At 39.3% G+C, this 461,373-nt stretch carries 453 protein-coding genes, 2 tRNA genes, 11 pseudogenes, 2 riboswitches and 1 other annotated feature (2 of these 469 cut by a window edge); of the genes and pseudogenes, 241 read left to right on the plus strand and 225 right to left on the minus strand.

The window, feature by feature from the left end; all coding sequences use genetic code 11:
• The 16 genes from IGI52_RS22105 to IGI52_RS22180 all read right to left on the minus strand — a co-directional run.
• A protein-coding gene (locus IGI52_RS22105) for a sugar transferase (protein ID WP_016178090.1) crosses the window boundary here: on the minus strand, positions 1 to 148 show its start. It extends 881 nt beyond the left edge of the window; the window shows 148 of its 1,029 coding nt (coding positions 1-148); it begins with the start codon at positions 146 to 148; the stop codon falls past the left edge of the window.
• Entirely contained in the window at positions 141 to 1,130 is a 990-nt protein-coding gene (locus IGI52_RS22110) for a helix-turn-helix domain-containing protein (RefSeq protein ID WP_270307767.1), read from the minus strand. The genes IGI52_RS22105 and IGI52_RS22110 overlap by 8 nt, the downstream gene beginning before the upstream one ends.
• 70 nt (positions 1,131 to 1,200) lie before the next feature.
• The gene (locus tag IGI52_RS22115) at positions 1,201 to 1,386 is read right to left on the minus strand and encodes a hypothetical protein (protein ID WP_016178088.1); all 186 of its coding nucleotides are present in this window, start codon (positions 1,384 to 1,386) and stop codon (positions 1,201 to 1,203) included.
• 66 nt (positions 1,387 to 1,452) lie between these two features.
• Entirely contained in the window at positions 1,453 to 1,899 is a 447-nt protein-coding gene (locus IGI52_RS22120; RefSeq protein ID WP_016178087.1) for a hypothetical protein, read from the minus strand.
• A 22-nt stretch (positions 1,900 to 1,921) separates the two neighbouring features.
• Positions 1,922 to 2,302 (minus strand): DUF3110 domain-containing protein, encoded by a 381-nt coding sequence (locus tag IGI52_RS22125; RefSeq protein WP_016178085.1) that lies wholly within the window; start codon positions 2,300 to 2,302, stop codon positions 1,922 to 1,924.
• Between the two features lie 13 nt (positions 2,303 to 2,315).
• The gene (locus IGI52_RS22130) at positions 2,316 to 3,167 is read right to left on the minus strand and encodes a hypothetical protein (protein WP_016178084.1); all 852 of its coding nucleotides are present in this window, start codon (positions 3,165 to 3,167) and stop codon (positions 2,316 to 2,318) included.
• Positions 3,157 to 4,602: a glycosyltransferase gene (locus tag IGI52_RS22135; protein ID WP_438782446.1), complete on the minus strand. Its 1,446-nt coding sequence runs from the start codon at positions 4,600 to 4,602 to the stop codon at positions 3,157 to 3,159. Before IGI52_RS22135 ends, IGI52_RS22130 begins: the two co-directional genes overlap by 11 nt.
• Before the next feature lie 31 nt (positions 4,603 to 4,633).
• The gene (gene asp3 / locus IGI52_RS22140; protein WP_227131708.1) at positions 4,634 to 5,542 is read right to left on the minus strand and encodes an accessory Sec system protein Asp3; all 909 of its coding nucleotides are present in this window, start codon (positions 5,540 to 5,542) and stop codon (positions 4,634 to 4,636) included.
• Positions 5,543 to 5,558: 16 nt separating this feature from the next.
• Entirely contained in the window at positions 5,559 to 7,145 is a 1,587-nt protein-coding gene (gene asp2 / locus IGI52_RS22145) for an accessory Sec system protein Asp2 (RefSeq protein WP_016178081.1), read from the minus strand.
• On the minus strand, positions 7,138 to 8,736 hold the full coding sequence (gene asp1, locus IGI52_RS22150; protein WP_016178080.1) for an accessory Sec system protein Asp1: 1,599 nt from the start codon (positions 8,734 to 8,736) through the stop codon (positions 7,138 to 7,140). The genes asp2 and asp1 overlap by 8 nt, the downstream gene beginning before the upstream one ends.
• A 24-nt stretch (positions 8,737 to 8,760) precedes the next feature.
• A complete protein-coding gene (locus tag IGI52_RS22155; RefSeq protein ID WP_070558151.1) occupies positions 8,761 to 9,975 on the minus strand; it encodes an accessory Sec system protein translocase subunit SecY2 in 1,215 nt (404 codons plus the stop codon).
• 40 nt (positions 9,976 to 10,015) lie between these two features.
• Entirely contained in the window at positions 10,016 to 12,391 is a 2,376-nt protein-coding gene (gene secA2, locus IGI52_RS22160; RefSeq protein WP_438782693.1) for an accessory Sec system translocase SecA2, read from the minus strand.
• Positions 12,392 to 12,452: 61 nt separating this feature from the next.
• Positions 12,453 to 13,103, minus strand: a complete 651-nt coding sequence (locus tag IGI52_RS22165; RefSeq protein ID WP_016178077.1) for a winged helix-turn-helix domain-containing protein — start codon at positions 13,101 to 13,103, stop codon at positions 12,453 to 12,455.
• Positions 13,104 to 13,608: 505 nt separating this feature from the next.
• Positions 13,609 to 14,712 carry a site-specific integrase gene (locus IGI52_RS22170; protein ID WP_144325620.1) on the minus strand — a complete coding sequence of 368 codons (1,104 nt, stop codon included), beginning with the start codon at positions 14,710 to 14,712 and terminating at the stop codon, positions 13,609 to 13,611.
• Between the two features lie 582 nt (positions 14,713 to 15,294).
• Positions 15,295 to 15,726, minus strand: coding sequence for an Hsp20/alpha crystallin family protein (locus IGI52_RS22175; RefSeq protein ID WP_016178075.1), 432 nt, complete (start codon positions 15,724 to 15,726; stop codon positions 15,295 to 15,297).
• Between the two features lie 245 nt (positions 15,727 to 15,971).
• Complete coding sequence (locus tag IGI52_RS22180) at positions 15,972 to 16,586, minus strand: GNAT family N-acetyltransferase (RefSeq protein ID WP_144204680.1); 615 nt, start codon at positions 16,584 to 16,586, stop codon at positions 15,972 to 15,974.
• Between the two features lie 146 nt (positions 16,587 to 16,732).
• Here IGI52_RS22180 and IGI52_RS22185 point away from each other — a divergent pair, with 146 nt between their 5' ends.
• On the plus strand, positions 16,733 to 17,269 hold the full coding sequence (locus tag IGI52_RS22185) for a TetR/AcrR family transcriptional regulator (RefSeq protein ID WP_144204679.1): 537 nt from the start codon (positions 16,733 to 16,735) through the stop codon (positions 17,267 to 17,269).
• Between the two features lie 64 nt (positions 17,270 to 17,333).
• Here the strand turns inward: IGI52_RS22185 and IGI52_RS22190 are convergent, their stop codons facing one another.
• From IGI52_RS22190 to IGI52_RS22205, 4 genes are all read right to left on the minus strand, one after another.
• Positions 17,334 to 18,872 (minus strand): helix-turn-helix domain-containing protein, encoded by a 1,539-nt coding sequence (locus IGI52_RS22190; protein ID WP_144204678.1) that lies wholly within the window; start codon positions 18,870 to 18,872, stop codon positions 17,334 to 17,336.
• Positions 18,873 to 19,392: 520 nt separating this feature from the next.
• A complete protein-coding gene (locus tag IGI52_RS22195) occupies positions 19,393 to 19,689 on the minus strand; it encodes a PspC domain-containing protein (RefSeq protein ID WP_016178071.1) in 297 nt (98 codons plus the stop codon).
• Between the two features lie 15 nt (positions 19,690 to 19,704).
• Positions 19,705 to 21,507 carry a daptomycin-sensing surface protein LiaX gene (gene liaX / locus IGI52_RS22200; RefSeq protein WP_144204677.1) on the minus strand — a complete coding sequence of 601 codons (1,803 nt, stop codon included), beginning with the start codon at positions 21,505 to 21,507 and terminating at the stop codon, positions 19,705 to 19,707.
• 385 nt (positions 21,508 to 21,892) lie between these two features.
• Positions 21,893 to 22,174, minus strand: coding sequence for a PspC domain-containing protein (locus IGI52_RS22205; protein ID WP_048720213.1), 282 nt, complete (start codon positions 22,172 to 22,174; stop codon positions 21,893 to 21,895).
• Positions 22,175 to 22,466: 292 nt separating this feature from the next.
• Between IGI52_RS22205 and IGI52_RS22210 the strand changes: the two genes are divergently transcribed.
• The 3 genes from IGI52_RS22210 (at position 22,467) to IGI52_RS22220 (ending at position 24,303) form a co-directional block, all read left to right on the plus strand.
• Positions 22,467 to 22,886, plus strand: coding sequence for a GNAT family N-acetyltransferase (locus IGI52_RS22210; protein ID WP_144204676.1), 420 nt, complete (start codon positions 22,467 to 22,469; stop codon positions 22,884 to 22,886).
• Positions 22,887 to 23,006: 120 nt separating this feature from the next.
• A riboswitch (FMN riboswitch) is annotated at positions 23,007 to 23,121 on the plus strand.
• A gap of 127 nt (positions 23,122 to 23,248) precedes the next feature.
• The gene (locus tag IGI52_RS22215) at positions 23,249 to 23,848 is read left to right on the plus strand and encodes an ECF transporter S component (RefSeq protein ID WP_144204675.1); all 600 of its coding nucleotides are present in this window, start codon (positions 23,249 to 23,251) and stop codon (positions 23,846 to 23,848) included.
• Positions 23,848 to 24,303, plus strand: coding sequence for a pyridoxamine 5'-phosphate oxidase family protein (locus tag IGI52_RS22220; RefSeq protein ID WP_144204674.1), 456 nt, complete (start codon positions 23,848 to 23,850; stop codon positions 24,301 to 24,303). Before IGI52_RS22215 ends, IGI52_RS22220 begins: the two co-directional genes overlap by 1 nt.
• Before the next feature lie 46 nt (positions 24,304 to 24,349).
• On the opposite strand, the gene IGI52_RS22225 is transcribed toward IGI52_RS22220, so the two are convergent.
• The 10 genes from IGI52_RS22225 to rpiB all read right to left on the minus strand — a co-directional run bounded on the left by IGI52_RS22225 (position 24,350) and on the right by rpiB (position 30,988).
• A complete protein-coding gene (locus IGI52_RS22225) occupies positions 24,350 to 25,273 on the minus strand; it encodes a transketolase family protein (protein ID WP_144204673.1) in 924 nt (307 codons plus the stop codon).
• Between the two features lies 1 nt (position 25,274).
• Positions 25,275 to 26,087 carry a transketolase gene (locus IGI52_RS22230; RefSeq protein ID WP_144204672.1) on the minus strand — a complete coding sequence of 271 codons (813 nt, stop codon included), beginning with the start codon at positions 26,085 to 26,087 and terminating at the stop codon, positions 25,275 to 25,277.
• Between the two features lie 13 nt (positions 26,088 to 26,100).
• On the minus strand, positions 26,101 to 26,751 hold the full coding sequence (gene dhaL, locus IGI52_RS22235) for a dihydroxyacetone kinase subunit DhaL (RefSeq protein ID WP_016178063.1): 651 nt from the start codon (positions 26,749 to 26,751) through the stop codon (positions 26,101 to 26,103).
• A gap of 71 nt (positions 26,752 to 26,822) precedes the next feature.
• Positions 26,823 to 27,815 carry a dihydroxyacetone kinase subunit DhaK gene (locus IGI52_RS22240; protein WP_048719705.1) on the minus strand — a complete coding sequence of 331 codons (993 nt, stop codon included), beginning with the start codon at positions 27,813 to 27,815 and terminating at the stop codon, positions 26,823 to 26,825.
• Positions 27,816 to 27,866: 51 nt separating this feature from the next.
• Positions 27,867 to 28,205 carry a Lin0368 family putative glycerol transporter subunit gene (locus IGI52_RS22245; protein ID WP_016178061.1) on the minus strand — a complete coding sequence of 113 codons (339 nt, stop codon included), beginning with the start codon at positions 28,203 to 28,205 and terminating at the stop codon, positions 27,867 to 27,869.
• A 25-nt stretch (positions 28,206 to 28,230) separates the two neighbouring features.
• On the minus strand, positions 28,231 to 28,653 hold the full coding sequence (locus IGI52_RS22250; protein ID WP_016178060.1) for a Lin0368 family putative glycerol transporter subunit: 423 nt from the start codon (positions 28,651 to 28,653) through the stop codon (positions 28,231 to 28,233).
• A 36-nt stretch (positions 28,654 to 28,689) separates the two neighbouring features.
• Positions 28,690 to 29,073, minus strand: coding sequence for a dihydroxyacetone kinase phosphoryl donor subunit DhaM (dhaM, locus tag IGI52_RS22255; RefSeq protein WP_016178059.1), 384 nt, complete (start codon positions 29,071 to 29,073; stop codon positions 28,690 to 28,692).
• A gap of 2 nt (positions 29,074 to 29,075) precedes the next feature.
• A complete protein-coding gene (locus IGI52_RS22260; protein ID WP_144204671.1) occupies positions 29,076 to 29,849 on the minus strand; it encodes a triose-phosphate isomerase family protein in 774 nt (257 codons plus the stop codon).
• Positions 29,850 to 29,882: 33 nt separating this feature from the next.
• On the minus strand, positions 29,883 to 30,527 hold the full coding sequence (gene fsa, locus IGI52_RS22265) for a fructose-6-phosphate aldolase (RefSeq protein ID WP_144204670.1): 645 nt from the start codon (positions 30,525 to 30,527) through the stop codon (positions 29,883 to 29,885).
• An 11-nt stretch (positions 30,528 to 30,538) separates the two neighbouring features.
• Positions 30,539 to 30,988 (minus strand): ribose 5-phosphate isomerase B, encoded by a 450-nt coding sequence (gene rpiB / locus IGI52_RS22270; protein ID WP_070504700.1) that lies wholly within the window; start codon positions 30,986 to 30,988, stop codon positions 30,539 to 30,541.
• A 213-nt stretch (positions 30,989 to 31,201) separates the two neighbouring features.
• On the opposite strand from rpiB, the gene IGI52_RS22275 reads away from it, so the two are divergent.
• The 3 genes and pseudogenes from IGI52_RS22275 (at position 31,202) to IGI52_RS22285 (ending at position 33,164) form a co-directional block, all read left to right on the plus strand.
• A complete protein-coding gene (locus IGI52_RS22275) occupies positions 31,202 to 31,969 on the plus strand; it encodes a DeoR/GlpR family DNA-binding transcription regulator (protein WP_070504697.1) in 768 nt (255 codons plus the stop codon).
• Between the two features lie 104 nt (positions 31,970 to 32,073).
• Positions 32,074 to 32,168: pseudogene (locus tag IGI52_RS22280) on the plus strand.
• A 162-nt stretch (positions 32,169 to 32,330) separates the two neighbouring features.
• Positions 32,331 to 33,164 carry a Cof-type HAD-IIB family hydrolase gene (locus IGI52_RS22285; protein WP_144204669.1) on the plus strand — a complete coding sequence of 278 codons (834 nt, stop codon included), beginning with the start codon at positions 32,331 to 32,333 and terminating at the stop codon, positions 33,162 to 33,164.
• Between the two features lie 50 nt (positions 33,165 to 33,214).
• Here the strand turns inward: IGI52_RS22285 and IGI52_RS22290 are convergent, their stop codons facing one another.
• From IGI52_RS22290 to IGI52_RS22345, 12 genes are all read right to left on the minus strand, one after another.
• A complete protein-coding gene (locus IGI52_RS22290; RefSeq protein WP_438782447.1) occupies positions 33,215 to 33,925 on the minus strand; it encodes a B3/B4 domain-containing protein in 711 nt (236 codons plus the stop codon).
• 11 nt (positions 33,926 to 33,936) lie between these two features.
• Positions 33,937 to 34,413: a MarR family winged helix-turn-helix transcriptional regulator gene (locus IGI52_RS22295; protein WP_070504689.1), complete on the minus strand. Its 477-nt coding sequence runs from the start codon at positions 34,411 to 34,413 to the stop codon at positions 33,937 to 33,939.
• An 89-nt stretch (positions 34,414 to 34,502) separates the two neighbouring features.
• Positions 34,503 to 35,945, minus strand: a complete 1,443-nt coding sequence (locus tag IGI52_RS22300; RefSeq protein WP_227131710.1) for a helix-turn-helix domain-containing protein — start codon at positions 35,943 to 35,945, stop codon at positions 34,503 to 34,505.
• On the minus strand, positions 35,926 to 36,519 hold the full coding sequence (locus IGI52_RS22305) for a hypothetical protein (RefSeq protein ID WP_016178041.1): 594 nt from the start codon (positions 36,517 to 36,519) through the stop codon (positions 35,926 to 35,928). The genes IGI52_RS22300 and IGI52_RS22305 overlap by 20 nt, the downstream gene beginning before the upstream one ends.
• A 21-nt stretch (positions 36,520 to 36,540) precedes the next feature.
• Positions 36,541 to 37,302, minus strand: coding sequence for a class A sortase (locus IGI52_RS22310; RefSeq protein WP_102866644.1), 762 nt, complete (start codon positions 37,300 to 37,302; stop codon positions 36,541 to 36,543).
• The gene (locus IGI52_RS22315; RefSeq protein ID WP_070504680.1) at positions 37,280 to 38,365 is read right to left on the minus strand and encodes a DUF916 and DUF3324 domain-containing protein; all 1,086 of its coding nucleotides are present in this window, start codon (positions 38,363 to 38,365) and stop codon (positions 37,280 to 37,282) included. Before IGI52_RS22315 ends, IGI52_RS22310 begins: the two co-directional genes overlap by 23 nt.
• A gap of 69 nt (positions 38,366 to 38,434) precedes the next feature.
• The gene (locus IGI52_RS22320) at positions 38,435 to 39,172 is read right to left on the minus strand and encodes a WxL domain-containing protein (RefSeq protein WP_144204667.1); all 738 of its coding nucleotides are present in this window, start codon (positions 39,170 to 39,172) and stop codon (positions 38,435 to 38,437) included.
• A 25-nt stretch (positions 39,173 to 39,197) separates the two neighbouring features.
• A complete protein-coding gene (locus IGI52_RS22325; RefSeq protein WP_144204666.1) occupies positions 39,198 to 39,977 on the minus strand; it encodes a WxL domain-containing protein in 780 nt (259 codons plus the stop codon).
• Positions 39,978 to 40,013: 36 nt separating this feature from the next.
• Positions 40,014 to 40,739, minus strand: coding sequence for a WxL domain-containing protein (locus IGI52_RS22330; protein WP_144204665.1), 726 nt, complete (start codon positions 40,737 to 40,739; stop codon positions 40,014 to 40,016).
• Positions 40,714 to 41,106 (minus strand): LPXTG cell wall anchor domain-containing protein, encoded by a 393-nt coding sequence (locus IGI52_RS22335; protein ID WP_070504671.1) that lies wholly within the window; start codon positions 41,104 to 41,106, stop codon positions 40,714 to 40,716. Before IGI52_RS22335 ends, IGI52_RS22330 begins: the two co-directional genes overlap by 26 nt.
• Positions 41,107 to 41,114: 8 nt before the next feature.
• Entirely contained in the window at positions 41,115 to 43,778 is a 2,664-nt protein-coding gene (locus IGI52_RS22340) for a pectate lyase-like adhesive domain-containing protein (protein WP_144204664.1), read from the minus strand.
• A gap of 699 nt (positions 43,779 to 44,477) precedes the next feature.
• Positions 44,478 to 45,137 carry a cyclic nucleotide-binding domain-containing protein gene (locus IGI52_RS22345; RefSeq protein WP_144204663.1) on the minus strand — a complete coding sequence of 220 codons (660 nt, stop codon included), beginning with the start codon at positions 45,135 to 45,137 and terminating at the stop codon, positions 44,478 to 44,480.
• A 78-nt stretch (positions 45,138 to 45,215) separates the two neighbouring features.
• On the opposite strand from IGI52_RS22345, the gene IGI52_RS22350 reads away from it, so the two are divergent.
• Positions 45,216 to 45,815: a YczE/YyaS/YitT family protein gene (locus IGI52_RS22350; protein ID WP_144204662.1), complete on the plus strand. Its 600-nt coding sequence runs from the start codon at positions 45,216 to 45,218 to the stop codon at positions 45,813 to 45,815.
• Between the two features lie 47 nt (positions 45,816 to 45,862).
• On the opposite strand, the gene IGI52_RS22355 is transcribed toward IGI52_RS22350, so the two are convergent.
• From IGI52_RS22355 to IGI52_RS22390, 8 genes are all read right to left on the minus strand, one after another.
• Entirely contained in the window at positions 45,863 to 47,011 is a 1,149-nt protein-coding gene (locus IGI52_RS22355) for a cation:proton antiporter (RefSeq protein ID WP_144204661.1), read from the minus strand.
• A 183-nt stretch (positions 47,012 to 47,194) separates the two neighbouring features.
• Positions 47,195 to 48,268, minus strand: a complete 1,074-nt coding sequence (locus tag IGI52_RS22360) for a hypothetical protein (RefSeq protein WP_144325622.1) — start codon at positions 48,266 to 48,268, stop codon at positions 47,195 to 47,197.
• A gap of 284 nt (positions 48,269 to 48,552) precedes the next feature.
• Positions 48,553 to 49,200 carry a beta-phosphoglucomutase gene (gene pgmB / locus IGI52_RS22365; RefSeq protein ID WP_144204659.1) on the minus strand — a complete coding sequence of 216 codons (648 nt, stop codon included), beginning with the start codon at positions 49,198 to 49,200 and terminating at the stop codon, positions 48,553 to 48,555.
• Positions 49,201 to 51,339, minus strand: a complete 2,139-nt coding sequence (locus IGI52_RS22370; RefSeq protein WP_144204658.1) for a glycoside hydrolase family 65 protein — start codon at positions 51,337 to 51,339, stop codon at positions 49,201 to 49,203. It lies immediately after the preceding gene.
• 53 nt (positions 51,340 to 51,392) lie between these two features.
• Complete coding sequence (locus IGI52_RS22375; RefSeq protein ID WP_438782448.1) at positions 51,393 to 52,811, minus strand: PTS transporter subunit EIIC; 1,419 nt, start codon at positions 52,809 to 52,811, stop codon at positions 51,393 to 51,395.
• Positions 52,812 to 52,826: 15 nt separating this feature from the next.
• Complete coding sequence (locus IGI52_RS22380; RefSeq protein ID WP_144204656.1) at positions 52,827 to 54,260, minus strand: family 1 glycosylhydrolase; 1,434 nt, start codon at positions 54,258 to 54,260, stop codon at positions 52,827 to 52,829.
• Positions 54,261 to 54,415: 155 nt separating this feature from the next.
• Complete coding sequence (locus IGI52_RS22385; protein WP_144204655.1) at positions 54,416 to 55,270, minus strand: helix-turn-helix transcriptional regulator; 855 nt, start codon at positions 55,268 to 55,270, stop codon at positions 54,416 to 54,418.
• Between the two features lie 153 nt (positions 55,271 to 55,423).
• On the minus strand, positions 55,424 to 55,789 hold the full coding sequence (locus IGI52_RS22390; RefSeq protein WP_070504646.1) for a potassium channel family protein: 366 nt from the start codon (positions 55,787 to 55,789) through the stop codon (positions 55,424 to 55,426).
• A 149-nt stretch (positions 55,790 to 55,938) separates the two neighbouring features.
• Between IGI52_RS22390 and IGI52_RS22395 the strand changes: the two genes are divergently transcribed.
• Positions 55,939 to 56,286, plus strand: a complete 348-nt coding sequence (locus tag IGI52_RS22395; RefSeq protein WP_070504644.1) for a DUF488 domain-containing protein — start codon at positions 55,939 to 55,941, stop codon at positions 56,284 to 56,286.
• A 304-nt stretch (positions 56,287 to 56,590) separates the two neighbouring features.
• Here the strand turns inward: IGI52_RS22395 and IGI52_RS22400 are convergent, their stop codons facing one another.
• From IGI52_RS22400 to IGI52_RS22410, 3 genes are all read right to left on the minus strand, one after another.
• Positions 56,591 to 57,736, minus strand: a complete 1,146-nt coding sequence (locus IGI52_RS22400) for a cation:proton antiporter (protein WP_016178023.1) — start codon at positions 57,734 to 57,736, stop codon at positions 56,591 to 56,593.
• A 140-nt stretch (positions 57,737 to 57,876) separates the two neighbouring features.
• Positions 57,877 to 58,440 (minus strand): methyltransferase family protein, encoded by a 564-nt coding sequence (locus IGI52_RS22405; RefSeq protein ID WP_016178022.1) that lies wholly within the window; start codon positions 58,438 to 58,440, stop codon positions 57,877 to 57,879.
• A gap of 135 nt (positions 58,441 to 58,575) precedes the next feature.
• On the minus strand, positions 58,576 to 59,037 hold the full coding sequence (locus tag IGI52_RS22410) for a hypothetical protein (RefSeq protein ID WP_438782449.1): 462 nt from the start codon (positions 59,035 to 59,037) through the stop codon (positions 58,576 to 58,578).
• 406 nt (positions 59,038 to 59,443) lie between these two features.
• Between IGI52_RS22410 and IGI52_RS22415 the strand changes: the two genes are divergently transcribed.
• The gene (locus IGI52_RS22415) at positions 59,444 to 60,718 is read left to right on the plus strand and encodes an ISL3-like element IS1476 family transposase (protein ID WP_016252543.1); all 1,275 of its coding nucleotides are present in this window, start codon (positions 59,444 to 59,446) and stop codon (positions 60,716 to 60,718) included.
• Between the two features lie 188 nt (positions 60,719 to 60,906).
• Here the strand turns inward: IGI52_RS22415 and IGI52_RS22420 are convergent, their stop codons facing one another.
• The 9 genes and pseudogenes from IGI52_RS22420 to srlA form a co-directional block, all read right to left on the minus strand.
• Positions 60,907 to 61,734, minus strand: coding sequence for a sugar-binding transcriptional regulator (locus IGI52_RS22420; protein WP_373367945.1), 828 nt, complete (start codon positions 61,732 to 61,734; stop codon positions 60,907 to 60,909).
• A gap of 30 nt (positions 61,735 to 61,764) precedes the next feature.
• Positions 61,765 to 61,857, minus strand: a pseudogene (locus IGI52_RS22425) (hypothetical protein); the annotation flags it as partial.
• 37 nt (positions 61,858 to 61,894) lie between these two features.
• The gene (locus IGI52_RS22430) at positions 61,895 to 62,251 is read right to left on the minus strand and encodes a PTS glucitol/sorbitol transporter subunit IIA (protein ID WP_016178019.1); all 357 of its coding nucleotides are present in this window, start codon (positions 62,249 to 62,251) and stop codon (positions 61,895 to 61,897) included.
• Between the two features lie 33 nt (positions 62,252 to 62,284).
• Positions 62,285 to 63,532 carry an NAD(P)H-dependent oxidoreductase gene (locus IGI52_RS22435; RefSeq protein WP_438782450.1) on the minus strand — a complete coding sequence of 416 codons (1,248 nt, stop codon included), beginning with the start codon at positions 63,530 to 63,532 and terminating at the stop codon, positions 62,285 to 62,287.
• Positions 63,529 to 63,927: a transcriptional regulator GutM gene (locus IGI52_RS22440; protein ID WP_016178017.1), complete on the minus strand. Its 399-nt coding sequence runs from the start codon at positions 63,925 to 63,927 to the stop codon at positions 63,529 to 63,531. Before IGI52_RS22440 ends, IGI52_RS22435 begins: the two co-directional genes overlap by 4 nt.
• Positions 63,928 to 63,944: 17 nt before the next feature.
• A complete protein-coding gene (locus IGI52_RS22445) occupies positions 63,945 to 64,940 on the minus strand; it encodes a 2-hydroxyacid dehydrogenase (protein ID WP_154059834.1) in 996 nt (331 codons plus the stop codon).
• A gap of 18 nt (positions 64,941 to 64,958) precedes the next feature.
• Positions 64,959 to 66,014, minus strand: a complete 1,056-nt coding sequence (locus tag IGI52_RS22450; RefSeq protein WP_438782451.1) for a zinc-dependent alcohol dehydrogenase — start codon at positions 66,012 to 66,014, stop codon at positions 64,959 to 64,961.
• Positions 66,015 to 66,035: 21 nt separating this feature from the next.
• Positions 66,036 to 67,052, minus strand: coding sequence for a PTS glucitol/sorbitol transporter subunit IIB (gene srlE / locus IGI52_RS22455; protein WP_016178014.1), 1,017 nt, complete (start codon positions 67,050 to 67,052; stop codon positions 66,036 to 66,038).
• A gap of 21 nt (positions 67,053 to 67,073) precedes the next feature.
• Positions 67,074 to 67,607, minus strand: coding sequence for a PTS glucitol/sorbitol transporter subunit IIC (srlA, locus tag IGI52_RS22460; protein ID WP_016178013.1), 534 nt, complete (start codon positions 67,605 to 67,607; stop codon positions 67,074 to 67,076).
• A 201-nt stretch (positions 67,608 to 67,808) separates the two neighbouring features.
• On the opposite strand from srlA, the gene IGI52_RS22465 reads away from it, so the two are divergent.
• On the plus strand, positions 67,809 to 68,756 hold the full coding sequence (locus IGI52_RS22465; protein WP_154059830.1) for a sugar-binding transcriptional regulator: 948 nt from the start codon (positions 67,809 to 67,811) through the stop codon (positions 68,754 to 68,756).
• A 403-nt stretch (positions 68,757 to 69,159) separates the two neighbouring features.
• Here IGI52_RS22465 and IGI52_RS22470 read toward each other — a convergent pair whose 3' ends face one another.
• The gene (locus IGI52_RS22470) at positions 69,160 to 70,023 is read right to left on the minus strand and encodes a hypothetical protein (RefSeq protein ID WP_016178011.1); all 864 of its coding nucleotides are present in this window, start codon (positions 70,021 to 70,023) and stop codon (positions 69,160 to 69,162) included.
• 753 nt (positions 70,024 to 70,776) lie between these two features.
• Here IGI52_RS22470 and IGI52_RS22475 point away from each other — a divergent pair.
• Positions 70,777 to 71,961, plus strand: a pseudogene (locus IGI52_RS22475) (IS256 family transposase).
• 298 nt (positions 71,962 to 72,259) lie between these two features.
• On the opposite strand, the gene IGI52_RS22480 reads toward IGI52_RS22475, so the two are convergent.
• A complete protein-coding gene (locus IGI52_RS22480) occupies positions 72,260 to 73,117 on the minus strand; it encodes a LysM peptidoglycan-binding domain-containing protein (protein WP_438782452.1) in 858 nt (285 codons plus the stop codon).
• A 10-nt stretch (positions 73,118 to 73,127) separates the two neighbouring features.
• Positions 73,128 to 73,709 (minus strand): hypothetical protein, encoded by a 582-nt coding sequence (locus IGI52_RS22485; RefSeq protein ID WP_154059537.1) that lies wholly within the window; start codon positions 73,707 to 73,709, stop codon positions 73,128 to 73,130.
• A gap of 182 nt (positions 73,710 to 73,891) precedes the next feature.
• On the opposite strand from IGI52_RS22485, the gene IGI52_RS22490 reads away from it, so the two are divergent.
• On the plus strand, positions 73,892 to 74,230 hold the full coding sequence (locus IGI52_RS22490) for a helix-turn-helix domain-containing protein (protein ID WP_258233429.1): 339 nt from the start codon (positions 73,892 to 73,894) through the stop codon (positions 74,228 to 74,230).
• A 35-nt stretch (positions 74,231 to 74,265) separates the two neighbouring features.
• On the opposite strand, the gene IGI52_RS22495 is transcribed toward IGI52_RS22490, so the two are convergent.
• Genes IGI52_RS22495 through IGI52_RS22505 form a run of 3 tightly spaced genes read right to left on the minus strand, consistent with a single transcriptional unit; the run spans position 74,266 to position 78,156 of the window.
• Positions 74,266 to 75,903, minus strand: a complete 1,638-nt coding sequence (locus IGI52_RS22495; protein ID WP_438782453.1) for an aryl-sulfate sulfotransferase — start codon at positions 75,901 to 75,903, stop codon at positions 74,266 to 74,268.
• 25 nt (positions 75,904 to 75,928) lie between these two features.
• Positions 75,929 to 76,588, minus strand: a complete 660-nt coding sequence (locus tag IGI52_RS22500; protein ID WP_016178005.1) for an ABC transporter ATP-binding protein — start codon at positions 76,586 to 76,588, stop codon at positions 75,929 to 75,931.
• 53 nt (positions 76,589 to 76,641) lie between these two features.
• Positions 76,642 to 78,156 carry an ABC transporter permease gene (locus IGI52_RS22505; protein ID WP_438782454.1) on the minus strand — a complete coding sequence of 505 codons (1,515 nt, stop codon included), beginning with the start codon at positions 78,154 to 78,156 and terminating at the stop codon, positions 76,642 to 76,644.
• Positions 78,157 to 78,298: 142 nt separating this feature from the next.
• Between IGI52_RS22505 and IGI52_RS22510 the strand changes: the two genes are divergently transcribed.
• Complete coding sequence (locus IGI52_RS22510; RefSeq protein ID WP_154059540.1) at positions 78,299 to 78,973, plus strand: response regulator transcription factor; 675 nt, start codon at positions 78,299 to 78,301, stop codon at positions 78,971 to 78,973.
• 4 nt (positions 78,974 to 78,977) lie between these two features.
• Complete coding sequence (locus IGI52_RS22515) at positions 78,978 to 80,294, plus strand: sensor histidine kinase (protein WP_438782455.1); 1,317 nt, start codon at positions 78,978 to 78,980, stop codon at positions 80,292 to 80,294.
• Between the two features lie 58 nt (positions 80,295 to 80,352).
• Here the strand turns inward: IGI52_RS22515 and IGI52_RS22520 are convergent, their stop codons facing one another.
• The 8 genes from IGI52_RS22520 to IGI52_RS22555 all read right to left on the minus strand — a co-directional run bounded on the left by IGI52_RS22520 (position 80,353) and on the right by IGI52_RS22555 (position 87,055).
• Entirely contained in the window at positions 80,353 to 80,817 is a 465-nt protein-coding gene (locus tag IGI52_RS22520; protein ID WP_016178001.1) for a PTS sugar transporter subunit IIA, read from the minus strand.
• 2 nt (positions 80,818 to 80,819) lie between these two features.
• A complete protein-coding gene (locus tag IGI52_RS22525; protein WP_016178000.1) occupies positions 80,820 to 81,605 on the minus strand; it encodes a ChbG/HpnK family deacetylase in 786 nt (261 codons plus the stop codon).
• Positions 81,574 to 82,995, minus strand: coding sequence for a PTS transporter subunit EIIC (locus IGI52_RS22530; protein WP_438782456.1), 1,422 nt, complete (start codon positions 82,993 to 82,995; stop codon positions 81,574 to 81,576). The genes IGI52_RS22525 and IGI52_RS22530 overlap by 32 nt, the downstream gene beginning before the upstream one ends.
• A complete protein-coding gene (locus IGI52_RS22535) occupies positions 82,988 to 83,833 on the minus strand; it encodes a PRD domain-containing protein (RefSeq protein ID WP_154059542.1) in 846 nt (281 codons plus the stop codon). The genes IGI52_RS22530 and IGI52_RS22535 overlap by 8 nt, the downstream gene beginning before the upstream one ends.
• 206 nt (positions 83,834 to 84,039) lie before the next feature.
• Positions 84,040 to 84,891, minus strand: a complete 852-nt coding sequence (locus tag IGI52_RS22540) for an aminoglycoside 6-adenylyltransferase (protein ID WP_154059543.1) — start codon at positions 84,889 to 84,891, stop codon at positions 84,040 to 84,042.
• Positions 84,892 to 84,923: 32 nt separating this feature from the next.
• Positions 84,924 to 85,697, minus strand: coding sequence for an HAD family hydrolase (locus IGI52_RS22545; RefSeq protein ID WP_176673109.1), 774 nt, complete (start codon positions 85,695 to 85,697; stop codon positions 84,924 to 84,926).
• A gap of 136 nt (positions 85,698 to 85,833) precedes the next feature.
• Entirely contained in the window at positions 85,834 to 86,148 is a 315-nt protein-coding gene (locus IGI52_RS22550; protein ID WP_049221973.1) for a pyrimidine/purine nucleoside phosphorylase, read from the minus strand.
• A gap of 22 nt (positions 86,149 to 86,170) precedes the next feature.
• Entirely contained in the window at positions 86,171 to 87,055 is an 885-nt protein-coding gene (locus tag IGI52_RS22555) for a sulfite exporter TauE/SafE family protein (protein WP_049221971.1), read from the minus strand.
• 833 nt (positions 87,056 to 87,888) lie between these two features.
• Here IGI52_RS22555 and thyA point away from each other — a divergent pair.
• Entirely contained in the window at positions 87,889 to 88,764 is an 876-nt protein-coding gene (thyA, locus tag IGI52_RS22560; RefSeq protein WP_049221969.1) for a thymidylate synthase, read from the plus strand.
• A 123-nt stretch (positions 88,765 to 88,887) separates the two neighbouring features.
• Here the strand turns inward: thyA and IGI52_RS22565 are convergent, their stop codons facing one another.
• Positions 88,888 to 90,162 carry an ISL3-like element IS1476 family transposase gene (locus tag IGI52_RS22565; RefSeq protein WP_016252589.1) on the minus strand — a complete coding sequence of 425 codons (1,275 nt, stop codon included), beginning with the start codon at positions 90,160 to 90,162 and terminating at the stop codon, positions 88,888 to 88,890.
• Between the two features lie 274 nt (positions 90,163 to 90,436).
• On the opposite strand from IGI52_RS22565, the gene IGI52_RS22570 reads away from it, so the two are divergent.
• Positions 90,437 to 90,742 (plus strand): YrhK family protein, encoded by a 306-nt coding sequence (locus IGI52_RS22570; RefSeq protein WP_049221966.1) that lies wholly within the window; start codon positions 90,437 to 90,439, stop codon positions 90,740 to 90,742.
• Between the two features lie 184 nt (positions 90,743 to 90,926).
• On the opposite strand, the gene IGI52_RS22575 is transcribed toward IGI52_RS22570, so the two are convergent.
• From IGI52_RS22575 to IGI52_RS22640, 14 genes are all read right to left on the minus strand, one after another.
• Positions 90,927 to 92,360, minus strand: a complete 1,434-nt coding sequence (locus IGI52_RS22575) for a MucBP domain-containing protein (protein WP_438782457.1) — start codon at positions 92,358 to 92,360, stop codon at positions 90,927 to 90,929.
• Positions 92,361 to 92,373: 13 nt separating this feature from the next.
• Positions 92,374 to 92,550 carry a hypothetical protein gene (locus IGI52_RS22580; protein WP_227656426.1) on the minus strand — a complete coding sequence of 59 codons (177 nt, stop codon included), beginning with the start codon at positions 92,548 to 92,550 and terminating at the stop codon, positions 92,374 to 92,376.
• A gap of 1,517 nt (positions 92,551 to 94,067) precedes the next feature.
• Positions 94,068 to 94,709, minus strand: coding sequence for a dihydroxyacetone kinase family protein (locus tag IGI52_RS22585; protein ID WP_102873245.1), 642 nt, complete (start codon positions 94,707 to 94,709; stop codon positions 94,068 to 94,070).
• Positions 94,710 to 94,724: 15 nt separating this feature from the next.
• Positions 94,725 to 95,735 carry a dihydroxyacetone kinase subunit DhaK gene (locus IGI52_RS22590; RefSeq protein WP_207486567.1) on the minus strand — a complete coding sequence of 337 codons (1,011 nt, stop codon included), beginning with the start codon at positions 95,733 to 95,735 and terminating at the stop codon, positions 94,725 to 94,727.
• Positions 95,736 to 95,824: 89 nt separating this feature from the next.
• On the minus strand, positions 95,825 to 96,385 hold the full coding sequence (hxlB, locus tag IGI52_RS22595; RefSeq protein ID WP_438782458.1) for a 6-phospho-3-hexuloisomerase: 561 nt from the start codon (positions 96,383 to 96,385) through the stop codon (positions 95,825 to 95,827).
• A gap of 1 nt (position 96,386) precedes the next feature.
• Entirely contained in the window at positions 96,387 to 97,034 is a 648-nt protein-coding gene (gene hxlA / locus IGI52_RS22600; protein WP_048718622.1) for a 3-hexulose-6-phosphate synthase, read from the minus strand.
• A 25-nt stretch (positions 97,035 to 97,059) separates the two neighbouring features.
• On the minus strand, positions 97,060 to 98,055 hold the full coding sequence (locus IGI52_RS22605) for a dihydroxyacetone kinase subunit DhaK (RefSeq protein ID WP_438782459.1): 996 nt from the start codon (positions 98,053 to 98,055) through the stop codon (positions 97,060 to 97,062).
• 36 nt (positions 98,056 to 98,091) lie between these two features.
• Positions 98,092 to 98,733 carry a dihydroxyacetone kinase subunit DhaL gene (dhaL, locus tag IGI52_RS22610; protein ID WP_438782460.1) on the minus strand — a complete coding sequence of 214 codons (642 nt, stop codon included), beginning with the start codon at positions 98,731 to 98,733 and terminating at the stop codon, positions 98,092 to 98,094.
• Positions 98,730 to 99,896, minus strand: coding sequence for a mannitol-1-phosphate 5-dehydrogenase (locus IGI52_RS22615; protein WP_438782461.1), 1,167 nt, complete (start codon positions 99,894 to 99,896; stop codon positions 98,730 to 98,732). The genes dhaL (IGI52_RS22610) and IGI52_RS22615 overlap by 4 nt, the downstream gene beginning before the upstream one ends.
• A 19-nt stretch (positions 99,897 to 99,915) precedes the next feature.
• Positions 99,916 to 100,731, minus strand: coding sequence for a PTS system mannose/fructose/sorbose family transporter subunit IID (locus IGI52_RS22620; protein WP_438782462.1), 816 nt, complete (start codon positions 100,729 to 100,731; stop codon positions 99,916 to 99,918).
• A 4-nt stretch (positions 100,732 to 100,735) separates the two neighbouring features.
• Entirely contained in the window at positions 100,736 to 101,476 is a 741-nt protein-coding gene (locus IGI52_RS22625) for a PTS mannose/fructose/sorbose/N-acetylgalactosamine transporter subunit IIC (RefSeq protein ID WP_048718615.1), read from the minus strand.
• Between the two features lie 4 nt (positions 101,477 to 101,480).
• Positions 101,481 to 101,972, minus strand: coding sequence for a PTS system mannose/fructose/N-acetylgalactosamine-transporter subunit IIB (locus IGI52_RS22630; protein WP_048718614.1), 492 nt, complete (start codon positions 101,970 to 101,972; stop codon positions 101,481 to 101,483).
• Positions 101,969 to 102,379, minus strand: coding sequence for a PTS sugar transporter subunit IIA (locus tag IGI52_RS22635; protein WP_438782463.1), 411 nt, complete (start codon positions 102,377 to 102,379; stop codon positions 101,969 to 101,971). The genes IGI52_RS22630 and IGI52_RS22635 overlap by 4 nt, the downstream gene beginning before the upstream one ends.
• A gap of 13 nt (positions 102,380 to 102,392) precedes the next feature.
• Positions 102,393 to 103,196, minus strand: a complete 804-nt coding sequence (locus tag IGI52_RS22640) for an SDR family oxidoreductase (protein ID WP_070505171.1) — start codon at positions 103,194 to 103,196, stop codon at positions 102,393 to 102,395.
• Positions 103,197 to 103,360: 164 nt separating this feature from the next.
• Here IGI52_RS22640 and IGI52_RS22645 point away from each other — a divergent pair, with 164 nt between their 5' ends.
• Positions 103,361 to 104,128: a GntR family transcriptional regulator gene (locus IGI52_RS22645; protein ID WP_438782464.1), complete on the plus strand. Its 768-nt coding sequence runs from the start codon at positions 103,361 to 103,363 to the stop codon at positions 104,126 to 104,128.
• Between the two features lie 158 nt (positions 104,129 to 104,286).
• Here the strand turns inward: IGI52_RS22645 and IGI52_RS22650 are convergent, their stop codons facing one another.
• The 7 genes from IGI52_RS22650 to IGI52_RS22680 all read right to left on the minus strand — a co-directional run bounded on the left by IGI52_RS22650 (position 104,287) and on the right by IGI52_RS22680 (position 115,245).
• On the minus strand, positions 104,287 to 105,270 hold the full coding sequence (locus tag IGI52_RS22650; protein WP_438782465.1) for an ADP-ribosylglycohydrolase family protein: 984 nt from the start codon (positions 105,268 to 105,270) through the stop codon (positions 104,287 to 104,289).
• Positions 105,271 to 107,196, minus strand: coding sequence for a beta-glucoside-specific PTS transporter subunit IIABC (locus IGI52_RS22655; protein WP_438782466.1), 1,926 nt, complete (start codon positions 107,194 to 107,196; stop codon positions 105,271 to 105,273).
• A gap of 101 nt (positions 107,197 to 107,297) precedes the next feature.
• The gene (licT, locus tag IGI52_RS22660; RefSeq protein WP_102873233.1) at positions 107,298 to 108,128 is read right to left on the minus strand and encodes a BglG family transcription antiterminator LicT; all 831 of its coding nucleotides are present in this window, start codon (positions 108,126 to 108,128) and stop codon (positions 107,298 to 107,300) included.
• 162 nt (positions 108,129 to 108,290) lie between these two features.
• Positions 108,291 to 109,247: a restriction endonuclease gene (locus IGI52_RS22665; protein WP_438782467.1), complete on the minus strand. Its 957-nt coding sequence runs from the start codon at positions 109,245 to 109,247 to the stop codon at positions 108,291 to 108,293.
• Between the two features lie 13 nt (positions 109,248 to 109,260).
• On the minus strand, positions 109,261 to 112,413 hold the full coding sequence (locus tag IGI52_RS22670) for a type I restriction endonuclease subunit R (protein WP_438782694.1): 3,153 nt from the start codon (positions 112,411 to 112,413) through the stop codon (positions 109,261 to 109,263).
• A gap of 11 nt (positions 112,414 to 112,424) precedes the next feature.
• The gene (locus IGI52_RS22675) at positions 112,425 to 113,660 is read right to left on the minus strand and encodes a restriction endonuclease subunit S (RefSeq protein WP_438782468.1); all 1,236 of its coding nucleotides are present in this window, start codon (positions 113,658 to 113,660) and stop codon (positions 112,425 to 112,427) included.
• On the minus strand, positions 113,650 to 115,245 hold the full coding sequence (locus IGI52_RS22680; RefSeq protein ID WP_438782469.1) for a type I restriction-modification system subunit M: 1,596 nt from the start codon (positions 115,243 to 115,245) through the stop codon (positions 113,650 to 113,652). The genes IGI52_RS22675 and IGI52_RS22680 overlap by 11 nt, the downstream gene beginning before the upstream one ends.
• Before the next feature lie 187 nt (positions 115,246 to 115,432).
• Between IGI52_RS22680 and IGI52_RS22685 the strand changes: the two genes are divergently transcribed.
• From IGI52_RS22685 to tnpC (IGI52_RS22695), 3 genes are all read left to right on the plus strand, one after another.
• On the plus strand, positions 115,433 to 115,618 hold the full coding sequence (locus IGI52_RS22685) for a hypothetical protein (protein WP_070557862.1): 186 nt from the start codon (positions 115,433 to 115,435) through the stop codon (positions 115,616 to 115,618).
• Between the two features lies 1 nt (position 115,619).
• Complete coding sequence (gene tnpB, locus IGI52_RS22690) at positions 115,620 to 115,973, plus strand: IS66 family insertion sequence element accessory protein TnpB (protein ID WP_070557861.1); 354 nt, start codon at positions 115,620 to 115,622, stop codon at positions 115,971 to 115,973.
• 149 nt (positions 115,974 to 116,122) lie between these two features.
• Positions 116,123 to 117,685 (plus strand): IS66 family transposase, encoded by a 1,563-nt coding sequence (gene tnpC, locus IGI52_RS22695; protein ID WP_070557863.1) that lies wholly within the window; start codon positions 116,123 to 116,125, stop codon positions 117,683 to 117,685.
• A gap of 313 nt (positions 117,686 to 117,998) precedes the next feature.
• Here tnpC (IGI52_RS22695) and IGI52_RS22700 read toward each other — a convergent pair whose 3' ends face one another.
• From IGI52_RS22700 to IGI52_RS22725, 6 genes and pseudogenes are all read right to left on the minus strand, one after another.
• Positions 117,999 to 118,748 carry an HAD family hydrolase gene (locus IGI52_RS22700; RefSeq protein ID WP_438782470.1) on the minus strand — a complete coding sequence of 250 codons (750 nt, stop codon included), beginning with the start codon at positions 118,746 to 118,748 and terminating at the stop codon, positions 117,999 to 118,001.
• Positions 118,681 to 119,322, minus strand: coding sequence for a metallophosphoesterase family protein (locus IGI52_RS22705; RefSeq protein ID WP_438782471.1), 642 nt, complete (start codon positions 119,320 to 119,322; stop codon positions 118,681 to 118,683). The genes IGI52_RS22700 and IGI52_RS22705 overlap by 68 nt, the downstream gene beginning before the upstream one ends.
• Positions 119,323 to 119,325: 3 nt before the next feature.
• Positions 119,326 to 119,859, minus strand: a complete 534-nt coding sequence (locus IGI52_RS22710) for a metallophosphoesterase family protein (RefSeq protein WP_438782695.1) — start codon at positions 119,857 to 119,859, stop codon at positions 119,326 to 119,328.
• Positions 119,860 to 119,958: 99 nt separating this feature from the next.
• A pseudogene (locus tag IGI52_RS22715) lies at positions 119,959 to 120,458 on the minus strand (hypothetical protein); the annotation flags it as partial.
• A gap of 217 nt (positions 120,459 to 120,675) precedes the next feature.
• On the minus strand, positions 120,676 to 122,925 hold the full coding sequence (locus tag IGI52_RS22720) for a DGQHR domain-containing protein (protein WP_438782472.1): 2,250 nt from the start codon (positions 122,923 to 122,925) through the stop codon (positions 120,676 to 120,678).
• Positions 122,926 to 122,927: 2 nt separating this feature from the next.
• Positions 122,928 to 123,761 carry a DNA adenine methylase gene (locus IGI52_RS22725; protein ID WP_438782473.1) on the minus strand — a complete coding sequence of 278 codons (834 nt, stop codon included), beginning with the start codon at positions 123,759 to 123,761 and terminating at the stop codon, positions 122,928 to 122,930.
• A 441-nt stretch (positions 123,762 to 124,202) separates the two neighbouring features.
• Here IGI52_RS22725 and IGI52_RS22730 point away from each other — a divergent pair, with 441 nt between their 5' ends.
• Positions 124,203 to 125,021, plus strand: a complete 819-nt coding sequence (locus IGI52_RS22730; RefSeq protein ID WP_438782474.1) for a helix-turn-helix domain-containing protein — start codon at positions 124,203 to 124,205, stop codon at positions 125,019 to 125,021.
• 102 nt (positions 125,022 to 125,123) lie between these two features.
• On the opposite strand, the gene IGI52_RS22735 is transcribed toward IGI52_RS22730, so the two are convergent.
• The 3 genes from IGI52_RS22735 to IGI52_RS22745 all read right to left on the minus strand — a co-directional run bounded on the left by IGI52_RS22735 (position 125,124) and on the right by IGI52_RS22745 (position 128,002).
• Positions 125,124 to 125,648, minus strand: a complete 525-nt coding sequence (locus IGI52_RS22735; protein WP_438782475.1) for a class I SAM-dependent methyltransferase — start codon at positions 125,646 to 125,648, stop codon at positions 125,124 to 125,126.
• A gap of 433 nt (positions 125,649 to 126,081) precedes the next feature.
• Positions 126,082 to 127,488 (minus strand): IS5 family transposase, encoded by a 1,407-nt coding sequence (locus IGI52_RS22740; RefSeq protein ID WP_070503603.1) that lies wholly within the window; start codon positions 127,486 to 127,488, stop codon positions 126,082 to 126,084.
• A 109-nt stretch (positions 127,489 to 127,597) separates the two neighbouring features.
• Positions 127,598 to 128,002 carry a hypothetical protein gene (locus IGI52_RS22745; protein WP_438782476.1) on the minus strand — a complete coding sequence of 135 codons (405 nt, stop codon included), beginning with the start codon at positions 128,000 to 128,002 and terminating at the stop codon, positions 127,598 to 127,600.
• A gap of 392 nt (positions 128,003 to 128,394) precedes the next feature.
• Between IGI52_RS22745 and IGI52_RS22750 the strand changes: the two genes are divergently transcribed.
• Positions 128,395 to 129,645, plus strand: coding sequence for an IS110 family transposase (locus IGI52_RS22750; protein WP_002346915.1), 1,251 nt, complete (start codon positions 128,395 to 128,397; stop codon positions 129,643 to 129,645).
• A 523-nt stretch (positions 129,646 to 130,168) separates the two neighbouring features.
• Here the strand turns inward: IGI52_RS22750 and IGI52_RS22755 are convergent.
• The 12 genes and pseudogenes from IGI52_RS22755 to IGI52_RS22810 form a co-directional block, all read right to left on the minus strand.
• Complete coding sequence (locus IGI52_RS22755; RefSeq protein WP_438782477.1) at positions 130,169 to 131,656, minus strand: M81 family metallopeptidase; 1,488 nt, start codon at positions 131,654 to 131,656, stop codon at positions 130,169 to 130,171.
• A complete protein-coding gene (locus IGI52_RS22760; protein WP_438782478.1) occupies positions 131,653 to 131,961 on the minus strand; it encodes a hypothetical protein in 309 nt (102 codons plus the stop codon). Before IGI52_RS22760 ends, IGI52_RS22755 begins: the two co-directional genes overlap by 4 nt.
• A 19-nt stretch (positions 131,962 to 131,980) precedes the next feature.
• Positions 131,981 to 132,472, minus strand: a complete 492-nt coding sequence (locus IGI52_RS22765) for a PTS transporter subunit EIIC (RefSeq protein ID WP_438782696.1) — start codon at positions 132,470 to 132,472, stop codon at positions 131,981 to 131,983.
• A gap of 5 nt (positions 132,473 to 132,477) precedes the next feature.
• Complete coding sequence (locus IGI52_RS22770; RefSeq protein WP_438782479.1) at positions 132,478 to 133,326, minus strand: PTS transporter subunit EIIC; 849 nt, start codon at positions 133,324 to 133,326, stop codon at positions 132,478 to 132,480.
• On the minus strand, positions 133,319 to 133,651 hold the full coding sequence (locus IGI52_RS22775; protein ID WP_154059571.1) for a PTS lactose/cellobiose transporter subunit IIA: 333 nt from the start codon (positions 133,649 to 133,651) through the stop codon (positions 133,319 to 133,321). Before IGI52_RS22775 ends, IGI52_RS22770 begins: the two co-directional genes overlap by 8 nt.
• Entirely contained in the window at positions 133,596 to 134,531 is a 936-nt protein-coding gene (rarD, locus tag IGI52_RS22780) for an EamA family transporter RarD (RefSeq protein ID WP_340140100.1), read from the minus strand. The genes IGI52_RS22775 and rarD overlap by 56 nt, the downstream gene beginning before the upstream one ends.
• A 117-nt stretch (positions 134,532 to 134,648) precedes the next feature.
• Positions 134,649 to 134,804 (minus strand): CAT RNA binding domain-containing protein, encoded by a 156-nt coding sequence (locus IGI52_RS22785; RefSeq protein WP_083291850.1) that lies wholly within the window; start codon positions 134,802 to 134,804, stop codon positions 134,649 to 134,651.
• Positions 134,805 to 135,323: 519 nt separating this feature from the next.
• Complete coding sequence (locus tag IGI52_RS22790) at positions 135,324 to 135,914, minus strand: hypothetical protein (protein ID WP_438782480.1); 591 nt, start codon at positions 135,912 to 135,914, stop codon at positions 135,324 to 135,326.
• A gap of 300 nt (positions 135,915 to 136,214) precedes the next feature.
• Positions 136,215 to 136,331 (minus strand): annotated as a pseudogene (locus tag IGI52_RS22795) (single-stranded DNA-binding protein); the annotation flags it as partial.
• A 29-nt stretch (positions 136,332 to 136,360) separates the two neighbouring features.
• Positions 136,361 to 137,224 carry a nucleotidyl transferase AbiEii/AbiGii toxin family protein gene (locus tag IGI52_RS22800; RefSeq protein ID WP_070504967.1) on the minus strand — a complete coding sequence of 288 codons (864 nt, stop codon included), beginning with the start codon at positions 137,222 to 137,224 and terminating at the stop codon, positions 136,361 to 136,363.
• Positions 137,225 to 137,240: 16 nt separating this feature from the next.
• Positions 137,241 to 137,834, minus strand: a complete 594-nt coding sequence (locus IGI52_RS22805) for a type IV toxin-antitoxin system AbiEi family antitoxin domain-containing protein (protein WP_070504966.1) — start codon at positions 137,832 to 137,834, stop codon at positions 137,241 to 137,243.
• A 518-nt stretch (positions 137,835 to 138,352) separates the two neighbouring features.
• Complete coding sequence (locus IGI52_RS22810; RefSeq protein WP_016177964.1) at positions 138,353 to 139,045, minus strand: MurR/RpiR family transcriptional regulator; 693 nt, start codon at positions 139,043 to 139,045, stop codon at positions 138,353 to 138,355.
• A gap of 39 nt (positions 139,046 to 139,084) precedes the next feature.
• On the opposite strand from IGI52_RS22810, the gene IGI52_RS22815 reads away from it, so the two are divergent.
• Both IGI52_RS22815 and IGI52_RS22820 read left to right on the plus strand, forming a co-directional pair.
• Positions 139,085 to 139,702, plus strand: coding sequence for a hypothetical protein (locus tag IGI52_RS22815; protein ID WP_016177963.1), 618 nt, complete (start codon positions 139,085 to 139,087; stop codon positions 139,700 to 139,702).
• An 11-nt stretch (positions 139,703 to 139,713) separates the two neighbouring features.
• Complete coding sequence (locus IGI52_RS22820) at positions 139,714 to 141,009, plus strand: PTS sugar transporter subunit IIC (RefSeq protein ID WP_016177962.1); 1,296 nt, start codon at positions 139,714 to 139,716, stop codon at positions 141,007 to 141,009.
• A 100-nt stretch (positions 141,010 to 141,109) separates the two neighbouring features.
• Here the strand turns inward: IGI52_RS22820 and queG are convergent, their stop codons facing one another.
• Positions 141,110 to 142,252, minus strand: a complete 1,143-nt coding sequence (gene queG, locus IGI52_RS22825) for a tRNA epoxyqueuosine(34) reductase QueG (protein ID WP_016177961.1) — start codon at positions 142,250 to 142,252, stop codon at positions 141,110 to 141,112.
• Between the two features lie 894 nt (positions 142,253 to 143,146).
• Between queG and IGI52_RS22830 the strand changes: the two genes are divergently transcribed.
• The 5 genes from IGI52_RS22830 to IGI52_RS22850 all read left to right on the plus strand — a co-directional run bounded on the left by IGI52_RS22830 (position 143,147) and on the right by IGI52_RS22850 (position 145,276).
• The gene (locus IGI52_RS22830; RefSeq protein WP_016177960.1) at positions 143,147 to 143,350 is read left to right on the plus strand and encodes a hypothetical protein; all 204 of its coding nucleotides are present in this window, start codon (positions 143,147 to 143,149) and stop codon (positions 143,348 to 143,350) included.
• Between the two features lie 16 nt (positions 143,351 to 143,366).
• Entirely contained in the window at positions 143,367 to 143,600 is a 234-nt protein-coding gene (locus IGI52_RS22835; RefSeq protein WP_185937961.1) for a DUF2922 domain-containing protein, read from the plus strand.
• 169 nt (positions 143,601 to 143,769) lie between these two features.
• A complete protein-coding gene (locus IGI52_RS22840; protein ID WP_219976464.1) occupies positions 143,770 to 144,153 on the plus strand; it encodes a hypothetical protein in 384 nt (127 codons plus the stop codon).
• 44 nt (positions 144,154 to 144,197) lie between these two features.
• On the plus strand, positions 144,198 to 144,755 hold the full coding sequence (locus tag IGI52_RS22845; protein WP_438782481.1) for a DUF2922 family protein: 558 nt from the start codon (positions 144,198 to 144,200) through the stop codon (positions 144,753 to 144,755).
• Between the two features lie 89 nt (positions 144,756 to 144,844).
• Positions 144,845 to 145,276 carry a phage holin family protein gene (locus tag IGI52_RS22850; protein ID WP_438782482.1) on the plus strand — a complete coding sequence of 144 codons (432 nt, stop codon included), beginning with the start codon at positions 144,845 to 144,847 and terminating at the stop codon, positions 145,274 to 145,276.
• A gap of 156 nt (positions 145,277 to 145,432) precedes the next feature.
• Here the strand turns inward: IGI52_RS22850 and IGI52_RS22855 are convergent, their stop codons facing one another.
• From IGI52_RS22855 to IGI52_RS22885, 7 genes are all read right to left on the minus strand, one after another.
• The gene (locus IGI52_RS22855) at positions 145,433 to 146,425 is read right to left on the minus strand and encodes a phosphotriesterase family protein (protein ID WP_016177955.1); all 993 of its coding nucleotides are present in this window, start codon (positions 146,423 to 146,425) and stop codon (positions 145,433 to 145,435) included.
• Between the two features lie 97 nt (positions 146,426 to 146,522).
• The gene (locus tag IGI52_RS22860; protein ID WP_016252563.1) at positions 146,523 to 147,800 is read right to left on the minus strand and encodes a PTS transporter subunit IIC; all 1,278 of its coding nucleotides are present in this window, start codon (positions 147,798 to 147,800) and stop codon (positions 146,523 to 146,525) included.
• A gap of 1 nt (position 147,801) precedes the next feature.
• Positions 147,802 to 148,101: a PTS sugar transporter subunit IIB gene (locus IGI52_RS22865; RefSeq protein WP_016177953.1), complete on the minus strand. Its 300-nt coding sequence runs from the start codon at positions 148,099 to 148,101 to the stop codon at positions 147,802 to 147,804.
• A complete protein-coding gene (locus IGI52_RS22870; RefSeq protein WP_185937975.1) occupies positions 148,088 to 148,558 on the minus strand; it encodes a PTS sugar transporter subunit IIA in 471 nt (156 codons plus the stop codon). Before IGI52_RS22870 ends, IGI52_RS22865 begins: the two co-directional genes overlap by 14 nt.
• A complete protein-coding gene (locus tag IGI52_RS22875; RefSeq protein ID WP_438782483.1) occupies positions 148,551 to 150,560 on the minus strand; it encodes a BglG family transcription antiterminator in 2,010 nt (669 codons plus the stop codon). The genes IGI52_RS22870 and IGI52_RS22875 overlap by 8 nt, the downstream gene beginning before the upstream one ends.
• Positions 150,561 to 150,762: 202 nt before the next feature.
• On the minus strand, positions 150,763 to 150,897 hold the full coding sequence (locus tag IGI52_RS22880) for a hypothetical protein (protein ID WP_002302374.1): 135 nt from the start codon (positions 150,895 to 150,897) through the stop codon (positions 150,763 to 150,765).
• 43 nt (positions 150,898 to 150,940) lie between these two features.
• Complete coding sequence (locus tag IGI52_RS22885; RefSeq protein WP_438782484.1) at positions 150,941 to 152,245, minus strand: IS91 family transposase; 1,305 nt, start codon at positions 152,243 to 152,245, stop codon at positions 150,941 to 150,943.
• A 285-nt stretch (positions 152,246 to 152,530) separates the two neighbouring features.
• On the opposite strand from IGI52_RS22885, the gene IGI52_RS22890 reads away from it, so the two are divergent.
• Together IGI52_RS22890 and IGI52_RS22895 are read left to right on the plus strand one after the other, a co-directional pair.
• On the plus strand, positions 152,531 to 152,677 hold the full coding sequence (locus IGI52_RS22890) for a hypothetical protein (RefSeq protein ID WP_016178966.1): 147 nt from the start codon (positions 152,531 to 152,533) through the stop codon (positions 152,675 to 152,677).
• Positions 152,678 to 152,695: 18 nt separating this feature from the next.
• A pseudogene (locus tag IGI52_RS22895) lies at positions 152,696 to 152,842 on the plus strand (DUF6577 family protein); the annotation flags it as partial.
• Positions 152,843 to 153,450: 608 nt separating this feature from the next.
• Here the strand turns inward: IGI52_RS22895 and IGI52_RS22900 are convergent.
• Together IGI52_RS22900 and IGI52_RS22905 are read right to left on the minus strand one after the other, a co-directional pair.
• On the minus strand, positions 153,451 to 153,735 hold the full coding sequence (locus tag IGI52_RS22900) for a Txe/YoeB family addiction module toxin (RefSeq protein WP_016178965.1): 285 nt from the start codon (positions 153,733 to 153,735) through the stop codon (positions 153,451 to 153,453).
• Positions 153,736 to 153,984, minus strand: a complete 249-nt coding sequence (locus tag IGI52_RS22905) for a type II toxin-antitoxin system Phd/YefM family antitoxin (RefSeq protein WP_016178964.1) — start codon at positions 153,982 to 153,984, stop codon at positions 153,736 to 153,738.
• Positions 153,985 to 154,504: 520 nt separating this feature from the next.
• Here IGI52_RS22905 and IGI52_RS22910 point away from each other — a divergent pair.
• The 6 genes from IGI52_RS22910 to IGI52_RS22935 all read left to right on the plus strand — a co-directional run bounded on the left by IGI52_RS22910 (position 154,505) and on the right by IGI52_RS22935 (position 157,880).
• Positions 154,505 to 154,708, plus strand: a complete 204-nt coding sequence (locus tag IGI52_RS22910) for a hypothetical protein (RefSeq protein ID WP_016178963.1) — start codon at positions 154,505 to 154,507, stop codon at positions 154,706 to 154,708.
• A gap of 16 nt (positions 154,709 to 154,724) precedes the next feature.
• Positions 154,725 to 154,958 carry a DUF2922 domain-containing protein gene (locus tag IGI52_RS22915; protein WP_016178962.1) on the plus strand — a complete coding sequence of 78 codons (234 nt, stop codon included), beginning with the start codon at positions 154,725 to 154,727 and terminating at the stop codon, positions 154,956 to 154,958.
• A gap of 324 nt (positions 154,959 to 155,282) precedes the next feature.
• Entirely contained in the window at positions 155,283 to 155,666 is a 384-nt protein-coding gene (locus IGI52_RS22920; protein WP_016178961.1) for a hypothetical protein, read from the plus strand.
• A 45-nt stretch (positions 155,667 to 155,711) separates the two neighbouring features.
• On the plus strand, positions 155,712 to 156,269 hold the full coding sequence (locus IGI52_RS22925) for a DUF2922 family protein (RefSeq protein ID WP_016178960.1): 558 nt from the start codon (positions 155,712 to 155,714) through the stop codon (positions 156,267 to 156,269).
• Positions 156,270 to 156,363: 94 nt separating this feature from the next.
• Complete coding sequence (locus IGI52_RS22930) at positions 156,364 to 156,792, plus strand: phage holin family protein (protein ID WP_016178959.1); 429 nt, start codon at positions 156,364 to 156,366, stop codon at positions 156,790 to 156,792.
• A gap of 251 nt (positions 156,793 to 157,043) precedes the next feature.
• A complete protein-coding gene (locus IGI52_RS22935) occupies positions 157,044 to 157,880 on the plus strand; it encodes a MurR/RpiR family transcriptional regulator (protein ID WP_016178958.1) in 837 nt (278 codons plus the stop codon).
• A gap of 50 nt (positions 157,881 to 157,930) precedes the next feature.
• Here the strand turns inward: IGI52_RS22935 and IGI52_RS22940 are convergent, their stop codons facing one another.
• A complete protein-coding gene (locus tag IGI52_RS22940; RefSeq protein WP_154059475.1) occupies positions 157,931 to 159,298 on the minus strand; it encodes a PTS transporter subunit EIIC in 1,368 nt (455 codons plus the stop codon).
• Between the two features lie 218 nt (positions 159,299 to 159,516).
• Between IGI52_RS22940 and IGI52_RS22945 the strand changes: the two genes are divergently transcribed.
• Positions 159,517 to 160,977 (plus strand): glycoside hydrolase family 1 protein, encoded by a 1,461-nt coding sequence (locus IGI52_RS22945; protein WP_016178956.1) that lies wholly within the window; start codon positions 159,517 to 159,519, stop codon positions 160,975 to 160,977.
• Between the two features lie 228 nt (positions 160,978 to 161,205).
• On the opposite strand, the gene IGI52_RS22950 is transcribed toward IGI52_RS22945, so the two are convergent.
• From IGI52_RS22950 to IGI52_RS22990, 9 genes and pseudogenes are all read right to left on the minus strand, one after another.
• Positions 161,206 to 162,636 (minus strand): ATP-binding protein, encoded by a 1,431-nt coding sequence (locus IGI52_RS22950; RefSeq protein ID WP_016178955.1) that lies wholly within the window; start codon positions 162,634 to 162,636, stop codon positions 161,206 to 161,208.
• Positions 162,637 to 162,963: 327 nt separating this feature from the next.
• Entirely contained in the window at positions 162,964 to 163,431 is a 468-nt protein-coding gene (gene ribH / locus IGI52_RS22955) for a 6,7-dimethyl-8-ribityllumazine synthase (protein WP_016178954.1), read from the minus strand.
• A gap of 18 nt (positions 163,432 to 163,449) precedes the next feature.
• Positions 163,450 to 164,637 carry a bifunctional 3,4-dihydroxy-2-butanone-4-phosphate synthase/GTP cyclohydrolase II gene (locus IGI52_RS22960; RefSeq protein ID WP_016178953.1) on the minus strand — a complete coding sequence of 396 codons (1,188 nt, stop codon included), beginning with the start codon at positions 164,635 to 164,637 and terminating at the stop codon, positions 163,450 to 163,452.
• Complete coding sequence (locus IGI52_RS22965; protein WP_154059476.1) at positions 164,630 to 165,232, minus strand: riboflavin synthase; 603 nt, start codon at positions 165,230 to 165,232, stop codon at positions 164,630 to 164,632. Before IGI52_RS22965 ends, IGI52_RS22960 begins: the two co-directional genes overlap by 8 nt.
• Positions 165,233 to 165,235: 3 nt before the next feature.
• A pseudogene (gene ribD / locus IGI52_RS22970) lies at positions 165,236 to 166,291 on the minus strand (bifunctional diaminohydroxyphosphoribosylaminopyrimidine deaminase/5-amino-6-(5-phosphoribosylamino)uracil reductase RibD).
• A gap of 231 nt (positions 166,292 to 166,522) precedes the next feature.
• Positions 166,523 to 166,658: riboswitch (FMN riboswitch) on the minus strand.
• Positions 166,659 to 166,768: 110 nt separating this feature from the next.
• Positions 166,769 to 166,921: pseudogene (locus tag IGI52_RS22975) on the minus strand (family 1 glycosylhydrolase); the annotation flags it as partial.
• Between the two features lie 414 nt (positions 166,922 to 167,335).
• Complete coding sequence (locus IGI52_RS22980; RefSeq protein WP_070505031.1) at positions 167,336 to 168,199, minus strand: PRD domain-containing protein; 864 nt, start codon at positions 168,197 to 168,199, stop codon at positions 167,336 to 167,338.
• A 23-nt stretch (positions 168,200 to 168,222) separates the two neighbouring features.
• Positions 168,223 to 169,625: pseudogene (locus IGI52_RS22985) on the minus strand (glycoside hydrolase family 1 protein).
• Positions 169,626 to 169,702: 77 nt separating this feature from the next.
• Positions 169,703 to 171,610, minus strand: a complete 1,908-nt coding sequence (locus IGI52_RS22990; protein WP_016178947.1) for a beta-glucoside-specific PTS transporter subunit IIABC — start codon at positions 171,608 to 171,610, stop codon at positions 169,703 to 169,705.
• Between the two features lie 305 nt (positions 171,611 to 171,915).
• Here IGI52_RS22990 and IGI52_RS22995 point away from each other — a divergent pair, with 305 nt between their 5' ends.
• On the plus strand, positions 171,916 to 172,482 hold the full coding sequence (locus tag IGI52_RS22995; protein ID WP_438782485.1) for an MFS transporter: 567 nt from the start codon (positions 171,916 to 171,918) through the stop codon (positions 172,480 to 172,482).
• A gap of 94 nt (positions 172,483 to 172,576) precedes the next feature.
• Positions 172,577 to 173,095: an MFS transporter gene (locus IGI52_RS23000; protein WP_438782486.1), complete on the plus strand. Its 519-nt coding sequence runs from the start codon at positions 172,577 to 172,579 to the stop codon at positions 173,093 to 173,095.
• 325 nt (positions 173,096 to 173,420) lie between these two features.
• Here the strand turns inward: IGI52_RS23000 and IGI52_RS23005 are convergent, their stop codons facing one another.
• From IGI52_RS23005 to IGI52_RS23040, 8 genes are all read right to left on the minus strand, one after another.
• On the minus strand, positions 173,421 to 174,698 hold the full coding sequence (locus IGI52_RS23005) for a class II D-tagatose-bisphosphate aldolase non-catalytic subunit (RefSeq protein WP_016178945.1): 1,278 nt from the start codon (positions 174,696 to 174,698) through the stop codon (positions 173,421 to 173,423).
• Between the two features lie 274 nt (positions 174,699 to 174,972).
• Positions 174,973 to 176,067, minus strand: coding sequence for a PTS fructose transporter subunit IIC (locus IGI52_RS23010; protein ID WP_438782487.1), 1,095 nt, complete (start codon positions 176,065 to 176,067; stop codon positions 174,973 to 174,975).
• Positions 176,068 to 176,085: 18 nt separating this feature from the next.
• Complete coding sequence (locus IGI52_RS23015) at positions 176,086 to 176,400, minus strand: PTS fructose transporter subunit IIB (protein WP_016178943.1); 315 nt, start codon at positions 176,398 to 176,400, stop codon at positions 176,086 to 176,088.
• Positions 176,401 to 176,436: 36 nt separating this feature from the next.
• A complete protein-coding gene (locus IGI52_RS23020) occupies positions 176,437 to 176,946 on the minus strand; it encodes a PTS sugar transporter subunit IIA (RefSeq protein WP_438782488.1) in 510 nt (169 codons plus the stop codon).
• On the minus strand, positions 176,912 to 178,828 hold the full coding sequence (locus tag IGI52_RS23025; protein WP_438782489.1) for a BglG family transcription antiterminator: 1,917 nt from the start codon (positions 178,826 to 178,828) through the stop codon (positions 176,912 to 176,914). The genes IGI52_RS23020 and IGI52_RS23025 overlap by 35 nt, the downstream gene beginning before the upstream one ends.
• A 300-nt stretch (positions 178,829 to 179,128) precedes the next feature.
• A complete protein-coding gene (locus IGI52_RS23030; protein WP_438782490.1) occupies positions 179,129 to 179,524 on the minus strand; it encodes a VOC family protein in 396 nt (131 codons plus the stop codon).
• A gap of 77 nt (positions 179,525 to 179,601) precedes the next feature.
• Positions 179,602 to 180,210, minus strand: coding sequence for a hypothetical protein (locus tag IGI52_RS23035; protein ID WP_438782491.1), 609 nt, complete (start codon positions 180,208 to 180,210; stop codon positions 179,602 to 179,604).
• A gap of 76 nt (positions 180,211 to 180,286) precedes the next feature.
• The gene (locus IGI52_RS23040) at positions 180,287 to 180,550 is read right to left on the minus strand and encodes a cytoplasmic protein (RefSeq protein ID WP_438782492.1); all 264 of its coding nucleotides are present in this window, start codon (positions 180,548 to 180,550) and stop codon (positions 180,287 to 180,289) included.
• Between the two features lie 166 nt (positions 180,551 to 180,716).
• On the opposite strand from IGI52_RS23040, the gene IGI52_RS23045 reads away from it, so the two are divergent.
• Positions 180,717 to 180,959, plus strand: coding sequence for an addiction module antitoxin (locus IGI52_RS23045; RefSeq protein ID WP_438782493.1), 243 nt, complete (start codon positions 180,717 to 180,719; stop codon positions 180,957 to 180,959).
• Complete coding sequence (locus IGI52_RS23050) at positions 180,956 to 181,366, plus strand: type II toxin-antitoxin system death-on-curing family toxin (RefSeq protein ID WP_438782494.1); 411 nt, start codon at positions 180,956 to 180,958, stop codon at positions 181,364 to 181,366. Before IGI52_RS23045 ends, IGI52_RS23050 begins: the two co-directional genes overlap by 4 nt.
• Before the next feature lie 93 nt (positions 181,367 to 181,459).
• On the opposite strand, the gene IGI52_RS23055 is transcribed toward IGI52_RS23050, so the two are convergent.
• Positions 181,460 to 182,299 carry a Cof-type HAD-IIB family hydrolase gene (locus IGI52_RS23055; protein ID WP_438782495.1) on the minus strand — a complete coding sequence of 280 codons (840 nt, stop codon included), beginning with the start codon at positions 182,297 to 182,299 and terminating at the stop codon, positions 181,460 to 181,462.
• A 560-nt stretch (positions 182,300 to 182,859) separates the two neighbouring features.
• On the opposite strand from IGI52_RS23055, the gene IGI52_RS23060 reads away from it, so the two are divergent.
• From IGI52_RS23060 to IGI52_RS23090, 7 genes are all read left to right on the plus strand, one after another.
• On the plus strand, positions 182,860 to 183,063 hold the full coding sequence (locus IGI52_RS23060) for a hypothetical protein (RefSeq protein ID WP_139896899.1): 204 nt from the start codon (positions 182,860 to 182,862) through the stop codon (positions 183,061 to 183,063).
• 17 nt (positions 183,064 to 183,080) lie between these two features.
• The gene (locus IGI52_RS23065) at positions 183,081 to 183,293 is read left to right on the plus strand and encodes a DUF2922 family protein (protein WP_016178933.1); all 213 of its coding nucleotides are present in this window, start codon (positions 183,081 to 183,083) and stop codon (positions 183,291 to 183,293) included.
• Positions 183,294 to 183,364: 71 nt separating this feature from the next.
• Positions 183,365 to 183,754, plus strand: coding sequence for a hypothetical protein (locus tag IGI52_RS23070; protein WP_102866280.1), 390 nt, complete (start codon positions 183,365 to 183,367; stop codon positions 183,752 to 183,754).
• A gap of 37 nt (positions 183,755 to 183,791) precedes the next feature.
• On the plus strand, positions 183,792 to 184,307 hold the full coding sequence (locus IGI52_RS23075; RefSeq protein ID WP_438782496.1) for a hypothetical protein: 516 nt from the start codon (positions 183,792 to 183,794) through the stop codon (positions 184,305 to 184,307).
• A gap of 106 nt (positions 184,308 to 184,413) precedes the next feature.
• Positions 184,414 to 185,211: a peptidoglycan amidohydrolase family protein gene (locus tag IGI52_RS23080; protein WP_438782497.1), complete on the plus strand. Its 798-nt coding sequence runs from the start codon at positions 184,414 to 184,416 to the stop codon at positions 185,209 to 185,211.
• Positions 185,212 to 185,518: 307 nt separating this feature from the next.
• Positions 185,519 to 186,184: a hypothetical protein gene (locus IGI52_RS23085; protein WP_438782498.1), complete on the plus strand. Its 666-nt coding sequence runs from the start codon at positions 185,519 to 185,521 to the stop codon at positions 186,182 to 186,184.
• Positions 186,185 to 186,695: 511 nt separating this feature from the next.
• Positions 186,696 to 187,103 (plus strand): hypothetical protein, encoded by a 408-nt coding sequence (locus IGI52_RS23090; RefSeq protein ID WP_438782499.1) that lies wholly within the window; start codon positions 186,696 to 186,698, stop codon positions 187,101 to 187,103.
• Positions 187,104 to 187,154: 51 nt separating this feature from the next.
• On the opposite strand, the gene IGI52_RS23095 is transcribed toward IGI52_RS23090, so the two are convergent.
• The 3 genes from IGI52_RS23095 to IGI52_RS23105 all read right to left on the minus strand — a co-directional run bounded on the left by IGI52_RS23095 (position 187,155) and on the right by IGI52_RS23105 (position 188,577).
• Positions 187,155 to 187,322 (minus strand): hypothetical protein, encoded by a 168-nt coding sequence (locus tag IGI52_RS23095; RefSeq protein ID WP_181235975.1) that lies wholly within the window; start codon positions 187,320 to 187,322, stop codon positions 187,155 to 187,157.
• A gap of 49 nt (positions 187,323 to 187,371) precedes the next feature.
• A complete protein-coding gene (locus IGI52_RS23100) occupies positions 187,372 to 187,815 on the minus strand; it encodes a GNAT family N-acetyltransferase (RefSeq protein ID WP_438782500.1) in 444 nt (147 codons plus the stop codon).
• Between the two features lie 75 nt (positions 187,816 to 187,890).
• On the minus strand, positions 187,891 to 188,577 hold the full coding sequence (locus IGI52_RS23105; protein WP_311855465.1) for a MarR family winged helix-turn-helix transcriptional regulator: 687 nt from the start codon (positions 188,575 to 188,577) through the stop codon (positions 187,891 to 187,893).
• Between the two features lie 381 nt (positions 188,578 to 188,958).
• Here IGI52_RS23105 and IGI52_RS23110 point away from each other — a divergent pair, with 381 nt between their 5' ends.
• The gene (locus tag IGI52_RS23110; RefSeq protein ID WP_438782501.1) at positions 188,959 to 189,831 is read left to right on the plus strand and encodes a cation diffusion facilitator family transporter; all 873 of its coding nucleotides are present in this window, start codon (positions 188,959 to 188,961) and stop codon (positions 189,829 to 189,831) included.
• A 159-nt stretch (positions 189,832 to 189,990) separates the two neighbouring features.
• On the opposite strand, the gene IGI52_RS23115 is transcribed toward IGI52_RS23110, so the two are convergent.
• The 14 genes from IGI52_RS23115 to IGI52_RS23180 all read right to left on the minus strand — a co-directional run bounded on the left by IGI52_RS23115 (position 189,991) and on the right by IGI52_RS23180 (position 202,248).
• Entirely contained in the window at positions 189,991 to 191,328 is a 1,338-nt protein-coding gene (locus IGI52_RS23115) for an MATE family efflux transporter (protein ID WP_438782502.1), read from the minus strand.
• Between the two features lie 13 nt (positions 191,329 to 191,341).
• A complete protein-coding gene (locus IGI52_RS23120) occupies positions 191,342 to 191,623 on the minus strand; it encodes a metal-sensing transcriptional repressor (RefSeq protein ID WP_049219731.1) in 282 nt (93 codons plus the stop codon).
• A 208-nt stretch (positions 191,624 to 191,831) separates the two neighbouring features.
• Complete coding sequence (locus IGI52_RS23125) at positions 191,832 to 193,052, minus strand: GNAT family N-acetyltransferase (RefSeq protein ID WP_438782503.1); 1,221 nt, start codon at positions 193,050 to 193,052, stop codon at positions 191,832 to 191,834.
• 37 nt (positions 193,053 to 193,089) lie between these two features.
• Positions 193,090 to 193,827 (minus strand): GntR family transcriptional regulator, encoded by a 738-nt coding sequence (locus IGI52_RS23130; protein ID WP_438782504.1) that lies wholly within the window; start codon positions 193,825 to 193,827, stop codon positions 193,090 to 193,092.
• Between the two features lie 65 nt (positions 193,828 to 193,892).
• Positions 193,893 to 194,603, minus strand: coding sequence for a GntR family transcriptional regulator (locus IGI52_RS23135; protein WP_048718432.1), 711 nt, complete (start codon positions 194,601 to 194,603; stop codon positions 193,893 to 193,895).
• A 442-nt stretch (positions 194,604 to 195,045) separates the two neighbouring features.
• The gene (locus tag IGI52_RS23140; protein ID WP_438782505.1) at positions 195,046 to 196,377 is read right to left on the minus strand and encodes an MATE family efflux transporter; all 1,332 of its coding nucleotides are present in this window, start codon (positions 196,375 to 196,377) and stop codon (positions 195,046 to 195,048) included.
• Positions 196,378 to 196,467: 90 nt separating this feature from the next.
• Positions 196,468 to 197,115, minus strand: a complete 648-nt coding sequence (gene deoC, locus IGI52_RS23145) for a deoxyribose-phosphate aldolase (protein ID WP_048718435.1) — start codon at positions 197,113 to 197,115, stop codon at positions 196,468 to 196,470.
• Between the two features lie 20 nt (positions 197,116 to 197,135).
• Positions 197,136 to 197,969, minus strand: a complete 834-nt coding sequence (locus tag IGI52_RS23150) for a PTS system mannose/fructose/sorbose family transporter subunit IID (protein WP_102873131.1) — start codon at positions 197,967 to 197,969, stop codon at positions 197,136 to 197,138.
• Positions 197,953 to 198,741 carry a PTS mannose/fructose/sorbose/N-acetylgalactosamine transporter subunit IIC gene (locus IGI52_RS23155; protein ID WP_048718438.1) on the minus strand — a complete coding sequence of 263 codons (789 nt, stop codon included), beginning with the start codon at positions 198,739 to 198,741 and terminating at the stop codon, positions 197,953 to 197,955. Before IGI52_RS23155 ends, IGI52_RS23150 begins: the two co-directional genes overlap by 17 nt.
• A gap of 78 nt (positions 198,742 to 198,819) precedes the next feature.
• Positions 198,820 to 199,290 carry a PTS sugar transporter subunit IIB gene (locus IGI52_RS23160; protein WP_048718439.1) on the minus strand — a complete coding sequence of 157 codons (471 nt, stop codon included), beginning with the start codon at positions 199,288 to 199,290 and terminating at the stop codon, positions 198,820 to 198,822.
• Positions 199,291 to 199,303: 13 nt separating this feature from the next.
• Positions 199,304 to 199,717, minus strand: coding sequence for a PTS sugar transporter subunit IIA (locus IGI52_RS23165; RefSeq protein WP_438782506.1), 414 nt, complete (start codon positions 199,715 to 199,717; stop codon positions 199,304 to 199,306).
• Positions 199,714 to 200,550, minus strand: a complete 837-nt coding sequence (locus IGI52_RS23170; protein WP_048718443.1) for a sugar phosphate isomerase/epimerase family protein — start codon at positions 200,548 to 200,550, stop codon at positions 199,714 to 199,716. Before IGI52_RS23170 ends, IGI52_RS23165 begins: the two co-directional genes overlap by 4 nt.
• Before the next feature lie 5 nt (positions 200,551 to 200,555).
• The gene (locus IGI52_RS23175) at positions 200,556 to 201,206 is read right to left on the minus strand and encodes an HAD family hydrolase (RefSeq protein ID WP_438782507.1); all 651 of its coding nucleotides are present in this window, start codon (positions 201,204 to 201,206) and stop codon (positions 200,556 to 200,558) included.
• Between the two features lie 4 nt (positions 201,207 to 201,210).
• On the minus strand, positions 201,211 to 202,248 hold the full coding sequence (locus tag IGI52_RS23180) for an SIS domain-containing protein (RefSeq protein ID WP_102873130.1): 1,038 nt from the start codon (positions 202,246 to 202,248) through the stop codon (positions 201,211 to 201,213).
• Between the two features lie 537 nt (positions 202,249 to 202,785).
• Here IGI52_RS23180 and IGI52_RS23185 point away from each other — a divergent pair.
• Positions 202,786 to 203,961: an AI-2E family transporter gene (locus IGI52_RS23185; RefSeq protein WP_016178923.1), complete on the plus strand. Its 1,176-nt coding sequence runs from the start codon at positions 202,786 to 202,788 to the stop codon at positions 203,959 to 203,961.
• Positions 203,962 to 204,011: 50 nt separating this feature from the next.
• On the opposite strand, the gene trhA is transcribed toward IGI52_RS23185, so the two are convergent.
• The 5 genes from trhA to IGI52_RS23210 form a co-directional block, all read right to left on the minus strand.
• Positions 204,012 to 204,647 carry a PAQR family membrane homeostasis protein TrhA gene (gene trhA / locus IGI52_RS23190; RefSeq protein ID WP_016178922.1) on the minus strand — a complete coding sequence of 212 codons (636 nt, stop codon included), beginning with the start codon at positions 204,645 to 204,647 and terminating at the stop codon, positions 204,012 to 204,014.
• Between the two features lie 87 nt (positions 204,648 to 204,734).
• A complete protein-coding gene (locus IGI52_RS23195) occupies positions 204,735 to 205,022 on the minus strand; it encodes a hypothetical protein (protein WP_438782508.1) in 288 nt (95 codons plus the stop codon).
• A gap of 81 nt (positions 205,023 to 205,103) precedes the next feature.
• Complete coding sequence (locus tag IGI52_RS23200; protein ID WP_438782509.1) at positions 205,104 to 205,766, minus strand: methionine ABC transporter permease; 663 nt, start codon at positions 205,764 to 205,766, stop codon at positions 205,104 to 205,106.
• A complete protein-coding gene (locus IGI52_RS23205; RefSeq protein WP_438782510.1) occupies positions 205,766 to 206,779 on the minus strand; it encodes a methionine ABC transporter ATP-binding protein in 1,014 nt (337 codons plus the stop codon). Before IGI52_RS23205 ends, IGI52_RS23200 begins: the two co-directional genes overlap by 1 nt.
• 36 nt (positions 206,780 to 206,815) lie before the next feature.
• The gene (locus tag IGI52_RS23210; protein WP_438782511.1) at positions 206,816 to 207,640 is read right to left on the minus strand and encodes a MetQ/NlpA family ABC transporter substrate-binding protein; all 825 of its coding nucleotides are present in this window, start codon (positions 207,638 to 207,640) and stop codon (positions 206,816 to 206,818) included.
• Between the two features lie 72 nt (positions 207,641 to 207,712).
• Positions 207,713 to 207,945: a binding site (T-box leader), on the minus strand.
• A gap of 227 nt (positions 207,946 to 208,172) precedes the next feature.
• On the opposite strand from IGI52_RS23210, the gene IGI52_RS23215 reads away from it, so the two are divergent.
• The 5 genes from IGI52_RS23215 to IGI52_RS23235 all read left to right on the plus strand — a co-directional run bounded on the left by IGI52_RS23215 (position 208,173) and on the right by IGI52_RS23235 (position 215,051).
• Positions 208,173 to 209,240 (plus strand): iron-containing alcohol dehydrogenase family protein, encoded by a 1,068-nt coding sequence (locus tag IGI52_RS23215; RefSeq protein ID WP_438782512.1) that lies wholly within the window; start codon positions 208,173 to 208,175, stop codon positions 209,238 to 209,240.
• A gap of 1,095 nt (positions 209,241 to 210,335) precedes the next feature.
• Positions 210,336 to 211,184 (plus strand): ParA family protein, encoded by an 849-nt coding sequence (locus tag IGI52_RS23220; protein ID WP_016178916.1) that lies wholly within the window; start codon positions 210,336 to 210,338, stop codon positions 211,182 to 211,184.
• Between the two features lie 12 nt (positions 211,185 to 211,196).
• The gene (locus IGI52_RS23225; RefSeq protein ID WP_016178915.1) at positions 211,197 to 211,736 is read left to right on the plus strand and encodes a hypothetical protein; all 540 of its coding nucleotides are present in this window, start codon (positions 211,197 to 211,199) and stop codon (positions 211,734 to 211,736) included.
• A gap of 651 nt (positions 211,737 to 212,387) precedes the next feature.
• Complete coding sequence (locus IGI52_RS23230) at positions 212,388 to 213,473, plus strand: replication initiator protein A (RefSeq protein WP_438782513.1); 1,086 nt, start codon at positions 212,388 to 212,390, stop codon at positions 213,471 to 213,473.
• A gap of 57 nt (positions 213,474 to 213,530) precedes the next feature.
• On the plus strand, positions 213,531 to 215,051 hold the full coding sequence (locus tag IGI52_RS23235) for a chloride channel protein (protein WP_438782514.1): 1,521 nt from the start codon (positions 213,531 to 213,533) through the stop codon (positions 215,049 to 215,051).
• Between the two features lie 57 nt (positions 215,052 to 215,108).
• Here the strand turns inward: IGI52_RS23235 and IGI52_RS23240 are convergent, their stop codons facing one another.
• The gene (locus IGI52_RS23240) at positions 215,109 to 217,013 is read right to left on the minus strand and encodes an alkyl/aryl-sulfatase (RefSeq protein WP_438782515.1); all 1,905 of its coding nucleotides are present in this window, start codon (positions 217,011 to 217,013) and stop codon (positions 215,109 to 215,111) included.
• Between the two features lie 226 nt (positions 217,014 to 217,239).
• Here IGI52_RS23240 and IGI52_RS23245 point away from each other — a divergent pair, with 226 nt between their 5' ends.
• From IGI52_RS23245 to IGI52_RS23415, 35 genes are all read left to right on the plus strand, one after another.
• Positions 217,240 to 218,310: a M24 family metallopeptidase gene (locus IGI52_RS23245; protein ID WP_048721259.1), complete on the plus strand. Its 1,071-nt coding sequence runs from the start codon at positions 217,240 to 217,242 to the stop codon at positions 218,308 to 218,310.
• A 134-nt stretch (positions 218,311 to 218,444) separates the two neighbouring features.
• A complete protein-coding gene (locus tag IGI52_RS23250; protein WP_016178910.1) occupies positions 218,445 to 219,197 on the plus strand; it encodes a threonine/serine ThrE exporter family protein in 753 nt (250 codons plus the stop codon).
• Between the two features lie 33 nt (positions 219,198 to 219,230).
• Positions 219,231 to 219,695, plus strand: a complete 465-nt coding sequence (locus IGI52_RS23255; RefSeq protein ID WP_016178909.1) for a threonine/serine exporter family protein — start codon at positions 219,231 to 219,233, stop codon at positions 219,693 to 219,695.
• Positions 219,696 to 220,207: 512 nt separating this feature from the next.
• Positions 220,208 to 221,284: a M24 family metallopeptidase gene (locus IGI52_RS23260; RefSeq protein ID WP_016178908.1), complete on the plus strand. Its 1,077-nt coding sequence runs from the start codon at positions 220,208 to 220,210 to the stop codon at positions 221,282 to 221,284.
• 15 nt (positions 221,285 to 221,299) lie between these two features.
• A complete protein-coding gene (gene pepI / locus IGI52_RS23265; protein WP_438782516.1) occupies positions 221,300 to 222,181 on the plus strand; it encodes a proline iminopeptidase in 882 nt (293 codons plus the stop codon).
• Positions 222,182 to 222,206: 25 nt separating this feature from the next.
• Positions 222,207 to 223,562 (plus strand): peptide MFS transporter, encoded by a 1,356-nt coding sequence (locus IGI52_RS23270; RefSeq protein ID WP_438782697.1) that lies wholly within the window; start codon positions 222,207 to 222,209, stop codon positions 223,560 to 223,562.
• 539 nt (positions 223,563 to 224,101) lie between these two features.
• Positions 224,102 to 225,391 (plus strand): proline reductase-associated electron transfer protein PrdC, encoded by a 1,290-nt coding sequence (prdC, locus tag IGI52_RS23275; protein WP_171030557.1) that lies wholly within the window; start codon positions 224,102 to 224,104, stop codon positions 225,389 to 225,391.
• A 27-nt stretch (positions 225,392 to 225,418) separates the two neighbouring features.
• Positions 225,419 to 227,314 carry a D-proline reductase (dithiol) proprotein PrdA gene (prdA, locus tag IGI52_RS23280; RefSeq protein WP_438782517.1) on the plus strand — a complete coding sequence of 632 codons (1,896 nt, stop codon included), beginning with the start codon at positions 225,419 to 225,421 and terminating at the stop codon, positions 227,312 to 227,314.
• Positions 227,315 to 227,323: 9 nt separating this feature from the next.
• Positions 227,324 to 227,629 (plus strand): CBO2463/CBO2479 domain-containing protein, encoded by a 306-nt coding sequence (locus tag IGI52_RS23285; protein WP_016178903.1) that lies wholly within the window; start codon positions 227,324 to 227,326, stop codon positions 227,627 to 227,629.
• 3 nt (positions 227,630 to 227,632) lie between these two features.
• Complete coding sequence (gene prdB / locus IGI52_RS23290) at positions 227,633 to 228,358, plus strand: D-proline reductase (dithiol) protein PrdB (protein ID WP_081638471.1); 726 nt, start codon at positions 227,633 to 227,635, stop codon at positions 228,356 to 228,358.
• 229 nt (positions 228,359 to 228,587) lie between these two features.
• The gene (gene prdD / locus IGI52_RS23295; RefSeq protein WP_016178901.1) at positions 228,588 to 229,325 is read left to right on the plus strand and encodes a proline reductase cluster protein PrdD; all 738 of its coding nucleotides are present in this window, start codon (positions 228,588 to 228,590) and stop codon (positions 229,323 to 229,325) included.
• Positions 229,326 to 229,352: 27 nt separating this feature from the next.
• Positions 229,353 to 229,832 carry a glycine/sarcosine/betaine reductase component B subunit gene (locus IGI52_RS23300; RefSeq protein ID WP_049219992.1) on the plus strand — a complete coding sequence of 160 codons (480 nt, stop codon included), beginning with the start codon at positions 229,353 to 229,355 and terminating at the stop codon, positions 229,830 to 229,832.
• A gap of 72 nt (positions 229,833 to 229,904) precedes the next feature.
• Entirely contained in the window at positions 229,905 to 230,921 is a 1,017-nt protein-coding gene (locus tag IGI52_RS23305) for a proline racemase family protein (protein ID WP_016178899.1), read from the plus strand.
• Positions 230,922 to 230,939: 18 nt separating this feature from the next.
• Complete coding sequence (locus tag IGI52_RS23310) at positions 230,940 to 231,821, plus strand: TSUP family transporter (RefSeq protein WP_438782518.1); 882 nt, start codon at positions 230,940 to 230,942, stop codon at positions 231,819 to 231,821.
• A 178-nt stretch (positions 231,822 to 231,999) separates the two neighbouring features.
• Entirely contained in the window at positions 232,000 to 233,490 is a 1,491-nt protein-coding gene (locus IGI52_RS23315; protein WP_154059644.1) for a PucR family transcriptional regulator, read from the plus strand.
• 133 nt (positions 233,491 to 233,623) lie between these two features.
• Complete coding sequence (locus IGI52_RS23320) at positions 233,624 to 234,916, plus strand: cytosine permease (RefSeq protein ID WP_016178896.1); 1,293 nt, start codon at positions 233,624 to 233,626, stop codon at positions 234,914 to 234,916.
• A 3-nt stretch (positions 234,917 to 234,919) separates the two neighbouring features.
• Positions 234,920 to 236,017: a DUF917 domain-containing protein gene (locus IGI52_RS23325; protein ID WP_438782519.1), complete on the plus strand. Its 1,098-nt coding sequence runs from the start codon at positions 234,920 to 234,922 to the stop codon at positions 236,015 to 236,017.
• Positions 236,005 to 237,573, plus strand: a complete 1,569-nt coding sequence (locus IGI52_RS23330; protein ID WP_438782520.1) for a hydantoinase/oxoprolinase N-terminal domain-containing protein — start codon at positions 236,005 to 236,007, stop codon at positions 237,571 to 237,573. Before IGI52_RS23325 ends, IGI52_RS23330 begins: the two co-directional genes overlap by 13 nt.
• Positions 237,574 to 237,783: 210 nt before the next feature.
• Positions 237,784 to 238,806, plus strand: a complete 1,023-nt coding sequence (selD, locus tag IGI52_RS23335; protein ID WP_049219977.1) for a selenide, water dikinase SelD — start codon at positions 237,784 to 237,786, stop codon at positions 238,804 to 238,806.
• Positions 238,807 to 238,848: 42 nt separating this feature from the next.
• A complete protein-coding gene (yedF, locus tag IGI52_RS23340) occupies positions 238,849 to 239,439 on the plus strand; it encodes a sulfurtransferase-like selenium metabolism protein YedF (RefSeq protein WP_048721347.1) in 591 nt (196 codons plus the stop codon).
• An 82-nt stretch (positions 239,440 to 239,521) separates the two neighbouring features.
• Entirely contained in the window at positions 239,522 to 239,788 is a 267-nt protein-coding gene (locus IGI52_RS23345; RefSeq protein WP_016178891.1) for a DUF3343 domain-containing protein, read from the plus strand.
• A gap of 4 nt (positions 239,789 to 239,792) precedes the next feature.
• Positions 239,793 to 241,682, plus strand: coding sequence for a selenocysteine-specific translation elongation factor (gene selB, locus IGI52_RS23350; protein ID WP_154059648.1), 1,890 nt, complete (start codon positions 239,793 to 239,795; stop codon positions 241,680 to 241,682).
• Complete coding sequence (locus IGI52_RS23355) at positions 241,683 to 242,807, plus strand: aminotransferase class V-fold PLP-dependent enzyme (protein WP_438782521.1); 1,125 nt, start codon at positions 241,683 to 241,685, stop codon at positions 242,805 to 242,807. It begins immediately after the preceding gene.
• A 15-nt stretch (positions 242,808 to 242,822) separates the two neighbouring features.
• A complete protein-coding gene (gene selA, locus IGI52_RS23360) occupies positions 242,823 to 244,199 on the plus strand; it encodes an L-seryl-tRNA(Sec) selenium transferase (RefSeq protein WP_438782522.1) in 1,377 nt (458 codons plus the stop codon).
• 18 nt (positions 244,200 to 244,217) lie between these two features.
• Complete coding sequence (locus IGI52_RS23365) at positions 244,218 to 244,718, plus strand: CD3072 family TudS-related putative desulfidase (RefSeq protein WP_438782698.1); 501 nt, start codon at positions 244,218 to 244,220, stop codon at positions 244,716 to 244,718.
• Entirely contained in the window at positions 244,711 to 245,256 is a 546-nt protein-coding gene (locus IGI52_RS23370) for a CD3073 family putative ECF transporter S component (protein ID WP_016178886.1), read from the plus strand. Before IGI52_RS23365 ends, IGI52_RS23370 begins: the two co-directional genes overlap by 8 nt.
• Before the next feature lie 483 nt (positions 245,257 to 245,739).
• Positions 245,740 to 246,099, plus strand: a complete 360-nt coding sequence (locus IGI52_RS23375; protein WP_242326788.1) for a YxeA family protein — start codon at positions 245,740 to 245,742, stop codon at positions 246,097 to 246,099.
• 80 nt (positions 246,100 to 246,179) lie between these two features.
• Positions 246,180 to 246,932 carry an ABC transporter ATP-binding protein gene (locus IGI52_RS23380; protein ID WP_016178884.1) on the plus strand — a complete coding sequence of 251 codons (753 nt, stop codon included), beginning with the start codon at positions 246,180 to 246,182 and terminating at the stop codon, positions 246,930 to 246,932.
• An 11-nt stretch (positions 246,933 to 246,943) separates the two neighbouring features.
• Positions 246,944 to 248,746, plus strand: a complete 1,803-nt coding sequence (locus tag IGI52_RS23385; protein ID WP_438782523.1) for an FtsX-like permease family protein — start codon at positions 246,944 to 246,946, stop codon at positions 248,744 to 248,746.
• Between the two features lie 264 nt (positions 248,747 to 249,010).
• Positions 249,011 to 251,077, plus strand: a complete 2,067-nt coding sequence (locus IGI52_RS23390; protein ID WP_438782524.1) for an LTA synthase family protein — start codon at positions 249,011 to 249,013, stop codon at positions 251,075 to 251,077.
• A 463-nt stretch (positions 251,078 to 251,540) separates the two neighbouring features.
• Entirely contained in the window at positions 251,541 to 251,894 is a 354-nt protein-coding gene (locus IGI52_RS23395; protein ID WP_016178881.1) for a DUF1622 domain-containing protein, read from the plus strand.
• Between the two features lie 152 nt (positions 251,895 to 252,046).
• Positions 252,047 to 252,143, plus strand: a tRNA-Sec gene (locus IGI52_RS23400).
• A gap of 123 nt (positions 252,144 to 252,266) precedes the next feature.
• The gene (locus tag IGI52_RS23405) at positions 252,267 to 252,548 is read left to right on the plus strand and encodes a DUF1905 domain-containing protein (RefSeq protein WP_016178880.1); all 282 of its coding nucleotides are present in this window, start codon (positions 252,267 to 252,269) and stop codon (positions 252,546 to 252,548) included.
• 437 nt (positions 252,549 to 252,985) lie between these two features.
• Positions 252,986 to 253,186 (plus strand): cold-shock protein, encoded by a 201-nt coding sequence (locus IGI52_RS23410; protein WP_016178879.1) that lies wholly within the window; start codon positions 252,986 to 252,988, stop codon positions 253,184 to 253,186.
• Between the two features lie 75 nt (positions 253,187 to 253,261).
• The gene (locus IGI52_RS23415) at positions 253,262 to 253,495 is read left to right on the plus strand and encodes a hypothetical protein (RefSeq protein WP_048721315.1); all 234 of its coding nucleotides are present in this window, start codon (positions 253,262 to 253,264) and stop codon (positions 253,493 to 253,495) included.
• Positions 253,496 to 253,595: 100 nt separating this feature from the next.
• Here IGI52_RS23415 and IGI52_RS23420 read toward each other — a convergent pair whose 3' ends face one another.
• Positions 253,596 to 254,063, minus strand: coding sequence for an ImmA/IrrE family metallo-endopeptidase (locus IGI52_RS23420; protein WP_049219684.1), 468 nt, complete (start codon positions 254,061 to 254,063; stop codon positions 253,596 to 253,598).
• Between the two features lie 4 nt (positions 254,064 to 254,067).
• Positions 254,068 to 254,394, minus strand: a complete 327-nt coding sequence (locus IGI52_RS23425) for a helix-turn-helix domain-containing protein (protein ID WP_438782525.1) — start codon at positions 254,392 to 254,394, stop codon at positions 254,068 to 254,070.
• A gap of 207 nt (positions 254,395 to 254,601) precedes the next feature.
• Here IGI52_RS23425 and IGI52_RS23430 point away from each other — a divergent pair, with 207 nt between their 5' ends.
• The 3 genes from IGI52_RS23430 (at position 254,602) to IGI52_RS23440 (ending at position 255,745) form a co-directional block, all read left to right on the plus strand.
• Entirely contained in the window at positions 254,602 to 254,991 is a 390-nt protein-coding gene (locus tag IGI52_RS23430) for a hypothetical protein (RefSeq protein ID WP_016178875.1), read from the plus strand.
• A gap of 270 nt (positions 254,992 to 255,261) precedes the next feature.
• The gene (locus tag IGI52_RS23435) at positions 255,262 to 255,477 is read left to right on the plus strand and encodes a BhlA/UviB family holin-like peptide (protein WP_016178874.1); all 216 of its coding nucleotides are present in this window, start codon (positions 255,262 to 255,264) and stop codon (positions 255,475 to 255,477) included.
• A complete protein-coding gene (locus IGI52_RS23440) occupies positions 255,470 to 255,745 on the plus strand; it encodes a holin (protein WP_102866311.1) in 276 nt (91 codons plus the stop codon). The genes IGI52_RS23435 and IGI52_RS23440 overlap by 8 nt, the downstream gene beginning before the upstream one ends.
• A 27-nt stretch (positions 255,746 to 255,772) precedes the next feature.
• On the opposite strand, the gene IGI52_RS23445 is transcribed toward IGI52_RS23440, so the two are convergent.
• Both IGI52_RS23445 and IGI52_RS23450 read right to left on the minus strand, forming a co-directional pair.
• Positions 255,773 to 256,501, minus strand: a complete 729-nt coding sequence (locus tag IGI52_RS23445; protein ID WP_438782526.1) for a class I SAM-dependent methyltransferase — start codon at positions 256,499 to 256,501, stop codon at positions 255,773 to 255,775.
• Positions 256,502 to 256,587: 86 nt separating this feature from the next.
• Entirely contained in the window at positions 256,588 to 256,803 is a 216-nt protein-coding gene (locus IGI52_RS23450) for a hypothetical protein (protein ID WP_016178871.1), read from the minus strand.
• A gap of 616 nt (positions 256,804 to 257,419) precedes the next feature.
• On the opposite strand from IGI52_RS23450, the gene IGI52_RS23455 reads away from it, so the two are divergent.
• Complete coding sequence (locus IGI52_RS23455; RefSeq protein WP_016178870.1) at positions 257,420 to 257,851, plus strand: universal stress protein; 432 nt, start codon at positions 257,420 to 257,422, stop codon at positions 257,849 to 257,851.
• A gap of 66 nt (positions 257,852 to 257,917) precedes the next feature.
• On the plus strand, positions 257,918 to 258,346 hold the full coding sequence (locus IGI52_RS23460) for a universal stress protein (RefSeq protein WP_016178869.1): 429 nt from the start codon (positions 257,918 to 257,920) through the stop codon (positions 258,344 to 258,346).
• A gap of 21 nt (positions 258,347 to 258,367) precedes the next feature.
• Here IGI52_RS23460 and IGI52_RS23465 read toward each other — a convergent pair whose 3' ends face one another.
• A complete protein-coding gene (locus IGI52_RS23465) occupies positions 258,368 to 258,928 on the minus strand; it encodes a GNAT family N-acetyltransferase (RefSeq protein ID WP_438782527.1) in 561 nt (186 codons plus the stop codon).
• 198 nt (positions 258,929 to 259,126) lie between these two features.
• Here IGI52_RS23465 and IGI52_RS23470 point away from each other — a divergent pair, with 198 nt between their 5' ends.
• Together IGI52_RS23470 and IGI52_RS23475 are read left to right on the plus strand one after the other, a co-directional pair.
• Complete coding sequence (locus IGI52_RS23470) at positions 259,127 to 259,849, plus strand: C39 family peptidase (RefSeq protein ID WP_347005616.1); 723 nt, start codon at positions 259,127 to 259,129, stop codon at positions 259,847 to 259,849.
• A gap of 227 nt (positions 259,850 to 260,076) precedes the next feature.
• Positions 260,077 to 260,439, plus strand: coding sequence for a universal stress protein (locus IGI52_RS23475; RefSeq protein ID WP_438782528.1), 363 nt, complete (start codon positions 260,077 to 260,079; stop codon positions 260,437 to 260,439).
• A gap of 60 nt (positions 260,440 to 260,499) precedes the next feature.
• On the opposite strand, the gene IGI52_RS23480 is transcribed toward IGI52_RS23475, so the two are convergent.
• The gene (locus tag IGI52_RS23480; RefSeq protein ID WP_438782529.1) at positions 260,500 to 261,183 is read right to left on the minus strand and encodes a hypothetical protein; all 684 of its coding nucleotides are present in this window, start codon (positions 261,181 to 261,183) and stop codon (positions 260,500 to 260,502) included.
• Between the two features lie 125 nt (positions 261,184 to 261,308).
• Here IGI52_RS23480 and IGI52_RS23485 point away from each other — a divergent pair, with 125 nt between their 5' ends.
• On the plus strand, positions 261,309 to 261,569 hold the full coding sequence (locus IGI52_RS23485; RefSeq protein WP_154059663.1) for a hypothetical protein: 261 nt from the start codon (positions 261,309 to 261,311) through the stop codon (positions 261,567 to 261,569).
• A 627-nt stretch (positions 261,570 to 262,196) separates the two neighbouring features.
• On the plus strand, positions 262,197 to 262,622 hold the full coding sequence (locus tag IGI52_RS23490) for a universal stress protein (RefSeq protein ID WP_049220300.1): 426 nt from the start codon (positions 262,197 to 262,199) through the stop codon (positions 262,620 to 262,622).
• Positions 262,623 to 262,652: 30 nt separating this feature from the next.
• On the opposite strand, the gene IGI52_RS23495 is transcribed toward IGI52_RS23490, so the two are convergent.
• The 5 genes from IGI52_RS23495 to IGI52_RS23515 all read right to left on the minus strand — a co-directional run bounded on the left by IGI52_RS23495 (position 262,653) and on the right by IGI52_RS23515 (position 265,697).
• Positions 262,653 to 262,913 carry a hypothetical protein gene (locus IGI52_RS23495; protein WP_438782530.1) on the minus strand — a complete coding sequence of 87 codons (261 nt, stop codon included), beginning with the start codon at positions 262,911 to 262,913 and terminating at the stop codon, positions 262,653 to 262,655.
• The gene (locus IGI52_RS23500; protein ID WP_016178861.1) at positions 262,900 to 263,154 is read right to left on the minus strand and encodes a DUF5960 family protein; all 255 of its coding nucleotides are present in this window, start codon (positions 263,152 to 263,154) and stop codon (positions 262,900 to 262,902) included. Before IGI52_RS23500 ends, IGI52_RS23495 begins: the two co-directional genes overlap by 14 nt.
• Positions 263,155 to 263,342: 188 nt before the next feature.
• Positions 263,343 to 265,055 carry an adhesin gene (locus tag IGI52_RS23505; protein WP_438782531.1) on the minus strand — a complete coding sequence of 571 codons (1,713 nt, stop codon included), beginning with the start codon at positions 265,053 to 265,055 and terminating at the stop codon, positions 263,343 to 263,345.
• 125 nt (positions 265,056 to 265,180) lie between these two features.
• Positions 265,181 to 265,263, minus strand: a tRNA-OTHER gene (locus IGI52_RS23510).
• A gap of 62 nt (positions 265,264 to 265,325) precedes the next feature.
• On the minus strand, positions 265,326 to 265,697 hold the full coding sequence (locus tag IGI52_RS23515; protein ID WP_016178859.1) for a hypothetical protein: 372 nt from the start codon (positions 265,695 to 265,697) through the stop codon (positions 265,326 to 265,328).
• 206 nt (positions 265,698 to 265,903) lie between these two features.
• Between IGI52_RS23515 and IGI52_RS23520 the strand changes: the two genes are divergently transcribed.
• Entirely contained in the window at positions 265,904 to 266,341 is a 438-nt protein-coding gene (locus tag IGI52_RS23520; RefSeq protein ID WP_048719820.1) for a universal stress protein, read from the plus strand.
• Positions 266,342 to 266,360: 19 nt separating this feature from the next.
• Here the strand turns inward: IGI52_RS23520 and IGI52_RS23525 are convergent, their stop codons facing one another.
• Complete coding sequence (locus tag IGI52_RS23525; protein ID WP_016178857.1) at positions 266,361 to 266,684, minus strand: DUF960 family protein; 324 nt, start codon at positions 266,682 to 266,684, stop codon at positions 266,361 to 266,363.
• A 191-nt stretch (positions 266,685 to 266,875) separates the two neighbouring features.
• On the opposite strand from IGI52_RS23525, the gene IGI52_RS23530 reads away from it, so the two are divergent.
• Entirely contained in the window at positions 266,876 to 267,763 is an 888-nt protein-coding gene (locus tag IGI52_RS23530) for a diacylglycerol/lipid kinase family protein (RefSeq protein ID WP_016178856.1), read from the plus strand.
• 20 nt (positions 267,764 to 267,783) lie between these two features.
• A complete protein-coding gene (locus IGI52_RS23535) occupies positions 267,784 to 268,191 on the plus strand; it encodes a pyridoxamine 5'-phosphate oxidase family protein (protein WP_016178855.1) in 408 nt (135 codons plus the stop codon).
• 44 nt (positions 268,192 to 268,235) lie between these two features.
• Here IGI52_RS23535 and IGI52_RS23540 read toward each other — a convergent pair whose 3' ends face one another.
• Positions 268,236 to 269,495 carry an MFS transporter gene (locus IGI52_RS23540; protein WP_049220290.1) on the minus strand — a complete coding sequence of 420 codons (1,260 nt, stop codon included), beginning with the start codon at positions 269,493 to 269,495 and terminating at the stop codon, positions 268,236 to 268,238.
• Positions 269,496 to 269,911: 416 nt separating this feature from the next.
• Between IGI52_RS23540 and IGI52_RS23545 the strand changes: the two genes are divergently transcribed.
• The 6 genes from IGI52_RS23545 (at position 269,912) to IGI52_RS23570 (ending at position 274,728) form a co-directional block, all read left to right on the plus strand.
• Complete coding sequence (locus IGI52_RS23545) at positions 269,912 to 270,484, plus strand: glycerol-3-phosphate responsive antiterminator (RefSeq protein ID WP_227656379.1); 573 nt, start codon at positions 269,912 to 269,914, stop codon at positions 270,482 to 270,484.
• Positions 270,485 to 270,590: 106 nt separating this feature from the next.
• The gene (locus IGI52_RS23550) at positions 270,591 to 271,367 is read left to right on the plus strand and encodes an SDR family oxidoreductase (protein ID WP_154059666.1); all 777 of its coding nucleotides are present in this window, start codon (positions 270,591 to 270,593) and stop codon (positions 271,365 to 271,367) included.
• Positions 271,368 to 271,444: 77 nt separating this feature from the next.
• Positions 271,445 to 272,566 (plus strand): ABC transporter ATP-binding protein, encoded by a 1,122-nt coding sequence (locus IGI52_RS23555; RefSeq protein ID WP_154059667.1) that lies wholly within the window; start codon positions 271,445 to 271,447, stop codon positions 272,564 to 272,566.
• An 11-nt stretch (positions 272,567 to 272,577) separates the two neighbouring features.
• The gene (locus tag IGI52_RS23560; RefSeq protein ID WP_154059668.1) at positions 272,578 to 273,198 is read left to right on the plus strand and encodes an ABC transporter permease; all 621 of its coding nucleotides are present in this window, start codon (positions 272,578 to 272,580) and stop codon (positions 273,196 to 273,198) included.
• A 4-nt stretch (positions 273,199 to 273,202) separates the two neighbouring features.
• A complete protein-coding gene (locus IGI52_RS23565) occupies positions 273,203 to 274,111 on the plus strand; it encodes an osmoprotectant ABC transporter substrate-binding protein (protein WP_016178849.1) in 909 nt (302 codons plus the stop codon).
• Positions 274,111 to 274,728 (plus strand): ABC transporter permease, encoded by a 618-nt coding sequence (locus IGI52_RS23570; RefSeq protein ID WP_016178848.1) that lies wholly within the window; start codon positions 274,111 to 274,113, stop codon positions 274,726 to 274,728. Before IGI52_RS23565 ends, IGI52_RS23570 begins: the two co-directional genes overlap by 1 nt.
• A 19-nt stretch (positions 274,729 to 274,747) precedes the next feature.
• Here IGI52_RS23570 and IGI52_RS23575 read toward each other — a convergent pair whose 3' ends face one another.
• On the minus strand, positions 274,748 to 275,464 hold the full coding sequence (locus tag IGI52_RS23575) for a MurR/RpiR family transcriptional regulator (protein ID WP_438782532.1): 717 nt from the start codon (positions 275,462 to 275,464) through the stop codon (positions 274,748 to 274,750).
• Positions 275,465 to 275,677: 213 nt separating this feature from the next.
• Here IGI52_RS23575 and IGI52_RS23580 point away from each other — a divergent pair, with 213 nt between their 5' ends.
• The 6 genes from IGI52_RS23580 to ade all read left to right on the plus strand — a co-directional run bounded on the left by IGI52_RS23580 (position 275,678) and on the right by ade (position 283,381).
• On the plus strand, positions 275,678 to 277,165 hold the full coding sequence (locus tag IGI52_RS23580) for an FAD-binding oxidoreductase (RefSeq protein WP_048719492.1): 1,488 nt from the start codon (positions 275,678 to 275,680) through the stop codon (positions 277,163 to 277,165).
• A 214-nt stretch (positions 277,166 to 277,379) separates the two neighbouring features.
• Entirely contained in the window at positions 277,380 to 278,168 is a 789-nt protein-coding gene (locus tag IGI52_RS23585; RefSeq protein ID WP_438782533.1) for an electron transfer flavoprotein subunit beta/FixA family protein, read from the plus strand.
• Complete coding sequence (locus IGI52_RS23590) at positions 278,168 to 279,094, plus strand: electron transfer flavoprotein subunit alpha/FixB family protein (RefSeq protein ID WP_438782534.1); 927 nt, start codon at positions 278,168 to 278,170, stop codon at positions 279,092 to 279,094. The genes IGI52_RS23585 and IGI52_RS23590 overlap by 1 nt, the downstream gene beginning before the upstream one ends.
• A 42-nt stretch (positions 279,095 to 279,136) precedes the next feature.
• Entirely contained in the window at positions 279,137 to 279,913 is a 777-nt protein-coding gene (locus IGI52_RS23595; protein WP_102866329.1) for an SDR family oxidoreductase, read from the plus strand.
• A gap of 40 nt (positions 279,914 to 279,953) precedes the next feature.
• Positions 279,954 to 281,399, plus strand: a complete 1,446-nt coding sequence (locus IGI52_RS23600) for an FGGY-family carbohydrate kinase (protein ID WP_438782535.1) — start codon at positions 279,954 to 279,956, stop codon at positions 281,397 to 281,399.
• A 242-nt stretch (positions 281,400 to 281,641) separates the two neighbouring features.
• Positions 281,642 to 283,381, plus strand: a complete 1,740-nt coding sequence (gene ade, locus IGI52_RS23605) for an adenine deaminase (protein ID WP_438782536.1) — start codon at positions 281,642 to 281,644, stop codon at positions 283,379 to 283,381.
• A gap of 43 nt (positions 283,382 to 283,424) precedes the next feature.
• On the opposite strand, the gene IGI52_RS23610 is transcribed toward ade, so the two are convergent.
• Positions 283,425 to 283,682: a hypothetical protein gene (locus IGI52_RS23610; RefSeq protein WP_048719499.1), complete on the minus strand. Its 258-nt coding sequence runs from the start codon at positions 283,680 to 283,682 to the stop codon at positions 283,425 to 283,427.
• Between the two features lie 185 nt (positions 283,683 to 283,867).
• Entirely contained in the window at positions 283,868 to 285,637 is a 1,770-nt protein-coding gene (locus IGI52_RS23615) for a Na/Pi cotransporter family protein (protein ID WP_048718307.1), read from the minus strand.
• Between the two features lie 267 nt (positions 285,638 to 285,904).
• Here IGI52_RS23615 and IGI52_RS23620 point away from each other — a divergent pair, with 267 nt between their 5' ends.
• From IGI52_RS23620 to IGI52_RS23630, 3 genes are all read left to right on the plus strand, one after another.
• Positions 285,905 to 287,305, plus strand: coding sequence for a glutamate decarboxylase (locus IGI52_RS23620; RefSeq protein WP_438782537.1), 1,401 nt, complete (start codon positions 285,905 to 285,907; stop codon positions 287,303 to 287,305).
• 23 nt (positions 287,306 to 287,328) lie between these two features.
• A complete protein-coding gene (locus IGI52_RS23625; protein WP_016178837.1) occupies positions 287,329 to 287,646 on the plus strand; it encodes a DsrE family protein in 318 nt (105 codons plus the stop codon).
• Between the two features lie 176 nt (positions 287,647 to 287,822).
• Positions 287,823 to 288,401 carry a dienelactone hydrolase family protein gene (locus IGI52_RS23630; protein WP_438782538.1) on the plus strand — a complete coding sequence of 193 codons (579 nt, stop codon included), beginning with the start codon at positions 287,823 to 287,825 and terminating at the stop codon, positions 288,399 to 288,401.
• A 38-nt stretch (positions 288,402 to 288,439) separates the two neighbouring features.
• Here the strand turns inward: IGI52_RS23630 and IGI52_RS23635 are convergent, their stop codons facing one another.
• On the minus strand, positions 288,440 to 288,619 hold the full coding sequence (locus IGI52_RS23635) for a hypothetical protein (RefSeq protein ID WP_438782539.1): 180 nt from the start codon (positions 288,617 to 288,619) through the stop codon (positions 288,440 to 288,442).
• Between the two features lie 74 nt (positions 288,620 to 288,693).
• On the opposite strand from IGI52_RS23635, the gene IGI52_RS23640 reads away from it, so the two are divergent.
• The 4 genes from IGI52_RS23640 to IGI52_RS23655 all read left to right on the plus strand — a co-directional run bounded on the left by IGI52_RS23640 (position 288,694) and on the right by IGI52_RS23655 (position 290,397).
• The gene (locus IGI52_RS23640) at positions 288,694 to 288,873 is read left to right on the plus strand and encodes a hypothetical protein (protein WP_016178827.1); all 180 of its coding nucleotides are present in this window, start codon (positions 288,694 to 288,696) and stop codon (positions 288,871 to 288,873) included.
• A 75-nt stretch (positions 288,874 to 288,948) separates the two neighbouring features.
• The gene (locus IGI52_RS23645) at positions 288,949 to 289,137 is read left to right on the plus strand and encodes a CsbD family protein (RefSeq protein ID WP_016178826.1); all 189 of its coding nucleotides are present in this window, start codon (positions 288,949 to 288,951) and stop codon (positions 289,135 to 289,137) included.
• Positions 289,138 to 289,314: 177 nt separating this feature from the next.
• The gene (locus tag IGI52_RS23650) at positions 289,315 to 289,782 is read left to right on the plus strand and encodes a cysteine hydrolase family protein (protein ID WP_438782540.1); all 468 of its coding nucleotides are present in this window, start codon (positions 289,315 to 289,317) and stop codon (positions 289,780 to 289,782) included.
• Positions 289,783 to 289,797: 15 nt separating this feature from the next.
• Complete coding sequence (locus tag IGI52_RS23655) at positions 289,798 to 290,397, plus strand: short chain dehydrogenase (protein ID WP_438782541.1); 600 nt, start codon at positions 289,798 to 289,800, stop codon at positions 290,395 to 290,397.
• A 240-nt stretch (positions 290,398 to 290,637) separates the two neighbouring features.
• Here IGI52_RS23655 and IGI52_RS23660 read toward each other — a convergent pair whose 3' ends face one another.
• Positions 290,638 to 292,731 (minus strand): LTA synthase family protein, encoded by a 2,094-nt coding sequence (locus IGI52_RS23660; RefSeq protein WP_438782542.1) that lies wholly within the window; start codon positions 292,729 to 292,731, stop codon positions 290,638 to 290,640.
• A gap of 193 nt (positions 292,732 to 292,924) precedes the next feature.
• On the minus strand, positions 292,925 to 293,668 hold the full coding sequence (locus IGI52_RS23665; protein ID WP_438782543.1) for an epoxyqueuosine reductase QueH: 744 nt from the start codon (positions 293,666 to 293,668) through the stop codon (positions 292,925 to 292,927).
• A 262-nt stretch (positions 293,669 to 293,930) separates the two neighbouring features.
• Here IGI52_RS23665 and IGI52_RS23670 point away from each other — a divergent pair, with 262 nt between their 5' ends.
• The 7 genes from IGI52_RS23670 to IGI52_RS23700 all read left to right on the plus strand — a co-directional run bounded on the left by IGI52_RS23670 (position 293,931) and on the right by IGI52_RS23700 (position 300,103).
• The gene (locus IGI52_RS23670; RefSeq protein WP_048718589.1) at positions 293,931 to 294,662 is read left to right on the plus strand and encodes a GntR family transcriptional regulator, LSA1692 subfamily; all 732 of its coding nucleotides are present in this window, start codon (positions 293,931 to 293,933) and stop codon (positions 294,660 to 294,662) included.
• Positions 294,663 to 294,687: 25 nt separating this feature from the next.
• Positions 294,688 to 295,989, plus strand: a complete 1,302-nt coding sequence (locus IGI52_RS23675; RefSeq protein WP_438782544.1) for a Sapep family Mn(2+)-dependent dipeptidase — start codon at positions 294,688 to 294,690, stop codon at positions 295,987 to 295,989.
• A gap of 180 nt (positions 295,990 to 296,169) precedes the next feature.
• A complete protein-coding gene (locus IGI52_RS23680) occupies positions 296,170 to 297,123 on the plus strand; it encodes a N(4)-(beta-N-acetylglucosaminyl)-L-asparaginase (RefSeq protein WP_438782545.1) in 954 nt (317 codons plus the stop codon).
• Between the two features lie 20 nt (positions 297,124 to 297,143).
• On the plus strand, positions 297,144 to 297,473 hold the full coding sequence (locus IGI52_RS23685) for a PTS sugar transporter subunit IIB (protein WP_438782546.1): 330 nt from the start codon (positions 297,144 to 297,146) through the stop codon (positions 297,471 to 297,473).
• Positions 297,474 to 297,499: 26 nt separating this feature from the next.
• Positions 297,500 to 298,855, plus strand: a complete 1,356-nt coding sequence (celB, locus tag IGI52_RS23690) for a PTS cellobiose transporter subunit IIC (RefSeq protein WP_102866346.1) — start codon at positions 297,500 to 297,502, stop codon at positions 298,853 to 298,855.
• A 20-nt stretch (positions 298,856 to 298,875) separates the two neighbouring features.
• On the plus strand, positions 298,876 to 299,202 hold the full coding sequence (locus IGI52_RS23695) for a PTS lactose/cellobiose transporter subunit IIA (RefSeq protein ID WP_438782547.1): 327 nt from the start codon (positions 298,876 to 298,878) through the stop codon (positions 299,200 to 299,202).
• A gap of 106 nt (positions 299,203 to 299,308) precedes the next feature.
• Positions 299,309 to 300,103, plus strand: a complete 795-nt coding sequence (locus IGI52_RS23700) for an N-formylglutamate amidohydrolase (protein ID WP_438782548.1) — start codon at positions 299,309 to 299,311, stop codon at positions 300,101 to 300,103.
• Between the two features lie 58 nt (positions 300,104 to 300,161).
• On the opposite strand, the gene IGI52_RS23705 is transcribed toward IGI52_RS23700, so the two are convergent.
• Positions 300,162 to 300,704, minus strand: coding sequence for a helix-turn-helix domain-containing protein (locus IGI52_RS23705; RefSeq protein ID WP_016178814.1), 543 nt, complete (start codon positions 300,702 to 300,704; stop codon positions 300,162 to 300,164).
• A gap of 174 nt (positions 300,705 to 300,878) precedes the next feature.
• On the opposite strand from IGI52_RS23705, the gene IGI52_RS23710 reads away from it, so the two are divergent.
• The 13 genes from IGI52_RS23710 (at position 300,879) to IGI52_RS23770 (ending at position 315,849) form a co-directional block, all read left to right on the plus strand.
• Positions 300,879 to 301,658 (plus strand): glycyl-radical enzyme activating protein, encoded by a 780-nt coding sequence (locus IGI52_RS23710; RefSeq protein WP_016178813.1) that lies wholly within the window; start codon positions 300,879 to 300,881, stop codon positions 301,656 to 301,658.
• A 41-nt stretch (positions 301,659 to 301,699) separates the two neighbouring features.
• Complete coding sequence (hypD, locus tag IGI52_RS23715) at positions 301,700 to 304,102, plus strand: trans-4-hydroxy-L-proline dehydratase (protein ID WP_438782549.1); 2,403 nt, start codon at positions 301,700 to 301,702, stop codon at positions 304,100 to 304,102.
• 614 nt (positions 304,103 to 304,716) lie between these two features.
• Complete coding sequence (trxB, locus tag IGI52_RS23720) at positions 304,717 to 305,646, plus strand: thioredoxin-disulfide reductase (RefSeq protein WP_438782550.1); 930 nt, start codon at positions 304,717 to 304,719, stop codon at positions 305,644 to 305,646.
• A gap of 178 nt (positions 305,647 to 305,824) precedes the next feature.
• Complete coding sequence (gene trxA / locus IGI52_RS23725) at positions 305,825 to 306,142, plus strand: thioredoxin TrxA (RefSeq protein WP_048718598.1); 318 nt, start codon at positions 305,825 to 305,827, stop codon at positions 306,140 to 306,142.
• Positions 306,143 to 306,185: 43 nt separating this feature from the next.
• Entirely contained in the window at positions 306,186 to 306,650 is a 465-nt protein-coding gene (grdA, locus tag IGI52_RS23730) for a glycine/sarcosine/betaine reductase complex selenoprotein A (protein ID WP_115341642.1), read from the plus strand.
• Between the two features lie 83 nt (positions 306,651 to 306,733).
• A complete protein-coding gene (gene grdC / locus IGI52_RS23735; protein ID WP_311892706.1) occupies positions 306,734 to 308,269 on the plus strand; it encodes a glycine/sarcosine/betaine reductase complex component C subunit beta in 1,536 nt (511 codons plus the stop codon).
• Positions 308,270 to 308,273: 4 nt separating this feature from the next.
• Positions 308,274 to 309,431, plus strand: a complete 1,158-nt coding sequence (gene grdD / locus IGI52_RS23740) for a glycine/sarcosine/betaine reductase complex component C subunit alpha (RefSeq protein WP_438782551.1) — start codon at positions 308,274 to 308,276, stop codon at positions 309,429 to 309,431.
• A 95-nt stretch (positions 309,432 to 309,526) separates the two neighbouring features.
• On the plus strand, positions 309,527 to 310,852 hold the full coding sequence (locus tag IGI52_RS23745; RefSeq protein WP_311892704.1) for a glycine/sarcosine/betaine reductase component B subunit: 1,326 nt from the start codon (positions 309,527 to 309,529) through the stop codon (positions 310,850 to 310,852).
• A 92-nt stretch (positions 310,853 to 310,944) separates the two neighbouring features.
• Positions 310,945 to 312,264, plus strand: coding sequence for a betaine reductase selenoprotein B (grdH, locus tag IGI52_RS23750; RefSeq protein WP_127979915.1), 1,320 nt, complete (start codon positions 310,945 to 310,947; stop codon positions 312,262 to 312,264).
• Positions 312,265 to 312,331: 67 nt separating this feature from the next.
• Complete coding sequence (locus IGI52_RS23755) at positions 312,332 to 313,819, plus strand: glycine betaine uptake BCCT transporter (RefSeq protein ID WP_102866357.1); 1,488 nt, start codon at positions 312,332 to 312,334, stop codon at positions 313,817 to 313,819.
• 165 nt (positions 313,820 to 313,984) lie between these two features.
• Positions 313,985 to 314,683, plus strand: a complete 699-nt coding sequence (locus IGI52_RS23760; protein WP_016178802.1) for a GntR family transcriptional regulator — start codon at positions 313,985 to 313,987, stop codon at positions 314,681 to 314,683.
• A 39-nt stretch (positions 314,684 to 314,722) separates the two neighbouring features.
• On the plus strand, positions 314,723 to 315,280 hold the full coding sequence (locus tag IGI52_RS23765) for a DUF3841 domain-containing protein (RefSeq protein WP_438782552.1): 558 nt from the start codon (positions 314,723 to 314,725) through the stop codon (positions 315,278 to 315,280).
• Complete coding sequence (locus IGI52_RS23770; protein ID WP_049219960.1) at positions 315,238 to 315,849, plus strand: DUF3841 domain-containing protein; 612 nt, start codon at positions 315,238 to 315,240, stop codon at positions 315,847 to 315,849. The genes IGI52_RS23765 and IGI52_RS23770 overlap by 43 nt, the downstream gene beginning before the upstream one ends.
• A gap of 32 nt (positions 315,850 to 315,881) precedes the next feature.
• Here the strand turns inward: IGI52_RS23770 and abc-f are convergent, their stop codons facing one another.
• Entirely contained in the window at positions 315,882 to 317,375 is a 1,494-nt protein-coding gene (gene abc-f, locus IGI52_RS23775) for a ribosomal protection-like ABC-F family protein (RefSeq protein WP_438782553.1), read from the minus strand.
• Positions 317,376 to 318,020: 645 nt separating this feature from the next.
• Between abc-f and IGI52_RS23780 the strand changes: the two genes are divergently transcribed.
• The 9 genes from IGI52_RS23780 to IGI52_RS23820 all read left to right on the plus strand — a co-directional run bounded on the left by IGI52_RS23780 (position 318,021) and on the right by IGI52_RS23820 (position 329,942).
• The gene (locus tag IGI52_RS23780) at positions 318,021 to 319,769 is read left to right on the plus strand and encodes a glycoside hydrolase family 13 protein (RefSeq protein ID WP_438782554.1); all 1,749 of its coding nucleotides are present in this window, start codon (positions 318,021 to 318,023) and stop codon (positions 319,767 to 319,769) included.
• A 109-nt stretch (positions 319,770 to 319,878) separates the two neighbouring features.
• The gene (locus tag IGI52_RS23785) at positions 319,879 to 320,250 is read left to right on the plus strand and encodes a DUF1304 family protein (protein WP_048722179.1); all 372 of its coding nucleotides are present in this window, start codon (positions 319,879 to 319,881) and stop codon (positions 320,248 to 320,250) included.
• A gap of 121 nt (positions 320,251 to 320,371) precedes the next feature.
• Positions 320,372 to 320,884, plus strand: coding sequence for a DUF1456 family protein (locus IGI52_RS23790; RefSeq protein ID WP_048722182.1), 513 nt, complete (start codon positions 320,372 to 320,374; stop codon positions 320,882 to 320,884).
• Between the two features lie 159 nt (positions 320,885 to 321,043).
• Positions 321,044 to 323,653, plus strand: coding sequence for a pyruvate, phosphate dikinase (gene ppdK, locus IGI52_RS23795; protein WP_438782555.1), 2,610 nt, complete (start codon positions 321,044 to 321,046; stop codon positions 323,651 to 323,653).
• A 632-nt stretch (positions 323,654 to 324,285) separates the two neighbouring features.
• Positions 324,286 to 325,704 (plus strand): dipeptidase PepV, encoded by a 1,419-nt coding sequence (pepV, locus tag IGI52_RS23800; protein ID WP_016178794.1) that lies wholly within the window; start codon positions 324,286 to 324,288, stop codon positions 325,702 to 325,704.
• 85 nt (positions 325,705 to 325,789) lie between these two features.
• Positions 325,790 to 327,709 carry an OPT/YSL family transporter gene (locus IGI52_RS23805; RefSeq protein ID WP_048718185.1) on the plus strand — a complete coding sequence of 640 codons (1,920 nt, stop codon included), beginning with the start codon at positions 325,790 to 325,792 and terminating at the stop codon, positions 327,707 to 327,709.
• On the plus strand, positions 327,702 to 328,067 hold the full coding sequence (locus tag IGI52_RS23810; RefSeq protein WP_049219628.1) for a PqqD family protein: 366 nt from the start codon (positions 327,702 to 327,704) through the stop codon (positions 328,065 to 328,067). Before IGI52_RS23805 ends, IGI52_RS23810 begins: the two co-directional genes overlap by 8 nt.
• 290 nt (positions 328,068 to 328,357) lie before the next feature.
• Positions 328,358 to 329,041, plus strand: coding sequence for a DUF6088 family protein (locus tag IGI52_RS23815; RefSeq protein WP_438782556.1), 684 nt, complete (start codon positions 328,358 to 328,360; stop codon positions 329,039 to 329,041).
• Positions 329,022 to 329,942 (plus strand): nucleotidyl transferase AbiEii/AbiGii toxin family protein, encoded by a 921-nt coding sequence (locus tag IGI52_RS23820; protein WP_438782557.1) that lies wholly within the window; start codon positions 329,022 to 329,024, stop codon positions 329,940 to 329,942. Before IGI52_RS23815 ends, IGI52_RS23820 begins: the two co-directional genes overlap by 20 nt.
• A gap of 115 nt (positions 329,943 to 330,057) precedes the next feature.
• Here IGI52_RS23820 and IGI52_RS23825 read toward each other — a convergent pair whose 3' ends face one another.
• The gene (locus tag IGI52_RS23825; RefSeq protein WP_016178789.1) at positions 330,058 to 330,336 is read right to left on the minus strand and encodes a zinc ribbon domain-containing protein; all 279 of its coding nucleotides are present in this window, start codon (positions 330,334 to 330,336) and stop codon (positions 330,058 to 330,060) included.
• 255 nt (positions 330,337 to 330,591) lie between these two features.
• Here IGI52_RS23825 and IGI52_RS23830 point away from each other — a divergent pair, with 255 nt between their 5' ends.
• From IGI52_RS23830 to IGI52_RS23845, 4 genes are all read left to right on the plus strand, one after another.
• Entirely contained in the window at positions 330,592 to 332,982 is a 2,391-nt protein-coding gene (locus IGI52_RS23830; protein WP_438782558.1) for a Xaa-Pro dipeptidyl-peptidase, read from the plus strand.
• 143 nt (positions 332,983 to 333,125) lie between these two features.
• Entirely contained in the window at positions 333,126 to 334,061 is a 936-nt protein-coding gene (locus IGI52_RS23835) for a TMEM175 family protein (protein WP_438782559.1), read from the plus strand.
• Positions 334,062 to 334,172: 111 nt separating this feature from the next.
• Entirely contained in the window at positions 334,173 to 334,709 is a 537-nt protein-coding gene (locus IGI52_RS23840) for a hypothetical protein (RefSeq protein ID WP_438782560.1), read from the plus strand.
• A 295-nt stretch (positions 334,710 to 335,004) separates the two neighbouring features.
• Positions 335,005 to 337,020, plus strand: coding sequence for a MucBP domain-containing protein (locus tag IGI52_RS23845; protein ID WP_438782561.1), 2,016 nt, complete (start codon positions 335,005 to 335,007; stop codon positions 337,018 to 337,020).
• A 225-nt stretch (positions 337,021 to 337,245) separates the two neighbouring features.
• Here IGI52_RS23845 and IGI52_RS23850 read toward each other — a convergent pair whose 3' ends face one another.
• On the minus strand, positions 337,246 to 338,187 hold the full coding sequence (locus IGI52_RS23850) for a magnesium transporter CorA family protein (protein WP_438782562.1): 942 nt from the start codon (positions 338,185 to 338,187) through the stop codon (positions 337,246 to 337,248).
• Between the two features lie 230 nt (positions 338,188 to 338,417).
• Here IGI52_RS23850 and IGI52_RS23855 point away from each other — a divergent pair, with 230 nt between their 5' ends.
• From IGI52_RS23855 to IGI52_RS23880, 6 genes are read left to right on the plus strand one after another with little or no spacing between them, the layout of a single operon-like run.
• Entirely contained in the window at positions 338,418 to 339,308 is an 891-nt protein-coding gene (locus IGI52_RS23855) for an SDR family oxidoreductase (RefSeq protein ID WP_016178784.1), read from the plus strand.
• 13 nt (positions 339,309 to 339,321) lie between these two features.
• Entirely contained in the window at positions 339,322 to 339,453 is a 132-nt protein-coding gene (locus IGI52_RS23860) for a hypothetical protein (protein WP_256145916.1), read from the plus strand.
• 42 nt (positions 339,454 to 339,495) lie between these two features.
• The gene (gene amaP / locus IGI52_RS23865) at positions 339,496 to 340,068 is read left to right on the plus strand and encodes an alkaline shock response membrane anchor protein AmaP (RefSeq protein ID WP_438782563.1); all 573 of its coding nucleotides are present in this window, start codon (positions 339,496 to 339,498) and stop codon (positions 340,066 to 340,068) included.
• Positions 340,069 to 340,125: 57 nt separating this feature from the next.
• Positions 340,126 to 340,326: a DUF2273 domain-containing protein gene (locus tag IGI52_RS23870; protein WP_127979902.1), complete on the plus strand. Its 201-nt coding sequence runs from the start codon at positions 340,126 to 340,128 to the stop codon at positions 340,324 to 340,326.
• Between the two features lie 44 nt (positions 340,327 to 340,370).
• Positions 340,371 to 340,946 (plus strand): Asp23/Gls24 family envelope stress response protein, encoded by a 576-nt coding sequence (locus tag IGI52_RS23875; protein WP_396002361.1) that lies wholly within the window; start codon positions 340,371 to 340,373, stop codon positions 340,944 to 340,946.
• An 18-nt stretch (positions 340,947 to 340,964) separates the two neighbouring features.
• Positions 340,965 to 341,210: a GlsB/YeaQ/YmgE family stress response membrane protein gene (locus tag IGI52_RS23880; RefSeq protein WP_016178779.1), complete on the plus strand. Its 246-nt coding sequence runs from the start codon at positions 340,965 to 340,967 to the stop codon at positions 341,208 to 341,210.
• A gap of 336 nt (positions 341,211 to 341,546) precedes the next feature.
• Here the strand turns inward: IGI52_RS23880 and IGI52_RS23885 are convergent, their stop codons facing one another.
• Positions 341,547 to 342,863 (minus strand): ISL3 family transposase, encoded by a 1,317-nt coding sequence (locus tag IGI52_RS23885; RefSeq protein WP_438780469.1) that lies wholly within the window; start codon positions 342,861 to 342,863, stop codon positions 341,547 to 341,549.
• A gap of 314 nt (positions 342,864 to 343,177) precedes the next feature.
• Positions 343,178 to 343,507, minus strand: coding sequence for a hypothetical protein (locus tag IGI52_RS23890; RefSeq protein WP_049222245.1), 330 nt, complete (start codon positions 343,505 to 343,507; stop codon positions 343,178 to 343,180).
• Between the two features lie 236 nt (positions 343,508 to 343,743).
• Here IGI52_RS23890 and IGI52_RS23895 point away from each other — a divergent pair, with 236 nt between their 5' ends.
• From IGI52_RS23895 to IGI52_RS23905, 3 genes are all read left to right on the plus strand, one after another.
• Positions 343,744 to 344,238, plus strand: a complete 495-nt coding sequence (locus IGI52_RS23895; RefSeq protein WP_016178777.1) for an Lrp/AsnC family transcriptional regulator — start codon at positions 343,744 to 343,746, stop codon at positions 344,236 to 344,238.
• Positions 344,235 to 345,398 (plus strand): aminotransferase class I/II-fold pyridoxal phosphate-dependent enzyme, encoded by a 1,164-nt coding sequence (locus tag IGI52_RS23900; RefSeq protein WP_438782564.1) that lies wholly within the window; start codon positions 344,235 to 344,237, stop codon positions 345,396 to 345,398. The genes IGI52_RS23895 and IGI52_RS23900 overlap by 4 nt, the downstream gene beginning before the upstream one ends.
• Positions 345,399 to 345,579: 181 nt before the next feature.
• Positions 345,580 to 346,698 (plus strand): AI-2E family transporter, encoded by a 1,119-nt coding sequence (locus IGI52_RS23905; RefSeq protein ID WP_016178775.1) that lies wholly within the window; start codon positions 345,580 to 345,582, stop codon positions 346,696 to 346,698.
• 79 nt (positions 346,699 to 346,777) lie between these two features.
• Here IGI52_RS23905 and IGI52_RS23910 read toward each other — a convergent pair whose 3' ends face one another.
• Positions 346,778 to 348,178, minus strand: a complete 1,401-nt coding sequence (locus IGI52_RS23910; RefSeq protein WP_438782565.1) for an amino acid permease — start codon at positions 348,176 to 348,178, stop codon at positions 346,778 to 346,780.
• A gap of 281 nt (positions 348,179 to 348,459) precedes the next feature.
• Here IGI52_RS23910 and IGI52_RS23915 point away from each other — a divergent pair, with 281 nt between their 5' ends.
• Positions 348,460 to 349,431 (plus strand): hypothetical protein, encoded by a 972-nt coding sequence (locus IGI52_RS23915; RefSeq protein WP_438782566.1) that lies wholly within the window; start codon positions 348,460 to 348,462, stop codon positions 349,429 to 349,431.
• 19 nt (positions 349,432 to 349,450) lie between these two features.
• Here IGI52_RS23915 and IGI52_RS23920 read toward each other — a convergent pair whose 3' ends face one another.
• Positions 349,451 to 350,416, minus strand: a complete 966-nt coding sequence (locus IGI52_RS23920) for a response regulator transcription factor (protein ID WP_438782567.1) — start codon at positions 350,414 to 350,416, stop codon at positions 349,451 to 349,453.
• A gap of 271 nt (positions 350,417 to 350,687) precedes the next feature.
• Here IGI52_RS23920 and ptcA point away from each other — a divergent pair, with 271 nt between their 5' ends.
• The 6 genes from ptcA to IGI52_RS23950 all read left to right on the plus strand — a co-directional run bounded on the left by ptcA (position 350,688) and on the right by IGI52_RS23950 (position 356,869).
• Positions 350,688 to 351,707: a putrescine carbamoyltransferase gene (gene ptcA / locus IGI52_RS23925; RefSeq protein WP_016178771.1), complete on the plus strand. Its 1,020-nt coding sequence runs from the start codon at positions 350,688 to 350,690 to the stop codon at positions 351,705 to 351,707.
• A gap of 122 nt (positions 351,708 to 351,829) precedes the next feature.
• Positions 351,830 to 353,251: an APC family permease gene (locus IGI52_RS23930; protein WP_016178770.1), complete on the plus strand. Its 1,422-nt coding sequence runs from the start codon at positions 351,830 to 351,832 to the stop codon at positions 353,249 to 353,251.
• The gene (gene aguA / locus IGI52_RS23935; RefSeq protein WP_438782568.1) at positions 353,205 to 354,302 is read left to right on the plus strand and encodes an agmatine deiminase; all 1,098 of its coding nucleotides are present in this window, start codon (positions 353,205 to 353,207) and stop codon (positions 354,300 to 354,302) included. Before IGI52_RS23930 ends, aguA begins: the two co-directional genes overlap by 47 nt.
• A gap of 9 nt (positions 354,303 to 354,311) precedes the next feature.
• On the plus strand, positions 354,312 to 355,241 hold the full coding sequence (arcC, locus tag IGI52_RS23940) for a carbamate kinase (RefSeq protein WP_048722649.1): 930 nt from the start codon (positions 354,312 to 354,314) through the stop codon (positions 355,239 to 355,241).
• Positions 355,242 to 355,386: 145 nt separating this feature from the next.
• Complete coding sequence (locus tag IGI52_RS23945) at positions 355,387 to 356,691, plus strand: IS91 family transposase (protein WP_438781589.1); 1,305 nt, start codon at positions 355,387 to 355,389, stop codon at positions 356,689 to 356,691.
• Positions 356,692 to 356,734: 43 nt separating this feature from the next.
• Positions 356,735 to 356,869: a hypothetical protein gene (locus tag IGI52_RS23950; RefSeq protein WP_002302374.1), complete on the plus strand. Its 135-nt coding sequence runs from the start codon at positions 356,735 to 356,737 to the stop codon at positions 356,867 to 356,869.
• Between the two features lie 149 nt (positions 356,870 to 357,018).
• Here IGI52_RS23950 and IGI52_RS23955 read toward each other — a convergent pair whose 3' ends face one another.
• Both IGI52_RS23955 and IGI52_RS23960 read right to left on the minus strand, forming a co-directional pair.
• The gene (locus IGI52_RS23955) at positions 357,019 to 357,453 is read right to left on the minus strand and encodes a hypothetical protein (RefSeq protein ID WP_438782569.1); all 435 of its coding nucleotides are present in this window, start codon (positions 357,451 to 357,453) and stop codon (positions 357,019 to 357,021) included.
• A gap of 49 nt (positions 357,454 to 357,502) precedes the next feature.
• Complete coding sequence (locus IGI52_RS23960) at positions 357,503 to 360,079, minus strand: transglycosylase domain-containing protein (protein ID WP_438782570.1); 2,577 nt, start codon at positions 360,077 to 360,079, stop codon at positions 357,503 to 357,505.
• 325 nt (positions 360,080 to 360,404) lie between these two features.
• On the opposite strand from IGI52_RS23960, the gene IGI52_RS23965 reads away from it, so the two are divergent.
• Together IGI52_RS23965 and IGI52_RS23970 are read left to right on the plus strand one after the other, a co-directional pair.
• A complete protein-coding gene (locus IGI52_RS23965) occupies positions 360,405 to 361,358 on the plus strand; it encodes a hypothetical protein (protein WP_438782571.1) in 954 nt (317 codons plus the stop codon).
• Positions 361,359 to 361,967: 609 nt separating this feature from the next.
• Entirely contained in the window at positions 361,968 to 363,842 is a 1,875-nt protein-coding gene (locus IGI52_RS23970; RefSeq protein ID WP_438782572.1) for a hypothetical protein, read from the plus strand.
• A gap of 146 nt (positions 363,843 to 363,988) precedes the next feature.
• Here the strand turns inward: IGI52_RS23970 and IGI52_RS23975 are convergent, their stop codons facing one another.
• Positions 363,989 to 364,525 (minus strand): YbaK/EbsC family protein, encoded by a 537-nt coding sequence (locus IGI52_RS23975; protein ID WP_438782573.1) that lies wholly within the window; start codon positions 364,523 to 364,525, stop codon positions 363,989 to 363,991.
• Between the two features lie 70 nt (positions 364,526 to 364,595).
• Positions 364,596 to 366,047 carry a helix-turn-helix domain-containing protein gene (locus IGI52_RS23980; protein ID WP_438782574.1) on the minus strand — a complete coding sequence of 484 codons (1,452 nt, stop codon included), beginning with the start codon at positions 366,045 to 366,047 and terminating at the stop codon, positions 364,596 to 364,598.
• A gap of 384 nt (positions 366,048 to 366,431) precedes the next feature.
• Here IGI52_RS23980 and IGI52_RS23985 point away from each other — a divergent pair, with 384 nt between their 5' ends.
• Complete coding sequence (locus tag IGI52_RS23985; RefSeq protein ID WP_048719243.1) at positions 366,432 to 366,686, plus strand: TfoX/Sxy family DNA transformation protein; 255 nt, start codon at positions 366,432 to 366,434, stop codon at positions 366,684 to 366,686.
• A gap of 69 nt (positions 366,687 to 366,755) precedes the next feature.
• Positions 366,756 to 366,926: a hypothetical protein gene (locus IGI52_RS23990; RefSeq protein WP_164872487.1), complete on the plus strand. Its 171-nt coding sequence runs from the start codon at positions 366,756 to 366,758 to the stop codon at positions 366,924 to 366,926.
• Positions 366,927 to 366,986: 60 nt separating this feature from the next.
• Here the strand turns inward: IGI52_RS23990 and IGI52_RS23995 are convergent, their stop codons facing one another.
• Positions 366,987 to 367,355 carry a YccF domain-containing protein gene (locus IGI52_RS23995; RefSeq protein ID WP_438782575.1) on the minus strand — a complete coding sequence of 123 codons (369 nt, stop codon included), beginning with the start codon at positions 367,353 to 367,355 and terminating at the stop codon, positions 366,987 to 366,989.
• A gap of 141 nt (positions 367,356 to 367,496) precedes the next feature.
• Between IGI52_RS23995 and IGI52_RS24000 the strand changes: the two genes are divergently transcribed.
• Both IGI52_RS24000 and IGI52_RS24005 read left to right on the plus strand, forming a co-directional pair.
• Entirely contained in the window at positions 367,497 to 368,426 is a 930-nt protein-coding gene (locus IGI52_RS24000; protein WP_438782576.1) for an alpha/beta fold hydrolase, read from the plus strand.
• A 36-nt stretch (positions 368,427 to 368,462) separates the two neighbouring features.
• On the plus strand, positions 368,463 to 369,107 hold the full coding sequence (locus IGI52_RS24005) for a carbonic anhydrase family protein (protein ID WP_438782577.1): 645 nt from the start codon (positions 368,463 to 368,465) through the stop codon (positions 369,105 to 369,107).
• Between the two features lie 43 nt (positions 369,108 to 369,150).
• Here the strand turns inward: IGI52_RS24005 and IGI52_RS24010 are convergent, their stop codons facing one another.
• Positions 369,151 to 369,963 carry a Cof-type HAD-IIB family hydrolase gene (locus tag IGI52_RS24010; protein ID WP_016178757.1) on the minus strand — a complete coding sequence of 271 codons (813 nt, stop codon included), beginning with the start codon at positions 369,961 to 369,963 and terminating at the stop codon, positions 369,151 to 369,153.
• A gap of 295 nt (positions 369,964 to 370,258) precedes the next feature.
• Between IGI52_RS24010 and IGI52_RS24015 the strand changes: the two genes are divergently transcribed.
• The 3 genes from IGI52_RS24015 to IGI52_RS24025 are packed head-to-tail and all read left to right on the plus strand — an operon-like array spanning position 370,259 to position 372,211.
• Positions 370,259 to 371,113, plus strand: coding sequence for a glycosyltransferase family 8 protein (locus IGI52_RS24015; RefSeq protein ID WP_438782578.1), 855 nt, complete (start codon positions 370,259 to 370,261; stop codon positions 371,111 to 371,113).
• Positions 371,110 to 371,991, plus strand: a complete 882-nt coding sequence (locus IGI52_RS24020; RefSeq protein WP_438782579.1) for a glycosyltransferase family 8 protein — start codon at positions 371,110 to 371,112, stop codon at positions 371,989 to 371,991. Before IGI52_RS24015 ends, IGI52_RS24020 begins: the two co-directional genes overlap by 4 nt.
• 43 nt (positions 371,992 to 372,034) lie before the next feature.
• The gene (locus IGI52_RS24025) at positions 372,035 to 372,211 is read left to right on the plus strand and encodes a hypothetical protein (protein ID WP_016178754.1); all 177 of its coding nucleotides are present in this window, start codon (positions 372,035 to 372,037) and stop codon (positions 372,209 to 372,211) included.
• A gap of 244 nt (positions 372,212 to 372,455) precedes the next feature.
• Here the strand turns inward: IGI52_RS24025 and IGI52_RS24030 are convergent, their stop codons facing one another.
• The 4 genes from IGI52_RS24030 to IGI52_RS24045 form a co-directional block, all read right to left on the minus strand.
• Positions 372,456 to 373,184: a winged helix-turn-helix domain-containing protein gene (locus IGI52_RS24030; protein ID WP_438782699.1), complete on the minus strand. Its 729-nt coding sequence runs from the start codon at positions 373,182 to 373,184 to the stop codon at positions 372,456 to 372,458.
• Positions 373,185 to 373,234: 50 nt separating this feature from the next.
• Positions 373,235 to 373,636, minus strand: coding sequence for a GNAT family N-acetyltransferase (locus IGI52_RS24035; protein WP_438782580.1), 402 nt, complete (start codon positions 373,634 to 373,636; stop codon positions 373,235 to 373,237).
• An 82-nt stretch (positions 373,637 to 373,718) separates the two neighbouring features.
• Positions 373,719 to 375,125 (minus strand): C4-dicarboxylate transporter DcuC, encoded by a 1,407-nt coding sequence (gene dcuC / locus IGI52_RS24040; RefSeq protein ID WP_289866635.1) that lies wholly within the window; start codon positions 375,123 to 375,125, stop codon positions 373,719 to 373,721.
• An 18-nt stretch (positions 375,126 to 375,143) separates the two neighbouring features.
• On the minus strand, positions 375,144 to 376,067 hold the full coding sequence (locus tag IGI52_RS24045) for a nucleoside hydrolase (protein WP_016178751.1): 924 nt from the start codon (positions 376,065 to 376,067) through the stop codon (positions 375,144 to 375,146).
• 306 nt (positions 376,068 to 376,373) lie between these two features.
• Between IGI52_RS24045 and IGI52_RS24050 the strand changes: the two are divergent.
• Positions 376,374 to 377,242 (plus strand): annotated as a pseudogene (locus IGI52_RS24050) (DUF6544 family protein).
• A 66-nt stretch (positions 377,243 to 377,308) separates the two neighbouring features.
• On the opposite strand, the gene IGI52_RS24055 reads toward IGI52_RS24050, so the two are convergent.
• Positions 377,309 to 378,238: a helix-turn-helix transcriptional regulator gene (locus tag IGI52_RS24055; RefSeq protein ID WP_438782581.1), complete on the minus strand. Its 930-nt coding sequence runs from the start codon at positions 378,236 to 378,238 to the stop codon at positions 377,309 to 377,311.
• A gap of 113 nt (positions 378,239 to 378,351) precedes the next feature.
• Between IGI52_RS24055 and IGI52_RS24060 the strand changes: the two genes are divergently transcribed.
• Entirely contained in the window at positions 378,352 to 378,984 is a 633-nt protein-coding gene (locus IGI52_RS24060) for a type 1 glutamine amidotransferase family protein (RefSeq protein ID WP_271817943.1), read from the plus strand.
• 51 nt (positions 378,985 to 379,035) lie between these two features.
• Here the strand turns inward: IGI52_RS24060 and IGI52_RS24065 are convergent, their stop codons facing one another.
• Positions 379,036 to 379,446, minus strand: coding sequence for a YjdF family protein (locus IGI52_RS24065; RefSeq protein ID WP_137439187.1), 411 nt, complete (start codon positions 379,444 to 379,446; stop codon positions 379,036 to 379,038).
• A gap of 544 nt (positions 379,447 to 379,990) precedes the next feature.
• Between IGI52_RS24065 and IGI52_RS24070 the strand changes: the two genes are divergently transcribed.
• Genes IGI52_RS24070 through IGI52_RS24080 form a run of 3 tightly spaced genes read left to right on the plus strand, consistent with a single transcriptional unit; the run spans position 379,991 to position 382,071 of the window.
• Complete coding sequence (locus IGI52_RS24070; protein ID WP_438782582.1) at positions 379,991 to 381,418, plus strand: glycoside hydrolase family 1 protein; 1,428 nt, start codon at positions 379,991 to 379,993, stop codon at positions 381,416 to 381,418.
• A 14-nt stretch (positions 381,419 to 381,432) separates the two neighbouring features.
• Positions 381,433 to 381,747: a PTS sugar transporter subunit IIB gene (locus tag IGI52_RS24075; protein ID WP_185937683.1), complete on the plus strand. Its 315-nt coding sequence runs from the start codon at positions 381,433 to 381,435 to the stop codon at positions 381,745 to 381,747.
• A gap of 12 nt (positions 381,748 to 381,759) precedes the next feature.
• Entirely contained in the window at positions 381,760 to 382,071 is a 312-nt protein-coding gene (locus IGI52_RS24080; protein WP_438782583.1) for a PTS lactose/cellobiose transporter subunit IIA, read from the plus strand.
• A gap of 55 nt (positions 382,072 to 382,126) precedes the next feature.
• Here IGI52_RS24080 and IGI52_RS24085 read toward each other — a convergent pair.
• Positions 382,127 to 382,554, minus strand: a pseudogene (locus tag IGI52_RS24085) (IS30 family transposase); the annotation flags it as partial.
• Between the two features lie 267 nt (positions 382,555 to 382,821).
• Here IGI52_RS24085 and IGI52_RS24090 point away from each other — a divergent pair.
• The 4 genes from IGI52_RS24090 to IGI52_RS24105 all read left to right on the plus strand — a co-directional run bounded on the left by IGI52_RS24090 (position 382,822) and on the right by IGI52_RS24105 (position 386,970).
• Positions 382,822 to 383,532, plus strand: coding sequence for a GntR family transcriptional regulator (locus IGI52_RS24090; RefSeq protein ID WP_016178743.1), 711 nt, complete (start codon positions 382,822 to 382,824; stop codon positions 383,530 to 383,532).
• A gap of 254 nt (positions 383,533 to 383,786) precedes the next feature.
• Complete coding sequence (gene celB / locus IGI52_RS24095) at positions 383,787 to 385,052, plus strand: PTS cellobiose transporter subunit IIC (protein WP_102866396.1); 1,266 nt, start codon at positions 383,787 to 383,789, stop codon at positions 385,050 to 385,052.
• A gap of 60 nt (positions 385,053 to 385,112) precedes the next feature.
• Entirely contained in the window at positions 385,113 to 385,976 is an 864-nt protein-coding gene (locus tag IGI52_RS24100) for an ROK family protein (RefSeq protein WP_438782584.1), read from the plus strand.
• A gap of 232 nt (positions 385,977 to 386,208) precedes the next feature.
• Positions 386,209 to 386,970 (plus strand): tyrosine-protein phosphatase, encoded by a 762-nt coding sequence (locus tag IGI52_RS24105; protein ID WP_102866401.1) that lies wholly within the window; start codon positions 386,209 to 386,211, stop codon positions 386,968 to 386,970.
• Positions 386,971 to 386,989: 19 nt separating this feature from the next.
• Here the strand turns inward: IGI52_RS24105 and IGI52_RS24110 are convergent, their stop codons facing one another.
• Positions 386,990 to 388,528: a helix-turn-helix domain-containing protein gene (locus tag IGI52_RS24110; protein ID WP_016178739.1), complete on the minus strand. Its 1,539-nt coding sequence runs from the start codon at positions 388,526 to 388,528 to the stop codon at positions 386,990 to 386,992.
• A gap of 278 nt (positions 388,529 to 388,806) precedes the next feature.
• On the opposite strand from IGI52_RS24110, the gene IGI52_RS24115 reads away from it, so the two are divergent.
• From IGI52_RS24115 to IGI52_RS24190, 16 genes are all read left to right on the plus strand, one after another.
• Positions 388,807 to 390,054 carry an O-antigen ligase family protein gene (locus IGI52_RS24115; RefSeq protein WP_137439178.1) on the plus strand — a complete coding sequence of 416 codons (1,248 nt, stop codon included), beginning with the start codon at positions 388,807 to 388,809 and terminating at the stop codon, positions 390,052 to 390,054.
• On the plus strand, positions 390,051 to 391,088 hold the full coding sequence (locus IGI52_RS24120; RefSeq protein WP_438782585.1) for a glycosyltransferase: 1,038 nt from the start codon (positions 390,051 to 390,053) through the stop codon (positions 391,086 to 391,088). Before IGI52_RS24115 ends, IGI52_RS24120 begins: the two co-directional genes overlap by 4 nt.
• A 15-nt stretch (positions 391,089 to 391,103) precedes the next feature.
• Positions 391,104 to 391,787 (plus strand): YveK family protein, encoded by a 684-nt coding sequence (locus tag IGI52_RS24125; RefSeq protein WP_438782586.1) that lies wholly within the window; start codon positions 391,104 to 391,106, stop codon positions 391,785 to 391,787.
• 23 nt (positions 391,788 to 391,810) lie between these two features.
• Positions 391,811 to 393,022 (plus strand): polysaccharide pyruvyl transferase family protein, encoded by a 1,212-nt coding sequence (locus IGI52_RS24130; protein ID WP_438782587.1) that lies wholly within the window; start codon positions 391,811 to 391,813, stop codon positions 393,020 to 393,022.
• Positions 393,019 to 394,437 carry an oligosaccharide flippase family protein gene (locus IGI52_RS24135; protein ID WP_438782588.1) on the plus strand — a complete coding sequence of 473 codons (1,419 nt, stop codon included), beginning with the start codon at positions 393,019 to 393,021 and terminating at the stop codon, positions 394,435 to 394,437. Before IGI52_RS24130 ends, IGI52_RS24135 begins: the two co-directional genes overlap by 4 nt.
• Positions 394,430 to 395,155: a WecB/TagA/CpsF family glycosyltransferase gene (locus IGI52_RS24140; RefSeq protein WP_016178733.1), complete on the plus strand. Its 726-nt coding sequence runs from the start codon at positions 394,430 to 394,432 to the stop codon at positions 395,153 to 395,155. Before IGI52_RS24135 ends, IGI52_RS24140 begins: the two co-directional genes overlap by 8 nt.
• Positions 395,152 to 396,375 carry a glycosyltransferase family 4 protein gene (locus tag IGI52_RS24145; protein ID WP_438782589.1) on the plus strand — a complete coding sequence of 408 codons (1,224 nt, stop codon included), beginning with the start codon at positions 395,152 to 395,154 and terminating at the stop codon, positions 396,373 to 396,375. The genes IGI52_RS24140 and IGI52_RS24145 overlap by 4 nt, the downstream gene beginning before the upstream one ends.
• Before the next feature lie 21 nt (positions 396,376 to 396,396).
• Positions 396,397 to 397,167 carry a helix-turn-helix domain-containing protein gene (locus IGI52_RS24150; RefSeq protein ID WP_016178731.1) on the plus strand — a complete coding sequence of 257 codons (771 nt, stop codon included), beginning with the start codon at positions 396,397 to 396,399 and terminating at the stop codon, positions 397,165 to 397,167.
• Between the two features lie 237 nt (positions 397,168 to 397,404).
• Positions 397,405 to 398,091: a sugar transferase gene (locus IGI52_RS24155; protein ID WP_016178730.1), complete on the plus strand. Its 687-nt coding sequence runs from the start codon at positions 397,405 to 397,407 to the stop codon at positions 398,089 to 398,091.
• A 35-nt stretch (positions 398,092 to 398,126) separates the two neighbouring features.
• The gene (locus IGI52_RS24160; RefSeq protein WP_311857213.1) at positions 398,127 to 398,900 is read left to right on the plus strand and encodes a YveK family protein; all 774 of its coding nucleotides are present in this window, start codon (positions 398,127 to 398,129) and stop codon (positions 398,898 to 398,900) included.
• Positions 398,901 to 398,918: 18 nt separating this feature from the next.
• Positions 398,919 to 399,602, plus strand: a complete 684-nt coding sequence (locus IGI52_RS24165) for a CpsD/CapB family tyrosine-protein kinase (protein ID WP_016178728.1) — start codon at positions 398,919 to 398,921, stop codon at positions 399,600 to 399,602.
• A 63-nt stretch (positions 399,603 to 399,665) separates the two neighbouring features.
• Positions 399,666 to 402,545, plus strand: a complete 2,880-nt coding sequence (locus IGI52_RS24170; protein ID WP_438782590.1) for an immunoglobulin-like domain-containing protein — start codon at positions 399,666 to 399,668, stop codon at positions 402,543 to 402,545.
• Positions 402,546 to 402,561: 16 nt separating this feature from the next.
• The gene (locus IGI52_RS24175; protein ID WP_137439161.1) at positions 402,562 to 403,062 is read left to right on the plus strand and encodes a DUF4352 domain-containing protein; all 501 of its coding nucleotides are present in this window, start codon (positions 402,562 to 402,564) and stop codon (positions 403,060 to 403,062) included.
• Positions 403,063 to 403,234: 172 nt separating this feature from the next.
• Positions 403,235 to 404,377 (plus strand): non-hydrolyzing UDP-N-acetylglucosamine 2-epimerase, encoded by a 1,143-nt coding sequence (gene wecB, locus IGI52_RS24180; protein ID WP_438782591.1) that lies wholly within the window; start codon positions 403,235 to 403,237, stop codon positions 404,375 to 404,377.
• A 4-nt stretch (positions 404,378 to 404,381) separates the two neighbouring features.
• Complete coding sequence (locus IGI52_RS24185; protein WP_438782592.1) at positions 404,382 to 405,335, plus strand: LCP family glycopolymer transferase; 954 nt, start codon at positions 404,382 to 404,384, stop codon at positions 405,333 to 405,335.
• A gap of 601 nt (positions 405,336 to 405,936) precedes the next feature.
• Positions 405,937 to 406,662, plus strand: a complete 726-nt coding sequence (locus IGI52_RS24190; RefSeq protein ID WP_016178717.1) for a DUF1361 domain-containing protein — start codon at positions 405,937 to 405,939, stop codon at positions 406,660 to 406,662.
• Positions 406,663 to 406,881: 219 nt separating this feature from the next.
• On the opposite strand, the gene IGI52_RS24195 is transcribed toward IGI52_RS24190, so the two are convergent.
• From IGI52_RS24195 to IGI52_RS24205, 3 genes are all read right to left on the minus strand, one after another.
• Positions 406,882 to 407,565 carry a hypothetical protein gene (locus IGI52_RS24195; RefSeq protein WP_438782593.1) on the minus strand — a complete coding sequence of 228 codons (684 nt, stop codon included), beginning with the start codon at positions 407,563 to 407,565 and terminating at the stop codon, positions 406,882 to 406,884.
• A 58-nt stretch (positions 407,566 to 407,623) separates the two neighbouring features.
• Complete coding sequence (locus tag IGI52_RS24200; protein WP_154059589.1) at positions 407,624 to 408,007, minus strand: hypothetical protein; 384 nt, start codon at positions 408,005 to 408,007, stop codon at positions 407,624 to 407,626.
• A 476-nt stretch (positions 408,008 to 408,483) separates the two neighbouring features.
• Positions 408,484 to 409,398, minus strand: coding sequence for an AraC family transcriptional regulator (locus IGI52_RS24205; protein WP_016178714.1), 915 nt, complete (start codon positions 409,396 to 409,398; stop codon positions 408,484 to 408,486).
• A gap of 137 nt (positions 409,399 to 409,535) precedes the next feature.
• Here IGI52_RS24205 and IGI52_RS24210 point away from each other — a divergent pair, with 137 nt between their 5' ends.
• From IGI52_RS24210 to IGI52_RS24245, 8 genes are all read left to right on the plus strand, one after another.
• Entirely contained in the window at positions 409,536 to 412,814 is a 3,279-nt protein-coding gene (locus tag IGI52_RS24210) for a DUF5107 domain-containing protein (protein ID WP_438782594.1), read from the plus strand.
• A gap of 33 nt (positions 412,815 to 412,847) precedes the next feature.
• Positions 412,848 to 414,242 (plus strand): MFS transporter, encoded by a 1,395-nt coding sequence (locus IGI52_RS24215; protein ID WP_438782595.1) that lies wholly within the window; start codon positions 412,848 to 412,850, stop codon positions 414,240 to 414,242.
• A 231-nt stretch (positions 414,243 to 414,473) separates the two neighbouring features.
• Positions 414,474 to 415,310 carry a PRD domain-containing protein gene (locus tag IGI52_RS24220; RefSeq protein ID WP_438782596.1) on the plus strand — a complete coding sequence of 279 codons (837 nt, stop codon included), beginning with the start codon at positions 414,474 to 414,476 and terminating at the stop codon, positions 415,308 to 415,310.
• 16 nt (positions 415,311 to 415,326) lie between these two features.
• A complete protein-coding gene (gene lacG, locus IGI52_RS24225) occupies positions 415,327 to 416,727 on the plus strand; it encodes a 6-phospho-beta-galactosidase (RefSeq protein WP_438782597.1) in 1,401 nt (466 codons plus the stop codon).
• Between the two features lie 84 nt (positions 416,728 to 416,811).
• Entirely contained in the window at positions 416,812 to 417,132 is a 321-nt protein-coding gene (locus IGI52_RS24230; RefSeq protein ID WP_102866428.1) for a PTS lactose/cellobiose transporter subunit IIA, read from the plus strand.
• A gap of 15 nt (positions 417,133 to 417,147) precedes the next feature.
• Complete coding sequence (locus tag IGI52_RS24235; RefSeq protein WP_438782598.1) at positions 417,148 to 418,830, plus strand: PTS lactose transporter subunit IIBC; 1,683 nt, start codon at positions 417,148 to 417,150, stop codon at positions 418,828 to 418,830.
• A 507-nt stretch (positions 418,831 to 419,337) separates the two neighbouring features.
• On the plus strand, positions 419,338 to 419,580 hold the full coding sequence (locus IGI52_RS24240; RefSeq protein WP_438782599.1) for a hypothetical protein: 243 nt from the start codon (positions 419,338 to 419,340) through the stop codon (positions 419,578 to 419,580).
• A 376-nt stretch (positions 419,581 to 419,956) separates the two neighbouring features.
• Positions 419,957 to 420,397 carry a hypothetical protein gene (locus IGI52_RS24245; protein ID WP_438782600.1) on the plus strand — a complete coding sequence of 147 codons (441 nt, stop codon included), beginning with the start codon at positions 419,957 to 419,959 and terminating at the stop codon, positions 420,395 to 420,397.
• 184 nt (positions 420,398 to 420,581) lie between these two features.
• Here the strand turns inward: IGI52_RS24245 and IGI52_RS24250 are convergent, their stop codons facing one another.
• Positions 420,582 to 420,956 carry a YxeA family protein gene (locus IGI52_RS24250; protein ID WP_438782601.1) on the minus strand — a complete coding sequence of 125 codons (375 nt, stop codon included), beginning with the start codon at positions 420,954 to 420,956 and terminating at the stop codon, positions 420,582 to 420,584.
• Between the two features lie 629 nt (positions 420,957 to 421,585).
• Between IGI52_RS24250 and IGI52_RS24255 the strand changes: the two genes are divergently transcribed.
• The 12 genes from IGI52_RS24255 (at position 421,586) to IGI52_RS24310 (ending at position 435,873) form a co-directional block, all read left to right on the plus strand.
• Positions 421,586 to 422,632: a zinc-binding dehydrogenase gene (locus IGI52_RS24255; RefSeq protein WP_438782602.1), complete on the plus strand. Its 1,047-nt coding sequence runs from the start codon at positions 421,586 to 421,588 to the stop codon at positions 422,630 to 422,632.
• Positions 422,633 to 422,928: 296 nt separating this feature from the next.
• Positions 422,929 to 425,706 (plus strand): sigma 54-interacting transcriptional regulator, encoded by a 2,778-nt coding sequence (locus tag IGI52_RS24260; RefSeq protein ID WP_438782603.1) that lies wholly within the window; start codon positions 422,929 to 422,931, stop codon positions 425,704 to 425,706.
• A gap of 197 nt (positions 425,707 to 425,903) precedes the next feature.
• The gene (locus tag IGI52_RS24265) at positions 425,904 to 426,350 is read left to right on the plus strand and encodes a PTS sugar transporter subunit IIA (protein WP_137439117.1); all 447 of its coding nucleotides are present in this window, start codon (positions 425,904 to 425,906) and stop codon (positions 426,348 to 426,350) included.
• Positions 426,351 to 426,368: 18 nt separating this feature from the next.
• Entirely contained in the window at positions 426,369 to 426,839 is a 471-nt protein-coding gene (locus IGI52_RS24270) for a PTS system mannose/fructose/N-acetylgalactosamine-transporter subunit IIB (RefSeq protein ID WP_438782604.1), read from the plus strand.
• A gap of 91 nt (positions 426,840 to 426,930) precedes the next feature.
• The gene (locus IGI52_RS24275; RefSeq protein WP_311855919.1) at positions 426,931 to 427,719 is read left to right on the plus strand and encodes a PTS mannose/fructose/sorbose/N-acetylgalactosamine transporter subunit IIC; all 789 of its coding nucleotides are present in this window, start codon (positions 426,931 to 426,933) and stop codon (positions 427,717 to 427,719) included.
• Positions 427,716 to 428,525, plus strand: coding sequence for a PTS system mannose/fructose/sorbose family transporter subunit IID (locus tag IGI52_RS24280; RefSeq protein ID WP_181235914.1), 810 nt, complete (start codon positions 427,716 to 427,718; stop codon positions 428,523 to 428,525). Before IGI52_RS24275 ends, IGI52_RS24280 begins: the two co-directional genes overlap by 4 nt.
• Positions 428,526 to 428,593: 68 nt before the next feature.
• Positions 428,594 to 430,906, plus strand: coding sequence for a glycoside hydrolase family 95 protein (locus IGI52_RS24285; RefSeq protein WP_438782605.1), 2,313 nt, complete (start codon positions 428,594 to 428,596; stop codon positions 430,904 to 430,906).
• Positions 430,907 to 430,923: 17 nt separating this feature from the next.
• A complete protein-coding gene (xylB, locus tag IGI52_RS24290) occupies positions 430,924 to 432,432 on the plus strand; it encodes a xylulokinase (RefSeq protein ID WP_438782606.1) in 1,509 nt (502 codons plus the stop codon).
• 22 nt (positions 432,433 to 432,454) lie between these two features.
• A complete protein-coding gene (locus IGI52_RS24295; RefSeq protein ID WP_438782607.1) occupies positions 432,455 to 433,459 on the plus strand; it encodes an aldo/keto reductase in 1,005 nt (334 codons plus the stop codon).
• 18 nt (positions 433,460 to 433,477) lie between these two features.
• Complete coding sequence (locus IGI52_RS24300; RefSeq protein WP_181235910.1) at positions 433,478 to 433,915, plus strand: RbsD/FucU family protein; 438 nt, start codon at positions 433,478 to 433,480, stop codon at positions 433,913 to 433,915.
• Between the two features lie 10 nt (positions 433,916 to 433,925).
• A complete protein-coding gene (locus tag IGI52_RS24305; protein ID WP_438782608.1) occupies positions 433,926 to 434,804 on the plus strand; it encodes an aldose 1-epimerase family protein in 879 nt (292 codons plus the stop codon).
• 19 nt (positions 434,805 to 434,823) lie between these two features.
• Positions 434,824 to 435,873, plus strand: a complete 1,050-nt coding sequence (locus tag IGI52_RS24310; protein ID WP_438782609.1) for a galactitol-1-phosphate 5-dehydrogenase — start codon at positions 434,824 to 434,826, stop codon at positions 435,871 to 435,873.
• A gap of 363 nt (positions 435,874 to 436,236) precedes the next feature.
• On the opposite strand, the gene IGI52_RS24315 is transcribed toward IGI52_RS24310, so the two are convergent.
• Entirely contained in the window at positions 436,237 to 436,794 is a 558-nt protein-coding gene (locus IGI52_RS24315; RefSeq protein WP_207487918.1) for a TetR/AcrR family transcriptional regulator C-terminal domain-containing protein, read from the minus strand.
• A 232-nt stretch (positions 436,795 to 437,026) separates the two neighbouring features.
• Between IGI52_RS24315 and IGI52_RS24320 the strand changes: the two genes are divergently transcribed.
• The 5 genes from IGI52_RS24320 (at position 437,027) to IGI52_RS24340 (ending at position 442,356) form a co-directional block, all read left to right on the plus strand.
• Positions 437,027 to 437,932, plus strand: a complete 906-nt coding sequence (locus IGI52_RS24320) for a phosphate acyltransferase (protein ID WP_207487920.1) — start codon at positions 437,027 to 437,029, stop codon at positions 437,930 to 437,932.
• Positions 437,933 to 437,934: 2 nt separating this feature from the next.
• Positions 437,935 to 439,011 carry a butyrate kinase gene (buk, locus tag IGI52_RS24325; protein ID WP_438782610.1) on the plus strand — a complete coding sequence of 359 codons (1,077 nt, stop codon included), beginning with the start codon at positions 437,935 to 437,937 and terminating at the stop codon, positions 439,009 to 439,011.
• A gap of 33 nt (positions 439,012 to 439,044) precedes the next feature.
• Positions 439,045 to 440,391, plus strand: a complete 1,347-nt coding sequence (locus IGI52_RS24330; protein WP_438782611.1) for an aldehyde dehydrogenase family protein — start codon at positions 439,045 to 439,047, stop codon at positions 440,389 to 440,391.
• A gap of 18 nt (positions 440,392 to 440,409) precedes the next feature.
• Positions 440,410 to 440,889, plus strand: a complete 480-nt coding sequence (locus IGI52_RS24335; protein WP_438782612.1) for a hypothetical protein — start codon at positions 440,410 to 440,412, stop codon at positions 440,887 to 440,889.
• A gap of 627 nt (positions 440,890 to 441,516) precedes the next feature.
• Positions 441,517 to 442,356: an SDR family oxidoreductase gene (locus tag IGI52_RS24340; protein WP_438782613.1), complete on the plus strand. Its 840-nt coding sequence runs from the start codon at positions 441,517 to 441,519 to the stop codon at positions 442,354 to 442,356.
• Between the two features lie 264 nt (positions 442,357 to 442,620).
• On the opposite strand, the gene IGI52_RS24345 is transcribed toward IGI52_RS24340, so the two are convergent.
• The 5 genes from IGI52_RS24345 to IGI52_RS24365 form a co-directional block, all read right to left on the minus strand.
• Positions 442,621 to 443,961 carry an ISL3 family transposase gene (locus IGI52_RS24345; RefSeq protein WP_438780108.1) on the minus strand — a complete coding sequence of 447 codons (1,341 nt, stop codon included), beginning with the start codon at positions 443,959 to 443,961 and terminating at the stop codon, positions 442,621 to 442,623.
• Positions 443,930 to 444,376, minus strand: a complete 447-nt coding sequence (locus tag IGI52_RS24350; protein ID WP_438780107.1) for a transposase family protein — start codon at positions 444,374 to 444,376, stop codon at positions 443,930 to 443,932. Before IGI52_RS24350 ends, IGI52_RS24345 begins: the two co-directional genes overlap by 32 nt.
• Before the next feature lie 169 nt (positions 444,377 to 444,545).
• A complete protein-coding gene (tnpC, locus tag IGI52_RS24355) occupies positions 444,546 to 446,105 on the minus strand; it encodes an IS66 family transposase (protein WP_438780295.1) in 1,560 nt (519 codons plus the stop codon).
• 99 nt (positions 446,106 to 446,204) lie between these two features.
• Positions 446,205 to 446,561: an IS66 family insertion sequence element accessory protein TnpB gene (gene tnpB, locus IGI52_RS24360; protein WP_216411126.1), complete on the minus strand. Its 357-nt coding sequence runs from the start codon at positions 446,559 to 446,561 to the stop codon at positions 446,205 to 446,207.
• Entirely contained in the window at positions 446,533 to 446,739 is a 207-nt protein-coding gene (locus tag IGI52_RS24365) for a hypothetical protein (RefSeq protein ID WP_270791438.1), read from the minus strand. The genes tnpB (IGI52_RS24360) and IGI52_RS24365 overlap by 29 nt, the downstream gene beginning before the upstream one ends.
• Before the next feature lie 90 nt (positions 446,740 to 446,829).
• Here IGI52_RS24365 and IGI52_RS24370 point away from each other — a divergent pair, with 90 nt between their 5' ends.
• From IGI52_RS24370 to IGI52_RS24395, 6 genes are all read left to right on the plus strand, one after another.
• The gene (locus IGI52_RS24370) at positions 446,830 to 447,741 is read left to right on the plus strand and encodes an Rpn family recombination-promoting nuclease/putative transposase (protein WP_438782614.1); all 912 of its coding nucleotides are present in this window, start codon (positions 446,830 to 446,832) and stop codon (positions 447,739 to 447,741) included.
• Between the two features lie 303 nt (positions 447,742 to 448,044).
• A complete protein-coding gene (locus tag IGI52_RS24375; RefSeq protein WP_207486761.1) occupies positions 448,045 to 449,058 on the plus strand; it encodes a serine hydrolase domain-containing protein in 1,014 nt (337 codons plus the stop codon).
• Between the two features lie 147 nt (positions 449,059 to 449,205).
• Entirely contained in the window at positions 449,206 to 450,420 is a 1,215-nt protein-coding gene (locus tag IGI52_RS24380; RefSeq protein WP_438782615.1) for an MFS transporter, read from the plus strand.
• A gap of 350 nt (positions 450,421 to 450,770) precedes the next feature.
• On the plus strand, positions 450,771 to 452,066 hold the full coding sequence (locus IGI52_RS24385; RefSeq protein WP_438782616.1) for an MFS transporter: 1,296 nt from the start codon (positions 450,771 to 450,773) through the stop codon (positions 452,064 to 452,066).
• A 324-nt stretch (positions 452,067 to 452,390) separates the two neighbouring features.
• Positions 452,391 to 453,257 (plus strand): aldo/keto reductase, encoded by an 867-nt coding sequence (locus IGI52_RS24390; protein ID WP_438782617.1) that lies wholly within the window; start codon positions 452,391 to 452,393, stop codon positions 453,255 to 453,257.
• 34 nt (positions 453,258 to 453,291) lie between these two features.
• On the plus strand, positions 453,292 to 453,777 hold the full coding sequence (locus IGI52_RS24395) for a flavodoxin (protein WP_438782618.1): 486 nt from the start codon (positions 453,292 to 453,294) through the stop codon (positions 453,775 to 453,777).
• Between the two features lie 213 nt (positions 453,778 to 453,990).
• On the opposite strand, the gene IGI52_RS24400 is transcribed toward IGI52_RS24395, so the two are convergent.
• A complete protein-coding gene (locus tag IGI52_RS24400; RefSeq protein ID WP_438782700.1) occupies positions 453,991 to 454,860 on the minus strand; it encodes an aldo/keto reductase in 870 nt (289 codons plus the stop codon).
• 19 nt (positions 454,861 to 454,879) lie between these two features.
• Complete coding sequence (locus IGI52_RS24405) at positions 454,880 to 455,746, minus strand: aldo/keto reductase (RefSeq protein WP_070504166.1); 867 nt, start codon at positions 455,744 to 455,746, stop codon at positions 454,880 to 454,882.
• A gap of 108 nt (positions 455,747 to 455,854) precedes the next feature.
• Here IGI52_RS24405 and IGI52_RS24410 point away from each other — a divergent pair, with 108 nt between their 5' ends.
• The 4 genes from IGI52_RS24410 (at position 455,855) to IGI52_RS24425 (ending at position 461,202) form a co-directional block, all read left to right on the plus strand.
• Positions 455,855 to 456,721: a LysR family transcriptional regulator gene (locus tag IGI52_RS24410; protein ID WP_207486751.1), complete on the plus strand. Its 867-nt coding sequence runs from the start codon at positions 455,855 to 455,857 to the stop codon at positions 456,719 to 456,721.
• Positions 456,722 to 457,050: 329 nt separating this feature from the next.
• Positions 457,051 to 457,932, plus strand: a complete 882-nt coding sequence (locus IGI52_RS24415) for a LysR family transcriptional regulator (RefSeq protein ID WP_438782619.1) — start codon at positions 457,051 to 457,053, stop codon at positions 457,930 to 457,932.
• Positions 457,933 to 458,017: 85 nt separating this feature from the next.
• Positions 458,018 to 459,964 (plus strand): FAD-dependent oxidoreductase, encoded by a 1,947-nt coding sequence (locus IGI52_RS24420; protein WP_438782620.1) that lies wholly within the window; start codon positions 458,018 to 458,020, stop codon positions 459,962 to 459,964.
• 11 nt (positions 459,965 to 459,975) lie between these two features.
• A complete protein-coding gene (locus tag IGI52_RS24425; RefSeq protein ID WP_438782621.1) occupies positions 459,976 to 461,202 on the plus strand; it encodes an L-lactate MFS transporter in 1,227 nt (408 codons plus the stop codon).
• 83 nt (positions 461,203 to 461,285) lie between these two features.
• Here IGI52_RS24425 and IGI52_RS24430 read toward each other — a convergent pair whose 3' ends face one another.
• Positions 461,286 to 461,373, minus strand: partial view of a helix-turn-helix domain-containing protein gene (locus IGI52_RS24430; RefSeq protein WP_369905759.1) — the final stretch only. 92 nt of this gene lie beyond the right edge of the window; 88 of the gene's 180 nt are visible here — the last part of the coding sequence; the start codon falls outside the window, past its right edge; it ends in the stop codon at positions 461,286 to 461,288.

A 461,373-nucleotide genomic window follows, 5' to 3' on the forward strand; every position in this document is an offset into this window, starting at 1 on the left:
ACTGACTACTTTCCTGCTCGTCGATGTAGCGGTAAATGTATAACTTTTGAAACCCTATCCCCTCGGCAATTTCAGCGACATCACCTCTAGCTTTAGAAACAGAATCTACAGAATTTCCTTCAACGATATAGGTTATCCACTTATTCAAAGACACACTTCTCCTTGATTGACAAATTTTTGAAGAAATCACGTTCATTTTTCGGAAGATAAAGCGAAGAATAGCTCATGTTACTCTTGACTCGATTGATTACTGTATCTTCACTAGAAATGTCTTTGGTAACATACAAATAGGCCAAAAATTGGAATATTTCTTTCGTTTGTTGATTTTCTCCTTTTTGCTGCTTCAAAATGACCGTCGCCTTATTAAGTAATTTAATGGCCTGTTCATAATTATTCATATCAACGAAGCACAACGATAGATCAATCACACAACCGATCAAAATATCCTTCCACTCATTTGACTGATTACTGGAAAATTTCTTCAGCAAACTGTTTTCTAAAATAATGCTTTCTTTCTCCATTACAGAATTGGATAAGGAGTAATTTAGGCTAATTCGTAGGGTTGCTAAGTACAATAAGATGTCAAACATTGTAAAGTAATCAATCGATGTAAAATATTTCTCAATACGTTGCAACTCTGCTAAAGAAGGTTTTCCGTTCCTGCCGTTTACCACCAAATTGGCATAAGTTAAAATCAATTTATAGGCACCATTGTCGTCACTGGAATTTTTGAATTTCTCTAAGGATTTTCGCAGATTTAGAAACTGCTTGTACTCTTTTTCTAAATTGGACATTGAGGTATAAATGACTAGTCCGAGCATCTGGATTTGCTCATCTGTTGAAGATACGAACAAGTTCAATAATTCGCGATCGGACATATTCAATACTTTTTTCAATCCCATGACTAATTCAAGAGGCAGATCAGTTTGATAACGTAACCATCGATAGTATCTAGATTTTGAAAGATTAATTTTTCTTTCTAAGGTTCTGATTGAAATGCCTTTTCTTTTTCTAATTTCTTCAATTGATTCGCGATCAATATTTACAGCTATAACAGAACTCTGTGGTTCAGTTAGCGTTGGATTCATCGTATTAATCAATCTACAAACACTTAATAGACTGCTCTTCATCACTCCACACTCTCCCGCCATTATGCTCATCCTCATCTTTGAGAATGAGAAATAGAGCTAATAGATATTGTCACTTCCCAATAGATTCAAGTAAAGAATAGACTAGTGATCCTAGAATAACTCCTGACATTATCACTGAAATAATGATGGTCAAAAGCTTTGAATGCTTCTCTTTATCCTCTACATTATCTATAACTTTATTACTTTCCTGCTCAAATTTTTCCTCTATTTCTCTTGATAATTGATCTTTTTTCATTGGATTCTCTCCTTCATTTGAGCTCCCAAGTATTTTTCTACCATTAAGTACTATCAACCTAGAAAACTAGTCTTCATCAAAGGAACTTACGAACTCTTTCAATTGAGCTATTTCTAGGTCTTGATCAGCAGTCTTTTCCATAATTTTGGAAAGCATCTGATCGCTCTCACCAAAAAAGCATTGTTTCAAAACATATTTTTCAGTAACAAATGAAACAGCAAGAGTTAAATAGAGCTCCTTTAATGAAGAATATTCTTTCTTGTACGCTTGATAGGCTTGATCAAATGTCGCTTTCATTCTCCTAATTTCATTAATTGACACTTCAGAATCATCTTGCAGCTCTAACATTTCTTGATGCAAGAATTGCAAATGAGCTATTTTTTCATGCTGTCCATCTACTAGCTTCTTAGCCGTTTCTTTTTCTGCAGTAAAATTTAATAAAGAAGAGGGATTGTCATCTAACAATTGTTGAATTTTTTGCAAAAGCTGATCTGCTGGTATAATCGTTTCCATTTATAGCACTCCTTTTCCTCTTTTATGCTTCGTTCATAATGCTTGAAATTATTTTTTCATTTTCAGTAATGAGGGATCGTTTGGCTATAAATCGCTCAGTATCGTAGGAAACCTGTAACGTTAACAATATTTCTTTTAATAAGGAATACTCTTGTTTATATTTATCAAAAATAGTATTAAAATCCGTTTTCAATTGTCTGATTTGCTCAACAGCGTATTCTTTATTCTCTGCCAATTGCTTCATCTGTTCATTTATTGCCTGCATGACAGTCACATGCTTTCTCTGCTGCTCCAGTAACTGAGCGGCCATTTCTTTTTGTTCTTCAAAATTCAATACTGAATCAGGATTTTCATTTGATAATGTCTGAATTTCGTTGAAGATTTTTTCTGCTGGAATTGTCATCGTCGTAGACTCCTTAATCAATGATAGTTACTTTATCTAAGCAAACATTTTTACCTACTAATTTTTTATAATGTTCACGTAACATCTTTACTTCATTGATATATGAAATTTTGTTTTCCAATATACTCAATAAATTCCCCTTGATTCCTCCAGTATTTGTAAAAGGAGATTCAGTTAAGTAAAGAACATTTCTTGATTTTGTTTTTGCTAAAGCAAACAGCTCTAATCCCATGTAAGAGATGGATACACTGTCTTTTTCAGTTACTATATTCGCCACTTGATCTGTTAGAAATTGTGTCAGGCTGTTGTATTTAGCGCTAACTCTGCCAGTATCTTGGTCTCTTACAACAACTAAGTTGATTTGACCCTCATAAAAAAAATATTGAACAATTGGACGTTGTTTACTATTGTAAAAATCTATTTCATGGACCTGATTCTTAAAGAAAAAAATATTGCTATATAATTGTCCATCATCCGTGTATTCTTCAATAAAATCAGTCGTACCATCAACATTTAAGTATTTCACTTCTTTTACATGCCTTCTAGTTTCTGGATACGTGATTACTTGTCCAATCTCTTCACCATCATTGATCACCGAAATTGTCCGATCTTCATTCATGAAAATCTCTGCGGCAGCCGCTGTTGGAATGCTATTAAAAAACAGAAAATTACCTGGCTGATATTCACGTTTGGTTAACACCTCTAATAAATTTAATCCCTCTACTTCTTCTGAATGTTTTAACTTATTGAAATTCGGACTCGGGGAAAGAGAGAGAACTTTTCCGTTATTTTCAATCAAACGCTCTTTTTGGCTTTTCCAAACGATATCTGTTGGCTTTATGACACTTACTAACTCATAGTCCATTGATAAGCTCCTTCCATTTATTTGCAATAATAGAATCTTGATATTCTTTTACAGAGTCTCTCGTTTGATCTATTATTTTTTGCTGTTCTGATTCAAGAAGCTGAATAATTCCTTCTGTTAGCTGTTCCTTGCTATATTCTTCATTTGTTCGTGAAAAGTCTTTTAAAAAACCATTCACTCCATTTTTTATCAACTCGACCGCTCCAAATCTTGCCTTAAAGGTAACAATTGGCAGCCCTGCATCTAAAGCTTCGATATAAGTTAAACCAAAGCCTTCTGAATAAGAACCGGAAATAAAGGCATCGTATTTTGGATAGATTTGATTCATTTGATTTGAGTGTCCCTTCAAAGCAATATAAGATTCAGCATCCATCTCTTGGATCAATTTTCTTAGTTTTCCGTCTTCTCCACCTTGTCCATAAATATCCAAAGAAATATCTGGAAAAATTTTTTTCACCTCACAAATGGCTTGAATCACAATATCAATATGCTTTTCAGAAGCTAAACGAGAAACTGTAATAAATTTTTGAATAGGTACGTGACGAATTGGCTCTTGTTTCTTGTGAATATCCTGATCTCGAATACCTCCTACAGGAATCGCCCATATCTTTTCAGTTTCTTCTGGGAAATCTATCAAGAGATCTTGCTTCTGAAGCTCTGTGGCCACCACTACACGATCCGCCATTTCCATGTGTGTCAGTAAGTATTCGTAGTAGTTATTCCATAGCGGTGCAGTCGACACATCTCGATCAGAAAGATGATCTGCGTGAATAATCTCGATAATATTGGTATCTGCTGGTTTGTGATTGAAAAGCGCAGATTCAGACTCCTGTCCTCGATCAATGACAAAATTCTTGACACCTTCAAATTGTGATGCTAAATATTCGAAGAAATAACGTTGCAGCAGGACCTCTGTCCGAAAAAATAAATGCTCTCCTTCAAAATCAAAGAGATGGATATTACTTAGCAATCTGCCTCTGTTTTTATGTTCGATGTATTCAAACATGACTTTTCTTTCCATCGTTTTATAATCAAAGAGTTCAATTTTATAGGTAGAAACGAGAAGCAAATTTTCTTTCTTTTTACTTGGTGATTTTTCTAAATGCTCCACAATCAACATGCCTGAAGAAATAATCGTTTCTTTTATCCGATGAGTATTGGTGAAATCCAACAGTATCTCTTCTTTGTGTTCATAGCTTTTTTTAGCGCCAGTCTTTAAATAGTCTTTCCCGAAAACAAACAGCTCCCACATGTTGATTACTTTATTATCTGGAATATCCCAGGCATCCATCGCTTCATGTAAATTTTTTACAAGCTCCACAAAGACGTACTTATATGGAAGTTGGACTTTTTCAAAGCATCTCGCTCGATAAAATTGTGCATGTTCGACACCAGAATTTCCTATTCCCATTGCTTTATTAATAAAAAAATTCATCTCTTCTTCCCTCCTGATATTCATCAACGAACTACTGTCTTGACTTCTTAAGAGTCAAATTCTCCTGTCTCGCAACAGTGTGCTGTAAAATACTTAGTGCGTACTTGTTGACTTGTGCTTGTTCCTTTAACTTTGTCCATCCAGCAGTTGTGCTTGTTCGAACGTTTGTCAATCTACTGGATGGCAGTATGGCTTCTAATGCCAAAGGGAGCAATTGAATATTATCTTCCAGTGTATTAAAGCGTGGACCTCTTTCTATCGAGAGTGAATTCAATTCATGATTCTCCTTGAGGTCGTCACACATATCGACAATCCCATCCAACCATGTTTTTTCAGATTGATCTCCTATCAAAAAATAATAGTTCATATAATCTTTTAAGACCAAACTCGTCATATATTTCGATTTTCTCTGTAAGACAATTTTTGTTTTGATTCCTTTGTACGGATGTCGAACCTTCAGAAAGATCACTTCGGTATTTTTATCTGTTTGAAGCTCATATCGTTCTTCCAAAGAATCACTAACAATAGTTAAACAATTAAAAATAATGAATTCATGCTTCTTATTTACTAGCTGCACATTGTAGCTTATTGCTTCATTTGGAAAGATAAAATGCCCTTCCAACTCTTTAAAATAAATTTTTTCGATCACCTCTTCATTGACATTAAAAAACTCAATGACTAATTGCACCGCGTTTGTCGTATCAAATTTCGCGTGCACCTTTATGTGATAGCCTTTCCCATTCATCAAAATCGGCAGCATTGGAGATTTGCGAGCAGAATGAAATGCTGTCCTTGAATACCACGTTTTGATAGGGGTTCCCGTGGGCATAAATGGAGAAGAAAAGCGAACAGAATCATCCTCTAAAAGACGGATATTCGCTCCATAATTGTAGTTATCGTTAAAGTCAATTCCCCACTTTATCATGTAAAAATTTTCCAATCTTTCACCCCTCTAGTTATTCAAAGTCATCCATGACTCTTTGAAAACTATTGAATAAGATATTTCGATATTGCTTTAGAAACCATTTATTGATTCCGGTACTGTTGTCATTGTGTCGACCTGTAAGTCCTTTATAGAGTACTCTTGCAGTAGAACGATTCTCTTTTAAAACATTAAATAATTGTGGGAAGGCTTCTTTGTCATAATCATCCTGCTTCATATAGGCCACAGCAAAAGTCGTATTACTAAAGTCGCCAGAGGCAAACTTATCCCAGAACTTCTTGTTCAATCTTTCGGCAGCTTCGACTGTGGTTTCGCCAGTGTTGTAATAAAGCATATCCAAGGAAGTTGGAAACCCATTTGGCCGTAACACACGCTCGTTTAAAGCAATCGTTCCGATGTTGGCTAATGGCTTTCCGATGATTACACTGTGAGGCTCCAAATCACTTGCATAATAAAGCGCTCCAAAGGTCCCCATAGACAATCCCGACAAAATCAAATCAGAATTTTCGAATCCTAAAAGCTCTAATTTAGCTAAGATAATATCAACAATCTGTTGTTCAAAGCGTTGACTTCCTAGATAAAAATTTCCGCCTTCTAATCTGGGATCTGCTATCAGCATAAAAGGCCCCCCGCCCATGCTGCTCATCATTCTGCGACCTTCAAAACCTTCAGCTGGTCGATACCCCGAAAAATAAATCGCCAATGGTGGCTTCAAATCGCCTGCATTAAAATAGTAGAAAACTTCTCCAGAAAGCTGCTCCTCATCCACTATTTTATTCCCACCAGGAATCATGGAGCTTCTATCAGCTAGTGCTTTTCTAATATGGACTTGGCTAACTTGAATCTTCCCTTTTTTTCCACGTGCATAGAGCGAAACATGGATATAGGCATTCACTGGCTGTTCAAATATTATTTCTTCTTTTCTCTGAAGTTTTTCCAACGGGACCTCAATTATCTGAACAACCTCCGAAGTATTTTCCTCTACTAAAAAGATCTTAAATAGCAATTCAACATCTCCAGAAAGAACAGCCAGCTCTGAATAGAACGCCATTTTTTCGTCTGCCTTAATAAGATTAGTCATTTTCCATGAGAGTACTTGTTTGAACTCCTGCGGAAAATTTCCTTCGAGCTCAATATAAGAATTTCCGCATTTTTGAACATTTCCATCAAATGTTGGATCAACTTTGATATGATCATTTGACAGTTTATAACCAGATTGTCTGACAGAGTATTGGTTATTAATAAATGAAAAGACCTGATCTATTTTCATCATATCAATAGGAAGTGCTTCTTTGAGCTTTAATAGCCGGGCTACTTCAGGCGAAACACTCGCTTGACTCTCGTAAAGAATTTGATACGCTGGTAATTGCACTAATAACTCGCTATCCTGGGTTAAAATTTTCGCATCTGACTCCAAAATAAAAATTGCTCTAGAAAATTTTTTGTTGAATTCTCCATCGATAAATAACTCAATCTCTTTCTCATCCAGCTGGAAATTGTAATCATTTGGCAGCCAATTATAATGAAAACTGGAGGATAACTGTTTTAAATCAGCGATTTTATTCTCCCCAAAATGAAGAAGGTTAATTTTTTTAGCCATTCAACACATCCCTCCATTTCTCTAGTATGATCTGCGGGCTAAAGTCCTCAATCACAGATATATTTTTTACCAAGGCATTGTTCCAATTACTCAAATTTTGTAGAAAGAAGGTCAAGGCAGGTTCTAATTCAGAAATTCTTCTAACTACTGCTCCATTCTTTTTATCCTCTATAAAATCAGTCTTCACCTTCGTTATTTGAGGAATTCCTGCACTGATTGCTAATGATTGCATTTGTAAATTGTATTTTTCATTAATATCCACGTAAAGCCGAGCTTTATGAAAATCGTTTTTTATTGAGAGAAGCGTTGGCTGTACACGGAATTCTATGCGGTTATATACATTGATTGCTTTGACCAAATTTTTCCATGAATCCGTTTTTCGAATGTCTTCAATTGCCAGTTCATCGGCTTTATACAAGCGCTTGATTCTTTTTGCTTCAATAAAATGAGCGACTTTTTTGAAATCGTCAGACTCACTATCCACATCAAAATAGGAATCAATGATTTCCTTTTGATGCTCTTGTAATTTACTTTGATCCAAGAGGGAACTCACCTCAACAATCAGGCTATATTTCGTTTGATCAATCAAATTTTTTATGAAAACCTGATTTGCTTCAAGTAGAAAATCAGTCAGTTGCTCCACTCGCCAATAGATGATGAGCTGCGCAATCGAATTACTCATTCCTAAAGCTAGTTCCGTATTAAACATCGGAATCGTAGTAATTTCTATATTGGCTAGTTCCGGATTGGCTTTTTTTACCTTTAATAATTCTTGAGATTTCGCTTTCGTATCAGTCACGACATACGCTGCTTTTTTCATACTTTTTATGAACAGCTTTCTATCATAGGCCTGAAGCGCATCGTCATCGGAAACAATCCGGACCAGCTCCTCCTCGTCTTGAATAAATTGCGTTACTTTTAGAATGTCATTATCTGTTGTTGCAATGATTTTTTTATTGTCATCAGGGATTTGCTGCAACTCGATTTTTAAGACCTCTGCAATCACCTCATCCATGGTGTAAAATATTTTTTTCTTTAAGCTCTCGTTTCCTGCTTCCTCAATGATTATTTCAGGATTTCCATCCAAGATTTCTGTGAGTGTCTTTTCACCGTATTCATTAAAGTACTCTCGTCTTGTCACTACATTTTGTTTCGTCATATGCTCAATTAGCGATAAAAAACCTCGATCATCGTAATACTCAAAGTAGTTATGATCCTCTTTAAAATATTTCACACCTTCAATACAGCCATATTTATTGAACTTTACCTCTCCATATTTACGATTCTTTCGAAAAAGCACAATGCCAAAGGGAGTATAAATGGTTTCAATATCACTAGGAAATGACAGATCTTCAAAACTTAGGGGATGACCATCCGATACAGAGATATTCTGAATCACATCATAAGCGCGCCAATAGGAAGTAAATAGTAAAGAATGTTCTTGGGCCTTATATCTTAAAAAGGGCAAATGATTTAATAGGAAAAGCTTATATTGTTCGTCGCTTTCCGTGAAAAGCTTCGTAATGTTCAAGACTCGTTCATTTTCTAAATTATTATCTGTTTGTTTCCAATTTGGGATTAAGTAAATCATTGATTTATCCACTCCTGCTTCTCACTAAAAAATATGGTAATTACGTTTTGAAAAAATAAATTTTATTTCTTGCGTGAGTGTATCGAGAATAATGATCAGCATAAAAACACTCCCAAAATAAAATGCTAAATTAGCTATGATCTCCACCTTTAATCCGATAAACAACGGAATAAGAGAAACTAACACTAGATATGAGTTCCCTACCATAGCGATGGTAGACAGCTTCTTCTTGATATACTTTTCAGTTTCAGCTCCAGGTACAATCTCATAAATATAATCACCAGACTCTTTTAGATGCTTAGCAATATCATGCGGCCGAACATTGATATAACTGAAGCCCATTCCCAAAGCATAAAGAATAACTCCATAGGTGATGATTCCTTCTACCGTATTAAAGGAAAATAATTTTGAAAGAATGCTGGAAAAAAGCGTATTGCTCCAACGCTCATTTAGTAGTAACAATTGCGGGATCGAAAACACCGTCACTGCGAACATAAAAGGCATTGCTCCAGCCGTTAACAGGCGAATCGGAATATACGAGTTATTAAATTTACTATCTATTCCCGTTCTCTGGATATTTATCCGATATTCGGAGTTGTATAAAAAGATTGTTATCACAATGTAAACGAAGGTGATAACAAATAGCCCTAGAAAATAGCTGCTGTTTAAGCGTAAAGTGCCGCTTTGTCCAGATATTAACATCGCAGGTAAATTGGAAAGTAGACCTGGTAAAATAAATAAACTCTGGGAACCGATTCCCTTTTCACTGTTAATATCGGATATCCAAGAAACAAACATCGCACCAGTGGTAAGTATCATGATCACCACGCAAAAAATGGCAAATTTACTTATTCCGGGAAATTGTTTGAAATCAACTAGGGGTTCAAATTTAAGCATTAATGCAATTCCTTGAGCGATGGCAAAAATAAGCGTTAGCACTCTTTGAATATATCCTCTTTGTTTATTTGAAAGATTGTTGATCCTATCCGTGTCAATCATACTAATCGTGGTCCAAATAATTAAAGCTGTCATATATGGACCCATTCCCAAAGAAAGCAGGGTTGGTTTTGATAAATTTCCTCCAGTAGTGGTTGAAAGAAAACGAAGGATCAAATTTTGGGTTTCTTCTTTTGGTATTGCTAAAAAGCCAGGAACCTCGATCTTTTTTCCAAACTCCACAACTGCAAGCAGTAAAATACTCCAACCAATCCGTTTGACTATCTCTTTATTGTTTTTCATTGATAACCGTCCTTTTTTAAAATACTAAATGATGGCTAAATTATGGAAAATCTACGTCAATGGAGCCATCGGAATTGTAAACCAAGTCCGACAATAATAGATTTCTCAATATGTTCAACCATATCTCATCCTTCATTTCAAAAAAGGATCGCCTTGCTTCAATTTGAAATTCATAAATTGGTCTGTGTTGCCCCCAGCTACGTCCATTCACAACAGACTTTAGTTGCTGTAAATTATCAGATTGTTCAATCCACATCGTATCAATAGCCTTCAAGGTAACAATTCGTTTAAAATAAAGCTGCTGAAAACTATCGGGAATTTTGAAATGAACCTGTTCGATTTGAGTTAAAATCATCCTATTTAAATACTCGCGTACATGCTTCTTACCGTAATCGTTTAGCTCTCGATCAATGGTCGAAGCGTCAAAATTATAAGCGATATTGTTATAGATAAAATCAATCAATTTATTTCTATCTAGATTCGTTTTTTCCGAGGTAAAAGAATCAATAACATTTTCTGTTGAACGCTGGATGATTCCTTCTAAAAATGCAATAGAACCTTCCATCACCTTATTCCTTGCAGTGTAAATCATCTCCCGTTGAACACTGATGATTTCATCATATTCAAGAATATTCTTGCGACTTTCTACTTCTTGATTCTTTCTATTTGCTTGAGATTTATTAATGATTTTGTCGTATTTCTTTTCCTTTAAAGGCTTTGTTTCAGCTGTTTCCTTTTGCTCGTTTTCTTCGACCAACTTCTTTCGCGCCTTGGCAACCCACTTAGGCGCACTTTCAACGACTATTTTGTCTTCCATCGAAACAAAAAAAACTGTATCACCCGGATCTCCCTGCCTTCCAGCACGACCTCTAAGCTGAAAATCAATCCGATCACTGGTCATTCGTTCTGTTCCCAAAACTAACAACCCGCCACTTTCTTTTGCTTCAGGATCAAGCTTAATATCCGTTCCTCTTCCAGCCATTGATGTGGCTACTGTAACAGCGCCTTTTCTACCTGCTTCAGAAACAATCAAGGATTCCTTCGCAACTGTTGTAGCATTTAGAAGATTGTGTGGGATTTTTTGCTGCAATAATAGTAAGGAATACAAGTTAGACATAGCGACAGAACCCGTTTCTACTAAGACCGGTCGCCCTTTTTTAAGTGCTTCCTTTACAGCTTTTAATGAGGACAATACTTTAGCCTTATTTGTTACATAGACTTCATCTGGATGATCTACTCTTTTGATAGGCTTATTTGTAGGTATTTGAATCACGTTCACATTGTAAGTTTCTCTAAATTCTTCAGCATCAGTTTTTGCTGTTCCGGTCATTCCTGACAGAATTTTGAACTTCTTAAAGAGATTTTGATAAGTAATTGATCCCATTGATCTCGTTTCGTTGGTAATTTCTACCCCCTCTTTGGCTTCTATCGCTTGGTGCAATCCCGCTTGTAATTTCGTTCCGATTAATTTTCTTCCGTTTGCTTCATCTAAAAGCAGAATTTCACCCTCTTCCACTACATAATCTCTGTTTTCTTCTAATAATTGATTGGCTCTTAAAGCCAAAACTAAATGTCTGTATAAGTCGCGCCATTCCTCTGTAAGAATTCCGTGAATTCCAAAATATTTTTCTGCTTTTTTAATTCCCTCTTCTTTGAACCAAACATTTCTCTTGTCTTCACTTTTTAAATAGTCTTCTCCTTCGCTAAGACTTTTAACAAACCAGTCAGATGTTTCGAATAGATTAGATTGTACTTTGGGTGCTCCTGAAATGATTAACGGTGTCTGCGCCATATCTAACAGGATGGCGTCTATCTCATCAATCAATACATAGTTGAACGTATTGACATATTGCTCTTCTAAAGTCGTTGCTAGATTATCAAATAGGTAGTCGAAGCCCAAAGCGCTGTGTGTAGTATAGATAATATCTGAACCATAGACTGCTTCCTTATCTACCTCTTCTTCACTAGCATCTTTTGGAACTCCTACAGAAATAGTTAGTCCTAGCCACCGATAAACTTTTCCGACTTCTTCAGCATCTCGCCAAGCCAAATAAGAATTCGAGGTAATCAAAAAGTTTCCCTTGCCCATTAGACCTCTTAAATACATCGGCATCGTTGCAGTGAGTGTTTTTCCTTCACCAGTCTTCATTTCCGCAACATTTCCATAGAACAAAGCGATCCCACCGAGAATCTGAACATAGTATGGCTCTAACCCTAATACCCGCCGGTCAGCTTCTGCAACAATCGCATAGGCCTGAGGCAAAAGCTTTTCGGCTTTTTCCCCATTTGCTAATCTTTCTTTCAATAGGATTGTCTGGTTTTGCAAATCGGAATCTGACATTGCTTTATACGTTGGTATTAGTTTGATAATCTTATTGGCTATCCTTTTGTATTTCTTTATATTTTTATCTTTCATAGTCATCCAGCTGATTCCTTTAATTTTTTATAAGTACGTGCTCGACTGTGATGCAAAAAAATTAATCAGTAATAATTCGATATCCTTTTCCCCAGATAGTCTGTAAATCACAATTCACAAATCCCGAATCCTCAAGTTTAACTTTTATCCTTCGCACAATCGTAGAAGTCTGAGCTAAGTTTGAATTAGTTACTTGGGCCCATATCTTATTACAGATATCTTCTCTTGAAATAACTTTTCCTTTAGCGTTGTATAAAATTTCAAAAACTTGTCTTTCCTGATTACTCAAAAACAACATAGAATCTATATCCTTAATATTAAAAGACAATAAATTCGGCTTGCTGCTTTCTTGATATTGAGCATGATTTTTCCTTAACTTTTCTCCTATCTCTTCTAAGGAATCGTCCATAAATAAAAAATTGAATTTATCATTTTCGTATTCATGATGATTTTTTGAAAATGTCGTCGCTTTTCTAAAAAGAATCGAATCTTTGATGTCTTCATTTTTAGCTACCTGTGATACCTCGTCATCAGAAATCGTTTCGCTAAAAATAATGTTGGGAAAATAGTTAATTACCGGATAGTTTTTAGTATCTTCAATTAACCCCTCAAGCAAGTGACTACTGCAAAACACCTCATAACCGAGCAGATTTAATTTTTTTATCAATTCTTCTTCAGCAAAAACACATTTCGTCAATATTAATACATTCATTTTTCTCTTCCCTTTTCTCTTTTTTTATCAGATAGCTCTACAGCCATACAGACAAGCATTAACCATAAAAGTCTTGAATCAGAAGCCTTCACTCGCTATTTCCTGAAAATTTGTTATCATAAGCATAGTGGTGCCTTTAATAAATCATTGATTACTAAAAGTTTTTGGTATCTGCGATTAGTAATCAAAATCAACACCCATACTTTTTAAACACAAAAACTGACGTTTAGCTAAAATAACGATTTTTCAGATGAGTCAAAATTGTTCCTAGTCTTATAAAAAACTAGAAAAAGCACCCAATCCCTTTATTATTAGAAGGATTTGAACGCTTTTTGACGATTTAAGACGGCGTATAGTTTTTTCAGATGAAATAACGCCTTTATTTTTTGTTTAGAAACACTGATTTTAACTGATTATTATAATCATTATAAACTGCGAATAAATTGAAAGCGCTTTCTCAGAAAAAGAAAAAAGAACTTCCCAAGATCGTTTTTGAAAGCGTTTTCTAAGCGATGGACTTCTCCATTTCCTCGATTACTTGATATCTTTGTTCTAGTAAAGCATTCACATAAGTATCTAATGTCATTTGAGTTGATGCGTGTCCTAAAAGAGCACTGACCGAAGAAATATCCCCTTTTGATTCTAAACAGCGGGTTGCAAATGTATGGCGTAGCTGATGGAAATGTATATGTGCTAAATCAGCTTTCACGCGAATCTTATGAAAATAATAAGTGAGTAATCTCGGCTCACAAGGCTTTCCACAATAAGAAAAAACAAATTGACTCGTTGACTTTCTCTTGTGCTTTAATAATAGTTTCTTCAATGTACGACTAATTGGGATTACTCTAACAGACGCTTCTGTTTTTGAACTAGCAAAATTCAATTGTGTTTTCCGTTCTCCATGTGAAATCCCTATTCGTTGATATGTGTGACTTACATGTATTAAACTCGATTCAAAATCAATATCAGACCACCTTAAAGCAGAGATTTCTCCAATTCTCATGCCAGAATGGAGAGATAACAGTATCGGAAGACCTCTGCCTTTCTTTTCGTTCAACGCTACATTCATAAGTCTCTTTTGTTCTCTGCGAGTGAGCGCTTCAATTTTTTTCTTTTTAACTTTTGGTAACTGAATACTGGAAAAGGGATTAGATAAAATTTTCCCGCATTTTTTTGCATGATTCAAACATTTATTCAAAATTCGAAAAATCACATGTACAGTTGAACTAGCAAGCTTTTTCCCAAGTTCTTTAAGTATTTCTTTTCCTTGTTCTGCAGATAGTTCATTTAAAGGAATGCTCTTTATTGTTGGTAACACGTATTTATAAATTTTATAATAATAACTGGAAAAGGTAGACGGCTTGACCTCCTGCTGGACATAGCTCAACCAGTAACTCGCCCACTCCTCAAATGTTTCACTCGCAACCCCATGAGTTTGCTGGACAGTCATATAATGTATCCTAAGCGGAAACATTTTTTGCCGAACTTCCGTATAGGTTTTTCCATACACATATCCATATCTAATTTTTCCATTGTTTTTTCTTCCCTTTGAATAACGTCCCTCCCAACGTCCATCCTTTCTTAAATATATATTTTCTCCTTTTCTCATTGACAGTTCCCCTCCAATTCTGACGGCTTAAATGACGGCACATTTTTCAACTAATAATGAGTTAAATCCCAAAATTGAGAACTCAAAGCTTTTATTTTTTGTAATGAATCTTCAAAGAGAAACAAAAATAATTGTTTTTATGAATATTATTGATTATTTCTAATCGCTATTTTATAATAGCATTACAAAACGATTTTAAATCAAAAGATAAATAAATTAATTTGTTTTTTAAAGAAATATTTCTTTTCTAGTTTTTTATAAGACCAAGTAAACTATTTTAAAAAATTATAAATTTATTTTATAGTTAAACTAACTATATAAAAAGATCTATTGATTGCTCAAGTACCGTCAATCAATAGATCTTTTTTATAATTATCAATCTTATTTTCGAGGAAAAACTTTAATTTTAATTTTTGTCAGTCTTTATTTTTTGTTATAGTTTTAAAATCTTTTTGTTAGCCGTTTTAAAAAAGTGAGAATTTGATGGAAGTGGTCAACCTTAAGAAGTTTCTACTTATTTCTCTTGCCTAATCGTAAGAAAGGAGCTGTGACAAGAATCTTGTCACAGCTCCTTTACTCGTTCTATTCAATTGGGATAGCGGTCTTGCGTTCCAATTTTTCCGCTGATTTTGGCAAAGTAACCTTCAAAATTCCGTCCTTGTACTCAGCCTTGATATCTTCTTCTCTCACATTTCTAATTGCAAATTGTCGGCGAACACTGCTGAAGCTTCGTTCACTTCTTACCAAATTGCCCTTGTCATCTTCCTTTTGCGTATCTGTTTGGTGTTTTCCTTCAATCGTCAATATGCCATTTTCGTAATTGATTTGGATGTTTTCCTTTGGAATTCCAGGTAATTCCGCCTCTAGCAAATACTCGTTGTCTGTTTCGTGGATATCTGTCTTAACCATATTGCCCTTGAAGCCTTCAAAAAAATTCCGTCCAAAGTCCTCAAAAAAATTGAAAGGTGTCATGTCAAATAAATCAGAGCGACGAGGAATCATGTTGTTAGCCATTTTGACCATTCCTTTCTTTTTTTATCTTCCTTCACTTATAATTTTACTCATGATAAATAATTTTTCAAGCAAAAAGCAGCAGAAAACAGCTTTTCGAACGATCAATATAACGTTATTTAAAAAGTAATTTTTTAAATCATCTAAAGACATACCTCCAGTTTAATAATGTATTTTTCCCGATATGTCAAAATAGTCTCATAAAATTAGTTATTTAAAATTCAAGCGATTCTTGAAAAAGTATTTTTCTACAGTTGCTTGTACATCAAAAAACAGGACAGTGTGATTTCTTTTTTGTTCACTGTCATATTGACTTCCTTTTGACTGAAAATCTCGAATCCACGATGAAGATAGAACTGATAAGTAGAGCCTGAATCTGTATATAAGTAAATTGTCTTGCCTCTCTTCAATGAGACCAGCTTTTCAAGCAGCAGTGTTCCAATTCGTTTTCCTTTTAGTTCAGGATCAACAGCAAAAAATGTCAGCTCTCCTTCATAGTTTTTCTTTGAAAATGCCTGAAGCATCTCTTTATTCGCTTGATCGTAAGCATCAGAATTGTCCTTATGACCAGATAGATTAATTAAGCCCGATCCAAGTTTTAAAAACAGCTTATGCTTTATTGATTCAATGACAGGTTCTTCATTCTTAAATCGTGCGAACAAAAATCCTACTAAACGTTCACCTAAATAAGCACCTAAAGCAACTGTTGATTTCGAGAGCTCAAGATACAGCACGTATTTGCTGTAAAGAAATAGCTCGAGGGAATTATTGACGTACCAATCAAGGTGCATGCCCTGTTCCGCGAATTTTCTTGCCTGCTCCAAGTCATTAATACTTATTTGTTTGATTTCGATAGTATCCATTTTATCCCTCCTATTCTTGAACAACTGTTGAATAATGTTCATATGTCTAATATAATGAATGCAAAACAAGAATACTATAGGCAATCTCTACAAAACTGTTCATTTTTGAACAGTTTGAAGACAGTTGTCTAGGAAAAAGGTAAAAAATGGATCGAAGAACGCGCAAAACAAAAAGGGCGATTGCATCGGCTTATCTCTCACTGTTGCAGAACAAGCCAATCAATAAAATTTCAATTTCTGAAATCACCGAGCTGGCAGATATCGGCAGAGGCACCTTTTACACTCATTATTCTGACATTTATGATCTGCATAACCAGCTCCTTGATGACAAGCTGGAGGCACTTATCCTTCTTTTCGACACAACCTATCCAAACGACCAAATCACAGATTTTAAAACCTTTTGTCAGAACTTAGTTTCTTTTGTCTCAGAGAACCAAACGATCTTTCAGTTACTCGTTAAAGAAACTAGAGGTAGAAATGATTTGAGAAAAATCAAAGAAGTATTGATCGCAAAGGTGATTGCCGCCGAAAGCCTCGATCCAAATGATCTCCAAAGTTATATCGAGGTCTCCTTTGCTGTGTCGGGCATAATCAGCATTTTGTCAGATTGGTTAGAATCAACGATTGATACTGATCTAGAAACCTTGAGTAAAATATTAACAAGGATCATGGCTGAATATTAGCTTCTAAAAATTCTTCCTATGCAAAAAATCAGGCATCCCTTTTCAAAGAGATACCTGATTTTTACTATTCGTTGATACTATTTCCAGATAGTAGAACATCCCGTTTTCTTTCGGATAAATCATTGACAAGATTTTGAATCGCCACAATCGCTTGCGGTGTTACGTAAGGATCCATTGAAACAAAAGGAAAATCCTTAGGAATACCTTCTTTCGGCCCTGTTGTAATCAGCCCATCATAAGATAGAACCTTCTTAACCATCTCCTCATGACTGTCCCACAATTCGTCTAAATGGTGTATCTCAAAATTTCCATAAACGATCTGAGTAATCACCCTTGAGATAAACTTCTCTTCCGTAGGGGTAAGATCGGAAACTAATAATAAATGATGAGGTTCATCCTGTGAAGCCAACAGCTCCAGACTTTTTTCTTCTTCTGTCAGTAAGAGATAGACATACGTTGTAATAAAATCTCGCGTCTGATAGATTGCGTACTTATGGACAAAAGCTTCCACGATATCTGTCACCTTCTCCACTGCATGCTGGTGCATAATGGCGACCATGTCTAGAAAAATAGTTCGATTTTTTCGCAAAATGGAGAGAAAGTCACCCTTTTCGTCAAAAAGATATGTGGCATTCAGTAAAACGGTCGTTAACTCGATTTTTCGTTCCTCATCAAGTGCTCCGCCTAACAACCTTGTAAAATCTTCCGTCAATTCCGTGTGCTTCTTGAAAAGCTTTCTATAACGGGGATTATCCTTTAGCGCTGCCTTTCTATGCTCTTGACTGAAAATAAGTGAATCCGAGAAGGACAACCATAAGCAATCCCGTAACAGCTCATCTGATACCGTCAGTTGAAAAACTTCTTTAATCATCGAACTGAGTGCTTCTACTGTTTTTCCTTCTGGCAATAATAACGGCTTCGTTCGGAGTTCTTCTTGAGGATAAGCATGTTTGTTTTTTATTCGCCACAAGCTGATAAACAGATTGTAAGCCACACGTTTTTGAAAAATATGCTGGTTTTGCATCCCATTTATTTTAATAAACTCTAGAACAAAATTTTTAATCACTTTTAGATGGTTCTCGCTCAAATCTGGCAATACTGTCTTTAATGTATACTGTTTTTCAGTAAAGTACCGATAATAAAAGTGCCGGACCACACTTTCTTTCCCCACTATACGTAACGGACGATAGCACAGTTGAATACCTACACGTTTTAAATCAATCTCTATCTTTTTTAAGTACCGTTGGGTATTAGAAGAACTCAAATATAATTTTTTCGATAACCCTTCGATGTTGTCACTGGTCTCATATAATAAATGTTCAACAATCTTGAATTCGAGTGAATTGGTCAACGCCTCAGCATACAGTTTTCCAATGCTGATCCCTTCCTTGAGCATTACCTGATGCAATCCCTTTGACTTTTCAACAATAAAATCATCCTGCAAGTCATTGATAAGACTAATATCATTCAATAAAATCGGCAATGAACAATCTAACTCGTTAAGAATCGCATCGCTCGACACCCCTTGTCGGTTATAATACAACAGTTCAATCAATTCTAATCGTCGTCTGTTGCTTGTTCCTAAAACCTGACGAAAATCCATCCTATCTCCTCCAACTTCGTTAACAATGATACTTTTGTACGGTATCATACTTCTACCAATCCTAAAGCGTGAATTCAAAAGTTTTAAATTAAATAACGTTTTTTGATTCTACTTTTTTATTGTTTTTATTTTACCCTTTTTCTACGTATGGATATAGTGTTTTTTTTCGCCATTTTTATTGAAATAAGCTCGAAGAATTTTTCTTCCGCGTCTCCTTAAGAAAGGCTTTGCGGAGTCGCTCAACTTTTAGGACCCAATTAGGCACTAATCAACATCTGTTTTCTTCGATCATTGTGTTTCTTGGTAATTTCGAAATATTTTTACTTATTGTCGGTGCTTAAAGGAATTTAGCAATCATTGTCTGCGTAAACTAGCTCGTTCGTGAAGCCGGATATGGATATACCTGCTATAAAGCAAATTATTCATGAGAAATTTTTATGCTTTCCCTATATAAAAAGACATTTCTCAAAAAATCAAGAAATGTCTTTTTGATTGAATTAAGTAATTCTCAAATCGGCAACTAAAAGTCACTCCAATTGTCTTCTTCGACTGCTTCTGCACGTTTGCGTTGCTTTTTCGACTGTTTTGGACGTTCATAATGGTATTGTTGGTAATTATTTCCTCTGCTACTGTCAGCTCTTGGAATGATTAATGCCAGTAGTATATAAAGAAATACTGGTGCGCCTACCAAGATGACACTGATAAAAACAAAGATGACCCGTGCGATAGTAGGATCGATCCCAAAATATTCGGCGATCCCACCAATGGTTCCAGTGAGCATTCGATTTGATTGTGATTTTGTCATTCTTTTTCTCATTTTAATTTGTCCCTTCTATCTCTCATAGTCCTTCAGGAAGATGTTACCAGCCTTCGAAGAAACCTCGATTTCAGCTGATTCTCCTGCTGCTCGTTGAAAATGCAATATTTTCTGGGTGTTGCCATTTCGTTCTTGTATGGTTTCACAATTGGCAAAGCGATAATTAATCGTACCGACTCCTGTTTTGGCTACCCCTTCGATCCCTACCGTTTGCGGCAATGATACTTTGACATTTCCATTGACGGATTGGGCTTCAATTTTTTTCAAATTCTCATTGCCTGCGGATAATTTGATGTCTCCGTTGATTAATGAATATTCTGATCGCACAACATCTGCTTTTGAAATGATTGTACCGGTAACTGTCTCAATCAATGCATTCGTAATCTGTCCTTCGCGAATTTCAACGTCATTGTTGGTACCTTCAAATTCCAGCATCGAGGCATCAAGTTCTTTAATCAACACTGTTCCATTCGTTGCTTTAATCGAAGCATTCTTAGCTACAAGTTCCTCAATCATCAAATCACCTGTCAGTAAACGGACAGAAAGATGATTGTATTGACGTCTTGGTAAGTAGAAGGTCAATTTGGCGTCCACTCGTTTATTCGGTACATGGAAGAGTATTTGATAGTTATTAATGTCGATATGGCTGCGTTCTAAAAAGGCGTCGATTGGATCTGGCTCCTCCATTTTACCTAGAAGAGCGACTGTTGCCTCAACTTTTATATCATTGATTGTCTCATCTTCCCAAGTCTTCAAAATTACTTTCCCTTTCGCCAATTTAATATCGATGGTTTTGGCATCTATATCTTCAAAGGTGAATTGATGACTAAAATGTGTTTTTGCCGTTCCGTAAAATTTTTGATTCATCTTTTTCCAGTCGAAATCATTAGTTACCTTGTCTGAAACTCTCTCGGTTGTTCTCGTTACCATCCGTGCAATACGGCTGACCAAGTCTGTTGGTTCCTCATGAGGACGATCCATTGGACGGTACTTTTGCTCTTCAAAATCATCTGGGACTTCAAAAAATCCATCTGATACATAAGGACCTTCTGGCGAAACAAACATATCCTCGTCAATCGCTCGACGCTCATGCTTCAATAGTTCGATTTCTTCTTCCCGTTCCTTCAGCTCGATCTTCATTTGATTATAGATTACTTCATTTTCAGCTGAAATGATTCCCAGCTCAGCTTCAAGATTCAGTTCTCTAAATTCTTCTTTTTTCTCTCGCAAAGCTTCTATTTTCGTTTGCAACGCTTCATCAAATTCATCAATTTTTGATCGTACTGGATCTTCCTCTTTAGGTTCTGGTTTCTTGTTTTCCCACTCATCAATCATGCTGGAAACACTGTCAGAGGATTGCGGCTTTTCTGATAGTGCTTCTTCTGGTGTTTCTGGTTCTAGCTCTAATTCTGTTTCGGCCTCTGCTGGCTCTTCGAATGCTGGCTGCTCCAGAAGGTCATCATCCACTAAACCCGATTCGGATATTTTTTCAATTGTTACATCGTTATCAAATTCCAAGTCCTTTTCAAATTCTGTCTTTTCTTCATCTTCAACAGGTCCTAAAAAGTCTTTTGATTCGATTTCCCCTTCAAACTCAGCTACATGTTGGGATGTTTCCTCTTGTTCTAATTTATTTACAGGTTCTTCCACTGTTTCAGTTGCTGATGGTTCTTCAACTATTGGTTCTTCTTCAGTCTCTGGTGCTGATTCTGATTTTGTTTCTTCATTTAATCCAAGACTCTCTAATAAATCCAAGCCTTCCTCTGGCGATAATATCCCCTTTTTAATGGATTCTAAAATTTTTTGCCGTTCATTCATGATAATCTCTCCTCGACGAAAAGTTCTATGAATCTATTATGCACAACCCTCGTCGTCACGTCATGGGTCGAAAGGACTATATTCATAGAATAAATTTATTCTTGTTGTTGATTCAATTCTAAAAGTAAAAACTGTGAAAAGTCGGACTGACAGCTAATTCGTTTCAATTGAAAAAACTTTTTCAAAAACCGAAAAAGCTTATTTTATTCTCATCACGCATATGATCAAACTATATTACTCAATCAATAATTCCAGTGAGATGTCTGTTCTTCACTTGAACCAAACAAACTGCAAAAAGTTTGACTCGCAAAAAGAGTGAACTGTTTTTTTTAGTTCACTCTTCGGATTATATTTTAAGCTTAAGATTTAAGCGTTGTTTTTCTAATTAGAAATCGCTCCATGTATCGTCGGCAACTGCTTCTGCTTGTTTTGCCTGATTGCCTGTTGATGATTCATAGGGTTGTTGGTAGGCTCTGCTCTCACTTTCTGCTTTAGGAACAAGCAACACAAGCAATAGATAAAGTAAGATTGGTGCACCTTCCAAGAAAAAGCTTAGGAAGACAAAGATGACACGTGCAGTTGTAGGATCAATTCCAAAATAGTCCGCAATTCCGGCTAACGTCCCTGTTAATACTCGATTGTTTTGTGATTTCGTCAATTTTTTCATTTTAATTTTCTCCTTTTTCCAAAAAGTATTTTTTTGGAACCCGATTTGAATGTATTTTGTTTTTCCCACTCGCGATGTGTTTTTATCTTATGTCAATATTATGCTCAATCTTCTTTGATTCGTCATGGGTCGAAAGGTGTATTTTTCATCTAGTTATTTGGTCGGAGTTTTTCTAATTCTTCTATTTATCAGTAATTAGATACCAAAATCATTCAATCTTTCGACTAAAATATGCTAAAGTAAGTTTGAAAAAAATTTTCAAGTCAGATACTTTAATGAAAGGAGAATTTGCTTGATTCATATTCGTGAAATGGCCCTTCAAGATAAACCAAGACTTAGACAATTATATCTAGAAAGTCGGCGTACAACCTTTTATTGGGATGATCCCGAGTTGATGCATTTAGAGGATTTTGATCGTGATACGGAGGCTGAACTTGTCTTCGTTGCAGAAGTCGAAGAAACAGTCATTGGCTTTATTTCTTTATATGTTCCAGATAACTTCATTCATTGCCTATTTGTTGATGCTCGCTACAAAGGACAAGGAGCTGGTCATCTGCTTTTGGAAAAAGCGAAGCACCACTTAGAGTTACCAATGAAATTAAAATGCTTATCACGAAACACTCCGGCACTAGCTTTTTATGAAAAGGAAGGCTGGAAAAAAGTTCGAGAAATAAATGTCCCCGATGCTTACTGGAACATGATACATCAATGATTTAGATCTGTTCTTTTATGACACTTTTCATAAACTTTTTTTAATGCAGGCTTCAGCTAGTTACTTTGAATTTCAAAAAACGCTTGCATTCTCGCTAGAACCATGTGAAAATAAATACAATAAGTTCTTCAGGGCAGGGTTTAATTCCCGACCGGCGGTGATAGTCCGCGAGCCTTTTGGCTGACTCAGTGCAATTCTGAGACCGACAGTACAGTCTGGATGGAAGAAGAAAAGTGTGTGTTTGTTGATCTTCAGATAACAAACGCTATTTGATGAATCAAACCACCTTTTTCTACTGTGACTGTGCCTTGCAAATGTTGTTGTAAGGTTCTTTTTTATGTTTAAAGAAAGGTGTGTTAGAAATGAAATTTACTGCAAGAAAATTAGTCTTGATCGCAATTTTTGGAGCTCTTTCCTACGTCTTGATGCTATTCAAGTTCCCGTTGCCGTTTATGCCGCCGTTTATGGACTTTGATTTGGCTGGGATTCCAGAGCTGTTAGGAGCATTTTTATTAGGTCCTGTTTCGGGGATCTTTATCGTATTGATCAAACTTTTAATCAAGTTAGCGACAGTCGGAACTGCTTCGATGTTTACTGGTGAAATTCAGAACTTTATTTTAAGCCTGAGTTTTATTTTACCTGCGAGCCTATTTTACCAACGATCAACTAACAAAGGCTCGGCACTAAAAGGAATGTTAGCTGGCACAGCGTTAGTTACTTTTGTGGCGTGTCTATCAAATGTCTATTTCATCATCCCCTTTTATACCAAATTATACGGAATGTCGATGGAGGCGATCATCGCCATGACACAAGCAGTCAATCCAATGGTAGACAGTGTTTGGAAATTAGTTGTCATTGGAATCATTCCCTTTAATTTAATTAAATACGGAGTCACCACTGCGATTGTCTATTTTTCGCTTGATCGATTGCGCGCCATCTTTCTTAGACGGGAGTATTTATAATGGACTTTCAGACAGCGGTTGAACACTTTTATCAGAAACTAGGACAAAAAAAGATTATGGCATTAGCCACTAGTTTGAACGACCATGTGATGGTGCGCAATGTCAGCGTGATCATTCACGAAGGCAAAATCCTATTTAAAACAGACAAGAATTTCCGAAAGACAAAGCAGCTAATCGAGAATCCGCGAGTGGCGATTTGCTATTGGGGAGTTCAAATTGAAGGAATTGCTGTAAATCACGGCTTAGTCGTTGATCAGCCAGACCACTCCTTCCAAGAGTTGTATCAAAAATATTGGGAAAAAAGCTATAACGCCTATCCTCATAAGGATAGTGAAATTTTGATTGAAATAGTGCCTAAGTTAGTTGAGATTTGGGATCAGGATGAAGAGGACAAGGGATTTCAGTTGTTTATTGATTATGAGCAGGAGAAAGCTGAAACTAGCACCTACGATTAATAAAAAGCAGATCAAACGAAATTTTTTCGCTTGATCTGCTTTTTTCTTAGGAACTTAATTGTATTACTTTATTAATTATATTTTTCGCTGTTAACCCGTAATGTTCTTTCAGCAATTCTGGATTTCCTGATTGGCCGAATTGGTCTTGAACACCGATTTTTATCACTTTTGTTGGTTGATTCTCAGATAGGAATTCTGAAACCGCACTACCTAATCCGCCGATAACACTATGTTCTTCAGCAGTAATAATCCATGGTGTTTCTTTAGCCGCCTGTAGGACTAATTCTTCATCTAATGGTTTGATAGTAGAAAAGTTCAATACACGAATCTTAGTACCTTGTTCGGCTAATTGCTTTGCTGCTTCGAGGGATTCTTGAACCATCAAGCCTGTCGCAATGATTGTTCCATCATTGCCCTCTACTAACGTTTCACCTTTTCCGATTACAAAAGGTCGCTTTTCTTCGTGAACTCGTTCTACAGCTAAACGTCCTAAACGCAGATAGACCGGTCCTTCATGCGCCAAAATCGTTTCGATCGCACCTTCTGTTTCCAGATCGTCCACTGGATTGATAATCGTCATCCCTGGAATCGCCCGCATTAAAGCAATATCTTCGATCGCCTGGTGGGACCCACCGTCTTCGCCGACGGTAACCCCAGCGTGAGTAGCGGCAATTGTCACATTTAGCTTTTGATAGGTAACGGCATTGCGGATCTGTTCATAAGCCCGTCCTGCTGCAAAAATCGCAAAGCTGCTGGCAAAAGGACGCTTGCCGCCTAAAGCGAAGCCTGCCGCAGTACCGATCATATCTGCTTCGGCAATTCCCATATTGAAGAATTTCTCCGGTGCCGTCTTGGCAAAAATATCGGTTTTAGTTGCTGCGGATAGATCGGCATCCAATACGACCAAGTCAGGGTGATCTTTAAGTTTTGCTAGTGTTTCGCCATAGGCTTGTCTTGTGGCTTTTTTCATCTTACAACGCCTCCTTCAGCTCAGCGAGCGCTTTTTCAGCTTCCTCTGACGAAGGTGCTTTGCCATGCCAGCCGACTTGATCTTCCATAAAGCTTACCCCTTTGCCTTTGGTCGTTTGACAGACGATGACAGTCGGTGCCTTTTCTTGAGCTTTCGCTTCCTTGATCGCTGCTGTTAATGAATCAAAATCATGTCCGTCGGCAGTCAAAACGTTCCAGTTAAAGGCTGCAAATTTCTGTCCGATATCCTTTACACCCATTACTTCATCATTTGTTCCATCGATCTGCAAACCATTGTTATCAATAAAAGCCATAACATTGTTCAGCTTGTAATGAGCTGTGGTCATGGCTGCTTCCCAGACCTGCCCTTCCTGCAGCTCACCATCACCGATCAAAATATAAACCTTTTTTTGAATCCCGTCTAAACGCTGAGCCAGCGCCAACCCATTCGCGATGGATAAGCCTTGTCCTAACGATCCGCTTGAAGAATCAACGCCTTTCGTCTTGATCCGATCAGGATGTCCTTGTAAATGACAGCCGAATTTTCGCAAATCAAGCAATTCTTCTTTCGGAAAGAAGCCTTTGTCTGCCAAAACGGTATATAGAGCCGGTGCCGCGTGACCTTTCGAAAGAATAAAGTGGTCGCGATCCTTTTGATCATAATTTTCCACCGAGATATCCATTTCTTGATAGTAAAGCGTCGTTAAAATATCGATCGCCGAAAGTGATCCGCCTGGATGTCCCGATCCTGCTGAAGCCAGAGAGCGGATAATCCACTCCCGCAGCTCCAATGCTTTTTGTTCTAAGTTTGTCATAATAATCTTCCGTTCACTCTATTTTTTTCATTTCCTCTAGAAAGATATTCATCAGCATCCACGATGATTCCGAACCAGGATCTTTATGTCCCACGGCACGTTCACCTAAACGCATTGCCCGACCCTTTTTTGCAACCAAAGGAATGGTTGATTCTGCTCCTTGCTTCATGATCGCGACTGTTTCTTCCATTACCGCAATGGCATCCTCATCGTTCTTGTGTGCTTCTAAGTATTCGATCCCTGGAAGCAACGCATCAATCATAGTTTTATCCTGTAATTCTGCTTTTCCTCGCAGTTGCACGGCTTCGACACCATTTTTCAGCATCCCGGCAAACTCTGGGAAAGTGACTGTCTCTTTACCTGTATCCTCTTTGCCCATTTTGATAAAGAAGCTGCCATATAAGGGACCTGATGCGCCGCCGACTTTACTTAACAGCAGCATGCCGGATTTTTTTAGCAGCGTACTGATATCTGGCGCTTTTTCTAAATTATCCTGCAAGTTGGCATTCACCGCTCGAAAACCAATGCTTAAATTGATTCCATGATCGCCATCACCAATGTCTGAATCTAATTTTGTCCAATAATCACGATTTACTTCCGCAAGCTCTGCCATTTTCGCTAAACTGTCGGCAAAAAACTGCTTATCTAACACCATTTCACTCATAAAGCACACCTCATTCTTTCTAATTTCGTGTTCCTGTGGTAACTCCTAATACCAGAAATGAAACCCTTTTCTTATAATTTATAATAAGGTGTATCACATGGTGCATCAAGCAATTCTTTGATCTCATCGTCCAGCTTCACCAATGTGACGGACATTCCGACCATATCCATCGAAGTCGCAAAATTTCCCACATCTGTGCGATGGATATTAATCCCTTTTTCATTTAGGATTTGATCCACTCGTCGGTAGCAGACATATTGGTCCATTACTGGTAAAGCTCCTAATCCGTTAACTAATACATACACCTCATCGCCAGCCGCAATTTTAGAATCTTCCAAAATGATCTTCATCATCTCATCAATAATCACATCGGCTTTTTCAACTTTACGACGTTCAATTCCCGGTTCTCCATGAATCCCCATACCGATCTCCATATCGCCTTCGTCCATTTGGAAAATCACTTCGCCGGTAACAGGTAAAGTTGAAGAAGATAGCGCCACACCCAATGAATAGGTATTGTCATTGGCTTTTTCAGTCACTGCTTTGACTTTATCTAGGTCATAACCCTTCGCCGCAGCACTTCCAGCTACTTTGAAGACTGGCAAGTCGCCAGCCACGCCACGCCGATCTTTTTTATCTTTAGCTGAATAGACATCATCGGTAGTCGTGACCGTTTCTACCCGAATACCATCTTCTTCTAACGCCATTTCCGCACCCATATCAAAATTCATCACATCGCCTGCGTAATTTCCATATAAATAGAGACAACCTTTTCCACTATCAACCGCTTTCACTGCTTCGTAACAAGCATCCGGTGCCGGTGAAGTATTCACGTTTCCAACAACCGCCGCATCCGCAAAATCTTTTCCAACATAGCCTAAGAACATCGGCTCATGTCCTGATCCACCGCCGACAATTACGCGAACGCGCGGTTCTTCACTCATTAATTTACTGACAACGACACGATTTTCCAAGTCCAAGTCCACATATTGCTTGTTCGCTGCTGCATAACCCTCCAGCATTTCTTCTACTACTTCATAGCCATCATTGATTAAACGTTTCATCTTCCCATTCTCCTAACAATATAGTTTTTAGTTGTTATGCTGCATTTTTTTTTATAAGAACAATGACAATAGCAGGCCGCCTAGTAATCCTCCTGATACGGCTGCGACAATCTTAGGAAGTGATTTTTTCACGTTCCCGCCGACCAATGCAGAAGCTACCCAGACACCGATACCAGCTGCCAGCCCTTGATCGACCCACGCACCTGTTTGTGCGATCATCGGTGTTGAAATACCGTGATTGATACACCAAACAGTTCCAACAATAAAGAGTGCGGCCATCCAGCCTCCGATTGGCCCCCAGTGATCTACCATTTTCCCCCATGCCATGCGAATTACAAATGGGAATAAAAATCCGCCGCATACTGTTGCAAGTCCTAAGCCCAAAGACATTATTTTTCCTCCGTTTCTTAATGGATTATTCTTCGCCAACTAAACGATCTAACTCTTTTTCTGTCATTCCTGGTTCAGGTGCCTTTTCATCGCGTTGTTCTTCTTTTGCCACACTTTTTTCAAAAGCTGCAGCTACGATCCCACCAATAACCGCACCCACGATGACTAATGCGATTGTTGGTAATGCATCAGTTAATACAGATGAACCCTGCATGAACGTATCTCGAGCAATTCCGCAAATACCAATTGCAAGCCCCATATCAACAAATGCTGCATCATCTTCGTTGCCTGTCAAATTCAAGTAATGATTCATAAACCACATGGGTCCAATAATAATTCCAGCTGCCAAGTAACCGCCAAAGATGCCAAAACTGCCTAACTCATTCCAAACAGACATTACAATAGTGCCAGCGATCGTGTAACCTACCATACTTCTCAGAAACTTCATTTCTTTCGCTCCTCACTTTTTTTATTCAACAAAGCTTTACAGCTGTGCTAACTCTTGGATTATGGTTTCCTTCTCCTGACAAACGGTTGCCTGAACAGCTGCCGCAAATGCCCCCTCAACTAACGGACAATCCATGATTTCCGTTTTCATCGCCAGCTCTTCATCATCAATCAAGTCAATCGCTGTTTCCGAGCTTAGAATAGCGCTTCCAATATCGCAGAAAATTAATATATGATGGCAGTCCGCATTCTCTTCTATTGCCTCCATGATCATGATCGAGTTGGTGCCTAGCCGCCCATCACCTGTACCGCCTGCAGAAATAATTCGCACTGCGTCGTTGGTACCAGTCATTTCTTCGATCATTTCTTTGGTTCCATCAGTAATTTTCTGACTATGGGATACTAAAATAATGCCAAACATGTTTACCCCTCCTTTACTTTTTTTACTGTTTCAACAATTGACGCGTACTGTTTCGGATTATGCCCAAAACGACCAACGAATACACCATCAACATTTTCATCGGAAACGATTAGCTTTGTGTTTTCCTGCGAAACTGATCCACCGTATATGATGCGAATGTTTTCTGCCGTTTGGATATCGTACAATTCTTTGATGCATTCACGAATCAATCCATGAACCTGTTGTACATGAACCGCGCTGGCTGCACAGGTTTTCCCCACTGCCCAAGCCGGTTCGTAAGCTAAAATAATTTTCTCTGCCTTCTTGCCCTCGATTTGGAATAAATCCAGAAATAGTTGTTTCTTCATTAGCGCTTTAATCTCTTGATAATTCTCTGTTTTCGTAACTTCACCGATACACAAGACCGGTGTCACTTCGTAATCTAGTGCCAAGCGGACTTTTTGATTGATCATATCGTCCGTTTCGTTGAAAAGCGTGCGTCGTTCGATGTGTCCAATCTCGGCATAGCCACCCTTCATTTCCTTTAGAGATTCAATCGAGAATTCTCCTGTGTAGGCGCCGTTTGGCACAGGTGCGATGTTTTGCGAACCCAAACCGATTTCTGAATCCTTCAAAATCATAGCTACCGGATAAAGCACACCCATTCCCGGACACATGAATTGTTCAACCTTTTTCTCGTCACCCACTTCTTCAACAATAGCGTGGGCAAAATTTCGAGCATCGTCAATTTGGTTTTGATATAGCTTTAAACTGATACCAACAATTGGTTTACGCATGCTATTTCCTCCTTTCAGAAATTTTTTCTACAATTATTTTTTAAAGGCTTCCCAATCCTTCAGGAAGGCTTGAATTCCTGCATCGGTCAGTGGATGTGACCAAAGTTTAGGGAACAAAGTACCTGGAATCGTTGCGATATCTGAACCTAACTCAGCAACATCTTCCACATGTTTTAAGCTGCGAATACTCGCGGCGATGATTCCTGTTTGATAACCATATTGGGTTAACACTTTTTTCAAATTGCTGATTAACGCCAAGCTGTCGGTAGCGATATCATCCAAGCGCCCTACAAATGGACTAACAAACGTTGCACCTGCTTTAGCGGCCATTAAACCTTGTGCGACTGTAAAAACTAAGGTGACATTGGTCTTGATTCCTTCTTTAGATAAGATATTCACTGCTCGCAGGCCATCTTCTGTCATAGGAATTTTTACGACGATATTGTCCGCCCACGTTGCAATATCTCTAGCTTCCTTCACCATGTTCTCGGTATCAAGAGCGATCACCTCTGCACTTACAGGCCCATCGACCAAACCGCAGATTTCTGTGATCACTTCTTTAAAATCTCGACCTTCCTTTGAAATGATCGTGGGATTCGTTGTTACACCATCCACCAATCCTAATTGATTGATTCGTTTTATTTCCTCTACATTCGCTGTGTCTAAAAAGAATTTCATCATTTTTCCTCCTATTTTGAATACTCGGCTTCTTTTTCCATGATTTGATCAATCTTTCTGCCAGAGTTGCCGCCTTCAAATGTGACTGACAGATACTCATCAACAATTTTCTTAGCAACCTCTAACCCAATAACCTTTGAGCCCATGGTAATGATTTGTGCGTTATTACTTAATTGTGCTCGTTCTGCTGAATAGGTATCGTGAACTTGTGCGGCTCTTACTCCAGGAATTTTATTGGCTGCCATCGCCATGCCAATCCCCGTTCCACAGCAGAGAATCCCGCGATCAATTTCCTGATTTACTACCCCGTTTGCAACGTTAAAGGCAATATCCGGATAGTCAACCTCGTTTGGAGAAAAGCACCCATAGTCCTTTATTTCGAATCCCTTTGCTTCTATATATGCGAATAATTCACGTTTCATCTCAAACGCATTATGATCTGATCCAATTCCAATTTTCATTTTTCTCTCTCCTTTTTCTCTTTGTACCCTCATAGTAAGCGTTAACTTTCGTTTTGTCAATCATTATTTTCGTTTATTTTCGTTTTATTCGTTATAAGCGAAAGATAAACGCGTTTTTTCGATTAAAACGAAAACTAAATCATTGAATATTGTTGTTTTTTCTATTTTTTTGCTTTATACTATACTCAATTAGATATTTTGGAGGAACTGCTTATGTATACAAACCAACGAAGAGAAAAAATTCTTGCTTTGCTACAGGAACGGGGTTCTGTCTCCGTGAATGATTTGACCGAACTATTATCTGTTTCAAAGGCAACCATCCGATCAGACCTTAATTATCTTAGCGATAACAACATGTTGATCCGAACACATGGTGGTGCCACTCGTTCGAAAGAAGACGAAACCTTGAAAATCGATAAAAATTATGACATTCGAAAACAAAAGAATATTGAAAAGAAAGCCGAGATCGCCAAAAAGGCGTTTCCGCTGATTGAAAATGGTGAATGTATTGTTTTAGACGCCAGCTCTACTTGCTATGAGTTAGCGAAACTCATCAGTCAATCTGATTTACGTATCACCGTGTTAACGAATGGATTGCGTACTGCCTCTCTTTTAAAAGAAAATCTAAATTTGACAGTTGTATTAATCGGTGGCGTCGTTAAGGGGAGTTCGAATGCGGTGGAAGGCGTTTTAGGAATTGAAATTCTAAAAAAAGTCAACATCGATACCTTGTTTACCTCCGCCTACGCCATTTCTGCTACAGAGGGTCTTTCAGATTTCAATCTATATGAAGTAGAACTAAAAAAACGAATGGTAGAGTTAGCTTCACAAACGATCGCTTTGATTGATAGCACGAAATTCGAGAAAAAATCAATCGCTACATTTGCTAACCTTCCTCAATTAACTGCGTTGATCACAGATGATGGAATTCTAAGCGAAGTAAAAGAGCATTATAGTTCAGTTGTGACATTTTTAGATTAAGAAAAGAGCGAGGAACATTCTAAAATTAATGAATGATTCTCGCTCTTTTTGTTTTCTATCATCCGTTTAAGCTTTCTATAAGCTAACCGTCGTACACTCTTCTTGTGGATGAACTTGGTGTTTAGACTCAGAAGTGGGACTTAAAACGACGGTTTGTTTCATTTAATACGAGGTGCAGGTTCGATTCCTGTCATCCACGTTAAAAAAACTAAATGACGTATTGATACTAAATCCTGCTCTTCTACCAAGCAAGAGCAGGATTTTTTCGTTGATTTTCCACCGTCATTTACAAATGAAACCATTTACACCTTATCTGGTCGATAGTAGACTTAAGGTAACAAGTTGATTAGGACGTGATGGAATGATTATCAAAGCAATCGTACTAGATATTGATGGTACGTTATTGAACACAGGAAAAATAATCTCGGAAAAAACCAAACAAGCCTTGATCGCGGCGCAAGAAAAAGGCATCAAAGTTATTTTGGCTTCTGGTCGCCCAACGACAGGCATGCTAGAGCTGGCGGAGCAGTTGGAAATGACCAAATATGAGGGCTTCCTCGTTTCATACAACGGAGCGCGCGTCACAGACTGTCTGACAAAAAAGGTACTTTTCAATCAGGCCATGAGTATCGAAACGGGCCAAGCAATTCTAGAACACTTGAAAAAATTTGATGTCATACCGATGATTGACAAAGAAGATTATCTTTATGTAAATGACGTTTACAGCGGCATGCTGGATTTACCTGATGGCGCATTCAATATTATTGAATATGAAGCACGCGGCGGTAATTTCAAACTCAGTGAGATTGATGATCTGGCAGCCTTTGCGACCTTCCCGATCAACAAGATTTTGATCGCAGCACAACCAGAATATTTGCAGAAGATTGCACCAGCACTCCATGCTCCTTTTGACGAAATCGTTACAGCCGCCTTCTCTGCACCGTTTTATTTTGAGTTCACTGACAAAGGAATTGATAAGGCGAAGGCATTGAATACGGTATTTCCTGAAATGGGCATCCATTCAGAGAACATCATCGCATTTGGTGACGGGCACAACGACCGCTCCATTATCGAATACGCGGGGATCGGTGTTGCGATGGGCAATGCGGTAGATGCACTAAAAGAAATCGCTGATGATGTGACACTTTCTTGCGATGAGGATGGGATTGCAGCGGGATTGGAGAAATATTTATAAACAAAAGCAAGGTTTGGGAATTCAATCTCCCAAAACCTTGCTTTTAATCGTTATGCCTTCACTTTTCTATGCTCGGAATCTACAACAAAATCGATTCCTTCAACACCAAAATAATCCGCGATCCGTCTTTTCAATTCCTGCATCGCTTGATTGGCACGTGTTGCTTGTTCGCTAGTGACCGATTCCATAAAGAAAATGACATCTTGAATTTCTTCTGTCAGCATTGTCCGTTGGGCTTCTCGCCAATTCAAGCAGCGGCAAATTGCACCTTCTTCGTCATAATAGATGATCTCTCCTGGTAAAGCGGGGGCATCAGCTTCAGCGCCTAAAGGTAAAAACGCTTCTCCGCCAGCTGCTTGACCCAAATGAATATCGCCTACAATTTTTCGCAGGTCTTCCTCGCCGCAGGGCACAGCGAACTCCAATGAGATACTATTGTAAATATCGACTAGTGGATTGATGGGTCGAAACTCACGATCCTGACTGACTCTTTTCAGTAACGCTTCAATTGACGAACGAGCGCCCTTTTTTGTTTTGAATTGGCTGAAGGCGCCACGCCATTGAGCCACAACGAGGTTTTGACTAAAGGTCTCCTCTGTTAGAAATTGTTTAGCGGCTTCTTTTCCTTCTGCTAATAATTTGGTCAAGTAGGGATCATTTTCCTTCGAGTGATTGTCTCCAATTCCTTTTACGAGTAATACATTGATTTGCGCTTCAGGGAAAATCTCCCAAAAAGATGTATCTGTGATAAAGTTTGTCATTTGTTTGCTCCTCATTCATTTATTTGTTCCAGATAGGGTCTTTTATTGCCTTTTTTGACGGAGGTCCACTCTTTGTCAATCGTTGCTGCCACAATTTTTAATGCTTTGGAAAATGCTTCAATTTCCTTTTTTGACAGGTTTTGCAAAGCGATTTGATTGGAATATTGATTTTCTAGTTGAATGATCGGAACTAGCTTTGCGCCATCTTCTGTTACAAATAACCGTCGAATTTTTTTATTTACGTCATCTGCTTCTTTTCTAATAAAACCTTTTTCCTCAAGCTTCTTAATCGCTCGCGCAGCCGTCGTGCGATCCACCTTGATCATTTCGGCTAATCTATCTGGAATGATGCCGGGATTTTCGAAAATTCGTATCAAATATAAATACTGGCCTTTGGAAAGTTGGTACTCCTTAAACTCGATGTTCGCGATGGAATCTAAGGCTCTGGCGATCTTTCCTATATCTCTAAGAAATTCTATCCTTTTCAACCTCCTATCCTATAAACATATCATAAGTCGTTTTCGTTGCAAATACAACAAAAAATCAATCAAAAAAAACGCAGAAAGAAATACTCTTTCTACGTCATATTCGATTTTTCTGTTCTTTTTTGAATGATTTTCTGCCCTAAATTCGCCCAATCTAGCGGGCGCGGAGGAGAAAGCCAAACGACACAATCTATATGATACGCGTTTCCTAAATCTCTGGAATCAGTCAATAGAATATCTGCAGCTTCAACATCTGTAATAATCTTTGCGCCAACTAGATGAAAGAAATTGAGATTCTCCGTAATAAACTGATTATACAGACTGCCGAAGGAAAAATCGACGTATACGTTGATGGGTTCAACCAAAACATCTTTTGGAAATGAATCTAAAATTAGAAAAAGATATTGAAAAAGAACCTGCTTCTTCTTTTTATACAATTCAGAATCTTTTTCTTGCAGCTGCTTCACATATACCCTGCAAAATTCTAATATTGTTGGATAATTTTGCTGAAAGTAAGCAATGTTGATTTCTGGCTGCAGCGTCTCACTGGCTTGGCTGACCTCCTTCAATTGAAAATGCAAAATATGACTCCTCATCAGAAAACATTCATACTTTTCTGGACTCTCAATTAACTTAGGGAAATATTGAATAAGGCTTGTCAGCAAATTTTTGCTCCACGTCATAATTTGCTTATTCGCATTCAATCGTAGATTTTTACTCAATTCCTCTGAGCGAGAATAATAATAATTCAAAAAGGCAATCACTTCTGCTTCGCGAGATTCGATTGGAACCCGTTCAAAAAATGACTCTTCCATAGCTTGTTTGATAGCTTCTCTGGATAAAACATCAGCGGTTCGTCTCTCAACAAACTTTCGCTGCTTGATTCGTAAATTCGTTATGTGAAGGTAGTGCTGCAAGCTGATTCTTTGATGAATAGTCATCTTACCATCTTCCAGTGTCATTTGTTTTTCTTGAATATGACCGTCCTTCGATTGATCGAAAATTTGGCAGCGACCTTTGTATACACGTGAAAAAAGTTCGGTTAAGAATAAACGGATATTCTTTTCATTTTCACCGCTTACTCGGAATTTTTTATCGATGGTCATCTCGTACTTAGCAAGATACTTGTTCAATAGCTTATAATTATTGTATGCAATCGGATAACTGATCATTGATTTTTCGGAAAACTCATTCAATGACTTGAAGTTTCCTAAAACAGCCCTCAATAAAATATTAAAGCCAATTGATTCTTCCACATATTTTTCTAAAAGTGTCTCAGAACTGGCCGTTCCGGTAATTTCTAATTGAACAAAGGGTTCCTCTAAAAAAACATGAATTTCCTGAGCCAAACCATATTTTTCAAGATCCTGGATCAACTGCTCTATCGTACTTTTAAGCACATAGTTGGAAATCTCTAAATGATCCATGATCTCTTTTTTAGACAACGCAAAATAAGAACTTCGCTCTAATTGCCGTAAAAGCTGATACTTCCGCCACTCTTCCTTTGCTAATAAACTATCCAGCAAAATAATCACTCATCCTTGCTGCCAATTTTCCGTTCGCTTCGCCGTATAAGACGACACCTGATAGTAAGTAGGCACTTTGTGCGATATCCGCAAAGTTATTAAGTGATCCAGCCTTGCCTCCGCCGCTATCAGGAGGCAAAGCTGTACTTTTCGTGGAAGAAAAGAAATCATCGTCTAACATCAGGACTTGATTTTTATGATGATTTTTCATTTTTGGCAGATAAGGATCTGGTATTGAGAAATCTTCTGTTTTCTCCTCCTGCTTCAGCTCGTCTGTCGGCAATAAGGCTACTGACTGACTCTCGACTTGAACGGTGCTGCTTTGAACTTCATTATTTTGCGTGTTTTCCACATTTGTATTATCTTTTTGATCCTGCGATGGCGTCGACTCAGCAGATTCCATCGTTATTTCGCCATCTATCAGGTATTCACTCGGCTCAGGGTCAGCATTGGGTATTGGAGTGATCGTATTGTGCGGATTCAGCGGATCATAAATAACAGTATTGGCTAATGCATGCTCTGAATATAGAAAAATCGATGCTCCAAAGACTACCACCAATGATTTTGCCATCATTTTTTTCATCTTATCACTCCTTCCATGAGACTACCTGCTGATTTTAATGATCATTCTTGTTCCAATCACCAAACTAACTAGAAAAAGAATCCATACAATTATACAGTAGCTTTGATTTTGTCGATTGTTTTTATGCTGTATCCGGTTTTTATGTTCAATCAGCTTTTGTTTAATCACTTTTGTTGGTTGCTGAACCAGCTCAGCTTTTACCACAAAACGCTGCTCAGTATGAGTCGGCTTATCACAGGTAATTAATGTTAGCTCGGCTTTACCATTATCTTCTAAAACCTGAAGTTCGGTTTGATGAATCATTTTCGTCTGACTGACTTTGTATTGATAAAACTGGTTCTGATATTCCAAATAAACCGTATCGCCGACAGTCATTTCCAACAATTTGCCAAACAATAACTCATTTCGTCCTAAGTGATGGCCAATCACAACGATATTTTGGTTTTCCGCTTTTCTCTCTGGAAATAATGTCCCTGCACCGACCAAAAGCTGGTCATTCGTCACTCCTGAAAAAAGCGGCAGACCGATCTCGACTTTTGGGATAACGAGCTGTCCAGCTGATTGAAATGTTTGGTTTTCTTTAAAGGCTAAAACAGCTGATAAATCTGGCGGCTGAACAGCCTCTAATGGGATTTCTTCAGCAGGCGTGACTGTTTTTTTCTGGCTGATCATGACATTTTGCGTTCGATAGATGATCAGCGTTTGCTTAATAAATGGCAGAAATAATAATGTTACTGCCGTACAGTAGATCAAAATGAGGCTAAACCGGATCTTTTTTGTCATTTTTCTTCTTGCGCCATACTAAGAATATGACGATCAGTAATAGCAGAATCACTCCAATTAGAATATACAACCATGTATAATCTTTCTTGATCGTGACATCTGAATCATTTAATTTTTTAGCCACATCTGCTTTAATCTCGAAATCCTTTTCCAACGTCCAATGGTAGCGATAGTTTTCTTCTTTCTGGCTGCCTTCTTTTTGAAACGAATAGCTGCCATTTTGATCCTGTTGACCGTACGCCTCAATTTTCATGGTATATTTTCCAGCCTTTAAGCGGTCCCCTTTTAGCGGTACTGATAAATTAAAATTGGAATTCGGCGCCATTTGCATATCGGATTGTTCATCCGTATAAAGTGCTTCGGAGCTGCCTTTTTTTGTGATAATCGTCTTAGTCGCTAATTGATTCAAGTAGGTCCCATTAGGATTTTGCAGATTCCCTTGAATGACATTACGAGCATTTCGTTGATTAGGAATCACGCGCTGCAGCTTCAAGTCTGGTGAACCATTCTCAGTTGTTTGGCGCATTAATAAAGCTACAACATAAGAATATTCATTCTTGATTGCCAAGCCTTTATCATTTTTATCTGAAGAAATGTTTGTTTGATCCGTTGTTTTTTCCTTAAACGTGATCCCGCCGGCAATAACACCAGCAAATTTTTCATTTGGCATATGTATTTTTACTTTATATTCAGCCGCTGATTGCGGTTTTAGTGTGATCTCTTCGGGCGCTTCTACATAGTCTTTTATATTGTATTTTAATGTTTCATCAGGCTTGATCTCATTCTTACTGTACTCAACGACACCATTGCCATTTGTTGTTGCACTATTTATCTGTGCTTCGATCACGACTTCTTTATCTGTATCATTCCGCAGGTCTACAGTCAGGGTATCCTCTTGGTTAGGAGCCAATAATAAATCAAAATACGTCTTTTGCTTGTCGATTTGATTTTCTGACGCTTTAGGAGTCACCGCAAAATTGAACTCCGATGCGATTCCCGGTGTCGTCAGCATCAAACTACTTAAAATGGCAACTGCCAGCATCACAAATTTTCTAAATTTCATCGTACCGTTATCCTTTCAGTGAAAGAAAGGGATGCTGGAAAACACCCCTTCTTCATTCTTCTTTTTTAATTAGTTTCCTGGTGTGTCACTAAGAACCCAAGTAAATGTTGTTGAATATTTCTTCGCATATTTCGTTGTTGAGCCAGGTACGCTCAATTCAATACTTTCAGCTGCGGTTGCGGCATCTGTACCCCAATCAAGTAAATATGTTCCAGCACCTTGACCATCTTTCGCCGACATAACATTTTTCAAATCTCCAGATGGATCAGCGACGATCGTTGCCTGTCCTGTTGGTTTTTCTGAATCGGAGGCAGTTACGACATTCCCATTTTTGAAAGTGATTTCTGCCCCTGTCAACTCGTCGGCATCTGCTGTCGTAAATTGACTGTTTTGCTTCATCTGCAATGTCCAGCCTTTTTCAGTTCCACGATTATCAGTTACTTGTACAAAGTTAGGCCCCGTTTGTTCTACATTGTCCTTATCAAGATATTTTTGCGCTTTTGCTTTATAGATCTCATCTTTAGAAGTAATTTTTTGTGAACCAAAATCTAGACTTGACGCATAATCAATCGACAATGGGCCAGCCGTACCTGGTTTTGGCCCGCTTGGATCAGTTGGATCAACCGGCTTAACCGGATTAGTCGGGTCCACCGGATCAACCGGATCAGTAGTTCCGTTATTTGGGGTGAAAGTAATCACACCGTTTGTATCGTATTCCCCGCCATCAGCCGCAAAACTCACAGCTGGCGCTAAGGTGATTCCTGCTAAGATAGCAGTAGCTAAAAATAAAGAACCAAATTTTTTCATTTGTAGTCATCCTCCTAAGTTAATGTTAGTTGCCTGGTACGTCTGATAAGCTCCATGTTAATGAGGTGCTGTATTTCACTGCATCTTTGGGTGTACTGCCGGGTACTGCTAACGTGACAGCCTTGGTTACTTCAGCATCTACTTCATTTCCGTCTTTATCTTTTTCTTTGACCGTTTCGACTGTTCCCCAATGGTTAGAATAAGTTCCAGCACCTTGATTCACTTTCGCTGACATCACTAAACTTTCTGTCCCAGCTGGATCAAGCTCGATCGTTGCCGCTGCTGTTGGAAACACAGCTGTTGAGTTGCTGTTTACGGTCGGACTAACAAGTTTTACTTGAGAGCCTGTCAATGTATCGTTCAATGTACCGGTTGCTTTGAATTGGCCATTTTGTTTTACTTTCAAGGTCCATCCGGCATTGTTTCCGCGATTATCAGAAACCTGAACATAGTTCGGTGTTGCCGCATGCCCATCTTTGTATTGTTGAGCTCTTGCATAGTAGACTTCATCTTTATTGGTAATTTTATTTACCCCAAAGTCTAATGATGAAGCATAATCAATCGACAACGGACCATCTGTTCCTGGCTTTGGACCTGTTGGATCAGTCGGATCAACTGGATCAACTGGGTTCGTTGGGTCTGGATCAGTTGGGTCAACTGGTTTTGTCGGGTCAGTATTTGGAATAAATTCCACTACACCATTTGAATCGTAATCAACTGTGTCCGCCTGTGTAATCAGTCCGCCAGCAGTTGATAAAGATAACGCCGCTAAAGTTGCGACTGTCATTAATTTTACGTTTTTCATCGTCATGTTCTCCTCGTATAAAGTTTTTAGGTTTCCTTAAGGTACATCTTTTAAACTCCATGTTAGGGAAGTTTGATATTTTTTTGCATATTTTACCGAGCTGCCGGGAACGTTTAACTGAACTGAACGTCCGCCACTGGTTTCATCTGAGCCAAACCGATACAGCCAAGTGCCAATTCCTTGTTCATTGTTCGCAGTTATAACATTGACTTCCGAATCCAATGGCATTTCGATCGTTTCCTTGGCACTTGGTGCATAAGAATCTGGAAGAGTCGAGATCATTTCACCATTTTTAAGCCATAGTTCAGCACCTGCAAGCTTTTGCGCTTCAGCGGTTTGGAATTGACCATTTTGTTTCACGCTCAATTGCCAACCTGAGCCAGTTCCGCGAACATCCGTTACTTGAACATAGTTGGGGCCCTTTTTCTTCGTTCCGTCAAAATCAGTGTATTCCTGCGGCAGCGCATAATATGTTTCATCTTTAGTCGAAATTGCCTGACTTCCAAATTGAAAGCTAGAGGCAAAATCAAAGGAAAGACTGCCGCCAGTACCTTCCATCGGACCAGCTGGATTAGTGGGATCAACAGGTACCACTGGTTTTAACGGGTCCGGCAGCAAAGGATCAAGCGGCTTAACCGTTGTCTCTCCACCGCTTTGGTACTTCATATGTGTATCTGTAGTATCAGCCAGTACAGCTTTTTGTCCAACAGAGGTTGTAAAGAGCAGGAGAAGAAAACTAAATAATTGAATTTTTTTCACCATTCTCCTCCTCCTTCAGTTTAAAAAAGACGAGTGACAATAAGAAAAAACCACTCAATGTAGCGAATAGATTTGAGGTATCTCCCGTCGCCGGAATGATGGTGCCTTCTCCTTTATAGGACGGCAATCTGCTTATTAATTGATTTGTCGTCTCACCTGCTGTTCCGCGTGTTTCTCCATTCACGGAGGCTTGGTTGTCTTCTTCATTTTCCAACGGCTGTTCTTTTTCTGGTTCATCTTTTGGGTATTCATATTTTCCGTAAAACGCTGTAACCCCGTTACTATCATAGTTAGCATCTGCCGCAAAGACAGGCACAGTAGTAAAGAGCGCCAGCATGATCAATAAACTATTTATAACTAATCGTCTCATCTACTCACCTAATTTCCTGGGACATCTTCTAGTTTCCATGACAATTTTCCTGAATAGTCTCCGACACGTTGTTTTTCGACCGGAACCGTCAGCTTGAACCCGTTGCTACCTTGCCAATCAGCCGATATATTCTTTGAGCCATCAGAGGCAAAGGTTCCCGACTCCACGATTTGTGTCGCTGTTGTAATTTGCTTTTCCCCTAATTGAGAGGTGTAATAAAGCGTATCTCCAAGCGATATCGTGCCGTTTGTCAGTTCTTCTGATTGACTTAACGTTAAGCGCCAAGGCTTTTTCGCTCCGCCGCGAGTATCTGAAACAACCAGATCACCATTGACTGTTGGACGATACTCTTGTGTCTTGTTCGACACTTGATTGTTTCCAAACTCTAGTCCTTCCGGCACTGAGGCCAAAGATAGATACCCTACCACGGTGGCTTTTGTCGCTGCCTTGAATGTCGCATCACGATAATTCAAATCAGTTTTTGGATTGATATTGCCGATCGCGTTATTTGTGCTTGGACGTTCTGCTTCACTAAGTTCAGTAATAGGTCCACTTTGGTCTTGTAAAAAGAATTGAAGAACATCGTCCTTCACAAGATTCAAACTAGAGATATCAATTTCCCATTTTCCATCCGCGTCGACCAGCTGTCCTGGAATCCCCGATGGCTGATCATTAACGGTTAATGTTATAATGCTATTAGGCTCCCCAGTTCCCGTTAGCTTAGTAGTCGTACTTTGGATGGCGTCCGAATGATCTACTTTAGCGGGTTCTGGTGGTGTTGCATCAATAACGGTCGTTTCAATCGGATCAGGTGTGAGCCATGGTCCCCGTTCAGCGATACCTGAAATTTTTTCACCAGCTTTTTGAAATTGAATCGGGTCATTTGTATCTGAGTAAGAAGCATAGCCATTTACATCTGTAAATAGATTGTCTCGAACATTCCCATAAGTATCAGTCAAAGTGAGCTTCGCCTGATTCTCTGAGGCATAGACCGGAATGTATTTGATTTCTCCAGCGACTAAACCATTATTATCAGGTACTTCCCCAATAATCACACGACCCTTAATTGTTTTATCCGCATCTGTAACCGGCGTCCATTCAATCTTTGGATTCTGATTCATTCCTGAAATTCGACGGTAGTTTGCCTGTTTGAATTGATTCAGTGAAGCCACCGATGTCGTTACAACTTCTCCGCTTCCGCTTCCAACTACCTCAAGGCTTGGAACTTTAGCATAGGTTTCATTAGATGGTCCAAGAACTGGAACACCGACCTTCCATAAATCGATATCTGAATCAAGAATAGAGAATTTATTATTTGCAGTATTCCCATAAGCAACATTTACCGCCGTTCGACTATCATGTAAATTTCGCAAATCATATTGAGCAGGGCTGTTTAATGTTAAGGAATTCCCTGTTCGATTGACACTCGCGATTCCTGTGGCATCCGCCGCTAAATTGATCAAAGGCTGACTACTTGTCCCAATGACATAAAGATAGCTCCCAGGTTCTGCATTCAGATAGGTATTATTGTTACTAAAGGCCACTACTGAACCAGATGCTTGTTTACTCGTCAAATTCACGACAGCACCTTTTTTGATTGTCATTCCGGCACCAGCATCATCAAAACGTACCGCATTTCCTGGCATATCCACGTTGTACACACTGTTTTCGCCAACCGTTAGAGCAAGATAATGATGATAAACAGCAGGATATGTACGCCCCGCAGTTTGCGTTTGTCCAACGTCGACACGACAATTCTTCCCGATTGTAAACTCTCTGGAAGCTCCGGTTGATCCAGCATTCGCTGCATCGTTGTACCAAAAGACAGAGAAATTATAGTAGTTTACATTCCCTTTATATTGGGTTCCATCCTCCATAATAAGACTGCCTAAATAGAAATTTTCCGCTCGTGTATTAATATCCATATCGCCATATACTCTCACCTCTGAATGAGAGGCTCTGGCTAATCGCTGCACCCCCGACTCAGCGGTGATATTCCCAAATCGATATTTCCACTTGACACCGTTCGCAGTAATCAATCGAGTTCCGACGATATCTTCTGAATAGGCTCCAGCATAGGTTTGATTTAACACAATATCATGCATGTGGAAGGACCCAATAGCATTTTGTGGTGAAGCTAAATAGATCGACGAATCTTTAAAATTCACTCGATGACCCTGCCCGTCAATCTCTAAATCATTTTTTCTGGCATAGGCAGAAAGCCTTGTATCTGATGCACTAGGATTATCGAAGCTTGCGGCAAGGATAATTTTGGTGATGGTTTCGTCTCGAATAGCATTTACAAAATCAGCCCATGTACTTACTTCCGCCTCATTGGCTGCCAAAAGGCGCAAATCAGCCTTTTCGACCTCTTCACTATCCTCTTTTGTTTCTGAACTTTCCGTCGTTTTTTCTTCTGTTTCAGAATCTTTTGTTGCTTCTTTCGCTTCTTCTGAAGACGCTGTTGACTCTGTCGTTTCATCCACCTTGCTTGTATCGGTTTCAGCAGGATTTGCAATTTCGTTGAGCTTCATGCTATCCTCTATACTTTGGTTCGGTTTCTCAGATGAACTGGTAGAATTCGTTATTTCTTCAGCACCTGCAGAAAAGACATTCAGATTTGGGAGTAAAATAATTAGTAACAAGAAAAAAATTATTCTCCGCTGGTTCATTTCTTTCTCACCTCCTTCACAATCAAAATCCTATCACATTTAATAGCCAGTTTTTATAATTATTTTTAAATAAATTGAGAATTAACTTATAACCAATTCAATTTCAATTTATTTTTAGCAAAACCAAAGCGAATTACGTATATTTTTTATTAAATAAATAATCTATGTTACATTACAAATAGATTACGAATTTAGCTCTATCCTCTTTGAAGTTGATTTGTTACATTAAATACAAATTCCTCTAAACGTTGTTTTGTCGCTTTTCGTAATTCAGATAGCTATTCACACAGACAGGTCTGAGCATTCTTTTAGTGCTATTTGGTTCTTTGTAAACTAAAAGTATCAGCGATAAAGAGGACATCCTTTTGAAGTATTCTTGTTCACCTCACTTTTTTTCAATCTGTCTGAGCTACAAATCAATCAGCTTTTAACACGATTGAAATGAAATCCCTTCACCTTCCAAGCCTCAATCAATTTTCAAGCGTTGAACCTATAAATCTTGTTTTGTTCGCGGGGTAGAACAAGAGGAAAAAAGACAGATTAAATAACAATCTATTTTAGAATAATTTCAATCTGGTTATTAAAATTATTCACCTATACCAAAAAAAATTTATCCAAAACAAAAAACTCCTAAATTTTTTTAAAATTCAGGAGTTTTTTTTCTTTTATTGAAATATAAGGTTTTGTTTGCTTGGTTTTTTAAGCTTCATTCCCTGCTTTGATCAATATGCGCAGCTTTGCTGGATGGATCAAATAACCCATCTTATTCCTTTCAATGTACCCATTTTCACGCAAAAATTTAAATGTATAGGTCAGATGACGATAGCTGACGCCTAGATAATCAGCAATCTGCGTATTGTTTTCAGTGTATTGATCATTTACCGCAACTTCCAACAATAATGAAGCTAGGCGATATTTCAGCTCAAAGGTTTGAGCATGAGAAAAATGTTCCATTCGCAGTAATAATTTCTTTCCTATGTATTGAGCGATAAATGTAGGGAATTCTACTCGCTTCATTAAAGTAGTCTCAACTACATTTAATGGAATAGCCAAACAGCGAACTGCTCCGATGGCGATTACATCCTTAGGTGCTTCTTCAGCTTTTACTAAGGTCAGCTCACCAATCAGATCCCCTACTTCCAGAAACTGCAAAATAATACTTTTCCCATTTGGTTCTTGCTGAATAATCCGTGCTTTTCCTTCCAAAATAATAAATAAATATCGCAGCTCCAGCATTTGATCAACAATTTTTTCATTTCGATCAAAGTCCATCAAAAAGCTTTGGCTTAAAATCGATGGCGATAAAAAAGGAAAATCTAGCTGACAAGTTGCCTCAGTATACTTTTCTTTTTTTCTCATTAGGCTATATCTCCTAGTTACAACTTTTTATTTCCGTCATACTCATCCTATCAATTAGTTATTGGAGGAACAACTATCATGAATCAAAAAAAATTAACTCTCTCGTTTCTGTATTATCTGATCAGCGCTTTTGGCATCAGCTTGACCTTAAAAGCCAGCATCGGCATCAGCAGCTTCAACTCGCTAAATGCCACACTTGCCGAATTTAGCCAAATAAAGATCGGTACAATCACTGCAGGATTGAATTTTTTATTTTTGATTGCTTGTCTACTGCTAGACCCACAGCTAAGAGTAAAAAATTATCTGATAATGAGTATTGCCTTGCTGTTTTTCGGCTCAACCATCAATCTGTTTACTTATTTTCTTTTTCCGCTTTTTACGTTACATTCGTATCTATTAAAATGCCTGCTATTTATTCTAGGAACAATTATCGCGGGGATCGGGACAGGAAAGGTTTTGAAATACCAATTACTCAAATTTCCAATCGAGACGTTTTGTCTCTTTCTTTCCGAACGAACTCAGCGCAGTTTTAAATCTTATCGCTATAGTATTGATCTATTTTGTATCCTGATTGCATTAGTTTTAACCTATTTTTTCCATCTGACTTTGATGGTACGAGAAGGAACACTTATTAGTTTTCTTTTATTGTCACCAGTGATCGCTTATGCAAAAAATTAATGAAGAAAAACATCCTATCGCTTTATAATTCGATAGGATGCCAATTTTCATGAATAGAGTTTTTTTGTAAAGTATTTTAGTAAAAAAGGCGAGGATAATGTCGTAAATAGGATTACTAGAATAATCGCTGAGTAATATTTTCCTACAACCAAATGGGCCTGAAACCCTAATTGAACAATAATTAAGGCCATCTCACCTCGAGAGACCATTCCCGAGCCCACCATCAAGCTGCTCTGATTATCAAATCCAGAAAATCTTCCCCCTAAATATCCGCCGAGCAGTTTTGAAAAAATAGCAATAGTAGTAAAAACAAGGACAAAAAGCAATTGCTTCGATAAATTTTCAAAGGTAACTTCTAAGCCGATACTGATGAAAAAGACCGGTATGAACACCGCATAGCCGATCGCTTCAATATTGTAGCGGACATCCTTCCAAACATTGGTCTGACCGATGGCAATTCCTGTTGAAAAAGCACCAATCACTGAACTTAATCCAATGAAATCAGCCAAGTAGGACATACTTAAACATAAGGTCAAAGACACGATGATTACTGAAGACTGGGCAAAGATTTTTTTACTCAAGTTCATTAAGTACGGAGCGCCCCACCGAATCAAGAAAAAGACCGCTATGAAAAACAAAACCTGTGCCAGCAGCATAAAACCAAGCGGCTTTTCATTGCCATTCTCCACGCCTAAAAGCGGCATGCATAAGCTGACGATCAATACTACCAAAATATCGTCAACCACAGCAGCACCGAGAATCGTTGAGCCTTCTTTTGTGTTGACTACCTTCAGCTCCTTCAAGACCTCCACCGAAATACTGACAGAAGTTGCGGCTAAAACCAGTCCGAAGAAAAAGGACTGATTCATTGGAACACCAAAAAGACTTCCACTCCCTGTCCCTAATAACAGCGGAAACAGAATTCCCAGTAAAGCCACAAAAACTCCAGGGCGGAAATATTTTCGCAGCAGAGGCAAATTACTTTCAATACCTGCTAGAAACATTAGTAAAATGACCCCGATCTCAGAAAAATCCGTCACCAGAATATCTGGATGAACGATTTTTAATCCCCCGTTTCCCAGTACAATCCCTACGAGTAATTGTCCAATCACCGCTGGTATACCTATTCTTCTTGAGAAGTGACTTGCTACGGTAACGCTCACTAAAATCAGACACAAAACCCCAATAAATTCCATCTCTTCGCCTCCACAATTGCCTACTGAAAAGCTAGTATTAATGCAATTGTATTCGTTTACAACTAGGAAGTCCATCGGAAAAATGAGAACTGCTGAGAAAGCAGACTGACTTTATGATTGCCGCATCAAGATTATTTTTTTGAAGCTCCGTTTACGGTACTATCCAGTTATAAAAAATTTTTCTCAAGTGCGCTTATGATTATCCTGAAACTTCTTTAAGAGTATTCTTTTCTCTTTACTTGGTCTTTTTGTTTTTTTATTAACCACGGATTTTTCCGGTAAAATTTCTTCCACAATGGCGGTATCTGCTAAAGCCAAGTCTGAAATCTTCTCATCTGCTCCATCGGTTTCGCTGGATACGTTATCTGACTGATGTTGATTCGTTTCCTTGTCAAATGAACTGATCCTATCATCTAAATCTGATTCAGCGCCAAATGACTGATTAAATGTCGACAGTTTCCCATTTGAAAAGAACGATTCTTCCTCTAGCATTACTGCTTTTGCTTCTTTAAATATCTGCTTTATTAATACAATCAGCGACTCTTTACTAAGAGTATTTAGATCATACCCCTCCAAAAAGTCCGCATCATCAGCAAGTGAATCATCATGTTGGAGTGAGATTGCCGCCTGTGTCTGTTCTTTTGTTCCCCGTGAACTGGAGACAATAGTGGTACCTGCACAATCATAATCAATGTATTCGGCAAAGCGACGCACGCCATCCTTTTGAAAGATTGTTAGATTAGTCAAAATCTCAAGTATCCGTTCCGTCTCTTCAACAGTATTCCTCGGGTCAGCATCTCTTAATCTCCAAGTATGCTTCTTCCCGCTGGCATCCTTATAAATCGTCACAAGAGTATAACTACCAAATTCTTTCGTAATGGCCGCACTCCCCGTATTCTTCAAATAACTAGCTTGAATCCGTGTATTTTTTGTCGCCTTTTTGTATTTTTTCTCACTGATAAATAACCGCTTTATGATCTGCTGCCACTCTGAATCGTTGAAATAAGATTGGAAGTAGGGCAAAAATTTTTTCAGTGTATTGCTGGGTCTAGCATGGCTATAAATCTCACGAATCACATCCTGAAACAACAATGAAAAATCTCCCAGAACAAGTGAGTGACGCACCATGAGGGCAATCGCGTATTCAACGACAGAATCTGCATCCTGTGTCTTTTCGAAATATTGAACCACTTTTTTCTCAACAGTTTCACGTTTAGTACAAAACAATTGCCTTTGCTGAAGCTTCTTTATTTCCATGCTAGACCTCTCCTTTTTACCATTGTTGTTTTCTCGTATGCGTTAATGATACCGCATTAAATAACCCACTACCAATTTTAAAATCTTCACAAAATTTAAAATTTTGAATTCGCAAAATAGGATTTTTCGCGTAATAAATAGAACGTAACCCAAGCAAAATTGCTTCACCGCGATTTTTTTAAATAAATCAGAAGAGATGTGATAAGATCAAAATAAGAAAATAAACAAATCACTCCTTTTTCCAGAAAAAAAGACTACCAAAATTTCTGGTAGTCTCTAACTATCTACAAGCAAAGCAATTCCTCGATAGTCAATTCCGAAAAATCATTCACTACTCGATCAGCACCTTTTAACTGCTCCGCCGCCCCGATACCGACGGCATACATCCCGCAACCTTTGATTCCATCGATTCCTGCCTGTGCGTCTTCAAAGCCGACCACTTCTTCAGGCTTTAAATTTATTAATTCAGCAGCTTTGATAAAAATTTCTGGATCGGGTTTGCCTTTTGTCAACGTTGTTGGATCAACGATACCGGAAAAATAGTCGCTGATCTGCAATTTGTGCAAAATATATGGGGCATTTTTTGATGCTGAGGCAATCGCGCAAGGGATTCCGAATTTGCGGGCATCCTCTAAGAATTCTCTGACTCCTGGCAATACGTCTTCAGGCGCTAACGTCTCCAACAATGCCACGTAGTGCTGATTCTTTTTTTCTGCCATTCTATTTAATTCTGAGTCGGAGTAAACATCCAGTTTATCGTCCTGGGCTAAAATCCGCGCCAGCGAATCCTGACGACTGATGCCCTTCAGCTGTTCGTTGAAGGCCTCATCGATCGTAATCCCGATCTCAGCGGCTAGCTGTTTCCAAGCAATATAATGGTATTTTGCCGTATCTGTGATCACACCATCTAAATCAAATACAAAACCTTTCATTTATTGATGCTCCTCTGCGACTTTTTCGATCCAATGCTCCTGATGACTGACGTAAACACGATACTTTTGATTTTTAAAGTAGGTATAAAAATCAATTTCGTCGATCTCTGCCGGCAAATGGGGATCAATTGTCAGCCTATCTTCCACTACCTGAAGATTACAAAAGCCATAAATGATCGACATGAAGGTTCCGCCCATTGATGCGGTATGGATACCGTCCTTCGTATTTTTGTGGCTATTATCCAGATCAGTTCGGGCATTTTTGATAAAATATTCATAGCCTTTTTCTACTTGCCCCAAACGACTATATACCGTTGAGAACGTCGAGTAAGATAGAGAAGAATCATGAGTCGTTACCTCATCGTAGTAAGCGACACTCTTAGCGATTGTCTCCTTGTCAAAGGAATCTGGAAACAGCATCAACGCCAGTACGGCATCCGCTTGTTTAGAAATCTGATAACGATAAATCGTCAATGGATGATAATTGAGCAATAACGGATAGTTTGTTTCTTCTTTAGAGTAAGGCCAAAAGCTTTTATTCAAGAAATCCCGATCCTGAGCAATTACTCCTTTTGCTTCATCAAAAGGCAAGGCCATCGCCGTTGAAAATTGCGCGAAATCCTGTAACTCAGACTCTTCAAGCTGGAGCTTCTTGGTCAACTCTGACCAGCTTTCGGGATGATGCTCTCTCAATAATTTCGCGAAACGATTGAGCCATTGGAATTGATAAGCAACCAATTGATTGGTGTAATAGTTGTCATTAACCAGTACCGTGTATTCGTCTGGACCGGTAATTTTATCAATGTGAAATTTGCCGTTTTTCATGTAGCCAATTTCGCTGAACACACGAGCCGTTTCCAATAGAACTTCAAATCCACAGTCAACAATAAAAGCTAAATCGTCCGTATAACGATAATATTGAATAAATGCGTAAGCAATATCTGCGTTGATATGGTGCTGAGCGGACCCGCCTTCGAAAAATGGGGAAGACTCGGTTCCTGAGATCGTTCGCCATGGATAGAACGCCCCTGTTTGATAGCCGAAAAGCTGACGATTCTCCCGTGCTTTGTCCAAAGTAGTATAGCGATAAGTCAGCAATTGCTTTGCCAGCAGCGGATTTAAATGCAAGAAGACAGGAAAGACAAACATCTCCGCGTCCCAAAAGTAATGCCCTTCATAACCGCTGCCGCTCAAACCTTTAGCCGCAATGCTAGTGGTATGATTCGTCCCAAGTGATTGAAGCAGAGCAAAGGTACTGTAATTGACACTCTCTTCAAGGTTATCTGTGCTTTTGATGTTTACTTTCGCACTTTGCCAAAAATCATTCAGAAATTCTATTTGTTTCTGAACTAGTTTGGCAAAGCTGCACTCAATTTTCTCGTGCTTCTGCTGCTGAAACGCATAGCTTAGATTTTTTTGATAACTGTTGCCCTCCAGTTTTGTGCGAATCACGATTCGGTCCTCTTCAATCGTTTGTTCAACCGTTTGATTATTAATCGACCAAACTAACTCCGCTTCCAATTGGGAATACTCGGTGCCGAATACACAGCTCTTTTTGGCTAAATCAATCTCCTTAATCACAATCTTTTGTAGGTCATGGCTCATGCGCGGATCGTTTTTATCAATCGTGCGCACTGGATAGAAATTTAAATGGGTGGTAAGTTCAATTTCCTCCTGATGATTCAAACGCTCGAAATCAATCTTCAGTGAAAAAAGATTTTTATAATGGAAAGAGGCTAAACGCGAGATCGTGATTTTTGTTTGATGACCTTGCGGCGAAGTCCAAACTAAATTTCTAACTGTAATACCTTTTTCCATATCCAAATAACGCTCACTGTCACTGATCGTTCCTTCCATAATGGAAAACTGTTCACCACCGATGGTAATCAAGGTTGTTTGCCCGTCGATCACGCTGATCATGGTTTCTCCAGTTGGGGTGAAGCCATACATTTTCTCTGGATAGTGCAGCTCTTTGGTTTCGTAAAAGCCATTGATATAGGTCTCACGGTTGGTAGAAAAATGATCGTAGTAGTCCTCCTCCAGATTTCCCCGCAAACCAATATAACCATTGCCGTTAAACAGCAAACTCTCCGCCTTTTCCAAGGTTTCGGTTTCGTAATCATTTAAATAAATTTTCATAAGTGATCCTCCAAAAAGCAGGATAGAAGATTCTTCTACCCTACTCAGCTTTTTTATGAATTTACTGCCAAGCCTTCCGCAGATTTTTCAGTCGGTGTAGCTTCAATTTTTTCGTCCTTTTGCAGAACGAAGGTCAATACAAAGGATAAAACCACCGACATCAACATCATGGATAATCCTGCGATGACATTGGCTGTGCCCTTATCACCTGAGAAACCTAGAATTGCCATCAAACTATTTTGTGGTACGTACAATGTCACATGCATCAATCCGGCAAAACAGCCTGAAATACCCGCACTAATACAAGCCGCCACTAATGGCTTTTTATATTTCATCGTGATCCCATACAGGGCCGGTTCGGTGATTCCCATAATAGCCGATATTCCCGCCGCTGCAGCGATTGATTTGACATTCTTTTGTTTTGATTTAAAGGCAACTGATAAAGTGGCTCCGCCTTGTGCCAAGTTGGCACAGATTTGCGCAACTAGAATCAAGGATTCAGTGCCCGTTGTGGCAAAAGAGGCCACAAAAATCGGTGTCAAGGCATGGTGCATTCCGGTCATGACGATAAACGGCATCGCTGCTGCTAATAGCGCTACCATGATAAAGCCTAATTGACCTTGCATTAAGTTGATCACCCAAGCCAAGCCTTGTCCAGCATAATTACCTAATGGGCCAATCACGATCAAAGCTAAAGGCGCAGTGATTAATAAAGTCAGCGTTGGATTCAACAGAATCTTCAAGGATTGCGGAGTGATTTTATCCACGCCACGTTCGATATAAGACATCGCCCAGATGGTCAAAAGCGCCGGAATCACCGAAGCAGCATAGATCACTCCTTGAATCGGCATTCCCAGAAAAGAGATTGGATCGCCTGAAGCTACCCACTGACTAAAATTAGGATGCAGGAAAACACCCACAACAATAATAGCGATTGATGTATTGACTTTAAATTTATTCGCCGCAAAGACGGCTAACAGAATTGGCATGAAATAAAAAGCTCCATCTCCAATAAAATCTAATACGCGATAAGTGCTTGATTCATTTGACATCCAATGGAAGGTCGTCGACAACGAGAGAATTACTTTGATCATCCCGGCAGCGGTCAAAGCAGGGATCATCGGAGTCATACAGCCAGTAATCGTATCGACAACTCTATTGAAAATACTCGTTTCTTTGGTTGATGCCGTGGAAGATAACTCTTTTACTTCAGAATCACCATTGGATACTCCCTGACGAACCACTTCTTCAAAAACATCGCCTACATGACTGCCAATAATTACCTGTAACTGCGTTGGTGTGGGATTTACACCCACGACGCCATCAATCTGCTTTAGCTCTTCCAGATTTGCCGCAGCTTGATTTTTTAAATCAAAACGTAAGCGGGTCGCGCAATGGACTGCTGAATTGATGTTGTCAGCTCCCCCAAGTCCTTGAATGATTTCCTTTACTAATGGTTGATACTTTTTCATTTTTTATACCCCTTTCTATTCAAATACAACGGCTCCATTTGATAAAATAATTTTTTGATAAAAAGCAAAGCTGTCTTTCTTGTAACGCTGATGTGTTCCCTTATTTTGATCATCCTGGTCCACATAAATGACCCCATAGCGCTTGCTGATTTTTCCTTCGCTGACACTAGGCAGATCAATGATGCCCCACATCAGATAGCCCATCAGCTCAATGCCATCCTCTTCTACTGCTAACAGCATATTTTTAATATGCCCTCGCAAATAATGGATACGATAATCATCCTGCACCTTTCCATCCGCGAACTCATCCTGAGTTCCGATCCCGTTCTCCACAATGAACAGCGGTTTGTGATATCGATCCTGCAGCTGATTTAAGGTGATTCGTAAACCTAACGGATCATCCTGCCACACACTCTTGCCTTTTGGTAAATAAGGATTTCGCAGCGTTGTGTAGCCATTTGTAGCGACACGATCAATTCCGCTCTCCTCAGCCGCGGTGCAGGCACTGGAATAATAGCTGAAGGAAACAAAATCAACGGTATTCTTTTTAAGTATTTCGTCGTCCTCTTGATCGATCCTCAGCTTCAAATTCTTTTCAACAATATAATGAGCAAAGAATTTCGGATATTCTCCAAAGACTTGCACATCGGAGAAAAGCAAATTCTCTCTCTCCTGCTGAAGTGCCGCGAACACATCTTTGGGATCACAAGTATACGCATAGGTTTTCCCAGCGGCTAACATCGCACCGAACTGGTTTGCTGGATCAATTTCTTTTCCAGCTTGAATGATCAACGCATTTGCTAATAATTGATGATGTCCTGCTTGGTATTGCATCGATAAATTGTCTTTGCCCTCTTCAAATAGGATGCCTCCGCCGATAAATGGAATATGCAGAACCATATTCATTTCATTAAAGGGAATCCAATACTTGATTCGCTCTTTGAAACGTGTCATTACTGTTTTGCCGTAATGAAGAAAGAAATCAATAACCTTGCGATCCTCCCAACCGTTGTATTTTTTGACTAATTGGATAGGTATCTCAAAGTGAGACAATGTGACAATCGGTTCCATCTGCTGCTTCTCAAGCTCGGTCAAAAGATCCTCATAAAATTTTAGCCCTGCTTCATTGGGCTGCTCCTCTTCCCCTGTCGGAAAGATTCGCGACCAAGAAATGGAAAAACGAAAACTGTTCACACCAAGCTCTTTTAATAAACCAATATCCTCTCGATAATGATGATAAAAATCATTGCCGTTTCTCCCAGGATAAATTTCATCTCCGGTAGATGCTAAGATCGAATCTGCTTGATTCTTATATACTGCTTTCAGTCGACGATCATCTAGCGGTAAATAATCAAAGTTTGAAGGTTGCCGACCATCTGCTAAATAATTCCCCTCACTTTGGGCAGCGGAGATCGCTCCGCCCCATAAAAATTGCGTTTCTTTTTTCATTTATCTTTTCTCCCTCTCGGTCAGTATCCGTTTTTATCTGTGTTGATACTTTTATTATAGCGAGGAAAAAATTTTTTTATTCCCCCATTTTTGTTGTATTATTCTCAAATATTGTCGAAAGGCAATTACCGTATCAGTAATTGCCTTTCAAGTAGTTATTCAATTTTCATCGTATTCCGATATTCTAATGGGGCCATCGCCATCGAACCTTTAAAAAGACGATAAAAGGTTTTATTACTTTCAAAGCCTGTTTGTGCAATGATTTCTGATACTGGTAAATCACTATTGATCAGCAGCCACTTAGCTTTATCAATCCGATAATCGTTTAAAAAGGTTAAAAATGTTTTACCCGTATTTTTCTTAAAAAACTTCGTAAAATAAAACGAGCTATAGCCGGCAACTTCAGCGATATCCTGTAAAGTCAACGCTTCTTGATAGTGTTCCTCGACAAAATTAAAAATCTCGTCCAGCTTTTCCAACACATCCTGAGTCGCCAGCTTATTGATTTTCTTTAGTTGCTTTACTTGCTTGGGAATGTCTCGTAGCAGTCGTTGAATCAGTTCAAACAATCCAGCCTTTAGCGCAAATTGATAACCAATTTGCTGCGTCTTCATTTCATAATTCATTGCTTCCAGCAAAGTTCTGATCGCTGTCTCATCTGATTCTCCCCACTGCGGACTAACCGGCAACAGCTCTGAAAACAGCTTCTGCAAATCTAAATTTTCTTTATTTCCTGCCGTAAAGTAATTCAAATCAAATTGATAAACCAGTCGTTCACTTCCAGGCGAAGCCAAAACATAATGAATCAGCCCGCCTCCAATAAAGGCGATCTCACCTTCACTCAGTTTATATGGAACATCGTCAATCCCCAATGAGATCGTCCCTTTTATCACATAAATCAGCTCAACCTCGCGATGCCAGTGAGGCGTGGTCAAAATATCGCCGTCATTCACCAATATTCGAAAAGGAAACTCTTTATCTAATTCAGGCATTTCTAAATAAATTGCCATCGCATTCACCTCATGGTTATTTTGGCGGAAAAAAACAGAAAGTAAATACTTGTTTCTTCCCCTCTCGATGACTAAACAACGAAACCTAGTAAAAGCAGGCAACGCATGACTTATCCGTTGCCTGCTTTCATCTTATTTGGCTGTTAAAAACCGTTACTCCTTATTTACCGGTGCGCTTTTCTCATGATGCTTTTTCTGTTTATGATACTCAGCCAAAGCCCGACTGAAATTCGCGATCACGCCCGTGATGATTCCGACACCAATCAGCACATAAATAATCGTAAACAGTTTTCCTAAAGCTGTCTGGGGCGCTAAATCCCCATACCCGACTGTCGCTAAAGTCATGACGGAAAAATACAATGCGTCGAGATAGGTCATCCCCTCGACATTATGATAAAAAACCGTCCCAATCAGCAAAATAAACAACAGCGCCAACATGATCGCCTTTTGTTCTTCCTGTCGAAACAAAATTTTTAAGATGTGCCACAAGCTTCTAAATAATAATAAAAATGCAACCATGAGAACCGCCTTTCAGATCTGTTATATATTCAGCTACCCTATTTTATCAGATATTCGCAGCAGCATAAAATCTCTCTTCCACAAAAGTTACTTTACTCACTCTTTATCACTGTCTTTGTTAAAATAAAAGAGCAAAGGAAGTGTTCAACATGTTAAAACTGAAAAGAGCTTATCTACCAGCAGAAGATACTGATGGCTACCGCGTGTTAGTAGATCGCCTATGGCCGCGAGGAAAATCCAAAGAAACGGAAAAAATTGATTTGTGGCTGAAGGAAATCGCGCCCAGTCCTGAGTTACGTAAATGGTTCAATCACGATTCCGAAAAATATCCAGAGTTCCGTGAGAAGTATCACCAAGAATTACAAAGCGGTCCACAAAAAGAAGCTCTGAAGCAATTACAGGTAATTATCAAGCAACATAAAACAATCACCCTAGTCTACAGCGCAAAAAATGAAACGGAGAACAACGCTCAAGTCCTATACGATCTTCTTCAATAAAAGACAGTGAGCCTGATGAGCATCCTTCTGACTTATTGACTTATAATATTGGAAAATATAGCGATAGGTATGTCTAACTGAATCCTATGCGCGGCGAGAATAAAACTTGTTTGGGTTAGAAGAAATCGAGATCGTGGCCCTAACTGTTACCTAAATCTTGAGGCATAAGATTCAAAAGGACAATCTTTCCATTCTCATAAGCATAATCTGCTTCGCCTGTCAGTAAAAATTACTGGCAGTTTTTTATTGCTAATAACTACAAAACTACCTAACCAGCATACGCCAATTAGGTAGTCGTTTTTAATCAATATATTTTACGTGTAAAGCTTTTTAATAAGAAAGGTGAAGCCAAAGTCGTAAACAGAATAATCAAAATAAACGCTGAATAATAATGATCTGTGACCAATCCGCTTTGATAGCCTAGCTGTACAATGATCAAGGCCATCTCTCCTCGCGAGACCATTCCTGAACCTACCATCAAGCTGCTGTTATTGCCAAATCCAGCCAATTTTCCGCCAATGAAGCCGCCAGCAAGCTTTGAAGCAATCGCGATTATCGTCAGAAGTAATATGAACAACAATTGTCTACTGATTCCCGCAAAGGAAACCTCTAATCCTATACTTACAAAGAAAACTGGGATAAATACCGCATAACCGATTGCCTCCACGTTAACTTGGACATCCTTCCAATCCTTTGTCTGACCAATTGCAACGCCAGTAAAAAATGCGCCGATCACCGAGCTTAAACCGATAAAATCGGCTAAATAGGACATACTCAAACACAGAATCAGTGAAACAATGATCACTGAAGATTCCGCTAAAAGCTTTTTACTCAGCCGCATCAGATACGGCGCGCCCCAGCGAATCAAAAAGAATACACCGGCAAAAAATAGCACCTGTTCTACCAGCATGACTCCCAATGACCGATCATTTCCACCCTGTGCCCCTAAAAAGGACATACTCAAGCTGACAATCAAGACGACTAAAATATCATCCACCACAGAAGCGCCAAGAATCGTCGACCCTTCTTTAGTATTGATCACATTTAGTTCCTTCAAAACCTCAACCGAAATACTGACAGACGTTGCCGCTAAGATCAGCCCTAAGAAAAAGGACTCATTTAGTTGAATCTGAAAAACAATCCCGCCAAGCGTTCCTAACAAAACCGGAAAAAGAATTCCTAAAACGGCCACATACATCCCCGGACGAAAATATTTCTTAAGCAAGGACAAATCACTTTCGATCCCAGCCAAAAACATCAATAGAATTACGCCTATCTCAGAAAAATCCTCTACTAAAATATCCGGATGAACCAAATTGAAGCCAGCCGTTCCTAACAAAATTCCCACCAACAGCTGGCCGATCACCGCAGGTATGCCGAACCTTCTAAAAAAGTGACTCGCAACTGTTGTACTGATTAAAATCAAACATAAAACACCGATAAATGCCATTTCCTTCATCCCCTCACATTTCACAATAACAAATCATTTTGACTTTAATCGTGAAATTGTCTCAACCTCTTTAGTCTACCGAAAATGAAATCGATTGGAAAATAATTGGATTCAATGGAAATGCATTGTAAATTTTTGCATTACAAATATCTTCTCACCGCTTTTTGATAGTCCCGATAGCGCTCACCGAAAACAGTGGTCAAATAGTTTTCCTCTCCGCGAATCTGCAAATCAAACAGGAACAACGCCAACACCGCCATTACAATCATAAGGAGATTCGGAAATATCAGCGCAAAACCCAGATACAACAAATCAAAGGCCACAAAAGCCGGATTTCGACTAAATCGATAAATTCCAGTAGTCACTAATTCTGTTCGTTGTTGTTCATTAAAGCCCGCTCGCCAATTCAATCCCATCGCTTTGACCGCAATAAAGAATAAAATTACTCCTAAAAAAGTTAGAACTAATCCAGCATATCGCCAGCCTGTTTGATTAACAGCGAATAGGAATGGCGCAAGAAACTGAATAAGCGCACCAAATCCAGTCATGATTCGTAAAACAATTTCAAAATACTTTTCACGCGAACTCTGTTTGTCACCCAGTAAGTTAACCTTGATTCCCTGTTTTCTTAGCACCCATGCCTTCCCAAGGTAAATCAAATAGAAGGCTGTTAAACCCAGCAATGCACTAACACGTATTAGCATGTGAATTCCTCCTTTTACATATGAATTTAAATTCATATGTTTATTATTTCATATGTGCACTTCTCCGTCAACAACAAATAAACACCCAATGAACAAGTAATGGCCCATTGAGTGTTTATTTGCAAATTATCCTTTTTACAATTTAATATCCTCGATATTGTCTGTAATAATCCAATCATCCATGTTTTTTTCGCAATTATAATAGAAGGGTTCAATCTTCTCTAGATAGCTAACCTCATAGAGTCCGATGCATTTTTTCCCATGCCATCGCGCTTTTTGCTTTTTAGACAAATTTAGCTCCTGTCCAAACTCTTCGATAAATTCGGTCGATTCTTCCGGTGTCATTTTGTATTTCTCAATCACTTTGGTTAACACACCACGATGAGTAATTTCCATTTTCCCGCCCTTTTCAACAAAGTATAAGATATCGTTCTCTTTCGCGCGTCCCCCCAGCGGACTCTTCTTGCCAGCAGCCCCGCGAATAATCATGGTTTTTTCACCATTGATCAATTTTTCCAATTCCTTGCCTTCGTTATCTAAATAAACCAAATGCTCCGCTTGTCCCTCTCTTTTTTGGTACCAATCTCTATTTTCCATTCCTTCAGCCTCCATATTCTAAAAAACTTGTTACTAATTACTCTATAGTAGTACAGAATAAATTTCTACTCATTTTCTGTGTCAAAATTGGTAAATTTTCAACTCGTGAATATAGAAAACATGATTAATAGGAATTAAATTAAATAAAACTATTGTTTAATAAGACATTTTCAAAAAAGAATTTAATCGTAAAATACTCAAGAAAACACGTTAGTTCATGATCATTTGATATACCCATTAAAGATCAAGGTTTGTTGTTCTTTTTAGGTTCTATAATATTTTGTGTTGGTGGAAAATCGAAGGCGATTTTCTACTAACACTTTTTTCTTCGTTTCAACTCAAAAAGAGACTCACTTTTGGTAAAATTTAGTCGACCAAAACGTCACCCTACCAAAGGAGTCTCTCAATGGATAATCATACTAGAAAATTACTCGGATTAACAGATAAACATTTATTTTTTGATGAAGAATGGCTGATTGAAAAAGAATATAAAGGCGTTCAAGCGCAGTTTATTAAAGGAAAATTGGATGACTCTCCTTCCTGTTGTGAACACTGTCGATCGGTTCGTATTATCCGCAACGGTTCCTATACGACACGCACTCAGATGTTGAAAGTCAAAGAAAAGTTAACTATTTTAGAATTAAAACGTACCCGTTTTCTCTGCCATGATTGTGGACGGACCTTTTCTGCGAAAACGGACTTAGTTGATGAACATCATCAACTAACAAAGGAACTGAAGCAGGCGATTCTCATGGAACTGTACGAAAATCAATCACGTAAACTAATCGCTAAGAAGTACTTCGTCTCGGATGGGACGGTGACACGGATCTTGCGTGAAGCAACGAAGCATTACCAGCCACGTATGAACTTCCTTCCGACGGTGTTGTGTATGGATGAGTTCAAATCAATGAAGTCTGTTTCTGGTTCCATGAGTTTTATTTGTGTTGATGGGACAACCAATCAGCTATTTACGATCCTTGAAGATCGCAGACTTTACAAACTAACTCAATACTTCCTGCGCTTTCCTAGAAAGGCCCGTTTAAAGGTCAAGTACCTAGTGATGGACATGAATGCCAGCTATTGTCAGTTGCTTAAAACGGTCTTTCCAAATGCGGAGATCGTAACTGACCGCTTTCATATTGTCCAACACATCAATCGCAGCTTCAATCAATTACGTGTCCAGATCATGAATCGTTTTCGAACCTCACACTCTGAAAATCAGAAGAAGTACCGTCGGCTCAAGCGATATTGGAAACTCTTACTCAAAGATTCCACGACATTGGAGCCACTCAAACGGCATTATCATCGACTGTTTAAACGACCAATTAGTCAAACAGAAATCGTCGATGAACTGTTAAGCTACAACGAAGAATTGCGAACAGCGTATCATTTTTGTCAATTATTACGCTATTATTTCGTTAAACGAGATACGGAAGGCTTTCAAGAAACCCTTAAAACAATTTCATCTACGTTACCTCAGTCGTTTAAAAAGAAATTCACGATCTTCCATCGCTACCAATCGGGCATTTCAAATGCCTTTAAAGTGTCCCACTCAAACGGTGTCACGGAGGGGCTGAATAACAAGATCAAGCTGATTAAACGAATTGCGTTTGGTTATCGCAACTTTTATAACTTTCGGGCACGGATCTATTTACAACAAGGTCTGATCTTTGAAAACTAAAAAAATATGCGGCGCACAGAACGCGCCGCATATCGGACTAAGTTTTATTCAAATTTGTCTTCACCAACACGATTTGACGAAGAGCCTCTTTTTAAATAGAAAAACAAATACCTCACAAACTTTCGAAATTGATCGTTTACAAGGTATTTATATCTATTTTATCATGCTCTTCTCAAATCATTAAATTTCTATTCCACAGCTGCATCCAACAACGCCTGAGCAATTTTATCTGTCGTTACAAGAATATTAATCAGATTTGTCTCAATGGCGATTTTTGCAATATTCGTTCTTCTGATGTCATCCACAATCGTCATTACTTGAGGCATTTTTCTGATATTTTCTAACGTAACTCCCACGATACTTTTGTTGATCTCGTTATCAACTTTCTGGCCATTAGCATCAAAAAAATTGGAATTGATATCCCCCACAACCTTATCTTTTTTCAACTGTTGAATATCTTTTCCAGTCAGATAGCCAATCTCTTCCATTGTACTTCCCGCATAAGGATTTCCTAAACCTACAATCGCAAAATCAACGTTGGAACCATCATCAAGAACTGATTTTATCGTTTGATTGTTTCTTAAAGCGACCGCCAATTGCTCATCTGGTAGCATCGCAGGCGTATACAGGTATTTTGATTGCCCTCGAATTTTTCTGGCAAGATCATGACACAGCTGATTGGAATGAATATTAACATGTGAATCGCCCATTCCACCAATCAATGGCACGACAGAGACTGCCATGTTGGAGCTATGAATAATAGAATCAACGATACGGCGGATTCCTTTCCCCCACGAGATTCCGATACGATCAATTGACTTCAAACGACTGTTCAAATAATGAGCACCATAGTTGGCAGCTACTTTTTCAACCTCTTCATTCGTGAGATCCTTAGAATCAATGACCATGGCGGTTTTCAATCCATAGACTGCTTCCAAAGAGCGTTCCAGTTTGGAGGTATACTCATTTTTACTGTTGATCGTAATTTCTACAATCCCCTGTTCCCTTGCATCCAGTAAAAGCTTAGAAACAAGAGAACGGGAAACGCCAATTATCTTAGCGATTTGAGCTTGTGTCAGTCCATCCTCGTAGTATAAGCAAGCAATTTTTATAATATTTTTTTCTTCAAAAGTATTCATAATTCCCTTCCTTTACTATGGATTAACTGATTTTGAACTATTCAAATGAGATTTCATCTCCGACAGTTAATACTGGAAATACCTTTGGTTCGACTAAAATTGCACCAGGCAGAATTTCATTATTTTCGCCATCTCTAAAATAGATAGAAATATGTCCTAGTGACTCAAAATTTGGATTCGCCTCTTCACCCACATCAAGAATACGATATTCCTGTTCTCCAATAGTCAACCGTCCGTTCTTCTGGATTACGTCTTTCGGTTCTTCCGAACTTTCATGAATGACACAGATGTCTCTCAGTTCTGCCATTGCTTGCGGACCGAATAAGACTAATAGAAATTCTTCTGCGAAATCCTCAACGATCGGACCGATTTCTATGATTTTTGTTTTGTACATAATCAGACTCCTAACTCGTCTTAAAATAGATTTCTATGCAAAAGTTTCATCTTGTAATTTACGCAATTTGTAAACAGTCGTTAATTCGTCTAACTCAATATCATCGATCGTCAAAAAGGCGCCATCTTTAATGTCACGTTTGGCAACTGAAGTCCCGCCGACTAAACCAATTGGCACGTTACCGTTTTTCTTCATGTCAGCATGTGTTTCTAACACACCGCGAACACAATACCCGCCGATGCCATCGATTTTTTCACCTGCTTTAATATCACGTTTTGCCACTGCAACAGTTTCGGAAATTGGTGCACCTAAAGGAACGATGGCTGTATCATGTTCTAAGACTGCTCGCGCGATAGTTAATGGTGTTTCCAAGCTGCACAGGTGATACGGACGGAATAAGATATGATGATCACGCTCGCCTTTTTTCAATAAATAGTTTAGCTCGTGCTGAACGCCTTCATTTTGTCCTTTCACGATACAGAAGATTCCTGGAGCAATCCCATCAACATATTCGACAACGCCAAAGCTATTTAAAACGCCGCCGTTTTCTTTCAAGTTTAATTTTTCGACTGTTCCGTCTAAGTCCGCTGAGATTCCATGCATCCCCACAACATCTGGAACGTAGCCAATCGCATTAGACAAGAGGTTCATTTCAGCCATTGTTTTAGTCCCATCCTGGAATGCGGCCAGCATGTGGCTGTTCATCCCTTTGGAGTCTGCTTCTGCCTGGGCAGTATCTGGATTCGCGCTTACTTTTAAGGCATTGTTTTTTCCTTTGCCGGCTACAAGGACTTCCATCCCCATACTTTTGGCAAATTCATACATTTGAACGGTTGCTGCAGGCTCGTCACCATCTGAACCAGTGTAAACAAGATCAGCGGCATCGTAGAGTTTCTTCATTAAAGGTCCCACGGTAATATCGATCTCTACATTTAAGAGCACTAAATGTTTCTTGGCAATCAGCGTTTCCAATGAGATTTTCGCTCCTGCTTCTGGAACACCTGTCGCATCGACAATCACTTCAACATTTGGTGAGTGAACGATTTCTTTAAAGTCTGTACTTGTCAAAATATTTACTTTTTCAGCCGCACTGGCATTGTAGGCATCTGCCGCTCTTTTTGCCGCATCTAAATTAATATCGCTGATTCCTGCGACAATCATACCTGGAATCGTTGAAATTTGTGAAACCATGCCGTAGCCCATTTGCCCTGCACCAATTACCCCAACCTTGATTGGCGCGCCATTTTGTTCTCTCTCTAACAATTTTCCATATAATGTCATGTTCTTTCCTCCGATGTTTTCTTTGTTTTTATTTCATTTTTAATGAAATCGATTGATTGTTTTAACGCTTCTTCATGCTTCACCTTTAAAACAGCTTCCGGAATCGTATCAATGCGATGCTTCTCAATAGCTGAATAGCGCTTGAACTTCGCAAAGATCGTCAATCCAGTCATTACTTGGCATTCTTCAATCACGCCGTTTGGATTCGCCACCATCAATACAATGCTTCTTGCTTTAAACCTGCTTTGAGACATTCCAATTCCTAAGAAGCCTTGACTGTTCTCTTTTACGAGATTATCGACTGTCTTTTTATAGTAGTTCGAATGTCTCAGTGATGTGAATACATTGAGCGCCAGCAACAGGACCACCAGCAATGCTAAGCGAAGTTCAGCCATACGTATTCTCCTATCTCTTATAGATACTCATTCAGGATGCGATTCGCCAAAATTTTTGGTGAATTCGCAAAGTTTCCAATGGTCGATCCCGCGATATGCGGCGTGATCGTTACATTTTCTAAGGTCAAATACGGATGATCCGCTGGTAAGGGTTCCTGTTCGAAAACATCGACTGCCGCTCCCGTGATTTCTTTTGTCTGTAACGCTTCGATCAAATCTGTTTCATTGATCAATCCTGAACGGGCGCTATTAATCACGACTGCCGAAGACTTCATTTTTTTGAAATGCTCTTTATTCAACATATTTTTTGTTTCAGGCGTTAAACGATAATGCATCGAAATGATATCAGCTTGAACAACCAACTCATCCAAGGAAACCTGCGTATCTTCGCTTTCTCCAGTGAAATAATCATCAAAGAAAATGATCTTGCCGCCAAATGGTCGTACCAAGTTCGCTACCTTTTGCCCGATCGCGCCGTAACCGACTAATCCAACAACGGATTCCTTCAATTCAGGAGCCAATACACCATTCGGATAATGCTTTTCCCACTCGCCGTTGCGTAATTTCCGATCGGCGCGAGCGATATTGCGAATTTCAGAAAGCATTAAGCCTACCGCATATTCAGAAACACTCGTTTCGCTTCGTCCAGGTGTATTAAAAACCGTAATCCCTTTTTCTTCCGCGTACTGGCGATTGACGTTCTCAATTCCGGCCCGCAGCACACCGACAAATTTCAAACTAGTCGCTTTGTCGATCACTTTTTTACCGATCGGGGCAAACTGAGTAATGATGTATTCGTACTCTTCGATTCCTTCTATTAAATAAGCTGGCAGATCAACTGCTTCACTGCCCTGTTTTTCCAGTGTGATGTTGTCCTTTTGGAGAGCTTCTAAATCTGCGTGCTTCCATTCCTTCACTTCAACCTCGATACCTTGTTCCTTCAATAAAACCAACCCGTCATCCATCATTTTTTGATCAATGAATAAATCTGCAATTGCCAAACATTTAGCCATCTAACCTTCTCCTATTCTTTAATTTAAAATTACTGAAACGCGATAGTTTCCTGGTGCGCTTGCTGTTTCAAACGCTTTTTGGATTTCATCTAATGGAATTTGTGTTTCTACTAGCTTCGAAACATCTACCCTGCCGGTGTTCAGCATTTCAGCAGCGTCAGAAAAATCCTCTAAAGTAGAACCATAAGTGCCGATCAGCTCCAAACGCATATAGTGAACCTTGTTTGGATCAACATCCATTTCAGGGGCAGGATAACCTGCGGCATACATGGATATTTTCCCATCCTTCGGTTTGACCATTTGCAGGGCTTGATTGTTCGCCGGTGTAACTCCTACTGCGACGATCACAATGTCAGCTCCTTTGCCATTCGTCAGTTCTTTTACCTTTTGGACTGGATCAACTTCTTTTGGATTGATTACTTCAAAGCCCATTGATTTTGCAATCTCGACCTTCTTCTCCATCAGTTCAGAAACGATGACCCTTGCGCCAAAAGCGCGCGCTGTTTCAGCATTTAATAATCCCATTGTGCCTCCGCCGATAACAACAACTGTATCCGTTCCAGATTTCACACGAAGTTTTTTCATATTTTGAATAACAGACGATAACGGCTCAACAAACGCCGCTTCAGACGGCGACAAATCTGGATTCATCTTGACAAAGCTTTTTGCTTTTCTGACGAAATAATTGGCAAAGCCAAAGATTCCATAGCACTCATCTGAGTAGTTGTGACCAAATTGTTTGATATTCTCACACCCGGTCACTTCTCCATGCTTGCATTCATCACAATACCCGCAATAATCGTAAACAACACTCACGCGATCACCAACATCATAGGTGTCGCCTACCGCAGAACCTTTAGCCACGATCGTTCCCGAACATTCGTGACCGCCTGCCATGGGATAGCCTTGGTGCTCACGCAAGCCCAGCCATTGTTGATAATCTGTTGTACAGATATTGCACGCATCCTGCTTCACTAAGATTTCATCTGCCAAAAGCTCTGGCATTGGCATTTCTTTTACTTCTGCAACGCCCTTTTCTACTAAACATCCAAATTTGATTTTGTCTGGAATCAATTTACTCACCTCTAATTTTTTTTAAAGTCCAAATGACATGAAATAGGCCACAACGACCGCCAATGGACCTGTAATCACACGTGAAAATAAAATTGCTGGAACACCGGTAGAAATCGTATCAGGATCAGCTTCTCCCAAAGTCATTCCAACAGGCGCGAAATCACAACCAACCTGCGAGTTGATTGCAAATAACGCAGGTAACGCATAGTGGGGCGGGATCGTTCCATTGGCAATTTCCGTCCCGATCAAAAGTCCGATTACCGCAGCAATGACAGCCCCCGGCGCCAACAATGGTGATAGAAATGGCAAACTAGTAATCAAACCCAAAATTACTAAACCAATCAAGCTTCCCGCGAGCGGTGACAAGACCTTCGCAATCAAATCACCGATGCCAGTATAATTAATGATTCCGATTAACGTAGCAACAAACGCCATAAACGGCAGAATGTTCGTCATCACTGTATCAATCGTTTCTCGACCTGCTTGATACATAATATTAATGAAGTTGCCGGCTGCTCGACCGATTTTGTCAATGAACCCAATGAAGCCCTTCTTCTCATTTCCGTTGCCGTTGGATTCGGTTGTTGCTTGTTCCTTCGGCATTTCTTCCACAGTCGAAGCCATCGGTTCTGTTTTGATTTCTTCAACAACAGCGTCTTCAGTACCGTCACCATTGACTAACTCAAGATCATTGATAGTCGTTCCTGAGACAAAAATATCTTCAGTCATAAATTTCGCTAGCGGTCCAGAAGGCGCTTGCAATTTAACATTGACTGTCGGAATCCTCATTCGCGGATAGGTACCGCAACGGGCTGTTCCGCCACAATCAATCACTGCCGCAAGCGTTTCTTCCTTTTCAACTGGATTTTTAAAAGCATCAACGGCTGTTGTTCCCGTTAATTCAGCAATTTTCTCAGCCACCGGATGAATTCCTCCACCTGTAACGCTGATCACATATCGTTTCTTATGGTCAGGAGTAAGAGTTAATGGGCCGCCCCATCCGCCCTTTCCTTTATGAACAATCACTTTTTTACTCATTTTTTCCCCTCCGCGTTCGGTCTAAGCATTGACTGCTTTTTTCTTATCTCGACTTGATAAAATGGCAACAATTCGTTCGGTGATCACACCGCGAATAAGAATGACTACAAAGCCCGCCAGAAGATATCTCAGCCCTAGTTCACTTTGACTACCAACTTTCGCGAAACCTTGAGCAACTCCTAAATAGACAAAAAGTTCAGCAGCATTCGCATGAGGAAATAATCCGACAATCGGATGAAGCATAGAGACAGTTGAATCATAGTAAGCAGCCTTATGCTCCTCCTTCAAAAATCGACCGAATGTGTAGCACATCGGATTTGTCAGGAAAAAACAAGCTAAGAATGGAATTAATGTATATCTTAGAACAAAAAACTTCGTGCACATCTGCATAAATCCGAAAACTCTTTCCTCGCCGATAATCTTGATCAAAGCGTTTATAAAAAGAATCAACGTAATCAGCAGTGGAATGATTCCTGTCAGAAAACCAACAAACGTTTCAGCACCTGCTTGAAACATCCCAATAAAACCGTCTGATAACTTAACTAAAAAATCCATAACCTTCCTCCTGTTGTAGAATTTGATACGCGCGCGCGATTTCATATCATTTGACACGAATTGTGTCATCCGGTATGATCGAGTTCATAATAGCAGGTGACACAAAAGATGTCAATTGGGATTTTAATCTTTTTTTTTAATCGATTTTGGTATAAAATCAAAGAAAGGATTAAACGGTGTTATTGAAAAGGAGGTTTTTTAATGAATAAATCTGAAGAACGAAATTTAATCAAAGTAGCTACCCTCTATTACAAAGAAGGCTTAACACAAGTACAAATATCAAAGAAACTAGGCGTTTCTAGATCGCTCATTTCCAAATGGCTAGTCGCCGCAAGAAACCAAGGATTTATCGAATTTTTCTTTAATAGTGAAGAAGTCTACTCTGTTGAACTCGAAAATAAACTAGAAGAAAAGTTTGGTTTAAAATCCGCAACTGTTATTGATACGAATAATTTATCTGCTTCAGAAATAGAAAAAGTTTTAGGACAAACAGCCGCTCTGGCAATTAAGGGGAAGATCGAAAACGTTCAATCAATCGGGCTCTCTTGGGGGAAATCAATCAAATCCTTAGTCACTCAGTTTCCTTTTGAATCCTATTCTGATAAGGTTTTTATTCCGCTCATCGGAGGGATGGGGATAAACAATTTTGATATTCATTCCAATCAGCTGTGTTATGAATTCGCACGTAAGACAAGAAGCTCATCAAAATATTTATACACCCCTGCCCTAGTAAGCAATTCCACCATTCGTTCTGAGTTTGAAAACAATGAATATATTCGTGAAATTTTAGACGAGGCCAAGCAAGTTGATATGGCAATTGTCAGTATCTCCTCGCCTTACCACATCAACACTATGGAAGAAATTGGCTATATTACCAAAACGGATATTAAGGAGTTGGAGGATTTGCACGTTGTTGGTGACATGAATTCCCGATTTTTTGATAAAAACGGTGTGGAGGTCGACCATGACACCAACACAAATGTCATTGGTATTAGTATTGAAGATCTTAAGAAAATTCCGCAGGTTGTGGCATTGGCGTATCATGAGGATAAATGGTCCGGTGTTTATTATTCTTGTATCAATCATCTGATTACTGATCTGATCACTACAGATGTCATCGCCAAACAAATCCTAAAAGCAGAACTATAACTTATTCCATTCGTGTCATGAGGTGCTTCTATAGATGCACCTCTTTTATAGCCAGTTAAACGCACCAAATTTTACAAAATATTTGTTTGGATTAGTCCGAGAAAAAGATGATCGAACCCATATCAAAAAGCCCCGAAAAATTTCCGCAGCTTTTGGAATACTCCTTTAGGAGATATATTCAATTTTCATTTTACAAGTAAAAGGCTCTGTATGGTCCCTCCAAGGTTGGTTGAAAACTCGGTAAGATAGATGTTAACAAGAATGTTCGAATCTTCGCAGCTTATTATAATCAGACTGGTTTTAACTTCATTACTATACACTAAATTAACCAAAAATCCTTCTGTTTTCTGAGATAAAACCATTTTATATACGTCAAGAATCAATAGCATCTAAATCTTTTCAATTATTCTTTTTTCTTTTCAGGTAAAACTATCCCCAGTTTGTCAGCAATTTTTCTAATCCTATTCCTAGTTTTCTCATAAGTGTAATCTAAATTGATCACTCTGTAATAGGTTCTACGTGAAATAGCCAACTTACTAATTGCCTGAGCTACAGGAATTTGCTTTCTATTTTTATAAATAAGTAACAAGCGTTCTATTTGTTTATCCGTTAATTGACTTCCGCCTCGTTTACCACGTAATTCCTCTCGCTTTTTTTCCTTCATTTCTGAAGTTAACTCTTTCTTCTCCCGCCTTTTCTGGTAAATAAATGGTCTTATTTCTTTTAGCTCTTTAATAGTGTTCTTCAGATCAATTACCTCCTTATTTAACTTATTAATTTTTCTATTGTGAACAAGAGCAGAGTTATTAATTTTTTGATCAATAGCATGCTCTTTTTCCTCAAGATATCTTTTCTTTTTATTAAGTTGATCATCTAGATCCAAATCTCTACGGTAATATTCTAATTCTTCTTTACTTATTTTCTCCAACTCTTTTATTCTCTTCTTCGCCTTTTCGTACTCCAGCCTCAGATTTTGCTTTTCTTTTTCTGACTCTAAATATACACTTTTCAAATTTTTTATTTCTTCATTTGCTTTCCGATTGTGTTCTTTTAGTTTTCCAAAATTCTCTTTATTATTTTTAGCTGTTATCCTTAAACGATTAACAATTTCTTTTTGCCGTTTTGCCTCTTCCTCCCATGAGAGCATTACCATGTAAAGTGCGTCATAATTAGTACCATTTTCTTCTATGTCTGCTTCAATTTTTTTGGATAATTGGACTAATAGACTATAGGCACTTTTCTTTTTCGATTTATCCTCATTGTTCATTTCCATCCCTCATTCACTGTAACTTTTATATTAATATAAAAGTTACACCAAAAATAGAATTAAGTCAATGATTCCTACAGAGTCATCTACATTTTCTATTCCTTGTTCTTCTTGTATTTTTTTCTTTTCAACAAAAACAAAATTTTCATTTCTTTATGAATTTAAAAATAGGTTTTTTTCTCTTCAACAAGGATGATTATCCTTGAAAAAGCTTCGTTAATTAATCACTATACGTTATTTTAATTAATATTTATGTCTATGAACACTTTAGGTAATTTGTAAAAAAATATTTTAAAATGAACTATGACATATCTGAAAACTCCGCAAAGATGCGATATGTTCAGGTTAATTGGAGCGCTCGTATCTGTGTGGCCTACCAGAAGACCGATACGATTTTCAGAAAATTGTCTACACTCGCTTTTATTCTTAAGAGACAGTGGTTTATTAATAGCAATCTTTCTAATTCTTTAAGCGAAAGCAACAATATCAGCATCGACTCTACATAAATAAAAGCTGATCAACCTAATGCATGTGAAAAATATGGCAAACTGAGCAATGTGAAACAGCATATTGGTAATACCTGTGACGGAAAACAACGAAAATTCATGCATTGATAGATGGTTTAGGAAATCCACTTGTCTTCTTTTTATATGAAAGACAAACGAAAAATGCCATTTCAGCAATCCCTTTGTTAGAACAAATTGAAGTTGCAGAAAGAAAAGAAATCCTGATGCCGAAAAGTTAGCTAAATCCATTCTGAATGCCTATCAACCTGAATCTGTCGATGACATGCAAGATGCTTTGAAAGAGGTGTTTGGGTCCCTTATTTGAAAAAATGCTTCAAGGAGAATTGAATAACCATTTAGGTTATGATGTCCATTCTAAAGAGCCTAAGGAACACGATAACCGTCGAAATGGCTATGGAAATAAAACGCTTAAAACCAGTTTTAGTGAAGTAGCTATTGATGTTCCCTTTGAATCAGAGTTAATTCATAAGCGAAAACGAGATGTCTCCGATATCGAAGGGAAGGTTCTTTCCATGTATGCACGAGGAATGAGTAAACGAGATATTGCCGCAACCGTCGAAGATATTTATGGCTTTGATATTTCCCATGTAATAATTTCAGATATCACTGACGCTATTCTACCTGAATTGGAAGAATGGCAAGCCCGCCGCCCCCTAGCCAAGTGCTATGCCTTTCTATTCGTTGATTGTATGTATGTTACTTTACAAGAAAATTATGAAACCAAAGAATGTGCTGTATTCACCATTCTTGGCTATGATCTCAAAGGAAATAAGGAAATTTTAAGTTTATGGTTAAATCAAACAGAATCTAAAAATCGCTGGATGCAAGTGTTCGATGAATTGAAAGCAGGTGATGTCGAAGAGGTCCTTTTCATTTCTATGAATGGGGTTTCTAGTCTTGAAGAAGGCGCAAAAGCGATCTTTCCATCGGTAATTGTTCAGCGTTGTATTGTTCATCTTGTTCGAAATGCATTGCGTTATATTCCAAGTAGGGACTATAAGGAAGTCTGCCGAGATATGAAAAAGTTCTACGGTGCTTCGTCTCTAAACGCTGCACATGCTACTTTTGACAGTTTTCAAAATCGGTGGTCTCATTATTCTGGTGCTGTAGATGTCTGGAAACGGAATTTTGCACATATTGAACAATTATTTGATTATGGTAGTGCCATTCGAAAAATTATGTCCACTACCAATGCGGTTGAAAGTGTTCACTCTAGCTTCAGAAAAGTCACAAAAAAGGAGCATTCTCTAATGAGAATGCACTCCTAAAACTACTTTATTTACGCACGAAAGAATTACACGCGAAGTGGTCAGGTGGTCAAATCCAAAACTGGGCTATGGTGCTTAATCAGTTAATGATCAACGAGACCTTCTCCTCTAGAATTGAAAAGTATGCGATTTACCTTCCATAACAACGGTAGGTTTATTCAACTATGTGTCCAATTAAAATTTATCTGATTTTAAAAATAGCCAAGAGAATTTGGGTTGTTAAAAACTCTTAACTATTTAACTTCCACAGTTTAGTTGACAACCCCGCAATGAATTTAAAGAAATTAGCCACCTGGCTATGGAAAGGCAAGTAGCCTTTATTTTTTTGTCTTGAATTTCGAAAGAAATCAGATAAAAAGACGTCCCAAACTCAAATTACGAGTTCGAGACGTCTTTTGTTTACAGTCTGCACTTATACCTTATAAGTGTTTTCACTTCAATCTAGGATTCCCAGGACATTACCCCATAACTTCCAGCAATTCCTTCCATTAACAAACTATCCGCATACCCATCAATAAAGCTTGTTGCCTCACCCTCTGTTGAGAATAATCGACTTCCTTTTTCGATATTCTTTGATTGATCATCACCTTCATAAGCGTAGAACCAGACTGTGAATTGAACTTGTGGCTCTGGAGTCGGTGTCGGTGTAGGATCAGGGTCTGGTGTTGGAGTTGGCGTAGGATTAGTCACCACTCCACCATTATTTGTTCCACCAGATGAACTTCCATTGCCTGTTGTTCCGTCATTTTTATTTTCACCATTACCAGAAGGTGTCGAAGCCGGATCAGAGGATGCGACATTCGTTTGGTTCTGTGTATTTGACATATTTGGAGCTGGCGAGGCCTGACCTGCAGACTCACCAATCGGTTGATTCGGAACTATTTTATCCGACTCCGTAATTTGTTGTTGATCAGTCACTACACCATTTTGATCTTGAACAGTTACGACATTGCCTTCAAACACCAACTTATTCCCTGCATAAATCAAGTTGTAATCTCCAATGCCATTCAATGAAGCTAATTTTTCCATTGTGACATTCGTTGCTAAAGAAATACCGCTTAACGTGTCTCCCCAAACAATAGTATATTCTTTTTTTCCTTCAACATCTTTTTTGATTTGCTCAATCGATCGCGCTTCCCATTTACCATCCATTTCAGAAGCTTGTATGTCTTGTCCCTTTAATATGAGTACACCTGCCATTGTAAAAGCACTTAAAGCTAAACCCTTTCCAAGGTTTTTACCCAAATTTTTTCTTTTTTCAATAACTGTTTGCTGCTTTATATCTCTTCTCTTTTTCATAATACTCTCCTTAATAAGTCCTTTTTTCTTTTGAAGTCACAACTTGTATTTTTTTCTTATGAAAATCATTACGATTATTTTTCAATCTTTCGGATAATTTTTCACTTCTCTTCTTATAATGATTACACCCCATTTTAAAGTGTTCGAGTTGATGTTGTAATCGTTGGATTTCGAGGCTCATGCGTACAATTACCTTTTCAAGATCCTGACTATTATTCATACGCAATCGTTTTTCAACACCATCTAGACTTTCACATTTTTCTTCACACCCTTCACAGATTGTAAAAAGTTCCTTATCAATAAATATTTGCGAAACGGAATAGTTGCCACACCATTCACAAGTCATTTCACTAGCTAGTTCTGCCTCATATAGGATATTTTGGATCTGAGAAGACTGTTCACTTGGCTCTAAATCAGTAACAAGCGAAAGAATCCCTTGCTTTCTTTCTACTCGTTCAATCGCTATGCCAAGTTCACTGAGTTCCTTTTCAGCTTTTACCAATATTCGATACCAACCGTGTCCTATTCGATGTCCAAATTTAATTAGGGCCAGACAATTCAAGTTTTTGTAGTTAATTGAATGTTCTTCCATCAGTTGACCTCCTGTTATCATTTTTTAAAGAGATAGTATTTATATATTGCTATCAATCGCTCTGAATAAATAATACCACGATAAAGTGTTCTTAACAACTCTTTTATTAAAAATAAGTGTTCTACAGCGTAGTTAAAGTGGCTTGTAAACCACATTATTCTATTAGTAAAGGGATGGTGTATATGGAAGAATATGAATTAAGAAAATTAATCTCAGAAAGAGTAAAATACTTTCGTCTAAAAAAGAAGATGAGTCAAGAAAAACTATCAGAACAAGCTGAGCTTGAGATTAAGTACATTAACAAACTTGAAAATCAAAAATATAATTTAAAAATAGATACTATAGAACAAATTATTAAGGCACTAGATATTTCTTACGAGGAATTCTTTAATTTCAACTTCACTTCAAGTAGTGACGAGTTGAATGAGCTCTTACAAGCAATTTCTAGCTTCAAGAAGGATGAACAGCTCATAATAATCGAGTCAATATTAAGTCTTTTGAAATCAAATTATGAGGAATAAACAAAAAGCTGCGAAAAATTTCCGCAGCTTTTTGTTTATTCCTCATTCATCTGATACGTCCAATCCTCACTATACAGCGAGAATCGTTCGGCGCGATACGCCCAAGCGCTAGTCGGAAAATCAGTAAGGTCAACGTTCAGCACGGTTTCGCCTTCTTCCGTGACTTCCATAATCGAACTGGTCTGGCCCTCATCACGGTAGCCAAAGTTAACGAGGCGATTACCTGTGTTGCTTAAGTAGCGTGCACTGCCGATAATCTTGGTATAGTAATCCTCTCCTAGATCTTCACCAAAGGTCCAAACTTCTTCGATCGTCATTTTGGCCTCATTAATCCGAACCTGGCGGGCTTCTGAGTATTGTTCAGAGGTTTCTTCATCCCCGCGGGTAACCGAGATGTTATTGTCATAATATAAAATATCGGTCGTCTCATCGTTCTCGTCTTGATCCGACAGGACGATCGCCGCGTGCTGTCCGCCGCTGGCTTTGACATCCCCTTTTAAGAAATATTTCTGATAGCTGTCAGGCCAGCCGCTACTGTCGCCCATGATCCATTTGATCTCGTTCGTGGAATAATCAATCTTCATAATCGTATCTTGATGCCTCCCCGAAATAATAATACTGTCATCTGCCTCATCGTATTCTACTGAGTTTTGGTGGAACCAATCGACCTTTCCGTCCTCACGACTCGTCGAATCGTAGTCTTCGTAAAAGGCTTCCGGTAAGATATCCTTCAGATCAATCGTTTTCTCGATCTCCCCTGTTTCGCGATTCAGCTCGATCATCGTGTCCTCAATATAGTTACTGCCATCATTGACTGTCAGTAAGAAGTTTCCGCTTGGCAGCTCAATACCATCATGATGGATCACGGTCATTTCTCCTTCGCTTTTACCTGTATCGTTTGCGGCGCTAGAGCTTGAGAAATCGTAACGGTGATAGATTTTCCCTAAGTAGTCCGTCTCTAGCAGCACATTGTAGGTATCCGCGTCATTGGATTCTTTGGTCAAATAAAGCAGATTCCCGTTATCTAATTCTTTAAAAATATGACTGTTATAGCGGGTCGAATACCAGCGAACATCGCCGTTGGCATCAAAGGCATAGGCGCGTTTCGTACTTGGCACAACAAAGGTGAGTTCGCTGTCGCCTAGTTCCATTTTTGTTGTATCCGCTTCTTTGACCTCGATGTTGGCAATGGATTTCGCTAACGTTCCTGTTTTTATCGTTACCTTTTTCTCCATGCTGTTGCCGGATTCGTCCGTCAATGTAACCGTCACTTCGTTTTCTGTATCTGAGTACAGACCTAAAATCGGAACACTGTGATCCGTTGTATAGTCGTCAAAGCTGTTCTTGATGGTCGTCGCTTCATCCTTGCCGGCCACTGAAATATCAACAGTCATTGCGTCTTCTGTTTGGAAAAGCAGCAGCGCCGAAAGTGGGCTGGCATCGTAAGGATCAAGCTGGACATAGATATTGTCTTCTGTGTACTCGCCGCTTTTTAGTAGAGTCTGATATTTTTTCTCTTTTTCCGTTTGATCCTCCTGCCACTCATCATTCAGGGAGACGGACAGCTGTTCTTCCGTGTCCACCTCATTCGGGACTGAGCCGCTGACACCACAGCCGGTTAAGCAGACCGTCATACCAATAAAATAACTGATTCTCTTTAGTGTTGCCCTCATTCACTTCCTCCTTTTCAAGCATTGATTAAGAAACCTGACGAAACATTTGATTTTTCAATTCGTACACGACATCGCAGCCTTTAGCAACTTCCTGTTCATGGGTGACTAAAATAATACATTTTTGCTGCTCATGAGCGATTTCTTGGAATAGCTTGACGATTTCACCTGAGGTCGCTTCATCTAAGTTTCCCGTTGGTTCATCGGCAACAATCAAATCATGTTCGCAGCACAATGCCCGCGTAATTGCGACCCGCTGCTGCTGGCCACCAGATAGCATCGTTACTTTTTTCTCTGCCAGTTCTTTAGTAATGCCGACTTTTTCAAGATTTGCTAAAGCATAGGCTTTCTTATCCGCTTGCTGGCTTTGAGCAATTTCCATCGCCGTCACTACATTATCCACTGCCGACATGTAAGGCAGAAGATTGTAGGCTTGAAAGACGATCGATACATCCTTGCGTCGATATTCCCGCAGCCCGATTTTTTTCAAAGAAGTATCTTCATAAAGAATTTCTCCGCTTTTTGGGGTATCCAAGCCTGCGATCAGGGATAAAAAAGTTGTTTTCCCTGATCCGCTAGTGCCTAAAATGGCGTACATCTTGCCCTTTTCAAAGGTTAAATTCACCTTTTCGAATAATGGGCCGTTGTTCTCATACCAATAGCTTAAATCCTTGGTAGCTAATGTCATAAAATTTCCTCCTTTAATTTGTTACCTTCGTTTTTCATAACTGACCTCTATGTTTAAGAGATCAAGATTTTCTTCGGATTCAATCGCAATATCCCTGCGGATGATAAGACGATTGAAAATAGGCTGATTCCCAGTCCGATACCTGCAAGACTAAGAATTTCCATTGGCTTCACAGAGATATTCAATTCCTGAATTTCCTCGGTTTGGGTAAATGGATTACCGCCCATTTGACCGCCACCTCGTGGACCGCCATTTCCGCCGCCAGGCATTTGTCCTTGACCGCCAGGGCCGCCGTTATTTCCTGCCGCATTGGCTTCTTGTCCTTCCGCATTTTGCGATGTTGTTTGTTGGCTGAATAACTGATTTCCAACGGCATTTCCAACGACATTTCCGCTGGCTGCCGCAATCCCCAAAGCAAAGATCATGCAGATAAAAATTTCAACGAAAAATTGTGAGATGACTTTCATTCGTGATTCGCCTAATGAAAGCAAAACACCGATCTCATATTTCCGTTCGCGAATCGACAGCATAATGATCAGCGTTAAAATAATGACACCCGCTGCTGCGACTAAAATCACGATATTTTTCGCGAAGCTTGAGACATTGTTTAATGGTTGCAGCATTTGCTGATACATTTGATCATTTGTTTCTAAACTAAAGGTATCGGTATCGATCAATTTATTCGCCTGTTTGACGAAGCTATCCATATCTTTAGGATCTTCTAGGTTATAGACGGCTGAATCGATCGTTTTTCCTTCTGAACCGGTCAGTGTATTGACCATGGTATAAGAAGAAAAGATCGTGTTCGATGGGTTCATAAAGTTAAACTGAGCGCTCATGCTATCCCCAGAATCGCTGGTTTTGTAGATTCCCTTGATAGTTACTTCGACATCCTTGTCATCTGTGTCTTTAATTTTGAATGTATCACCGACACTTAGGTCGTTGGCCTCGGCCAAGCTTTGTTCAATCAAGACATTATTGGTACCTTCATCCGCTGAAGTGATCGCTTCTCCTTCAACAAGGCTGGCAGTTCCAGCCGAAAATTCGCTATAAGAGCTGCTTTCAGAAACACCTTTGATTTGGAAATCACCTTGGCTCATGCCGCCAGGAGCACCGCCTCCGCCAAAGCCGGCCATCTGTTCGTCAGATGACTCCTCCGTATTTTCTGTACTATCGTTGCTAGCATCACTGTCGCTGGAAATCGGTTCGATCCCTGAGCTTTTATCCGCTGAGGTGCTGGCTTCAAAGGAATAGGATTTTACATTCGATAATTTCGCAATTTTTTTCGCATCGCTCAGATTTACCGGCGTTCGTTCGAAGCTGCCGGGATCAGGTCGGCTATTTTCATCTTCTGAATCGGATTGCTTAAACATCGTCTCTCGGTTCGTCGATAAAGTGACGGTCGCCCCGACACTTTTTTTCGCGTTCGTTGTTGCGAGATCTGCGCCGCTGCGGATCGTCAATCCCGCCAAGACGAAAATCAATATTGCCGAAAAGACGGCGATCATAATAATACTGCGCCCTTTTTTGGCCCAAAGGCTTTGAATCGCCCGTTTCATATAGTTCATAGTGGTTCCCCCTTCATTTGTCTGTCTGTAGAATAAGCAAGCTGGCTTAACCGAAGCTTAAGCCGTATGTAAAAAGTTTTAAGGTTGATTTAGGAAAGCATGGTACACTGAGGAAGTAATAAATGAAGAGGGAGAAAAATCGATGATTAATCTATTAATAGTAGAAGATGATGCGACACTTTCAGAGAATATAAAAGAAATTTTAGCCGATTTAGGTGACATTACCCAAGTTTACGATGGCGAAGAAGGTTTGTTCGAGGCTGAAAGCGGGATGTATGATTTGATTTTGCTAGATTTGATGCTGCCAGAGAAGAACGGTTATGAGGTGTTAGCAGAAATGCGGGAAAAAAACATCCAGACACCTGTATTGATCTTAACTGCCAAGGACAGCTTAGAGGACAAGGTGACTGGCTTTCAAAAAGGGGCAGATGATTATTTAACCAAGCCCTTTTACCGAGAGGAGCTGATCATGCGAGTCAAAGCATTACTAAAACGCTCGCTGGGATTATTTGCTGAAAATCAGTTAGCCTATAAAAATATCACCTGCAATCTCTCAACTAAAGAAGTGACCGTCAATGATGAGGTATTGCCGATTCAAGGAAAAGAATTCGATCTTTTAGTCTACTTTATCCAAAATAAGGGTGTGATTTTGACCAAAGAGCAGATTTTTGATCGTATCTGGGGCTTTGATTCCGACACTACGCTAACTGTCGTAGAAGTCTACATGAGCCACTTGCGCAAACATTTGAAACCGTCAGGTACCGACCATCTGTTCAAAACTCTGCGGAATGTCGGCTACATCTTACAAAAGGAATGATTCAATGAATACAGAAATTTCGAGAAAACAACGGTTAAAATTTTTCTTCATTAATGTTGCGGCATTTGCGGGAATCTTTCTATTATTAGGCTTTATTACTCTACAGCTTCTGCAAAGCTCAGCCTATCGTCAAACCGATCTTTCTCTGACTCAAATGGCGGAAAATAGCCACCTGATCCAGATGGAGATCAACCGTTATCAGCAGGGCAATCCCTTTTTGGCGCAAATGCCTGACGATCAGCGCATGGATAAAGGTCCTGATGGCAACAATCGCTTCAATACCCAGATCATCCTTTGGTCTAAGGACGGCGAAATTCTGAATAAGGATGTATTAGGTGGACGCTTTACCGAGCTAGAGAATTTAACCTTAGATAAGAAAAATTTGGATTCCGTTCAATCATTAAGCTTAAAAAATACTGGAGAAGCTAGTCAAAAGCTCTCCTTCCATTCCTATACAATTAAAGCAGAGAATGCGGAAAATATCGCCTATATCCAATTTTTATCAAATACCAATCAAATCACGGACTCCATGAAGACCTTCGAGACCACCTTGATTATTTGTATGATCATCTTCTGGCTAATCTCGATTGGTATCAGTTTTTATATTTCAAAAATGAACATGCAGCCGATCATGCACTCGTGGCGCAAACAGCAGGAATTTGTCGAAAATGCCTCTCACGAGCTGCGCACCCCGCTGGCGATCATTCAAAACAGCCTGCAGCAGCTCTTTACCAAACCCGACCACACGATCCTAGAAGAATCCGAGCCAATTGCTCAAGCCTTGAATGAAACACGCCGCATGAACAGTTTGACAGAAGATCTGTTGACTTTAGCCCGCAGCGATTCCAATCAGTTGCTGCTGCAAAAAGAGGCCGTCGATCCTAAAGACTTCATTCAGCAATTAGCCCAGCCTTTTCAAGAGATCGCCGAAATGAACGATAAACAATTCGTTTTGGAAAACTACGCTGATCAGCCTATGCTGATCGATGAAAAACGCATCCATCAAGTACTGGTGATCCTGCTGGACAATGCGCTGAAATATACGGAAGCTGGCGAAAAAATCATTCTGCAATCAGAAATCTCCAATGACAATTGGCTGATTGAAGTCAAAAACAACGGACCATCCATCAGTGATGAAGACAAGAAGCATATCTTCGAACGCTTCTATCGCGAAGACCGCTCCCGCTCCAAAGAAACCGGTGGCTACGGCTTAGGCCTTGCCATCGCTAAGCAAATCATTAATCAACACAAAGGCAAGCTGACCGTACGCGATTGGGAGCCGCGAGGAGCCGTCTTTCAGATCAAACTGCCGATGAAATAGTACACAAAATCAACGGAGCTGTGACAAAAATCCTGTCACAGCTCCGTTTTCTATCTATTTACTTCCACGTACCAATTTCTTCTCCATCGACTACCTCGATACCCGTTTGAAAATCAAACTGATAGTCCTTTGGATTCGTAACGATCAGCATAACTACATCATCCAATCCCGCAGAAGAGATCACTTTTCGATCAAAGCGCAGCAGCAGTTCGCCAGCCTTCACCTTTTGACCTTCGGATACGAGTAATTCAAAGCCCTCATTTGCGAGACTAACTGTATCAAGTCCTACATGGATCAATAATTCAATCCCCTCTTGCGTTTCCAGCCCAATAGCGTGCTGCATCTGCAGATTCGCCGCTTTTATTACTCCATCAACAGGCGAAACGATCCGTCCAGCAGCTGGGTAAATAGCTAGGCCCTCACCCATCATTCCCGTTGAAAAAACCTCATCCTTTACCTCAGTTAAAGGGACAACCTTACCAGTTACAAAAGCATCTAGCTTTTTCTTCTTCTTAAAAAACATTACTACACTTCCTTATACGAAATCAGTTCAATCTTTAATTGCTCCAAACGAGCCTTAACTGCTGGATCAGTGAGAAACGCCACTTCGGCAGTTCGTGGAATCAATAACGAAGAATTCTTTAGAATATAATCATCTAAATAGCCAGGATGGAAAATCATCATATCCACACCGTCGTCATGTAAATTGGCAAGCAGCTTCTCCAATGTACGATAAGGATCATAATCAGCCTGCATCGATTCCATATACAGATAGACCCTCGTTCCATTCATATCGATAAAGGCATCCTCCGTCAAAGAATTCGGCCCCTGACCTTGAGGCAATCCAGAATACTTTAATCCATGCTCCGCCGCAAATTGCTCCATCGCTTTAAAATAATTGGCACTGGTTACCGCATGGCCCTCAAAATAATCCGGTTTTCTGCCAAACAGCTCTAAAAATCGTTGATATTGCGCTTCAATCTCCAGTCTGACCTCTGAAAGAACAACGAAATCTTCCTTTGCCTCTCGATAGATTTTTGACGATTTGAAGTTTCCATCAGCATCTACTAAAGAAGGAATCTTCTCAGGATCAGTCAAAGGTTTTCCAACACAGATATTGGTGTGTTGGCTAAAGGCGATCGGCTCTTTTTTTAACAATTCTACACCATGAAGCGCAGCAGGCATGTTTACCATGACTCCTACACTCTGGATTAAGCCTTCCTTTACTGCTTTTTCAATCCCATAATTGACCGCTTCTGAATAGCCGAGGTCGTCAGCTCTAAACAATACTTTCTTCGAGTACTTCGTCATTTTCTTTTACGTCCTCCTTGATACTTAAAACATAAGTCGCTGCCGCAGATACGACAAAGCCGATCCCGCAGGCAACAAAACCATTGATCATATTGGCATTAGTCCCACCAACAAATGAAATCAAGCAGGCAAAATTCGCCACTGGAATCAAGGTGTAGGCAGTCACTCCCGTCAACCCAGCATAAAGACCGCCGGCAAGTCCACCTGCCATCAGTCCAATGAATGGTTTTCTGTAACGCACACCTAAACCGTAAACACCCGGCTCAGTCACACCGCCGACTAAGCAAGCAGCTAGAAAACTAAAGGCCAACGCCTTTTCATTTTTATTGCGTAAGCGCAAGAAGGAGCCTAGACACATTCCCGCCACACACATGCTGGAAATGATCGCCGCAGGTGTTACCAATGAATCCTGTCCGTTTTGGGCAAAGAGTGTAATCATCGTTGAGATCATCAGCAAATGCATCCCTGTCATTACCAAAAATTGCCACAATGCCGCAATCACTGCTACAGCCAAGAATCCGCCAATCGCATCTAGTGATAACAAGAATTTACTAATATGTTCCCCCGCAACAAATCCTGCAGGTCCTAAGACAATCAACGTGATTGGCAGCATGACCACCATCGTCAACGTTGGCGTAAAGATTGTTCCTAAAGTAGACGGGATTACCTTCTTAAAGAATTTTTCTACATACGACATGATCCAAATCGAAAGAATCATTGGAAGCACCGTGCTGGCATAATTCTGAGTAGCGACTGGAATTCCGAGAATATCAAAAGCTGCTCCATCTGCCGCGATTTGCGTAAACGTCGGATGAAGCAGAATGCCTCCTAAAAACATCCCTAAAACTGGCGTAACGCCAAATTTTTTCGCAGCAGTATACCCCAAGAAAACCGGGAAGAAATAAAATCCCGCGTCACCAACAAACGTCAATAACGTAGCCAAAGAACTGCCCTCATGAATCCAGTTCAGCATGGACGGTCCGAAAACGGCCATGACCATTTTGAACATTGAGGCCGCAATCAGCACAGGAATTAACGGTGTTAGACTTCCTGCCAAATAATCCAAAACCTTATTTCCTAACCCCTTTAAAGTAAAAGGCTCTTTTTCTTCCTTCGCTTCTACTTCTTCCTGCTCCTGCGCTTTACCAGTCAGCTCCAGCAAATTATTGTAGACCTTATTGACAGTTTGACCAATGATGATCTGATATTGTCCGCCAGATTGGACAACACCTAAGACACCACTCGTTGACTTTAAGCTCTCTTCATTCACTTTGCTTTGATCCTTCAGGTTAAAACGCAGACGTGTCATGCAATGGGTCATGTTTGAAATGTTTTCTTCGCCGCCAACATTTTCTAAAATAGTTTGTGCTAGTTCATTATATTTAGTCATCGTTTTTTCTCCTTACATTTTTTTCGTATAATCGGTTCATATGAATCATTAAATAGACTAGTTCATCTTCATTTGATTCAATGCCATAAAATTGTGCAATCAATGTACCAACCTTTTGTGCCAGCTGATAGATTTCCGGGTGCTGCTCCTTGATCGAATCCAGCATCTCCATTCCAGGTCCAATCAGCTCTTCGCCGCTGCGCATCCGCTTCAGGTAATAAAACATGTGCATGCAAAAACGATTATAGTTAAACTCATCACGATCGATCACAATGTGCAGATCCTGCTCAATTAAATTGGTCGTCTGCTGAATAATTTCTTCTATCAATACTTCTTCCTGAGAAATTTTGTACTCCGATTGACTATTGACAAAGTGCATGGTGATACTCGTCAATTCCCCTTTTGGCAAGACGATATGTGTCTGCTCCTGAATCATTTTGACAGCCTTTTCCGCCAAACGACTCTCCTTTGGGTACATCTGCGCAATCTCGTAGGAATAATTCATACGAACATTTTTATAGGTTGTCAGACGTTGAATAGAAAACTGGATGTGATCCGCCAAACTAAATACCAACGTCGGATTCAGCTGCCCATTCAATTCCTCTTGTGCCATGCTGACAATCTCCGCACTCAAATTCAAAATCTCCTCCGGTATTTCCTTCAATAATCCTTCAAAATATTCGCTTAGCTTGTAAAATGTCATAGTAATCTTGTTCAAATCCGTTAACTCATAAGGCGTTTTGGGAAATCCTAATCCTTTGCCAAAAGCAATCAAATGGTTGCCATTGCCATCAATCGCTTCAGCGACATTATTATTAATTTTCTTAATAATCTTCATTAACTCTTCCGCCTTTCCAATAAAAAAACTCTTTGAGCGCGCACTACACCCTCCTTTTTCAAAGAGAATGGTAATGCCTCAAAGAGTAACAATCCATTTTTATTTAATTTTCACTATAAATCATAGTTGATTAATAAAACGTTGTCAATATATGACTCAATTTTATTTATTCAAAATCTTTACGTGTTCTAAAAAAAGAGACAAGGTTATAGTTCCTCATGCGCCGCAAGCCACTGCTTTACTTCAGCTACTAGCTCCTCAGGATAAGGATAGTGATAATGCTCCGCCAACTTACGTGATAGCCCTTCATACAACGCAATCGTTTCCTGCAACGCACGCCAGCTGTCTGCCGCATCAAAATGACCAAATACACCGTTCAACTGCTGAAAGATATCTTCATCTACCCATTCGTAGATAAAGCGACCAGCATGCCATGTATCATAATTTTCGCCATGGACCATTTTCTCGTACCATTCGATCGTCTGCAGCAGCACCTGTTTAAATTCAGCATCCCGCAGCTTAACAGTCCATAATTCATTCCGTAAAATCTGTTTGCCTAAATACAAGGCAAGAAACCAAAAAGTGTTCACTGTATAATCGAAGGCCTCTGCCGTGATTGGCGAAGCTTTTGGCCATTCAAATTTTTCAGGAATCAGCCGCTGAGCCTCTCCCGTCTTATCCAGCAGCACTCGTGCTCCACGACGAAACCAGTCAAGCGGCTCATTCTTAGCTAACTCGGTTTGATAGTTCGCGTACGAGGTAATCACAAAATCCACTTGAAAGCCGCGTTCAAATAAGGACAGCCACTCCAAACCAGCACCGCTTTCAAATGGGATTGCTGTGTTCAACTTACCAAGATTTTCGATCCAATCCTTCGAATTAAGATACCGCTTCGGATCATCCACATACATTTGGATATCCATATCGGAATACTCATCGGCCCCATGATCAATCCGTGCTCTTGAACCAGCCACATAAGCTACATGAACATCCGACTGCTCTTGCGCCCATTTGACAAAACGCTGTTCGACTTTCTTATAGAACGCTGCACTTTCCATTCCACACCCTCTTTTCTATCGATCATTTTTCGTTAAATCCAGCCAAACTTCCGACAAGCGTTATAGATTCCATCGTCAACATTGCGATCGGTCACATAATCCGCCTGCGCTTTCAGTTCATCCACCGCATTGCCCATCGCGATACTCGTCCAACGCTTGTCAAACATTACCAGATCATTCACATCATCGCCAAAGACCACCACATCCTGCGCTGGTCTGTCAAAATAATCCAAGACATCGAGAATGCCCTGCTTTTTGTTATCATGCTGACACATCGTGTATTCGGGCACGAAACGCAGCTTCGAAAAATTTATCGGTTCAGGAATTAAGTGATCCTGCTCCATCGGTAGCGCCAAATAGAACTTAAAAATATCCGCCGCTTCATCCACATTAAATGCTGGATCAATAAAATAGTCTGTCGGCTCCTGTCTTGGCCCCACCTGTTCTCTAAAGAGATCATTTTTCGCATAGACCTTCTCCGAGTCATCTGTCGCAATCAATACACCGATGCCTTGTTCCTCTGCCTGATGGATCACTGCCAACGCTTCTTTTTTATCTAACGGTGTATTCTTCACCAATTTATTTTTAATCACCACACCCATGCCGCCTGAGCACACCATGTTTTCCAGTCCCAGCTCCTCCAATAAGCCCCGGCACTTATAGTGCGCGCGTCCAGTGGCGATCGAAACAAAATGCCCATTCTCCTCTAAAAGTTCCAGCGCCCGTTTCGCACTAGGCACCACTTGTCCTGTACTACGATCCGTCAATGTCCCATCAATATCAAAGAAAAACAACTTCTTTTCCATTCCTTCACCCGCTCCTTCAGCTTCATCACATTCATTGTAGCATATCCGAAAAAGCAAAGATCAGCTGTTCGATGTTCACGATCAAAAAAAGGCATCAGAAAACTTTTACAGCCTTCCAATACCTTTTATAATTTATTTAATCCTCAGAAACATAGAAACACGTATAATCCGCATATTTCTCGACTTTTACTTGAAAGGCACTATTTGCAGGAACGATAAATTCTTCATTTTCACTAACTGTTTTCCATGATTCCTCATTAGGCAATAAAACAGTCATCGATCCTTGCGTAACCTTCATGATTTCTTTTTTCTGGGTATTGAACGTATAGTCTCCTGCTAACATAAAGCCCAACGTAACATTTTCGCCGTCCTCCAAATGAATCGTACGACTGGTGACCTTCCCATCAAAATAAATATTTGCTTTAGATTCTACATTAACCTTCTCGAACATACATACTCTCCTTTTTTAAAATCTATACATTTCGCGCAACTTTTGTCTTGTAGCTTTTTTGCAGATACGTAAGGCCGGTAAAGATAATGACCACAATCACGATCCACGTAAGAGCAGTAATATCTAGCCCTGTCACAAATTTCGCAGCGATAATGACTCCAATAATTCCTCCAATAGTAATCCCCAAGCTAAGCTTTCTAGCATATTCATTTGTTTTAATGAAATTAATACTAGCAACCGGCATCAATGCGGCACAAGAAGCCGACATGATAGGAAAGGCTACTAGCGGACTCAGCCCTAACATGTAAACCATAGCCATACAAGGCGCATATAGCCCAACACCCATAGTCATCAACGCTCCTAAGGCAAAGTTTCCGACAATCCCAATAATCAACTTAACTCCTGTTAATCCAGTAGCTACATTTCCCTCTCCAAGAATATTGATCATCCCTGTTTGCTTTAACGTCATCAAAATCGCGGTTACAATCAACGCCAATCCCATAACAAATTGTACTCTTTGCTCAGGAAGTCCTGTGACATATCTCGAACCAATCCAAGAGCCAACGGTAGCTGAAGCAACCAATAAAAACAAGGTTAATGGCTCAACCTTTACCACCGTAATGAAAATAAGCGCTTCCAACAAGCATGATAATGCATGGCTGACGTTTAAGGTTCCAGGTAATTTTCGATCGTCATCTAGCTGCCTAGTAACCTTCACCAAAAGTGTCGTTGGAGCAAAAGCACCGATACCTAACGTATCAAAAAAATCAGTAATAAACCCAATACCTATGGAAATAGGCATGCTTTCATCACCCAAATCTTTCCGATGCTTGAAGATGTCTCTGCCGAAGACACTTACATGTAAACCAATGAACCCGATCAATACAACCAATAATACTGTTTTCATACTTTAACTCCTTCTAGAAAATTATTAAAAAAGAGCAGTCATCCCATACGTTTAGTCTGCTTTACGCATTCTATAGGTATGTACGTTTATTTCATACTGCACAATTTTTTACCTCTTTACTAACTCCCTAACCCTCTTGAATACCGCAGCATCTCAACAAATAATTTCATTTAAATGAAATTGAATGAAATAGAACATATAGATTTATTTACAGCTGCTCATTTATTATTGTCCGAAAAAAACACTATCATTATTAGTGATTTCCTGATATACGTAATGTGATTTTTTTAACTTTAACAGATACAAGAAAGAAATCAGCTACTAAAAAGCGCCTAAATAAATCTAAAATAGACTCGTGACAAACAGAGAAAACTGTTGTAAATATGTGATAATTTCACTATAAGCTAGTTTCATCTACTCAAAACATTTGTTAGCACACAGCGTTTCATTATTGTTATATATTTCACATTTACAAAAAAATAAAAAGAAACTATCTCTACTCGATTGAGTCCTTCCAGTTATCCTTGCTGCGACTTTTCATTTGCAATTATAGTCATAAAAAAATAATTTATCAAGACTTTTTTCACTAATATGAATTATTTTACTGTTTTATCCGCGATATTTTCATTTTTATGATCATGCTCTTTTTCGAGTAACCTTGCAGATAGACCAATTTATAAAGTTATCTTTTAAATGAAAAAGTCGCACACTCGTCATTTGAAACAACTATTCTACTTTCTTTTAGGATAAAACAAATACTGAAAAAAATTTAATCCACGAAATCCCGCAAATATGTTAAACTCAGACAAAAGCAAAAAAAGAGGAGAATTCTTGTGACTGAATATACTGGCTTCGACAAAATTTATCGCGACATCGTCATGGATATTATTGAAAACGGCACGGATCAAGATCCTGCCTTGGTTCGGGCAAAATACGCCGATGGCAGCCCTGCTCCTACTCGTTTTATTCAAGGCGTCAACTTTAAGATCACCCCAGCAGACGGTATTCCGATCTTGAAATCAAAACGCGTCTTCCAAAAAACGCCCTTGATCGAATTGGAATGGATCTGGCAAGAATTATCCAACGACGTTACTTGGCTGCAAGACCACAACTGTAAAGTCTGGAATGAGTGGGTTGACGACAACAATACCATCGGCAAAGCATACGGCTATCAATTAGCCAAAAAATGCCGCAAGCTGCCAGACCATGAAGAAAAGCTTAATCAGGTCGAATACGTGCTCCATCAATTAGAAAACAATCCTGGCTCACGACGTATTATGACTAGCCTGTGGGATGTCGATGACCTAGACGAAATGACTCTAGAACCATGTGTCTGGGCAACCAATTGGAAGGTCAATAATGGTGTTCTTGATCTGCATGTTAAACAGCGCTCCGCTGACATGGCATTAGGCCAACCCTTCAACACCTACCAATACGCGGTCCTGCATCGCCTAATCGCCGACCAGCTCGGCTTTGAGCTTGGTACGATGCACTGGTGTATCGATGACGCTCACGTTTACGATCGTCATATCGATGCTTTAAAAGAACAGCTGTCTCAACCAACCCCAGACAGCGAACCAACGCTTGTCTTACCAGATAAATTCGATGAGAATGGCCACAAACGTTCATTCTTTGAACGCCGCTTATCTGATGTGAAGCTGGAAGGTTATGAGCATAACGGTGTGATTAAATACGAGATAGCGGAATAACTAATAGAAAATAGAGTCGCAAAAGATCAAAAATCATTGGCTCTTCGTCAAATCGTGTTGGTGAAGACAAATTTGAATAAAACTTAGTCCGATATGCGGCGCGTTCTGTGCGCCGCATATTTTTTAGTTTTCAAAGATCAGACCTTGTTGTAAATAGATCCGTGCCCGAAAGTTATAAAAGTTGCGATAACCAAACGCAATTCGTTTAATCAGCTTGATCTTGTTATTCAGCCCCTCCGTGACACCGTTTGAGTGGGACACTTTAAAGGCATTTGAAATGCCCGATTGGTAGCGATGGAAGATCGTGAATTTCTTTTTAAACGACTGAGGTAACGTAGATGAAATTGTTTTAAGGGTTTCTTGAAAGCCTTCCGTATCTCGTTTAACGAAATAATAGCGTAATAATTGACAAAAATGATACGCTGTTCGCAATTCTTCGTTGTAGCTTAACAGTTCATCGACGATTTCTGTTTGACTAATTGGTCGTTTAAACAGTCGATGATAATGCCGTTTGAGTGGCTCCAATGTCGTGGAATCTTTGAGTAAGAGTTTCCAATATCGCTTGAGCCGACGGTACTTCTTCTGATTTTCAGAGTGTGAGGTTCGAAAACGATTCATGATCTGGACACGTAATTGATTGAAGCTGCGATTGATGTGTTGGACAATATGAAAGCGGTCAGTTACGATCTCCGCATTTGGAAAGACCGTTTTAAGCAGCTGACAATAGCTGGCATTCATGTCCATCACTAGGTACTTGACCTTTAAACGGGCTTTTCTAGGAAAGCGCAGGAAGTATTGAGTTAGTTTGTAAAGTCTGCGATCTTCAAGGATCGTAAATAGCTGATTGGTTGTCCCATCAACACAAATAAAACTCATGGAACCAGAAACAGACTTCATTGATTTGAACTCATCCATACACAACACCGTTGGAAGGAAGTTCATACGTGGCTGGTAATGCTTCGTTGCTTCACGCAAGATCCGTGTCACCGTCCCATCCGAGACGAAGTACTTCTTAGCGATTAGTTTACGTGATTGATTTTCGTACAGTTCCATGAGAATCGCCTGCTTCAGTTCCTTTGTTAGTTGATGATGTTCATCAACTAAGTCCGTTTTCGCAGAAAAGGTCCGTCCACAATCATGGCAGAGAAAACGGGTACGTTTTAATTCTAAAATAGTTAACTTTTCTTTGACTTTCAACATCTGAGTGCGTGTCGTATAGGAACCGTTGCGGATAATACGAATCGATCCACAGTGTTCACAATGGGAAGGTGAGTCATCCAATCTCCCTTTAATAAACTGCGCTTGAACGCCTTTATATTCTTTTTCAATTAGCCATTCTTCATCAAAAAATAAATGTTTATCTGTTAATCCGAGTAATTTTCTAGTATGATTATCCATTGAGAGACTCCTTTGGTAGGGTGACGTTTTGGTCGACTAAATTTTACCAAAAGTGAGTCTCTTTTTGAGTTGAAACGAAGAAAAAAGTGTTAGTAGAAAATCGCCTTCGATTTTCCACCAACACAAAATATTATAGAACCAAATCATTTGCGACTCTATTTTTATATCTATTCCATCCATTATTTAGCTATCTTACAAGCAACATCTTTCAGATTTTTACCAACTGATAGTACAATGAACCTTTATACAAAAACAGAAAGGTTTGATTACCCTCATGCCCAAAATTGAACGTAAAGCCCATGAAGTAGAAAATGCCATCGAAGAAGATATTGAGATACAGGGAAAAAGATTTCGTGTGTATTTTCAAAACAGATATACGATTCTCTCTCTGGCAGTCGACTTATTAACCGGCTTCTTTTACATCCTCGGCAGTGTCGCAGCCCTAACCTCGATCCCTGATCGAATCGGCATGTACTTTTACCTCGCAGGTTCGATCTTCCTGACCATCCGTCCGATTTTACGAATTATCAAGAATATTTTTATCTACGATGATCTGAAAGCAGAAAAAAAGAAAACGTAACATCACCCTATTTTGCAGAAACGGAAAATTGTATTTCTAAGTAAAAGCTAAAGAACAGTTTCTATGATGAACAGATCGCAAAAATGACGGCATCCCCTTATTTAATTGCTAAAAAGCGGAAGAAAGTCTGTTGCAAAATAAAAAAATGGCTACAGCGAAATTACTAAGCCGCTGTAGCCTATTTCTAGTTTGGATAGTACATATTATAGACAATCGTTTGATTTTCCTCGGTATAGGTCAAAGGTGCCTCTTCGTTGAATGAAATTCTAAAACCTTGCATTTCTGCTACTTGCTCCACTCCCTCAGAATCAAGGTAGACAAGACCTAATGGAAGATATCCAGAAACTTCCAGATTTAATCCACTTGGACCTACCACTTTGGTCCCTACTTCTCCTTCAAGTTCAAGCTTTCCATTATCCGGTATACGGTAATTCGTGTCATATAAGACGAATCCTACCGCCTTCACGCTGGTCCATTTAGGTACCCCTTCTTCGTCTATATAGACATAGAAGTCTCCACCAATGTTTGAAGTTACTTTGCTGAAATCAATGATTACACGCCCTAACTGTTTTTCTTTTTCATACACATAAGTGACTTCTTGTGGCTGATCAGTAAATGTGCCGGTTGCATTTTCTGGAACTTCTTTTAAAATGTAGCCGGTAAACGTCTTTGCTTCTGATGTATATTGCTCACCAACATTTCCGGTTAACTTCTCATCTGGAACGATTGCGACGCCCTCTTCATCAACATAATGAACAATAACATCCGCTCCTTTGACGGGTTCCTTCGTATACACGTAAGTGACTTCTTGTTGTTGCTCAGTAAATGTGCCGGTTGCGTTTCCTCGAATTTCTTTTAAGCTATAGCCAGTAATCGTCTTTGCTTCTGATGTATATTTTTCACCAATATTTCCTGTTAACGTCTCATCTGGAACGATTGTATTGCCATTTTCATCCACAAAATGTACCAATACTGTACCTTCTTTTTTCTCAGGAACCACTGGTGAATCGTGATTGTTGGACGAGTGGATATAGCCGAGATAATCATACTCTGAAACGGAAGTATCGGGTTTAAATGTACTGCCCTTGGCTAGTGTTTCTGTTTTCGCTGCGGGTAATTCAGGTGTTGCTGCTGCCGCAATGCTTGTAAACCCAGTTCCTCCAATAAGCGCTAATACTAGTAGCGCTTTTTTTGCTTGACGGCGTTTCCAAACCAATAGGAGAATACCCGTAGCTAGAAAGATTATTCCACAATAGACAATGGTTTTATTTTGCTTCTGCTCCCCTGTTTTCGGCAGTGTTTTGTAGGTACTTTGCAGAACCTGATGTGTATTTGTTTGCTGCAAAGTTGCTCCAGTAGTTTTATTCGCTTGATTTACCGGCTGTGCAGTTTTTTTCTGATAAATTAAGCGGAAGTTCTCCTCGTCTTGTGTAATTGTCGCTTCTGGCTGTTTAGTAACCAGATTTTTTTGTTCTGTCGGCGACAAGGTATCATATAAAGCGTACTCTGTCGTAACCGTTGCCGTTGATGCTTCCGCAAAACTTTCTGCTACTCCAAATTGAAACACCCCAACAATCATTGAAAGTACGGCCAAACAGCGAATATAATGCTTTCTCATTCCATTTTCTCCTTCACTTATGTTTTTTAATTCCAGAAGCTGCTTCCGCAGTCTGATAGTGATCTTTTACTTGTTTCTTTTCTTGCTTCCTATTTTTCCTGCGAAAAGCAAGCCAGCGAGTATAATAAAGTACCCACAACCCTAACGCTACTACGACAATAGCCAACCCAATGATTTCTAAAAATTTCAAAGTGACCACTCCTATCTGTAGCATGCACTGACTGGTAGTTGAAACGATTGTCATTTCCCTTTCACCTTAGATAGAGCCTGTTTCATACGAACTCGAGATTCTTGCAATAGTACAAATTATTCAATCTGGCGGCTCCGATAATTTGTTTACACACAAATAAAGAAATGGTAGACAAATAAAGAGCCTATTCATTCCAATAAGTAATCCTTTTGTTTTCTAAAGAAAGACTAAGGTTTTAGTGAATCAATTGTGTGAAAAAAAATAAATTCGCTTACCTTAAGAACGCAGTCTTTCATGAGATTCTCAAATTACACCAAATTTAATTTAAAATTACATCATTTTTTTGTTAGAAATAAATACTTATTAAAAAATGTACTTATCTAGCAACAAGCACTACTATTTATAAGTTATTAATTAATTATTTTCAGGAGTCATTTCATTCTTCATGCTATACTTAACTCATCGAAAAAAAGGAAAACGCCTACTACTTACTGGAGGATTGATGAATGAAAACCAAGAAGCAATAAGAGCTGATTGATTCTTTTTTACGCACACTAGACGCTGAAGACAAATCAGTATACCGTGATATTATCGTTTACCTATCCGAACTCGGTTATAACCCCAAAAAGGAACGCTCGCATATCTCATTCAAGCATAGCCGGCACAATAAACAGATCGCCAAAATAGGCATCCGAAACAAAAAAGAGCTCTCTCACTTTTTTGCGCTGCGATTTTCCGCCTGCAACGACTACTCACAAAAATTTGCCGAAATTGTTCGTACCAACATTGAAAAATATCCCAGCAAAACCCCTGGCTGCATCGTCAACTCCTGCGACTATTGCGCCGGTGAACCCGACACACATATCTACAGCTATACCTACCCAGACGGAGAGAAAAAAGCCCATTGCGGAGCCAGCGCACTGGAATTTCCGAATATTTGCGCCGACGATTCCAACGAGATCAAACAGCTTATTAAAGAAGAACATGAGTATTTGTTGAAGCATGAGGCAAAGCGATAAATGAAATAAGCAAGAGCCGCAAACGATTTATTTCGCTTGCAGCTCTTGTTTCTGATGGTTAAAAATTTGAAGTTTCGTGCAAATTTTGACGAAAAACTCTAAAATATGAAGTTTGCTTCAAATTTAACCACGTTCTATCATTTTCTTTTGATTGGCTATCAAAAAAGCTATTTTGGGAATATTAAAAGCAAATCACAGACTTCTTACCTAGTCCTTCATATTCCTCAATTATTAATGCTGAGTAACTCAGATAGCTTTTCAGCACTCAAACTTTCTTTTAATAAGAAGTAGATAACCTTCGCCTTCTAGAACAATTCATTTATGAGGTTTTAGATATAAAACATTTACTATATACATTTGCGCCTTTTCAAGTAAAAGAATTTTTTAAATCAAAAATTTTTAGTAGCAAAACTGATCAATATAAAAAAGCGTAAGAGTTCTGCAAGGAAATCATACGCTAATTTTCAAGATAAATTTCTTAAATTGAATGAAATTTGGCTACTTCTCCTTAGAAAATTTCTCTACACTCTTATCCAAAGCGCTCATCATCAATATAGCAACAGCTGCTCCGGGATCTTTCAATTGCCTTGATGCTTCTCCGCGAGCTGCTGCCCTTCCATGAACGGCAAGCATTGTTGCAGTATTATCGTACCCTTCAATTGCTCCAATCAAGCCGGCTTTAATAGCTTGTTGAGTATTAGTATCCTTTTCAAATGCTTCCTCCATATTATCAATGGCTGGTAAAAGACCATCAATAAAAGTTTTCTCTCCAGGTTTTGCTTTCCCCCGATTCATCACTCCCTCCACATAAGCTCGAAGCAAATCAACGCTTTCTCTATCATCCATGGCATCCTTGCCTTTAAATGCTTTTCCGGCCTGCATAAAGCCGGAGGCCATCAGGGTGCCCATCGTAGAAGGTACAGCAGAAGACATCGCTTTTCCAGCAATGAAAAGTAATTTTCCTAAATCTTTTTCTTTTGATGATCTAATAGCTTCATAAGCTGCTTTAAAGCCCTCGCTCATCGTTAACCCAAGGTCTCCATCGCCTACTTTACTGTCAAGTTCGATCAGATACTCTTTCTTTTCCGTCATGATAATTGTTAATTCGTTCAGGTAATCAATAATAAATACTCGATCCATTTCGTTCACCCACTTTCAGACTTGTTTAAAGAATGGTGTGTTTACCGGCATATCGATATAATTTTTTAATTCATCATCCAATTTCAGTAATGAAATAGAAAAACCAGCCATTTCTAAAGATGTTGCATATTCGCCCACATAATATTTATAAACAACTACACCGGACTCTTTTAGTTTTTCGCTTATTCTGCGAACGACAATGTATTGTTCGTCTAACGGAGTCGCACCTAGTCCATTGACTAAAACCGCTACCACGTCCCCTTGAACATAAGGGATATCTGTTAAGATTTTATCCAACAGTTCATCAACAATTTTATCGGCGGGTTCCAACGGACCACGACGAAATCCTGTTTCTCCGTGAATTCCCATACCAATTTCCATTTCATTTTCTCCAATCGTAAAGCCGGCTTTTCCGACACGCGGAACAATACATGGAGTGAGAGCAACTCCCATTGTGCGAACATTAGCTGCTGCCTTCTCAGCCACGCGTTTCACTTCATTAAGACTTAACATCGCCTCCGCCGCTGCTCCAGCACATTTGTAAACAAAGAAAATTCCCGCGACACCTCGACGTTTATTTTTTTCGTCTGGAGAAGCCGATTTTTCTGTTGCGACATCATCTCCAGCCACCACACTCTTCACTTCGATCGCATCCTCAAAGTCCGCCATTTCTGCTGCCATGTCGAAGTTGAAAATATCCCCATTATAGTTACCATAAATGTATAAAACGCCTGATCCCGAATCGATTTCTTTAGTAACGTTATACATTTGCTCTGGACTAGGGGATTGGAAAACATCTCCAATCGTGCAGCCATCCAACATTCCTTCGCCAACATAACCTAAAAATAAGGGCAGATGTCCCGAACCTCCTCCCGTTGCAAGGCCGACCTTTCCTGCTTTTTTGACTTTGGACACGTAACAATGCAGATCATCACCAGTATATGTGACCATATCCGCATGCGCAGCATAGATTCCTTCCAGCATTTCTGTAACATAGTTCTCAGGAGCATTAATGATTTTTTTCATAGTCTTTTGCTGTCTCCTTCCTAAGATATTTATTGATAAAGCGAAAAACAGTGACCGAGCTTTTTAAACCGATCACTGTATTAAGATATTTATTCCATATTTGCGTGACGGTAATCCATATCTGCCTGTTCCTGTTTCGTTGCTTTTTTCAAATCAACGATCATGCTGTCATAGACCAACCATGATAATTGTTCAAAAGAAGAACCATTTGGTTGAACAGATGGCGCTTTTTCTACTGCTTCTTCGCGAGAGGAAATTCCTGGAATTCGAATATAGGCATCAGCCATCGAACCGATCGTATTTTCAGGGTGGATCGTAACCGTCGCCAACAACGCACCTTCACTTTTTGCCTTTTTCGCCATTGTGAACAAACTTTCCGTTTTCCCAGATCCAGAACCGATGATTAACAGATCACCTTTCCTAATAGAAGGCGTCGTTGGTTCCCCCACAAAATTTGAATCAAAGCCTAAATGCATCAGGCGGTTCGAAAAAGCCCGAGCAGCAAAGCCGGAACGGCCAGCACCAACAATAAACACCCGCTTCGCCTGTAGGATCAGCTCTTCGATTTTCGCTAATTGATTATTGTCGACTTGTTTTGCATCCTGAGCCAGCTCTTCAATGATCGCCAGCAAGTTTTTACATTCAACCATTTTATTTTCCTGCCTTCATATGTTCATTGATCGCTTCTTTAATTAAGCGTGCTTCCTCGACTGGATTTTCTGCTCGTGTGATTCCCGTTCCGACAATAATAATATCTGGATCTAATTCCACATATTTCTGGATTGTTTTACTATTGATTCCACCTGCGACGGCGATTTTTGCCTTTTTTGCGTGTTTGGTCATCACCTTCAGATCATCTAAAGGTGTACGTCCTAATACCTGCACATCTGCGCCGGTATGAACAGCCAAAACATGAGCTCCAATCTCTTCTAATTCCTCAATTCGTTTCGGCATATCCTCTACGCAGATCATGTCTACAACGGTTTGCTTCTTGAAATCATCTGCTGCCTTAATACAGCCTTTGATTGTTACTAAATCACTAACACCTAATGCCGTAACATATTCTGCTCCTGCTTCAAATCCCAACTGAGACTCATAATAACCGCCATCCATGATTTTTTCGTCCGATAAAATTTCTTTTTCAGGAAACTTTTCTTTGAAGCGGCGTACTGCCTCCATACCCGAATCAATGACAAAAGGAGTTCCAATCTCAATAATGTCTACATAATCAGCTACCTGCTCCGCAAAATCTAATGCATCCTCTAACTTGTGTTCGTCCAATGCTAACTGTAATTTCATTTCTTACGCTCCTCAACTGTATTCTTTAGTAATTTTTCATTCCCACAGGATTCCCTGTCACATCCAGCAAATCCTTAATTTCTTCATCTAAGTCAACCAACGTCAATGAAGCCCCAGACATATCCAACGATGTTACAAAGTTTCCAACATAGACCTTATGAATGTTATGGCCTTCTTCCTTCAATATTTCCAAGACTTTTCCTATCAGGATATACTGCTCCATCAACATCGTACTGCCTAATCCAGACAACATGACGGAAAACTCCCGCTCATCTTCAAAGGCGAAATCTTCTAATAGTGTCCCCACCATTTCTTCTGCGATGGCATCTGCATTTTTCAGTTCTTCTTTACGAATTCCTGTTTCTCCATGATGACCAATCCCAAACTCCATCATTCCTGCTTCAATTTCAAAATTAGGTTTACCGACAGCAGGAATCACACACGGCTCCAGACCGACACAGATACTGCGGGTACGATCAACAACCTTTTGAGCAACAGCGATTACTTCATCTAAACTAGCACCAGCTGCTGCTTTTGCACCACCGACCTTCCACATGAAGTAACCACCGGCGATACCATGACGTTTTTCCTTCGTTTCTTTTGGCGAAGATGCGACATCATCTGTGGCAACTACGTACTTGACTTCAATATCATCATCTTCTGCCATTTGAATTGCCATTTTTACATTCATGTTGTCTCCAGCATAATTACCGAATAAACAGGCGACACCTGCCTCCGTATCTGCTTCAAGCATTGCATCATAGAAAGCTTGAGCTGGTGGAGAAGCAAATACCTCGCCAATCGCTACCGCATCCAGCAGCCCCTCCCCCGTGTAGCCTAGAAAAGCTGGCTCATGACCACTGCCTCCGCCTGTAATCACCCCGACTTTTCCATTCCGCTTTTCCTTTTTCATAACAACATGATCATTGGCCTTGGCTAGTTCAACCTCAGGATTAGCCAAAACAAACCCCTTCAACATGTCCTCAACAACATAATCCGGATCGTTCACAAAACGCTGCACAAAATCTCCTCCTTTTCTTCTCCTTTTTCTTTTCCTTTATAGTAGCTCTTTGATTCCATCTGCTAATGCTTCTAATATCAAATAGCATGAGGTCGCTCCAGCGTCCTGATGACCAATAGAGCGGTTCCCGATCCGACTTGCTCGACCAACTTTGGTGGACATCTGCTTCGTTGATTCCAGTCTAACCTCTGCATCCTTAAGCATTTCCTCCAAGCAATCCGCAAAGCTATTTTCTACCAATTGTGATTTATATGTCTCTACTGCTGGTATCAGCACATCCATCAAGGTTTTATCCCCGATCTTCGCCTCTGTTAGCATAGCGATATTTTGATAGGCCTTCTCTAGCATCACACCGAAGACCTCTTTTGTGATTTCTGTTTCTTTTCTCGAGGCCACACTTAATCCGCGAAAAAAACTTCCATATAAAGGCCCCATCGATCCGCCGATTTTATTGACTAACACTCCGCTAATGATTTTGAACCCTTCACTCATGTTGAATTGAGCCTGACCCTCGATTTCCTTTTCTGCCATGGTGAAGCCCTTATTCATATTGATGCCGTGATCTCCATCACCGCCAACACTATCGACTTCGCTCAGATACTCCCGATTCGATTTGATTGTCTCGATGACCTTTTCGACTACAGACACTCCAGCTTCATTCGTAAACGATTCTTTCATCGAAGTTCTCCTTTTTGCTTTTGTAGCTGTTTATATTTTTGTACGACTTTTTGATGCATTGATCCTTCTGGCATCAGTTCAGTGTAGCGAGTAATCGCAGCAGAAATTCCATTTTTCTCAACGTAGACTAACAACTCTCTCGACTGCTGATCGTCAGGATTGTCAAAAAGGAATACCGCCGCAATACCTTCCAGCAGGCGATCATTTGTCAATTGATTTTTTTCACATTGATTGACAGGTCCGACTAGTCGTTCATTCGGCTCCAGCTTGCGAATCGGCGAGCGGCAGACACGAGCAACCGTGTCGACTACGCCTGGTGTTTGAAAGCGTCGAATCGCAAAATCAATATAGCTTTCCAAATCCTCTTTCGCGAAGCCGTATTTTTTTATTAATAAGCTGGCAGATTCACCCATTACTTCTCGAGTAGCCTCTACTAGTTGTTCATCAGCAAAGATATCTGACATTACCTTATAACCTTTGATCGCCCCAACATATCCAGACCAAGCATGGCCGCAATTGATGATATAAAGCTTACGCTCAATGTATTTCACCAAGTTATCCGTATATTCTGCACCCTTAATCGGTAAGCTCGTAGGATCGACCAATTTATTGCGTTCAATTGCTAACTCAAAGTCCACACCAATGTTGATCACCTTTTCTCCATTTCGCTCATCCTCCAGTACCATTCGATCCACAGCGGTATTCGGAAAGGTCGCGACCTGCTCTAGCTGTTCCTCGGTCAACTGTCCCAACTTCAGGATCTCTTTTTTCAAGATTTCACTGTTGAACATAGCATTCTCACAAGCCAAAACATTGATTCTTTTCTTTGATAGTAAGAAGCGTTGATATAAGCCTTCAGAAATCGTCGGTGCTACTTTTGACAGGTTGTCTGCCCATACAGCGGTCGTAAGAATATCTGCCGAGACGATCTCTTGAATCACTTGTTCTGTCTCTTTAATCGGGGATAAAGCTTTTACTCGGTCGATCGTTTTTTCTTGATAATGCTCTTCGATTACATATAGATGATACGAATGAGTCTGATTAATCTGATGATTCAGCTGTTCGTTGACATCTACCAACGTAATCTCATAGCCAGAATCATGAAGCAAATCAGCGATGAATCCTCTGCCAATGCTACCTGCACCAAAATGTATTGCCTTCATTGTCGCTTACCTCTCTTTATTAAAGTATGCCAGTGATTGCTCCAATTAATGAAATCGCCAAAATAATCAGCATGATCGCAACCATATTTTGATTTTTCTTATTCAACCACCAATAGATGCCTAATACAGCAAGAAGCGGAAGTAGCCCAGGGACAATACTATCAATGATATTTTGCACAACGAAGGGTTCGTTGCCTTTTCCGAACGTAAATTTCAACGGCGAGCTTAACGCAACATAGTTTGAGGAAAGTGCGCCCATCATAAAGAGTCCTAGAGTACTAGCAGCATTAATTAATTCCTTAATTCGTCCTGAACTCAAAATTTCACGAATCGATGCACGTCCCATCTTATAACCGTAAACAGACAGTTTTGTACCGATTGCGATTTGAATAATTGGAAGCAGAAGAAGAACAAACGCGCCAATGGCATTCCCGCTGGCTGACAAGCTGGCTCCTAATGCAAAAATAATCGGTTTTAATGTCGCCCAATCGATCGAATCGCCTACCCCAGCTAACGGACCCATCAATCCAGTCTTCAAACCAGTAATCGCATCATCTTCGATCGGCTCGCCATTCGCCTTTTGTTCCTCCAGTGCAATAACGATTCCATTGATGGGTGATCCAAATACAGCCTCTGTATTATAAAAAACTAAATGACGCTGTAAAGCCGCCTTCATATCCTCCTTATCTGGATAGATTTTTTTGAAGATTGGAATCAATGAATAGCAAAAGCTAAGAGCTTGAAGTCGTTCATAGGAAATTCCAACTTCACAAAACATGTAATAGCGAAGCCAAGCATTTCTAACATCTTTTTCAGAGATTAATTTTTCTTCCATTTTTTTACCCCTCCACACTTGCTTTTTGATACATATTAATTAGTAAAATTGCGCATAAACCGAAGATCGCCGCACCCAACACGGGAATACCGCTGAATTGAATTAAGAAATAGCCAATGAAGAACCATGGCAGCAGTTCTTTTTTTCCTATAACGAACATTGTTAACGCAAATCCTAATGCTGGTAATAATCCGCCAGCTACAGAGAAGCCATGTGTTAACCATTCAGGAACGCTTTCCATAAAGCTGTTCACAGCATCCGCACCATAGTAATTAGCTAAAAATGGAATCGGAAAACGAAGAATCAAGTTCAAAATCGTCGGATAAACATTATTACACAGCATAATTTGTCTAGTGTTTCCTTCTTCGGCATAACGGTCAGCCATGTGAACGAACGTTACATTCAATGTCTTTCTCAGCTGATCAATAAAGACACCCATCACACCCACAGGTACAGCGATCGCAATCGCCAGCTCCGTCGATAAGCCAGAATGAAGAGCGATTGGAATAGCAATTAAGCCAGCCAAGCAATCATCCGCTGGTAAATTCGATCCAGCTGCCACCAGTCCAATATAGAGAATTTGGACCGCAGCACCGATGATGATTGCCTGCCTCAAATCGCCCATAATGATCCCAATAAAAAGTGCAGAAAACAAAGGCTGCCGTATTGCGTGTGTGATACCATACCCAACGTCAGTTTTCATGATCCAATAATAAATACCTGTAAAAATACTAACCCCTAACATACTCTCAACCCACTTTCTTACTTGCTTTTTCTAAGCTTAATTTTGGTTCCTCCGGTGTAACCTGGAACGTTACCTCAGCACCTTGTTCTTGGACAAAAGTTAAATTGGCAATGTCTGTCTTATCAACAGAGATTCCTTTAACAACGGATGTTCTGCCATTACCGCTGCCTAGTCCGCCAACCTGTACCTGCTTAAATGCCACTCCCTTCTCAACTACCTCACGGACATCCTCTATATTTTTAAACAATACAAGAATTTTTCCGGAATCAAATTTCCCATCCTTCACTCCTTGAACGAACTGATCCTTTGAGATCACATCCACCTGCATCCCTGGTGGAGCTGCTATCACATAGATGTCCGCCATAAATTCATCGGCCGCTAATTCATCATTGACAACGACTATCGATTTCACATCGGTCAGCTTGCTCCATTTCGTAATAACCTGACCGTGAATCAATCGAAAATCAATCCGTACTAATCGAATTCCCTCCATCATCTCTCTGCCTTCCTTTCTTTCATGATTTTTTTTACATCCTTGATTCCTTCCCTCGCACTCTTCATAAGCTTCTCTTCTAATCCGTCATAACTTCCCTGCATTCTTGCCATCTCCGCCTCAATCAGCATTGGCAGATTCACACCGGATAAGACAATCACGTTGTCTTCTAAAGAAAACCGTGCTGCAACATTACAAGGAGTTCCTCCAAACAAATCAGCAAGAAGAATATACTGATCGAAATCAGACTGTAAAAGCGTTTCCAATTCTGACTTTAATTCCATTGGTTCTTTTTCAGCCTCTAACGAAATCGAAAAGACATCCTTCAACTCGCCTAAAATAAGTTCTCCCGAAGCAATCAGTTCCTTCCCAAAGCTGCCGTGTGTCATTAATACAATCGCTGTTCTCATCTTCATTTCCCTTCTATCCTCGTGATTTTCCTCCAGTGACATTAATGATCGTACCTGTAATGTACGATGAATGATCCGATTGTAGGTAGCTGACAAGATCAGCCACTTCTTGAAGCCTTCCGATTCTACCTAAAGGAATGATCTTTGTGTAATCGCCTTTGATCTCGCCTGATTGAATCCCACGCGTATAAGCCAGCTTTTCCATGTGCTTTTGATTCCCCATAGGAGTCGGTTCATTGATGCCTGGCGCTACTCCGATCACTCGAATATTAAATTGCCCCAGTTCCTTGGCCCAAGAAAGTGTGAAAGAATTCACCGCTCCTTTAGTAGCAGAATACCCGCTTTGACCCTTAGAGCCCTCCATTCCAGCCTCAGAAGAAATATTGACAATCACACCGCTTTTTTGTCTTACCATTTCACGCGCCGCTGCTTGAGAAATTAAAAAGAGCCCTTTTTGATTAACCTGATACATGATATCTAATTCCTCTTCGCTCATTTCACGTCTAGAATCCTGATGATAATAATCCACCAAAAGATTCGGACGATTGGCCCCGGCATTATTGACCAGCCCATCGATACGTCCAAATTTTTCTACTGCCATCTCAATACATTTCTCCGCATCAGTCTTTTTCGTAATATCACAGGGCACAAATAGAACGCTATCATTTAAGGTCTGTTCCTCATTCTCCACAAGATCAGCGATGACTACTTTTGCTCCGTTATCTAATAAATTACGAACAATATTCTCACCGATCCCCATACTACCTCCAGTAACTACAATTACCTTTTGCGACAAATCAAGCCAGTTTCCACTCATAATTTTCCTCCTCACTACTTGTAGAGACATCATTACGTCACTACATCGTTATACTGTGTATTATAGAGAAAAAGATTCATTTGTCAACGCTTTCTTTTAGATTACTTTAAATAATTTTGCCTTTAACAGTAAATTTTGATATTATCTTAAGTTGTAATGATGTCATGATTAATGTAGTAATACGAAGAAAGGATAACGATATGGAAGCAATAGATAAAAGTAGTCCTCTTCCCTTATATTTTCAGGTAAAAGAGGACATTGAAAAGAAAATTAAAGAGGAAGTCTATATAGAAGGAGAGGCACTGCCTTCAGAAATCGCTCTAATAGATCAATATAACGTGAGTCGTACTACTATTCGGCAAGCTGTAGAGCAGCTAGTGAATGATGGACTCCTTGAAAGAAGGCGTGGTAAAGGAACATTTGTAAAAAAAAGAGAGGTATTTTCTTGGGATGTTTCAGAATTACGTAGCTTCAATGATGTCGCTCAAAAGAAACAATTTTCTACAAGTACGGAGGTATTATCGATTGAAATCGTAGAGAGTGACGAGATTGTTCGCCGCATTTTTAAAGATAAATATACTCATTTTTATCATTTAGAACGATTACGTTTTGTCGAAAACCAACCCTCAGAAATAGTTACTACCTATGTTCCTACTTCTGTCGCATCAAATTTAGATAAGTTTGACTTTTCAAAGATTTCTTTATTTGATATTTTGCGTGAAACTTATCATATTGATATTTCTTATGCTGAAAAAAAATTTACAGCAATCAATTGTTCCAGTGAAGATGCTAAGGTTTTGAACATAAGAAAAAATGACGCGCTACAGCTAGTAGAAACCGTCACCTTCGACAGTTCGGATAATCCGATCGAATATTCTATCGCTCGTGATAAGGGATTAATTTCTACATTTAAGGTTACGTTTAAAAAGTAGGACGCTTTAATCTTAGAAGATGTGTTTATTGAGTAGGTTATTTAAAATACACAAAAAGAGCGACCGAAGTTCTCCTCGTGGAATTTCGGTCGCTATCTTATTTAGGAATTCAACATGCAACTCCAACTGGATTGAACAGAACAAATACGAAATTATCCCTACTTCACAAACGGAGCAACTTCCTCAGTCAATTCCTCAAAATCCAACTGATTAACTTCTTCGATCTGCAGGATCATTTCCTTTGGCAGCTGGGGATTCATCCCACCGCAGATCGCAGCACTGATAGCGCCGATCGTGTCGGTATCCCAGCCCAGAGAGGCGCTTAGTTGGGCGGCTTTTAATGGATCGCCTTTGGCTAATTCGACGATGACAAAGGCGCTTGGGATGGTTTCGATGGTTTCCATGCCGGTCCCGATTTCTTCGTATAGTCGTTTTAGGATGACGGCTTCGTCGGCTTCCTGACGCAGGATCTTGCGTGCCTGATTCATGCGGAAGGTCAGGGAAGCCGCTGGAAAATCGTGTCCGTATTCTTTGGCGGCATTAATCGCGTCAAAAGCCACGGACCAGATTTTTTCGATTGAATGTCCCCCGCGAACTGTGTAGCTGATCGCGGCTGCCACCGCACTTGCGCCGGCGATGGCGATTTTGGTGTTATGGGTTGGTAGGCAGATTTCCGCAACATTTTTTACTAGTGTCGGCAAGTCACGGTAATCGCTAATCAATCCAATCGGAGCAATTTTCATAGATGCCCCGTTGGTTGTTCCTGTGACACCCGTCTCTTCGATCGGCACGCCTTGAGCGATTTTATCCAAAGCTTTCAACGTTGATGGACCAGAAACAAAGGCGGAAACACCTGAATTGTCGTTCCATTCCCGCAGCTCCGCAACATAGTCCGCCACCCGAATCTGCCCGTAGTTTTTCTTGATCATGGATAGGATCATCAGCACGTTTAGCGTATCATCGGTGATCGCTCCTGCCGCTAATTTTCGTCCAAAGACATCGTTTTCGTTGGATGCGATTAATTCGGTTACGCCATCAGGAAAATTCTGACGGATTTTTTCCTGTGACCAGCATTCTGTCGGCATCCCCATCGCATCACCTAATGCACCGGCGGCGAGTACGCCCCAAATCTTTTCTCTCACTTAATTTACCTCCGCTAAGTTGATTGCTTCTGCTTGATTGTTGAAAGGAATAACGGTCATGACCTTGTCGTTGAGCTTCACATGCCCTTCCTGCTGACTAAGCACATCTAGAAATTGATCAGAATTCGTAACCGTCACAAAGGACTCAATCGAATAACCCGCTTCAGCAACCTTTTCCAAATCTACTTCTAGAATTTTCTCACATTGAACAACAGATTGTCCTTTTTCTACCAATGGTTTAAAACCTCGGCCTTCTAATTCCACCGTATCAATCCCGATATGGATCAATACTTCAATTCCTGTGTCGCTAACTATTCCAATGGCGTGCCCGCTTGGAAAAACAGTTTCTACCGTACCAGTGACTGGTGAAACCACCTCGCCCTTTTCTGGAACAATCACAAAGCCGCTGCCTAATGCTTTTGACGCAAAGCTTGGATCAGCCGCCTGTTCGATCGGCTTAATTTCTCCTGTTAATGGTGAAACCAACACTTCAGATTTTACGAGACTTTTTTCTTCTGGATCGACGATATCTTCTTCTTTTTTAAAGGTCATATAGGTTAACACGAACGGCACCGCCGCGGTCGCGATTGAGGCAATAACTGCGATGATGACGCCATTCATACTGCCGCTTTTTGGATCGATAAACGCCGCAAAGCCTAGAATCCCAAAGGACATCGCGTACATTTTTGTCGAGGTCAGCGCTAAGATTAATGACCCCACCGCACCGCCAAGCATTGAGAAGGCAAAGCGTTTCTTGACAGGTAAACTAAAGCCGTAGATCGCCGGTTCAATGATACAGAACAAGCCCGATACCATCACTGGAATCGCCAAGGCCTTTTGATCCTTCGAGCGCGTCCGTAAAAAGACCGCCAATACAACGGCAGTTTGCGCAAAGTTGGCAGTAAAGGACATTGGGAAAATGTAATCCACGCCCGATTGCGCCAAGTTTGTAATCCCGATCGCTGAAATCGGCCAATGCAACCCAAAAATAACCAATGGTTGATAGAGCAACGCTACGACTAACGAAGTCACAACAGGTGAAATGCCATATAACCCTGATACGCCTGCACTGATCAATGAGCTAAGAACATTCGTCACCGGACCAACCACCAAAATTGCTAAAGGAACCGTGATCAGGATTGTTAAGAACGAATTCACGTTGTGAGCAATCACTGCTGGCACGACCTTTTTCAGCCATTTTTCTACCTTTGAACCAACATAGACGATAAAGATGATGGGAATGACGGTGTATTGATAGCCATTCGCCGGAAACAGAATCGGAATCCCAAAGAAGGTGTTAAAGACCGGTGTCTGGAACAGCGTCCCCTTGAACAACGTATACAGCGCATCGCCGCTCGTCAGACCTGTCATCAACTCCGGAATCAGCAGCGTAGCTCCAAGCATCATCCCCACAAACGGGTTCATCTTGAAGGCCTTCGCACTCGTGTAGCCTAGTGTGACAGGTAAAAAGTAAAAGACCGCCTGCCCCATCGCGTGCAAAATAATATACGCGCCATCGTTAACTGACAAAACATTCGTCGCCGTCAATAAAGCCAAAATCCCCTGCAGCAAACCAGAAGCCGTTAAAATTCCTAAAACTGGCGTGATCACTTTGGTAATCGTGTCAACTAACGTACTGACTAACCCCTTTTTCTCTTCTTCAGCCGCAACTGTTTTTCCATTCAGCTGTTCTTGAACCACTTGAAAAATATCCGCCACATTTGTCCCGACAACTACTTGAAACCGTCCGCTGGCAAATTGCGCACTCATGACATCCGGCGATTTCACCACTTCCTCACGCTGGACCAACGAATCATCCTTCAAGGTAAAACGCAGTCGCGTCATACAATGCGTGACGCTTAACACATTTTCCTTTCCCCCGACCTTTTCCAAAATAAATGACACCAAGCTTTGATACTTATCCATGTTGCTTCCCCCTTTTTTGGCATATAAAAAAGGCAACACTCAAACAAGAGACTCTTCATCCCTTGCTTGGGTGTTGCCTGCATAATCAGTTACAATCCCGTTTATTTAATTAGCCGCTGGACATGGAGAATCAAGTACATCTCCTCCTCCGGATAAATCCGACAAGCCAGCTTCTCTTGTAAATATTGCTTAATGATCCCGACACTTTCCGTCGCCTTCGGATAAAACTGAACCACCTGTTCATACATCTCCGGCACCGCTTCCTGTCTCGGTTCATTTATTATGACACGTTGAATAAAGAATTTCAAGTGGGTAACGAAACGAACATAATTCAGCGATTCCGTATCCAGCTCAATCCCTAAACCATCCTCAACGATCAAGACCACCTTCTGCAGCATCTCCGTCGTCAATAACGTCTGAGCCGTATCATTGTTCAAACCGCCATTAATAAAGTGAAGCGCGATAAACCCCGCCTCATCCTCATTCAGCTCGATCCCCTCATAATAACTGATCTGCTCCAGCGCCTTCATGCCCGCCGCAAATTCCTTCGGATAAAACTTCTTGATCTCCAATAACAAGGCATTTTGAATCGTTTCACCATTCCGAAACCGATTCACCGCATAATTAATGTGATCCGCCAACCCAATATAGGTATTCCCATCAAACGTCCGCTCCAGCTCCGCTTCCGCAGCCTTGACGATCACCGTCACCATCTCCAGCCGATTGATCGGGACTTCTTCGATCAATTGCACAAACCGATCCGCCACATTCGGAGAATCCACCACGAACGTCTTTTCGATCTTATCCTTCTCAACCGTCTCGCCAACCCGTTTCCGAAAGGCGATCCCTCTGCCGATCAAGATCCGCTCCAGACCCTTCGTATCAATCACCAAGACCACATTGTTGTTAAAAATCTTCTTAATTCTCAGCAAGCTCTCTCCCCATCCTCCGCCTCAGCAAACTTTCATAAGCTATGATACGGGTTCTTTGGGGAAAGTCAAGGAGAGATAAGATGAAATAGGGTATCAAAACCATTGAAAAAAGCTGTTAAAATGAACGATACTCGTCATTCTAACAGCTTTTAGTAGGATAAATTAAATCATATCCTCTTCAAAATAATCACTATCGATTCGAAATTGTTTGTAGACCTTCGCTACTTCAATACCGACACCATATTGCATCATAAGATCAGTTAGCTTAATTCCGTCAATCAAGACAATTCCTTGGCTTTTAGCAAACTCTTGCGCACCTTTAGCAAAACTAGAAGTGGTAATAAACACTCCACGATCAGCATTTACACCTGCTAATGCACCGTAAAAAGATTGTATCGCTGGACGTCCTACTGTATTTCCATCCTTATATCGTTTTGCCTGAATGTAAACAGTGCTCGTTCCCAATGGATCTTGATTAATAATCCCGTCGATTCCACCATCGTTACTCTGAGTGGTCACTTTGGCGTCTCCATTTTTACCGCTATATCCCATTGCTACAAGTAGATCAACAACTAACTTCTCAAAAAATGAAGGCTCAACCTGACGAACTTTGTTCAAAAGTTCAATGGCTACCTCATTATTTTGATTATTTATGATACTCTCCACCTGAATCTCTTTTTCGTCTGCTTCTGGAATAGAAATCTTGTTTCCAATCCGCTCATTTCGAATGTCCAACTCTTTTTTATATTCTTTAAAAGCAGGCAATTCTTCTAACATTTTCTTAGTAAGTTTATCTCCATGCTTATCTAACATAGCAAGTCCAGATTCAGTAATCCTATAAACACCACGTCTTGGTCTTTGAACTAAGCCAGAAATGTACAGACTACTTAATGCCCATCCAAATCGATCAATCAAAATACTGTCTTTATGTGGAGTATCTGGATAATTTTCTTCTAATAAATCTTCAGGAATTTGAAGAAACTTTACTACACGTTTGATAATTGACTTTTTATGGAATTCACCGCCATCTTTTATGGCTTCCAAGACATAAGGTAGCAAGGAATCATTTGTAGGAATACCATTCGCTGATTTCTTCAACTTTTGCCAATCTCTATTCATAGACTACAACTCCCTATCTCAACTCATCTTCCAATGGTATCAATTCTTCATCAAGAACTCCCCGCCATGCACGTTTCATCTCTTGTGGATATTTGAATGGCTTAGCATCTGGATGTAGCAATTTATACCCTTCAAAGTTCTTACTTTCAATAATACCTTTTTTATTTGGAATCTGATCTTCACCGATGATATATTGTACTCTTGATGATTGAAGTTCATCGCCTGAGACAAACCATTCTTCAGCAAATTGACCAACAATTTGATCTATCGCTTGAGTAAAGTAATGACGTTTTACCACAAAAATATCTTCATTTGGCTCAATTTGATCTTCATCAAATGCATTCAAAATCTGCCGATACACGTCTTTGACACACTCTGTCTTGTTTAATTTTTTCAAAGCTTTTTCAATTTCTTCACGAACGTCTGGGCTATTCGCAGCATAGGTTCCCAAAAGTTGGTCAATGTATGAAGAGTCAATATCGTATAATTTGATCGAATTGTCACTGTAAAATTCGATTGTTGAAAAATCAGGCGAATCAACTCCGACAGGTGGTTCCTCCATCAATGATCCTTTAACAGTCTGATAGACACCTACTTGTTCTTCCAAAATAGAAACTTGATTCTTCAGAGCGTCCGAACTTACGATATCCTCATTGTACTCATCATAAGTAACCAACGCTTCGTAAGAGTTATTCATTTCCTGAAAGGCTTTGACATAATCCACACGTGTCTCTAATGGTGTATCTTCACTAATTCCAGGCACAATCGTGAATTCTTGTAGCTTTCGATAGGCTTTTTTGAAACGTTTTTTTGATTCGTTATACGTTGGATAGATTAGAGAAGATTCTTCATTAGATTTAGAATAAAGTATGGTTGCATCTTCGACATTCTTTTCCATCGTGTTGGGTTTTCTAAAGGTCACAATCAACCCTTTCGTCTTTTCTGGATAGGTTCGATTGGTACGAGAAAATGCTTGAATCAAGCCAGCATATTCCAAATTCCGATCAACGAATAACGTCTGAATTGTCGGTGCATCAAATCCGGTTAACAACCGATCTACCACAATGACTAAATCAATGTGCCTGCCGAACTGTTTAAACTCTGCCTTTTTTCTAGCTAAACGATTATTAATATCGCCATTATACCGTTCAATCTCCGCTAAATTCCAAGCAGTACCGTAATAAGCATTATACTCACTGATAATTCCTTGCATTTCAGCTTGTTGTTCTTTGGCATTATCCGTATTTTCATCTAAGGAATACGTGATGGCTATTCGTGGAAATTCTGGATCATCCATTGTCCGACCTTCGCGAATCGGTTGGTTCGGAAACTCTCGTTTCATCCAATCCGAGTCTTTTGTCATTTCCTTAATTGCTCGATAATATTTTTTCGCCATCTGAATGGAACTTGTTGTTAGAATGGCTGATTTTGTTGGACGACCATTTCGAAAATCAAATTTCGTATACGCATTATTTGGACGGAAAATTTTATGAATAACTTTTTGAATGTGCTCATCATTTTCATAAATCACTGGTTCAATGTAACTTTCTTTTTTTATTGGATTCATATTATCAACGATTAGATTGATTTGTTCAGGAGAATAATCCATGTACTTTTCAACTTTACTTAATTCGTTGTGAACCTTATTATCCAGTGAAGTCGTTTCGATCGTATTTTCATGTTCTACCTGAAACCCTAATACAGAACCATCTTCTAGAGCATTTTTGATGGTGTAAGTGTGTAGTACCTCGCCATATTGATCAGTCGTTGTCCGTGCTAATTGTCCTTTTGCTTGCTTTTTATTCACTTCAAAAATCGGTGTACCGGTAAAACCAAACCAAGTCGATTGTGGGAAGAAACCCTTGATTTCTTCCATATTTTCAGCACTTAATGCGCGATGACATTCATCAACAACAAAAACAATATGTTGTCCCATCAATTTTTTATAACGATTTGTTCCGTTCTTTTCTTCTTGTTTCTTAGCATATTTCAACGCAGCATCTAATTTTTGACGCGTCGTCACAATCACGACATTCGCATTGGCATCGGCTAAGAGCGTATCGCCTAGTTCTTTCGCACTACCTGTTCCAACAATCAAGCTATTCGATTTGGCATTTCCAGAAGAGATACCTGTATTATATTCAGAAGCAAATTTGGTAAATTCGCTAGTAGTCTGACTATCTAAATCTTTTCTATCAACTAGCATAATTGTACGATCGATCCCAGTTTTTCGAGCCAATAGTTTTGTTGAAACAAAACTCGTCAGTGTTTTTCCTGAACCTGTCGCATGCCAAACATACCCCGATTGATGTTTATTCGCCGCGGTAAACAATGCCTCAATTGCATGTATCTGATAGGGATGAAGTACCATCAATACTTTGTTATCTTGATCCTCACTGACAATCGTGTAATCTGCAATTAACCGATGCGCTTTGGGAATATTCAGTACTTGTTTACAAAACTCATATAAGTTCTCAACTTTTTTATTATCTGTTGTCCGCCAACTGAATAGGAATTTCTTATGCATATCTTTCGGCATCGCGTTAGCAAAATAACGGGTCGTTTGTTCATTCGAAATCACAAATAATTGCAGTGTCGAAAAAATGTTATTTCGGAACATCCCTTCTTCCGCATACTTCTTGATTTGATTGAAGGCTTGATATACACCATCTTTGGCTGTCGTTTGTTTCAATTCAATCTGAACAATCGGTAACCCATTAATTAACAATGTTACATCGAAACGACGATCTCGCGCATCTGCACTACTGCCTTGCTTCGCAATTTGATTCACTACTTCATATGTAGAGAGTCCGCCACCAATATCTTGATTGGAGTAAATTATTGGTGAAATTGAACCTAAACTAGCTTGTTCACGCTCAATCGTAATCCGAGCAATGCCATTCTCACCCTTTAACCATTTCGCCGCATCAAAAGGCGTCTGAGTCCGCAATAAAATTTCCGTCTTAATCGTTTCAAACTCTTTATCCGTAAGCGGATGTTCGCCAATTTCAGATAAATTATTCTGAACAACTTTCTGACGTAAATTTCGCCAAAGATCATCTTCGGATTTCAACTCAGAACGATACGTCCACTGATTATGACCTTCACCTAGGACATCAATTAAATGACGTTCCACTTCTACTTCTTCTCGATGAGGAATTTTCATCATGACACCTCCTAGACAAATAGTTTCTGTAAGAATGCTTTTTTGGTTAGTTGAAGAAGTTCAAGTTCACGTTGGTGGAGAATGATCGTGTCATCCAGTTGTTTGAAGAAATTACCGATTATTTTTTGTTCACTACAACTAGGAAATTTATACATTAGTTTTTTAAAATCAACTGTTGTAAAACTTGCTTGGTTTACTGCGGGTTTTGTTATTGTCTTTATATCCAACTTGTAACGATAAGTTTGTGTAAGTGCTAACCAAAAATATGCATCATAGTTTTCTTTAGTTCGTGCTCTAAGAATGTTTGTTGTATAGATGGTATTTCTTTTTGGCTCCGTTTCAACAATCGTCGTTGTTCCCATTTTTGCTTCGCTATTAATAAAGTTAATTAAAATGTCTTTTTTGTAAATAAAATAATTCTCGGTATTTGCTCCTTGAGGATCATCAGCATACCAAAACTTGACGTCTTTTTCCATGTTAAGCTGACCTTCATTAATATTATTTGCTCTAACAACAGGTAAACCAATGTCTTCATTTGAGAGCATTCTTGAAAGACCACTTTTCAAATCTTCAAGGGTCTCACCTAACGTATGATATTCCCAATTGTCAGTAAAACTTGGAAAACGTACTTCTGGTACCTTCTCTCCTTCTTTTGGAAACATTTTTTGCAAAAAACCTTTTTTCGTTTGTTTTAGCGTAGTGAGTTCTTGCTGATGAAGAGCGATGGATTCATCAATTTCTTCTAATAGTACGCCTATTTTTTTCTGTTCTTCAAAACTTGGTAAAGGAATGGGCATTTCATAGAAAGTTTCTGGATGAATCCGTTTTGCTTTTCTCGAACCATTAGCTAAATTTCCTTGATATTTATAAAATTTTTCAAGTGATACAAACTCTAAAAAAAATTTGGAGTCCATTCCATTACTAATATCAAATGCTGGAGAGTCCAATGTGGATTCAAAACCATCTAATTCTTTTGGAACAATACCAAATGCCTGATTAAGAAAATCTAATTTTCCATACATGAACTGACCTGATTTCCGAACATAATACTGAGTAGCTGTACTTCCCTGATACGCTTCTTCTTTAGGAATAATCCCCTTCCTCCAAAGCTTCACAGTTAATTTTTTTGCTATGCTGCCATTAGAGCCTTTGATCCTACTTTCTTTAAGAAACTCTCCAACCTTACGCTGTTTCCATTCTTCTTCAAATCCCCAAAATCTTACCTCCGGCTGCTTTTCATTTCTCATATTCGAACACCTCTAATGCACTTTTTAACCATTCCTCGTTTTCTGGACCGGTCTTTAAAGTAGAAATTGTTTCAAACAAACTCTTTTCTAACTCTTGTTTTTCTTCACGAATCTTCTTGATCTCTTTTCCAACACTAACCATGTCAACAGGCTTTTCATCTTCAAAAGTATCAACATAGCGTGGGATGTTTAAGTTGTAGTCATTTTCTTTGATTTCATCAAAACTTGCTAAATGAGCAAATTTTTCAATATCTTTTCGTTCAATAAAAGCTGAAACGATTTTCTCAATATTTTCTTTAGAGAGTTTATTTTGATTCTTCCCCTTAATAAAATCACTGCTAGCATCAATAAATAGGACATCGCGCGTCGTTCGGTTTTTCTTCAAGATAATTACAGTGGTTGGAATTGAAGTCCCAAAAAATAGATTAGCTGGCATGCCGATGACTGCGTAAATACTACCATCTTCCAATAATTTCTGACGAATCGTACCTTCTGCTGCACCACGGAACAATACCCCATGAGGCAAGACGATCGCCATTGTTCCAGTTTCTTTTAAGTGATAGTAACCATGTAATAAGAAAGCAAAATCGGCTTTTGATTTTGGTGCTAATTTTCCATAGCGATTAAACCGAGAATCATCTAAAAATGAAGTATCTGCTGACCATTTTGCTGAATACGGTGGATTCATTACAACTGAATCAAAAGTATACGGTTCATCTGTCGGCCAATCTTTGTTCAATGTATCCCCATTACGTAAGCTCATATCTTCCGAATCAACGCCATGTAAGATCAAGTTCATCTTCGCTAAATTAAACGTTGTTGTATTCAATTCTTGTCCATGAAATTTTACATTTTCTGGATAAGTTAAATATTTACGTACATTTAGCATTAGTGACCCAGAACCCATCGTTGGGTCAAACACGCTAAATAGCTTTTTGTCTTTTTGATCGATAGTAACAATTTGCGCCATCATATCTGATACCATGCTAGGCGTATAGAATTCCCCTGCCTTTTTTCCAGCTTCTGAGGCGAACTGACTGATTAGAAATTCATAGGCATCCCCGATAACGTCTCCGTCGTGTCCTATCACATCCACATCGTTTAATTTCTTCAAAACATCAGTAATCGTTACATTACGTTGTTGGTCATCTGAACCTAGTTTTTTCGACTGCAAATCCACATCGTCAAATAAGCCATTGAACTGGTCATATTTTGAAGACAAATCCACAAAGGATTTGTTTAGATCATTTAATTGAAAAATATTTTGTTTTGCTTGATCTGCTAATACATTGAATAAATACATTGGATCAATATCGTAACCCAAGGTGTCAACGATTGTTGCAATCAAATCTTCTTTGGAATCTTCATCAGACAATAGCTCTTTATACAGAGTTGTCTGCTTTTCTGGTGTATCATATTTCTCTAATGATTCGTCGGCTAATAGCACAACTTGTTGTAATAATTTATCAGAAAGGTATTTGTAGAAAATCAATCCTAGTAGATAGTTTTTATATTCTGATGCATCCATTTTGCTGCGAAGATTATCCGCCGCACTAAATAAACGTTGATTTAATTCTGCGCCCATTTATATACTCCCTTTTTAAATAAAATTCAATTATTTGCGTACTTTATTATTCTACCATTTTGGGTTAACAAACTCATTGGTAAAATGAAAACTAATGGATCATGGTAAATGCCTAATAAATCGGTACCTATAAAATATTTCCACCTTCATCTATACTTGAGCTATCAAGTGAAACGGAGGTGTTTTTTTGAAAAACATAAATGATATCGTTCCTATTCAACTTCACGATCAATCGAGAACGGCTCGTGATCAGAGAAAAAACAGTACCGCAAAAATTGCCCTGCGTATCCGTCAGAAGGATGGTTCTGAAGTTTTGATCTATAATGGCGTAAACAGCTATATCCTCTCGGCGATCCTTAAGGAGTTGGGATAAGATGTTTCTCGATTTTACCAAAGTAGAAAAAATCTTTCTCGTAACTGGTAAGACAGATCTTCGCAAAGGAATTGACGGACTTGCTAGGATTATCCAACAAGACTATGAGCTGGATGTTTACGAAGATGCCATCTTTCTTTTTTGCGGCAATCGCTGTGATCGATTTAAATTGCTCTACTGGCATAACGATGGCTTTTTTCTGGGATACAAACGAATTGAAAACGGTCGACTGCAATGGCCGAGAAAAAAGGAAGAAGTTCGCCAACTGTCTGTGCAACAGATTCACTGGCTACTTGAGGGATTAAGTATTCACCAACCCAAAGCAATCAAGGCTGGGACAAAAGGATTCTTTTAAACAGAGTGAAATCGTTGATTTTATGCGGTTTTCTCTGTTTTTTGATGCGTCTAAATGGTATAATAATAACAGTAGTAACAATGAAAATGGTGGTGAATTTCTTGTCCTTACAAACAAATTCTTCTTCTAACAATAACGTCGAAGTAGATGTGAATATCCTACTTCAACTCCTTGAATCTCAGACAGAAACAATCAAAGAACTCCAGCATGCGAATCAAGCATTGAACCAAGAGGTTCATCTTCTCAATGAGAAATTGAGCTATTTTACGGATCGTTTTTTTGGTCGTTCCAAAGAAACACTGGATTCACAAGTGACTGGTCAGTTAAACCTATTTTCTGATGAGGTTGAAGATAGTAAGGCCGTTCCCCAAACAGAAGAAGGACAAGAAACAATGGTAAAAGGACACAAAAGAAAAATCGGTCAAAAAGCGGCGAAGATCGCCTATCTTCCCTTAAAAGAAAGACACCATGAATTGTCAACTGAGCAACGAATCTGTGACCAATGCGGCACTCAAATGACCGACATTGGCACAACCAAGATTCGCGAAGAGGTGCTTTTCCATCAAGCCATGTTAGATCGGCTCGTTCATTACCAACATACGTATTGTTGCAAAGAATGCGAAAAGGCAGATGTTTCTTCCTATAAAAAAGCTCCTGTTCCAAGACCTGTCGTTTCCAATAGTTTAGGGTCAAACAGCGTGATTGCCGAAACCATCCGATTGAAGTTTGGTCAAAAAGTACCTGCCAATCGGCAGGAAAGTTATTGGCAAGAAACATTGGGTCTGGATATTTCCCGAGATAACATCACCAACTGGCATATCAAAGTTTGTCATAACGCCTTAGACAGTTTAGCCCAACGATTAAAAAGTCATTTAACCCAAGAGGAAATCCTTCACGCCGATGAAACCACGTATCGGGTCATTGAGAAGGGCAAGAAAGACACGCATTACTGGCTATTCAGCACAGGAAAGCATAGTACACATCCAATCGTATATTACCATCACGCAGTATCGCGAGCTGGCGAAGTGCCAAAGCAATTTCTAGCAGATTTCAACGGGTATCTGCATTGTGATGGTTACGCAGGCTATAACGCGGTGGAAAATGTCACACTCGTTTATTGTTTGGCTCATGCACGTCGGAAGTTTTTTGAAGCTCTTCCAAAGAACAATAAAAACGAGGAAACGCCTGCTTGGATCGCTGTCAAAATGATCGATATCTGGTTCCAATTGGAACGAGAGTGGGTCGACTTATCCGTTGAAGATCGGCAGAAAAAACGCCGGGATTATTTAACCCCTCTATTCATCAATTTCTATGAATGGCTGGGCTCCTTTACAGCAGTTCCAAAATCCAAACTAGATACAGCGGTCAAGTATGCGCTAAAGTTGCGTGGAGGATTTGAGCGGATTTTTGAGGATGGACGCTTGGAACTTAGTAATAACTTAGCAGAGCGCCAGATAAAAGAGCTGGTAATCGGTCGCAAGAATTCTATGCATTCGTGCAGTTTGGAAGGTGCTCGAACTTCGGGAATCATTCTAAGCGTGTATCGAACAGCTGAAGTAAATGGGCTGAATCCAGTGAGCTATTTGGAATTTCTATTTGATCGCATTCCTAATCTAGCGCATGTTTCTAATGAAGCGTTGGATGAGCTTTTGCCTTGGCAGCCTCTCGCACAAGCAACGTGCGCCAAACAGTACGCAAAAACAACCAAATAACTTAAGTCCATTATAGGGCTTAGGTTATTTGGTGTGTAGGTACTTGGTGATTGGGCATTTACGGATCATGGTTAATAAGTTGATAAAGTACATTACAAAAAGACGAACCGATTTTTCAGTCGTTTCGCCTCCAATGATAAGAAACTAATTAATCAAATTTCTTTTGACTATTTATACATTCTACAATCGATGTTACTTCACTCCAATTGGAAATTGTAAAATCTGGTTTAATATTTTGTTTGTTCATTTGATTTTTCAGTTTTTTTTCTTTTTCAAAATCTTCTTCAGTCCAATGTGATATTTTAACTAATTTTTAATAATTTACCGAATTATCTTTACTTAACTTAACTAGTACCGAATGGATTCCTAAAGAATTTGCCATGAAAATATCCTTTGTTAAACTATCACCTATATACAATATTTCTTTCGGATTTAGTCGTTCAATTTTGCAAATATTTTTAAGTACGTTAATATCTGGTTTAGAAAATTTTTGTGGAATTACCTTTTCATTTATTGAATAACTAATTTGTGCTCCTGAATCCGCTACGTAAATTCTACTAAAATATTGGTCCAAATCTAGTTTTCTTAACCTATAATAACCGTTTTCCAAAGCTGATTCCGTAAAAGCAATCAATTTAATATCCATTGAAATTAACCTCTCCAATGTTGACTTAACATTAGGAAAGGCCACTAAATTGTGCTTTCTATAACTGTTAAAGGCATAGTATGAAGAATTCAATTTTTTATCTAACACTTCGTTAGAAATATCCCCGAATTTCTTCTTAATTGAAGGAAGTTGACGAGTAACATAAGGTATCTCGGTTCCTCCCAATCTTTGATGTACTTCCTTGTATTCTGCAATTAGAGTATCAGTATCTATACTTGTAATTTTAGATAGTTCTTCAACCATTCTAAAAAATGCTGGAACAAAAAAACCAACCCAATCATAAAGTGTACCATCTAAATCAGTAATTACCGCTTTTTCATATCCACACCTACAGTTCAATTTTATAAATATTTTTAGGGGCCTTCTTCCTTTGAACATTTTCAGAACTAACTTCATAAATTTTTATCTCAATATTTTCTTTATTTACCTCTAATAAGCCATATACATTAGGTTCTGAACCTCTTTCAACTTGAGCAACACCAACACTTCCAATCCCTATTACAGAAAATTCAACCTTTTCATTTTCATTTTTTTGTCTAATTTGTTTTGAATAGAAATCTTTATGTGTGTGACCATGAAGTACAGCCTTAACATCGAATTCTATTACCAATTTTTCAATCATTTTTTCAGAATCTAATACTAAAGAATGCATTCTATCAAAGTCAGGTTTTTCAACCGCGACTGGCATGATATGTTGATGAATAACAATTATTCTATTTGGCTTACCGAATTTTTTTTCAAAATTTATTAGTTCTTTAGAAATTTGTCTAATTTGATCGTCGCCAATATATCCCATACCTTGAAATCTGCCTCTATATTGCTGCAAAGCTAAACTATTAATCCCGATTATTTCTAGCGGTACGAAATCTTTAGTAATAAATCGCCTTATAGAATATAAATGCTCATTAGGAATTTCTTCAAAATATCTTTCACAAAACTCTAAATATTCTTTTTTTCCATTGTCTGTCAATTCTTAAATTTTAGGATTTTTTTCATCGTCTTTTACTTCTTCTAACAGATCTCCTTGTAAAAATAATTGGTTAATCTCATTTTCAATTTGATCGTATTCTTTCTCACTAGGATTAATACTATTATCTGAAAAATTTTTTCCGAAAAAGCTCCTATATTTCATACTAATTCCTTTAATTAATCTTTGGGTTTCAAAATTTTGCCTTTCTTCAAATTTTAAGTCATGATTTCCTGGAATGATTAAAGATTGTTCTTTTTCTAATCCAAACTCTGCATTAAGTTTATTTAGAAATTTGAATGCCTGATCAAACTCCTCTTTATCCACAGTGTAGGCCAAATCCCCTGACACTATGATTGCCCCAATATCAATTTTCTTTTGAATTAACCTTAAGGACTTTAGCAGTACAGTTTGAAGATCATTCCTATCTGCTGGTTTTTGTGAAAATGCATGTTTTTTATGACCATTTCCTGAAGAAAAATGAATATCTGACAACCATATTAAAAATTTTGATTTAATTAACTGTGGTTCCTGATCCACTAAATTTTTAGTATTGCCTTTGAACTGATTAAAAACTAACTTCTCATTATTATCATTCTTTTTTTTTGGTCGAGCAAACCAAATAGTTCGATCTTGGTATTGTAATTCATCTAAACCAGCAATGACTTTATCATCCAATTTTGATAATTGATCTTTCAGTTTTTCATTCGCCAAAGTTGATTTAGTCAAATAATAAGAATATCTACATAATTCTGTTTCGGGGTTGTTAACTTCAATAATCTTTTCATTAAACTTATACCAAGCAAAAAAATGCGTGTCATTGTAGTACTTGGGAGTTAGTTCTTTGTCAGGGCTTTCAATTCTTTCTCCATTTGTACTAAAAATAATTTCCTCACATTTAGTTTTGAATAATTTTTTGTTACCAGTATCAAACAGATATACAACTATTGAATCGCTTTCCTTTTTCAATTTATTAAAATACAAAAACTGTTCTAAAGGAATCTTTTCATCTTTTTTGCCCACCATCCCCACCAAACATTTTTTGAATCTTGGATTATTTTATTGTGCTCAAAAATAGTACTTCCATTATCACCTATTAAATCCCTAAATCTTAAAATCATAATACTTTTCTTTTCCATTCATTGTACCTCCCTATTTTTTAATTGTTAATCAATAACGTTTTGTCCCATTTTCGTCTTATATAAAGTACTTTTATCTTTTACGAAATATTTCATATAAAATATTTTGCATTTTTTAGCCAGCATCCTCACAAAGAAATAAAAGAAGTATGTAGCGTAAACTAACACAACACACTTCATCGTTTTTAATCCGTCTGATCTTTACTTTTGTTCACTATCAACCTTTTACCAACCAATTATATATTTTTTCAACAAATTTATAATCTTCCTCTTTGACACTGGTATAAACATGAGAATTTTCATTTCGAATAGTAGATAACTTTGCCATCCATTTAGTCTTCTCAGTTTTTTTACCATTTCTTCCTTTCTCCTCAGGTAATGTGTATTTTTCAGAGAAAAGATCCTGCCAATTTCCAAGAGCTATCTCTCTAAAGTGGATGAAATGAAGGCATGTCCAAGGATCTGTTGCTTGGTCTTTAGGTTTACCGAAATCTTTATCCGAGGCAAGTTGGTTGGCTTTATCGTAGACTGATTTTGGTAGTCCCAAATTGAACCAGTCTTCTCCATATTTAGACTCTAACCTCGCTTTGAAATCATCTCTCATGAACAACTCTATCCTCATTATGTAGGAATAGGTGATCTCATTAAATCTAGTATCATTGTCTTTCCAGTATTCATCTAAGCCTTTTGGAGAAAAATCAGGATATACTTTTTTTATTTCTCGTTGTAGGGTTCTCCAATATAATTGTTTTCCTCCACTACCATATGTCTTTTTTATTTTAGTTCTTTCTTGTTCATCAACATTTTTGTAGAACTTTATAATGACATCTAAATAAGGTTTTACCGTTTCAACAATTTCTTCATTATTCATATTTTTGAAATTGTATTCTTTTTCAGTAACTAAAAAGTTTACAATATCATTTGTGATCTTTATTAAGCTATATATGCCAGGATTAGTAATCAAAAAAGCTTTTGATCTATCTACCTCATTCCATTCAGTTTTTAAATTGCATTCAAAATATAGAAAAATACTTTTTAGGAACTTTAGAAGTATAACGGCCGTTTCATCGTTACTACCAGTATCTAGCGTTCCTTCTTTTATCAATTCGTTGTTTTTCTTCGCATATTGATCTAGAAAATCACTTTTATCTAGTGCTTGTTGGATTGTATCTAAAGTTATATTACATTTTTCAGTTGTAGCATTTTCTCCAACAATTATTCTCTGATATAACGGAGAATCTAAATCCTCTGCTAAATTCTGCGCTATTCTGGACCTTAAAGCAGTTTTTCTTTCAAATAAATATTCCGAAGCCCATAAAATATCGGAACTTAAAGTAGCTCTTAAATTTTTAGGAACAGCTTTCTGGTTCTCATTTATGTCCATAAAAAGTTTTATCTGCTCACTTTTTCCTAAATTCACAAAAGCAACAACTGGGATAGAATTTTTCTTAGCAAAGTCAGAGTTTGCATAGCCATATAATCTGTGTTGACCATCAATAATATATGCTGATCTATACAATTTAGGAAGATGAAGTATTCCAATTTTAGACACAGCACCAGAAACCTGCTTTTCTGAGTAATCGAAATTTATACTCTTATTTTCAATATTAATGATTAATGAGTTTGGAAAAAAGCCTCCATCTTCTACAAATTTCTGTATAGAATTCAATCTATTTCTCTTTACTATTCTTTGATACGTTGGCATCATTTGCCTATTCGCATTGTTTCGATGTAAAACATAACCCATTTTTAAGAGTTTTTCAGGTTCAATTGAAAATGAATAATATTTGTGATTACCCATTTTCCCTTCAATAGCTGGTATTTTATTGTCCATTTCAGGTATTTTTTGTCCTGAGAATAAGTACCCTAAAAGTTGAAATCTTGAAGCGCTTCCTAAATGTTTTGCTAACTCTTCATAGTATTTTATGCCCTCCTCATTAAAGTGAACAAGTTTTTTCTCCATGTAGGCAATATCTTGATCATTTAAAATAAGATTCTTAGTTATTAAGATAAAGGCACATTTTCTTTTCTTTCCATCTGCTAACCCTTGTACATAATTAATGAAATGTTTTTTATTGTCACAAATTTGCTTTATATCTTCCAACAAACTTGTTCTAGTCTGAGCGTGTTCTGAAAAACGGCAGAAAACAAACATTACAGTTTCATCATCAATAGCCAATACATCCACATTAGTATTTGCAATCTTGAAGGGGGCTTCATTCATTCTATCAAATCCTAGATCATGAAATAGTCTCCAAATCCTATTAATAAATATTTCTTTTTCAGGCTTCATTTTTTTTAACTTTGTAACTGTCTTAAATTTTCTTGCAATTTCCCAGCCATTTTCAGTGTATTCTTCAACATTATCGTGTTTTACACTATGAAAATCATACTCTTGATTCATTAGTCTTTTCTTTGAAGATAACTCTTTGTCAGAAACAATAATAATTTCCTCGCTACTTTCCAATTCTATCCCTCCCTGATATTTGTGAATACAAACTCTTTTACCTGTCCTCGACTAGCGTTTTTCCCTCCAATTGAACTTGCTCGAGAAAAATTATATCTGTAATCTCCTTCTTTATCGAAGATCTCAATAATAGTCTCGTGAGCAGCATTTGTCAGTATATAATATGCTCCAGAAGCCTTTATTTGATCTATAAATCTACTTAATCGATATTGATCTTCTATGGAAAAAAGCTTCTGATTGTACTTAATAAATCCATTCTCGTTATGAGAAACAGTATACGGCGGGTCCAACACAACTAAATCCCCTTCACTAATTTTCCTTACATTATCGGAAAAATCACCAAAGTGAATATTAGCTTTTTTAAGCCGTTTACTTACTGCATAAAAATTTTCCTCGTCAATGTTATAGTGGGTTTTAAAACCAAACGGTACATTATAATCTCCATTATTATTTACCCTGTAAATACCATTGAAAGATGTTTTATTTAAGTAAATAAATTTTGCAGCTTTAAAAAAAGGATCTTCTATTTTTTTACTTCTCATTTCATAGTAAAATTCTTCGTTGTTGTCGTATGATCTTAATTCTTCAACTAATCTATTAGGTTCTTTCTGTACAATTTTGTAAGCATTCATTAGCTCTTCATTTAGATCCGAAATATATATTTTCTCACGCGGATTCATTGAAAAAAAGATTGAACCTCCTCCTAAGAAAGGCTCGTAATAATTGTTATACTTTAAATTCTTAGTGATTTTATCTAAATATTTTATCAGCCAATTTTTCCCTCCAGCCCACCTTAAAAAAGGCTTCGCTACAATTTCTTCTTTTAAATTTTCCATTCTTTCACCCTAGTTTTTTCAATTTTAAAAAAATTCAATAGTATTTAACATGTCTTATTATACTATTATTCGTTAAAAAGAAAATGATTTATAAGAATTTTTATTACTATTATCTACTTTTAGATAGCACTTGTGCCTAAAAAAGTTATTTTATACAATGGTATTAAAGTATTCTTAGTCATCTAAGAAGGAGGAACTTATCTCTCTGTATAGGTATTTCTATGGGGTTAAGCAAAATATAAGATGCCAATGATATCCCTGCTAAAGTATCTTTTATACTCGTAATCTATATTTTATCGAATTAAAATAGTAAGTATTAAGTATCCTAAGCTTGAACAGTCTGTGTCTGACACACCGTCTATCCTTTCCAGTCAATGTAAACTGAATTTTACAGTTCTTTTTTGAATCTAGTCATATATACTCAAAGTCAGGAGGGATAATATGTATAAAAATCATCTTAAGGAAATAATACAAACACAAAAAATTAGCCAAAGTTGGCTAGCAGAACAGGTGGGAATTACTCGTCAAGGATTAAGGGATATTATGAATGATCCATTTAGAAATGTATCAATCAACGTTGTGACAAGATTAATGGAAGTATTAGATGTTTCTTTTTCTGAATTAGGAGAGGTTTATAAGTTTAGTGAATATCTTAATGAACAAATAATTGATAGATGTTTCGATGAAAAAACCCTAGAAATACTGTCATCATTAGTAAAAGAATCAACTGGGTTAAGGTTACATTTCGGACCTTATAGCGATAATCAAAAGTTGAATTTTCATGCTGATAGACGTTCAAAAAAGGATTTCTCAGGCAATGTGAGGATTAATGTTACCCTAGAAGGTTTAACTTTCGAAATTGTTGACTTTGACTTCTACAATTTACAGCAATCAATAGATATAAATGATTTCTTGTCAATCTTTTCTAAACTAATTGACGCGTTTGAGGTTTATGCTCAAAAAATCGGATTTAACTTGATTGTTTTTCATGTCGAATCATATTTTAACCGAATTGTAAAAACACAATATCCATATGCGAATCTTGATTCTTCTTTACTTAGAAGAAGACTAGAAAATTCCAAATACATATCAAGTGAAAATGAATTGGTAAAGCTAGTTTTATTGATGGAAAGAGGATTTACTACGAAAAATAGAACATCTGAGAATCATACTTTAATGTACTCCAAACTAATCAACAACTCAGTCCTATCTCCTGAAAAAATTGAATTAAGCTATAAAGAGCCTAAAATCTATTCTTAACACTATCCACAAAAGTTGTTCATTTGCATTACGATAGCTTTTGTGGTTTATTCTTTCACGCAAAAAAAGAGAGCTCAATTCTATTAGCCCTCTCATACAGAATTATTCAGCTAACTTCTTCCCAACCCCATAAACCACCCAGTCCCGCTCCCGTTCCACCTGCACCAAACGCAATCCAACATCACCCAAATACTCCCCAAACACATCCGGCTCCTTCAGCTCAGGCAGAAAGTGTTTCACTTTAGAATACTCACAGCCAATGAGCAGAATCCCGTCATCAGTCAGCATTCTTCTTATCTCTAAAAGACTCCCTCGCAAATTGCTCCAATGAAAATGATTTTGAAAGGCGCAAATTAGATCAAAGCTATTTGATGGGTAGTTTGTGTTCTCGATGTTTGCTTTTTCGAACGTGATTGTATTACCCGAGTGTAATCTCTTTGCTTGTTCGATAGCTTTTTCTGAAATATCTATCCCGATGATTGTCTCGGCCTTGAATCTTTGACTGAGGTAGTACGTTGTTGCGCCATTGCCCACACCTATATCTAAAATGCGGTGAAATTGTTTTGCTGGTAAGAATGACAGGCACCATTTTACCATGGGCAAGTAAACTTTATTCCATAATTTCATCATGACACTCCCTACCCAACCGGTTGGTGCTTTCGATTGGTTTAAAAGGTATTTGTAAATGAAAGCTAGTCCCACTACTATTAATAATAGGATAAAGAAACGATTCATGTCTTGTCCTTTCTGACGCAATCTAAAGTAATGATGTTTCTTAGATTCATAGTCTGGAATGGTATCCTTACAAATCCAATACCACTCTATCTACGATCTTTTAATTTCACATTTCTCTCATTACTTACATTGTACTTCACTTCGACATCCACTAAATAATAAACGACATGCTGTAAGTCCTCTTCTGTTACGTCTGCCTCAGTGGCACTTGTTGTTTGTTTATACCTAAGCTTGACAACGTTCCCTTTTTTGAAGCTTTCTGGTTCCTCTGTTTCAAATAATGCTTGATCTAAATAGTGCCTACTGAATAATTGACAAATTTTGGTTAAATGATGATTGATTGATTATTCAGTTCTAAGAGAGATATCTTCGATATCCATCTGAAAAATTGGCGTAAAAAATCTGCCGTCAATTTTGACAGATTCATTGCGATAACACTCAACACGATGCTTGATAAAGTCGTATCTTGACGTTTTGTGGTAATTAAAGCCGCGCCAAAACAGCGTTTCAATTGGCTGAAGCCACGCTCTACCTCAATTCGGTCTGTGTTGTCCTGATATTCGGTTAATTTATCTCGATTTTCATTCTTTCTTGGTCGACCTAATGCTGGTCCAGAAAGTCGGATATTTCGTGCTTTACAGTATTGAATGTTTTGCCGATTACGATAAATTTTATCAGCTAATACGCGTTCTGGATAATATCCATGCCGGTCGTAATATCGCCGGATTGCTGAAACGAGTACTTCTGATTCATTGTATGCATCAAAACTAGTTCGTTCGATGCGGGCGATTCCTCCATCGATGCTCATATCATATTTCGCTCCAAATTCAGTTGCAGCTTTGACTTTTCCGCGCACAATTGGACGAACCCATGGCTGGTGAAAGCTGACGATTCGATCAGAGACGCAATGGGTACGATGATCGTACATGTACTTTTGTTGGTCATAGATTTTTTGGATTATTTCCCACCATGTTTGATGCTTTTCAGATAGAGTAGTGCCCTTGGTCAGGAACTTTCGAATAATTTTCGCATCACGGTTCAAGAATCCTAAAAGTTTCCGAAGCTGGGCACGCAACCATTTCCTTGCTTTCTTCTTGCGTCGAACGACGTTCAAATAAACTTTACGTGCTACTTTACGATAGATCCGAGGCCTCTTCCAATTGTTCTCAGCACAAAGAGTGTCAATGATTGTTTCGGCATGTGTTCGTGCATCATTTAAAAGTTCAGTATCCGTAGGATACTTGATATTCTGGGGCGAACAGGTTGCGTCAAGAATCAAGGTACCAGATGATGAGTCATCGTTATCATTTGAGCTGTCATGGTTCGATTTTTCATTGTAAGCGACAATCTTCTCGTTGATCTCAATCAAAGTTGTCTTGTCTAATCGCTTACGAAAATTGACCATTGATGTGGCATCGAAAGGTCGTTCATCTTGGTAACCAGGTAACCCGATAAAAAATTGAAGATATGGATTTTCTTGAATTTGTAACACCGTTTCTTCATCACTGTAGCTGTACTCTTTTTGGATGAGTAAAGCGCCCAATGCCATGCGCAGCGGTTTTGCGACATTCCCTTTTTTATTTCGAAAGTTTTTCGCGTACTCTTTCTCCAACTCTATCCAAGGAATCCGTTCTGCTTTTTTGATCCAGCGATTTTCAGGATTCATTTTTAAACCGATAGGTTGATTAAAATCTTCAAAAGCGAGTTGGGTGTGAATTTGCGGTTTATACATTCAAAAACCTCCAAAAAGGGTAAGAGTGCACGGTTTTCAGCATATTACTGAAAAAAGGCCTGCATTAATTTTATCAGATATCAGCGGGTGTTGCTGGTAAGTTAAGGTTTTAGAAATGATCGGCAGACATTAAATAGCTGTCAACCAGCACCACATAAGACTTCTCTCCTATGGTCCGAACACTCGTAACAAAGAAATAGTCGGTCCGTGTTTGAACAGGGTTTCTACCTAGAAGCAAATCCAATGACTGTACTTTTCTTGGATTTGAGATAGCCACTCTTTCCTCATCCTCATTGAACAAGTCCATAGGTGTTACTTGATCTAATTCATCATAGGTAAAATTAATAATCTCATCTTTTTCGTATTTCAATTTCGTTTTTGTATCCCACTGTAAAAGGGTGCCACTAGAAATATCTTGAAAAATCACACTATGACCATAATAGGCCTTAGATGCGCCCATCGGAACTCTGTTATCAATACTGATTACTTTTGCTATTGCATATTTTCTCATCATATCACCTACTCGTAATATATATTTTGAAGAAACTTTCATTCCTTCAATCGCCCTTAGGGGCTATTCCTAATATGTTTAAATAAAATAACGATTACTACTTGGATACTGTAGGATATTCCTGAATAATAAGTCTTGGAAAGGACTTACGGGAAGACGCTATCACCTTCTGCAGTTTTACTGCGACAGAAAGTCTGTGACCCGAACCGTTGGTATAACCTCCAACACACTAGCTGAGTCCATTGACCTCTACCAATCCTAGTAGAGATTGGGTGGCTTAGAGGTTTAATGAATGAAACTCTATTATGCGAGGCTGTCGTTAGACAACGTGATTCTGGGATATCCCACAGTACCCAAGCAATTTCCGAATAATCAATGAAAGGAGGTCCTTCCACATGAAACTATTTGTCGGTTTAGACGTTAGTTCTGAAAAATTAGATGCTTGCTTTATGACAGACGATTCAACTTGCTCTGTTTTAAAAGAAGCATCTTATGGAAATAGTCAACTTGGCGCAAGCCAGATCAAAGAATACATTCTCGAATTTTCTCAAAAATTTGAGATAGAGAGCTTAGTGATTGGAATGGAGGCCACATCTTTATATAGCTTTCATCCAGCTATGTTTTTTAAAGAAGATCTTGAGTTAAATCAATTGAACCTTATGGTTTCAGTTGAACAACCAAATAAAATTAAAAAGTATCGTGATATTTTTGAAGAAAACAAAAACGATCAAATTGATGCTTTTTATATCGCTGACTATTTTCGCATCCAAAGGCAAGTCAACTCCATCATTAAAGAGGAAGAATACCTTGCCCTCCAACACTTAACTAGAACGCGTTATCAGCTAATTAAACAGCTGGTTCGTACAAAGCAACACTTTATCGAAAACATTTATTATAAATGCAACACGCTTTCTAAAGAACTAAAAGCAGAAGGTGGATCCGTTTTAAGTGCCACATTAGTAACTCTAATGACGGAAGATTACACAATGGACCAACTTGCCGAACTGTCATTAGAAGAGTTTGCGAACCTAATTCAAAAACTAGGGAAGTATCGTTTTAAAAATCCCGAAGGAATTGCAAAGGCAATTTCTAAAGCCATACGTAGTTCCTACCGGTTAGGAAAAGTCCATCAGGACTCTGTAGATATTGTTTTGGGTGTTCTAGCCAAAGAAATTCGTAGTCTTGAAAAGTTAATTAAAGACTTAGACAAAGCCATTGACGATTTAGTCGTTGTGCTACCTGAATATCAATGTTTAACCAGTATTCCAGGAATCGGTCCTGTTTATGCTGCGGGTATACTCGCTGAAATTGGCCCTATCAATCGCTTTTCAGATGAAAGCAAATTGGCTAAATATGCCGGTTTATATTGGCGACAGAACCAATCAGGTAACTCTGAGTATGAAAATACTCCTATGGCCAAACGAGGCAATCGTTATCTCCGTTATTATCTAGTTGAAGCCACCAACTCCGTAAGGAGATACGAGCCTGAGTACCATGCGTATTATAAGAAAAAATACGCTGAAACACCCAAGCATAAACACAAACGAGCCATCGTACTAACCGCAAGAAAATTTACGCGTCTGGTGGATACGCTACTACGTAACCATCAACTCTATATGCCACCAAGGAGCGTGATAGATAAATAACAGTATGTTATTGACGCTAATCCTTGGAAGTACCCGAAAAAATTTTTAATTTTGGTCGGGTTTAGTTCAGTGCGCTTCAAAAATTAACTACCTTTAAAAATCTTTTGAAAAATTATCTTGACTTATTACCACTAGACTATCCAGTATCTATTATACTAATTTTTTCTCGTTAGCTAAGCGGACAAGTCCGAAAAGAACACTCTTTGCGTTCGCTTTCATAAATCTATTATAAAAGAATGAAGACAACAAAAATAGTCACCTCATGAATCTCTTTTTCATAAAATCTCTCCTGCTATCTATTTGAGATTAATATTCTACAAGTATATATTTAAATAATCTTGTAGCTAAGACCCCTTGAATCGCGGAAAACGAAATGTTATTCAACCCAAATAACAATTGAAGAATTTTGAGACGATATTCGCTCATAAACCATAGCCATCACAAAAAACCTCCCGCAATTCAACAATCAATTGTCAAATCACGGAAGGAAGTTTCCATACTTTTAAATTTTAGTGATTACTCGTTACTTAAAGCCTCCATCTATCTTCGTCGTATAGTCGTATTCTAGTTCATCATAAGGAAACATCGGGTGCTGGATTTGTTTAAAATCCAGCTTTTCTGTTGCTTGTTGTGTTGGGCCGTCGGTTAAGGCCATCACGCAGTAGGCTCCGTAGGCGTCGAAGTCTGGTGAGATATAGCCTTGTTTTACTATGATCACTTCGTAGTCTTCTATGGGGACATTTGCCCACATAAATTGTGCTAGTTCTGTGAAGCTCACTGATTCGCGCTGCACTAGCACCGTGAGGGGATAGTGCTTTAATTTTACACCGATCACGCATCCTGTGATGGGGTCTTCTTGGTAATCTTGACTGACTACTCCTTTTGAGACGATCATTCCTTCTAGTAATATCGCTTTGGATCGTTCGTCGAGGTCTTTTCCTAATTTAAACTGCACCGCGTCCCCTAACGCGTATTGATTTAGCTGAGTGGTTGCTTTTTCGTCAATAATACCTGCGATCAAGGTGGACTTCTGCCAATTGGGATGTGTCTTCAATAAGTGTCGCAGGATCACTGTACTGTAGCCATCGCTGCCGGCACCGCAGTTATCTCCTGAATCGGTGATGAAGATTGGTTGCTCCGTCATATTCTCTACCTCGGCTAACACCTGTGCTAATTCTCCGTAATTGCCGTGATAGTGGAACTCATACCGTCGGCGCAGGATAAAGTCGTATAGTTCATCGGCTTTTTCTTGGGCGTAGCTTCGATAGCGTTGATCGGCTGGTACTACTGTTATGGCACAGCCTAAGCGATCACTGTCATTACGGACATAGCCTACATGAAAGGAAGCGCAGAGGATTCGTTCGTCTTGTTCTAATTCATCGAGCTTTTGATTGATAGAACGGACTGGTTCGTCTGAAGACACCGAACGTTCGCCGCCTACGATGATCGGCAGCTTGCGACAGACTGGTTGGATTACTCGTGTGCGTTCTTGTAGGATTTCACAGAAAAGGGTCGCTGTTTTGTCGAATGTTTCTTGGATATCTGTATGTGGCGAGTGGCGGTAGCAAGTCACCAGATTGGTCATCTTCGCGAATTCTTTCGTCACATTGCCGTGCGGGTCCATCACCACGGCGATTGGCAGATATGCACCTACTAATTTACGGATCTCTCGTAAAATCACAAACTCTGCTGATCCTTCCGGCAGATTCATCACCTTGCTGGCACCATGCAGATAGAGATAAATGCCGTCGATCTCACATATCTGCTGTTTCACCGCAGCTAGAAAATGCTCTAGGATATAGTCGAACGCCTCTCGCTCGATTAAGCCGCCAGGATGACCATTTGCATAGAAACCTGGGATTAGCTGGATACCTTGATTATCAAAGATAGGCTGAATGCCCATCTTTGATATCATGTCGTTGCCTTCTGCAAAGAGAAAATTTTCTTTGTTCATGGTTTTTGGCGTATGCTCGTTGCTCTCTGAATTGAAGAATCCTACTAATACCTTCATTTGCGTTTCTCCATCACTGTCATCATATTTTGATAAACGCCTTCTGCATTCATCAAGCCGAAATCGGTGGAGTTGATCACCATGATGGGGATCTCAGCGGGTACTTCTTTGCGGACATTTGGTACTGCGTAGCGGACTTGAGGCGCCAGCATCACCAGCTGTTTTTCGTGTGATTTAGGGCCGACCTTTTCCAGACCTACTGCTTCGATGTGGATGGATTGTCCGGCTTTTTCTGCTACTTCACTGATTTTCTTGCATAAGATCGCGGTACTCATCCCCGCTTGACAAACTAATAATACGTTCATGTTCATTCTTCCTCTCTTTCTAGTAAACTTCGATTGCGTCTTCTGGGTTTTGTTCTGAAGGCAGCTGTTCTTCTGCCAGCTTCTCTTTTTCAAACAATTTATAAAATGGATAGTACACCAGCATATTGGCGGCGATACATACCACCGTCAGAATCACTGCCCGATAATCAAGGCTGGACAACCATTGCCCCACGCCCACCGGCACTGTGGAGCTGACATTGATCAGCGTACGATTGACCAAGCCTACCGCCATCGCTCCGTAACACAAGAAAATATTCACCACTTGGGTCAGTAGAAACGGGATCAAGAAAATCGGGTTCAAAACGATCGGCAATCCAAACAACACCGGCTCGTTGATCCCAAAGATTCCGGGAATGATCGCCAGCTTGCCCACCGTACGAATCTGAATGGATTTGCTTCGCAGCATCAACAACACCAATCCTAATGTCGCACCGCCACCACCGATAGCTACAAAATTGAAATAGAACGAACTCGTAACGATCCGAGGCAGCTCCGTTAATGGTGTTCCGCTGCATAAGCGGCCGCGTTTTCTAAGGTATTGGCATCAAAGGACGGCATCACCACCGACAAGATGGCACTGCTGTGGATGCCAAACCACCAGCCAAGTTGCGAGACCACCGAAGCAAGGGAGACCCCGAAGACCGTATCCACTGCCAGATTCAACGGCTGTCCGATCATCATTAATAGTTTTGGTACTGATGTCGCGAAGACCTCCGCAAAGATCATGCGGATCAATACCATCGTCAAAAATACCACCGCTAATGGCACCAACGCTCCGATAGATTCCTTCAACGATGCCGGCACCGTATCTGGAAAAGCGATATACCCCACGCGTTTTCGCACCAGCAGATGGTACAGCTCCACCGCCGCAAAGGTCGTGATGATTGCTGAAAAAAGGCCTGTTCCGCCAAAGTAAGCTGTGTCCCAATTCCACTCCACGTATTGGCTATTCACCACTAAAAAGGAGACCAGTGCCACCAGCATGGTTAAAAAGACATTCATCTGACGTTTTTGCGCCAAGTTATAGGCGATCGCTAATGACAGGTAGACACCCTGACTGCCTAGTGTCACCCCAAACAAGAAATTCAGGTGCGAGCCATAGACCTCCGCCGCCTGCGCCCAGCCCTTCATCACGGGATAAAAGACATCCGTTTTAGATAGCAAATGATAATCCACGATTGGCTGCGACAAGATCAACGCAAAAGAGCCAATCAAAATCAACGGCAGGATCGTCATGAAGGATGTGGCGATCACTTGCAAATAAAGATTGCCCGCCAGCTTCGCCGCTAAAGGTGCAAAGAGCTTTTCCAAGACATTGGAGAACTTCTGTAGTTGTTTACTCATAGCTTTCCACCTCCTCACGTTCCATCTGATCAATCAGCAGCTGACACATCCGACTCCACGAGATCGCATTGGCAAGATGATCCTGCGCATGGGTCATGACCAGAGAATACGGCACCTCTTCCTCATTGACTTCTGCTTGGATCAGCTTTGTTTGGATATTGTGCACTTCCGCCATGCGCTCTTGTCCACGCTTCATCGCCACCACCGCAACGGCTAGATTGATTCCTTCAAGATAGGCGTTCATCCCTTGATAAAAATCATCCATCGCGTCACCGGCGATGCTGATGATCTGAAACGCCGTCAGTTGTACTTCTTCTTTTGTCATGTTTTTCGTCCTCCTTGTTAGTAGAATGCTGCATAAGACCAATCACAAATACGATACTTCCCGCCACGACCCAGCTATAGGTCAACAAATCGCTGAGATGCCACGGCTCCCGAAATAAAAACACCGAGACCGCTAACATCAAGGCAGGATTCAAATACTGCAGAATCGCCAATACCGTCTGGGGCAGACGTTTACTGGCGGCCATAAATAAAATCAAGGGCAACGCTGTCGCAGCGCCGCTGGTCATCAATAATAGATTGCCTTCCCACATTGGCAACACCAACGGCATCTTGGTGACCCACACGATCACCAGCGCTACCGGCAATAAGATCACCGTCTCCACCCACATCCGAAACATCGGATCTAGTGCCCCCTGCTTTTCCAACACGCCATAATAAGCCACACAAAGTGCCATCAACAGTGGCACGAGGGATAACGACGCACCTGCCACCAGCTTGGTGAAGATACTTCCCATCAATAGCACCACCGCAAACCGCTGCCAGACATTCAGCTGTTCCTTGAAAAAAAAGCGCCCAAAGAACACCGTAAAAAGCGGCGAGCAAAAATAAGCAAAGCTTGCACTAGTCGTCTGACCACTGGCGACACAATAGATAAACGCGCCCCAGTTGCCGCCGATCGAAAGCGCCGCTAGACACAGATTCCGCCGCACCTTAGCATCTCGCCACACCACCAATAATTGCTGGACCAGCCTCTCTTTTTTGAAAGAACAAAGACACGTCAATGTCATCACTATAAATGACCAAATGATGCGGTATGCCAACAACTCCAGCGAGTCGATGCCTTCTAGCAGCTTCCAAAAAATCGGCAGAAAGCCCCAGATCGTGTAGGTAATCACTCCATAAATAAGACCTTTTTTGATAGAACCAACTCCTTTTCATCAACCAATCGGAGAAAGCAAAAAAGCAGGCCCGACACATCTCACACTCTTTGTGAAATGGATCAAGCCTGCCTAACAGTCACCCTCCAAATGGTTGAACTATTCAATTTTTCGGTATTTCTTTTCAAGATTCGTTGCAACGACCGTGTCTCCCTTCTTCTTGCCAAACCCGATGCCCTTTTTCACCAAGACCCACTCTCCTTTCCCTTCACGAGCCACCACGACATTATGCGTCAACACCTGAAGAACCACCATATTCCCACCCTTTCTGATAAGTAATGATTTCAAATAAAACGTCAGCGATTTCACTAAGAGGCTGGCTCACTTCTATTGCGAGCCAAAGCAACACAAAAAAAGGTATCGGGCGTGGTCTGCCCAATACCTTTGACATAGCGAAATAAACATATACCACACCTCGAAATTTCCCCACAAAAAAGACTAGAAAAAAAGCTTAAATTTGGTACAATAATGAGGTCGGTGTGATACACTGACTATGGCAACTTGATTGGTCAGTTGGCGCTGACTTTTCAAGGCTCTATGTTCTGGCTCCGACCAGAATGTAGAGTGCCTTTTTTATTTGATTAATTAAATATCTGAGTCCATTTTATTGAAAGCGGATTAGCCTGTCAAGCGAACAAAAGATTTTTTTTGAGATTATGGTCAGAAAAATGATGCTGATCGCTTTACTCCATACACTATTAAAAGTTAATACCCCCAACAATTTTTTTCTACCCCAATTTATCCGTTTTGGGGTAGATTTTTTTAATTTCGAACTCACTCATCCCGCTCTTCAAACTCCAACAGATAATGATCAATCTGACCGTTTTCTATGATCTTCATTTCGATCATATCCCATTCCTTATGGTTCAGGAGTTTTTGAACGAGCTCGTTTTCGATCTCCGCCTTGGTTATCGTGCCTACATCATAATAATCTATCTCAAATAGGTCATCGATTTTATTTCCTTCTTCATCTTCTTCATAGCTTGAGAAAATGACGTAATTGACCACAATCTCATTGTCCCTTCGTGCATGTCTCACTAATTCATCTAAGAGCACGATCTCACAGCCAAAATACCTCAATACCTCTTCTATTTCTTCGTCACCCCAATTGTAGTGGGGTTCATTTTTTTCAAGAATTTGTTGAATTTCTTCTTTATGTTCTTCAGTTAGTGATTCGTAAGTAATCTTACTATCGGTCGCTCCATCTGCATCGCTTTTTTGTTCAACTCTATATAAAACGTTTCCATTTCGGTCTAGTATATTGAACTTTAATGCCCTTTGACCGTTCAACAGCGTGATCCAAATTGCGCGTTCAGATCGATACCCGCCATAAGTTAATTGTGTTTTTTGATATTCTACTGTCACCTTTTCATCCTCCTTAACAACAGTTTTCCCGTCATTATTATACAATGAGGCAATCGATAAGGACTAGCTGATTTCACGATATAAAAACCCCAATTACGATTTATTTTTAAACAAAATGACTTCGTTTCTAAGAATTGAACTAAAAAATATGCGGTGCACAGAACACGCCGCATATCGGACTAAGTTTTATTCGAACTCCTCTTCACCAACACGATCTTATACGAAAGCTTCCTTGAATAATAGTGATCATTTTCGCCATATTACACAGTTGATAAAATCAGCGTCTCGATTTCCTGACTAATTGGTAAAATTTTTGTTTGCTGCTAACGTAACGGTTGCTATAGAATTCCCGTCAGGTATAATACGTAAATCTAGATCTTTCATTAAACGGGCAACTAGCACGACATTATTTATCATGATTACCGCTCTATTTTATTAAAATGATGTTATCTTTTTCGTTGGTCTGAGATTTTTTCTTGTTCGATACATTCGTTTAGAATCTGTTTGATTGAGTCCACTGTTTCATCATAGGAAATATCTTTAGCGAACGGATTTTCTTTTTTATATTTATCCCATCGATCTTTTAATTCTATACTATTAGCAATAGATTCCATGGATCTATCGTAGTATGATTCTAATTTCTCTAAGTTTCCTCTTTTCGAAAAAGTATTTCTCACACTTTTGTATAATGATTTTTGATCAATCTCTTCTAACTTAGGAATCGTATATAAATCATAAAAATCTTTAGCTCGTGAATTATCCACTCCAAAACTTAGTGTTGCGCTCAATTTTTCTGCGATTATTTGTTCGATTGGATATGCTGGGATTTCTATTATTTTGTCTTCAAACATCAACTTATGTTTATGCTTTGTTACTTCAGGTAAAATGGAGTCTCCTGTTGTTAAATCCATTTTAAAGGGAACACGTGTATTTTCTAAATAGCCAAATAATTTCACTTGGAAGCCAGGATAATAATCTGCCTCTCTTGTTTCTGAAATACTCTTAATCTCAAATTTTATTCCTTCCTTTGTCGACTGTTTAACTAAATCATTAAACACTTTTAAAATATTTTCTTCAGTAGCTTTGAATCTTCGAATAGTCGTATCAATATCAATTGTGGATCTTGTACTGATTCCATACTTCGAACCTAATAAGAAACCACCTTTTAGAATAAAATCGTCTTGATAAGAGGACTCTGCGATTTTCTCTAAAAATTTATCCATCATGTAGTGACGCTGCACAAGTTGTGGATTCAATCCTGTTTCTCTCGCAACATTTCTGGTTTTAGCTGAAAACTGAGTTGGTGTCATAATCATTATCCTTTCATCAATATAGAGCTTCCATATAATTAGCTAATCTCGGATCTACATTCAATTTCTCCCTGTATTCTCTCAATTTCATTGGATCGCGATCCTTTTCACGCATATAGTCTTTTAAGGCATCTAGCTTGGTTTCAAACGTGGCATTATATCGAGGGTTCCACATATCACAAATTGTTCTTTCTTTATTGTATACTCGAATCGGATTCCCTTGATATGAGTTAATTTCAATTACTCCTAAATCAAAAACTTTGTCCTTAACTTTATGGATACGTACAAATTCTTCCTCTAAATATTTTCTCTGAATATGATAATTTGAAGGGACTGACAAATGAATTTTTTTAGGAATATTTGTAGAAAGAGAATACAAATCTAAGGCTGTTTCATGTGAGAATACCCCCTTTGAAAACCTACACTGAATCATATACAGTTCATCTACTCCATGTCCGTCAAGTACATAATACCCTCTAGTAATTCGTACAAGTTTTCCCGTCTCTACTAAACGCTGGACTGTTGCCCCTGCAATTCCTTCAGTTCTTGCCTCTCTCATTGAAAGATTTCCGTCTCTCTTTTCTAATAGCTGAAATAGTTTATCTTTCAAAGATATCCCCCCTTATACGTTACATTTAAACCCTCTAAATTATATCATGAGGGTTTAAATGTAACAATAGGTCTTATCTATCTAATCTTGTTAATTGTTGTTGACGCTTTAATTAATGAAGCTTCTGTTTGATTCTTTGCTTCATTAATCGTTGATGTTTCTGCTTGTAAATCAACTTCTAATAAATGTACAATAAATTTTTTTTATTCATCAAGAAAGCTTCATGTGTTCCTTGTTTACTACCAAGTCTTTTCAGATAGGACTCCCATTTATAGGAAAATTGAAAACATAATAAAAAAGACCGAACACTTTGATTCGTGTTCGATTCTCTCCCTCAACTAAGCCTCTCCAAAACATTCGCCATCTTGGACGTTATTTATTATGGCAGCCATTCTTCACTTAACTCCGTAAACCCGTTTGTAAATTTCTAAACATGTTTACATCCAACGGAAAACACTTACATTTAGCTATCCGATATTTATACTGATAAGTGAAGAAACAGTGGCCACATCGTTCTTCTAATCAAAGATAGATCTTAACGCTTCACTTAGTAATAGTTCGAATTGATTCAGCGTCGTTCCGAAGAAAAGGTTTGGCTGGTATGCGGACAAGACGCGCGGGGCATACGTCTCCGTGCTGATAGTCAAAGTTGCCAACTGCCCTATTTTTGAATTTTTCTCGCCAACAAAGGCGATCAGATCAATATGATGATTTTTAGCCATTTGAGCGAGATCCGCTAACCGAAAGGTATCGCCTGAGTTAGAGACAATAAAAATCAGTACATCCTTTTCAACGTTTTCCCGCAGGAATTCAAGATGGCTATTCGCCGTTGCTCGGAAACCATAGAGATTCAGTGTTTCAGAAAAATGATTCGCGATATTTTGTGAAAAACCTGAACCTAGAATCATGATTCGTTTCTCTTTATACTCAGTTAGCAGGCGAACAAACGTGTCTCTTTCTTCATCTGAGAAATTCTTCGTCGGGTTCGTTGCCAATGGTTTACTTCCATACGCGAAGACCAGCTCACTATAACCGGAATAGCCGATTTTTTTCGCCATATTTACGATGGTCGCCGTTGAAACATAAGAGGCTCTAGCGACATCGCGAATACCTAAATCTCTTAGTGAATCACGATTTTTATCCATAAAACGTAAAACGGCTGCTTCTGAATCATTCAACTGATACTTATCAATCAGCGTTTCAGTATCCATAAGGTCCACCTCAAATTCTTTAGTTAGGAGTATTATAACATGACAGAAAATAATTTTATTCAAGATCCATGGGCAAAAATGACGACACGAAATGGCCTTCAAGGTGATGAAGTCATCTCAGCATTACAGAAATCCATCCGCAGAGGAAAAGAAAAAGCGGCCTGTGAATTTGCCTATGAAATGTATATTACCTCACCTCAATTTGAAGAGAAGCTGTGGAGACGTTTATTAGCCATCAGCGTTGAGGACGTAGGGATGGGAAATCCGTATGCAGCAATTATGATCAATAACTTAAACCAGATGCGTAAAGAATTTCAATATAATGAATCTGACCGAGCAATGTTTTTCTTTCACGCTATTCGGTATTTGTGCGATTCAGAAAAGGATCGTTCCTCTGATTTGCTCAAAAATATCGTGATAAAAAGCTTCGCCATGGGTTATGTACCTGAAATACCAGACATCGCATTGGACAAACACACCACGCGCGGACAAGAAATGGGGCGCGGGTCAGAACATTTCCTACATGAAGCAAGCAAAGTCATTCCTCAAGCAGAGGTCGAAAATGACTATAAAGAACAATATGAAGAGATCATTAAAAAGTATGACCCGCAGCATGTCGTACCAAGTACCTTTGTTTTTAATCCTTGGCAAGTATAGGAGGACGAATCATGGAAAATTCTACTGTCATAACGAAGCTTAATGATTTGCTTAGCCCTTTTGCGGCAAAAATCGGAAATCAGCGGCACCTTAAAGCCATCTCGAGCGGGATGATGTTTGGTCTCCCCTTTATCGTGATTGGATCATTTTTTCTGATTTTTGCGAATCCACCGATTAACATAGATCAATACAATCCAGCGACAGCCAATTTTTTTATGAAATTCATGGCTGGTTGGAAGGATTTTGCGGTAGCTAATTATGATTTAATCACCGCTCCTTACAATTTGACTATGGGGATCATCGGACTGATCAGCGTTTTCGGGATCGCCTTCTCCCTTGCCAGTGAATACAAGATTAATCCAGCCATGAATGGGATGGTGGCCTCCGTCATTTTTCTGATGGTATGTACTCCGGTTAAAGAAGGCAACATCAACCTGAACTACCTAGGTACAAACGGGCTGTTCGTGGCGATCATCATTGGTCTACTCGTGGTGGAAGTGAACAGAATCTTTGAAGTCAAAAATATCAAATTGAAATTGCCGGATACTGTACCACCCATGGTTGCTACCTTCATTAACACGCTCGTTCCGCTATTAACGAATATTATCCTCTTTTATGGGATTAATCTGATTTTCTTAGTCACAACAAAAAAGATTTTCCCCGAAACGGTGATGAACATTTTAACACCGGCAACGAATATAGCAGGAAGTCTTGGCGGTTTCTTACTGATCGTGACTCTGGGAAATGTATTATGGTTGTTCGGTATTAATGGCTCATCGATTATTTTCCCAATTGTTTTTACTCTGGGGATGGCGCAAACAGGACTGAATGCTGAACAAATGTCTAACGGAGAAACAATGACTCATCTAATGAATCTGCAAATGTTTCGTATTTCAGTTTTAGGTGGTGCAGGCGGAACCCTCGGTTTAATTCTTTTGATGATGCGAAGTAAAGTCTCAGAATACCGAACAATCGGGAAGCTGTCGCTGATACCCGGCATTTGTTCAATCAATGAGCCGGTCATTTTTGGTCTTCCAATCGTTTTTAATCCGATTCTAGCGATCCCATTTTTAATCACACCGATTATTTCTCTGCTGCTGACCTATTTCGCTCAAAGTGTCGGTTTGATCGGAGTTGGATTTATCGTTGATCCTTCCTTCACCCCGTTCTTTGCACAGGCGTATCTTTCAAGTATGGATTGGCGAAATATCGTCTTCTGTTTGGTGTTGATCTTGATTAGTGCTATGATCTATTATCCATTCTTCAAGGTTATGGAGAATAACAAAACCAAGTTGGTGGATGAATAGCTGTAGGATAAATTTTTTTGCAGAAAAGTTGTCTACTCCCTCTAAACAAAAACTCAATAAAAGATCGAACACCAATAACTCGTGTTCGATCTTTTTTGACTTAACTTAGCCTCTCCAAAACATTCGCTATCTCAGTCAAAACCTCTGAGTCAGTCTCAGTTTCTTTCAATTCCTGCAACAAACCAATCGTTTCCTCTGGCGCTTTCTTCGTCAGCTGCCCCAACGCCCAGACAGCGGTGCCTCGAATAACTGGTCGCTGATCCTGTAGACAGGCTTGGATCTCTGGCAGCGCTTCTTTGCCACCAAGGTTGGCTAAGGCGATCAGCGCATTGCGTTGTAGCGGTTTTTTCCCGCGCCAAGAGCCGGCTAGGTGTCCGAATTGTTCTTTGAACTCGCGATTTGAGATGGATAGTAACGGTGCAAGTTTTGGATGGACTTCATCGACTTTTGGCTCCATCTCTTCGTGAAAATGAAAATCTTTGCCGCGATTGTATGGACAGACGAGCTGACAAATATCACAGCCGTATATCACGTTACGCATTTTCTTTCGATATTGCTCCGGCATCATGCCCTTGGTTTGAGTCTGATAAGAGAGGCACTTTTTAGCATTCATCCGACCGTCTCCCAATAAGGCACCAGTTGGACAGCCGGTAATGCAACGGGTGCAATCGCCGCAACCGTTTGGAACTGGTTGGTCTGGTTCAAATTGGATATTCGTGATAATTTCACCAAGATAGACGAAAGAGCCGTATTCTTCCGTGATCAGCAAGCCGTTACGTCCGATAAAACCCAGACCCGCGCGTTGTGCAACTGCCACATCCACCAGCTCACCTGTATCCACCTGCGGAGCAAAACGCCATTGAGCCTGAACCTGTTCCGTTTCAGCCTGTTCTTTGATAAAGTCGATCAATCTCGTCAGCCGTTCTTCCAAAATGAAGTGATAATCCGTTCCCCACGAAGCACGGGCAAATTGTCCGCGTTTTTCATCACGAGGGACCTTGTCGTGGATTTTAGTCGGATACGCCAAAGCAATCGCGATGATACTTTTGGGATCTTCAAAGGTTTCTTCTGGATACAACCGTTCTTTGATATTTTGATGTTCAAAGCCAGAGGTATGACCAAGCGCGCGCTGCTCCAGCAAGGATTCCTCCATATAATCAAAAGGATCAGCTGTTGTAAAGCCGATTTTATCGATACCAAGCTGCTTACTTTCAGCGATGATCCGTTCTTTTAAGGTTTGCATTGTTCCACTCCTGGTTTCTAGTTCGTATGAAGGAATTCATTTTTCAAAAAAAGAAAAAATGAATCCGTCTCTCACCACGCATGTCATTCTACTAGACCTGCTAAAGCAGGAAGTAGAACTGAGATCCTGATACGAATTTACAGGCCTTACTATATCACATGTTTCTTACTAGCAAAAGAAATCCTCCCTGTTTCTTTTCCATTTCCTCAGCAAACGAAGTCAACGCTTCTTAAAGATCATCCTCTATTTAACCGTACCCTGTGTATTAGGAATATTGATTCTGAGTGAGGAGCAGCATTCCTTTTATGACAGCAGTACGTCAGATACGTTGCCTTATGTTACTTACGATGTGAATGGAGTACTTAAGTAAGTTATTTGTTGAAACATAAAGAGAGTGACGCTCAGTCATAAACGATTAAACCCACTGTGGAACTCATTTGTGAGATTCATAGTGGGTTATTTGTATGCTTACCGTTAGATAACTTGTCCATAAAAAGTCGAAAACTCCCTTATTTTTGTCCCTTCTTACAGAACCTCTTACTTGCTAATTATTAAGGAAATATTAAGAAAAACGAGCAATCAATAGGTTTTTTTAACTTTTTTCGTAAGGTTTTTCAGGTATAAAAGCTGACATATCAGTATTCCTACTCCATTCATAAAACCCAAAATGTGTCAAAGTGGGCAAAATTGCATAAGGCTATGAAAATTGCAGGCTTCTTTCATTTTTCACAAAGTAAAAGCCCGTTCTTATAGGATTTGTGTAAAAAAGAGATTGAAAACTCCTGCAATTTTGACCCTCAAATGTAATTTTACCGGTTTTGACCGAGTTTGCATTTCACCTTTATCGTTAAGTCACCGGCCGGAACAAAAAATACTATAACGGAGGAATGAAAAATGATTCAAAAAATCGGCAACAAATTACAAGTACAAATCGATGCAGGTGAAGACAAATTAAGAAAGGTGAATTTCCAAAACGTCATCGATGAACCAACCGAAGAAGCGGTGCTAGAGCTTGGCGCCATCCTGACAGAACTTTCACCAGATGGTAGCAACCTAGACGGCGTGATCCTAACTAGCCAATCACGGTATACCAAATAAGAAAGGAGAAAATTAGATGTTTAAACTTGTCGCAACCTTTACAACCAGCTTAGGAAAAAAACAAACCTGGAGCCTGAATAACCCTGATCCAAATAAGACAGCAGGCGAAGTCAAAAGCCTCTTGCAACGTCTAACCGGCATCAAGCTTTTCCATAAAGACGGCGCGGATCTCTTCAACACAGTCGAAAGCGCGAAATACGTGGAAACAACTGAAACGATCCTATTTGATAACACACAGGAACAACCGTAGTATCGTCACTTAACTAAAAAACAAAGTAACTTGAGAAGTTGCGGTAGACGTACCGCTCTTCTCTATTACTTTAGCAATTTTAAAGGAATGATATACGGCATTCGAATCGAACTAATTTTTTCTCTTGGAAAAAATTATTACTTTAAAACAAATAAGGAGGATAAGATCCATGAATGAACCACTTTTAACGCACCAACAGATTTTTACACTAAAACCCGAAACACTTGAGACACGAATCATGACCTATTACCAAGAAACTCAGAACAGCAGCTTAACAATTAAATATATTATGGCTTTACGCATCCGTTTTAGACTTGGTGCGCAGGAGTTTGCGAACATTCTCAGCGATCTTGTCCGCTATTTGTTTATGAACACCAAAGCAACACGTACCATGAAGCGCTTCTTTTATTATTTTCAGGATTACTTTGCGGCGCCTGAATGGAAACGGCTGACGATGAGGGTCTTCCCTTTGAGAAATTTTGGCAAGAAAGTCTTGTCTGTCGCTCGTTCACTGGTTTCATTTGTACGTCCTGAAGAAAATACGGAGCCTTGAAAAAATCAAAGCCTACGTAGAAAGAATGAAAGGAGAAATGAAAAATGATTACTGAGTCTACAAAATTAGTCACCACCTTTTTAAACAGTGACCGGAAGAAACACAACTGGACCTATCAGGACGTGGATACGAGCTTGTCGGCAGAAGAAATCAAAGAAGCTTGCGAACTATTAACGACCTTAGACCTTTTTGAACAAGATGGCGTAAAACTATTTGATTCTGTTGTCACGGCAAAGTTTGTCTCTACCAAGGTAACCACGCTGTTTGACCTGAAAAACGAGATTGATGTGGATCAAACTGAACCGTTTTATGAAGCGACCTGTGAAAAGGTTGGCTGTTTTGAAGTACCAGAAAAACAGGAGAAATCCGAACACGTGCCGCTCCAGATTCCTGTGGCGATTGTGCCATTTAGTAAAACACAATTATCGTTAGAAACGAATGAACCCGTCGCACATCCAGCAACTGTAGCCGCACCTGTCAAACGATCGACTAAACAGCCAACAAGAAAAGATGCAAACAACAAAAAAGGCCTGCTCCAACGAATGTTCAGGCGAAAACAGCGGAATAAAGACGACCCAGCGAATCATGAATCTAGTAGTTAGATTTCTCCATTCTATCTAGCGTAGGACAAATGACACCTACTGTTACGATCGTAGGTGTTGATTAAATCAAATGAAAGAAGGTAATTAAATTGACTCTTCTAGCAATTTTAACAGGAGGAACGTTCGTCCACTATTTATTCGGCGGCAGTTTCCCAATCATGGGTGTCTTCTTGACAATGGTTGGCTTAGACCTTTTTACTGGCTATGCCAAAGCACTAAAAAGCCACACGTGGGTTTCCTCTATCAATCTATACGGACTATTTACCAAGTTCATCACGTTCTCAATAATTATCTGTGCCGCTGCTTTAGACAAACTGGCACCTGTTGTAGGTATTGATTTACCTATCAATGTCGCCTTAATTTGGACCGCTCTTCTGATTCTGTATGAGATCGGTTCGATCTTAGAAAATGCCCATGCCTTTGGACTAAAAATCGCATGGCTGCAGAAATGGCTGCGAGTTTTTGAACAGGATGTCGGGGAATTTCCTGATAAGGATGATCAAGAGAATAATGTACAATAAAAAACGCCCTCCTGCAGCGGCTGTCGCAGGAGGATCGTTGTATGGTAACGCTATTTAGTTCGCCTTCTATTTTCTTCTCTCGAATAAAATCCTCATAACTTGAGTAAGAACTTATAGTCAGCTGTTCATCTTTTAAATCAAATATATTTCTGATTTCTAGTCTTTAAAACTAAAGCATCTTTTGGGATTTTCTACAAAAAATTTTTCAATTAATTTTTCCCCATCCAGATGTTGTTGTTCTGCCTCGTCAATAAATCTTGGCACCCATTCTTTCTTGATATAAGCCAAGCCTAAGCCATAATCATAATGTTTATAATAGGACTTTCTAGCAGTATCGCCAGAAATCAATAGCTGATCTTCATAACCGGCCTTGACCAAATCTAAAATGGCTTTGATCCTAGCAGATTCTGGTGCATATTTTATTTTTGCAATGCCATCAAAGGATAAAAACGCACCCGTCTTAGCAATTTGTTGATGCAAATAAGGGTCCAGATTCCGATCCATATGTCCGATTGAAAGATAATGTAAATTAATGCCTTCTTCGCGCAATATTTCTATTTGAGCCAATGCCATTGTTCCAGCTTCTGTATGTGAATGGATGGGGGCTTTGGTCTCATGATGCGCACGGGCTACTGCACGAATAGTTTTCTCTTCTAGAGGTGTAATACGATTGTATCCAGTACCAAATTTCACTTGGCCTCCCCGATAGCTAGTACCCTCCAACCCTTCTTCAATTTCCTTGACCACATGTTCCGTTAATTGATTAACGGTACTTTGAGCAATCCAATCCGCAAAAGTAGAATAATTACCAACGACTTTTTTTAATCTTTCGCTAATTGCTGCTTCCCATAAAAAGCTTTTATTAAAACCGGCTGTTCCAACAATTTTTATATCCGTTTCCTTCGAGATTTGAACCACATCTTCCACACAGCGACCATAATCGATAGCGGTAGCATCAACGATCGTTTTTCCACCTAAATCGGCAAAATCCTGAACATCCTTTTGAGAACTATGTTTATTATCCAGCAGCAAATCATCGGCTTTTCTTTCTTTCCAATAAGGAGGAATACAAACGATATGTTCATGAGAATACGTAAAGCCCAGCTCATTTGCATCAATGTCTCCTAGAAAGGTTCGAACAATACTCATTTCAATCTTCCTTTCCTCAATATTCTACTATTCAAAAACGAAACCTAGCTGGAGAATAACAGCTAGGCTTAAACACAGACTGGCTATTAAGCGTATACTAAATACCAAATAGTAATTTAAAGAAATAAATAATTGGTGAAATAAGAACAATGTCGGCACTCCCAAAGACCAAACCAGATGGTAATAGCGGTTCCTGTAATCCTGCGATCACTGCCACACCCATGTGAGTAATCAGACTAACAACAACTCCTGCCAGTAACGCGCCTTTCCAGCCTCCTTTTCGATCTCCAAAAACGCCAGCTAAAGAACCCTCAAAAAAGATAAATAGTGCACTAGGCAATGGAATTACAGGTGCAGCAATCGAAACCATGATCACGACAGAAATAATTGCACCTACTGCATGACCTAAGAAACCGATAATAGCTGCGACTGGTGCATAAGGATAAAAGACTGGACAATCCAATGCCGGAATCGCTCCTGGCAATAGCTTCTCTGAAATACCTTGAAAGGCGGGAATAATCGATCCTAAGAACGTCCGAACACCGAACAACGTAATCATAATACTTCCTGAAAACTTAATTCCTTGCATGATAAGGAACATCAACCAGTTCATATCACCACTCAGTGTTGTCACTTCTGATTCTCCAACAACTAGACCAATCCCAATAAAAATCAAAGGCATCACAGTAGACAATAAAATCGAAAAATCACTAAAGCTAGCTAAAAATCCTGGTAACTCAATATCATCGCTCTTTTTGGATTTATTAAACAGATTCCCTAATAACGAACCTACAACAACACTGACATTAAACATATGCCCTAACGTATATTCGTCTTCCGCAATCTCTTTTGTAAAGGGTCTGGAAATCGCAGGAAATACCGTTAAGATCAAACCTGTACAAATACTACCGGCTAGAATTAGACCGCTTCCTTTTAAGCCAAAGTTCCAAGCTAGAATGGCTACCCAAAAACCAGATAAGAATAGCATGATATGTCCTGTTAAAAATACATTCTTCGTGTTCTTAAAGGGTAAAACTCGCACCAGTAAAAGATGGATAAGAAAACCTAAGACAAAGGCGATTGGTATTTCTTTTGCGAAGCTGGTCATTACAACGCCAAATGGTGCTTGATTATCTGGCATCACACCAGTAAAATTCCCTTTTTCTTGAAGCAGAGCCATTAATGGCAGCAATACGCCAAGAAACAAATCCACCCCTGCTAAAAGAACAACTGTCCCTGTAATGGTTTTTATCGTTCCAGTAAAAACCTCCGCAGCATCTTTCTTTTGTAAAAGCAACCCGATCAGAGCAACAAGTCCTAGAAAAATTGGTGCTTGCGTAATGACATCATTTATCAAAAAAGATAAAATCCCCATGCTATTCACCCGCTTCCATAAATTCATTCAAGATCGGCAGAACTGAATTCCGAAACTCTGCGTTATCAGCAAAGTTTTTCACGGTCACCATCTTGCTCCCTGCGACTTCTCCTAAAGCTTTACTGATTGCTTCTGTGGTAACAATAAGATCAACCTTTTGCCCACGTACACTACCAGCATCTGTTGCTTCAACATTTGCTTTTAAGCCTACTTCTTTTAGAAGCTTGTCCACTTTCATTTTAGCCATTAAACTCGTTCCCAAACCTGCCCCGCAAACACATAAAATATTAACCTTCCTCATACTCTTCTTCCTCCTCACCATATTCATTGATTATCTCAATTACCTCTGCCCCATTTTCAGAAGCTAAAATCTTTTCCTTAACCCCCTTCGAAAAAGCAATCATAATTTTTTTTAAAAATTCTAAATGGTCTGAGTGATTAACAGAAGCCAAAGCAATCACAATTGAAACTGGATCATTGTCCTTATTTCCAAAAGCAACTGGCTGCTTCAACGTAATTAGACTGGCCCCGCTTTTGTAAACACTACTTCCTGATTGCGCATGAGCCAAAGCAACATTTTCGAAAACGACAATGTACGGTCCATATAAGTGAACCATTGCGATCATGTCATCGATATATTTCCAAGAAATATAGTGAGCCTTTTCAAGGAGTTTACCAGCTTCTCGTATGCTGCTCTCCCATGAGTCAACCTCAATATTCAATTGCACAGTTTCTTCATCTTCCAATAAATTACTCATCTACATCCACTTCCTTTAGCACTTTATTTAACGAATCGTAATCACTGATTTGCAGCAAAGCATCATACAGCTTTTCATTTTCAAGAATGCAGAATAATTCTTCGAAAGCTCTTAAATGCTCTTTTTTTTCATCTGCTGCTAACAAAATAAAAATCGAAATTTCTTCATTCGCCAATAAAATAGGCTGCTCCAATTTCAATAAACTAATGCTTGTAGCGTAAATATGCTGATCATCTTTTATATGGGGTAAAGCAATACCATCCTTGATAATGAGATGCTCATGGAACCCTTCTTTTTTAAGAGCTGTAATATAGTTTGGTGAAATACTACCTTCAATCAGCATGCCGCTCGCAAGAATATCTAAAATAGTATCGAAGCTATCAACAGTCTTTTTAAAATGAACCTGATGAGCGGAGAGAAAATCACTCAAATGTTTTAGCTTTAGAGAATGATTGTTTTGTCGATACAAAACTTTTTCAAATTCTGCCATTAGAAACTCGATCGATTGAACTTTTGCATACCGGTTAACTACATCCTTCAGTTCTTTCAGCTGCTCCTCTTTATAACCAAAGTGTTCGGGAAAAGCCTTCCCAACAGCGACGGTTAGCTGATCAAAATCAATTTTTTCCAAGTTAGAATCAATAATAAATACAGGAACATCTCCTTGAAGCGGGACCGTTGAAAAGATAATTTCTATTGGTATATCCAGTTTATGGATTTCTGAAACGGAAAGACCATCGAGAAAACTAATTTGCGGAAAATGTTTTTTCAATTCCAGCCTCAATAATTGAGAAACAGACATTCCATAGGAACAAACAACCACCCCCAATAGTTTTTCGCCTTTCGACTCCATGTAGCGCACATTTCCAGCAATCAGAGCGGTCAAATAGGCAACTTCATCTTCAGAAATCTCAAATGGACTGAGCTCTTTGATTTTCTTTAAATTTTTTAAAACAATAGTGTGAAGTCCATAATAATTTTCTATGATGTATTGCTTTAGAGGATTTTCTGCTTGAAAGCCAAACAATAAACGGTAATACATAGAAAATATATGTTGATACAAAAACGCTTTAAGCTGCTCAGCTTCATCAAAATAGATCCCGCTAAACTCCATAAGCTGAATGAAGTTCACTACCAGCCGATCGATTTTAAAATCCTTATTTTCTTTATCAACTTTAATCAGTGTTGATGATAACAAGAATAATGAAATGAATGAGCTGTTTTCTTTTCTAGAAAATTTCTCGCCCAATTCTTCTAATAGGAAATCATTCATTTGCCTCAGATTCTCATCTGACAAATTCTGTTCTGGCGTGATGTAGATGGTATCTGAACGAGACAAAATAATTAGTAAAAGCAACAACTCAGAATTTTTTTGAGCAGATAATCTTACCGACAGCTCATTCTCCAACAATTTGATTTTTTCTTGAAAATAAAGAACTTCTGACTCCTCAGTCAGCGTTCCAATCAACTCTCGAACATCGGAAAAATAGTGATTTAATGCGGTGGAGATTGTTTCTAACAGCAACTTCTGTAAGTCCTTTATCTCACCTGTAAAATAAAATCCAAGATTGGTATTTTGTGAAAGAGTCACGTGATGAATTGTCGCCATTTCTCTAGTTTCTTTTAGATCTCTGGTAATGGTATTACGGCTTACTTTCAAAATGGCGGCTAAGTAATCAATTCCAATAAACTCTTGCTCTTTTCTCCCAAACAACATTAATAGTTGGATCAAGACTCTTTCCTTTTTTGAAAAATAGTCTCTTCTCTTTGAAAAATTTAACAATTTAGTTAGTTCACTTTTATTTTCATCAGCAAAAAGAATTCTTCCTTCTCCAATTTCGATCGAAGCTATGTTATGTTCGAACAAAAATTCATTCGCCTTTTTAATGGTATAACTCAGCTGACTGGAAGTTAGCTCTAGTTTTTTCTCCAATTGCTTCACTGAGATTTCTGGGGTCGTTAACAATAATAGTAATAATTCCCGAACTCTTTGTTTTATCATGAGGCCACTTCCTTCCATTATTTTCTGGAAATCATCTTAAAAATAACGATTCATCTTCACTTTAATCGGCAAAGATTTTTTTAATAAAAATACTGGTAATAAATCATTTGTATTGAATCTATTAATTAATTTATTTTGTTAAATGTTAAGAAAACCTCAGGAGAAAACCGCTCCTGAGGACTTTTTGTTTAGATAAATCATTTTATTGTCGATCACTGATTCTAAATTCGTATCCAAGTACGTTCTTATAGTATTCTGGATACATCTCTCCACCACATTTTTCGCAATCAAATTGCGGAGCGTTCTCAGGATCAAATGCAACATCTCCTGCATCCAAAAATTGAACTACTTCCTTTGGAATTTTTTCCTTTATCCCACATTCAAGACAAATGTAATGAACCACTCCATTGGAATCGAAGTTTTTTAAAAGCTGCTTCTTTTTCTTTTTCATACTTACGTTTCGATGCTTCTTCCCCAATTTTTTTATTCTCCTCTCGCATGAATCGTTCCGATTCTTTATTCTTCGCATATTTCACTACAAGTCGTCCATTTTTAGACACACTAACTCCACTAAATTCATAATATTCGCCACATCTAGTACATTCCAATGGATTTACTCCGAATTCTTCGGCTATTCGTTCACACCATGATTTTGGTTTAAGTGCTTTCTTCACATTCACAAGCATTCGTTGAATCTCTTTCTGGTAATTACTTAATACTTTTTTCATGATTGTCTTGATCCGCCGACTATAAATGCCGTATCTACGAATTGTTTTGAACTGGTTCTCTGGAATATGACGAATCAGTGCACCAATAAATTCCTCTGCCGACATCGTCTTTATCTTATCCGTGTTAGTTCGTTTATCATGATACTGAAACATCACTATTTTCCCATCGTACAAAAGGATACGATTTAAAGCAATGGGACCACGTTTCATATAACGACTGATATATTCTAATATCTTTTTGAGAGAAGTTCGGCTCCTTTTGGGTGCATGCACGTAAAAACCCTCTGCATTTTTCGTGTACGCCGCTTGTAAAAGCGGCTGGACTCGTGCCTTATCCCATTGGGATAAGGTTCTTCGAATGAGCTTTAGGACCGCATTCTGCCAATATTTCCTCAACATTGCGAACGGAAAATAGTCATAGTCCTTCCATTTTCCATCCCTCGTCAGTCCACCCATGGTGACGACTAAATGAACATGCGGATTGTATTCTAGCTGAGAACCGAAGGCGTGGAGTGTTGCCACAACCCCAGCTTGTATATGGTGCTTTCTAAAAAAATCTAATAGTATCCGTGCAGCTTCATCCATTAATCCTTTTAAAAGCTCCTTACGATACTTCTCCTTCAGAAAAATCTCACGTAAACCTTCATCGATCGTGAAGATGACGTGTCGATGCGTCACTGTAAACAGATCATTCGCCGCAACCTCTGCCCACCGTTGACTTTCCCCAGTTGCACAAGTTGGACAAAATTTCCCTTTACAACGAAAAGCCACTTTCTTTACATCATGGCATCCTTCACAGACAAATAGACGATAACCTTTTTTAAGGTCACCACAATCGCGAAACTTCTTCACTTCTCTTTTCACAACGGATCGAATCCTTCTCGTGTACCTTTGATTGAATTTCTCCCAGTTTTGATATTCATCAAAGAAAATGGCGTGTAAAATATTGGGTTTCATATCTCCAGTTTAATAGGAAAAAGACCAGATGAAAAGCGGTCAAAAGATTGATGTATCAATCCTTTGACCTCTTAAAATGTTATACTTCCTTTAATGTCAAAAAAGAGCCGTCGCTTTTTGCGTAACTTAATTACGTGATGAAGATTATTATGTTGTAGCAGCTTTTGTGAATGGCGTCATTCAAAAAAAATTAAAGCATTGCTTCTATTATTGTGAGTAGATAGACACCAAATAATTAGGTCTAAATTTGATTATGACCCAATTATTTGGTTAGGAGAATTTACTATGGAAGATGCATTACACGAGAAAGACTTACTATCTTTTTTTAAAGAAAACCCGATTGTAGCTACTCATTTGATTCAGACAAATAATCTCATTGTTGAAATCGACGCCGATGTATTAGATGCGGCATTCTATTTTTTGAAAGAGTAGCATCCCAACACTTTTTTATCTCCAGAACAGAAAATGTATAACTATTACATTTCTCCACAAGAAGAAAATACGATCGTAAATCAATTACACGTAGACGCTCCTTTGAATAAAGTTAACGACAATTTCTATACACCTAAACTTGAAAAATTATTGATTGAAAGTTAGGGCGGCTAACTTAGTTGTTGAGCCTCATGATCAAAATAAAAAAGTACACAGAAAGATCTCTGTATACTCTAAAATCGTATTTTTGATGCAATTTTCACTGATACTACTTGTCATAATCAATTGCCGCCCCTGATACAAATGATTTACTTAATAGGATAGGATCACTGATATTAGGCTCTTCTTTATATAAAGATAAGCAAGCTAAATCAAAGTAAAAATTGTAAAAGGTTTCAATGTATTTAGAGTAACGAGATGTTTCATTGCCGTTGCCCATATTTAATGCGTAGCAGTATGAAATTTTTTTGATCTCAGCTGCTAAAATAGAATGTCTGCCATTGCTTCAGTCTGGAATTAGAATATTTTTGATCTTTAAACCGATCGAGCAAAGTCTACTACTGGAAATACTGACTCGACACACGGGACTAAACGCCCTTTTTGTTAGGAGAAACATCTCTACATCGGAACAATCGACCTTTCAATCGGAACAAGGACTATCTCTAAAATTACGTGCATATGAGCTGATTGATCTATTGCATCGCCTACTCTTTCATCCTTTTTGCCACAAAAAACCGCTTGGGGCTTTCCCTAACGGTTTTTTTCGTGTTTCTCTATTTTGGCATATTATTTTCGTAGTGTGACCAAGCAGAATATACCTTAACTACTTTATTCTTCTTATCAATCGTATAAACAACTCTATGCTTTCCATTGATTCTCATAGAATACATTAGCTTGTTTTTTGGACGTAATTGCTCAAAATTTCTAATTTGAGTATAAGGGTTCTTTTTTAGCGTTTCGATGATTTCTTCATAGTCAGATAGCAGATTTATTTTTTCTAACAGCGGTAAATGCTTTTTTTTAACTTCTTTATGGACTAATACCTTCCAATCGCTCAATTATGCTTCCTCAAAATCATCCTCAGATTCGCTTTCCATAAGGCTAAATACATTATCAAGCGTACCTGTTCTATACAAATATAATTCTTCTTGAATCGCACTCCATTCACGTTTAGACATCATGATTACTCCATCATTTACCCCCTCTTTATTCGTTAAGGTAACTTCAATCTCGCTGTTATCAGTTGCTACGCCCTTCAAAGTTTCAAATAAATTCTTTCTTAAATTCGTTGGTGTGATTACTTCCATGACAAGCCCCTCTTTCTACATGTACGTTATCACGTACATTATAACGTACATCCTTAGTTTTATCAATCTTCTAACTCCTTATAACCGTCAAAATAAGCCTCCATTTGAATTTTTGGAGCCGTCATCTTTTTAAATCACGACACTATTTCTAGACCTTCCTCATTTCAACTTTCTCCTTTACTCATTAAGAAAACCTTAAGTCAAATAAAAATGTTTAGTTTTTTTAGAAGATGTTTCCATTCTACAAACACTATCAAATCAACATTACTTCTCCACGCATAAAACCCAAAATGTGTCAAAGTAGGCAAAATTACATGAGGCTATGAAAATTACTGGCTTCTTTCATTTTTCACAAAGTAAAATCCTGTTCTTATAGGATTTGTGTAAAAAAGAGATTGAAAACTCCTGCAATTTTGACCCCCAAATGTAATTTTGCCGGTTTTGACCGAGTTTGTATTTCCCCTTTATCGTTAAGTCACCGACCGGAACAAAAAAAATACTATAACGGAGGAATGAAAAAATGATTCAAAAAATCGGCAACAAATTACAAGTACAAATCGACGCAGGTGAAGACAAATTAAGAAAGGTGAACTTCCAAAACGTCATCGACGAACCAACCGAAGAAGCGGTGCTAGAGCTTGGCGCCATCCTGACAGAACTTTCACCAGAAGGCAGCAACCTAGACGGTGTGCTCCTAACTAGCCAATCTCGGTATACCAAATAAGGAAGGAGAAAATTAGATGTTTAAACTTGTCGCAACCTTTACAACCAGCTTAGGAAAAAAACAAACCTGGAGCCTGAATAACCCTGATCCAAATAAGACGCCTACTGAGGTCAAAAGCCTCTTACAACGTCTAATCGGCATCAAGCTTTTCCATAAAGACGGCGCGGACCTTTTCAACACAGTCGAAAGCGCAAAATATGTGGAAACAACTGAAACGATCCTATTTGATAACACACAGGAACAACAGTAGGATATTGCTTTACTAAATTTGAGAAGTCGCGGTAGACGTACCGCTCTTCTCTATTAATAAGGATGTCAGTTCTTACTTTAGCAATTTTAAAAGAATGATATACGGCATTTGAATCGAACGATTTTTTTCTCTTGGAAAAAATTATTACTTTAAAACAAATAAGGATGTCAGTTCAACTTTTCGCAGGTCTCTTAGTTAGAAAAATAATTAGCATTAATAGCTAGTTTATCGTTCCAGCACTTTAGTTGAATGATATACGGCATTCGAATCGAACTTTCTTTTTACAAAAAACTACTTCAAAACAAATAAGGAGGATGAAGATCCATGAATGAACCACTTTTAACGCACCAACAGATTTTCACACTAAAACCCGAAACACTTGAGGCACGAATCATGACCTTTTATCAAGAAACACAGAACAGCAGCTTAACAATTAAATATATTATGGCTTTACGCATCCGTTTTAGACTTGGTGCGCAGGAGTTTGCGAACATTCTCAGCGATCTTGTCCGCTATTTGTTTATGAACACCAAAGCAACACGTACCATGAAGCGCTTCTTTTATTATTTTCAGGATTACTTTGCGGCGCCTGAATGGAAACGGCTGACGATGAGGGTCTTCCCTTTGAGAAATTTTGGCAAGAAAGTCTTGTCTGTCGCTCGTTCACTGGTTTCATTTGTACGTCCTGAAGAAATGACTGAGCCTTGATAAGAACTACCCTACGCAGAAAATAAATGAGAGGAAAGAAGAAAAATGATCACTGAGTCTACAAAATTGGTCACAACTTTTTTTAACAGTGACCGCAAGAAACACAACTGGACCTATCAGGACGTGGATACGAGCTTGTCGGCAGAAGAAATCAAAGAAGCTTGCGAACTATTAACGACCTTAGACCTTTTTGAACAAGATGGCGTAAAACTATTTGATTCTGTTGTCACGGCAAAGTTTGTCTCTACCAAGGTAACCACGCTGTTTGACCTGAAAAACGAGATTGATGTGGATCAAACTGAACCGTTTTATGAAGCGACCTGTGAAAAGGTTGGCTGTTTTGAAGTACCAGAAAAACAGGAGAAATCCGAACACGTGCCGCTCCAGATTCCTGTGGCGATTGTGCCATTTAGTAAAACACAATTATCGTTAGAAACGAATGAACCCGTCGCACATCCAGCAACTGTAGCCGCACCTGTCAAACGATCGACTAAACAGCCAACAAGAAAAGATGCAAACAACAAAAAAGGCCTGCTTCAACGAATGTTCAGGCGAAAACAGCGGAATAAAGACGACCCAGCGAATCATGAATCAAGCACTTAATCGCTAATCTCCATTCTATCTAGCGTAGGACAAATGACACCTGCGAGCTAAATCGCAGATGTTGATTAAATCTATTTGAAAGAAGGGAATTGAAATGACTGTTTTATCAATTTTATCTGGAGGAACACTCGTTAACTATCTATTCGGCGGAAGTGTCCCAATCATGGGTGTCTTTTTGACGATGGTTGGCTTAGACCTTTTTACTGGCTACGCCAAAGCACTAAAAAGCCATACGTGGGTCTCCTCTATCAATCTTTACGGACTGTTTACCAAGTTCATCACGTTCTCAACAATTATCTGTGCCGCTGCTTTAGACATACTAGCACCTGTCGTTGGCATCGATTTGCCTATTAATGTCGCCTTGATTTGGACCGCTCTTCTGATTCTGTACGAGATTGGTTCGATCTTAGAAAATGCCCATGCCTTTGGACTAAAGATCGCGTGGCTGCAGAAATGGCTGCGAGTGTTTGAACGGGATGTCGGGGATTTGCCTGATAAGGATGATCAAGAGAACAATGTATAATAAAAAAGAGAATCCAATTGCAAGTGCTGAAGTGGACTTGTAATTGGGTTGTCTTTGCGTGGGGAAATATAGTATGGCTTGAATGATAAATAATGTGCAAAATCCGTCAGTTGTTGGTCTGATATAATTTCCCCTTCTTGTAACATGACAACACTCTTTCCACCTGCTCGTTTTTCCTCCCATTTATTTCTTAGAAAAACAAAAATAAATGATAAAATGATAGCAGAATACTTTTTGGAAAGGGAAATAAAATGTCAGTTGAAAGATATGGAACGTTTTTACTATTACTGAGGCTGTACAATGAATCGCCGACAAACTCAACGGAGAAAATACTATCAAAATATTTTCTGAAGCGATTTGATGATATAAAAAGCATCAATATTTACGATGTTTCTGCGGATTGTCACGTCTCAAGAGCCACTGTTCGGCGTTTTTTCTCAAAACTGGATCATGAGAGTTTTTTGGATTTCAAAAATGAGTTTACGATCCCATACGATATCAGTATGTTTGAAAAGGAACTAGATAGAAAAGACTACGTAAAAGAACACATTCAGCAAATAAATGAGATTCAGAAATTCTTTTTGAATAATAACTCTAAGATTCTTGAGAAAATTAGAACATTGGCGAAAGTCATGCATAATGCTAAAAATATTTACTGGCTTACCTCTACTTCAACAACACGAATGGTAGAGGATATGCAAATGCAATTTTTGAGATTTAACTCTTTTTGGGATATCATCATCAATTACAAGAAGGATAGCGACATACAAATAGAAGAAAATGATGTAGTCATCGTCCTATCCTCCAGCAGTGTCATGGCGCATTCGATTGTTACAGATCTGGAAGAAATGACGTGTCCGATCTATCTTGTTACTTTGAATAATCAATATACTCACTCAGTCTTTACCGACATTATCCGATTAACAGACAGCACTCTTTACAATTTTACGGATCAAATTTCAAATGAAACGGTCAAGGAAGAGGTCGTAAACAGAAGATACGCGACAAATTTGTTCTTTGACTTTTTATACTATGAATACGCAACTATTGATAAGGAAGTAAAACATATGCAAAAAGAAGCTGAATGATCATTTTCATCCAGCTTCTTCTTTGTATTTTGAAATTAACTAGTCATCGCTTATACCTTACTCATTTTTCTTCTTTTTAAGAAAATCGTCGCCAGAAAACCGGCAGCTCCTGATACGACAATGACTAAAATGCCTGCGTACATATTCGATAGACCCGTATATGGAGCCTTCGAGATAACCATTGTTGCTAATCCGGGTAAGCCTGAAACAATTGAGTTTTGTGCCAAATTCGTTATACCTGCCACTACCCCTCCAATAGCTCCTCCGATCATCGAGCCGTATAATGCCTGTTTATCATTGATTAGCACTCCGAATAAGGATGGTTCTGAAATACCCATAAGTCCAGTCACTCCGGCTGACAGCTTTGTCCCTTTTTTCGTCGCATCTTTTTCAAGATAAGCGACAGCCAAAGTGGCCGTAGCAATCGCGATATTGGTACCAAGCATCGCAGGAATAAGGAATGTATCATACCCTTGAGCAGCGAGAGAAGTAACCATGATCGGAACCAGCGCTTTGTTTGTTCCAGTAAGTACCGTAAAGCCAAATAGTGCACCAACTAATCCCAGAGCCAGCCAACCAATTTTATCATGAATGAATACAAATCCAGCAGTCATCCAATTTCCTAAAATGACTCCTAAAGGTCCTACTAACAGCAACGTAGCAAGTGTTCCGACTGTAATGACAATTAATGGAATCAAGACCTCTTTAAAATAGCTTGGAATTCTTTTATAAATAAGTTTATGCGTTTGAGCCATTATAATCACGCCCAATAACACCGGAAGCGCGGTATAAGAATACGTGGTTGCGACAATGGGCAGACCAAAAAGACTCAGACCTTCTACTCCGTTAATTCCTTCATTTAGTAATACCGCCCCTAAAAATATGCCGTAAACAGGATTGATATTCAGTTGCTTCGCACTTCCATAACCGACATAGAGCGGAAGGAAAAAGAAACCCGTAGATGCGATTGCATTGATCAATTCGTAGGTAGGTGACTCTGCTGATAAACTAGTCGCAAGAATGATAATATTAAGAATTGCAGATATTAGTCCCACAGCAACCACGATTGGCATCGTAGGTAAAAATGCGGCGGCTAAAAAGCTCAGCGCTCTAGAAAATGGTCCTTCTTTACTTTTGGTAGAATCTTCTTCTTTACTTTTAGTTGTAGAAATTTTTGACTCATATAATTGATTAAACGTATCGTAGACTCCTTGGACATTCGGGCCAAAAATAATTTGCAGCGTATCACCCTGTTTGACGACACCTAAGACCCCTTCAATTTGTTCAACCTTTTCTGTGTCGATCTGGTCGATATTTCTGACATTCACTCTGAGTCTGGTTGCGCAGTGTGTGATGTTACGAATGTTTTCGATCTTAATAACATCCAGTAACGCCTGAGAAACTGATTGGTAATTCATATTTTTCCTCCTTCATACTATTTGTCGAAAGTTACACAAACGATTTCTATAAAGAACAATTTCTTTATACTAACAGCATACTTTCTTTTCATTTCTGTCGGGGGACAAAATATGCACCCTGCTTTATACAGGGGACAACATTTGCACCCTAGCCCAATTTCCATTGATTATAACATTCCCTTGTCTTAAGATTAAAATAACGATAAGGAGGTAAAAATATGGCAAAAGATACTTTTTTTCCTGAACATTTTTTATGGGGTGGGGCTATCGCCGCAAATCAATCAGAAGGTTCTTGGAACAAGGATGGGCGCGGGTCATCGGTAGCAGATACTGCTCCATACTATGAAAATCAAGATTACGCTAAATATGCTGCTTTCGATGAATTATCAATTGAGGAAATAGAAAAAAGATTAGCCGATAAAAAGGATATTTATCCTAAGAGATGGGGCATTCATTTCTATGAGAGGTACGAAGAGGATATTGCTTTATTTGCTGAAATGGGGTTTAAAGCGCTAAGGATGTCTATTTCTTGGTCAAGAATATTCCCTAAAGGTGATGAAAAAGAGCCGAACAAAGCCGGTTTGGATTTTTATCATCGCGTATTCCGAACGTTAAAACAGTATGATATTGAACCAATCGTTACTCTTTCCCACTATGAAACACCTGCATATCTTGCTACGAAGTATGGAGGTTGGATCAATCGAAAAATGCTGACGTTTTTCTCTCATTATTGTGAGACAGTCATATCTGAGTTCAAAGATTCGGTCAAGTATTGGATGGCCTTTAATGAAATAAATGTGATTGATCATAGTTTTTATGTAGGCGGCGCTGTTCCAACGGACTATATAAAGGACGAAAAAACGGATAAATACCAAGTGATTCACCACCTTTTTATGGCCAGTGCAATGGCTAAAAAAATACTAAAAGATATTTCTCCAAATGCACAAATGGGTGGCATGTTAGCGCGCCGAGAAGGATACGCAGCGTCCTGTGATCCACTTGACGTCCTGGAATCAATCAAGGACGATCAGAAAAATCTTTTTTATTCTGATGTCTTAGTGAGAGGTTATTATCCAAGCTACATAAAAGCCTTCTTTAAAGAAAATGATATTAATCTTATTATGGAAGATACAGATGAGACGCTGCTGAAGGAAAACACTATCGACTACCTTTCCTTCAGCTATTACATGACTGTTCTTTCTAAACATAAAATTGATAAAGATACTGAACTCACAACAGGCAACTTGGTGAATGGTGTTAAGAACCCTTATCTTGAAAGCAACGAATGGGGATGGCAGATCGATCCAGTCGGACTTCGGATCACGCTGGAAAAGCTTTATGATAGATACCAACTTCCACTATTCGTCGCAGAAAACGGTATCGGACTTCAAGAGCACTCTGATGGGACTACCGAGATTGAGGATACTCAAAGAATTGATTACTTACGCAGTCATATTAATGAAATGGGAAAGGCTATTAAAAACGGTGTGGATTTAATCGGATATACCGTTTGGGGACCGATTGATATTATTAGTATGTCTACCTCAGAGATTTCCAAACGCTATGGCTTCATTTATGTAGATGCTGACAATTTCGGAAATGGAACGTTCAACCGATATAAGAAAAAGAGCTTCAATTGGTATAAACAAGTGATTGCATCAAATGGCGAAGAAATTTAATTTGTAAAGCTTTCAAGTTGAATCTTATTTGAAAAATGGGAGAAAAAGAGTTAAAGTGTTAGTTTATATCAAACAATTGGTGAACATCGGAACTCACCTTATAAGCTCCAGAAACGACGGACACTCGTCAATTTCTGGAGCTTTTGGAGTCTCCTATACTAGGCAACAACCTATTCTAAGAAACAACGATGACTTATAAAAATCACCAACCTCTTGTATTCATCCCATTCAATGAAGCGTAACGATCTTCTCATCAAACAAATCATCAATCGTCACTAATACGAGGTTTTCGTGGATTTTTTCTAGTTCACGCGCTTGCTCTGGATACGGCGCTTTTGAGAAAAAATAGAAGTAATACTCATCGTATCCCGGTAAATAGGAGGCATGGCTCATTAATTTTTGAATTTCTTTCACCGTCTTCAATTGATTGCGCCATTTGCATTCACCAATCAAAATTTTTTGCTCTTTCTTATTCTCCATTACAATATCAAATTCACGTTCATCAGAATCCCCTTTTTGCTTCTTCCCTCGCCATGAACCTGTACGTTTAGGAAAGAAGGGCAATTCTTCTAATTCATCTAAGAAATATAAATAGCTCATGGAGATTTCTTCAAAAGCAGGGGCACCAATGAACTCATTCAATGTTTCTTTTATCTCTCTTTGATACAGCCTTTTTCCTCTTCCACGCTCGATCTCTTCTTGATTCGTGAAGACATAGCGAAACCAAAAACGATAGACATTATCCTTTAAAGTATAATGAGAATTTTTGCTCTTCAACGGATCAACATCGAAGGGCAAATTCCGTTGAATAATCCGCATATTGACTAGTGTTTTAAGGTACTTACTCAATGTACTTTTTTCAATATATGTTGCTTGCCGAATTTGTTCAAGCGTGTTCGCCCCACTGGCAATAGCTTGCAGAACCGAATTATATAATTTAGGCTCTGGCAGCTCCTGATGCAATACCATGATTGGATCTGAATACAGACCACCATAAATATCGAAATAAAGCTCCTCCATGTTCTCATCAAAGGATAGGGTCTTATCTACTTGAGAAAGATAGTACGGAATCCCTCCCATGCAGGAATAAAATTTCACTTTGTCTTCATTTGAGTAGCTGTCAAGGAATTTTGCAGCATCAATATAATCTAGTTCTCCTACATGAATAGGCGTAGTCTTTCGACCAAAAAGTGGACTATTTTCTGCTAATACCTCATCCTCCATAAAGCTCACCTGCGAACCACAAAGAATCATAAAAATATTACTATCAAGATCAAGTTTGTGGTCAATAAAATGCTGAAGAATTGAATTTAAAGACTTATTCGCCTTTGCTGCATAAGGATATTCATCAATAATCAAAACAATTTTGCTACCGCGTGTTTTTTCATACAGATAATTAAACGCATCTTCCCAATTATCAATATTAGGTAAAAAATGTTCCCCCACAAGTTCCTGAACGGCTTGTAAAAATCCATTGATATTTAAACGATCATTCACTTCTTTCGCCGAGAAAAAGATCGTTTTCTTTCCCTTTGCAAATTCTGAGATAAGACGTGTCTTCCCGACCCGCCTTCTCCCATAGACAACGGCCATTTCAAAGCTGGATTTTTTGTATAATTTTTCGAGAATAGCTAGTTCTTTCTTCCTGCCTACAAACATTTCCCTATTCCTCCAATCTCATTCCGTAGAAATCTACGTCAACTGAGTTTGATCTATCTCGTTTCCTTAAGATCAGTATAACATGTTTTTTACAGTTTATTCTGATTAGAATTATTCTGTTTATGATTATTCTGAATGGAATTATATTTCGCGATTCATCCAGCTAGTCCGAAGTAATGCTAGCTGTGGAATAGGTACTAATTAATTTAAATCAATAAAAAGGACTGTTTTTTAGCAACATTATATTTCTTACATTTTAAAGAATTTACGCTCCCCTATTACTATTGTTCCACAAGGACGATTTTCGTTCAAAATGACTATGTGCTGTTAACTAAAGAGTTTTTGATTCAACGTCACCATCTCAATCAAGCCCTGCGCTGCTTCCGCTCCTTTATTCCCGGCTTTGGTCCCAGCTCTTTCGATAGCCTGCTCAATCGTTTCTGTGGTCAATACGCCAAACATCACAGGAATCTCTGACTCTAGACCGATATGGGCCACCCCTTTTGCGACTTCATTACTAACCAGTTCATAATGGGTGGTGGCTCCGCGAATCACTGCGCCTAAGGTGATCAACCCGCTGTATTTTCCACTTGCTACTAATTTTTTTGTGATAAAGGGAATCTCAAAGGCTCCTGGTACCCAATAGACATCAATATCTTCTTCCTTTACACCATGCCGCAGCAAATTATCCATCGCTCCGCTTAATAGTTTAGAGGTAATAAATTCGTTAAAGCGTGCAACAACGATTCCTACCTTGATTCCTTGACCGTCAAATGTTCCTTCAAATTGTGGCATTCTTTTTCTCTCCTTTTCTTAAATCGATAATAAATGATGAAATTTTTGTTTTTTCGTTTTTAAGTACGCACTATTTTCCTTTAAAGGGGCTGTTTCTAATGGAACCCGTTGGTGAACGTGGATGCCTCGTTCTTCTAGTTCTTTCACCTTCTCCGGATTATTGGTTAACAAGCGAATCTCCTTGATACCATAAGAAGCTAATATTTCTGCAGCAAATTGATACTCCCGTTCATCGGGTTCAAAACCGAGCTCAACATTGGCTTCATAGGTATCTAGACCTTGTTCCTGAAGCTGGTAGGCGCGCAGCTTATTCTTCAAGCCAATGCCTCTTCCTTCCTGTCGCAAATAGAGAATCGCGCCGATTCCTTCTGCTTCAATCATGCGCATCGCTTCATGGAGCTGCTCACCACAATCACAGCGATGAGATCCAAAGACATCTCCGGTTAGACATTCCGAATGAAGCCGCACCAACAATGGCTGTTCTGAGTTTGAAATATCACCCTTTGAAAGAAGCAAATGCTCTCGCTGTTGTCCATCCTCAAACAATGTTAATTCAAAGGACCCGTATTCAGTTGGAAGCTGAACCGTCGTCCTGCCTTGTACCGTCGCAGTCAGATAGTTCGCTAATTCCTCCACTGTGATCATTGGCAGCTGCCATTCTTCTGCTAGTTTTTCCAGCTGTGGACGGCGGGCCATAGAGCCATCGTCATTTAAAATCTCACAAATATAGGCCGCTTCACTTTGATTCGTCATTTTCGCCAAGTCTAACGCGGCTTCAGTATGTCCTCTTCGCACAAGTACGCCTCCAGCTTTCCCAATCAGAGGGAAAATATGCCCCGGTTTGTTAAAATCTGTTCCTTTTGCCTGGGGATCGGCTAGTGCTTTGATTGTTTGTGCTCGTTCACCAGCCGAAATCCCAGTTGTCGTTGACTGATGATCGACACTTACAGTAAAGGCTGTCCCGAAGCTGTCTGTATTTCTTTTGACCATCTCAGAAAGCTGCAATCGTTGAGCTACTTTTTCGGAGATTGGTGCACAGATCAATCCTCGAGCATGTTTTGTCATGAAGTTGACCGTTTCAGTAGTCGCTAGATTTGCAATTCCTACTAAATCTCCTTCTGCTTCACGATCATCATCATCTGCTACAATCACAAGTTGACCCTTTTTTAACTGTTCAATGGCGGCTTCGATTTTTTCTCTATCCATACGATGTGTCCTTTCTTTGGGCTTTGACATATTTTCCTAACAAATCCGTTTCAATATTGACCAATTCTCCTCGCTGTAAACGCCCCAAATTGGTTTGATCCTTCGAGTGGGGAATCAGGCTCACAGAAAACAGGCGATTCGTGGCTTCTGTTACGGTCAGGCTTACACCATTAATTGCTATCGAGCCTTGAGAAATAATTTCACCAGTCAATTCTCTTGGGTAGTCAAACGTTAAAATCAAGGCATTTTCTAACACTCGCTTTTCGACTAAGCGGGTCGTTGTGTCGATGTGTCCAGCGACAAAATGACCTTCAATTCGACCATTGAAGGCTAACGCTCGTTCCAAATTTACTTCGTCAGATACTTTTGCCTTTGAAAACGACGTTCGCTGATACGTTTCTGGCATAATTTCAACCGTAAATTCCTGCTCTGATTTTTTGACGGCGGTCAAGCACACACCATTGATCGCCATACTATCGCCAATCTGATAATCTGCTAGTAGTTTTTTAGACGCTCGGCAGGTTAACAGAATGGTCCTTCCACGAGGAATGATTCGCGTCAGCTTGCCCTTTTCCTTAATAAGTCCTGTAAACATCTGCTACACTCTCCTTCCGACGATTCGAATGTCTGATCCCAATTGTTCAATTGATACACCGCTTAGTGCTGTTACCTGCTCCACTAAGCGTGCGCCGGTAAAACTAGCTGTGCCATTCCCGCCAATAATTTTCGGCGCAAGATAGGTAACCAGCTCATCCCAATAGCCGCTTGCTAAAAAGGCATCATGGATGATAGCTCCGCCTTCAACATAAAGGGATTGAATGTTTCTTTTGGTTAATTCTGTCACGACAAAAGACAGGGAAAGAACCTGATTTCGAATGACTTCGACATGCTCAGGCAGAGGAATCTCATCATCCCTTTCGGTGAAAATGAGCACCGGACTGCTGTCAGCTTGAAAAAGTACGAGTTCTTTATGTGCCAATACTTCCCCTTTTCGATCCAAGACCACTCGGTAAGGAGGAAATTTATCTTCGTCAGTCGTCCCTAAGGTTGGATTGTCAATCAAAGCGGTTTGACTTCCAATCAAAATCGCTTGATAATGCCCCCGTTCTTTGCGGACTCGTTTCAATGCTTCTTCTCCTGTTAAGGGTGTTCTTTGACCAGCTAACGCAATTTTCCCATCTAAGGTCATGGCCTGCTTCAATGTGATAAACGGCCGTTGCTGCTCATGATAAAAATTGTAATGGCGATTTAACCTTCGAACTTCTTCCTCTAAAACCCCTGTAATCACCTCAAGCCCTTGCTCTTCTAAATACTGTTTTCACTTTCCTGCCACGAGGGGATTCGGATCAAGTTGTCCGATGACTACCCGTTTGATCCCACTTTCCAGAATCGCTTGGGTACATGGCGGCTGCTTGCCATAGTGATGACACGGTTCCAGCGTGACATAGAGTGTTGAATTTAATAGTTTTTCGGGAGTTTCACATGATGTCAGCGCATTTTTTTCAGCATGAGGCTGGCCATAAGCTAAGTGCGCGCCTTTGGCAATAACCTGATCATCTTTGACAATCACTGCGCCAACTAAAGGATTCGTAAAGGTTTTGCCTTTGCCCTTTAACGCTTCCTTGATCGCAAGCCGCATAAATGTTTCATGCATACAAATTCCTCCTTTCCAAACAGCTATTTCGCTTTATCGTATTATTTTTTTCAAAAAACGGGAAAAATAATTCTATTCTCGTTACGCATAGCATTTTTCTAACCTGCTGAAGCAGGAAGAAAAACTGCCAAAAAAAGGCCTCGTGTAAGCACATACACGAGGCCGTAACAGATAAACTCAAAGAAACCATAATGAAAAAAGGATAGACCTTCCCCATCATACTTCTGATAAGTTTTTCTTCTCCCATCCAGACTTTAACTGTCGGTTCCAGACTCACACTGGATCAACCGCAAAAATGCGGGTCACGGACTTCAAGGCACGCCTTGTCACCGTCGGTCGGGAATTACACCCTGCCCCGAAGAATACTATTCAATTCACAAAAAATACTACTATTCTTTTTTTGAGTCGTCAACAGAATAATTTTAAAATAACAAAAAATATCAATCATAATCTCTAGAAAAACAGATCATTAAACCGTTATTTTAAATTTTCTCCATTACTTGCTATCACCTGCTTATACCAGTCAAATGATTTCTTCTTGCTGCGTTTTAACGACCACTTTCCTTGGTCATCACTATCCACATAAATAAACCCATAGCGTTTACTCATTTCACCAGTTCCCGCAAAAATTGACCTTTGCTTCCAAGTCAACTATTCTAAGTTCCTTAGAAGATACCATGGATTATCTTAAGAAGACAGATTGGAATGAGATTTATGATCTAATTGACCATTGTGAGAACATGTATATCATTATCCATTAGTGCATAATATTTATTCCATTCAGAATAATTCTATTCAAGATTATTCTGAATGGAATTATCTTTAGTATTTCATTTGATTGTCGTTTCCTAAATGCCCCAGCTAAAACTTTGCAATATGAACTGACTTTGTTGGGGAAGATCATTTACTTGACGGAAATGTTTCACTATAAAAATACAGAAAATCGTGGTTCAACTACCACTTTCGATAGTTGAACCACGATTAATTTGTTTCTCTGATCTAGAATTGATCAACGATTTTTCCCAAACAATCCATTTAGTTATTTCAAATACTTTTTTCCCTTTCTCGTTCCTGTTCCTCCACAATTCGATGAAGATGGACGAGTAAATAGATTTTCTCTTGTTTTGTGATATCCAAGCCGTATTCCTTAGAGATAAAAATTTCAAAGGCTCTGATAATAGCAACTTCATTGGTCATTTTTACGGCTAACGTTTGGTACAGTTCTTCCTTATCCTCATCAGGAAAGAGATTTCCCTCATAGACTCGTTCACTGAAATAATTTAGATGAGTCAAAAAGCGAGAATAAGTAAAGGTATCACGGTTTATTTTTCCGCCTACGATTCTTTGAACGATTTTTTCAAAATTATTCATCAGCTTGGTAATACTCTGATCTCTCTGATGGGAGGAGGATTCCAGCTTGGCGTTAACAAAATGAAGTCCAATGGCTGTAGCTTCACTATCTGGTAGTTGAATTTGAAGCTCTTTGTTTATTAAATCCACTGCATACCTGCCGATACGATATTCATTTTTGTGGTAGAGCATCACATCAGGATAATTGAAGTTTTCACCTACGTTTCCCTCCTTGAGACGCTTTACGACGAATGAGATATGATCGGATAAAGACAAATAGAGGTAGTCTTTTACCTCTATTTGATAGCTGGTAGCGGCATGATCGATAATCTTTTTCACCAAGTTTATATAGGTATCATCCAGGGTGCTGGCTAATTGGACAAAGTTGGTTAGCATTTTGTTATCTGTTAAAATAAACACCTTTTCGATTTCATCGTCTTGGATTTCATGACCGATCGCTTTGTTATACCCAATGCCCTTTCCCATTAAAATGCATTCAGTCCCTGCTTCGTCTAAGGCTAAAACGAGAGAATTATTCATCACTTTTAGCACCTGCATTGGCTCACCGCCTTATCTTTTCTCTAATCTGTCAGCCCGTGATTTTGAATCACGTTTTGATACCAATAAAAACTATCCTTAGGAATTCGTCTTAAATCCTTTAAATCGTGATCCGCTCTATTTACATAAATAAATCCATAACGCTTTTTAAAGCCTTGATGGGAACTTAATATGTCCATCACTGACCACGGACAATAACCGAATAATTCAACTCCGTCTTGAATCGCATCATAACAAGCCGCGATGTGATCGCGAAGATAATCAATTCGATATTGGTCATGAATTTTTCCATCCTCAGTCAACACATCCGCTGTCCTAATCCATTTTCAGTAATAATCAACGGTAATCGGAATTGACGATAATACTCATTCAGGACCAGCCGTAACCCCATTGGATCAATTTGTGCACCGTATTCTGTAGCGATTAAATGTTGGTTTTTCTCCACTCGGAAATATCCATACAGATCAAAGTCAACATCTTTTTCCCGGGTTCCGAATGGGTGCGTTTCATCAGCTGGCAAATAGCTAGCTACGAGTGTCCGATAGTAATTCAGCGCAATAAAATCTGGTTTTGCCGCTTTAAGAATCGTTTTATCTTCCGGTAGTGTAACTGGTGCAATGCCCGCCTTTTCTAAATAAGTTTGATAATAGCCAGGATATTGTCCGAAGCAATACATTTCCAACGCATAATTTGTTTTAAAATTATCATTCATTTTCGCTGCCCAAATATCCATCGGCTTGTTGGAAGCCGGATAGGTCATCGTTGATGAAACTGCTGGTCCGATGCTGCTGCCTGGAATCATTTCATGGCAATCATTCGTCGCATGGGCATGAGCCACAAACATGTGATAATCCATTTGCGCCCGAACACGTTCTCGGTCCTCTGGCTTCACATCGTACATATTCATTCGTTCGTCCACGCGAATCATCAAGTTTTGTTCATTATTCACTTGCCAGTGCTTCACTCGATCACCAAACGCTTGGTAGCATACTTGGGCATATCGTCTAAAAGCATCCACACAAGCTCGTGCTTCCCATCCATTATACTTTACAGCAAGCGCATAAGGTAAATCAAAATGATATAAGGTCACAAAAGGAATAATCTCATTTTCAATCAAGCAATCGATGACCTTATTATAGAAGGCTATTCCTCGTTCATTCACTTCACCGTCTCCATCTGGAATAATACGCGCCCATGAAAGTGAGAAGCGATACGTTTTTAATCCTAATTCTTTCATCAGCTTGATATCTTCTTCATAATGGTGATAAAAATCACTCGCTACTTTTGTGTCCGCCTGCTGAGCAGAACGGGTAAATGAATTGTGGTCAGCAACAGATTCCCCTTTGCCGTCCTCGTCCCAAGCTCCTTCTATTTGAAAGGCTGAGGAAGAAGCTCCCCACCAAAAGTTTTCATCGAATTTTTTCATATAATTTTAGCTCCTTCATACTTTTTCGAATACATGATGTTTATCAGAATACAACTCATCTGCACTTCTTGGGTTGTTTAAATTGCTGAATTCGTCAGCAAAAATAATAAGTTGCTGTTTGTTTCAATATGATTATCTTTGGTTGAACCAATCGCTACATAATTATTCGAATTCGTAATAATTACTGATGTCGTTAAGTCATATCCCGCAGCTTCAATCCCTTGCATATCGAAGGAAACGATTCGCTGTCCTTTAGTCAAATGCTCTCCAACATTCGCATGCTTTTCAAAGAATTTCCCATCCAAATTCACTGTATCAATTCCAATATGAATCAACATCTCAACACCATTATCTAATGTTAAGCCGATGGCGTGCATGGTTGGATAAAGTACACTGACCGTTGCATCCATTGGCGCTACGATCTCACCTTTGCTTGGATACACGGCGATTCCTTTGCCCATTGCTCCAGAAGCAAAGACTTCATCTGGAACGTCCGCTAAGGAAATTGTCCGACCTTCTACCGGTGAATCTACGACTAAATCACTGTCCTCAAATACCAAATCATCGTTAATCGCTTCCTTCACCGCATCCGTCAATGTTTCCTGAACCTTCTTTGCATTTTCCTCTGGAAGATCTTTAAACCCTAAAACAACCGTCATAATACAAGCACCGCCAAACGCAATTAAACATCCTAACAGGTAGCAAACAAAGGCTTTCGTTCCTGCCTCTGCGTATACTGGGATCGTCAACACTCCTTGGTTAGCAAACGCATTTCCATAAGAGCCTCCCCAGCCCATCAATGCTCCGCCCAGCGCACCGCTGATCACGGCATAAATCATTGGTTTTTTCAGACGTAAATTGGCGCCATAAATTGCCGGTTCAGTGATTCCGAACAACGCAGTTACCGTTGCTGAAGCTGCGACTGTTTTTAAGTTTTTATTTTTCGTTTTCAAAAATACCCCTAAAGCTGCTCCAGCTTGAGAAAAATTAGCTGCTCCAGCAAAAGCTAGTAAATTTTGACGCCCGGTTTTGGCTACATCGTTGATCCCGATCGGAATAATCGCCCGATGCGCACCAAAGATAACCAACACACACCAGATTCCACCAATGAAGGCGCCTAATAAGATTGGGCTCAACCCCATGATATAGTAGTACGCCCAGTTCACTACATTACCAAAATAAATACCAATTGGACCAAAAATCATTAAGGTTGCCGGCACCATCACCAATAACGACAACGTTGGAACCATGATGACTTTTAATACTTCCGGCATGATTTTTTTGACGAAGCCCTCTACGTATGCCAAAACAAAAACAGCAATAATAATCGGCACAACGGACGATACATAATTTGCTTGTGTAATTCCGATACCGAATAAAGTCACTGGATTCTCACCGGTCATTAAATCAACAATTGCCGGATAACAAAGCGTCGCTCCTAAAATCATGGCAATGTAATCGTTGGTTTTGAAAACTTTCGCAGCTGAACGTGCTAAAATAATCGGCATAAAATAAAAGAGTGCATCAGAAGCTGCGTTTAAAATGATGTACGTATTGTATGTTTTAATATCGACACCATACATATTCAGCCCAATCAATGCTGCGACGGCTAAGATCCCTTTTAACATACCTGAGGCTGCGATTGCTGGAACCGTTGGTGTAAAGATTGCGGCTACTGTATTTAATATTTTCGTCCCAATTCCAATCTTTTCGCCATTATCATTGTTCGTTTCCTCTAACTCACCCACCATCGGCATCAGTTCATCATAGATCTTTTCAACTTTATTCCCTAAGACGATTTGAAACTGCCCGCTTGCTTCAACGACTTGGATGACCCCTTCTAAATTTGAAATGACTTCTTTATTTGCTTTGCTTTTGTCCTTTAGCACAAAGCGCAAACGAGTAAAACAATGGGTCAAGCTGGAAATATTTTCTTTCCCGCCGACCTCTTCTAAAATTCGTTGTGCCACATCGTGGTTATCCATTTTTTAATCCTCCAAAAATTTATTTTTTGTGATCTTCGATTTCCCTTGGCCAAAGGTCCGCGTTTTTTAACAAAAAAAAGATCAAATATACATAAATAACACCATGAGCCATGGATATCATTTACGTACACTTGATCTCGCCTGCATTACCAGTAACGCGTCAAACGAACGCGGTTATTAAATTTACATCCACACTATAGCATGTGATTTTTTCAAATGCAAGCGAATTCAAAATAAAAATTTTATTTGCATTTTTTTCTCATTTTACGTTATGCTTGTCCTTGAATTTTTAAATCACGAAGGGTGTGTTCATCATAAAAAAACAAGAACAAAAAATATTATTAATAATAGTCGCGTTATTTTGGTTTGCCCAATATGTTTATATCCCTTACCAGACTCCTTACTTAGCAGCAATCAATGTATCTACGAGTTTCATCGGCGTGATTGTTGGCTCTTACGGCATTTCTCAGTTGGCATTGCGCCTGCCTGTGGGTATCTTGGCTGATTTGCGGCCGAACCACCGTTTATTTATTTCATTGGGCACTTTGTGTGCGGGAGTTGCTTCCTTATTTCGCATCTTTTTTCAAAGCGGCACTGGTTTTTTATTAGGTAATGTTTTCTCAGGCTTTGCCAGTGCTACTTGGATTTCTTTCATGGTTTACTACCTTAGTCTCCATGATAACCAAATGCAAACCGCAGCAACTGGAAAAATTATCATGACGAATAATATTGGCATGCTGATTGGTTTTATTACGAGCAGCCTATTATATAATCATATTGGCATGACGAATATTTGTTTATTGAGTGTCTTAGGAGGTTTCTCTGGTTTTGTTATTTCATTAAAACTAAAAAAAAACAGACACAAACATTGAGATAGCCGTTAATGTAAAAGAGCTACTAGCTGTTGGCAAGCAGCCAAAATTAATTCTATTCTCTTTTTTAGCTCTCATTCAACAAGGAATCCAAATGTCTACAACTATGTCCTTTACAAATCAATTACTCAAAGAACAAGGTGCGACTGATTTTCAAGTTGGACTCTCCTCAATCACTTACATGTTATCAGCAGTTATCTTTTCTCGAATTGGTTCAGATATCTCTCTAAATTCTCAGCGCAGAAAATGGCTAACGTTCACATCGTTTGGACTGCTGGCACTTTACTGTTTTACTGTTCCATTGGTAAATGCCCTGCCAGTTTTTTATCTTTTACAACTCATTCCCGGTGTCGGTACTGGAATCCTATTCTCATTACTCACTTCTGAAGCCATGGAAGGCATAGAACTCAATAAAAAATCAAGCGCTATGGGCTTCTTTCAGGCAATCTACGCGATTGGTATGACGCTTTTTCCTGTTATAGTCGGTGCCATCAATAATGCATTGAACTTGAAAATCGCCTACTGGGTATTAGCAGGCACTTCGCTTGTTGGTGGGGTAGTTGTTCTTGTTTATTACACTGTTCAAAAGAAGAAAGAAAATTTCAAAAGTTAGCTCCATGCTAAATTAAGGATAACAAAACTTTCTTTAGAGGAAGCTTGCTCTCCTATTTGTTTTTGAATATATGTGTGACATAAGAGGATTGAATAGTGAAATTTATAATTTGCATTTTTCCGACGTAAAATTTTAGAAGAATTCTCGTACGCCTGTTATTCTTCTAAGCTTGCTAAAGCAATTAGAACTGCCGATACTCTTCACTAAAAAAGGAACGAAACACTCTTAAATAGTGCTCGTTCCGATTAATTGTAATTTTTAACTGTAATTCCATGAACCCTTGCTTCAAAGGGGTTAATTATTACTTACACTCCTAATCGTCTATCTATTTGACGCTATTCTTAATGCGTGTTGTTACACCATTTAGGTTATAACACTCTGCATAGTCACGAATCGGACGTTTGATATGATCGACTACATAACGTTGGCCATCGATATTATGCGCCTTCAAGTTCTTGTACATTTTTTCGATTTCGGCTTTTACTTCATCGTCATTGAAGGTATAGTGACCGGCAATGTCTAGGATTTCCGCTTGAAGTTCGGCGTCATTTTGTTCCATGATTTGATCGACGGTTAATTCTTTTTGCTCACCGACCATCCATTTTCTCCAGCGTTCGCTCTTGATCGCGTGTTCTAATAAAACATCCCGTGTGTTTGAAGCGTCCTTGACTAAACCATATTCCACTAATTTTGCTTCGACTGCCGCCAGATTCAAGTACGCCCGAGTTTCTTCCGTACCGTATTGCGGTGCCACATTTGTTGCAGTGATTGCTGAAGGAATATGTTCTAGCAGTGTCACATCATCTAAGTAATCGCCGTTGTGTTCCTTCAATCCAACGCCGTATTTCTTTGCCATTTGGGCTAAATCATAGGCGTTTTTAAAGTTGAAGGTTCCGACTTGTTCAGTTTTACGGGTCAACGTTCCTGTCTGTCCAACAATGAAGGTCGGCATTGGCAATCCGCGTTTTTCTAACTCTTCCTTCAATTTAAGAATAAATGTTTCGTAGGTTTCTGTTGAAGTTAAGCCGCCATTGGTTTCTTCGGTTCCAACTTCATAGCCGATCTCTGGTAAATTCCGCGCTTTACGTTCTTGTTCACAAAATTCAATCAAATCCACTGTCCGTTCCAATACAGTATCTAATGGAATGACTTTCCCAACTTCGAACGGATCTTTGGTTGGATCGATCATCAATAAATCAAAGCCGGCTTCAATATCGGCAACGTATGATTTTTTCCCTAATTCCATCGCTTTTTCAGTTGGCAGATGGTCGTTGCGTTCTTTATCACGCTGCCAAGGCCCGCCGTGATCTCGACATAAGTAGTATAGATTGTCATAGTTGATTTCTGCCGCGACTTCTTCCACCGCTTTAGCAAAGGTAAATTGATTCCAACCATTTACATAGCCGCCGCCCAATTCATCTGCATCCACTTGATTCCGGCTGGCAATAAACATTACAGGATAATCATCATCTTTTGATAGCTCCAGTGTCGCTTGGACACAGTTTTTTGACATCGGTCCAATTCCTAGTAAAGTAGCACTTTTCCCTGTTGCCTGTAAATCAAGTAACCCTTCTACGACTGTTTTAATCGGTAGCTTTTCCATTCCTTGACATCTCCATTTCGTGTAATTAAATTTGAGTCCATGTTTCTTATCACACTTAAAGTATAAGGTGGAAATGCAGGCGTGAATATTACATTTGTTTGCAACAAGTCAATGCATCAGCGCCGTTACTTGTTGCAGAATCGGTTGGAACTTGTTGCAATTGATTAGAGCTCTCTATTCTGTTTATCTGTTATTTTTATAATGATATTTACACTAAAAAAGCAAGAGGATGTAAAACTCCATCTTGCTTTATCGCTTCATTATAAACACCTTTTTACTTCGCTACTTCCGCCTGTTCAGTTGCATCAGGCTTTTTTTTCTGACTTTTTTCATCAACTAAACTTGGTTTCGTGAAATGCAGAATCCCTGCTGAGATTACTGCACCAACGATGATGGAAAGTGCATACCATAATTTACCGTTCACGACCGGCAGGATAATAAATCCGCCATGAGGAACTAACGCTTCTACACCAGTCGCCATACCCATGGCGCCACCGACTGCACTCCCGATAATGATTGCTGGTAGGACCCGTTTGATGTCTTTTGCCGCAAATGGAATCGCGCCTTCTGTGATACCGATCAGGGACATGAAGAATGCCGAAATTCCCAAGTCTTTATCTTCGGCGGTATATTTTTTCCGATCAACAAATGTCGAGATTGCCATTGCCAATGGCGGGATCGCACAAGCGATACGATGCGCGCCATTTGGCCCGTAGACGCCTTCGGCCATCAAGGCTAATGTAAATGCGGTCGCTGTTTTATTGATCGGTCCACCCATATCGACTGCCGTCATGGCACCTAAAATCAAGCCTAAAATAAGAGCACTACCACCTTGCATTTGGCCAAGAACTTCAACTAACCAATCCATCGCTACACCGATCGGCACAGAGATAACGTAAATATAGAACATACCCAGTACAAAGGTCGTCACTACCGGTACAATCAAGATCGGCATGATCGTTTTGATTGTTGATGGCACCTTCCAGGTTTTACACCAGCGAACAAAGTAACCAGCGGCCACACCCATTATCATCGCACCAAGGAAGCCTGTCTTGACTTGACCTGCACCGATCGGATTATTCGCAACAAAACCTAAGATCATTCCCGGAACTAACCCTGGTTTACCTGCTAATGAATTCGCGATATAACCTGAAAGCAAAGGAATCATCATCGCAAAACCTGCCGCACCCAAATCATTCAGGTTTTGCATGAAGGGACTGGTGATTTCCATCCCAGCATCAGTCGCCTTACCGGTAGCTAAAGCGACGGCTAAGAAGATACCTCCAACAACAACTGATGGCAACATGAAAGAAACCCCAGTATTAAAGGCTTTTTGTAAGTCTTTAACGAACTTTTTCTCTTTTTTCATTTTTTTAAGTCTCCCTTTTTATAATTTTTCTGCTTCATCAATGTACTTGGCAGGATATTTGATCATATCCCCTGGCTCCACTGACAACGATTTACCAGAATCGATCTTTTCTTCAAAACGTTCGCCATCTTCTACATCGATGGCCACCGCCAAGATCAATACGTCCGCTTGATCAATGTCTTCTTGTTCTAATTCATTTTCAATCCCCATACTGCCTTGTGTTTCTACTTGGACCTCATGTCCGCGTTTTTTGCATTCTTTTTCAATCGCCTCTTGTGCCATATAGGTATGCGCAATCCCTGTCGGACATGCTGTAACTGCGACTATTTTCATTTTGTATTCCTCCTTAACGTATCTGTGTAACATTTTTTAAATTTCAATAGAACTTAAATGTTCATATATTTTATGCTTGTCTGTTTCCTTCAATAATTTATTTCTAAAGTCATCATCCAGTAATTTCTTACTTAATTGCGAAATAAATTTTAGATGCATCTTGCTTTCGCTGTTTTGCGGGACACCGATCAAAAAGACCAAACGAACCATTTCTTCATTTTCTTTCGTCCATTGAAAGGGTTGCTTCACTCGTAAAAAAGCAATGAAAGGCTTCAACACCGCTTCTGTTTTTCCATGAGGAATCGCGATATCATAACCGATCGCGGTGGGTACTTCATCCTCCCGTTTCATCACTGCTTGAAACAAGGTATCTGCATCTTCTACGTATCCGACAAACTCTGCCGTATCAACGATGTGTTGGATTGCTTCTTCTTGATTGTCTAAATCACTATCTAAAAAAATTAAATCAGTTGTAATAACACCTTTACTGTTTTCCTGCACTTTCTCCATCTTACTCACTCCCAAGTTTTCTAAACAACACATCATTTGTCGTTGCCTCACGTAATTGTTTTAATTGTTCATTGCTATCGATGATGTTATAAATATCGGCTAAAATATTCCGCGTTTGGAAGGTATCCTGCTTCGCGATACAAATCAAAAACACCAGATCAACATAATATTTATTCCATTTGAATTTCTTTTTGTTTTTAACTAGAACGATGATTGTTTGATTGACACAGGTTGAATTGCCATGAGGGACGGCTGTCCCTGTTGGAAGATCCGTGCTGCCCATCTCTTCACGCTCCTGGACTGTTTGAATAAATTGCTGAGTCACAAACCCATTTTCAATCAGGACCTCGCCGACTTGTTCGATCAGCTCTTCCTTAGAAGAAAAATTAGTGTTTACAAAGACAAAATCCTTGTCGACAAATTTCATCAGATGATGGGCTCGTACAAGCTTCAACACGTTATTTTCAGCCTTTGGTAAAAGATCAGATTGTTTGATTCGTTCGATATCTTCCTTGGTCAAAAACGGCGAGACCAAGATGACTTGCTTTTTCGGAAGATCCACTTTGATCGTTGAAATAATCAAGTCATACTCATTAAGAGGCATCTGTTCTAATTCTGCGACCGAAGCCACCTCAAAAGTATCCAATGAGGGCAAAACATTTTTTATTCGATTGATTAACAGCTCCGAAGTCGCAATCCCCATTTGACAAACGATCAAAATTTTCCGATTCATCCGTGCCCGTTCAATCGCGGCTTGAAAATACATCGTTAAAAACGCAATTTCATCTTCATTAAAGCTGATACCTAATTCCTGCTCATACTCACTTAAGACCACCCAAATGACATTGAAGGTCAAAGAGAATTCATTCTTGATTTGTGAAGTAAACGGATTTTCTGTTTTATTGTTTGAGCGTAACCGATAGATCATTGGCGGAATGTGGTTTTTCAATTGCTCTTCCAGCTTCTGGTCACTGGCAAAATTGATATTTAACGCCGCGGATACTCTTGAAAGTAGCCGCTCGACGATCACTTCATCGACCTCTTCTTCCGGTAACGGTTCAAAACGATTTGAAATGAGCTGTAGTGATAAGTAATGGACATCTTCATTGGTATAAGTAAGCTCCAATCGCAAAGCCGCCTTATGCAGCATTCGAACCGCACTTTCTTCAAAGAAAATCGTTGTTTCACTGGCATCTGTTCTTTTCAACTCTTCAATATGATGCCCCTTAGCGATTCTGAAAACCAAGATAATAAAAATATTCAAGATATTCTGAACGTAATAATCAGAGATAGCGTTCACATTTTCTCGGATATACGTATACAAAATATTTGAGCAAACATTGATCAAGCTCTCACCATAATACGTATCAAGTAATTTGATCTTTTCAGCGAAATCTTCGTCATACAGTTCAGAATTATTTAGTAAATAACGATTGAACTGTAATAAGGCTTTCTGGATATCTTCTTCGCTTCCTATTAATGACGTTCCATGAATATCGCTGCATAACTTAATCCTAGAGCCAACATTCAGAATTTTCATGATAAATTCAAAATCCTTGATAATAGAAGTTTTACTAACCATAAAGCTATCTGATAAATGATTGAAGCTGACTACCTTTTCTTTAAATAGCAGAATATTCATGATTTCGACTCTTCGATTGAAGGTATTATAGATATCACTGGCTTCTTTTTTTTCCTCGATCGCTTCGACTTCTTTGAAACGCTTTATCGCGATACCCACGCCACGCTTTTTTTCAAGATATTCTCCCGAGCTCTGGAGATAATCTTCAATGATCCTTAATTCGCTGTGAGTGGTTCGTTTTGAAACCCCCAGCTTGCTTGCAAAATACTCCACTGTTTGAAAGTCGCTTTGCTGGGCCAACAACTCCAACAATTCTTTTTGTCTTTTTGTAAGCATGATGTAAAACACTTCCTTACTATCTAGAATAAAGGCCTTAATCTTTTTGATAGCGTTATCATGATCATGGCTTCATTATAGATGGGCTTTTTGAGATTGACTATTACATTTCCCTGCAACAAGTCGCTACAACATCTCGTTTACTTGTTGCAGAAAATAAGACTAAAATTTTGCAATTAATCTGCGAATGAACTCTTACTCTATAAAAAGATAATGATGTACTTTTCGTGTAAAAACAAAAAAACTCCCACAACTCCAATCATTACGACGTGAGTGGGAAGCTTCTTCTATAAAACATACTTAAACAACAATAATATTCCACACGATGCCATACTTATCCATAACGGATGCATGGAACGGACTATAAAAGGTTTCGGTTGGCGGAAGAAAGACCTCACCGCTCTCTTTCAGTTCATCAAACATCTCGGTCGCTTCCTTCAGCTCATGGGGATTGATCGTCAAGTGCAGATTATTGCCGGAAACAACTGGCTTAGCTACTTCATCCGTAAAAGTAAACGGCGTGCCAAAAAGCTCCAGCTCACCATGAAGGACGTAATTACTGACATCCTCCTCCACACCATCTGGGACGTAATCATTGTATCTAAGAATATTCTTCTTTTCCCCAGAAAAAACCCTTTCATAAAACTGCATCGCCTCTTCACATTGCTTGTCGAATAGGATATAGGGTGTCACCATGGCAAATACCTCCTCTATACTTCATTTTTATTATTATATCATGTAGGAACTTGCGGATGTTTTTCTAAAAATAAGCTCTATCCACCAATCCAAACCGTATCGTCTTCAACATAATAAAATGTATCATCTGAATTTTCTTCGATAGTGTAGGCAGAGTCTATGATTTGAGTGATTTCCTTTAAAGTCATCAGCTCAGCCTTTAAGTCCTCGAGCATTTCTTGTTTTGACCAAGGTACAAGGAAAATCCCTTGATTCCAGATCAACTGGTCAACTGGCTCGACTTTCATTTCTGATGGTAAAGTCGCGACCTCCTTCACTTCCGAAAACAGGTTATCGTAATTATGTAACGAATCACGATAACTGGCGACTACCTGTGATCGCATAAAATCTTTATTGAAAATCCAGATTTTCAAATAGTAAGGTTCACCAATTTCCTGTAAAGCAGTTTCCCAAGAATGATAAACATCGAGCAATGCCTGAATTAATAGGCGCTTGTACCAATTTGGTAGAGTGAACTCTTTGAGAGAAAAAAACGGGTGAATCCAAAGTTTTGAATAGTTCATGTTTCTTTCTTCTAACCACTCTAAATCAAGGTCTTTGTTGTTCGTTACCCAATACTCAACATCCCTTAGCCGACGCTTCCAGCCACGGATCTTTTGCTTTTTAAAATCAAATTTTACTGTCATTATTCCTCCTATTTTCACGCTCTACTGACAAATCAATACTGTTTGTTGCTTTGATCATTCAATTTGCAATAGGTAGCTAATCCATCGTCCAAAACCAAACAGCTTGCATTTCTTCTAAAAATTCTACCGATAACGAGTAGTCTTCACTTCGCGGAATGACCGAATCAATGCCACAATTAGGACACAATGCGGTCAAATCGGGATCACCATCAATCCATTCGTTGATACGTTCATATTGAAAAAGCAAGCAGCAATAGAAACAACCACATAAACCAGATTTTTTTAACAGTTTTTTATTGTAAATTGAGTACTTGTGAGCAGCTTGATAGCGTTCTTCCATCTTTCCTCCTAAATTTAACGGTTAGTTTAATGCTATCTTACTATGGATGAACAGGCGTTGTGAATCCCATTATCTAGCTCTCTCTTAAAGACTATCAATTAAATTGGTGTATTTTTTCCGTCATGATATACTGGATATACGAGATATACGAAAGGTGGTACTTATGATGGCGATTCAAGAAAGAAAACTTCGAAAAATAGGAAATTCAGTTGTCGTTACTCTCTCAAAAGAATTTTTGGAGAGTATCGGAGCAAGTGAATCAGATATTGTTTACGTTGATGAAGAGAAGCTTAAGGAGGCTTTTGCAAAAAAAGAAGTAAAGAACGAGCATCAAAAAAAATTGGAAATGATGATTGCGAAGTCCGTTCAGAAGCACGATGAACTCTATAAAGAACTGGTAGATAGATGACGATTAACTATTTAAGGGCAGAAGATATTTCAAAAATCAACGCATTTCAAATTGTTAATTATTCACCGGATGAGCAGTTGGGAATCAAAGACATAAATGCTTTAGAGATGGCCGTAAATAAACCTGCTCAACACGTATTCGGTCGTGAACTTTATGTAACTATCGAGGAAAAAGCAGCCATCCTAATGATCAATCTGATTAAAAAACATCCTTTTCATAATGCAAATAAACGTACAGCGATGATGGCAGTGGATATTTTTCTGCAGCTTAACGGCTATTCCATTCAGTTTGATTTACAAGACGGAATCGATCTCGTTGTGTCAATCGCTACCGATGAATCAAGTGATTTTGAAGTCTTAAAAGATTATGCTTCACAAAAAATTGGTGCTCGAATGACCCAATCTTAAAATAGGCTATTTAATTTCAACAACCTTCACCAAAAAAGACCGATCCTCTGCCTAGAGAATCGGTCTTTTGATATTATTTATTGTAAGCGGCAATCAAACAAGTCCCATTTTCTCCAACATATAAGCAATCCCATCCTCATCTGAGCTATACGTGATTTCATCAGCCACTGCTTTTAGACGCTCACTGGCATTTGACATGGCGATACCGGTTGCGACTGCTTCAAACATTGGAATATCATTCTCACCATCGCCAAAAGCTAAGCAATCTTCTTTCTCCTGTCTGATATGCGCCAGCAATTTTTCGATTGCGGTCTTTTTATTGATATTTTTTATTCCGATCTCACCGCTGTCTGCTCCAAAGGCAGGAACAGTGCTTCGCAGCATGTGGAAATCACCATTGTATTTTTTGTGGATGGTTTCATAAGGTATTGCATGGTTTACAAAGGAAAGCTTGTTAACATCTTCATAGTCGATGCGCGATGGATCTTCAATCAAAAGATCTAAAAACCATTTGATCTCGTTTATTTTTGCTTGCCCTTCTACTGAATTTTCCGCTAATCCATTCAACGTCAGCTTGACTAAACAACTACGCAAATTCGCACTCGCGAACAAGCCCTGATTGGAATCAAGATAGTATTCCACACCGTGCTCTTCTAAGAAGCCGATAAGTTTTTTTAATTCCGCTGAATCAAACACCTGATGAAGAATCACCTCACCTTCGACCTCGCAGTAGCCTCCACCTGCTCCGATAATTCCGCTGATAGGTAAATCCAGGACCTCCGCTGGTATTTCTGCTTTTGAACGCCCCGTACATAAAAAGAAGTGATGCCCATTTTGATGTGCCTGCTTAATTGCGTTCTCAGCACTAGCTGGCACGACGCCACTATCATTGCACAGTGTTCCATCGATATCTAAAAAAACGATCTTCCTCATTTCATATCTCCATTCTAAAAAACCTGTTTATAAGGCTCTAATTAAGCCTCATTTTTATAATCCCATACACCGCAACCTGTTCACTTATTCACAGGTTACCTGATAGTTACTCATTATAATTGGAAAAAATTTTTAATTCCAGCGTTTATCAAACTTTATTAGCCATCCTAAATCTATCGACGGAATAAATTCATCTTATCTGTTCAGCTGATTTTTGTTTGTAAATTATTAAGAAAATATTAAGCAGAACAAAAAAAGGAAATTTTTTTCGAAAGATTTTCCGTGCAGAAAAGCGAGCAATACAACATTCTTCTCCAATGCCTAAAACATAAAATGTGTCAAAGTGGGAAAAATTGCATTTGCCCCTGAAAATTGCACGTTTTTCGGAGTATTTTTTTAACGCAATCCCCTTCTTATGCGATTTCTTCTAGAAAAGGGAGCAAAAAACGTGCAATTTTGACCCCAAATGTAATTTTGCCGGTTTTGACCAAGTTTGTGTTTGGCCTTTATCGTTAAGTCACCGGCCGGAACACAAAATATCGAAATATGGAGGAAGTAAAATGATCCAAAAACTCGGCAATAAATTGCAGGTACAGATTGATTCAGGGGAAGACAAGACAAAAAAAGTCAGTTTTCCAAATGTCATCGATGAACCAACCGAAGAGGCGGTTCTGGAATTAGGCGCGATCCTGACAGAACTTTCACCAGCAGGCAGCGCTCTAGACGGTGTCATTTTAACTAGTCAATCACGATATACCAAATAATAAGGAGGAAAATATACATGTTTAAACTTGTCACAGTATTTAGAACAAGCTTAGGTAAACGTCAAACCTGGAGCCTCAATAATCCAGATCCAAATAAATCAGCGGTTGAGGTCAAAGACTTGTTGCAGCGTCTAACGAAGGTAAAGCTATTTCATAAAGATGGCGCTGATTTATTCGACACGGTTGAAAGCGCGAAATATGTCAAAATTACCGAGATCACTATTTTTTAGAGAGACTATTTGGAGAAGGTGCGATGCTCTCGCTCTTCTCCATTAAATAGAGAAAGCAGGAGGAGAAAAAAATGAATCAGCAGCTTTTGTCACATCAAAAACTATTTTCGTTAAAACCGGAAACATTAGAAAAACGCATCATAGAGCAGTATCAAGAAACACAGAATAGCAGCCTGACTATCAAATATATTTTAGCTTTACGCGTGAGATTCAAACTAGGTGCGCAGGAGTTTGCCCACATTCTAAAGGATCTCGTCCGCTATCTGTTTATGAATACCAAGGCCACTCGCACCATGAAGCGATTTTTCTATTACTTTGAGGATTATTTTATGGAATCCGAGTGGAAACAATTAAACTTGAGAGTATTTCCATTACGTAACTTTGGTCAAAAGACCGTGTCCATCGTCCGTTCACTAATCTCAATTGTCCGACCTGAAGAAACAGAAACAACCGAAACCTGATAAGAATAACCTACGCAGAAAAAATGAGAGAAAGGAAATGAAAAAAATGACCCGAGATTTAGTCGCAACATTTGGGAAAAGCAACGGCGGCACCCATGACTGGACCTACAAAGGCCTAGACCGAAATCTGTCAGCACCAGAAATCAAAGAAGCTTGCGAACTATTAACAACACTAGATATTTTTGAACAAGACGGCGTAAAACTATTTGATTCTGTTGTCACAGCAAAAGTCCGCATTTATGAAGAGGAATTGCTTTTTGATCCGGAACACGATCCTGAAATGACGCAAGCTAATGAACCAGTCAGCTTTTTTAACGCAACAAACAAACAGGAACCAGCCACCTTTCCAACGGTGGTTCTTACAGATAAAGTCTCTTTAGAAGAACAGCATGAAAATCAATCAATGGAGCATCACTTAGCCTCCGTTCAATCGGCGGAGTACCCTGCACCATATCCAACCGAAACAACGAAAGATCCTATTGAAAAAGAAGGTCTGTTCGAGCGGATGTTCAGGCGAAGGAATCGAAATAAGGAAGACCCTAACGATAACTAAATATCGGCACTCTCTACTCAATCATGCGTAGGAAAATTACAGCTAAAAACGTTAAAAATGTCAAGCTGTCTACGAATAAAAATATTAGAATAAAAGAGGTGATCCAATGCCAAATACGGAAGCAGCCTTACAGTATGGCTTAGCTTTGCGCGGAAAAATCTGTTATTCCATGTCGAATCGGCTTGGAGTAGGTGCCATGGATTGCTCCAGCTTTGTTTTCCGTTCGCTGATCGCAGCTGGCCTTTTACCTAAACATACCGCCATCGGCAATACAGAAACGCTCTTTGGATTGAACGGGACTTTACTGAAGGAAATCACCCGGCAAGAAGTCCGACGAGGGGATTTATGGGTCGCAGGTCACGAAGGTGCCTCGCTAGGATCAGCTGGACATTGCGGCTGGTTCTTAGGAGCTATCAATGGAGATGCCCTGCATTGTACCTACTCCAAAGGCTGTCAAAACATCGCTGTTACTAAAGCAATCGGCTGGATGGGCGATTATTCAGGCCTACCTGTTCGCTATTTCCGCGTAAAGCAGGCGAGTATTGTTGGTCCAAGTGAAAATAGTAGCCAACAACGAATCCTAGCGATTGATGGCTCTTGGGGTCCCGCCACCACTCGACGTTTACAGGAAGTGCTGAATTGCGCTATCAAAGATGGAAATATCAGCGGTCAAATCAAAAACCCTGCAAATCAGTTTATTCCATCCGTTCAGTATGGTTCAGGCGGCTCGAACATGATTCGCGCGCTCCAAGCTTATTTACGTGTGCCCGTAGACGGAAACTTTGGTCCTGTCACCTGTCTAGCATTGCAAAAAAGAATGGGCACAAAACGAGATGGCCTGATCAGTCCCATATCCGATTGTGTGAAGGTGCTGCAAGATAGATTGAATAAAGGACGGGTGTAGATGATCTAAACTGGGAAGAAAGATTCTCCCCTGCGATTTTTGATTGCAGGGGTTATTTGCTTACCTTTTACTGATGAGATTGTTTCTCTCGTAAATAACATACGTAAAATGCTCATTATTCATTGCTATTATGCAGATTAATGACTATGTATTTTCTGATCTATTTACTATAAAATAATAGTTATCCAAATTTGTGATGGTTTTCATTTATTATCGTTCAAAGAATGAATCGCTCTTTTATCCTATATAGGTCATTCATAAAAAAACATCGCATTTTAGGAAAAAATTATTCAAAAGGACGGAGAACATGTTAAAAAAATTAAGTTCTATCGCTACTATTGCCGTTATTTGCGTACTATTTCTGGCAGGCTGCAATAACAAAAAAGACAACAATAAGGAAGTTAAAGTCTCTGAATCATCAGTCACTAAAAAGAGCAGTATCAGTGCGTCCTCTTCCAAATCATCAGCAAGTTCGGTCAGCAATTCAAGTGAATCCTCACAAAGCTCTAGCAGCACAGAGGCCTCTTCTAGTAGTACCGACTCATCAGAAAGTGCAGCCGTTAATCAAGCAGCACCCTATGCAGTGGATGTCGCTCAATTCAGTAACCCTGCTACCTTTAATTTACGGGGAGTAAACGTTCCTCCTTCAATCACTTTGCAAAACAATGGCGGAACGACTGTAACCTTTGCTAGTCGTCAATCGAATTCTGGAGATCAATTTGCGGCCCAAGTTGATACGATTCCAACAAAGGAAATCCGTGTTTTCTCTCAGGACGGAAGCGGCATTCGCACAGTCAAAGTAAACACTCAAATCACCCTAACCCAGCATCTTTCAGGTACCGGCGGACAAGATCAAAACAATGTGATGTATCTGATCAATAATAAAAATGGCGGATTATCCCTTATTACCCCTAACTATGCCGGCAATGTAGAGCCTGATCAGATGGATGTCATGCTAGAGGCAGTGCAGTAGATTTTAGAAGGTAAGAAGTCTTCAGCATTTAGACTGTAGATAATAGATACACCCCCCCATTCGCATATGCAGAAGCAAACCAATTGACGTTTTCACGCTCTAACAACTATTCTTTACAAAAAGAAAGTGGGCCGAAAATGAAGTACGTGATCTTTGGTTTAGAAATCATCGCCATAAGTCTCTGGCTGTTATTTGGACAAAACTCCTTGCTCTCGGCCATTTTTGGGATAATTGTGATCATTCTTATTTCCCAGCTACTGCACAAAGCGTTTCATGCCCGATAATCAAAGACAGCGAATTCTTTTTCCTTGAAAAAGTCTTCGCTGTTTTGATTTTGAAATTTTAAAAAGTGATGACTTCCAATCTCGAACGATACAAATGGCCGCTCACTGGTTGTTTTCAAACCCTTTTTCACAGATAATAATAATAGGAAATGTCTGTTATCCGTTCATCTTATTTAAACAAGATGAATGGAATGGTTGATCAGCGTACTTGTGAAAGGAGTGGTCCTATGTTTCATGTCATATTGATCCTATTTCCCCTCATTCTTTGTGGTATTATTCTTCCGATTCTTTTATTTGGGTTATCTTCGATTCTAATCAGTATTTTTGGCGGAACGGCCTCGGCGCTTCTGATCAAAAATAAAAAGGCCCGGTCATTGCTATTTATCAGCTTCACAATTCTGTCTCTTTTGGGGGTCTTATGTTTATTTCCTTTTGTCGCGATTTATACACCTTTACCCTTTAGCTACTATCCGTTCTTTTGTAATGTGTTGATTGCTTTGATGGGGATCTTTTCCATTCTAGGAATTACCAGCTCCCGTTCAATCCAGAACAACCTGGTTAAACGGGTGGTCATCGTGCTTTTTAGCATCGTAGTTGGCGTTGTTGGCATCGTTTTTTTGCTACAAATTCTCTAACGTAAAAAAGTTTTGAGAAGGACACATGTGTGTTCTCTCAAAACTTTTTTATTAATTCAAATCGTACAACTCGTGATACTTTTGATAATTCACCATTCCAAGTGTCGTGGTGAAGAGGCGTGATTTAGCTTCTAATTCGACACGAATTTTTTCAAATTCCTTGCCTGTATGTTTCTTTGGTTCGTTTTCTTTTCTTCTCGGATCAAATAACTCCTTCATAACAGATTTCCTCCTTTTTCATAACACTGAGAGGCAGACAATTGTTCGACTAATTTTCAGAAAAGACGGGAACTTCTACTGTTGGCAATGTCTTTGTCATCCATAAAAATTCAATTTCATGCTTTTTAAATGAAAACAACATTCGCTGGTAATCACGTTTCATATAAAACAATTGGGCTGTTTTACGTCCTGTTAGAATGATGCGCAAATGCCCGTGTTCTTGAGAAAATTCTTCTAAGCTGTTCATCAGTTGATCACCAATGTGCTGGCCCTGATATTCTGGTGCTACTGCCACTTGACGGACACGTGCAATCCCAAAAGGATATAATTGAATCGCCGCAGTTCCAACAACCTCATCGTTTTCGATTGCGACAAAAACGTGTAAATTCTTTTCATTGTCCCAGTCAATTTTTCCACCTAAGACTTGTTTACGCAATTTTACTGCGCTAGTGTGTTCCTTGCTAAATAATTCAGCCATTTCGATTTTCATCATCAATGACCTCCTTTTTCATATTAAAGAATTAATTTTTCCGAGGAAAAATTAGTTTGATCTTCAATCCGTATATGTTTACCAATTTTCCCAATCTTTATCTTTGGGCTGATCATGCGGAGCTTCTTTCGGACCTCTAGGATGCTCTGGACCGAATGGACCTGAGCCAAAGCCGGCTCTGCCGAATTGATTACGCATTTGTTCTCTCCACGCCCGCTTCATTTGACGGCGTTCAGCTTGTGACATTCGACCAAACTCTTTCATATGAGGCTCGAATTGGAGCTTCATCGCTTTTAATGCTTCAATCGCTTCAAATGGATCATTTGGAAATTCAGGTCGACCACCGAAATCTTCGCTCCAGCCATCAATCACCTTACTCAGTAATTGATCCAAAGTATGTAGTTCCTCATCCGTCAAGCCGGCGAAGAATTCTTCCGAGCGTTCTTGTGGTTTGTTTAGATTGGCCTTCTCGCGGCCGATCTCCGTGATATAGATCCGTTTAATCCGCTTATCCTGTTCATCTTCGCGACGTTTTATTTCTCCCCGGCTTTCCAACTTGTTCAAAATTTCGGTGACCGAACTTGGACGCATATCCAAAATTTCTGCTAGCACCCCAGAGGTTACACCATCCTCTTCTGCTAAAATATCTAAAACCAATTGCTGAGTGGGTGCACTCTTCTGACAATTACCTACAACCATCAACTGACGACTGGCACTTCCTACATAGGATAGACGTTTCAATAATTCTTTTGTATACTCGCTCATCGTCACTTATCCTCCCTTTGCTTCGGTACCTATATTTTAGGTACCTAACTTTTTATTTGAACTTAGTATACTTCGGCACCTAATCATTGTCAATGAATAAAACCGAAAAATTTTTATTTTTTTTGATGATTTTTCTATCAATAATGCTAAAAACCTCTTACCTCAAGGATTAGCCGTCAATTTTTTGGGCATAAATACTTCGAAATCATTCAAAAGTAGTCCTGAGCAATAAAATTAGCTAAGCTTAGAAGAGTTTCTCATGGCGCCAATCGTAAAATAGTTTAGCTGCCCCAAAATGATTACAGTTTAAAAAATCACTTGTTTTCGCGACGAACTAAAGTGTATAGTGATAAAACATTTTATTTTTTTGGGGTGTAAATTATGGTAAATAACCGTTACGAACAATTGAAAAAAGCGGAGTTGGGCGCGCTGATTAGTATCGCTGCCTATATCCTAGTTTCCGCTATGAAACTAGTAGTGGGGAATCTAGCTAATTCTGAAGCCTTACGAGCCGACGGTCTGAATAATTTCACCGATATTCTCGCTTCCGTTGCTGTTCTGATCGGCTTACGGATCGCGCAAAAACCAGCGGATGCGGACCATCGCTATGGACACTGGAAAGCAGAGAATGTCGCTAGTTTAGTGACTTCCTTTATTATGCTGCTGGTAGGAATGCAGGTGCTTTACAGTTCGATTCTTTCCGTAATCAATAAAAAAACCGAAGCACCAGATAGCACTGCGGCAATAGTCGGAATTATTTCGGCTATTGTTATGTATGGTGTCTATTTCTTCAATAAACGACTTTCCGAAGAAGTCAAAAGTCCTGGATTAATGGCCGCCGCCAAGGATAATCGCAGCGATGCATGGACCAGTATCGGGACAGCCATCGCTGTGTTTGCGGCTTCCTTCAACTTAGGCTGGCTCGACAGTACGGCCGCGATTGTTGTGGCATTACTGATCTTGAAAACGGCTGTGGATATTTTCAAAGAAAGCGTCTTTTCACTTTCTGACGGCTTTGACCAAACACAACTGAATCAATACAATGAAGCGATTAGCCAGATCAAACAGGTGCAAGCAGTTAAAAGTATCAAGGGTCGCAGTTACGGCGCTAATGTCTATCTCGACGTCACCATTACCATGAAGCCTGATCTAACAGTCAAAGAAAGTCATGACATCACCGATCAAATTGAGAAATTGTTGCAAAATAAGTTTCAGATTTTCGAGACCGATATCCATGTTGAACCGAGTGATTAAACAAAAGACGCTTCGTTCCACCCTTACAAACCCCAGAGGAAACGAAGCGCTTTTATCAGGAAAAATTTAAACCAGCCGTATATTTTTAGCACTGCCGCAAACTAAGCTTGTCAATCTCAGTTTGCATGTAGTCTCCGTTAAAAAGAACCTTCCAAGTCACTACTCAGAAGGTTCCTTGATGGCTATTACTTCGCCACTAAGATTATGGTTAAATTTATAGACTAGGAATAAAGAACGCAGGTACAGGTCAATCGCGATCGACAGCCAAATACCAGCGATCCCAAGCCCTAAGTACTTAGAAAGTATGATCACACCCACAACCCGAATTCCCCACATGCCAAATGCTGTGCTGTATAAAGGCGACTTGGTATCTCCCATTCCCTGTAAAGCGCCCGTCGTAATCAAGCTGATCGCCAATCCCGGTTGTGCGAAGGCATCGATCCGCAAGGCAATCACAATCTGTCGCAACGCTTCTTGATCTGAAGTAAACAACGAGGCAAAAAATGGCGCACCGAAAAATAGAATAACCCCCAGCAGTGACATAAAGATCACACCATATTTAGCCGCCGAATAGCCATATTTTTTCCCCTGCAAGTAATCCCGTGCACCAACAGCGTTTCCAACCAAAGTCGTCGCTGCTGTCGCCAGACCATATGCGGGCATATACGTAAAGCTCTCAATATTTCCGGCAATCGAGTGGGCCGCAAAGGTCTTAGCACTAATGCTGACAATCAAACCAAAATAAAGCACCTGTCCCAGTCGCATCACTAACCGTTCCAAAGTTGCTGGAATCGATAAATTGATCAGCGGACGATAATTCCCCGCAGTAAACAAGGTTGACCAATCCAATGGACTTTTAGAAAGCTGTACCCTTCGATAAAGCAGCCAACACCCCAGCAGCCGGGATAAAACCGTACCAATCGCTGTCCCTAAAACACCCAGAGCGGGAATAGGTCCTATACCGAAAATCAAAATATAATCAATCACGATATTCCCAATATTAACCACGACACTGACCTGCATAGGTGATTTCGTGTCTCCGGTTGCCCGTAAAATACTGCCAAAAATCGTCATTAGACCCATGAATATCGCGCCACCGCCTACAACAGTGAAAAACCGCAGCGACTCCTGCAAAACAGCTGCCGATGCTCCCATCACACGCAATAACGAGCTACCAAAAAATATCGAGAGCATACCAAGCAGCACACTGATTGCAACGGTTAAAAGAACAGATTGATTGGTAACTATTTGCGCCTCGTCACTTTTCTTTGCCCCAACTTTTTGAGCAATCAAGGCTGAAGCCCCGACACCTAGCGCGATGAAAAGGGCCAAATAGACATTCAAGACCGTGTTAGCAATGCCGACTGCACTCACCGCCACTAAGCCGATCTTTGAAATCATCAGCGCATCAATGAATCCCACTGTTGTTTGCAAAATATTTTCGATCGTCGCTGGAATCGCCAATGCTAAAATTTTATTTTCTTTGAGTGAAGGCATCTGATCACCTCACTTACAGCATCTTGCTGTATTGATGAATCGCCCGCCTTAAACTTTCCAATTCCTGTTCGGTCTTCCCGCTTTCCACAGCATCCATAAAGGTATGATCTGCATGTGCTTCTAGTAATATTTGAGAAATCTTTTGTATCGCTGCTTTAGCAGAATTCAATTGAATGATCACTTCGTCAAAAGGCTTTTCATCAACAATCATTTTCTTGATCCCGCCAATTTGTCCTTCGATCCGATTGATTCGTTTTACAAGGTTATCCACCTGATGATCCGGTCTATGTGACATGTTTGTTCCTCCTTTTTTCCTTTGATTAAATTGTCGATATATTAAATATTTACTCTATGCCATATACCCCCATACCCCATATGATTATTGTAAAACTTTCAAGTAATAAAGTCAAAAGCCGCAGTTAACAAATGGATGGCATAAAAATACTGCTGAGGCCATCTTGTATGCTTCAGCAGTTCGCTAAGATTACTATTAAACAATCTTTTTAGATATAATCCGAAATACATGGCGCTTCGTGGTACAAAACATCGTTTAGTTGATTGATCGCCTCAATACTTCCGTTGATCCTTTCCAGCCGATACAACTGAATAGCTGTCTTATATCCTAACAATAATGTACTTAGCGAATTTATCGTCATCGCAATCTGATAATCCGCCGATTCTTTAGTAAGTTGACACTTACCATCCCGAAAGGACACATTGAAGGTCTGATTGTTCCAATCCAACAGCTTATCACGAATATCAAAGGCAATGGTGACTTTCTTCTTATTTGTTTTGCAGGAATATTGTTTAAGGAAAACTGGAATATCGATGATTCGTCCCATAACATATGGACGAATCACCTCCTTGATAGCGCTATCATCTAAATCAAAAGCCATTGGCTCATTGGAATATGTACTGCCACGAACTTCATCTATCATGGAATCATGGGCATGGATATACTCCCACAAACCAGCTTTTGCTTCACGATTAAGAAAAATCATCTCTTTAATGTACATGATGTCCTCTTTCAACAGATAGACCAAATAACCTAAGGGCTGATTTCCTTTACTATAATAGATCGCTACCTGAGTACTGTCCTCAGTCCAACGCCAATACTCATCCCATGCTAGCGAGTTACGGTATAAACACCCATGAGTCTGCTTAGCAAATTGTGCGTGTAGCTTCATAAAATCTTCGTTCTCCCAATCCACTCGCTGTACCTTACCCTCCGCCGTCCGATTTGCCGGTATCTGCCGATCCATAATTTGGTAAGAAATCTTACTGGAGATTATCTCCCAACCAAATTTGCGGTAAAGAGGGATTGAATAGGGATAGAGCAAGGCCAAGGATTGTCCTTTCTCCTTCATTCGCAGCAGGCTTTTCTTCATTAAGCGAGACATGATGCCTTCACCTGTATATTCTGGATAAGTCGAAACACTGGTAATAAAGCCAATTTCATATGTCTGATTTAAGATATTCATCTTCAATGGATAAACAGCGAACTGAGAAACCAGCTTATCTTCATCATAACAGCCTAAAATATTCGCTCGCTCAATAATCGGAAACTTGGATTGTTTAATTTCCTCAGATTCCCAGCCGTATTCCATCAACTCCTGTTCGGTAACCTGAAAGGCATAACGCAGTAACTGATTGTACTGGTCGACATCTTTCGTTGTTAAATCCCGGATACTATATGGAAATTCTTTTTTATTTGTTGGTGCCACATTTGTCACACTCCATTAATTTTTAGCTTCTTCATTCCTATCCTTTTTTAGTCGGTCGCTTTTCATTGTAAAAACTAAATACAGTTTTCTCACAGCTCACAAAGGTCTCCGTATACTCAACGGTATTGCCATAACGATCCTTACTAATTAATTCAAAATAGTAGACCGGCGTACCTACTGCGATTTGTAGCTGCTTAGCAACACGTTCTTCCGCACCAATGATAATCAACTTTTGATTAAACTCCACAGGGAGATGGTCCTTGCTCTTCATATAATCGTAAACAGAAGTATGTTCAAAATTATGTTTATCGATATCTTTGAAAAATTTAAAGGGTACATAGCAATACTCCACGGCAAAAGGCTCTGAGTTAGCGTAGCGAACCCTTTGTAATAAATAAACGTCCTCATATTTGGCGAGATCCAGTTTACTTCCCAAAAAGTTAAAAGCTTTCAGCAAGCCCTTGACTAAAACCTTGTCTCTACGGGTGTCTGCTTTTTCACGAAGCATCGCACCTAAGCCCAGCGCATCGTTGCCCCAGATGATTTTTTGCGTATTCTCTTTATGAACAAAGGTTCCGCGTCCCTGAACTCGATACAAATAGCCTTCTTCAACTAAGGCATCAATCGCTTTTTTGGCCGTCATTCGATTGACCTCGTAAATTTCCGCTAATTTACGCTCACTGGGAATCGCTGCTCCCTCGAGATATTCCTTGTTTTCGATCTTTTTTTGAATCGCTGCTTTGATTTGCTGATACAGTGGCATGCGATAATCCATCTTCGTTAGATCCTCCTATTCTTTCATACAATTTCCATTCTGTTAGTGTGGAATACACAGACTTACTAACAGTTAATATTTGTATATTCAAAACGATCCATTTTCATGTAGGAGATCGAATATTCTACGGATTCACCTTCACGATTTGACACCAGACCATCTTCTCGAATCAAGCTGGTTCCTTCCTCGATGTCAAGCAAATCAGCGACCTGACTGTTGGCCTTTTCAGTGGTGATTGTTTGTGTGGAATGATCTAAATCCACCAAGTATTCCTGCTCTAAGATTTCATAAAGAGCTTTCTTTTCTAAATCTTTTTCCAACAGTGTTGGGGCTTGCTCCACTGGAATATAAGAAATTTCCAACGACACATGTTCATTTTTCACAGTTCTCAAACGACAAATGAAAAAAAGTTTGGTTCCTAGAGGTAACTTAATCCTTGGAGATAATTCTTTTCCGACTTCAATGGTTTCGCACTTAACCAAGGTTAGCTTCATTTCAGTGCCTTCTGTCTGGATACTTTTCGAAGTAGAGTCTAGGAAATAAACATTTTTCTTGATTCGTTTAGGTGATACAAAATAGCCGCTACGATTTTTGGCGTAAATCCAGCCTTCATTGAGTAAAATTTTTAGACCCTTACGTACAGTTGCTCGTTGGACATCTAAAAGTGCTGCAAGTTCTCGCTCACCAGGAAGCTTCTCTCCTTCTAAAATCGGCTGATGATCAATCATATATTTGATTTCATTGCTAATAATGACATCTAAAGTAAGTAAGCGCATTTTCCTTCCCCCAGTTTTTCCTTATTTTTGCATAAAGCACTCGAAAAAATATTCTGTCCTAAACCAATCGAAATGAGCAGGACTGCTTGTATCTTAATCGATGAAAGTGTCTTTATGTTAAAATATCTACTTACTCATTCTTGTTATTTCGCTCAATTAGATTGTGTCTTGGCGAAAATTTCTACCTCGACTTTAGTGTCTATCAATTAGAGATTCTATGGATGAAACGATTGAACTTCATTTCCATTATTTAAAAAACAGCTTTTTTATGTGCACTATTTTCTAATTCTAGATAAGCTTAAAATCAATGTAAGCATCTACTTTTAGATAGATTTTGAGCGTTTACTTATGAACTCACTCAAATATATCATAATTCTCAAACAAGTGGTATCAAGGTTTTGAAGGGGTTGCTAATAAACGAGAGACAAAAATAAGAGGTTGACTATGTTAAGCTTTTGACCCAATGTTCTTTCTTATAATAATAGGTAGAAAGAACAATCTTCAGCAAATAGATTCCTTCGGTCAATATAAAAATCCACAGCAAATCCAATTGCAGAATTCGAGCACTTACCGTACTAATCAATAATGGACCAAAGCAGGTAAACAAACCATCCACCACCAGGACGCCTTTCGTATCACCACCAGCTCTTAGAATATAATAAACTGTTTCCGCGTATCCTTGAGACCAACTAATGGCCGACTTGATAATCAATAAACGAATTGTCATACTTGCTAAATCCCCGGTGAGTGAGAAGGCAGCTGGAACAAACGGGGTAATTACTAGTACGATGAGGCTACCGAACATACAGATGGCTGTTCCAAGCTTGATCATTCTCTTTGACTCCCTTTTCGCCTGTTCCAGCAGATTGCCACCAAGTGCTTGCCCGACAATCACTCCAGTGGCGGTTGCCGGTCCAGCAAAGAGAGCGTATACCAGTGAGGAAATGTTATCAACAATTGTCAAAGAAGGAATGTAATATTCACTAACGTAACAATAATTCATAAAAACAACACTTAAAGATAAAGACCAAATAAGCTCATTGCCGATTAGCGGCAACGCCTTTTTGATGATCTCCTTCATTTTGGCCACCTCCAGCCAAGGATATCTGGTCATCAGCTTAAGATCACTTTGTTTTCGATTCAGCAGTAACAGTAGGATTAACATCTCAACAATTCGAGAGATCAAGGTGGCAACTGCTGCTCCAGACACTCCCCATTTTGGGAACCCCCAAGTACCATAGATAAGTAGATAATTGAGGAAAACATTTAAGAAAAAAGATATTCCGCCAGCAATCATCGGTGTGTTGGTATCTCCTTTTACTCGAAATGCTACGCCGCACATCATCGCTATGGCAAAGGGAATGTGAGAATAACAAATAATACGAATATACATCACGCCATAATCAATAATATCTTGATTTTGAACAAAAACGTTCATGGTGATTTCCGGCCAAATCAATAGGAAAATCATAAATATAGCAGAAGTGGCCAGGCAGAGATTTAAGCCAAAACGAAAAATACGATTGTATTCTTTTTTATTTCTAGCGCCATAGTATTGAGCGATAAACAAGCCGATTCCATTCGTCAGTCCGTAAATTAGTAAAGTGAAGATAAAGAAAAATTTATTAGCGACACTGACTCCACTAATCGCCAGTGCTCCTAAGCTGGCAATCATCATCGTATCGCAAATCTGCAGCAGATTGGATAAAAGCTGCTGAATCACCGCAGGAACTGAGATAGTCAGAAATTTTTTAATAAAGGCTTTATCACCCACAGGACCATTCCCTTCTCTTTTTATCTTGAAAAACAAAAGGTGGAAGACAAGTATGAACTTGCACTTCCACCTTTCCTGTTGCCTATTTCACTATTTAGGCTCTCCTTCAGCGATAGCAATTCCCGCACTAGCACCAAGAGCATCTGCTCCAGCGTCAATGAAGGCTTTTGCCTCTTCATAGTTGTGAATGCCTCCTGCTGCTTTGATGCAAATGTCAGCAGTCAGCATTTGCCGCATCAGCTTCACATCCTCCAGTTTGGCTCCGCCAAAGCTGCGACCCGTGGAAGTTTTCAAAAAGGCCGGCTTTGCACGATTGGCAATCTGACATATTTCTTTTTTTGCTGCCAGATCCCCATCCAGCTTGCACATCTCTACGATGGCTTTATCACGAATGTCATTTTCCCGACAAAAATCCGCGATAGTTTTCATCTCCAACTCGATTGCTGAAAAATCACGACGTTCAATCGCTTGTTGATTTAATGTATAGTCAATTTCGGCAAAACCTTTCTCTGAATAACGGGAAAATTCTGCCATTTTCTCTTCCAAAGATAGTTTCCCTTCTGGAAAATCAACCGCCCCAGCCACAATAACATCTGTACCTTCAAGAAAAGTGACGGCCTCCTCACAATGATCCAAATCCGCAAAAATACAGCGGAATTTGTACTTTTTTGCTTTTTCAAGATATTCTTCAAAGGTATCCTCAGGATCGTCAATATAATCGATGTATTGGTTGATCATTTTTTCACCCCACTGTCAAACTATGCTTTCATTACACCTAAAGCGGCCATGATAATTCCAAACACCATAGTACCAATGACCAAAGTCGTTGCTGAGAATTTCTTGCCTAACATCCAATAGTAAAACCAGGTAAACCCCAGTGCGGTAATTCCCGGCAGGATTCCGTTCAAGATTTCTTGCAAGCTGGTCGCCGTTTCACCAGAACCGATTTTTAAAGAGAACTCTGCCCAGAACATGTCACAAGTCATAGAGCCAATAACCATAATCCCCAAGATGCCGGCCGCATACATCAGCTTGTCCATCGTGCCATCTGCTTGAGCTTTCGCCAAATAATTGAAACCTAGATTATACCCTAAACGTGCTCCGTAAACCCTTACAAAAAAGGCTGGAATATTATAAATCAAAAAATATAGAATTGGCCCTAAAATATTTCCCTGAGTAGCTAGTGAGATTCCCACACCAAGAGCAATGACTCGTATACACCCTAGAAAAACCGAATCACCAATCCCAGATAAAGGACCCATCAAAGCCGCTTTGACATTAGTTACTGATTCCCCATCAACCCCTTCGACACCCGCATTGATTTGTTCTTCCATCGATAAAACAATCCCACCAACAAAAGGTGCCAGCTGAGGTGTAATGTTGAAGAAGCCAACGTGTCGCTCTAGCGCTGACTTATAGCCCTCTGGATTATTTTTGTAAATTCGTTTCAAGAGTGGTTCAATCATCAGACAAAAAGCTAGGTGCATTTGCCGCGGATAATTCCAAGAAAATTCCATTCCTAGCGCACCGGAATTAAAACACATTCTCGACAAATCTTTTTTGGTGATGGTTTCTTTAGAATTCTTCATCATCGATTACCTCCGTTTGTACGCCAGCATCAACAGCTGTTTTATTTGCTTCCTCCTTATGAAGGAATGAGAATTTCTCAACAACGATAATAAGTCCTAACAGTGCAACTCCTAAAACAGGTAATTCAAGATAAGCCGTCAATAAGAATCCTAGGAAATAAAATGGCAAGATCTTTTTATTTAAAATCATGCGCATCAGCATAGCGAACCCTAACGTCGGCAGCATACCCGCAGCAATGGCCATTCCATTGGTAATAACCTCTGGGATACTTCCCAGAATTCCCTCGACAGCATCTGCACCTAACCAGTAAGCAAAGAATACTAAGAAAAATTTTTCAAAAACAGTGAAGGAGCCCATCAACCAGTGGGTAAAGCGAATCTTTCTAGCATCGCCAGCAGTTGCTCCATCATCGGCAATTTTCAAGAAAACCGGAGTAACAGCAGCAATAATATTACTAATCGTTAATGCAATTAGAGCAATGGGCATCGCTAAAGTCACCGCGGACTCATACCCTCTGCCGCTTTTAATTGCGAAGGCAGTAGCTAAGATTCCGCCGATCAAAACATCTGGTGGAATATAAGCCCCGACTGATATTGCTCCCATAAATAATAATTCCAGACTTGCGCCAATCGTTACACCGGTTTGCAAGTCGCCCAAAACCAACCCAACCAATGGACCGATCGTAATCGGGCGGAAAGTATAAAGCGTTCCCATCTGGTAATCAAATACTCCCCAAACCGCTACAAGCCCCAACAAAAACGCTTGTAAGACCATAATCATTCTCCTTATTCATTTTAATGTACTAATTTTTTACAAAAATTAGATCGATTTTCATGCCGTATAATAGTGAGCCTAAAGCACGTCCTTCACATATATTTTCTTATCGTCAACTAAGGGACGGATTTCAATCTCAATCCCACGATCAATCAACTCCCTCAAAATAGCTTCTTCCTCTTTTGTCACAAAAACCTGACGACTGATTTGTTTAGTTTCTCCGGTTTCTTTGGTATTTCCCAAGTTGATGCTTTGCACTTCAGAGCAGCCCTCAATTAATTGCTTGGCCTCTTTGATAGTCTGAACAACAATAATCATTTTATATTTATCGGTGATTCCACTACTAATAGCTTCAATAGAATCCTGCATATTTTTCATCACCAGCTTGACGCCTGTCGGTTTCCCTAGACGCAAAGTCGTTTTCCAAACGTCACTGGTAGCTACCATATCGCTGGCTACCAGAATACAGTCAGCTCCTACCCCATTTGTCCAGGAAAAGGCGACCTGACCGTGCAACAGGCGATGATCCACTCGAACTAGTTTGATCATAAGAATTCCTCCATTAGAAATCTTCTTCCTCTTCTTTGTTAGCGAAAAGGTCATTACAAAACATTGGTGCAGTTTCTTGTTTATTAACGATTGTACGAATCATCGTTGCTGTGTCTTCCTCCAAGGATAGAAACAGCTGCATGAGTAACGGCAGGTTGGTTCCAGTAATCAGATAAAAATTTTTCCGATTCATATACTTCATCCACTCATTATTGACACTACCGCCAAAAACATCGGTACACACGATCAACTCCTCTTCTTGAGGAATTTGAGCTAACAGTTGATTGACTGGTCCTTCGATATCGTTACAATCTACAAAAGCATTTAAGAGATGGACATTTTCCTGCTCGCCAACAATGATTTTTAAGCTTTCGTAAATCCCCTTAGCAAAGGTACCGTGAGTTGCGATCACAAAATTTCTTTTCATTTTTTTACCATTCTCCTATACATCGCCATCGACTGAGCATCAGCCTTCTGCGGATTTCTAAAATACTGACTATTCACAGTTTCAATAGAATAAAATCCTGAATACTTATTTTGCACAAACACCGCCAGATCCTCCGACATGTTTCGCTGCCCATCCCCCCATGCCAAATGGGTAGTTGTTCCCTTGACATCAACAAAATGACTATGGACAATATCGCTCGAGAACACATCAAAATAGTCTTGAATGGTTTCTCCAGCTGCTGCCATCGCACCAGTATCCAAACAAACCTTTAAGCTCGGTCGATTAACGTCACTTAAAAGATATTTTAAATCCATTGTGGTATTGGCTAACAGAGATTCCTCTTTCTGCAATGCTTCAATGGCCAACAGCATCTTTTTTGTTTCTGCGTACTCACTTAACTGTTGCAACATCTTTACACTTCGCTGATAGGCAATTTTTAAGGGTTCATTATAAAAAGCCCAACCACTAGTCACAACAACTTGCTTAGCCTTCACTGCGGCGGCCACATCAATTGCATTCTTGAAATAAGCCAGTACCCGTTCCTGCATTGCCGAATCCTTAGCTGCCATGTTGTGGGGCTTAGGATTCGTTTGCTCGGGACAGATGCCAATGATCTTCAACTCGTACTGATCTTCAAGACGTAAGAGCCTATCGGGACTTTCATATTGCTGATAATCCAAAAAGAAATGCTGGGGTCCTGTCCAAAGCTCTACTTGCGAATATCCATTGGTCTTGGCACTCTTGAAAAAATCCTCCAATTCATAAAAACGATGGCAACAATTCATCGCGCACAAGGGAGTCTTCTCACTCATTCGCATCACTCCTTTAGCTTTTGAATCAATAGATAAGCCTCCAGCAGATCATTCACCAGATAATCACATTCGGACTGGTCCGGATAGAAACGTTCATCCTTCAAGGCAATGACAGTCGCTCCGGCTTTTTTGCCGGCTTCAATGCCATAGTGAGAATCTTCAACCACGATTGTCTCCTCTGGTGTTACTTTCAAACGCTCCATCGTTGAAAGATAAATCTCTGGATTTGGTTTACTAGCGGCAAAATCCATTCCTGTAACAAGCAGATTAAAGTATCCTTTTAGCTGACATTCCTCTACCATATCGGTAATAGCGTTCATCGGAGAAGAGGACGCAATCGCTAATTGAAAATCCTCTTGACACAGATGATTCAGCACATACTTCACATAAGGATTGGCAATATCTGAATAAAAAAAAGCATCCTTAGGTTCGTTCACTTCGTAAAGCGTTTTCATTTCATTTGGTGTAATTTCTTCCTTCCACCACGAGGCCATCATTTCCCAACCATGAGCGTTGCTACTGCCCGCGAGTTTTCTGACTTCTTTATCCTCTAGCTGTATACCGAATTGTTGAAAAAATAAAATCGTATGATACATATAGATGGGTTCTGAATCAATCAGAACACCATCCATATCAAAAATTACAGCCTTTTTCATTGGCTTAATAGTCAAACTGGCGATAGTAACGACGGTATTCCAAATTATGTTTGGTGTAAACTTCGTAATGTGCAGCCAAACGTTCAGTTAATAAGGAAGTAACAATCCAAGGAACAATTAATTCTCTAAACTCCGCATCCAACCCCTCAAATGCAAATTCCTGTGTATCCAGAACATAGTATTCAGCATTGATCATCTTACAGAAGTTTTCAACCCGTGTATCTTGTTTTCTGAACTCGTCCTCACCCTTAACAATAAATACTGGAACACCTGGTTCAACCAATTCCAAGGTACCGTGGAAGAACTGAGAGCTAGTAACCGGACGTGTTCTCACCCACTGCATTTCTTCAAGAATACACATTGCGAATAATAGGGTTTCCCCCCACAAAGAACCAGATCCAGTAAAGACCGTGTATTGTGCATTGTGAATAGCTTTGGCAATTTTATCTGCACGTGGTTCGAAGCTCTTGCGAATATCTACAAGATTTTTAAAGGCACCCTTTAATTGATTTGCAAATTTTTCATAATTGTCAAACTCCCCGCGTTGATTAAGCAAACGGTAAATAAAGAATGCTTGAAGCATATAAGAGTATTCACATTGACCCGTCGTCACATTGGCTTCTATAACATGCTGAGCAATTTTTCCTAAAGGACCATCTTTTTTCGTAAAAGCAACTACGCGAATCCCTTCTTCCACCAACCATTTAGTTGCTTCAATAATTTCTACTGTGTTCCCACTGGCGCTGGCAGTAATTACCAAAGAGTCCTTTTTGATCTCTTTTGGCCGCAACGTGTTGACATTCGCTGCATCGAAGCCGTAGATATCAACTGTAGATTTTTTCTTCACTAGATATTCAAATTGAGCGAATTCAAATTCGGTACCACCGATACCTAATAAAATAATATTGCTGTACCCTGCTTTCGCTACTTCATCCGCAAGGGCCTCTACTTCCCCTCTTAGTGCGTAAATCATTTCCCCTTCAGCCAAATACTTTTCCTGATCAAATTTAATTAGTTCAACCTTCTCTGTAATCTCAGCCATTTTTGCAAGTCTCCTTTTCCAATTCCAAAACTTCAACCAAAAAAATTGTAAAAGTGATTTACGTCTCAACCATAGTGTGCACCCTATGGTTCTTAAAATAATCCACTTTTCGATTTTATAGTACCAAAAGAATCTGGTATAAGCAAGCGCTTTCTTTAAATAACTTTTTCAAATTACAAAAAGATTAATTTATCATTGCTATTGATGTATATAAAAAATGATATGCCATTTATAGGATTTGTATTTAGTCCAATCAATTGTATTTGTGTACCAAAATAAAATTGGTGCTTGATGATAAGTTATTTATACTTGGAAGCAGTTAGTGCATTTACAAATTGAATCTGCTTGACATCCTTATTTTAGAATCCTCCGAAACTTAATGACTAGAAAGTATACAGGCGTAAGCACTTTCGGTATACTATTTTATGCGGATGTTCGTTCAGTAATTTATTATGGCCCAACCTGCTGATATTTTTATTAGCTATCCCATTGAGACCTTGACGACGTTCGAATTAAACATAGAAGGAGACTCATCCTATGGAAAAAGAGAAACCCTCAAAAATCATTCAATTTTTTGGCGGGAAAACATCGTATTACATTATTGGACTGATTATTTTGAGTTCCTTGGCCATCTATTTATTAAATACTGTGTCATTCATTTTTAAACCACTGGTGGTCATTATTACAACGGTGCTGCCGCCGATGATCTTTGCTTTGCTGCTGTATTATTTACTGAATCCAGTAGTCAATTTTCTGAGTAAAAAAGGTGTACCACGCACCCTCGGCATCGTTCTCACCTATGTGGTAATTTTCGGAATGCTTTTCTTTGGAGGTGCGCGGCTTATACCGGTAATCCAAAATCAAGCGCAAGAGTTGATTAAGCAGTTCCCTTCTTATGTCGATGATTTCCAAAAATCGATTCGGAATATTTTGGATGCCACACCATTTGCGACTTCTTCTGATCAGGCTTTGGATTCGTTGGACAAGCTGGCAAAAGAAGCCCTTACCTATCTAGGAAATAACTGGCAAGACGGTGCGAAAGGTTTGGGAACAATCTTTTCAGCAGTTTCCAGTACCGCTATTACCTTGTTTACCGGACCGATTATCGCCTTCTTTTTACTGCAAAGTCCGCATAAATTGTACAATGCAGTAATTGAACTGATTCCGCCGCGTTTCAGAAAAGATTCGAGCGCCTTGATCCGAATAGCCAATCAACAATTAGGCGCCTTCTTAAAAGGACAAGTGATCGCTTCCTTGCTGCTAGGCTTGATTTATTGGATCGTCTTCCTGCTGTTAGGGCTGGAATTTGCGACAGTCATTGCACTGGCTGCAGGGATTTTGAGTATCATCCCATATATCGGATCATTTTTGGCCTTCTTACCAGGAATGTTCATTGCCTTTCAGGATTCGAATCTGATGGTGGTAAAATTCGTGATCGCTTGGTTTGTTGTTCAGCTGCTTCACGGGGATTTGGTTGTACCGCGGGTCATGGGAGACAAATTGAAGATTCATCCAATCACGATTCTAGTCGTATTATTGGTAATGGGGGATCTATTAGGATTAGTCGGTGTAATCTTCGGTATCCCGATCTACTCCATGATCAAATTGTTCGTCGTCTTCATCTTTCGCAAGTTTAAGCAGCGCTATAATAAGTACTTCGCTGATGAAGGAGCCTATCGCAACACTGGCTTTTCCGAAGATGATTATCTATAAAAAAATGAGTTGTCTCCGCAATTTGGAGACAACTCATTTTTGATTATTTTTTATAGATAAATCGAAAAGAACATCAGCATTGCGCCAAGCATCACGAACAAATGCCAAACAACATGCATATAGCGGCGATTCTTCATACTGTAAAAGACCGATCCGACGGTATAAGCAACGCCTCCGCCAACTAACAGCAGCAAGCCCTTCAATCCAACACTATGATAAAGACTTGGCAAAGCAATCACGACTGCCCATCCCATCACATTGTAGATGATCGTAGACAATTTCGAGACCGATTTAACTTTGCTTAGCGTCAAGCTTTTGTAGACAATCCCGACGATCGCCGCCAACCAAATGACACTTAACAAAACAATTCCGATCGTTCCTTTAATATAGAGCAAACAATATGGCGTATAGGTTCCAGCGATCAACAGATAGATCGAACAGTGATCAAAGACCTGAAAAACTTTCTTCGCCTTGGTAAAAATCAAGCTGTGATACAACGTTGAAGCTAAAAACAGTAGTAGCAGCGAGACGCCATAGATAATAAATGATACATAATGCAGCCCGCTATCCGCCTTCTTCAGCAAAAAAACAAACCCAACAATACTCAACACTACCCCTATACCATGCGTCACCGCATTCAACACTTCATTTGTGATCAGATATTTCCGGCTAAACTGTGTATTCATTTATTTGTCACCTCGAATAATTTATTAAAGATACTATATCATAGTTAACAAAATAATTCAATCTAGTTTATAAAACTAGATGATAGCTCATCCTAAGGAAATTCCCTGTTTAACCAATTTATAGCCAAAAACCAGCTCGTCCTCTACATAGATCTCTGATTCCTTGGCCGTATTCAATACCTTGATCAGCTCATTCAGTGTTAATACCTGATTTTGCTGCTTCTGTAAAATAATCTTTGACTCTTCTGTTTTGATCATCAAATGATTCGTCTGTTTGTCTCCATCCTTCACAAAAACATAAGTATATGAAGACAGCTTCTTCAGCTCACCCGCCGCATCTATCTGGATTGCGGTCAATAAATCTTTGGCTTTCAACGACCTCACCTCCACTTTTATTATAGCAAAAAGAAAACGATGAACCCGGGGAAAACGCTCCTTCGGTTCATCGTAATATTCTTAGCTTCGATCCAAGCTTTTAGCGATGGTATTGCCTAACGACTGAACAATCTGAACCAGTACAATCAGCAAAACAATCGTGGTGTACATCACTGTCGGCTCATTGCGTAAAAAACCATATTGATAGGCAATGCTTCCTAGTCCTCCTGCTCCGACTAGACCGGCCATTGCGGTAGCTCCGATCAAACCAATCATGGCAATCGTTAAGCCGCGAATGATTCCGCCTCGCGCCTCTCTCAACAGCACACTGCGGATAATATGAAAATGACTGATTCCCATCGCCTGATAGGCTTCGATCACCCCGCCATCGACCTCTAAAAGCGACGTCTCTACTAACCGAGCCAGATAAGGCGCCGTGTAGATGATCAGCGGCAAAAGGACGCCCTGTACACCGATAGTGGTGCCCATAATCAGCTTGGTCACTGGCAATATCAAAAATAATAAAATGATAAATGGCAACGAGCGCAGCACATTAATAATACTGTTTAAAATCGAATATAGAGGCAAATTGCTGTTCAAACCGCCAGGACGAGCAATGACTAGCAGTACGCCTAAAGGTATCCCGATAACAATTGATAAGCCTAACGCTACAAACACCATCACAAGGGTTTGACCTAATCCTTCGATTACGACATTGCCCCACTGATTCCAAAATTCGCTCATTACACAACCCCCTCAACGATGATTCCTTGATTTTCAATATACTCCTTCGCCGCTCGGAAATCGGCTTCTGTTCCGCCGTCAAACTGAACCAGCAGCTGACCATGACGCTTGTCCTTCAAATAGCCGATGTTCCCGCTGAGAATATTGGGACATAAAGGAAAATCCTTCGCGACCTTTGCCAAAACAGGTTCCGTCGCCTCTTCTCCAATAAATTGCAGCTGAACCAGCCTGTCAGTTCCCTTATAAGACGCTAGGACCTCTTCTGGGACGTTGTAGCCATCATTTGCACCAATGAACCGTTTCGTCGTTTCCTCTTCAGGACGGGTAAACAGATCGATCACAGGACCTACCTCGACGACCTTACCTTCTTCCATCACCGCTACACGATCACAGATACGCTGTACCACGTCAATCTCATGAGTAATCAGAAAAATCGTGATCCCCAGCTCCTGATTGATCTTCGTCAATAACGTCAAAATGGATTCTGTTGTCTCAGGATCTAACGCACTGGTAGCCTCATCTGATAATAATATTTCAGGTTCATGAGCCAATGCGCGGGCAATTGCCACCCGCTGTCGCTGCCCGCCGGATAACTGTGCGGGATAATTGTCTTTTCGATCCGTTAAGCCAACTAAGTCTAAATACCTGTCCACACGCTCTGCAATCACCTCTTTAGGCACTCCCTCCAGCTTCAAGGGCTTGGCAATATTTTCATAAACAGTCGCTGTCGATAACAGATTGTACCCTTGAAAAATCATCCCGATTTTACGTCTAGTCAACAATAATTCTTTTTTGTTAAGCTCGCCCAAATCCTGATCATTAATCAAAATTTGTCCTGTTGTTGGCGGCTCCAAAAAATTAATCATGCGAATCAATGTTGATTTTCCAGCACCAGAATAACCCACCACGCCGAAAATCTCGCCCTGTTGGATCGTTAGGCTCACCTCTTTTACCGCTTCAATTCGACGCTTTTTTTGTTGGTAAACCTTTGACACATTTCTAAGTTCAATCATGTGAAGCTCCCTTTCTCATTCATCTATCTGGTATTACTAAAAAGCTGGAACCACAGAGCCTTTGAATTTTTCCTCAATAAATTTCTTCGTTTCGTCTGATTGGTAATATTTCTTAATCTCTTTAACGATCTTGTCATCTTTGTTTTCTGTGCGAATTGCGAAGACATTGTAATTAGGGTTATCCTTTAATGGCTCGTGGTAGATTGCATCATCATTAATGGTCAATCCCGCACCAAAGGCAAAATTGGTATTGATTGCTGCTGCCGCCAGCTCGCCTAGCTGAGACGGAATCTGTGAAGCCTCTAACTCAACGATCTCAATATCCTTAGGGTTTTCCGCAATATCATTCTTGGTCGCTTTAATTTCCACGCCCTCTTTCAACTTCAGAACACCAGCTTCTTCCAATAGCTTCAACGCCCGATACTCATTCGTCGGGTCATTCGGTACACCGATTTTATCCCCCTTTTGAAGTTTACTTAAATTAGAAACTTTTTTAGAGTAAACCCCTAATGGGAAAGCCACTGTTTTAAAGGCGGATTCAATTTTATAATCCTTATCCTTCACCTGCTGCTCAAGAAAAGAGAACGTCTGATAGCTATTTCCATCCAAATCCCCATCGCTTAATGCAGTATTTGGCGTATTATAATCGTCGAAGCTTTTTACTGTAATATCAAGTCCGTCTTTTTTCGCTTGCTTAGCAGCCTCTTCTAAAATCTCCTGATGAGGACCCGACGTCACACCAATCGTTACTTTCTTTTCATCCAACGGCTGCGCCTCACTTTTTGTTCCACAGCCTGCCAAGATTCCGCTAACTGCCAATGCCGCTACACTTAATAAAATTCCTTTTCCTAATTTTTTCATCATCATTTCCTCCTAATTTTTGTCCATTTTGCCAAAGAAAAAAGCCCGCCCTCTTCCACACATTATGTGTTGGAAAAGGACGAGCTAACTCGCGATACCACCTTCATTTGCAAAAGCCTCACGACTCTTGCCTCAACAAGTACAATCATACCTGAGCGTTGGTAACGAGCGCTGCCCCGTCATTGCCTACTTATCGGCAATGCCATTCAGAGACCATTTTCTAAATTCTTCCGCATATCCGCTCTCACCTGCCCGGACTCTCTTTGATGCTTCGTCATTTATACTTTTCTCTTCATCACGTTTCTTTGTTTAGCAAATTGTTAAATCGTATCTTACAGGTTAAAATAAAAGCTGTCAACACTTTTTATCATTAAAAACACAGTTGACTTTAATTTTAACAAAGCATAAACTAGTTGAAATCTCACAAAACGAATAGATACCATGTTTCATTTAATCATCTCGGTATTCGTTTAAAATGGAGCAAGTCTTCCACTGACAGCTTGTTCTTCAATATAAAAAGGAGTTGAATTCAATGGACATCACTACCGAAGTACGCCCTGGCGCCAATCGCTATGCCAGCGGTGCAAATATCCTGCAAAATTTACCCAGCTATTTAGCTGACTTCAAGAAAATCTCGGTTATCACCGGCGAGAAATCCTCTGAAGCATTCAAAAAATACTATCGCAAGGAACTACATTACCCAACATATCGTTACGATGGCAGTTCAAGCCACGAAAACGCAGTGGAATTAGCCACTCAGATTGGACATGCCGAGTTGATTCTTGCAATCGGTGGCGGACGTGTCATTGATACAGCAAAAATGGTTGCTGAAGAGCTGAACGCCGAGCTAATGGTGATTCCTACATTGATCTCTAATTGTGCTCCGTTTACTCCAATTGTCGCAGTCTATCATCCGAATCGGACATTTAAAGCGATGGGATTTATGAAACGCGCACCCTTCTTAACACTCGTAGATTCAAACTTCCTATTAGCAACACCAAAAGATTACTTTGTTGCCGGTATCGGTGATACACTAGCAAAATGGTATGAAATTGAAGGAATTACACGAAATCTAGACGAAGATGAAAAATCCGCTTATGTGCGACTTGGGATCGCCAGTGCGAAAGCCATTCAGCAGCTTCTTTTAGAAGATGCTATTCCTGCTATCAAAGACCTTGAAAATCACCAAGCAACCCCTGCCTTCAGTCGTGTTACCGATACAATCATTGGTTTAGCTGGAGAAACAGGCGGGTTTGCTGCATCCTATGGCCGCTCTGGGGGTGCTCATGCTGTCCATGATGGTCTCTCTTATTTAGAAGCAACTCATAATCAGCTTCATGGCATGAAAGTCGCCTATGGTATTTTGGTCCAATTAGCACACACAAAAGACCTAGAGGAAATCGAAAAGCTTAGACCCTTTTATAAAAAAATCGGGTTGCCTTTAAAACTGAAAGATCTGGAAGTTTTCGACACATCAAAGAACACTTTAACAACAGTAATCGAACATGCCGCCTCGTCAAATGAAACCTTTAATATGGTTGATCCTCATATCACCGCCGATCAAATCTATCGAGCGATTCAAACGATAGAGTTTTTATAAAGTTTACTTTTAAGCCATTGAGGTATACCTCAATGGCTTATTTTATTTAAGTTTACCTTTTATCATCCCAATATAGAGTTTACCTTAAATATAATAAAACTCTATCTATTAATAGAGTTTACCTCTAATAACGCTATTAATTAAGCATTTTAATTAAAGTTAACCTTTTTATATTTTAAATAAAGGTTTACTCTAATATCATTACGCTAAATGAATTTCTTTAATTCAAAGTTTACTTTATAAAATAGCTTATTTTCTTTTTAGGTTTACCTTAAATATCCTAATGAAATATGCCTCTCATCACTATTTCAATTACCGCTGTTTCTAAGTAGTTATTTTAATCTCATTTTCTTTTATATAATAGATAAAACTTACAGTTTACTTCAATTTATTTTAAATGAAGTAAACCCTATTAAATATTGAGGTTTACTCTAATAAAATAAGGTTTACTTAAAATTTATATTATACAGTTTACCTTAAACGTTCGATTTAAAGTTGACTTTTTATTTATAGGTAAACTTCAATTTAGAATATTTAAGTAAACTTTCTTATTCAAAAAAGTTTACTTAATTTCATATAGAAAAAGTTTACCTCATAACATTGATAATTTTAGAGTTTACTTTTATAAGAACAAATAGTTTACCTTAATCGTGATAAATGAAGTTTACTTTTATTTAAAAAGGTTTACTTTATTAAAGGTAGAAAATATGTAGAGTTTACTTTTAAATAATCATTGGTTTACCTATATTCTTATTAAAGTAGACTTTTTTAAAAGACAAATGTTGATATTAAAGGATATTACTATAGATAAAGTTTACTTTTTATTAAATTCAAGTATACTCTTATATAGAAAAGCGTTAACTTAAATAATCAATTGAGGTAAACTATATATATGATGAAGTTTACCTCAATTTATACAATGGAGTATACTTTATTTCTTAATTAAAGTTAACTCTATTCTATGCAATTACAGTAAACTTTATCTCCATAGCCAATTATAGTTTACCTCATTTAATAAATTATAGTAAACCTTATTGATATTATTATCGTTTTATAGTAAACTTTAAATTGAGAAATTACGATTGGAGAATTAGTATGCCAAAAAAAGCTGAGACATATGTAGTAGGAAATTTTAAAGGGGGCGTAGGCAAATCGACGACCGTTCAAATGCTTTCCTTCGAGAGTGCTTTTCGGAAAGATCGTAAGACATTAGTTATTGATTTGGATCCTCAAGGGAATACAAGTGACGTATTGTCGCTGACTGCTGAAAATTTTGGCAATGATACCTTGCCTGACGAATTTGATGCAACCATTTGGGAGGCTGTTCGTTCTGGTGACATTCAGTCCTCAATTTACCAGATCATTCCGAATTTGGATCTGATCCCGGCGAATATTTCATTTTCTGATTTTCCTGATTATATGATTGAGAAATATCCTGGCGATAAATTGTCTCAATTTAAATACATGGAGGAATTGATCGAACCACTTAAGAGTATTTATGATGTCATCTACATTGATGTGCCTCCGACAATCAGTACTTATTCAAATGCCGCCATGTATGTAGCAGAGTATGTTATCGTCATTTTGCAAACACAGGTGAAATCACTCAAAGGAGCGCAAAATTACATTGATTACATGAATTTCTTCATTGAACAGTACGAAACAGATCTTGAAGTCGTAGGGATTGTTCCATTTATGATGCAAAAGCGGGACTCCGTTGACCAAGAGATCTATACTGCAGCAAGAGAAATCTACGGTGCGCATCTTTTAGATACGGTTGTGTTAAATCAAAGCCGTTTGAAACGCTACGATGGGTCCGGAATAACCTATGAAATCAACAAAAACGGTAAAGTTGAGCAATGGGACAAGCGCGCACACGAGGTTTTCGTCAATATTTTGGACGAAATTGATGAACATCGCCTCATATTGAGCGGTGAAGAGTAGGGGAGACGTTAAATGGCGAAAAAAATGAAGCTAGATTCGCTTTTAACGGCGAATAAAAAGAATAAAGGCATTGAAAAAATGTCTGAGTATTCCAATCAAGATAAAGAAGAGAAGAAACCTAGCTCTCAAGACCTCTTAGCAAAACGTACGCTAAGCCCAGAAACAGATTTTCGTCGTTCTTCATTTCACGATGAATCGAGACAATTAAATGAGAGAAATCAAATTCAGCAACATCCTCCTCAACCCCAAGAATCAGAAGCAGGGAAGAGAGGTCGGAAACGTCAATATTACGATCCACGTTTAAAAGCTTTAGAAATGCAAAAAATCTCTGCTCGAACTAAGATTCGCATGCAAAATTTAATCAATGCAAAGTTCGATGGGTATACACCAGATAAAATGATTGACTTCTTATACGACTATTATCTTGAAAAAGGTCTTTCAAGAGATGATCGAAGTTTCTTAAATCAACTTGAAGAAGCCTCGATGGAAGAGTATAAAGAGAAGCCAAAGTACCAAAAATTATTCAAAGAATTAGAAAATGATGAGAAATAGACACAAAAAAAGTAAACCGTAATGTAGAGTTCATCTTGCATTACGGTTTACTTTTTTAAAAGTTATCTGTTATTTAAGTTTACCTTTATTATTGTTTATTATTTTTTAAAGTTTACTTTTTCCTAAAGACGAGCTTTCTCTATGTAGGCTGTGGATAACTAAAGAAGTCCTTATCCACATTACTTTTTATCCACATTACAACTCGAACAGGGGGAAGACAATACTTAATTTAAGGTTTACTATAAATACTTTTATATCCTTTAATAAAGTAAACCAAAATTGTTTTTATCTCTATATTAGAGTAAACCTTAATTTGTTTTATAAACATAATAAAAGTTTACTCTAAAAAAAGATGGTAGGGAATCGCTTTACAACAGGCTTTTAATCCATTATTCTATACATGTAGAAAAAAACGAAAAAAAGAGTTTAAAGATTTGGCGATCTTTAAACTCAAAGGTTTGAGCTAATTTTGGCGAATTAGCCTGTCACATTTAGATAAACGTTTAAGGGTTAGAAAAATTGGCGTTTGCCTAACCTTCTATTAAGTATACCATATTTTGGATACTTTCTCAATCAAATATCTTGTGACAGTAAGCATTCCTTTAAAACTTTCGTAAATAATTTTGAGAGTGAATAAGGAGGTTTTTTGTCGTGTCCACAAATCTAGAAAATATCATGACAGCAACAAACTTACCCAACGGAAATTATATTCCGATTGATATGAATTTAATTAATAATCCACAATATGAAAAGCTTTCTATTGAAGCAATGATGCTCCATGCCCTTTACACAATGCGCATGACTTGCAGTATTTACAACTCCCAAAAAGACGGAAGCTGGCTAGATGAAGCAGGGATTCCTTATATCTATTTTTCAAACGAAGAAGCGGCAGCTTTGTTACGTGTGTCTGAACGAAAAATAACAACTTTGAAAAATGTATTGATAAAAGCGGGCTTAATTCAGGTTCTGCGTCATGGGTTAAAGAACTATCGTATCTATGTTTCTAATCCTAAAGCACCTGAAAAGGGAATGGTTGTTCAATTGTCTTTTAAAAATTATATGAGCACAAAAACCTTAACTCCTGTGGAAAACTCAGTTCCTGAAAAAAAAACCGAGTTATCCACTGTGGATAGACAAGCAGAATCTGCGTCTAGGAGCTCGCAAGATTTGCTTACAAGTACACAAAAACAATTAGCAAAACAAACCACAAATGCAACAAAAGTAACCAGCAAGTCGCCGCAAATTACAGCTACTTCGCAGGATCAAAGTTTGATCGAAGGCCTGAATGCTCGTTACGCTCATTTATTACCACAGCAAGCTTTTCAAAGATTTCTACCATTTTGCGAGGGAAATTATCAAAAGGCACGTTGGTTTGTAGATACTATTTTCAAAGCTAAATATGCCAGCACACAGCAATATATCCAAGCAGGATTACCAGCAGAAGCTGAAGTATTAACCTTTGAACACAACGAATATTTCAAGGCTGACATTGGGGATGCAGTTGCTAAGGCTATCGAACAAATGTACCGCTATAAAACGGTTAAAAATCCAGAAGGGTTCTTTTTTGCCTTCATGAAGGGCTTCTTTACCGAGAAAACTCGACAATACTTAATTGATCATTACGAGCTAACCGCTGATCTTAAACAAACGCTTTCATCGGTTCAATTAATTATTCAGCAAAAAAATCTGCGGCAAAAGCTTGAAAAAACGCAAAAAGTCTCTAAAAAGGTCTCCTAAGAACGAAAACCTTTGATATAATGTAGCGGAGTCTATCAGTATAGAAAGGTTAATTTTATGAATAAGTTTAAACTAGCACTTTTTGGTTATAGTGGGCTTTTAGGATTAGCTGTAGGAGTCATTATAGCTTTATTTATGGGGCTGGCAGAGGTAGGTCATCAACTTTTATGGCAGACACTGCCTAAAGCGCTGGGGGATCCGCGCTTTTATCCTTTGATTCTTTGTACGATTGGTGGGGTAGCTATTGGTTTTTTTGTTAAAACGTTTGGACGGTACCCCCGAACCTTGCAAGAATCTTTTGATGAGTTTCAAGAAACACAGCGAGTCGATTATCACGATGGAAAGCTGATTCGAAATTTACTAGGCGCTTTGATCGTGTTGCTATTTGGCGCAAGCTTAGGGCCTGAAGCGGCTCTGGTAGCAATCATTGGTGGTCTCGTCACGTATGTGGCTGATCGGAGGAAGCTCTCCGCTGACCAGCGAACCGATATGATCGAGTTTAGCATCGGGACATCCATGGGTGTTATCTTTATGACACCATTGTTCGGTGTGGGACGTTCGGTGGAACGTGATAATTGGCAAGTGGTGACGGAGAGTAAACTTAAAAAATACGTTTTATACATTTTTACGACGTTTACAGGTTTCATTGGTTATCTTTTAGCGTATAATCTCTTTCCTAACCAAGAGCAAGTGTTTGCGATTCGCAGAATGGAGAGCAGTTTTACTTGGCAAGGTTTGCTGCTGGTTATTCCCATGATTATTTTAGGCGCGCTTTTTGGGAAATTTTTCTTGGTTTTGCAAGAAAAGGGCGATAAGCTGAATCAGCGGATCAAAAATCCACTGCCATTGGCTATTTTAGCGGGAGTACTTCTAGGATTATTGGGAACGATCTCTCCATACTTTTTATTTTCCGGAGAGCATAGTCTCTTGTCTTTTACTCGTCAGGCAGAAACCATGAGTTTTTTCATTCTGCTATTAATCGGATTTGGTAAAGTAGCGATTACGATGATTTGTCTGGCCTGCAACTGGCGAGGCGGAACAATCTTTCCGATGATTTTTGGAAGTATCGCTGTTGCATTGGCTTTTGCGAATCTATCGCCGTACTCACCTGGCTTATTGGTAGCTGTTTTTACAGCTAGCGCTTGTGCAGTAATCTTGAAACAGCCACTTGCTACAGCCTGTTTATTTTTATTACTGTTTCCAGTGGAATTATTTTTGTGGATCTGGTTAGCGGGATATCTGGGCAACTTGTTTTTACAACGAATTCCCTTTTTCCACGAAGAGCAAACAATTAAATCCTTTAAATTTCCTGAATTGCCGAAGCGAACTAAAAAACCTTCAGTAAAAACAGAAGAAAAGAGCGCTACACGAGATGTTTCAGAATTAAGAAAAGCAGCAGATCGTAAAAAGGCTGAAAATTCAGATGTGCAGCCGCGTGTTGCCAAACTAAAGCAAGAAATTTTAACCCGAAAAGAAGCTCGTCCTTCACGTGAACCAAAACGATCGGTTGAAACCAAAACAGATAGACCCTCATCTGATGCACCAATGACTCGGATGAGTCGCCATCGACGTAAATAAAAAGCAGCAGAAATTTTCTATTGAGAATTTCTGCTGCTTTTTGGTTGTTCCATTTTATTAAGGTTCAATAATATTGAAGTAACGCTCGTCAGGATTTATTTCAAATAGCTGATGCCATTCTTTTAGTTCCTCTGTTTTCGTATAGAGAAGCTGATTCATAAAAGGTATTCTGTTTCCACGATAAAGATATTCTGGTGATGCTAGATTGGTTGAATTAATTGGAAAGTAAGTTAAGATTCCTCGCCAATAATCAAGTTGGTAACAAGAGCTTCGTTGTTTGTACGCGCCATTTTCAAAAGTCCAATCATCTTCAAAAACAACTATACCAGAAAGCTGTTTGTCGCTAGGGATAGTGAGTAAACTTAAATAATTGAGCACCATTTCCCCTGTGAGATGATTAATCAAATCTGAAGAACTATTGGCATAATGATCGGGATTTTTGATTGTTCCCTGAATCAGTTCCAGAGCTCCCGTTAAGTATTCATTGCGCCAGGTCCCTGATTCTGCTTGATAACCTAGTTGGGTGAGAGCTTTGTTGCAAAGGTGGCGTGCCTCTAGATTATTTGGCTCTGCGAAAACAATCAAATTGGTCACTTTAGCTACCCAGCGATAGTTACCGTTTTGATAGTCTTCAGCGGCTTTTTGTAAAATTTTCTGTGCGCCACCCATATAATTGATGAAATTTTTAGCTTCTTCAATCGGTGGCAGCGGGTCCAAATTTACTGGATTCGAATCATACCAGCCCATATATTTTTGATAGACGGCTTTACTATTATGACTCAGTGTTCCGTAGTAAGGTCTTAAGTACCATTTTTCCGTTAATTCCTTTGGCAGCATAATCTGACTTTCAAGTTCGTTGATGGTGTATCCTTTATTGATCGCGGATAACGTCTGGTCATGGATACCTTTATATAATCGAGCTTGAGAGATTAAGTAATCTTTAATTGCGTCGGGGTCTTCGGCTGTTGCGTATCGCGGCCAAGTGTGAGCATGAAACATGACCCGAGCTTGTTCTCCAAATAATTGCTGGGCTTCTAGAAGATATTTTGCCCAAGCTGTCGCATCACGAACCTGCGCCCCTCGTAGTGTATATAAATTATGCATAGTACAGGTACAGTTTTCTGCCATCCACAATGCTTTATACTGAGGAAAATATGTGTTCATTTCGGCGGGAGCTTCTGTACCGGGAGTTAATTGAAAAACCATTTCTAATCCATCTATTTCCAGCGTTTGATTTTCAGTAATCTCTTTTGTCGGCAGCTCAAAACTAACCGTTCCTAAAGACTGCCCTTGACCGATCCCGATTGACAGTGAGCCAGTGGAGGATTTTTCTAGCAGGGTGCCATATTGGTAGCCTGCTCTTCGTCCCATGGCTTTGCCGGCCATCAAATTTTCAGCAATCGCGGCTTCAGTAAAACCTGTTGGAGCAAAAATAGGTATCTCTGACTCTAACGTGAAATCAGGAAACAACCCGCGAATTCCGCCGAAATGATCCACATGAGAGTGGCTGATAACAATTCCTGCAATGTGTCCGTCAACAATTGGATAGTCATTTTTTTCAAACCAGCGATTGGCAAATTCAATCGCTGCTCGGGAACATTCAATACTCATCAAGGTGTCAAAAATCACCCAAGTATTTTGCGGAGTCAAAATCAGACTCAAGTTCGCCATATCAAAGCCGCGAAGTTGAAAAATCTTATCCGTTACACGAAATAATCCTGTCTGATGATTACAGCGGGCATTTTCCCATAGACTGGGATTTGCGGAAGTAGGGCAGTCCTTCTCCAAAAAATCATAAGCTTTTTGACTCCAAATCACTTTGTTTTCTTGGATAATTTCAAGTTTGTTAAACGAGGCAACACAGTTTTGTCTGGCAAGGTTCAACTCGTGATTATGTTTGAAAGGCAAGCTGGATTTCACATGTTGATTATGCTGACAGGTATGATGACTAGCTTTTTCCATAAGTACCTCCTTTTAAAAATGTGATAAACCAATGGTAAGCGATTTCGCGATAAACTGTCAAACTAGAGCTGATGGTCAGAAAGACTTAGAGGAATGAACCGCTAGAATGGTTATTTATGGTTGTTGCTGAGAGTATATTTTTTTGAAAGCGTTGACCAAAGTTCCTGCGACTGCTACTCTATTCTTTAGAAGGCTAGAACTTCAAAACAGAAAGGAACGTGTGACAATGTTAAACGAAGCAAAGATTCGTGCGTATTTGGAAAAAGAGAAATTGGACGCTTTTTTTATTGCTAAAAGAGTAAATGTTCGTTTTACTAGCGGCTGGACAGGAGACGATTCATTTATTTTGCTCACACAAGAGGGACAATACTTTTTGACTGATCCGCGTTATACCGAACAAGCGGATATTGAAGTACCAGATTATGAAATCATTAATTGGCGTTTGCCCGGACGGACTGTCGGGGACACAGTGGCACGCTTAGCAAGTGAGAAAAACATAAAGACGATCGCTTTTGAAGCAGATTATCTGACCTATGATATGTATTCTGATTTCACCTCGAAGACCAAAGCGGAATTTGTTCAAGCGGGTGGTGTAATTGACCGCATGCGTGCCATTAAATCACCAAAAGAAATTCAGTACATGCGCAACGCTTGCGAAATTTCATGTCGTGCACTTAATCGGCTATTACCGGAAATTCGCATTGGGGTAACAGAAAAAGAATTAGCAGCTAAGCTTTCTTTATACATGGTACAAGAGGGTGCAGATACGCAGCCATATGGAAATATTTTAATTTCTGGCGCAAATACCTCTTTGTTACATGGCATTCCATCGAAAAAATCAATTGAATATGGTGATTTTGTCTTAATGGATTTTGGCTGTCAATACGAAGGTTATATGTCTGATATGACACGTACGGTCGTTGTCGGAAAGGCGTCAGAAAAACAACGAGAAGTGTATGAGCTTGAAAAACAAAGTCTAGAAGCAGCAGAAGCAGTTATGAAAAATGGCGCCGCAGTGAAAGACATCTATCAAGCATCATTGAAACCATTGGCGGGAACAGAATATCCGCAATATACGTATCGGAATATTGGTCATAGTATCGGGTTATTTGTTCACGAATTACCATACATTGACGAACAATATGATGATGTATTGGAAACGGGTATGGTCATGACCATTGAACCTGGAATCTATATTCCGGATTGGGGTGGTGTCCGAATTGAGGACCAAGTCTTGATCACGGATGACGGCTATGAAAATATGATCAGTATTTCTCATGATTTGATTGAATTATAAGATTGAGATAGGCTATACTAAGACGACGACGGCAGAGGCTGTCGTCGTTTTTTAAACAAGTAATCACGTTAAACTATTGATGAAAAAAACGTATGATTTGGCAGATTATTTACGTAAAAAAGGGAGTGAAACCGATGAATGAACAGGAAGCTTTTGATTTCGTCTATGATATTGGGGAAACACTATTAAAGAATGGTGCGGAGATCAAGCGGATTGAGACGACCATACGCCATATTGCGGAAGCTCTGGATTTGAAGGAATTTGATAGTTTTGTTTTAATCAATGGGATTTTTATGACAGCTCGGCTGAAGGATCAAACAGTCCAGGCTCGTGTACGGGATATTCCGATTTCTCCAATTAATTTGGGGCGGATTGAACAGATCAACACCTTATCGCGTCGCTTAACAGAAAAACGTTTGAGCCCAGAGGATGCCAATGAGTGGCTGCAGGAGATTAAAAATGAGTCCTTTGCTTCAAATCCATTAAAAATTTTTGCCTATGCTTTTGGCAGTGCCAGCTTCTGTTTTATTTTTGGAGGAAGTCTTTGGGATACCATCGGTGCATTCATTTTAGGTGTGCTATTAGCCTGCTTTTCTATGTACTTATTACCGAAATTTAATATGTCGGATATTATTTCAACAATTACCAGTAGCGGCTTTGTCAGTATTTTAGCTTGCTTGTTTGTTCATTTTTTTCCGGTACTGCAGCTGACTAGTCTAGTTACTGGTGGAATCATTTCATTGCTACCTGGTGTGGCGGTTGTTAATGGTATACGTTATTTATTTGATGGCGACTACAGCTCTGGCTGGGGGCAGATGATCAATGCTCTGATTACCGCTCTTTGTGTTTCTGTGGGAGTTGGACTTGTCTTGCAATTATTTAGCTAATTTATTTGAAAATTGAAAGGAGTGAAAGCAATCATGGTAACTACTTTGCTTCAAATCCTGGCTGGGTTTTTAGGAACAATCTCATTTGCGATACTTTTTGAGGTTCCCCGTTGCTATTATGTTCACTGCGGAGTAATCGGCGCTTGCGGTTGGGCCATCTATTTGCTGATCATGCATTTTTGGGTTGCACCAGTTGCTGCGACATTTATTGCTTCAATGGCATTGATTTATCTTTCACGAGAAGCGTCCTTTGCTTTAAAAGCACCGGTGACAATTTTTTTGATTTGTGGTATTTTTTGCCTTGTTCCCGGAATGGGAATTTACAATTTTACTTATAATTTTTTCATCGGTGATTCCATCAAAGCCGCACAAATTGGTGTTCAAGTTTTGAAGATCGCTATCGCAATTGCTGTAGGGATCACAGTGGGTTATGAGTTATCACCTAAATTTTTCTATTCCTATCATAAAATGCAAAAGAATAAAAATTCACTCTCGTGAATAAAATGTAGAAACAATTTTGTTGTATAACAGAATTGTTTTTTATTTTATTTCCATTCGAAAAAACAAACTAATTGTTTTAGAAAGTGTTATTGAAAATCCCATTATTTTAATAGAAAAACAAAACCATGAGAGAAAGATAAGGAGCAGAAATAACTGGAGAAATAATAGATTTTGGGACAATTTTTTTGATAATTATTCCAATCAAATGGCGATTTAGAAAAAAAATTTAAAGAATTGTTTAAATAAGCCGAAAGATATAGTAAACTAGTGGAAGCGGATACCTATAATTTTAGTTGATTTTATTCTGTGAAAGACTTGAAATTCAAATGATTTTATGGTTATTTTAAAACTAGTGATAGGTGAATAGCTGCACAATTTTTTTGTGTTGTTTTCGAACTGTTGCATAGCAGTTAGTTTCCGCGAAAAGGATTATTAACAGCTACGTGAAAACAGAGCTGTTTTTAATAATGCCGCCAGGCTAAGAATATCAATAGAAGGAGTGAAACATTTTGAAAGAACGTCGCGTTGAAAGAGTAATTGAGAAAATGAAAGAACAAGGTTATGGCCAACTGCTAGTTTCAGATCCAACAACTATTTTCTATCTAACTGGTCGCTGGATTCATCCTGGTGAACGGTTGTTAGTATTAGTAATTACTCCAGAAAATAAAAACACATTGATCGTTAACAAATTATTCCCAATCGAAGAAGACTTGGGCGTGGAAAAAGTATTTATTGATGATACCGACGATGCTGTGAAAAAAGTACTTGAGTATGTTGATACTGACAAAAAAATTGGTGTAGATAAGAATTGGCCTGCGCATTTCTTATTACACTTATTAGAGCTTGTACCTAATGCTAAATTAGGCAATGGTTCGGAAGTCACTGACGCGGTCCGTGCGATCAAGGACGAAGAAGAAAAACAATTAATGCGTGATGCGCAAGCAGATAATGAGATCGCGATTGATCGTTTGAAAAAATTATTGCCACAAGAACTAACAGAAGCTGAAATGGCTGAAAAATTAGGCGAGATCTACAAAGAGTTAGGCAATACCGGCTTCTCATTTGATCCAATCGTAGGTTATGGCGCAAATGCGGCAGATCCTCACCATGAAACGGATGATTCAAAAGTTAAACCGGGTGATTCAGTCATCTTAGACATCGGCGGAATCAAAAACTCTTATGCTTCCGACATGACACGGACATTCTTCTATAAAGAAGTATCAGATAAAGGTCGTGAAGTGTATGAAATCGTTAAAGAAGCTGCCCAACGTGCGATTGATCTTGTGAAGCCAGGGGTTAAATTTTCTGAACTTGATGCTGCTGCTCGTGATTACATCACGGAAAAAGGTTACGGCGAATACTTTACTCACCGTCTTGGCCATTTTATCGGGATCGATTGTCATGAAACAGGGGACGTTTCAGGAGCAAATGATGCTGTCGCAGAAGTAGGCAATGTCTTCTCGATTGAACCAGGAATTTACATTCCAGGCGAAGTCGGTGTACGGATTGAAGATTTAGTAATCGTGACAGAAGATGGATGCGAAAACTTGAACCATTATCCGAAAGACTTAGAAGTAATCGGTTAGGAGGCCGCGCAACGTATGAAAATCGAAGAAGGATATATGCCTTATTTAGGGCATCAAACCTATTATCGAATTGTTGGAGAACAAAGCGGTAATAAGAAACCATTGATTGTCATGCACGGCGGACCTGGATCAACCCATAACTATTTTGAAGTTCTTGATGAAATGGCGGTCGATGGCCGCCAGATCATCATGTATGATCAACTAGGTTGCGGGAAATCTGCGGTACCTTCACAGCCGGAACTTTGGACGGCGGAAACATGGGTCAATGAGTTGATTGCTTTAAGAGAGCATCTAGGTTTGGACGAAGTTCATTTACTAGGCCAATCTTGGGGCGGAATGTTAGAAATCATTTATGTTTGTGATTATGCACCAAAAGGCATCAAGAGTATGGTACTTTCTAGTACATTGCCTTCTGCCAAACTTTGGGCGCAAGAACAACATCGGATGATCAAATTTATGTCAGATGAAGATCAAGCAGCCATTGCAAAAGCAGAAGAAACCGGCGTTTACGACGATCCAGCTTATCTGGCGGCAAATGATCGCTTCATGGTACGCCATGCGGCTCCAGTATTTACTAAGGATGATCCTGAACCATTGTGGCGTGAAAAAGTAGCTGGTACTGAAAGCTATGTCACGGCTTGGGGTCCAAATGAATACTCGCCGGAAGGTACTTTACAAGGGTATGATTATACCGAAAAGCTGCGTGATGTCACTATCCCGACACTTGTTACAAGTGGCACAAACGATTTGTGTACACCTTTAGTAGCAAAAACCATGTATGATGCGATTCCAGGTGCAAAATGGGAGCTGTTTGCTAGTAGCAGACATATGCCATTTGTTGAGGAACGTGAAAAATACATGAAGCTGTTGGAAGAATGGCTCGCAGCGAACGATTAATTTTTTAAAGAGAGAAGGAATGATAGTGGAAACAACTCCAGTAAAAACAAAGAAACCTTTTGGGTTTTATGTCTGTGCATTAGGGTTTACGTTTGAACGATGTGCATTCTACACAGCGAAATATATGTTGGCGATCTGGATCGCAACAACTGCTGCTTCAGGTGGATTGGGAATGACAAGTGCACAAGGTGTACAAATCTCAGCATGGTTTGTCGCTGCAACATATATCACACCAACAATTGGTGGATATATTGCCGATTATTGGTTAAGTCCTCGATTATGTGTAGCCGCAGGAATGATTATGATGGGTATTGGCTATATGTTAGCTTGGCAGGCAAGTTCAATGGGCATGGTGTGGTTCATGATCATCTTAGTTGCTCTTGGAACCGGCTTGTTTAAAGGGAATCTATCTGGTGTAAACGCGCTACTATTTGATGATGAAAAAGCACTGAATGAAGCGTTCTCTGTACAGTATTCATTTGTTAATATCGGTTCATTCATTGGAACGACTTTCTTAGTATTATTAATTCCAGCATTTGGATATAATTTTGTATTTATGATTTGTGGAGTATTATTACTTATTGATGCATTATGGTTCATTTTTAACAGTCGCTCACTAGGCGAAGCTGGTAAAAAACCATTCAAAGTTGACCAACGTCAATATGACTCTGCTGGTAAAAAGTCAGAAGCTGTAGATAATAAATTGACTTCTGGAGATAAAAAACGAATCATTGCTATTATTTTGGTTACTCTGTTCTCTGTTGTTTTCTGGACTGTGTGGTACCTAGCTTATATGCCAGCATATTTCTATTTTGGATATGGTGATGGAGCAGGATTTATCGAACGTGCGAATTGGGTAGTTGGAAGCTTCAAAATTCCAACGTCTTACTTCGACTCAATGAATGCCTTGACTTGTATCATACTTGGTCCTGTTCTAGGTCGTTTATGGACTAAATTAGCTGCTCGTCCAAAAGGGGATATGAGTATGTTTAAGAAAACAGCTCTAGGAATGATCTTAGTTGGTATTTCTTATGTGGTAATGGTTCTTGCTGATATCGTAGGTAAAGGACATACATCAATTATTTGGTTAGTTATGGTAAGTTTATTGATGTCAATTGGTGAAATGATCTTCTCTCCACTAGGTAATTCCTTTATTGCAAAACTTGCTCCAGCAAAATTAATGGGGTTATTATTAGGATTCTGGACAATCGCTGTGTTCTTCTCACAAATGATTTATCCTGTTATCTATGCTTTGCTAGAAACAGATGTACCTGGAGATTTCCAAATGGGTTACGGTGTACTAGCAGCAATTGTTATCGTTTTAGGTTTGATTCTATGGTTTGGTAGTAAAACCTTGGACAAATTGGAAACAGCTGAATAATTCAGACATCAAGCACTTGCCTCAACGAGGCGAGTGCTTTTTTCTATGCAGTAGATTCCAAAAAGGGACATTTTAAGGGGAAAAGCGAAGCATCAGGAAATTTTAATGTGAACGGGTATACATATGAATAGTAAAGGAATTTTTTGTTTATTCGGGTAAAAAGAACCTTTAAAAACGAATAAAATCAATGAGCAGTCTAAATAAAATAACGATTATAATTAATCGTTATAATTGTGAAATAACAGCCGTGTTTTCTTAAAAGCTAAACAGATAACTTGTGTTGTCGACAATCCACAATCGTTAAAAATATTATTGAATCAGTCTTTGTAAACGATTTTTGAGGAATTGATATTTTTGATGAAAATTTAATTAGAGAATCCAAAAAAATCTACAATTTGTCAAGTTGTTTGTCAGAAAATATCAAAATAATCGAGAAACGACCTTTTACAAGGGAGATGAGTGTGCTATGATTTACTTGAACTACGGGTGGCTGATTTGCTCAAGTTCGAACAAACAAAGAAGCAAGGAGGTGAAATAATTTGACACAAATTCTTATACCATTAAAACAACATGTCGGCGCTCCTTGTAAAGGGATCGTACAGGCTGGTGATCAGGTCCAACGAGGACAATTAATCGCTGAGCCTAATGGTTTAGGTGCCAATATTCATGCCAGCTTTTCTGGGAAAGTAGTGGATGTAGATGGTGAAAATATCGTTCTGACGATTGACGAGGAACAAGATTTTTCAACATTTGTTCCCATTCCTGAAACGGATTCTCATGCAAAGGCAGTGGAAGCTGCGGGAATCGTCGGTGCAGGAGGCGCGGGTTTTCCAACATTCTTGAAACTGGCTTGCGAGATTCCAGAAGGTCTTTTTATTGCGAACGGTGCAGAATGTGAGGCGTTATTAGCTCATAATGTCAAACAAATGAGTGAACATATCGAGCAACTGATCCGCGGAATGAAATACTGCATGGAAATGACGAAGGCGCCAAAAGGTGTAATTGCTGTAAAAGGTAAACACCGGATGCTGGTCACACGCTTGCTGAAGGCAGTGGACAATGAACCAACACTGGATGTTTATCAATTGCCAGACATCTATCCAGCAGGGGACGAGCGTATGATCGTTCGTGAAGTAATGGACATTGTTTTGGAACCAGGTCAACTTCCTACAGAGGTTGGTGCTGTGATCGACAATGTGGAAACGATTAAACGTATCGCAGAAGCAATTGAAGACCGCAAACCGTTCATTGACAAAGACGTGACCGTTTCGGGTCGTGTAAAACAAAAAGAAACAGTTTTCGTAGATGTACCTATTGGCACACCAGTTAAAACATTGATTAACAATGTTGGCGGATATGTCGAACCTCATGGCGAGATCGTAATTGGCGGACCAATGACAGGAAGAAGTGGTGACGAGATGACACCGATCACTAAGACAAGTGGTGGTGTGTTAGTCGCTATGCCTTTCCCTCAAGAAAGTCGGAAAGTCGGTCTTTTGATTTGCGAATGCGGCGGCTCTGCCGAACGCATGACCGAGATCGCTAATAACATGGGCGCTGAAGTTGTCGCTGCAGAACGCTGCAAGCGAATGGTAGAAGTAAATGGAAGATATAGATGTGCCCTGCCAGGTATTTGTCCAGGCCAAGCTGCAACTGTGATGTCCTTGAAGAAGCAAGGAGCAGAAGTAGTATTGACTGGATCCTGTTCCGATTGAACGAACACCGTTATGGGTGTAGCTCCTAGGTTAGGAGTTCCGGTTTATCATCATACAGATCATGTACTGCGGGCAGATGGGCATAGACTATATCGTCGATTACCTACAAATTAATTTTAAAAATTTAGGAGGATTTAACGAATGTCTATTACAGCAGAAACTGCTAAAGAACATGCCAAAGACCCTGCAGTATTATGTTGCCGTGCAGAAGCAGGCAAAGTAATCGCACCAGATGATTTAGAAGATCCAGCGATCTTCCCTGATTTAGAGGATTCAGGTTTATTAGAAATGCCTGAAAATACTCTAACAATCGAACAAGTACTTGGCACGACATTGAAAGAAACAACGGATGCGTTGGTTCCATTAACAAAAGAATTATTAGATGGTGTTTCTGAGGACACTGAAGTAGCAGCAGAAGAGGAAGCTCCTGTCGAAGAAGCACCTACTCCAGTTGCTCCTATTGCTCCCGTGGCACCAGTTTCGCCAGTGGGCGGACAAACAATTAAAATCCATATTGCTGAAGGACGCGGTATTGATTTAGAAGTACCGATGGCTATTGCAGGTCAAATGGGTGTAGCTCCATCAGCCCCAGTGCCTCCAGTTGCAGCAGCGGCTCAAGCGCCAGTTGCAGAAGCTTCAACAGCTCCAGAAGCAAAAGTAGAAGAAAAAGTCGTTCGTTCTGTTCGTCGCGATCACATGAAGATTGAAAAAGTTGTGTTTGGCGATGAAACGAAAATCGAAGGTACGACATTAGTTTTACGTAAAATGGAAGATATGTGTGCGGAAGCGGCAGAACTAGAAGAACTAGTTGAAAGTGTTACTTTTGAAATCATTACACCAGATAAATACAACGAATATAGTGAAACGATCATGGACGTACAACCTATCGCTGCTAAAATGGATGGCGCGGATATCGGCCATGGTGTTACACGTGTGTTAGATGGCGTCGTGATGGTTCTTACAGGAACAGATGCAAATGGTGTTCAAATCGGTGAATTCGGTTCATCTGAAGGTGAATTAGACCGCAACATCATGTGGGGACGTCCTGGTGCACCAGACAAAGGCGAAATCTTCATCAAAACACAAGTAACAATTAAAGAAGGCGCGAATATGGAACGTCCTGGACCATTAGCCGCTCATAAAGCATCTGACTACATTACACAAGAAATTCGCGAAGCAGTGAAAAAAGCAGACGAATCTCTAGTTGTAGAACATGATGAAATCGTACAAAAACGCCGGATTGGTAACAAACGTGTGATTATTGTTAAAGAGATCATGGGTCAAGGTGCGATGCACGATAACTTGATCATGCCAATCGAACCAGTTGGAACATTAGGTGCGAAACCTAACGTTGACCTTGGAAACTTACCAGTCATTTTAGCGCCAACTGAAGTATTAGACGGCGGGATCCATGCATTAACATGTATTGGACCAGCATCAAAAGAAACTTCTCGTCACTACTGGAGAGAACCATTAGTACGTGAAGCAATGGAAGACGAAGAAATCGATTTAGTCGGTGTTATGTTTGTAGGTTCTCCACAAGCGAACACTGAAAAATACTATGTTTCTAAACGTTTAGGTATGACAATTGAAGCGATGGATGTTGATGGCGCAATCGTTACAACTGAAGGATTTGGTAATAACCATATCGACTTTGCTTCACATATCGAAGAAATTGGTAAACGCGGCATTAAAGTTGTCGGAGACTCTTATTCAGCTGTACAGGGTGCGTTAGTTGTCGGTAACCCAGAGATGATCGCTATGGTTGACAACAACAAATCAATGCAAGGGATCGAAAATGAGATCTTGTCGAACAATACCCTATGTAAAGAAGATGCAATTCGTGATCTAGCAATGTTGAAGACCTTGATGGGCGGCGGTACGATCAAAGCTGCTGAACGTAAATGGAATCCAAACGTGAAAGCCAACAACATCGAGATCATCGAAAAAACAACAGGTAAGAAAATTGACCTGGTAGATAACGAGCAAGTCTTACCTAAGAGTAAAAAACGCCAAGAAATTTACGAAGTAGAATAAGGTGAAGTAATGGATGGAATGAATAAACTCAAATATATTTCGACGGAACAGATGTTTGAAGGCATCATCGTTGAACTTCACGATGCCAGTGTGACAATCGACTTAAAAGGTCGTTTAGGTCAACTTAAAATCCCCCGTCGAATGATCATTTCTGAGTATAATTTAGAGATCGGTCAAGAAGTTGGGTTTCTAATGAGCTATCCAGAAGTTTTGGCGGAAGAGCCAGACGAACATTATAAAACTGCTATTTATGAGCATGAACGTCGTCGGGCCGAAGCCAGAAGAAAACGTGAAGAAGCAGGAGAGGAGAATTAACACATGGGCTTAACAGTCTTTGAAGGGTTACAGTCAGAAATTTTTGTGCCGATTACGCCAAAATCTGTCTTTACCCCTGTGAAAAAAGAGCTTAAAGAAATGCGCGTGGCGTTAGCAACAGCAGCTGGCGTACACTTAAAATCAGATAAACGTTTCAATTTAGCGGGTGATACAACATACCGCGAAGTACCAGATACTTCAAAAGTAGAGGATTTGATGGTTTCTCACGGTGGTTATGATAATGCCGATGCGAACCGCGACATCAATTCGATGTTCCCGTTAGATCGTTTACATGAATTAGCTGCAGAAGGCTTTATCAAAGAATCTGCACCTGTTCACTACGCATTCATGGGCGGCGGTGGAGACCAAGACGCATTCCACGATGTGACTGGACCAGAAATCGCTCAAAAATTAGTAGAAGAAGAAGTCGACGCTGTCGTCTTAACCGCTGGCTGAGGAACCTGTCATAGAACTGCCGTGATCGTGCAGAGAGCTATTGAGGAAGCGGGAATTCCTACTATTTTAATCGCCGCATTACCACCAGTTGTACGCCAAAACGGGACTCCACGTGCCGTTGCGCCGCGTGTACCAATGGGTGCCAATGCCGGTGAACCACACAACATTGAAATGCAAACAGGTATCATGAAGGATACTTTAGAAGCATTAGTATCAATCGAAACGCCAGGGAAAATTGTTCCATTACCTTATGAATACATTGCCCACGTCTAAGTCAAGAGGCTGATTTAATAAGTGTTTAGCGTCGAGAAATAAGACGGGAATTCCTAAAATTGCCAAGAAACACAGTGACGTAGGAACTGATGTTGATTGGTACCTACTTGGTGCTTTTCAAATTTTTGTGAATTTTCGACTTATTTCTGAATGCTAGTTCTACTTAGCGTAGCTTGCGTAGAAGACGCTACTTATTAATCGCCGTTTACATTGAAAGTAGGTGTGAATGATGCGAGGCGAAACTTTAAAGATCAAAGTTTTTCATATGGAAGAAGTCACTACAGGTAACGACTTCCGTATTGAACCAACTCGTTTACAAATTAAGCAAGACTTTGACTGCGAGGACGCCACTATTCAGAAGCTGACGATTCGATTGCTCCCACCGCAACAACATGAAGTTGAAACCAACACCATTATGGATATCATTCCGATCTCCACAAAGGTGTTGGGTGCGTTGGGTACAGGGATCACGCATACACTTACAGGAGTTTCAGTCGTCATGACTGGGGCTATTGAAGATGGAGAACAAATGCATGAATTTGGCTCCTCTGAAGGTGTTTTGCGTGATCATTTAGTATTGGATCGAGCAGGGACGCCTAAAGCGGAGGACTACATTATTCATGTAGATCTCTTAGCGAAAAAGGGGACTCCTTTTAATCGTGAGCTTTGTCTGAAAATGTTTGCGATCGTGGACGATTTTGTTCAAGAAATTCGCGAAAGAATGAAGATGCTGGAGGGTAAAGACGCCTGTGAAGTACATGTTTATGAAGAGCGTAGTAATCCTGGTAAGCCCAAAGTTGCTTTAGTCAAGCAAGTGGCTGGTCAGGGAGCAATGTATGATATGTTACTCTATCCGAATGAACCTAGTGGCTTTAAAGGTGGTTGTTCGATCATTGATATGAACAACATGCCGGTCTTTCTAACAGCAAATGAATACCGCGATGGGGCGATTCGTTCCATGGTTTAACGTAAATAATGGATAGGTGGTGGCGTTATGGGAATTGGCCCATCAACCAAAGAAACATCACTGCATCATTTTCAAGATCCGCTCGTCGATCTTCTTGGTAAAGATCCAGACATTGACTTTCAAGGAGTCGTTGTCGTGGGAACGCCGCAAAGTAATGCAATGAAATATCTAGTCGGGCAGCGAACGGCTGCGTGGTTAGAAGGGATGCGCACCAATGGTGTGATTGCTTCAACAGATGGCTGGGGAAACTCAGATGTGGATTTTGCGAATACCTTAGAGGAAATCGGTCGCCGAGATATTAGCGTGATTGGACTCAAGTTCATTGGTACACAAGCGAAATTTGTGGTGGAAAATGACTTTACGGATCATGTATTGGATTTTAATAAATCAGAAGCCGGAATCGAGACGGAGGTTGTTGGTGAAAATACCATCAATCATCGAGATGCAGTTAAAGCGCTTGCGTCAATTAAATTAAAAATGCGAAAAGATAATCAACAAATACGTTAGCGAAAAATTTTATGAGTATGAATCATCAAAGTCCTATTTATTTTTAAAATTAGGTAACAAGGGAGGATAATCATGAAAGTATCAAAAATGATTTCAGCGATCGATACACATACAGCAGGTGAAGCTGCACGTTTGATCATCGGCGGAATTCCAAAATTCCCAGGTGAAACAATGGCTGACAAGAGAGCTTATTTAGAAACGGAAGCAGACGACTTGCGTAGAATGTTGATGCTGGAACCACGTGGACACCGTGATATGTTTGGTGCCTTTATTACTGAGCCCGTTCATGAAGAAGCGGACTACGGAATTATCTTTATGGATTCTGGCGGCTATTTGAACATGTGCGGACACAACACGATTGCAGCGATGACATCAGCAGTTGAACAAGGCTGGGTAGAGGCTAAAGAAGGCGAACGTGAAGTTAAAGTTGTTCAAGATACACCAGCAGGAATCGTACGCGGAACAGTTCATTTGGATGAAGACTATTCAGCAGAATCAGTTTCATTCGAAAACGTGGAATCATTCCTTTATAAAGAAAATGTAACGGTCAATGTTCCTGAAATTGGTGAATTGGCTATGGATATTTCTTTTGGCGGAAGTTTCTTTGCAATCTTACCGGCAGCATCTGTTGGTTTAGAAATCAAGCCAGAAAATGCTTCTAAATTTAATGATTTAGGCATGATCATTCGTGATGCTGTAAACGAACAAATTGAGATTCAACACCCGACACTGGATCATATCAAAACAGTCGATCTTGTTGAATTTTATGGACCACCAACCAGCCCGGATGCAACATATCAAAATGTAGTTGTTTTCGGTGATGGACAAGTTGACCGTTCTCCTTGTGGAACAGGTACAAGTGCGAAGCTTGCGACGTTGTACGGCAAGGGCGAAATGAAAGTTGGCGATACTTTTGTGTATGAAAGTATTTTATGCACGAAATTTAAAGGTGAAATTGTTGAAGAAGCAGAAGTTGGAGGATACAAAGCCATCATTCCTCGAGTAACAGGTTCTGCTTATGTCACTGGATACAACTCATTTTTAGTTGATCCGAAAGATTCCTTGAAGGATGGTTTCCTTTTAGGATAAAGATGAAGGAGGGGTAATATGGTAACAGTATTATTAGCTGTATATGTTGGTTTGATGTTGCTGCACACGGTCAACATGGGACGTGACTGTATAAAACACAAAGATGATCTTGGAAAAGGAAACTGGATCGTCTCAGGGATTATTGGTTTTGTTACTGACTTTTTGGATACATTGGGAATCGGAAGTTTTGCGCCGACGACATTGCTTTTGAATATGACCAAACAGTTGAGTTCTGACCGTTTATTACCAGGTACATTAAATGTAGGTCACGGAATTCCCGTGTTGGTAGAAGCATTTATCTTTACAACGGTTGTCGACGTATCACCAGTGACTTTATTCGCGTTGGTTGGTTCAGCGACAGTTGGTGCGTTTATTGGATCAAAATTTGTTACAGGCTTACCAGAAAAGAAAGTTCAGCTTTGGATGGGCTGGGCATTGATCATCACAGCTGTTTTGATGTTCGCTCGTCAACAAGGCTGGATTGATGTTTTAGGAGCGGATAATACGGCAACTGCTTTGACTGGTATCAAATTAGTGATTGGTGTGGTAATCAACTTTATCCTAGGCGCGTTGATGACGATCGGTGTTGGGTTGTATGCACCATGTATGGCGATGGTTTATATGTTAGGTCTAAGCCCGCTAGTTGCTTTCCCTGTAATGATGGGTTCTTGTGCTGGCTTGATGCCGGTTGCAAGTTTGAACTTCGTTAAGACAGGCGATTATGCACGAAAAGTAAGTTTAGCGATTACAGTCGGTGGGATTATTGGGGTAATCATTGCTGCTAAATTCGTAACTGGACTAGATTTAAATGTGCTTACTTATATTATTATCGTAGTTATCATTATTACTGGTGTAATGTATATTCGCAAGAGTATGAACGCAGCTCAGATTGCACAGTAAAGTTCATCGTCAAAACTACCTGCTCGATTTGAGTAGGTAGTTTTTTTGTATATAAAGGAGTTTTAGACGCGGATGAAAATCTTAATCGGTTTATTCTAATAAAAAATTAAGAACTAAATGATATTATTTTCATTTTTTGATAGAATGATTCAAACGCTTTCGTGAAGGGGGAATATCGTTGAACGTTCAGGATATATTGAGATTGTCTTCCATGAAGGGAGCAAAGATAATCGCTGGTGCATCTCAAAGACAGCGTTTGGTCACTACGATTTCTGTTTTGGAGGTTTCTGAACCAAAACTGTATGGCGGAATGCCGATAAAAGGGGAATACTCCGGAAACGAACTGGTTCTTACTTCTTTTGCTCAAATCGCTCATGATGTAGAAAAGCAGCTTGAGATTATCTCGATCCTTCATCAACACAGCCAGTTAGGGATTATCTTATACTATGTTGGTCTGATCATGCCCGAAGTTTCAGAAAAAGTAATTGCTAAGATGAACGAATTGGAAATGGTTTTGATTTTAATGCCGATCAATCGAATGGATCTGAGATATAGCGAGGTAATTTCTGAAGCTTTGTCTTATATCAGCAAAGAAGAAGCGGATTTAGATCCTCAACAAGAGGTTTTGCTTGAGACGATTCGACAATTGCCTGCACCGAATCAGATTGAAACAGGATTAAGTATTTTATCGGACAAGTTCAAGTGCAGCTTGTTCATTAAAAGTCAGGAAGACGAGGTTTTGCTATCAAAGGCGTGGCCGCGAAGTCTGGATCATAATTTAAGAGAGGTCATTGCTAATAAAAGGGAGAAGGAAGCTAAAAAAAATACTCCTGTAGAGGTAAATCAAAATTATTATTTTCAAACGGATATTCAGTTATCGCTGTCTTCCTTGGAGCACCATTATTATTTAGCAATTTTTAGAAGAGAACCCTTGGCAGACAAGCAAATAGATGGAATAAAGACAGTCGTCGAAAAAATGATTAAGTATTTTGGCGAGGGACAGCTGCTGAATACTGGCCAACAGTTTTTCTCTGCCTGTCAAACAGAGGATTTTCATACGGCTATGCTCTTAGCTCAAAAAGAAGGAATTGACGTGAATCAGCCTTTAAAATTGTATTGTATACAAAATGGAACACCTAAAAGAGGCAGAACTGCTTATAAAATGAAAGGGATTTATTATCAGGAAAAGGATCTGGAGTGGTTGATTAGTAATTCTTTGGACCTGACGGCTACGACAATTTTTCCGTTATATGATGCTAAGACGGACTATTTTTATATTGGTAGAGAGTTTTTAGGTTTATCATCTGTTTTTAAACAGATGTCATTTATTCTGGATCAGATCGAAGACAGTAAAAAGGTTTTTCCGAAGAAAAGATGTTTTTATCCAGAAGAGCTATATCTGTTGAAAGATGTGACGCAGGAGACGGAATCGATTTTTTTAGAGTCGTATTTAGAGGAGGATTTCATCGAGTCGTTAGCAGTTTTCTTTTTAGATTGCGATGAGAATATTAATGATACAGCGAGACAACTTTTTTTGCATAATAATACGATTAAGTATCGATTGAAACGAGCACAAGAACGCTTAGGAATGTCCTTTTCACATACAGCTTCGCGTTATTTGTTGATTAAAAATCTAATTTATTACCGAAAATACTCGGATAAAGACTGATGGAAAGCCGCTTTTGTCAATATTGACAAGACGGCTTCTTCTATTTTGTCAGATTAACATAGTCAGAGAATTCTCATTTAGCTATAATGATAAAATATTTATTTGTCAGAATATTCAGAAATGAGGGTGTTAAATGGAAGAAACAGTGGAAACAAATTCGGGAAATTATGAAAGAGAACGTGTACCAGAAAAAGACAGAAAGCGCTGGTTATCCATTAGTATGGTGTGGATTGCTATCGGTATTGACTTGTCTGGAATGTTTATGGGAGTTGCATTATCGCAGGGGATGGCGTTTTGGACGGCTATCTATGCAGTGATTATTGGATCGGTTATTCTAGGAATATTGGCAATTGGTGCGACCTACATTGGCGCGAAGGCTGGACTATCAACGGGAATGATTTCCAGAATCTCTTTTGGAAAGAAGGGTGCTTCATTGATGGGGGCAATCATGGGGATTTCTTCTTTGGGCTGGTTTGGTGTGCAGATTGGGTTCTTTGCTGAAAATATTGGTGCGGCGATTAATCAATTGACGGGTGCTAACACACCTTCATGGCTGTTGTCATTGATTGGCGGGAGTTTAATGATGCTCTCGGCCTTCTGGGGCTATCAGGCGATTGAGAAGTTATGTACTTATTCTGTTCCATTATTAGCTGTATTAATCATCGTTGCAACCCTCATGTCCTTAAATCGGAATGGGACATCTGGCTTGGCTAGTGCACCTCAAGGCTCCAACCTCTCTTTTGGCTTAGCGGTTTCTCTTGTTATTGGTGTGTATATGGTGGGAGTTGTTATGGCACCGGATGTTGCACGTTGGGCACAAAATCCAAAGCAGGCAATGATTGCTGGCTTTGTTGGGTTTACTATCGGGAATAGTTTTATGATTATCATTTCCTTGATTTTAGTCAAGGTGATGAATACGGCTGATCTTACGGCAGTTTTCTTTACTTTAGGTCTAGGTATCCCATCTATTTTAGTTTTAACACTTGCACAATGGACGACGAATACAAACAATCTTTATTCCGCTTCTTTGGACTTTTCGATAGTGTTTAAAAATATTAACCCTAAACTAATTACCATTGTTTGTGGTACATTGGGTATTTTAATGGCGATGTTTGGAATTTACGGCATGTTTGAAAACTTTCTATCGATCGTGACGGTTTTAGTCTCACCAATTGCTGGGATATATATGATTGACTATTTCTTATACAAAGAGAAGTATGATTTCTCTTACGAAGAAAAGCTGCAGGACTATTATCCGATTTCTATTTTTTCTTGGGTAGTCGGCAGTACAGTTGCCTTTATGACTAGTCAGCCGCCAGCCGGCTTTGGCTTGTTTACGCTAACGAATGTTTCAGCTTTAGACGGTATTTTAGTGGCGGGGCTTTGCTATTTTATTGTGACAAAATTGACTAAAGGACGGAAATAACTCATGGAATGGATTACGGTAGAAGATTTAGAAAATATTTCAATCGGTGCAACGTTGCTGGGAACGGGCGGTGGCGGCGATCCGTTTGTCGGTCGATTGATGGCGCTGCAGGCGCTTCAAAAATATGGTCCAGTGAAGGTTTTACAGGTAGAAGACTTGGATGATGATGCTCTAGTTATGCCTGTCGGATCGATTGGTGCACCTTCTGTTTCGAACGAGAAAATTGCTTCAGAAGAAGAACTCTATGCTCCTGCCGAGGTATTAAAGGAAACTTTTCCTGAAAGAACACAAGCGATTATGCCGATTGAAATTGGCGGCGGAAACTCCTTACTGCCGATTGCCTGCGCTGCAAAAATGGGGTTGCCGATCGTGGATGCTGATGCCATGGGTCGGGCTTTTCCAGAATCACAAATGGTTACCTTTTTCTTAAAGGGTTATCAGCCTGAGATTGTGGCGATGGCTGATAGCCAAGGAAATCGAATCATCTATTATCCAAAAGATGGAGAATGGTCTGAAAAAATTGCTCGTGCGATTACCGATGTGATGGGTGGCAGCGCCAATATGGTGGATAATGTTTTTCCTGGAAAAGTCGTGAAAGAATGTGGGATTCGCGGAACTTTGAGCTTAGCTAAAAAAATCGGTGAAGAATTAACCGATCCGAAAGAGACTACAGCTCCAGTTAAGCGTCTATTATCTACGTTGAAGGGGTATTCCTTGTTTGAAGGGAAGATCAAGAATATTGAACGGAATGTGGAAGGCGGCTTTACACGCGGCAGTGCGACGTGTGCCGGTATCGGGAAGAATAAAGGTGAGGAGTTAGAGGTTCTTTTTCAAAATGAATTGTTGCTAGCTAAAAAAGACGGAAAAATTCTTGCTTCGACCCCTGATTTGATTTGTGCATTGGATTATGAGACCGGCCGTCCGATCACTACAGAGACCTTGCGTTACGGCGCGCGTATTCATGTGATCGCCTTGCCTTGTGACGCTAAATGGCGAACAAAAAAAGGCATAGAAGTAGCCGGACCGAACTATTTTGGATACGAAATAGAGTACAGACCGGTGGAAGAACTGATGGGAGAAGAAGCGATATGTATAGATTAGGGATTGATGTTGGCGGAACGAATACGGATTGCGCGATTTTAGATGAGAATTTAAACTGTATCGGAAAAATCAAAAGCCCTACGATGGAGAATGTTAGTCTAGGAATTGATGCGGCGATTCAAAAAATTTTAGCAGAAACGCGTATCCCAACGGATAAAATCAGTGTGGTCATGTTAGGGACTACTCATTGTACGAATGCGATTGTTCAGAGAAAAGAAATGAGCAAGGTGGGAATCATTCGTTTAGCCAAACCAGCCACCACTGCGGTTGCTCCCATGGTTGGCTGGCCGGAGGATCTTGCCGAAAAAATGAACGCGCAGACAGCTATTGTCTCAGGCGGCTATGAATACAATGGAAATAAAATTGCTGAAGTTAATGACACGGAGATCCGTGAAGTTTGTCAACATATGAAAGGCAAAGTAGAAGCCGTAGCAGTAGTTGGTGTGTTCTCACCAGTCAACAGAGAGCAGGAAAAACAGGTTGCCGCTATTGTAGAAGAAGAGTTAGCAGTTCCTGTAACGCTATCTAGCGAGATTGGATCAATTGGACTGTTGGAAAGAGAAAATGCTAGTATTTTAAATGCTGCCTTAACACAAACGATTCAGCAAATGATTCGTGGATTGAAGCAAGCGTTAAGTAATAATAACCTGACTTCAGAGGTTTTTATTTGCCAAAATGATGGTACATTAATGAATTTAGAAAAAGCTTTGCGTTATCCTGTATTAACGATTGGCTGCGGTCCAACCAATTCCATTCGTGGAGCCGCGCATTTAAGCAACTTGGAGAATGCGTTAGTTGTCGATGTCGGCGGAACGACAACGGATATTGGGGTTTTGAAAAAAGGGTTTCCCCGCGAATCGTCATTAGCAACTGTGATTGGTGGAATCAGAACAAATTTCCGGATGCCAGATGTTCTATCGATTGGATTAGGTGGCGGAACGATCGTACACGTGGAAAACGAACTTAGAGTCGGACCAGAAAGCTTAGGCTATCGGATTTTGGAAGAAAGTTTATCTTTTGGCGGCAAGGTCTTGTGTACGACAGATATCGCGATCGCTAATCAAAAGAATCATCCGGTAGATGGAGCTATTTCACCTGATTTAGAGGTGAATCTAGTGAATCAAACAAAGGAAAAAATACGAGAACTGATTGAAGATGCGATTGATCAAATGAAGACAGATCGCAAAGAGGTTCCTGTTATTTTAGTTGGTGGAGGCAGCATCATTCTGCCCAAAGAAATGAACGGGGTGTCAGAAGTAATTGTTCCAGAAAATTATGATGCCGCTAATGCGATCGGAGCTGCTTTAGGGGAAGTCTCAGGTGAAGTAAATTCGGTCTATTCATTAGAAAATCAAACACAAGAGGAGGCAGTGAATCTGGCGATCGACACTGCTCGAAAAGAAGCGATTGATTCAGGCGCGTCCGTTGATACTTTGAAAACAATTTTTGTCGAAGTCATTCCTTTGGCGTATCTGCCTAAACAGGCTGTTAATATTAAAGTTAAAGTTGCTGGTAAATTGAGCTTCTATGAGGTGTTTATATCAGTAAAGAGCTAAAATCATCCGGCTAAATGAGCATAAATGCGTTTCCTATTTTGTTTAGGAAACGCATTTTTTAATGCTGTTCTCATACTCAAGCAATAAATCATTCTATAAATTAAAAGCGTTTTTATGAGAGATTAAAATCGTTATAAATTGGATGGAAATATACGTAGAGAAACAAAAAGTAAACTGTTATAATAGAGAACGTGAAGGATGGTGGAAAGCATGGAGACAGCTCAACAATTGATTGTCTGCGGTGGCTGCAATGCGAAAATCGGACCAGGGAATTTAGGAGAGTTGCTGGCGGATTTACCAAAAGCGACCAATGAAAATTTACTGGTAGGATTTGACTCGACAGATGATGCTGCTGTTATTAAACTGCGTGATGACTTAGCAATTATTCAAACGTTAGATTTTTTCCCAACGATGGTGACCGATCCTTATCTTTTTGGTAAAATCGCTGCAGCAAATGCGCTAAGCGATGTGTATGCAATGGGTGGCGAGGTTTTGTCCGCTCTTAATATTGTCGCTTTCCCAGAAGAAAAGGACTTGAATATATTAAAAGAAATCTTACGAGGCGGCGCTGAAAAGGTGCAAGAAGCTGGAGCAATCTTGGCTGGCGGCCACTCGATTCATGACCAGTCGGTGAAATACGGCTTGTCTGTAACAGGGACGATTGATCCGAATAAAATTTATCAAAACAATACCTGTCAGCTAGGCGATCACCTGATTTTGACGAAGCCATTGGGCGTCAGCATCATCACGGTGGGCTACAGTGCTGAAGAAATCAGCGAAGAAGCGTTTGTGAAAGCTACCACGAGCATGGAGACATTGAACAAGTATGCGATGGATATTATTCGCAAGTATCCGATCAACAGCTGTACCGATGTGACCGGCTTCGGCTTAGCTGGACACCTACATGAAATGACGAATGGACGCTACAGCGCGGAGATACATTCCAAAGATCTACCGTATTTTGAAGAGGCCTATCAAGGCGCGAAAGAGTTCATTTTAACTGCTGGTGGTCAGCGTAATCGGAATTATATGGAACAGAAGATGGATTTTCAGCTTGATGATTTTGGGATTGAAGAATTGTTGTTTGATCCACAAACTTCTGGGGGATTATTAGTCAGCGTTCCTGCAGATCAAGCGGACACGCTAGTACAGGAATTACAAGCTGCCGATATTCCAGCACAAGATTTCGGTGTTGTCATCGAGAAGCAAGAGAAGGAATTGATCGTTTATTAATCGCAAGAAGACGAAAGTCAATTGAGGATCGGAGTGAAAGAAATGTTTAAAATTGATGCGTTAGGCAAAGCATGCCCGTTACCAGTCATCGAAACAAAAAAAGCACTGCGGGAGCATGAAGTTGTGCAAACACTGGTGGATAATGAGATCGCTACGCAAAATTTGAAAAAAATGGCGGAGCAACTTGGCTATATCTATCAAATGGATCAGGATGCGCCGAATCATTATACTGTGGTTATTTCAAAAGGAAATGCGGCTCTGACTGAAGAAGCACCTCAAGCAGCTGAATCAATGGTTACAACGGACGATTATATCGTGGTCGTAGATACGAATGTCATGGGACGCGGCTCAGATGAATTAGGTAAAAATCTGTTGAAGGGCTTTATCTATTCATTGACCGAACAAGATGTATTGCCGGGAAAAGTCATTTTTTATAATGGCGGTGTGCATTCTGTGATAGAAGGTTCTGATTCGCTGGAGGATTTGAAAGGCTTAGCAGAACAAGGTGTGGAAATTTACGCCTGCGGAGCTTGTTTGAATTTTTACGAGTTGACCGCAGCAGTTGGCGAAGTAACCAATATGTATCGCATCGTGGAAATGATGCGCCAAGCACCGAGAATCGTTAAACCATAGAGGGTGCAGAGCATCATTAGAGGAATATGGCTTGAAGCTGTAGCTTATTGATTACAGTATTATGAAAAGAGGAGCAGTTTTTATGCAGACGTACGGTGTTGCGTTGTTTTATTCAACCCGGGAGGCCATGAAAGCTGAGGAAATCGCGAAGGAAGCCCAACTTGCCGTTCGAATCATTCCCACACCGGAAAAGATTCATGCTAGTTGCGGCTTTTCTTTGAAATATCCGTTGAAAGAAGAGGAGGCATTAATGTCTTTGCTTACAGCGGCAGAGATTGCCTCAGAGGGCTTTTATCATGCAGCCCAAGAAGGCCTGAAGACAAACTATATATTGGTTCAGAAAGGATAAGCAGATGGCAAATATTGTGATAGGAACGGCTGGGCATATCGACCATGGAAAAACCACGTTGATTAAAGCGCTGACAGGTATCGAAACGGATACCACCAGTGAAGAAAAAAAACGCGGGATGTCGATCAACTTGGGATTTGCTTATTTGGATTTGCCGAATAAGAAGCGAGTCGGGATTGTAGATGTGCCGGGGCACGAAAAATTTATTAAAAACATGGTCGCTGGTTTGCCGGGTATTAATCTGGTTCTGCTGGTGATTGATGCTGCGGAAGGAATCATGCCGCAAACGAAGGAACACATTGATATTTTAACGTTATTAGGGATTCGTGATTACTTGATTGTGTTGACCAAAGTGGATACTGTTGATCCTGATTTGAAGGAGTTGGTCGTGGACGATATCCGTGAACAATTAGCAGATACGCCGTTAGCTGAAGCGGATTTAATCGAGACAGATGCGGTGACTGGTACAGGAATCAAAGAACTGTTAGCCAAAATTCAAGAGCACTCAGAAGAAGCACAAGAACGTACAGCCAGCGGCTCCGCGCGGTTGAATGTGGATCGGGTCTTTAGCGTAAAAGGTTTTGGGACGGTTGTTACAGGGACCTTATTAGATGGCTCCATCAATGCTGGGGATGATCTGTACCTTTATCCAAGCCAGAAAAAAACGCGAGTAAGAAACATTCAGGTTCATGAGACGGATGTAAAAAGCGCTCAGCCGGGGCAACGAACGGCTTTGAATTTAGCGAATATCGCCACGGATGAAATTCAACGAGGCGATGTCTTGTCTGTTTCAGAGAAGCTGGAGGACACCTGGATGCTGGATGTAAAAGTTACCTGCCTGCCTGAAGTAGAGGGCGGGATCGGCTTATGGGATCGGGTCCGCTTGCTAGTTGGTACGCGGGAAGTAATGGCACGAACAGTCCCATTAGGTGTTGACTGGATTGGTCCGGGAGAAGACGGATTCCTGCAACTGCGGCTGGAAGAGCAGGTAGCAGTAAAAGAGCGGGATCGCTTCATTTTACGAACCTATTCTCCAATGCATACCATTGCTGGGGGTGAGGTTTTAGATGCAGCACCACACAAGCATCGCCGTTTCAAAGTTGAAATTCTGGAAAGCTTAAAGGCTAAAGAAGAGGGCAGCTTAGATGAACTAATCGCAGATTTCATGATTAATAAAAAGCAGCCGTTTACGAAAGAAAAAGAATTATTAGAATACTTAGGTGTGGGTAAAGAAGAGCTGCAGCCGATTTTAACGGAGATGTTAACAGCAGGTCGTGTAATTGAAACCAAGGTCGGCTATCTAGCTCAGACTAGCTATCAAAAATTGGTGGAGCAGGCAACCGAAATCCTGTCAGCCTATCATAAGCAATATCGGTTGCGCTATGGGATGCCGTTAGAAGAATTTCGTTCGCGGATGCGGGGTGTTTTAGCGGAGAAGGAAATCTCCGCGCTGATCCTGTTGATGAAAGTGGATCTTGTCAAGGAAGCCAATGATAAAATTGCTTTAGCCGATTTCGAAGTAAGCTTCAACAAATATCAGCAGGCCGCGAAAGAAAAAATCGAACAGACACTTGCTAAAAATGGCTATACACCTGTTAAAAAAGAAGAATTATTCGACTTAGATAAAAATGCAGAGGAAGTCTTGGAAGCCTTAAACGGCGATACGGTGGTCTTCTTAACCCATGAGTTTGTATTGTTAGGGAAGGTTTTTGATCAATCAGTGGGATTGATTCAAAAATATATCGCAGAACACGGGCAAATGACGCTAGGAGATTTTCGCGATTTGACAGATTCCAGTCGTAAGTCTTCCATGCTGATTCTTGAATATATGGATAAGCAGGGAATTACAAAACGTGTAGAGAACTATCGTGTGCTAGGAGAGAAGGGAAAATAAATGAGCATTTATTTGGATAATGCCGCTACGACTGCTCAAAAACCGGCTGTCGTGGCAGAAGCGATGACGACGATTTTAACAGGTGAATATGGCAATCCCTCTCGCGGTGCTCACGGGTACTCTCTAGCGGGTTATCGTGTGGCAGAAAATGCTCGTAATCAGCTGAAGGAGCTATTCAAAGCAGATAAACGGTATGAGGTCGCTTTTACAAATAACGCTACGGTCTCTCTGAATGAAGTTTTGAAGGGCTTGATTCAGACGGGAGATCATGTAATCACGACTGCTTGGGAGCATAATTCTGTTTTACGACCGCTGTATCAGCTAGAAGCCGCAGGTGCCAGCTTTGATGTGGTTTCTAGCGAAGCATTAACTGGTCGTCTTAACTATCAAGAATTTGCCGAAAAACTTCGTCCAGAAACGAAGGCTGTGATTTGCAATCATGCAAGTAATGTTACAGGGAATCTACTGGATCTAGAATGGGTCAAGGCATTTTGTGCAGAGCACAAGCTTTATTTGATTATTGATGTTTCGCAAACTGCCGGAGTAGTTCCAATTGATCTCAGTGATGGGAAAATCGACGCCGCTTGTTTTACGGGACATAAATCACTTTATGGTCCACAGGGGACTGGCGGAGTTTGCCTACTAAAGGACCTGCCTTTGGAGCCAGTGCTCACGGGCGGCGATGGGATGCAGTCTTTTTCAAAGGTTCAGCCGAAAGAACTTCCTACCCTATTAGAAGCTGGAACTCTGAATATTCCTGGCTTAGCGGGTTTGGCCGCTAGTGTTCAATGGGTAAAAGAAAAAGAAGAAAAAGCAACATTGGGTGATTATTTTTATCAAGAGCTCAAAAAAATTGATGGTCTAACAGTTTACGGTGATTTCAGTGGCCCGCGAGTGGATGTTTTTTCGATCAATATCAAAGATGCGGAATCGGCAATTGTCAGCGATTTATTATGGGAAGAGTTTGAAATTGCGACCAGACCGGGGTATCATTGTGCGCCCTTAATGCACGAAGCATTGGGTACGGCTGATCGCGGAACGGTGCGTCTGTCATTTTCGAGTTTCACTACTAAGGCTGAAGTCGATACAGTCTTAGCAGCATTACAAAATCTGGCGTTACGCTAAGAAAGCAGGTGACCTATGTCAAAAGAGATTCAGAATATTTTAGCAAGTTTGCCTTCCGTAGATGTTCTATTGAAGCAGATTGATCCAAGTTATCCTCATGGAAAAGCCAAAGAAGCTACGCAGCAGGTTTTAGCAAGTTTTCGAGAAGCAGTCGTTGACGGGACTAGAAAAACCGTGATTGACCAAAAAGAGGTCATAGAACTGATTCACAAGCAGCTAGAGGAAAAGCAATTTTCACTACGACGCGTAATCAATGCTACCGGGACTGTAATCCATACGAATTTAGGGCGTTCTTCATTAAGCGAAAAAACAAAAGAACAGCTCCTAGCAACCAGCTTTCATTACTCAAATCTAGAATTTGACTTAGAGAGTGGCAAGCGCGGGTCGCGTTATAGTCACCTAGTTTCAATCGTGAAGAAGCTCACAGGAGCCGAAGATGTTCTGGTAGTAAATAATAATGCAGCAGCCGTACTACTCGTTTTAAGTACCTTGACACAAGAAAAAGAAGTGTTAGTTTCACGGGGCGAATTGGTGGAAATTGGCGGAGCATTCCGCATTCCTGATGTAATTACGTCAAGCGGTGGCACGATCGTGGAGGTGGGTACGACCAACAAGACGCATTTAGCCGACTACGAAAAAGCCTTAACCGAAGAAACGGGTGCGATTCTAAAGGTACACACCAGCAATTATCGCATCGTTGGGTTTACCGAAACACCGGTGTTAAATGATCTAGCAGAGCTAGCCCATGCCAAGAACTTACCATTGATTAATGATCTAGGCAGCGGGTTACTGATGGATATGCGACCGTTCGGATTACCTTACGAACCTACAGTGAAGGAAGTTCTAAATCAGGGCTGTGACATTGTAGCCTTCAGCGGAGACAAGCTGTTAGGTGGTCCACAGGCTGGCATCATCGTTGGGAAAAAAGAATACATTGACAAGATGAAGAAAAATCAATTATTGCGAGCTTTGCGTATCGATAAAATGACTTTAAGTGCACTGGAAGCAACTCTGTCTTTATACCTTGATGAAAAAGAAGCTTTAAAATCCGTGCCGACCTTACAAATGATCGGACAAAGTGAAGAGGACTGCTTAGGTAAAGCAGCTGAACTAGCAGCGATGCTGCAATCAATCACTGAGCTAAGTGTGAAGATCGAAAAGGACAGCAGCAAAATCGGTGGCGGTTCTTACCCAGAGCACTTGTTGCCGACCTATGCTGTTGCTTTAAGCAGTAGTAAATTCTCTGCGGATACGCTGCAAGAAAAACTGCGATTGGCTGCTACACCCGTCATTAGCCGGATCAAGGATGATTGCAATTTCTTGGACGTAAGAACGATTGCGATAGAAGAATTCGCAGTAATTCAGGAAAGCTTGCAGGAGATTTTTAACTAAAAGAAAGGAGATAGGATTATAGAACCACAGAAGCAATTAGTAGCTGTGTCTCATTGTGTTTTGAATCAAAATGCTGTGATTCACGGCTGGGAAAGAGCACGAGGAGCCTTCCCCTTTGCGGTCGAGTTATTGCGCGGCGGGATTGCGCTGATACAGCTGCCGTGTCCGGAGTTTATCGTCTTAGGCGGAGATCGTCCGCCGATGACTTATGAAGAATACCGTGATTTGCCTGATTATCGTCATCAATGCCAGACAATGCTGCAGCCGATCATTCAGCAGATTCAAGCGTATCAAGCAGAAGGCTATCAGTATCTAGGAATAATCGGCATCCATGAAAGCCCGAATTGTTCCATCAGTGGGCAACGAGGTGTCTTAATGGAAGAGTTTTTCGCAGAATGTCAGCAGGCCAAAATCGGTACGAATTATTTGGAGGTGCCTACGTCTTACAGTGAAGAGGATCAAGGGGATTTTGATGAACAGTTGCAACGTTTTTTAGAGAAAGGACTAAACAATGAATAGTAAAGCAAAAGTGATCGCGATGTGTGCCATCGCAGTAGGATTAAATGTGGTGTTAGGAGAAGCAGTGTCGATGCTGCGGATTCCGTTATTGTTCTTAGATACGATGGGTACGATTTTTATCGCGGCCAATTTTGGAATGGGCTATGGCATTTTAACCGGTGTGACCACCAACTTATTGATGGGGCTGATCGGCGGAGTGACGGCGATTCCTTTCGCATTAGTGAATGTGGCTGTCGCGATTATCGTCGCCTTATTAGCTAAAAATGGTTTTGGTTTTGGAAAAGCAGTAATCGCAGGTCTTTTGTTAGCCTTTATTTGTCCAATGATTGGCGCACCAATTCGATTGGCCCTGTTTGGCGGTTTTACCGGATCAGGAACGGATGTCGTCATCATGGCATTGCGAGCGTCTGGTAAGGAAATGATTTCTGCAACCTATTGGGGCGCAGTGACGGGTAATCTAGTGGATAAAATTGTTTCTTGTCTGTTAGTGGCCTGGTTTATTAAGCTGCCGCAGATGAAACGCTTCGCCGTAAAATGAGCATGAACAGCTTCTAAGACTAAGGTGCTTAGTCTGGAAATCTTAAAGTGAGCTAGAATCAACGGAAACAGTGTTGAGGCTAGCTTATTTTTTATGTTCATTTTTGTCATTCATGTAACTTTAAATCAGTGTTTAAGGGAGAAGTCTGTCTAAGGTATCTGAATTTAAAGAAAAAGCATGATCATGCGGTAAAATCCTTTTTTTGGAATTTCAAAATAATAAAATGCTGTTTCAAGTAAATAATATTACGAAAAAGTTTAGTATAATACCTGTTTTTAAAGATTTGACGCTGACCATCAATAAGGGGAACAAAATTTGGTTAGTTGGGATGAAAAGCTGGTATCAAAAAAGTTGAGGGAAGCTTTTTGTCGGCGAAAAATCTTCAAAATGACAAAAATGTTAGGTGTTTTTAGTAGGTTTCAATGGTTGGATTTTCAGAATTTTTGTATAGTTGCTCTAGAAATCAAAAAGGAGCAATCAGTTATGAAAAAATTTTTAATCGGTTTAGTTAGTTTAATTGTTATCGCCTTTGTAGGCTTACAAATAGCAGATAAAGTCGTCAAAAGTGGAGATGAGTATTTCGTTCAGATCACAACAGATGGTCAACGAGTGGAAGAAAAAGATGACAGCGGCAATAATTACGTTGATTACAAATACTCGTTGCCAGGCTATGACAAGGATGGAAACAAAAAAGAGTTAGATTTTAATGCAAATAAAGACCGTCCGCTGCGTCGGGAAGCGTTTCTTAAAGTTACCTGGAACAAGAAAAAAGGGGTGACTTCCTATGAAGAAGTCCAACAAAAAGATCTACCTAAAAAAGCAGCGGATAAATTAGGTGTTTAATTTAACCTTGACTGTTGCATTGAGGAAGCAGACGGGTCATCAAAAATGACCCTCTTAGTTTAATTACGAGGAGTGGAAGTATGGAAAAAATCGTATCAGTAAATGAGGTAAAGAAAACCTACGGAAAAGGCAATCAGAAAAAAACTCAGGCCTTGAAAGGTATTTCATTTGAAGTAGAAAAGGGTGAATTCGTCGGAATCATGGGAGCATCTGGCTCTGGTAAATCAACCTTATTAAATTTATTAGCAACATTGGATAAACCAACTGACGGCAAAATTCAGATTAATCAGGCGGATGTAACCAAATTATCGGGCAATCAATTAGCCGATTTCCGTAGTCGCGAGATTGGTTTTATTTTCCAAGATTTCAATTTGTTGGAAAATTTAACAGCAGCAGAAAATATCGCAGTTCCATTATCCTTACAAGGGGCTAAGAGCAAAGTCATCCATCGGCGAGTAGCTGAAGTGGCAAAACGTTTATCAATCGATGGTATTTTAAATAGCTATCCGGCCCAAATCTCTGGTGGTCAAAAGCAACGGGTCGCTGCAGCGCGCGCCTTGATTACCCAGCCAACTATTCTTTTGGGAGATGAACCAACAGGTGCGTTGGATTCTAACAGTGCAAGGGATCTGTTAGACACGATGGAGGAATTGAATCAAAGGGACCAAGTATCGATTTTATTGGTAACACATGATCCGTTTTCTGCTAGTTATTGTCAACGGATCTTGTTCATTAAAGACGGCGTGATCTATCAAGAAGTAAAAAGAGAAAACCAAACTCGAGAAGCTTTTTATCGTCAAATTTTAAGCATTCTCGGTAATTTGGAACAGTAGGAGGTCATTCGATGCTTTTAAAATTATCACTTGCTGGAATCAAAGGACGCTTGCGTGACTATGTAGTCTTATTTTCAGGACTTGTAGTAGCCTCAGGAATCTTTTATATGTTTGAGGGTCTAGCAACGAATAAGACCTTTTTGGAAAGTAATTCAATGATCTCATCGGTAGTAATGATCTTTCATTTAGGAACCGTCCTACTTTCAATTATTACCTTCGTCTACATTTTATACGCCAACTCCTTTCTGATGACGATGCGTCAAAAAGATTACGCGATGTTTATGATGTTAGGAGCAAAAGGCCGTAAAATCGCACAGTTGATTTTTATTGAAACTTTTGTGGTAGGTGTTGGCGCGACTGTTGTCGGCACTTTGCTTGGTGTTGGATTAAGCGGCGTTGTGCAGCAATTGTTGGTCAAACAATTAGACATTAAAATTACTCATTTCACCGCTGTAAATTCTTCAGCCGTGCTATTTACATTGATTTTTTTCACCGTGATTTTCTTATTGGCAGCATTCGTAAATGCCATGACGATTGTGAAAAAGCCAATCTTGAATTTGCTAAAAGCTAGTGAAACGCCTCTACCTGCTAATCGTAAGCTTTTTACGTTAGTATTGGAGGTTCTGGCAGGAATCATTTTCCTAGGAATCGGCTATTTCATGATGACGCAGTTAATGAAGCTGGCTTTTCTGGCCTTGATTATTGCCTTGATTACCATTATTTTAGGTACGTATTTTGTTTTTCATTCAATTTTGATTTTCGTACTGGATTTACTGAAACGACGTGACAGCATCGCTTTGAAGAAGCTGAATAATTTTACGTTGTCGCAATTAAGCTTCCGTATTCAAGATTATACGCGAATTCTATCGATGGTGGCGATGCTTTTTGCACTAGCTCTCGGCGCCATTACTGTTGGATTAGGCTTCCATAATGAAATCATGAAAATGACTGAAGCAACTTCTGCTTATGACTTAGTATTAAACAATGGACAAAGCTTTAGTGACACTGAGCTTGATAAAATCACTCCAACTTCTGATGCTGTTTATCAACAAAAAGAGGATAATGAGACCGTTTATTATAATCGTTCACAATTTGATCAAGCCCCTTTGAAGGTCAAGGAGTTTACGGCTAGCCGTCAAACGAAAGAAGTGCGCTATACAGGGGAACAACTAGCAAATGATCTAACAGCTTCGGATCAATTAAGATCGTTGGAACTACCAGAGCAAAGTGCGAAGAAGCATCAATTTTTATCTAGTGAAGCATTCTCAGTATTACCTGGTAACACAACGGAGATACGGTTGATTACAGTGGCTGATTTTGCCAAAGATAAGGATGCTTTGAAAAATTTAGCCGAAGAAAATTTCCATAAAAATCCGACGTTGGATAAAAATTCAGCAGGCATGAATCAAAAGGCTCTGGTTTATGAGCTATACAATGCGCTGTTCTCAGGCTTTGAATTTATGGGCTTCTTCTTGGGAATTGCCTTTCTAACCATGTTAGCCAGCTGTTTGATGTTTAAAATTTTATCTGGTGCAAAAAGTGATATCCAACGCTACAGCATGTTGGAAAAAATCGGGGCACGCCGTCAACTGTTGAAGCAATCAATTCGCAAAGAGATCGGTATTTTATTCTTGGTCCCAGGTCTATTAGGAGTCATGCATGTCTTGTTTGGACTGCAACTGTTCACTACACTTTTAACTGAACCTTACAGTAATATTTGGCTGCCATTTTTGATCTTCTTTGTTTTATACTTTATCTATTATGTCTTAACCATTTGGATATATACTGGGATTGTCATGAAACGCGAAGCCTAAAAAGCACCTTCCAGTTAGCCGCTGGAGGGTGCTTTTGTTATTTTATGGATAATTATTAAGAATGTGAAAATTTTATGTCTTAGGAAATTTTCATTTGACCTGAAAAAGCGATAAAATTCGCAGGTCTTTCCTTAAATTTTAAAGGAAAATCCGCTATTTGAGTAAAAAAATAAGATTGCACCTTCTATGCAGAAAAATATGCATTTTTTTATATTCTGCTCTATAGTAGTAACGGACAATTTAATAGAGAAAGAAGTGATCCGGATGAACCGGGTAAAAAAAGCTTTTAGCAATCGTTGGCTGATCCTACTGACAGTCAGTCTGCTATTTTGGGCGAAAACAATCTTAGCCTATTACGTAGATTTTTCATTAGGGGTGGAAGGCTCCATTCAGACCTTCATTTTGTGGATCAATCCAATTGCCACAACCTTACTTTTATTCGGCGTTTTCCTTTACGTAAAAAAATTTAAGCCAGCCTTGATTGTGTTGTTTTTAATGGATCTGTTAAATACCTTGATCTTATACTTGAATGTGATTTTTTATCGCGAGTTTACTGATTTTGTTACGATCAAATCAATTCTTGGTTTTTCTAAAGTTTCACAAGGAATCTCAGGCAGCTCCTTTGCCTTAATGAAAGTGCATGATATTTTTTATTGGCTGGACTTAATCATATTTTTAGGCATTATGATCTATCTCTTTGCTAAACACAAAGAAATTGCCAGCAAGCCGATCAAAAAAACATTTGCAGTGGCAGTTAGCTGTCTAGCAGCATTGACCTTCTCAATCAACTTATCCTTAAGCGAGGCAAACCGCCCACAATTACTGCAGCGGACCTTTGACCGTTCTTATATCGTTAAATATTTAGGGCTGGATGCCTTTACTGTTTATGATGGGATTAAGACTGAGCAGACCAACAGCGTGCGGGCTCACGCTTCAAGTAATGGGTTAACAGACATTCTAAAATATACGAAGAGTCATTATGCAGCGCCCGATCCAAGTAAATACGGTATCGCAAAAGGCAAAAATATTATCGTGATCCACTTGGAAAGCTTCCAACAATTTTTGATTAATATGAAAGTGGATGGACAAGAGGTCACCCCATTCTTAAATAGTCTGGAAAATGACAATAAGCAAACATTAGCCTTCGACAATTTCTTCCATGAGGTCGGTCAAGGGAAAACCAGCGATGCAGAAAATATGCTGGAAACAGGCACCTTCGGATTGTCTCAAGGCTCTTTATTTACTCAATTAGGATCTGACAATACATTCCAAGCCGCTCCGGCAATTTTGAATCAGGAAGCGGGCTATACAAGCGCTGTTTTCCACGGAAATGTCGGCAGCTTCTGGAATCGCGATCACGTATACAAGAATCTCGGCTATCAAAACTTCTTTGATCGCTCTTACTTTAACCAAGCTGATGAAAACTTAGGCTACGGAATTTTAGATAAGGATATGTTGAAGGAAACGGTTGGTCATTTAGAGCATTTGCAGCAACCATTCTATACGAAATTCTTGACGGTAACCAATCATACCCCTTATTTGACTGACGATAAGAATTTTAATTTTCCTGCCTTAAAAACAGGCAATAGCACGGTGGATGATTATGTCCGAACCGCGCATTATTTGGATGAATCGCTGCGTCAATTTTTTGATTATCTTAAAGCTTCCGGTGTTTATCAAAACTCGATCTTTATGATTTATGGGGACCATTTCGGTATCTCCGACAGCAACAACAAAGATTTGGCCAAAGCATTAGGAAAAGATCCAACGACTTGGGACAAATTCGATGACGCTCAAATGCAGCGTGTACCATTGATGTTCCATATTCCTGGCTATACAAATGGTGGGATTCAACATCAATATGGTGGTGAGATTGATGTCTTACCTACATTGTTACACTTAATGGGCATCGATAGTCAGAAATATATTCAATTCGGTACAGACCTATTTTCACAAAAACATGATCAAACAGTTGCCTTCCGTAACGGCGACTTTATTACACCAAATTATACCGAATTAGGGGGCGAGACCTACGAGAATAAAATGGGTGAAAAGGTTGATGTGAAAGCTTTAGGTATCGCATCAGAGATTGATAAGGAACAAAAACAGGTCAAACAAGCATTGAGTCTATCTGATAAGCTGAACCAAGAAAATCTCTTACGTTTTTACACGCCAGAAGGCTTCACACCAATTGATCCGCAGAAATACGATTATCATGATCTTGATAAGAAAAATACGGCAATCGAAAAGGAAAAAGGCAATCAATCAACCAGTCTTTTTTCAAAAAATGGCAACAAGACAACAGCTGCATTGTATCCGCCAATTCAATAGTACACGTAGAGGTTGTGACAGAAGTGGTCAGCTTCAAGAAATAAGAAGAAATTTCCGAAAATTGTTTCTCAAATTTTTGTGAAATTTCGGCTTATTTCCGAAGAAGCTACTTCTGGAACACCGTTTATTCGGAAAAAGAAGGATTGTATTAGGTGGTTCAATTCCTACACATTCCCGCCATTTAGTTCATTAACTGAGTGATAATTTGATAAAGCAAATGGGAAATAAGCAACACCGTTAAGTCATAAAACGTATCTTTCAAAAGGTTTGCCGTATTTTTCTTTAACGAGTTCATCATAAGAATCATCCTTTCGAATCAATAATGTCCTTACCATAAGCAGCGAAACTTACGCGCTACTTAAATAGAGCTGAGAAAGTCTAAATTATTCAACAGAAAATCCGATTGCTTCGTGATCTATTTCAGATTAAAATAAAGATATAAAGTTTAAAGGGCAGGATTATTATGGAAAATTTTGAACAGATACTTCAGCTTATTTTTCATCCCATCGTTTTGGCACTGGATGCCATCTCGATTTTTATCATTTTATATGGGGCAATTTTTTCCTTTGTTAAATTAATCCAATCGAGAAGTGAGCAGGATTATTCTTCTGTGTTGCACAAAAACAAGTGTATTAAAGCCTATTTAGGCAGTTATATTTTGCTGAGCCTGGAATTTTTGATTGTTGCAGACATTATTGAATCAATCATCAATCCCACCTTTCAGGATATTATCAAGTTAGCGATGATCGTGCTGATCCGAACGATGATTTCTTATTTCTTAAATAAAGAAATAAGTGAATTTTCCGTCGATCAATAAGATTTTGAGGAAAAGATCATCCTACTTTGAATCCAATAATTTAGTAATTTTTAAAAAGAAAGAAGCATTTAAGATAAGGTGAATTCTTTCTTTTTTTCTTTTCATTTTGTTATTGATTCCAACTTGAAGGAGTGGTATGATTATTTTGTTTCGGGAGTGGATGGGTTCTGGTGTTCCCTCTGGTCTTCAAAACCAGTATGAGGAGTTAGGAGCTTCTTGGGTAGGTTCGATTCCTACACATTCCCGCCAATTAAACTATTATGTCTGACAAACACTGATTTGACGCCAATCTCAGCAGTGTTTGCCGGACTTTTTTATATTTTAGAAGTTTATAATAGAAATTTTCAAAACCTAAGAAAGAGGAGTTTAGAAATGAAGGAATACAAGTTTGATTCTAAAATCTATGCATCAGAAGTAGGAAAAGGCGGTGCTTACGTAATCTTTCCCTATGATGTTCGGGAAGAATTTGGTAAAGGCCGTGTCAAGGTACGTGCGACGTTTGATGGTGTTGACTATGATGGAAGTATTGTGAATATGGGGGTAAAAAATGAGGATGGTAGTATTTGCTATATTTTAGGAATTCGAAAAGATATTCGCAAGGAGATAGGAAAGGATATTGGAGATGTGGTAGAAATTGTGGTTCAGGCGCTATAGATTAACTTAGTATATTTTCTCGTGTAATGCACAATATTGGAAAAATAAGACAATAAGAAAGAATGTAGAACGAAATACGTTTAATATTTTTTATTTTAAATGACTGTTTAGCTTCAAAAGTTATTGTTCGTGTTTTCTGCTATTTCTAAATTTATTTAAATAGAAATTGAATGCGTTAGGCTTATCTTAATAAGTCAAGATAAATAACCTCATGTCCAGATCTATTAAGAAAAAAACTGAAAACTTAATATTTTAGATGTTATAGTTGGTAAATGTTCATATTAAGTTTGCTTTTACTCTCCATACGTGGTAAGGTAACTAAGTAATACTTTGATATGTGACTAGTTGGTTATCTATATTTATTAAGATACTTTTTTATTACACGTCATTTTTTATTACAAATAAACACGTTTGATGTGTAATTGGAGGTACTTTACATGAATAAAGGTACAGTAAAATGGTTTAATGCAGAAAAAGGTTTTGGTTTTATCACTGGTGAAGATGGCAACGATGTGTTTGCTCATTTCTCAGCTATTCAAGGTGAAGGTTTTAAATCTTTGGATGAAGGCCAAGCAGTGACTTTTGATGTTGAAGAAGGCCAACGCGGCTTACAAGCTTCAAACATTGTAAAAGACTAAAATTTGTTTAATTACGGATGACTAAGAAGATCGGAAACGATCTTCTTTTTTTAATATTTGAAGGAGGATGTTCACATGGCAAGCACTTATGGATTTAAATCTCCAAAGCCCTCTTTTTTAGGGGAGCGCTTCTCGGTAGGCCAAGAGGTATTTTTCGAATATAAAAAAGAAACACAACGAGGCATTGTAAAAAATAAGTTGAATAACTCGGCAATTGTTCAAATCATAAAAAGCGAAACAGAGGATCTGAATGATTTCACAACAGTAATTAGTTACGATAGCTTAGTTGATCCGAAAACAGATTTTTAAAAATGAATGATTTTTCCTTGAACTAATTACGATTACTGACATGAAGATAGTTAATTGAAATCGCTCAAATAAACGACCCTAGCCTAGGATCGTTTATTTTTTATTCAAAAAATTCAAATACTCCAATCGTACCATTTGCTCGAAAAAGGATGCGGTAATTTTGATAGGATAACCCCTTTTCATACATTCTTGCATAGACTTTGACCGCATGCTCAAAGGACTCCTTATTTACTCCTAAAAACTCCGCGCATTCCCATACGTTTGAAAAACGCTCTTTGTAGCAAGCAATAATATCTTCTGGAGTGACGACCAAGGTAGCACCAACATCCCTTGCTCGTTGTTCTTGTTTTCGCTGCTCAGCCGTATCCTGACTTATTAGATCGCCTGAGCTAGTTAAATAATGGGCAATTTCTTCGGCAACCGTATCTGTCAGCTCTTCGGAGGTTTGACGAGGATTTAAGTAGACATGCTTGTCAATGTACAATCCTTTTTGTCCATCTGGCATGGAAGGATCGAAAATATAGTTGATTCCCTGAAAACTGGCCATAAGTTTTTCTGCTTTATCCATCTGCTCAATCCTTCTTCACGTGCTTTTGCTTAATAAAATCGATGTAATTCAAAATATCTTCCATCTGTTCCTCGGTCACTTCATCGTCAATATGAGCTGCGACAGTCATTTGTTTTGCTGAAAAAGAGTTCTTCGATTCTCGGCCATGCAAGTAGTCCAGCGAAACGTTAAAGAAGTCCGCAATTTTATTTTGTGTTTCAATATCAGGTGTTCGTTTTCCTTGTTCATAAGAAGCGTAGGTCGTTTTCGCAATTCCCAATTTTTTTGCCATATCAGTCTGAGTCAAACCAGGTGTTTTTTTTCTTAAATTCTTCAATTGTTGGGCAAACATAGACACACTCCCTTTCACTCTATAATAACACGATTCGTATTAATTTATCTATAAAATAGAATAAATAAATTTACAAAGTACGCGAAATGTATTACCATTAATTTAGAAAAAATAGTTAACTACGTTTTTAAGCTAAGTACCATTAAAATTAGTCCGAAGTTCCCTGTAACCAGTGGGGATCGTTAGTTACTTTAAGGAGGAGAGACGATGGAGAAATGGAAGAAAGATTACTTGAAGGGCATCCTACAAGATTATCCTAAGATGGAAGACTATTACTTGGAAAGAAAAGAAAAGCTGCTTTTGCATAATCAGAAGACACATCAACGAGCCAATACAGATACCAAGGATAAGAAGTTATTAATCTCAATTTCCCTTGATCGGCAACTGATTAACTTGGAGCGAAATCAGCGAATCATTTCTTTGTGTTTAGAAAATTCGACGGAAGAGACAAGAAAAATTATCAAATTGCTTTATATGACGAATCATCGAAAGGTTAATCTCGATTTGGTAGCTGATCAAGTTTTTTTAAGTAAACGGCAAGTCATTCGTTTACGGGATGCTTTTTTTGAAGAACTAGCCGAACATCTAGGGATATGATGTCTTTTTTTTGGCACTAAAACAAACATACGTTCGTATATAGTGTAAGTAGATCAAATGGAGGGGGATGAACAGGCAATATATTTGATGAATTTAACAGCGTGGGCTTTGATTGTTTGGAGGTTTTTTGACAGGTGGATTTCCTACTCTTTGACGGCTATAAGTTGTTCGTATAAGGAAATAAAGAAATTTCTGTAGAGTTTAACCCTTCTGAATGAAATTGAAGTCTAGATGGAGATAGATGATTAATTTTTAAAGGAGCGATGAAGCATGGATAACTTTATTTCAACAGTTCTTAACAACCCGGAAAGCATCGGATTTCCAGTGCTTTTTGTATTTCTATTAGTTTGGGTGATGAAGCAAAATAATGCACGTGAAGAGCGCTACTTGAACACGATCGACGATTTAACAGAGTCGCTTAAACAAATTGAGAGAATCGAGACAATTGTCAATCGAATACGTGAAAGGATAGGTGAAAATGGATGAGATTTTGACACATATTTTGGCGACAGGGTTGAGCTTTGCACCGATCATGATGATCATAACAGAGGGTGTGAAGCAGACGAGATTAATAGCTACACGGTATTTACCAATAGTGTCATTAATTCTTGGCACAGGGTTAGGAGTAACGATGGGGCTTCTTTTCAATCAATCACTAGGGGAATTGGCGCTCGGAGGTCTTGTTGCTGGTGGTATGGCTTGTGGGTTGTATGATGCTACGAATAAATATGGACACAACAGAGAAAATCCCTGAAGACTTATTATCTTCAGGGATTTGTTTTTAGTTTTTCTCCGCCTTCACAATCAGCATCATGGGTCGGCGCATTTCATCTTTCATTCCAGGGATATCCAGCATATTCTCAGGCGGTATTGGTTCGACAATGCGTTTAATTTGAAAGTTATTCGTCATCAAATCATCTAAATAGGTGGTTAAAGTGCGATGATATTTCGTGATATTACTACCGAGAAAATGCGCGTTGCGCTTTCCTTCATAAAAATAATTATCGACAGGAAAGTGTACAATCGTACCATTTTCATCATAAATCCAGTCTTGAGAACCTTCTGCCGTAAAAATCGGATGCTCAACGGAAAAAATGAATTGTCCGCCGGAAACCAACCAATCCGCCACATTTTTCGCCAATTTCTCGAAATCTTCAATATAATGAATTGCTAGGGAGCTAATGATGACATCAAAGCTATTCGGCTCAAAAGTGATTTTATCAATGCTGTCGTGAAGATAGCAAATATTGTCAAAGGTATTTTTTTTGCGTGCGACCTCTAGCATTTTTTCGGAGATATCAACACCAATGACTGAAGCTGCGCCGTGTTCTGCTGCGTAAAGACAATGCCAGCCATAACCGCAACCCAGGTCCAATACACGCTTTTTCTTAAAATCAGGCAGCAATCTTTTTAACGTCTGCCATTCGCCAGCCCCATCCAAGCCTTGTTGACTGCGAGTCATCTGACTGTAGCTTTTAAAAAATTTCTCATTATCATAAATGTTTTTCATTGTAATTCCTCCATGTAATTTGTACTTGGTTAAACTACATGGAGAAACTCTCTCTTATGTGCGATCATTGTTAGTCCTCGCTTTCGTTAGATTTCATTCATCCAATAGGTGCGATCAATCGGTTCGACGAAAATCTCGAATGCGATGGATTCGTTTTCAATAATATGAGTAATTCCATGAACCAGCAAAAATTTGTCAGGCTGTCTTAGCTGCAACGTGTCACCTACATTAGGAAGTAGTGTAAGATCAATGGTTCGTTCTTCTTTTCGAGTGAGGATATTTTTTAAACTAGCTTTATACATGTCTGTTCCTCCATTTGTACTTGTGTATCACAGTACATAGTTTAACACACAAAGACCGGAGAAAAAGAAGTGATTTTCGTTTAAAAAATCCTTTTCAGTAAAGAAAGAAGTTGAACTTCACCGTGCTCAGGATCTAGCTAGATAGTATCTCGTAAGTAGTCAAACTGAGAAAATGAGGACCGAAAAAAAGACCGGCCAAAGATGGCAACGGTCCACAAGTGAAAAAAACAAATTCTATAAAGGATGGGTAATACCCAATTTTTACTATAATAGGAAAAGGCTTTCTTGGCAATTTTTTTGCTCAAAAAGAGCCGTCGCAGGGCAACGACGGCTGGAGTCCTGGGAAGGAACTCGGATAAACAAATGAACTACTGTAACCTTAATGGATTGTCGAAAAAGATACAAGAAAAATGCTCAGAGAATAGCAGAATAGTATAAACAAATGATTTATTTAAGTAAATAAGATTGAAGAGGGTAAAATGGTTAGTTATGTCGATAGCTTTCTAATAGTGATAATTTTGTACGCAGTTCAACGAAGGAGATACTAAGTAAAAAGTTGATTTCGTTTCACAGATCGTTTATTTTCCTTTATAATTTAATAAAGGAGGCGGTTACAATGATGAGTAAATACAAAAATATTTTAGTAGCGATCGACGGATCTGAACATTCAGAGCATGCTTTTGATGAAGCCGTTGAAGCAGCCAAACGTCACGATGCCAAACTGAATGTTATTTCAATCATTAATGACAGTGAACTCTCCACCAGCGCTTTTTCTTTTAGCAAAATCTATGCGGCGGAAAAAGAGCAAATTGAAAAAGAAATGTTGAAAAAAGTTCATGACGCAGCGCGTAAAGAACTTGAGAATGTGGAACCATTTGTTGAATTGGGCAGTCCAAAAGAAAAAATTATTGAGTTTGCAAAAGACAATGACATTGATATGATTTATCTTGGTGCTACCGGAAAAGGCGAAATTCGTCTGTCTCGAATTGGCTCCACCGCAGCTTATGTTGTTAACCATGCCCCATGTAGCGTGACTGTCATTCGTTAGTTGTCTTGATAATAAAAGAATGGTATAGGGAAAAAATAAATTCATTAGTTTGAAGGAGCAGATAATATGATCAGTAGATATAAGAATATTATGGTTGCTGTGGATGGATCTGATCAATCGGAGGGCGCTTTTTTTGAAGCGATCGGTGCAGCAAGACGAAATGAAGCTAAATTGTACGTCGTTCAGGTGATTGATGATTCTAGTATTTTAATGAGCAGCGCGCAGCCGATGGAGGATATCCTAGCAGAGGAATCTCAACGAGCTAAACAATACCTAGAGAAACTAAAGGAACGTGGTCGCTATCAAAACATGGAACTTATTCAATACATTGGTAATCCCAAAAAAGCATTAACAGAAGAATTGCCGAAGCAATATGGTATTGATTTGATTTATGTGGGTGCAACAGGTAAGGGGCGCTTTCAACGTCTACTAGTTGGTTCAACTAGCGGATATATTGTTAATCATGCTCCATGTAATGTGATGGTCGTACGATAAAAAAAGGTTTTGACGAAGGAGTTATTCGTCAAAACCTTTTTTAAATTGTTTTTTCAATAAAGTATAGTGATTCATATCTCTCAATTTTCCATGAAGCAGTGCATCTTGAGGTTCAGTACTAGTTAGGGTAAAACCGCAGCGTTGGGCTATACGATTGCTAGGAGCATTGTCGACATCGACACAAATTAACAGTTTATTCATTCCGAAATCATTAAAGGCCAAATAACAAAGGGCTTTAACGCTTTTTGAAATGATTCCGCGTTTGGTAAAAGAGGAGTGCAGCCAGTAACCGATTTCGCCTTTCCCAATTTTGGGGTCAATATTATGAATATCGATACAGCCGCAAATCTTTTGGCCCTGTAGAATGAAAAAAAGATAATCGGTACCATCCGCATATCCATGCAATTTCAATTTGATAAAGTCCTTTTCATCCTCAATCGTTTTCGTTTCCGCCATGATATCAATAAAGGCTTCAATGTGCGATCGATCAGACTCAATCAAAGCTAAAAGTTCTTCAGCAGCTTCTAGCTGAGGAAAGGCAAAAGCTAAATGATCATCAATTTGATAAGTAAAGGCATTCATAGTCAGATCCTCCAAAGATTATTTTATCCAACATATCAGTCTTAGAAATGAATGTCAAAAAAGTATCTAGCAAATCCTTATTTTTATTAATTGAAAGGTTAAAACAACTTAAAATTTAGCTGTTTCGAGGGCTTTTCTTTGTTGCTTTTCATTATAAACCGTATAATTTCGGATGGACTATTAATGTTAGGTGATGAAATGAAGAAAAAAAGAATCGTGGTTCTGCTAATTTTCCTAGCAGTGGTTAGTGGAGGAATTTATTTTGCCCAAGGGAAGAATGAACTGACAGAACGGATTGTGACACCTCAACAAAAAAATAAAATCGTGTTAGATGTTCCCTTAGAGAGCCAGTTTGATGATGTTGCCTTGGAAAATGGTTGTGAGGTTACGGCTCTTTCGATGCTATTGCAGTATTACGGTTACGATACAGACAAAAATGAATTGGCAGACGAACTTGATTATCAGCCGTTGTATACAGAATCTGGTAATCATGGAAATCCCCATCTAGGATTCGTAGGGGACATTACCGGTGGAGATGAAGCGATGGGTGTAGCTGTAGAGCCGATTGCAAAATTAGCTAAAGAATATGTGGAGGATGATTATCGTGTAGTCGCGAGTAACAAAAAATCATTCAATAAAATCATGGCTATCGTAGCCGGCGGTACACCAGTCTGGATCGTCGCGACGGTGGACTTCCAAGTGCCAAAGGACAATGACTGGTTGTTGTGGGAGACAGATCAAGGAAGTATGTATGTCACGCCATTAGTCCATTCAGCCGTTATTACTGGCTTTGATCGTAAGGAGAAAATTGTTTACGTTAATGATCCTTATGGGTATCAAAATCGTGAAGTTGATTGGTCTGATATGAAGCAAGTCTATGAGGAATCTGATCAGCAGTCATTGTATTTAGAAAAAAATTAGTCATTTTTTACCACGTCAAGTCATTTTGAGGTGGTTTTTTAATGTTCTGTGAATAAAATTTTTCGTTGTGAGGAACATTGGTATTATAGGCTTGTCACGGTGAAAAAGAGCTTACAAATGCTTGCCCGCTTGTTATACTAGAATAAAAAGGGGAAAGGCTTATGAATGAACGCTATTACAATATTTTGGCTGCAGTAGATGGGTCACCACAGGCTCATCAAGCATGAATGGAAGCTGTTGAAGCCGCACGTCGAAATAACGCACGTTTGTATATCACACAGGTGATTAATAGCAGCGGCTTACTACTAAACAGTGCAACGCCAATCGCCCAAATAATCGAAGAAGAGAAGAAAGCCGCACTCAAACTGTTAGAAAAAGAGTTTTCAGGAATTGAATATTACAATAAACAAATGATCACTTGTGTGGGAAGTCCTAAAAAGGCTCTTTATTTTGAACTACCTGAGGTATATAAGATTGATCTGATCTATATTGGCGCTACTGGTAAGGGAAGACTTGAACGAATGCTTGTCGGATCAACCACCGATTATGTTGTCAATAATGCTCCTTGCGATGTCATGGTCGTGAGATAAAAATAGATTTATAATCCAAATTAAACAACCAAATTAAAACATCTAAAAAGGGCTGATAGATTATTCAACCCTTTTTGTGTTAAGTATTATTAGTGATCGTTGTGCCTCAGAAATAAATTGTTCTTCCTCCACTAAAAGTGCTTTACTTTGGGGAAAAGCTGAAAAGCAGATCAAAAATTTCCACTGAATCAATAAGTCTGATTTGTATGAATTTCTAATTTCAAGTAGAGATTGATAATTTTGTACAGTTGCCAAACTGGGATTATAAAAAGCCATATAACCGATCGCATCAATCAACTCCCGCAGCTTCGAATTTGGAAGCTGTGTTGCAGCTTTTAAAAGAACTGGAAAAATCTCTGGTTTCATACGTCCCAGTGATCGAGCAATCAAATCTCGCGGCAAGGGAAAAGATTTCTTTTTTGAAGGAGCCACTGGGAAACGGTGCTGATTTGTTCCAATTTCGGCAAGAAAAGGAATCATTTGCTGAGCAGTCATTGAATCGCCGCTTTCTAGTTTTTCCGTAATGGCTAATCGAGTGTAGAGGGCTGGTTCCTTCATCAAAGAATGCAATAAAAAGTTTACTGTCTCACAATTTATTGGCAAAAGCTTTGCAGAGATAGTCCTTTCGTGGGCTTCTTTTGAGGGAAGTAACTCTATTAATTCTGCAAGTTGTTTCTCTTTATATGGAAAGAGTTCAGTATTTTCAGCCCATCCACGTTGTTTACGCTGCATATATTTATCCAAGTGATTCACTCCCTTTTTAAGAGTATAACAGAAATTCTCGTTACACTTATTTGTGCTTTTGTTCACAAAACCATTGATTTCTGATACTCTCTATGATATTATCGAAAAAAGAAGGAGTGATGGGTATGAAAAAAGTAGTCGCGAATCCAATGGAACTGCGAGATGCTATTCGTTGCGAGAAAAGAAATATTTCAATCACGGGCGGCTTTGCTAAGATGATGCAGCCATTAGTAACGGAGAAAGAAGTGGACGTTGAAAAACTAGATTTACCGACTTTTGTTAAGTTAGCTTTGAATCCTACCACCATGGAGACCTTATCTACTGCTTATCGAGTTGCTACCAAAAATGGAAATGCTGGTGTTGAACTAGAATACGTAAAAATCTAATTTTTTTCATCTTTCTTGTGAAAATAATATCAAACTAGAATAGTAATATCCTTGTAGTAATATGCTTCAAGGATATTTTTATAAGAACTAAACCGGTTAAATATATTGATAAAAGTCATTTTTATAATTTATTTCTAATGTAATTAAAAAAAGGGAATACTTTCATGGAATAAAAATATTTAGTAACATTCAGAATAAATTTAAAAATGTTAAAAAAACAATTCGTAAAATCACCAAAATTGCAAAGAAATCTGTTAAAATATGAATATGAGGAAGACCTCTCTCAATCTTTCTTAGCTAGTTTTATTTGACTAGCATCCCCTTTAAGCACCTTGTGATCAAGGTGCTTTTTTTTGGTTATAGGAAAAGTATTAAATTTTCACATGATTAAATCGCTTTACAACAAGTATATGCATGTTCGGCTTTTGTGGGTGGTATATGAGGAAATGAACCAATGATTTTATGCTGAAGTAATTATTAACGATAATTGATCTGTAGGTTTTCTTATTAAAAAAGGATATCTAGTAAAGTCGTCGTGTGCTAAAAGATCTTAATAAAGAAAGCGTTTATTATTTGCTGTACAAATATAGTCTGAATTCGTTACAATAGAAAAAAGGGGGTCTTATTATGAAGGAATCATACAAAAAAATACTTGTCGCAGTTGATTCATCCGAACAGGCACGTCGAGCCTTCCAGGAAGCTATCGAAGTCACCCGCAGAAATGATGCACATTTGTATATTTTAATCGTATCTGACACCAATCATTTAGGAGCTGAACCTTACGCTGTAGATCATATCGTAAAGGAAGCACAAAAAGCTGCAAGTACTGTTGTGGAAGCATTAGAAAAAACGATCCCAGAGGATATATCCTATAACACTGTCGTTGATGATGGAAATCCAAAAGCTAAAATTGTTGCTTTTGCAGAAGAGAAAAAGATTGATTTGATTTTGATGGGCGCTACCGGAACGGGAACTTTCTCTCGGTTATTATTAGGTTCTACAACAGCATATGTTGTCAATAACGCACCATGTAACGTAATGGTCGTTCGATAAAAAAGAAGCCAGCACATTTTGTGCTGGCTTTTAGCTTGCTGTTTGATAGTTTTGAATATCATTCATTAATTTGGTTCTGCCTAAGACCGCGTATTTTGCGACAATAAATTGTCCTCGGGTATTTCGTTTTCCTAATACAATAATTTTCATACCAGCTTCGACATCTGCCAAAAAATTTAATGAATGGGTGGCAATCAGACAGTTGATGTTTGCGAGTTGAAAATAAACTAAAGGCTGTTGCGAGAATTGAATGATTTTTAGTTTCGTGACGGTTCCTTTAATTGACTCCATCCTTTTTCCTCCTTGTATGAATGCCTTTGAAAACGAGCTCGTCATTTCTACGTTCAAACTGAAAATAGATATCCTTTTTGCGACCGGTCTTTTTAGCAGGGATGACAAAATAATCACGATTTTCGGCATCCATCTTGGCGGTAATTTGGCTTAAAAATAAAGCTAGTGGCAGGGAGTCTTTTACTAAAGAATCATACGTTCGGTAAAATATTTCAACAGAATCTGGACTAATCATAGACATGGTCATCACCTCAAGATTATTATACGAACATTTGTTCGATAAGTAAAGTGTTAAGTTGAAGTCTTTTAAAATAAAATACGCGAGGAAATGAGAAATTCTGGTTCGAGCATGTCATATGAAAGTTAAGGCTGGAAGATAAGAGAAGCACGCTTGCAAAGGACAAGCGTGCTACGTATTTTTAAAAGTATTTAGTATCTACGTTTGGTTCTTTTTCCCCTTTTTTTCAGGACTAATGCCCCTGCTATAATGACTACCCCACCGAAAGCAATCCATAGAGGATAGTTTCTTTGTTTAGTAGGTTCAGAGGTTGCAGTATTTTTTACCGTGCTAGATGTAACTTCAGCTGCGGTATTCTTTGTGCTGTTCGTTTTGGTTGCGGTGCTTTTGTTGGTAAAGGAGGTTGATAAATGATAATGCTGGTCAAAGTCTGTTCGATCAATAGATGGTTCGCTTAATTGGTTGTTCTCATTTAAATTGGTTTGAGTCGAGTATGTTCCAGTGACTGTTAATGTTGTTGAACCAGTTCCTTCTACGACGGTTTCGCCATCTGCTATGATTGTCGCGGATTTTCCATCCTCGTCAACAATTTCGCCGCCTGTCTCCAAATTTAAGTTGGTTATCTGTGAATCGGCGGTCATTACCCATTTAGACGTTTTATCAATTGTTACAGTGATCGGGGTTTCACTGGCTGCGGTATTCACTTCGTTTGCAGTGATTTCGGTCTCGCCGTTGTAAGTCGTTTCTTCGGTTAAAACGAGATTGAGACTGCTAATAGAGTCCACATTGATCTTACCGGACAATTCTTGATTGATTCCAATAAAGTTCACTTTGCCGCCATTACTGCCGGCTGTCCCCCAATTATTCGCATTATTTCCCTGAATCGTTAATAGCGCTGCCTTATCGCTATCAAAATCTAACGTATTATCCTTCAAGATAATGTTGGCTTCAGTATTTGTTACATAAAACATCGTTCCTTCAGTGGCACTTTTCAAAGTGGAATTAACGGCTTCAAAATTTGCTGTTTCACCAGTGGATGCTTCGGCATCGCCTGACGTGGATTGATAGATAATTACACCGTTTGCGACAGGATCACTGCCTGTTGTTCCGGTTAACTTGCTGATTAATTTAGAATTGTAGATTTGAATGGAGTTATAGCCTTCCATACCAGCAATCTGGCTGCCCGTAGCCGTACCTTTGACATTACTCACTTCAATGTCACCCGTGGAATATAGGAGAGGAGAGCCTGAGCCTTGTGTTGCAAGCTGGCTATCAGTGACTGAAACATTTCCGCCGCCGCGATCTGTTGCCAACGCCGCGCTATGATCGCCGTTGGTATTGACGGAGTTTTTGTTGGCAATAATAGTGCCGCCATAGGTTGCATCCATCCCGCGGGAATTGTCCGATTCTGTCACGATGGTATTGTCATTTGCATAAATCGTTCCGCTATCTGTTGCGAAAAGCCCATTACTTCCTTTATCGTTAGCAGTTAATTGACTGTTAGAAAGATACGCAAAGGAATTCTCGTTTACTGCCAACAGGATTGAATTCAATCCATAGAAATTACTATTGTCATCGTTAGCACTTGCGCCGGCTTTTTCTAATGTACTTTTCTCAAGCGACAAGGTTCCGCCATTTTTTACTAAGGCAGTATTTTCGTCATTGCCGTCAGAGCGTTGCTTTTCGGAATTAGCTTCTATTTCCTGATTATCAGCGATTAAGCTGCCCTTCAACTCTCCTGTATAATCATAAGTCATAGTATCTGCGCCACCCATTCCACCGCCATCTGGTGGAGCGGGGGGAACACTGCTTTGTTCATTAGTGAATCCGATAGTAGGGAATGTGGTTGTACTTAACACTAAAGTGCTTATTAGTGTAATGATTACTGACTGCTTTTTTTTCAAAAAAACGCCTCCTACTAATTTCTTCTTGTGTCAATTGTAGAAGGAGAACCTTAAATGAGCCTAAAAAGGTTGAATCATTGATTTTTTCCGAAAAAAAAAGAAGCTTCTCAGCTTCTTTTGAATTATGTGGATGACAGGAATCGAACCTGCACCTCTATCTTAAATGCGGACTACATCATTGAACGAGTAAAACACCAAGTTCATCCACGATTACAAGTATAGCGAATCTTGTGTGGATTTGAAAGAGGCCTCTCAGCAATTAAAAAAATATTATACTTTGAGTTTTTTCTCGTATTCCTCTGAAAATTCCTTTGCAATGAGCCAGCCGTAGCTTTCAGTGATGGCGGCAGCGGTGGAGCCATTAACAATATTACCTGCAACAGGAAGTTTTCCGGCAAGGAAGCGTGCGGTCATTTGTCCAGCTTTTTGAGCTAGAAATTGGGTGGCAAGAGCTTTTGCGGCACCTTGTTCGAGTTTAATATGAAAAATTTTTCCCAAAGCAATCACCATAGCGGTTTGGATTGGTAATAAAACGGTGGCATCAGGAAAAGGCAATTGTGCCATTCCTGCCCCAACACCTGCTGCGGCAGTGGATGCGCTATGAATAATGAAATGGGCTTTTCTTCTTTGGGTTTTATTCATCTCTGATTCTCCTTACTTCTCTGGATAATTCATGTAAAAAATTGGATTGAGGCAAGTCTAGCATTTCATCACAAAAAGTACAATTTTTCAGCTGGTTTTTTAAGCAGTTTTAATGATTAGACAGTGAAAAAATAAAGAGAAATGGTCATTTTCATTTTTCGAAGAATCAGTAGAATGATAAAATAAAGGTGAAAGGGGCGGCAAAAATGGTTGATGAATATAAAAATATTTTAGTTGCTGTAGATGGTTCAAAGCAGTCAAAAAAGGCGTTTGATGAAGCGATCAATATCGCGAAGAGAAATAGGGGCAAGTTAACTCTGGCAACTGTGATTGATACGGCTAGTTTCAGTGGAACAACCGGCGGAAATTCAATTCCATTGATGCAGGAAGTCCATGAAAGAGCGAAAGGGATTATCACAGAACTAGAGCATCATCGGATGGCAGAGGAGCAGGAAGTTCACCTAACTTCTCAGATCATCGCTGGTAATCCTAAACGAGAGATTGTTGAATTGGCGAAAAAACTGGATACGGATCTGATTGTGATGGGGGCAACAGGATTGGGCGCACTTTCCTTATTACTGGTCGGTTCTACAACTGCTTATGTCGTTAATCAAGCACCTTGTAATGTAATGGTCGTAAAATAAGCACAAAAAAACGCCTGACTTAGTCGGACGTTTTTTCATCTAGTGTCATAATCAATTCATTTCCATCATCATAGACATACATGATTTTAGGAAATTCGATCTCTTCGTATGCTTCAACATAAGGTGCAGTGATCCCGTCTGAAAAGTAAGGTTCACTTTGGGAGTAAACGACACTTAAAGTACGAGCAATTTTGTTTTTAAAAAAGTGAAAACGTTGTGGTGAGGTAAGCGGCAACCCCTTCATCGGACGCATAAAAATCATATGCCATATTTCCTGCTGCATATGTTCAGGAACAGTATTAAAAGGAACCTCACTTCTTCGTGGTTTTGTCGGTTCAAACATTTTTCTCAACCCTCTCTTAGCTTTATCATATCAGGTTTTACGAAGAAAAAAAGTCAAAGCAATCAAATTCTTACAAATTAGTTCGTTGAAACAGTTTTTTTAGGTTAAAAATGATAAGGTGAAAGGGAACAGATAAAGATTTTTAACTGATAAAAAAATTCTTACTTAACAAATGAACGAGGGTGAAAAAGATGCGTTATGGAATTTTTTTTAATCCGAATGCAGGAAATGGGAATGCTGAAAAATTAGCAAAAAAAATGCAAGAAAAATTTAAACAGGCTGGACACGAAGGTGAATTTTTGACTGCCCCTGATCCTGAAAAGGCAGTTGAAACAGTGAAAGAGGCCATTGAAGAGTATGACGGAATCGTGGCGATTGGCGGAGATGGTTCGCTGAACATCGTGGGGACAGCGTTTGTTCAAGCAGGAAAGGCAATACCTCTAGGAATTATCCCAGGCGGAACCATTAATAATTTTGCCAAACGCTGGCATTTGCCAATGGATGAAGAGGAAGCGATGGATATAATCATTGCAGGGTATCAACGTAAGGTTGGGATCGCAGCCTGTCAAGATCGGCAAAAAGCTGTTATCAGCTCTTTTACTTTCGGATCGTTTGCGGATATTTCCAATGAGGTTCGACAGAGCGAAAAAAAGAAATTCGGTTTAATCGTCTATCCTTTAAAGGCCTTGAAGCAGCTTGGCAAAGATAAGTCTTATCCGGTAGAGATTAAGACGGATAATTTTCATGAAAAATTGGAGGTCTGGTTCTCCTTGGCGACGACTACTCATTCAATTGGCGGAAGGACTTATGTGGATTCAGATTATGATGAACTTCATGTCAGCATTTTGCACAACATGCGTTTTCGTAAATTATTCCAGCTTATTCGACTTATCTTTACGGGACGTTTAAAAGATTCAGATACGCTGACGTATTTAGAAACCAGCACGTTGGAATTAACGCCTTTAACAGATAAAAAGATCTATTCTCGAATCGATGGCGATAAAGGCCCAGCTTTACCGTTAACAGTGGAATTTATGGCAGATTTTGTGCCGCTTTATGTACCAGAAAATAAAAAGTAAAAGATAGGAGGCTTTTGGAAATGGATAAAAATATGGAAACATTATTAGCTAATGCCGATACATTTACACTGATCACGATTGATAATCGTGGTTTTCCCAATGCAATTGCTGTTTCACCGCCGCTTGAGCGGAATGGCTTTTACTATTTCAAGTTCTATATTAATGGGGATGGTCGAACTGCTGAAAACATTCGACACAATCGTACTGGCAGTCTCTTCTGTTTTGACAAAGACAAGCATGAAAGTATTGCATTAAAGGGCTATTTGTTTGTTGAGGAGTTAGTTGAGTATAAAAAATTGGCCGCCCAGCTGAACGAATTTCAAAAAGATTTGAATTATGAACATCCAGTTATTGCCGTTTTTGAGACCTTGAGTGTCAAACACTATGAAAATATGCATGGAGAATTTCTAGATGTACCTGAGCAGTAAAAAAGTCTCTCCCGTCAACTAGGTTGTGGGAGAGACTTTTTTGCTTAATCGACCTTAGCTGCAATTGTACCTGAAGCTTTTGCTTTTTTAATGATTGTCGTGAGGATGACAGAGAAGATAATACAGCCAATCCCCATGGCGATCGCATACATGAACATCATGTTGAAACCTGCTTTACCAGGATTTGCATCTAGCCAGCCACCAATCATGGTATACATGAATACATCTGGCAGATAACCTAAACAAGAAACAATTCCAGAAACTCTACCAGTCAGTTCAACTGGGAAACCAGCGTCATCAATGATCGCAAAATATTGACTGCGTACTACATAGATTAGGAATAATCCGAAGATGAAGTTCGCAATGATAGCGGTCAAAAGACCAGCGCTGTCTGGCAATATGAGAAAACCAGCGAAGCAAAGCGTCAGCAGACCGGCACCACCAATAATTACACGGATTCGAGAGCCCATTTTATCGGCGATAATCCCACCGATGATTCCGCCTGCCGCTTGAACTAAATAACGTATTCCACCAAGTGTCGTTCCACCTGCTACAGACAAGCCGTACACATTGATTGCATACGTATTGATATAGCCTAAAATTCCGTAAATACTGTAAGCAAAGAAAACAATAGCCACTAATACCCAAGTTCGAGGCATTTTCAATGTTTTGAACATACCGATGACGATTTTAGAGAGTGGTTCTGTATGTGTTTCTGCTGCTGTGTCTTCAATAACAAACCAATTTAAAATACCAATAATAAAAACTGTGATCGCACATACTCTAATTGCCCAAGTTGTCCCTAGAATCTCATTTGAAAAACGACTGTAAACAGCGGTCATTCCGAATACCAATAAGGCATTTAAAAGTCCACGTAAACCTTCCTGCCAACCAAACAAACGTCCTTGTTCGGAACTGTCACCCAACATTCGTGTAGCCTTGATTGCGGCTGACCAATAGGTGATGATTGTAGAAATTCCCATCAAAATGAAAATAATCCGGCTGATCTGAAAACCTGGAAATGTCGAAAACCACCACCCCAAAACACCAGTTGCTAGGAATGAAACCGTCAGTAATTTTCGAGCCGAGAACTTGTCTGCAACGACCCCACCGACAAAGTAAGAAAATGTTGCCATTGTAGCATAACCTGACGAGAGCATCCCCATTTGTGCATTGGTCAGATCCATTGCTTTTTGGATTGGCACATAAAAGGTTTCTCGGATATAAGGAAGCTGAAAGATAATCCCAGCACCGGCTGAAAGTAGTAACAACGTTCCCCATTTTTTTACTGCTTGCTTGTTCATATAACACCCTCCTGCTTGTGAATTGTTCTGTAAAAAAACGCAAAAAAGAAGCAACGCTTAAATAAGCGTTACTTCTCTCTGCTCTCCAGTAACACCCAAAGTATAGAATTTTATGAAAGCGATGTCAATGATTTTTGAAATAAAAAAAATTCGATGTGCTAGATTCTATTAAATATTTTTAGAAGAAAGTCTAGAAAATGCTGATGTTTCAATGTGTTTTCCAGGTTTCTTTTTTTATTATAGGATTGACGAAACTAGCGTTATCCATTAGACTGTGAAAATACAGAGATTCAAAAAGAAATAAAATCGAAAAAATATGCTTTACAATATTCATAGCTTGTATTGTAAATTATTATGAACGAGTTTGTGATATCATCTTTAATGAAAGCGTATTAAATTACTTGATGGGGATAAGGATGGAAATGAAAAGAAAAATTATTCAGATGATGGAGGACAATCCATTGATTGCTGCCATCAATAATAAACGCAGTTTTGAAAAGGCCTTAACCTGTGATAGTGATATTATCTTTGTCTTGTATGGAGATGTTTGCAGTATTGTTGACATTGTTGATCGCTTGAAAGAGGCAGGTAAGATCGTTATGGTAGATGTTGATTTGATTGATGGCTTAGCCACGAAGGAGACGGCTGTCGATTATTTGAAACGAGCCACCAAAACCGATGGGATTATCAGCTCAAAATCAATCTTACTAAGAGCGGCGAATGCGCGAGGGTTATTTACCATTCATCGATTCTTTTTGATTGATTCGAAATCCTATCATAATCTGCCGAAACAACTGGGAACCTCAAAGGCGGATGTAGTGGAGGTTTTACCAGGAGCGATGCCGAAAGTTTTATCTTGGGTGCAAGACGTCGTGGATGTGCCGATTATTGCTAGCGGGTTAGTATGTGATAAGGAGCTAGTAATGACCGCCTTACAAGCAGGAGCAGTGGCGATTTCAACAACCAATATGGATGTTTGGGAAATATAAAAAAATAAAAAACGGTAGTTGATGCTAAGAGGACAGAGAAAAGCGGACACCAGCTTATTTGGTGTTCGCTTTTTTATTTTGGATTATTACTAACGGAGGGATACAAATGGAAATCACAGAATTCAGTATGGATTTTTTCTCATTAGCAGGAAAAGTAGCTATTGTGACAGGTGGAAATACTGGGATCGGCCGAGCGTTTTCACTGGCTCTAGCAAAATGCGGAGCAAACATTCTTGTTCCAAGTTTGATCGATGATGATGGAACGACACAAAAAATTATTGAAGAGACGGGTTCCTGTTATGTTTTTATGGAAGTAGATTTGACAGAAGAAGGGGTGCCTCAACAGGTTATAGAGCATTGTGTCGAAGTCTTCGGTACAGTAGACGTGCTAGTAAATTGCGCAGGACTCTATTTCTCAGACGATGTACTCAGGTTTGACCGCTCAAAATGGGATCCGATGATTCAATTGAATTTAACGGCGGCCTTTGAGATGTCTCATGAAGCAGCTAAGGTAATGATTTTACAAAAAAGCGGCAAAATTATTAATATCTGTTCATTGTTTTCGTTTTTAGGCGGACAGCAATCCCCAGCGAATGTTGCAGCCAAACACGGATTAGTTGGTTTGACCAAAGCTTATTGTGATGAACTTGCTGGCTATAATATCCAAGTCAATGGTATCGCTCCGGGGTACTTGACAACGGATATGATGAAAAATGACCGTGAAGATCCAGAAATAACTCAACAGATTTTGGCTCACGTTCCGGCCAATTACTGGGGGAGTCCAGCAGATTTGATGGGGGCATTAGTCTATTTAGCAAGTTCTGCCTCAAATTTTGTTAATGGACATATTTTGCCTGTTGATGGCGGCTACTTAGTACGTTAGTTGTGCATTAACTTCTAACATTGCGACGAATTATCTTCGTTGCAATGAATTACATAATGGATGGAGGAATCATTGCTATGATCGAGTTCGAACAAGTAGAAAAAAGGTATGGAGAAGATGCGATCGCTGTCCATCCTTTTGATTTGACGATCGAAGATAATCAATTTATCTGTGTTATTGGCACTAGCGGGAGTGGGAAAACAACGTTGGTACGAATGATCAATCGGATGATCGAACCGTCAAAAGGCAGTATCAGGATTAACGGACAGGATGTCACAAAACTAAACGAAGACGAACTACGGCGACAAATTGGTTATGTGATTCAAAATATCGGACTATTTCCCCACATGACAATTCGAGAGAATATCATGATTGTACCGAAGCTGCTGAAATGGAGTGATGAAAAAAAATCGGGAATTGCTGAACGATTGATTCAACGGGTTGATCTACCGTTGGATTATTTGGAACGCAAACCGAAAAATCTTTCAGGGGGCCAGCAGCAACGGATTGGTGTCATTCGGGCGTTAGCAGCTAGTCAAGATATTATTTTGATGGACGAGCCTTTTGGTGCGTTAGATCCCATCACTCGTGATGCGCTTCAGGAGATGATCAAAGGCTTGCAGCAGGAGATGGAGAAGACAATTGTTTTTGTGACGCATGATATGGACGAGGCGATCAAGTTGGCTGACAAGATCATTATTATGGATCATGGAGAAATTGTTCAGTACGACACTGTTGAAACAATCTTAGAGCACCCAGCCAACGATTTTGTGGAAGAATTGATTGGGAAACGAAAACGTAATAGTTATTACAACAATGAAATGACGGTTTCAGATCTGATGGTAGATCGCGTGCAAGCAATTTCTATTAGTAAATCAATCACTGATGCGATTCGGCAGATGTCAGAAAATAAAGTTGATACACTGCTGGTAGTGGATGATCAGTACTGTTTGAAAGGTTTTGTCGATATCAATTTTATTGAGCGGAATATCTCCAAGCTGAAACCAAATACCTCTGTTTTCGAGGTAATGGAGACAGACACGGCTAGTGTAAATCAAAAGGAACGAGTAGCTGATGTGATCGGCCCATTAATTAATCACACGTATAAGTATTTGCCAGTGGTGAATGATGAGGATCATCTTGTGGGAATCGTTACTCGTTCGTCGTTGGTCTCGCTCGTACAGGAACAATTGCAATAGGAGGTGGTAATGTGAATTTTTGGTCTGAATACGGCAGTGAAATCTTAATGAAACTCTGGGAGCACTTTTATTTGTCCTTTTTGGCAATTTTCTTGGGTATTCTTGTTGCCGTTCCTCTAGGAGCAGCGCTAACTCGTTTAAAAAGGGGCTCTGAAACTGTCATAAAAGTAGTGGGTGTGTTCCAAACAATCCCGTCATTAGCGTTGCTGTCAATTATGATTCCTTTTTTTGGAATTGGCAAAATTCCAGCAGTGATCGCTTTGTTTTTGTATTCCCTCTTGCCGATCCTGCGAAATACTTATGTCGGGATAAGATCTGTTGATGCGACTTATTTAGATGCTGCTAAAGGAATGGGTATGTCGCAAATGCAACGCCTTTTACAAATTGAATTGCCCTTAGCGATGGGTGTCATCATGGCGGGGATTCGCGTGTCGACAGTTTATGTGATCTCTTGGACGACTTTAGCTGCATATATAGGCGCAGGAGGATTGGGTGATTATATTTTTAATGGTTTGAATCTTTATCGAATGGATCTAGTGTTGATGGGGACAATTCCGATCACGCTATTGGCCTTGCTTTCTGACGCATTATTGAAACACTCTGAACAAAAACTGACGATGGATCGAGGGTGAGTCGATGAAAAAGCGAATAGTACTTTTAGCAGCAATACTTCTGCTTTTTGGAAGCTTTATTGTGAGTAATTATTCCGCCAAAGATGACACACTTACGGTGGCTGGCGGAGTAACTTCAGAGTCGCAAATTTTAGGCAATATTGTGGTGGAACTGCTGCAACATTCGACCGACCACAATGTTGTTTATCTAAATAATTTAGGTTCAGCCAACTTAATGCATGAAGCAATGTTGCGAGGCGATTTAGATATAGCGCCAACTCGTTATACTGGAACAGACCTGATTGGAACCCTTGGATTACCCACGGAAAAGGAGCCGGATAAAGCCTTGGAAATTGTTCAACGAGAGTTCGATCGACGCTTTGGTTTTGACTGGTTTCCAAGTTACGGGTTTTCCAATCAATTTACGTTTATGGTAACGCAAGAAACGGCGAAGAAGTATGGCTTAAAAAAAGTTAGTGATTTAAAAAAATGTGCAAGTAAAATGCGTTTGGGCTCCGACCAAACCTGGTATAAACGAGAAGGTGATGGATATAAGGGATACACGGAAGCCTATGACACGAAATTCCAACGAGTTTATCCAATGCAGGTGGGCTTGCTTTATGATGCTTTAGTTGCTAATGAACTGGATGTGATTTTAGGCTATTCGACCGATGGAAGGGTCGGTAGCTATGACCTTGTAATGCTAGAAGACGATCTGAAATTTTTCCCGCCTTATACTGCGAGTGTCGTTGTTTCGGGAGAGACACTGAAAGAATATCCAGAACTCAAACCGATTTTGTTGAAATTACAGGACACGATTGATACCAAAACAATGCAACAGCTGAATTACGAATCGGATAATGAATTGTTGGAGCCGAAGATTATCGCACGTCGTTTTTTGGAGAAACATAACTTTTTTGAGGAGGGAAGCTAATGTTTGATAATTTAGTGACATATTTAAGTGAGAACTCCTCGTACCTAATCACACAATTCGGTGTTCACGTTTATATCTCAGTAATTGGTGTTGTGTTGACCTTCTTGATTGGGTTTCCTTTAGGAATAGTATTGTCTGAACGGCCAAAAATTTCGGATATCGTAATCGGAATTATCAACGTAATTCAGACGATTCCTTCAATCGCGATGCTGACTATGTTATTGATCTTGATGGGGCTGGGACAAAATACAGTGGTGGCAACAGTTGTTTTGTATTCGCTATTACCGATTGTGAAAAATACTTATGTTGGATTAGTCAATGTCGACCCGATGTATATTGATAGTGCCAAGGGTATTGGGATGAATCGCTATCAAATCTTGTATATGATCAAAATTCCTTTGGCCATGCCGGTAATTTTTGCTGGTGTGCGCAATGCGTTGGTAATCTCAGTCGGGATCACGACAATTGGTTCATTTGTCGGTGCAGGTGGCGTCGGTGACGTGATCTTGCGGGGGATCGCGATCACGGATGGCGGACCGATCATTATTGTCGGCGCCGTTTTATGCGCCTTTATTGCCATGATGATGGATTGGCTGTTTGATTGGATGATGAAATAAAAGAAGACGGTCGCGATTATTAGCGATCGTCTTCTTTATTTATACTTAACTTTCGAACAACTTCCTCGATAAACATCAGCAGGATTGTCCGCGTTTTTTCATGAGATTTTAGTTGTTCGTCTTGATGCGACTTGGTTAAAAAGATAATCTCGCTGGCATCTAAAGATAAATTTGTGTTCATTTCTTCCATCACCAGTAAGGATTTTGCATGGTGCTTTTTGGCTTCCTCAAACAAGGGATCAAAGCTGGCGAATTTTCCAGCGACTGAAAAGATTAGCAGCAAGGAATTCTCCGTCAATAAATCTGGAATTAGTGAAGGTTGGCTGACGCGGATGACATTTTTGTTCAAGGTGAAATTGAGCTTGTATTCAAAGTATTCCATACAGAAATTGGTCGGTCCATAGCCAAAAAGCAGGATTTTCTCTGATTGCTGGATGAGATCGGCTAGATAGTCGACCGAGGATTCGTCGAAATTTTCCATGAAATTTTGAATACGTGCAAACTCGCTATTTAATTTCTTCTGTTTGATTAATTCTTTGCCGGTCAGAAAACGAAAATATTCTTTATAGCCGGAAAAGCCCATTTTCTTAACCAGCTTAGAAATCTTCGAAGGGGAAACCTCCGTTAGTTTCGCTGCTTCGGTAATTGTCAAGTTTGGCTGAGACTGACTTTCTTTTATCAGACGGTTATGGATTTTTATTTCCAAATCGTTTAAACGATCCAATTGAATTTTCATTCTGAATGGGCTCCTTTACATTCTATGTCTTGACAATAGAATAGCATAGTCTATTTAAAAAAAGCAATCATCTTATGGAAAATTTTCCAAATATATAAATGAAATCGCAAAAACATAGAAAATCTAATTAAATTTTAATGTAAAATGGTTTTTAGCCCTTTATACTGAATTCAAGAAAAGCGCTTTCTAAAAAAGATGAATGGAGTTAATTGAATGAATTCTGAAACATTGGTGAAAGAAGCAATTATCAAAGATATAAAAAATATTGTTTCTGACAAACAAGTCGTCACAGATCACGAGACTTTATACGACGCGGCCTCTGACCGTTATCGTAAATACATGAAAGCAAAAGGTGTTTTAGATAATCCGCTGCCGACTGCAGTCGTTTATCCAAACAATGTCGAAGAAGTCAAAGATTTATTGATGTATTGCAACGAGAACGATATCAATGTGATTCCGCGAAGTGGTCAGACTGCGACTGAGGGTGGCTTGGAAAACTGGAAGGACTTGGCATTAGTGATCGACGGTTCTCACATGAATAAGATATTGAAAATCGATCCTTATAACATGCAGGCGACTGTTCAAGCAGGTGTGCCGCTGCAGGCGTTGGAAGATGAGTTAAGAAAAATCGGCTACACGACAGGTCATTCGCCACAATCAAAACCAATCGCACAATATGGCGGATTAGTCGCAACACGTTCAATTGGACAATTTTCAACGTTATACGGCGGGATCGAAGATATGGTGGTGGGACTTGAATGTGTCTTCCCGAATGGTCACATTTCTCGCATCAAAAATATTTCTCGTCGTGCAGGCGGTCCAGATATTCGGCACATCGTGATTGGAAATGAAGGAACGCTTTGCTATATCACAGAAGTTACGGTGAAGATCTTTAAATATTATCCAGATAATAATAAATTTTATGGCTATCTAGTAAACGATGTAGAAGATGGTGTAAAAGTGCTTCGTGAAGTAATGGTCAACGGTTATCGTCCATCGGTTGCTCGGACCTATTCGCCAGAAGATGCGCGTCAGCATTTCTATCATTTCTATGAAGGAAAATGCGTCTTGATTTTTATGGCAGAAGGACCTGCAGGAATTGTCGAGGCAACTGGTAAAGGAATCGAAGAAGCGGTTGAAAAATTCAAAGACGGCATCGTCAAGCAGGTCGATTCTCAATTGATCGAAAACTGGTTTAATCAATTAAACTGGACACAACAAACGATTGACGATGAAATCCAAGGTATGATCGACAACGACAAGCATGACGGCTATACCACCGAAGTTTCAGCAGATTGGGAAACAATCACAAAAATTTACAACAACGTCATAAACAGAATTCGCAACGAATTTCCTCGTGCAGATGATTTAACGATGTTGGGCGGGCACTCTTCTCATAGTTATTTGAACGGAACGAATATGTACTTTGTTTACAACTACGAGATCAACTGTGAACCAGAAGATGAAATGAAAATCTACCATCATCCGATTCAAGCAATCATTGTGGAAGAAACACTGAAATTAGGCGGTTCGATGTGTCACCATCACGGGATTGGGAAATATCGAAATGAATGGACAAAAGAAGAACATCAATCGGCGTACTACATGCTAGAAACCTTGAAGGAAGCATTTGATCCAAAAGGTGTTATGAGTTTCGGAAATATCTACCCAGTTCAAGAAGGCTATAAGTATCAGAAATAAATGATTTGTTCAAGGGCGAATCTTTGCCCTTGAATGAAAGGATAAAAATATCAGTTCTGCTGTTAGCAGTATATAGCGCACAAAGCGCGTTAAAAATATATGGTAAACCAAACGCACGAATCGAACAGTGTAGCAGAATGATATACGGCGTGAAAATCAGACTTATTTTTCTGGAGGAAAAATAAACCCATTAAAATGAACAAGGAGAGGTTGAATGAAAATCATTTGTTTAGTCAAATTTGTGCCAGATACGGAGAAGTTTGAATACGATTATGAAACGGATAAGATCAATCGTGAGACTTCTCGTATGATTCTAAATCCAGATGATAAAAATGCCTTGGCATGGGCCATGAAGCAGAAAAAACAAGATCCCTCCACATTTGTAGAAGTCGTTTCGATGGGACCATTGAAATTGGAAGAGGAAATGAAGGATTTTGTTCGCTTAGGTGCTGATAAAGCTGTTCTGATAAGTGATCGACGGTTTGCTGGGAGCGATTCGCTGGCGACTAGTCGGATCATTTCCAGTTATTTGGCTTCACAAGAGTATAATGTATTGCTTACTGGTACACATACTTTAGATGGGGGAACCGGACATATTGGTCCGCAAATCGCTGAAACGTTGGGATTGAATCAGTTTTCTAATATCATCGCCATCAAAGAAGTGAATCAGGAATTTTCGATTGTGGAGGCTTTGCAGGAAGAAATGATTTACCGCTTGAAAATTCAAAATCCCAGTGTATTAAGTGTGACGCATCAAATGAACTTGCGTTTAGGTTTTGTACGTTATGAAAATATCGGTAGAAACGTGGATGACCAATTTGCATTGGTAGATAATGAAGTTTTGCAGTTGCCGGCAGAGCAGATTGGCGGTAAGGGCTCGCCAACGAAGGTAAGAAAAAATATCGTGGTAAAACGTGAGCAGGTAGAACATAAGGTAGTGAAGGTCAACGACGAAGGTATCGATGAAGTGGTTTGTTTTCTCAAAGAAAAGGGGTACTTATAATGTTTAAAGGACTCATTTTGATTGATAATGAAAATATAAACTACTCATTGGACTTGATTGATGTGGTGAGACTTTTGGCCGGCAATGAAGAAACCTTTATTTATGGATTAGGAATTAATTTGCCTGAAAAAGTAAAGGGACTTGATGCGGTGATCAGCGTTGAGGCACCAGCTATCCAAATGAAGGATAGTCGTGTATTGACGGATATTATTCAGCAAGTCCATGAAGAATATCAATTTGACAGCATTATTATTCTCGCAACGGATTTTGGACGAATGGTAGCACCACGTTTGGCGATGCGGCTTGAGGTAGGATTAGTGGCTGATATTACCGATATCGATGTCGACAAACGTAGGAAGAAATTGATCCGGCCAGCTTTTTCAGGCAATATCATGGCAAGTATCGTCTGTGAATCCTCACCGATCATGGCTAGTGTCCATCCGAATGTTTTTCACACAGAAGACTTGAGTACAGAACCAGAGATCGTCAAATTTATACCGACAGATTTGAAAGCGTCATCAATCGAAGTGCTTGAAATTATAGAGAGTGAACAGACGGCAACAGATATTCGCGAGGCTGACGTGATTGTTTCAGCGGGCGGCGGTTTTACCCAGCCGATCGAACAATTGCAGGATTTAGCGAAGGAATTGACCGGCGTTGTCGCCGTATCGAAACAGCTTGTGGATCGTAAAAAAGCCCCGCGGGAAATCCAAGTGGGACAATCGGGCAAGACTGTCAGTCCGGAACTCTATATCGCTTTAGGGATTTATGGATCGACTCAGCATATTGAAGGGTTAAAAAATGTAAAAGAGATTATTTCGGTGAATACGGATCTTGGGGCACCAATGAATTATTTAGCCAGCCTCGTCGTTCATGGCGATGCGGCGGAATTTGCAAGGAAACTAAGTACCAAACTTAAGGAATAATCCCAATCGGGTAAAAAAATAAAAGGAAAAGAAGGTAAACAAATGGAAATCAAAGACTTTAAGATGGACATGTTTCATATCAAGGGGAAAAATGCAATCGTAACTGGAGGGAATACTGGACTAGGGCAAGCATTCTCATTGGCATTGGCAGAAGCAGGCGCAAATATCTTTATGCCGTCAATCATGCCAGATGATCCAGAATTCAATGCGATCTTAGCTGAACGTGGCGCGAAAACGGCATATATGGAAGCGGATATTACCAAAGACGGCGTATGCCAAGAAGTCGTCGAAAAATGTGTAGCTGAATTTGGTTCGGTGGATATTTTAGTAAACTGTGCCGGCATTTGCCCATGTGATGATGTAGTGAGCTATGGTCGTGACAAATGGGACCCAACCATTAATATCAATTTGACAGCCGCTTTTGACATGAGTCATGAAGTCGCGAAAGTAATGATTCCTCAAAAGAGCGGAAAAATCATCAATATCTGTTCTATGTTCTCGTTTTTAGGAGGACAGTGGGCGCCAGCATATGCAGCTTCCAAACATGGTTTAGCTGGTTTGACCAAAGCTTACTGTGATGAATTGGCTCAATACAATATTCAAGTAAACGGTATCGCACCGGGGTATTTCAAGACCCATGCGGCAAAAGCGTCGATCGAAGACCCAGAACGCAGCAAATGGATCGTGGATCACACACCAGAAGGACGCTGGGGAGATGTTGCAGACCTGATGGGTGCCACAGCCTTCTTGGCTTCGGAAGCCTCACATTTCGTTAACGGACATATCTTGGCTGTCGATGGTGGATTCTTAGTACGATAGTTCATCTATATAATAGAAGAAAAAATCAAAAGGAGAGACTATGGAAAAGAAATATATCGTCGGTATTGATGGTGGAAGCCAGAGTGCCAAGATCGTCATTTTTGATTTAGAAGGCAATATTGTGGGTGAAGGAAAAGAAGCATTGCGTCCGATGCACTTAGGTGATGATGTGGTTGTGGAGCATCCTGGTGATGATTTATGGGATGCGTTATGCAGTGCATCAATGAAAGCGATGGATGAATTTGGTATTCGGAAAGAAAATATTGTGGGAATCGGACTAGGCTTTATCCGCTGCTGCCGCGTGCTTTTGAAAATGGATGGGACATTAGCTCAGCCAGTCATCAGCTGGATGGACAAACGTACGTCTACACCTTATGTCCATGACAATCCTGAAGTTCAATACGTCACGTCAACGAGCGGATACATCACGCATCGTTTGACGGGTGAGTTTAAAGATAATATCGGCAATAACTTTGGGCAATGGCCCGTGGATTATCAGACATGGGACTGGTCGACAGATGAAGAGGTATTGAAGCAATACAATCTTCCCGAAGACATGTTATTTGAAGCAGTGAACCCAGGAGATCAATTAGGAACAATTACAAAAGAAGCCAGTGAGAAAACAGGCTTGCCTGAAGGAGTGCCAGTTTTTGCGACAACCAGTGACAAGGCTGTTGAGGCATTAGGTGCTGGATTGATTCAGGATTCAAGCGCGGTGGTATCTCTAGGAACATATATTTGCAGCATGATGATGGGCAAAGAAATGCCTCCGAGTGATGCGGTCAATTATTGGGGCATCCTATCCTCAATGCCGAATCGCTATATTTATGAAGGCTATGGTATTCGGCGTGGGATGTGGACCGTCTCTTGGTTCAAAGATCTTTTAGGCGAGAAAATCAGTATTCGTTCGAATTATCAAGGGATCAGTGAAGAGGAATACTTGAATGAACAGGCTGCCAATATCCCGGCGGGCAGTGATGGATTGATGACGAAATTGGATTGGTTGGCGAATCCTTGGGAGCCATTCAAACGCGGTGTGATGATCGGCTTCAACGCTCATCATGACTATCGTTATTTATACCGTTCGATCTTGGAAGGTATTGCCTACACAATGAAAAATAATGTGACTAACATGACGGACGAAATGTGCCATCCAATCGACGAAGTTATCGTAACTGGCGGTGGTTCAAACAGTGATTTACTGATGCAGATTTTTGCGGATGTTTTCAATTTACCAATCAAACGAAATGTGGTGAACGGTAGCGCTAGCGTTGGGGCTGCGATCAATGCCGCAGTTGGCTTGGGAATCTATGAAACCTATGAAGAAGCTGTTGAAAAAATGGTAAAAGTAAAAGATGTGTTCACTCCAAACCCAGACAATGTGGTGGTCTATAAACAGTTAAATGAAGAGGTTTATCAGGGTTTGACGGATTACACCGATGCAGTGTTGAAGAAAACCTATCATGTATTGCATCCAGAAGGCTAATTTTTTGATATATAGTGTGTAATTTACGAAGAAGCGGTTCCGTTCAAAAGGGAATTGCTTCTTTTTATTCTAAGTAGGGATGCAAGCATATCTGAAATATGGATATATTCGTGAAAAACAGAGAAATAAAAGAAACGAAATTTCTCAACTAAGAATTATTTTTAAAATAACACATTTGCTAGTGATTCGTATCCTCAACCCTGATATAATAGAAAAAATATTTACAAAAGGGAGAGAAGCAAGTGGATAAAAAGGCGTTAAAACGATTGATCGATGTAGCAGCAGGTCGTGAACCGGCTGATTTAGTTTTAAAAAATGCAAACGTGATCGATGTCTATCAAGCAGAGATGATTTCTGGTGATTTAGCGATCATTGATGGCAAGATTGCAGGGATCAATGGGGAGTATCATGGTAAAGAAACCATCGATCTTAAAGGAAAAATTGTAGCGCCTGGGTTTATTGATCCCCATATCCACGTGGAGTCCTCTTACGTGACACCTGAGGAATTTGGTCGCTTGCTGGTCCCTCACGGAACGACAACGGTGCTAGCGGACCCGCATGAGATTGTTAATGTTCTTGGCCTGTCAGGATTGGATTATATGATAGAGGCCGCAAAGGAAACGGCGCTGGATATACGCTATATGATGCCTTCATGTGTACCGGCTACGAATATGGAAAATGCTGGTGCTGTGATAGAAGCGGCAGATATGATCTCTTCCTTTGAAAAAAATCAGGTAGATGGATTAGCGGAGTTCATGAATTTTCCCGGAGTGATCCACGCTCAAGATGAGGTTCTGGATAAACTATTAGCCGCAAAAGAACGAGGATTGCGAATAGATGGACACTCGCCGATGGTTTTTAATGAAGAATTAAATGCCTATGCTGCAGCGGGTATCGCCAATGATCATGAATGCTCTACAGTGGAGGAACTTAAGGATCGGATTGCTCGTGGAATGTACGTCTTCTTACGAGAAGGATCAGTTACGCAAAATTTACGGACGCTATTAAACGGAGTAACGGATAATAATTATCAGCGTTGTGTCTTATCAGCAGATGATCTGCAAGCGAAAACGATACTAGAAAAAGGACACTTGGACAATAGCATTAGAATTTGTATTGAAGAAGGTGTTTCACCTTTGAGAGCAATCCAAATGGCGACCATCAATGCGGCTCAATGCTGCCAATTAACAGATCGTGGAGCCATCGCACCAGGCTTAAGGGCGGATTTAGTTATCTTTTCTGATTTGGCTCAGCCAGAAATTGAAGCGACTTATATTGAAGGGGAGTTAGTTGCTGAAAAAGGTACCTATCTACCAACTGTGAAACGAATTTCAACGGAAAAGGTGCAATCAAGTGTTCATATCGACAAGTTTCAAAAGGAACAGTTGAAGTTGAACCTAACTAGCGATAAAGCACGGGCGATTGAAGTGATTCCGCAAGAAGCTTTAACTAATGAAGCCATTGTTTCTGTGAAAAGAGATGACCAGGGTCAGTTTGTTTTTGATCCAAAGCAAGACGTTACAAAAATCGCGGTTATTGAGCGCCATCATAATACAGGCAATGTTTTTGTGGGATTATTGAAGGGGTATGGTGTGAAAAAAGGTGCGATTGGGCTATCAATTGCCCATGATTCTCATAATTTGATTGTAACTGGAACGAACGACGAAGATATGGCGGCAGCCGTTCAAGCCCTCAAAGAGCAAGAGGGCGGCGTAGTTCTGATTGAATCAGGAAAAATCATTGGTAATATGGCGTTACCGATCGCAGGACTAATGAGCGATCTCACTGGTGAAGAAGTAGCCCAGCAAGAAGCGGAAATTAATCAACTAGCTCATGAAGTATTAGGAGTTTCAAATAACGTTGATCCCATCATGACATTAGGCTTTATGTCTCTAGCAGTCATTCCTAATTTAAAAATTACAGACATTGGGTTAGTAGATGTAACGAAGTTCGAAATTGTACCGGTCTCGGTAGAAGCATAAAAAAACTAGGACAAAGATTCATTCGCGAATCTTTGTCCTAGTTCTATTTTTTTGCTTTAAAAAGTACGGGTAAGAAAATGAAGAATGAAAGAATTAGTACGCTCGCTCCAACTGTCATTATTAGTTTTGGTAACCCTAGTTGCGATATACCAGAAAAATTACCAAACGAGTTTCCTAAAACAATGACGAAACTGATTAGCATAGTTGAAAGGATCGCTTTACCTCGTTCACCGCGTTTTTCAAAGTAGCTAATCACTGAATAAAGTCCCCAGCCCAACAAAACAATCGTAAATGTATCCATAAATTCCAACTCCCTTTCTTTGATGTATTCATCATATCAAGGAAGTCGAGGCTAAAATACTTACAAAAGCAGTGATGGACTTACGATTGTGAAAGGTTGAAATAAATGGTGAAAAAAAACTAGAGCCAATGCGATAAGTAAAAACGCTGCCTACTTCTCTTTTAAAGAAAAGCAGGAAGCGTTTTTTAATCTAATACTTCACCATTATCGCCAATGGAATCGTCTGAAGTTTCCCCTTCCGGTTTTTCATAATGGAAGTTTGATGTATCGTATTTGAAGTTGTATTTATTTCCTAAAAAGTACTTCGCGATGTGTAGTGTGCGGTCACTGGAACGTTCAAGGTTGGAGCTGATATCGATCAGTAAAACACCATCTGCGGCACGACCTTCGCCCTTGGTCATTAGACGAATGTATTTTTTACGCAGTAATTCTACGAGTTCATTGATATTTTCTTCACGGTCTAACATTTTTTGTGCAAGTTCGATATCGTCATTTTCTAAGACTTGCAGAGCATCGCGTATATTTTTTAACACTTTATCAAAAAGCAATTCAAGATGTTCATCGTGAAGCAAGAAGGTCTCACGGTTGCTATTGGATTTGGTTCGATTCCGCTTATCTTTTGCTCGTTGTTTCTCCTCAAGAGCGATCGATTCCTCAACATAGCGTATAATATTCATTGAATGATCCCCGATGCGTTCGAAATCCTTAGTGAACTCCAGCAGCATTGCTTGTTCTTGACTTTCCAAGGGTGTAAGAACAGTCGCAGAGATTTTGACTAAATATTCGGTTAGTTCAATATCACATTGGTTGATTGCATCTTCGTATTGTAAAACATCATCGCGCCATTCTTCTTTTGTATCGTTATAATATTTGCGCGCAGACTTTACAGAGGAAAGAACGTAGCGCCCCATTTGAATGACTTCTCCTTTGGCTTGCTCAATCGCCATAACTGAAGATGTATGAATGATTGGTTCACTCAAAGTGACAGAACGAATATTTAAATTCTTCTCACTACCAGGGACAATCTTCTTCACCAGCATTTCAATTTGAGGGATGAACCAGAATTGGATTGCTAAATTTGACACATTAAAAAGCCCATGAGCGAAGGCTATCTGCATGGCAGGATTCAATCCCAATGAATTTGCGAATAACATAACCAGTTTTGTAAATGGTGACAGTAGCAAGGTGAAAATAATCGCACCTACAAGGTTAAAAATCACGTGAGAGGCTGCGGTTCTCTTTGCGGAAACACTGGCGCCAAGACAGGCGATGATCGCTGTAATAGTCGTTCCAATATTATCTCCAAAGAGGATTGGAAGTGCAGCAGTTAGCGTGACGCTGCCTTGCATGTACAATTGTTGTAAAATACCAATCGTGGCACTTGAGCTTTGTAGAACCATCGTCAAGAGCGTGCCGATACCAACACCCAAGACAGGATAATCAGCAACACTAAGCATTAATTGATTAAATTGCGGCAAATCTTTTAGTGGGTCCATAGCAGTTCCCATTAATTTTAAACCATAAAAAAGAGCACCAAATCCGAATAAGATCTGCCCAATTGATTGTAAAGAGGTTCGTTTCGAGAAAAAGAGCAAAATCGCCCCCGCGCCAATGATCGGCAGCGCATATGCACTTAAATTAAATCCAATAATAAAAGCGGTGACAGTCGTCCCTACGTTCGCCCCCATGATAACTCCGATAGCCTGTCGTAAGGTCATAAAGCCAGCGCTAACCAGTCCAACGGCTAAGACAGTGGTACCTGAACTGCTTTGGATTAAGCCAGTCACAATGATTCCGGCCAATACAGCGCGAAAAGGGGTTGAAGTGAAGCGATTTAGAATTTCTCTTAGTCGGTTTCCGGCAGCTTTTTGTAAACCATCTCCTAAATATTTGATCCCGAAAAGGAAAATTCCTAGTCCACCTAAGAAGGTGAAAAGCATTTCTTGATAAGACATAATGCGTCCTCCGCTAATTTTTTTTGCATGCTACTACCAAAATAATAGATTCACAAGTAAAAAGAAAGTCTTTTATTTAAAAAAGCGCTATTTTTTTTGAAAAAACCGATTTATTTTGTCGGAATTGAAATAAATACTAGATGAAGCAGTTAAATGGATGGAATTCTTTTGAAATTTTTAGCGCTTTCAGATACTCTTAAAGTAGTAAGAAGTTTTTTCAATCGGAGTGGAACGCGCATTTTTTATAAATAGAGGAGATGTAGTCGAATGCTTTATGGAAAGAAAGATCGACGCGAGGCAAGTTACTTGGAACCGATTTTTGGTTCAGTGAATGAAGATGAATTATTGCCTTCTTATCAGTTAGGTGAAAAATCAATTGAGCCGCGAATTGCATACCAAATGATCAAGGATGATCTATTAGATGAAGGAAATTCTCGTTTGAACCTAGCAACCTTCTGCCAAACCTTTATGGAGCCAGAAGCAGTCAAATTAATGAGTGAGACACTGGATAAAAATATGATTGATAAATCGGAGTATCCTCGGACCGCAGAAATGGAAAATCGCTGTGTAAACATTATTGCTGATTTGTGGCATGCGCGAGGACCAGAAAAATACATCGGTACTTCTACGATTGGCTCATCAGAAGCCTGTATGTTAGGCGGTATGGCGATGAAATTTGCTTGGCGCAAGCGAGCAGAGAAACTCGGGGTGAATATCCAAGCGAAGAAACCGAATCTGATTATTTCTTCAGGCTACCAAGTTTGTTGGGAAAAATTTTGCGTCTATTGGGATATTGAGCTGCGAGAAATTCCAATGTCAGAGGACCACTTGTCATTGGACGTTAAAAAGGCGTTGGAAGCTGTAGATGAATATACGATTGGAATTGTGGGTATTTTAGGAATTACCTACACAGGACAATATGATGATATCAAAAAATTAGATCAATTAGTTGAAGAACATAATCAGCAAACGCAACACAAAGTTTATATCCATGTGGATGCAGCTTCAGGTGGGCTATATGCGCCATTTGTCGATCCAGAGCTAGAATGGGATTTTCAGTTAAAAAACGTGATTTCTATCAACACTTCCGGACACAAATACGGCCTGGTCTATCCTGGCGTTGGTTGGATCGTTTGGCGAGATGAAAAATATTTGCCGGAGGAGTTGGTTTTTAAAGTCAGTTATCTAGGTGGAGAAATGCCAACGATGGCTATCAATTTTTCTCACAGTGCGTCTCAAATGATCGGTCAGTATTATAATTTCGTACGTTTTGGTTTTGATGGTTATCAGAGCATTCATCAACGAACGCATGATGTAGCAGTTTACTTAGCGAAAGAAATCGAACGTTCACGACATTTTGAGATCATCAATGATGGTAGTCAATTGCCGCTAGTCTGTTATAAATTGGCAAAAGATGAAGCGCGCAGGTGGACGCTTTATGATTTATCCGATCGGTTATTAATGAAGGGGTGGCAGGTTCCTTCTTATCCGCTACCTAAAAATTTGGAGTATCAAGTTATTCAACGAATTGTGGTGCGCAGTGATTTTGGGATGAATATGGCTTATGATTTTATTGAAGATCTGAAGGAAGCGATCAAAGAATTGGAAAATAGTCACTTAGTTTTTCATGAAGAGACTGAAATAAAAAATTATGGATTTACCCATTAATTGAATCAGAGGAGGCGTTACAAATGAAAGTCGTTTTTCATGTTGATGAGTTGGGAATGATTAGAGAGGCCCGTCATGATATCGAGCATATCCTATTATCAGAGCCAGATGCGGATATCGTACTATTAATGAATGGCGAAGCGATTCAGGGATATTTACTGCCGCGAGTGATCAAGTTTATGAAGGAGTATCCGAATATCACTTATCAAGCCTGTCATCATTCGATGCGCACATTCCATGTCCGTTCAAAACAAATGCACGAGCAAGTGGAGATCATTGAATCTGGAGTGATCGGTTTAGTAGAGTTGCAGGAGCGTGGGTATTCTTATATTAAGTGTTAAATTATCGATCAAAACGTAAGTCCTTCCAAAAGAGGGGCTTATTTTTAAATTTCTGCTTTTCTCAGTTTATAATTTTGAATAATCGTTGCAAAAACAAAAAGATTTAGACTAAAGATATTTTCAAAATGATATATCAATTTTTTCCCTTCATTTGTTAAAATGGAGTAAAAGTGAGGATGATTCTAATTAGCACAGCCATTGTAATTCTCCATGAAATCTATGGTATTAATGATTTCATGCTGGAACAAATCAAGTATTATGAACAAAGGGGATTCACTGTTTATTGTCCTAATCTTCTGAAACGGGCTTCTTTTTCTTATCAAGAGGCGGAACAGGCATACGAGCATTATTATGCTCATTTCTCGGAGATCAAAAATTTCACTTTCAATTATATTGAAAAAATATCTCAGCTCCATGAAACGGTCTATCTTTTAGGCTTCAGCGTTGGCGGCACACTTGCTTGGCTTTGTAATGATGAGCTGGAGTGTACGGGTGTGATTGCCTGCTATGGTTCGCGAATCAGAGACCATCTACAAATTATGCCAAAATTCCGGACATTGCTGCTTTTTTCTCAAGAACCTGCTTTTTCAATAGAGAAAACAGTGAAAAGTTTAGAAGGAAAACAGAACACAACTGTTCGTCTTTTTACGGCTAAGCACGGTTTTCTAGATTCCTATTCTGCAAATTATCATCCTGAGACTGCAAAAGCGGCACAGCAGGAAATTATTTGCTTTTTGAATGAAACATTTGAGTAGGTAAAGTAAAAGCAGAGAAGCGGCCAATACTCCTTGGCTTACTTCTCTGCTTTTTCGTTCCATTTTTTTGGACTCCAAATATTTCCCTCTAATGCGACTTGTAAACTTTCATTGTCATCTTCTAATTGTTCGATATATTTAACTGCCTCATCGATGATAAATTGGTACTTCTCATCAGAAAATGCAGTCAATTGTTCCTGTAACCATGTATTTCGCATTTACTTCACCTCAAAAGCAGTGTAGCATAGAATTAGTCGATATCTCGTGTGGGATGCTTGGGAGGAATTTTACAATGAAGATAAATGAAAGCGTTCTTATTGAAGCGAAGGCAGAATTAGCTGCAGCAAAAATCGAACTGGAACGATTAGAGCATTTAACTTTTTCCAGTGAGTTGAAAGAAGAGCGGATTAAATCACTAAAACAGGAAATTCAACAGGCAGAGCGTTTGTTGAATACGCAAGCAGATATTTAGCCTTCTCATTTCTTCGATGGTAGAATAATTTTAGAGATATTTGGTGCCTATTTTATCAATAGAGGAGGATTTGTTATGGCAAATAACGACGAACTAAAAGGTAAAGTGAACGAGGCAAAAGGGAAAGTAACAGATGATGAAACGACCGAATTAAAAGGCAAATTTCAACAAGGATTCGGTAAAGCAAAAGACAAGGCAAAAGAAACAGCAGATGATGTTGCTGGTAAAATCAACAAAAAGCTCGATAAAGAAAAAGAAGATTAATACATTAAGACCTGCTGCGGCGGGTCTTTTTTTGGGGTCAAATATTTCTTATGATCAACAAAGCAATTCATGAAATCTGCAGTTTAAAGCGATCAATCAGCTGGGACTATTGGATGAAAGCCTTCTTTGTTTGCTATATAATACTATTAAGAAGAAAAATGAAAGGTTGAGGTTGTCGTGTCGCAAACTGCATTATTGGTCGTGGATATACAAAAAGGAACATTAGCACCATTGATTGGCAAAGAAAATTTTTTGAAAAATGTGAATGGATTGATCGATTATTTTCATAAAGAGGATCTTCCGATCGTTTTTATAAAAAAGGCTGGGTATGGTGAACTTTCGCAGAAATTACACCGTGAACCGGAGGATCTAGTGATTTCAAAGATTCAAATGAATACATTTAAAGCACCAGAATTCCGATCGATTATTTCTAAACATGATTTTCAGAAGTTTGTGGTAGTTGGCTTAATGAGTAACGCGTGCGTCCAAAGTACGTGTAAAGGGGCTTTGGCAGAAAATTATCCTGTGACATTAATTGAAGATGCTCATGATTCTGTTATTAAACCAATGCGAAATATTTGGAATAGGAGGTTACAGGATCTAGGTGTAACGATTATGACTACTAAAGAGTATATAGAAAAGTAAAAGGAGTGACTAGTTGTGCGTATTTTAATAGTTGGTGGTAAGGGAACGATCGGTCGAGCAATTGTTGAAAAATTGAAGGAACATCACGAACTGATTATAGCTGGAAGAACAAGTGGCGATGTACAGGTGGACCTAAAATCTGTAGAGAGTATCGAAACAATGTTCAAGAAAGTTGGATATGTAGATGCGATCGTAAATGCTTCAGGAACAGCTAAATTCCAACCAATAGAAGAAATGACCCCTGAAGATAATCTAGTGGCGGTCCAAAGCAAGCTGTTAGGGCAGATCAATCTAGCATTAATTGGACAAAAATATTTACGACGTGATGGCAGTATTACATTAACGACAGGCATCATGAAGGACGATCCGATTCCAGGCGGGGCTTCAGCAGCAATGGCCAACGGTGGTGTGGCAGCTTTTGTAAAATCAGCAGCCATTGATTTTACTCAGGGTATTCGCATCAACTGTGTCAGTCCCAATGTTTTAGTAGAGTCCTATGATAAATTCCAAGATTCCTTTAGAGGGTTTGTACCTGTACCAGCAGAACGCGTGGCAATGGCATTTGTAAAAAGTGTCGAAGGAAAACAAACAGGGCAGGAATATCAGGTGTATTAAAGGGTGAGAAATGATATAGAATACAATAATAGATGGTTATTTTTCACTTGAAGCCAGTATTGTTTTAGAAATATTAACTTTGACTGAGCCGAGCTGCGCGCCGAAAAAAAGCAGATAGCCATTTTTACTAAAACGAATTATCAGATTTTTTCCTAGGATAAATCCGTTATTCTACACATATTGGAATTTAAAGTAACAAAACGCGAAAACAGTGTGTTTAAACTGTTTTCGCGTTTTTTGTTAGTCATTTTTTTCAGTGGTGTATTCTTTAAAGGTTTTTGTTTTGTACAAATCTTCTGTTGATTGCTGATTATTCTTCGAAAAGACGCTGGTTGATTGATCACCTAGCTTTTTCTCAATCCCGTTTAAGTTTTTGATGGAATTTTTATAATTGATTTCCTCTACTTTAACCGGGCTCAATCCACTGTCGTAATAAAACCGCAACAGATCCCCATTATTGATCTGATCGGAGATATTTAGCTGTTCCTCAACTTTCTTTTTAACTTCTTTGGCTTCTTCCAGTATTTCAGGCTGACTAAAGTTCAATAGAGCCCCTGTTTGATTATCGTAAACATCGCCCTTATGGTAAGAATAGTCCTCCGTAACAAAATCTCCATTGCGAAAGGCGACTAACTGTTCTCTATTAGGAGAAAGCAGGTCGTGTCCCATCAGCATTAAATCATTAGAATCATAACCAACTAAATGCAACAACGTAGGCAATACATCGATTTGTCCACCATAAGTATGATTGATCGTTCCCTTTTCTTGGCCCGGAAGATGAATGATCAAAGGCACCTTTTGTGCTTCGATGGTATCAAAGGTCGTCCAATCATCTTTGCCAAATAATTCTTTAGTTGCCTCAATTCGTGAGTCAGAAATACCGTAGTGATCGCCATATAAAACGATCATAGAATTTTCGTAAAGTCCGCTGGCTTTTAGATAATCAAAAAATTCTCTGATGGCTGTATCAGTATAATTCGCTGTTGCAAAATAGCCGTCGATCGTTGAGTCGCCGGTATCTACTTTTGGGAAACCATTCTCCGCTTCAGGTAATTCAGAAAACGGGTAGTGGTTAGAAACAGCTAAAAATTTCGCGTAAAAAGGCTGCTGCAGGTGCTCCAAATATTTCACTGATTGCTGGAAAAAAGGCTTGTCATGCAACCCGTATTGGAAAGAATTCTTATCATTTAAACTATAATAACTAGAGTCAAAGAAATGCTGGTAACCAAATCGTTTATATGTTTCGTTGCGATTCCAAAAATTTCCAGCATTACCATGAAAGGCGGCAGTTGAATAACCTAATTTTTGATCAAAAATGGCGGGTGCGGCATTAAAGGTATTCTTGCCACCTAACTGTGAAAATAGAGAGCCTTGATTCAGCCCAAACAAGGAATTTTCCAATAATGTTTCTGCGTCACTGGTTTTTCCAGCACTGACCTGATGGTAAACATTGTCAAAGCTGAAAGAGCTTTGACTGTGATACAGACTATTTACAAAAGGCATGACTTCATGCTCGACACCATTTTCGTCTTTCAGCTTGTAATCAATCAAAAATTGATGGGCACTTTCTAGATGGACATAGATAATATTCTTATCTTTAGCTATACCAAATGTTTCCTTATTCATTTCTTTTGGCTGCTGCTTGAGTTTTTCCGCTAAAACTTCCATATCATTAGGGCTGGCCTGTGCACGAATTTGTGAGACTTGGTAGGTTTTGACGCCGTCGTAAACGGTATAGGCGTTGATTCCTAAATATTTCACTAGATAATCTCTAGAAAACGTTCTAGTCAATAAGCCTGGACGACTTGTTTCTGCTAGTGCAATATTTCCAGCAAGAAACAATAACGAAGCCATCGTGACTGTAAAAGCCAGCTTTGCTCGAACGGGACGAGTATCTACTGGGAGTTTCTTTAGTAGTAAAGCGGCTAGTACAGCAATACAGTCCAGAAAATACAGAACATCATGAGGCTTAAATAGTCGTATAGCACTTTCTCCAAGTCCGCTGGCGACTTTTCCCGCACCTAGTATTGTATCAATGGTAAGAAAATCGGTGAATTCTTGATAATAAACCACGTTAGCAAAAAGTAAGATGCTCAGTAATAAGTAAATAAGATAGCCCGTGATATAGGCCGCTCTTGTTCTGCGAATAAATAAAAAGATCGACAAAAAGAGCATCGTGGTCGCTATCGGATTGATCAGCAGAATAAAAACCTGAAGCGCATTATCTAAACGCAAGTCGAAATCGACCAGATAGGCAAATAGATTTTTGGCCCATAATAATAGCGTTAATATGAGAAAGAAGCCGAATCTCGAGTTCAGTTTTTCTTTGATCATGTCATAACCTCTCTTAGTCTTTGTTCTAATTAGTTAATTGTATCGAAAAAACGGTTGGTATGTAAAGGCTATCAATACGAGATATAACAAAATTTAGAGAAAAAGCAATGATCCGCGAATATAGTATAAATTTTATATGAGATTTGATTTTTTTCAAAAAACGAACCGATAGTTTTTTCTATCGGTCCATTTTCTATGCTTCGGTTGGTTGTTTCTGGTATTCCTTCACGAAGGCTTTTGCCTCTTTGTTAATTATTTTCAAATCGCATCCCTGTTGCTTTGCTGCAAATACACAGCCGCAGTAGCATTGGCGATACACATCGTACTCTTTACACATCTCAATCGAACGATGGTAGCCGGAATTTTTTTTAAAATCACTTGGCAAGTAATGCGTATTGTAGATTTTTTGGATATCCATACCGATTTGATTGATCAATTGGCTATTTTTTTTCGGGGAAATCGTTAAGGCACTACCAAAATAGTCGAAACCGCGTTCCAACGCTTCTTTTGCTGCTAAGTCTAAGCGCATATTGAAGCAAGCGGTACAACGTTTCCCGCCTTCAGGTTCTGCGATCAATTCCTTTTGCTGCATTAACTGAATGAATTCATTCGGTTTATAGTCGTCAATAATCAAATCAACTTGATTGCCAGTCGCTGTATTAAAGTCATGGATAAATTTTTCTTGAACTAAAACTCGACGTTGATATTCACTTTCAGGATGAATATTGGAGTTCGAGAAGAAGATCGTCACATCTGCGTGCTGGGTCAAAAATTCCAAGGTATAGGTACTGCAGGGTGCGCAACAGGAATGAATCAAAATTTGTGGACGGACTTTTTCTTTTTCCCACGATTGAATCATCTTATGCAAAACACGGTCATAATTTATTTTTTGGTTATTCATTTTCTCAACGATTTCCGTTGCATCTATTATATTCATCAAATCACCTGAAGGTATTATAAGGGAAATGAAGTTAGAAAAAAAGACGATTGAGAAGCACTTTAAGATTAAAAAAATGGTTTAAAAGTAAAAAAAAGCTGAGAATGATTGAAATATATTTAAAACTGAATATAGTATATACTGTAAGGTATATACCGAATGGATCGGAAAAATTAATCTAGCCAAGCTGTGGAAGAATCAGTATAGTGAAAATGAAGATTGGATAGTAGATAGAAAGAAATAATCGAAAAAGGGAGAAATTATGGAGGATAAGAAAACGACAAAGGCGAAATTTAATCAGGTATCCGCTGAGATCGAAAAACGTATCCATGAAGGAATCTATGTAAGCTCACAAAAATTACCTTCTGAATATGACTTGGCGAAGGAGTTTGATTGTAGCCGCTTAACGATTCGTAAAGCCATCGATGATTTAATCGGCAAGAATATTTTGGTGAAACGGCGCGGTAAGGGAAGCTATGTAATGTCACAGCCAAAAATTCAAAGTGGGCGCTCTGGGCTGCAAGGCTTTACTGAAGCCGCGAAGGCCTATGGAAAAACCAGTAGTACAGAAGTTATTTCGTTTAAAAAGGTTAGTGAGCCGTCAGAGGAAATTCTGAACGCACTGCAACTAGAAGAAGATCAACCAATCTATGAGTTGGTTCGGCGGCGGATATTAGATGATGAACCAATGACAGTGGAAAAAATTTATTTGTCCGAGTTTTATGTAAAAGGGTTAAAAGCAGAGGATTTCAGTGGCTCCCTATTTAAATTGCTAGAGGAAAAAACCGAGATTGCCTATTCTCATCAGGAAGTGGAGGCAATTTTGGTCAAACCGGAGCTTTCAAAATTACTGGATGTACCGATGGGAGACCCCTTGCTGCAGGTCTATTCTGTGACCTATGCATTAGACGCGACACCGATTTTTTACGATATCTCTTACTATCGCTCGGATCGTTATGTCTTTAAAACCACGCTTACTCGCTATGGTAAATAAAGCAAATACAACTAGGGAGGCTCTTATGACGATTGATTTTCGAAAAGTAATTAAAGAAAACAAGGAACAATTCTATCAGGATCTGGATCAGGTAATGCAAATAGAAAGTGTTAAAGGTACACCAGCAAAACAAGCACCTTTTGGGAAAGGCCCCAAAGAAGCCTTACTCACAGTGATGTCTTTAGCGGAGAAATACGGATTCAAAACGGCGATCATCAATGATGCAGTAGGGTACGCACAGTGGGGTGAAGTGGAAGACTATATTGGTGTCGTGGGTCATCTGGACGTTGTCCCAGCAGGTGATGGCTGGTCATTTCCGCCGTTTAAATTAAGCAAAAAGAATCAACGCTTTTATGGTCGCGGCATTTTAGACAACAAAGGACCGATTTTAGCCTGCTTATTTGGCTTGAAGCTGTTGAAGGAGATGGATTTGCCCGTAAAGAAAACGATCCGAATCATTTTTGGTACTGATGAGGAAAACGGCAGCTCAGATATTCCGCTTTATTTGAGCGAAGAACAGCCACCACAGTTTGGTTTTACGCCTGATTGCAAGTATCCGGTGGTTTATGGCGAACGTGGGATTGTTAACTATGAAATTTTGACAACGTTTCCTCAAGAAGAACTAAAAGATTTAGGTGATTTCATCGGTGATCAAGCCCGCGATCATGTTCCAGATGCGTTATCAGTAACTATTCACGACAAGAATATCAGTGTGCAGGGGAAAAGAGCCCCTTCGAATGCACCTGAACTAGGAGAAAACGCAATTACACTATTGGCGGAAAAAATTTTACAGGAACAAGCCGTTACTGGAACACTGGCGGAGTATTTTTCTTGGCTAATAAAGAGTCTAACCAATCAGCATCATGGGGAAGGCTTAGGCCTTGCTTTTTCAGACGCGGATAGTGGTAAATTAATGATCACGCCCTATGAATTGATCAAAAAAGACCAGCAGTTAGCGCTTTCGGTAGCGATTCGCTATCCTGTTTCAGTCACAGAAGCAGAAGTTACCGATACCTTGAAAAAACATTTGCCGCCGGAGAGTCAGCTAACAGTAGTCCGTCGCATCAAAAGCAGCCATTTTCCTAAGGATAATCCCAATATTCAACTCTTATCAGCTGTTTATGAAGAGGTTACAGGATTGGATGGGACTCCGGTAACGACGACCGGAGCAACTTATGCCCGCTTTGTTCCGAATATCGTTGCCTTCGGTCCTTCGTTTCCTGGTCAAAAGGGGATTGCCCATAATCAGGACGAATATATGGATGAAGAGGATCTGTTGAAAAACATGGAAATCTATATGCGGGGTATGTTAAAACTAATTGAATAATTGATTTTTTGAGACCCAGCAAGGGATTGCGGGTCCTTTTTTTATTACTTTATATCTTTAGCTTAGAAAACGGTAAAAAAAGATAAAAAAATTTCAAATTTAGTATATACAAAACAGTATATACTATCTATAATGAATTCAGATTTTGAAAATGTAAACGGTAACGGGAGGAGCACGACGATGGCGTGGGGAGCAATTGCGACATGGCGCATGGCACATGATGGTGTAATAGAAGCAATGCATTTGCTAGAGAAGAAAGGGGATGCTGGTGACGCAGTAGAGACCTTAATAAAGACAGTAGAGGATTATCCTTATTATAAATCTGTTGGTTTTGGCGGATTGCCAAATGCCGAGGGAATCTTAGAGATGGACGCCGCCTTCATGCACGGGGATACCTTTGAAATTGGTGCAGTGGCCGGAATCACCGATGTAAAAAATCCAATCTCTGTTGCACGAAAACTTAGTAAAGATAAATTCAATAGTTTTCGGGTCGGTGAAGGGGCAACCAAATATTCAATGCTGGAAGGCTTCGAACGAAAGAGTATGCTGACAGAACGTGCCCATAATATTTGGGAGAAGCGTTTGAAGGAAATTCAGGAAAATAATCTGAATCCCTACGATGGTCATGATACCGTTGGCGCGATTACTTTGGATCAGATGGGAACGATGACGGCTGGCACATCTAGCTCTGGACTGTTCATGAAAAAGCCGGGACGGGTCGGTGATTCCCCATTATCTGGATCGGGTTTTTACGTGGACAGTGAAATCGGAGGAGCAGCAGCGACAGGCCTAGGCGAAGACTTGATGAAGGGCTGCTTATCCTATGAAATCGTTCGTTTGATGGGAGAAGGGTTGCAGCCGCAAGCCGCCTGCGATAAAGCTGTCTATGAATTTCATGATAAATTGACTGCACGCTATGGCAAAGCAGGTGCTTTCTCATTGATCGCGATGAACCCTAAAGGCGAGTGGGGCGTAGCGACAAACGTTGAGTTTACGTTCAGTGTAGGTAACGATAAGGAAAACCCGCAGATTTTCATTGCCAACATGGGAAGCGGTCACACCACAGATATCCAACCGATCACACAGGATTGGCTAGATGCCTATGAAAAACGGATTAAAGCACCGATTGAATAAAAAATAGGAGAGTGAAGAAAATGAGTAAAAAACAAATTTATCTATTTTGCGATGCAGGGATGTCCACAAGTATTATGGTTAACAAAATGATGGAGATCGTTGAAAAACATAATATGCCGCTGCAAATTACAGCTTTTCCAGCAGCACGTGCACAGGAAGTAGTTGAAAAGGAAAAACCAGTAGCGATTCTTTTAGGCCCACAGGTAAAATTCTTATTGGAAAAAACACAGGAGCAGTTTGCTCCGCAGGGTATTCCAGTAGCAGTGATCGCACCCGAGATTTACGGCATGATGGACGGGGAAAAAGCGATGAAGGACGTTCTAAAATTGCTTAAAAAAAATAAAAAATAATATTGAACTGATTGGAGGATAAAAAGATGCAGAAGTTTTTAAACTGGTTGGAAAAAGTTTTGACACCATTAGCCAAAGTCATCGGGGAAAATAAGTATTTGATCGCGATCCGTGACGGTTTTTTGATTTCTACGCCCTTATTGATTGTTGGATCGTTCTTCCTACTTTTGGCGAATTTTCCGATTCCGAATTGGAGCAACATGATTTCTCCAATTTTAGGCAATAATTGGGAATCCTTGATGTCGGTACCTGCTTCAGCCAGCTTCGATGTGATGACAATTTTAGCGGTTGTGGGAATTGCTTATAGCTTAGGACGGCAATTGGAAATTGATGCGATTCAGTCGGCTGCTCTGGCATTGGTTTCGTTCTTTATATTGACGCCCTATACTACACTCTTCACACCAGAAAATAGTACTCAGGTTTATGAAGTAACGAGCTTGCCCTTAAAATGGATGGGTTCAAGCGGACTATTTTTAGGAATGATCATTGCGTTAGTTTCTACCCGGATTTTTGCGGCCGTGATTCACCGCGGCTGGACAATCAAGATGCCAGATGGTGTTCCACCTACCGTAGTGAAGTCTTTTGAAGCATTGATTCCAAGTTTTGTGGTAGTAACAATTATGTTCGTTCTCAATTGGTTAGTTTCTTTGACATCAATGGGGAACCTGCAAGATGTAATCTTTACATTCTTACAAACGCCACTATTGAGTTTAGGCAACACGTTAGGCGCGATGATTATTGCTTATTTATTCCTGCATTTCTTTTGGTTCTTCGGTATTAATGGAAGCAGTGTTGTTGGTGCAGTATTTAATCCAGTTTTACGTGCATTGTCAGTCGAAAATATGCAAGCCTTTAAAGACGGGCATGAAATTCCCAATATCATCACAGGTCAATTTCAAGACATGTTTGCGACATTTGGCGGTGGTGGCTCAACACTGTCATTAATTATCGTGATGGTACTCTTTTGTAAGAGCCAGCGAGTCAAAAAGTTATCACAGCTATCACTCGTTCCAAGTATTTTCGGTATTAATGAGCCAATCATTTTTGGCTTACCAATTGTTCTGAACCCGATTATTTTGATTCCTTTTGCGCTAGTTCCTACTATTAATATTATTATTTCTTACTTTGCGATGGATTGGGGACTTGTTCCTTATACAAATGGTATTCAACTGCCTTGGACGACACCGCCGATTATCTCCGGCTTTTTAGTAAGCGGCTGGCAGGCCTCAGTTTTACAGGCGTTGCTGATTGTATTAGGAATGGCGATCTATTATCCATTCATCAAAGTGCTAGATGATCAGTATTTACGAGAAGAAAAAGAAGCGGAAGAGCTTGAAGCAGAAGAGATCGACTTTGATACCTTTGATTTTGATGAAATTTAGGCAGAAGGGATTTTGGGGAAATGAATGATGAACAGTTACAGGTAGTTATGGGACTAATTATGAATGCTGGTAATGCAAAGGGCGAAGCAATTGCAGCGTTGGCGGCGGCGAAGGAAAATCATTTTTCGGAGGCTGAGTCACGAATGAAAGCAGCTAATGATGCATTAGTTGAGGCCCATAATACGCAAACGAGTCTGCTGACCGTGGAAGCTAGTGGAAATAATTCAGAAGTGACATTATTGATGGTGCATAGTCAGGATCATTTAATGAACGCTATTTCCTATTTAGGCTTAACTCAAGAATTGATTGATGTTTATAAACGACTGAAGGTATTAGAAGCAAATTAAAATCCAAGTCTGACAAGGAGAATACTCTTTGTCAGTTTTTTTGTATCTAGGCAAGAGATTGGAGAGGTATAATCAAAGAGAAAAATTATCGGAGGGCAGGGACTCAATGAAAACATTTATCACATATAATAAAGAAAAACACATCTATCCAGTAGTTATCAGTTTGCCCCATAGCGGAACATGGATACCAGAGGAAATGCGCTCAAGCTTACGAAAAGATGCGGTTTTGGCGAATACAGATTGGTTTTTACCTAAGCTATACAATTTTTTAGTAGCAATGGGCTGTACGATGATCGAAAATCGAGTGAATCGTTATGTGGCTGATCCGAACCGAGAAAGTCAAATAAAAGGAATGAATTATCAAGAGGCGGTGATTTATCAGCAAAATACCTTTGGAAAAGCCTTGTATACAAAAAAGCTAACATCAGATATTATTACTGAACGCTTAGAAAACTATTATTGGCCCTATCACCAAGCATTGCAGAGATTAATCGATGCCAAAAAGAGCCGATTTGGAAAAGTCTATTTAATTGATCTGCATAGCTTTGCGGAATATCCAAATGATGCCAGAACTACCCCGGCTGATTTTGTGATTGGAAATCAAATGGATCAAACTTCTAGTGCGAAATTGCGAAAGCTGTTAACAGTTTTTTTAAAGGAAGCTGGCTACAGCGTTTCCAACAATCACCCATTTCGTGGTGGATTTATTACCCGTCACTTTAGTGAACTATCCGGAATTGAAGCATTACAGCTAGAGATTCGCTATAATCAGTATATTGAGAAACGTTCTTTCGGTGAAGAGGTACTAACCAAATATGATTCAGAAATATTTTCAAAAGCACAAGAACATTTAGCAATGGTTTTTAGGAAATTATTCACGGAACTATCCATAGAGCAATGATTTTAGAAGTCTGTACTACTAAGCAAAAAAGCGTTCGATCATTTTTGATCGAGCGCTTTTAATAATCATTTGGATAGTGGACCACGATGAATTTTACGACATTGCTAGTTTGGTTATCCCAATTGTGATCAATCGTCGAAAAATAATGAGCGGAGTCGCCTGGATAAAGTTGGTACGTCTTTTCCTCGATCACCAATGTCAAGATTCCCTCTAAAACATACACGAACTCTTCTCCTTGATGTGGATAGGTAGTCGGCAATTCACGCTTTTCATGTGGCATGATTTCGATCATTTTTGGCGCAATCTTCTTATCCTGTGGTGTACGGCTTAATTGTTTATAGATCATGTTGTTTAATTTGTGGATCACCGGCTGGTCGTACCCGCGAACAATCGGTTCAATTTCAGGTTCTTCTTCAAAAAAATAATTAATTCTTACTTTAAATAAATCTGCGATACTTGATAAATGTTCAACCGCAATCGTTGTAATCCCACGCTCGAACTGCGATAAGAAGCCGGTTGACAAACCGGTGGCTTCAGATAGCTGTTTGAGAGTCATCCCTTGTTCATTACGCAAATTTTTCACTTTTTCTCCAATATTCATCTGTTAGCCCCTCACATGATTAATTATTTTTAGTATACCTGAAAAACAGATAAATTCCTAACCGTCATTAAAATGAAAAAAAAGCGAAAAATAAAATGAAAAATTCATCAAAATGAATTAAGCGCTTGCAACTTTCTCGTTTGAGTTTTATAATTAAAGGCGGGAGGGAAGTACGTGAAAAAGCCGACGATTTTTAATATTCAAAAGTTTTCGACCCATGATGGGCCGGGAATTCGTACGACGATTTTTTTCAAAGGGTGTCCCATCAGATGTGAATGGTGTCACAATCCTGAAAGTCAAGTATTTTCACCAGAGATCATGTTAAACAAATATGGCAAGGAAGAACTGATTGGTAAAGATTATTCTGTTCATGAGTTAGTTAAGAAAATCCAAGCAGATCAAATCTTTTACGATCAATCAGGTGGCGGTGTCACATTTTCTGGCGGTGAAGTGATGGCTCAAAATATGGATTATGTGGTTGAACTAGCGAAGGAATGCCAGAGATTAGGCATAACTGTCGCTATTGATACCTGTGGAGTCGCCCCAACTGAAAATTATCGACGAATTCTTCCATATGCAGATTTATTTTTGTACGATTTAAAGTTCATTGATTCACATAATCATCAGCTTTATACAGGTGCTGGCAATCAATTAGTGCTGGAGAATTTACGATTTCTATCTGAACAGCAAGCAGAAATCAATCTTCGTCTAATTTTATTAGATGAAATTAACGCAGAAGAACTGGATGCAGAGGAAGTTATTGCCTGGCTAGCTAAAGAGAAGATTCATGTGAGTGAAATATCGTTGCTGCCGTATCATGATTTCGGTCGAGATAAATACGAACGGTTGAAAAGAGTGTGTACGCAGAACTTCATTAAACCAGCAGATGAAAAAGTAGCGCGCTTGCAAAAAATTTACCAAGACGCAGGTTATCAAGTAACGATTGGCGGCTAAGTAATCAAGAAAGATGAATATACAAAATAGGAGGAAGATCAATGGCGGAATTAACACTAGAACCAACAAGAAGAGGTAGTACAGAACGAATCAAACGATTAAGGGAAATCAGTGATAAGGAATGTACACCAAGTATTTCAATGGAACGAGCAGTCCTTTTGACGGAAGCCTACAAAAAATGGGAGGGCAAGGTTTCTGCGCCTGTTTTACGAGGAAAGGCGTTCAAGTACATCATGGAAAATCGCACCAATTATATTGAAAAAGGCTCTCTAGTTTTAGGTGAAAAAGGGGATAAACCGTGGGCTGCACCGACATTTCCTGAATTGTGCTGTCATACTTTAGAAGATTTTGACAATATGAACAATCGTGAGAAAGTTTTCTTCCGTGTGAGTGAGGAAGATCGTCGTATCCAGGAAGAGGTCATCATTCCCTACTGGCATGATCGTGCCATGATGACACGAATGAATCGATTGCTGCCAGAGGAATGGCATTTATTATTTGACGCAGGGTTGTATACCGAATTTTTAATGCAGCGCGGTCCTGGTCATACAGTAGCTGATGGAAAAATGTACCAAAAAGGTTTTGCTGATTTTAAGGCGGAAATTCAACAAGAAATCGATAATTTAGACTATAACAATGATATGGAAGCATTAAATAAACGAGAAGAACTAGAGGGCATGAAGCTAGTTTGCGAAGGCATGATTATTTTTGGGAAACGCTATGCAGAGCAATGTCGTGATTTGGCTGAAACGGAAACAGATCCTCAGTGGAAACAAGAACTATTGGATCTAGCTGAAGTCTGTGATGTGGTTCCAGAGCATGCGCCGCAAACCTTCCGCCAAGCGATTCAAATGTATTGGTTCACTCATATTGGTGTAACGGTAGAAATGAATAACTGGGATGCCTATTCTCCAGGTAAATTAGATCAGCATTTAGAGCCTTTCTATGAAAAGGATATCGAGGAAGGCCGCTTAACACGTGAAAAAGCGCGGGAGCTTTTGGAAAATCTTTGGATTCAATTCAATAACCAGCCTGCACCGCCAAAGGTTGGGATTACTTTAAAAGAAAGTGCAACCTATACGGATTTCTGTAATTTAAATACGGGAGCATTACGTCCAGATGGAACAAGCGGGGTCAGTGATGTTAGCTATTTGATTCTGGAAGTTATGGATGAAATGAAGCTGCTGCAGCCAAGCTCAAATGTTCAAATTTCTCGTAAATCCCCTGAAAAATTCCTGCGTGAAGCTTTGAAAGTTTCACGTAAAGGCTGGGGACAACCAGCAATGTATAATTCTGAAGCGATTTTAGCCGAATTAAGCTATCTAGGAAAATCTGTCGACGATGCTAGAGAAAGCGGCATTTGTTCTGGCTGTGTTGAAGTTGGTGTAGCCGGAAAAGAAGCCTATGTGCTAACTGGTTATCTGAATATCCCGAAAGTATTTGAACTTGCTATGAACCGGGGCTATGATCATTACACCGATAAACAGGTGGGAATCGATGTAGGCGACTTCACTAAAATGAAAACCTATGAAGAAGTTTTTGACGCTTTCCATAAAGAGCTGCAATACGTAGTTGATGTGAAAGTTGCGGGTAATAACATGATTGAACGGATGTATATGGAATTTATGCCGGTACCGCTGCTTTCTGTGATGTCTGATGATTGTATCAAAGTTGGTAAAGATTACAATGCGGGTGGCGCTCGTTATAATACTAGCTATATCCAATGTGTTGGTATCGCAACGATTACTGATTCATTAGCCGCAATTAAGCATAACGTCTTTGAAGAAAAAACGATATCGATGCAGGATTTATTAGATGCCTGTGAAGCAGACTTTGAAAACTATGACGAAATCTTTGATCGTGTCTATAATGAAACGCCTAAATATGGAAATGATGACGAATACGCGGATACTTTATTACGTGATGTTGCTGATTCTCTACAAGAGGTAATTGCAGGTCGTCCAACTCCGAAAGGCTCAAAAACGGTCGTGGAATTTTTACCGACAACGTGCCACGTTTACTTTGGTCAGGTCATGGAGGCATCGCCAAACGGACGGCATAAAGGAATTCCATTACCAGATGGAATTTCTCCAGAAAAAGGCGCTGATCGCAACGGTCCAACGGCGGTTATTAAGTCCGCATCGAAAATTGATCAAACGAAAACTGGTGGTGCTCTGCTTAATCAGAAATTTACACCTAGTGTGGTAGCAGGAGAAGCGGGGATCACTAATATGGCTTCGTTAGTTCGCAGTTATTTTGCATTAGACGGCCATCATATTCAGTTCAACGTTATTGATCGTGAAACATTGATAAAAGCGCAAAAACATCCGAAAGATTATGAAAATCTAATTGTTCGAGTAGCGGGGTATAGTGATTACTTCAATAATTTAGAAAAAGCCCTGCAGGATGAGATCATCTCACGGACGGAACAAGCCTTCGGATAGGCAAGCTTAATAAAGACTACTTTTATGCCAGAGAAAATATTTCTCTGGTTTTTTGTTGCCTATAATTTTCTAAAACTTAAAATTGCAGACAATTAATAAAAAACGTTTGATTGCATATAAGAGAACAGGAAAATAATAAATAGTAAAAAGCAGATGGACTATTCCATAGTCTTAAACCTGTAATAACAAATTGAAAAACTTTGGAATGGAATATTCATAAAGTGAAATAGATAACTAAATGGTTTCATAAAGGATAACAAAATGATAAAACAGAAATCTAAAGATTTATAAAAGAACAACCGTAATATTATTTTATAAAATAAATAACGAAAAAAATGAGTTGAAAACGGATTGCATCATCTTGTAAATGTTGGTAGAATGTGATTGAGAAAGTTAGTCGTTTGTCGACAATCGACTAAAAGCAAATTTATCTATATCCTTTTAACTATAAAAGAGCATCTAAGATATAAATGTTCAATAGATCACAATTTGGTTGGTTCATCTACTTTTAGCATCTTATTCACAAAAAGTAAAAAGAAAGCATAAAAATTTTATTTAAGAAAATCACGGTGGTTAATCATCGTATTTTATAAAGAAAGGGATGAAGGATAGATATGCAAGTGTATGACGTAATCATCATCGGTGCAGGACCAGCTGGCTTGTCAGCAGCTATTTATGCCGGACGTGCGAGACTAAAAACATTACTAATTGAAAAAGGGAAGGATGGGGGGCAAATTATACTGACTTCCGAGATTGAAAATTATCCAGGAAGTCTTGAGAAGGAATCGGGACGTTCGTTGATTCAGCGAATGACTGAACAAGTAGCCTCATTCGGTGTCGAACGGGCCGCAGATACGATCACAGAAGTTGATTTATCCAGCGATGTAAAGGTCATTAAAGGGAAAAAAGAAGAGTATCAAAGTCGTTCGGTTATTATTGCTTCTGGTGCCTTTCCGCGTCCAATTGGTTGCGAGAACGAAAAAGAATTTATAGGGAAGGGACTATCCTATTGCGCGACGTGCGATGCGGCCTTTTTTGAAGACATGGAGGTTTTTGTGATTGGCGGCGGAAATTCAGCTGTTGAGGAAGCAATGTTCTTATCGACCTTTGCTCGAAAAGTGACAATCATCCAGAATTTACCAGAGTTGACGGCAGATGCTATCGCAATCGAGCAAATAATGGCAAATGAAAAGATCCATTTTATCTACAATTCTGTAGTAGAAAGACTTGAGGGTGATGGCATTGTTGAAGCGATAACGATCCGTAATACCGAAACAAATGAAGCAACACGTTTCGAAGCTGACGAAGAAGACGGATTGATTGGTGTTTTCAGTTTTATCGGCTACTTACCGCAGTCGAAAATTTTTGAAAATGTCTTAGAAATGGAAAGCGGATACATTAAAACCGATGAGAAAATGGCGACGAGTGTTCCTGGTGTTTACGCAGCAGGAGATGTTCGAGTGAAAAACGTGCGTCAAGTTGTTACCGCCAGCGGTGATGGCTGTACAGCAGCTGTCGCAGTCGAAAAGTATCTGCATCATTAGCATTTTACTTGAAGTGTAAATTCAAGGTAGAAAAAAATAAGTACATTAAACTGAATAAGGATTTCAGTTCTGTTTCTTGCTTTAGCAAGATTAACAGAATGACATACGGTATGAAAAACAAATTCATTTTTCTTTGAGAAAAATGAATACATTAATCTGAATAAGGAGTAGTGAAACGATGAAAGTTTTAAATAAGAAAAACTTTGAAGAGGAAGTTTTACAAAGTGAAGGAACAATGCTAGTTGATTTCTTTTCAGAAACCTGCGAACCCTGTCAAGCTCTGATGCCAAGTATCGAAGAGTTTGCAGATAAATATAGCGGAAAGATTCCTTTTGCAAAATTAGATACTGCAAAAGCTAGAAGAGTAGCAATCGGACAAAAAATCCTTGGAATACCAGTCATTGCAATTTATCAAGATGGTGAAAAAGTCGAGGAATTAGTGAAAGACGACGCAACGCCAGAAAATGTTGAAGCAATGATTAAGAAGTATATTTAACGAGGAAACTCGTTTAAATAATAAAAAACAAGGAGGAATCATTATGTTGCTGAAAGACAAAAAAGTTATCATCCTCGGCGACAGAGACGGCGTTCCTGGTCAAGCCATTGAAGAATGTGTGAAACCACTAGGCGCAGATGTAGTATTCTCATCCACAGAATGCTTTGTCTGAACGGCCGCGGGCGCAATGGATCTGGAAAATCAAAAGAGGGTAAAAGAATTTACAGAGGAATTCGGTGCTGAGAATATTGTTGTTGTTCTTGGCGCGGCAGAAGGTGAAGCTGCTGGTTTAGCTGCCGAAACTGTAACTTTAGGCGACCCTACGTATGCCGGTCCATTAGCGGGAGTCCAGTTAGGACTTGACGTATATCATATCGTGGAACCAGAAATGAAAGAAGCGATCGACTCTGAGCTGTATGAGGAACAAGTTGGCATGATGGAAATGGTACTAGACGTTGACGATATCGTCGACGAAATGACTTCAATTCGAAGTCAAGTAAGTGAATAAGTTCAAAGTGCAGCTTTTTTGATGATGCTGGACTGGAACTTGTTCAGCATCATCTCACAATTTTGAAAAGAAAGGATGTTTCTATGTATAGCGTATTGAAAGGGTCGAGCTATTTTCTTGCACATACCCCAGATATGGTAGTCCACAACGGCACTACTCAAACACTTCAAAGAAAAATTGATCCTGATTCAGAATACTTGAAAGAAATAAGCAACCATCTACGCGATTACGAAACTTGTGTCGCTTATCCACCGAACCAAGTCTATATTGGAAACATGACACCAGAAGAACTCGAAGCTATCGAGACCCCTTGGTACGATAAAAAAGCTGAGAACAAACGCCAGGGTACTTTTGGTGAGATCATGCCTGAAGATGAGTTCATCGGTATGATGAAATATGTCGATGTGTTTGACTTGGTCAAATTGAAGGATGATTTTAGTAAAACAGTAAAAGAAAAATTAGATCAACATCCATTATTGGATGAGAAAATTTTAGCAAAGCTTTCAGAGGAAGTATCCTCGGAAGAGATTTCAGGTTTCATCGAAAATGAACAGGCAGAACCGATTTATTTTAAAGGCGATGTCGTAGGCTGTGTAAAAGCCGCTCATAATTTAGATGATACCTTGTTTGCTCATGTCATTTTTGAAAACCTGGTTTCGAAAGCATCCTGTACGATTGCGATCTTACATTTGCTTCAGCAGACTGGAATCGATCCAGACGAAGTTGAATATGTTTTGGAATGTTCAGAAGAAGCCTGCGGAGATATGAATCAACGTGGCGGAGGGAACTTTGCGAAAGCAGCAGCGGAAATGGCTGGGTTGGAAAATGCGACCGGCAGCGATGTTCGCGGTTTTTGTGCTGGCCCGACCCACGCATTGATTCAAGCCGCTTCATTAGTGAAATCGGGCGTCTTCAAAAATGTAATCGTTACCGCAGGCGGTTCAACGGCGAAGCTAGGCATGAACGGAAAAGATCATTTAAATAAAGAGCTACCAATTTTAGAGGATTGTGTTGCAAGCTTTGCAGTCTTAATCTCTGAAAATGATGGTGTCAGTCCAGAATTGAATATTGATATTGTCGGGCGGCATACGGTTGGCACAGGCGCTTCGCCACAAAAGGTAATTTCGTCATTAACTAGCATCCCGTTGGAAAAAGCTGGATTGAAGCTGACAGATATCGATAAATATTCTGTTGAGATGCAAAATCCTGATATCACTAAACCAGCGGGAGCAGGAAATGTGCCTGAAGCAAATTATAAAATGATTGGTGCTCTAGCAGTAATGAAAAAGCAGATCGAAAAATCCGAATTAGCTGATTTCGTGAAGCAGCACGGAATGGTGGGATGGGCGCCGACTCAAGGTCATATTCCATCTGGTATTCCATATCTTGGCTTCGGACGAAACGATATTATGGCTGGTAAGGTCAATCGAGCAATGTTTGTCGGAAAAGGCAGTCTATTCTTAGGACGAATGACGAACTTGTTTGATGGGATTTCCTTTGTAATGCAAAAAAATAGCGGCAAACAGGAGGAAACTGTTTCTGAAGATCAAATCAAGCAATTAATTGCGGAAGCTCTTCGTGACTTCGCAAGTCATCTTGCTGGAAAGCTAGAGGAGTGATCCTATGGCTGAAAAAGAGACCAAACAAATAATCGCGGATGTGTTTCAAGGACTTGCGAACACGTTGGAAACTAGCCGAGGTGTTTCCTCAACAGTGGCCTTAACTGCCTTAGGAAGCGAGCATGACGAAGCAGAGCTGATCGAAGCGGCAAAAATGGCTGCTGACAAAGGAATTTCGGTAAAAGTTATTGGCACACAGAAAATCGACTATTCTGGGATTGAAAGTTTCTTAGTTTCAGATGCGGAGGAAGGCCATAAGAAATTAGAGGAGCTATTGAACGAAGGAGTTGCGGGTGCTGGTGTGACGATGCACTATCCGTTTCCGATCGGTGTTTCTACTGTTGGTCGAGTGCTCACTCCCGCCAAAGGAAAGCACATGTATCTAGCAACAACAACGGGTACCTCTGCACTGACACGAGTAGAGGCATTGGTACGGAATGCGTTATATGGCATCATCACAGCAAAAGCTTGTGGAATCGCAGAACCGACCATTGGGTTATTGAACATTGATGGCGCGCGTCAAGCAGAGATTACATTAAAAAGATTGGCGGAAAATGGCTATCCGATTCATTTTGCAACTTCGAATCGCAGTGATGGAGGAGCAGTTATGCGGGGGAATGATGTCCTTGCAGGGACTTGTGATGTCATGGTGATGGATTCTTTAACGGGGAATATTTTGCAGAAAATCTTTTCTTCCTATAGTACGGGTGGAAATTATGAATCCTTAGGGTTCGGTTATGGCCCCGGTGTGGGAGAAGGAATGGATAAGCTGATTATGATCGTCTCTCGTGCTTCCGGTGCGCCAGTTGTGAGCGGGGCGATAGAATTCGCAGATGAACTTGTTCGTGGAAATTTCCAGCAGGTTCAAGAAGCGGAATTTGCCAAATTGAGGCAGGCGTCTTTAGATACTTTGCTAAAAGAAATTCAACCGCAAAAAGAAGTAGTACAAGAAGAAGTTACTCAACCAGATAAAGAAATTGTAACTGAAGAGATTCATGGAGTAGAAATCTTAGATTTAGAGGATGCTGTTCATCATTTATGGAAGCAAGGAATATACGCTGAGAGCGGTATGGGGTGTACCGGTCCAGTTGTAATGATTGCGGACAAACGCTTGTCTGAAGCGAAGGCTTGTTTGGCTGATGGCGGCTATATAGGAAACTAAGTTGCCGCTTGTATATGTTTAACGTAAAAATATCAAGTTTTATTCTATAAAGAGCATTTAGTTGAGATGCATTGATTTGAGAAAGGAGCAAGTAAATGAAATTAGATATCGCAAATTTTCATGTCGTGGATATTCAATTCGGTGAAAAGACAGCATATGCCGATGGGATCTTGACGATCAATAAAAAAGAAGCATTAGATGTCGTTTTTGAAGACGAACACATCACAAAAGCAGAACTACACATCGTTAAACCCGGGGATGAAGTTCGATTGGTCCCGGTAAAAGAAGCGATTGAGCCTCGTTATCGTGTTGGAGGCGGACCAGTTTTTCCTGGCGTTACTGGGAAATTGATGCAAGCTGGTGACGGTGTGACTCATGCGTTAAAGGACATGAGTGTCTTAGTTGTCGGACAACACTGGGGAGGGTTCCAAGATGGACTGATTGACATGAGTGGAGAAGGGGCGAAATATACCTATTATTCTCAACTTAAAAATGTTGTATTAGTGGCTGACACGGATGAAGAATTCGAATGGCATGAGCAGCAAAAGAAAAATCATGCTCTACGCTGGGCAGGCATGCGTTTAGCTGAGTATATCGGAGCAGTCACCAAAGGCTTAAAATCAGATGAGCTGGAAACCTATGAACTAGAACCGATTACCAAACGCAGCGAAGCTGTCAACAAATTACCAAGTGTGGTCTTTGTCTTACAACCGCAATCACAAATGGAAGACTCAGGCTATAATGACTTAAATTACGGTTGGGATTGCAATTTGATGCTTCCGACTTTTATGCATCCGAATGAAGTGCTGGATGGTGCGATGATTTCGGGCTCCTTTATGCCGTGTTCATCAAAATGGTCGACCTATGATTTCCAAAACTTCCCAATGATAAAACGGCTATATGAAGAACATGGAAAAACAATTAATTTCTTAGGAATCATTATGTCGAATCTGAACGTCGCCTTGGAGCAAAAAGAACGTGCGGCCCTATTTGTTGCGCAAATGGCAAAAAGCTTAGGTGCTGATAGTGCTGTGGTAGCAGAAGAAGGGTATGGTAATCCGGATGCTGATTTTACCGCTTGTTATGTAGCTTTAGAGGATGCAGGGATTAAAACGGTTGGTTTGACTAATGAATGCACAGGGCGCGATGGCGCCAGTCAGCCACTTGTATCAATGGACGAAAAATGTGATGCGATCGTTTCAGCAGGAAACGTGTCAACGTTGATTGAGCTGCCACCAATGAAGACTGTACTAGGAGAATTAGAAGCGTTAGCTAGAGATGGCCTTTCTGGCGGCTGGTCAAATGATGAAATTTTGGGCGCTTCGGTAAAACCAGATGGGTCGATTATTATGGAGAACAACGCAATGTTCTGCGGAGATCAGGTGGTTGGCTGGTCAACCAAGACTATGGTTGAATTCTAAATTTGTCATTTGGTACTTTGAAATGAACTGAAGAATTAAATTAAAGTGTTTTTCCAAAAGAATTCAAGATAGACAGAATTAGGAGGGAAATTATGAAAGCGATTTTATATATCAATCAGTTTTTCGGACAGATTGGCGGCGAAGAATTCGCTGGCCATGAGCCGGAAATTAGAGAGGGAATTGTTGGCCCAGGTATGGCTTATGCCAAAGCTTTAAAAGATGAAGTTGAAATCACGCATACGATCATCTGTGGCGACAATTTTATGGGATCAAAAACCGACGAAGCAATTAAAAGAATTCTTGGCTTTTTAGATGATAAAGAATTTGATATTTTCTTTGCCGGACCAGCATTTCGAGCAGGGCGATACGGTGCAGCTTGTGGCCATATCTGTTCGGCTGTTCAGAAGAAATTTGGTGTTCCAGCAATCACCTCAATGAATGAAGAAAATCCAGGTGTGGAGATGTACCGTAAGGAAATGTACATTTTTAAAGGTGGAGCAAGTGCAGCAGCGATGCGTAAAGATGTTGCGAAAATGTCCGCTTTTGCTTTGCGTTTATTATATGGAGAAAAATTGAATTCAGCAGCTGAAGAGGGTTATTTCGGTCGGGGAATACGTGATCAAATTTGGTTGGACCCACCAGTACCAGCAACCGACCGCGTTATTGATATGCTATTGAAAAAAGTCAATGGAGAAGAGTATCAATCTGAATTGATCATTCCTAAATCAGAACGAGCACCGATCGCGCCAGCTATTCCACCAGAAGAGTTAGCTAAAATAAAAGTTGCTTTAGTGACATCTGGCGGAATCGTTCCAGTTGGCAATCCAGATAGAATTCAATCTGCTTCAGCAACCAAATGGGGCAAATATAATATTGAAGAAATGGATGAGCTGAAAAAAGGTGAGTTTATGACAATTCACGCGGGGTTTGACCCAGCTGCCGCCAACGATGATCCGAACGTTGTTCTGCCGTTAGATGTAATGAAAGAATATGCGAAAGAAGGAAAAATCGGCGGAGTGTATCCGTACTTCTATGCAACTGTAGGTACCGGAACGACGCAAGCAGAAGCGACTCGGATGGGACAAGAAATTGCGCAGGAATTGGTCGATGATGGGGTTAAGGCCGTTATACTGACATCCACCTGAGGCACCTGTACTCGTTGCGGGGCAACGATGACCAGAGAAATTGAAAAAGCAGGAATTACGATTGTTCAAATGGCGAACCTGATTCCAGTGGCTCGTACAGTAGGTGTAAACCGAATTGTACCAACGATTTCGATTCCATATCCATTAGGCGATCCTGCCACACCGAAGGAAGTTCAACACAAACTCCGTTACCATCGTGTGGGAGTTGCGCTAGATGCGTTAACCACTGATATTGAAGAACCTCGACTCTTTGAAGTAAAAGTTTAATTGCAGAATTGACGAGCTGTTTAACGACGGCTCGTCCAACAAAAAACTTTGAAGAGGAGACGTTCAGATGAAAAAAAATATAGTATTTTATGTTTCTCTTTTAATTACGGCTATTATCGTAGTGATTGGGTTAATTGCGCCAGGTCCATTCGCACAGGCGATGAATAGCACGAAAGCTTTTTTAGTAGATACATTTGGTTGGTTTTATTTAATTGCTATGTTTGTATTTGTCGTTTTCTCGTTACTTATTGCTTTCAGTCGTTTTGGTAAAATAAAATTGGGCCCAGACGATTCTGTTCCTGAATATAGTAATAAATCTTGGTTTGCAATGTTGTTTGGAGCTGGAATGGGGATTGGGTTGGTTTTTTGGGGAGTGGCAGAGCCGCTGAATCATTTTGCTACGTTTGGCGGAACAGAAAAAGCAGCGGATATAGCTATGCAGAAATCTTTTTTACATTGGGGCTTTCATCCATGGGCGGCTTATTCGATTATTGGAATGGCGCTGGCTTACTTCCAATTCAGGAAAAAAACACCTGGATTGATCAGCAGTATTTTCTTACCGATTTTAGGCGAGGAAGGTGTACGAGGACCGATTGGAAAACTAATTGATATTTGTGCGGTTTTCGCAACAGTTGCCGGAATCGCCACCTCGCTTGGTCAAGGAACCTTACAGATTAATTCAGGTCTGAATTATTTGTTTGATATTCCAACAACACGTCTGGTTCAGATTATTATTATTGTGGGCTTAACCATTATTTATACATGGACTGCAGTCAGCGGAATTGATAAAGGAATTAAACTATTATCAGATATCAATCTTTATTTGGCAATCGCGCTGCTTCTAGGGGCTTTTCTGGTTGGTCCGAAGATCATGTCATTGAACATTTTCACTAATTCATTTGGGGGATATATCAATAACATCGTATCAGAAAGTTTTTCAATCAATCCATTTGGAGACAACTCGTGGCTCGGTTCATGGACAATTTTTTATTGGTCGTGGTGGATCGCTTGGGGGCCATTTGTAGGAACCTTTATCGCTAGAATTTCTAAAGGAAGAACGATTAAGGAGTTTGTCTTAGGAGTAATCATTGCCCCATCGATGGTTTCCTTTATTTGGTTCTCGATCTTTGGCAGTTTAGGATTGAATCTTGATATCGGAATTATCAATAAGGCAAAGGAAGTGACGGAAACAGCACTGTTTGTGGTTCTTGCTGAATATCCATTAGGAATGATTTTTTCAATCATTGCTATCTGTCTTTTGTGTACTTTTTTCATCACATCTGCCAATTCGGGGATTTTTGTTTTATCGATGTTTTCATCAGAAGGTGACTTGAATCCCGGCAATGATAAAAAAATCTTATGGGGAGTCATTCAAGCATTATTAGCTTTGGTTTTATTGATGACCGGCGGTTTGGATGCTTTGCAGACGTGCTCAATCGTAGCGGCATTACCATTAACAGTGATCATGCTATTATGTGCCGTTTGTTTATTTAAGGCTTTGATGCAGGAAAAGAAAACACCAGACAAATTATCCGAGTCTTCTAAGCTAGAATAACACGACTAGGCTGACTATTCATGTGAATAAAAGTACAATCGTGTTTTTCTGAAAAATCAGAGATATTGAAACGATTGAAGCGGTCAAATACCGAACGACAAGAGACTTAGCAAAGGCTTTCTGATATAATTAGTGACGTATATCTGAAAGGATGCTGAATTATTTATGGATATTATGCCTAGATACGAAAAACAAAGCTTAAGCGACATGGTCGTATCGTATGTTAAAAATAGAATCTTGTCTGGCACGTTAAAAGGCGGCGATCGCTTAATCGAGACAGATATCTCGAATCATTTTAATATTAGCCGGGCTCCAGTAAGAGAAGCCATGCGGATTTTGAACGAACAGGGGTTAATCACGTTTTCACCTCGCAAAGGCAATCATGTGATTGAAATGGACCCAGCAGAAATAATGGAAGTGTTTGAAATTCGAACCTCACTAGAAACGCAAATTTTACGAAAAATTTTGCGAAATCAAATGATTAAGGAAGAAGATTTTCAACAGCTGACAGAGATTGCTTTGGAGATGAAGGATGGCGAGAATCGTTGTCGTAATGAAGAGGATAAGGTCTTTTTGCTGAATACATTAGATATTTCATTCCATAAGTATCTTTGGCAGCTGTCAGGCAGTGTGCGCAGAGCGCAGATTTTAGAGAGCTTGTTCTATCAGTTACTTATCGCCATGAACGAAGATCTTTCTTCTTTGGGGATTCTTGAGAAGAAATCAGAAGAGCATCTGGCTTTTGTTGAGGTTTTACGTAAGAATGAACTTCCATTAGTAGTTCGTTCGTTTCATAATCACATCCAAAATTATGTTAAAGCTACTTTGCCGGAGGAAGAACAGAATTTTTGTTTGGATTGCTAGGAAACATGTTTTTGCTTGTTTCTAACTTTTGGAGGAAATATGACAAACAAAGTAAAGGTTTGGACGAAGCAGCATGAAAATATTTTACAGGTGTTAGAACAAACGGGACGGTATATTGCGAAAAAGGAATACATCCAGCAGAAGATGGAGGACCACAGCAGTCTGTATTTAGGTGTATATGAATGGTATATGCAGGCGGCTGCGCGTTTTGTTCAGCCGCCTGCTGACGTGAAATATCCAATTTGGGTATCGCTTTCAGAAGAAGACAGTATTCAAAATAGTGAAGGCAATACGATTTTAGAAATTGAACTTGACGAGGATCAGCTGATTGTGGTTGATTTATTGAAATGGGGAAATATTGTCAATCATTTGTACATTCCCAAAGATCTAGAAGACCAAAGGGAACATACAAGGCTGTTGGAGAAATATGGAATTGATGATATTACTGCTTTTATGACGCCTTTTTATCCCAATGTCAAACAAAAAATCGAGCAAAGTCATGAGCGGCTTTTCGATGATTCGAGTGTATTGGGAGAGATGAAAGTGGGAACGATATGGGAAATTCGCAAGGAATGGATTACTCAAATAACCAGGTAACATTGTATACTTCTCAAAGTCGACTGGTAGTTGATAAGCTGATTAAATCGGGAAGGCATGTTGTCGACAACACCTTTATAAAGGAAAAGTACGGAGAAACGGCTCAAGTATTTTTGCAGGCGTACAGCTGGTATTGTCAAAATGCCGAAAAAATCGTTGAGCGTCCTGCAGATGCTGATTCTGCGATCTGGACTTTTTTAGATGTAAAATACCTCGATTATTCAATGGATTCTCAACTAATCAAGCTGCGTGTACCGATCGAGCAGGTTGTCTTTTTCCGTATGTCTGATTGGAATAGGATTTTGAATCTGCGTTTTCTAGGTACGGAAGAGGAACAAGCAACGTATGATAACAAGCTGAAAAAATATAATATAACCTATGAAGGCGATGTCTATACGACAGCGTTCTATCCGCATTTGAAAACTGAGCTGATCCGCAGCTGGCAAAAGCTTTTTCACTATGATGCAGAGATAAAGAAAACTAAACGGCTCCCCTTTGAAGATATTCAAGGGGGAGTATGGGAAGTTAAGCAGGCTTGGGTAGAATCTTTTTTAGAATGGAAAATGTAAATGAACCGTCCAATTTTTTTGGACGGTTCATTTTATTTATGCAATGCAATTTGTTTAGCGTGGATGTTTTTTAGGAAGGTTTGATCGTGCTCCACAATCAGCATTGTTGGTTTGAGCTGAAGTAAAAGGTCTTCTAATTGTTTTTGATTAAATACATCTAGATAATTTAGAGGTTCGTCCCAAATATAGAGTTCGGCTTTTTGGGCAAGGGATTTTGCTAATTCAACTTTTTTCCGTTGTCCCATACTCATTTCTTCGATTTTATTTTGAAAGACATTTCGTTCCATTCCCAGCTTTCGCAAATTGTTGAGAAACATAGAATAATCTAGCTGGTTAGCTTCAGCGAAATCCTGCAGATCGCCGCGATTGCTTTCGTAGTTTTGGCGAACATAACTAATTTTAACGTTTGGCCGCAGGAGTTCTCCGTTTCCTTCGCCTGCAAAGGTTCCTAATAAATAATGTAATACGCTGGATTTTCCGATTCCGTTAGGGCCGGTCAATGCTGTGATTTCTCCTCGTTTTAGTTCAAAGGACAAGGATGCAAAAAGAGGTTCTTGGTCGGGATAACGCAGTGATAGCTCCTCGACTTTCAAAAGCTGAGCATGTCGGCTCGGTTGATAGTTCATCGTTAGACGATCGACGTCTTCTAAATCCTTCAATAGACCTTCTTTTGCTTCGATTTGATCATACATTCGTTGCTCGATAGTTTTTGAGCGTTTCATTGTCCGAGCAGCTCGCGCACCGATAAAACCTGTATCGAAGATTCCGCCACTGCCTTTTTCCGAGGGTTTGCCGTATTTATCTGTTTCTCGAGAGCGCGACCATTCGGCTTTTTCGGCAGCTGTTTTTTTCAAACGACCAACTTCTTTTTTTATTTTGCGGTTTTGAGCGAGCTCGAATTCATCTCGCAGCTTTTTTTGCTCCTCATAGGTAGAAAAGTTTCCTTGATAAAGCACTAATTGGCTTTTTTCGATGGCTAAGGTATGATCGGTGACCTGATTCAAAAATTGTCGGTCATGACTGACAACGATAAAGCCATCTTTGTGTTGCAAATAATTCGCAACATGTTGTCGCCCTTGCAGGTCTAAATGATTGGTCGGTTCATCAATTAGTGGAAAAAAGTCTTCCTGTGTAAAGAGCAGCGCCAATAGAACCTTTGTTTGCTCGCCCCCAGAAAGAGTCTGATAGGGTTGCCACAAAATTTGCGGATCTAATTGAATCAGATTCATCTCTCGTTCTAATTCCCATAGCTCAAAATCAGCGACATCCAGCAATGCGTAATAGGTTAATTGTTCAGCTTCGCTAACGCTTGCTGGAAAATAAACTGGACGTAATGGAAACTGAATCTCTCCTTGATAGGTGTGTTTTCCTAAAAGTAATTGCAGAAGGGTGGTCTTTCCGCGACCATTACGACCAACTAAACCTAATTTCCAACTGCTATCAATTGTTAAATTGGCGTCATTAAACAATAAATCGACCTGTTTATCAAAACCAAAGGTTAAATGTGTAATTTTAATTGTAGACATAAAAAAATTCCCCCTTTTGTTTCATTAGAGAAACAAAAAAATCCTGACCAATTTTCAGGAAAGGATTAGGGCGATTCTTGGCTCAATAGTAACAAGCAGGTAGAACGGCTAGCTCATTAGAAAGAAAATTATTTTTCAAAGTTCGTGAAAAATAATTTTATTCTCGTACGCCTACCATTCTGCTAAACTGCTTGTTCACTATATTCGCGAAATTTTTATATTACCTATTCATGCTTAGCAAACTGCAACAAGCACAACTGGCAACAAAAAAAGACCATCCCTTGAAATCCTAAGCCAATCCTGAAAATCTGCCCACTGATCCTATCAACAACTGTCAATTTATGATCGGTTTGCAACTTCCAACATTCGCTTAGTTTTTCAACGGCATGATCCCTCGTTTCTGTCTTTGATGAATTTATTAAAACAAAATTCTTTGGCTTTGTCAAAAAAATACGGACGCAGCCGCTTCCCCAAACATGCTACGCCCTGGAGTGATCCTCGTAAAACGAGGCGAAGAAAATTATTCTTCTATAATTATAGTAGCATAATTTTGTGAAAAAAATGTGTTTGAACACTTGAAATAGTTTGAAGTGGAGACGTTGTTAATATTTTTGTTACAATGAAGGCAAAGAAGGAGGTGGCGGGATGAACAATGCAGGAATTTATCATCGTCCCGAGAGTGAGTTTGCGTTTCTTTATACCAAAGATCTGATGCGGATTCGTTTGCAGACAGCTCGTGATGACATAAAAACCGTGGGGCTGATCAGCGGAGATTTTTATACCTTTGCTGAAGAAAAATGGTATCAGAAACAGCAACCTATGAACAAAGCCTACACGACTGATAATCACGATTATTGGGAGATTGAAGTTACCGCTTCCCATCACCGTTTGGCCTATGCTTTTTGTATTACAGATTTTTCAGGTAAGCAGTTTTTTTATACGGATCAAGGGATTTTTGACTATGAAGAACAACGTTTAACGCATGATAATCTCTATTTCCGAATGCCTTATTTTCAGGAAATCGATCGCTTTAAGGTACCAGATTGGGTAGCTAAAACGGTTTGGTATCAAATTTTTCCCGAGCGCTTTTATAATGGCGATCCCTCGAATGATCCGGAAGGTTCGCTTGCGTGGGGAAGTGAAAAACCGTCCCGAGAGAATTTTTTCGGCGGTGATTTGCAAGGAATCATTGATAAGCTGGACTATTTGGAAGAGTTGGGTATGAATGGTTTATATCTTTGTCCGATTTTTACCTCACCATCGAATCACAAGTATGATACTATCGATTATTATGAAATCGACCCGCATTTTGGGGACAAGCAGCTTTTCCGTGAGTTAGTCGAAAAGGCGCATGAACGTGGAATGCGTGTCATGCTGGATGCAGTATTCAATCATCTTGGGGCAAGCTCTCACCAGTGGCAGGATGTGATTTTACATGGGCAAGAGTCAGACTATGTCGATTGGTTCCACATTGCATCTTTTCCACCAAGCTATACCGCAATTCCTAATTCCGAAAACGCGAAAAATTTGAACTATGATACTTTCAATTTTAATCCGCATATGCCGAAGCTGAATACAGCGAACCCGGAAGTTCAGAAGTATTTGCTGGAAATTGCGACCTATTGGATTCGTGAATTTGATATCGATGGTTGGCGGCTGGACGTGGCAAATGAAGTGGATCATCATTTTTGGAAAGAGTTTCACCAAGCTGTTTTGAAGCAAAAGGAAGATTTATATATTTTAGGTGAAATTTGGCATTCTTCTCAACGCTGGTTACAGGGCGATGAATTTCATGCAGTGATGAATTATGCCTTTACAGATAATATCAAAGCTTTCTTTGTCGAGCAGTCGATCTCAATTTCGCAAATGATTTTTGGGATGAATCGCCAGCAACTACTTTATCGCGATCAAACTAATGAAGTAGCCTTTAATTTACTAGACTCTCATGATACACCTCGTATTCTGACTTTGTGTCAAGGTAATAAGGAGTTGATGAAAGCAGTCTTAACCTTTATGTTTATTCAAAAAGGAACTCCGTGTATTTATTATGGCACTGAAATTGGCATGGAGGGCGAAATGGACCCGGATTGTCGCCGATGTATGATTTGGGAGGAGCAGGACGAAGCGCTTTTAGCATTTGTGAAGCAATTGATTGCTTTGCGGAAGCAGTTTTCGGAAGTGTTCAGCTATGGAACTATGACTTGGCACTATGATGATGACAAAAAGGCGTTTTCGCTGACTAGACAGTATAAGGAAAAGACTTTAAGAGCTATCTTTAATGAAGGAGAAGCCTTTGAGGTTGAAAAAGCAGGAACGCGATTGTTTGGGCAGAATTACCATGAAGATGATGCTTATCAGTTATCGCGTCATGGATTTGTGATTGAGAAACTGTAAGCCGTTTTGATTGGAAAAAAGGGAAAAGATGAATATAGTAGATATCTGATCAGATTCATTTTTTTGGAAGAAAAAATAATTACATTAATAGGAGTAAGGAGAAGTATCTATGGAATTCATCATTCTTTTATTATCCGGGATCATCGGTTTGCTGCATTTGGTAATTATGGGGCTGGAAATGTTTGCGCCAGCGGAAAAACAGGCAAAAACATTTGCAATGCCAATGAAATTTGTCATTCAAAAAAATGCGCAAATTGCCTTAAAAAATATGGGCATTTATAATGGCAGCTTAGGATTGGCACTGTTGACAAGTTTGCTGCTGTTTCAGGGAGATATAAGATTGAAGGTTTTGCTATTACTCAATCTGTTTGTTGTGATTGTGGGACTCTATGGTGGTAAGACCGTGACAAAATCGATCTATCTGATCCAAGCGCTGCCTGCGATCATTACAGTTTTATTCATCCTGCTTCAATTAATTTAAAGGGTTCGGCTAAGGAGCAAGTCCTAGCCGAACTTTTTTTGACTGTCTTCAGCCACTTTAGAAGAAGTAGGCAGCATTGTGTTATAGTAGGAGGATCAGTCGAGAGCAATGGAGGAAGAACATGAATAATAACGATTTATTATTGCGCTTAAGATATGCGTTGGATATCAAGGATGCGGATATTATAAAAGCTTTTGAATTAGGTGGCTTGGATATTTCCAGAGAAGAGGAAAAAGCTATGCTGACGAAAGTACGTGATCATGAGTTTGAAGAAAATGAAGGCTTTGAAAAGAACGTTTATGTAAAAATGATCAATAATAAAACCTTGGATAGCTTTTTGAATGGCTTTATTACCTTAAAACGTGGTGAACCGAAAAATAAAATGGCGCAGGCACCACAGCCTAAAAGCATGGAAATTAGGCATATGAATAATGTTTTATTGAAAAAAGTGAAGATTGCGTTAGCACTGACCAGTGATGATATACTGGATATTTTGGCTGAGGCAGGCGTTTATCCTTCAAAAGGAGAGCTTGGTGCTATTCTAAGAAAAGAAGGACATCGTAATTTCAAGCCCTGCGGTGATAAATATGCGCGAAATTTTCTGAAGGGATTAGCACTATGCTACCGCGAGTAATTGAATAAAATAATTAAGACCTGTCTTTCATAATAAGACAGGTCTTTTTCTGCGCATATATGTGCAGAATGAAATTATATAATCATCTTATTGACTTTATATAAGTCGCGTATTAAACTGTTAGTAGATTAAATAAAACTTTTTTAAGAGGAGAAGCGCATGAATCGTTGGGTTTATTTATTTTCAGAAGGATCTAAAGAACAAAAGGATTTATTAGGTGGGAAAGGTGCTAATCTCGCTGAGATGACCAAATTAGGACTGCCAGTTCCAACAGGTTTCACGGTTACAACAGAAGCCTGCTTACATTATTTAAACCACGGCAACCAGCTGATTGATGAAATGAAGAATCAAGTGATGGAAGCTGTTGAAAAATTATCGACTAAAACAGGAAAAAAATTCAGTGATTTGGAAAATCCATTGCTGGTTTCCGTGCGAAGCGGTTCAAAATTTTCGATGCCGGGAATGATGGACACGGTTCTAAATCTAGGTTTGAATGACAAAACAGTCGCGGCTTTAGCTGAAAACAGCCAGAATGAACGCTTTGCCTATGATTGTTACCGTCGTCTATTACAGATGTTCGGAAATGTCGTGATGGGCTTGGATAATAATGATTTTGAACATCGCATCACAGCACTAAAAAAGGTGAATGGTTTAACCTTTGATAATGAGTTGACTGCGGATCACTGGAAACAAATTGTAAGCGAGTACAAAGAAATTTATCGAAAAAAACTGCAACGAGAATTTCCACAGGACCCGATCGAACAATTATATCTGGCGATCGAAGCAGTATTTGGCAGTTGGAATAACCAAAGAGCCAAGACCTATCGTCGCCTTCATGACATCAGTGATGATTTAGGTACGGCCGTAAATATTCAAGAAATGGTTTTTGGTAATTTCGGTGATACTTCAGGAACTGGGGTCGTCTTCTCACGCAATCCATCGTTAGGCGATCCAGGATTATTCGGTGAATATTTAATCAATGCGCAAGGCGAAGATGTGGTAGCCGGTGTGCGGACGCCAAAACCGATTCAAGTCTTAGCGGATGACATGCCTGAGCAATACCAGCAGTTAAAAGGAATCTGCGAAGATTTGGAAAAACACTACCATGATATGCAGGATGTTGAATTTACGATTGAACGGGAGAAATTATTTATTCTGCAAACCCGCAGCGGTAAGCGAACATCGAAGGCGGCGTTAACAATCTTGTTGGATTTCTACAAAGAAGGAATTATCGATGAAAAGGAATTAATCAGTCGGATCGAAGCGAAGGATTTGGAAGCAGCCTTGCATCCAAACTTTGATGAAAAAGAATTGAAGAGTCATGAATCCTTCTTATCTGGATTAGCTGCTAGCCCGGGCGCTGCAACAGGAGCGGCATACTTTACTGCCGAAGCGGCGACCGAGGCTAAAGCACGAGGAGAAAGAGTCGTTTTAGTAAGGGAAGAAACTTCGCCAGAGGATATTGAGGGAATCGCCGTCAGCGAAGCGGTTATTACCAGCCGCGGCGGAATGACATCTCATGCGGCAGTGGTTGCTCGAGGAATGGGAATCTGTTCTGTAGTGGGTTGTGAACGACTGACGGTTTTAGAAGAAAATAAAGCGACTGTCGGTGACAAGGTTATCGAGGAGGGCACGATCCTTTCTGTAGACGGAAGCAGCGGAAATATCTACTTTGGTGAGATTCCAATGGAAGAAGTGACCAATACCGTCGCTTTAGATGATCTTCATGAGATTTGGGAACGTCATGCGAAAATTAAGGTTCGTGCCAATGCCGAAACGCCAAATGATATCGAAACTGGTATGGCTTTAGGGGCAGTTGGAATCGGCTTGGCACGGACAGAGCATATGTTTTTTGAAAAGAGTCGATTGTTGCAGTTCCGTCAATTGATTTTGGCGGATAGCTTAGACGAACGTTTGGAAGTATTAAAGGATTTGAAAAAGGTCCAAAAACAAGATTTCAAATATATGTACGAAGCAGCTAAAGGCAAAGCAACGACGATTCGTTTGCTTGACCCGCCGTTGCACGAGTTCTTGCCAAAAGGTGCGGATGAGTGCCGGGAAGTGGCGAAGGAGCTTGGCAAGACCTATAATGAGGTGAAACGGAAAACCGATAATTTGGCTGAAGTCAATCCAATGCTGGGCTTCCGTGGTCTGCGTTTAGGTGTAGCGTATCCAGAAATCTATCAGATGCAAGCCGAAGCGATCATTGAAGCTGCTTGCGAAGTGACAAAAGAAAATGATTTTGCCATCCAACCAGAGATCATGATTCCATTTACGATTGATGCGCAAGAGTTCGCTCGTGTGCGGGCATCGATCGAAGAGGCAATCCAAAAAGGTTTAGAAGAGCAAAAGCTCGCTGTGGATTATCAAATTGGAACAATGATCGAAATTCCAAGAGCCTGCTTTGTGGCCGATGAAATTGCCAAACATGCTGATTTCTTCAGCTTTGGAACGAATGACCTGACGCAGATGGCGCTGGGCTTGTCTAGAGATGATTCACCACGAATTATTAATCAATACATGGAGACAGGAATTTTTGCGGACGACCCATTCCAAGTCTTAGATGAAGCGGGAGTCGGTGCCTTGATGAAATTAGCTATTGAGCGAGGAAGACAGGTGAATCCGAAGCTGAAAATTGGAATTTGCGGTGAAGCCGCGGCTCATCCAAAGTCAATCGCCTTCTTAAATAACTTGTCCATCGATTATATTTCTTGTTCGCCATTTAGAATACCGCAGGCAAAAATGACCTTGGCTCAAGCGTCGTTGTAAAAGTAGATAAAACAAGAATAAAAAAACAGTTATATGAGTTTTGGATTAAAATGTAATATGATTTCAAAAAGAGATAGTCTTTTATGAGGCTATCTCTTTTTTGTTATTGACTGAATTATTCGAAAACTTAATATTAATGAAAGATAACAAATAAATGAGAAACGCAAGAGTTAAATGAATGAAATATAATTTGTAAACGGATACAACCTTCGTTATACTTCTTATAGGATTTAAATGTGTCATGTCATAGAAAAAGTTCTTTCTTTTTGAATTGCTTAGATAACATATTTTTTTTAGAAAAAACTTTATTTTTGATGAAATTTATCTTATTTAAATTAAATGATAGTTTTTTCACAATGACTTATGAATAAAAATACGGTATAATGCTGATTTGGGAGGTGAAACAAACTGCGGAATTAGGAATCATAGAATAACATTTTGACATTCATGAGCGATCTTTTCCGTTGATTGTTTTGACGTATTGCATCCTCTAAAAGGGACCGTTAATTCGTCTTTTTGAAAAAAAGTTATTCTAAGCTGTCAAAATTTGAGAACGATATTTAGACATGATCTTTCTAATGAATCTAACAGGTTTTAACTTGTTATAAAAAAAAGAAAGCAGGGATTAAACAATGACAATTGATTGGCAAAAAGAAGTAGAAGCACGCAAAGACGACTTACTGAAAGACTTAGGTGATCTTATCCGGATCAACAGTATTCGCGACGTGGAACATGGAACAAAAGAAGAACCTCTTGGACCTGGACCAGCAGCCGCATTACGTAAAGTATTAGAATTTGGCGATCGCGATGGTTTCGTGACGAAAAATATCGAAAACGTAGCCGGCCATATCGAATACGGTGATGGAGAAGAAATGTTCGGACTATTAGGACATGTTGACGTAGTTCCTGTCGATGACAACTGGGATACAGATCCATTTGAACCAGTGATCAAAGATGGAAAATTGTATGCGCGTGGTTCAGCTGATGATAAGGGACCTTCAATCGCTGCTTATTATGCAATGCGTATTATCAAAGATTTAGAATTACCAATCTCTAAAAAAATCCGCTTTATCTTCGGTACTGACGAAGAAAGTGAGTGGGTAGGGATTCACCGTTATATGGAAGTAGAAGAAATGCCTAAAGTAGGTTTTTCTCCAGATGCACAATTCCCAATTATTAATGGTGAAAAAGGAATCTTGTCTTATGAAGTAACTTTCGCGCCTAAAACGAATGCTGAAGCTGGCGACTTTGATCTAGTAAGCTTCAAATCAGGCTTACGTACGAACATGGTACCAGGGGATGCAACAGCTGTTCTTAAAGTAAATGATGAAGCAAAAGTTGCTGATATGAAGGCTGCATTCGACGCATTTATCGAAAAATCAGAAGTGAAGGGTGAATTTGCTGAAAACAACGGCGAAATCACGATTACTGTAATTGGTAAAGGTGCTCACGCACAGGAACCAAAATTCGGCGTCAACTCTGCAACATTCTTAGCAGCATTCTTAGCTGACTACAACTTAGACGGCAATGGCGCTAACTATATTCAAACAATCGCTGAATATATGCATTTAGATTACAACGGTAAGAAATTAAATGCTTACACAAAACACGATGTAATGGGTGAAACAACTTCATCAGCGAACTTGTTCGATTACAGTGCAGATGGCGACAAAAAAGTTACCTTAAATGTTCGTCATCCAGAAGGCATCGACAAAGATACAATCTTAGCCAACATGGAAGAAGTTCTTAAAGCTGCAGATGTTTCAATCGCAATCATCGGTGATGTGAAAACTCCTCATTATGTTCCAGCGACTGATCCATTAGTGAAAACATTATTGGACGTTTACGAAGAACATACTGGTCTTGAAGGCCACGAAGAATCAATCGGCGGGGGCACTTACGGTCGAATCTTAGAACGTGGTGTCGCATATGGCGCAATGTTCCCAGGTGAAGAAAACGTAATGCACCAACCAAATGAATTTATGCCTATTGATAGCTTGTTCAAAGCAACAGCTATTTATGCTGATGCTATTTATCGCTTAGTTAAATAGTCGGTATTGAGAGACAGGAATCCTGTCTTTACAGGATTCCTCATCTCGATGGGGAAATGATAGTAAGGAAGGAATTTCAAAGATAATGAAAAAACTCTCAAAAGACGCTTTTGGTGGAGTAGCGGGGAAAGATTATGTCCCGTATGTAGCTGATAAGCCTAAAAAAGCAGGTTCACCAATCATCATGATTTTAGGTATTTTGCTTGCTGCGTTGTTCGCTGCGTCAACTGCTTATTCAGGTATGAAGGCTGGTTTAACTGTAGCCGCAGGTATTCCAGGCGCAATTATTGGATCAGGGCTAGTCGCTCTATTTGTAAAACCTAAAACAATTTTAGGTAAGAACTTATTGCAATTGATGTCAAGTGGTGGGGAATCTGTAGCATCAGGGATGATTTTCGTATTGCCAGCCGTTATTTTAGTCGGTGGTAAAGTGAACTTTATCGAAGGTGTTGGCTTAGGAATCGGTGCTGTTTTATTAGGTGTCGGTGTATTCTCAATCGTTCAAGATTACATGCTAGTTAGTGAACACGGTAAATTAGTGTATCCGGAAGCAATGGCGATCTCTGAAACATTAGTCGCTTCAGATACTGGCGGCGATTCACTAAAATACATGGGAATCGGTTTTGGAATCGGTGGTATCTTAACTGCTTTAACTGGCTCTGTATTTGGCATTATGAATAATGTTATCAGTTATGTAAATGAAAGCTTCTACAAATGGAAATTTGAAACAGAAGTAAACCCATTATTAGCAGGTATCGGATTTATCGTCGGAATGGACGTATCAGTCTTGATGTTTGCTGGTTCGATCTTAGCAAACTTCGCGATCGCGCCATTATTAGGCTACTTCATGGAAATGGCTAACAGCAATGCCCATGTTTGGGATAACGCGTCTCAATTATTGAGTGCTTCAAACTTTGCAGTGATTTCCGGTTCTTATGTTAAATACATCGGTGCTGGTATGATGATCTCTGGTGGATTGATCGGCGCGATCAAATTGATCCCAACCATCATTTCATCAATTTCTGCAACGATGAAAGGTCGTAAAGATGGTGTTGAACAAGAAGGCGGCGGTATGTTGCCGTTGATCGTTGGTGCTGTTGTAGGTATCGTAATGGGCTTCGTTATCACTGGAAGTGTTGCAATGGCACTTGTTGGTGGTTTGTTGTCAATTATCTTAAGCTTCCTATTCGTTATCGTTGCAGGTCGTTTGACTGGTACGATCGGTACCTCAAACTTACCAGTATCTGGTATGACGATTGCGTCAATGGTTATCTTAACATTAGTCTTTGTAATGATGGGCTGGACTTCAGCTGAAAATACACAACAATTATTGATGTTTGGTACATTTATCGTATTAGCGATCTCAGTAGCTGGTGGTTATTCTCAATCACAAAAGGTTACGTTTGTAATGGGCGGAAACTTCAACGAAGGTCGTCGTTACTTCTTGATTTCTAACATTGTCGGTGTGGTTATTGTTACTGGTATGATGGTAATCTTATCTCCACAATTAGCAATTACTGGATCAAATCCTCCATTTGGTTTGCCGCAAGCGAACTTGATGGCGACGTTGACTTCAGGGATTACGTCAGGTTCACTTCCATGGCATATGATCATCGCTGGTATCGCAATGGGTGTTGTATTACACTTCATGAAGGTTCCAATTATGACATTTGCGATTGGGTTCTATCTGCCAATCTCAACAACGTCAATCATCTTAGTTGGTGCGTTGATCCGTCGCTTAATCGATGAATTAAACAAAAAAGAAACAGAAGAAGTTGCTGAAGAACGTATCACTTTAGGTGTCAGCTTGTCTTCAGGTCTGATCGCTGGTGGTTCAATCATCGGCTTGATCGGAATCATCTTACAAGTAACTGGCATCATCACTCCAGGAACTCCTTCAGGCTTCCTAGGTTCTAACGGTTCAGCAATCTTGCTATTAGTAATCTTAGTTGTTGCGATCATCGTTCCTTTATTAAGTGTGAAGAAAGTGAAACACAATGACTAAAGAACAGCCACAAGCTGTGAACCCTGAAACACAAGAGCTGTTAAAACGCGTTTATCGCCTCAAAGAGGATCTGCATTACGAAGTTCGTGACGGTATCGTATTTGTCATCACGGAACAAAATGCTTGGATTCAACGAGTCTTACGCAAAATTCATTATAAGATTCCAGAAACCTCAGAGATGGAATTGGATAAATACGGCAGCTTTATTCTTCAACAAATTGATGGGAAACGGACGGTTAAGGAGATTGGCGAAAACCTTGGTTCAGCCATAGAAGAAGCCAATAATCAACTGTACGATCGTTTATTGATTTATTTGCATCATTTAGAGAAGAATGAAAAATATATTGAATTAGTTTAAAAAAGAATTCCTTCAGGCGATTGCTTGAAGGAATTTTTTTGCGAGTTATACTTTCTGCAGTTTGAGGAATCAAAAAGTTCTTTTGAGAAGCAAACAGAAGTATTTTTCTGAAATAGTCTAACTGATTGATATAGACAAGAAAACCAGGGTATTGTTCATGCTTAAAAATAATTTCTCCAAAATGACCTAGCTGTCGCTTTTAAACAGAACAATCTCATTTTGTCTCGAAATTTCTAAATTAATTTGAAATTATTTCTAATCCCGTTTATAATGAATCTGAGGTGATAGGTATGTCTAAAATGGCGAACTTAGAAAAGAATCTATACGACGATTTTGGAAACAATGAGCCGATCATTATCAAAGAGATTGATTCAGAGAATAGGTATGATATTGATAAAGATTCATTTAGAAAATACTTATCTAGACTTCATGAAGAGGACAAAATTGAACGCTTTGATAATGGAATTTACTATTTTGCCACCTTGAATCAATACTTTAATGAAAAATCAAAATTGAGTGAGAACAAAGTCATTGAAAAGAAGTACATTCGCGACGACAACGTTGTCTATGGTTATATAACGGGATACAGTTTTGTGAACTATTTAGGTCTCACAACCCAAGTACCACAAGTGATTGAAATTGTTACAGGGAAAATTTCAAAGTCGATGACGGAAAATTTTAGTACCAGTTATAAACTAAAGAAAACCAGAGTTACTATCACAAAGGATAATTATAAATTTCTACAAGTACTGGATCTTTTGACCGATTACATGCCTTTGATTGAGGTGGACATTAGAGTCGTTAAAGACAAAGTTTTCAATTATCTAAAGGGGATAAAACTTACCAATACTGAAATAAAAAAAATATTGATCGCTTATCCTGCTAAAACATCAAAAAGTATTTTTACAGCTGGTTTTGATGAAATTGTATACAGCTTAAAGAAGGAAAATGATAATGTATCTATATCAGAATAGAAAACTTTTTGAAGATTTGATCATTAGAACAGCTGAATATTTTAGTCTTTCTGAAGAAATTATTGAGAAAGACTATTTCGTTTCTTTATTTCTTAAGAGAATTGCTGAAGCTAATCCCAATATTGTCTTTAAAGGCGGGACTTCACTCTCAAAGGCTTATCAACTCATCGAGCGTTTTTCTGAGGATATTGATTTGTCTTATTTTATTAAGGATCATGGTGCCCCTTCTCAAAGCAAACGTAAAGAATTAACGAATACCATTAGAAATGTTGCCAGTAAGATGTCTTTGAAGATTCTGAATGAGGATGAAATCAGAAGTAGAAATGTTTATAATCGCTACAATGTCGATTATTCCTCATTATTCAATCGAGGAGACCAGTTAAAATCGGCTCTTATTATCGAAACGTATGCCCAAAACAGTTCATTTCCTGTCAATAAAAAGGACGTTTCGAACTACATTTTTCAGATGAGTTCTTCAGTGGGAATATCGGAGTTGGCGAAGGATTTTCCTGAGCTTTTTCCATTTAAAATGAATGTGCAAACATTGGAAAGAACATTTGCGGACAAAATTTTTGCACTCTGTGATCACTATATGATCCGTGAACCGAAACATTATTCAAGACATCTGTATGATCTATATTATCTTTTTCAAAAAGAGAGTATAGATTGGGACAGTTTTTCAGAGACATTTGAGGAAGTGCGATTGATTCTTCAAAAAGATTTGAAACGAAATCCATCAAGTAATCAAACGATAAATATCAATAATATAATATCTCAGATAATGAAGGAAGATTTTTACAAAGCGGACTATGAATTGAGTACAATGTATTTGGCAACCAACGCACCAAAATATGAAGAAGTGAAAAGAGTTCTTTTATCGTTCAATAATAGATTGATTTAAATTCGAATCCTTCAAGTTATTCGCTTGAAGGGCTTTTTGGGCTTTAAAAATAGTAATAAGCGATAAGTGGAATGACGATCTGAAGAATTAACCTCAATCTAAAAAGTCGTCGTAATTACGACGACTTTTTCCAACGCTTCAGCTCAGGAAAGAAGCTGTTCATGAAATCCAATGCTTCTTCTTCTGTTTTCCCTTGTTCTTTCAATATATTAGCTTCCTTCATATGCTGCAGGCTGACGGCGATCATTTCTTCCATCGTGCAGTCATCAACAAAAGCTCCGTGCTTGTAGCAATATAAGCAGTACTCACTGCTTTCTGAGCCATCGTGTTCGGTTCCATAGACTCCTTTAGTCAATGGCATTCCGCAACTTTGGCAATAGGTCATTTCACTCATTAAAATCCTCCTCTTAATAAAATCCGGTAATCGTTTTCATTGAACTTTAACCGAACTCATCGGTAGTATTTGTTATAATTATTCTATCAGAAAAAAAGGATGCTCGTCCAACTTTTCTAAATTTATTAAGAATCGTTGATAGGTAGAATAACGAGCTCTTGATTGTTGAAGGAAAGTTTGGTTCATCGAATAAAAAGTAGTCCTATTTTTCGAATGGCAAACAAAAGATACTATGAACATTAAGGAGAGAAGTCAATGAAGATCAATCAATTTGGTTTAAAACGTGTCTCACTTGAAGAAGCAAAGAAAGAACTGGAGCAGGCCGGTTTTTTGACTATTCATTCTGCAAAGGATGCGACGAAGTTGTGGTTTGAATTTTTACGGAAAAGCTTCTTAACTGTCCGCGATGATAGCGGCTTTATCAATAAGCTGGGCAATTTCTTGGCGGATGAACAGACCGATCTTAGCACGTTTTATCAAGCGAATTCTTCGGTAACGAAGGAAGTTTTTTATACGATGGCTCTGCAGCAGTTGGATTTTGAACCAACGATCGATTTTGAGCCAAAGGATGTTTTAGCAGAAGCTGAAAAGATTGGTGTTCCAATGATTGACGGTGATTTTTCTACCAGAGAGACACTTATCGAAGCTTGGTATTTATTGTTAACGAGTCATACTAAGAATGGCTTGAATTATTTAGATAAATTAGCTTCTGAAGGCTACTACGAAGATAAGGAGGTCAGCAAGCCTTTCTTCTTCAATGGGAAAGCGCAGGCAGTTTTTGATACTGCGCGTTTGATTCGGGAAGTAGTTTACGTGGAAGCTCCGCTAGATACGGATAAAGACGGGAAACGAGATTTACTAAAACTGGAGATTTTACGTCCTGCTGAAACGGAAGATGGGCTACAGGTACCGACTCTATTTACGGCGAGCCCTTATAGTCAAGGTGTCAATGGACCGGCGGGAGAAGAGCTGACTTATGATGTGAATGTTCCATTAGAGCGGAAGGAACCAACCGAAACGACTTATGAGGATATTCGGTACAAACCGGAGCCAGTTGAGCTCCCAGCAGAACGGGAAGTGAAGGGCAAGGCGACACATGCGACCGAAACCTTCACTCGTGAAAATAATCATAGCCTGAACGACTTTTTCCTAGCACGCGGCTTCGCGGTAGTTTATGGTTCAGGAATCGGAACACGAGATTCTGATGGCATTCAAACCTGCGGATCGGTCGAGCAGACAACCGCAATGGTGGCTTACATTGAATGGTTGGCTGGCAACCGTCGCGCCTTCACGAATCGGACCGACAATATTCGCATCAAGGCTTGGTGGAGCAATAAAAAAGTCGCGATGACTGGAAAATCTTATCTGGGAACGCTGGCAACAGCTTGTGCGACACGGCAGGTGGAAGGGTTGGAAACAATCATTTCCGAAGCGGCGATCTCTGACTGGTATCAATATTATCGGGATAATGGCTTAGTTATTGCGCCTGGCGGATTCCCAGGGGAGGACGCGGATGTTTTAGCCATCGAGACCTTTAGTAAAATGCGCAATGCCGGTGATTACCTCCATAGCAAGAAATTCTTCTTGGACTATTTGAAGGATATGGCAGAATGGCAGGATCGGAAATTCGGCAATTACAATACTTTTTGGGATGAACGGAATTACTTGCCATTCATTAAAGATATCAAGTGTGATGTGATAATGGTCCATGGGCTAAACGACTGGAATGTGAAACCACGTCAAGTCGCTGATTTATGGGATGCGTTGAAGGAGGTTCCTCTTGCCAAGAAATTGATCCTGCATCAAGGGCAGCACATCTACATCAACAATATGCCGTCGTTTGATTTCCAAGATATGATGAATCTTTGGTTGAGTCATAAGCTTTACGGTATTGAAAACAATGCTAAAGATATTTTACCGGACATCGTTTATCAGAAAAATACAGCTCCAGAAACGTGGGCTACGTTGCAGGACTGGGCGCCTGCCAGCGAAAAAGTCTATCATTTAGGCGAGAAGAGTCTGACAAATAACGTTGAAACAGGACATTACACCTTCAGTGATCAATTACCAAAAGAACAATATGACAGCTATACGAAAAATATTGAACTTTGGGAAAAAGAGCTTAAAGAAGAAGGACCAATGGATGGGCACCGCTATTTAGCGAAAACGGAAGCGTTGGAGGAAGCGGTCTTCTTAAATGGTCGTCCTAAGGTAAGGGTCAAAGTAGCTTCAAGTGTTGATTTAGGAATGCTGAGCTTTGAGTTGATCGACTTTGGCACCGCAAAACGCTTGAAACCAACACCAGACGTGGTCGCTTTACACGGATTGCCATTAGGTAGAAATTGGCGGGAAGATAATCTGGTAGAGTTCAAACTAGGTGCGGAAGACGATTACAAGCTGATCTCCCGTGGACATATCAATCTGCAAAACCGTGAGAATGCTTGGAAGAACGACGATCTGAAGGCCAATGAATTCGTAGAGATCGAAGTGGTCTTGCATCCGACGATGTATCATCTACCAGCAGGTCGTCAAATTGGCCTAGCTATTTATGGAACCGACTTTGGAATGACCGTTCGCGGCAATCAAGACATTGATTACACCATTGATTTAGCCGAATCACAATTGATTCTGCCGATGGGTGAATAAATCCTTTAAACCAATCACAGCTTTTGTGGTTGGTTTTTTCTTTTACTAAGTATCACTAGAGCAAAATCTTAGCTCTCCTTATTATTATTCTTTTAAAGTCATTTGGTATATGATAGGTCACAGATACAAAAAGGGGTGGAATAATGAAGGAGCGTGTTGTCGTCTTTGGCGATGCGATTATCGCGATTATTCTGACGATCATCGTTTTAGAATTACCGATTCAAACAGCGGCGAATGGTGCTGTGGATATATATTCATTATTTAGAGCAGTGGGAATCTATTTTATCAGCTTCTGCTTTGTGGCAAATCTGTGGTTTCAAACGGGTTATACTTTTAATAAAATCAATCAGGTAAAGAATAAGGATTTAGTTATTTATTTACTGTTGCTATTTTTCTTATCATTGGTACCATCTGCGACGCGTTTGCTGATCGAAGATACGACGAAGCAGACTCTTTTGATTTATGGCGTATTGACGCTGATCGTCACGCTAGTAATGCGACGTTTAATCGTAGCCCTAACAGGACAAGCGATAAAAGATCAGGAGCAACGCAAACGACGTATCAGCGAGTTGAACAAACAAGATATGCTTTCGATCGGATTTCGGATCATCGTTTTGATTTTTGGGATGTTCTACGTTAGACCAGCGTTGATCGTCTATTTGGTTCTACCAATCTTGGCTTTTTTGCAAAATATCATCGATCGCGAAGAGGATAGCTTAATTGCGACATTGGACGAGGAACAGCAGGTTGATTATTTCCAAGATCGGAATCAGGTTTGGGGCAATTCGATGCGCCGCTATTCAAGTTTACTGCGGGATTCTATGAAGGGCGATGATGCTCAAAATCCTGATCGCTGGCGGCATGTCATGGCAGACTGGGAAGAGCATGTGACAAAAGAAATCAATCGACGCAAGCAGAATCTTTCGTCAATGAATGAACATGACAAACGCCGCGCTGAAGCAGAAATCAATCGTTTAGAAAAACAAAAACAACGGATAGCCACGCAGAAAGCTATGACCGAACGGCGTTTTAGTCAGCAGAAAGAACAGGAATTAAATCGTCTCAAAAAAAGAAATTAATTGCCAAGGCGAAGAGCAGAAGAGCTTTTCGTCTTGGTATTTTTTTTCACTCCGAGCTATAATGAGGTATAAATATCGCAGGAGAGCTAGGTGAGAAGGATGTCCTTAACCATGATCGAACACCCAATCAAAATGTATATTCGTCGGGATCTGGGAATCACTGTCGAACAATTCGGCAAGCTCGCAGGTATTCCGCAATCAACCTTAGCGACATGGATCAAGCGCGAACGGCGAGTCGAAAAATTGCCCATCGACTTCTACAGCGCTTTAGCTACCGTTCGCAAGCAAAAAATTGAAACCGTATACGGCGAATTATTAGAATGGCAGCAACGCTACGATCGTTACAAACAAGAGAGTCTGCAGGCAATCGCAGAGGAACAGCCCTTATTCTCCTTAGCCGCAGAAGAGGGGCGGACGATTTATCGAATCTATCGCACCAATCAAATGGAGAGCCAATTGCTAGAACCGGCTAGACGTCTAAGAAAAGCCATCGATCAGCTGAATGCGCGAGCATTTATTCAAGTCATGATCGAGATTTACGGAACGGTCGAGGTACCGATGCCGACCTGGATCGTAAAATCCTTTAATAAAAGTGAACTGAAGGAAATCGGTCAGGCGTTTTATAATGAATTATTGATAAAGGGTTAGACTTCGGTTTATTTCCAAAGTTGCTTCTTTTGGAATGACGAATACTCGAAAAAAAGAGTGTGACAATTACTTTTGTCGCACTCTTTTTATGTTTAGAAACTTATGTTATTTTTTATGGATTTCATTACAGTTATGATGATTGCATTTGGAATTGCAGATTATTTTTCTGAAATATACTTATTTTTTTGACTTTAAATGAGTAATACAGGTTGATATATAATTATATATTAACTAAAATTTAATATAAATATATCAATATTTATTGAATTCTAAAGAAGGCACAGAGGGGCAGTCATTGAAAAGAAGAAAAGTCGAAAAAATCATTTCAAATGTATTGATTGGCGGGATGATACTATCTAGTCCATTAGGAACAATTAGTACAGTTTTTGCAGATCAAATGAATAGTGAAGAAACGATTGCGTTAAATCAGCCACTGCAGTTAGGAACAAAAGAGCTGGATACTAGAGGAGCAGCGGCACCTTCTGAAAATACATCAGTTTTTATTCCCGATCCATTAGTAAGATATAGTATAAATACTGCGTTGAATCGTAATGATTGGGAGTCATATACGCCGACGATTGAGGAAATAGCATCTATCACTGGAGAGTTTCATTTAGTTGGACAGTCAGTTGATTCTTTAGAAGGCATGCAGTATCTAACAGGAATTTCAAAATTGTATACAACAAATGTGAAATTTTTGAATCAAGACGAATTATCTAAAATAGGTGAGCTACGACAGCTTACATACTTAAGCATGGGAAATTGTGGGATTAAAAATATTGATTTTATAAAAAATTTAAACAATCTAACTGGTTTGGTCTTGCCATCAAATGCGATTTCAGATGTTAGTCCCAGTTATAGCTATTATGTCTCGGGCAAAAAGAAGCAATACAATTTTATGACCCAGAAGGTAAGTCAAACAATTGAAACAGATCAGTATGGAGAAGTTGTAGTTCCAGAAATGATGCTAACAGGTGTCAATGGCAATCAAGTAACGATGACATCTTTAGCGAGTAATACAGTAAATTGCAGTTACGCAAATGGTTTCTTCACAATAAAAAACCTCCAACCAGGAGAGACACAAAATTTTTCTTACTATTTTAAAGATCTGAGCATAACTGACTCGGGTAAATTTGAAGGGGTCGCAACGATTACTGTTGTCAATACATTAAAAGTAGCGGAGCCTGTAACAGTCTATTATCAAGACACTGATGGAAACAATATCGCTGAACAGAAAGCATTTTCTGGAAATGTAGGCGAAGACTATGATGTGAGTACCTCAGAATATAAAATAGATATCCCTGGCTATACTTATAAGGAAGTCCAAGGCAATCCGACAGGGAAATTAATGAATCAGCCCCAAAGCGTGACGTATATCTATACCAAGAAACCAGTCAAAGAAAAAGCCAAGGACCTGACAGTTCATTATCAAGATACTGATGGAAACAAGATTGCGGAACAGAAAGCATTTTCTGGAGATATAGGCGAAGACTATGATGTGAGTACCTCAGAATATAAAATAGCCATCCCCGGTTATACCTATAAGGAAGTGCAAGGCAATTTAACAGGGAAATTAACAGATCAGCCCCAAAGCGTGACTTATATCTATACCAAGAAACCAGTCAAAGAAAAAGCTAGGGATCTGACAGTTTATTACCAAGATACTGATGGAAACAATATCGCCAAACAGAAAGCATTTTCTGGATATGTGGGCGATGATTATGATGTGAGTACCTCAGAATATAAAATAGATATCTCTGGCTATACCTATAAGGAAGTCCAAGGCAATCCAACAGGGAAACTAACGGATCAAGCGCAAAATGTGACTTATATCTATACCAAGAAACCAGTCAAAGGAAAAGCCAAGGATCTGACAGTTTATTACCAAGATACCGAAGGAAACAAGATTGCGGAACAGAAAGCATTTTCTGGATATGTAGGCGATGACTATGATGTAAGCACTTCAGAATATAAAATAGATATCCCCGGCTATACCTATAAGGAAGTCCAAGGCAATGTAACGGGGAAATTAACGGATCAAGCGCAAAGTGTGGCCTATATTTATACAAAAAATTTAGTGTCTGAAAAAGAAACAACAGTTGATAACGCAGAGAATATAGAGAAGGTGCAAATTAAGAACTTCCAAAAGGATATAGTTCATTCGGTTAATAAAGTTAGCTCTAGTGAAAAAAAGGTTCTTCCAAAAACAGGAGAAACCGAAAATAAGATATTGCCTATTCTGGGATTTGTTTTGCTGCTGTTGGGGCTAATCATAGTGAAAACTAAAGCTAAATTGAAAACGAAAAATTAGATTGAATCACTGCTTCAAAATAGTCTATAAAAAGCACCTAAATACCATTCAAGAACACCTGTGATCGTAAACTAAACGCGCAGGTGTTCTTTTAGTTACTCGAACGATGCCCCAAAGCAAGTGCTTCTCTCCAGTTTAAAAGACGAATATAGGATTTTGAAAATAAAAACAACACGAAAAATATCAGCTATTCCTCCGAAATTGCTCCTTTTGATGAAGCAAGTGTTATTTTGAAAAATCCTTTCTATTTAGATGAACCGCAACGATGATTGCTAAAAGCACCGCGACACCTACCACCATAAAGAAACCAATGTTGGAGCCTTTTCCCGGCAAGCCGCCTGTATTCATTCCCCAAATTCCAGAAATTAGTGCGGGGATGGAGATAATCAAAGCGGCAGAGTCTAAATATTTCATCAAGTGGTTTAGATTATTATCCATCATGTCAGTGAATAATCCGCCGACTGTCTCTAACAAATCACGATAAATATGGATCAGTTTTTCAGCATGCTTTTGATGAAGCTGAATATCATAAACCAATTTTGAATCATTCAAGTCCTGAATGAAGGATTCATTTTCCCACAGTCCGTTTAACGTACTTTTTTGATCAGCGAGAGTATGATCGAGGTACACGATTTTTCGCTCGGTATCTGCTAATTTAAACAAAGCGTCATTTTCGGTCGTTTTTCTTGCTGCAACGTCCAATTCATCAATATCCTTCTTTATCTCTAACAATTCTTCAATATAGTGAGTATAAAGCATATAAATGCCATACGAAATGAGTTCGGCAAATGTATGAATTTTCTCATGATATTTTTCAAGTAGACGATCAATAAAGGTCGATTCTTTCCCTACGTGGGTGATGAGTAGCGAATCAGAAATGATAAAAATAAGCGGTTCAAGTCGTTCTTCAATTTGCTCTTTCTTTTCAGCGGATAAATTAGTCACTCCCAAAGCATAGCTGTTATTCAGCGCAGTATTTTCTAATGGCTCCAATCGAGAAACCTCTTCTGCATGGTTGCCTCCGACAAAAATATTTTGTGGCAACCGATAATTTTTAATAATTTCTTCTTGTTCTTCCTTCGTCGTATCCTTTAAAACAAGCCAGTTACCTTTACCTGGAGAGACTTCCTGGATATGTTGGTTACTGATCTCAAAATGTTGAATCACGTCATTCATCCTTTCAAAAAAATGATATACATTTATTTTTTACTAATAAATAGTTGGAATAAAGCAGAGGTTATTTCTAATAATTACCCCTGTTAATTTTCTATAACTTATCCTTAATATATTGTCAATTAATAAGCTTAAATAATGTGAATTTGAATATTTTGAGCGAAATATTTCAAAAATAGAATAAAACACGTTACGATATTATTAGAAAGTGAGGAAGAAAAATTATGAAACCAATTTTGAAAGACCCTAGAGAATTATTTTATGGGGGCTCGTTTGAGAAACAGGATCAGAACACTCCCGCACTACAAACCAACATGAAGCCACAACCAGATTGCGGAGAAGAAAGCTATGTTGGTAATGGAAAATTAGAAAATCGCAGAGTATTGATTACCGGAGGCGACTCAGGAATTGGTCGGGCGGCAGCGATTGCTTATGCTCGAGAAGGTGCAGATGTAGCCATTCAATTCTTCCCTGGTGAAGAAGAGGACGCCCAAGAGGTCGCTAAGTACATTGAAGAAGCTGGAAGAAAAGCAGTATTGCTTCCTTATGATTTACGAGATGACGAAGCGCCTAGTGAGATCATCAGAAAAACAGTCGCAGAATTAGATGGATTGGACACACTTGTGCTAAATTCTGCTCAACAAATTTCTCAAGAATCCATTGAAGAATTACCAATTCAGCAAGTAGAAGATACGTTCAAGGTAAATATTATTTCGATGTTTGCACTCGTTCAGGAAGCTTTACCGCATTTACCTGCAGGCAGCAGTATTATTACAACAACTTCTGTCCAAGCTTTCAATCCTAGTGATCACTTGATGGATTACGCAGCTACGAAAGCTGCTATTGCAAACTTCACAGTTGGCTTAGCACAACAATTAGCTAAAAAAGGAATTCGAGTAAATGGTGTTGCGCCAGGTCCAATCTGGACCCCGCTTCAGTTAGATCAAGGCCAACCTAAAGATGCACTACCGGAATTTGGCCAAGATTCATTGCTAGGACGGGCAGGGCAGCCAGCAGAATTGGCGCCAGTGTATGTTTTCCTAGCTTCAAATGATGCAAGCTATGTTACTGCTCAGATTTATGGTGTCACTGGAGGAGAAGCGATCAATCTGTAAGGAGGGATACGCGATGATACATTTAATCGAGGCAATCGGGATTTCGTTAATTCTAAATTTGATTTCTTTATTGTTTAAACGCAGACAACCGGCTGTTGCATTGGCACGTGTGAAAAAACAGACAGGAACGGATCGTTACCGTTAAGCAATTAAGCAAGTCGTTAAAAAGTTTTTAAGGAGGTGCACTATGAATCGTGGAATAAAAGCAATTGGGATCATTCTTTCATTGATTTTGATGTCCGTGATGTTGATGGTTATTGCCATCAGTTCACCCTATTTGAATCTTCCATTTGGCATTGGACGTGGAGAGTTTTTAAGAAATTCATTGGCAAATTATTACTTCCGCCAATACCTATTTTGGATCGCTTTAGCTGTTACAGTTATCTTGCTTATTGTCATTTTAGTTCTGATCTTTTATCCAAGAGTTAAGCAGACTTTTGTATTAAAAGAAGACAAGGGACGTTTATCTTTAGATAAAAAGGCAATTGAAGGCTTTGTTCGTTCGAAATTACGAGGTGTAGGCTTTGTTTCATCTCCTGATGTTAAGGTTCGAGCAACCAAGAACAAGATTAAAGTGAAAGTGAAGGGTCAGCTGACTCGAACATCATCGTTAATTGGGAAAACCAATGCGCTAATGACAGAAATTCAGAATGACTTACAAGAAATTCTTGGCAGTCAGGAAAAAATCAAAGTGAATGTTGCCTATAAGTCATTTGATGAAGAAGAAAAAAACACTGCAAATCAGTCACGCGTACAATAGCAAAGACCGATTCATTTAATTTTTAGGAATACAGGACGACAGTTAGGAGGGAGACAGATGGAAAAACTTATCACTCAATACAAGCTCCCAATGATCTTCGGCGGATTAGGCTTGATTCTGGCCATATTATTTGTCACGCTGGGATTTTTCAAGACACTCTTGATCGTTTTATTAACAGCGCTTGGCATTTGGCTGGGAAGCTATTTAGAGCAAACCGGCATGATGGACAACTTTTTCAGTCAACGAAAGAACAATTAATGATTCAATCATCATACAAACCAACTCTATAGGAGGAATTTATAATGGAAAATTACAACAAAAACGGAATGGCCGCAGGCGTTCATACAGATACAACAAAAACAAATAACACCGCAAACGTCAAAGGCGAATTAACCTATGACGACAAAGTGATTCAAAAAATCGTCGGTACAGCAGTAGAGCAAATCGATGGTCTATTAACAGTCGACGGCGGATTTTTCTCTAATATTGCTGAGAAATTAGTCAACACAGACAATGTGACTGCCGGAATCGAAACAGAAGTCGGCAAGAAACAAGTCGCTGTTGATATGGATGTTGTCATTGAATATGGTCGTGACATTCCTAAAATCGCAGATCGAATCAAGGAAGTTATCCATGATGAAGTGGAGAAAATGACGCATCTTGACGTGATTGAAGTAAATATTAACGTTGTCGATATCAAATCAGAATCTGAATATCAAGAAGACAGTGAAACGGTGCAGGACAAAGTAACAAGCGCCGCAAAAACAACTGGACAATTTGCTTCAAAACAAACAGACAAAGCTAAAAGTGCTGTCAATCGCGGAACAAACAAAGCACAACAAAAAATTGAAGAAAATCGTGAACCACGAGTAAAATAATCAAAGGAGTGAATTAACATGGGTTTATTATGGTCATTAATTATTGGAGCAGTAATTGGAGCAATCGCTGGAGCGATCACAGGTAGAGGAAACAGCATGGGCTGGATCGCTAACATCGTAGCCGGCTTAGTCGGATCAGCATTAGGTCAAGCGTTACTAGGATCATGGGGGCCTTCATTGGCTGGCATGGCACTGGTACCGTCGATTATTGGAGCAGTCATTCTGGTCTTGATTGTGTCATTTTTCTTAGGAAGATCAAAATAGATCAGTGATGGTCCACAAAGTCTCAGACAACGTTACGAACAACTAACGCAGGCATCAAAAAGAGACGTGATAGAACAAAAGAAATAAGGATGAATATCAAAAGAGTGTTTCCCCCGAAGAAGTTTTCTTATATCAACACAGATTCAGTATCAGCAGCAAGCTAAGGAGTATGGATTTTTTAATTCAACAGAGAGTGCTGTTGAAAGCGAATCGAATGATTTGAATGATAAAAGGACTTCCTGTCGTTAACTTGGCTCTAAGTCAAATCGTGTTGTTTTCATTAAATCACTGAAAGGAAATGCTTCGGCGTTTCCTTTTTTCTTTTTGTTTTCTTGTTCAAATAATGTCGCAAAGGTTCTGTTGAATTAGAATTCGCATACGAAGGTGGCGAAAGGTTCTAAAACCGAATGCCACTCTCTTGATCACTTTAATCAAGTTATTCTTCCCTTCAAGTTTTCCGTTCGAATAGGGGTATTTTAATGCATTGATAATCGCTTGTTTGTGTTTGTTTAAGTAAAGAATCGCTTTTTTAAATGCTGGATCAAGCATCGTGGGTAAGTGATCAATGCGTTCGTAAAAGTCTTTATAATCTTTGGCATCAAAGGCATCCAACAAATTTTGATACACATCATAGCTTGTCCGTAAGTGCTCGTCAATCGATAATAAATAGTCCAATACTTCCGATTCCGTCAGGTATTTCCGTTGGAAAAGCGGGTATTGTTTGAGCGAAGAATAATTGATTTTTCTATTTTTCTTCAGAATGGTTCGCCAATATTTCTTAAGCTTGCGATACTTTTTCATGGCTTGCGGGTCGCTCTTTTTCAAGTGATTCATGGTTTTTATCCGTTGTTTGTTAAACGCACGATTGAGTTGTTGGATCACATGGAACCGATCAATGGAAACCCGAGCATTTGGGAAAACGACCTTTGTCACAGAATCATAGCCCGCATTCATATCCATCACGACATGAGAAACGTTTTTCCGTGCGTGATAAGTAAAGCGCATAAAATAAGCGATCAGCTTGAAGCTTCTTCGATCCTCTAAAATATCAAAGATTTTCCCCGTATCCGCGTCACTGAGAATAAAACACATGGCGCCCTGACAGTCCTTAGTTCCTTTGAATTCATCAATCAATAGATGTTTGGGTAAGTAATTGGGCTTCAGTCGTGGTTCTTCAAAAAAAGAATCCAAGACCCGTTCGACCGTTTTAGCGGAAACCAAATAACGCTGAGCGATATCTTTCATCGAAATTTTCTTCTTTAAATCAACAGCGATCGCAAACTTGAGTGCTTGGGAGAGATAACAGTTTTCTGCGACATAATAGGTTTTAGCTGAAAAGGTATGGTGACACTGTTTACAATAAAACCGTTGTTTATAGAGATGAAGATAGGTAGACACCTCTTGATAAGGGAGTAATTGAATCCAGCTATCTTTGTAGCCATGATGGATGACGGAGTCGTAGCCGCAACACTCACATTGAGGAGACGGATAGCTCAGTCGACCAGTAAAGACGGTGGCCATTCTGTCATGGACTTTTTCTTTTGAAACGGCGTCTTTAGAAAAAGTAATGTTGGAATCGTGAATATTTAGGATTTGTTTGATGGTTTTGTCTAGGCAATTATCTTTATATTTGATATTCTTAATACTGGACATTTGGTTCGCCTCCTATGATTGGGTTCAGCGATTTAATTATAGGACAACCAAATGTCTTTTTGTATAAAAAAATACTTGGTGTTCTCGCTCAAAAAGAGTAACAACACCAAATATTATAGAACCGTTAACTTATGAACGATGGGAAGTCCTTTTTTGGTGAAGCGGGAGTCATAGTACGGAAAACGAACTGAACATATAAGGTAGTTAAGAAAAGCGAACTAATTAAAAGCATTGTATAAAAGACATCTAGTTTGGTGAAAAAAGCATCAAAGGTGTAAAAAAAGAAGCGATGATTCGCTTCTTTAGAGAGTTAATTATAATTCTTCCTTGACTGTTTTGGTGATTTTTTGCAGTTCATCGGTCATTTGACCAGAATGTTTGATGATATCTGATACGCGCAGGAAGCTGTTTTTATACATTGCCACTTCCCGGAATTTCTTATATTTTTCTTCGATTTCATTAAAGGTCGCGGCTTTACGGGCGTCATGCTCGACCGTTTCCGAGCTATTTACATAATGCATCCCTAAAAATGAGAGGGCATCATTGATTCCATCTAAAAATGCCTCGTACTCCTCTTGGCGAATCTTGCCGTCAGCCAAACGCTGCCTCTGTTTTTCAATAAACATCTCAACTACTTGTTCCATTCCCAATCCTCCTGTCTTAACGCATTTTACTTGTTGCTCATCCAGTTTATTGTACTATGAAAAGGCTCACTTGTGTTATAAAAAAATAGAATTTTTTTGAGTGAATTGAAAAGATAATAGATTTTAAATTATCAAAGGGAATTTTCGAAATAGTTTGACAGTTTTTCTTTTTTTGGGAATAATAAACAAAAGATTAAAAATAGCTAATAAATTGTTAAATTGAAGGAGACGTTCATATGGAACAAAATAAACGCAAGCAACTATTGAAGCTGATCGAATCCGATTGTCGATTAAGTATTGAAGAATATGCGGTGATGCTAGGCGAAGATGAAGTGATCGTTTCTGCTGAAATCAAACGAATGGAACAAGAAAAAATTATTTGCGGCTATCGGGCTCTGATTGACTGGGATAAGGTGGAGGATGATTGGATCGAAGCTTTGGTTGAGGTCCAAACAATTCCTAAAGGTGAAGAAGGCTATCGCGAGATTGCGGAGCGTGTTCGGAAGTTTCCTGAAGTCAAATCGTTCTTTTTCGTCAGCGGCGGCTTTGACTTTATCTTACTGCTGCAAGGGCGCAATATCAAAGAAATCTCGAAATTTATTTCGACCAACTTAGCGTCGATTCCTGATGTTTCAGGAACACAGACGCATTTCTTGCTAGACAAATACAAGGAGTGGGGCGTCGACATGTATCAGGATGACTCCGATCCTAGAATTCAGGTGAGCCCATGAGAAATTTTTTAACGAAAAAAATCACGGATATTCAACCTTCCGGTATTCGAAAATTCTTTGACATTGTTTCTGATCAGCCGGATGCGATTTCCCTTGGTGTCGGCGAGCCGGATTTTGATACGCCTTCTCATATGGCTCAAGAAGGGGTCCGTTCGATCCAAGAAGGGCGGACTTTCTACACGGCTAACGCGGGACTGATCGAGTTGCGGAAAAAAATTAGCGAGTATTTGCTTTATCGCAACAAGGTTCAATATGATCCGAAAACGGAGGTTGTGGTCACAGTCGGCGGCAGTGAGGCGATTGATATGGCATTGCGGATTTTTGTTGATCCAGGAGATGAGGTCATCATTCCTCAGCCAAGCTTTGTTTGCTACGAACCGATTACCCAGATTGCAGGCGGAAAACCAGTGACGATTGACTTACAGGCGAAGAATCAGTTTATGCTGACGCCAGAAGAGTTAGAGAACGTTATTTCTGAGAAAAGCAAGATTTTGATTTTGTCCTATCCCAATAATCCAACGGGAGGAACGATGGATCGCGAAGCATTGATCAAGATCGCCGATGTTGTGAAGAAGCATGATTTATTAGTCATTACGGATGAAATTTATGCAGAATTGGTTTACGACGAGCCTTTCACTAGTATCGCGGAGCTTCCGGGAATGCGCGAACGGACGATTATTATTAATGGTTTTTCAAAAGGCTTTGCGATGACTGGCTGGCGTCTGGGCTTTATGGCTGGTCCAGAAGTATTTATGGAGCAGCTGCTGAAGCTGCATCAGTATACAATCATGGCAGCGCCGACAGCGAGCCAATATGCGGCATTGGCAGGTTTGAAAAACAATTGGCAGGAAACAGTTGAGCCGATGCGCTTGTCTTATGAGGAACGTCGAAATTATCTGCATCATGCGTTGGAAAAGATGGGACTGCCTTGTTATAAGGCCAAGGGGGCGTTTTATCTCTTTCCGCAGGTTAGTCAGTTTGGCTTAAGCAGTGAAGAATTCGCTCTGCGCCTATTAGATGAAGAAAAGCTGGCAGTGGTTCCCGGATCGGCCTTTGGAAAAAGCGGCGAAGGATTCCTGCGGCTATCGTATGCTTATTCGATTTACGAATTAAAAGAAGCAATTCAGCGTCTAGAGCGTTTTGTGATGCGATTAAAATAAGAATAAGGCTAGGAGCGAAGAAATTCGCTCCTTTTCTAATGTGAATGTTAGCTAAAAGCGATTAAAACGTCGGTTTATCTAAAATTTCTATTTATTTTTAACAAAAGCGTTCTTGGGATTCCTCATAAATGATAAGATGAAGCCATATCCTGGGGGATAAGAATGTTTTAAGGAGGTTTTTATGCTGTCACGTTTCAAACAATCAAAGCTGTTCTTTTGGACTGCCGAGATTGTCTTAACGATTATCGGGATTTATTTTTTATTACAAATGCCGAATATTTTTAAACCAGTCGTGGGAATGGCTTCTGCGATTTTGATGCCGCTTTTGATCGCGGGTTTTCTTTACTATATGTTTGATCCGATCGTGGTTTTTCTGGAGGAAAGAGGGGGGCTGCCACGTGTGGTTGGTTTTCTTGTATCCTTTATTGTGATTGCGGCGATTATCGCGCTGATTATGATGAACGCTGTTCCGAAAATGATCGAACAAACCGTTCAACTTACGCAAAATCTACCTGTTTATGCAGAGGAATCGGGTCGTTGGATTAATGATTTAGCTAGTCGAGATGAATTTAAAAATTTCAATTTGGAAGAACAATTGGCTTCAGCAAACCTGACGATTACTAAATTGATCAACCTTGCGATTGTCAGTGTGACCTCAAGTTTGTCACGAATCGTTGGTTTGGCGATGAAATTCTTTGTTCTCTTATTCACCGTTCCATTTATTTTGATTTTCATGTTTAAAGACGGGCATAAATTTTTGGATGCTGTGTCACAATTTTTTCCTATCACCATTCGTAAAGAATTACGTCAAACGGTGCGCGAGCTGAATGAAACACTTTCTGCTTATATCAGCAGCACGGTTTTAGATGCCTTTATTATCGGGATCTTAAGCTTTATCGCGATGACTATTTTTAAACAGCCATATAGCTTGCTGTTGGCGCTTTTTTGTGGGATCACCAACATCATTCCTTATGTTGGGCCATTTATTGGTGCAGTTCCGGCAGTGATCGTTGGGCTATTCATTTCACCGCTTCAAGCACTGTACATGGGCATATCCGTTCTGGTTATTCAGCAGTTAGATGGAAATTTGATCAAACCGCTATTGTTCGGTAAGTCGTTGAATATTCACCCATTAACGATTATATTAGTTTTGATCGGTGCCGGCAGTGTTGCAGGAATCGTCGGCATGCTGATTTGTATCCCAGTGTATGCGGTGATCAAGACCTTGATCATCAATCTTCACAAAATTTACCAGCTACGCCGAGAAAGTAACTTGTTTAAAGACGGTGGAGAGGGTTAGTAGCAAAGATAACCATCATCCAAAATACTGGATGACGGTTCTTTTTTGATTTTTATTGGATCAGCAATAGAAAAAATAACTAATTCTGATCTAGATCGTCAGAATGATGCAAAATTTTACCAAATATCGGTTTATTTTGTTCGAATTTGAAATGGTAAATCACTAGAAGACCGATAAACCAAAATGGAGAGAAAAGCAACGCTTCCCGTGTATCCGAGGCAAGTGCCAAAACGAACAGGACAAAGGCTAAGAAAGCAAAAATCAAATAGCTTGAATAAGGAAAGAACGGTAATTTAAAGGTACTTTTGGCTGCCAATTCGGTCTTTGTTTTACGATAGCGCATGTTAGTAAAGATGATCATTCCCCAAATAAAAATAAAGCAAATCGTAGCAATCGAACTGATTATGGTGAAAATATGACTAGGTACGAAAAAATTTAAGAGAACCGCGATAAAAATGACGAGCGTTGAGAATACTAATGCACTACCTGGAACACGATTACGTGTCAGCTTGGTAAAGCGACTAGGCGCGCTACCTTCTTGAGCTAATGAACGGACCATCCGACTGGTACTGTAAATGGCGCTATTACAAGCAGACATGGCGGAACTTAATACAACTAAATTAACAATAGATGCTGCCGCAGCGATTCCAATCTCAGAAAAGACCTGAACGAAGGGACTTTGGTCTGCTGATAAGCTTGACCAAGGGTAAATCGACATAATCATAAATAATGAGCCTAGATAGAACAAAATGATTCGCAGCGGAATGGTATTAATCGCTTTTGGCAACACCGATTTGGGATCAGCGGTTTCGCCACCGATCAAACCGACCAGTTCAACCCCGCAAAAAGCAAAGGTCGCCATTTGAAAGGAGAGAATAAAGCCGCTTGCACCTTTTGGAAAGAAGCCGCCGTGATGCCATAAATTTCCAATATCAACGGGACCAGCACTTGTTTTGAAGCCAGTAAAGATCATAAAGGCACCGGCGATAATCAATGCAATGATGGCGACGACCTTGATCAGAGCAAACCAAAATTCCAGTTCACCAAAAAGACCAACAGCAACTAAGTTCAATCCTAATAGCAAGATTAAAGCAATGATTTCCGGCAGCCATTGAGGGATATGGGGCAGCCAATAGCTCACGTATAGCCCCGTTGCTGTTAGATCAGCCATCGCGATTGCGATCCAGCAAAACCAGTAAGTCCATCCTGTGACAAAGGCAGCCTTTTTCCCTAAGTAGTCAGCGATAAAATCTAAAAATGAATGATAATTTACGTTCGATAGCATCAGTTCTCCTAAAGCGCGCATGATTAAGAAAATAATGCAGCCAGTGATTGTGTAGGAAAGAAGAATCGAAGGACCAGTTAGTTGAATGGTTTTTCCTGAGCCAAGAAAGAGCCCAGTGCCGATTGCTCCTCCAATCGAAATCAATTGAACATGCCGATTTTTTAGTCCTCTGTTCAATTCCTCATGTGTTTCCAATAAAATCAGTCCTTTTTTTAAGAATAGTCTGAGTTTATCAAAAATTGTGAAATAGGTTAAAGAATATCCTTTGAAGTAACAAAGCGGCGAGAAGACTCTAATAATTCAAAAATAACAAAAAAGAAAAAGACTTGTTAAAGATTTTGCGTTAAGCTGTGTTTGGAATAGCTAAAATGCTATAATATTAAGAAAATTGTGTATCAACACCAGCTTAGGACTTCAACACGATAGCTGGGTAAGAAAAATTGAACATATAGAAACGAATGAGGGGGAGAACCGGTTTGAACAAAAAGACAATCGGTTGGCTGATTTTAGGACTGGTTGTGTTAGGTGCTGTTGGGTTTGCCGGCTATCATATTTATCAAGAGAATGTTATCCAGTCAGAAAAAGAAAATAAGAAGGAACTAAATGCGCGCTTGACTGATCTTTATGAGGATCAAACATCGGGCTATTTCAAAGCGGATATCTCAGCTGAAGCTTTTGATGAGTTAGCAGATGAAGTGAAAAGTCAAAGCGGGGAAAGTCAAACCTTAGAAGATATTGACCAAGCGAAGAAAAATTTTAAACTCCAGGCTGAAATGAATAAGCTTTTTGAAAAGGATGTTCTAAATGGGCTGGATCTATCTGCCCACCCTGTTTTAAAAGCGCCAAGCGAAGAAGATATTAAAGCTTTGAAAGCTGAGCTAGAGGAAAGTAGCGCGAAAGACAAGGAGTGGGGTCAAGACATCAGCATGATCCTAGGCATCGCAGAAACACAATCAAAGGATTTTACCAATGCAGATGCGGATGTGTCTAATCTAGTCAATAAAGGCACTAGTTTAACACTGACTGATTATTTAGAAGGCGTAAAAACCTTGGCGATTCTGCCAGACGGCAAGTTCAAGGAGAAGCTACTGGAGAAGCTATCACCGGTCAAGGATCAGCTTACTAATGAGAACGCTGGTTTTGCGGCTAAAATTCAGCAAAGCGATACCTCGATGGCAGCGGCAGAAAAGAGCTATCAAGAGCGGCAGGCGAAAGAGTTGGCTGCTCGCAACAAGGAACTGACAGAACTGAAAAAAGAGTTAGCAGAAAAGCAAGCGACCTATGATTCTTATAAAGACATCCTTGATTCCATTGATGACAGTAAGAACGATGAATCCTCGCGAAAAAAATCCGAAGAGGAATCGCGATCACGAGAATCTGATTCTTCCCGCTCATCAAGCTCCTCTAGTTCAAGCTCTAGTTCATCAGAACAGCCAGATGAGGATTAAATAAAAAGCAACGATTTTTCTAGGAAAAATCGTTGCTCTTTTTTAGGTTCATTTTTTCGTGTGAAGCTGAGCGATACTCTTCAAATAATGGGAAAATCTGTGTTCGTTTCTTAATATCCAGCTTAATGAAAATGTTGTGAACATGGGTTTTAACGGTTCCTAATGAGAGAAAGAGCTGGTCTGCAATTTCTTGATTGGTTCGATGGAATAAAAGCAATTCAAACACTTCGGTTTCTCTTTGCGTGAATTGGTGAGCATGACAGAACTTCTGGATCAACATGGCTTCCTCTTGCTCTTCAGAGTTCACTTCCTCTTGTACATGCCGATCCTTTAAGAAGAAGTGGATCATCAACAGACAGACGACAATGGAGAAAATGTCTTCGGAAATGCTTCGATTGTATATTTTAGTCGTTAAGGAGCTGTATTGATCGACATTAAAAATGACGAAGCTGTCTTCAATAACGATCAGAATACTGAATAGAACGCTGATGATTGATAATTTTTTTAGGTAGCCTTTATTTAGCGCTGGCAGCTCTTTTTTCGTGCCTCGCCAACAATAAAAGCCTAAATAAAAGAGGAAAATTTGGTTTCCTAAATAGTAGAGCCAAACCTTAAAGGCAGAATTTGGCAGTAATGGGATCGAAATCATCCAGACGGCCAAAGCGATCAATAGGGTGTAGTGCAGCGGAGTGAGTTTTTCTTTCCTTAATTCGGCAATAATCGAAACGGAGAAGAAGGCGTTCCCCATAAAAATAATAGTCTTGACTGCCGGCGCGCTCATAAATGCTTGGTCATAGCTTTGCGCAAAGCTATTGATGAACTCTGTCATATAAATAATGATATTATCGAAAATAAAAAAAGCTAGATAGAGACTGATCAACAGGAACACTTTGTTCTTTTCCTTTAAAAAGGAATTTATCGCAAAAGCCATGGTGATGGAATAAAGAATGATCAAAAGGATATTGTAAACAAAGATGGCTATCATATTGAATCCCCTTTCATTTCAGGATCAAAAAACTGTTTTTCAACCTAAGTATAACACTATTTTTTTCTCCTTCGTTCCAAAATACGCTAAACTTTTTCCTAAACTTTTCTAAACCCTTGAAAAATAAAAGGTTTACATCTAAAAATAAACCGCTGGTTGAAGCTCCTAACGGAAAATGTTAGCGTTTACATCCTTTGGCTTATCGTAAACTCGTACTTTTTCTCCTACAGTAAGGATGCAAAAGCAAACAAATTACTTAGGAGGCGTCAACATGGCAAAAAGAGATTTCATTACAACAGAAAATTACACAAAGGAGGAGATTCAATACATCGTTGATTTATCATTGAAAATCAAAGCTTCTATTAAAAACGGTTTTTATCCGCCATTATTGAAAGATAAAGTGTTAGGCATGATCTTCCAACAATCTTCTACTAGAACTCGTGTTTCATTTGAAACAGCGATGACGCAACTAGGCGGACACGCAGAATACTTGGCGCCAGGACAAATTCAACTAGGCGGACATGAAACAATCGAAGATACCAGTCGTGTATTATCTCGTTTAGTCGATATCTTGATGGCACGGGTTGAACGCCATCACAGTGTGTATGACCTAGCCAACAATGCAACGATTCCAGTTATCAATGGTATGTCTGATTTTAACCACCCAACACAAGAATTAGGCGACCTTTGTACGATGATTGAACACCTACCTGAAGGCAAGAAAATCGAAGACTGCAAAATTTCCTTCATTGGCGATGCTACACAAGTATGTTTCTCATTAGGTTTAGTCGCAACAAAAATGGGAATGGATTTTGTCCAATTCGGTCCAGAAGGGTTCCAATTGAATGACGACCATCGCGCAAGATTGGATAAGATTTGTAAAGAGTCTGGCGGTTCATATACTGTTTCTGATCAAATCGATGTGATTGAAGGCTCTGATTTTGTCTATACAGATGTTTGGTATGGCTTGTATGAAGCAGAATTGTCAGAAGAAGAACGCATGAGCACTTTCTATCCTAAATACCAAGTAAACGATGAGTTAATGAAGCGTGCGGGTGAAAATGCGAAATTTATGCACTGCTTGCCTGCAACACGCGGAGAAGAAGTAACTGATGAAGTGATGGACGGACCAAACTCGATCTGTTTCGATGAAGCAGAAAATCGTTTAACTTCGATTCGTGGCTTGTTGGTGTACTTGATGCACGATTATGCTGATAAGAATCCAATTGATGAAAAGAAAAAGGCAGCAGCAAAAGCAGATTTGGAAGTCTTTTTAGGAAAAGCACTATAGGCCCAAGAGGTGAGGACGGAAATGATCTGCAGCTTTAAGTAAAATTCATCAAGATTATTTCCATTCGGGGATTGAGGCAATCCTCAATCCCTGTTTCCCTTGTACCGGAAAGGAAGAAAACAATGGGAGAAAAGAAGAAAAAATTTAGTTTGATGAGTGCAATCTTATCCGTTATCTGTGTCGTGTTCGTGGCAGAGGCAGCGGCGCCGGTTGCGGCGATCGGAAATTCACAATTTTTTTGGTGGATATTCCTGTTAGCCGCGTTCCTTTTACCGTACGGTTTGATTTCTTCGGAATTAGGCACGACGTATATTGGTGATGGCGGGATTTATGACTGGGTGACCCAAGCCTTCGGACATCGCTGGGGTTCGCGGGTATCTTGGTATTATTGGATCAATTATCCATTGTGGCTGGCTTCGCTGGCAGTTGTATGTCCAGATTTATTAACGACGATCACAGGAATTGAATTTTCAACAATTCCAGCAATTTTAATTGAATTGGTCTTTATTTGGGTTATTGTTTGGATCAGCTTCTATCCAGTCGCTGACAGTGTATGGATTTTGAATGGCGCAGCTGTAATTAAGATGCTGTTGGCAATCTTGATTGGCGCATTAGGACTTTATACGTTTGCGACAAAAGGCGCAGCTAATGAGTTTACATTGTCGTCAATGCTGCCAAGTTTTGACCTGAACAGTTTGTCGTTTATCTCAGTTATCATTTTCAACCTATTAGGTTTCGAAGTTATTTGTACCTTTGCCGATGACATGGAAGATCCGAAGAAACAAATTCCACAATCAATCATCGCTGGTGGTTTGGTGATCGCTGCAATTTATATTTTCTCTGCATTCGGAATTGGTGTCGCAATTCCAACGGATCAAATCAGTACTGGCAGCGGGTTAATGGATAGCTTCAAGCTATTAACAGGTTCTACCGGGGGTTGGTTCATCATCGCGATGGCCTTTCTGTTCCTGCTGACTCTGTTTGGCAACATGATTTCTTGGTCATTAGGAGTAAACAATACGGCTTGTTACGCAGCTGAAAACGGCGATATGCCGAAAATTTTTGCTAAACGTGGCGGAAAAGACGAAATGCCGATTGGTGCTGCCATCATGAATGGAATTGTTGCTTCAGTAGTCGTAGTGATTGCGCCAATTTTGCCAAATCAAGATCTATTCTGGGCCTTCTTCTCATTGAACCTAGTAATGTTCTTGATGTCTTACGTACCTGTATTTCCTGCATTTTACAAATTACGTAAAATCGATCCAGATACACCGCGACCATTCAAGGTTGGCGGAAGCGACGCAGTCTTGAAAGTTTTGGTTGCGTTACCAATGATCATGATTGTCATTTCATTGATCTTTACAGCGTTACCGTTGCAATTTGATGCGGAAACATTGAGCCAACAACTACCGATTACGATCGGAGCTGTCGTCTTCACACTATTTGGTGAAGCGATTATATGGGTGAAAAAAATCAAAAAAGAGGGAGTAATTTATCATGGCGAAGAGAATCAAAAAGACAACACCGAAACAAGACGGGTTTAGAATGCCCGGCGAGTACGAACCACAAGAAAAGGTTTGGATGATTTGGCCTGAGCGTCCAGATAACTGGCGTGACGGTGGGAAGCCTGCGCAAGAAGCATTTACTGAAGTAGCCAAAGCCATCAGCAAATTTACACCGATGAATGTGGTGGTTTCGCAGCAACAATTCCAAAACTGTCGTCGTCAATTACCAGAAGATATCACTGTTTACGAAATGTCTAATAATGATGCCTGGATTCGTGACTGCGGACCAAGCTTCGTAATCAATGATAAGGGCGAATTGCGGGCAAATGACTGGGGCTTCAACGCTTGGGGCGGACTGGTTGACGGATTGTATTTTCCTTGGGATCAAGATGATTTAGTCGCTCAAAAAATCTGTGAAATCGAGCATGTCGATTCTTATCGGACAGATGATTTCATTTTAGAAGGCGGTTCTTTTCACGTTGACGGTGAAGGAACGGTTTTAGTAACTGAAATGTGCTTATTAAGTGAAGGACGCAATCCGCATATGAGCAAAGAAGAAATCGAACAAAAATTGTGCGATTACTTAAATTGTGAAAAAGTGCTTTGGTTAGGAGATGGCATTGATCCAGAAGAAACGAATGGACACGTGGATGATGTAGCTTGCTTCGTTCGCCCTGGTGAAGTAGCATGTATTTATACAGAAGATGAAAATAGTCCATTCTATGAAGCCGCTCAAGATGCTTATAAACGTTTAAGCGAAATGACGGATGCGAAAGGCCGCAAATTGAAGGTTCATAAAATCTGCTGTCCAATCGAAAACGTGACAATCGACGGCAACTTCAAGATTGATTATGTTGAAGGAACGATGCCGCGTGAGGATGGCGACATCTGTATCGCTTCTTACATGAACTTCTTAATTACCAATAACGGCGTAATCGTGCCGCAATATGGTGACAAGAATGATGCATTAGCTTTAGAACAATTAGAAATGATTTTCCCAGATAAAGAAGTTGTGGGTGTAAATACAGTAGAAATCGTCTACGGCGGCGGAAATATTCATTGTATTACGCAGCAACAACCACAAAGATAGGAGCCTGCCATGTCAAAAATCGTTATCGCATTAGGCGGAAACGCCTTAGGAAATTCCGCGAATGAGCAATTAACCAAAGCTGAATTAGCAGCGAAATCCATCGCTGATCTGATCACTGCGGGACACCATGTCGTGATCGCTCACGGCAATGGTCCCCAGGTTGGGAAAATCCGTTTAGCCTTTGAAGAAACCAGTCAAAAGCCAGAGGATACGATGCCGTTTCCAGAATGTACGGCCATGAGTCAAGGCTATATCGGCTATCATTTGCAACAAGCAATTGATGAAGAACTGGTTTCTCGCGGCTTAACAGATATTCCAGTTGTATCTATGCTGACGCAGGTGGTGGTTGACCCGAAAGATCCGGCATTTTCGAATCCAACCAAACCGATTGGTGGCTATTACAGCGAAGAAGAATCAAAAAAACTGATGGCTGAAACGGGCGATGTTTATGTTGAAGATGCTGGCCGCGGCTGGCGTCGGGTAGTACCATCACCAAAACCAGTAGATATCTACGAAAAAATCAGCCTACAAACCTTAGTCGACGCGGGGCAAGTCGTGATCGCTTGTGGTGGAGGAGGCATTCCAGTCATTTACGAAGGCACGCGCTATAAAGGCGTCGATGCCGTAATCGATAAGGATTTTGCCGCAGCGAAAATGGCTGCATTGATCGATGCTGATGTCTTCATTATTTTGACAGCTGTTGATCATGTCTTTGTCAACTTCGGCAAACCGGATCAAAAAGCTTTAGAAACAACTTCCGTGGCTGATATGAAACAATATATTAGCGAAGATCAATTCGCTCCAGGAAGTATGTTGCCAAAAGTAGAAGCTGCGATTGACTTCGCCGAATCAAAAGCCGGTCGACGTGCGATCATCGCTTCATTAGAAAAAGCTTCAGAAACACTGGATGGAAACAGCGGAACAACCGTGCAGATGTAAAATAAAAACCCATCTCTCTTTTTTCATAAAGAGAGATGGGCTTTTTGGACATTAAAGGAAGTATAACATTTTAAGAGGTCAAAGGATTGATACATCAATCTTTTGACCTCTTTTCATCTGGTCTTTTTCCTATTAAACTGGAGATATGAAACCCAATATTTTACACGCCATTTTCTTTGATGAATATCAAAACTGGGAGAAATTCAATCAAAGGTACACGAGAAGGATTCGATCCGTTGTGAAAAGAGAAGTGAAGAAGTTTCGCGATTGTGGTGACCTTAAAAAAGGTTATCGTCTATTTGTCTGTGAAGGATGCCATGATGTAAAGAAAGTGGCTTTTCGTTGTAAAGGGAAATTTTGTCCAACTTGTGCAACTGGGGAAAGTCAACGGTGGGCAGAGGTTGCGGCGAATGATCTGTTTACAGTGACGCATCGACACGTCATCTTCACGATCGATGAAGGTTTACGTGAGATTTTTCTGAAGGAGAAGTATCGTAAGGAGCTTTTAAAAGGATTAATGGATGAAGCTGCACGGATACTATTAGATTTTTTTAGAAAGCACCATATACAAGCTGGGGTTGTGGCAACACTCCACACCTTCGGTTCTCAGCTAGAATACAATCCGCATGTTCATTTAGTCGTCACCATGGGTGGACTGACGAGGGATGGAAAATGGAAGGACTATGACTATTTTCCGTTCGCAATGTTGAGGAAATATTGGCAGAATGCGGTCCTAAAGCTCATTCGAAGAACCTTATCCCAATGGGATAAGGCACGAGTCCAGCCGCTTTTACAAGCGGCGTACACGAAAAATGCAGAGGGTTTTTACGTGCATGCACCCAAAAGGAGCCGAACTTCTCTCAAAAAGATATTAGAATATATCAGTCGTTATATGAAACGTGGTCCCATTGCTTTAAATCGTATCCTTTTGTACGATGGGAAAATAGTGATGTTTCAGTATCATGATAAACGAACTAACACGGATAAGATAAAGACGATGTCGGCAGAGGAATTTATTGGTGCACTGATTCGTCATATTCCAGAGAACCAGTTCAAAACAATTCGTAGATACGGCATTTATAGTCGGCGGATCAAGACAATCATGAAAAAAGTATTAAGTAATTACCAGAAAGAGATTCAACGAATGCTTGTGAATGTGAAGAAAGCACTTAAACCAAAATCATGGTGTGAACGAATAGCCGAAGAATTCGGAGTAAATCCATTGGAATGTACTAGATGTGGCGAATATTATGAATTTAGTGGAGTTAGTGTGTCTAAAAATGGACGACTTGTAGTGAAATATGCGAAGAATAAAGAATCGGAACGATTCATGCGAGAGGAGAATAAAAAAATTGGGGAAGAAGCATCGAAACGTAAGTATGAAAAAGAAAAAGAAGCAGCTTTTAAAAAACTTCGATTCCAATGGAGTGGTTCATTACATTTGTCTTGAATGTGGGATAAAGGAAAAAATTCCAAAGGAAGTAGTTCAATTTTTGGATGCAGGAGATGTTGCATTTGATCCTGAGAACGCTCCGCAATTTGATTGCGAAAAATGTGGTGGAGAGATGTATCCAGAATACTATAAGAACGTACTTGGATACGAATTTAGAATCAGTGATCGACAATAAAATGATTTATCTAAACAAAAAGTCCTCAGGAGCGGTTTTCTCCTGAGGTTTTCTTAATATACAGTTTTACGATGTTTTTTAGTAGATTGTAGTTATAAGAGAAATTGTCATAAGACTTACAAACTTAAATAAAAGTATTCATTCTATGGTTATTCTGTAATCTTAGCTAATAAACTATCCACATCTCTTTTTATCAAACTTTGCATACTTCCTTTATACTGACTTAAATCCAAAGCTGTCAGCTTTTCCTGAATCATCGGGATTAATTCTGGCTTGGCCTCTGCTAAATAAATCAAATAAGGAATACATTGACGAACAATCGGTGCTTTGGGATCGTCTAGAACAACCAAAATTTCTGCGAGATGTGTCTCAATGACTTTTTGCGAATCCCAACGCGCATTAATCATAAAAAACTTAAAGGTTCGTCCACGTCCACAGGCTTTTTCAGCGGTCAGAGCAGGAAGGAACAATTCCAAATGTTCTGCGTAAAGCGGTTCAGATAGACACTGTTCTTCCAATTCTTTAAATTTGTTCAAGGCTTCTTTAGTGTCTTTAGCAGTCAAAAGCGCTAATATCGTTTCCATAAAAAAATCCTTTCTAGAGTAAAACAGTCGTCAATGCGACGACTGTTTTTTAATCCTCATCTTTTTCTTTTTCCTGCAACTGTTTTTTCAGATCATTGATTCGTTTATCGAGGTCTTTGCTTTGATTTTTTGTATCATCGATTTGATCTTTTACCGAATTTACTGCTGAATTCCGGGCTTCTTTTTCACGGGCGTACTCGACTTCCTTATTGCGATAAACATTTGTATATTGATCAGACAGCGTTCCGCCGGAGGGTTCGACTTGTTGAACCAAAGCGTATACCTGCTGTGCGTATTGGTCGAAGGTTTGCCAGTTGTCTTGTGTATCTGTCACAATAAGCTCGAACTGACTTAAGGTATTAATCCGTTCAGAGATCAATTGATTACTGAAGGTGGAAGCTTCTTCTACCATCGGTGTATTCAATTTCGCTGTTGTCAATTCATTGGCTTTTTGTTTTGCCAAGGTGTCGATATTGGCTGTTGCCGCCTGCAAGGCATTTTGACGGGCTGCCAGTACTTGTTTTGTTTGACTGGAGCGTGTAACTAATTGGTTGCCGACTTTTTGTACGGAAGAAGGCATCTGAAAATCAACATCTTTTTTGCCGTTATTTAAGAGATCCATCGTTTGCTTGAAGATTTCTTTGGTCGCCTGTCCGACACTGGCATTGTCTTGCGGTTGCGGTGTGTCGTCGCCGGTCCAGACCGCAACGGTATAGTGCGGAGTCGCTCCGACAGTCCATAAGTCTTTTGCTTCGTCAGTCGTACCGGTTTTGACTGCCCAAAATTGATTATGTGCTAGGGTCAAGCCTGCCGCTGTTCCATCCGCATTCTCATGAACGGCTTTCATCGTATCAATCGTTAAATAAGCTGCGTCATCGCTGTAAATCTTTTGCTGTGCAATATCATTTTGGGAGAAAATCTCCTGACCATTGTCTTTCCGTTTAATGGTTTGAATATTTAATGGGGCACGATAATTTCCTTGATTTACTAATGTTGCGATCCCACTAGCCATTTCTTGAGTAGTGGCTCCGTAGGTCATCCCGCCGACCGCAATAATCGGATTGTCATCTGCCACGTCAAGACCGGTAAATTGCATTTGTGCCAAAGGCTGATAGACGGCTTCCTTGAGTTCATTGCGATTTTCGTCTGCTAGTTTATACGCGACAACGTTTGAGGAAATCGCTAAGGCATTTCTCAGTGTCAGATTCCCTTTAGAACTATTATAAACATTATTTGGGTACGTATTATTTGGCCGATCATCTGAAACGACACTGGTTTCTAGCAAGCCACGCTCATATGCAGGGGCGTAGGAAACTAGGGGTTTGATCGCCGAGCCAGGCTGACGATAGGAAAGAAAGGCACGATTATAATGATTTCCTTCCTCACCGCGACCACCGATACTAGCAACAACATCGCCTGTTTGATTGTCAATAACAGTCATGGCAGCCTGCTTGGTATAGAAATTATTGTCGCCGCTACGATCTTGCCAAGCATTCATCACATTGCTGACAATCCCTTGCAGCTGATCGTGTAAGCCAGTATCGATATTGGTACTGATTTGATAGCCGCCTGAGAGAATCCGTTGATATACCTTATTATAAGCAGAGCTGTATTCCTCGTTATAACGATCTTCTTCTTCTTTTGAGTCAAACTGGTATTGGAAACGGAAATCCTGCTGTCCCATCAAAATTTTAGTTGCAGAATCAACTGCTAAGGCAACTTCGTTATTGTCTAATTGATTGTTAAGTGCATTACTGTGAATTTTAGCTTCAAAATCATCTGTAACAGCTTTATCATATTGGTCCTTTGTGATGTAGCCCTGCTGATTCATTTCTTTTAAGATCAATTTGGCTCTTTTCAATGCATTTTTCTTATTGTCAGTAGGATCAAATATACCTGGATTATTTGTAATTCCTACTAATACAGCTTTTTCCAACAGACTGGTGTCATTGATTGATTTACCAAAATAAACCTTTGCTGCCGCATTGATTCCATAAGCGCCATGTCCGAAATAAACGTTATTCAAATAATATTCTAAAATCTGATGTTTGGTAAATTTCTTTTCTAATGATTGTGCCATCACCATTTCTTCAATTTTACGAGAGATTGAGACTTCGGGCGTTAGATAGATATTTTTCACCAATTGCTGAGTGATAGTAGATGCTCCGCGGATTCCGCGCCCTGTCGCAGCATTTATCGCAATGGTCAATAGCCCTTGCGTGTCTACTCCGTGATGCTCATAAAATCGCTTATCTTCAATAGCGATCAGCGCCTGGGAGACTAATGGGTCCATCTTGTCATAAGTCAGGTAATCCCGTTCTTGCGTTTTTAGTTCCTTGATAACTTGACCATTCTTATCTAAGACGGTTGTTGGATGGTACTGCTTAAAGTCGCTCTCTTGAATAGAGGCTGCATGCTCTTCACCCGCATCAATGGCGGCAGTTACTTCTTTGCCGTATTTTTGAAAGAAGAAGATGGTGCCTGCCACCACCATAAGCAGCATGACGGCCAGAATACTAAGTGAAATCTTAGTGGATTTCGCTAGTTTTCCTCGAGGGGACTTTTTTCGCACTCGTGGTGTTTTCATTTCTTTTTTTCGTTGATGTCGTTCTTGTCTGTTTGCCATATTTGCCTATCCTTATTTCAGTTATTGTATTTATTTTTTCTCTCGGAAAAAAATAAGTTTTATGTTCATGCCAAATACCATTCTGCTAGTTATACTTAGTGTTATTTAGTTAATTCATAATCGAATTTACGAATCAGTAAAAGCAGAGCTGGCATCCTGATAAAATCATTTCTTCTAGTGTAATAGAAAATGACGAGAATAACTATGATAATCATATTTTTCCAAGAAAAATTTAGATTATTTCATAAAAATAGGCTGATATTCACTGGAAATACTTGACGCTTGCTTAATTTGTCGCCACAATAAGGAGGAGATGAGGTGACCTATGAATACATCAAAAAAATGGTTGATCTTTTGGGGCGTACTGGCTGCGCTGTTTGTCGGTACCTTCGGCGTCATATTAAGCGGGAATTTTCCGCAATTTACGATTCCTTTCAGTGTTTTTGCTAGTGACGATAAGGGCAAGAAGAAGGAGGAGTTGCCGAAGTTAAAGGTATTGGCATTAAGGGATGTCAATGACCAAACATTATTAGATGAACAAATTGAAAAAGTTGATGCGCTAAATAAAGCATTTGCACAGGACAATAATAGCTTTTCCAGCTCTCAAACGATGGCTGACACAATTGAAAAAATCTATGGACCCGCGAAGGATGGAAAGAATATTTTTAATCTCTATCGAAAAATCTATCCGATGGTGAGTTCGCAAGAAAATGGTTTTGTAAGTATCAGTCTGATTGGTTTTGGGCAGCGTCTGATTGACGATGAGCCAATGTCGACCCAGCGACAAATTTGGAGCTTTACCGATACAAATGGAACGCGCCATGATTATACCGTAAGTCTGCGCTTTAATGGGAACGAGTTAGCAGAACTTTCAGCCGAGGACGGCGGTGAGGTGAAATCAGTTATTACTAAAGATGATACCTATCTTGATAAATCTGCTGATTTCGAGACAGCTTGGACGGAAGTTGTTCGCCGTGGAACGGATACACAATTGTATCGAGAAATGAAGAAAGCTGGAATGGACAGCAACCAAACAGAATTTAAAGCACTAGAAAAAAGTATCGAATTGACGGACCCAAGTGGATTTTTCGAACTATTCAAGGACACTAAAGGGGATCTTGCACATGCATACCTATCTGGTTTCTATCATACAAATACACCGACGGATGGACAATCTGATTACTATTTCCGCGTACCGACATCTGAAAAAGAGGTTGCAGAATTTGTCGTGGTTTATGATCGTTTGCAGCAAAAAATTGTCTCGATTAACCGTCAGTAGAAAAGTTATCACAAATTCATTTTTACAAAATAATAATCGTAAGGGAGCTGTGACAAACGTCTTGTCACAGCTTCTTTTTTCCGCACAAATACTGTTCAAAAATAGCTTTTTAAAAAATAAGCCGAAATTTCACAAAAATTTGAAAAACAACGAGTAGGAACCATTTTTTAGTGGATAAACTCCTTGAGTATCAACAAGATTTCAGGTTTTAAGAGATCTGCTTTACAATTGAATTGTTGAAAATATTATAAAATATATGGTATATAGCGAAAATTTTTTATCATAATTCAAAGATTATTTTTGAATTTTGACGGAATATAGATATTTATCACAAATATTGTTATATTCTAACCAACAGGAATAACCCAAAGATTCACAATCTTAGAGGCGGAGAAAATTGAGAGAGCAAATCCTGTTATCGAGCATACCATTTTGGTGTGAGAACTTGATGGGGGGTGGTACATGGGATTTTACTTCTGTTTTTGGCCAAAAACAATCTCCGAAAAATAAATAGACTACTATCTTTCAAGGTAGTAGTCTAAATCGTTAGGGTAAGGTTATTTGTTGTGCATTTTTTGCGCTTGGGTAAGAGCAGAAAAGGAGAGGGAAATGAAAAGAAAAGGATTGATGAAAAAGTTAAAAGGGATCATATCGTTGGTGACGCTTTTGATCATGACGGTATCTTCGTTAGGGGTACCGGCTCAAGTGTTTGCGGCAGATAGTAAGGTTCCTGCAAATTTAACAGCTAAACATGATGATACGCAAAAATGGACAGTGATTCAATTTGACAAAGTAGATAATGCCGAAAGCTACAATATTTATCGTTCAGAATCACAAGATGGGGAATTTAAACGTGTCCAAACATTAAAGAGCGACAAAACATTTACAGCTGATAATTATATGGATTTAAAGACTAGCGGTACACTTAAGGCTGATTATCTTTATTACTATAAAGTTTCAGCTGTTGTGGATGGTAAGGAACAAGTTGCGACTGCTCCGATCGCCAATCAAGAGGTTGTAACACAATCAAGTGAATCGAAAATGGAAGAAGAGGCACCAACAGCGGCTACCACTGAAGAGACAGCACAAGAATCTTCTGATGTCCAAGCTTATGGAGCAGCAAAACATAACACAGGTTGTGACGGTAAGCATAGTGGGCGCACGTGCAACAACAATGCGGGGAAACATGATGAGTATTGTGACAAAAACCATAGTAAATATCGTAAGTGTAATTCCAACAATTGGAAGCATGACGAGGACTGTGATAAAAAGCACAGCGGAAAAAACTGCAATAAAAATAATTGCAAGCATGACGAATATTGCGATAAAAATCACAATGGTGGAAGTTGTAATGACAATAAATGGTGCCATAAACCAACCTGCGATGAAAAGCACAGTGGGCATAACTGCAATAACAATTGGAAACACCATGAAGATTGCGATAAGAAACATAGCGGAAAAGATTGTAATCAAAACAACTACAAAGAAAAATGGGATGCAGTTAAGAATGTTTGTGTGACGGAAACTCAACATCACTGGTTAAAGCTTAGCTGGGAATCAAAAGGCAGCAATGCTGAATATAAAATCTTCCGTGCAACGAAGAAATGCAACGATTACCAATCCGGTGATTTTAAAGAAATTGCTACAGTAACAGGAAAAACCACGTATAACGATATCAAGTTGAACCATAACCAAACATATTGCTACAAAGTAATGGTGAAACGTCCGAAAGCTTGTCCATACACGATCGAAACTGTTAACAGCTCAAACATCGGCAAATTTACTGTTTGCGCGACTACATTGAATCCAAACATTAAAGCAGCCGCTGTTTCTGACAAAGCGATCAAAGTAACCTGGACAAATACCAAGAGTGATAATGCTTCAACACGTTACGCAACAGGCTATACATTGTATCGCAGCACAACGAACAATATTAACAATGCGACCGCGATCAATGTTGCTGGCAAACAAGATGGTTCTGAAATGACTTATACAGACAATGGATTGAACCAATGCACGACGTACTATTACTGGGTAAAAGCAAATTACGGTCAATGGAGTAGCTGGGTTAGCCCACAATGGGGACCAAGCTGTGCGACAACACTTAAGAAAAAAGAAATTGGCACCGGATTAAACGGCTGTATCAAGAATGTTTTGAAATGCGGCTGCATTCCAACTCGCTACTACGGTGCGCAAATTTTCTTAGGTACTCAAAATCCAAATTCATTAGACTATACGAAAGTTCTTGTTTATCGTAGAGCAGCCGGCTGCGGATATAGCACAGCGTACAAGATAATTGATGTTCGCTATGCGAAATATATGAATGGCGCTTTTGGAAAAGGATACTATCTCGACTACTCGTTGAGTCAAGTTTGCCTATCACGAGGCACTTACTACTTCGCAATTCAAGCAGTTGGTTCTGATTGCGGGAAAGATATCACCGGACCAATGAAAGAAATTGGTTGTGTGACTGTAAGATGGTAAGCTGACGAGACGTTGGTCAAATTAGGGTTGGGGGTTAAAAAGTGTTTTAAAAAAGAAAGAAACCCGTTTTTGATTCGTTTTCTAAATAGCAAGATCGTCCAAAAAAAGTGTTAGGAGAGGGGTCTCCTAACACTTTTTAATGTATTTTAATCGATAAGGATCGCTTCATGTCCTGTATAGGGTAAGAATTTTTCAAACAAATCCGCGGTTTTCAGCTTCATATAATTTGTGATTGACCCAGAGCTGCAGGCATACCATTCACGTTCAGAAACAGATTTATCAAAGACCAATTGGATTTCATGGTCAGGGTCCTCCAATAAGCCAAAAATTGTCGCAGCACCCGGAATAACGCCTAAGCGTTCTTTTAGCAGGTCGGCTGAAGCAAAGGAAACACGGGGAATCTCCAATTTTTTACCAAACTCTTTGGTGACAAATTTGAAATTGGCTGGTGTGATGTACAAATAAAATTTCGTCTTCTTTTGATTACATAAGAAAATTGTTTTGACAACTTCAACACCCAGACGTTTATCAATATCGATACAATCTTCCATGATAAGTGCCTCTCCAGTAGCTACTTGATAAAAAGGCATCTCTAACTTTGTCAGTATTTCGTACGTTTTTTCTTCTAATTCAGAACCAAATTCTTTCGGCGGGGTAGTAGACATTTCACTAACGTAAACCATAACGGCCTCCTTTTTGCTTGTGATAAATGTTACAATACCCTTTTTTTAGTGAATACTCAAGCTATAATGATTATTTTGCTGTATTTTCTAACTCTTTTTTTACAAGTACTTCCAAGACATTTTCAATAGCATTAAAATCAGTTCCGCAAAGATTTGCTCGGATAATCACATATTTCTTATTCTCTAATTGAAGGTCCTTACAACCTGGAGATGTACCAATAATCAGCTGAGCCTCGTTTGGATCTTCAACGAATTTCAGATGGTAACGATTTTTGAAATGCAAATTGATTTTTTCTTGGATAAAAACACTGAAAAGTTCATTATGTTCAGAAAATGCATAAACCGAAATTTCAGGTAAACAATTTTCAAATGAATAGAGCGTCACACAAGTTAAAAATGAAAATATCCGTAATTGACGATGTGCAAATCCGGGGGAGGCTTCAGTGAAATCCTCCCAGAAGGCATCAAATCGACGATAATAATAAGGACACTGTGTTTGCAAATTGTCTAAGGCAAAATTGTTTTTTAAGTGTTCGAGCATTTGATCGTTTAAGCGGAAAAAAATCAACGAAGCGTAATGCTGTTTTAGCTTACGCGCAATTACTTTTTGTTCGCGAGTGCTTAATGGACGAAAATGACGTGAAAAATTGGTAGTCCAATGAGTAATCACTTGAGTGAAAAAGGATTCATCGACAGTGTTTTTTGGCTGTAGTTCAAAATTATTCAATTGAGAGCTATAAATCGCATAAAGGAAAAACTTCCATTCATGCGTATTCCAAGTTTTTAAGAAAGACGGCTTTTTTGGGTATTTGAATTGATTAAGCCAGTCATTTTCGATTTCATTAAACGAAAGTGTTCCTTTTTTACTTAAGGATTGATTCGTGATTAACAACCAAAAACAGATCATTTCTGAATTGGCTGGATTATTTGTGAGCTTTAAGTATTCTTCAATTTGTCTTGCTAATTGAAGATAGCTTTTAGTATTGAGCCATTCAATTTGAGTGAATTGATAATAAAGACCTCTGACAAAAATGTAGTAGAAGCGACGGATATCAACTTCACGTCCTTTTAAGCTGATTTTAGTCGAGCAGGAGATATAGAGATCATAATCAGTAAGCTCTTGATTGATCTCCTTAATTTTTCGTCGCAATTTTGATTCGCTGATGTTTTTCTCCATACAGAACTGAATAGCGGATATTTTCCGTCTTGCTAGGACTGCCCGGATAATTTCACAGGCGAGATCATGCTGGTACAAATAGCTTATCAATGATTGGAGGTTGGTTGAGGTCCGATCCAATTGGATACCGCGACCATTATCCATGCGAAGTCTTAATGAATAGTCTTTATCGATATAGAGATCTTCGATTATCGATTGCAATTCTTTGCAATTTACTCGGATCGTGCCGAGACTAGCATGACCGATTATTTCTTGTAATTCTTTCATAGAGATCGGCGTTTGCAAAGCATCCAACGTTTCAATGATCTGAATTTTCAACAATGTATTTCTATCCATTCCAAGCATGAACTATCCTCCTATTCTTATTTGATAAAAATTAACCTCGTTGTTTTATATGATAAATTAAAATATCACTTAATACAAATAATAAATTAATAAACGGTGAAAAATAAAGCTTTTTCTCTGAATTTTTTTTAAAAATCCTCCATTTAAAATAACCTTGATTATTTTTTAACGATAGAAATCATGAATGGAGTTTTTATGTAAATGTTTAGAAAGCTGAGAATCAGGCTTTAGCAAAGTACTCTCCGAAACTTGTGAAAACATGCAAAAATAGCAGCCATAAGACGATCATTTCTTGTAAATAAATGAGTTTTGTTAGTAATTTTTTATGAAAGCTGTCGTTTCCGCTTTCATTCTAAGGTATAATAAATCTAAAAGGAGTCGGCAATGAGAATCTCAGAAATGAAAAATATTGGTGTGGTAAATGAAGAGAAGTTAGCTCAGGTAGGGATTGTTGAACCAGACCAGCTGCGAAAATTGGGTACAGAGGCAGCTTTTTTAAAGATCCGACATCTAGTAGATGATGGCGCTTGTCTGCATCTCTTGTATGGATTGGAAGGAGCGATCCAAGATATTCCTAAAAGAGAGTTAAGTGAGCGAAGAAAAGCTGAGTTACGTGATTTTTTCAAACAGCTAAATTAGATTTGATTGAGCAGGCTTGCTGAATATTCTTTTTCACGTTACACTACAGACAAAAAAGGAAGTGACCTTTTGTATCTGATTGCATTAGTCGTCTTCATCATTTTAGTTGGCGTATATAATGTTTTTCTTAGTCTTTCACGACGAAGAAAAAAGACGATAACGCCATTAATGGTGAATATCCAGGTAACGTTAAATATCGTATTAGTAGTCGCAGGCTTAATCTACTTGATTTTTGGATAAGAAAAAGAGGAAGACGGCTGTCATTCCTCTTTTTTATGGTGTTTGTCAGGGACATATTATTTAACGAGCAGAAACGATTTGTGCGCCAAATGGCATCAAAGCTAGTTGAGCAAGTTTCAATGATTGAGCGGCAAAAGGAATACCGACAATCGTAATACATAAAAATAGGGCGCTGACTAGATGTCCCAAAGCCAAAGGAACACCTGAAACGATCAACCAAATAATATTGACGATAAAGTTTACTCCAGTCGTTTGGTAAACGATGTCTTTACCAAACGGAGCAAAGCTTAAACTAGCAAATTTGAAGCATTGTAAACCAATTGGGATACCGATGATCGTGATGCACCATAAGATGCCGGCGAGACACCAAGTCAAACCGCCGATCAGTCCACCAAAGATGAACCAGATAATATTTCCTAAGCAAGACATATTTTTTCCCTCCATTTACCAATAGTGTATCATGATTTCAAAAATCTACCTCCAACTTAGGATGGAAATTCGAGAGAAATAGAAGATAAAATCAAATGGCACTAGAAAAGTCATTAGTCGATTTTTAGAAAGGAAATGAACATGTTAGAAAAATTTGAAATACTTTCTGTTGATCAGAAAACAGCAGTGCAAGGCTACCATTGGACCTGTGAGAAGCCGTGGGCGGTACTTCAGCTGACACACGGAATGGCAGAGCATTTAATGCGTTATGAAGTCTTAGCAAAATACTTAAATGAGCGAAACATCGCGGTGATTGGACATGATCATCTTGGTCACGGGGCATCTGTTTCTGCTCCAAAAGGACTTCAGGGCTATTTTCATGATGAAAAGATCAAACATGGATTGGTTCAGGACTTGTATCAGGTAACTCAGTGGGGGAAAAAGCAGTATTCGGGTATTCCTTTTTTTCTTCTAGGACATAGTATGGGTTCATTCGTTGTAAGAAATTATCTATATGAATACGGTGAGGCGATCAATGGGGCAATTCTCGTAGGAACGGGTCAGCAGCCAGCTTGGCTGGCCCGTTTTGGCCAACGTTCAGCAAAACTATTAAGTAAAATTCAAGGAGAACAGCACCCAAGCAAACTAATTGATCAATTAGCTTTCGGCAATATGAATCGAAAGATTGTCAATAAGCGGACGGATAAGGATTGGCTGTCCAGCCTTTCGGAAGAGGTAGATGCTTACTTGGCTGATCCGAAGTGTGGATTCTTATTTACCTTGAGCGCTTATCACGAATTATTTTCATTGATTATTCGTTCGCAGGAGCCTGAGTTGCTGCAACGGGTGCCGAAAAATCTTCCATTATTGTTCTTATCTGGAAAAGAAGATCCTGTCGGAGAATACGGTAAAGGCGTGATGAAAGCAGCAAAGACTTATCAAGCAGCTGGTGTGAAGCAGGTGACGGTCAAGCTTTATGAAAATGCCCGCCACGAACTGCTAAATGAAGCTCAAAAACTTACAGTTTTTCATGATATTTGCAAATGGATGGAAAAAAATTCTGGAAAATGATATTATTGTAAAAATTTTAGGTAATTGAGGGATTCTATGAAAGCAGAATTTTTGATTGATTATTGCCATCAAGGTGACTGGCAGCCGCAGGGTGGTTTGCGGCAATCACCGATCGACATCCAAACATCTTTGATCCAAGACAATGATGAGACCCTTGCAACTATACAAGTAAATTTTTCAGATAAGTCTGCAACATTTTTTAATAATGGACAAAATCTGCAACTATTGGGAGTGGGTGAAGCGACATTCAATAAGCGCTTATTTCATTTTGTCCAAATGCACTTTCATGCTGATTCCGAGCACCGTATAAATGGAAAAAGTTTTCCGTTGGAAGGCCACTTTCTTTTCCAGTCTCCTAGTGGAGAGGTGGCAGTTATCGGAGTCTTCTATCAGGCTGGAGAATACAATTCTGATTTTGAAAGCATCTTGAACCAGTATGACCAGCAAAAAGGAGAGGGAACTTTTTCTGTTGACGAATTGATTCCCGAAAATAAAAGCTATTATCATTACATTGGCTCTTTAACGACTCCGCCGTTGACTGAAGGCGTAGAATGGTACGTCATGAAGAATGTATTAGAAGTATCCGCTGAACAGCTTCAGCGCTTCATCGATATTCACGGACGAAATAATCGAGAATGTCAGCTGATCAATGAACGTAAAGTATTCAGCTATAACGAATAAAGTCGCTACCAAATTGGTAACGACTTCTTTCGTATGCATATTTTTAAGCTAGATACTCCTTTAAAACAAAGGCAACGCCGGAATCTTGATTTGACTTGGTCAGCTTATCTGCGACTTTTTTTACGGCAGGAGCCGCATTTTCCATCGCGATACTATTTCCGCTGATTTCCAACATTTCTAGATCATTTTCTTGATCACCAAAGGCAATAACCTCTGAGAGCTCCATGGATAAATAATTCGTTAAAAATTTCAGAGCCGCACCTTTATTAACCCCATCAGCCATCACTTCTAACCAATACTTATCAGAGTAAGAACTATTGATCTGTTTCATTTCTAATTGCGAGCGTAGTTTGACCAATTTACTCGTGTCACTATCTGTAAAGGCCAATTTGAAATAGCTGATCGCCTCTTTATCGATTTGTTCCCACAAATCTTCTGCTTTTGATTCCTTTAAGTTAAATTGTGCGTAATAGGGACTGTTGACTTCATTTTTATCCTGTGCAAATGAAATGCGATCATCTTGCGTCGCACGACTAGCGACGACGGTCACACCAGATTTCATGGCAAGAGAGAGGGCTGTTTTTACAGTTTCTGGAATAATTGTATAATTTTTCAATACCTCTTTAATTTCTCCCTGTTCAATTCGTGCTACATACGCACCATTAGAAGCTAAAGTGTAGCCGCTCAAATTTAATTGTGCAAATACTTCCTTGGCAGACTGAATCGATCGGCCTGTAGCCAAGGCGACTGTTCCCCCTTGCTGATCGAATTTTTTTAATGCCCAGGCATTTTCTTCAGGGACATGTCCTTCTTTGTTTAGTAAGGTGCCATCAAGATCTACTGCTACCAATTTCATCTATATCCGTCCTTTTTTAATCATTTAACTTAAGAGTAGACTAATTTTCTGAAAATGAACAATTAAACGCTCAGGAGTTCTCAATTGATTAATAAAAACAATAATTATAATAAAATCTTTATAAAAAATTAATAATTAGAAAATTAGGCTAAATACTAGGGTTTTAAGTGACTTTTTGAATAAATGATAGGGGTATCAAAGCATAAATTTTGCTTAATCCATCTAATAGGTCTAATCTGAATTTTGTAAACAATGTTATTAATAGAACAAAATATTAGATAGGAGTGAAGATTTTATGTTCTCGAAAATCGAGGAAATTCCCGTGGTCACAGCTGCTGATGAAAATTATGCTCCTTATCTGAGTGTAATGATTTCAACCTTACTCGAAAATACTTCAAGAAAAACACCCATTCGTTTCTTTGTTATTGATGATGAATTATCCGTTTCTAGTAAAGAAAAATTGATTCAAACAGTACACAAGTTTTCTGATATAGCTGTTATTCAATTTGTGAAGGTGGATGAAAAAGTCTACGAAGATTTCTTGGTAAGCGACCATATTACAACTACCGCTTATTTTAGAATCTCCATGCCAAAGCTTTTGGCGAAAAAAAATTATCGAAAAATTCTATATATTGATTCAGATACCTTCGTCCTTGATGATGTACAAAAGCTTTATGAACAAAGTTTAGAAGGAAAAACAATCGGCGCGATTATTGATCCTGGTCAAACGGAAGCATTAGAACGTTTAGGGATTGACTCAGACGATTATTACTTCAATTCTGGTGTAATGGTGATTGATGTTGATCAATGGAACCAACAGCAGATCACTGAAAAGACCATTGACTATTTAAAAAATCATGGAGATAAAATCATTTACCATGACCAAGATGCTTTGAATGCTGTTTTATATGAAAATTGGCATCCATTCCATCCTCGCTGGAATATGCAAAGCTCGCTGATTTTTGATAAGCATCCAGCACCAACACTGGAATATAAGCAAGCTTATGAAGCAGGACGAAAAAATCCAGCGGTCGTTCATTTTACTGGGCATGATAAACCTTGGAACACCTTGGAGGGTCATCCTTATCAAGACGAGTATATGGATTACTTGAACAAAAGTATTTTTATGAAGACGGTGAATGTAAAATGAAAAATAACAAAATAACAATCGTATCAAGCTGCAATGATGCCTTTGCGGAGCATGTATCGGCACTTTTCGTTTCAGTTTTAGAAAATACAGATCGTTCAACGAAGCTTTTTGATTTTTATGTGATCGACGATGAGATTAGTATTGCTAATAAACGCTTGATGCGTGAAACACTCAAAGAATATGATGCAATGCTGCACTTTTTGACCATCGATAAAAAATACTTTTCAGATGCGGTGGAAAGTGAACGGATTCCGGAAACTGCCTATTATCGAATTGCTATTCCAGAATTATTCAGCGACCAAGACCTTGAGCGAATTCTCTACTTAGATTGCGATATGATCGCTTTAGGTGATATCTCAGAACTTTGGGAGATTGATTTGTCTGATTATACATTGGCTGCGGTGGAAGATGCAGGATTTCATCATCGCTTAGAAAAAATGGACATTGCTTGCAGCTCAACGAAGTATTTTAATTCAGGCTTTATGCTGATCAATATGGAAAAATGGCTTACTGGCAATGTGACGAAGCGAGTAATGCAGTTTATCCATGATAATCCTGAAAAACTAAAATTTCATGACCAAGACGCCCTGAATGCAATCTTGCATGACCAATGGCTGCAGCTTCATCCAAAATGGAATGCTCAGAGTTATATCATGAAGCGTGAGGTGGAGCATCCAGATCCTGAAGGTGAAAAGGAATATTTCGAGACCCGCAGAGATCCTAAAATTATTCATTATTCAGGACATGTGAAACCCTGGAGCCCAGAGTTTACCTCATCATTGAAGAAATACTACGAAGAATACGAAGAGTTGACTGCTTTCACTGACGAAGAAGAAGTTTCTGTAGCAAAAGCATCCTCAACTAGGAAACTTGGTTAATGCGATGAACTGCACAAACGAAATCAAAGGAGGGAAAATCACGATGGTAAACGTATTTAAAAATACTTGGGATCGTCCCAAAAATCATTCTCGATACCATAAATCAAACAAAAAGAATGCAGCAAAAAAAGACAGCGCGGTTCGATCCTTGCTCTTTAAAATCCTATCCGTGTTCGTCATTGGTTTTCTTACTAAGAAAATCAAGGAACGAAAAAAATAACCAATAAGTATAACCTGAAGGCCATAAGAGATTTTCATTTCTCTTAAGGCTTTTTTGTTTATTCCCGTGATTTTGCGGGTCGATTAGCTCCGCCATAATATGATGGAGCTGTTCCTTTTGGAAATCATCGTTCTGTTAAGCAACAATTCTAAAATAGTTCAACTCAATAAGTCGAAAAAAGACTGAAAATAGCTCTTTTTACGGAGTATTTTCAGTCTTTTAAAATTGTAATGTGATTTCTGTATTAATGATTCGTTTGATACCTAACCAATGAAGTTCTAAAGAAGCTTTCTGCGATGTAATATTTGTTTTGTGCTAAAACTTTTCCATTTGTTGCATATAAATCTTCAGTCATTAAAACTAGCTTTTCGTTCTCTGCGAAATTTCGTCTAAAACTATCAGGTTTTCTGGAAGAGATACTAATGGTTAGCTTTGAATTAGCCACTTCACGATAAATATCTTTTTCTAGAAATTGAATGATTTGATTTTTGTTATCCAGATCCAAATTAAATCTTTCGATTGTTTCAGGTAATAGAATTGAAAAAATATTTGCTATGTTCGAGTTATCAATTTTATACCAGACATTCAATGTGTAGTAGGAGATATCTTTAACTTCAAACAATTTATCAGTAAAAACACTACTGGGATTTTTAAAATAATACGCGTCTTTCTCTGAAATTTGCTCAATTGGTATCGTCAAGCTATCTAACACTGGACAACCTAACGTACGGATACCTTGATCATTTTTTTGTTTATCAGAAAAATTAACAAAATGACCTTGTCCGTGAATACTACTAATTACACCATCCTCTTTTAATAGAGATAAAGCGGTTCTTAAGGTCACACGACTTACATTGAAATCATTGGTTAACTTTTCCTCTGAAGGCAATTTTGAACCAGGTGCAAACTGTGACCGCTTGATCATTGACAAAATTTGGTTATAAACTTGAACATACTTTGGCGTACGATGCATCTCCATCACCATTCCTCATAAATAAATATAATTGCATTGTATCATAATCTTTATTTACAGTTACTGATTGGATAGACATATTCAATAAAAGTACCGAATTGTTCACGTCCAGCCATTTCATATTTTCTACAAGGAATAAAATTCAAACTTGTTACTAAATTTTTGATAGGGATATTTGAAGTATTCGTACTAATTTTTATTTGTGTTATTTCGCTCTCGTTTTCTTCTTTTTGGAGAATATCTTTCAAAATAAACCGTGCCAATCCATTTCTTTGATGAGAGGAGCTTACTACTAAACGTTGAATAAACGTAGTGTCGGCAACTCTAGAAATGGTAACACAAGCATCAAAATGTTCTCCGTAAATCCATAATTGCTGATGCTCAATATCCTGAAGGATTACATTCCTATTAGGGTAGGAGTCATCCCATTGCGTAATACCAGCAACAGTCATTTGTCTTTTTCCATCATTAATGAGTGCTAGGATATTCTGATAATCACTAAATTGAGCGATTCTTTTACTATAGGACATTTACCTATTGAAATAAAATAAGCGATAACACTAAGGATAGAACGACCCCGAAAATCATCGGAACTGAGGTTCTTCGGACGATTTGCATAGGTGAAAGTTTCGTTGTTCCTGCAGCAATCAGGATAACAGCTGCAACTGGTGAAACTGCTCGTAGCAGGTTACCCGAAAGTTGCATTGGAATAGATAAAGCAACGGGATCAATTCCAGCAGCCTTAGAAAGTGGGATCATTAACGGAATCATTGCGAATAAGAGGGCTGTTCCACTACCGCTTAATAAGACAATCACTGCTGTAAAGGCAACCATGATAACTGGTAACAGGATTCCAGCACCGCTGATATTCTCCATGGCCTTTTGGACAAGTTCGATGATACCAATTGAGGTGAGGCCTTGAACAAAGACTTGCGCTGCCACTAACAGTGCAACGATACTCATAACACCACCCATACCTTCAAAGAAGAAGCTAGTTTCTTTTAAGACAGAATTTACAGAACGATGCGTAGTAAATTCAACTAACACGGCAATCATAAAGCTGATTAAACTGACAACCTGTACGCTGATGTTTAAAGAGGTCCCCAAAAGAATATTTGCTACAAATACGAAGAGTAACAAAATAATCGGTAATAACGGTAAGGTACCGTATATAAATGCTTTAGCACCAGAATAGGTTGATGTAATCGTCATGTTTGTTTCTGGAGAACCATTTGCTGCAAGTTCTTCTTCATAAGTCAATATTTCTTTTTCTTTGATGTCTTCATGCTTTTGCCAAAAATAATGAACAACAGCAATTGCTAATAAGGTAGGAATTGAAACAATAGCATGACTCCTAAAAACATAGTCTGTAACGTTTACATTTAATAACGAAGCGATTGCAACATTATCAGAACCTAGTGGTGTTGGTACGATCGTTGCAGAGGTACCGATTATCGCTGCAGCACTCAAACGTGACATACCCGCTGTTCGTAAAACAGGGTATAGCGTCGCTAATAGAATTATTGCCAAATTTGAGGCACTGGGTATAACCAAGGATAGTAAATTTCCAATCAAAAAAACAATTGGGATTAAAATATAAATTGATTTGATTTTCGAAATAGGTTTCGTCAGCGCTTGAACGGTTACTTTATTTGCGCCGATGTGATTCATGTAGGCACTGTAGCCCCCTAAAATTAGAATGACAAAACCAGGACCGACTAAAGTATTTGTAAACTGGTCGACAATTACTTGAAAAGGATCAAGTAAAAGAGCCCCAGTAGTCTCGCTAATTTCTAGTTTTCTTCCCATCAATAAAGCAACGTACATCAAAATTACACCTAAGATCAGTAAGGTCATTTTTATATCATTTTTCTTTAGAAGCATATACACTAAAATACCAACTGCCAATATGCCGACAACACAAGTTAATAAAACATCCATATTATATCAACCACACTTTCATTTTATAGTTTTAGCAATAGAATGAATAAACCACTCTTCAAATTGCTTTGGATCAACGCTGATTGCTACTTCAGCATTAGCAGGTAATTTTAAGTAACCTTTTAAATCAATTAAGGAAGCACCAGCAGTCAAAGGACTGGTAGTTTCTATTTCGATTCTAGTTGAAACGATTTCAAACATTTTTGGATTTAGGATCAGACCTACTGCTAGAGCATCATACATACTTAATCCAGTCGCAAAACTTCCTCCACGATATTTTGAGAATAATTGATAGAACATATCGCCAATTTTCCCAAGCTGTTTGATCTTTTCAGAGATTTCAGGCATTACTTTTGCTTGCCTTCCGACTTCCATTGGTGCTACTTGGATAGGAAGACCGCTGTCAAAAACAATTTTTGCTGCTTCTGGGTCTGCAGCAAAATTGAACTCCGATAATACACCGTAATTTCCTCTTCCTAAACTACCGCCCATTACTACGATTTGTTCTATTCTCTCAAGATCTTGCGGATATAGATGGATAAATAGGGCAATATCAGTCAATGGACCAATTCCAATTAAGGTGGTCTTGTTTTCTTCTTGATTAATAATTTTGTGCATAGCTGCAACCGCAGTTAGAGAATGATCCGCAAAAACTGTTGGTTCGGGAAAAGAGTACCCATCCATACCTGATTTTCCGTGAACATTACTGGCATTAATGGATTTTCTCAAAAGAGGTTGTTGGCTACCTAATACAACTTGAGGTTCTTTTTTATACAACGTAAGCAATTTTTCGGTATTCGCTTTTGTGTTTTCCAAACTAACATTTCCAAAAATTGGACAAATCAACTTTACATCCAATTCTTCACTGAATAGCGCTAAAGCAATGGCTACTGCGTCATCAATTCCCGGATCTGTACTGATAATTACTGGTTTTTTATTCATATCATGCTCTCTTTCTTAATGTAGTGAAACGTTTCCAAAAAGAATAATACAACATAGTATCTTTTAAGTCAATGTTGTATTAAAAAGAATTTGTTTTAAATTTAAAGAGAACGGTAGCTCTCTGGAAATGAGTAAAGGAAAACACTTTTGATTTTCATGAATAACAATATCCGATTGATGAAATTAAAGATTGTTGTTAAATAAGCCTTTGGGCGGATGGCAGGCATTGTGATTTCATGTATAGTGAGAAGTAGGAACGAACTATTTATGAAAGGAAGAATGACCATGATACTTGTATGGGGCTTAATGATCGTTTTAGCGATAGTTATTATTTATCTGATTATCCCAGGTGGTCCTGCTTGGAAGAAGTATCTTGCGGATGTCGCGTCTTCTTTTCAACAGGAAAACGATATCTCTTTGCAGCCATCGGTCATTACCGAAGAAGCTATCGCTGAGTTGCCACAGCTGCTAAGGAAATATTTAAAAAAGAATGGCTATGTTAATCAACCAATGATGCGCAATATGTATATTCAATTTAAAAATACGAAGTTTCGGATGGAGGCGGGGAAAAAAACGATTCCGATCGATTTTTGTCAGGTGAACTTTGTTGATCGACCAGACCGCTATGCTTTTTTAACGGCGGCTTGCCGGTTCATGTGAGAGACAGTGTTCAGGATGGCAAGGGATCAATGATCGGCGTGCTGGCGAAACATTTTCAATTGTTTCATTCCACTGGTCCAGAAATGGATCAAAGCCAATTGATCACGGCACTGGCTGATGCGGTTTTCATGCCGAGTTTATTTTTACAGGAGTACATAAGCTGGAGAACGATTGATTATCAGACGATTGAAGGAACAATCAGCTGGAATGGCGTTAGCGCTACAGGGCGATTTACCTTTGATGATTCGGGAGATATTGTTCGTTTTGACACGGATGAGCGGTATATGGACGAAAACGGCAAGGGAACCTCCTTAGTTCCTTGGTTTGTTCTATACGAAAACTATCAGAGTGATGAAAAGTATCGCCGGCCAGGCTGTGTCAGTGTAAACTGGCAGCTATCTCAAGGTATAGACAACTATTTTGTTAGTGATCGCATTAAAGTACAGTATTCGATTGAGGCATCAGAGATTCATAAAGAAAGGGCGTCAAAGATTTTGCCAAGCAGAATCTCTTGATTAGATTAAGAGGAAACAAATAGGAGTGCTCCGATATTTTTCGCAAATATCAGAGCACTCCTATTTTTAATTATATAAAGCAGCAATCTCTTTGATTCTGCGCTTCATTTCAGCGCGGACTTGCGGCGGCTCGAGGCATTCGCAGTTATTTCCAAAACTAAAAAGAATATTATAGTAGTAATCATTTTCAACAAAAGGGAAATCTACGATGTAGTGACTATCCCCATCAGGTTTAAAATTTTCGAACGTGCAATAATCCAGCACCATATCCATAACCGAGCGGTGAATGCGAATTTTGATCGTGGTTTGTACCGTATCTAAATAATCTGCAAAATCTAGCTGCGGTTTTTGATACTCCCGTGGGACAAAGTGTTCCTCTTTCATTTGCAACTTGGTCATACGATTAACTTTGAACAGACGAAAATCATTTCTAGCCAAACAATATCCCTGCACATACCATTGACTATTTTTTAGAACAAGCTGATAAGGCTCAATCGTCCTCTCAGAGCTTCTGCCATGTTGATTTGAATAATTAAAAGCGAGCAGCCGGTTTTCCTGTAATGCGACTTTGATTGTTTCGACGTAGTGCTGAATGCTCCGATTTCCTATCCATGGACTTAAATCAACGTTGAACTGATCGATCTTTGATTCAATATCCTTCGCTCGATCAGCAGGAATAAAACTTTTGACCTTTGCAAGAGCGCTTGCTAGTTCTTTTCCCTGCAACATGTTGGAGAATCCCGAAAGGCTTGTCAAAATGGTGGAGAGATCGGTAGAGGAGAAGACTTTTTTATCCATTTTGTAATTTTCCATAATCTCAAAGCCGCCGCCTACTCCGGATGTTGAACGGATGGGAATTCCTGCCATGTTAAGAGTATCAATGTCGCGGTAGATCGTTCGCGGAGAAACTTCGAATTTTTCCGCCAGCTCTTTAGCGCTGATTCGCTTTTTATCTAGCAAGAGCATCGTAATGCTTAGTAATCTATCCACCTTCAAGGATTTTACCTCTTTTCAAAATTTTCTTATTGTTAGTTTAGATTGTTGCCATATAGTTGTCAACAATTGCCTTGTATACTAAAGCTATAGAAAGTTATTGGAGGCGGAAATTTATGAGTACAATTTATGTTTATGTGATGGATACATTAGCTGACTGGGAATTAGGATACGTGACAGCAGAGCTGAATTCGGGTCGATTTTTCAAAGAAGGAGCACCAAAGGTGACGTTAAAAACAGTCAGTCATTCTAAAGAACCAGTCACGACGATGGGCGGAATGAGGATCGTACCTGATTGTGTGATTGCTGACATCGAGGTAGCCAAAGCAAATGTCTTATTATTACCTGGTTCAAATACATGGAACGATCAGAAGCATTATGCAATCATCGAAAAAGCTAGTGAGTTTCTTTCAATCGGTGCTATGGTGGGAGCCATCTGCGGGGCAACAGCTGCACTTGCAAATTTTGGGTTATTGGATGAGCGTCCTCATACGAGTAATGGACCAGGCTTTCTGGAAATGGTCGCGCCTAGTTATAAAGGACAGGGACACTATCGAGATGAGCCATCTGTGGTAGGGGACAATCTGATTACTGCTAGTTCAACTGGCGGATTACTGTGGGCGAGACAAATAATCGAGCATTTAGAAGTCTTTGAGACAACGACATTAGACGCTTGGTATAACTATTTCAATACTGGTGAGACGGAACAGTTCTTTGCTTTGATGCAATCATTGCCAGCAAATCAATAAATCACTTAACAAGAAACAGCCCAAATCTAGTCAGATTTGGGTTGCTTCTTGTTAATGTCCTTTGTGTTTCTCGCGTTTTTTGGCTTGCTTTTGTTGAAACCGTTTGTCAGCATACTCGGCTTTTTTTCGGCGCTTTTGCGATTTATTCGCCGCTTTTGCCTGCTCACGGATTTCATTCATCGCAATTTGGGCTTTGGTTGAAACAACGGGCTGCCGCTTTTCGCGATTGATCAAACGTTGCATCCGTTTGGGACTGAGTTTCTTTTCAGCTGTTTTTTTCCGAGTAGCAACAGCGCCTGTTTGCTTCAATAGATGTGGCAAACGTTTGGTCACAAATTCCCACACATCCGCATCCTTTGGTTCGGGACCAAAAACATGCCGGATTGCTTGGTAATGGCCATCGTCTTCAACCTCTACTAAGCCGCACCAAAAACTGCCATCGAAGTAAATCGTCAACTTCATGATGACACCTCCCTCTTGAAATGATTTCAAGCAATGGACAACCCGGGAGGGCAGGTTACTGACATTTTCATGCGGCGGACTACCAACCGCCATGTGTTTTTATGCTTAATTTAAGTGTACTAGGTTTGGAGCGAAAAGCAACAGGTGTGATAAATAAACAATGCATTAAATTTCCAAACGAGTCTGATCGGTAGAAAATGGCTAAAAGCGTTAGTGTCGAACCCTGCAAAACTAAGCCTTTCCTGAGTTCTAATTGTTTTTTTCGTTGATAAAGCGGAAATTTATGCAAATATCTGAATTTTAAAAGTTAAAAGTATAGACATTTAAATATATAGTATATATAATATATGGTGATTAAGAAAGATGCTGAGAAGTATTGATGCAGGTAAGATATGAATGACTTTTGGGATTATTGAGAAAAGGAATGTAATCGAAATCACTTGAAATTATCGAGGATTTCATTGTTTCTAGTAAATTGAATAATCGCGCAGGTATTATTGGTGGATTGGCATTAGCAAGGAAAATATCAGGAGGAGAATAAACGATGCAGATTAAATTTCCAAGTAATTTTTGGTGGGGGGCCGCAACCTCAGGTCCACAATCAGAGGGACGGTTCAATAAAGAACACGCCAACATGTTTGATTATTGGTATGATATTGAGCCAGAAGCCTTTTACGATCAAGTAGGACCAAATGTGGCGTCAAATTTCTACAATGATTTCAAGAAAGACATCCGTTTAATGAAGGAGATCGGTTTGAATTCGGTACGTACATCGATTCAGTGGACGCGACTGATTGATGATTTTGAAACCGCTACGTTAAATGAGGAAAATGTTCGATTCTATAATGATGTCATTGATGAATTTATCAAAAACGGCATTAAACCAGTTATCAATTTGCATCACTTTGATTTACCAGTGGCGCTTTATCACAAATATGGCGGCTGGGAATCGAAGCATGTTGTAGAATTGTTCGTTAAGTTCGCCGAACAGTGCTTCAAGCTGTTTGGGGATCGTGTCACGGATTGGTTTACGTTTAACGAGCCAATGGTGGTGGTCGAAGGAGAATACCTGCATCAATTCCATTATCCGAATCTTGTGGATGGGAAGAAGGCGGTGCAGGTGGCTTATAACATTCAATTGGCTTCAGCCAAGGCGATTGCTTGCTTTAAAAAAGTCAATCCAAATCCAGCGGGTCGCATTGGGATTATTTTGAATTTAACGCCTGCTTATCCTGCCAGTCAGAATGAATCAGATTTGGCAGCGGCCGAATTTGCTGATCTATGGTTGAATCAATTGTATATGAACGCTTCAACATTAGGTGAATTTCCAGCAGCCTTGACAGAAAGATTGGCAGCTGATGGTGTGCTTTGGGAGACTAGCAGTGAGGAGCTTCAACTGATTAAGGACAACACAATCGATTATTTAGGTGTGAATTTTTATCATCCACATCGTGTAAAAGCACCAGAGGTTTCGCCGGATAGCTTGGCGGTAGATTGGCTTCCTGAAAAATATTTTGAAGAGTATCAAATGCCAGGCAGACGGATGAACGTGGACAAGGGATGGGAAATTTATCCGAAAGCGGTCTATGATATTGCCATTAATATTCGTGACAATTACAATAATATCGAATGGTTTGTGTCAGAAAATGGGATGGGCGTTTCCCGGGAGGAACGTTACCTGAATGAACAAGGAATGATCGAGGATGATTACCGCATTCAGTTCATTCAAGAACACCTGTATTGGCTGCACAAGGGAATGGAAGAAGGCTCTAATTGCTTCGGATATCATTTATGGACACCGATCGATTGCTGGTCTTGGAAAAATGCGTACCGTAATCGCTATGGATTTATCTCCACGGATATTCGCACACAAAAGAAAACCATCAAAAAATCGGGCTATTGGATAAAAGAAGTTGCTGCCGCAAATAAAGTAGAAATAGCAGATCAATTAATTGCTAAATTGAATAAATAGGAGGATCAAGACAGATGAAAACAATTATGTTAGTTTGTTCAGCAGGGATGAGTACAAGTTTGCTAGTGACGAAGATGGAGACTGCTGCGAAAGAGGAGAATTTTGATGCGGAAATCTTCGCGGTTTCATCGACAGAAGCCAATAACACTTTGGCAGAGAAAAATGTAGACGTTTTATTATTAGGGCCACAAGTTCGGTTCATGCAAAAGCAATATGAGGAAAAGCTTGCTGATAAAGGCATTCCGGTAGCAGTCATTAATATGGCTGATTATGGAATGATGAACGGCCAAAAGGTCTTGCAGGAAGCCAAAAGATTGATGAATCAATAAGGAGGCTGCACGATGGATCAACAAAATTTAGAAGCGATTATGGGACTGATTATTCATTCCGGAAATGCGAAAAGTGATGCGATGGAAGCGATTCAAGCGGCTAAACGTTCGGATTTTTCTGAATCTGAAGCGAAAATTTCGGCGGCGGAAAATGCTTTGGTAGAAGCTCATCACGCACAAACAGGATTGCTTACGCAGGAAGCACAAGGAAACAATATGGAAATTTCACTCTTAGCGGTTCACAGTCAAGATCATTTGATGACCTCGATTGCATTTACTGATTTGGCTAAGGAAATCGTTGATCTCTACAAACGAATTGATTAAAACAGGAAGAGGTACGAATCACTAAGATTTGTACCTTTTTTTTCGTCTTGAATTGTCAAATCAAGTGCAACACTTTATTAAAGAAGACTTCATAAGGTGTTTTCCAACCTAAACACTTTCTAGGTCTGCTATTTAATTTTTCAACCATCCGATAAATCACTGAATCATCTACCGTATCCATCTCTTTTGATTTCGGCAAGTATTCTCGAATGAGTCCATTCGTATTTTCATTTGTTCCTCGTTGCCAAGGGGCATGCGGATCTGGAAAATAAAAGGGCACATTATTCAAAGCTTCTGTAACTGCGAAGTGATTGGAGAATTCTTTTCCTCTATCTGGAGTGATCGTTTTAACCACCTTATTGGGGATGGGGATACTGCTTAAAAGTTCAATCATTTTCTCGCTCAATAAGCAGCTTTCTTTCTCGGCGCTTTTCCTGCTAAAAGGAATCGCGATTTTCGATCTGTCAACGTCACTAAACAAGCACCAAAAGATTCTTTCTCGTTCGATTATGGTAAGATGATGGTACTGGCTCGTAATTGTCTTCCTCCTAGTAGTGTTCTCGACAAACCTATTCTAGTTGGATATTGATTATGAGTCATTTTTTTATGTGTTGAACTTAAAGTGTAAATTCAAGGTATAAAAGTATGAATCTATATAAAGTAAGTTTCATACTATTCTTAATAATTAGTATAGACCAAGTCGAAGGGGCTGGGCTATAATGATAGAGACAACAAAAGGAGGTCATTTCAGTGAAAAAATATATTCATATATCAAATGATCTAAAAAATAAAATCATCGATGGCACCTTTAAAGCGAATGAGAAGCTGCCTTCAGAAAAAGAGCTGGGGCTTGAATACGATGCAAGTAAGATGACCGTTAAGCAGGCGCTGGATATTCTGGTATCAGAAGGGTTAATCATTAAAAGACGAGGTTCTGGAACCTTCATTAAAGATTTATCAGACACAGAATTAAAACGAATCTCAATCACCAATCAGTTCCGCGGAAAAACGGCAGAGTATCCGCAAAATGAAGTAACCAGTAAGGTCCTAAATTTTTCAGTCGTTCAACCAGATGAAAAGATTCAAGAAAAGCTGAATATTTCAGAGGATGATTTCGTTTATTTCATTCATCGAGTGCGCTATGTTGATGGTGTTCCCTATGCTATCGAAGTCACCTACATGCCGATTAATCTGATCATGAATCTAAAGCCTACACATGTTAAGCACTCGATTTATGATTATATTGAAAATGGGTTGGGGTTGGTTATTCAAAGCGCTCATCGAATCATCACCGTCAGAGGGGCAACAAAAGAAGAGGCCGAGGAATTACATATGCAGGCCAACGAGCCTGTGGGTGTGGCAGAACAAGTTGGGTATTTATCGAACGGGGCTGCTTTTGAGTATTCTACCACCACTCATCATTATGATCACTTTAAAGCAGAAATGGTTTTAACAAAGTAGGAAACAGAATATAAAGCGTTACAAACCGGTTATTACGCGTGTTTGTAGCGTTTTTTTGTGCTGATATTTCGCTTTTTTGAAGCTATTGCGGCGGAAAAAATCTTTCAATAATATGGATTCCCTAACTTGTTCAAATAGTACTATCTACTATTTTAATTAATATATACTTTTGAATATAAATATGTAGACTTATATGGATAAGCGTGATATTATAGGGATGTAATCGATTACTAAAAAATAAGAGGTGACGAAGAATGAATGGTTTTATGGATAAACTAAGTGAAAAAATCATGCCTTTAGCAAACTGGTTAGGCGACAATCGGTACTTAATGGTTTTGCGCGACTCTTTTATGTTGGCGTTTCCATTGACGATGTTTGGTTCCATTATTGTAGTTATTAATAATTTACCCTTTTTCAATGATGATACAAAAGGAATGCTGTCTAATTTATTAGGAAATGGACAGAATGCGACAATGAGTATCATGACGGTTTTTGTTACATTCGGTATCGGCTATTATTTATCTCAATCCTATGATGTGGAAGGTATTTTTGGCGGAGCGGTGGCCTTTTCAAGCTTCTTGATCCTGACTCCTTTCTTTATGAGTACGGAATCTGGTGAAACTGTTAGTGGTGTGTTGAGTCTCGACAGACTTGGGGCAAAAGGGATGTTTTTAGGAATGATCGCGGCTTTTGTAGCGGCTGAAATTTATTGCCGTGTAACAAAACGTGGTTGGCAGATCAGAATGCCGGATGGCGTTCCACCTGCAGTAACAAAATCCTTCGCGGCTATGATTCCCGCAATTCTGACATTAACGGTCTTTTTAGTAATCAATGCTGTCATGGTCGGAGCATTTAATGCCAATCTGCATGATGTCATTTATGATGTGATTCAAAAGCCGTTGACTGGTTTAGGCAGCAGTCTGCCAGCAACGCTTGTATCCATTTTCTTCATTCAATTTTTATGGTTCTTTGGTTTACATGGACAAATTATTGTCAATTCAGTAATGGACCCGATTTGGAACACCTTAATGCTTGATAACCTAGAAGCATACAAGGCAGGAGATACGTTACCCCATATTGTTACGAAACCATTTATGGAAACGTTCACTGTTGGTCTGGGTGGATCGGGAATGACGTTAGCAGTAGTGATTATCTTAGCTTTTCTAATGAAGAAAAAGCAATATACAGACATTGGGCGCTTGGCTTTAGGTCCGGGAATCTTTAATGTAAATGAACCGGTTATCTTTGGTTTACCGATTGTTTTGAATGCGACGATCCTCATTCCATGGGTCCTTGCTCCAATCGTTGTGACTACGTTAAATTATTTAGTGATGGCAGCTGGAATCGTTCCTGCGCCAACAGGTGTTTCTGTGCCGTGGACTGTTCCGATTATTGCCAGCGGTGTCTTAGCGACGAACTCTTGGTTAGGCGGCTTGCTGCAGGTGATCGACTTCCTGATTGTGGGAATGATCTGGTTGCCGTTCCTGCGAGCATTAGATAAACAACCGGATATGATTTAATCAATTTTTGAAAAGTATGAGCCAAGTGCTCATGCTTTTTTTCTGAAGGAGCAGATGAGAATGAATCTTTTTGTTATTGATATTGGCGGATCGACAATCAAGTATGCCACCTGGGATGGCGAGCAGTTAGACGCGAAAAAAAGTTTGCCTACACCGAATTCTTGGAAAGCGATGAAGGAGCAGTTCATTGCGGAGATAAAAAGCTCAACACTTGAATTTTCAGGAGTGGCAATTAGTTCCCCTGGTTCAGTTGATACACAAGCGGGAATCATTTATGGATTGAGTGCGATTGATTATATTCATCGTTTTGAAATCAAAAAAGAGCTGGAGCAGCTTTTCGGCTTGCCCGTCTCGATTCAAAATGATGCTAATTGTGCGGCACTGGCCGAAGTGTGGAAGGGCAATGCAGCCGAGGTAGCCAACAGTGCTTTTCTTATCATTGGTTCAGGCGTAGGTGGAGCTATTGTTTTAGATAGAAAACTATATGCAGGTCCGCATTTATTTGGTGGCGAGTTTGGGTATATGATCTTAAACGAAAAATGCCAAACATTCAGTGAGTTAGTCAGTCCTGTTAATTTGGCAAAAAATTATTCGATCGAAAAAGCAGATGGGAAGAGCTACGATGCGGTCCATGTATTTGATGCAGCCCAAGAGGAATTAGCTAAAAAATACGTCGATCAATTTTATGGGAACCTAGCGATCGGAGCTTATAATGTACTGGTCAGTTTGGATGTCGATCGGTTATTGATCGGCGGTGGCATTTCAAGAAGACCAGGTGTTGTTGAGCGTCTTCGAAATGAAATTGATGCATTGCTGGAAACTAAAAGAGCGCAAGATCAGACTGCAGAAATAATGAGCTGCAAATATTTAGCGGATGCTAATCTCATCGGTGCGGTGTATCAATTTATGACAGAATTTAGCTGAAGGTTGAGAAAGTAAAAGGAAAAAAATCTGATTTGGTGTGTGATTCGCCTTACATGGTTACATTTACGATAAAGAATTACTTATTTTGACAGTTGAAATTCATACAAATGGAAGGATGAGCAATCTTTTGTGACTATCGAAATCACTGATTGTCAAAAAATGAACGATTTTTGATGGGTCATAGTTTAGGGCTTTTGGTAAAATCGAACAAAAGCAGTTTGGAGTGGTTGGCATGATTGATTTACACTGTCATATTCTTCCAGGAGTAGATGATGGGCCTGAAAATCTTGAGGAGAGCATCGCTATGGCGCATGCTGCCGTTAAACAGGGGATCACGCACATTTTGTGTACGCCTCATCATAACAATGGCCGTTACACCAATCCGGCGCCTAAGGTAATTTCAGCGGTTAAGAGTTTGCAGCGAGAATTGAATCAAAGAGGGATTGAATTGACACTTTTTGAAGGCCAAGAGATTCGCTTGACTGGAAATTTACTAAAAGAGATTCAACAGCAACAGCTACTATTTACCGATTTAGATGACCAATACCTATTAATCGAGTTTCCTACTATTGAGGTTCCTGCGTATACAGATGCACTTTTTTTTCAGTTAATTGATCGAGGCTATACTCCTGTAATTGTACATCCTGAGCGTAATGCTGTTTTTTCCAAAGATCCGAACCGGTTATTGCCCTATCTGGAAATGGGGGCCTTGACCCAAGTGACCGCGCCAAGTATTGTCGGTTTCTTTGGTCCAAAGGTTCAAAAGGCAGCCAAGACAATGCTGACTAATCGGTTAGCCTTTATGGTTGCCTCGGATGCTCATAGCATACAGCAGCGTGGGTTTTATTTAAAGGAGGCCTATCAAGAAATTGAGAAAACTTTTGGAATAGATCGGGTAAAAGAGATGGAGCAAATGACTAAGGATTTACTAAATGGAGATCCTGTCGTGCGTCCGGATTATCAAAAGGTGAAGCATTTTTCTTTTTTTAAATAGCTTAAAAGGCTTGTATCTTTCAAAAAGATACAAGCCTTTTCTGCTGATTTTTGACGGTGAATAGCTCGTTTAATTTTGTATCCAGAGTATAAAAATCAAGTTTTGTCGGTTTTCTTGGAATGACGATATTTGGAATGGTAGGCTGATCTACTAAAATTGTTTTTCTTGTTGAAAGTAACAGATCAAGGGAATTTCTTTTACGAAGACAGTCATGATGGGTGTAAATTTCCATTTTAAATCTTCCGAGATATTCATTCTTGATCATCTTTATCAGATGTTGTTCTTCTAAATTTGTTAAATCCGTTGCTAAAAAAATTTGTAAAGGCTCCTCTACCTTTTGAATAGGAGTAATCGTTTCAAATAATAATGGATAAATGGACAATAGATAATCTGTTTCTCTAAACAGCGGGAAATTTGTCTTTTTTTGTAATAAAGCAATCAATTCGCGTGCCCGTTCTTTTAAATGAGGAGAAATGGTTTCGTTGTTGTGCAAATAAGAATCCTGCGAATAGCAATCGGAGGACTCCTTATTTTGAAATAATTGGCAATACAAATGTGTGCTATAGAGACTTTTTTCGACCGTTTTTAGATCGTCTTTAGAAATAAAGAATTTTTGCTGATCAAACCAAAGATTCTTGAAGGCTTCAACAGACTGAAATAATTGCGTATTGCGTTCATAGTGGAATTCGATGAATTCTTTTCTAATGTATGTATTGTTAAGTACCTCATCAATTGTAAAAACGTATAAAAATAGAAAGCCTATTTCATCCTGCCGATGGAGTTCCTTAGGCAAAACATCTCTCAACTCATCGAAAAAACGATCAAATAATTCATTTTTCTCAATATTTTCCCACAGCTCCCTCGTTAAGTGAACATGCTTTTCTTTCTTAGCTCGTTCAATACACACCGCAATCATGCAAAACAGCTTCTTATACTCAAAATCCGATAGACATAAATGAAAAAAGTTAATTACGTAATCGATGATTTTTTCGGTAACTAGCTTGGTTGTACTTCCGTAGTGCCAACTGCCTCTGCTGTATGAAGACAATAACAAGGAGAGACTTAGATTACGAATATGAATTTCATTTCCAATCAATTCCAACGAACGACGTTCAATAGAAATTCCTCTTGGGACTAATTTTTTTCGGAATTTATTGATCATGCGCCACAAGGAGGACTCACTTACATAATACTGATGCGAAAACTGGATGATTGAAGGCATTTTTGAAAAAAAGATTTTCATAATCAGCTGATAGTTGATCGTTCGTTCAATCATTCGAAAAATCAAATCCTCCAAGGCTGGTTCAAAATCATAATATAAAAAATAGCCTTTTTTATTGTGATTTTTTAAAGCGATTTCTTTTTTTGAAGCAAAGGAATCAATGTCCTCTTCGATAAATGTAAGGTATTTCAACATGGTACGTTGATTGATTTCTAATTGTGAGGACAATTCATCAATGGATAACCAAGTTTTGCTTTCCTTTAATAAGCAAATGATCTCTATCTTTATGAACGTTTCCTTGTCAAATAGATCAGCGAATTGATGGTTTAGAAACATCTTTGTGTAGGCACCTTCTTCTAATAATTTATAAAAAATAGTTAATCAATCAGAAAGAAATATCGTGATTGCCAAATAAATAGACTTTTGTAATGTTAATATTTCGTTTTATTAATTCATAATTATTATTTTATACTCTCGTTCAAAAATCTACCAACCAAAATTTGAATTAAAATTAACAAAAAAAGACGTTTCGATAAATGTGCCTTAGATTAATATTAGTTATATTTAATTTTTATGCTAAAACATTATTTAAATTTTAATAGAGGAGTGATTTGTTGAGTGATCGCATGAAGATTCATTTTTTTTTGTTACTAATCTTGATTTTTCCTTTAGTGGATATTTTCAATGGAGTCTTCATATCTTATGGAAATCCGATGCCTTTAGGGACCGCCTATCGAATCTTTTTCATCGCATACATTTTCTACGGTGTATTAACAAAAGGAATAAAGCAAACAGATGATTATGTATTGCTTCTGATAACTCTTTTTTCATTAACGATCATCTGTATCATTCAGGCCTTCTTTTTCAATACAGGCTTCACTTTGTTGGTAGAAGAACTGTCATACGTTATTCGGTTTTATTTATGCTTGCTGATTCCTTTTTTTGCTAAGCAGTTTGGAAATTATTTATCTGTAAACAAGTTAGCTAGATTAACAATTCTTTTGGATGTTTTTTTGATTGGCGGATTACTGATTCCTTACGTACTTGGATTAGGAAATAGTACCTACGATGATGCGGCAGGCTTTAAAGGCTTCTACTTCGCTACGAATGACATTGCTTATGCTTTTTTAATCATGCTTTTTTTTGTTGGCTGGTTTCTTATTCAACAGAAGCGGCGAATCATTCCGGCAGGCTTCTTAATAGGGCTTTATTTTCTTAATATGTACTGTCTATTAATTTTAGGAACAAAATCTGGATTGATGACAGGCATTCTCTATTCGCTTTTTTTGATTGGGCATTTTTTATTTCGTCATCGCAGTCAGTCGTTGTATGAGCAATTTATTATTTTTGAATTTTTACTTGCTTTGCTCTTCTTTCTTGTGATGAAGGGGAAGGAATTTCTACTAAATTCTTTGTCTAGTGTAATTGCACGCTTTACTTATTTCCGCACGCTTTATCAAGACGATTGGCCGAGGCTGCTGCTGAGCTCCAGAAACGTCTATTTGAAGGATGCCGTCGCGAATTTTTCTAAATTACCTAAGAATCAATATGTTTTCTGGTTTGGTTCTGGTTTTGAGAATCGGTGGAATTGGTATGGCCGAAAGGGCGGATTAATTGAAATGGATTTTTTCGATATGTTTTTTTCTTATGGGATTGTCGGAACGATCGTCTTGATAGCTGTGATGGCTCATTTTCTGAGGGTAGCGGCTTATCAAGGATTTAATAAATTTTGTATTTTCTTACTTATATTTACGATTGTATACAGTTTCTTGGTTGGACACGTCCTTTTTTCAGCATTGTCAGCGACGGTGTTTGGATTTACTTGCATGTTCATCCAAGTAATTAAAGAGGAGCAGCTATGAAAAGAATCATTATGGTGGGACCGAAGAGTACTGGAAAGGGTGGAATTTCAACAGTAATCAAAAATTTTATTGATTATTTTCCCAATAATCAGAAATATCAGATCCGTTATTTTTTTTCGTGGAATGAAAAGGGCAAGCTTTTCTATGCTTTTCGCACCTTTTGCCAACTCTTTAAGGCTACTCATACTCGTGAAGTAGCGATTGTTCATTTCCATGTGTCTCAAGATGCAAGCTTTTATCGAAAAGCTTTATTAGTAAAAGCAATAAAAAAAGGAACAAAAATCATTTTTCATATGCATGCACCAAATTTTGAAGCGTTCTATAACGACGCGGCTAAATTTGAGCAACGTTACATTTGTAAGGTACTAGATCGTGTCGATCTTGTAGTCGCCTTAGGTGATGACTGGAAGGAATACTACCAGACGCTGACGAAAACGAAAGTAATCGTCGTAAATAACGCTGTTTTTGTTCCTCAGGAAAATAGCTATCAAGCTAGTTCCACAAATGTACTCACCTTTGGACGGATCTGTGAACGAAAAGGGAGCCAGGACATTTTGTTACTTGCTAAGCGAATTCAAAGGAAAATGCCAGAGCTCCGATTTCATCTGTACGGGGACACGGATGACACAACTTCGAAGATTATTGATCGAATGAAGCGGATGAACTGTGAAAATGTCGAATTACACGGTTGGACAACGAATCAGGAGGAGCTGTTGAAGGATTGCGGCTTACATCTTTTGCCGTCTTATCATGAAGGCATTCCGATGGCAATTTTAGAAACAATGGGGTGCGGTATTCCCAATATGGCCACAAATGTTGGAGGAATCGGCCAGGTGATAAACCATCAAGAGAATGGTTTTCTTGTGCCGCCTGGCGACATCGATCAAATGGAGCAAGCAATTATCAGCTTTTTCTCTAATTTGGAAAAGCGCAAACGATTTTCTATCAATGCGAAACAGACGATTCATCAACACTATTCCTTGGAGGCCTATCTTGCGACTTGGAAATGTGTATATGACTCACTAGCTGATTAAGGGAAGGAGCTTTTCATGTATTCATTCAACGATTTCATACATGTTCTCTGGTCGCGAAAAAAAATGATCGTGATTCTGACACTGTGTTTTATGGGAATAGGCTGTGCAGGCTTCGTATTTATGAAGGGATTTCAGTACACGAATCAGGTGTCCTTTCTGTTACCCGCGACAGAGACCGCTAAAGAAGATGAAGACGAGGATGAGCTGGAGGTGGAAAATCAAGTGATTTCCAGCAATATCAAGCTGATTGAGACTTACAAAGAAATGATAAAAAGTGATTCTCTTTTACAAGCAATTCAGGAGGACCATCCACAGCAAAGTAAACAACAATTGTTAGATAGTTTGACGGTCTCTAACAGCATCAATTCACAAATTTTTACGGTCTCTATCACGACAAAAAGCCCAGAACAGAGTAATGAAATTGCCATAAGCTTAAGTGAAAAATTTCCACAAATAGTAAAACAGAGCAGTTTGCCTCGAGACGTGTTTTTACTTTCAGCAGAAACGGCCGAAACAGTGAGGACGCCTGGCTTTTCCAAGCTGCTGATAGGCGCCTGGTTTGCGAGCTTCATGCTTAGCACCTCGTGCAGCTTTGCTTGGACTTATTTATATGAAAGAAAATACCTGAGATCTCCGGAAGCGGCTCAGCTTCTGATTGAGACAGAGAATATTGGCATAGTTGATTTCTATGAATTATAAAACTTGAAAGTAGAGGAATATGAGTGAAAGCAACGTTAGTTAGTTTTATTGACAGCTCAAATATTGGTGATCGCCTGATTGCAGAAACCTTATCGGAGCAGCTGTTAACAGGAATTGAGATAAAAAAATACAGCTACAAATTAATCGAAGAATCGCAAGTGAAGATAAATAAAAATCTGGTTCGACGGTCTAAACCTCATGATATCTATTACAAATATTTTCGTCAGCTTCCATTAATAAAAAATGTTGTCAGTAAAGGAAAGTGGATACGATCCCGAAGAAGAATGTATGACTCGGAAGATATTCAACGCTTTGAAGCAGCGTTGCAGCAATCAGATTTCTTAATGATTGGAGGAGGCAATGCGATTTTTGATCTGTCTCCAGCAACGTTATCCGCGCAACGCTTTGATCAAGTAGTTTCCTTGGCGAAGCAGCATCAGTTGCCTATTTTTGTCAGTTCCATTGGGATCGGTCCATTTTCCACAAAGAAACAGCAGAATGCGGCGATTGCTACATTAAAAAAATGTGATTTTGTCAGCTTTCGTGATAAACGTTCCTTGGAATACTTAAAAAATGCAGGGCATCCGGCAGCCTATGCGTCGGTTGATCCGGTCTTTCTTTTGCCGGAAGTAGAGACTTTCGAACAATTAAAAGCACAAAAAAAGCTTCAGCAACGAATCGGTATTTGTGTGATTGATTATCGAATTACCGGCTGTTCACGAAAAGACTACCTCAACTATTTAAAAGACATGAAGAATCTGATCCATGACTTAGCTGCTGCAAAAAAAGAGATCATACTCTTTTCTTCTGAGGTACAGGATTATGAAACGATTGAAGCACTCTATGCCGATTTTCTTAAGGAACCTCAGGTGAATGTGGTCTTTGTAAAAGAGAAGGAGGACTTATTGGCGCTTTACCAGTCGTTGAACTTGGTCATTGGAACTAGGATGCATTCGATGATCGTGGCCGTCTCTCAATTTGTACCGATCATCGGTTTGTCTTGGCAGCAAAAGGTTGTTGAAATGTTCAAAAATCTAGGAATCGAAGAAGATGTATTGGCGATTGCTGACTTGAGCAAAAAAAGAGAAATACTGTCGAAAAAGATCGATGAAAAACTGGAAAATACCGATCAGGAGCTAATAGAGATGAGGCGCCACAAAGAAGAAATGCGGCGAGCGTTTGCGATCAATTACGAGATTATTGATACTCTTCAGCAACATTTGGTAGATGTATGAATCAATATAAAAAACTATTCAACGATTCCATTGTTTTTGCTATTGGTAGTTTTGGCAGCAAGCTCATTACCTTTTTCTTGGTGGGATTTTACACCTATTATTTGAGCAAAAGCGAGTACGGAACAGCCGATTTACTGATCAACTCAGTCAATCTTTTGCTCCCAGTTGTTAGCTTGAGTGTTTCCGAAGGCGTTTTACGTTTTGTTTTAGATAGTAAAGATACTTTGGAAAAGGTCAGCTGGCTGCGTACAGCTATCAGAATTAATTTTTTGGGACTGATAGTGACAGGTATTTGTGCGTTTCTTTTCTATCTTTTCGGCCCACAGCTGGAAATTTCTTCCTCAATGGGTGTGTTTAGTTTCCTTTTACTGACGATTCAGTCCATTCAACTTATTTTTATGCAGTACATAAAAGCGATTGGGAAGCTAAAGATTTATGCCTCAAACGGTATTTTACTTTCGTTATTAACGTTGGTTTTAGGCATCGTTTTCTTTCGCCGTTTACCCAACAAGCTGGATGCCTATTTTTTGTCACTTGTATTGGCTAATGGGATTTCATTAGTGTTTTTGTTTCTCAATATTTCTTGGAAAGACTTATTCAAAAGCAGGAAGAGCTGGAATCCGCAACAAGGAAAGCAGCTGATTACTTATAGCTTGCCGTTGATTCCTAATTCCGCGATGTGGTGGATTCTGACAACCTCTAGTCGTTTTATTATGACCTTCTTTTTAGGGGTAGCAAGTAATGGGATGTATGCAGCTGCAAGTAAGATTCCCAGTCTGTTATCGGTGATTGGTTCAATATTTCTGCAGGCTTGGCAGCTGACGGCTGTTGAAAATTATCGCCAAAAGGACGCAGGGGTCTTTTATCAAAAAGTCTTCAATCATTATTGTACGCTGCTGCTGGTTTTTTCCAGTTTGATTTTATTATTTTTAGATCCATTAGCCTCTTTGCTGCTATCAAAGGAATTTTATTTTGCTAAAGCCTATATTCCATTATTGCTAGTAAGTAATTTTTTCTCCTGTATTTCTGGTTTTCTAGGCACGACCTATATCGTGGTGAAGAGAACAAGAGGTGTCTTAACGACTTCTTTAGCAGGAGCAGCAGTCAGTTTTGTTGGAAGTATTCTTCTTATACCGCTGATAGGAATCAACGGGGCTTCGATCGCTTCCGGACTGGGTTTTTTTATCATCTTTTATTTACGAAAAAAGGAAACGAATCGGTTGATGGCAAGTACGTTAGCAACAAGACAAATGCTGCTTCAGTTTGGGCTGTTGGTTTTACAAATATTTCTTAATGAGGGGTGGCTTTTTTCTAAAACACTCGGCTTTATCAGTCAAATGTTAATGCTCGCAGGCATTATTTTCATTGATTTATTTCAAAACAAACTAATAAGAAGGAGGGGGCGCAATGAATAAAATTGAACTGTTTGATCTGTTGATTGATGAGGGAAACTTGAAGGAAACGGTGGATGAAATGCTCGCACGCATTCAGCGCGATGAAGTAATCGAGCATGTAGGCGTCAATTCCAACAAGGTGGTCTTGAGTCATCGAAATGCTCAAATAAAGAAAATCATTCAACAAGCCGATATGGTGAGCGCGGACGGCTACTCGGTTGTTCGAGCCTGTCGTTGGCTAAAAAAGAAAAATATCGAGCGTGTTACCGGGATTGATACAATGCTGGAGCTTCTCAAACAGGCTGAAGAAAGGGGGCTGACCGTTTATTTCCTAGGTACGAAGGAAGTAATCCTTAACCGACTACTAGAAGTACTAAATCAGCAGTATCCAAAATTACAGATTGTTGGCGCGCAACACGGCTACTTTAAGGATGAGCAGACAGTTGTTAACAAGATTGCTGCCTGTCAGCCGCAAATGTTGTTCATCGGTATGACTTCTCCTTATAAGGAAGAGTTCGTCAGTAAATACAAGAATGAATTGAATGCCAATTTGATTATGGGTGTCGGCGGAAGCTTCGATGTGTTAGCTGGTGAGATTTCCCGGGCACCGGTCTGGATGCAGCGCAATGGGCTGGAATGGCTGCATCGGTTTATGAAGGAACCGCAGCGGCTCTATAAGCGTTACATCTTTGAGAATATCTATTTTGTTTACTTATTAGTACAGGAGAAATTTAAATGAAGAAGCCGCGTGTCCTGGTGTTAACTTATGGAAAATTGCCGATACCTGCAGTAAAGGGCGGGGCAATCGAAACACTCTTAGATTCTTTGATTGAAGAAAATGAACAGCAGCAACAAGTAGAACTGATTGTGCTATCTGGGGCTGATCCCGCTATTTCCGCTTTCAATCAAACCCACAAGTATACACAAGTAATTTCCGTCAAAACAAAAGAGCGTCCTTTTTGGTGGCTGCTTCAAAAATGTTGGAACAAGGGGAAACAACTTTTCACGGGAAAAAGAAAAAATCTTATTCTCTATCCAGAATTAATCAAAGCAGCTAAGCAGTATCTACAAAAAAATACAGTGGACTGCGTGATTGATCTGAATTGTCCTGAACGCATTCCTGCTATCCGTTCCTTTTACTTAGGCAAGCTTGCCGTTTATTTACACAATGATTACTTAAATCCCCAATCGTTTAAAGGAACAGAGATTCTTCGGAAATTAGATGGTGTCTTATCGGTCTGTGATTTTCTTAATGATCAGGTGCGTCAAATCAACTATACGAAGGACTGGCCGTTTCTTTATCGAATAAACAATGGAATTGTCCTAAAGGAATATCAACCAGCAACAAAAGAAGAAAAACAGAACATTCGCTCAAAACTGAACTACAGCCAAACTGATTGTGTCATTGTCTTTTCAGGCCGAATAACGGAAACCAAGGGTATTCATCTTTTGTTTGAAGCATTGAGTCAGCTTGATTCACTGGAGAATGTAAAGGTTTTGGTATTAGGCGGCACTACCTACAGTTCTGCTGAAAAGGACAGCTATTTCAAAAAAGTGCTGGCACAAGCGGAACACTTGCCGATTGAAGTGACATTCACAGGATATATTGAAAAACAGCAGATTCCTAATTACTTGAAGGCGGCAGATATTTGTGCCGTCCCATCCATATTTCATGAGACCTGTTGTCTTTCGGCAGTTGAAGCTCAGGCAATGGGAATCCCTGTGATTGCGACTAGAATCGGCGGGATTCCTGAATATATCAGCGAAGCAAGTGCGTTTCTGATCGATTATGACGCACAATTTGTAGAAAATTTTGCGATTGGACTAGATCGCTTGATCCATGATCAGACCCTTCGACAACAAATGAGGGAAGAAGCGCTAAAGGAGAGGATGAGGCACTCACAGGAACGCTATTATGATGAATTTGTAAACTGTATCAACCATTTCGTTGATGAATGAACGGAGAAAAGGAGACTGAAAATGAAACTATTAATTTTAACAAAAAATATTTTGGCTGAAACCAGTTTTCAAAGCAAGCTGCAGCAAATGAATAACGAAGTATTTTGCAGTACGTGCTTATTAGATGCCTGCTATTCGATGGATCAAAAGATGAGTTATCTGCTGTCCTGCTTTGATGCAGTCATATTAAGCGAAACAATTTCTTATCAGGAGATTGTTGATTTACTCTCTAATATTCGTGAGCATGTCCCTGCTATCGTTAGAAAATATGAAAGCGAATTTAGCAAAAGCTTTGAAGAAGAGCAGACCGATTATGTCATTGATCAGCGGATAAAAGGGGATGCATCGTTAGAGGAAATTCGCGAGCTTTGTCAGACGATGAGCCCAAAAAGTACAGAAATACGGAAGGAAAGCAGCTATATCTATAGTAAAAAGAAAACACCTGAAATTAATTATCATTTTTATAATTTCGGCTTTTCTAAACGGGAGAGCCGGATGCTGATGTGTCTATACGAAAATAGAGGGCAGTATCTTTCACGTCAAGAAATGTGCCAAAAAATTTGGAACGAAGAGCATGCTTCGGATTCGAAAATGTCCGCATTGTCTAGCTGTGTTCGTAATATCAAAGAAAAAGTCGAAAAAAGCGGAATAGATTTCAATCCGATCGATACCGCATGGGGAAGAGGGTATCAGATGTCAGATGAGTTCTATCACCTGATACAAACAGAAGCAAAACTCAAAAAGAGTGATGCTCACCAAATTCTTAACGTGCCTGAGAATATTTTTCTTTAAAAGTAGCAAAAAAATTCAGAAAACAGACAAAAATAGAAGGAAACTGAGCGTTTTTAATCTTTTTTCATTAAAAATAATGTGAATTTATGGTAAAAAACTAAAAAAACCGTCACATGTTTGATGGTTCAAGGCGTCTCTTCTGTTCTATTATTAGTTTGTTAGTTGTAATTATTCTAAAAAAAACAGATGAAATAATGAAGAAAAATATATCGGATTTTTTCGATTTTTGGAAGTGAAATGATGAATAACGTCTATGGAAATAACTCATCCATCAATACTGTCGAAATAGCAGAGCATAACAATTTAGCACCCGCTAGTTTTCTTGCAGGAAGAACCAAACGATTGATTGATTTAATCGTGAGTGCAGCAGGGTTGCTGGTCCTTGCGATTCCCTTTGCTTTTGTAGCCTTGCTTATAAAATTAGAAGATCCTAAAGGTCCGGTTTTTTTTAGTCAGACCCGCGTCGGTTTAAATGGAGACTATTTTCTTTTGTACAAGTTTCGAACGATGCATGTCGGAGCTGAGGATGAACTAGCAGATTTAATAAAGAAAAATGAGATCAAAGGTGCGATGTTCAAAATGAAATGTGATCCACGTGTGACGAAGGTGGGTCAATTTTTGCGGAAATTTAGTATTGATGAATTCCCACAGCTAGTCAATGTCTTAAAAGGGGAGATGTCCATTGTAGGACCGAGGCCCGCGCTGCCGCGAGAGGTGGAACAATATTCAGATTATCATCGTCTTAGATTACAGGTGAAGCCTGGATGTACAGGTCTTTGGCAGGTGAGTGGGCGCAACCGGCTCCATTTTGAAGAAATGATTCAGTTAGATCTGAGCTATTTAACAAAAGGCAGTTTTCTTTTAGATGTACAAATTATGTTAAAAACTTTGCTGGTAATCATTACCCGTGACGGGGCTTATTAGCTTAACACATTAATTATCGGAGGCAACAAACCACTATGGATGAGAATTTAAATTTTTCTTTTTTTGCACGAACAATAAAAGAAAAGCTACCAACTATTATGCTTTTTAGTCTCGTCGGATTACTACTGGGCGGCTATATTTCTTTTTTTTGGATCACACCGCAATACAGTTCGCAGACGCAAATGATTGCTGCGGCGAAAACAAATGAAGAAAACCTTTCGAATGAAATCACGGCCAATCTCCAATTGGTAAAAACCTACAAGGAATTGGTATTAAGTGATTTAGTCTTAGGTCAGGTACAGGAGAAGCTGAGGTCTGAAGAGAATCAGCAGATGTCAATGAGTGAATTAAGGGAGGCCATTACACTAGAACAGCAGCAGGAATCGCTTTTTTTTTCGATCCGAGCTGTAAGTGATCGTCCAAGATTATCGGCTCATTTGGCAAATATCACTTCGCAAATCTTTCAAGAGGCTTTAGCAGAAAGCCAAATCCCTGGAGAGATCTCAATTACTTCGGAGGCGACAGCAAGCCGTTCTCCGATCTCGCCTAATCATAAATTAAATTTAGTTCTAAGCTTATTTATCGGGGGACTGGTCGGCTTTCTATTCGTTCTGCTGCGAGCAAGTGTGGATCAGACGATCAAATCGGAGCAAGCCGTTTATGAGATTTTTGAAACCAATGCATTAGGAATCATTCCTTATACCACAAGTGTGGATATGAAAATGTCTGCCAAGGATAAGGACCTTTTGAAAAGAAATTTGTCGGAGGATACGGTGCATATATCCAGAAGACAACGAAAAAGAGTCTAAATTTAGGAGCGTCACTACATGAAGGAAAGAGAAACACGCTTAATTTCGATTGAGAATCGATTTTCACCTATTACCGAACAGTATCGCAATGTTCGAACGAGTATTCAGTTTGCTTCCTCCTCAGGCCAGCCGTTAAAGCTGCTTTTGGTCACCTCTACAGAACAAGAGGAAGGAAAAACCACCGTTGCGGCGAACCTGGCAGTTGTTATGGCGGAAGCAAATAAAAAAATATTACTGATTGACGGAGATTTACGTCGTGCAACAGCAGGTAAATTTTTCACTACCTATTCGAATCGAGCAGCAGGTCTAAGCACCTTGCTAAGTAATTTACGTAGTGAGCCAAGTGAAGCCATTCAAAGTACGCAAGTTAAGGGCTTGGATTTTTTACCAGCGGGGCCGATCCCGCCAAATCCATCCGAGCTGCTAAATTCTAATCGCTTAAATGAGATTTTTCGGCAGCTGGAGGAACAGTATGACTATATCATTGTTGATTCACCACCATTATTAGTAGTTACAGATGCTCAGATTTTCTCTTCAAAAGTCGATGGTGTCATTTTAGTAGTCCGGGAAAATCGTACGAAACGAAATAATTTAGTAAAGTGCAAAACCTTGCTTAAACGGTCAAACGCCCGTTTAATCGGCTTTGTTTATAACGGAGCTAAATCTGTGAGTGCTGGAAACTATAAATATTATAAATATTAGGGGGTGATCGATGGATAAGCGGTGTTTTAAATCAATGATAAAAAAAAGAAAGGGGTAAAATTAGTGAAGAAAAAGAAATTATTAACAATTGGGGCTAGCAGTTTAATGTTGCTAAACTCAGGCTTACTACCGGCCACAGCTTTGGCAGAAGAAAAAGCTGCAGGAACTGAGGAGGTAGCACCAGAGACAAAGGGGTTAACAACTGACAGCTTATCGGAGGCTCTTCCTGAGTCGAGTACTGAACCTGTACAGGAAACGACCGAATCAAAAGAAGTACCTACCTCAGAAGTTCCAACTACAGAAAAGGAGGATACTTCTAAAGCTAACGAAGAACAAGAATCAAAGACTACGTCAATCAGACCGCTGGATTTGGGATTGATTGCTTGGGGGAAAATTGGTTTAAAAACATCAACGGATAAAGAATTAGTGATCAACAACCAAAAAACAGAAGGTATTTTAACCGTTGACCTAAATATTACACAAGTAGCAAATTTAGGGATTGCAGACAAAACGTATTATCAAGTGAAATTACCAAATGAATTTAAGCCATTGCTAGAAGACCCGCGCTTTATTAACTATTTATCTGGTGAAATGAAGGCTTACAATGTTGGTATTCCAATCAAATCGTATACGTACAAATCAACAGACATCAAGGTTGATCCAGATAACTGTTCACTGATTATTCAAAATCCAAGTATTACAACAGTTATTGGTCTTTTCCCACATGTTTACACTTCAGTAAGTATTGATTTAGGCGGATTTGTAACGGATACAGAAATTCGTGTGCCAAGTTCGTTAGACGGAAAATATCATTTCAACACCGCTTTAACACAAGATAACAATGTTATTGACTGGACAGTCGGTGGTGGTAAAGAGTCAAGCGGTTACTTAGAGTATGCGAAGCTTGACCCAGCTTATGGAACTGAAAAACCTGTATTAACAGCTGAAAATCGTAAAATTGTTTTAGGCGACGACTTTACAGGATCATTTGCCATGAAGGGCGTTTCCGCAATTGACAAGGAAGACGGCGATATCACTAAAAACATAGTTATTACAGATAATCAGGTAAAATCGAATGTTCCTGGCGTCTATCCTGTAACCTACAAAATTGTTGACAGCCACGGTTTGTCAGCTACGAAAACAATCGAAGTAACAGTTGCTCAAAACACACTACCAGTAATTAATGCTGAAAACAAAGTAATCGAACAGGGCGAGCCTTTTAATCCATTAGAAGGAATTACTGCTCACGATGAAGAAGATGGCGATTTGACATCAAAAATCAATATTAAATCAAACACCGTCAATACAAATGTCCCTGGTAAATACTTCATCACCTATTCGGTAGAAGATAGTCATAAAGGTATTACTACCAAAGATATTGAAGTTGAAGTGAAAGCAACGAAGCACAGTATTACGCCAAGTGACTATACAGTCGGAAATGGATTAATCACAGGAACATATGAAGGCAACGTTTCATATTTAGAGTTTTACGTGGACGGCCATTTAGTATCTACTGGCGGAACATTTAAGGATGGAAAATTCGCTTATGAAGTAAGCACTGGCTTGATTAAGAAAAATTCTAAAGTCGTGTTAATGGCTTATGACAAAGATAAAAAGAAATTAGATGAAAAAGCAGTAAAAGTATTGTCTAATTACAGCGGCACACTTTCTGCTTACGATTATACAGTTGGCGATGAATATATTCGCGGAACCTATAGTGGTGACGTGAAGAAAGCCAAAGTAATCGTTAACGGAAAAGTTCTTTCTTTAGGTGGAACCTTCAAGGATGGAGAGTTCAGCTATTGGGTTGGTAAAAATGCCATTCAAAAAGGCGATAGTGTTTTTGTTAATGGATATGATGTCGACGGCGATGTGTTAACTCAAAATAACAAAGTAAACATCCTAGCTGCTCCAGAAGCTAAAGGAACAATTACACCTAATAAATTTACCGTTGGCGCTGTTGAAATTACCGGAACATACACTGGCGATGTGAAAAAAGCGAAATTGTATGTGAATGACAAATTAATTTCACAAGGCGGAACCTTTAAAAACGGAAGCTTCACTTATTATGTGGGCCAAAATGTTATTTCAAAAGGTTCAAATGTCCGTTTAGTTGCTCTTACTTCAGACGATAAAGAGCTGGACACTAAAAATGTACAAGTAGAATCAAACACATCGGGCACAATGGTAGCGGACAGCTATACAGTCGGCGATGAATACATCACTGGTAGTTACAGTGGCGATGTGAAGAAAGCGAAAGTAATTGTCAATGGAACGGTTCTTTCTTTAGGCGGAACCTTCAGTAATGGCCGCTTTACTTATTGGGTAGGACCATCAAGAATTAAAGCTGGCGATAATGTCTTGATTAACGGATACGACCAAAACAATGCGGTATTGACTCAAAATAATCGTGTAACTGTGAAACAAACACCCGCTCAAGCAGGAACGATTACACCTAGTCAATACACAGTAGGCAACGGAGAAATTACCGGAACCTATACTGGTGATGTGCGGAAAGCTCGTTTATCAGTCAACGGAAATGTTATTTCATGGGGCGGAACCTTCAAAAATGGTCAATTCACTTATTATGTTGGCAGCAGCATTAAAGAAGGCGATGTGGTCACAATGAATGCCTATGGAGCAAACGATGTATTACTTCAGGAAAATGTGAAGGTCAACTTTACCAGCTCTTCATACAAGGGCAGCATTTCTCCAAATGCATATACAGTTGGTGCAGTTGAAATTACGGGTATTTATGTGGGCGATGTGAAGCAAGCTCGTCTTTATGTAAATGGTGGTTTGATTTCAATTGGCGGAACCTTCAAAAATGGAACCTTCAACTATTATGTAGGCAACGCAATTAAAAAGGGCGACACTGCATACCTAGTAGCTTATGGTCCAGATGGTAAGGAATTAGATAGAAAAACAGTTCAAGTTAACTAACGAACGGAGATTTTGAATGAAAAAAATATTATTAAGTATTGTTGCAGTTTGTTTTTTCTTAACGGGATGTGATACGTCGAGTAATAAAGAAACTGACGGCAGTAAGGATACTTCTGCTAAAGTATCCGAAGTTACCATGAAAGACGGATTAGACACACCTTTTACAGCGGATGGGGTCGAAATGAAAATCACTGACGTATCCACCAGTGAGTCTGTCGATCAAGCGGATAAACCAAAGCAGCTCGTTACCTTTACAGTTGAATGTAAAAATATCGGTACTCAAGACAAAGGGGTAGGGGCGATTGATTTTCAATTGGTGACAGATAAAAAAGATAAAAAGAATAAAAAAGATAAAACATACAACGTAACTGAGGAAATGGAAGCTTTTGGAGGAGTCTTAGGGCCTGAAAAAACTTCAAAGGGCAAATTGTTTTATTTGATCGAACCAGGAGAAAAGCCAACAAAATTAGCCTATGCTCCAGCTGATAAAGCCCTTAAAACATGGAATCTACAATAATAGATTTTTTCATTGATCAATATTTGGCGAGAACAATCAATCTTTTTATTATTTAGATCTTCAATTCGCTTGTTTTATGTTTAAAATCTAGAGAATCTTGAAGGAGCTGATGACAATCTCCTTCAAGATTCTTTGTTGTATGAGACAAACTATTAAATAAAGGGAGATACATATGCCAATAAAAGTAATGTCGATCTTTGGTACTCGACCGGAGGCTATAAAGATGGCGCCTGTCATTAAGCGCTTAGAAAAAGATTCGCGCTTTCAATCTAGTGTTGTCGTATCTGGGCAGCATAGAGATATGTTGGATCAGGTCTTGGAATTTTTTCAAATTAGTCCAGATTATGATTTGAAGATCATGAAGGAAAAACAGAGCTTGAGCGATGTGACGGTGAGAATTATTGAAGGCTTGACCCCTATCTTGGAGGCGGAAGCTCCAGACGTGGTCTTAGTTCATGGAGATACTACAACAACATTGGCGGCGGCGTTATCTGCTTATTACCAGCAGATCACTATAGGCCATGTCGAGGCGGGGCTGCGAACCTGGAAAAAGTATTCCCCATTTCCAGAAGAAATCAATCGTCAGCTTGTTGATTCATTATCTGATTTTTGTTTTGCGCCAACTGCGGATAGCGCAGCCAATTTAATGAAGGAAAATTGTCCTAAGGAACAGATTTTTATTACAGGAAATACCGCCATCGATGCGATGAGGTACACCGTTCGTAAAGACTATTCTCATCCTAATCTTATTGATAATGGCAAACGCCGTTTATTAGTCACAATGCATCGTAGAGAAAATTTAGGTAAGCCGATGACGGAAGTTTTTCAAGCATTGGCCCAATTGGCAGAAGAGAAAAAAGATATTGAGATTATTTTTCCAATGCACAAAAATCCGGCAGTTCGTCAGCTTGCTGAACATGAGTTGGCTAAAAGTAAAAATATTCAGCTGATCGAGCCATTAGACATTTTTGATTTTCATAATTTTGCGCAACGCAGTACATTGATTTTAAGCGATTCTGGAGGTGTACAAGAGGAAGCACCTTCACTTGGGGTGCCTGTGCTGGTACTGCGTGATACGACAGAGCGACCTGAAGGGATAAAAGCAGGAACGTTAAAATTGGTGGGGACTAGGAAAGAGACAGTCTATCAAGAGGTCAAAAGATTGCTGGAGGATCAAGCGGCTTATCAAGCGATGGCTCAAGCAGCGAATCCTTACGGCGATGGTCAAGCAAGTAAACGTATTGTGACTATCCTCGCACAGGCTTTTAGTGATAAAGCGATGAAGGCTGAAGAATCTGAAGAAGTGATGGAGTGAAGGAATGGGAAATAAGCGAAAAAGAAATGGACCTAACAGAATAATACAAATGAAAAAAGTTTTAACGATTCTGGTGACCACGTTATTAGTATTGATTCTGTTACTCACGGCGGTTGCTGCAAAAGTTTTCTATGATGTAAAAGAAACTACTGATGAAGCCTATGAGCCACTAGCTAGAACACAAAAATTAAAGACCGTAGACTTAAAACAGCAGGAACCTTTCAGTGTATTATTACTTGGAGTGGATACCGGCAGCTTGGGGCGCTCAGAACAAGGACGTTCTGACACGATCATGGTGGCGACAGTCAATCCCAAGCAAGAAAAAACTGTTTTGGTCAGTTTGCCCCGGGATACTTACGCCGAGATTGTCGGACACAATACAATGGATAAAATCAATCACGCGTATGCGTTCGGCGGTACAGCCATGACGATCGCTACGGTTGAAAAATTATTGGATATTCCAATTAATTACTATGTGTCGATCAACATGCAGGGAGTCGAATCCCTTGTTGATGCTGTCGGAGAGGTTGAGGTTTCCAATCCCTTTGCATTTACCTATGAAGAGACAGAATTTCCAAAGGGCTCTCAACGATTAGATGGAAGCAGTGCGTTAAAATATGTTCGAATGCGTTATGACGATCCTGAAGGAGACTATGGTCGACAAGCACGGCAGCGTCAAGTAATTAAGGGAATTCTGCAGCAGGCCCTCAGCATTAAAGGAATTAGCCGCTATCAAGAAATTTTGTCGAGTCTCGAAAGTACCATCAAAACAGATATTCCATTTAACGACTTAGAGGTATTAGCAAGAAAATATCGCAGCGCCTTTAGCACGATTGAATCAGAGCAGGCAAAAGGAGAAGGATTCATGCAGAATGAAATTTCTTATCAACGTCTATCTCCAGAAGAATTAGCCAGAGTCCAGCGGTTGTTAAAAACCGAGTTGGCTAGTGGGTCATAAATGTGGAATTATTTTGAGAGAACGTAGTATCCTTCTATGGCTAAGCTGTTGAAATTTCAGCTATACAAATGAAATTACTTAAGTCGAATTTAGAAGAACGCTTGTAGAATCAGCTATGTAGCGAATGATGAAGCTGTGAATTGTGACTTACCAATCAGTGGTAAGAAGGCTAGAGGATACAAGGCGAACGATTTTCATAGAAAAAATGAAGCCCCGCCATTAGCAATCGCTTGTTTAGCGTTATAATGGTAGGACTTTTTTTTCTGCTTGTTATTTACGCTTACGATCAAACCATAATTGGATAGGAAGGGGACAACTTTTTTCATTTTATTTTACAGTGACTGAAAAAACGTGTGTATCAATCAAGGATTAACTTAGTCCGTTCTTTTTTAGCTAGTATTTTCATAATACTAGCTAAAAAAATTTCGAGAAACCTGAACGAATTGAAAAATTAGTACCACGACGATACTCTATGATATGATATTTATACTTGAATTTACGAGGTTGTCTGTATTTCAATGGCAACTTGTGTTAGAACTAGTAAGCAAAAGTTTTAGTCTTGGTTGCGATAGAAGTAAAAAGAAAAATATGGAGTGATATTTTGTCCGTAATACTAATAGTTACCATTTTATTCAATTTATTTGCGATTGGGACGATCGTGATTCGTCCACGCTTGTTTCACACAAAACTGTTTAAACCAATGGTCCATAATTTCAAGCTTTCGCTTATTCCGGTGGTCATTTTGGTGGGTACGATTCTCACCCAGCTGTTTATTTCTTGGCTAGGGGCCGTTCTTCAGAGTAATCTGGTTACCAGTATTTCTTTAGCCGTACTAGTTATCGGTTTGATCGCCTGGTTTTTATTTTTACCGAATTCCGGCTATTTGATTACAGAATTGAATTTGACTCACCGAGAAGTGGATAAAGTCGAAGTGCCGATTTGGTATGACATTATTTCTGTACTAAGCTTAGCCATCTCGGGTGTCTTAAATACAGCACTGAATATTCTATTGCTTCAATTCTTAGTAATCATCTATATTGATCCGCAAACGATTAATCAGATTAATACGCCATTATTTTGGACACTAACAGGGCTGATCTTCCTATTATTGAGCTTTGGAATTTATTTAGGTCGTTACATTCGCTTCAACACATGGGACTTACTGCATCCAAGAACGTTTGTGAAAAAGCTGGTGGACCATTTTAGCATTAGTAAAAATCGGCGAGATGGGTTCTTATTTACGCTTCTTTATGGGATTTTTCTTGCAATGTTTTATGCCTTAACTTTCTTAAATCCGTTGCTACAATTGATCAGACAAGGGAAATAGACTCATCAGATAACGTTGCCGTATACTATTAATTCGGAAAGACAATACGTTTGAAAATTGATAAATAGCAGAATAATTATCCCTCCGTTGGAACAAATGGGGGCAGGTCAAATAGCCCGCAGCTTTTGCGGGCTTAAAATTTGCGCTCACCTTTTTAAATCGTACACACTTCCGCCTCATCCCAACGTTGGATTCTTTGATAAGACGGGAGTGTGCTACTTATTCTCGCTTACGCATACGATTGAGCAGACGTTTGCGGGCTTTTTTGGGTTTTGCTGGCGGCGATTCTTTGTTTGCCGACAGGACGGCTTCTTCCGCTGATTCTTCTTCATATTTCGCCGTAATAATCAGCTTCGCTGGCGTTGCTTGCTCATCTACCGCCAGATCCTCTACGGAGACGCCTGCTGGCAGACAGGATGTAATCATCATCAGCGCCTGACTTTCACTGATATCCTGCGGTTCCACTCCCATTGGCAGCTGGATGGTTTTGATCAACCAGCCCGGGTTTGGCTGCTCTTCGGTAATAGTGAAATCCTCTGGAAAGCGGATTTGTCCGGTATTTTTTACAGACTTCGGCTGCGGTTTTTCTTTTGCAACAGTCGCTTCTACAACTGGCTGTGCGCCAGCTGTCTCCAGCATGACACTCATCGGATCGTTTGCTGGTTTCTCAATTTCTTCTTTATCATCAAAGATCGTGCGGACTTCTCGCACGATTACTTTGGCGTGTAGGACCTCCTTGAATAGCGCGATCCCGTCTTTTTCAAACAGGCCGATCTTGGTTAATTTGGTTAATGCTGTTTTGACTTGATCCGCGGTTTTGGTGGGATCAAAATGTTTAAATTTTAAATGATGGGATTTGCCAATTCCGTCGGCAAATTCCGCATCTAACGTAATCGTTTTCATTTTTTGGTTTTCTTCCTTTCGTTTTTCGTTTTTTCTACACCTGGAATGGAAATCACCTTCATGATTCCGCGAATCCTGTTAATGGTTCTTCGGTAATTTGATTTAATAATCGTTCAGTTTCTTCAGCGACATAGGTTTGCGCTGGGAATAATTTTGCGGATAATAATTGCCATTCTTTCTTTCCAAAATAATCAGTAAAATAAATATAATAGCGACGCATCGCGGCAGTTGAGCGGGTTTTTAAGAAAATGTAGTTCGCTAATCCGCGTAACACACTCTTGAATTCTGATTCGCAGAGTTCTGCTCTAACTTGCAGTGCAATCAACAGTTCGATGGTGGCCGTGCCATCTTTTGTCTCATGGTAAAACTTGCGAATGCGTTTTTCGATTGTCTGCCGTGACAGCGTAAATAGTTTTTGTCTGGTGATGCCGTATTCTTGCAAATAGGTCACTCCTTTCTTGGATTCATTCTTTATTGAGATATCTACACCACAAACATACGCCTATTTTCGCGGAATTTACACACCAAAAATTTGATTGCAACTAAAATATAAAAATCCTAAAATAAGGAATGCGACAACCACGCGTCAAACGCCTCCATAAAATAACTTAATTAAGAAATAAATACCCATATTTTTATCTAAAAATAAGAAAAAAGCCCACGAAATGATGTTTTTTTGACTTGATTAGAGCAGAATACCTATCATCTATAAGGGGTGAATATAGTGATATCAGCATCTTTTTTAAAGGAGTTATTCACCAAAAAGAAATGCGTCTCATATTTTTCTTGCCAAGATTCGTCTAAGTTTATTAAAAAAAGTTTGGATGTGGAATTTGTGGAGAGAAATTTTGATTATGTGAATGATTTTCTAGAAAAAAATAGGCTTTGATTGATCCTTACTATTTGACAATATATAGTTTAAAAATCCTTAGTAAAATTTTTAAACGTAGGTACATACCGCTCTCGATAAGCCTTTGGGGACATATGGTTGTATTTTTTAAATAGTCGTGAGAAATAATAGGGGTCGTCATAGCCAAGCTCTTTTGCAATTTCAATAATTTTCAATTTAGTGATTCTAAGTAATTTACAGGCTTCGTCCATTTTTAATTTGGTGAAAAAGCCAATCGGGGATTTTCCGGTTTCCTTTTTAAAAATTTTATTCAGATAACTTGTAGAAACGTTAAACTTCTGTGATAAGTCTTCAAGGGTTATGAACGCCTGTAAATGCTGGGCCATATATTGAATACACGCGGTTAATAGATAATCCTTTTTTTGATTTGAATGTGTGGTATCAAGGTAGTAGTAAGAAGTTACTAAAATGTGTCGTAATAGATTGGCGATGAAAATGGCGTTTTCTAAAGTATAGTTTTTTCGATCCATTGAAAAAAGTTCAATTAGACTAGACTCTAGAATCTCACGCTTTTGTCCATCACTCATAGAAGCCAGAGTGAAGCTCTGAATTGGGAGCTGTTCAATTAAGGGACTGGAAAAATGGACCCAAATAATCGACCATGGATCAGCATCGTTTGAATAATAGTAATGAGGAATCTTGGGTGGAATACAAAAAATACTGAAGGGCTGTATCGAAATCTTTTCCCAATGGTTCTCTGTGTAAATACAAATCGTTCCTTGACCTTCTTGACAAAAAAACATAATAGCTTCATCAGCGCCGTCCAATCGCTCTCGATAATGATGCTTTGCTTTAGGATAATAGCCTAGCTCAGTAGCATAAGTATGCTCAACTAGCGGATGCGCAAGATAGCTTGGGAAGTTCATCGTTGGAAATTTAACATAACGTTCGTTCTTAAACCCATCTCTTTTTCTCTGCTTCATAAAATTCTCCTCGGTTTATTAAATTCTGTCTTATGAAGAAATTATACGATATTGTCCATCTTTTGTAAAAAGCTCTATTTTATTAAAAACGCTTCCAATTTATACTTTCATTATAAGTTAAAAGGAGGCAGCAATGAATGAATCAAGTAAACAGCGTTCGCATCTGGGAAGAAACGGTCACTATTCCAACCTATGGAGTGGCTGCACCAGATCACAATCCCCGTTTTTATGAAAAGCGTGCTTATCAAGGGAGCACAGGGAAGGTTTATCCTTTGCCGGTAACTGAAAAAATTTATGATGAAAAGAAGGATCAGGAGTATCATGCGGTATTTATTGAAAACAAATACCTTAAAGTCATGCTTTTACCTGAGCTGGGTGGTCGTATTCAACGAGCGATCGATAAAACAAACGATTACGATTTTGTCTATTATAATCATGTGATCAAGCCGGCTTTGGTAGGACTGACAGGACCTTGGATTTCTGGGGGCATCGAGTTCAATTGGCCGCAGCATCATCGTCCAACGACCTATTCTCCAACTGAATTCAAGCTGATGGAAAATGAAGACGGTTCAAAATCCTTATGGGTCTCGGAAATTGATCAAATGTACGGCACAAAAGGCAGTGCCACCTTTACCTTATATCCGGATAAAGCGTTCATTGAAATCAAAGGTCAGCTATACAATCGGACAGATCTTCCCCAAACATTTTTGTGGTGGGCCAATCCTGCGGTACCTGTAAACGACTATACGTCATCGATTTTCCCACCAGATGTAACCGCTGTTATGGATCATGGGAAACGAGCTGTTTCGACTTTTCCAATTGCGACTGGTGAGTATTATAAAGTCGATTATTCGGCGGGTGTCGATATTTCAAAATATAAGAATGTGCCTGTTCCAACCTCTTATATGGCAGAAAAATCAGATTTTGATTTTATTGGGAATTTTGATGAGCAGTTAAATGCAGGCTTATTACATGTAGCCGATCATCATGTTTCGCCTGGGAAAAAGCAATGGACCTGGGGAAATGGTGATTTTGGTCAAGCATGGGATCGTAATTTAACAGATGAAGATGGACCATACATCGAGTTAATGACTGGCGTCTTCACAGATAATCAACCGGATTTCACGTGGTTGAGACCTTATGAGGAAAAAACTTTTACGCAGCATTTTATGCCGTATAAAGGGGTAGGCCATATTAAGAACGCGACGATCAATGGCGCAGTAAATATTGAAAAAAATGAGAAAATGGCCATCGTAAGCGTCTATGTTACTGGTGAAGAGCCGCAGTGTCGAGTAAAAGTTTACAATGACGATCAATTGATTTTTGAAGATAAAGAAGATTTATCACCAGCTGATACGTACCGAAAGGCATTTGATTTGCCAGAAGCAATCTCTTCAGAGGCGCATTTGAGAGTCGTTGTCCAAAACCAGTCTGGTAAAGAACTTGTCAGCTTTCAAGAAGTGAGCTGGCCAGAACCAGAGATTCCGGAACCTGCTGAAGCAATTCCGGCACCAGAAGAGTTAAAAACTACCGAGGAATTGTTCCTTGCGGCTACCCATCTTGAACAATATCGTCATGCTACGAGAGAGCCGGCGGATTATTATTTGGAAGGCTTGAAAAGAGATACCACTGATATTCGTTTAAACACGGGCTACGGGACATTATTATTTAGACGCGGACAATTCACAGAAGCGAAGAATTATTTAGAAAAGGCCATAGCTAAACAAACTTGGAAGACACCAAATCCTTATTATGGTGAGCCTTTATTTCAATTAGGATTGGTTTTGGAGATGTTAGGTGAAAAAGAAGACGCCTTTGATACTTTTTACAAAGCCACATGGAATGATGATACACAAGGAGCAGCATTTTTCAAACTGGCTTGCTTAAGTGCGCAAAAAGCAGAATGGGAAAGAGCTGCGGAATTTGTTCAACGAGCGTTAATTAAAAACAGCCATCATATGAAGGCGCGAATGCTGGAAATTTTAGTTTTAGAGCAGCTAGGTTTTGAGGTAGCAGAAAAAGTAAGCGAAGCGTTGGCTATCGATCCGTTAGATTTAGCGATCAATCGAAAAGCGGCAGAGCTTAACGGGACACTAGAAGATTATGTTAAGGTGATGCGTGGCGAGCTTCAGAATTATTTGACAGTCGCTCTTGATTATCGTCAATATGGTTTCACTGAACAGGCATTAGCAGTTCTATCAGAGTGTCCAGCTTCTTCGCCGCTACTCGGCTATTATGCAGCTGGGTTATACCTAGAGCAAGGCGAGAATGAAGAAGCGAAAGTAACGATTGCCGAGGGTGAAGCCGCGGACTCAACCTACTGCTTCCCAAGTCGCTTAGAGGAGCAGGTATTTTTAGAAAAAGCAATCGAGCTAGTACCAGAAGCCAGTCATGCAAAATATTATCTTGGCAACCTGCTTTACGATAAGAAACGCTATGACGAAGCCATTAAGTTGTGGGAGGAAGCGTCACAGACATGGTCAGAGTTTCCAACTGTTTTCCGGAATTTATCCTTTGCTTACTACAATAAACGAAATGATCCTAAACAAGCACAACAGATGATTGATCAAGCATTTTCGTTGGACACGACAGATGCGCGGGTTTTACTGGAAAAAACACAATTAGAAGCGATGACAGGTGTTTCGGTATCGGATCGTTTAGAAACATTAGAGCGATACCTGAAGACTACTAAGGATCGCGATGATTTGTTCATTGAGTATTTGTCCTTGCTGAATGTAACGGGTCGTCATCATGAAGTCTTACAGGAAATCGAAGGACGCATCTTCCATCCGTGGGAAGGTGGAGAAGGCAAAGTATCTATGCAGTATACCTATGCTTTGACTGAACTAGGTCGTCAATTGATTGATACAGATCCTAAAAAGGCTGAGAAAACATTGAAGGCGACATTTAACTATCCGCATAATTTAGGAGAAGGTAAATTACCTAGCAATCACGATAATGTGGCAAATCTTTATCTAGGACGTCTATATAACAAGCGTGGCGAAAAAGACAAAGCAAACGTACACTTCATTGAAGCCACAAAAGGTATTCAAGAACCGGGAAGTGTCTTGTATTACAACGATGAACCAGCAGATGTGTTGTTCTATCAAGGCTTGGCTTATCAGGAATTAGGACAGCAGGAACAGGCGGCGGCTAAATTCGATTTATTACTAGAATACGGTCGAACACATCAGAAGGATACGGTTGAATGGGATTTCTTTGCAGTCTCGGCACCAGCCCATTCTGTCTACGAAAATGATATCCAGTTAGATAATGAAATTTATTGTATCTATCTTCAAGGCTTAGGTCATCTAGGAAAGGAAGAAGAACGAGCGGCCAAGGAATGCTTTGAAAAAGTTTTGAAACTGAATCCGGCACATCAAGGCGCTATCCAGCATTTACAACTGATTAAGTAATTGTCGTGTATTGTTAAACAAGGAGGGAAATTTGTGGAAAATAGTGAAGAAAGCCGTGTCACATTGGAAGTGAGTAAAGATAATCGGGTCACTCTTGTTGAGATGTTGGGGCATGCGACTGCTGGAATTGGATTGAACTTGATTTATGGATTTTGGGCAACTTATATGTTGGTCTTTTACACGGATGTTTTTGGCATAACGGCAGCAGCGGCTAGTATTATCATGGTGATTTCACGAATCTGGGACGGTATCAATGATCCGATGATGGGGGCAATCGCTGATCGAACAAGAACTCGCTGGGGACGCTATCGTTTCTACATCATCTTTATGCCAATTGTCGTGTTGATTGCGATGACTTTAAATTTTTCATCACCTGGGTTAGATGCGAAAATGAAGGTCATTTATGCGGGAGTTACGTATATTTTGATGAGCATGGCATTCACCAGCTGTGACGTTCCTTATTGGTCCTTGCCATCGGTAATGTCTCAGGCAGTTGTCAAACGGACAGCTATTTTGAGTCTATCTCGCGGTATGGGCCAAGTGGCAGGACTGGTGATTGGGATCGTAGCTATTCCAATGGTTCAATTTTTTGGTCAAGGAGATATGCAAAAGGGCTATTTAATGACCGCTATTGTCGTTGGTGTGGTGGGTGGTTTATTAACAACCGCTGGTGGCCTGATGGTGAAGGAACATGTGGAACCGATTATAGAACCGAAAGCAGAAAAAATCGGCTTTGTTAAATCGTTGCGAGTAATCATTCAAAATAAACCGTTATTGCTCGTCTTGATTTCTTTATTAATCAGTTTTATGTCAAACCTGATTCGTCAAAGCCTATTGGTTTATTATGCACAATATAATATTGGAAATATTAATTTAGTTGCGGCTTTTAACACAATTACTGTTCCAGGAATGCTTTTAGGGATTGCCTTGACACCGATCATGAGTAAAAAAATCGGTCAGAAGAATTTTTATTATCTTGCGTCATTGGCAGGGGTCTTGGTGAATGGCGGATTATTCTTCATTGATCCAACGAGTAATTTGAATCTATTTATGTTTGTTTTCGCTTTGACCTCGCTACCGCAAGGAATCATTTTGATCATGACCTCATCAATGATTGCGAACACGATTGAGTATGCTGAATGGAAATTTGGTCAACGAAGTGAAGGACTGATTTCTTCAACACAGACCTTAACGTCGAAAATCGCGATTGCCTTAGGTGCGGGACTCTGCGGAGTAATTCTATCACTATCCCGTTATGTTCCTAACGCGATCCAAAGTGCCCAAACATTGTCAGTTCTCCATTTTTCGCTGACAATGTTACTGGCTATTATGATCGCTGTCGGAACGATTCCAATGTTTTTCTATGAACTGACTGAAGAGAAGCACGCTGCTATTATGAAGGAGCTGGAAGAACGGAAGAAGAATTGATATTCTATTGACGTTTTCAGTAGAGATTCTTCAGCGTACAAACGACTGAATAAAAAAAATCAAACATTTTTTGTTTGAAAGTGTTTACAAATGGGTAGAAAGATGCTATTCTATTAGTGAAATATAGATATTAGTGGATTGTTACTATTTGATTAGGCAAAAACCGCAGGTAACTGATTGCTGAGCAGTCGGTTGTTTGCGGTTTTTTTTCATTGAAAGGGGTGAGAAATAGTGTACAGGGTAGTACAAGTGTTAAACAACAATATCGCCATTGTTAAGAAAAACAATGAGCAGGCAATAGCGATGGGAAAAGGACTTGTTTTTCAAAAGAAAAAGGGCGATCTGTTGTCAGAGGACACGATTCAAAATTTGTTTGTATTGAAAAGCGAGGAGTCAAAGCAAAATTTTTCTTTCCTATTAAAGGATGTGCCGCTGGATTTTATCACAACTGCTTATGAAGTAATTGAGAACGCTATCAAGAAGTATCAGTATTCGGTTCAAGAGTATATTTATGTCACTTTGACGGATCATATCTATTGGAATTATAAACGATTGGTAAAGGGCGAGTATCAAAATAGTCTGTTACCCGATATCAGCCAGCAATATCCGACAGAATATCAAATTGCAAAAGACGCGTTAGCAATTATCAAGGAGCGGTTAGATATTGCATTTCCAGAAGATGAGCTAAAAAACATTAGTATTCATTTCATCAATGCACAGGGGAAAACGCCGGAGCCGGTGACTTCTCCTCCAGATTTTTATGATGAGCAGAAGCGGGCATTGGAAGAAATTGAGGAGTATTTACGCAAAAAGAATATTGTTCGAACGGAAAAGACCCAAAATTTTTATGATCGTCTGATGATTCATCTGCGTTATATGCTGGAGCGGACAGAAGAAGCAGAAGTCGACGAATTTGCTGAAAAATTGGAAGCGGATTTAAAAAAGGATTATCCAGAGGCCTACAGTGTGGCAGAAGGAATGTATCAAATTTTAAACGAAACAAATGCCTTAAAGTTAAATGCCAGTGAACAGGTTTACTTTACGATTCATATTCAACGATTACTTTAGATGGAGGATTAAGAGCATGAAAAAATTACCAGAACATTTTATTTTTGGCGGAGCGACTGCTGCGTATCAGTGTGAGGGAGCTACAAAGGAAGGCGGCAAGGGTGCTGTCGCGTGGGATGAATTCTTGGAAGAGCAAGGCCGCTTCAGTCCTGATCCTGCCAGTGATTTTTATCATCAATACCCAGTAGATATTGCGTTATGTGAAAAATTTGGTGTGAATGGATTGCGATTATCGATTGCGTGGAGCCGTATTTTTCCTGAAGGAGTGGGAGAGCCGAATCCAGAGGGAATTGCTTATTACCATGACATATTTAAACAATGCAAAGAGCACCATGTGATCCCGTTCGTAACCTTGCATCACTTTGACACACCGAAGGCCCTATTTGATCAAAACGATTTTCTGAATCGTGACAACATCGATGCGTTCGTGAAATACGCGCAATTCTGTTTTGAAGAATTTACCGAAGTCGAGTATTGGAGCACCTTCAATGAAATCTATCCAGTCGCGACGAATCAGTATTTGTTAGGTGTTTTTCCGCCGGGGATTAAATTTGATTTTACCAAAATCATTATGTGCCTGCACAACATGATGGTGGCCCATGCGAGAACGGTCAATATTTTTAAAGAAAACGGCTATCCAGGTGAGATTGGTGTGGTTCATTCATTGGAAACGAAATACCCAAATTCGGATTCCGAAGAGGACAAGCACGCCGCCTTTTTAGAAGATGCGTTATCGATTCGCTTTTTATTAGAAGCAACGTATCTTGGCCGCTATACAGATGAATTGTTAGCTGCTTTGGATGAGATTTGTGAAGCGCAAGGCGCAACGTATGAGTTCTTAGAAGAAGACTATCTGGAAATGGAAAAAGCTTCGCAGCGGAATGACTTTTTAGGCATCAATCATTATCACAGTCATTTCTGCAAGGCGTATCAAGGGCCGAATGAGATTTATCATAATGGTACTGGTGATAAGGGAACCTCTGTCTATCGTGTGAACGGGATCGCGGAACGTGTCTATCGCGAGGATATTCCCCGCACAGATTGGGATTGGCTGATCTATCCTCAAGGTCTGTATGATTTACTGCTGCGGATCAAACAGGATTATCCCCACTATAAAAAAATCTATATTACGGAAAATGGCATGGGCTACAAGGATGATTTTGAAGACGGCATTATCATGGATACGCCGCGAATCGATTATCTACGTCAATATTTAGGCGCGTTGAGTGATGCGATTGAGGCTGGAGTCAATGTTGAGGGCTATTTCTTATGGTCCTTGATGGATATGTTCTCATGGACGAATGGCTATAACAAACGCTACGGATTATTCTATGTGGATTTTGACACGCAGGAGCGTTACCCGAAAGAATCAGCTTATTGGTATAAATTTGTTAGTGAAACGAAGACTATCATTTAGTTTTTTTGGTAGAAATCCTGAATGATTTCTACCTAACCAGGCTAATGGAATGAGAAGGGATACATTGCTGTAGGAGGAAAAATTATGAATAAAGAAGAATTACAAATGCTGGGTTTTGAGATCGTTGCCTATTCTGGCGATGCTAGAAGTACATTGATGACACTATTGAGCGAGGTTCGCCAGGGAAATTTCGAACACGTGGAAGAAGCCTTGAAGGATGCGGATGAAAATCTAAAGCTGGCCCATAATTCACAAACGCAAATCCTTGCAGATGAGGCGGCGGGCAGCAATTTGGATATTGGTTTTATTTTTATCCATGGGCAGGATCACTTGATGACCACCTTATTGTTACGAGATTTGGTACAGGATTTTATTGAGCTGTATAAAGATAAATTTCAAGGGTAAAGGAGAGTAACGGCTATGAATGCAATTATCAAGCAAATTGAAAAGGGAAAACCCTTCTTCGAAAAAATATCGAGAAATATCTATTTAGGGGCGATACGTGATGGCTTCCTAACTGCGATGCCAGCTATTTTGTTTTCTAGTATTTTTATTATGATCGCGGCGATTCCAGAAGTTTTTGGTATCACTTTGCCTGAAGCTGTGTCTACTTGGCTGTGGAAGGTCTATGGGTATTCGATGGGGATTGTTGGTTTGCTAGTAGCGGCAACTACTGCACGATGTCTGGCAGGTTCGATGAATCGTAGACTCGAAAACGGCAAATCAATCAATGAAGTGTCGGTCATGTTGGCATCAATCGCGGGCTTTATGATGCTAAGTGTAGAACAGATTGATGGCGGTTTCGCTAGTGATTTCATGGGAACAAAAGGCTTATTGGCTTCGTTTGTCGCCGCATTTTTAACTGTCAATGTCTATAAATTCTGTGTGCAGCGCGATATTACGATCCGGATGCCAAAGGAAGTTCCCGGAACGATCTCCCAAATGTTTCGTGATGTGATCCCTTTTTCCTTTGCTGTGTTTGGGGCTGTCTTGATTGATTTGTTGTTTAGAAATGTTTTTCATGGTTCCTTTGCTCATACTGCGATTAGTGCCCTGCAACCACTGTTCACCGCCGCAGATGGCTATTTAGGAATTGCGATCATTTGGGGTGCGATGGCCTTGTTCTGGTTTGTTGGGGTGCATGGACCATCGATTGTAGAGCCGGCAATCGCCGCAATTATTTATGCGAATGTCGAGACTAATCTAATGCTTTTCCAAAATGGCGAACAGGCTTCGAAAGTGTTGACTGTCGGTATGGGAAACTTTGTCGGAACAATGGGGGGAACTGGAGCAACCCTAGTGGTGCCATTTTTATTCATGCTGTTTGCTCGTTCTAAGCAATTAAAGGCAGTCGGTAAAGCGTCCTTTGTTCCTGTTATTTTCGCAGTAAATGAACCGTTATTGTTCGCGGCACCAATGATTCTGAATCCCTATTTCTTTATTCCATTTTTAATAGCGCCAATCGTCAATGTCTGGATATTCAAATTTTTTGTGGATGTTCTTAGTATGAACAGCTTCATGTATGTCTTACCTTGGGCAACGCCGGCGCCGATCGGATTAGTTTTGGGAACTGGTGTCAGTGTGCTGGCGATTGTCCTTGCGGTGATCCTGATTGCTGTTGACTCAGTTATCTACCTGCCATTTATCAAAGCTTATGATGCGGTATTGCTAGAGGAAGAAATTAAAAATGCGCAGTTAGAAGAAGTAAAAGCAGAGGTAGTTGAAGCAGGAAATGCAGCGGAAGCAGTGGCTGTCGAAGCATTGTCGGAAGATGTGTTAGAAAAGCTAAGTGATGGAAAACGGGTCTTAGTTCTATGTGCTGGGGCTGGTACGAGTGCGATGTTAGCAAATGCTCTTGAAGAAGGGGCAAAAGAGACAGGCGCCAACATTCAAGCACAGGCCGGCGCTTATGGCTCTCATTACGATATTATGAAAAACTTTGATCTGATTGTTTTGGCTCCTCAAGTAAACTCCTATTTGGCGGATATCCAAAAGGACGCCGAAAAGCTTGGAGTGAAGGTAGTAGCCACAAAAGGTGCGGAGTATATCAAACTAACCCGCGATCCAAAAGGTGCAGTAGATTTTGTTTTAGCAGAAATTTAATTAAGACCAAAAGAAGTTCGAGTGATTTTCGAGCTTCTTTTTTCTCGATATTTCAGAAGATTGGGAAAAAATACAGGGATCTATCGTCAGCATCCTTTCATCGAGCATTTCAAACAGTGTTTCATCATCAACTCAAATTCACGATTTTTGTTTCTCAATCTCGATAAGCCAGGCAGAGGGGACTCAGGCAGCGTTTCGTTCTTTTTAGGATTTGAAGAATATGCTTAATATAACAGCGCATATTCGTTTAAATTATAAACTATAAGTTCTTTTTGATAATTTTAAAAAACGATAGTTATAAAAATTATTATTGGGAATTTTGATAAATATATTCTATGAAAGCTGTTTCTATGGTTTTTATCAGAAAAAAACTATCTTTATTTAATTAAAATAAATGATTTATCATAACTATAAAATTAAAATATGGTTAAAAATAAAATAATTGTGAAAAAACATTCAAATAATTTGTTTATAATATTAATATAGGTTTAAGAGGGGAAGAGTACGATGAGAATAAATGAACTAGAGTATGATATTTTAAACGAAATTGCTAAAAAGAATTTCAACAATTTAACACATCAATTTTTTAAAGCATCTAAAGCAGAGTTTGAAGAAAGTATCGAAATCTTGAAGGAAAGCGGATTTATTCAAGGCAGTATTTTCGAAGGTAACGGCTCACTAAGAAATCCGTTTAAATTCTTTTTCTTGTCTGATGCAGGAGAAGCAGTATTGAACAGATGTGTATTATAAAAAGGGCAGATCACTCATTTTCGAGTGATCTTTTTGTTTAGACAGACTGTTTATAGAGGGTTGGGAATGGAGATTTAACCAAAGGAAGCTAAACAATGTTGTTCTATTTAGTTATAGATTGAAGAAAGCCTCACAATCCAATGGCGTTTGATCACGCTTGATTATCCCATAAACAAGTTAAAATTATTTTTTTATTCTCACCGTGCGTTTAATTTGTTATTATAATAGAAACTATTCAAATTGTTGAGGTGTAGGTATGAGCAATATTCGCATTTTTCTTATCGTCATATGTGTTATCATTATAGTTTTTTTTATCGTAAAAGGATTGAAAATAAAGAGGGAAAACAAACAGTTTAAAATCGACAAAAAGCAGCTTGTGAAAGAGAAATATCCAGAGTTATCAGAGGCGGATTTGAAATATCGTCAATCCAGTTTAGAGGCTTATCAGCGTATCCATATGCATAATCCTAAAAAGGGTGTAATCCTGTTTGCTATTTTGGGATTCATCATTGGTATCATCGGGGCAGTCTCGGGGGCAATCTATGCATTGATAACGTCTGGCTCTTTGTTTGTTTCTATTCTATTGTTAGCAGTCAGTTATTATTCTCTTTCGTTAGTAGTTATTTGCAGCCCAACCATCGATCAGCAATTTGATTTTTGGTATCATTATTTGGAGGAAAATCCTGATAATCAGCTGCAGGTCGTCCTAACTCCGCGAGAGATGGCTGAAAAAATTGTGGGAAATCAAAAGAAAATCGGTCTATATTGCAGTGTGATCGGGGTCATGTTCACTCTTATTTCTATTTTGTCGTACTAATATTGTAAAATCACCATAACTTTAAAATCGAAGAAGAGCTTGAAAACCTTCATTTACAGCTAAGCTTGTACTTTTCTTCAATAAAAAAGAACCCAATACTCGAAATTGTCTGTGCAATTTCAACGTATTGGGTTCTTTTTCATGTAATACGAAGCAATGTCATGTTTTCTAAAAAGACAGAGAATCACTGCTGCGAAGCTTCATGATTTAAGGTATTTATGATAATAGAAGGAATTTTACTAGCTTTTACTTCTTCCCATCCGATAACGCCTTTCTTTTTGTTTATATGAAGAACAAGATACGCATCTTTCTTTAATGGTACGCTATCCACTGAATTAAACTCAACTTCTTTCTTCTCGTTCTTTTGGTTATAGGCATTTAAGCGATAGCGATAATGAGGATAAGTCTCTTTGCCATTCTTAATAGCTACGTTAATTCTTTCGCCATTTGTTGTAATTTTTGTGTAATACTCTTGCGTTGAATAGTTTTGGTGATACCAAAGATAATAACCACCCAGCAACAATGTTATTATAAATAAAAAACCACTTAGTCGTTTCAAACGAATCCGCCCTTTCTACAAAAGAGTACAAAAAAGATGACAATAAAGAACCGGACTAAGGTCTGATCCTAAACGAACAATTTTGTAAGGTAAGTTTATTACCAAAGGATTTAAGGAAATAAAAGCCCCATTCTTTTTAGTTTGTTGCATGATCCCAAAAAATGAATTTTCAAAGAGATTTTCTATTTTACTAATTGAGGCCATTGAACAGAAATTTAAAAAAATTTCCTGCTTTTCTCTTGCTCCTAAAGTTGACTTTAGGTTTATTATGATTTCAGGGCCTTCGTAATGGAATGTCCGCAACTGTTTTCATGAATGATAAAGAGATCAAAAATGAAGGGAGAAATCAGATGAAGAGACCATTTATTGTTTATCACATGATGACTTCCATTGACGGAAGAATTGATGGCAAGATGACAGGATAATCGAAAGGGGTAGAGGAAAGACGCCTTGAAAGCTTTAAAAATACCTCCAACTTTGAGCGGCAGACAACAGCTGAACTAGATAATCGCTCTTCCAGTTTTGTAAGTCGCTAAAGGTAAGTCAATGAATAAAATTGAAATCAAAAAAAGACAATTAGGAAAGGAAAGAACGCCGAAAAGTTTTTCGGTCGTTCCTGGTATTTATTTATGAAATCTGCAATTTTTGAAAAAGCGGGATTAGTAACAGTAGAGGAAGTGGCTAAACCAAGTCTGCAAGCCGATGATGATGTAATCATCAAAGTTGTTCGAGCTTGTGTCTGTGGTTCTGATCTTTGGTCTTATGCTCATGGGGATAATAAAGAAGCCCATTCTGTTAATGATGGGCACGAAGCTCTAGGGATCGTCGAAGAAATCGGTTCTGCGATCACTACGGTTAAGCCGGGGGATTTTGTGATTGTGCCGTTTACACACGGCTGCGGTGAATGCGATGCTTGTCGCGCGGGCTTTGACGGGACTTGTGATCGTCATCAAGGTGCCACCAATTGGTCTAATGGCTTCCAGTCAGAATATATTCGTTTCCATTATGGCAATTGGGCATTGGTAAAGATTCCAGGACAACCATCAGATTATACAGAAGGCATGATTAAGTCGCTTTTGACTCTAGCAGACGTGATGCCAACAGGCTACCATGCGGCACGCTGCGCCCATGTCGAAAAGGGTGATAAAGTGGTGGTAATCGGTGATGGAGCTGTCGGTCAGTGTGCGGTCATCGCCGCTAAAATGCGCGGGGCTTCTCAAATCGTGCTTATGAGCCGACACGAAGATCGTCAGAAGATGGCGCTTCAGTCAGGCGCAACTGCTGTAGTAGCTGAGCGTGGAGAAGAAGGGATTGCCAAAGTTCGCGAGCTTCTAGGCGGTGGCGCAGATGCTGCCCTTGAGTGTGTAGGAACAGAAGCCGCGATTGAACAAGCTCTAGGTGTTCTGCATAATGGTGGTCGCATTGGCTATGTCGGTGTGCCCCATTATAATAATCGGCCATTAGGTTCAACCTTCGCTCAAAATATTTCTGTTGCCGGCGGCTCTGCCTCGGTCACAACCTATGACAAACAATTTCTTCTTAAGGCAGTTCTAGACGGTGACATTAATCCGGGTCGTGTCTTTACTGAAACCTATAAACTAGATGATATTAACCAAGCCTATCAAGATATGCAGGAGCGTAAAACGATTAAATCAATGGTGATTGTGTCTGAGTAAATTCTAAAAATGATCAGTAAAAAAATCATAGTGAAAATCTTGTATTGTTGAGGTCACTAGACCAATCAATAAGCAGATTTTTGCTATGATTTTTTTGTGCTGTTAGGAGTGGAAATGAGCATCGTTAAGGTGTGTATCATTAATACAAAGAACGTCTATTCTAATTAATCAGCCCTTAGGATACAAAAAGACGCAAAAATTTAGTGATTTTTCAGGAATGTTCCCAGAGTGTTTTTAAAAGCGTTTCTTTTTGCTATACTTGTGAAAACAGTGTTTCAAAAAAAGGAAGTGATCGGATGAAAAGAATAGATAAAGTGTATCAAAAATTACTTGAAGAATGGGAAGCATCAACCAAAGAACACTTACTAAAGAAGCAGGGCTCTTCTGCTAGTGATCTGGCAGAGCAATTAGCGTTAACTCGATCCAATACCAGTTTAGAATTAAACAAGTTAGTAAAATTAAGAAAAGTGATAAAAGTGAAAACGTATCCAGTAAATTATCTTCCGCTAGAGGTTGTGGAGGATTTACTAGGGATAGAGCTTCCCAAAGGATTAGTTGAAGTCAAGGATTTATCCGAATTGATACCTGATGATAAAGTGGTTGAGAAAGAAAGGGAGTTTAAAAATCAAGATCCGTTTGATTTGGTGATTGGCCATAAGGGAAGCTTGAGAAAAGCCATTTCTCAAGCCAAAGCGGCTGTTTATTATCCTCCAAATGGCTTACATATGCTTCTTTTAGGGCCAACCGGTTCTGGGAAAACGTATTTTGCTAATCGAATTTATCAATATGCGGTTTATGAGAAAATTTTTTCAGAAAAAGCGCCCTTTGTTAGCTTTAATTGTGCCGATTATCATCACAATCCTCAGTTGCTATTGTCTCAACTATTTGGTTACTGCAAAGGAGCGTTCACAGGAGCGAATGAGGATCATGTCGGTTTAATTGAGAAAGCTGATGGCGGGGTTTTATTATTGGATGAAGTCCATCGACTGACTCCAGAAGGTCAAGAAATGCTTTTTTATTTCATTGATCAGGGAGTGTTTAGTCGCTTAGGAGAAACAAGCAGAAAAAGAAAAGCAAATGTTTTAATTATTTGTGCGACAACAGAGAATCCTAATTCGACGCTGCTAAATACTTTTTTAAGAAGAATTCCTATGACGATCCAAATACCCAAATTAAGCGATCGTTCGCTTCAAGAAAAAATTGAATTGACAAAATTCTTGTTCTCCAATGAATCAAAAAGAGTTCAAAAAGTACTGCGGATTGACATTGATGTAATAAATGCCTTAATTCAAACTGTCAATTATGGCAACGTAGGTCAACTAAAATCACAGGTGCAGCTAGTCTGCGCACAGGCTTTTTTGAACAGCCTTCATAAAACAGAAGAAATACAGATATTAGTAAAAGATTTACCTGATGAAATAAGAGAACAGTGGATCTCAAACAGTGAGAACATCCAGAGATCAAAAGCACTTTCTGAGTTTTTAGATGTTACGACAGTCATCTATCCAAATGATCAAACGGAAGCGCTAGACGATGAATACAATGATTTTAATATCTATGACTTGATTGAAGAGAAAGTCACGATTTTGGAAGAAAAAGGAATCTCTTCTGAACAAATCCATCAATATATTCTAACGGATTTGCATTTGTATATAGAAAAATTTATTTCTAATACAAGTATGAATTATTACCTGCTCAAGTTCGTTGATCCTGAAGTCTCTCAATTAGCCGTACGGCTCAAAGAGATCGCTGACGAAGAACTGAATTATAAATTTGACCGAAAATTTCTTTATTATATTGGCATGCACATTGATGCGTATCTTAAAAGAGGAAATAAAGAAAATATTATTAGTAATTTCGATGCCGATTTACTTAAAAATGAACATCCAGAGGAATATCGAGTAGCGAAGCTTTTTAATCGTGAAATATCAGAAAAGCTGAGTATTGTTTTGCCAGAGATTGAAATTGTGTATTTAGCAATGCTGATTGTTTCAATAAAGACATTGGATGAAAAAAGTACGGTCAGTGTTTTGGTCGTTGCCCACGGAGACTCAACCGCTAGCTCTATGGTAAACGTAGCGACAGAATTATTTGGCAGCGCACCTATTACAGCTCTGGATATGTCACTTAGCATTTCACCCAACGAAATTTTTGATCAGTTGGTCCATAAAATCCAAGAAATCGATGATGGAAAAGGTGTACTGATGTTAGTGGACATGGGATCACTGGCGATGATGGAAGCACGATTGCAAGAAGAAACAGGTGTGGCTATAAAAACTATTCAACAGGTTACTACGAGTATGGTGTTGGATGTTGTTAGAAAATTGAACTATATGAATTTGGAGCTTAATGGCATTTACGAATCTGTGAAAAAGGATTTTATGTCCTCTATCATGCTGCAAGAAGCAAACAATGGAAAGAAGAAAGCGGTCATTTCAATCTGTATGACTGGCAGCGGCACAGCGAAAAAAATCGAGTCTATATTGAATCATATTATCTACGACTCCACTGATAATTCCGTTCAAGTTTTAAATGTGTCTTCTTTGAAGATGAAACAGGAGATTCCTAAGTTAGAAGATAAATATCAAATTGTCGCCTCTGTTGGTACGAAAGATCCTAAGTTAGACGTTCCATTTATTCCATTAGAAAAGTTGATTGAAGGAGAGGGAGAGATTGTACTGAGGCATTTATTAGGTGCCGAAAAAAATGACAACAATATTGAAGCCAACACTACCGCCAAGGATTTATGCCTAGATACCCTTATCACGCATCTTATTTACTTGAATCCCTATAAAATTTCTGATCATTTGTTGGAATGGACCAAAGAATTACAAATGCTGCTGGAAAAGAACTTCTCAAATGCGACGATCATTAAACTATTGATCCACACAGCCTTTGCTTTTGAAAGAACGATCAAAGGAGAAGGTATCCATTACGGGGATGATGTGAGAGAAGAGCTGCGAGAATTTCTTCCAATAGTCTCTAAAAGTCTGGTTTCAATTGAAGAGAGCTTAGAACTAGAGTTAAGCAAAGACGAGAAACTCTTTATAGGAGAAATATTACTTGAACCCTAAAGCGTTTTAAAAAGACCAGCAAGTGTTTTTGAAATAAATAAAGTGTTTTAGAAGTGTTTCGAAATAGATAACAATCGTTTTGATTATTTATTAAAAAAGGCCTGTTCCTTAAGTGGAATAGGCTTTTTATTATATTGAAACACTGTTTGGCACATCACTTGCATAATAAAGAAGTGAGTAGAGAAAGGTGTGAGAAAATGACTGAAATCATTGTTACAGGTCACGGGGATTTATCTGTTGGATTAGTCAATGGATTTGAAATGATTTTTGGAAAAGATGAGAAAGTTAAGGCGATACCCTTTAATGAAGGAGAGGGATTGGATCAGCTTCAATCTAAGTATGAGACTGTATTGAATACGTTTAATGGGCAGGCAGATGTTTTATTTTTAGTCGATCTGTTTTCAGGAACTCCATACAATGCTGCTGCAAGAATTGCCCTTCAAAATGAGAATGTAGAGATTATTACAGGTGTCAATTTACCAATGATTTTAGAAGCAGCATCGTTTAAGGAAACGCTAACACTGGATGAATTGGTCTTGAAGTTAAAATCATGTGGTTCAGAAGGAATAAAAATATTTTCTGAGCAGCTCTGTGGAATGGAAAAAGAAGTAGTTAATAGTGATAATGATGAGTATTCATTATAAAAAAAGGAGGAAAAAGGTATGGCAATCGAATTTGTGAGAATTGATGATCGGCTTGTTCATGGACAGGTGGTAACGACTTGGGTTAAGAGGCATGAGATTGAACAAATTATCATTGTAAATGACAAAGTAAACGAGGACAAGGTTCAGCAATCCATCCTACAAATATCTGCTCCATCTGGAGTGAAGATCATTATTTTTGGTGTTGAAAAATTTATTAGGGTTTATCAAAAAAATCCCATAAAGAAACGTACAATGCTTATTTTTACGAATCCTAAAGATGTAGATACCTGCTTATCTAATGGGGTAGAAATTCCATATTTAAATGTTGGACAAATGGGTAAGAACGATGAAAGACAGAAGATTACAGGCGGTGTAGCGATAGGCGACGAGGATCGGGAACATTTTAAAAACATCATCGCTAAGGGAATCGATGTGCAGATACAAATGGTTCCTAATGACAAAATATCCGAAATGAGTAAATTTTTATAGCTGATTAGTCTTTATTAGTAATCGGAAGATTGCTTCATTATAGCGATGTTAAAAATCAAGAAGTGATTCATTTGACCAAGGAGGAAGAGAGATGTTAGGAACAGCTATTTTATTATCATTAGTAACTGTTATAGCCGCAGTAGATTACAACGGGCCATTATTTATGATTCATAGACCGTTAGTTACTGGTGCGATGACTGGAATTGTTTTGGGAGATTTTACTCAAGGGATGATTATTGGTGCCACCTTAGAATTAATGTGGCTGGGAGTTACAGGGATTGGCGGGTACACGCCTCCAGATACAATCACAGGTGCAATTGTGGGTACAGCCTTCGGAATTATGTCTGGAAAGGGCGTTACTGCAGGTGTAGCTATCGCCGTTCCAGTGGCAGTTGTTACGCAGCAACTTGATGTATTAGCCAAAACAGCTGACATTTATTTTGTAAATAAAGCAGATAAGGCGGCAGATCGAGGAGACATCAGCCGTATCGGACTCTATCACTACGCGAGTCTCTTTATTATTGTGTTGTTTAAAGTAGTGCCCGTATTCTTAGCGATCATGTTAGGTGGCGACTATGTAGAGAGCTTGTTTAAGGCTATTCCGGAAGTGGTGATGACTGGATTGTCCGTGGCTGGTGGAATTATGCCGGCAATTGGTTTTGGTATGTTGCTGAACATGATGCTGAAAAAAAATATGTGGGTGTTCTTACTTGTTGGGTTTATTTGTTCTGCTTTTGGCAATATGTCAACAGTTGGAATTGCTTTGATAGGGGTTGTTATTGCTTATTTCTTTGATCTGATTCAATCAAAGAATCAAGCGGTCGCAACAAATACGAGTGTCTCAATAAGCGATGAAGATGAGGAGGACTATGACTTATGATGAAAAAGGTAATTGGAAAAAAGGAGCTAAATCAAATTTTTGTCCGTTCGTTTTTTTACGGTTCCTCATGGAATTATGAGCGTATGCAGAATTTAGGTTTTCTATATACTATTTTACCGACTTTGAAAAAGGTATATGGCAATGCCGGAGAAAAAGAAATGTCCAAAGCTATGAAAAGGCATCTGGAATTTTTTAATACGCATCAATCTACTGCACCATTCATTATTGGAGTTACTTCTGCAATGGAAGAGCAAGGCGGAAATGACAAATCAGATGCAACTACAGGGATCAAAATAGGGCTAATGGGCCCGCTTGCTGGACTGGGAGATAGTCTGATTTGGTTAACACTTGTGCCTATTTGTATGAGCTTAGGTGCTTCTTATGCAAAAGAGGGAAATCCACTTGGATTAGTGATTGCTTTAGTGTTATTCAACGTACTGAATATTGCGTTAAAATATTTTGGCTTGCATAAAGGATACACAAGTGGCTCGGAATTAATCGAACAAAGCTCAAGCAAGGGCACATTGGAAAGAATTACCAATATGGCAGTAGCTCTTGGATTAATCTTAGTAGGGGGGCTTATCCCTCAGATGGTTTCTGTTAATTTGGGCTTCAAATTCGTTCAAGGCGATCTAACTATTTCGTTACAGGAGATGATTGACGGAATCTTCCCTAAGCTGTTGCCGCTGCTAGTCACATTAGGCATGTTTAAGCTTGTTCGCAAAGGTAAAAGTCCCGTGTTAATGATCTTTGGCATTATGATCATTTCTATTTTATTAGTTTTAGCAGGTGTATTAGTTCAATAGTGTTTTTATAAGAGCACTAATAGAGTCATCTCTATAAGTGCTCTGAGTATTTTTTAGGAGGGATTAGAATGCATCTGTGGTATCGGCAACATGCTAGAAATTGGAATGAAGCTCTTCCGTTGGGGGATGGACATTTCGGAGCAATGGTTTACGGCAATGTGGAGAATGAGTTAATAAAGCTAAATGAAGAAACTGTTTGGTATAGAGGTCACGAAAAAGATAGAAATAATCCTGATTCTTTAAAATATCTACCAGATATTCGAAATCTTTTAATGGAGAATAAAATTTCAGAAGCGGAGAAACTAGCTAAATTAGCTATGTTTAGCACGCCAAGAGATCAGAGCCATTATGAATATTTAGGAGAACTGTTTATTAACCAAGATTTTGGAACGAACGCTTTTAAAATCGAAGAGTATTACCGAGGGTTGGATCTACAGACCGCTGTGATTTCTGCTAGTTATAAGGTAGAAAAGACAGTGTTTAAAAGAGAGTATTTTGTTAGTCATACCGACAACGCTCTTATTATTAAATATTCTAGTTCGGAAGCGGGAAAGTTAAATCTCAACATTCAGTTGGGACGTCAAAAACGATTCAATGACGCGGTTTGGAAATTTGATGATTCAGGAATCATCATGCAAGCTCATGCTGGCGGCGAAAAGGGAACAGCTTTTCAGGTGGGCTGCAAAGCTCTTTGTGTAGACGGGCAGATCGAAGTTATCGGAGAGACCATCGTGTGCCGCGACAATACAGAAGTAGTTCTCGCGGTGACCTCTTCGACCGATTATTGGACACCCCAAGGAGAAAAAGCCTGTGAAGAAAAATTAGAAAATTTAGACATTTCTGACCACGCACTTTTAAAAGAACGACATATCGCTAAGTATCAAGAGCTATTTAATCGAGTAGCGTTGTCGCTTGATCAGGATGAAAAATCTACTATTCCTACAGATATGCGTTTAGAGTCAGTGAAGCGTGGTGAATCTGATAATGGTTTGATCCAACTATATTTTGATTACGGCAGATACCTTTTAATTTCTTCAAGCAACCCAAAAGGATTGCCTTCAAACCTTCAGGGTCTGTGGTCTGAAGATGTTGATCCGATTTGGGGATCAAAATATACGATAAATATTAACACTCAAATGAATTATTGGCTTACGGGACCTTGCGATCTGGCGGAAGTAGAGCTCCCGTTATTTGAAATGCTGGAGAAAATGAGACCTAATGGAAGAATTACAGCGCAAAAAATGTATGGCGCTAGAGGGTTTACCGCTCATCATAATACCGATGGATTCTATGATACCGCTCCCCAATCTCATGCGATTGGAGCAGCAATTTGGCCAATGACTGTTCCATGGTTATGCTGTCATATTTGGGAACATTTTGAGTATACGCAGGATAAAGCATTTTTGGGTAAGTATTTCTCAATTTTTGAAGAGGCCTTAGCATTTTACGAGGACTATCTATTTGAATATAGGGGGTATTTGGTTACGGGACCTTCTGTATCTCCAGAAAATAAGTATCGAACGCAAGAGGGAGTCGAAGGAAATCTTTGCCTTTCTCCAACGATTGATAATCAAATTTTACGTTTCTTCCTTTCTTGCTTGGTGAATGCAGCTAGGACATTGGAAAAATCTGACGAGCTCATTCGGCGATCAATGGCTATCTATGAACGATTACCGAAAACCAAAATTGGACGACATGGGCAAATACAGGAATGGCTGGAAGATTATGAAGAAGTTGAACCTGGACATCGTCATATTTCACCGTTATTTGGCTTGCATCCAGCAAATGAAATTAGTCTAGAAAAAACACCTGAATTGGCTAAAGCGGCAAGGAAAACGATTGAGCGTCGATTAAAATATGGAGACTATCTAGAAGAAGCTAAGCGGGATCAGGCCATCAATAATTGGGTCGGAACAGGATTTGTGGGAAGTACGAGAACAGGCTGGAGTTCAGCATGGTTGATCAATTTCTTTGCTAGATTACAGGATGGAGAAGCGGCAGTAAATGAATTGTATGGGCTATTGAGAAATTCCACTCTGATTAATCTATTAGATGATCATCCGCCATTTCAAATAGATGGCAACTTTGGAGCAGTAAATGGAATTTGTGAAATGCTGGTCCAAAGCCAAAATGAGATGATTGAACTCCTGCCGGCACTGCCAAATGATTTTGCTTCAGGCTACTTAAAGGGCTTTCGAGTTCGTGGCGGGCAGAAAATTGACGTTTTTTGGAAGGATAAAAAAATAACAAAAGTAAGAATAGAAGGTAGACCTTTAGATAATTTGAAGATCCGGATAAAAGCAGAAAATAGTTTCGATGAAGATACGTATCAAGAGTTAGTTACTTTAGATAAGAATGGGCAGAAGGAATTATCGTTCTAGTACAGGAGTGGAAAATCATGGAGGAAGTATTATTAGGAATTGATATTGGAACATCCTCATGTAAAGTCGCTCTTTTCAATGAAAGAGGAGCGGTTTTGGATCAGCAAACAGGGAGCTACAACGTCTATTACCCAAATGAGGGCTGGGCTGAGCAAGATCCAAATGAATGGTGGACTGAAGTAAGTAAAGCAATAAAAGTCATGCTGAAAAGAAAAAAGGTCGATCCAGCACAAATTAAAGGGATTGGTGTAGACGGTCAGAGCTGGTCGGCGATTCCGATAGATAAAAATGGCACTGTCTTAGGGAACACACCGATTTGGATGGATCAACGAGCTCAAAAAATATGTGATGAATGGAATAAAAAAATTGGTGAAGAGGCCTTTTTCAAGGTTTCGGGAAACCCCTTCAAACCAACGTATTCATTACCAAAAATCCTTTGGTTTAAAAAACATCAGCCTGAATTATTTTCTAATGTAAATAAATTCTTACAATCAAACAGCTATATCGTGTATAAACTCACTGGAAAAATCTCGCAGGATAAATCACAGGGCTATGGTTTGCATTGCATTGATATGAGAACAGGAAAATACGATCAGAGCATGTTGGAGGTGTTGGAGTTAAGTCAAAGCTTGTTTCCTGAGATTTATGAATGTCATCAGATTGTAGGGCATACCACTGAAGCTATTTACTTAGAGACAGGCTTGCCAGCTGGGATTCCCGTCGTTGCAGGCGGTCTGGATGCTGCATGCGGAGCACTTGGGGCAGGAGTCATCTCCCCAGGAGAAACTCAAGAGCAAGGGGGGCAGGCAGGCGGAATGAGTATCTGTATCGAGGAGTATAAGGCAGATCCCCGTCTGATTCTTAGCTATCATGTGGTTCCGAATAAATGGCTCTTACAAGGAGGAACTGTAGGAGGAGCTGGTGTTGCCCGGTGGATGTTGAATAGTTTTTGTCACTTGGAAAAAGCTGCTGCTAAGAAAAATAAAACCAATCAATTTTATGAAATGGAAAGGTCGATGAAAAAAATCCCGGCTGGGTCAGAAGGAGTTATTTTCTTACCCTATATGGCGGGAGAACGTTCGCCAATTTGGAATCCTGATGCTAAGGGCGTTTATTATGGTTTGGATTTCACTAAAGAGAAAGAACACCTGATCCGAGCAGGCTATGAAGGTGTGGCCTTTTCATTGAAGCATAATCTTGAGGTCGCTGAATCATTAGGCCTTGAAATTAAGGAGCTGCGATCAATTGGCGGTGCAGCCAATAGCTTGATTTGGACACAAATAAAATCAGATGTTACAGGAAAGAAAATAGTCGTTCCGAGTTCAGATACTGCGACCACTCTAGGTGCAGCCTTATTAGCGGGTGTAGCAGTAGGACTCTATAAGGATTTTGAAGACGCGGTCGAGAAAACTGTTTCTACCCAACGCGTTCATGACCCGGATAGAAGTTCGGAGGCTGTTTATTCCAAGCTTTACTCAGATTATCGCTTGATTTATCAACAACTCAAGCCAGTAATGACGAAATAACGTTAAGAGAGGAAGTATAAAAATGAAGAAAATTGATCCAAATTTGGTACCGAAAAAAAGATTAGCTACTGGTGAAGAGATTCCCTGTATTGGAATGGGAACGTTTGGTTCTGATCGATTTACTGCTGAACAAATTTCAAATGCTGTTAAAGGAGCGATTGAAGTCGGTTATCGATTATTCGACTGCGCTGCGGTATATGGCAACGAGGATTTGATAGGAGAAGTCTTCGCAGATGCAATCAGTCGAGGGATTGTATCAAGAGAAGAACTATTTATTACTTCGAAAGTTTGGAATGATCAGCACCGAGAAGCTGAGAAATCACTGAAAAAGACTTTAGCCGATTTGCAGTTAGATTATGTGGATGCCTATTTTATTCACTGGCCATTTCCAAATTATCACGCGCCCTTCGCCAAACCAGATGATCGAAATCCTGATTCAAAACCATTTAGCGTCGAGGAATTTATGGATACTTGGAAGCAATTAGAGGAGGCGTATGATAAAGGACTTGTTAAGCATATTGGGATGTCAAGTATGACTATCCCCAAATTAGAGGCCGTTCTTCCACTATGCAGAATCCAACCAACATTGATTGAAATGGAGCTTCACCCATCGTTCCAACAGCCTGAATTGTATGAATATTGTGTCGAAAAAGGCATCCAACCGATTGGTTTTTGTCCGATTGGCTCGCCTACAAGACCAGAAAGAGATAAAACAGAAAGCGATGTAGTCGATATTGAAATGCCTGAGTTGATCGAAATCGCTAAGAATCATCAGATTCATCCAGCCGTGGTCTGTCTAAAATGGGCTGTGCAGCGCGGACAGATACCTATTCCGTTCTCCATTCACGAAAATGAATACTTAAGCAATCTGAAATCTACGATAGAAGATCCATTAACGGAGGAAGAGATGGCTGTATTGGCTTCGATTGATCAGAATTGCCGATTCATCAAAGGACAAGTTTTTCTCTGGGAGCATGCAAAGGGCTGGGAAGACTTATGGGATATCGATGGAACAATCACAGAATAAAGGAAATGAGTGAGCCGAATGCTGAAAGGAATTCCAAGTATTTTAACGCCTGATCTATTAAAAATCATTATGGAGATGGGACATGGTGATGAATTGCTGATAGCAGATGGGAATTATCCAAAATTTGGACAACCCGATTTAGTTATCCATATGGATGGGCATAATATTGTAGAATTATTAACCGCTATTTTGCAGTTTGTTCCATTGGATAGCTATGTGGATACCCCCGTTTATTATATGGAAGTATTGGCAGATGATCCTTATGTACCAGTTATATGGGATGAATATGATCTCATCCTGGAAAAAGCAGAAGGAAGAAAAATTGTTCCTGAAAAGATCGATAAGCCCGAATTTTATCGACGGGGAAAGAATTGCTACGCAGTGATAAAGAGCGGTGAAAGTGCTCTATATGCCAATATTATTATAAAAAAGGGCGTTGTCAATCCAACGCCTTGATGAGAAAGAGTTGATAACTATTACCGAGATTAGACTTTTTAATTCAGAATTAAACGTCCGCGTGAATACTCTTGGGGCAGAATTAACAAGTATTTTGCATCAGGAAAAAGAGTACCTTTGGCAGGCTGATAAAGAAAAATGGGGCAGACATGCTCCGAACCTGTTTCCCATTGTTGGGAAATTAAAAGAAGATCACTTTGTCTACAATGGAAACGAATATCCTATGACTCAGCACGGGTTTGCGCGAGATATGGAATTTTCAATTGTTGAATATGCAGCGGACAAAGCAATCTTGAGACTAAGCCAAACAAAAGAAACATTGGCTAACTATCCCTTCATGTTCGTTTTTGACGTTATTTACACGCTGGACAGAAATGCTCTTCGTGTTGATTACCGGGTGGTAAATCCGAGTGATTCCCAAGAGCTGCTCTTTTCAGTAGGTGCTCACCCTGGTTTTAACATTCCGAATGACAGCGATAATCTTTTAGTGATTACTTCTGAAGAGCCGATGGAAAGAATCCCGATAGATTCGGTGGAGGTATTGACTAGGTATAGCGATAAATACAGTGAAAACGATCCAAAGAAGTCTACCTATTCATTAAATGAAGAACTGTTCAGTGAAGGAGTTCTCATTTTCTGTACAACATCAAAAACCGAAATTCAGCTAGTACATCGGAATGAGCGAATACTCAAAGTCAGTTATGATCAAATGCCTTACTTAGGAATATGGTCTACCTACCCTGAACAATCCAATTTTGTCTGTATTGAGCCTTGGTGCGGAATAGCAGATGATAGTGACAGCACGGGTTTATTAACAGAGAAAAGAGGCATAAACAGACTTAGTCCCAACAATAAATTTACTTGCAATTATGTGATTGAGATCGGCTAAAGAAATTTCGAAAGGAGCAGTGCAATTGAAAGCATTAGTAGTAACGGATGTAGCAAACATGGAACTGTTAGATATGGACAGGCCAAAAATCAAGGATGACGAGGTTTTAGTAAAGGTTGCTTTTTGTGGAATTTGCGGTTCTGATTTGCCAAGATTTTTTGATGGTGGCGTCCATGCCTTTCCGCAGGTATTAGGGCACGAATTTTCCGGAGTTGTTGAAGAAATTGGAGCAACTGTAACTAAATTAAAAAAAGGAGATAGAGTTGCGGTAGCACCGCTTGTGCCATTAACACCGCCAGAAGATTGGGCTGGGAACAATCCAGCTATGGGCGGAAAATACAGTTTTATCGGGTCAAGGCAGCAAGGAGCGATGGCTGAGTTTGTTGCTGTTCCAGAAGAAAATTGCGTCATTGTTCCAGATAGTCTGCCATTAGATGAAGCAGCATTAGTTGAGCCCCTTACTGTAGCCATTCATGGAGTGGAACGTTTAAACTTGCGCGCAGGCGCAACTGTCTTAGTGTTAGGAGCTGGCACGATCGGTTTACTGACAGTGGCCGTTTTAAGAGCTCGTGGCGTAGGAAGTATTGTAGTTGTAGACTTAAACAGCAAGAAATTAGCCGCGGCAAAATTAGTAGGCGCCGATGTAGGGATCAATCCTAATGAATTCTCATTAGAGGATTATTACGACAAAAATGATTTACCTGAAATAGTCGTAGAAACAGCGGGAAGCCATGTTACTCAGAAACAGGCGTTGGATTTTGTATCCAAGATGGGACAAATCGCCTATATCGGAACCATGACGAAGCCTATCTCATTTGAACCGGAAGAATTTGAACAGATACTTAGAAAAGAAGTGACCATTACAGGAGCTTGGATGTCGTATTCAGGACCATTTCCAGGCTTTGAATGGACAGCCGCATTGCGCTATATGGACTCTAAAGTGCTAGATATCTCTTCGTTAATTACTGGATATTTTGCATTAGAGGACAAGGAAAAACCATTTGAATTGATGGTTGAAAAAGAATCGCCGCAAATTAAATTATTGTACAAAATTAGTGGTGAACAATAACGTAAGCGAACAATAAATTCAAACACCTTAAGAAGGCTGATCGATAGTTAAAAAACTGGCGATCAGTTTTTTATTGTCCAATTTGGTATAACGACCCCATTTCGTTTTTAATTATATAGATGGAAAAAGTGTTACCGATTATGAACTGATTTTCCTTACTAAGCCCAGAAGAAAATTTCAAGTTGCACGACATTCTTTGAAAATCGGCGGTACAATATCGAAAAACAGAAATTCACGTCCTTCAATGAAATACAGAATCTACTATTCAAGAGTCCCAGAAATGGTTTAAACCAACAACTAAAGAAAAACTAAAAAGAGAAGCAATAGGCTAAGAGAGTGATCAATGAGTTGGGTGATCTCTTATTATTTTGCTGGCAGTGCGCTATCAAAGGAATCTTTCATTTTACTCGGCATTGAATCGGCTAATAATTTGCCAAGTTCTTCTTCAGGGACAATCATTCCAGATTCCACCCATTCTTTGGTCATAGACACCGCACCATGGGAGTTAAAACGAATAAAAAATTCCATTTCTTTTGATAGTATTCGCTGCGGATTTTCCTGAGAAATCACATTTGAAAAAACTTCATTAGTGTAGTCGTTCATCGCTCGCTCTAAATTTTGGTAGGATGTATCAGAAAAACCTCTTCGATAAAAGGTAGAATACTCGCGAATCAGTTTAAGTACACGCGTACAAGTAGCGGACCAAGGCTCTGTGCCAAAATATTGTTTCATAATTGATTTTTTTTGACATCCATAAATCCAACTAATCAGATCGTATTTATCTTGAAAATGATAATAAAATGTTTCTCGACTAATGTCACTTTTTTTACATAATTCACTCACTGAAATTTCCTCAATACCTTTCGTTTTAAGTAGGATGAGAAAATTATGGGATAGCTGGTCTTTGGTTTTGTTTGTCATAAATAGGCTCCTTTCGTTTTACAGAATTGAGATTTTGTTAAGGTAATGCAGGAAATTTCTTACAAAAGAAACCTTTTGTAAGTGTACTTTGTAAAGTGGACAAAGTATGCTTAAGACAATAAAACAAATGACTGAACAGCCTAAAATGAAGGCGCTGTTATACCTTTAGTATAGCAAAAGAAAAGTAGGTTTTGCGCAGGTATTTTCGTATTGAAAAGGAAAGGAGGAGCAGATGAAAAACTTTGCTGAATTAAAAAAAAGATTCCGCAATTCACGGGAGTTAAAAACAATTGTTGTAGTAAATGCTGTTGATCAAGTCTCGATTCAAGCTGCGATTATGGCTAAAAATCAGAACCTGGCTAAAAGTATATTAGTTGGAGATGCAGTGAAAATTCGCGAACTGCTTTTGGAAAATAGAAACGACACTGAAGATTTTGAAATAATCTCAGCAGAAACCCCTGAAATCGCTGCTGAAATTTCGATTAACCTGATTCGAGAGGGGCATGGAGAGGCTTTATTAAAAGGCCATATTCAAACGGGAACGCTGCTAAAAGCTGTAGTTAATAATGAGAACGGTATCAAAGAGGGCCCGTTACTTTCTCATGTAACATTGTTGCAAATTCCAGGCTACCAAAAACTATTAGGCTTCACTGATGGAGCAATGGTTCTATTTCCTGATTTTAGTCAAAAAAAATTATTGTTGGAAAACGCTGTCACACTTTTTCATAAGCTGGGTTATGAAAAACCTAAAGTAGGCATTATTGAAGCCAATGAGCTTGTTCATCCTAAAATTACAACCTCTCTAGAAGCAGAGCAATTGATGCAGCTACAGCGTTCAGGGGAGATTACTGGATGTGTGATTCAAGGACCGATTTCTTTTGATTTAGCTACCGATCCTGCCGCTGTAGAAGCAAAGCAATATACGGGTGCCGTAAAAGGGGATGCAGATATTCTTTTAGCACCAAATATTACAGTGGCAAATGTGATGGTAAAAGCCTTGCAAACCTTTGGTAGAGCCAAGACAGCCGGTATTGTATTAGGTGCGAAATGTCCAATTATTTTAGTGTCCAGAGCGTCATCAGCAGAAGAGAAAGTTACCTCGATGATGTTGGCATTAGCAGCGGCAAAGGGGGAATAAAGATGTCTGTTCAGATACTAGCGATCAATTTAGGTGGAACAACTACAAAGGTTGGCTATACCAGAGATAATACGTTTCAATTTAAGGAAACAATCGAGCATTCTATTGCAGAGCTAAACCAATTTTCCAGTGTTTTTCAGCAAAAGGAGTTTCGCTTGAAAGAGATTTTAAAACTTTTAGAGACGAAAGGAGTAAGTGTCAGGAATCTATCGGCGGTAGTAACACGAGCGGGTGTACTTCCTCCAATTGACGCAGGCGGCTATGAGGTGAACGAATTGATGGTGGACTACAATACAAACTATCAAGCGATTGAACACATTTCCAACTTAGGAACAAGTATTGCCCGTCAATTAGCAAAGCTCGCTGGAAAAAATGTTAAAGCTTACATTTATGACGGGGAAACCTTGGATCAATTGTCCGATCTTGCTCGAATCACTGGGACGAAAAAAATTCCTAAGCAAAGTATCGGACATCTGTTGAACATGCGAGCAGTGGGAAGAGTAGCCGCTCAAAAAATTGGAAAAAAAGTTGAGGAATGTAATTTTGTGATTGCTCATATGGGCGGCGGCACCTCTGTTTGTGGACTTGCTAAAAATCGAATTGTTGATGTTTTAGCAGATGATGAAGGGCCTTTTTCGGTTGAACGGGCAGGTAGTATTGCCCTTAAGCATGTTATTAAATTATGTTACGAATTACCTCAAAATGAAGTGATGAAAATTTTACGAAGAGAGGGCGGCCTCTATTCTTATTTAGGAACAAATGATGGACGTGAAGTTGAAAAGAAGATTGAGCAGAGGGATGACTATGCAAAGCTTGTGTATGAGGCACTTGCGTATCAGGTTAGTAAGGCCTGCGGAGAGATGGCGGTAGCAGTTGAGGGTGATTTAGATGGCATTATTTTGACAGGCGGCTTGGCTAATTCTGCGATGATTTGCTCATGGATAGAAAAGTGGGCAGGATTTTTAGCTCCTATCATACAAGTTCCTGGTGAATATGAGTTGGAGGCGTTAGCTGGTGGAGCTTATCGCATATATATCGGTGAGGAAAAGGCCAAATTATTTACTATCGCTACAGATTAATAAAAATAATATTTAGGAAAGGGAGAAGGTAAGATGACTGTAATTGAAGAAATGATTGAAAAAGCCCGAATAGCTCAGCAAAAAATCAACTATTATAATCAGGAGCAAACGGATGAGATGGTCAGAATTATTGGCAAAGCCATTTATGATCATGCGAAGGAATTAGCTGAAGAAGCTGCTGAAGAAACCCAGTTTGGAAATGCCGAAGCCAAACAAACGAAAAATGAATTTTTTTCTAGTGCCCTATGGTATCACCTAAAGGATAAAAAATCGGTAGGTGAAATTGAGCGCAATGAAGAGACAGGAATTATCAAAATCGCCCATCCTGTCGGTGTGATAGGGAGTATTGCACCAGTAACGGTACCCAATATTTTACCAATGGGAAATGCGATGCTGGCGCTGAAGGGAAGAAATGCGATTATTATTTCACCACATCCGAAATCTAAAAGATCTGTACAACATACAGTGGACTTAATGCGGTCTGCCCTAGCCTCTGTTGGCGCACCAATGGATTTAATTCAGGTAGTACCGGAGCCTAGTATGGAGGCTTCAAAAGAAGTAATGGAAAAGACGGATGTTGTTATTGCGACAGGTGGTCCAGGCTTAGTTAAGGCAGCTTATTCAAGCGGTACGCCAGCCTTTGGTGTTGGTGCTGGGAACTCGCAATTGATTTTAGAAGATGTCGAAGATTATACTGCCTTTGCGACTGATACGGTTGCCGCACGTCAATACGATAATGGGACTGCTTGTGTGTGTACACAAACCTTGATTTATCCGCGTAAAGTTGAAAAAGATGTTCGAGATGCCATGGAGCAGGCGGGAACCTACTGGATAGATGATGAGGAGCAGGTTGAGAAAATCCGGCAAGCACTTTTTGATAAAGAAGGTCATTTTGCAAAAGATTTAGCAGGAAGAGATGCACTGGTCGTAGCTAATAAGGCAGGAGTAACTATTCCAGAAAACACCAAAATTATCGCCGTTAAAGTTACTGAATTTGGTCATAAAGAACAATTGAGTGCTGAAAAAATTTGCCCTGTACTTTCAGTTATTGCCTATGATCGTTTTGAAGAGGCTTTGGATATTGCTGTGGCAAACTATGAAGTCGCTGGAAAAGGACATACAGCAGGTATTTATTCATCTAATGAACAACACATTATTAAGGCGGGAATAGAAATTCCAGTTTGCCGCCTAATGGTAAATCAACCAACTAGCGATAGCGGAAGCGGTCCGCATAACTCAATTATTCCAACTAATTCCATCGGTTGTGGTTCTTGGGGAAATAATAGTATTTCTGAAAACCTTAGTTACAAACATTTATTAAACATTCAACAAGTAGCTTTACGTATTGAAAAAAAACCAATGCCAGAATATGTCTGGTAAAAAAGGAGAATAATCATCATGGGAAACCCAGTTGTTAACAATGCAAAAATAACTACTAATGATCCGAAACGGTTACAAAATTTTGAAGTAATCAAACAGTTTTTTTCTCTTTATTTAGAACCCCGCGAACTGTTTTATGCTTTGTGGGTAGAAGATGAGCCGGTAGTGTATTTACCATTTACGACGGAAGGTGTGGCTGTATGTAAAGCTTCTTCTCTTGAAGGCTGGGAAGCTGTGAAAAGCTTTTGGGACCCAATTTTTGACTGGAAAGGGAAGTTTGACTGGACGATTGATGAAGTCATTTTTGGTGAAGATCCAGATGTTATTATTACAAAGGCTAGAAGTGATATTGACGCTCAAACTGGACCCCAGTTCAATAATGTGCACCTAAGCTACCAAGGAACATATTTGCAGCTTTTCCATTTTGAAAATGGGAAAGTAAAATCCTTTGAGGAATTGTATGACACAGACTTTTTAAATAAACAATATCAAGCATAAGAATTTCAGTTCCTCTTTACGCACAATTCTAGCTGAATTAGTAAAAACCAAAGTGGAAGCAATCAAAATCAGAAGAAGTATAGAGGAATGATATACGGCAAGAAAATCAGACTAATTTTTCAGTAAGGAAAAATTAATCCATTAAAATGAATAAGGATTTCAGTTCCTCTTTTCGCAGAATTCTAGCTGAATCAGTAAAAACCAAAGTGGAAGCAATCAAAATCAAAAGAAGTATAGAGGAATGATATACGGCAAGAAAATCAAACTAATTTTTCAGTAAGGAAAAATTAATCCATTAAAATGAATAAGGATTTCAGTTCCTCTTTTCGCAGGAACCTAGCTGAATCAGTAAAAACTAAAGTGGAAGCAATCAAAATCAGAAGAAGTATAGAGGAATGATATACGGCAAGAAAATCAGACTAATTTTTCAGTAAAGAAAAATTAATCCATTAAAATGAATAAGGATTTCAGTTCCTCTTTTCGCAGAATTCTAGCTGAATCAGTAAAAACCAAAGTGGAAGCAATCAAAATCAAAAGAAGTATAGAGGAATGATATACGGCAAGAAAATCAGACTAATTTTTCAGTAAGGAAAAATTAATCCATTAAAATGAATAAGGAGATACTGCATGAAAGACTATTTTGACTATAAAGAAAAAATCTGTGTAGTTACTGGAGCAGCTTCAGGAATGGGGAAGGCTACCAGTCAAATGTTGATTGAATTAGGCGCTGTGGTTTATGCGATTGATTATTCAAAAGCAGAGTTGCCAGGGGTCAAAAAATTTATTCGTTGTGACCTTGCTCAAAAAATAGAAATTGATCGGGCCTTTGAGGAGTTGCCACAAAGGATTGACTGTTTCTTTGGTGAAGCAGGTATTTCAGGTCAACACCATGATTACAATACTGTGGTGATTGTCAACTTTATTGCAAACAAATATATTATAGAAGAGTATTTGAGCAAACGCATGAAGGAAAATGGTGCGATCGCATTTGTTTCCTCTTTAGCTGCAGTGTGGTGGGAAAATCATGTCAATGAAACACAGCCATTTATTGAGACAGCATCTTGGGAAGCAGCAGTCCAGGCAGTGGAGGCTTTAAACATGAATGATCAACCGGGAACCGAGGCATATTTCTTATCTAAGCGTTTAGTTAATCATTTAGTCTGTGCTACGGTACCAGCATTTGCAAAGAAAAATATACGAGTGAATTGTATCATGCCAGGAGCAGCAAAAACGGGATTGACACAAGATTTTGCAGACATGATGGGAGGCGAGGAGAATCTAGTCACAGGATTTGCGGATCGTCCAGCAATTGCGGAAGAAATGGCAGCGCCCATCGTGTTTTTAAACAGTTCAATGGCAGGTTACATCAATGGGATTTGTATGGTCATTGATGCCGGAGAAAGCTCTACACAAATGATCAATAAGGAACTTCGCGCGTATGATTTTGATTTATTTACAAAGAAATAGCTATTTGATACTTTAGAAATACAATAACTCAAGTTTGCAAGCCAGCAAACAGACGAGACAGGGATAAAACTAAAAATAGTTCTATTCCTGTTTTTATTTTAAAAAGGTGATCATTATTTCGAATCAAAAACTTTCTATTTTTCTGCGTATTTTAGAGTAAAAGGACTTTGATAGCGGTTGTTTTGCCATGTTATAATGTAGGCGAGAAAACCTGCTGTCTGAAAGGCAGGAAAAGAGTAAGCGTCAGATAGGTTCTTTCCAATTTCATGGGATTCGACGATTTTCCAATGATAAAACTTTTTTTCGTAATAAATTGAAACTGCACCGTCCATACATCTGTTTCTTTATGGTCTTTATCTTATTTACGCTACCTTCAGCTAAACCATTGTTATATTTATGAGTAATCGCATATTTGACTGCTGGGAAATCATTTAAGAGACTACCCACAAACTTTAATAGAGAGACATCATCAAAATTTTCTTTTACAGAAGACATCCAGCTTTTAAAAGACTCTAGATCTTGTTTTTTTAAACAATGACGAAATCTCCAAACTAATTCATAGAGTTGTTTGTATTTTGGATGCTGATTGAAAACTAATTCCAATAACTCACTATCAATGACGGGAACTTTCTCAATCGGTAAATAGAATAGTTTAATTAACCATTTTCGTTCTAATATTTCAATGGATTTCCCTTGATACTCTTCTTTAAAATGTTTATGAAGACGACGTTGCCGGGACATATATCCTCGAATAGCATCTACTGTTCCGGTATATCCTTTTTCAGAAATAATTTGAAAAATCTCTGAGTATGTTTTTCTTTCTTTACGAAGCGCAAGAACTTCTTTGCGATATTTTTCTAATTTACCAGGACGATCGATCCCATATTGTCCGCTGAGAGAAGAAGCATCTTTTCCTAAATATCTTACAATTGTTTGAGGCGTGTATCCTGTAATATCAGTTATTTCGGAAAGGGCAACTCCTTTTTTGGCAAGGGCTCTCACTTCATCAATTTGTTGTTGTTTTTCTTCCATTAGCTCATTATGATGTCGTTCCCAAAATATTGCTTTATCTTCCGGAATTTCCTTCTCCTTCATTTTTATATACTTGGAAATAGTTTTAAGGCCGAAGCCTGTTTTCATTCGAATTTCTTGCTGTGTCATACCGTCGGTATGCAGCCGTTTTACATAAACAATTTTATCTCTTCGTGAAGCATATAGAAGAAAATCTTCAAATTTTTCATATTTTTCATTGGAAATCTCGATTGGAATCCTTGGCGGGAAAGAGTGGCGCATGAATGTTTGAGCGAGTTCACAAAGACGAGCAACCAAATGAAATCTATCGGTGACTTGTATTGCATGAGGGAATGCTTTCTTAATCGCTGCAGAGTATGTACGAGAACCATCACGTGACACCAGCTCAACACATTTGAATTTTTTAAGCCATTCGATCACATCCTCTTTTTCACGAGATTCCAGCAGGTCAACAATTTTCCCAGTTTTGATATCTACCATAATTGTGCCATAACGTTGGCGTTTCTTCAGAGCGAAATCATCAATGCATATTTCAGCTACATCATAATCTACGTGAATTTTTTTTTTGCCCAAGATAATTACATAGACTACTCTTCCTTACTATGATTCCCATTTCTTCAAGGTCTTTAGTCATACCTACAGAACTCCGACTTTCTGCTAAATCAACAATTAGTTTCATCAATCGTGTTGTTTTTCGTGCATTTCGTTCCCTAAAAGGGAACGTCTCAGAAAATGTTTTTTTAGAACAGTCAGGATTTTGACATTTGAATCTTCGTATAAGTAAATTTAAATAGACTGTCTTACTTTGAATCGGTAGATCTTGAATTTTAGTAGTATAAGAATCATGAATATTGGTGGATTTGCAGCGACATGTGGGGCACTTTGCCGAGGTAGAAATGGAAGAAACATCAAAGGTAATTTTCTCTTTTGTTATTTGACAGTCATCAACATGTAAATTAACGTCCAATGATAAAAGTAATTCTTCCAAAGAAATACGCCTCCTTATCATGTAACAGTAACTACCAACAATTAAATTATACTACATTTAGTATATCGAATCCCATGAAATTGGAAAGAACCGTCAGATAGTAAGGTGTATTAAAAGCCCATCAATCCTCCTGTATACTTAAGGATGATTGATGGGCGTGCTTTTTTTATTAATAGTTAGCTTGGCACTTTCTTTGAACTTCCTGATTCCAAGGCAAATAAGCTGCCAGCGCAGGTTTTGTTAAACTTGGCAGGTTGGGGATATTTTCAAATAAATAGATCAGATATTTTCTTGGATCTAAGCCATTTTCTACAGCTGTCCGTAGAATGCTCAGAATGATTCCTGTTGCTTGCGCCCCTTTTTCGCTTTTTGAGAACAACCAGTTTTTTCGACCGATCACCAATTCTTTGATGGCTCGTTCCGCGCGATTGTTCGTGGTTTCTAACCGTCCATCCTCTAAGAAAGTACACAATCCTTCCTTGTACTTTAGCAGATACGCAACGGCTTCTCCCAGTTTTGATCTTGGGAGAACACATAGATTAGATGCCCAAGAAAAGAATTCCTCCACGATGGGTTTGATCCATTGACTGCGCTGTTTTTGACGATCCGTTGGATCTAGATGGCGTAGTTTCTTCTCTTCTTTGAAAAGAAGGTCGCAATAGCGCTCGCCTAATAAGGCGGTGCTATATTTTTTGGGCTGTGAGCCGATCGCTTCATGAAATTTCCGACGAACATGTGCCCAGCAGTAAACATTCTTGATGCCAGCCATTTTTCCATAAGCTGCGTAAGCATCACTATGTAGATAGCCAGTAAAGTGTGTAAGAAAATTCTGAGGGATTTCATGTTTGCGCGATAATTCATGTTGGTAAAGAACAATGGGATAGCTTTCTGCTTTTCCAGAAGTATACAGCCAATAATAGGTCGTGGCTTTTGGAACGTCTAAGACATTGTAGTGCGTCTCATCCGCATGAATGACTTCTTGGTTCTGTAAGGTATCTTTTAATAGTTGATACAGCGGCGACAAGACGTAGTCTGTCGCCAGAAGATGCCAATGTGTAATTTTCTGGCGATCCAATGGAAAGCCAAAGGTTTTCCATTCGTTCTCTTGCCGATAGGCAGGCACTTTCTTGATATATTTTTCAACGATTGTCTGAGCTACCATCGTAGGACTGCCAAAACTATTATTGATCAGAGGTTTTGGTACACGAGCTTTCTTAATTGATGTTGTTCCATTGTCTTTTTCACATGTGCAACACTTGTACGCATGCTGGTGAAATAAATTTTTTTCAATATGAGCAGGAATAAATAGAGGTTCTTCACGGACGACGGTGGAGCCAATTTCAGTCATGTGAGTACCACAGGCATCACAAAGACAGTCTTCGCCCTCCAAATAATAGTGAAGATGGTTTGCGGGTAAGTGGGCAAGCGACAAGGCTTTTTTTCCTTTTGTCTTTTTCCGTCTAAAGCTCTTTACCTCAATCAATTCCTGGCTTTCCTGACCAGTCTGCTCTGGTTCCTTAAAAGGGTCTGTATCAAATAAATTTGTTTGCCCATCGACAGATGGCGTATCTTCTTTTTTTCGTCCATACATCTGACGCTGCATCGCGAATAGCTGTTCTTGAAGGTACTGATTTTGTTCAAGGACGAGTTCAAATTGTTCAGTCATTTCTTGGAGACGCTTCTCCAGTTTCTTGTTATCCAAAAGAAGCTGATTTCCCTTTTTAGTCAATCATTTACACCTCCACGCTTGATATCACCTGTTATTATTATACCATTTCTGACGACAAAAAAGTAGTAGAAATCGCATAAAACCAACGTTTCTACTACTTCAATAGAAGGCACCCTTGGTGCTGGAATGAATGGTTTTCTTCTCTTCGATCGAAAAGCCTATAAGCAGTCGTTTCAATTGCCGAACATCTAATTTCTTCATTTCTGAAGAGTTTTTCGGCCATTGAAGCCGACCATTTTCAAATCGTTTGTACAATAATAAAAAGCCATCACCTTCCCAGTAAAGTGCCTTGAAGCGGTCTGGTTTTGAGCCACAAAACAGAAAGAGCGAGTGATCGAAAACATCGAGTTGATATGTTTCTGTGACAAAGGCCGCAAGTCCATCGATTCCTTTTCGAAGATCGGTTTTCCCACAAACGATAAAGATATTAGGTACGTGAGTGAAGTCGAGAAGCATGGATGCTCAACTCCTTCATGATCGTTGCCAAAATATATTTGTCCGTTCCATTGTAGATGTAAGCTTCAGCTTGTCCCAATTTCACTCGAGCCGCGAGTTTTGATTTCGCTGGAGCAGTTGGCGACATCGGTGGATTTCGATCCACGATCTGAATAGGTACGATCTCTTTTTTCTCCATAGTATGCCTCCTGTAAGTTGATACAGTAAGTTTAACAGTCGGCGAAGGAGAAAACGAGACACCCTACTATGTGACGTTTACGGAAAAGAGATGCACGTGTATTTACCAACCAACGATCTATTATTCAAAAAATTACTAACTTCGGAGGATTCCCAGCATATTCTAAAAGCATTCGTCAAAGATTTATTAGGCTTAGAATTCGAGAGACTGATGCCAAAGCAGACCTATCACATTGACAGCTATAAGAAATCCTATGAAGAACGGGAAAAGATGGAGGTAAAGCTTACCGAGGTTGACATCCTGGCAGTCGCTGAAGATGGAAGCTATACCACGATTGAGTGTCAAGTTCAGGCGCAAAAGTATTTTCACGAAAGAAGCCTCTTCTATCTAGGGGAAGCCTATCGCTCGCCTTTTGGCAATATCGCTAAAAATGAAGTGAAGAAAAGCAATTTTTCGAGCCTGCGCCCAGCGTATGGTATCAATATTGTCGATTTTCATTTGTTCGATGACACAGAAAGTGCCCTGCAATTGTTCCGTTTAATGAATCCCGAGACCAATCGCCTTTTTCTAAATAAAGAGGGAAAAGAGCTGTTGATACTTGTTTTTCTTAGTTTGAAGAACGACGTACTTAATACGCAACATGCGGCGTATCACTGGCATTATTATTTCAAGACAGGAGAAGTGAAGACTGACGCCCCCGACTATATCAAAGAAGCGAAAAAGAAGACAGACTTCTTAACATTGGAAGAGGAGGAAAAGGAAATGATCATGAAAATCGATAAAGCCCGAGCAATAGCAGAGGCAGAGTTGGAGTACGCTCGAGATGAAGGCATGGCAAAAGGTATAGCAAAAGGGAGACAAGAAGAACAAAAAAGAAATCTGGAAGAAAAACGAGTGCTGCTTCTAAACTTAATGCAAACCTCTCTCTCATTGAAAGAAATCTCAGAGATAAGCGGGGTAGATATTGAGACACTGAAAAAGTGGAAGGCAGAATCGAAGTAGCTGCGGGAAGATTTCAAAATGAGTGATACTACGATTAATATTTTTGAGCTCAGTCATCAAAAGTGATGGCTGAGCTTTTTATATAGAAAGAATAATAGAATTCCGATTTTTTTCAGCAAAAGCTAAGCGAAGATTTTTATAAGTGATTACGAAGAATCAGTTGGATACGGTATACTAAAGTTGAAAGCGAATACAATTATTTGCGGAAGTTACTCAGATTTTTCTTTAATTATTTTGAAAAATCTCGATCGTTACTTCTTAGAATTTTAAACTATATTAGAGTAGAAAGAAGGTTGATTCGTCATGGAAAACTATTATTCATCAGAAACCCGACAGCTATTACAGGAACTCACGAATAAACATAAAGGAATCAACATCACTGTTGGCATGCTAAAACAAGGTGAGGCGGTTTTTGATGCTTGGAATGCTGAAAATGAGTCTATTCCGCATAATTTGTCCTATGATATTGGCTCAATTACTAAGCTTTTCACGACTTCTTTACTAGCTAAGTATGTTTTTGAAAATAAAATTGTTTTGGATGCGCCGTTGAATCATTATATTTTAGGATTGCCAGAGCGTTTTTATCCTACAATCCAGCAATTAGCAACACATTCTTCGGGCTATCCAACAGAGATTCCCTATACGAAGTTGCAAACGGTGAAAATGATGCTGACGATGAATCAGCAGGGTGGCTTTTTGCATACAAATCCTTATCACGGAACTTTGGATAGTACAAAAATGCTTGAGGTGCTGCGGACAACACCAATACAACCAAAAACGTATAAGTTTGCTTATAATAATTTTGCATTTGGTGTTCTTGGATATATTCTTGGGCAGCAAACGCAAAAAACAGCGTATGAAGCGATGGATGACTTCATTGAAAAGGATCTTGGTTTGAAGGAAACAAATTCAAGTAGTTCTGCTGAAATGTTTGGACATGACCGAAAGCAGCAAAAGACAAAAAGCTGGGAATGGGATAAAACGGATATCGTCTCATCGGCAGGATCATTAGTCTCAACGGCAAGCGATCTTTTAAAATTTAGTCAGGCCCATTTAATGAATACACCAAGCTATCTAGACTTGTGCCACAATAAATACACGAATGGGAATAAGCAATGGGATATGGGGCTGGGCTGGAGAATTGATAAGGACAATCAGAATATTCACTGGCATGATGGAAACGCAGGAGGTTTCAGCTGTATTTTGATACTTGATCGGAAAAATACATTAGCCGTCACCATCATGACGAACTATGGATTAGTTGATTTAAAGAAAATCGGCATGGCTCTGCTGAATGATTGCAAAAAAATGAACTAAGGACTTAAGCACTGCACACGATCTGACTTAAAGAAAACGGCTGCTTTTAAAGCAATATTTAATAAAAGAAAAATTAACCCTCCACTAAGCCACCACTTGCTTTTTTCTTAGTAAACTTTTCTGGTGACAAGAAAGTGAGGGGATAATATGGAAACAAACAATGCACAGGAGCAACCACAGACTTGGCGTCGAAAAACGATATTATTTATTATCAGCCAAGCCATCACGCTGTTTGGCTCATCCATCGTTCAGATGGCGATTATCTGGCAGGTGGCATTGGAGACCTCATCTGGCTTATGGGTGACGTTACTGACTTTGAGCTCGACGATTCCGCAAACGATCATTTCCTTTTTTGGCGGGGTGTGGGCGGATCGTTATCCGAGAAAACGACTAATTATACTTGCGGATCTAGGCATTGCCTTAGTGACCTTGCTATTAGCTGTTATTCTGATTGTTGGCAAAACAGCAAATATCCTGCCGTTGCTGCTGATAGTATCTGCTCTGAGATCATTTGGCTCTGGCATTCAGTCGCCAGCCGTGAGTGCGGTCATTCCGCAAATCGTACCAGAAGAGCAGTTGCTACGCTATAACGGTATCAACGGAAGTATGATGGCTATCGTCCAATTTGCTTCTCCAGCGGTAGCAGGAACAATTCTAGCGATTGGGTCCTTTCAATGGATTCTTTTGCTGGATGTAGCAACAGCAATTATTGGCATTACCATTCTTTGCTTTATCACCATCGCGAATCAAAAATGTGAGACACGGATGCACGCTACTTCTTTTCTTGTCGATATGAAAGCAGGTATCTCCTACGCTGTGAAAGAACAAAAGGTAAAACGGCTGCTGCTGACCTATGGCGCATTTATCTTTTTGAGTGTACCATCTAGTTTTTTAACGGTACTGATGATCGAGCGAACCTTTGGGGATAGCTATGTATATCTGACAGTCAATGAGATGGCCGGTTTTGCAGGAATGGTATTGGGAGGTATTTTGCTTGGGACTTGGGGCGGTTTTAAGGATAGGATGCGGACGTTTATCTATGGGCTACTCGGCTTTGGCCTGCTTTCATTAATACTTGGATTTACCTATCAATTTTGGCTCTTTGCCGCTTGTATGTTTTTCATGAGTTTTTTTATTCCAGTCGTTCAATCTTCAACCACGACTATGCTTCAAGAGCATGTGCCTGAAGATAAGCAGGGACGAATTTTTGGTCTTTTAGGTGCTATGTATAGTGGTTTTATGCCGCTTGGTACCGCAATCTTTGGTCCGCTTGCGGATGCTGTAAAAATTCAGTGGCTGGTGATCATTTGCGGTGTGTTCATCGTAAGCTTAGGTCTGCTGCAGTTAGTGAGAAAAGATTAGCTAATAGTTAGTGATGCTAAAAAACACCTAGTTTGTCTTTAGTGACAGACTAGGTGTTTTTATGATAATGGTTGAGAAAAATCGGCTTCTCATTGATGGTAAGAGAAGTTTTGACTCAACGTGATTTACTAACGGTAGACAATTGAATAAACACATTCATTTAATCAATCACAAAAAGAGCAGTCTTGCTACTTGTGCCGCCTACTGTATTAAGCTATCATCAAGGATAATCCATAAGATAGAGCTGTTTTGGCATTCTTCAATAGAACAGCGATATTCCATTACTTTGATTTTAGAAGTGGGAATTGTTGATTGTTTCCTTGTTTTTATCTAATAGGAGTGTTTGATAGATGAATAAAAAAATAGATTCATCACTGCCGGATAAGTGGCGGAGGAACTTGTATTTTTTTCTAGCTGGTCAGTTTTTGTCGGGAATAACCAGTATGATTGTTCAGTATTCCATCATTTGGTATTTGACTAAGATAACGGGTTCTGCAACGGTTTTAAGCTTTGCTACATTGTTAGGGATGATACCAATGGTTGTGTTGAGTCCGTTTGTAGGCCCTGTTGTGGATCGACGCAATAAAAAGTTTCTATTAATTATTACTGATATTGTTGTCGCGCTCTTTGCACTGATTCTTTCGATTACGGGGACGATTTCACCTGAGTTTCCATTATGGCTGGTTTTTGCATCGTTGTTTGTTCGGGCTGTCGCTCAAACGTTTCAAATGCCGATCATTCAATCGATACTGCCTACGATGGTACCAGAAGAGGAATTGACTAAAGTCAACGGGCAGCTTGGAATGGTCCAATCGGCGAACTATATTATTGCCCCAGCATTGGGTGCTTTCCTTTTCTCGATTGTTCCGATGAATTGGCTGATTCTGTTTGACGTACTTGGTGCTATTCTCGGCGTTGGGCTACTGCTTTTTGTAACGATTCCTCATGTCGTGTCCGAAGGGGAAAGTATTCATATTTTAGCGGATTCAAAGTTTGGGTTGAAGAAGCTGCTTGAAAATAAGGGACTTTGGTATATTACGCTTATCGGCTCGGTGTTCATGCTGATCTTTATGCCTGCAGCTAGTTTATATCCTTTAATGACGATGGAATATTTTAAGGGAACGGTAGGGCAAGCAGGTTTGATCGAAGTGATTTACGCGACTGGCATGTTAGCTGGCGGTGCGGTGATTGGCTTATTTGGTAAATGGAAAAATCGTATGCTGCCGATTCTTTTTTCTTATTTGGTTATTGGGGTAACCATTGGTTTAAGTGGATTATTGCCAGGGACACAAAAAGGATTTATGGTGTTTGTAGTTCTAAATGCTATTGCAGGCTTTGCGACACCTTATTTTAATACCTTATTGATGGCAATGATTCAACAAAGCTACGAACCTAAATATTTAGGCAGAGTGCTGGGAGTAATTAACTCGTTGATGAGTATCACGGGTCCTGTGGGATTGATTTTCGCCGGACCTATCGCAGATACTATCGGAGTCGAAAAAATGTTTATGATTGCCGGGATTGGCACCTTGGTTTGCGGCTTGATAAATGTTTTGATTCCTCAGGCACGGAATTATGATGTAGAGCTGCAGAAAAAAATAGTAGAACGAAAAGGACAAGAAAATTTTTCTGAGGAGTCTCTTTAGTAGAGACTTTCAATAAGGGTTTTATGAATAGACAAAGGGAGCTGTCCTCGTCGATAGCTCCCTTTGTTGTATAGTTTTTTAAAAGTCTGATCTAACGTAGAATAGAATGCTTTTTTGAAGGTGCTAATAAAAAACTTTTAAAAGTTATAAGCGCGTCTAGTTAAGCTTTTGAAGGAGTAGGAGGCAGCTTTATCTTGCGACTTATTGAATTTTTCTATTGTCTTCGAAACTTTTTTTCTCCTTAGGGCTTGAACCTAAAGTTGGCTTTAGGGTTATGATGAGATTGAACAAAGAAAATAACAATCAATTTTGGAGGGTTTTTAGATGACTTACACAAATAATTTTGAACTAAACAACGGGGTAAAAATCCCAGCTTTAGGTTTAGGAACTTGGTTACTGAATGATGAGCAGACAGAACAAGCGGTGATTGATGCGATTGCTTTAGGCTATCGTCATATTGATACTGCTCAAGCTTATGGGAATGAAAAGGGTGTTGGTGAAGGGGTTAGAAAAAGTGGAGTCGACCGTCAGGAGCTTTTTATTACAACCAAGGTTGCGGCTGAGGAAAAGTCTTACGAAGGTGCAGCTGCCTCCATTGATGAATCTCTTCGTAAAGCCGGTTTGGATTATTTCGATCTAATGATTATTCACAGCCCGCAACCATGGAAGGAAGTGAATCAGTCAGATGATCGCTACTTTGAAGGAAATATCCAAGCATGGAAAGCGTTAGAAGCTGCTTATAAGGCGGGAAAAGTAAGAGCAATTGGTGTTTCTAACTTTTTAAGAGAAGATTTAGAGAACCTATTGGAAAATACAGAGATCAAGCCAATGGTGAATCAAGTGTTGTGTCATATTGGAAATACACCGCTAGAACTGATCGAGTTTTGTCAGACGAATGGCATCCAAGTTGAAGCTTATTCACCTATTGGTCACGGAGCAGTTTTAAATCGCAAAGACGTGAAAGCTATTGCGGCGAAGTACGATGTCAGCGTGGCACAGCTTAGCTTGAAATACGCTTTGCAATTAGGAATTGTCGTGATCCCGAAAACAAGCAATCCGGATCATATGAAAAACAATGCAGAGTTGAACTTTGAAATCAACGATGCAGATATGGAAATGCTGAAAACCATTGAAAAAATCGATGATTACGGAGAACACGGCTTTTTCCCAGTATTTGGCGGCAAATTGTAATTGGAATAAAAACTTAACTAAAGGAGCGGAAAAAATGACACAAAAACAGTTAGTTGCCTTCTTTTCGGCAAGTGGAACAACGCGACGGACAGCCACTCAGCTGGCTGGAATTCTTGGTGCGGATATCCTTGAGATTGAACCGAAGCAACCGTATACTAGCGCTGATTTAGATTGGAATAATCCCAACAGTCGTAGCAGCCTGGAGATGACTGGCTCTTCGAATAATCTAGAACTTGCTGAAAATGCACTTGATCTAGCCAATTATGAAGTAATCTTTGTTGGTTATCCAATCTGGTGGGGTAAGGCGCCTAAAATCATAGAAGCTTTTTTTCAGCAGCGTGATTGGAAGGGGAAAACAATCATTCCCTTCTGTACGTCAGGCGGCAGCGGATTTGGATCTAGTGATCAAGCTCTAAAAGAAGCTACCAATGAACAGGCAAAATGGGTTCAAGGAAGAGAACTAACAAATTCTAATCCAAAGGCAATCGAGCACTGGGTGTCGCAAATGATTAAAAGTTAAAAATTATTGCAGTGTCTTTGGTGACACTAATATAATTGTTAAAGCTATCAGCGATAAGCAAGTAGTACTAAACAAAAGGACTGAAATCCACGTAGTTATGCTGAAAAACTACGGAACCTCAGTCCTTTTATTAAAATATGAATTTTGAGGAAGCATCAGTCAGCCGCTGTGTAGTGGACTACCTAGTCTTAGCCTTTTTTCTCATGGTGACAATTAGTTGCGCAACTTTTTTAGACTTGCTCCAAAAATCTGTTCAATCGTGTCTGGATCGTGATGGTCAAAAAATTGGCTGGCATTCTTGTCCAAAGAACCGATTAGCTCCATATCCGCGGCAGTTAATTCAAAGTCAAATATCGCCAGATTTTCTTTTTGACGCTCAGAATGCACTGATTTTGGAATGACGATAATGCCTCGTTGGATCAGCCACCGCAGAACAATCTGGCCTACAGATTTATGATGCTTTTGTCCGATCTCGGCAATTAAGGGATTACTGAAGATTTCAACTTTTCCCTCTGCGAAGGGCGCCCAGGCTTCGAGTAAAATATCGTTTCGCTGGTACCATTTAACTTCTGAATCTCGTTGGTACCAAGGATTGATTTCAATCTGGTTAATTGCTGGTTTAACATTGCTCATTAATTCAAGATTTTTAAGTTGATCTGGCCAAAAGTTGGATACGCCTAAGGATTTAATTTTTCCTTCTTTTTGCGCTTCTTCCATGGCTCGCCAGGCACCAGCAATATCGCCATAGGCTTGATGCAAAAGAAATAAATCAATATAATCGGTCCCTAATTCTTTTAAGTCATGATCAATCGCTTTTTTTGCTTCCTCGTACCTGTAGTTAGAAACCCAAAGCTTTGTGGTGAGAAAGACGTCATCCCGTGGAATTTTGCTATTTTTAAGGGCTTCACCCACGGCTTTTTGATTATTATAAGCCTCGGCAGTGTCAATTAATCGATAACCATTAAACAGAGCACTTTCGATAGCTGTGACTGCTTCTGCAGGATCAGTTATTTGAAAAACACCAAAGCCTAATTGAGGAATTGTATGTCCATCGTTCATTTTTAGCATAGGAATGGTTGTCATAATCAGTTCAGCTTCTTTCTTATTTATCGTCTGCATGAACATCAAAAGCATTCAGCAGCATTTCTTTCGTACCAGATGCATCTGGATCGTGCATGCCTTTGTTCTTATCTAGCAGGCGAATACTATCCATTTCATCACTCGTAAGTGCAAAGTCGAAAATGTTTAAGTTAGAAATCATCCGTTCGGAGTGGACTGTTTTTGGAAAAACAATGATTCCTTCCTGATATTCAAAGCGCAGAATGATTTGACCAACATTTTTAGCGTATTTCTTTGCTAGATTTTTCAAAATCGGTTCATTCAGCAGTTCTTGATTTCCTTGTCCTAATGGTGCCCAAGCTTCAAGCGTCACGTTGTTTTCAGCCATTATTTTTCGCAGTTCCTTTTGCTGGAAATAGGGGTTGAACTCTACTTGATTAACAGCAGGCATAGTTGTGAAGCTATTTTCCCATTTTCGCCAAATTTTTGGCGTCATATTGGAAACGCCGATCGAACGTATTTTTCCTACTGATTTTGCTTCTTCCATTGCTTTCCAGGCTTCATCGACTTTTCCATAGGGTTGATGGATCAGATAGAGATCAATATAGCCTGTTTGTAGTTTTTTTAGCGAAAGATCAATGGCCTTTTTTGCATCTTCGTAAGCATAATCTTGCAGCCACATTTTTGAAGTGATCCAAATGTCATCACGAGAGATGCCGCTGTCTTGAATGGCCTTGCCGACTTCTGTTTCATTAAAGTAGGCGACTGCGGTATCAATGTGGCGGTAGCCAATTTCCAAGGCCTTCAAAACGGCCGCATAGGTTGACCCATCGTTTGGAATTTGAAACACACCAAATCCGATGGCTGGAATTGAGTTATTGTCGTTTAGTTTAAATGAAGGATTATTCATTGTAGATACACTCCTTTGTCTTAATTAACTAAAGTTTAGTAGATAAAGTGAGCGTTGGAAATTCATAATTAATTATGCTAGTATACGGTAAACGTATGGAGGGGAATCATGATTGATAATTATTTGCTGGAGGAGCTTGTGGCATTTAAAAAATACGGAACACTCGCGGCGGCCGCTGATCAACTGGGACTTTCTCAACCAGCCCTGACTCGAGGGATGAAGAAATTGGAGACTGAGCTAGAGGTTCAGCTTTTTAATCGTGGAGCTAATCGGATTACGTTGACCAAAGCTGGGATATTCGCTGCAGAAAGAGCGGAGGATGTTCTTTCAGTAAATAGAAGCTACGTATCCGATATCCAGCGTTTCGACAAAAGTCAAAGAGAGCTCACGATTTGTTCCGCTGCTCCGGGACCATTAATCGTCTTGGATTCATTAAAGCTTCCCAACATAAGTATGGAAGAAAAGCTGGCTGAACGACCGAACTGGATTGAGCTGTTGCTAAAGGAACAGTATAGTTGTGTCGTGACCAATTATCCGCTTAAGGATAAGAGAATTGACTCTGTGTATTTAGGAAAAGAAAGATTAACGGTAAACTTAAGCGGATTTACTGATCTAGCTAGTCAAGGAAGTGTTACCTTTGAGCAGCTGAGTGATTTGACTTTTTTAGTATTAAGGGACATCGGTATTTGGACTGATGTTATTCAAGGAAAAATTCCCAATGCTAAATTTCTCTACCAAGATAATCACGAAAATTTTGAGGAGATAAAGAATTATTCGGTTTTTCCGTTTTTTACAACGAATGTTTCCAAACTCGATCCCTGCCTGCATAAGGAGCTAGTCAATGATCGCGTGCCAATTAAAATCGAGGATGATATTGCCGAAATGACATTTTATGCAAGCTTTTTAAAAAGCAACAGATCGCGTCTTGAACCTGTGATTGAAGCTTGGCAAGATGGGTGGATAAGGATTGATTAGGTTTTACTGTAATTGTAAGTTGTTATTTAATAGAAATTAAGAATGTTCAAATAAACTCGAGCTTAATCATCTTTTGTGATGGTTAAGCTTTTTTGAATTGAGAAAAATTAGCAAGGCAGATCGTCAGGGGTGATTTTTGTGCTTAAGTCTGACAGAAATCCCATTATAGGTAAGGATATAGATACTATTTGTTACGATATTTTTAGAAGCAGGCACAATCTTTATTACTGCACATCTATGTAATGCTATAGAAACCATCCTTCATAAACGATAGAATAAGATATGAAAAGGGATTTAGTAGGTACAAAAATAAAGAAGGAGCTTAACAAATGAACGTTCAAGAACTTCAATGCTTTATGAAAGTATTCGAGACAAAAAGTATGAACCAGACGGCGAGTCAGCAGTTTATGACGGCTCAAGGCGTAGGAAGAATCATCAACCGTCTAGAAAATGAGCTTGATACGCAATTATTTGTTCGAAGCAGTAAAGGAGTTGAGCCAACTGCCACTGCTAAAATACTGTACAGCTACAGTGAACGATTAATTGATTATTTCACCTTGCTGCATACGGCGATTCAAAATGAAAAAGAAAAGCAAAATCACTTAAAAATTTATCTGGCTAGAGGTGTTCTGAAGGCTCTGTCCTTTGATTTTTTGCATGATTTTCAATGTGCTTATTCAGAGGTTGAGTTTAGCTGGAAGGAGATGGCTAATCAGGAGGTCAATCACAAGATTCGACAGCTAGAAGGAGAGGTCGGTATTGTCATCGGGAAAGTTGATGACAAGGAGATTACTTCACTTTTTATTGAGCGTAAGGAAGTCAAACTGCTAGTGTATCATGGGCATCCATTTTATCAACGAGATACGATTGACTTAGCCGAGCTGCAAGGGGAAGAGTTGATTATCTTAAATGAGAATTACCACGTTTACCATGAATTTACCCGATCATGTGAAGAAAATAACATTAAAATCGAGCTGGTAGCAAAGACTGAAGATACTTCATTATTGGTCAATTTGAGTCGAATGAAGATAGGATTGGGGATTGTTTTAGATTTTTCATTGGATGGGTTTGAAATGAAGGATTTGAAGGTAGTCTCATTAAAAGAACCATTATACTGGGACATTTATGCGATCTTTCATCGTGATCAAACGGATTCGCCAAATGTACAGCGATTTAAGAGCTATATTAACCGTAGAAATAAATTGGTATAAGGTTAGTGATTTTGATTGGTACCGATGGGATATGGGGGTCTGTTACACTCTAATTGTGATTTATATAACAAAAGGAGTGGCGAGGATGAAAAGAAAGTATCCAAATTTATCAAAACCTATTCAAATCGGTAATGTCATGTTTCGTAACCGTATGTTTTCAGCTCCAATGGGTGGGACTGATATTACTGCAGACTGCTGTATTGGTCCAGCATCAAAGTCATTTTATGAGTTGCGAGCAAAAGGCGGAGCAGGAGCAGTTACAGTATCTGAGGTCATGGTTCATCCTGAAACAGATGGTTCCCATGCCTATCACTTGGACTTGAGTGTCCCAAATTCGTTATCCAGTGCGACGTATGCCGCGGATGCTATCCGCCGTCATGGAGCGATTGCCAGTGTGGAGCTTTCTCATTCGGGTCAGTTTGCAGGAACCTATTTGGCAGATAAAAGCAAAAAGCAATCATTGTCTCAATGGGGAGTATCCGCAACAGTACGAGCTGACGGAGTAAAAGTAAAGGAACTGACCCAAGAAGTAATTGATGAGATCGTTCAGGCTTATGGAGATGCGGCGGGCTTAGCTAAACGAGCGGGTTTTGAAATGGTCATGGTGCATGGCGGACATGGCTGGTTGATTAATCAATTCTTATCGCCATTATTTAACAAACGAACCGACAAATATGGCGGCAACTTGGCTAACCGCGCTCGTTTTGCGATCGAAGTATTGAAAAGTGTTCGTCGAGCAGTTGGTGCAGGTTTTCCAATTGAATTTCGAATGAGTGGAGCAGAATTTGTCGAAAATGGGTATGGCATCGAAGAGGGAATTCAGATTGCTAAGCTCGTTGAAGAGTATGTGGACTTAATTCATGTCTCTGCGGGAACCTATCAAGGAACCTTTGGTATCACGCATCCATCGATGTTTACAGAGCATGGCACCAATGTTCACCTAGCTGAAGCAATCAAGAAAAATGTCAACAAGCCTGTCGCAACGATTGGCGGATTGAATGACCCTGAGCAAATGGAAGAAATTTTACGTTCTGGCAAAGCCGATGTTGTTGAAATGGCCCGCGCGTTATTAGCAGATCCTTATCTACCAAGAAAAGTCATGGCCAATCAAGAAGAGGAAATCGTTCATTGCTTGCGTTGTTTCGTTTGTATGGCAGAACGAGCGGCGACCACAACGAGAAGATGTACAGTAAATCCATTAATAGGAAGAGAAAGCGAAGGCTTTGATGTTCAACCAGCAGCTAAACCGAAAAAAGTAGTGGTTGTCGGCGGTGGACCTGGCGGATTAAAGGCAGCAACAACGGCGGCTGAAAGAGGACACCACGTTGTTTTGTTGGAAAAATCCAGTACAACTGGCGGCATATTAAACTGTGAACAAGCGATTCCTTTCAAATATGAAATGTATCAGCTAGGCCAAACCTTTACTCACCAAGCCAAAAATGCTGGTGTGGAGATTCGTTTGAATACGACGGCCTGTAAAGAAACCGTTGAAGCTGAACAGCCCGATGCGGTAATTATTGCGGCGGGATCACAGCCGATTATTCCTAAGCTAAAGGGAATTGAGAAGGAACATGTAACGATTATCAATCAGTATCATTTAGCCCCAGAAAAAATTGGCGATGAGGTAGCGATTCTAGGCGGCGGCTTAGCTGGCTGTGAAATGGCGATTCATTTAGCACGTCAAGGGAAAAAAGTATCAGTGGTCGAAATGCGGAATGCGGTTGCGCCAGACGCAAATGTTCGGCATCGCCCGTTGCTGCTTCAAGAGCTGGAAAAAAATGTTTCTGTCTTGACTAATCATAAGGGATTAGAGATAACCGAAGATGGGGTTTATTGTGAGGATTCCACCGGAAATATCGTTCACGTTCCTGGGAAATCTGTCATCGTCGCTGTCGGCCAACGAGCAAATCGATCCGTTGCAGAAGAGCTATATGACGCAGCGCCTTATGTTGTAGAAATCGGGGATGTTGTTCGGGCCTCTACCATCACTACCGCCGTCTACCAAGGCTATCATGCCGCGTTGGATATTTAGGGGGTAGGCAGATGAAAAACAAAAGACTATTTACGCTTATTGCCTGCTGCATCATTAATTTGTGTTTAGGATCAATCTATTCATGGAGTGTTTTTGCTTCCTCGATGTCGGTGTATTTGACTAATTTGCTGCAAACAGAGATTACTTCGGCAGACCTAGCACTTGTATACACGGTGGCGAATTCAGTCGGTCCGATCACAATGATTACCGGCGGCTGGTTCAATGATCATTTCGGACCTAAAAAAGTGATGATTGTCGGCGGAACGATGTTTGGATTGGGAATGTTTTTATCTGGTTTTGCTACGAGTGTCGGTTTTCTAATCGTTAGTTATGGATTAGTTAGTGGACTGGGTCTAGGAATGGCTTATGGTTGTACGATTTCTACGGTTGTAAAGTTATTTCCAGATAAAAGAGGGTTAGTCGGCGGCATCGCTACAGCCGTATACGGATTAAGTGCAGTGATTGTTTCGCCATTAGCTACTTTAATAGTGGAAAAAACAAGTGCGACAACATCATTCAAAATTTTAGGTCTCGTATTCATTTTTCTAATTCTTCTTTGTACTTTTTTTGTAACAACACCAGAAAAAGAGCCAAAGATTTCTACAAAAGTAGTGGTTGAAGCATCTGGCTCTGAAAAGACTTGGAGAGAAATGCTTCAGACTAAAACGTTCTACGTGATGATTCTTTTATTAGTATGCGGAGCTTTTCCAGGAATGATGATCATTTCTCAGGCTTCCGGAATTGCCCAAGGAATGGCAGGTATGAACGCATTAGCTGCTAGTACGGCTGTATCGATTCTGGCTCTATTCAATTCGTCAGGAAGAATTTTGGCAGGGTCCTTATCGGATAAAATCGGACGGATTTACACGTTGATGTTTTCCTGTATTTGTTCTGTATTCGGCTTGGCCATTTTGTTCTTTTTCGGCGGAAGATCTGTTATTGCTTTCTATTTTGGAATCGCGATTATTGGCGTTTGCTTCGGTGCTTTTATGGGGATTTTCCCTGGCTTTACGGCCGATCAGTTTGGAGCTAAAAATAATAGCGTTAACTATGGGATTATGTTTATTGGTTTTGCTTTAGCTGGCTTCTTCGGTCCGACAGTTATGCGTCTTGTTTTAGAAAAGACTGGAAATTACCAACAGGCCTTTATCCTTGCGAGTGTTTCGAATATCTTAGGTTTAGTGATGGGGGCGGTCTATTTGACGCTTAATAAGAAGTTTGTGAAGGCAAAATCCTAGTCAAACAATAAATTGAAATAACCAAAAAGGGTTCAAGCTTAATCAGGTAGCTTGGGCCCTTTTTGAATAAGAAAAGCGAACAGCTATTTTATCAAAAGCCGATATTGTTTAGGTGTCAGCTGGAATCTTTTTTTAAACAGGCGATAAAAATGGCTTTCACTTTGATAATTC

The sequence above is a fragment of the Enterococcus sp. DIV0187 genome (assembly GCF_051713785.1).
Taxonomy (GTDB): Bacteria; Bacillota; Bacilli; order Lactobacillales; family Enterococcaceae; genus Enterococcus_A; species Enterococcus_A avium.

Bases quoted from the DNA above. Each gene is read 5' to 3' on its own strand.
- IGI52_RS22110 (WP_270307767.1), bottom strand. From the start codon at position 1,130: ATGAAGAGCAGTCTATTAAGTGTTTGTAGATTGATTAATACGATGAAT.
- IGI52_RS22115 (WP_016178088.1), bottom strand. From the start codon at position 1,386: ATGAAAAAAGATCAATTATCAAGAGAAATAGAGGAAAAATTTGAGCAG.
- IGI52_RS22120 (WP_016178087.1), bottom strand. From the start codon at position 1,899: ATGGAAACGATTATACCAGCAGATCAGCTTTTGCAAAAAATTCAACAA.
- IGI52_RS22125 (WP_016178085.1), bottom strand. From the start codon at position 2,302: ATGACAATTCCAGCAGAAAAAATCTTCAACGAAATTCAGACATTATCA.
- IGI52_RS22130 (WP_016178084.1), bottom strand. From the start codon at position 3,167: ATGGACTATGAGTTAGTAAGTGTCATAAAGCCAACAGATATCGTTTGG.
- IGI52_RS22135 (WP_438782446.1), bottom strand. From the start codon at position 4,602: ATGAATTTTTTTATTAATAAAGCAATGGGAATAGGAAATTCTGGTGTC.
- asp2 (WP_016178081.1), bottom strand. From the start codon at position 7,145: ATGGCTAAAAAAATTAACCTTCTTCATTTTGGGGAGAATAAAATCGCT.
- asp1 (WP_016178080.1), bottom strand. From the start codon at position 8,736: ATGATTTACTTAATCCCAAATTGGAAACAAACAGATAATAATTTAGAA.
- IGI52_RS22155 (WP_070558151.1), bottom strand. From the start codon at position 9,975: ATGAAAAACAATAAAGAGATAGTCAAACGGATTGGTTGGAGTATTTTA.
- secA2 (WP_438782693.1), bottom strand. From the start codon at position 12,391: ATGAAAGATAAAAATATAAAGAAATACAAAAGGATAGCCAATAAGATT.
- IGI52_RS22165 (WP_016178077.1), bottom strand. From the start codon at position 13,103: ATGAATGTATTAATATTGACGAAATGTGTTTTTGCTGAAGAAGAATTG.
- IGI52_RS22170 (WP_144325620.1), bottom strand. From the start codon at position 14,712: ATGAGAAAAGGAGAAAATATATATTTAAGAAAGGATGGACGTTGGGAG.
- IGI52_RS22175 (WP_016178075.1), bottom strand. From the start codon at position 15,726: ATGGCTAACAACATGATTCCTCGTCGCTCTGATTTATTTGACATGACA.
- IGI52_RS22180 (WP_144204680.1), bottom strand. From the start codon at position 16,586: ATGGATACTATCGAAATCAAACAAATAAGTATTAATGACTTGGAGCAG.
- IGI52_RS22185 (WP_144204679.1), top strand. From the start codon at position 16,733: ATGGATCGAAGAACGCGCAAAACAAAAAGGGCGATTGCATCGGCTTAT.
- IGI52_RS22190 (WP_144204678.1), bottom strand. From the start codon at position 18,872: ATGGATTTTCGTCAGGTTTTAGGAACAAGCAACAGACGACGATTAGAA.
- IGI52_RS22195 (WP_016178071.1), bottom strand. From the start codon at position 19,689: ATGAGAAAAAGAATGACAAAATCACAATCAAATCGAATGCTCACTGGA.
- liaX (WP_144204677.1), bottom strand. From the start codon at position 21,507: ATGAATGAACGGCAAAAAATTTTAGAATCCATTAAAAAGGGGATATTA.
- IGI52_RS22205 (WP_048720213.1), bottom strand. From the start codon at position 22,174: ATGAAAAAATTGACGAAATCACAAAACAATCGAGTATTAACAGGGACG.
- IGI52_RS22215 (WP_144204675.1), top strand. From the start codon at position 23,249: ATGAAATTTACTGCAAGAAAATTAGTCTTGATCGCAATTTTTGGAGCT.
- IGI52_RS22220 (WP_144204674.1), top strand. From the start codon at position 23,848: ATGGACTTTCAGACAGCGGTTGAACACTTTTATCAGAAACTAGGACAA.
- IGI52_RS22225 (WP_144204673.1), bottom strand. From the start codon at position 25,273: ATGAAAAAAGCCACAAGACAAGCCTATGGCGAAACACTAGCAAAACTT.
- IGI52_RS22230 (WP_144204672.1), bottom strand. From the start codon at position 26,087: ATGACAAACTTAGAACAAAAAGCATTGGAGCTGCGGGAGTGGATTATC.
- dhaL (WP_016178063.1), bottom strand. From the start codon at position 26,751: ATGAGTGAAATGGTGTTAGATAAGCAGTTTTTTGCCGACAGTTTAGCG.
- IGI52_RS22240 (WP_048719705.1), bottom strand. From the start codon at position 27,815: ATGAAACGTTTAATCAATGATGGCTATGAAGTAGTAGAAGAAATGCTG.
- IGI52_RS22245 (WP_016178061.1), bottom strand. From the start codon at position 28,205: ATGTCTTTGGGCTTAGGACTTGCAACAGTATGCGGCGGATTTTTATTC.
- IGI52_RS22250 (WP_016178060.1), bottom strand. From the start codon at position 28,653: ATGAAGTTTCTGAGAAGTATGGTAGGTTACACGATCGCTGGCACTATT.
- dhaM (WP_016178059.1), bottom strand. From the start codon at position 29,073: ATGTTTGGCATTATTTTAGTATCCCATAGTCAGAAAATTACTGATGGA.
- IGI52_RS22260 (WP_144204671.1), bottom strand. From the start codon at position 29,849: ATGCGTAAACCAATTGTTGGTATCAGTTTAAAGCTATATCAAAACCAA.
- fsa (WP_144204670.1), bottom strand. From the start codon at position 30,527: ATGAAATTCTTTTTAGACACAGCGAATGTAGAGGAAATAAAACGAATC.
- rpiB (WP_070504700.1), bottom strand. From the start codon at position 30,988: ATGAAAATTGGAATTGGATCAGATCATAATGCGTTTGAGATGAAACGT.
- IGI52_RS22275 (WP_070504697.1), top strand. From the start codon at position 31,202: ATGTATACAAACCAACGAAGAGAAAAAATTCTTGCTTTGCTACAGGAA.
- IGI52_RS22285 (WP_144204669.1), top strand. From the start codon at position 32,331: ATGATTATCAAAGCAATCGTACTAGATATTGATGGTACGTTATTGAAC.
- IGI52_RS22290 (WP_438782447.1), bottom strand. From the start codon at position 33,925: ATGACAAACTTTATCACAGATACATCTTTTTGGGAGATTTTCCCTGAA.
- IGI52_RS22305 (WP_016178041.1), bottom strand. From the start codon at position 36,519: ATGAAAAAAATGATGGCAAAATCATTGGTGGTAGTCTTTGGAGCATCG.
- IGI52_RS22310 (WP_102866644.1), bottom strand. From the start codon at position 37,302: ATGACAAAAAAGATCCGGTTTAGCCTCATTTTGATCTACTGTACGGCA.
- IGI52_RS22315 (WP_070504680.1), bottom strand. From the start codon at position 38,365: ATGAAATTTAGAAAATTTGTGATGCTGGCAGTTGCCATTTTAAGTAGT.
- IGI52_RS22320 (WP_144204667.1), bottom strand. From the start codon at position 39,172: ATGAAAAAATTTGGTTCTTTATTTTTAGCTACTGCTATCTTAGCAGGA.
- IGI52_RS22325 (WP_144204666.1), bottom strand. From the start codon at position 39,977: ATGAAAAACGTAAAATTAATGACAGTCGCAACTTTAGCGGCGTTATCT.
- IGI52_RS22330 (WP_144204665.1), bottom strand. From the start codon at position 40,739: ATGGTGAAAAAAATTCAATTATTTAGTTTTCTTCTCCTGCTCTTTACA.
- IGI52_RS22335 (WP_070504671.1), bottom strand. From the start codon at position 41,106: ATGAGACGATTAGTTATAAATAGTTTATTGATCATGCTGGCGCTCTTT.
- IGI52_RS22340 (WP_144204664.1), bottom strand. From the start codon at position 43,778: ATGAACCAGCGGAGAATAATTTTTTTCTTGTTACTAATTATTTTACTC.
- IGI52_RS22345 (WP_144204663.1), bottom strand. From the start codon at position 45,137: ATGAGAAAAAAAGAAAAGTATACTGAGGCAACTTGTCAGCTAGATTTT.
- IGI52_RS22350 (WP_144204662.1), top strand. From the start codon at position 45,216: ATGAATCAAAAAAAATTAACTCTCTCGTTTCTGTATTATCTGATCAGC.
- IGI52_RS22355 (WP_144204661.1), bottom strand. From the start codon at position 47,011: ATGGAATTTATTGGGGTTTTGTGTCTGATTTTAGTGAGCGTTACCGTA.
- IGI52_RS22360 (WP_144325622.1), bottom strand. From the start codon at position 48,268: ATGGAAATAAAGAAGCTTCAGCAAAGGCAATTGTTTTGTACTAAACGT.
- pgmB (WP_144204659.1), bottom strand. From the start codon at position 49,200: ATGAAAGGTTTTGTATTTGATTTAGATGGTGTGATCACAGATACGGCA.
- IGI52_RS22370 (WP_144204658.1), bottom strand. From the start codon at position 51,339: ATGAAAATTTATTTAAATGATTACGAAACCGAAACCTTGGAAAAGGCG.
- IGI52_RS22375 (WP_438782448.1), bottom strand. From the start codon at position 52,811: ATGAAAAAGTATCAACCATTAGTAAAGGAAATCATTCAAGGACTTGGG.
- IGI52_RS22380 (WP_144204656.1), bottom strand. From the start codon at position 54,260: ATGAAAAAAGAAACGCAATTTTTATGGGGCGGAGCGATCTCCGCTGCC.
- IGI52_RS22385 (WP_144204655.1), bottom strand. From the start codon at position 55,270: ATGGCAATTTATTTAGAAATGCCTGAATTAGATAAAGAGTTTCCTTTT.
- IGI52_RS22390 (WP_070504646.1), bottom strand. From the start codon at position 55,789: ATGGTTGCATTTTTATTATTATTTAGAAGCTTGTGGCACATCTTAAAA.
- IGI52_RS22395 (WP_070504644.1), top strand. From the start codon at position 55,939: ATGTTAAAACTGAAAAGAGCTTATCTACCAGCAGAAGATACTGATGGC.
- IGI52_RS22400 (WP_016178023.1), bottom strand. From the start codon at position 57,736: ATGGCATTTATCGGTGTTTTATGTTTGATTTTAATCAGTACAACAGTT.
- IGI52_RS22405 (WP_016178022.1), bottom strand. From the start codon at position 58,440: ATGCTAATACGTGTTAGTGCATTGCTGGGTTTAACAGCCTTCTATTTG.
- IGI52_RS22410 (WP_438782449.1), bottom strand. From the start codon at position 59,037: ATGGAAAATAGAGATTGGTACCAAAAAAGAGAGGGACAAGCGGAGCAT.
- IGI52_RS22415 (WP_016252543.1), top strand. From the start codon at position 59,444: ATGGATAATCATACTAGAAAATTACTCGGATTAACAGATAAACATTTA.
- IGI52_RS22430 (WP_016178019.1), bottom strand. From the start codon at position 62,251: ATGTACAAAACAAAAATCATAGAAATCGGTCCGATCGTTGAGGATTTC.
- IGI52_RS22435 (WP_438782450.1), bottom strand. From the start codon at position 63,532: ATGACATTATATGGAAAATTGTTAGAGAGAGAACAAAATGGCGCGCCA.
- IGI52_RS22440 (WP_016178017.1), bottom strand. From the start codon at position 63,927: ATGGCTGAACTTCGCTTAGCATTGCTGGTGGTCCTGTTGCTGGCGCTC.
- IGI52_RS22445 (WP_154059834.1), bottom strand. From the start codon at position 64,940: ATGGCTAAATGTTTGGCAATTGCAGATTTATTCATTGATCAAAAAATG.
- srlE (WP_016178014.1), bottom strand. From the start codon at position 67,052: ATGAGTAAAAAAGTGATTGTTCATAAAGGAAAGGGCGGATGGGGCGGC.
- srlA (WP_016178013.1), bottom strand. From the start codon at position 67,607: ATGGATTTTTTAGTTAAGTTATCAGACGGTTTTATTGGGATGTTTCAA.
- IGI52_RS22465 (WP_154059830.1), top strand. From the start codon at position 67,809: ATGAATAAATCTGAAGAACGAAATTTAATCAAAGTAGCTACCCTCTAT.
- IGI52_RS22470 (WP_016178011.1), bottom strand. From the start codon at position 70,023: ATGAACAATGAGGATAAATCGAAAAAGAAAAGTGCCTATAGTCTATTA.
- IGI52_RS22480 (WP_438782452.1), bottom strand. From the start codon at position 73,117: ATGAAAAAGAGAAGAGATATAAAGCAGCAAACAGTTATTGAAAAAAGA.
- IGI52_RS22485 (WP_154059537.1), bottom strand. From the start codon at position 73,709: ATGGAAGAACATTCAATTAACTACAAAAACTTGAATTGTCTGGCCCTA.
- IGI52_RS22490 (WP_258233429.1), top strand. From the start codon at position 73,892: ATGGAAGAATATGAATTAAGAAAATTAATCTCAGAAAGAGTAAAATAC.
- IGI52_RS22495 (WP_438782453.1), bottom strand. From the start codon at position 75,903: ATGAGGGCAACACTAAAGAGAATCAGTTATTTTATTGGTATGACGGTC.
- IGI52_RS22500 (WP_016178005.1), bottom strand. From the start codon at position 76,588: ATGACATTAGCTACCAAGGATTTAAGCTATTGGTATGAGAACAACGGC.
- IGI52_RS22505 (WP_438782454.1), bottom strand. From the start codon at position 78,156: ATGAACTATATGAAACGGGCGATTCAAAGCCTTTGGGCCAAAAAAGGG.
- IGI52_RS22510 (WP_154059540.1), top strand. From the start codon at position 78,299: ATGATTAATCTATTAATAGTAGAAGATGATGCGACACTTTCAGAGAAT.
- IGI52_RS22515 (WP_438782455.1), top strand. From the start codon at position 78,978: ATGAATACAGAAATTTCGAGAAAACAACGGTTAAAATTTTTCTTCATT.
- IGI52_RS22520 (WP_016178001.1), bottom strand. From the start codon at position 80,817: ATGTTTTTTAAGAAGAAGAAAAAGCTAGATGCTTTTGTAACTGGTAAG.
- IGI52_RS22525 (WP_016178000.1), bottom strand. From the start codon at position 81,605: ATGACGAAGTACTCGAAGAAAGTATTGTTTAGAGCTGACGACCTCGGC.
- IGI52_RS22530 (WP_438782456.1), bottom strand. From the start codon at position 82,995: ATGACTAAATATAATGAACTAGCACAAACTATTTTAGAAAATGTTGGC.
- IGI52_RS22535 (WP_154059542.1), bottom strand. From the start codon at position 83,833: ATGAAGATTATTAAGAAAATTAATAATAATGTCGCTGAAGCGATTGAT.
- IGI52_RS22540 (WP_154059543.1), bottom strand. From the start codon at position 84,891: ATGGAAAGTGCAGCGTTCTATAAGAAAGTCGAACAGCGTTTTGTCAAA.
- IGI52_RS22545 (WP_176673109.1), bottom strand. From the start codon at position 85,697: ATGGAAAAGAAGTTGTTTTTCTTTGATATTGATGGGACATTGACGGAT.
- IGI52_RS22550 (WP_049221973.1), bottom strand. From the start codon at position 86,148: ATGTTCGAGAAGGTTAATGTAGAATCTAAAGCAAATATTTATTTTGAT.
- IGI52_RS22555 (WP_049221971.1), bottom strand. From the start codon at position 87,055: ATGAAAACAGTATTATTGGTTGTATTGATCGGGTTCATTGGTTTACAT.
- IGI52_RS22565 (WP_016252589.1), bottom strand. From the start codon at position 90,162: ATGGATAATCATACTAGAAAATTACTCGGATTAACAGATAAACATTTA.
- IGI52_RS22570 (WP_049221966.1), top strand. From the start codon at position 90,437: ATGCCCAAAATTGAACGTAAAGCCCATGAAGTAGAAAATGCCATCGAA.
- IGI52_RS22575 (WP_438782457.1), bottom strand. From the start codon at position 92,360: ATGAGAAAGCATTATATTCGCTGTTTGGCCGTACTTTCAATGATTGTT.
- IGI52_RS22585 (WP_102873245.1), bottom strand. From the start codon at position 94,709: ATGGATCGAGTATTTATTATTGATTACCTGAACGAATTAACAATTATC.
- IGI52_RS22590 (WP_207486567.1), bottom strand. From the start codon at position 95,735: ATGAAAAAAATCATTAATGCTCCTGAGAACTATGTTACAGAAATGCTG.
- hxlB (WP_438782458.1), bottom strand. From the start codon at position 96,385: ATGGTTGAATGTAAAAACTTGCTGGCGATCATTGAAGAGCTGGCTCAG.
- hxlA (WP_048718622.1), bottom strand. From the start codon at position 97,034: ATGAAATTACAGTTAGCATTGGACGAACACAAGTTAGAGGATGCATTA.
- dhaL (WP_438782460.1), bottom strand. From the start codon at position 98,733: ATGAAAGAATCGTTTACGAATGAAGCTGGAGTGTCTGTAGTCGAAAAG.
- IGI52_RS22615 (WP_438782461.1), bottom strand. From the start codon at position 99,896: ATGAAGGCAATACATTTTGGTGCAGGTAGCATTGGCAGAGGATTCATC.
- IGI52_RS22620 (WP_438782462.1), bottom strand. From the start codon at position 100,731: ATGGAAGAAAAATTAATCTCTGAAAAAGATGTTAGAAATGCTTGGCTT.
- IGI52_RS22625 (WP_048718615.1), bottom strand. From the start codon at position 101,476: ATGTTAGGGGTTAGTATTTTTACAGGTATTTATTATTGGATCATGAAA.
- IGI52_RS22630 (WP_048718614.1), bottom strand. From the start codon at position 101,972: ATGATGGAGGGAATTCGATTAGTACGGATTGATTTTCGATTGATTCAC.
- IGI52_RS22635 (WP_438782463.1), bottom strand. From the start codon at position 102,379: ATGAGAACAGCGATTGTATTAATGACACACGGCAGCTTTGGGAAGGAA.
- IGI52_RS22640 (WP_070505171.1), bottom strand. From the start codon at position 103,196: ATGAGTGGAAACTGGCTTGATTTGTCGCAAAAGGTAATTGTAGTTACT.
- IGI52_RS22645 (WP_438782464.1), top strand. From the start codon at position 103,361: ATGATTAATGTAGTAATACGAAGAAAGGATAACGATATGGAAGCAATA.
- IGI52_RS22655 (WP_438782466.1), bottom strand. From the start codon at position 107,196: ATGGATAAGTATCAAAGCTTGGTGTCATTTATTTTGGAAAAGGTCGGG.
- IGI52_RS22665 (WP_438782467.1), bottom strand. From the start codon at position 109,247: ATGAATAGAGATTGGCAAAAGTTGAAGAAATCAGCGAATGGTATTCCT.
- IGI52_RS22670 (WP_438782694.1), bottom strand. From the start codon at position 112,413: ATGAAAATTCCTCATCGAGAAGAAGTAGAAGTGGAACGTCATTTAATT.
- IGI52_RS22675 (WP_438782468.1), bottom strand. From the start codon at position 113,660: ATGAGAAATGAAAAGCAGCCGGAGGTAAGATTTTGGGGATTTGAAGAA.
- IGI52_RS22680 (WP_438782469.1), bottom strand. From the start codon at position 115,245: ATGGGCGCAGAATTAAATCAACGTTTATTTAGTGCGGCGGATAATCTT.
- tnpB (WP_070557861.1), top strand. From the start codon at position 115,620: ATGTTTCTCGATTTTACCAAAGTAGAAAAAATCTTTCTCGTAACTGGT.
- IGI52_RS22700 (WP_438782470.1), bottom strand. From the start codon at position 118,748: ATGAAGTTAGTTCTGAAAATGTTCAAAGGAAGAAGGCCCCTAAAAATA.
- IGI52_RS22725 (WP_438782473.1), bottom strand. From the start codon at position 123,761: ATGGAAAATTTAAAAGAAGAAATTGTAGCGAAGCCTTTTTTAAGGTGG.
- IGI52_RS22730 (WP_438782474.1), top strand. From the start codon at position 124,203: ATGTATAAAAATCATCTTAAGGAAATAATACAAACACAAAAAATTAGC.
- IGI52_RS22735 (WP_438782475.1), bottom strand. From the start codon at position 125,648: ATGAAATTATGGAATAAAGTTTACTTGCCCATGGTAAAATGGTGCCTG.
- IGI52_RS22740 (WP_070503603.1), bottom strand. From the start codon at position 127,488: ATGTATAAACCGCAAATTCACACCCAACTCGCTTTTGAAGATTTTAAT.
- IGI52_RS22745 (WP_438782476.1), bottom strand. From the start codon at position 128,002: ATGATGAGAAAATATGCAATAGCAAAAGTAATCAGTATTGATAACAGA.
- IGI52_RS22750 (WP_002346915.1), top strand. From the start codon at position 128,395: ATGAAACTATTTGTCGGTTTAGACGTTAGTTCTGAAAAATTAGATGCT.
- IGI52_RS22755 (WP_438782477.1), bottom strand. From the start codon at position 131,656: ATGAAGGTATTAGTAGGATTCTTCAATTCAGAGAGCAACGAGCATACG.
- IGI52_RS22760 (WP_438782478.1), bottom strand. From the start codon at position 131,961: ATGAACGTATTATTAGTTTGTCAAGCGGGGATGAGTACCGCGATCTTA.
- IGI52_RS22770 (WP_438782479.1), bottom strand. From the start codon at position 133,326: ATGAGTAAACAACTACAGAAGTTCTCCAATGTCTTGGAAAAGCTCTTT.
- IGI52_RS22775 (WP_154059571.1), bottom strand. From the start codon at position 133,651: ATGACAAAAGAAGAAGTACAACTGACGGCGTTTCAGATCATCAGCATC.
- IGI52_RS22785 (WP_083291850.1), bottom strand. From the start codon at position 134,804: ATGGTGGTTCTTCAGGTGTTGACGCATAATGTCGTGGTGGCTCGTGAA.
- IGI52_RS22800 (WP_070504967.1), bottom strand. From the start codon at position 137,224: ATGACACCAACTCAGTTTTCAGCTAAAACCAGAAATGTTGCGAGAGAA.
- IGI52_RS22810 (WP_016177964.1), bottom strand. From the start codon at position 139,045: ATGGATACTGAAACGCTGATTGATAAGTATCAGTTGAATGATTCAGAA.
- IGI52_RS22815 (WP_016177963.1), top strand. From the start codon at position 139,085: ATGACAGAAAATAATTTTATTCAAGATCCATGGGCAAAAATGACGACA.
- IGI52_RS22820 (WP_016177962.1), top strand. From the start codon at position 139,714: ATGGAAAATTCTACTGTCATAACGAAGCTTAATGATTTGCTTAGCCCT.
- queG (WP_016177961.1), bottom strand. From the start codon at position 142,252: ATGCAAACCTTAAAAGAACGGATCATCGCTGAAAGTAAGCAGCTTGGT.
- IGI52_RS22830 (WP_016177960.1), top strand. From the start codon at position 143,147: ATGATTCAAAAAATCGGCAACAAATTACAAGTACAAATCGATGCAGGT.
- IGI52_RS22835 (WP_185937961.1), top strand. From the start codon at position 143,367: ATGTTTAAACTTGTCGCAACCTTTACAACCAGCTTAGGAAAAAAACAA.
- IGI52_RS22840 (WP_219976464.1), top strand. From the start codon at position 143,770: ATGAATGAACCACTTTTAACGCACCAACAGATTTTTACACTAAAACCC.
- IGI52_RS22845 (WP_438782481.1), top strand. From the start codon at position 144,198: ATGATTACTGAGTCTACAAAATTAGTCACCACCTTTTTAAACAGTGAC.
- IGI52_RS22855 (WP_016177955.1), bottom strand. From the start codon at position 146,425: ATGAGTATTGTTCGAACCTTTCTAGGAGACATTGATGCAAATGAGCTG.
- IGI52_RS22860 (WP_016252563.1), bottom strand. From the start codon at position 147,800: ATGGGGATTTTATCTTTTTTGATAAATGATGTCATTACGCAAGCACCA.
- IGI52_RS22865 (WP_016177953.1), bottom strand. From the start codon at position 148,101: ATGAGGAAGGTTAATATTTTATGTGTTTGCGGGGCAGGTTTGGGAACG.
- IGI52_RS22870 (WP_185937975.1), bottom strand. From the start codon at position 148,558: ATGAGTAATTTATTGGAAGATGAAGAAACTGTGCAATTGAATATTGAG.
- IGI52_RS22875 (WP_438782483.1), bottom strand. From the start codon at position 150,560: ATGATAAAACAAAGAGTTCGGGAATTATTACTATTATTGTTAACGACC.
- IGI52_RS22885 (WP_438782484.1), bottom strand. From the start codon at position 152,245: ATGAAACCCAATATTTTACACGCCATTTTCTTTGATGAATATCAAAAC.
- IGI52_RS22890 (WP_016178966.1), top strand. From the start codon at position 152,531: ATGGAAGATGCATTACACGAGAAAGACTTACTATCTTTTTTTAAAGAA.
- IGI52_RS22905 (WP_016178964.1), bottom strand. From the start codon at position 153,984: ATGGAAGTAATCACACCAACGAATTTAAGAAAGAATTTATTTGAAACT.
- IGI52_RS22910 (WP_016178963.1), top strand. From the start codon at position 154,505: ATGATTCAAAAAATCGGCAACAAATTACAAGTACAAATCGACGCAGGT.
- IGI52_RS22915 (WP_016178962.1), top strand. From the start codon at position 154,725: ATGTTTAAACTTGTCGCAACCTTTACAACCAGCTTAGGAAAAAAACAA.
- IGI52_RS22920 (WP_016178961.1), top strand. From the start codon at position 155,283: ATGAATGAACCACTTTTAACGCACCAACAGATTTTCACACTAAAACCC.
- IGI52_RS22925 (WP_016178960.1), top strand. From the start codon at position 155,712: ATGATCACTGAGTCTACAAAATTGGTCACAACTTTTTTTAACAGTGAC.
- IGI52_RS22930 (WP_016178959.1), top strand. From the start codon at position 156,364: ATGACTGTTTTATCAATTTTATCTGGAGGAACACTCGTTAACTATCTA.
- IGI52_RS22935 (WP_016178958.1), top strand. From the start codon at position 157,044: ATGTCAGTTGAAAGATATGGAACGTTTTTACTATTACTGAGGCTGTAC.
- IGI52_RS22940 (WP_154059475.1), bottom strand. From the start codon at position 159,298: ATGAATTACCAATCAGTTTCTCAGGCGTTACTGGATGTTATTAAGATC.
- IGI52_RS22945 (WP_016178956.1), top strand. From the start codon at position 159,517: ATGGCAAAAGATACTTTTTTTCCTGAACATTTTTTATGGGGTGGGGCT.
- IGI52_RS22950 (WP_016178955.1), bottom strand. From the start codon at position 162,636: ATGTTTGTAGGCAGGAAGAAAGAACTAGCTATTCTCGAAAAATTATAC.
- ribH (WP_016178954.1), bottom strand. From the start codon at position 163,431: ATGCCACAATTTGAAGGAACATTTGACGGTCAAGGAATCAAGGTAGGA.
- IGI52_RS22960 (WP_016178953.1), bottom strand. From the start codon at position 164,637: ATGGATAGAGAAAAAATCGAAGCCGCCATTGAACAGTTAAAAAAGGGT.
- IGI52_RS22965 (WP_154059476.1), bottom strand. From the start codon at position 165,232: ATGTTTACAGGACTTATTAAGGAAAAGGGCAAGCTGACGCGAATCATT.
- IGI52_RS22980 (WP_070505031.1), bottom strand. From the start codon at position 168,199: ATGCAGGTGCTAAAAGTGATGAATAATTCTCTCGTTTTAGCCTTAGAC.
- IGI52_RS22990 (WP_016178947.1), bottom strand. From the start codon at position 171,610: ATGGATAACCACGATGTGGCACAACGAATTTTAGAAGAGGTCGGCGGG.
- IGI52_RS23000 (WP_438782486.1), top strand. From the start codon at position 172,577: ATGTCTACAACTATGTCCTTTACAAATCAATTACTCAAAGAACAAGGT.
- IGI52_RS23005 (WP_016178945.1), bottom strand. From the start codon at position 174,698: ATGGAAAAGCTACCGATTAAAACAGTCGTAGAAGGGTTACTTGATTTA.
- IGI52_RS23010 (WP_438782487.1), bottom strand. From the start codon at position 176,067: ATGAAAAAAGAGAAAAAGTTCGTTAAAGACTTACAAAAAGCCTTTAAT.
- IGI52_RS23015 (WP_016178943.1), bottom strand. From the start codon at position 176,400: ATGAAAATAGTCGCAGTTACAGCATGTCCGACAGGGATTGCGCATACC.
- IGI52_RS23020 (WP_438782488.1), bottom strand. From the start codon at position 176,946: ATGATGTGTTGTTTAGAAAACTTGGGAGTGAGTAAGATGGAGAAAGTG.
- IGI52_RS23025 (WP_438782489.1), bottom strand. From the start codon at position 178,828: ATGCTTACAAAAAGACAAAAAGAATTGTTGGAGTTGTTGGCCCAGCAA.
- IGI52_RS23030 (WP_438782490.1), bottom strand. From the start codon at position 179,524: ATGGTGACACCCTATATCCTATTCGACAAGCAATGTGAAGAGGCGATG.
- IGI52_RS23035 (WP_438782491.1), bottom strand. From the start codon at position 180,210: ATGACAGTAAAATTTGATTTTAAAAAGCAAAAGATCCGTGGCTGGAAG.
- IGI52_RS23040 (WP_438782492.1), bottom strand. From the start codon at position 180,550: ATGGAAGAACGCTATCAAGCTGCTCACAAGTACTCAATTTACAATAAA.
- IGI52_RS23045 (WP_438782493.1), top strand. From the start codon at position 180,717: ATGGCGATTCAAGAAAGAAAACTTCGAAAAATAGGAAATTCAGTTGTC.
- IGI52_RS23050 (WP_438782494.1), top strand. From the start codon at position 180,956: ATGACGATTAACTATTTAAGGGCAGAAGATATTTCAAAAATCAACGCA.
- IGI52_RS23055 (WP_438782495.1), bottom strand. From the start codon at position 182,299: ATGAGGAAGATCGTTTTTTTAGATATCGATGGAACACTGTGCAATGAT.
- IGI52_RS23060 (WP_139896899.1), top strand. From the start codon at position 182,860: ATGATCCAAAAACTCGGCAATAAATTGCAGGTACAGATTGATTCAGGG.
- IGI52_RS23065 (WP_016178933.1), top strand. From the start codon at position 183,081: ATGTTTAAACTTGTCACAGTATTTAGAACAAGCTTAGGTAAACGTCAA.
- IGI52_RS23070 (WP_102866280.1), top strand. From the start codon at position 183,365: ATGAATCAGCAGCTTTTGTCACATCAAAAACTATTTTCGTTAAAACCG.
- IGI52_RS23075 (WP_438782496.1), top strand. From the start codon at position 183,792: ATGAAAAAAATGACCCGAGATTTAGTCGCAACATTTGGGAAAAGCAAC.
- IGI52_RS23080 (WP_438782497.1), top strand. From the start codon at position 184,414: ATGCCAAATACGGAAGCAGCCTTACAGTATGGCTTAGCTTTGCGCGGA.
- IGI52_RS23085 (WP_438782498.1), top strand. From the start codon at position 185,519: ATGTTAAAAAAATTAAGTTCTATCGCTACTATTGCCGTTATTTGCGTA.
- IGI52_RS23090 (WP_438782499.1), top strand. From the start codon at position 186,696: ATGTTTCATGTCATATTGATCCTATTTCCCCTCATTCTTTGTGGTATT.
- IGI52_RS23095 (WP_181235975.1), bottom strand. From the start codon at position 187,322: ATGAAGGAGTTATTTGATCCGAGAAGAAAAGAAAACGAACCAAAGAAA.
- IGI52_RS23100 (WP_438782500.1), bottom strand. From the start codon at position 187,815: ATGATGAAAATCGAAATGGCTGAATTATTTAGCAAGGAACACACTAGC.
- IGI52_RS23105 (WP_311855465.1), bottom strand. From the start codon at position 188,577: ATGAGCGAGTATACAAAAGAATTATTGAAACGTCTATCCTATGTAGGA.
- IGI52_RS23110 (WP_438782501.1), top strand. From the start codon at position 188,959: ATGGTAAATAACCGTTACGAACAATTGAAAAAAGCGGAGTTGGGCGCG.
- IGI52_RS23115 (WP_438782502.1), bottom strand. From the start codon at position 191,328: ATGCCTTCACTCAAAGAAAATAAAATTTTAGCATTGGCGATTCCAGCG.
- IGI52_RS23120 (WP_049219731.1), bottom strand. From the start codon at position 191,623: ATGTCACATAGACCGGATCATCAGGTGGATAACCTTGTAAAACGAATC.
- IGI52_RS23130 (WP_438782504.1), bottom strand. From the start codon at position 193,827: ATGGATTATCGCATGCCACTGTATCAGCAAATCAAAGCAGCGATTCAA.
- IGI52_RS23135 (WP_048718432.1), bottom strand. From the start codon at position 194,603: ATGCGCTTACTTACTTTAGATGTCATTATTAGCAATGAAATCAAATAT.
- deoC (WP_048718435.1), bottom strand. From the start codon at position 197,115: ATGATCAACCAATACATCGATTATATTGACGATCCTGAGGATACCTTT.
- IGI52_RS23150 (WP_102873131.1), bottom strand. From the start codon at position 197,969: ATGATGAAGAATTCTAAAGAAACCATCACCAAAAAAGATTTGTCGAGA.
- IGI52_RS23155 (WP_048718438.1), bottom strand. From the start codon at position 198,741: ATGGTCTTACAAGCGTTTTTGTTGGGGCTTGTAGCGGTTTGGGGAGTA.
- IGI52_RS23160 (WP_048718439.1), bottom strand. From the start codon at position 199,290: ATGATCAAACTAGTTCGAGTGGATCATCGCCTGTTGCACGGTCAGGTC.
- IGI52_RS23165 (WP_438782506.1), bottom strand. From the start codon at position 199,717: ATGAAAAGAAATTTTGTGATCGCAACTCACGGTACCTTTGCTAAGGGG.
- IGI52_RS23170 (WP_048718443.1), bottom strand. From the start codon at position 200,550: ATGAGTGAGAAGACTCCCTTGTGCGCGATGAATTGTTGCCATCGTTTT.
- IGI52_RS23175 (WP_438782507.1), bottom strand. From the start codon at position 201,206: ATGAAAAAGGCTGTAATTTTTGATATGGATGGTGTTCTGATTGATTCA.
- IGI52_RS23180 (WP_102873130.1), bottom strand. From the start codon at position 202,248: ATGGCTGAGATTACAGAGAAGGTTGAACTAATTAAATTTGATCAGGAA.
- IGI52_RS23185 (WP_016178923.1), top strand. From the start codon at position 202,786: ATGGAAAAAGAGAAACCCTCAAAAATCATTCAATTTTTTGGCGGGAAA.
- trhA (WP_016178922.1), bottom strand. From the start codon at position 204,647: ATGAATACACAGTTTAGCCGGAAATATCTGATCACAAATGAAGTGTTG.
- IGI52_RS23200 (WP_438782509.1), bottom strand. From the start codon at position 205,766: ATGAGCGAATTTTGGAATCAGTGGGGCAATGTCGTAATCGAAGGATTA.
- IGI52_RS23205 (WP_438782510.1), bottom strand. From the start codon at position 206,779: ATGATTGAACTTAGAAATGTGTCAAAGGTTTACCAACAAAAAAAGCGT.
- IGI52_RS23210 (WP_438782511.1), bottom strand. From the start codon at position 207,640: ATGAAAAAATTAGGAAAAGGAATTTTATTAAGTGTAGCGGCATTGGCA.
- IGI52_RS23215 (WP_438782512.1), top strand. From the start codon at position 208,173: ATGGACATCACTACCGAAGTACGCCCTGGCGCCAATCGCTATGCCAGC.
- IGI52_RS23220 (WP_016178916.1), top strand. From the start codon at position 210,336: ATGCCAAAAAAAGCTGAGACATATGTAGTAGGAAATTTTAAAGGGGGC.
- IGI52_RS23225 (WP_016178915.1), top strand. From the start codon at position 211,197: ATGGCGAAAAAAATGAAGCTAGATTCGCTTTTAACGGCGAATAAAAAG.
- IGI52_RS23235 (WP_438782514.1), top strand. From the start codon at position 213,531: ATGAATAAGTTTAAACTAGCACTTTTTGGTTATAGTGGGCTTTTAGGA.
- IGI52_RS23240 (WP_438782515.1), bottom strand. From the start codon at position 217,013: ATGGAAAAAGCTAGTCATCATACCTGTCAGCATAATCAACATGTGAAA.
- IGI52_RS23245 (WP_048721259.1), top strand. From the start codon at position 217,240: ATGTTAAACGAAGCAAAGATTCGTGCGTATTTGGAAAAAGAGAAATTG.
- IGI52_RS23250 (WP_016178910.1), top strand. From the start codon at position 218,445: ATGAATGAACAGGAAGCTTTTGATTTCGTCTATGATATTGGGGAAACA.
- IGI52_RS23255 (WP_016178909.1), top strand. From the start codon at position 219,231: ATGGTAACTACTTTGCTTCAAATCCTGGCTGGGTTTTTAGGAACAATC.
- pepI (WP_438782516.1), top strand. From the start codon at position 221,300: ATGAAAATCGAAGAAGGATATATGCCTTATTTAGGGCATCAAACCTAT.
- prdA (WP_438782517.1), top strand. From the start codon at position 225,419: ATGTCTATTACAGCAGAAACTGCTAAAGAACATGCCAAAGACCCTGCA.
- IGI52_RS23285 (WP_016178903.1), top strand. From the start codon at position 227,324: ATGGATGGAATGAATAAACTCAAATATATTTCGACGGAACAGATGTTT.
- prdD (WP_016178901.1), top strand. From the start codon at position 228,588: ATGCGAGGCGAAACTTTAAAGATCAAAGTTTTTCATATGGAAGAAGTC.
- IGI52_RS23300 (WP_049219992.1), top strand. From the start codon at position 229,353: ATGGGAATTGGCCCATCAACCAAAGAAACATCACTGCATCATTTTCAA.
- IGI52_RS23305 (WP_016178899.1), top strand. From the start codon at position 229,905: ATGAAAGTATCAAAAATGATTTCAGCGATCGATACACATACAGCAGGT.
- IGI52_RS23310 (WP_438782518.1), top strand. From the start codon at position 230,940: ATGGTAACAGTATTATTAGCTGTATATGTTGGTTTGATGTTGCTGCAC.
- IGI52_RS23320 (WP_016178896.1), top strand. From the start codon at position 233,624: ATGGAAGAAACAGTGGAAACAAATTCGGGAAATTATGAAAGAGAACGT.
- IGI52_RS23325 (WP_438782519.1), top strand. From the start codon at position 234,920: ATGGAATGGATTACGGTAGAAGATTTAGAAAATATTTCAATCGGTGCA.
- IGI52_RS23330 (WP_438782520.1), top strand. From the start codon at position 236,005: ATGTATAGATTAGGGATTGATGTTGGCGGAACGAATACGGATTGCGCG.
- selD (WP_049219977.1), top strand. From the start codon at position 237,784: ATGGAGACAGCTCAACAATTGATTGTCTGCGGTGGCTGCAATGCGAAA.
- yedF (WP_048721347.1), top strand. From the start codon at position 238,849: ATGTTTAAAATTGATGCGTTAGGCAAAGCATGCCCGTTACCAGTCATC.
- IGI52_RS23345 (WP_016178891.1), top strand. From the start codon at position 239,522: ATGCAGACGTACGGTGTTGCGTTGTTTTATTCAACCCGGGAGGCCATG.
- selB (WP_154059648.1), top strand. From the start codon at position 239,793: ATGGCAAATATTGTGATAGGAACGGCTGGGCATATCGACCATGGAAAA.
- IGI52_RS23355 (WP_438782521.1), top strand. From the start codon at position 241,683: ATGAGCATTTATTTGGATAATGCCGCTACGACTGCTCAAAAACCGGCT.
- selA (WP_438782522.1), top strand. From the start codon at position 242,823: ATGTCAAAAGAGATTCAGAATATTTTAGCAAGTTTGCCTTCCGTAGAT.
- IGI52_RS23370 (WP_016178886.1), top strand. From the start codon at position 244,711: ATGAATAGTAAAGCAAAAGTGATCGCGATGTGTGCCATCGCAGTAGGA.
- IGI52_RS23375 (WP_242326788.1), top strand. From the start codon at position 245,740: ATGAAAAAATTTTTAATCGGTTTAGTTAGTTTAATTGTTATCGCCTTT.
- IGI52_RS23380 (WP_016178884.1), top strand. From the start codon at position 246,180: ATGGAAAAAATCGTATCAGTAAATGAGGTAAAGAAAACCTACGGAAAA.
- IGI52_RS23385 (WP_438782523.1), top strand. From the start codon at position 246,944: ATGCTTTTAAAATTATCACTTGCTGGAATCAAAGGACGCTTGCGTGAC.
- IGI52_RS23390 (WP_438782524.1), top strand. From the start codon at position 249,011: ATGAACCGGGTAAAAAAAGCTTTTAGCAATCGTTGGCTGATCCTACTG.
- IGI52_RS23395 (WP_016178881.1), top strand. From the start codon at position 251,541: ATGGAAAATTTTGAACAGATACTTCAGCTTATTTTTCATCCCATCGTT.
- IGI52_RS23405 (WP_016178880.1), top strand. From the start codon at position 252,267: ATGAAGGAATACAAGTTTGATTCTAAAATCTATGCATCAGAAGTAGGA.
- IGI52_RS23410 (WP_016178879.1), top strand. From the start codon at position 252,986: ATGAATAAAGGTACAGTAAAATGGTTTAATGCAGAAAAAGGTTTTGGT.
- IGI52_RS23415 (WP_048721315.1), top strand. From the start codon at position 253,262: ATGGCAAGCACTTATGGATTTAAATCTCCAAAGCCCTCTTTTTTAGGG.
- IGI52_RS23420 (WP_049219684.1), bottom strand. From the start codon at position 254,063: ATGGATAAAGCAGAAAAACTTATGGCCAGTTTTCAGGGAATCAACTAT.
- IGI52_RS23425 (WP_438782525.1), bottom strand. From the start codon at position 254,394: ATGTTTGCCCAACAATTGAAGAATTTAAGAAAAAAAACACCTGGTTTG.
- IGI52_RS23430 (WP_016178875.1), top strand. From the start codon at position 254,602: ATGGAGAAATGGAAGAAAGATTACTTGAAGGGCATCCTACAAGATTAT.
- IGI52_RS23435 (WP_016178874.1), top strand. From the start codon at position 255,262: ATGGATAACTTTATTTCAACAGTTCTTAACAACCCGGAAAGCATCGGA.
- IGI52_RS23440 (WP_102866311.1), top strand. From the start codon at position 255,470: ATGGATGAGATTTTGACACATATTTTGGCGACAGGGTTGAGCTTTGCA.
- IGI52_RS23445 (WP_438782526.1), bottom strand. From the start codon at position 256,501: ATGAAAAACATTTATGATAATGAGAAATTTTTTAAAAGCTACAGTCAG.
- IGI52_RS23450 (WP_016178871.1), bottom strand. From the start codon at position 256,803: ATGTATAAAGCTAGTTTAAAAAATATCCTCACTCGAAAAGAAGAACGA.
- IGI52_RS23455 (WP_016178870.1), top strand. From the start codon at position 257,420: ATGATGAGTAAATACAAAAATATTTTAGTAGCGATCGACGGATCTGAA.
- IGI52_RS23460 (WP_016178869.1), top strand. From the start codon at position 257,918: ATGATCAGTAGATATAAGAATATTATGGTTGCTGTGGATGGATCTGAT.
- IGI52_RS23465 (WP_438782527.1), bottom strand. From the start codon at position 258,928: ATGAATGCCTTTACTTATCAAATTGATGATCATTTAGCTTTTGCCTTT.
- IGI52_RS23470 (WP_347005616.1), top strand. From the start codon at position 259,127: ATGAAGAAAAAAAGAATCGTGGTTCTGCTAATTTTCCTAGCAGTGGTT.
- IGI52_RS23475 (WP_438782528.1), top strand. From the start codon at position 260,077: ATGGAAGCTGTTGAAGCCGCACGTCGAAATAACGCACGTTTGTATATC.
- IGI52_RS23485 (WP_154059663.1), top strand. From the start codon at position 261,309: ATGAAAAAAGTAGTCGCGAATCCAATGGAACTGCGAGATGCTATTCGT.
- IGI52_RS23490 (WP_049220300.1), top strand. From the start codon at position 262,197: ATGAAGGAATCATACAAAAAAATACTTGTCGCAGTTGATTCATCCGAA.
- IGI52_RS23495 (WP_438782530.1), bottom strand. From the start codon at position 262,913: ATGGAGTCAATTAAAGGAACCGTCACGAAACTAAAAATCATTCAATTC.
- IGI52_RS23500 (WP_016178861.1), bottom strand. From the start codon at position 263,154: ATGTCTATGATTAGTCCAGATTCTGTTGAAATATTTTACCGAACGTAT.
- IGI52_RS23515 (WP_016178859.1), bottom strand. From the start codon at position 265,697: ATGAATAAAACCCAAAGAAGAAAAGCCCATTTCATTATTCATAGCGCA.
- IGI52_RS23520 (WP_048719820.1), top strand. From the start codon at position 265,904: ATGGTTGATGAATATAAAAATATTTTAGTTGCTGTAGATGGTTCAAAG.
- IGI52_RS23525 (WP_016178857.1), bottom strand. From the start codon at position 266,684: ATGTTTGAACCGACAAAACCACGAAGAAGTGAGGTTCCTTTTAATACT.
- IGI52_RS23530 (WP_016178856.1), top strand. From the start codon at position 266,876: ATGCGTTATGGAATTTTTTTTAATCCGAATGCAGGAAATGGGAATGCT.
- IGI52_RS23535 (WP_016178855.1), top strand. From the start codon at position 267,784: ATGGATAAAAATATGGAAACATTATTAGCTAATGCCGATACATTTACA.
- IGI52_RS23540 (WP_049220290.1), bottom strand. From the start codon at position 269,495: ATGAACAAGCAAGCAGTAAAAAAATGGGGAACGTTGTTACTACTTTCA.
- IGI52_RS23545 (WP_227656379.1), top strand. From the start codon at position 269,912: ATGGAAATGAAAAGAAAAATTATTCAGATGATGGAGGACAATCCATTG.
- IGI52_RS23550 (WP_154059666.1), top strand. From the start codon at position 270,591: ATGGAAATCACAGAATTCAGTATGGATTTTTTCTCATTAGCAGGAAAA.
- IGI52_RS23555 (WP_154059667.1), top strand. From the start codon at position 271,445: ATGATCGAGTTCGAACAAGTAGAAAAAAGGTATGGAGAAGATGCGATC.
- IGI52_RS23565 (WP_016178849.1), top strand. From the start codon at position 273,203: ATGAAAAAGCGAATAGTACTTTTAGCAGCAATACTTCTGCTTTTTGGA.
- IGI52_RS23570 (WP_016178848.1), top strand. From the start codon at position 274,111: ATGTTTGATAATTTAGTGACATATTTAAGTGAGAACTCCTCGTACCTA.
- IGI52_RS23575 (WP_438782532.1), bottom strand. From the start codon at position 275,464: ATGAAAATTCAATTGGATCGTTTAAACGATTTGGAAATAAAAATCCAT.
- IGI52_RS23580 (WP_048719492.1), top strand. From the start codon at position 275,678: ATGAATTCTGAAACATTGGTGAAAGAAGCAATTATCAAAGATATAAAA.
- IGI52_RS23585 (WP_438782533.1), top strand. From the start codon at position 277,380: ATGAAAATCATTTGTTTAGTCAAATTTGTGCCAGATACGGAGAAGTTT.
- IGI52_RS23590 (WP_438782534.1), top strand. From the start codon at position 278,168: ATGTTTAAAGGACTCATTTTGATTGATAATGAAAATATAAACTACTCA.
- IGI52_RS23595 (WP_102866329.1), top strand. From the start codon at position 279,137: ATGGAAATCAAAGACTTTAAGATGGACATGTTTCATATCAAGGGGAAA.
- IGI52_RS23600 (WP_438782535.1), top strand. From the start codon at position 279,954: ATGGAAAAGAAATATATCGTCGGTATTGATGGTGGAAGCCAGAGTGCC.
- IGI52_RS23610 (WP_048719499.1), bottom strand. From the start codon at position 283,682: ATGGATACATTTACGATTGTTTTGTTGGGCTGGGGACTTTATTCAGTG.
- IGI52_RS23615 (WP_048718307.1), bottom strand. From the start codon at position 285,637: ATGTCTTATCAAGAAATGCTTTTCACCTTCTTAGGTGGACTAGGAATT.
- IGI52_RS23620 (WP_438782537.1), top strand. From the start codon at position 285,905: ATGCTTTATGGAAAGAAAGATCGACGCGAGGCAAGTTACTTGGAACCG.
- IGI52_RS23625 (WP_016178837.1), top strand. From the start codon at position 287,329: ATGAAAGTCGTTTTTCATGTTGATGAGTTGGGAATGATTAGAGAGGCC.
- IGI52_RS23630 (WP_438782538.1), top strand. From the start codon at position 287,823: ATGATTCTAATTAGCACAGCCATTGTAATTCTCCATGAAATCTATGGT.
- IGI52_RS23635 (WP_438782539.1), bottom strand. From the start codon at position 288,619: ATGCGAAATACATGGTTACAGGAACAATTGACTGCATTTTCTGATGAG.
- IGI52_RS23640 (WP_016178827.1), top strand. From the start codon at position 288,694: ATGAAGATAAATGAAAGCGTTCTTATTGAAGCGAAGGCAGAATTAGCT.
- IGI52_RS23645 (WP_016178826.1), top strand. From the start codon at position 288,949: ATGGCAAATAACGACGAACTAAAAGGTAAAGTGAACGAGGCAAAAGGG.
- IGI52_RS23660 (WP_438782542.1), bottom strand. From the start codon at position 292,731: ATGATCAAAGAAAAACTGAACTCGAGATTCGGCTTCTTTCTCATATTA.
- IGI52_RS23665 (WP_438782543.1), bottom strand. From the start codon at position 293,668: ATGAATATAATAGATGCAACGGAAATCGTTGAGAAAATGAATAACCAA.
- IGI52_RS23670 (WP_048718589.1), top strand. From the start codon at position 293,931: ATGGAGGATAAGAAAACGACAAAGGCGAAATTTAATCAGGTATCCGCT.
- IGI52_RS23675 (WP_438782544.1), top strand. From the start codon at position 294,688: ATGACGATTGATTTTCGAAAAGTAATTAAAGAAAACAAGGAACAATTC.
- IGI52_RS23680 (WP_438782545.1), top strand. From the start codon at position 296,170: ATGGCGTGGGGAGCAATTGCGACATGGCGCATGGCACATGATGGTGTA.
- IGI52_RS23685 (WP_438782546.1), top strand. From the start codon at position 297,144: ATGAGTAAAAAACAAATTTATCTATTTTGCGATGCAGGGATGTCCACA.
- celB (WP_102866346.1), top strand. From the start codon at position 297,500: ATGCAGAAGTTTTTAAACTGGTTGGAAAAAGTTTTGACACCATTAGCC.
- IGI52_RS23695 (WP_438782547.1), top strand. From the start codon at position 298,876: ATGAATGATGAACAGTTACAGGTAGTTATGGGACTAATTATGAATGCT.
- IGI52_RS23700 (WP_438782548.1), top strand. From the start codon at position 299,309: ATGAAAACATTTATCACATATAATAAAGAAAAACACATCTATCCAGTA.
- IGI52_RS23705 (WP_016178814.1), bottom strand. From the start codon at position 300,704: ATGAATATTGGAGAAAAAGTGAAAAATTTGCGTAATGAACAAGGGATG.
- hypD (WP_438782549.1), top strand. From the start codon at position 301,700: ATGGCGGAATTAACACTAGAACCAACAAGAAGAGGTAGTACAGAACGA.
- trxB (WP_438782550.1), top strand. From the start codon at position 304,717: ATGCAAGTGTATGACGTAATCATCATCGGTGCAGGACCAGCTGGCTTG.
- trxA (WP_048718598.1), top strand. From the start codon at position 305,825: ATGAAAGTTTTAAATAAGAAAAACTTTGAAGAGGAAGTTTTACAAAGT.
- grdC (WP_311892706.1), top strand. From the start codon at position 306,734: ATGTATAGCGTATTGAAAGGGTCGAGCTATTTTCTTGCACATACCCCA.
- grdD (WP_438782551.1), top strand. From the start codon at position 308,274: ATGGCTGAAAAAGAGACCAAACAAATAATCGCGGATGTGTTTCAAGGA.
- IGI52_RS23745 (WP_311892704.1), top strand. From the start codon at position 309,527: ATGAAATTAGATATCGCAAATTTTCATGTCGTGGATATTCAATTCGGT.
- IGI52_RS23755 (WP_102866357.1), top strand. From the start codon at position 312,332: ATGAAAAAAAATATAGTATTTTATGTTTCTCTTTTAATTACGGCTATT.
- IGI52_RS23760 (WP_016178802.1), top strand. From the start codon at position 313,985: ATGGATATTATGCCTAGATACGAAAAACAAAGCTTAAGCGACATGGTC.
- IGI52_RS23765 (WP_438782552.1), top strand. From the start codon at position 314,723: ATGACAAACAAAGTAAAGGTTTGGACGAAGCAGCATGAAAATATTTTA.
- IGI52_RS23770 (WP_049219960.1), top strand. From the start codon at position 315,238: ATGGGAAATTCGCAAGGAATGGATTACTCAAATAACCAGGTAACATTG.
- abc-f (WP_438782553.1), bottom strand. From the start codon at position 317,375: ATGTCTACAATTAAAATTACACATTTAACCTTTGGTTTTGATAAACAG.
- IGI52_RS23780 (WP_438782554.1), top strand. From the start codon at position 318,021: ATGAACAATGCAGGAATTTATCATCGTCCCGAGAGTGAGTTTGCGTTT.
- IGI52_RS23785 (WP_048722179.1), top strand. From the start codon at position 319,879: ATGGAATTCATCATTCTTTTATTATCCGGGATCATCGGTTTGCTGCAT.
- IGI52_RS23790 (WP_048722182.1), top strand. From the start codon at position 320,372: ATGAATAATAACGATTTATTATTGCGCTTAAGATATGCGTTGGATATC.
- ppdK (WP_438782555.1), top strand. From the start codon at position 321,044: ATGAATCGTTGGGTTTATTTATTTTCAGAAGGATCTAAAGAACAAAAG.
- pepV (WP_016178794.1), top strand. From the start codon at position 324,286: ATGACAATTGATTGGCAAAAAGAAGTAGAAGCACGCAAAGACGACTTA.
- IGI52_RS23805 (WP_048718185.1), top strand. From the start codon at position 325,790: ATGAAAAAACTCTCAAAAGACGCTTTTGGTGGAGTAGCGGGGAAAGAT.
- IGI52_RS23810 (WP_049219628.1), top strand. From the start codon at position 327,702: ATGACTAAAGAACAGCCACAAGCTGTGAACCCTGAAACACAAGAGCTG.
- IGI52_RS23815 (WP_438782556.1), top strand. From the start codon at position 328,358: ATGTCTAAAATGGCGAACTTAGAAAAGAATCTATACGACGATTTTGGA.
- IGI52_RS23820 (WP_438782557.1), top strand. From the start codon at position 329,022: ATGTATCTATATCAGAATAGAAAACTTTTTGAAGATTTGATCATTAGA.
- IGI52_RS23825 (WP_016178789.1), bottom strand. From the start codon at position 330,336: ATGAGTGAAATGACCTATTGCCAAAGTTGCGGAATGCCATTGACTAAA.
- IGI52_RS23830 (WP_438782558.1), top strand. From the start codon at position 330,592: ATGAAGATCAATCAATTTGGTTTAAAACGTGTCTCACTTGAAGAAGCA.
- IGI52_RS23835 (WP_438782559.1), top strand. From the start codon at position 333,126: ATGAAGGAGCGTGTTGTCGTCTTTGGCGATGCGATTATCGCGATTATT.
- IGI52_RS23840 (WP_438782560.1), top strand. From the start codon at position 334,173: ATGATCGAACACCCAATCAAAATGTATATTCGTCGGGATCTGGGAATC.
- IGI52_RS23855 (WP_016178784.1), top strand. From the start codon at position 338,418: ATGAAACCAATTTTGAAAGACCCTAGAGAATTATTTTATGGGGGCTCG.
- IGI52_RS23860 (WP_256145916.1), top strand. From the start codon at position 339,322: ATGATACATTTAATCGAGGCAATCGGGATTTCGTTAATTCTAAATTTG.
- amaP (WP_438782563.1), top strand. From the start codon at position 339,496: ATGAATCGTGGAATAAAAGCAATTGGGATCATTCTTTCATTGATTTTG.
- IGI52_RS23870 (WP_127979902.1), top strand. From the start codon at position 340,126: ATGGAAAAACTTATCACTCAATACAAGCTCCCAATGATCTTCGGCGGA.
- IGI52_RS23875 (WP_396002361.1), top strand. From the start codon at position 340,371: ATGGAAAATTACAACAAAAACGGAATGGCCGCAGGCGTTCATACAGAT.
- IGI52_RS23880 (WP_016178779.1), top strand. From the start codon at position 340,965: ATGGGTTTATTATGGTCATTAATTATTGGAGCAGTAATTGGAGCAATC.
- IGI52_RS23885 (WP_438780469.1), bottom strand. From the start codon at position 342,863: ATGTCCAGTATTAAGAATATCAAATATAAAGATAATTGCCTAGACAAA.
- IGI52_RS23890 (WP_049222245.1), bottom strand. From the start codon at position 343,507: ATGGAACAAGTAGTTGAGATGTTTATTGAAAAACAGAGGCAGCGTTTG.
- IGI52_RS23895 (WP_016178777.1), top strand. From the start codon at position 343,744: ATGGAACAAAATAAACGCAAGCAACTATTGAAGCTGATCGAATCCGAT.
- IGI52_RS23900 (WP_438782564.1), top strand. From the start codon at position 344,235: ATGAGAAATTTTTTAACGAAAAAAATCACGGATATTCAACCTTCCGGT.
- IGI52_RS23905 (WP_016178775.1), top strand. From the start codon at position 345,580: ATGCTGTCACGTTTCAAACAATCAAAGCTGTTCTTTTGGACTGCCGAG.
- IGI52_RS23920 (WP_438782567.1), bottom strand. From the start codon at position 350,416: ATGATAGCCATCTTTGTTTACAATATCCTTTTGATCATTCTTTATTCC.
- ptcA (WP_016178771.1), top strand. From the start codon at position 350,688: ATGGCAAAAAGAGATTTCATTACAACAGAAAATTACACAAAGGAGGAG.
- IGI52_RS23930 (WP_016178770.1), top strand. From the start codon at position 351,830: ATGGGAGAAAAGAAGAAAAAATTTAGTTTGATGAGTGCAATCTTATCC.
- aguA (WP_438782568.1), top strand. From the start codon at position 353,205: ATGGCGAAGAGAATCAAAAAGACAACACCGAAACAAGACGGGTTTAGA.
- arcC (WP_048722649.1), top strand. From the start codon at position 354,312: ATGTCAAAAATCGTTATCGCATTAGGCGGAAACGCCTTAGGAAATTCC.
- IGI52_RS23945 (WP_438781589.1), top strand. From the start codon at position 355,387: ATGAAACCCAATATTTTACACGCCATTTTCTTTGATGAATATCAAAAC.
- IGI52_RS23955 (WP_438782569.1), bottom strand. From the start codon at position 357,453: ATGGAAACGATATTAGCGCTTTTGACTGCTAAAGACACTAAAGAAGCC.
- IGI52_RS23960 (WP_438782570.1), bottom strand. From the start codon at position 360,079: ATGGCAAACAGACAAGAACGACATCAACGAAAAAAAGAAATGAAAACA.
- IGI52_RS23965 (WP_438782571.1), top strand. From the start codon at position 360,405: ATGAATACATCAAAAAAATGGTTGATCTTTTGGGGCGTACTGGCTGCG.
- IGI52_RS23970 (WP_438782572.1), top strand. From the start codon at position 361,968: ATGAAAAGAAAAGGATTGATGAAAAAGTTAAAAGGGATCATATCGTTG.
- IGI52_RS23975 (WP_438782573.1), bottom strand. From the start codon at position 364,525: ATGGTTTACGTTAGTGAAATGTCTACTACCCCGCCGAAAGAATTTGGT.
- IGI52_RS23980 (WP_438782574.1), bottom strand. From the start codon at position 366,047: ATGCTTGGAATGGATAGAAATACATTGTTGAAAATTCAGATCATTGAA.
- IGI52_RS23985 (WP_048719243.1), top strand. From the start codon at position 366,432: ATGAGAATCTCAGAAATGAAAAATATTGGTGTGGTAAATGAAGAGAAG.
- IGI52_RS23995 (WP_438782575.1), bottom strand. From the start codon at position 367,355: ATGTCTTGCTTAGGAAATATTATCTGGTTCATCTTTGGTGGACTGATC.
- IGI52_RS24000 (WP_438782576.1), top strand. From the start codon at position 367,497: ATGTTAGAAAAATTTGAAATACTTTCTGTTGATCAGAAAACAGCAGTG.
- IGI52_RS24005 (WP_438782577.1), top strand. From the start codon at position 368,463: ATGAAAGCAGAATTTTTGATTGATTATTGCCATCAAGGTGACTGGCAG.
- IGI52_RS24010 (WP_016178757.1), bottom strand. From the start codon at position 369,963: ATGAAATTGGTAGCAGTAGATCTTGATGGCACCTTACTAAACAAAGAA.
- IGI52_RS24015 (WP_438782578.1), top strand. From the start codon at position 370,259: ATGTTCTCGAAAATCGAGGAAATTCCCGTGGTCACAGCTGCTGATGAA.
- IGI52_RS24020 (WP_438782579.1), top strand. From the start codon at position 371,110: ATGAAAAATAACAAAATAACAATCGTATCAAGCTGCAATGATGCCTTT.
- IGI52_RS24025 (WP_016178754.1), top strand. From the start codon at position 372,035: ATGGTAAACGTATTTAAAAATACTTGGGATCGTCCCAAAAATCATTCT.
- IGI52_RS24030 (WP_438782699.1), bottom strand. From the start codon at position 373,184: ATGCATCGTACGCCAAAGTATGTTCAAGTTTATAACCAAATTTTGTCA.
- IGI52_RS24035 (WP_438782580.1), bottom strand. From the start codon at position 373,636: ATGACTGTTGCTGGTATTACGCAATGGGATGACTCCTACCCTAATAGG.
- dcuC (WP_289866635.1), bottom strand. From the start codon at position 375,125: ATGGATGTTTTATTAACTTGTGTTGTCGGCATATTGGCAGTTGGTATT.
- IGI52_RS24045 (WP_016178751.1), bottom strand. From the start codon at position 376,067: ATGAATAAAAAACCAGTAATTATCAGTACAGATCCGGGAATTGATGAC.
- IGI52_RS24060 (WP_271817943.1), top strand. From the start codon at position 378,352: ATGAGTACAATTTATGTTTATGTGATGGATACATTAGCTGACTGGGAA.
- IGI52_RS24065 (WP_137439187.1), bottom strand. From the start codon at position 379,446: ATGAAGTTGACGATTTACTTCGATGGCAGTTTTTGGTGCGGCTTAGTA.
- IGI52_RS24070 (WP_438782582.1), top strand. From the start codon at position 379,991: ATGCAGATTAAATTTCCAAGTAATTTTTGGTGGGGGGCCGCAACCTCA.
- IGI52_RS24075 (WP_185937683.1), top strand. From the start codon at position 381,433: ATGAAAACAATTATGTTAGTTTGTTCAGCAGGGATGAGTACAAGTTTG.
- IGI52_RS24080 (WP_438782583.1), top strand. From the start codon at position 381,760: ATGGATCAACAAAATTTAGAAGCGATTATGGGACTGATTATTCATTCC.
- celB (WP_102866396.1), top strand. From the start codon at position 383,787: ATGAATGGTTTTATGGATAAACTAAGTGAAAAAATCATGCCTTTAGCA.
- IGI52_RS24100 (WP_438782584.1), top strand. From the start codon at position 385,113: ATGAATCTTTTTGTTATTGATATTGGCGGATCGACAATCAAGTATGCC.
- IGI52_RS24105 (WP_102866401.1), top strand. From the start codon at position 386,209: ATGATTGATTTACACTGTCATATTCTTCCAGGAGTAGATGATGGGCCT.
- IGI52_RS24110 (WP_016178739.1), bottom strand. From the start codon at position 388,528: ATGTTTCTAAACCATCAATTCGCTGATCTATTTGACAAGGAAACGTTC.
- IGI52_RS24120 (WP_438782585.1), top strand. From the start codon at position 390,051: ATGAAAAGAATCATTATGGTGGGACCGAAGAGTACTGGAAAGGGTGGA.
- IGI52_RS24125 (WP_438782586.1), top strand. From the start codon at position 391,104: ATGTATTCATTCAACGATTTCATACATGTTCTCTGGTCGCGAAAAAAA.
- IGI52_RS24135 (WP_438782588.1), top strand. From the start codon at position 393,019: ATGAATCAATATAAAAAACTATTCAACGATTCCATTGTTTTTGCTATT.
- IGI52_RS24140 (WP_016178733.1), top strand. From the start codon at position 394,430: ATGAATAAAATTGAACTGTTTGATCTGTTGATTGATGAGGGAAACTTG.
- IGI52_RS24145 (WP_438782589.1), top strand. From the start codon at position 395,152: ATGAAGAAGCCGCGTGTCCTGGTGTTAACTTATGGAAAATTGCCGATA.
- IGI52_RS24150 (WP_016178731.1), top strand. From the start codon at position 396,397: ATGAAACTATTAATTTTAACAAAAAATATTTTGGCTGAAACCAGTTTT.
- IGI52_RS24155 (WP_016178730.1), top strand. From the start codon at position 397,405: ATGATGAATAACGTCTATGGAAATAACTCATCCATCAATACTGTCGAA.
- IGI52_RS24160 (WP_311857213.1), top strand. From the start codon at position 398,127: ATGGATGAGAATTTAAATTTTTCTTTTTTTGCACGAACAATAAAAGAA.
- IGI52_RS24165 (WP_016178728.1), top strand. From the start codon at position 398,919: ATGAAGGAAAGAGAAACACGCTTAATTTCGATTGAGAATCGATTTTCA.
- IGI52_RS24175 (WP_137439161.1), top strand. From the start codon at position 402,562: ATGAAAAAAATATTATTAAGTATTGTTGCAGTTTGTTTTTTCTTAACG.
- wecB (WP_438782591.1), top strand. From the start codon at position 403,235: ATGCCAATAAAAGTAATGTCGATCTTTGGTACTCGACCGGAGGCTATA.
- IGI52_RS24185 (WP_438782592.1), top strand. From the start codon at position 404,382: ATGGGAAATAAGCGAAAAAGAAATGGACCTAACAGAATAATACAAATG.
- IGI52_RS24195 (WP_438782593.1), bottom strand. From the start codon at position 407,565: ATGAAAACGATTACGTTAGATGCGGAATTTGCCGACGGAATTGGCAAA.
- IGI52_RS24205 (WP_016178714.1), bottom strand. From the start codon at position 409,398: ATGAAGCAGAGAAAAAGAGATGGGTTTAAGAACGAACGTTATGTTAAA.
- IGI52_RS24210 (WP_438782594.1), top strand. From the start codon at position 409,536: ATGAATCAAGTAAACAGCGTTCGCATCTGGGAAGAAACGGTCACTATT.
- lacG (WP_438782597.1), top strand. From the start codon at position 415,327: ATGAAAAAATTACCAGAACATTTTATTTTTGGCGGAGCGACTGCTGCG.
- IGI52_RS24230 (WP_102866428.1), top strand. From the start codon at position 416,812: ATGAATAAAGAAGAATTACAAATGCTGGGTTTTGAGATCGTTGCCTAT.
- IGI52_RS24235 (WP_438782598.1), top strand. From the start codon at position 417,148: ATGAATGCAATTATCAAGCAAATTGAAAAGGGAAAACCCTTCTTCGAA.
- IGI52_RS24240 (WP_438782599.1), top strand. From the start codon at position 419,338: ATGAGAATAAATGAACTAGAGTATGATATTTTAAACGAAATTGCTAAA.
- IGI52_RS24255 (WP_438782602.1), top strand. From the start codon at position 421,586: ATGAAATCTGCAATTTTTGAAAAAGCGGGATTAGTAACAGTAGAGGAA.
- IGI52_RS24260 (WP_438782603.1), top strand. From the start codon at position 422,929: ATGAAAAGAATAGATAAAGTGTATCAAAAATTACTTGAAGAATGGGAA.
- IGI52_RS24265 (WP_137439117.1), top strand. From the start codon at position 425,904: ATGACTGAAATCATTGTTACAGGTCACGGGGATTTATCTGTTGGATTA.
- IGI52_RS24270 (WP_438782604.1), top strand. From the start codon at position 426,369: ATGGCAATCGAATTTGTGAGAATTGATGATCGGCTTGTTCATGGACAG.
- IGI52_RS24275 (WP_311855919.1), top strand. From the start codon at position 426,931: ATGTTAGGAACAGCTATTTTATTATCATTAGTAACTGTTATAGCCGCA.
- IGI52_RS24280 (WP_181235914.1), top strand. From the start codon at position 427,716: ATGATGAAAAAGGTAATTGGAAAAAAGGAGCTAAATCAAATTTTTGTC.
- IGI52_RS24285 (WP_438782605.1), top strand. From the start codon at position 428,594: ATGCATCTGTGGTATCGGCAACATGCTAGAAATTGGAATGAAGCTCTT.
- xylB (WP_438782606.1), top strand. From the start codon at position 430,924: ATGGAGGAAGTATTATTAGGAATTGATATTGGAACATCCTCATGTAAA.
- IGI52_RS24295 (WP_438782607.1), top strand. From the start codon at position 432,455: ATGAAGAAAATTGATCCAAATTTGGTACCGAAAAAAAGATTAGCTACT.
- IGI52_RS24300 (WP_181235910.1), top strand. From the start codon at position 433,478: ATGCTGAAAGGAATTCCAAGTATTTTAACGCCTGATCTATTAAAAATC.
- IGI52_RS24315 (WP_207487918.1), bottom strand. From the start codon at position 436,794: ATGACAAACAAAACCAAAGACCAGCTATCCCATAATTTTCTCATCCTA.
- IGI52_RS24320 (WP_207487920.1), top strand. From the start codon at position 437,027: ATGAAAAACTTTGCTGAATTAAAAAAAAGATTCCGCAATTCACGGGAG.
- buk (WP_438782610.1), top strand. From the start codon at position 437,935: ATGTCTGTTCAGATACTAGCGATCAATTTAGGTGGAACAACTACAAAG.
- IGI52_RS24330 (WP_438782611.1), top strand. From the start codon at position 439,045: ATGACTGTAATTGAAGAAATGATTGAAAAAGCCCGAATAGCTCAGCAA.
- IGI52_RS24335 (WP_438782612.1), top strand. From the start codon at position 440,410: ATGGGAAACCCAGTTGTTAACAATGCAAAAATAACTACTAATGATCCG.
- IGI52_RS24340 (WP_438782613.1), top strand. From the start codon at position 441,517: ATGAAAGACTATTTTGACTATAAAGAAAAAATCTGTGTAGTTACTGGA.
- tnpB (WP_216411126.1), bottom strand. From the start codon at position 446,561: ATGCTTCTCGACTTCACTCACGTACCTAATATCTTTATCGTTTGTGGG.
- IGI52_RS24365 (WP_270791438.1), bottom strand. From the start codon at position 446,739: ATGGAGAAAAAAGAGATCGTACCTATTCAGATCGTGGATCGAAATCCA.
- IGI52_RS24370 (WP_438782614.1), top strand. From the start codon at position 446,830: ATGCACGTGTATTTACCAACCAACGATCTATTATTCAAAAAATTACTA.
- IGI52_RS24375 (WP_207486761.1), top strand. From the start codon at position 448,045: ATGGAAAACTATTATTCATCAGAAACCCGACAGCTATTACAGGAACTC.
- IGI52_RS24380 (WP_438782615.1), top strand. From the start codon at position 449,206: ATGGAAACAAACAATGCACAGGAGCAACCACAGACTTGGCGTCGAAAA.
- IGI52_RS24385 (WP_438782616.1), top strand. From the start codon at position 450,771: ATGAATAAAAAAATAGATTCATCACTGCCGGATAAGTGGCGGAGGAAC.
- IGI52_RS24390 (WP_438782617.1), top strand. From the start codon at position 452,391: ATGACTTACACAAATAATTTTGAACTAAACAACGGGGTAAAAATCCCA.
- IGI52_RS24395 (WP_438782618.1), top strand. From the start codon at position 453,292: ATGACACAAAAACAGTTAGTTGCCTTCTTTTCGGCAAGTGGAACAACG.
- IGI52_RS24400 (WP_438782700.1), bottom strand. From the start codon at position 454,860: ATGACAACCATTCCTATGCTAAAAATGAACGATGGACATACAATTCCT.
- IGI52_RS24405 (WP_070504166.1), bottom strand. From the start codon at position 455,746: ATGAATAATCCTTCATTTAAACTAAACGACAATAACTCAATTCCAGCC.
- IGI52_RS24410 (WP_207486751.1), top strand. From the start codon at position 455,855: ATGATTGATAATTATTTGCTGGAGGAGCTTGTGGCATTTAAAAAATAC.
- IGI52_RS24415 (WP_438782619.1), top strand. From the start codon at position 457,051: ATGAACGTTCAAGAACTTCAATGCTTTATGAAAGTATTCGAGACAAAA.
- IGI52_RS24420 (WP_438782620.1), top strand. From the start codon at position 458,018: ATGAAAAGAAAGTATCCAAATTTATCAAAACCTATTCAAATCGGTAAT.
- IGI52_RS24425 (WP_438782621.1), top strand. From the start codon at position 459,976: ATGAAAAACAAAAGACTATTTACGCTTATTGCCTGCTGCATCATTAAT.